Source organism: Luteimonas sp. 100069 (assembly GCF_003813845.1).
GTDB lineage: Bacteria > Pseudomonadota > Gammaproteobacteria > Xanthomonadales > Xanthomonadaceae > Luteimonas > Luteimonas chenhongjianii.
Window position 1 is genome coordinate 114,179 of sequence record NZ_RPFN01000004.1, and the last position, 395,372, is coordinate 509,550.

Sequence of the window (395,372 nt, forward strand, 5' to 3'; positions counted from 1 at the left end):
GTGCCGCACTTAGCGGCACTTTTCACGCCCGACCCGCGTTCCATCGGCGTGGCGAAGAGCGATCCGGGTGAACTGTCTACAATGGCCGCGTTCATCAATCCGGCGTTCGATGCGTGCAGCTCCCCGACTATCCCTTCCGCGGCCATAGGGTCGAAGTGCGCCCCGGCGTACACATGCATTACCTCGACGAGGGCCCGCGCGACGGCGAGATCGTGCTGATGCTGCATGGCAACCCGTCGTGGAGCTACTACTGGCGGCACCTTGTGCTGGGGCTGCGCGATCGCTACCGCTGCATCGTGCCCGACCACATCGGCATGGGCTGGTCGGACAAGCCCGATGACGCGCGCAATGCCTCGCCGCGCTACGACTACACGCTGGCCTCGCGTGTCGCGGACATCGGCGCCCTGCTCGCCCATCTGGGCATCGACGGGCCGGTGACCCTGGCGGTGCATGACTGGGGCGGCATGATCGGCTTCGGCTGGGCGCTCGAGCACATGCCCCAGGTGAAGCGCCTGGTGATCACCAACACCGCGGCGTTTCCGCTGCCGGCCGAGAAGCCGATGCCGTGGCAGATCGCGCTGGGGCGCGACTACACGGTGGGCGAGTGGATCATCCGCGGATTCAATGCGTTCTCCAGCGGCGCGTCCTGGCTCGGCGTCGAGACGCGCATGCCGGCCGACGTGCGCCGCGCCTATGTCGCGCCCTACGACAGCTGGGCCAACCGCATCTCCACCGTGCGCTTCATGCAGGACATTCCGCTCAGCGCGAAGGACCGCGCCTGGCCCCTGCTCGAAGCTGCCGGCAAGCGCCTACCGGCGTATGCCGACCGCCCGGCCTTCATCGGCTGGGGCCTGCAGGACTTCGTGTTCGACCGGCACTTCCTCGACGGCTTCCGCGCGGCGCTGCCGCAGGCCGAGGTCATGGCATTCGAGGACGCAGGGCATTACGTGCTCGAGGACAAGCACACGGTGCTGGTCCCGGCGATCCGCCGTTTCCTGGACGCCCACCCGCTCTGAGCGCGCGCAGGGCGCCCGCCCACGACCACGCGCCTGCTGCTCCCCCGATCAGGCCTGTGCCAGCGCCGTATTCGGCGCCGGCGCCAGGCTATCGGGCGCCGTCGTGATCGCGATGGCGAGGGGGCCGACGGTGTCGACGTGCGGCATGTGCACCAGCGCCCAGTCGGCCGCGGTCAGCGCCGGCAGGCCATGGGCTTGGCGCGCCCGGTCGCACTGCGGGCTCGCGGCGCCGTTTTCCCAGGAGGCGGCGACGTCGCGACAGGCGCTGGGGCGCAGCGGATGGATCGTGCAGCGCGAATCCACGCCGATCCGGGCATCCAGCGCCATGCAGCGCGGCTGCGCTTCCCAGGTTCCGCGCATGGCCACCTGGTGACCGCCGAAGGGCTCGGTCAACGCCAGCGGAACCACGCCGTCGCCCGCATCTGTTTCCATCCAGTGCATGGACACCCGGTAATGAGCGCAGCAGGCACCGCAGCTCAGGCAGGGATGGCGCATGGGCGGGATCCGGGAATGCTGCGGGAAGGAGCACGGATTTTTCGCAGCGACGGGCCCCGGCACAAGTGCCGCGGGCATCACGCCGCCGCCGGGTTCAGGCCTGGCCGGGCTGACGCAGGAGCGCGACATAGCGCGCCTGCATTTCCGTGCCGATGCTGCCATCGGGCAGCGCGACCCGTGCCGTGAGGCCGACGCGTGCACGCCCGCGCTCGCGCAGGGTGCGGGCGAAGACGTCCCAGTCGCTGTCGGCGTCCAGGCTCGCTTCCGCTTCGAGATCGGCCAACACGGGGGCGCGGTAGCGGATGCTGGAATCGGCGACATAGACCTCCGCGTCGAGACCGGCCTGCTCCACCCGCAACGTGACCAGCCCCCAGGCGGCGAGGGTCATCGTCGACACCAGGCTGCCGCCGAAGGCCGAGCCCTTGTCGTTGACGTGGGCCGCGAGCGGCGCATGCAGGCGCAGCCGTTCGCCGTCGTAACCCGCGACCGAAATGTCCATTGCCGCCACCGGCGGCATGGAGGCGTAGTGCGCCTCGAGGGCGCGCAGCGAATCTTCAAGCGTCATGCAGGATCCTGTGAAAAGGGCGGGCGCCGGCTTGCGCCGCAACGCAGCACCCACCAAGCTGGGCGCATGCATCGCGCGCCTGCTGTCCCGCAACTCGCGGGATGTTACGTCATCTCCCTGCGCCCGGCGGGCGCCCATGCGGCCTTGCGGCGGGAGGCTGCCCGCCACGGCGCGCGCACGTTCGCGCTTGCGCCCTGGCGGATCGCGCAGCGCGATGACGCGGCCACCCGCGCCGCACTCACCCATGCCCTTGCTGCCGACGTCGTCGTCTTCACCAGCCCGCCCGCGGTCGCAGCCGCCGCGGCGTTGCAGCCGCTCTCCGCGCGCGCCGGGCAGGCATGGCTTGCGGTCGGCGCGGGCACGGCGCGCGCGCTCGCGCGGGTCGGCGTCGCCGGCGTGCAGTCGCCTGCGCGCATGGACAGCGAAGGCCTGCTGTCGTTGCCGGCGCTCATCGCGGTGGGCGGACGCAGCGTTGGCCTGGTGACCGCCCCCGGCGGCCGCGGCGTGATTGCGCAGACACTCGGCAATGCCGGCGCTGATCTGCGCCGCGCCGACGTCTACGTGCGCGAGCCCACGCCGCCGACGCCTGCGCGCATCGCGCGCCTGGTCACCCTGCCCGATCCCTGGCTGCTGCCACTGAGCAGCGGCGAAGCCCTGGTCCGAACGCTGGCCGCCCTGCCCGAGCCCGCGCTCGCCCGGCTGCGTCGGGCCCAGGTGCTGGCTGCCAGCGAACGGCTCGAAGCCCTCGCACGCGCCTCTGGATTCGCTCGGGTTGAACGCGCCACCGATGCGCGGCCTGCATCGCTGCTGGCGGCGGCGCGTCCGGGGGAGGCTCGGATGAGCCACCACGACAGTCGCTGACCCGGGTTCCGGGCGGGGTCCAGCTGCCCGCGCGACGCCCTTCCATGAATGCGCCCAAGCGTCGCGACAGGCCCGTCACGGCGCGATCTGGCACCGTGTTCACTTCCACCTGCGCCACCCCTGGAGTCGCCATGTCCCTGCTTCGTGCCTTGCTGGTCTGGATCGTCATCGCCCTGGTCGGCGCGCTTGCCGCGCAGCTGCTGCTGTCGAGTGACCCGGGCTACGTGCTGGTCCGCCGCGGCGGCGTCGACTACACGACCACAGTGATCAACGCGATCGCCATGCTGCTCGGCGCACTGGTCGTGCTGTGGCTGCTGGTCTCGCTGCTGATGCTCCCCTTCCGCAGCTGGGGCCGCTATCGCGAGACGCGCGCGCAGAGTCGCCTCGGCGAGGGCCTCGATGCGCTGCACCAGGGCCATTACGCACGCGCAGAGAAGCTGCTGCTGCAGTCGGCCGACGAAAACCCGTATTACGAACCGGCGGCGCGGGTGGCCGCGACCCAGGCCGCGATCACCCGCGGGGATGCGATTGGTGCGCGTGCGCACCTGGACCGCCTCGGCGACCGGCATCCGGCCACGCGCGCGATCGCGCTGGCGGAGATCGCCCTGCTCGAAGAACGTCCGATCGACGCGCTTGCCGCGCTCGAAGCACCGGCTGCGCAGCCACTGCCGCCGCGCGGTCTCGCGCTGCGTGCCGATGCCTGGGCGATGACCGGCCACGCCGCGGAAGCCTACGGGCTGCTCGGCGCACTGCGTCGCCAGAACGCACTGAGCGATGCGCAACTCGAGCTGCGCGAGAACCGCTGGGCCGCGGCATCGTTGCGTGAGGCGCCGGAACCCAACGTCCTGGCCGAGCGCTGGGAAGCGCTGCCCAAAGCCACCCGCACCCAGGCGGCCGTGGTGCTGGCCTACGCTGATCGGGCGAGCGCACTCGGCTGGCACGACGCGGCGCTCAAGAGTCTCGAAACCGCGCTCGATGCGCGTTGGGACGAACGCGTCGCCGCGCGCTACGCGACTCTCGAGATCGGCGACCCGGCGCATCGCCAGGCGCGCCTGGAGCGGTGGCTCAATGCGCATCCCGCCAGCCCTGGCGTGATGCTCGGCCTCGCCCGCCTGCACCATATGCAGCGCGACTGGATCAACGCGCGCGGTTACCTGCAGCGCGCGATCGACCAGGGCGCAGGCAGCGAAGCCTGGATGTTGATGGGCGACGGCTACGCGGCCAGCGGCGACGATCGCAACGCGCGCCTGTGTTACGCCAACGCGCTGCGCGCCGCCCGCAACGAGCCGGTGGTTGCGCTTCCAGCGGCGACCGCCACGTTCGACGAGGCGCCGATCGAAGCCGAGATGCGCGACGCGCATGGCCTGCCGTACGTGGACGGCGATGCGCCCCCGCATGCGACGGAGCGGCTCTGAGCCGACGTGCGTGACGGGATCTGCCGGTTCGCCTGCGCATTCCCGCGCAGGCTCGGCGCACGATCCGCGCTGAGCATGGGCGGTGGCGCGGGCCGTCCACGCGGTCCGCTTGCGCATCGGGCGACAGGCTCCGCGTCCATCGGGTCCTGCCGACGCGCGAGCCCGCGGCCTCAGCCGCGAGGTCCGCGGCGCATCAGCGCATCAGACGATGGATGGCCACCGCCGCGTCGACGGCCTGATCGAGCGTGTATTCCGCCGCGCGGCCGCGGCCATTGGACGCCAGCGTCACCGTGACCGGCCCGACGATCACCTGGGGCCCGACTGGGCCGAGCGGTGCATTGCCGTCGAGCAGACCGTCGGGAATGGCAACGAATCCGCCCAGCGGCGATACCCGCGGATCCTCCACGTACATGCCGGCGCGCTGCATGTCGGTTGCGGTCAGCGGCACCTGGTCGACGATGATGAAGGTTCCCAGCGCGGCGCCGTCCTCGCTCCCGCGCCAGACGCAGCTGAGATCGTAATTCTCCGGCGATTGCTGACGCGTACCGGCCTCGTCGACCACGACAAGGCCCTCGACCAGATCGCCCAGTGCAGTTGCGATCGCGGCGCAGTCGGGCAAGGCTTCCGGTGGTGGAGGCGCGGCGATGATTTGGGGACCGCTCGCCGCGGGCGTGTCCTCGCCGCCGCAGCCCGCCAGCGCGAGTACCGCGGCGGCGAGCAGGCCGAGCCGGCCAGGGTTGCAGATGGGCATGCGGCAGGCTCCGCGTTTCAGCGTTCGAGAATCGCGACCACGCCCATGCCACCGGCGGTGCAGATGGAGATCAGCGCACGTCCACCGCCACGTTCCTTGAGCTGCTTGGCGGCGGTAGCGACCACGCGCGCGCCGGTCGCGGCGAAGGGATGCCCGGTCGCCAGCGACGAGCCCAGCGGGTTGATCCTGGCCGGGTCGATCCGGCCCAGCGGCGCCGAAAGGCCCAGCCGCGTGCGGCAGTATTCCTCGCTTTCCCATGCGCGCAGCGTGCACAGCACCTGCGCGGCGAAGGCTTCGTGGATCTCGTAGATGTCGAAGTCCTGCAGGGTCAGGCCGTTGCGCGCGAGCATCTCGGCAACCGCGACGGTCGGTGCCATCAGCAGGCCTTCGCCATGCACGAAGTCGACCGCCGACACGTGCGCGTCGCGGATGTGGCACAGCACTTCGTGACCGTGGGTCGCGGCCCATTCGTCGCTGGACAGCAGACACGCGGCAGCGCCGTCGGTCAACGGCGTGGAATTGGCGGCCGTCAGCGTGCCGCGGCCCGATGTCTTGTCGAACGCTGGCTTGAGCGTCGCCAGCTTGGCGATCGTCGTATCGGGCCGGAGGATGTTGTCGCGCGAGACGCCGCGGAAGTTCACCACCAGATCGTCGAAGAAGCCGCGCTCGTAGGCAGCGGCCAGCTTGTGGTGCGAGGCAACCGCGAGCTCGTCCTGCGAATCGCGGGCGATGTTCCACTGCTTGGCCATGTCCTCGCAGTGCTCGCCCATCGACTTGCCGGTGCGCGGCTCGGCGACGCCCGGGAAATCAGGCTTGAGTTCGCGCAGGCGGAAGCCCTTGAAGGCAGCCAGCTTGTCGCGCGTGGTCCTGGCCGCGTTGGCCGCCAGCAAGCGTCGACGCAGCGCGCGGCCATAGACGATCGGCACGTCGGACGTGGTGTCCGAGCCGCCGCCGATGCCGGACTCGATCTGGCCCGTCGCGATCTTGTTGCCGATGGTGATGATCGAATCGAGCGAGGTGCCGCAGGCACGCTGGAGGGTGATGCCCGGGGTCAGCGCCGACAGGCCCGAGGACAGGGCGGCTTCGCGGCCCAGGTTCCAGTCGCTGGAATGCTTGATCACCGCGCCCATCGCGACTTCGCCGAGCTGTTGACCGTGCAGCCCGAAACGCTCGACCAGGGCCCCCAGCGTACGGACCGACATCCCCAGATTTCCGACATCCGCGTAGGCGGTGTTCTGACGACAAAACGGGATACGGACGCCACCCAGCACGGCGACGGGACGACCTAGCAGCATCGGTATGACCTCGACAGGACCTGCGTGAGCCTGTCCCGGAATGGGACGGGCATAATGTGAACGAGTGTATCCACGATGATGTGCACGGCCAATGACCGCAGATCCCGACATTTCCCGACATGATGTTGCCCGCGCGGCCGCCAGTCCGCAGGTGCACGGCGTGTTCGCCCTGGAATTGAGCGACGACGCCATGCCGGCGCGCGCGGCGCTGGGCCAGGCGGCCGCCGGCGAGCTGGCGCGATTGCTCGGGCGCGACCTGGGCGTGCTGGTGCCCGCGGCGCGCGAGCTCGACCTCGTGCTCGCCGGCGCGCACTTCGACCCCGCCGAGCTGCTGCGCCCCGGCTGGCCGATCCATCGCCGCCTCGACGAACTGCGCCAGCGCGCGCCGCAGTCCGGGCAGGGCGCGCGGATCATCGCCTTCGGTGCCGACGCCGAAGGCGTGGTGCCACTGCCGTTCCAGGCGGACCCGCAACTCGCCGGCGGCCGCCTGCGGGTTCTGCCGTATCTGTTCGCCGGTGAGGCGGCGGTCGTCGAAGCGGTGTCGGCGCAGATGGAGGCCGACCTGCTCGATCTGGGCATGGCGCAGGCGGACACCGCGCTGCATGCGCAGGAGGCGTTCGGGGTGCGCATCGAACATGCGCGCTATCTGACGCTGCACGACCTGCTGGCGATGACCGCACTGCAGTACCGCAACCAGGGCCTCGATCCGCTGTGGGACGTGCTGGAAACCGCGTTGCTCGCGGCGGACTCCGAGGCCTGGCTCGACGCTCCGCCCGAGCCGCTGTTGCGCTATGTCGATGGCGAGGTGCGCATCGCGATGCTGTCGGCCGAAGACTGGCGACGCCGGTGCGCCGGCACGGAACAGGATCAGGCCCGGCTCGCGCATGGATTCGCGATGTACGAGGCGCGCCAGCGCCAGTTCGGCGCGGTCCTGCAGGCCCATGGCGTGCCGCTGGTATTCGCGCACGTGCCAAGCGGACAGGATCCGGTCGCCGCGCTCGGCTGACGCAGCGCGCAGCCTCCGCACACGCGTAGCGCGGCAGGAAGCGCGGAGCGTGCAGCTGCACGCTCCGCTGGCTTCGCCTATCGGGAAGTTGCGGCGAGCGCCCCGGCTTGCGACGCCGCGGCGAAGCGCCGTCCAACGCGCGCATCGGTCCGTGCCACGGCATCGGCGCTTCGGCGAGAAACGGTGAAACGCGCCCTCAAGCGGGTCACCACGAGGAAGATCGGAGCCGGCCGACGCACGCAGCAGGAACCAGTGCCTTGCGGCGGACCCGGCCGATGCCCGGGCAGTGCCCGATGCGGGCTGCAGTCCTGCGCGTGGAACGCGTCGGCGCGGCGCTTATCCGCAAACAAGAAGGGAGTGTCCCGCTGCCGGCGGACACTCCCACTGGCGCGAGGCTCAGTTGGCCTTGATCACGCCGCAGGCCAGGCGGTCGCCGGCATTGCCGGTCGGCTGGGTGGTGTAGTCGTCGGCGTCCTTGTGGACGATCACCGCCTTGCCGACGATGTCGGTCACGGCGCCATCGCCGAGTGTCACGCCTTCGAGCCAGCCCACGACCTGCGCGGTGCCGTCGGCACCTGCGCTGATGTTGTCGCTGTCGCCGGCATGGTGGTCGCCATGCCCGACGCGGCCATGGGCGCTGCCGGCGGGATTGAAGTGGCCACCGGCGCTGCTCGCGTCGGGTGCGCTGCAGTCGCCGTTCTCATGCACATGGAAGCCATGGGTGCCGCCGGGAGGGAGGCCGGTCACGGTCCCGGTGACGTCGACGCGGCCATTGCCGGGCGTGAAGCGCAGTTCGCCGGCGGTCTGGTTGCCCTGGGTCGGCTGCAGCGCGACGATCGCGACCGTCGTCGCGGCGCTGTCGCCCGGCGTGGTGCCGGTCGTATCCGCAGCGCGATCCGCCTGCGCCGCTGCATTGTCGCTGTCATCGGCGCTGCGATCGGCGCCGCCGCAGGCGGCCAGCGCAAGGGCCAGCGCGGCCGGGATCGGCAGCAGGAAACGGGACTTGTGCATCGGTGTTCTCCTCGATCTGGAAACTGGGTGCGGCAGTGGCCGCGTGGAAATATGGACGCGCGCCAGCATCCGCTTCCCCGGGTTGGAACCATGTGATCGGTTCAGCGCGGCTGCACCGTGCCACAGGCGACGCGCGCACTGATCGCGCCCGGCGTCGCGCCCAGCACCAGCAGGGAACGGCCGACGATGTCGTTCGCGGCGCCACCGCCGAGTACCGCGCCGGGCAGCAGCAGATCGAGCGTGGCGACGCCGTTCGCATTGGCGATCACGCGGCCGCGATCGCCGGAATCGGGCTGACGCGAGGGTGCGCCGGCCCGAGCATCGAATTCGGGACCTGCGCTGCTCGCGTCGACCGCGCTGCAGTCGCCGCGCGCATGCAGGCGCACGTTGTGGGTGCCGTTGCGGACCAGGCCACCGATCTCGCCACGCACGCGCACGCCGCCGGCGTCGGGCGACAGCACGAGCCGCCCGCTGACCAGCGAACCCGACGCCGACGCGAGATTGGCGATCGCGCCCTGGGCGGTGCCCGTAGCGGCGATGGTGGCGGGCGCCGCGGGCGCAGGCGGCTGCGCCGGCCGGGGGGCGCTGGCGCAGCCCGCCAGGACGCCGGCTGCTGTGGTGGCAAGGATCTGGAGTCGGGAGAGGCGATTCATGGCGGTCACCTTAGCCCGCGCCTTGGGCGCATCGATGAAAGGATCCTCAACCGCGCTGCCCGCGCGCGCCGAGCTTGCGGGTCAGGGTGTTGCGGCCGACCCCGAGCCGGCTCGCGGCTTCGGCGCGGCGGCCACCGGTGTGGACCAGCGCGGTTTCGAGCAGGGCGCGATCGAGCCGGTCGCGCGCCTGCGCATGGATGTCGTCGTCGCCAGCCCGCAGTCGGGCATCGGCCCAGGCGCGCAGCGGGCGCTCCCAGTCGTCGGCGGCCTGGCTGCCGGCGTCGGCGGCCGGGGCGCTGCCGGGCGCGGTCAACAGGCCGTCGAGATCCTGCGGCGTGACCAGATCGGCCGGCGCCAGCGCGGCCAGACGCCAGCACAGGTTCTGCAGCTCGCGCACGTTGCCCGGCCAGTCGTGCGTGCGCAGCCGCTGCAGCGCGGCGCGGCCGAGGCGCTTGGGCGGCGCGTCGAGCTTCACGGCGGCAGCCTGCAGGAAGCGCTCGGCAAGCTGGCCCACATCCTCGCGGCGCTCGCGCAGCGGCGGCAGGCGCAGGCGCACGACGTCGAGGCGATGCAGCAGGTCGGCGCGGAAACGGCCTTCGGCGACCAGGCGCTCGAGGTCCTGGTGGGTCGCGGCGATCACCCGCACGTCAACGCGGATCAGCTCGCGCCCGCCGACCCGGAAGAACTCGTCCTCCGCCAGGACGCGCAGCAGGCGCGTCTGCAAAGAGGCGGGCATGTCGCCGATCTCGTCGAGAAACAGGGTGCCGCCATCGGCCTGTTCGAAGCGCCCCACGTACCGTCGCGAGGCGCCGGTGAACGCCCCGGCTTCGTGGCCGAACAGCTCGCTTTCCAGCAGATCGGCGGGAATCGCCGCGGTATTGAGCGCGACGAACGGCCGGCGCGCCCGCGGCGATTCGCGGTGCAGCGCGCGCGCCACCAGTTCCTTGCCGGTGCCGGTCTCGCCGGTGACCAGCACCGACACCGGCGCCTGCGCAAGGCGCCCGATCGCGCGGAACAGCTGGCGCATCTGCGCGGTATCGCCGACCAGGGCGTCGGCATCGGCATCGGCATCGCCGCCCGGCGCGGGTTCGGGCTCCTGTGCGCTGTCGTGGTCGCCAAGCACGCGCGCGGCCAGGGCCACGGCCTCGTCGAGGTCGAAGGGCTTGGACAGGAACTCCTGGGCGCCGCCGCGGAATGCGCCGGCGGTGCTGGCAACGTCGGTATAGGCCGACATCACCACGACCGGCAGCTGCGGATACCCGTGCTTGAGCGCCTCGAGCAGCTGCAGCCCGGAATCGCCCGGCATGCGCACATCGGTGAACAGCAATGCGGGCGGCGGCCGCTGGGCCAGCGCCTCGTGCACGGCCTGCGCGCTGTCGAAGCCCGAAACGTCGTAGCCGGCCTCGCTCAGCGCAGTGGACAGGACGAAGCGCACGGAACGGTCGTCGTCGACCACCCAGATACGCGCTGCGGGCAGGCTCATGCGACAGGCGCCTCCGGCGCGGTGGTTTCGCTGTGTTCGGGATCGCCCGAAGCATCGTCGTCCGGGAACGGCACCTGCAGGGTGAACACCGTGTGCCCGGCGCGCGAGCGGTAGACCAGCGCGCCGCGATGCTCGCGTGCGACCTGCTGGGCAAGCGCGAGCCCCAGACCGCTGCCGTCGGCGCGCCCGGACACCAGCGGCAGGAAGATCTGTTCGACGATGTTCTCCGGCACGCCGCGGCCGTCGTCGACGACCTCCAGGCGCAGCACCATCGCGTGCACCTCGTCGCCAAGGCGCACGCCGAGCGCGGCGCGGGTGCGCAGGGTGATGTTGGCGGCGCCGGCCTGGATCGCGTTGCGCACGAGATTCCAGATGGCCTGGGTGAGCCGGTCGGGATCGCCGAGCAATTCCGGCAGGCTGGGGTCGTAATCGCGGACCATGCGCACCGCCCAGCCGGCGTCGGCCTCGGCCAGTCGCAGCACCTGTTCCAGCACCCCATGGATATTGAGCGCGCGATGCGGCGTGGGCGCACGCGGCGACAGCAGCTGGTCGACCAGCGTGCCCAGCCGCGCGACCTCGCTGTCGATCAGCGCCACCAGTTCGCCCGATTCGCCATCGCCGACGCGACGCGCCAGCAGCTGCGCCGCGCCCTTGAGCCCTGCCAGCGGGTTGCGCAGCTCGTGCGCCAGGCCACGCAGCGCCGCCGACAGCGCCAGCGGCATCGCCTGCGTGGGATCGGCGCCGGGGAACTCGTCGACCGGATGGGCTTCGAGCAGCAGGCCACCATCAGCCTCGCGCGACAGCCAGGCATCGGCAAAACGCGGCTCGCCGCCGAGAAAGGCCAGGGCCAGCCGGCGCACCCGGATCGCCCCGTCGCTGGGATCGCCGGGCGTGCGCAACGCCTGTCGCAGCACTTCGCCGTCGACCTCCAACGCTGCCAGCGGCTGGTCGAGCAGCCGCTTGCGGCCCACGCCGAGCCACCGCGCGAAGGCGAGGTTGCAGGCACGGATACGCCCGTCCGCCGCGGCCCAGACCAGCGGCGTGGTCAGTGCATCGAAGACATGCGGGGGCGGGGTTTCGTCGGCCATTGCACCAATGTAGTGCATGGAGTCCGGCATCGACAGGCACGCGGCGGGATTTTGCGGTTCGATCCCAGCGCAGCCGGGTGCTCAGGCGAAAGCCCGCGATCGCAGGATCAGCGTTCGTCCCCGCGCGCGCCGCGCCGGTCCGGAAAGTGCAACACCACGCCACGCGGGGGCTCGGGCCGTTCCCACAGCACCGGCACGTCATGGGGCGCGGGCGGTTCGAAGGTTTCGCGGCGTTCGAGTTCGGCGCGGGCGGCCTGCTCTTCCTCGATTTCCCAGCTGTAGCGCCGGCGCGGCGGGACGGGATCGGCATGGCGGAACCAGAACGCGGCCAGAATGCCGCCGATGGCGCCGCCCATATGCGACTGCCAGGACACGCCGGGCTCCTGCGGCAGGACCGTCAGCAGCATGCCGCCGTAGAACAGGAAGGCGATCATCCCGGCGGCGATCGCGGGGCGGTCGCGCCGTAGCAGGCCGAGCACGAACACCAGGAACATCAGGCCGTGGGTCACGCCGCTGGCACCGAGATGGTAGGAACCCGGCGCCCCCATCAGCCACGCGCCCAGTCCGGAACCGAGCCACATCAGCGGCAGGCCGCGCAGGGTCGCCCTGGGATAGACCACCAGCGCCAGCGAGCCGAGCACCAGCAGCGCGCTCGCGTTGGCGATCAGGTGCTCTGGAGAGCCGTGCAGCAACGGCGCGGTCAGCAGCCCGAGCAGGCCGCTCCATTCGCCGGGACGTACCGCCAGCGGACGCCAGTCGAGCATGCCCTGCACGCCGAACACGATGACCAGCAGCAGCACGAAGCCCACGCTGGCCTTGAGCGCGCGGGTCAGAAGCCGCCGGTCGCGTGCGCGCTGGGCATGGGAGTCGGGGATGTCGTCGGGGCTGTCGAGATGCATGCCACCAGCATGGCGACGGATCCCCCCGTTGCAAGCCGGGACGGGCTTCCGCACCGAGCCCTGCCGACCAGTCGCTGCGCGTGTTCCTCGCGCGGCCCGTCTCGCGCCCGCGCGCCACTGCGGGCGCCATCGTCGGCGAGCCCGTAGAATTCCCGGCATGCAGACTTCCTATCCCGTCGTCCGGCTGAAAAACGCCTGGCGCTCCAGCCATCCGTGGATCTTCCAGCGTCTCGTCGAAAAGCCCGCCCAGCGACCCAAGCCGGGCAGCATCGTCGACGTGATCGGCGTCGAAGGCGAGTGGATCGGCCGCGGTTTCTACAACGGCCATTCGCGCATCGCCGTGCGCATCCTCGAGACGCATCCGGACGTGCCGGTGGATGCGGGCTGGTTCTCGCGCAAGATCGCCGAGGCGGTGTCGCTGCGGCGCGAGGTGCTCAAGCTCGACGACGTCTCCGATGCCTGGCGCGTCGTGCACAGCGAAGGCGACGGCCTGTCGGGCCTGGTGGTGGACCGCTATGGCGACCTGCTGGTCGTGGAGTTCTTCAGCGCCGGCATGTTCCGCCACCGCGAATGGATCTACGAGGCGCTGACCGAACAGTTCCCCGGCTGCCGTTTCCACAGCTTCGCCGACGAGCACGTGCAGAAGCAGGAGAGCTTCGACTACCGCGGCAGCGTGCCTGCCGAGCCGGCGATCATCACCGAATACGGCGTGCGCTTCCGCGCCGATCCGGCCGGCGCGCACAAGACGGGTTTCTTCGCCGACCAGCGCGAGAACCGCGAATGGCTGAGCCGCCATGTCGAGGGCCGCCGCGTGCTCGATCTGTGCTGCAACACCGGCGGCTTCGGCGTGTACGCGGCGGTGCGCGGCGCCAGCGAAGTCGTCGGCATCGACATCGACGAGGACGTGATCGAGATCGCCAAGGGCAACGCGAAGCTCAACGATGTGCGCATCAAATTCGTGCAGGCGGACATCTTCCCGTGGCTGCGCGATGCATCGAACGCGGGCGATGCCTACGACGTCGTCGTCCTCGACCCGGCCAAGATGACCCGCGACCGCGAGCAGGTGATTCCGGCGCTGAAGAAATACCTCGACATGAACAAGCTCGCGCTCGGCGTGGTCAAGCCGGGCGGGCTGCTGGCCACGTTCTCGTGCACGGGCCTGGTCAGCGAGGAGCAGTTCCTGGACATGCTGCGGCGCGCGGCGTTCTACGCCAACCGCACGATCCAGATCCTCAAGGTATCGGGCGCCGGTCCCGACCATCCGTTCATGGCGCACGTGCAGGAATCGCGCTACCTCAAGGCGGTGTTCTGCCGCGTGGTCGACTGACCGCGTGAGGCGGCGGGCGCGGCCCGGCACGCGCCGGGCGCTGTGGGCGGTCGCCGCACTGACGGCGCTCGCCCTGGCCGCAAGCGTCGCGCTGGAATGGCGCAGCCCTGAACGCCCCGAGCCGGTGCCACCGCCGGCGGGACTTCCGGCGCGTATCGAGCTTGCCGCCGGCGATGGCCACCGCGGCATGCGCGATGGCATGCGATCGACGGCGCGTTTCGACGATCCCTTTGGCATCGCCGTCGCCGCGGACGGTACGGTCTTCGTGGCCGATGGCGGCGCCTCGAACCGCATTCGCCGCCTGCACCCCGATGGCCGTGTCGACACCCTCGCCGGCGCCCTCGAAGGCTTCGAGGACGGCATCGGCGCGGATGCACGCTTCCATACGCCGTCGGGCCTGGCGATCGACACGGCCGGCACGCTGTACGTCGCCGACACCGGCAATCACGCGATCCGGCGGGTCGCCCCGGACGGCACCGTGACGACGCTCGCTGGCGGGAGCGGGGCCGGCTTCGCCGATGGCCCGGCCGCGCAGGCGCGCTTCCATGCGCCGATCGGCGTGGCGGTGGACGCGGCGGGCCGCGTGTACGTCACCGACAGCTTCAACGACCGCATCCGGGTGATCGAGGCCGGCGCGGTACGCACGCTGGCCGGCGATGGTCGCCCTGGCTTCTTCGACGGTGCCGGCGGGCAGGCCCGCTTCGATACGCCGGGCGGCATCGCGGCAGGCAGGGACGGCGCGCTGTGGGTGGCCGACACCGGCAACCATGCGCTGCGACGGGTGGCGCCCGATGGCAGCACCACGACGCTGGCGCTGCTTGGCAGCGACGCGGACGCGGCGCCGACGGCACCGGTCTCGATCGCGATCGATGCGCAGGACCGCCTCTACCTCAGTGAGCTTGCGCGCGGCCGCGTGCTGCAGATCACGCCCGACGGCCGGGCGCACGTGCTGACCGGTCGCGACATGGCCCAGCGGCTTGCGCGCCCTGCGGGCCTCGCCTTCGACCGCCATGGCCGGCTGTGGGTCGCCGATGCGGCGGCGCGCCGCGTGCACCGCATCGTGCAGGTGCGGCCCGACGGCGCGAAACAGAACCTCGACAACGCCGCCGTGGGCCCGGCTCCGGATGCCGCCCTGCCCGACACCCGCGGCCGCTGGCCGCTGGCGCCGCAGGACGGCTGGCACGAAGTGGTCGGCACGCTCGGCGAGGTGCGCGGCAATTTCCGCGGGGAATCGCGCAGCCATCTGCACGCCGGCTTCGACGTGCGCGGCGATGTCGGCGCACCGGTGCTGACAATCGCCGATGCCAAGATCACCAACCCCTACGCGGCGGCCGCGTTCGGCGACCAGGCCGAACACATGGAAATCGATGACCTGACCTACATGCACATGCGCGTGGGTCGAACGCCGCGCGGTGAAGCGCTCGATCCGCGCTTCCAGCTGATCGAAGGCGAGGACGGCCGACCGCTTCGCGTGCGCATCGCACGCGGGACACACCTGCGCGCCGGCGACGCGATCGGCACCATCAACGCCCAGGCGCACGTGCATCTGGCCGTCGGACCATGGGGTTACCAGCGCAATGCGGTGGGCCTGGGCTTCCGCAACTTCGTCGACACCGTGGCGCCCCGCATCGACGATCTGGCCCTGCTCGAGGCCTTCGACCAGCCCTTGACCACCCGCGAGGACGGGCGCCTGCGCGTGCCGCGCGACGGTGGCGGCGTGCAGATCGTCGTTGAAGCCTGGGACCAGGTGGACGGCAACCTGCCGCGCCGGCGCCTCGGGCTGCACGCGCTGGGCTACCAGTTCCTGCAGGCCGACGGCACGCCGCTGCCCGGGTTCGAGGCGCCGCGCATGACCATCGATTTCGATCGCATGCCGCCGCACCGCGAGGCCGTCCGCATCGCCTATGCCGGCGACAGCGGCATCACCGTGCATGGCGCCTCGCGCACGCGGTTCCGCTACGCGATCAACAACCTGGTGCGCGACGGGCGCCTGGAACCGTCGCTGTGGGATCCGGCGACGCTGTCGGCTGGCGATTACGTGCTGCGCGCGGTGGTCCGCGATGCCGCCGGAAACGACGCAACGCGCGAGCTGGCTTTGCGCCTGTATTGAGCGTCGCTTGCGGCTTTGGCGGACGCAAACCGGTCATCGCGCTGCGTGCCGATGCCCTACACCGCCTCTTCGAGCCGGGCGAAGCGCGGCACCTCGACACCATCGACATCGACGGTCCCGACGAACATCGCATGCGGCCGCACCCACAGCGCGCCCTCCCCGTACAGCGGCCGGTAGACGACGACGGGCTCGAGCGTCTCGCTGTGGCGCGCCACGCCGATGACCTCGTAGTCCCGGCCCTTGTAGTGGCGGTAACGCCCAGGCGCCAGCGGCGGAAGTGCGGGTAGGTCGGACATGGCCTGCTCGTATCGGTTGGCGCGCAAGCCTAGGCCATGTCGCGATCACGCGCGCACGCCAGGCGCAGCCGATGAGACGGCGACCGCTAGAATCGACCCATGAATTCCACACTCGCATTGCTCGTCCTGATCCTGCTGGTCGCAGTCGCCGCCACGGCGCTGCTGGTCATCCTGTTGCTGCGCCGCCCCGACCAGGGCGGCGACGCGCTCGAACGCGCCCTGCGCGAGGAGCAACGCGAGGGCCGCGGCGAGCTGCGCCAGCAGCTCGATGCCTCGGCCGCATCGCAGATGCAGCGCATCGATGCGTTCGGCGCGCAGCTGCAGGCGGTGGCCGCGCGCACCGATCAGCGCCTGGACGAGTTCACCACGCGCACCGACGCGCGGCTCGATGCGTTCACGCGCACCACCGACGAGCGCCTGGGCGTGCTGCGCGCGGCGCTGACCGAGGATGCGCGCAAGAGCCGCACGGAAAGTTCGGAGCAGCAGCAGCGCTTCGCCGATGCGCTCGGCGCACGTCTCAACGAGCTCACCCAGCGCAACGAACAGCGCATTGGCGAGATGCGCGCGACGCTAGAACAGCAGCTGCAGCGCCTGCAGGCCGACAACGCCGCCAAGCTCGACCAGATGCGCGCGACCGTCGACGAGAAGCTGCAGACCACGCTCAACACGCGCCTGGACGCGTCGTTCAAGATCGTCTCCGAACGCCTGGAACAGGTGCAGCGCGGCCTGGGCGAAATGCAGCAGCTCGCGACCGGCGTGGGCGACCTCAAGCGCGTGCTGAGCAACGTCAAGGATCGCGGCGGCTGGGGCGAGGTGCAGCTGGAGAACATCCTCGAACAGACGCTGACGATGGAGCAGTACGGACGCTCGGTGCGGGTCAAGCCCGACAGCACCGAGGCAGTCGACTTCGCGATCCGCCTGCCCGGCCGCGGCAGTGCCGAGGCTGTGGTGTGGCTGCCGGTCGATGCGAAGTTCCCGCGCGAGGATTACGAGCGGTTGATCGATGCGCAGGAGAAGGGCGATGTCGACGCGGTGAAGACCTCGGGGGCTCAGCTCGAACGCGCGATCCGCGTGCAGGCGAAATCGATCTGCGAAAAATACGTCTGTCCGCCGCATACGACCGACTTCGCGGTGATGTTCCTGCCCACCGAAGGCCTGTACGCGGAAGTCATCCGGCGCGCGGGCCTGGCCGATCTGCTGCAGCGCGAGCATCGCGTTGTGCTGGCCGGCCCGACCACGTTCAACGCCCTGCTCAACAGCCTGCAGATGGGCTTTCGCACGCTGGCGATCGAGCAGCGTTCCAGCGAAGTCTGGCAGGTGCTGGGCGCGGTGAAGAGCGAGTTCGGCAAGTTCGCCGGCATTCTCGAGAAGGCCGAGAAGCAGATCAGCACCGTGGGCAAGAGCCTCGGCGAAGCCAGCCGCAAGACGCGCACGATCGAGCGCCGTCTGCGCGGCGTGGAAACGCTGCCGGGCCCGGATGCGCAGGCCTTGCTGGGCGAGGCGCTCGACGATGTGGCCGGTGAGGACGACGACGAGACCTCACCCGCCTGAACGGTCCACGCCACCGCTGCGCCGGCGGACCGGACGCGCCGGCCGGCCCAGCACGCCTCGTCAGGTCCGATGATCCGCGGGGCGTCGCTGTGCGAAACGGAACGTTCGCGGCGTCCCGTTACCATCACCGCTCCTCCCGTGGGAGCGACGCCATGACCGCACCACTGACCGACATTCCGCTCAGGACCATCAACGGCGAGACCACCACCCTCGCAGCCTACGCCGGCAAGGTGCTGCTGGTGGTCAACGTCGCGTCGAAGTGCGGGCTGACCCCGCAGTACGCGGGCCTGGAAGCGCTGTACCGCGAAAAACGCGAGGCGGGATTCGAGGTGCTCGGCTTCCCCGCCAACGACTTCGCCGGCCAGGAGCCGGGCACTGACGACGAGATCCGGCAGTTCTGCAGCCTCAATTACGACGTCAGCTTTCCCCTGTTCTCCAAGATCGCGGTGACCGGCGCGGCGGTCCACCCGCTGTTCGAGGCGCTGACGCACGCGCAGCCCGAAGCGACCGGCGAAGGCCCGATGCGCGAGAAGCTGCGCGCCTTCGGCACGCCGAATCCGGCGCCGGGCGTGCTGTGGAATTTCGAGAAGTTCCTGATCGACCGGAACGGCCGCGTGGTGGGCCGCTTCGCGCCCGATGTCACGGCGGACGATCCGCGCCTGCGCGCGGCGGTGGAGGCTGCACTCGCGGGCGACTGACGGGTCGCGCTGCAACTGCGTGCGGGGACTTTCGTCGCAGGACGCGCGGGCGGCAAGGCGCAGCCGGGCATGGGCGCTGCCAGCGGCGGCACGCGCACCGCCGTCCTGCCTGCACGCGGTGATCGGGCGCGGACCTCGCGATGTCCCCACCCCTGCTCGCGCGACCCCCGACAGCAGAAAGCCCCGCTTCCGCGGGGCTCTCCGATCCGATCAGCTTCCGTGGCGCCTCACGGTGTCGGCGACAGCGGTACCACCGGCATCACGTCGACCGGCACTGTCGGCATCACATCGTCCTCGTAGAGATAGTCCGGCAGGCCGGCCTCCTCGTCCGCACGGCCGCGGCGCGCAGATTCGATCTGGTAGGCGCGACGCTGCATCCAGGCATCTCGGATCAGTGTGTACTCGTCCACCGCGCCTTCGCGCATGCTGTCGACGGCGAACAGGCGGGTCCGCAGATCCACCAGTTGCAGGCCTTGCAGGCCGAATCGCACCTGGTCCTCGCCGACCTGGCGCAAGGGCGACAGCGGCGCATCCCCGATCAGGCCGAAACCATCGCGCAGCGTGCGCGGGCCGAACAGCGGCAGTTCCAGATAACGCGAATTGCGCCAGCCCCAGACGCCCATGGTCTGGCCGAAGTCGGCGCTCTGGTTGGGAATGTCCGCATCCGTCGCCGGATCGAAGATGCCACCGATTCCCAGCGTGCTGTTGAGCAGGAAGCGGCCGAGCGACTGGCCGGCGGCAACCGGCCTGCCCTGCAGCAGTGCGTTCAGGGCACTGACCGGCTGGCCGAGATTGCTGAAGAAGTTGGTGACGCCGAGCCGCACCGGCCGCGGCACGACCCGTGCATAGACTTTGGCCAGCGGCTTGGCGAAGCCCCGGTCGACGGCACTGTTGAACGCGAAGACGCGCCGGTTCAACGGTTCCCACGGGTCGTAGATGCGCGGCATCTGCGCCGCTTCGGGCAGGGTGGGATCGTAGACCGGGTCGTAGACCGACTCGCCGTACAGGGCCGCGTAATCGAGCTCGGCGTCGGTGGGCGTATCGGCTGCGGGCGCGGCCTCGCCGGCTGTGGCCGCGACCTCGTCCTCGACCTCGACGACGACTACCGAATCGGGCGCGGGCGCCACGTCGGGCACGCCGCTGTCGGCAACGCCGGGCGCGGTGTCCGATGCCAGGGCATCGGGCGCGGCGGTGGCAGTCGCAACCGGCGACGGCACCCGATCGCGCGGGGCGCCGGTACCTGCGCAGGCGGCGAGCATGGCCGACACGACCAGCGAAGCCAGAAGGCGGAACGGAACTGGGGGCGACATCGTCGGGTTTCCGTGGAGTGGGCCGGTCGGCGTGGTTACGCCGATACGAAGGCGAGCGTGGGCGTCAGGCGGTAGGCGCGGCACAGTTCCGCCAGGCCCGGCGGGGTGCCGTCGACCGCCAGCGCGCCGTCGCCGGCGAGCTCGGCCAGCAGGGCGAGACCGGCGCTGTCGAGCGCGGTCACCGCCCCCAGGTCCAGCCGCGCGGCGCCGCCCCGGCAGGCCTGGGCCTGCGACCACAGCGCCGGGACCGAAGCGGCGTCGATCGCGCCGGCGAACACCAGCGCATCGCCGTCGCGCCGGACCGAGCCCGCGGCCCCGGCCATTACTCGGCGCTCACCTGGATCTGGCCGGTACGCAATTCGCGTGCGACTTCGGGAATGGACTTGCGCTGCAGCTGCGAATCGAACTGCTCGCGGAACGTGCGCACGAACGACACGCCTTCCACCATCACGTCGAACACCTTCCAGGTGCCGCCGCTCTGGCGCATCAGGTAGTCGACCGGGATCGGCTCGCCACCGCTGCGCAGCAGCTCGCTCGACACGCGCACGCCCAGGCCGCGCGGCAGCGGGGCTTCGGACTTCACGCGCACGCGCAGCTGGGTATTGAAGTCCAGCAGCGACGAGCCGTACTTGCGCATCAGGTTCTCGGCCAGCGCGTCACCGAACACCTTGACGTCGGCCTCCGAAGCGCCGCGGCCATGGCGGCCCAGCACCTGTCGCGCCGCATAGTCGCGGTCGAACATGGTGTTGAATTCGCCGTTGATGAAGTTCTGCAGCGCGCTGCGGTCACGGGTGAACTCGGCGCGGCGCGATTCGAGCGTCTTGAGCACGCGTTCGGTATTGGCCAGCACCAGCTGGCTCGGCGAACCCGCCTGCGCGGTTGCCGCGGGCGCGGCAGGGCGGGCCTGCTGCGCGAATGCAGCGGCGGGCAGCACGAGGCTGGCCGCAAGCGCGAGCGACAGTGCGCGACGGATCAGGGGCATACGGTTCATGGGGTGACTCCTTCGTTGGAGGGCGCGTCCGGGGACGCGAAGCCGGCCTCGGGGGAGGCGGGCGTGGCGGCGTCGGCATCGGCATCGCCGCCGCCACCGCCGAACATGTACTTGCCGACCATCTGCATCAGGTCGACCGCCGGCGAGGTGAACGCGATCTCCTCGCCCGGCTGCAGGACTTCCAGATCCCCGCCGACCGCCAGGCCGATGTAGCTCTCGCCGAGCAGTCCGCCGGTAAGGATGGCCGCCGAGGTATCGGCCGGAATTTCATTGAAGCGGTCATCGATCTTCATCGTCACGATCGAGTCGAAACGCACCGGATCGAGATCGATGCCGGTCACGCGCCCGATCGTCACCCCACCCACCTTGACCGGGGCGTTGGGACGCAGCTGGCCCAGATTGCTGAAGCGGGCGGTCAACGGATAGGTACCGCCGCGGCTGAAGCCGAACTGGCCGTTGGTCGACGCGATCGCCAGCACCAGCAGCGAGGCGAGCGCCAACAACAGGAACGCGCCGACGGCGAACTCGAGACGGGGACCACGTGCGCTTGTCATGGGTGTCACCTTTGCAGCGGGCCGCCGGGGACGGCGGTGGAAGGACGGGATCGCGCTCAGGCCGCCATCAGCGGAACAGGAAGGCGGACATCACGAAATTGAACATCAGCACCAGCAGCGAGGCATTGACCACCGCGCGCGTCGTCGCGACCGAGGTGCCTTCGATCGTCGGCTCGGCATGGAAGCCGACGTAGGACGCAACGAGCGCCGCCGTGCCGCCGAACACCGCGGACTTGAGGAACGCGGTCAGGAAATCGGCGCGGAAATCGACCGCGTCCTGCATCGCCTGCCAGAACATGCCGCTGTCGATGCCGAGGATCTGCACCGCCTGGAACCAGCTCGCCGACAGCGCCAGGCTGCAGAAGAACGCGGTCAGCAGCGGCACGCAGATCACCGCAGCCCAGAAGCGCGGCGCGACGACCTTGGCCACCGGATCGATCGCCATCAGGCCCAGCGCGGTGATCTGGTCGGTGGCGCGCATCAGCCCGAGCTCGGCCGAGATCGAACTGCCGGCGCGACCAACAAACAGCAGCGCGGTCAGCACCGGGGCGAGCTCGCGGTACAGGCCAAGCCCGATCAGCACGCTGACCTGGTTGCTGGCGCCATAGGTCTCCAGCGCGCGGTAACCCAGCAGAGTGAGCGACAGGCCGACGAAGGCGCCGCCGACGGCGATGATCGGCAGGCTGCGGCCGCCGATCTTGTAGATCTCGCGAACCAGCTCGGCGAAGAAGTCGGCGGTCGGCTTCGATGCCCTGAACACCGACAGCGAGAACAGGCCGGCGCGGCCGAGCGCGCGGATCCCGGCGGTCATCGGGCAGCCTCCATGGGGGCGAGATCGCCGCGGTCGAATGCGATGGGCCCGTCCGGCTCGCCGCGGAGGAACTGGCGCACGAGTGCGTCGTCACTGGCCTCGAGTTCGGCCGGCGTGCCCTGGAAGACGATGCGGCCGTTGGCGATCACGATCGCGTGGTCGGCCACCGGCAGGGTCTCGTGCACGTGATGGGTGACGATGATGCTCGTCAGGCCCAGCGATGCGTTGAGGCGGCCGATCAGGCTCATGATCACGCCCGAGGCAATCGGGTCCAGACCCGTCAGCGGCTCGTCGTAGATCATCAGCGGCGGGTCCAGCGCCAGCGCGCGCGCCAACGCCACGCGGCGTGCCATGCCGCCCGACAGCTCGCGCGGATAGAGGTCGCCGGCGGCGCGCAGGCCCACGGCCTGCAGCTTCATCGCCACCAGGCGCGCAATCACCGGCTTGGGCAGCTTCGTGTGCATGCGCAGCGGCAGGGCGATATTCTCGCCTGCAGTGAGATCGGTCAGCAGGCCGTTGCCCTGCAGCAGCACGCCGATGCTCTTGCGCAGCTCCAGCAGCTCGCGCATGCGCGTGGGTACGCGCTGGCCGAAGACCTCGACCGTGCCCGCGGCCGGCACCAGTTCACCGGTGAGCGCCGAGAGCAGCGTCGACTTGCCGCTGCCCGACGGCCCCAGCACGGCGGTCACGCTGCCGCGCGGCACCGACAGATCGATGCCCGACAGCACGCTGCGCCCGCCCCGGTCGAGGCGGACATCGCGCAGCAGCACTGCAGGGGCGGTGACGTCGGGCATCGGACTCGCAGAATGGTCGGGAAGGCGCACGCGGTTTTCGGGCGCGCGAAACCCGCAAAGAATGGCGGGAACAAACTGAATCTTAACCCAGTCGCTGTACTGGCGAGTACAGAAATTATCCCACTACCGGGTTGGAGCATCCCGGAGCGGTATCCCAGGACTCGAAATTTGTACGTCCGCGTCGAGCTTTGGTGTCTTCCAGCGGCCCAACAAAATGGGGTCCGGGCAACCCCCTGGGGCGGGCTTGATATTGGGCGCGACCCGTCTGAAGTTCTTTCGGGAACGCTCTCTGCGCCCCCGGTTGCCGGCCCCACAGCGATCGGCCTATATGGTCTACAGCAGCAAGCAGGCACCGTAACCCTTCGAGTCGGCCAGACCGGAATTCGCAGCAGGACCTGCCGAGAGCGGAAAGCCACCGAATCTTCTGTGGCATTGGCCCGCGCGATCTGGCGCTTTCCCGATAGACGCTCAAGCTGATAACAGCGGATTGGCGTCGCCGCGCGCACCCATCCGCTCCGGCCAGAAGCGGCCAATGCCCGAGAACCCGGAACGTCCGCAAGGGCAGAAAGTGCCTTCAGCTATGGCGAAAGATCATCCTCGCTCCTGTGGCGACGCTACCTGCCCGATGCACGGCTTCGCGACGATTGCTCGCCTTTACCGGCACCTCGAACCCGACTTTGTCAGCCCAGCACGAGGTGGACAGCCGGGATTCGCTCGTTCCAAAGCGTTTCAAACTCGAGTTCTGTCTGCTCGAACGAAACCTGTACGTAATGCGTTCTCCTGGACACGCTGTCGCGGTCGGTTGCTGATTCCGGGTCTTGCCGTAATACATCACGCCATACGGATCCGGTCGCGTCGCCTGTGCGGACCTGATCGCAGGTTGGCATGCCGGTTCAGGGCACGGAGGACTGCGGCGGCGCGTCCGACACACCGGCACCCGCATCCCCTGCGGCCTCACTGGCCCGTTCGACCAGACGCGTCAGCAGATCGAGCTGGGTCTGCTGCTGGGTGAGCAGCAGCATGATCTGGTCGCTGCGCATCGCGTCCATCTTCTCGTGCAGCGCCATGATCTCGAGCTCGGCCTTCAGGTTGACCGCGTAGTCGTAACCCGCCATCTCCCGGTCCTTCGAGGCCTGCCGGTTCTGGCTCATCATGATCACCGGCGCCTGCAGCGCGGCGATGATCGACAGCATCAGATTGAGGAAGATGTAGGGAAACGGATCAATCGCATGGCTGCCCAGCGCGGCAGTGTTGAGCGCCACCCAGGCGACCAGCGCGCCGACGAACAGCGCGATGAAGGTCCACGAGCCGCCGAACGCGGCCACGCGGTCCGCGAGCGCTTGGCCGACCGTAACGTTGTCCAGCAGCTCGCCCGGATCCGTGGACGTGACCCCGCGGTCGATTGCCCGCTGCACGATTTCGCGGGTGGCCCGATCGAGTTCCGGGCGCCTGCCGCCAAGCCAGGCCCTGGCGCGGGCGAGATAGTCGAAGGATGGCTTGGGCTGCATGCGAGCGCTCCTGTCATGAGGGTCACCGAGCACAGGCGCCGCAGGTCGGCCGCGCCCGGCGCCGGCGTCGCCGGCGACAGCGGCAGTCTGGCCTTTCGGGGCGCGCGCGATGCGAAGGCGCGGCGGGTGGCCCCGGCACCTGTTCCCGAGCGGCAAGCGTCACGCCGAACGCGAGCTGCGCGCCGGGTGCCGCCCCGCGATCTGCAGCGCATGCCAGAACGCGTTTGTTGGTGGACACGATGCAGTACAGCGCACCACGACGATGGGCCTCAGGCGGCCACGGCCGCCGCGCTGCGCGCAAACGCGAAGCGGCCGGCGCGCCGACGGCGCCTCAAATCGCCACGGGGCGTAGCGCTGACGCGTGCCGCGTGCGCAGGGCTCGGCCGCGCATTCCGTGCGCCCGATTTGCGCCCGTGAGTCCGCATGGTTCGAGCGCCCGGCCGATGCCGACGTTCCGGACGTCGCGAACTCGCTGCGACTGCCTCGGAAAACCGTGGGAGCGCCATTGCGGACCTTAACCAAGGCACTCTCGCCGCCGGGAGCTACGGGTTTTCCAACAGTTCTCCAACATCTCCGCGCGCATCCTGCTGCCGGCCACCATCGTCCGCGTGGCCGGCGTGCGTGGTCCGTCTGGAGTCCCGCGATGTCCCGCTCCGTCCCGCGCGCAGTCTCCGCGCTCACGCCGTTCCTGCTGGTGTTCGTGGTCGGGCTGGCGCTGCTATCCGCATCGCGCCTGGGTCTGTCCCTGTGGCATGCCGATGCGGTGGGCGCAGCGGATGGCTGGACGCCCGTGCTACTGCAAGGCCTGCGCGTGGACGTGGCGACGATGTGCATGTTCCTGGGCGTGGCGGCGGGCCTTTACCTGCTGCTGCCCGCGGGCCTGCGCGTGCGTGGCCCGGTGCGCCTGCTGTTCGCCGCCTGGCTGACGCTGGCGCTGGTGCTGCCGCTCGCACTGGAGCTGGCCACGCCGGCCTTCATGCACGAGTACGGATTGCGGCCGAACCGGGTGTTCGTCGAATACCTGCTCTATCCGCAGGAAGTCGCCGCGACGCTGGGCAAGGGCCACCTGGGCAGCAGCCTGCTGACGCTGGCGCTGACCGTCATCGCCGCCGTGCTGGGCTACCGCCTGCTCCACCGCGCCATGGCACCCACCGCCGACGCAGGCGGCAGCTGGACGCTGCGCGCAGGCCTCGCGGTGCTGGTGCTCGCGCTGTCGGCGCTGGGCATCCGCTCGACGCTCGGGCACCGACCGATGAACCCGGCGCTGCTGGCATTCTCCGGCGACGCCACGGTCAACACACTGCCGCTGAACTCGTTCTACTCGGTTGCGTTCTCGGTCCGCGACCTGCTGCGCGAGGACCCCGGCGCGCGGCGCTACGACATCGCCACGCCCGACGCCGCGGTGGCGGCCTACATGCGCGAGCGCACCGGCTCGATACGCGCGGCATCGACGTCCGCGCCGATGCTGGTCGGCCGCGCGCCGGCCTACACGGGCCGGCCGCGCAACCTGGTCATCGTGCTCGAGGAGAGCCTGGGCGCGCAGTTCGTCGGCAGTCTCGGTGGGCTGCCACTGACCCCGAACTACGACCGCCTGTCCACGCAGGGCTGGGCGTTCGACCAGCTCTATGCGACCGGCACGCGTTCGGTGCGCGGCATCGAAGCGGTGATCAGCGGCTACACGCCAACGCCTTCGCAGGCGACCGTGAAACGACCGCGTGCGCAGGGGCACTTCTTCACCCTGGCCAGCGTGCTCGCCCGACACGGCTACGACACCACGTTCTACTACGGCGGCGAAAGTCACTTCGACAACATGCGCGGCTTCCTGCTGGCCAACGGCTTCAAGCGCGTCATCGATCGCAAGGACTACGTCGCGCCCGCATTCGTGGGCTCATGGGGCGTGTCAGACGAGGATCTGTTCGATCGTGCACATGCCGAATTCACCCGGCTTCAGGCCGAAGGCAAGCCCTTCCTCGGCTTCGTGTTCACCTCGAGCAACCATGACCCCTTCGAATTTCCAGACGGCCGCATCCAGCTGCACGATGCGCAGAAGGCCACGCGCAACAACGCCGCCAAGTACGCCGACTACGCGCTCGGTCGCTTCATGGACCGGGCGATGGCGTCGCCCTATCGCGACGACACGGTGTTCCTGATCGTTGCCGACCACGACTCGCGGGCGTTCGGCCGCACCCTGGTACCGGTCGACAACTTCCACATTCCCGGGCTCATCATCGCCCCCGGGCTCGCGCCGCAACGCGACGGGCGTGTGGTCTCGCAGATCGATCTCGGCCCGACACTGCTTTCGCTGGTCGGGATCGCCGATCCCACGCCGATGATCGGTGCCGACCTCACCCGCGCCCAGGGCCCGGGCCGCGCCTTGATGCAGTACGACCAGAACTTCGCCTACATGACCGACGACGCGATGGTGGTGCTGCAACCGTCGCAGCCGGCCCTGATCTTCTCGCGCAGCGCCGACGGCACCCTGCTGCCGCGTGACTCCGCGCCACCCGGCCTGGTGCGCGACGCCACGATGCATGCGCTGTGGGGCACGCTGGCCTACGAGCACGGCTGGCACACGTTGCCCGGGCCCTCACGCGGCGAGACGGCACCCGCGACTGCATTCAGTGCCGCCGACAAGCGTTGAACCGGGCCCGCCCGGGCAACGAGGGCGGCACCGTGGCAACGCCCGGTTTCCCGCCGTAGACGCCTGGACGTGGCACCGGGCGGGCCGCCGGGTCGCAGCCGCTGAGATGCGCTCGGGCACAATTGCCGGATGCAAGCACTGCCAGTCGGCGACTTCCGCCTCTATCACTCCAACGCACTGGACGTGCTCGCCGGCCTGATGGCCGCCGAACTGCGCAGCCCCGCGCCCGGGCAGTCGCTGCTAGCGCCGGACATCGTGCTGATCCCGCAGGTGGCGATGCGCCGTTGGCTGCAGGCGACCCTCGCCGCGGCGCACGGCGTGGCGGCCAACCTCGAATTCCTGACCCCCGGCGAATTCGTGCGCCGGGCGCTGGACGCCAATCCGATGCCGGGACAGCCCGGCGACGAGGAGCTCGACGCCGCGACACTGCGCTGGCACCTCTATGCCGCCCTGCGCGATCCCGGCTTCATGGCCCAGCCCGCGCTCGGTGCCTTGTCGGCGCACGTCGGCAGCGATGACCCCTTGCGCGCATGGGCGCTTGCCGGGGAGCTGGCCGGGGTGTTCGAGAAGTACCAGGCCTGGCGCCGCGACTGGCTGCTGCGTTGGGAGGGCGGCGCCGACGCCGACGATCCGCAGGCGCTGCTGTGGCGCCGCGTGTCGCGGCAGCGCATGCACCGCGCGCGGCGCATCCAGGGCTACCTGGACCGTTTCGAAGCTGCCGGCGCGCCCTTGCCGCTGGGCCTGCCGGCGCGGCTGTTCGCGTTCGCCACGCTCAACGTCTCGCCCGACGTGCTGCGCGTGCTGGCCACCCAGGCGCGCGTGGGCACGCTGCACTTCTACGTGCCCTCGCCCACGCGCGAGTACTGGGGCGATCTGCAGCGCGCGCGGCCCGGCGAGTCGGCCGACCTGCCGCCGGAGAACCCGTTGCTGCAGGCCTGGGGCGCGGCCGGGCGCGACTTCATGGCCGTGCTCGGCAGCTACGAAGTGGTGCATCCGGCCGGCGAGATCGCCGCGCATGTCGATCCCGACGCCCGCGACCCGCAGGGCGGCCTGCTGCAGCGGCTGCAATCCGACCTCTTCCACCGCCGCGCGTCGTCGGGCGCGCCGCTGCGCGCGGCCGTCGACCGCAGCGATGCCAGCCTGCAGGTGCACGCCTGCCACACCCGCCTGCGCGAACTGCAGGTGCTGCACGACCAGCTGCAGGCGATGTTCGATCCGGATTCGCCGCAGGGCCGCCGGTTCGATCCGCCGCTGCAGCCGCGCGAGGTCGCGGTGCTGGCGCCGGACATCGACCCTTACATTCCGTATCTCGACGCGGTGTTCGGCGGCCGCGGGGGCGACGACGGCGCTGGCGGGCAGGCACTGCCCTACGCGCTGGCAGACGCCAGCCCGCTGGCAGGCGAACCGCTGGCCGAGGTCTTCGTGCGGCTGCTGGCCCTGCCGGTCGCGCGCTTCGGGCTCAACGAAACCCTCGACCTGCTGGCGAGTCCGCCGCTGGCGGAAGCGGCCGGGCTCGATGCCGCGGCCTTCGACCGCCTGCACGCCTGGCTCGGCGCGGCCGGGGCGCGATGGGGTCTGGATGCCGCGCACCGCGCGCGCTTCGACGCGCCGGCCGACGACGCCTACACCTGGGCGTTCGCACTCGACCGCCTGCTGCTCGGCCACGCCAGTGGCAGCGAAGCGCCGATCCACGCCACCAGCGGGCAGCCGGTCGCCCCATTGCCGGACCTCGAAGGCAGTGCGCTCGACGCGCTCGACACGCTGGTGCGGCTGCTGCGCGTGCTCGCGCGCAGCGCACGCGATCTTGGCGAAGCGCTGACGCCCGACGCCTGGCGCACGCGCCTGCTGGAACTGCTCGACGCGCTGCTGCCGCGCACCCCGGGCGCGCCCGCCACGCAGCGCGCGCTCGACCGCCTGCGCACGCTGATCGACGCATTCGCCAGCGATGCGCGGCGTGCCGGATTCGACGCGCCGGTGCCGCCGGAAGCGGTGCGCGCGCATTTCGCCGGCGTGCTCGGCGAGGCCGATACGCGTGCGCCGCTGCTGACCGGCGGCATCAGCGTCGGCCGCATGGTGCCGATGCGCCTGCTGCCGTTTCGCGCGATCTGCCTGCTGGGCATGAACGATGGCGACTTCCCGCGCCGCGATCCGGCCGCCGGCCTCAACCGCCTGACCGCCGAGCTCGGCAGCGCGCACCGGCGCGTCGGCGACCGCTCGACCCGCGACGACGACCGCTTCCTGTTCCTCCAGCTGTTCGCCGCCGCGCAGGACGTGTTCTACGTGAGTTTCCAGGGCGCGGACCCGCGCGACGGCAGCGCGCGCGAGCCCTCGGTGCTGGTCACCGAACTGCTGGCCGCGGCCGACGCGCAGCACGCGCCCGATGCCGGCGCGGCCGAGGCGCTGGTCGTGCGGCATCCGCTGCAGGCCTTCGCCCCGGCCGCGTTCGGCGCGGGAGACGAGCCGCGCCGCTTCTCCTATCGCCGCGCCTGGTGGCCGGCCGCTTCGACGCCGACGCAGCGCCGGCATCCGCTGGCGCCCTGGTTCGATGGCGCGCCGCTGTCGCCGCTGGCAGCCGAAGACAGCCTGTCGCTGGACACGCTGCGGCGCTTTTTCCAGGCGCCGGCGGAGGCCTTCCTGCGCCAACGCCTGGGCCTGCGGCTGGCCGAGGTGGAGGCGCCCGATGGCGACATCGAGCCGCTGCTCGCGCCGGGCCGCGGGCTGGAGAAGCAACGCCTGCAGCGCGCGGTCTTCGAGGCCGGCCTGCGCGGTGACGACGATGCGACCACACAGGCGCTGCTGCGCGCGCGCGGCCTGCTGCCGTCGGGGCCGCTCGGACGCCGCACGCTCGAAGCGGTGCGCGGCGAGGTGGATCCCTATGTCACCGCGTTCCGTGACTGGCGCGGCGATGCGCAGGCGGCCGCGCCGCGACTGGAGATCGATCTCGACGTGCCCGGCCAGGGCGCGCTGCGCCTGCACGGCCGCCTCGGTGATGCATATCCCCACGGCATCGTCCGCCTGCGCTTCGATGCGCCCAACGGGGGCTCGACGATCCGCAACGGGCTGGACTGGCTGCTGGCGGAAGCGGCCGGCATCGACGTGCCGATGGTGCAGTTCCACGACGACAGCGAGCTCGGTGTCGGACCGCACCTGCGCCGGCGCATGGCGAAAGAGGAGGCACGCGGCGCGCTGTCGCAGCTGGTGGGCTTGCGCGCGCACGGCCTGCGCGCGCCGCTGGTGTTCGCCCCCGCCAGCGGCTGGGCGCTCTACAGCGCAGCGACACTGGAAAAGGGCCTCGAAGCCGCGGCCAGGACCTGGCGCGGCAGCGACCGCGGCTGGAGCGAGGGCGGCGGCGAGGCTCTGCGCCTCGCACTGCGTGGTCGCGATCCCTTCAGCGACGAGGCCACCCGGATCGCGTTCGTCGAGCAGACGATGACGGTCTACCTCGCCGTCGCCGCGGGGCAGCGCTACGACGGTACCGATCTCGACGCGCTGCGTGCGATCGCCGCCGGTCTCGACATGGAAGACGACGAATGACCGTGACCGCCGATCCCTACCTGAGCCTGCCGCTCGATGGCGTGCGCGCGATCGAGGCCTCGGCCGGTACCGGCAAGACCTTCACCCTGGCGACGCTGGTGGTGCGCCTGGTCGTCGAGCGCGGCCTGCGCATCGGACAGATCCTCGCGGTGACGTTCACCGAAGCTGCGACCCAGGAACTGCGCAGCCGCATCCGGGCGCGACTGGTGCTGGCGGCGGATCTCGTTGGCGCTGCCGCCGACGCCGACGCAACGCCGGAAGCCAGGCTGACGCGCGCGGTGATCGCCGCGCATCTCGAACAGGGCAGCGAATCGGCCGCGGCACTGCAACGACGCCTGCGCGCGGCGGCCGACGAGATCGACCTCGCGGCAATCTTCACCATCCACGGCTTCTGCGCGCGGGTGCTGCGCGACCATGCGCTGGAATCGGGCCAGGGCTTCGATGCGCCCGAGCTGATGGCCGACGACACCACGCTGCGCGAGGCGATCGCCGCCGACCTGTGGCGCGCGCATGGCGCCGAGGCCGACGCGGCCGACGATCTGCTCGGTCTGTGGCCGGGCGGGCACACCGCGTTGGCCGGCGACCTCTCACCACTGGTGCGCGAGCGCGTGCTGCGCCCGGCGCTGGCGGAGCTGCCCGATGATCCGGCGCCGCGCCTGCGCCGGGCGGGCACCGCCCTGCGCGAGGCGGTGATCGCCCAGGGCGACGACTTTCGCGCGGCGCTGCTGGCGGCGATCGAGGGCAAGGTGCTGCACGGCGGCAGCTACCGCGCCGAATGGATCGGCGCGCTGTTCGATGCGCTGCGCAACTGGTGCGATGCCTGCGACGATGCCGCGCCGTTCTCGCACGCCAAGCTCGCCAACCTCGCCCGCGACACGCTGCAGGCCCGCACCAGCAAGTCCGGCGCCGGGCGCACGCCGGACTCGTCGATCTGCGACGCGGTTCCGGCCTACATCGACGCGCTGGACGATGTCGCCCGGTTCCAGGATGCGCGCCGCGTGGAACTGCTGCACCGGCTGCGTGACGACGCCCGCAGCCGCGTCGCCCGGTTCAAGCAGCAGCAGCGCCTGCAGACCTATGACGATCTGATCGACCGCGTGGCCGACGCAGTCGAGGGCCCGCAGGCCGACGCGCTGGTCGCGAAGCTGCGCGCGCAGTACGCTGTGGCACTGGTCGACGAATTCCAGGACACCGACGCGCGCCAGTGGCGGATCTTCGACCGCACGTTCGGCGCCGCCAGCGACCGTCTGCACGGCCAGACGCCGGCGCTGTTCGTCATCGGCGATCCCAAGCAGGCCATCTACGGCTTCCGCGGCGGCGATGTCGAAACCTATCTGGACGCGCGCAGCACCGCGCAGGCCGCGCCACCGCTGGCATCGAACTTCCGTTCGCGGCCCGGCGTGCTGCGCGCGATCGCGGCGCTGTATGCGCAGGCGCAGCGCGCACACGAGGCGGCGCCGGACAAGGTCGTCCCGCCCTTCGTCGATCCGCGCATCGCATTCTTCGAAGTAGCGCCCGGCGGCGTGCGGCAGGACACGGACTTCCTGCGCGGTGGCCTGCCCGCCCCCGCGCTGACCCTGTGGCAGGCACCGCCGTCGGACGCGGTGGACGCCAAGGGCAAGCAGAAACCGCACAGCGCCACGCGCTCGCGCGAACTCGCCACGCAGGCCTGCGTTGCCGCGATCCATGCGGTGCTGTCCGATGCCCGCAATGGTCGCGCGACGATCGAAGGCCGCCCCGTGCAACCCGGCGACATCGCGGTGCTGGTGCGCAGCCACGCCGAGGCCACCCGCATCCGCGGCGCACTGGCCCAGGTCGGCATTCCCGCGGTCGCAGCCGGCAAGCAGAGCCTGTTCGCCACGCCCGAGGCGCGCGATGTGCATGCGTTGCTGCTCGCCCTGCTGCACGGCGCCGACGATGGCCGCCTGCGCATGGCGCTGTCGACGGTACTGGTCGGCGAGGACGCCGCGTGCATCGCCGCGCTCGACGAGGACGGCGCCGCGCTGCGCGCATGGCAGCTCACCGCGCTGGGCTGGCGTGACCGCCTGCAGCGTGGCGGCCCGCTGGCCCTGGTCACCGCGCTGTGCGCCGAGCATGCCGGCCGCCTGCTCGGCCTGCTCGACGGCGAGCGCCGCCTGACCAACTACCTGCAGCTGGCGGAGCTGCTGCAGGAAGCGCAGGCGCATGCGCTGGGCCTGCACGGCCTGGTCGACTGGCTGGCACGCGCGATCGCCGGGGCGAGCAGCGACGACGACAGCCAGCTGCTGCGCCTGGAGTCGGACGCGCGCCGCGTGCAGGTGGTCACCCTGCACAAGAGCAAGGGCCTTGAATATCCACTGGTGTTCCTGCCGTTCGCCGGCATCGGTGGCAAGCCGCGCGATGCCGGCCGCCATGTCAGCGTGCCCGGCGACGACGGCCGCGTGCTGCACTGGAGACTGCTGCAGAAGAGCTCCGGATGGGACGATGCGAAGACGCGCTGGGGCACCGCGCAGCGCGCCGAGGATGCGCGCCTGCTCTATGTCGGCCTGACCCGCGCGCGGCATGCGCTGTGGACCGCCGGCGGCGAGTTCTACGGCCACGACAAGGCCGCGATCGCGCGGATGATCGACACGCCCGAGGCGCTGCAGTCCGTGCTCGGCGATGCCCTGCATGTCGACCGCAGCCTGCCGCCCGACACCCTGCCGTGGCTCGCGCCCGAGACCGACGCAGACGTCCCGCCGGCGCGCAGCAGCGCGCGCAGCCTGGCCAGCGACTGGTGGGTGTACAGCTTCACCCAGCTGGCGGGTGCCGACGCCGGCCATGACCCGTCGAGCGCATCGACCCAGCCCGCGCCCGGCGGTCAGGACGAACCCGCAACCACGCGCGACCTCGCGCCCGATGCCGGTGCCTTCGATCCGCGTTTCGCCGGGGCACGCTTCGGCGTGGTGCTGCACGACGTGCTCGAACGCAGCGATTTCGCCGCGTGGTCGGACTGGACGCCGAGCGCCGCGGTCCCCGCGTCGGAGACCGCGATCATGGTCGAGCGCCTGCGCGCAGCCGGCTACACCGGTGAGGAGCTCGACGACGGTCTCGACGTCCTGACCCCGCTGCTCGGGCAGACGCTGACCGTGCGCCTGCCCGAGGGCGTGCGCCTGGCGGATGTGCCGGGCGAGCAGCGCAGGCCGGAGATCGAGTTCCAGTTCGCGCTCGCGCCCACCCGCGTGGACGGCTTGCTCGAAGTGCTGCACGCGCATGGGGTGTCCGCCGCGCGCAGCGGCTTCGGCCTGCGCCGCCGCCTCGAAGGCCTGATGACGGGCCTGATCGACCTGACCTACGTGCACGACGGCCGCTGGTACGTGCTGGACTACAAGACCAACCGTCTGCCGGGCTACGGCGCCGCCCAGCTCGAAGAGGCGATGGCGCACAGCGAGTACGACCTGCAGGCGCTGATCTACACCGTCGCCCTGCATCGCTGGCTGCGCTTCCGCCTGGGCGAGGCGTATGACTACGCCCGCGATTTCGGCGGCGCGCGTTACCTGTTCTGCCGCGGACTGGATGCGAGCCGCGAAGACGCACCGGGGCTGCGGGCATGGCGGTTCGCGCCGGAGCTGGTGCATGCGCTCGATGCCCTGTTCGCGGGCGCAGACGCGGAGCGTGCGGCGTGATCGGCGACTTCGGTCACTGCCCGCGCCTGGCGTCCGGAGCCCGCGCGCGGGGGCGGGTCGGCGCGGAGGCAGACTGCCTTGCGGATCCTTCCGCCTTGCGGGCCACGCGATGGAGGCGCCTCGTGTGGAGGCGAGGCGCCTGGATATGCAGCGCGCACGGCTGTCGCAGCATCGCGGCAATGTCGCGCGATGGCGGCTACCCGCGCCCCTCCCCCGGGTGGAGAGGGGCTCGACCCCTGGGCCTGCCCGACTCCGCACCCGCGCCTTTCCGCTTGGGCCGCTCCGGACTCTTCCTGGTTGCGGCAAGCCGCTCGGAGCACATTTCAACCGCGGCAAGCCGCGCCCGAGCCCCCGCCCGCTCTACATGCCGCTCCGAGCGCCACCGACCAGCAGGCCGCGCCGAGTTCTTTCCCAGCCGGGCGCGCCGCCCTGAGCCCCTCTCCAGGGCTTGGGATGAGGGCAGCCGACCGCGGAGCCCAACCCCATGACCCTTCTCCAGGACCTTCGCGACGCTGGCGTCCTGCGCCCGCTCGACAACGCGCTCGCGCAATCCCTGCGTCGCCTCGACCCCGGCACGTCCGATCTCGTGCTCGCCGCCGCGGCGCTGGCCTCGCTGGCCGTGGCCAACGGCCATGCCGGGTTTTCGCCGTCCCGGCCGCAGCGACTGGTCGAAGCCGACATCGACTGGCCCACGCCCGAGGCCTGGCGCGCGGCGCTCGAGGCATCACGCTGGGTCGCCCGACCCGATGCGCCCGACACCGAATCCGCGGCCGAAGCGCCGCTGGTATACGAGGACGCGGACGCGGGACGCGGCCTGCTCTACCTGCGCCGTTACCGCGAGTACGAGCGCCGCCTCGCCGATGGCCTGCGCCGCATCGGCGCCACGCTGCCGCAGGGCGGGACGCTCGACACCCTCGCACCGCTGTTCGACGCGCTGTTCCCCCACGCGCGCGCCGGCGCCGGTTCCCCCGACCTGCAGGCCCGCGCCGCCGCGGTCGCGCTGCGCCACAACCTGGTCCTGATCACCGGCGGGCCCGGAACGGGCAAGACCACCACCATCACGCGCCTGCTGGTGCTGCTGGTCGCCCAGGCCATGCAGGCCGGTCGGCCCGCGCCGCGCATCGCCCTGGCTGCGCCCACCGGCCGCGCCGCCGAGCGCATGGCCGAAAGCCTGCGCCGCGCCGTGCAGCAACTGGACGGTGCAAATCTCGATCCCGCCCTGCTGGGCGCGCTGCCCGCCGCCGGTACCACCCTGCATCGCCTGCTCGGCACCATTCCCGATTCGGCGACGTTCCGGCACCACGCAGACAACCCGCTGCCGTTCGATGTCGTCGTCGTCGACGAAGCCTCGATGATCGACCTGCCGCTGATGGCCAAGCTGGTCGAAGCCGTCGCCGACGGCGCGCGCCTGGTGCTGCTGGGCGATCCCGACCAGTTGCCATCGGTGGAAGCGGGCGACGTGCTCAGCGGCATCCTGCGTGCCGCCGGCGATGGCGCGCGCATCGCGATCGACGATGCGCAGGCGCTGCATCCATTGCTCGGCCCATCCGCATCGCCCGGCCATTCCGGACATGGCCGGGCGCCAGTGCCTGCCGCCCCCTCCGCTGCAGGCGCCTTCCCCGGCCGCCGCATCCACCTGCAACGCGGCTACCGCCAGAGCGCCGCGCTCGATCTCGCGCCGCTCGCCACTGCCGTGCGCGAGGGCGATGCCGACAACGCGCTGTCGCTGCTGCGCGGTGGTCTCGCGGGGGTGCGCTTCCACGAAGGCGAAGCCGACCCATTGCTGGCCCACCGCGAGACCCTGCTCGCGCACTGGAGCGCGCTCGCCGACACCAGCGATCCGGCCGACGCACTCGCCCGCGCGGGACGCCTGCGCATCCTCACCGCGGTGCGCGAAGGCCCCCAGGGCGCACGCGGGCTCAATGCGCGTATCGAGGCCATGCTTACCGGCAGTGGCACGGGCGTGGCCGCGCGTCGCAGCAGCGGCGCGTATTTCCACGGCCGCCTGCTGCTGGTCACCGAGAACAGCTATCGCCACCGTCTGTTCAACGGCGACATCGGCATCTGTCTGGCCGACGGCGCCGGCGCGGTGATGGCGTGGTTCCCCGGCGACGATGCGCACAGTCCGCGGCCGTTCCACCCGGCCGCGCTGCCCGCGCACGACAGTGCGTTCGCGATGACCGTGCACAAGGCCCAGGGCAGCGAGTTCGACACCGTGTGGCTGGTGCTGCCCGAGCGCTTCAACCGCGTGCTGTCGCGCGAACTCGTCTATACCGGCATGACCCGTGCGCGCAGCGCCCTGCATGTAGTGGGCAGCGCGCCCATCCTGCGCAGCGCGCTCGAACGCCATGCCAGCCGCTGGTCCGGCCTGGCCTGGCGCCTGGGCGCGGAAGCGCCGCAACGCCTGGATGCATCGGCGCCCCAGACCATCGCCGACGTCAGCGAAGCCCCGACCCAGGGCGCACTGTTCTAGCGAACCGTGGCGCCCTGCGCCGTGGCCGCTCTCACGCTCCGCCGCGTCCCGCTATCGTCGGGCCCAAGGAATGGAATTCGCAGGGGACGCATCTCCCGGTTAAGCCACCAGGCGCCGTGCGACACCCGTCACCACGCTCCGCACCTGGTCAACCAGCGCACTCTCCCGGTGGTGCGACATTTCCAACTGCCTCAACGCCCGCGTCATCCCAACGTACAGCAACCGCACCTGCTGCCGCTTGCGATCCGGATCATCGTCGTGCAGCGCCATTTCGCAGATGCCCGGGATAAACACGGTGTCGAACTCCAGGCCCTTGCTGGAGTGCATGCTCATCACCTTGACCGCCGGCGGGCCGTTGAACAGTTCGCGACGCTGCTTGTCCGACGCCAGCAGCACCGGTACACCACGTTTTTCCAGCTGCGATGCGATCAGCGCCGCCAGCCGGTTGGAATGGCAAAGCACGGCGAAGTCATTCGGATTCGCGCCATTGGTCGACGCCTCGCGGATGCGCCCCGCGATGATGTCGGCCTCGTTCCAGATGCTGCGCGCCTGCCACAGTTCGGGCATCGGCCCACGGCGCCCGGCGCTTTCGGGCGCGATCACCGGCACCTGATCCTCGTCGGCGTCCTCGCCAATCAGCACTTCTTCGGCAAAGGTCTTGGCCACCGCCAACACTTCCAGGGTGTTGCGATAGTTCAAGCGCAGGATGGTGGTGCGACCGCGGGCTTGGATGCCGACGCTGGCAAAGGTGAACTTCCTGCGCGCGGCATTTCCGTAAAGTGTCTGTGCGTCGTCGTAAAGCAGCAGTAGCGCGTTGGTTTCCGGGTCGACCATCTGCGCGACCAGCCGCAGCCAGTCGGGTTCGAAATCGTGACCTTCGTCGATCATTACGGCGCCATACTGTCCGCGCGGAATCGCGTTCGAATCCACGCCAGTGATGACGGATTCCACCAGCTGCCTGGCGTAGGCGTCGGCGCTGCTCTGGAATGCCGGCGGGCGCAGGCCGTAGGCCTTGAGTTGCTCGCGGCACCATTCGTGGAAGTTGCGTACGGCCACCCTGTCCTGCACACCGTGGCCCTGCATCAGGTGCTCGAGACGGCTTGCCAGTGTCTTGTTGTAGCAGAGCACCAGCACCGGCTTGTGCTGTTGGCGGGCAAGCTCCACGCAACGGTAGCCGAGGATCATTGTCTTGCCCGAACCTGCCACGCCGTGGATGACGCGGTGGCCGTCGCCCAGCGAACGCGCCAGCTGTTCCTGCTGCAGGTCCATGACGCGGATGATGTCGGGAATCTCCAGCGGCAACGCCGGCGCCGCAGCAGGCGCGGACAGCAGGTCACCCTGCACCTGGATGCGCAGCTGCGGAAACAGATGCCAGCGCACGCGCTCGATCTGCGGCAGGCTCAGCAGGCAAGGAAAGGGCAGCAGGAACATGTCCCACATGCGCTTCTGGAACTCTTCGGTGTCGGCGCCTTCGGTCATCTCGTCGCGGCAGATGACATTCCCTGGAGGCAGGAAGGTCTCGAGCTCCATCTGCTCGAACTGGGCGCGGCTGATGTTGGCCAGTACCACGCCGAAGCCCCACGGCAAGAGCAGTTTGCCCGCACGCCGGTCGCTGGGCGGCTGGCACAGCGCGGGGTCGTTCTGCAGCAGGCGCACGATCTCCATCGCGTAGTCGCGCGCCTGGCGGATCGGGTTCGCGGCGGTCACGCGGCCGCGTTCGGTGTGAAGCGTGACGCTGTCGCGGTCAATTTCGACGATTGTCTCCGGCTTCCAATCCTTGACCTCCAGCACCAGCAGGCCGCGGGAGGGATGCAGCACCACGAAGTCCGGGTGCCGGTAGCTGGGTCCAACCGGCACGTCGTACCAACAGACGTAATCCGCATCGAGCTTGTCCTCGAGGCGCGAAGAAAACCGGCGCTCCCCACCTGTCATGCGCGCCAGGCAAGTACTTCGGCTCGGAATGAGCGTGGCCAATGGGATCCCCTAATCCTTGGGTCACTGCCGCCAACGCTACAGCACGCGGCGCAGGTGCGTCGAACATGCGTCTGCTGAATGCGCCAGCCGAGGACGACACTTCTGCGGGCAGGTGAGCTGCATCGACGGTCGCGCAAACAACCTATGCACTCGCGAACGCAGCCCTTTGTCCATCGCCGGGCTGCTTCGCCTGCCGCAATCTCCGCACAGGCTCACCCGGTTGCGGTAGACCACTTATGGAAATCCAGGTCGTCTGGCTTCCTTGATCGCTGACGAAGTTATCCAGGGCGCCGCCTCTGCAGAAGGCGCTGTATGGGCTTCCAGAGACAGCCCCTTCCACCCGGCGACAGTCGGCCGTCGGAGTGCTCGAAACGGGTGGTGCGGGTGACGCGCAGCCCAAGGTGTCGGAGCCCCCGGCACGCTATTCTCGGATTTTCAAGGATGGACGGCGCGCACCAGCACCTGGGCGGTCGCGGTTGCGACCACAAGACGCGCGTTATTGATGGACGGCGATCGTGATGGGGTGCCACGCCAATCCAAGCTGTGCGTGTGAGTGCACGTGCTGGCCCGTGAACTCCACGAACGATTCGATACGAGGGGAACGGCAATGCGGACCTTATGGATATTGATGCTCGCCTGCGGCCTCTACGGCGCCTGGCAGTGGTGGCATGAACGTAGTGAAGCCTTCGACGCGTCCGCATTCGTCGCGGTCGAGATGCCCGGCGGGATGCAGCCGAACACGGTGCTGGTGCTGGCGCCGGCCAATTGCCCATCCGAGCAGGCGCAGCGCAGTGAAGCGCTGATCCGCGAACTCGACCGCGCCGGCATTCCCGTCGTGCGCGACAGCGGCTTCGCCTTCGACGTCGCCGACCCGACCACCGAACAGATGCAGGGCATCAAGCGTGCCCTCGCAGTGGCCAAACGCGGCGCACCTGTTGTATTCGTCAATGGACTGGCGATGTCGAATCCGACTGCCGAGCAGACGATTGCCGCATATCGCGGAAGCGTCGGGTCGCCCTGACGTCCGCAGGTGGGATTGAACCTGCCGGTAGGGTGTTCTGACGCGGCCCGTTGAACGCGCCTTGCTGTGCAACGCGAGCCTTCGAGGCTCGTACGCGATCGCTCGCAAGGCCCCGCATGTAAAAACCACGTCAGGAAATTGGCCAATGGTCGTGACCGTGAACACGGTTGCGATGTCGACCGATCGTGGATTCTTCGAACCAGCTGAATGCACGCTTTTTGGCGGGCAGGCATCGCTCTTCACCGGCCATCGACGTACGCAAATCCCAGCTGAAGGCACCTCATGGCGTCGACAGAAAGCTCGCTATATTCCGAGTCCCCTGACCACGGAGAAGCGAAATGTCGACCAAGCAGAATCGAATGATGGTGCGTGTCGGCGTGGCGATCGTCGCCACCATGGGCCTTGCGAGCTGTGCCCATTACAAGGAGGAGTTCGCGACGATCAATTCGCGTCTCGACTCTCTCGATAGCCGAGTGCAGGGCGCTGCCCAGAGTGCAGAAGCAGCCAACCAGTCCGCGCAGCGTGCCAACCAGCGTCTCGATCAGATCGAGGCCCGCGTCCAGCAGCTCAACGCAGCACCGGCCACCCGCACCCCCCGCGGTTAATCGCCCCTGCATCGTGAGCGACCCTACGGCTTGAACCGGGATCCGGCGGCCTTGACCGGCTGCCGATCTCATTGCACTCCAGTCTTCGTTCAAAAGGATCGTCCCATCCGTACCTGCACACACACTGCAAGCTGGGCCGCTCATGGAGTGCTGGTGCTGGCGCTCGCGTTCGCGAGCGTCGGCACGGTCTCCGCCCAGGACGCTTCAGCGCCCCCGGAGACTGCGTTCGACCAGCTTCCCCATGACCAGGATGTCTCCGGCACGGTGATTGAACTGGCCGGCTGGGTGGTCGCGTCCAACGACACTCAGGGCTATCCGTTTGCGGTGATCGACAAGGCCGCCGCACAGGTCTTCGTCTTCGGCGGTGACGGCCGTCTGCGCGGCGCGGCACCCGGGCTCTTCGGCTCGGCAGTCGGCGACCATACGGCCCCTGGCGTCGCCGGCCTGGCGCTTCGAGAAATTCCGGGTCGGGATCGCACCACGCCAGCGGGGCGCTTCGTGGGGGGATACGGCCCCTCGATCGACGCCGGACGCGTACTGTGGGTGGATTACGAATCCGCGGTCTCCATCCACCCCCTCGCCGGCTCACCGGGCGAGCACCGCGCCGAACGACTCGCCTCGCCTACGCCGGACGACAACCGCGTGACGCATGGGTGCATCAACGTCTCGCCGGAGTTCTACGAGCAGATCATCAAGCCGACATTCGAGCGCGGCGGCGTGTTCTACATCCTGCCGGACAAGGACTCGATCTCGGAAACCTTCCCCGAATTCGCGGAAGGTCGCGAGGCGGCGCAAAGCGACGACGACCGGCGAGGCGCCAGCAAGTAAGGGGCGTCTGGAGGCCAGATTCCGGGCTGCCGGGCAGCACCGCCGGCGACCTGTTTTTCTCATCCCGTCTGGCGCTCACCAGCGCCCTGCCCCCGGTCGGGCCGTAAGCGCCATCCTCCGTGCGGCTCATTTGCCTGCTGCTGGGGTTGCTGAAGCTGCAGGGCATCGGCAGCCTCGCCACGATGTTCCTCGACTCCGACCTGCTGGCGCGGCGATGGGTGCCGTATTCCTGCGTCTATCCATTCGCGTAAGGCCTCGCCGGCATTCTGATGATCGCCGGCGCGCTGACCTGGCTGTCGGTGCCGGTGGCGCTGTCCCTCGCCACAGTGGGTGCGCTCTCGGTGTTCAGGCCGTGTACGTGGACCGCCGGGAACTGAAGTGCGCGTGCGTGGGCGGCGCGAGCAACGTGCCGCCGGGCTTCGTCTCCCGTTGACCGGGACCTGATGATGATCGCGATGGCCGTCTGGATGGCCTGGGCGCCTTCGGCCTGTTGCCGGCCTGGGCGCACACGATGTGAGTGTGGCGGACGGGGCGTGCCGGGTGTTCGCTTCGTGCTGCCGGCGCGGCACCCGGCGAAGTCGCACCCGCGGGATGGTCCCGCCACGCTCGTCCCTGCGCGTAATGGGCGCTCGCGCAGCCTGACGTCCTTGCTGCGGATACTCGCGAGTCCGCGCATCGGTGACGATCACGGCGGGGGTTCCGTGCGAAAGACGCGGGGTGCGGACGGGCGTACGCCTGGCCCCGCTCTCGCGCTCGCTGGAAGCTGACGGGCGCCCTCCTCCAGCAACGCGGCTAGGCAGTCAGGCGCAAAGCCGCGAGCGCATCGCGCAGCATTGCAGCCGGCGGCCGATCGATCGCCAGCGTCACGACATCCGCTTCGCCCGCCGGCATCTCCAGCGTGTCGAACTGGCTGTCGAGCAGCGAGGCCGGCATGTAGTGCCCGCTGCGGGCCTGCATCCGCGTCGCGATCAGATCCTTGTCGCCATGCAGGAACAGGAACCGCAGCGACAGCCCGGTGTCGCGCAGGCGGTCGCGATGGCGGCGGCGCAGGCCGGAGAACGCCAGCACCACGCGCTCGCCGGCCGCCACCCGTCGCGACAGCTCGGCCGCGATGCGCGCCACCCAAGGGTCGCGCATGGCGTCGGTGAGCGGCAGGCCCGTGGCCATGCGCGTCCTGGCGGCGGCGTCGTGGATGTCGTCGGCGTCGAGGAGCGTCGCCTGCCAGGCCTCCGCCAGCAGGCCTGCCAGCGTGGTCTTGCCGCTGCCCGACACCCCCATCGCGATCAGCACCTGCGGCGTCGTCGTCATCCCGGCACTTCCACGTCGACGCGATGCCGCCCGCCGGCGACGATGCCGCGCAACAGCGGTGTATCGAGCCATTGCCCGTCGGCGCGCACGCGCATGGCCTGCAGTCCCGGCACGCGCCGCACCTGCAACTCGACGTCGGCGCCGCGGAAGCGTCGCACCGCCGAGGCCTGCGACCAGTGCGACGGCAGCTGCGGTGCGATCCGCAGCGCGTCGCCTTCGCCGCGCAGCCCGAACAGGCCTTCGATCAGGCAGCGATACAGCCACGCCGCGGTGCCGGTGTTGAACAGCTGGCTGGAACGACCCGCAGTGCGCGGATGGCCGCGCCAGTCGCCGCGATAGTAATTGGGCACGAACACCGGCAGCTGTCCACGCTGCAGCAGGTCGTCGGCATCGGGGCCGGGCAGCATCGCGCGCAGCACGCGCCATGCACGGTCGGCGTCGCCCACCGCATACAGCGCGTGCAGGTAGAACGCGGCCGCGTGGTTGTAGATCGAGCCGTTCTCGGCCGAGCCGGGGAACTTCTGTGTCAACCGGCCGACGTCCTCGCGCATTGCGGTGTATGGCGGATCCAGCATGGCCACGCCATGGGGCGAGACCAGCTGCGATTCCACTGCCGCCAGCAACTGCGCACGACGCGCCGGATCGGCCGCGCCCGAGAGCATCGCCCAGCTCTGCGGATTGAGGTAGATGCGGCCCTCGGTGTCGCCTCGCACGCCGAACGCCACGTCGTCATCGGTGATGCCGCGCGCATACCAGTCGCCATCCCACAGGTGTGCGTTGGCGGCGTCATTGCACGACTGCGCGCCTTGCACGAAGGCATCCGCCGCAGCGTCTCCGGCATGGCGCGCACGGATGCCCGCCCACAGCCGCAAGGCATGCGCGGTCGCCAGGGTCAGCCAGCCGGACACGCCGCGGCCCTTGTAGCCGACCATGTTCATCGGATCGCACCAATCGCCCTGGGCGATGTATCCCAGCCCGCGCGCATCGCGCGCCGACAGCAGCCAATGCATGGCCTTGTCCACGCGCGCGGCAACGCTGGCGACATGGCCCTGCGAATCAGTAACCGGCACATCGAGCAAGGCGTCGTCGCCGGTTTCGTCGAGGTAGGCCTGCAGGAATACCGGCAGCCAGACGCAATGATCGGTGTGTGGCACCTGGTTGATGTATTTCAGCTGCGCGCCATCGACCAGCAGGACGCCATCTGGCATCGCGCCGCTGGACGCCTGTTGCGACAGCGCGCGCAGGAACGCGGCGCGGGCGGTCGCCGGTTGCAGGTAGGCCATGCCCATGTGGTCCTGCAGCAGGTTGCGCGTCTGCGGGTCGGTGGTCAGGCGATTGACGTCGCCGTGGTAGTACACCTGCCGCGGCAGCCAGTGGTTGGCGAAAGCGTCCAGCCACGGATCGGGGGTGTGGATGTCGATGCAGCCGCGCGCGGCGGCCAGGTACTCCGCATACGCGGCCGCAGCCGCTTCGAAACCGCCGGGGACGAGATATTTCGAGCGCAAGGCCTGGACCTGCGTGTCGTCGCGCGCAGGGCCGAACACGAAGCGTTCTTCGTGCGCATCGCCATCGGCGAGCACCACGCGGTACTGCAGCACCGCGGTGGGCATTTCGTAGTCGGCATCGCGCCGGCCCAGCAGCACCGCGTCGGTGACCGCCGCCGGTGCATGCAGCCCGCCCTCGCCTTCGAACGCCGACTGGCGTGCGTCCCAGGCATCGGGCGCATTGGCATGCAGCAGCACCGTGCGATCCATGAAGTCGCGCTGGACGAACCAGTCCTCCACCTTCTGGTAGGGCGTGATGCTGCTGCAGACGATTCCCCCCAGATCCTCGCGCCAGGTCGCGGACTGGTTCATCCACGACATGTAGCCGACCGGGAAGTAGGGGTAGAGGCTGAGCCGTCGCGTGCGCTTTGATCGGTTGCGCACGCGCAGCGTCCACAGTTCGGCGACATCCTCGACCGGCAGCGCCAGCCGCCATTCGAAGACCAGGCCATCGCGCTCGATCCGCCAGGCGAGCGTATCCAGTTCCGCCTCGAACGCGAAGGCATCGGCCGATGCACGCACCGGCTCGTACGGCAGCGAGAACAGCATGTCGTCGTCCTCGTCCTTCACGTAACAGAAGCGGCCGGGATGATGCGCGTAGACCGGTTGCTCGGGCTGCATGAAACTGCGCGCCTCGAGCGTCGGTGCGTGCGCGTACTTCGCCGGCTCCGGCTGCATGAACTGCGCGCTGGCAAAGCCGCGGCAGGTGGCCTGCAGCATCATCCGCCGGTTCCAGAGGAAGGCCGACGCGTGGGGCATGGCGGTCGGACTGTCGATCGTGAACCGGCGACCGTCGTCGGTGAAGCCGTACTGCAGCGGACTCATGCGCGTTCCGCCCTGCGCGCATCCAGCGCGTCCTGCACCTCGGCCATCGTCGACGCATCGAGCGGGTAGGCACGCATCACCGCCGCCGCGAAGAACGCGACCACCCCCGGGATCACGGTCAAGAGCAGCGCGATGCCCAGCTGCGAGGCATCGGACTGCGCCTGGTTGGCGACGTAGCCCATCGCCGCCAGCATCCAGCCGATCAGTGCCGCCGCCAGCGCGCCGCCGAGCTTCTGCGAAAACGTGGCGGCCGAGAACGTCATCGCGGTGGCGCGGCGCCCGGTTTTCCACTCGGTGTAGTCGGCGCAATCGGCATACATCGAGAACGCCAGTGGCGATTTCGGCCCCAGCGCCAGGCCGACCAGCGTGTTGAGCAGGAACAACAGCCAGACCGCATCGCGCGGCACCAGGAACATCGCGCAGCTGAGCACGCCCGCCGCCGCCATCAGCCACACCATCAGCCGCTTCTTGTCGACGTAGCGCGTCATCACCGGCGTGAGCGCGGCGCCCGCCGCCAGCGCCAGCGAGTAGCCGCCGAGGAACCAGCCGGTCAGTTCGGGGCGCTCGAGGTAGTACTTGAGGTAGTACACCGTCGCGCCGCTGCGCATGACGATGGTGACCATGATCAGCAGCGCCAGCACGAACAGCACCATCCACGGCCGGTTGTCGAGCAGGTCGCGCAGGTCCTGGCGCACGTCGCTGCGCTGCCCCGGTGGCGGCGCGATGCGCTCGCGCGTGCTGAAGAACACTGTCGCGAACAGCAGCGACGCCACCACCCCGTACAGCCCCAGCGTGAGCTGCCAGCCCAGCGCCTCGTTGCCGCCGCCGAACCAGCGCACCAGGTCGAGCGTGAACGCATTGACGACCGTGGTGCCGGCGAACGCGGCGATGAAGCGGAAGCTGATCAGCGTCGTGCGCTGCTGGCTGTCGTTGGTCATCACCGCCGACAGCGCCGAGTACGGCATGCTGAGCACGGTGTAGGCCAGCATCATCAGGCTGAAGGTCAGGTAGGCCCACACCAGCCTGCCGGTGTCGTCGAAGTCGGGCACGGTCCAGGTCAGCACCCCGGTGACCGCCAGCGGCAATGCGCCCCACAGCAGCCAGGGCCGGAACCGGCCGAAACGCGTGCGGGTACGGTCGGCGATGGCGCCCATCAGCGGATCGGTGACGGCGTCGAACACCCGCGTGACGAGGAACATCGTGCCCACCGCGGCGGCGGCCAGGCCCATCACGTCGGTATAGAAGATCAGCAGGAACGCGGAGATGTTGGCCCAATAGAGATTGAAGCCGAAATCGCCGATGCCGTAGCCCACCTGTTCGCGCAGGCGCAATCGTGTGCGCGGGCTTGCGCCGCCGGGATGTTGGACCTGCATGCGGCCTCCGGGTGCCGTGGCCGGGCGGCTGCGTGGCGTCCGCGGAGTGGCGGGGCCTAGCGCTTACGACGCTGTCGACTATCCTGCAAACGGGGAGTTCCGACAACCGCGGGGAAGGAAATGGTGTTGAGAGAGGCCGCTGACGGTGCCAGGTCCATTTGCACGCCAAATCGCCGTGCGGCTGCGCACGAGCTCGCTCAGCTACTCGCTCACCTAACTGCAGGCCGAGGGCTTCGCGCGCACGCCGGGCGACGGCGGGATTCTGGCGAGTGCATTGCTATATCGGTCACCATCCTGGCCAATGGCAGCCTTGGTATAGCGAACAGTGGTGCGCAATCGGTTGGCCGCCTGCCGAGTGGAAGGGGGCGCGCCAGTCCGATGGATATACAGCTGACGACCTGAGCAGCGGGTCGCACGACGCCGGCCGACTCGACGCGCGCCTGCCCCCGGCATTTCGGTCCAATCAGGGGCTTGCGATACACTTCGGTCAGGAGATCAGGCTGACGATCGCCGCCTGCGTGCGCCTGCGTGCGTGCGTACGTCGTTCTCGCAGCGCATCACTCAGGAGCGACTCAATGAAAGCGACGGTGCCTGATGCGCTCGGTCAGCTGGTGGCGGCGGTGCACGAGTTGTTTCAGATCGAGTATCTGGCTCGCACCTCCCCCGGTGAACCGCACGTCGTTTCCGAACTGCACATCCTTATGCGTCCGCGTTTTACCAGGCACACGGTGTCCAACGAGTATGACCGCCGCGAGCAGGAAATTAAGAGGCTCGGCACCTCGAGGATCATTCCGGACATCATCGTGCACGTGCCGGAGAGCCCCGACGAGAACCTGCTCGTCGTCGAGGTCAAGCTAGCCGGCAACTACAACTACAAGAGCGATGTCCGCAAACTCAGCGGCATGACCGAGCAGAAAGGCCAATACGCCTACGCGACGGGCGCCCATCTGGTACTCAACGTGCCCAAGCTGCGCGTCGACCGGGGGCACGTCTACATCGACGGCGCCCTGCATCCGGACTTGACGGCATGGTTCCAGGGGCAGTTCGCATGAGGCCGGGGGCAGGCACGTTCGTCGATGGCTAACCCTCACCCCCCTCCCGCGGATCTGGAGCCGGTGCGCGAGCGCGCATTGCGCGCTTTGCGCGACGTGCGTCCCGCGCACGACCAAACGCAGGCGGTGCCGAACTTCTGGTCGAGCGCCAAGCGCACCGACGCCGGGCGGCGCCTGCCCGAGTACTACCTGGTCTACTTCCTGCTCGTGGAGCTGTTGGGCTTCCCGCACGAAGGTCCGGAGGAGAAGGTCGCCTGGACCATTCCGTTGGATTATTGCGGTGAGCTGTTCACGATTGAGCACCGCAAGATGGGTTTGGGACTGTTCCATCCTGAGCCCGATCGGGTCGCGGCGCAGGCTGCAGAGATCGTCAACCGCATCCACAAGGCAGCCAAGGAAGCGCAACCGTTCTTTGAATGGTTCGCCGACACGCGGGTGGCGCAGTCGGCCGTGAACGTAGCCAACCACAGTCAGCCCCTCTACGAGCGCTACCGCTATCTACGCGAAGCCGCGCAATCGCACTCCCACGCGGCTGAGCAACGCAAGGAAGAGCGCCGCGCGACGGCTGCCGGCAAGACCGACCTGTCGCAATTGACGGAGCTGTGGATGGCGGATTGGCACCCCGAGCCTGAATCGGGATGGCTGGCGCTCTCGGCGGTCGAGGCCTACTTCTCTTGGACCGAGCACGTGCTGATTCACCTGGCGATCTTGCAAGGCCGCGTCACGACCGGCACGCAGGTGGCCTCACTGGCGGCCGGCGACTGGACCGGGAAGTTCAAGGCGGCGATCGACGTGAACGAGCGGGGCGCCAATACGTTGCTCGACCGCGTTCTTGCCGTGCGCCAGGACTTGCGTAACCACGTGGCGCACGGGGCGTTCGGCAAGCAAGGCGAAGCCCTCTCCTTCCATTCGCCGGCGGGAGCGGTACCGGTGCTGTTGCCCCACCGGGTAGGGCCGCAGCACTTTCGCTTCGGTAACGGCCTAGCGTTCGATGCGCTCAGAGTCTTCCAGGTGCTGGACGACTTCGAGACGTTCATGTTCGCGGGCGTGCGTGAACCCGCGCGGGAATTCTTGCTTGAGAACTGCTACCCCACGGTGCTGACGATGGCCAAGGGAGCCTATGCCGATGCGATGCGTTCGCCCGAAGCGATGACGAACTTCCTTCGCTACTGGGGCGAAGAAGTGGAGCGCTCGGCGAACATGGACTGGTAAGCGATCCGGTAGATCTGAGCGGCAGTCCTCGGCCTCGCCACGCCTGGAAGCCTCCGCGCAGCGGCCGTACCTTCTCGAAGTCGCGCTTTCGCAACTGCACGGCGACGGTGGCAGCGGATACTTCGTTCGGGCAATCCCAATGGACGGTCACTTCGTCGTTGGCGAACTCGGCGGCTTCATCAAGTGTGACCACCGAGCGCGTGGGAGGTCACCTTGCGGCTGCGCGCGAGCTCGCCCCACTATCACGACCTTGGTGTGGTCAGTGGTGCGATGGGCCCGAAGGCGCCGTCCATCCCGATGACCGACGGTCCGGGCGAGGTGACCGCCGTGCGGAGGGCGTGAAGAAGGAGCCTCCGTCGTCGCTTAGACGTTGTGTACGCGGTGTAGCGGAACGTAGACGGTAGTGAGCACAGTTTGCAGCACAAGCTGAGGGGGACGCATTGAACGATCTGAACGACGTGGTGGCGGCTCTGAACGCGCGTCTGGCTCATACATCGCTCCAAGACTTCTACGAACGCAGGCGCGAGCTGAAAGGCAGTGGCCAGAGGCCGCACGGCCTTTTCCAGTATATCCGGCGCGCTGACCGTCCGCGGAATGGTTACGCCTACCACCGCGGGGGACGCAAGGAGCTGCAGTTCAACGTCGGCTTCGAAGACGAGCGATATTTTCGATATGGTGTGGCCTTCAGCCTACAAGGTGGCCCGGACCGAATTGATCCGGTGGCGACGCTCGCGCCGCGCATCGACGAGTTCAACGAGGCAGTGGAAGACTTTGCCGACCTCGCGGGGCTCGCGGTCTGGGCCTATCGGGGCGACGACCGAATCCATGACGGTCCGTTCGGTCGTGTGCCCGATGTGCTAGTACGTTTTGGCAACTTCATCTTCATCGGTTGCCGCGCAGAAGTTGGATCGACCGGCGTCACCGACGAGATCCTCAAGGATGCGGCGCGCGTGCTGGAGGAACTGTTCCCGCTGTACCTGCGCGTAGAGGGTGCCGCGCAGGTGGGCGTTATGCCGTCATCAGACTGGGTCGCGCGCCTCGCCTACAACAGCCGGGGTTGGTGGTGCCCGGCGGGGGCCGGAGAAGTCTACGAGGCGGTACCTAGCTACCGCGCCGAACACGGATTCGGACACGAGGACTGGCTGTTCCGGGGTGAGTGGCTGCTCGACGGGTGGCGGTATGGCTTCGTGCAGGGCGTCAACAAGAGTCGTGCGAGCCTCTTGCGGAGCAACCGCCCCTTCAACCTGCGCCTCTTCACGATGCGGGGGCCGGGAGATCGCCGAGCCGTCGCGGAGATCCGTGACGTGGAATGCCTCACAAATGAGCAGGCGGCGGACGCGGTGGAGGCCTTTGAACAGCTGGGCTGGATGGACACGATGCGTGCCGAAGTGAGAGCGGCCGGGGGTAGGCCGGAAGCACTGGGGCGGACCGAGTACGCGCCGTATATCCTCAACATGCGGTACCGTCTCGAGAATGTGAGATGGCTCGATGGCAGTACGCCGCTCGCGGCCGAAGATTCGGTTCACAAGGTCAAGCGATACAGCCTATGCCGCGCCAATGATTCCCTCTGCACGGCGCAGCCGCGATGGCGAGGTCGGGCAGGGAAAACGGATTTGCCCGACGCAGTGGATCGGTGCTATTGGCGCCCCGGCGGCTGGACGACGCGTACGCCAGAGCATCTAAAGATCCAGCGCGCGCTGAAGGATGAGGTTGAGCGCCGCTATCCAGGTTGCGTAGTGGTATTCGAGCAGGACCATATCGACCTGGTCGCGCGGACAAAAGACGAACTGCTTTTGTTCGAAGTGAAGTCAGATCTCGCGCCGCTGTCCGTCATTCGCCAAGCCTTGGGACAGATTCTAGAGTACGCGCTCCATCCGCGGCGCCAACACGAGCTGCCCGTTCGCTTGGTGATCGTCGGACGGCAACCTCTCCAGTCCGTCGACGAGGCTTACCTGTCGGTGTTAAAGGAACAGCTCCGCATGCCCCTCGAGTACTGGTCCATTACAGTCTGATGGGGTCGAGAACTGTGCCCCGACGCCCCTGGCGAGATCGTGTCGCCCGCGGAGGTTCGTGCTGGCGCGACTGGTCACTGGTCCCAGAAGGGCTTGCCGTAGCAACTCGCAGGGGCCGCCGCGCCGCTGCAACCGCGAGGTTTGAACCCGAGTTCCAACGCGCCCACCTCACTTGCGGCAGCATTGCCCTCCCCACGACGCGAGGCTCCCCATGACCATCCGCACCCTCTACATCGCCGCCGGCGGCGGCTTCGACAGTGTCACGCTGGAGACCACGCCCGCCGTCGATCCCGGCCCGGGCGAGATCACCGTGCGGCTACGCGCGAGTTCGCTCAACTACCACGACCTCGGCGTGGTCAGCGGGGCGATGGGCCCGACGGCGCGTCGCATCCCGATGTCCGACGGTGCGGGCGAGGTGACCGCCGTGGGCGAGGGTGTGCGGGAGTTCGCCGTGGGCGACCACGTGGTCAGCACGTTCTTCCCGGACTGGCTCGAGGGCGAGCCGCAGGCGGAAGGGTTCGCGCGCACGCCGGGCGACGGCATCGACGGCTATGCGCGCGAGCAGGTGACGGCGCCCGCGACCTGGTTCACCCGTGCGCCGCGCGGGTGGAGCCACGCCGAGGCCGCCACCCTGACCACGGCCGGGCTCACCGCGTGGCGTGCGCTGTTCGTGGATGGCGGCCTGCGCCCGGGCGAGACGGTGCTGGTGCAGGGCAGCGGCGGGGTCTCGGTGTTCGCGCTGCAGTTCGCGAAGCTGGCCGGCGCGCGGGTCATCGCCACCTCGTCCAGCGACGAGAAGTTGGAGCGCCTGCGCGCGCTGGGTGCCGACGCGGGCATCAACTACCGCAGCGAGCCGGAGTGGGGCATGCGCGTGCGCGCGCTCACTGACGGCCGCGGCGTCGACCACGTGGTCGAGGTCGGCGGGCCGGACACGCTGGCGCAATCCATGCTGGCCACGCGCGTGGGCGGGCACATCGCGCTGATCGGCGTGCTCACCGGCGTCGACAGCCGGCTGCCGCTGGGGCTTGCGCTGGGCCGCCAGCTGCGGCTGCAGGCGCTGATCGTCGGCAGCCGCCGCCAGCAGCAGGACATGATCCGCGCGCTGGAGGCGAGCGACCTGCGTCCGGTGATCGATCGCCACTTCCCGCTCGAGGACTTGGTGGCGGCGTTCCAGCACCAGGCGAGCGGGCAGCACTTCGGGAAGATCGTGCTGGATCTCTGAGCGCGTGGCCTCCTGGAGGAGGATGCACCCGGTCGTGGCCAGCGTGGAGATCGTGGCCCGCGATATGCCGCAGTGCCACTGCGGTATATCGCATCACGAGCCCGCACAAAGGACGGGCGACGAAACCATTCGCGAGTGCAAGGCGGGGCCGCTCGCGACGCTCAGTCCTGCTGCGGACCCGGATCCCCGGAACCGCGGCCGCCGGCCGGCCGGTCGTGCCGCTCGTCGGACACGATCTCGCCGTCCACCAGGTTGATCGTGCGGTCGCAGGTCTCCGACAGACGCGGGTCGTGGGTGACCACCAGCACCGCGCAGCCGTACTGCGCGTTGAAGCGGCGCAGCAGCTCGAAGACGTCGGCAGCCGTTTTGGTGTCGAGATTGCCGGTGGGCTCGTCGGCCAGCAGCAGCGCCGGCCGCGTGACCAGCGCGCGGGCGATGGCGACGCGCTGCTGCTGTCCGCCGGACAGCTGGTCGGGGCGACGGTGACTGAACTTCTCCAAGCCCACTTCGGCCAGCAGGCCCCTGGCGATGTCGGTGATCTCCCGGTCGGGACGCCCGTGGGCGACCATCCACGGCATCAGCACGTTCTCCAGCGCGGTGAACGCGTTGATCAGGTGGTGGAACTGGAAGACGAAGCCGATATGCCGGCCGCGCAGCGCGGTGCGGCCAGCGTCGTCCATCGCGCGGGTGGCTTCGCCGCGCAGGTAGAGCTCGCCACCGGTGGGTGAATCCAGCAGCCCGATCAGGTTGAGCAGGGTGCTCTTGCCCGAGCCCGAGGGGCCCACCAGCGCGGCGAAATCGGCGCTGTCCAGGCGCAGGTCGATGCCGTGCAGCACTTCGACTTCGTTGGGCTTGCCGATGTTGTAGGACTTGCGCAGGCCTTCGAGCCGCAGCACCTCGCGGGCGTCATCCACGGATCGCCTCCACCGGATCGAGGCGCGATGCGCGCCAGGCGGGCGTCAGCGCAGCGCCGATGCCGGCCAGCGTGGCCAGTGCCATCGCCGCCGGCACCAGCGCCCTGGGCACCGGGATGAAGAACAGCCCCGGGCCGAAGGTGTTGAACATCGCCACCAGGCCCCAGCCGGCCAGTGCGCCCAGCGCCGAGCCCACCAGCCCGAGCACTGCGCCCTGCACCAGGAACACCAGCAGCATCTGGCCCCGGCGCGTACCCATGGCACGCAGGATGCCGATCTCGCGCGTTCGCTGGGCCACGCTGACCGCGAGCACGCTGGCGATGCCCAGCGCAACCGAGATCGCCACGAAGAAACTGATCATTCGCGTGGAGATGCTCTGTGAACTCAAGGCGTTCATCAGCTGCGCATTGCTCTCCATCCAGCTTTCGGCCTTCAGCCCGGTCAGCCCGCGCACGCGCGCGGCGATGCGGTCGGCGCCGAAGAGGTCCTCGACGGTCATGTCGATGACGGTGACGCCGCCGGGCAGCGCCAGCAGCGACTGCGCCTGCTTGAGGTCGAGATAGACGTAGCGCGCATCGAGTTCGCGCACGCCGAGCTCGAAGATGCCGGCCACGTTGACGATCGCCTCGCGGCCGTCGCCGGCATCGAGTCGCAGCTTGCCGCCCAGGCGCAGGCCGAGATCCTCGGCGAGTTGGCGGCCGATCACCGCATTGCCCGAACCCACCTCGAGCCGGCCCTCGACCATGTTCTCGTCGAGCGGAATCACCCGCAGGTAGCGCTCGAGATCCACGCCGACCAGCGCCACCGATTGCACCGCCTCGCCGCGCCGCCCGAACGCCGGTCCCGACACCAGCGGCGACACCGCGGCCACGCCCGGCAGACGGTCGAGCACGTCGCGCACCTGCAGCCAGTTGTCGATGGGGCGCAGCGCCTGCGGGCGCGGATCCTCGAGCACCAGCTGCACCACGCCAGCGGGCGCGCCGGCGACGAGGTTGACCTCGCGCGGCGCCTCCACGCGCACATGCGCCTGGGTGCCGAGCGTGCGGTCGATGAGGTTGTCCTGCAGGCCGGCGATCAGCGCGGTCACGAAGACGATCACCGCCACGCCCACCGCAATGCCGACCAGGATCAGCAGTGTCTGTGCCCGCCCCTGGCGCAGGAAGCGCACCGCGATGGTGGACTCGATCCACATGGGCTTCAGTCGAGCGCGACCGGCAGCTCGCCGCGCGTGGTCTGGCCGGTCTGCGGCGCCGGCTGGCCCTCCACCCGCACGCGGCTGCCGTCTTCGGGCAGGGCGTCGTCGGCGATCGCGCCGGCGGCGAGCACGCGGTCTCCGGCCTGCAGGCCTTCGAGCACCTCGCTCATCGCCAGCCCGCGCAGGCCCAGGCGCACCGGCGTGCGGCGCACGCGGCCATCGCGCACCAGCAGCACGGTGGCGCGGTCGGAGCCGAGGTCGTCATCGAGCAGTGCGTCGTTGGGCACGGCCAGCGCGTCGTCGCGGCGACCGGTGAGGAGGGTGACGGTGACGGTCATGTCCTCGCGCACGAAGTCCACGGCCGGATCGATGCGCAGGCGCACATCGACGGTGCCGCGCGCCGGGTCGATACCGGGCGCGATGTGGAACACGGTGGCCGCGAACGGCCGCCCGGGGTATGCATCGGCGATGACGGTTGCGCGTTGCCCGACCTCGATCAGGCCGAGGTTCTTCTCGTCGAGCGGCAGCAGGATCTCGCCGGGAGCGTCGGCGGCGATGTCCATCAGCACGTCACCTGGATTGACGGTGTCGCCGGGCTCGACGTTGCGGGTGAGCACGGTGCCGGTCACGGTGGCGCGGATCTGCGCGCGCTCGAGCGCGGCTTCCGCGGCCTGCAACTGCTCGCGGGCCTGCGCCTCGCGGGGGCCGCCGGACAGCGCGTCGACCGCGAGCCGCGCCTGCTCGGCCGCCGCGCGTGCGGCAACCACGGCCTGCGCGGCCTGCTCCACGCTTTCGCGCGAGACCAGCTGCGCCTGGCCGAGTTCGCGGCGACGTGCGAGATCGCGCTCGGCCTGGGCGAGGTCGGCGCGTGCCTGGCGCAGACGCGCCTCGGCATCCGGCCGCTCCGACTCGCGCAGCGCGGCAAGCGCGGCCCGGGCTTCGTCGCGGCGGGCTTCGAGATCCGCCGCGCGCAGCACCACCAGCAGGTCGCCAGGGGCCACGCGATCGCCTTCCATCACCCGGCGTTCCAGCACCAGCCCGGAAATCTCCGCGCCCACCCGTACCCGCGACGGCGCCTCCGCGCGACCGGTGGCGACGACGTTCTGCACCAGCGGCCCGCTGACCACGTCATAGCCGGGCAGCGCGGGCCCGCGCAGTCTCGACACCAGAATCAGCACGACCAGCAGGGCCACGGCCACCACCCCGACCAGAATCCATTTGCGCCGCTTGGACAGACTGGGCATGGGCCGACCTGGGATCAAAGAGGGTCATCTTGGCGCGGCGACGATGAAGCCAGCAAGGCAGCGGTGGCCGGTGTGGATGTCTCGCGCGTGGGCCGGCGGATTCCGCGCGAGCGGTGGGACCGGGCAGTGCGGTGTTCCCGCGGCTTTGACCGATGCTGCGGCCATTGCGACGGCCGCACCGGTGACGGCGCGGGCATGGCACACCTGCGTGGCACCGCGTGCGCTGCATGCGCCTGACCAGCGGCGGATGCGCGGATGGATGGCGGCGCACGGAGCACCTGCGACCAGCACAGACGCAGTCGCGGGCCCCAGCCGTTGCTTCAGTGCGTCGGCGTCGCGGCCAGCCGCTCGCGGATCCACTCGTGGTCGCGCCGCACCGGGGCGGCCAGCATCGCGGGATCGCCGTCGTAGAGATAGCTGGCCACAGTGGCGCCGGTTTCGTCGGTCGCGCGGGGATCGGCGCCGGCCTCCATGAAGCGCCGGACCGACGGGATGTCGTTGACCAGCGCGGCCTGGTGCAGGGGCGTGGCGCCGCTGCGGTCGCGCACGTCGACCCGTGCACCGGCCGCGAGCAGGCGGTCGATGTTGTCGGGCTCACGCGCGCGCAGCGCGTCGAACAACGGCGTCTGGCCGTTGCGGGTATTGGGCAGGTCGACCGCGACGCCGTGCGCGAGCAACAGATCGATCCACTCCGGATCGCTGGACATCGCGGCTTCGTGTAGCGCGGTACGGCCCTTGGCGTCCCCACGTGTGGGGTCGGCGCCGAGTTCGAGCAGCATACGGACGGCATCCCGGTCGCCCTGGCGGATCAGCCAGTTCAGCGCGGGGGTGCCGTCTTCGTCGGTGGCGTTCGGATTGGCACCGGCCGCCAGGAGTTCGCGGGCAAGTGGCGTGTTGCCGCTGCGCAATGCGGCGACGAACTGCGCCTGTGCGGGGTTGTCGAACGCGCGCGCGTCGGTGCTCATGGATTCGTGTCCTTGCGTGCAGCCGGAGGCCGCGAGCATCGACGCGGCCAGCAGCAGGTGCGGAAGTGGGCGACGGGTCATGGCGCGCAGCATGCCGCAGCTGGCGTCAAGACGCGCGCAGGCGCGTGCCGCCCCGCTGGAAGGCGGACGGCGGCGCAGGGCGTCCGTCGTGTGCCCGGCATTCCCGGGATCAGTTGAACGGGTTCAGGGCGTCGAGCGCGCGGCCTGCACCGTTGGCGATGCCGCGGCCGAGATCGCGCGCGCCGTTGGCAACGCCCTGGGCGACGTCGGCGGTGAAGTCGTTGACGCCCTGGGCCACGTTGCCGGCCAGGTCGGCCACCGCTTCGACACCATCGCCGAGCTTGTCGGTCGCGATGTCGACCGCGCTGGCGATGCCGTCGGCCACGTTGCCGACCACGTCGCCGGTGCCCTCGACGAAGCCGGCAACCGCATTGGCCGGCGTCTGCAGCCCGGTGATCCGGCCGAGGTCGCGCACGAAGCCACCGGTCGCATTCGCGGTGTTCTGCGCGGTCTCCCCGACCAGGCTGACCGCGCCGTCGAGCACGTCGCCGACGGTACCGATGCTGGCGTCGGCCACATCGCCCAGCAGGCCGTAGCTCGCCGCGATGCCCTTGCCTTCTGCCACGCCGGCGGTGAACTCACCGAACCCGGTTCCCAGTTCGGAGGCCGTGCCCGCCAGGTCCCCGCCCAGATCGACCACCTCGCGGATGCCCGACGCGAGCGCGTTGAACTGCAGGTCACCGACGGCGGTCACGCCCGCCACCAGGGTGTCGGTACCGAACGCCGTGGTCGCGCCGACCACGTCTCCGAGCGCGTCGGTGCCAGCGTCGACCACGCTGCTGGCGCCGTTGAGCAGGCTGCCCACCACCCAGCTTCGCGGAGTCGCGCCAGGGCCGTTGCGCATCACATCACCGAGCGACTCCATGCCGGTGGCGAGGGTGTCGCCGGCAGTGTCGATGCCGCGGTTCACGCCCGCGCCGAGGGTGTCGCCGATGCTCGGGCCGAGCGCGGGGTCGGTGGGGCTGGCATGGTCGAAGGCTTCGACATAGACCGCATCCGGACCGCCGCCGCCGTGCAGGCCGCCGAAGCCGGTGCCGGCAGGCGGATCGATGCGCAGCGCGTGGCCGACCGCAGTGGGCGGCGAGCCGACGATCGGCAGCGCCGGGACGTCTTCCTGCGCGCCGGTGAGCGGATCGCCATTGACCGCGTAGCGACGCACCTGGCCGCTTTCGGCCACGCTTTCGCGCGCCGCATTGGGATTGAAGCCCAGGCTTCCGAGCGTGTTGTTGCTCAGGCCCGAGCTGTTGAAGGTGACGGCCGAGGCGCCCGTGGCCAGCGAGGCCGCCGAGGCGAGGCCGCCCCCGAGCGAGTGTCCGGTCAGGGCGACATTGCCATCGCCCAGAACATGCTCGGCGCGCTTGGCGAGCTCGATGGCGCTGCTGTACTGGGAGGCATCCATGCCCAGGCCCTGCTGCCCGTTGTTCACCCAGTCCATGAGCTGGCTGGGCTTGCTGCCGAGCTCCGAGCCGCGATAGGCGACCACGTACCCGCCGTCCTGGTGCTGGTAGATCTCGGCATGGAAGCCGGAGCGATCGTCGCTCATCAGGCCGGGATCGATCGGGATCCGGTTGCCGTGCTGGTCCGTCAGGCTCACGCCGTCGGCGTGCGGCTCGAGGGCGGTCCAGCCTGCGTCGGCGAGTGCCTGCGCGTATTGCGGGCTCTCGGGCGCGTAGGCGCCGTTTGCCATCATCGCGAACAGCTGGTCGCGACTGTCGGGCGCGGTGCCGCGGATGCTGTCGCTGAGATCGTGGACGCCGGCGCGGTAATCCGTCGTTACCGGCGGCGGTGGCGGCGCGGACTGCTGCGGAAGGGCGGACAGACGCGCGGTATCGGCGACGATCACCATGACGGGATCCAGGGGGCAGGAAGTCTGGGCCGACGTTAACCAACCCCCGCGCGGCGCAACACTCGGGGCGACCCTAGCCCGTGCGCCTTCCAGGCGACGGGGATGCGGGCCACCCTACCCGGCCGACATCGCAGGATGCGACATCGACGGGCCCGGCCTCCGCCCGGGCCGGCCGTGCGGTAGCCGGCCGTGACGCCCACCGGAGAGGCTCGCGTAGTGCGCGGTCTGCCGTGCGGGGCGCGCTGCCCTCAGCGGTAGGGCCCCGGTCCGCGCCAGACCACTTCGCCCTGCCGGTAGACGCGATGGAAACCGATCACCTCGCGCGCATCGCCGATACCGCGCATCTGCGGATCCTCCGGGTCGACCATCCGGCAGTCGCTGGACTCGCGGCGCAGCGCCGTCTCCAGCGGGCACACCATGAGCCGGCGCGTGCCCGGCAAGGGGATGAACAGTTCGCTGACGCCCTGGTCGCGCCATTCGCGCAGGCGGGTCTCGCTGGTGGTGTCGTAGATCACCTGATAGCCCCCGACCTCCAGGCTGGGCAGGTCGGAAGACGCATCGCGGCCACGGCCGCGGCCGACGCTGGGGCTGCGGGAGAGCCCCGAGTTCACCGGCGCCGTTTCTTCCGGAAGCATGCCGGGCGGCTGCCCCCACACATGCTGGCGGCGCTGCTGGGATGGAGGACTGGCCGCCGTCTGCGCAGCGCCCTGGCCGGCGTCGGCCGGAGACTGCACGGGCACGGGCGGCACGTCGCTTGGCTGCTGCGCAGGCTGCGGCGGGCGGACCTCGGTCAGGGCGTCGGCGGGATCGGGTGCTTCCGGCGGCACCGGGGCTTCGGCCTGCTCGACGCGCGTGGTCCGCACGCGCGAGGCCGCCGGGGCCGACTGCGCTGGAGGTGTCGCGGGCGCGGGGCGGGCAACGGGTGCGACCACCGGCTGGGAAGGCGTGATGCCGACGAAGTCGACGACCATGCGGCTGCCGGCGGACGCGCCCTGCGGCGTGGTCATCACGATCGGCTGCGAAGTCAGCAGCAGGTAGGCGAACCACAAGTGCAGCAATGCGCTCGCCAACGCGGCGATCCAGGGCTGCAGACGGTCGATCCGGGACGTGGCCTGGCCCCCCGCGTGACGCGACGCCTTGCTCATGCGGCCAGCGATTCGCCGGAGATGCGGACCTTCATCAGGGATCTACGGCTGCGACGTGGGAGCGGCATCGTAACGCGCGTCCGGGCAAGCCGGGCGCGACCGGGTGCGCCTGTCGCGAGGATCGGCCTTCGCCCGAGCTGTGATGTATCGGGAACACGCCAGCACGGCTGTTGCGCCGGCGTGTCCGCGGACCGGGCGGCCGGGCGCCGACGGCCCGGCGCCGGGCAGCGGCGCTGGCGTTCAGTCCTTCAGTGCGTCGGGCACCTTGCCGCCGTTCTCGGCAAGCTTGCGCATGACCGCCCGGTGCAGGGCGATGTTCTGCTCGGCGCTGCCGGCCGCACCGGCATTGACGCCCAGTTCCGTGGCCAGCTCCTTGCGGGCCTCGAGGCTGGAATCGAGGTCGAGCAACTTGAGCAGGTCGACGATGGAATGCCGCCAGTCGCTGGGGCCGCCCTTCTTGGCCGCCATGTCGGTCAGGACCGCTTCGACGTCCACCGGCTCGGCCGGGGCTGCCGCCGCAGGCGCCGGGGCCGGATTGCGCGACGGTGGCGACACCTTGGGGTCGTTCTTGCTGCCGGTGAAGATCACCGCGGCCGGCCTGGCGACCGCGCCCCCCGGCGTGGCGGTGGGCTTGGCGGCGGGTTTGCGACCGAAGATGCGGTCGGAGATCTTGGAAAACAGGCCCATGGGTAGTGCTCCGGAACAGGGGAGCGGCGAGTGTGGGTGGGCGTTCGCAAAGGTCGAATGAAAGGACCGTGGGCCGTGTCGTACCGGCCCACCGCAGCGGCTCCCGAATATCGGGCACGGCGCATCGCATCAGCCGCCGGCGCACACGGACCAATTGCGTCAGGTCCTTGGCGGGCGCACAGGCGTTCGGATAGCGTTGACGCAACGTTCCCGCGCGCTCCCGATGATGCGCGCTGCGCCATTTCCCGAGTGCAACGACCGATGCCGAACATCCTCACCCTCGACGGCAGTCGTATCCACGACATCACCTCGTTCTTCGACGAGGTCAACCGGGTCTTCATGGCCGATGAAGACTGGGCTCTGGCCCACAGCCTCGATGCCTTCGACGACCTGCTCCACGGCGTCTACGGCGCGCTCGATGGCGAGGCGCGGGCGACCCTGGTGTGGACGGAATTCGAGCGCAGTCGCGCCGCACTCGGCATCCCCGCCACACGCACCTGGCTGCAGGCCAAGCTCGCAATGCCCACGCGTTACGACAGCGCGCGAATCGAGCGCGAACTCGCGGCGCTCGACGCGGGCACCGGCCCCACCTTCTTCGACATCGTGCTGACCGTCATTGCCGCGCATCCCAACATCGCCCTGGTGCCGCGCTGAGCTTCGACCGCGAGGGCGGCCGCGACTTCGACGTGGCCGTGCAGCCGCAGGTCACGACCAACGACATGCTGCTGATGGTGCGCACCGCTCTGGCCGGTGGTGGCATCACCGTCGGCATCGAGGAGACGTTCGCGCCCTATCTGGCGCGCGGCGAGCTGGTCACGCTGCTCGACAGGTTCCTGCCGCCATTTCCAGGGTTCTTCCTGTACTTCCCCGACCGGCGCAACCAGCCGCCGAAACTGCGTGCGTTGATAGAACACGTGCGCCGCTTCCGCAAGGTCGGCTGAGGCAGGCCGACGTCCGATGCGCGTTGGCCAACCTGCCGGCCGGCAGGACCGCGCGCAACGCTGGCCGAGTGCGGGACCATGCGGCCGGCGCGCCGCCGGCGCACCCGGCTGCGGCGTCCTTGGGCCGCGCCTCAGCCGGCGGGGGCTCCGGCGCCGGCCGGCGCGACACGCCGCTCGAGCCATGCGACTGCGGCGGCGCAACCGTCCTCGTCCTGCATCCGCGCACCGAGCGCCGCGGCGTGCGCGCGCGTCTCCGCACGCTCGGCGAAGGCGATCGCGGCGGCGAGCCGGCGCGCCGATGGGCGCCGTCCCGACAGCACGCGGTCGGCGATGCCCAGCGCGCGCAGGCGCCGCGCCCAGAACGGCTGGTCGCCGGCGAACGGCAGGATCACCGACGGAATCCCGGCCCGGCACGCGGAATGGGTGGTGCCCGAGCCGCCATGATGGATCGCCAGCGCGCAGCGCGGCAGAAGCCAGTCGTGCGGCGCGCTGCCGATGACGTGGATGTTGGGCGGCAGGCCGGTGGTGTCGATCCCGCTCCAGCCGGGATTGAACAGGGTGCGCCGGTCCCCGACCGCCGCGACCACCGCCTCGCGCACGCGCGCCGCATCGAAGCCGCTCATGCTGCCGAAGCCGATGTAGACCGGTGGCGGGCCGGCGCCGAGCAGCGCCTGCAGCGCCGCCGGCGGCGTCCAGTCCTGCGAGGGGGGCACCCATTGGCCGCAGGCGACCGCATCGGCCGGCCAGTCGTCGACGTTGGGCAGCAGCGCCGGGGAAATGCCGTAGAGCACCGGGTGGGCCATCGGCAGCGTTCTGCGCGCCGGCAGCCCGATCGCCGCGCGGCCACGGTTGGTGGTCGCGCGGAAGGTGCGCCAGACCATGCCGTTGACGAAGTCGTGGGACAGGCGGTTCAGCGCACGCGGCACCCGCAGCGGCACCAGCGGCGATGCGAACGCGGCCGTCGGGCTGATCGGGATCATCATCGCGCCGATTGCCGGCACGCCCCGCGCCTCGGCGACCGACAGGCCGACGAAGGCGGTGAGGCCGGACACGATCACCGCATCGCAGCCCTCGGCGAGCGCCATGGCCTGTTGCATCCATTCGGGCGTGCGCGCCTCGACGATGCGGATCAGCGCGCGTTCGATCTGCCGCATCGCGCCCATGCGCGAGAGCGTGCCGCGGATGTCGCCGGCCAGGCCGGTCGCCGGCACGCCGAGCGTGGTGGCGGTATCGAGCGTGTCGGCATCGCCAAGCAGATGGACCGAGTGCCCCGCACGCATCAGCGCGCTGCCGAGCGCGGCGAGCGGGCGCGCATCGCCCTCGGTGCCATAGGTGATGATCAGCAGACGCATGACCGGACAGTCTGGCGCAGGGCGGGTGAGGTCAGCTGGTCTTGAGCAGCTGGACGCGGAACCGGCGGCCCTTGATCTTGCCTTCGCGAAGATGCGAGACCGCCTGCTGGGCCTTGCCGCGGGCGATGGCGACATAGCTGCGCGTGGCGAAGACGTCGATCTTGCCGATCGCGTCCTTGTGCAGTCCTGCCTCGCCGGTCAGCGCACCGACAATGTCGCCGGGCCTGAGCTTGTCGCTGCGACCGGCATCGATGCGCAGGGTCACCATCGGCGCGACCGGCACGTCGTTGGCCCGGCCGCTCAGCGGCAGCAGCTTTTCCCAGCGCGCGGGTGCGCCGAAGTGCGCCTCGATCAAGGCGGTACGCGGCATCTCGCGCGGCGTGACCAGATTCAGCGCCAGCCCCTTGCGCCCGGCGCGGCCGGTACGGCCGATGCGGTGCACGTAGGTGTCGGCGTCGTGCGGCAGTTCGAAATTCACCACCGCGGCGAGGTCCTCGACATCGAGTCCGCGCGCGGCGACATCGCTGGCCACGAGCACGTTGCCGCTGCGGTTGGAGAAGCGCACCAGCACCTCGTCGCGGTCGCGCTGCTCCATGTCGCCGTGCAGGGCGAGCGCATCGAAGCCGTAGTGGTTCAGCGAACCTGCGACCTCGTCCACGTCGGCGCGCGTGTTGCAGAACACCACGGCCGATTCGGGCCGGTGCCGCAGCAGCAATGCAGCCAGCAGCGGCGCGCGGCGCGCGGGTTCGACCTCGTGGAAGATCTGTTCGATGGTCGGCGCCGGCGCATCGCCGGCGACACCGATCTGCACGGGCTCGCGCAGCATCGCGGTGCCGAGGCTGCGGATCTCCTCCGGAAACGTCGCCGAGAACAGCAGGCCCTGCCGCGTCGGCGGCACCCGCTTGACGATGTCGCGGATCGATTCCTCGAAGCCCATGTCGAGCATGCGGTCCGCCTCGTCGAGCACCAGGGTGCGCACGTGGCGCAGGTGCAGGGCCTTCTTCTTGGCCAGCTCCTGGATGCGGCCCGGCGTGCCGACGACGACGTGGGGCGGGTGGGTCAGCGACGCCAGCTGCGGCGCGAGCGGAATCCCGCCGCACAGCATCGAGATCTTCAGATTGGGGATGCCGGTGGCCAGTTTGCGCAGCTGCTTGCCGACCTGGTCGGCCAGCTCACGGGTCGGGCACAGCACCAGCGCCTGGGTTTCGATCAGGCCCGTGTCGATGTTGCGCAGCAGGCCGATGCCGAAGGCGGCGGTCTTGCCGCTGCCGGTGGGCGCCTGGGCGACCACGTCGCGGCCCTCGAGAATCGGCGGCAGCGCCTCGGCCTGGATCGGCGTCATGGCGGTGTAACCGAGGGCATCGACGCCCTGCAACAGGGCGGGCGACAGGTCGAGCGTGGAGAACGGAAGAGGCGTGGTCATGCGCACATGATCGCAGGAGTGGGGGCGATGTACCGGCTGCGGTCGCGCGGGGCGCGGGAATCCGGCTTCGGGCGGCGCGGGAATCCGGGCTGCGGACACCGCTCGGGCTCCGCGCTTCCTGCCACGCGTCCGGTATCCGGCGGGCAAGATCCGGAGTCGACGGCACCTCGTGTTTCCCCGTCGCGCGCACGCGGACATGGGCCCGCGCCACCGAGGCCGGCGCCGATGGCCAGCGCGAGAACGTGCTCAGGCCGCGAACACCACCTGCGCCCCGTCCTCGACGATCGCATGCGGCAGGAAGCGGGCGCTGTCGCGGGTGATCGGCGAGTCGTCCTCGCGCACGCCGATGCCGCAGGCGGTGTCGCCGACGATCCAGCTGCCGACCATCGGGAAATTCCCGTCGAACGACGGCAGCGGATGCGCGGCCTGGCGGATGCACGGACCGGTGTAGGGGCCGTCACTGCGCAGGCGCTGGCCATCGGCCAGGTGCAGTTCGATGTTGGCGCCTTCGCGCGAATGCAGCGGCTTGCGCACCCAACCGGCAGGCAGGTCGCCGCCGTCGTCGAATTCGGCGGCCAGCAGGTTGGGATGGCCGCGGTGCCGCTCCCACAGCAGCGGCAGCAGGCCCTTGTTGCTGAGCAGCGCCTTCCACGGCGGCTCGATCAGGCGCAGGCCGGATTTGGGCAGCGCGCGGCCGAAGTCGTCGTGGAACAGGTCCTCGAGCGGATAGAGCTTGAACAGCGACCCGATCACCACGTCGTCGAGGTCGGTGAAGCGCCCATCCTCGGAGAGACCGATGTCCTCGAGCGCGATCGCCTCGCCGTGCAGGCCGCCCTGCGCCGCGCAGTCGCGCAGGTAGGCGATCGTGCCCTGGTCCTCTTCGGAGTCGCGCACGGCGGCGAACAGCAGCGGCGGCGGCAGGCTCGCGGCAAGCTCGGCGAACCGGTCCACCAGGGCCTCGTGGATCGAGTTGAACTGGTCGGCCTCACGCGGAAGGCGCCCCGAGGCGCGCTGGTCCTCGAGCCACTGCCACTGGAAGAACGCGGCCTCGAACAGCGAGGTCGGCGTGTCGTAGTTCAGCTCGTAGAGCTTGGCCGGACCGGTGCCGTCGTAGGCCAGGTCGAGCCGGCCGTAGAGATGCGGTTCGCGCCGGCGCCAGCTTTCAGCGATCCAGTCGCGGAATTCCGCCGGGATCGCCAGCCGCTGCATCAGCGCATCGCTGGCGACGATCTCGTCGACCAGCGCCATCGCCATGCGATGCAGCTCGGCGCTGGGGTCTTCGAGATCGTGTTCGATCTGCGCCATCGTGAACGCGTAGTACGCGCGCTCGTCCCAGTAGCGCGCGCCATCGATGGTATGGAACCGGAAACCGCACTCGGCGGCCTGCGCCTGCCAGTCGCCGCGCTCGACGATCCCGACGCGCCGCACCTCAGCCGCCGGTACTGCGGCCGGTGGCCGAGCGGCCGAAACCGCCGCGGTTGGCGGTGACCGCGCGATCGGGCGTCATCGATACCGGGGCCATGCCGGCACGGCCCGCGCCGGGCGCGCCACTGGGACGCAGCCAGCCCTGGCGGTTGTCGCGGAACGCCGGGGTCGCCTGTGCGGTGCGCTGGGCGGCAGCTGCGCCGGCCCGGTTGTTCATCATCTGCGACAGGAAGAAACCCGCCATCAGCGGGCCGACGAAGGAATGACCGGCCGAGGTCTTCTGTTCCACGCATTCCTCTGCCGGGAACTCGGCCTCGCATTCGGCGCGGCTGCTGTACTGCGGGGCGGTGTCGGCAGCCTGCAGCTTGGCCTGCTCGAACGCGATGCGGCAGGTGGCGGTATCGCCGATCGCCTGCGCGCAGCTTTCGACCGACGTGTAGAGGCCTTCCTGCACCTGCACCGGCGCATCGCGCTGGCAGGCGCTGAACAGCAGGGGCGCGGTGCCCATCAGGAGCAACGCGGTGGTCTTCGAACGCTTGAGGCGTCGCGTATCGCGTGCGTCGGTCATGTCCGTGCGCCGTCGTGTGTGCGGGTCGTCCATCATGCCCCCCGCGCGGCGTGCGGCAAAGCGGTCCCTCTACACTGGGGTTCAGCCCCGAGACCGGAATGCCGATGCGTCATGCCCTGCTGTTGCCCCTGCTGCTCGCCACGACGAGCGTGGCCGCCCAGACGGGCGGCGAGCGCGAGCAGGCCCTGCATGCACGTGCGATCGCCGCCGGCTACAAGGCGCTCACCCTGTGCAGCGCGCATTTCAATGCCGGCCGGACGCCGGCGCAGGTCGAGGCGCTCGAACTGGTCGGCATCTATCCCGAATACCAGGCCGCCGTGGATGCGCTCGACGCCGTGGTCGATCCGGCTGCGCGGACCGTCTCGGTGGCCTTCGATGTCGCCCTGCCGCCGCGGATTGCCGCCTGGCGCCCGAACCTGGGCTGCACGCAGCTGCCGATCGGCGCGGCAGCGGAGGCAATCGCCGCGCTGCCGCGTTTCGACGCCGCCGCGCCGCAGCTCGACGACGCGCCCTGGCCGCTGGGCGACCGCGATGCGACCGCCGCACCGCGTGGTGATCGCGCCGCGCTCGAGCAGGCCGTCGCCGACGCGTTCGACACCGGTCGCTACGGCGACGGTCACGCGACCACTGCCGTCATCGTGGTCCAGGACGGCCGCATCATTGCCGAGCGCTACCGCGAGAGCTTCGGCCCGCACGTCTCGCAGCGGACCTGGTCGGTGGCCAAGAGCCTGGCCGGGGCACTGGTCGGCGTGGCGCAGGCCGCCGGCGAGCTCGACCCCGCGGCGCCGGCTGCGGTGAGCGAATGGCAGGCGCCGGGCGATCCGCGACGCGCGATCACCGTCGACCAGCTGCTGCGCATGTCCAGCGGCCTGCACAGCGACACCGCCGGCAACCGCACCGATGCGCTGTATTTCGGCGGCGTCACCGTGGCCGAGGCCGCGACCGGCTGGCCGCTGGTGCATCCGCCCGGCAGCCGGTTCCGCTACGCCAACAATGACAGCGTGCTGGCCGTGCATGCGCTGCGCGCGATCAGCGGCGACGAGGCACGCGCCCTGTCGCGGCCGTTCACGGATCTGTTCTGGCCACTGGGCATGACCCGCACCCGGGCCGAGACCGACTGGCGCGGCGGCTTCGTGCTGTCGAGCCAGGTGTGGTCGACGGCGCGTGATCTCGCCCGGTTCGGCCTGCTGCTGCAGAACGATGGCCTGTTCGACGGCCGGCGCATGCTTCCCGAAGGCTGGGTCCGCGCCGCGACGACCCCGTCGGGCCCGCAGCCCGAGGGCGACTTCGGATACGGAGCCACCCTGTGGCTGATGCAGCGCTCGCCCGGCGTCCCGCCCGACACGTTCGCGGCCTTCGGCAACCGTGGCCAGTACGTGATCGTGACGCCGTCCCGCGGCGTGGTCCTCGTGCGCCGCGGGGAGGATCCGACCGGCAAACGCTTCGATCCGGCGCGTTTTGCCGGGGCGGTACTCGAAGCGTTGCCCGGTTCAGGCGTGCCCGCTCCCTGAATCCAGGCTGGTTGGGGCAGGGATGGATAGGCGGGTTTCACCCATGTCCAACGAGTGCGCCACTAGTTTCGCCCCTGGTCGCACCCTCTCCCGCTTTCCTGGCGCTGTCGTGCCGCCGGACGCCCATGCATAACGATCCCCACCACACCAGCTCGGTCCAGCAAGACCTCACCCCTGCCGATGCCGCGGTGGCCGGCGAGGAGGCCCTCGAAGCGCAGTTCAAACCCGGCCTTGCCCAGGCGCCCTACTACTCGGCCGGACGGCACTGGGATGACTACGCTCCCGCCTACCGTTATGGACGCGACTGCCGCCAACGCCATGCCGGCCGCCGCTTCGACGAGATCGAGGCCCAGCTCGAACATGGCTGGGACGCGGCACGCGGGCATTCGCGCCTGGGCTGGGTGGAGGCGCGTGGCGCGGTCGAAGATGCCTGGGCGCGCGCGACCGCTTCCAACGATCCGCCCTGTCCCAGTACCACCCGACAGTCGCGCCACGACCTCGACTGAGCCCGTCGCTTGCCACGCGGTAACATGGCGCCCTTTGCCGCCGCGACCGCCATGACCCGATCCCCCGATGACGACGCCCGCCACGGCGTGAGCCGAGACGAAGCCGAATCGGCAGTGCGCACCCTGCTGCGCTGGGCGGGGGAAGATCCCGCCCGCGAAGGCCTGCTGGACACGCCGCGACGCGTGGCCAAGGCCTATACCGAGTGGTTCAGCGGTTACGCGCTCGACGCCGACGCCTACCTCGCGCGCACCTTCGAAGAGGTTGCCGGCTACGACGAGATGATCGTGCTGCGCGACATCGAATACGAAAGCCACTGCGAGCACCACATGGCGCCGATCATCGGCAAGGTCCACGTGGGCTATCTGCCGGCCGGCAAGGTCGTGGGCATCAGCAAGCTCGCCCGCGTGGTCGAGGCCTATGCCAGGCGCTTCCAGGTGCAGGAAAAGATGACCGCGCAGATCGCCGGCTGCATCCAGCGTGCGCTGGCGCCGCTTGGCGTGGGCGTGGTGGTGGAAGGCGCGCACGAGTGCATGACCACCCGCGGCGTGCACAAGCGCGGGGTCAGCATGATCACCTCGACCATGCTCGGCAGTTTCCGCGAGGACGCGCGCACCCGCGCCGAATTCCTGCAGTTCATCCAGGTCGGCGGCGTCCGCCGCTGAGACCCGCTGCGCCGGGCGTCGGCCGCCCGGTGCCTGCGCGCATCAGGCGCCGGCGAAGGTGTCCCACCCCATCTTCGCGATCAGCACCACCACCAGCGCCACGAACAGCTTGCGGATCACCGGCGTGCCGCCGCGCAGGGCAAGCCGCGTGCCGATGACCGCGCCGAGGACATTGGCCGCGGCCATCGGCACCGCGAACGCCAGCAGCACGTGGCCGGCCGGCACGAAGAACGACAGCGCCGCGAGGTTCGTCGCCAGGTTCACGACCTTCGACGCCGCCGACGCGCGCAGGAAGTCGAGACCGAAAAAGCGGATGAACAGGAAGATCAGGAAACTGCCGGTGCCGGGGCCGAACAGGCCGTCGTAGAAGCCGATGGCCGCGCCCATTGCCAGCGCGATCGCCAGATCAGCGCGGCCCAGCGTGCGCGGCCGGTGCAGGGCACCGAAATCCTTGCGGATGAGCGTGTAGGCGAGCATCGCGATCAGCAGGCCGAGGATCAGCGGCCGCACCAGATCGCGCGGCAGCAGGGTGACCGCGGTGGCGCCCAGGAACGAGAACACGAACGCGGTGGCGGCCGCGAGCAGCACCGGTGTCCACGGAAAGCGCACCGTGCGCGCATACCGCCAGCAGGCAGTCGCGGTGCCGAACATCGCGCTGAACTTGTTGGTGCCCAGCAGCGCCGCCGGCGACTGCTGCGGCAGCGCCGTGAACAGCCCCGGCAGCTGCACCAGGCCGCCGCCGCCCACCGCGGCATCGACCACGCCGGCCATCAGCGCCACGCACAGCAGCCACAGCAGTTCCGGAAACAGCGCGTCCAGGGCCGGCAACCACGGAAAAGGGGCGCGCAGCATACCCGCCCCGCCCGTGCCGGTGGGCCGGCCCGCTGGCGTACAATGCGAGGCCGTTTGTCCCCGACGCGCACCCACGTGAAATCCCAGCTCCGCGCCCTGATCGAGCCGCTCGTCGAGCAGGCCATCGCCACCCTGCGCGATGCCGGCACGCTGCCCGCCGACCTCGCCATGCCCGACTTCACCGTCGAACGTCCGAAGGACCGCAGCCACGGCGATGCCTCGACGAACGCGGCGATGCTGCTGGCCAGACCCGCGAAGTCGAATCCGCGCGCGATCGCGCAGGCACTGGTCGGTGCGATGCCGGCCAGCGATGCGATCGAACGCATCGACATCGCCGGGCCGGGCTTTCTGAATTTCCGCTTCGCCGCCGCGGCCTGGCGCGACCAGCTGGTCGCCGTCCACGCCCAGGGCGACAGCTTCGGCCGCAACGACAGCGGCGGCTCGCGGACCGCCGGCGTGGAATACGTTTCGGCCAACCCCACCGGCCCGCTGCACGTCGGCCACGGCCGCGCCGCGGTGATCGGCGATTGCATCGCGCGCGTGCTCGACGCCAACGGCTGGCTGGTCAAGCGCGAGTTCTACTACAACGACGCCGGCGTGCAGATCGAGAACCTCGCCCGTTCGACCCAGGCGCGCGCCAAGGGCATCGGCCCGGGCGATACCGACTGGCCGGCCGATGCCTACAACGGCGAATACATCGCCGACGTGGCGCGCGCGTATCTCGACGGCGCCACGCTGCAGATCGACGGCCAGACGATCACCGGCGCCGGCGATGTCGACGATCTCGATGCGATCCGCCGCTTCGCCGTGGCCTGGCTGCGTCGCGAGCAGAACACCGACCTCGCCGCATTCGGCGTGTCCTTCGACGTGTACTTCCTCGAATCGTCGCTGTACGCCGACGGCAAGGTGGAGGAGACCGTGCGCGAGCTCATCGCCCACGGCCACACCTACGAGGAGGGCGGCGCGCTGTGGCTGCGCAGCACCGACTACGGTGACGACAAGGACCGCGTGATGCGCAAGTCCGACGGCACCTATACCTACTTCGTGCCCGACGTGGCCTACCACCTGTCCAAGTGGCAGCGCGGCTACGTGCGCGCGATCACCGAGCTGGGCGCCGACCACCACGGCTCGCTGGCGCGGGTGAGGGCCGGGCTGCAGGCGCTCGACGCCGGAATTCCGGAGGGTTACCCCGAATACGTGCTGCACCAGATGGTGACGGTGATGCGCGGCGGCGAGGAAGTGAAGCTGTCCAAGCGCGCCGGCAGTTACCTCACCCTGCGGGACCTGATCGAGGAAGCCGGGCGCGACGCGACGCGCTGGTTCCTCGTGGCACGCAAGCCCGATTCGCAGCTGGTGTTCGACATCGACCTGGCCCGCAGCCAGTCGCTCGACAACCCGGTCTACTACGTGCAGCTGTCGCATGCGCGCATCTGTGGCCTGCAGCGCAAGCTCGCCGAGGCGGGCCTGGCGTTCGACCTGCAGAACGGCCTGGCACAGCTGCCCGACATGACCGACACGGCGCTTCGCGACGTGCTGATCGACCTGTCGCGCTGGCCCGAGATCGTCGCTGCCGCGGGCGCGCAGCTTGAACCCCACCTGATCGCGACCTATCTGCTGGAACTGGCCCAGGCCTTCCAGACGTACTACAACGACCACCAGTTCCTGGTCGACGAAGCGGACGTACGCGACGCACGGCTGGCACTGGCCACCGCGGTACAGCAGGTACTGCGCAACGGCCTGACCTTGCTCGGCGTGCAGGCCCCGGAGGCGATGTAATGGCGGCAAGACGCGGAAAATCACAGGCCAGGCGCAGCACGGGCAACTCCGGCAGCCTGCCCGGCTGGGCGTGGATGATCATCGGCGTGGTGCTGGCACTGGGTGTGGTGCTGGCGGTGCCGCGCCTGCTCAAGCCCGATGCCCAGGACGGCTTCTTCCGGCCGAGCCCGAACCCGGACGCGCAGCCGGCGGCAAGCACCGGCGAGGACGAACCGGAACTGCCCACGCCCGCCGGTCAGCGCCCGCGTGCGACCGCACAGACCTCCGCCTCGCCCGACTACGATTTCTACACGATGCTGCCCGAGCAGGAAGTCCCGATGACGGACGCCGAGCTGGCCGCCAGCGCGCGCGCCGAGACCGAGCGCCAGCGCCGCGCCGAGGCGCAGCAGCAGGCCCTGCAGGCGCGGCATCCCGACGCCGCCGACCTGGCGGGTGGCGCGGCCACGTCGCCGCAGCCGCAGCCACTGCCGGAAGCCCCCGCGACCGCGCGTGCGCAGCCGCCGGCCCCGGCGACGCCGGCCACTGCGGCCGCCACCCCGGCGCCTGCCGGCGACAGCGATGCCCGCTACATCCTTCAGGCCGGCTCGTTCAGCGCGTCGGGCGATGCCGAGGCCCTCAAGGCCCGGATCGCCCTGCTCGGGCTGTCGGCGCGGGTGGAATCGGGCCAGGCGGCTGGCCGTACCGTCTATCGCGTGCGCATGGGGCCCTACGGCACCGCGACCGATCTTGCAGAAGCCAAGCAGAAGCTCGGCAACGGCGGTCTGCCGGCACTGGCGATCAAGGCTCAGTAAAAGCGCGTCTTCCGCCGAAGGCGGAAGACACCGAGGCCCCTCTCCCCCAGGGAGAGGGGGGGACCATTTGCGAAGCAAATGGTGGGGTGAGGGACGCCCTCGCGGCATCCAGATTCCGCAAAAGCGCTCCACCGGGCGCGAGGCTTGGCCTCACCCCAGCCCTCTCCCCCACCGAGAGAGGCGACCATTTGCGAAGCAAATGGTGGGGTGAGGGACGCCCTCGCGGCATCCGGATTCCGCAAAAGCGCTCCACCGGACCCGGCGCGAGGTTCGGCCTCACCCAGCCCCTTCTCCTGATGGGAGAGGAACTCAAGGCAAGCCGGAGGACGCCGCCGACTTCCCCCGCCGAGAGGCGACCATTTGCGAAGCAAATGGTGGGGTGAGGAACGCCCTCGCGGGATCCGGATTCCGCAAAAGCGCTCCGCCGGACCCGTTCGGTCTTCACCCACCCTCTCCCGCGGAGAGGGGCTCAAGCCTCCCCCCGGCAAGATTGGCTCGAGGCCCGCCCTCGCCCCGCAGGCCGCCCCGCCTCCCGATCTAGGCCGCTGTCGCCCGATTCCGTGCCGGCCGTCGCAGTCCGATCGCAGTCCGCGCGATCGGTCTGCGGACACTGGGTGCTCAAGGGAGACGAGCGCCATGACCATCGAAGCCGCATTGATCAAACCCGTCGTCGACGCGCTGCTGGCGCTGTTCCAGCAGGGCAGCGAACTCAAGCTCAAGCACAACGCCCAGGCCTCGGTGCGCGAGGCGATCCGCGAACTGCTGCAGGCCAATCCCGACGAGAACCGCGCCGCGGCGCGGATCGCGATCGCGCGCGCCGCCGGCATCCTGTCGGAGGATGTGGTGCTGGCCGAGGACATGCTGCAGAAGCACCGCGCAAGCCGGGCGCGCACGCGCGGAAAGTCCACCACCGGGCGCCGCCGGACGCGGTCGGAACCGGTCGATCCGGGCGCCGATACGGCCGCGCCCCCGGGCGATGCCACGCCGCGGACTCCAACCTCACACTGAGGCTGCAAGGCTGTCCTCCCGTTGTTCTGGAGTCATCCATGGCAGGCATGCTCGTATTGGCGGCGCTTGGCGCACTGTGGTGCGCGAGCGAACTCTGGATCGGACTGCGGCGACGCGCGACCGACCGCAGCCGTGATGGGGGGACCCTGGCGCGCCTGGTGCTGGTGATCGGCGGCGGCGTCGGGGCCGCGGTGTTCGTGGCGCTGTGGTCGCCCGGACGCCTGCCCGCTGCGTGGCAACCGTTCCTGCTGTGGGGCGGCAATACGCTGATGCTGCTGGGCATGCTGCTGCGCTGGTGGGCGATCCGCGTGCTCGCCGAGCATTTCACCGTGGACGTGGCGATCGCGCCGGATCACCGGCTGATCCGCAGCGGGCCCTACCGCGTCGTGCGCCACCCCGCCTACACCGGGCTGTGCACGACCCTGGCCGGGTTCGTGTGTGCGCTCGGCAGCTGGGCGGCGCCGCTGGTGGTCGCCGTCCCCCTGTGGCTCGCGCTGCGGCGGCGCATCGATGTCGAGGAAGCCGCATTGTCGGCGGCATTCCCGGTGGACTATCCGCGCTATGCGCGCGCCACGCGGCGGTTGCTGCCCGGCGTCTGGTAACTCCCGGCGCCGGCGCGGACGCGGGCGCTAAACTGTGCGGCCCTGTCGCGTGCGCGACGGCGCCGGGCTGTCGATCGACAGGTCCGGCGCGGCCGCCGCGTTCCCCCGTATCGCCATCGGCGAGGACTCCCAGATGACCATTCCCTCCGCGACCGCCCTGACCGACGCCGAACTCGATCGCCTCGACCAGTTGCTGGACCGTTGCAGCGACCCCCAGACGGGGCTCGGCAACCTGGAGATGCTCGACGGTTTCCTGTCGGCGCTGGCGGTCGGGCCGGTCGAGGTGGACCTGTCCACGGTGCTGCCTGCGGTCTGGGGCACCGGCCCGGTGGCGCGGCGTGACGAGCGCCAGACCCGGGAGGCCGAAGCCCTGATCGCACGACTCGCGGCAGAAGTGGGCCAGCGGATCCGCCACGATCCGGCCGAAACCCAGGACCGCGAAGCGCTGATGCCGCTGCTGGGCCTGCCGCCGGAACCGGAAGGCGACGCCGCGCCGGTCACCAATGGCCATGACGACGCGCTCGACGGCATCCCCGCCGACTTCCCGTTCGCCGCGGCCTGGGCGGCGGGCTTCCTGCGCGGCGCAGCGCAGCACGAAGACGAATGGTCGAGCTGGATGCAGGAGCACGATGCGATCGACAACGACCTGGGCGTGATCACCCGCCTGGCGATCGTCGATGTCTCGCAGCTCGAGGACGCGGAGATGACCGAGGTCGAGATGCTCACCCTCGACGAGCGTTTCGACCTGTCCTACGACATCCCCGACATGCTCTACGACATGTACCTGCAGCGCCTGCACGACCGGCGCCCGGCGCCGGCCAAGCGCGCGGACGTGCCCGGCCGCAACGATCCCTGCAGTTGCGGCAGCGGCAAGAAGTACAAGAAGTGCTGCGGCGCGGATCAGGCCGCCCAGTGAGCCGCGCCCGCCGGCGCGACATGCGCCGGCACGAGTTCCGAATCGATCGCGCCGTGCGTGCCGGCGCGCATGGCCCCACGGAGATTCCGCAATGACCCGCACCATCCTCGTCACCGGCGCGACGTCCGGTTTCGGCGCCGCCACGGTGGCGCGCTTCCTGGCCGGCGGCTGGCGCGTCGTCGCGACGGGGCGACGTGCCGAACGTCTGCAGGCGCTGGTGGAGACGCATGGCGGCGAGCGTCTGCACACCGCCGCGTTCGACATCCGCGACGAAGCCGCGATGCGCGTCGCGCTCGATGCGATCCCGACGGATTTCCGCGGTATCGACGCATTGGTCAACAATGCCGGCCTCGCGCTCGGCACCGCGCCGGCGCAGCGCGCCGACCTTGCGCAGTGGCGGCAGATGATCGACACCAACATCACCGCGCTGGTCACGCTGACTCATGCGCTGCTGCCGGTGCTGATCGAGCGCCGTGGCGCGATCCTCAACGTCAGCTCGGTCGCGGGCAGTTATCCCTACCCCGGCGGCAACACCTACGGCGGCACCAAGGCCTTCGTCACCCAGTTCTCGCTGGGCCTGCGCAGCGATCTGCACGGCACCGGCGTGCGCGTGACCTCGATCGAGCCGGGGCTGGCCGAAACAGAATTCACCCTGGTGCGCACCGGAGGCGATCAGGCGGCGTCGGACACGCTCTACGCCGGTGCGCAGCCGATCACGGCTGACGATATCGCCGACACCCTGTGGTGGCTGGCCAATCTGCCCGCGCATCTCAACATCAACCGCATCGAGGTGATGCCGGTCAGCCAGTCGTTCGCGGGCTTCCAGATCCACCGCGACGCCTGATTCCGTCTACAGCGCCCGCGGGGCCGCGGGCTATGCCTCGCCGCGCGAACCGCAGCGCGGAGGCCGCGCCTGCCACTGCGCAACCCGAGCGACTCCTCTGCACGCGTGGCGCCCGCCCCGAAGGCGGATACGGGCGCCGCAGAAACCGCTGGCCGCGCCGCTACTGCAGCGGCGCCCAGACGAAGCCGTCGTCACGGCGCACGATATGGCCCAGCCCCGGGAACGGGAAATGCGGCGAGGCGATGGTCAGGCCGCTGTCCGCCACCCGCGCGAGCAGGGCTTCGCGACTGGCCCCGGCAGTGGACGCGTCGCCATCGAACGCGATCGTCCATTGCGGACGCTGCACCGAGACGGCGAAATGATGCGCCGCGTCGCCGATGTAGAGCAGGCGCGCGTCGCCATAAGCGATCTCGAAGGCACTGTGGCCGGGTGTGTGGCCCGCGACTTCGACCGCGGTGACGCCCGGCAGAATCCCCGCGCCCGGCGCGAACGCGTCGACACGGGGCGCGATCGCGGCGACGAGCGCGGCGTTCGAGGCATCGCCCTGCAGCGCCTGCCATTCCGGCGCCGACAGGTGCACGGTCGCATTGGCGAACATCGGCCGGCCCGCCGCATCCACCAGGCCACCGACATGATCGCCATGGGCGTGGCTGATGAAGATGTCGCTGACCTGGTCGGGCTCGATGCCGGCCGCGCGCAGTGACGTGGGCAGGCGCCCTGCATCGGCGAACTTCGCCTCACCGGCGCCAGTGTCGAAGAGCAGCACGCGATCGCCGCTGCGCACCAGCAGCGCCTGCACGCCGAGGCGCACGGTGTCGGTCCCCTCGCCCGCCTTCGTCAGGACCGCGTCCAGCTCCGCCCTGGGCGCGCCGATGCCCAGCGTCTTTCCGTCATTTGCAAACGCGATGTCGCCGTCGCGCAGGACCGCGGCGTCGAGCGTGCCGATGCGGAAACGATGGACGTCGGCGCTTTCGATGGTGGGCGCGGTATCGACCGTCGCCATCGGCGGCGGCGGTGCGTCGACCGTGGTTGGCGGCGGCGCGGGATCGGCGCAGGCCGTGAGCGCGGCGGCGAGCGCGAGGCCGAGGACGGCGCGGTGGGCATTGAAGCGACGCATTGGAAACCTCTGTCGGCGTGGGCGCGGCATGGCGCGCGATCGGCGCAGCATAGACCGCGCGCCGGCCCGCAATGCCGTCGCCTGCGGCCCACTGCATGTCGCGAATGGCGGCCGCGACGATTCGCAGCCGGCGCACGCGGGGAAATCCGATGCCCCGCCGCGAGTCCGAGCGCTGCGCGCCTTGCTAACGTGTCGGCAACCCCAGGCAGGACGCCACGCAATGAAGGGATTCTCCGCCGCCACGCTGATGCCGCTGCTGTTGATGACACTGCCGTGCTGGAGCAATCCACGCGGCGCTGCGCAGGTCGAGAGCGTGTTCCGCGAGGCCGATGCCAATCGTGACGGCGTGATCACCGTGGCCGAAAGCGACGTGGCGACCGCCCGCGAATTCCGCAGGCACGATCTCGATGGCGACGGTCTCTGGAGTGTTGCCGAAGTCCGCAAGCAGCAGCTCGATGCGGGCGCCTCGTCGCTTCCGCCCGACCTCCAGGCGAAGGTGATTAGCGGCGTTCTCGCCTTCTACGATCTCGACGGCGATGGCCGCATCACCCTGGCCAACTTCCAGCAGGGGCAGCTCGGCCTGCTGCTGCAGGCCGACTTCGACCGGGACGGCCAAGTGACGCTGCAGGAGGCGCGACAGCTGTTCGGCGTCGCGCCGCGCTGAGCGCGGCCCGCATCACTCCAGCGGTGTGTCGTCCAGATAGGTGTAGCCGGTGAGCCCGGCCTCGAGCGCATCCTTGAGCCGCTGCGATTCGTCGCCCGGCAGCGATGCATCGTCGACCAGCTCGACATAGCGCGCGCGCAGGTCCGGCAGTGCATAGCCCACGTAGTCCAGCATCACGTCGGTGGTGTCGCCGCGGCGCTGCTGCGCGACCGCGAAGCCGTTGCCATCGATCTTCACTTCGATCGCATCGGTGTCGCCGAAGAGGTTGTGGATGTCGCCGAGGATCTCCTGGTAGGCGCCCACCATGAAGAACCCCAGCCGGTACTGCTCGCCCTTGCGCAGCGGATGCAGCGGCAGCGAGCTGTCGAGGTCCTCGTTCTCGACGTAGATGTCGATCTTGCCGTCGGAATCGCAGGTCAGATCCGCGATCACGCCGCGACGCTCGGGCATCTCGTCCAGACGTTCGATCGGCACGATCGGGAACACCTGTTCGATCGCCCAGACATCGGGCATCGATTCGAACACGCTGAAGTTGACGAAGTACTTGTCGACCAGGCGCTCGTTGAGTTCGTCGAGCAGCGGACGGTGGCTCTTCTCGTCGAAGGTCAGGCGCGCGCGCACCGCATGGGCGATCGCATAGAAGAGATCGTCGATGCGCGCGCGATGGGTGAGATCGAGCTGGCCTAGCGCGTACAGCGCCAGGCCCTCGGCATGCTGGTGCTGCGCTTCGTGGAACAGCTCCACCGCCGGGCGCGAACTCAGTTCGCCATGCAACTCGCGCAGGTTGGCGACCACTGCCGGCTCGTCATCGTGGACGTCAGGCACGCGGCCTTCGGGGGCGCGCTCGACTTCCGAGACATTGGCGACCAGTACCGCGTGGTGGGCGGTCATCGCGCGGCCGCATTCGGTGACGATGCGCGGCGGGGTAAGCCCGTGCTCGGCGCAGGCCTGGGCCAGCGGCTGCACGATCGAGCCGGCGTACTGGCGCACGCTGTAGTTGACCGAGTTGTAGCTGCGCGAGCGGGTGCCCTCGTAATCCACACCCAGACCACCACCGACGTCGACGTGGCTGATCACCGCGCCAAGCCTGCTCAGCTCGACGAAGTAGCGCGTCGCCTCGCGCATGCCGTTGGCGATGTCGCGGACATTGGAGATCTGCGAGCCCATGTGGAAATGCAGCAGCTGCAGGCAGTCGGCCATGCCGGCATCGCGCAGCTTCTTCCACAGGTCCAGCAGCTGGCGCGGGTTGAGGCCGAACTTGGCCTTGTCGCCGCCGCTGTTCTGCCACTTGCCGGCCCCCAGCGAGGCCAGCCGCATGCGCACGCCCAGGCCCGGCTTGACCCCGAGCGCGGCGGCCTCTTCCATCACCAGCGCCAGTTCGGAAGGCTTTTCGACGACGATGAACGTCTGCAGCCCGAGTTTGCGGCCGATCAGCGCCAGACGGATGTATTCGCGGTCCTTGTAGCCGTTGCAGACCACCAGCCCACCCGGCCGAGACAGCGCCAGCACCGCCATCAGTTCCGGCTTGCTGCCCGCTTCCAGGCCGAAGCCGTCACCGTGGTGGCTGGCCAGGGTGCCGGCAACGCCGCGGTGCTGGTTGACCTTGATCGGGTAGACCGCCGTGTAGCCGCCCGGGTATTCCCACTGCGCCTGGGCCTGCGCGAATGCCTCCTGCAACCGCGCGAGACGGTCGCCGAGGATATCGGGGAAGCGCACCAGCATCGGCAGCTGCGCGCCATTGGCGCGCGCCGCATCGACAGCCTCCGACAGTGCGATGGTCGGGCCGTGGGCGCCGCGCGGCGACACGACGATGCGACCCGCGTCGTCGACGTCGAAATACCCTTCGCTCCAGTGCGGGATCGAATAGGTCTTGCGGGCGAGGTCGGTGGACCAGGCGGTCATCGGCGGCATTCCGGGTGTACGTGGGCCGCATAGTCTAGGGGCTGGCGCCCCAAGCGACGGTGACTCGCGTCCAGCGGCACCGGCACCGGCAGCGGGCGCGAACGCTGGGGCGCATGGGCGACCGTGCGCACCCGCCGCGCGAGGCTTGGCTGGGCCCCATCCACGGTCTTTGTGGGGGGGCGCCGCGCATGCGGGCGCGGATTTCCGCCGCGAAGCGGGCCCGGCGACCCCGAGCGGTCACGGACCCTCGGCTACAATGCGCGCCCCCCACACCCATGGACCTGCGCGCATGACCGCCCCGACCTGGCTCTACGAGAATTTCGACAACTCCGGCTCGGCGATCGGGTTCCGCGTCAACGCCAAGCTCGACGAGGTGCAGTCGCCGTTCCAGAAGATCGAGATCTATGAATCGACCGACTGGGGCAACGTGATGCTGATCGACGGCGCGATGATGGTCACCACGCGCGACAACTTCCTCTACCACGAGATGATGTCCCACCCGGCGCTGTTCACCCACGCCGCGCCGAAGACCGTCGTCATCATCGGCGGCGGCGATTGCGGCACGCTGCGCGAAGTGCTGCGTCACCCGGGCGTCGAGAAGGCCGTGCAGTGCGACATCGACGAGCAGGTCACGCGCATGGCGGAGAAGCACTTTCCCGAGCTGTGCGAATCCAATAGCGACCCGCGCGCCGAGATCCTCTTCGATGACGGCATCGCCTACATGGCGAACTGCGCGCCCGGCAGCGTCGACATCGTGATCGTCGATTCGACCGATCCGGTCGGCCCGGCCGAAGGCCTGTTCAACAAGGCGTTCTTCGAAAGCTGCCACCGCGCGCTGAAGGACGACGGCATCCTCGTCCAGCAGTCGGAATCGCCGCTGGTGCTGCTGGAGCTGATCCAGGCCATGCGCGCCGAGATGGGCAAGGCCGGCTTTACGACGTTCCAGACCTTGCCGTTCCCGCAGCCGTGCTACCCGACCGGCTGGTGGAGCTGCACGCTGGCGCGCAAGGGCCAGGGTTTCGACTTCCGCGAGGCCGACGCACGCGCCAAGCCGTTCGAAACGCTCTACTACACCGCCGACATCCACAAGGGCGCGCAGTCGCTGCCGCCGTTCGTGGCGAAGGCGCTGGGCGAAGGCTGAACGCTCCGCAGAGGCAACCCTGTTACCGGGCGCGCACTATGCGCGCCCATCGCGGACGACCAGAAGGCGTCCGCTGATGCGGAGACTCGCGCCTCGCTCCCGTAGGTGAATGACCACGCGGACTCGGCGTAACCTCGGCCTCCCGGCGGATGTTGCCGGGACCGTAATGCACGCCCCTGACGGTCGGCGGCTTCGCGCAGAACCGGTCCGCGCCATAGGCGCATGCGCTGAGTCGTTGTCGTGACTGCGCATCTGCAAGGGCAGCCCGAAGCGTCCAGGCCCGTGGCCATCCCCTCCTCAGCTGACAGCCACACCCTGACGTGTCGCCAGGCGCTGATCGACCCGCCGCTGGGCTGGCCGCGACGGCCACTGCCTCGCGTGCCTGCGCGGGCGTTCAGCCGTGAGCCGTAGCTCAGATCGCGTCGGCATCCAGTTCGCCGGTACGGATCCGCACCGCGCGCTCGAGCTCGTAGACGAAGATCTTGCCGTCGCCGATCTTGCCCATGCCGGCCGACTTGAGGATCGCCTCGACCACGTTGTCGACGATGTCGTCGGTGACCACGATCTCGAGCTTCACCTTGGGCAGGAAGTCGACGACGTATTCGGCGCCCCGGTAGAGCTCGGTATGGCCCTTCTGGCGGCCGAAGCCCTTGACCTCGGTAACGGTGATGCCGTTGACGCCGACATCGGCGAGTGCTTCGCGCACGTCGTCGAGCTTGAACGGCTTGATGATCGCCATGACCATTTTCATCGCATGGCCCTCCCCGGAAATGGATTCGGGGAAAGGATACGCCACGCTCACGGGCGGCCCCACACGATCCATGCACCGGGCCGCTTGTCGCGTCCCGACCCGCATGCTGTAGTGCCGCCCCGCGAGGCGCAGGGATTCCCTACTGCGGCCCACGGCCGCAGCCGACGGCATGCGATCCCACCCCGCGCGAGTCTGAGCCTGCAATCGAGGAACTTGTGATGATCCACCTCAACACCATCGACGAACTGGCCCGCCGCCTCAGTGGCCTGGTGCCGCCCGGCCTGCGCGAAACCCGCGACGACATCCAGGAAAACTTCAAGGCGGTGCTGCAGTCGGGACTTGCCAAGCTCGATCTCGTGACCCGCGAGGAGTTCGAAGTGCAGCGCGCGGTGTTGCTGCGTACGCGCGAGAAGCTCGAGGCACTTGAAGCCCAGGTGCGCCAGATCGAAGCGCAGGCATCGCACTCCACCGGCGGCGATACCGCCAGTACCGGCAGCAACGCGCACTGAGGAGACTCCATGGGACTTGCGCTCGTGCACGGACGTGCGCGCGCAGGCATCCGCGCCCCCGAGGTCAAGGTCGAAGTCCATCTCGGCGGCGGTCTGCCCTCGATGTCGATCGTCGGATTGCCGGAAGCCGCGGTGCGGGAAGCCAAGGACCGGGTACGTGCCGCCATCCAGTGCGCGCAGTACGAATTTCCCGCACGCCGGATCACCGTCAACCTTGCGCCTGCCGACCTGCCCAAGGGCGGCGGACGCTTCGACCTGCCGATCGCACTGGGAATCCTGGCCGCCAGCGGGCAGATTCCGGCCGAGGCACTGCGCGACTGGGAATTCCTCGGTGAGCTGGGACTGACCGGCGAGCTGCGTGGCATCGACGGCGCACTGCCCGCTGCGCTCGCGGTCGCCGGCACCGGGCGCTCACTGCTGGTGCCGGTGGCCAATGGCGCGGAGGCGGCGCTGGCCTCGGACGTGCCGGTGCATACCGCGCGCACGTTGCTGGAGGTCTGCGCGATGCTCGGCGGGCGCAAGACCCTGCCCCGGGCCACGCCGCCACCGCAACGTGCATTGCCGTCGATCGATCTGCGCGATGTTCGTGGACAGACGCAGGCGCGCCGGGCGCTCGAGATCGCGGCGGCCGGCGGTCACCACCTGCTGTTCGTGGGGCCGCCCGGCTGCGGCAAGACTCTGCTGGCTTCGCGCCTGCCCGGCCTGCTGCCGCCGTCGAGCGAGGCAGAGGCGTTGGAAACCGCGGCGGTGCAGTCGATCAGCGGACGCGGTCTCGATCCCACCGTGTGGCGCGCGCGGCCATTCCGCAGCCCGCATCACACCGCCAGCGCGATCGCGCTGGTCGGTGGCGGTGGTGAGCCGCGGCCCGGCGAGGTGTCCCTCGCGCACAACGGCGTGCTGTTTCTCGACGAGTTGCCCGAATGGAGCCGCCAGGCGCTGGAAGTGCTGCGTGAACCGATGGAGTCGGGCGTCGTGACGATCTCCCGGGCCGCGCGCCAGAGCGAATTTCCGGCCCGCTTCCAGCTGGTGGCGGCGATGAATCCCTGCCCATGCGGCTGGGCCGGCGACATCTCCGGACGCTGCCGCTGCTCGGCCGATGCCATCGCGCGCTACCGGGCGCGGATCTCCGGTCCCCTGCTGGACCGCATCGACCTGCACGTGGAAGTGCCCCGGTTGCCCCCCGCTGCGCTGCGACCCGACGCCCCCGGCGGCGAGCCCAGCGCGCTCGTCGCCACACGCGTCGGCGTGGCGCACGCCCGCCAGCACGCGCGTGCAGGTGTGCTCAACGCCCGGCTCGACCAGAGCGGCACCGCCCGTGACTGTCGCCTTGGCTCCGCCGACCAGGCGTTGCTCGAGCGTGCGATCGAAGCCCTGCACCTCTCGGCGCGCGCAATGCACCGCATCCTGCGCGTCGCCCGCACGATCGCCGACCTCGACGGCAGCACGGACATCAGCCAGGTGCACCTCACCGAGGCGCTCGGATATCGCGGGATCAGCGGCAGCGCCGAGATGGGCGCTGCCTAATCCCGTTGCCAGCCACGCTCCGCACCTGACGACTTCTTCCAACGCCATCGGATTGCCGGCATGCCAGCGTGCCACGCAAATTCCCCGGGGAAACCATGCACCCACTCCCGCTCACGACCGGCGTGGCCTTTTGCGCTGTTACCGCTTCCGGGAGGCTGCGGTCTCGTCGCCGCAGTGGGTTCACTGCCGGGGTCGCCCCCTGTGCTTGACGCGTTGCAAATCTCGGCGCCATCGCGCTAGCGTCAGCCGGCGCCACTCACTCAGGGGACAACCAATGCGTCAACTCATGCTCGCGACCGGCATCGCCGTCGCGCTGACCGCCTGTGGCGGTCGCAATGAACCTGCCGATCCTGCCGCGCAGGCACCCGCCGCTGCCGCGCCGAAGACGCTGGCCGATGTCGAACTGATCCCCCGCGAAGCGCTGTTCGGCAATCCCGAGCGCGCCGCCGTGCAGCTGAGTCCGGACGGGCAGTACCTGAGCTGGATCGCGCCGGTCGACGGCACGATGAATGTCTGGGTCGCGCCGGCCGACAATCCGGCCGCGGCGAAGGCGGTCACCCGGGACACCGCGCGCGGTATCCGCAGCTATTTCTGGACCTACAAGCCGGGCACGCTGCTGTACCTGCGCGACACTGGCGGTGACGAGGATTTCCATCTGTTCGCGGTGGACGTGGAGAGCGCGCAGTCGCGCGATCTCACACCGTTCCCCAAGACCACCGCACAGGTCGTCGGCGTCAGCCATCGCCAGCCCGACACCTTGCTGGTGGGCATGAATGACCGCGACCCGCAGTGGCACGATCTCTACAGGGTCGATCTCGCCAGCGGCGAGCGCACCCTGGTCGAGCAGAACACCGACCAGATCGCCGGCTACATCGCCGATGCCGATTACGCGCTGCGCTTCGCGTCGCGCAGTCGGCCCGATGGCGGCATGGACGTCCTGCGTCGCAACGGCGATGCCTGGGAGGTCCAGGACGACATTCCGTTCGAGGACGTGCTGACCACCACGCCCACCGGGCTGACCGAAGACGGCCGGACGCTGTACATGTCCGACTCACGCGATCGCAACACCGCGGCGCTGTATGCCATCGACACGACCAGCGGCGAGAAGACGCTCGTGCATCAGGATCCGCGCGCCGATGTCGGCGGCGGCCTGACCGATCCGCGCACCGGTGTGCTGCAGGCGGTGTCGGTCAACTACCTGCGCGAGGAATGGACCCCGCTCGACGACAGCATCAAGGCCGATCTCGCCAGGCTCGAGGCGATCGGCCCGGGCGAGGTCTCGATCAACAGCCGGACTCTGGACGACAAGCATTGGCTGGTCGCGTACTCGGCCGCCGAATCACCGGTGGTCTACTACCGTTACGACCGCGGCGAGAACGGTGCCGAAGGCACCTTGACCAAGTTGTTCTCCGGCCGGCCGGCGCTGGACGGCAAGCCGCTGGTGCCGATGTGGCCGCTGGAGCTCAAATCGCGCGATGGCCTCACCCTCGTCAGCTATCTCACCCTGCCCAAGCACGCCGACGCCGACAACGACGGCAAGGCCGATGCACCGGTGCCGATGGTCTTGCTGGTGCACGGCGGCCCGTGGGCGCGCGACGGTTACGGCTACAGCTCGATGGACCAGTGGCTGGCGAACCGGGGGTATGCGGTGCTGAGCGTGAACTTCCGCGGCTCGACCGGCTTCGGCAAGGAATTCACCAACGCCGGCAACGGCGAGTGGGCGGCGAAGATGCACGACGATCTGATCGACGCCGTGCAGTGGGCGGTCGACAGTGGGGTCACCACGCCCGACAAGGTCGCGATCATGGGTGGCAGCTACGGCGGCTACGCCACGCTGGTCGGCCTGACGTTCACGCCGGAGACGTTCGCCTGCGGCGTCGACATCGTCGGCCCGGCCAACCTCAATACGTTGCTGTCGACGGTGCCGCCGTACTGGGCGAGCTTCTTCGAGCAACTGACCCGGCGCATGGGCGACCCGCGCACCGACGAAGGCAAGGCCTGGTTGACCGAGCGCTCGCCGCTGAGCCGCGCCGATGCGATCACCAAGCCGCTGCTGATCGGCCAGGGTGCGAACGATCCGCGCGTGAAGCAGGCCGAAAGCGACCAGATCGTCGAGGCGATGACCGCGAAGAACATCCCGGTCACCTATGTGCTGTTCCCCGACGAAGGCCACGGCTTCGCACGGCCCGAGAACAACAAGGCCTTCAACGCGGTGGCCGAAGGCTTCCTCGAGACCTGCCTGGGCGGGCGCTCGCAGCCGATCGGTGAGGAATTCACCGGTTCGAGCATCACCGTGCCGACGGGAGCCGACGGCGTGCCGGGGCTGGCCGAAGCACTGAAGTCGCACACGCAGGAAGTCCGCAAGTAACGACCGGCCAGCTTGGCCGCTGCGCAATAGAGAGGCCGGGCATTGCCCGGCCTCTCCGCTTCATCGGGACCCGGGACTCAGGCCGCCTTCGTCTCGTGGAACTGGTTCTCTTCCGTCGAGCCCGTCAGCGCGGTCACGCTCGACGCGCCGCCCTGGATGACCGTGGTCACGTCGTCGAAGTAGCCGGCGCCGACCTCCTGCTGGTGCGAGACGAAGGTGTAGCCCTTGTCGCGCGCGGCGAATTCGCGTTCCTGGACCTGTTCGACGTAATGCTTCATGCCTTGGCCGCGGGCGTAATCATGGGCGAACTGGAAGCTGTTGAACCAGTTGATGTGGATGCCGGCCAGGGTGATGAACTGGAACTTGTAGCCCAGCGCCGACAGGTCGTCCTGGAAGCGCGCGATCTGCGCGTCGTCGAGGTTCTTCTTCCAGTTGAAGCTCGGCGAGCAGTTGTAGCTGAGCAGCTTGCCGGGGTGCTGTGCATGCACGGCCTGCGCGAACTCGCGCGCGAAGCCGATGTCGGGCGTACCGGTCTCGCACCACACGAGATCCGTGTACGGCGCATAGGCCACGCCGCGACTGATCGCCTGCTCCAGGCCATTGCGCACCTTGTAGAAGCCTTCGGCCGTGCGCTCGCCAGTGACGAAGGGTGCGTCATTGGCGTCGAAATCCGAGGTCAGCAGGGTCGCGGCCTCGGCATCGGTGCGCGCGAGCACGATCGCCGGCACGCCGAGCACGTCGGCCGCGAGTCGCGCGGCGATGAGCTTCTGCACCGCCTCCTGCGTGGGCACCAGCACCTTGCCGCCCATGTGGCCACACTTCTTCACCGCCGCCAGCTGGTCCTCGAAATGCACACCGGCCGCGCCTGCGACGAGCATGTTCTTCATCAGTTCGTAGGCGTTGAGCACGCCGCCGAAGCCGGCTTCGCCGTCGGCGACGATGGGCAGGAAGAAATCGATCGCGTCGTCCTCGTCGAGCTTGCCGTCGGCGATGGCCTTCCACTGGATCTCGTCGGCGCGCTGGAAGGTGTTGTTGATCCGGCGGACCATCGTCGGCACCGAGTCGTAGGCATACAGCGACTGGTCCGGATACATGGTTTCGGAACTGTTGCCGTCGGCGGCCACCTGCCAGCCGGACAGATACACCGCTTCCAGCCCGGCCTTGGCCTGCTGCATCGCCTGGCCGGCGCTGATCGCGCCGAAGGCGTTGACGTAGCCCTTCTTCGCATCGCCGTTGACCAGCGCCCACAGCTTCTCCGCGCCGCGCCTGGCAAGCGTGTGCTCGGGCTGCACGCTGCCGCGCAGGCGCACGACATCGGCAGCCGAGTAGGGTCGCTGGATACCGCGCCAGCGCGGGTTGCGGCTCCAATCCTGCTGCAGGGCATCGATCTGTTGCTCACGGGTGTTCATGGCGGATCTCCTTCGCAAAACGGGAATGGACCGGGGCGATCGGGATGGCGCGCGCCCTCAGGGCAGGCGCGCGTAGGCCGGCACGGTGAGGAAGTCTTCGAGGGTCTCGCGCAGCGTCAGTGCCTCCAGCATCGCGATGGCCTCCGGCACGCGGCCCGCGCCCGGGATGTCCAGGCCCGCCAGCTTCGAGGGCAGGCCCAGCAGCACGCGGTCCAGCAGCGCGGCATCGATCGCGGTGCCGTCGTCGAGATGCAGCGGCGCGTGGCCGTCGTCGGCGTAGTGGATCCATTGCCACAACTGCGCGCGTGCGATCTCGGCGGTCGCCGCGTCCTCCATCATGTGGTGGATCGGTACGCAGCCATTGCCGTCGAGCCAGGCGGCGATGTAGCGCACACAGACCTCGACATTGCCGTCGAACCCTGCCCGGCTGATCGTGCCGATCGGCGGCGCGATCAGATCGTCCCGGTCGACCAGCACGTCATCACGCGTCATCGCGTGCTGGTGCGGGCCGCGCATGCGCTCGTCGAAGACCTGCCTGGCCAGTGGGATCAGCGCCGGGTGCGCGACCCAGGTGCCGTCATGGCCCGCGGTGACCTCGCGCAGCTTGTCGGCGCGCACGCGCGACATCGCGATCTCGTTGGCGGTCGCATCGTCGGCGATCGGGATCTGCGCGGCCATGCCGCCCATCGCGTGCGCGCCGCGGCGATGACAGGTCTGGATCAGCAGCTCGGAGTACGCCTTGAGGAACGGCTGCGCCATCGTGACCTGGGCGCGCTCGGGCAGTACGCGGTCGCGGTGCCGCCGGAAGGTCTTGATGTAGGAAAAGATGTAGTCCCAGCGGCCGCAGTTGAGGCCCGCGATGCGCTCCTTGAGCGCGTGCAGGATCTCGTCCATCTCGAACACCGCAGGCAGCGTTTCGATCAGCACGGTGACGCGGATCTGGCCGCCCGGCAGGCCGAGCCTGCGCTCGATATAGGCCAGTACGTCGTCCCACAGCCGGGCCTCGTCCGCCGATTCCAGCTTGGGGATGTAGAAGTACGGGCCGCGATCCTTCGCCGCCAGCGCATGGGCGTTGTGGAACGCGAACAGGCCCGCGTCGAACAGGGCGGCCGACATCGGCGCCTGTGACCCTGCGCCCGGGCCGCCGCCGATGCACACGTGCTTCTCGTCGAGATGCCAGCCGCGGGGCCGCACCAGCAGCACGGCGCGCTGGTCCTCGGGCCTGAGCGTGTAGCGCTTGCCGCCCGGCGCGTTGAATTCCAGGGTGCCGGCAACGGCATCGCGCAGTGCGCGCTGTCCGGTCAGCAGGTTGTGCCAGGTGGGGGCAGTCGAGTCCTCGAAGTCGGCCATGTAGCAGTTGGCGCCGGAGTTCAGCGCGTTGATGACCATCTTCGGGTCGACCGGCCCGGTGATCTCGACGCGGCGGTCGCGCAGGGCCGCCGGCAGCGGCGCCACCCGCCATTCGGTTTCGCGGATAGCCCGGCTGGCGACGCGGAAGTCCGGGAGCGCGCCGGCATCGTATGCGGCCTGGCGCTCGCCCCGGGCCGTGAGCAAGGCCCGTCGGCGCGGTTCGAAACGCTGGTGCAGTTCGGCCAGGAACGCCAGCGCCGGGGCATCGAGCAGGTCCGTCGCGGTGTCGGCGGGCAAGGTGATGCGGGGTACATCGTCGGACGGGGCTGGTTTGATGACGGCATTCACAGGCTGCGGTCCTTGTCGCGCTCGACGGAGCGGGGTGTCCGACGGTCAGCCCGGCGCAGCTATTTGACAATCCAGTTATGGCAATGCTTAGCATTAGCTGGACTTATAGGAATGCCGCGATGCCGTCCAAGTCACTGCCGCCGCTGAGATTTCCGTACAAGGGCGATCGGCTGAAACCGCTGCGCGCGTTCTGCCAGACCACGCGGCTCGGTTCAGTTTCGCGTGCCGCAGAAGCCCTCTATGTCAGCCAGCCGGCAATCTCGTTGCAGTTGCAGGCGCTCGAGCGCGAACTCGGCGTCAAGCTGCTCGAGCGCAGCGGCCGGCGCCTGGTCCCGACCCGCGAGGGGGAAGCGCTGTATGCGCTGGCCATGCCACTGGTGGAGGGGCTCGATGCCCTGCCGGCGGCCTTCAGGCGCGAGATCGGCGGGCTCGATGCGGGCGAGCTGAAGGTGGCGGCCAACAGTTCGACGATCCTCTACCTGCTGCCGCGTATCGTCGACCTCTTCCGCCGCCAGCACCCCGACGTGCGTCTGTCGCTGCAGGATGCGATCACCGCCGATGGCACCGACCTGCTGCGCAGCGACGCCGTCGACCTCGTTGTCGGTTCGATGGTCGATGTGCCGGGTGACCTCAGCTACGCGCCTGTCTACCGGTTCGACCCGATCCTGGTGACGCCCCTCGACCATGCCCTGGCGCGGTCGAAGCGGCTGACACTCGAGGAGATCGCCCGCTACGGCCTGATCCTGCCGCCGAAACGCCAGGTCACCTACCGTCTCGTCGATCAGGTATTCCAGCAGGCTCGGCTGCCCTACACGGTGGCGCTGGAGGTCGGCGGCTGGGAAGTGATCAAGCAGTACGTGGCGATGGGCATGGGCATCTCGGTCGTCAGTTCGATCTGCCTGGCCGCAGATGACGCCGAGCGGCTGGCGACGCGCCCGGTCGCGGAATGGTTCCCGCCACGCAGCTATGGCGTGGTCGTGCGCAAGGGCAAGGTGCTTTCACCGCAGGCGCGGGCGTTCATCGAACTCATCCGCCCCGACCTGTTCTCGCGACGCGACCGGGAAGATCCCGGCCACTCGGAGCGCTGACGGCCGCCGGCGCCGCCCCACCGCTCGACCACCTCCACGCGCGCGCCGGCGCGCGCGCCCGTGGCAGCAAATCAACGGATCAGGGTGAACTGCGCCGCCATACCCGTCTCCGAGCTCGGGGCGATCCAGACGTCGAACAGGCCCGGCTCGGCGGAGAACGCGCCACTGCGGGTGGTGAAGGCGAGCTGGTCGCGCCGCAGCGTGAACGAGACCGTGGCGTGCGCGCCGGGCTCGAGGGCGACCTTGCGGAAATCCTTGAGCTCGCGGATCGGCCGCACGCGGCTGGCGACACGGTCGTGGATGTAGAGCTGCACGACCTCCTCGCCGGCGCGGTCGCCGTCGTTGCGCAGCGTCACCGACGCCGTCAGCGTGCCGTCCCAGTCGAGCGTGTCGGACGACAGTTCGACGTCGCCATAGACGAAGCGCGTGTACGACAGGCCATGACCGAATGGATACAGCGGGCTGTGCGGCATCTCGCGCCAGCGGCTCTTGAACTCAGTCATCTCCGGCAGTTCCGGGCGGCCGGTGCGTTGCCGGTTGTAGTACAGCGGCTGCTGGCCGGAGTCGCGCGGAAAACTGACCGGCAGACGTGCGGACGGGTTGTAGTCGCCCAGCAGCACATCGGCAATCGCGGGACCGGTGGCGGTGCCCAGGAACCAGGTCGCGACAATCGCCTGCGCATCGCGCACCGCGCCCTGCAATGCCAGCGCGCGGCCATGGCGCAGCAGCACGACCATCGACGTGCCGGTCGCGGCGACAGCCTCGGCCAGCGCCTGCTGCGCGGGCGGCACGATGATCTGCGTGCGCGACTGTGCCTCGCCGCTGTAGCCCTGCGGCTCGCCGATCGCCAGCAGCACGACATCGGCCTCGCGCGCGGCTTCCACCGCCGCTTCGATGCCACCGTCGATCGCCTCTTCCATGGCGCTGCCATCGACGACCGTCAGTGCATCGCCGTCGTCGAGCGCCGCGCGCAGCCCGTCTTCGAGGTTGACGTACAGCGTCTTGTCGCCGAACAGCGTCCAGCAGCCCTCGAGGTTGTCGCGGTCCCGGGCATACGGGCCGATCAACGCGATCCGCTGGCCGGACTTCTTCAGCGGCAGCAGCTCGCCCTCGTTCTTCAGCAGCACGATCGACCGGCGCGCGGCGTCGCGGGCGAGGTCGAAATGCAGCGCCTGCGGGTCGAGCGCAGCCTCGGCCTGCGGATCCAGCGAGCGGTAGGGATCGTCGAACAGGCCGATCGCCTGCTTGACGGCAAGCACGCGCCGCACGCCGCGGTCGATCGCGGACATCGACACCTCGCCGCGGGCCACCAGCTCCGGCAGGTGCGTGGCATAGAGACCGCTCTGCATGCTCATGTCGACGCCCGCCGTGAACGAGAGCCTGGTCGCCTCGCGATCGTCGGCGGCGAAGCCATGCGCGACGAGCTCGAAGTCGGCGGTGTAGTCGGAGACCACGAAGCCCTTGAAGCCCCATTCGCCGCGCAGCAGGTCGGTCAGCAGGCCATCGTGCGCCGAGGCCGGCACCCCGTTGATGTCGTTGAAGGCGCTCATCACCGTCATCGCGCCGGCATCGAGCGCGGCCTTGAACGGGGGCAGGTGCACGTCGCGCAGCGTGCCTTCGGAGATCTCGACACTGTTGTAGTCGAGCCCCCCCATCACCGCGCCGTAGCCGACGAAATGCTTCGGCGTGGCGAGCAGGGAGTCGTGCGCGGTCAGATCGTCGCCCTGGAAACCGCGCACGCGCGCGGCAGCGAATGCGTTCGCCAGCACCACGTCCTCGCCGGCAGCCTCGGCCACGCGGCCCCAGCGTTGATCACGCGCGATGTCGAGGGTGGGTGCGAATGTCCAGTGCAGGCCGCATGCGGTCGCTTCGATCGCCGCCGCGCGGGCGGTGCGCTGCGCAAGCGCCGGCTCGAAGCTGGCGGCCTCGCCCAGTGGAATCGGAAACACCGTGCGCATGCCATGGATCACGTCGGCGCCCATCAGCAGCGGGATCCCGAGCCGGCTTTCCTCCACCGCGATACGTTGCGATGCGTATCCCTGACGCGCTCCGACGCCGTTGAACACGGCCCCGACGCGCCCGGCACGGATCTGGGCGCGCAGCTCGTCCGCATCGCGCTCGTTCATGTCGGGATTCACGTCAGCGGCGAAGGGCCTCAGCATGTCGGCGAAGATACCGAGCTGGCCGATCTTCTCCTCGAGCGTCATCTGCGCGAGCAGGGCCTCGAGGCGGTCGTCTAGGCGCATCCTTCCATCCGTGTAACCGGTTACAGCGGAGGATTATAGGCTGCGCGTCCGAAGGCCGCTCCAGGGACGGATCGGGCCCGGCGATCCGTCACCGATCAGTCGGTCCGCTGCGGCGGCTCCGGCTCGGGCGGCGGCGGGTCCCCGGCAGGCACGAAGGGCGAGACCGGATCGCTGGCCGGGAACGTCTCTTCCAGGGCCTCGTCCTGGTTGTCCTCGCGATGGCCCTTGGACGTGTCGTGCTCGGGGGCCGCTGGCGTCCGCGGCGTGCTGGTGGGGTTCTGGCTCATGCCGCCACGTTGATCCGGGGCATGACGAGACGGCGTGAAACCCGCTGGCGCTTGACGCCGGTTGCACGGGACCGGTGCAAGCCTCCGCCATCCCGCCCGGCGCCCCGCCGGGCACCGCAATGGAGGCCGTCATGGCGCGTCCCATCTGGTCCGGCTCGCTGTCCTTCGGCCTGCTCAACATCCCGGTCTCGCTGATGTCCGGGGAGCGCAGAACCGACCTGAGCTTCCGGATGCTGGATTCACGCGACAAGAAGCCGATCCGCTTCGAGCGGGTCAACGCCGACACCGGCGAGGAAGTGCCATGGAAGGAGATCGTCAAGGCCTTCGAGTATGACAAGGGCAGCTATGTCGTCATCGAGAAGGAAGACATCGCCTCGGCGGCGCCCGAATCGCACGAGTCGGTCGATGTCGAAGCCTTCGTCGACGCCGGCAGTATCGGCGTGCGCTTCTACGAGAAGCCGTATGTGCTGGTGCCAGGCAAGAAGGCCGAGAAGGGCTACGTGCTGTTGCGCGAGACGCTCAAGAAGACGGGCAAGGTCGGCGTGGCCCGCGTGGTCATCCGCACCCGTGAATACCTGTGCGCGGTGATGCCGGAGGGCGATGCCCTGATCCTGATGCTGTTGCGCTACCCGCAGGAACTCGTCGACCCCAACGACTACAAACTGCCCGAGGGCTCGGCGTCGAGCTATCGGATCGCCGACAAGGAATTCGACATGGCCGCCCAACTGATCGAGTCGATGTCGGCCGAATGGGCGCCCGATGCCTATCACGACGAGTTCCGCGAACGCCTGTCGGAGATCATCAAACAGCGTATCGAGGCCAAGGGCGCGACGGCGAAGGTGACCGAGGAATCGCCGCACCGGGAGGACGCGGCGACCAACGTTGTGGACTTCGTCGCTCTGCTGCAGAAGAGCCTCGGCGAGAACCGCCGCACGCCGGCCAAGGCCGAAGCCACGACGCCGGTCAAGAAGACCGCCAAGACCGCCGCCAAGAAGACCGCGAAGAAGGCCGCCAAGAAGACCGCGTCCCCGGCGGCGAAGAAGGCCGTACGCAAGGCCTCGTGACGTGTCGCTGACCGAATACCGGCGCAAGCGGCGCTTCGATACGACCCGCGAGCCCGAGCCGGGCAAGCCCGCGCCGCGTGGCCAGCGTGCGATCTTCGTCGTCCAGCTGCACCATGCCAGCCGCCGCCATTACGATTTCCGTCTGCAGATCGGCGATGCGCTCAAGAGCTGGGCGGTGCCCAAGGGGCCCAGCTACGATCCGGCCGTCAAGCGCATGGCGGTCGAGGTCGAAGACCACCCGCTCGATTACGCGGGCTTCGAAGGCGAGATCCCCAAAGGAGAATACGGCGGTGGCCATGTCGCCCGCTTCGACACCGGGGTGTGGGCTGCCGACGGCGACCCGGAGGAAGGGCTGGCCAAGGGCCATCTGCGTTTCGAACTCTTCGGTCGCAAGCTCAAGGGTCGATGGCATCTGGTGCGATCCCACAAGCCGGCGCGTCAGCCGCAATGGCTGCTGTTCAAGGACCGCGACGAGTTCGCCGGCGCGCTCGAGGCAGACGATCTTCTGGCCGATATCCCCCCGCCGCCAGCCGAGGATGCGAAACGCGCCGGCACCGGCAAGGCGCGCAAGCGCAAGGAGCGCGAGGTCGAGGCGCCAGCCAAGCGCAGCGATGACTGGGCGGCCGCCGCGGGCAGGCTCGACGGTGCCAGGCGCGGCGCGGCGCCGGACGGTCCCTTCGCCCCGCAGCTCGCCAAGCTCGGCGACGCCGCGCCGCAGGGCGAGGCCTGGCTGCACGAACTCAAGTGGGACGGTTACCGCCTGCTGGCCACCGTGGCCCGCGGCAAGGTGCGGCTGTGGTCGCGCAATGCGATCGAATGGACCGGCAAGGTCCCCGAGATCACCGCCGCGGTGGCGCGGCTGGGCCTGAAATCGGCCGCGTTCGATGGCGAGCTCATTGCCGGGCGCGGCAGCCGCGAAGACTTCAACCTGCTGCAGGGCACGCTCTCGGGCGAGCGCCAGGGCGCCTTGGCGCTGGTGCTGTTCGACCTGCTGCATGTCGACGGCGTCGACATCTCCGATGCGCCGCTGTTCGCGCGCAAGGCGCTGCTGCAGCGCATTCTCGGCGAGAAGCCGCCGGCGCACCTGGCCTACAGCGCGCACATCGAAGGCGCGGCCGAGACCGCGGTGGAACTGGCCTCGGAATCGGGCTTCGAAGGCATCATCTCCAAGCGCGGCGACCGCCCCTATCGCCCCGGCCGCGGCGACGACTGGCGCAAGACCAAGGAGCTGGCCAGCGACGAATACGCGGTCGTCGGTTATACACCGCCCAAGGGCAGCCGCAACGGTTTCGGTTCGCTGCTGCTGGCCCGGCCCGATCCCGAGCACGGCTGGCGCTATGCGGGCCGCGTGGGCTCGGGCTTCAGCGATGCGCTGCTGACCGAGCTGACCCCGAGGATCGGCCGCGCTGGACGCGACGTGCCCACGGTCTTCGTGCCACCCAACGACACCGACCTGCGTGCGGCGAAATGGTTTGCGCCGAGATTCGTCGTCGAGGTCTTCTCGCGCGGCACCGGCGGGCATGGGCTTCTGCGCCAGCCATCGCTCAAGGCGGTGCGCCCCGACAAGTCCGTGGACGATCTGCATGACAGCGACCGCAATGGAGACGACACGATGGCGAGTCCGACAGCGACCCCGACGCCGCGCAAGCGCGCCGCAGCCAAAACCGCGAAGCCCGCCACGGCCTCGGCGCCGAAACGCGCTGCGACCGCCAGGACCGGGCGGGCCGCAAGCACCAGGTCAGCCACCAATTCGGACGCGCCGCGCACGCCGCCCACCCTGTCGAGTCCCGAGAAGGTGCTGTTTCCCGGCGACACGCTGACCAAGCGCGATGTCGCCGACTACTACACCGCGGCGATGCCCTGGTTGCTGCCCGAGATCGCCGGCCGTCCCCTGTCGGTGATCCGCTGCCCGGGCGGCATCGCCAGTGCCTGCTTCTTCCAGAAGCACCACACCGCGGGCATGACCCTGGTCGAGACGGTGCGGCTCAAGGAGGAGTCGGGCAGCGGTGACTACCTCGTCGTCAACGATGCCGCCGCCGCGCTCGAGCTGGTGCAGTTCAATGCGCTGGAGTTCCACCCCTGGGGGGCGCATGCGGATGCGCCCGACATCGCCGACCGCATCGTGTTCGATCTCGATCCGGGTGAAGGCGTCAGCTGGCCCGACATCGTCGCCGCCGCGCGACATGTCCGTGAGCTGCTCAAGCAGCTGGGGCTGGAGTCGTTCGTGCGCACGACGGGAGGCAAGGGCCTGCATGTCGTCGCGCCACTGTCGCCCGGCGCCGACTGGAGCGTGGTCAAGCCGTTCGCGCATGCCTTCGCACAGGGCATGGTGGAACTGGACCCGCTGAAGTACGTGGCGACAGCCACAAAGAAATTCCGCAAGGACCGCATCTTCGTGGACTACCTGCGCAACGGCCGCGGTGCCACCAGCGTGGCCTCGTTCTCGCTGCGGGCACGCGCCGGCGCGCCGGTGTCGATGCCGCTGCGCTGGGAGGAGCTCGGGCGGGTGAAGTCTGGCGATGCCTTCACCCTGCGCAATGCCCCGGCGCGGCTCAAGCGGCTCAAGGCCCATCCCTGGGGCGACTACGCGACACTGCAGCAATCGCTTCCGGATCTATGAGGACGAGCGGCTTCGGGCGTCCGCGAACCTCGGCCACGCGGATGCTTCCCCACCGTCAGCTGTCGGGGGTAACCGATGCCTCCAACGGGAGCGCGCTGCCGTAAGCGGCGCCACCCGGAACGTCCTGACGGCGATTGGCGCTGGGCTACACTCCCGGTCCTCGACGACTTCAGCACGGCCCATGGACGGAACGCCTCGCACCTCGATCATCAACACGCCCGTTCTCGAGGCTGCCGATCGCCTCGGTGCGGATTTCGTGGCGGCCCAACCGTTTCCGCACGCGGTCATCGACGAGTTCTTCGCACCGGCTTTCGCCAGGCGCCTGCTGGCCGAGTTTCCGGGTTTCGAGCAGGGCAACTTCATCGGCGACGATGGCCAGCCGGGCGGCAAGTCCACATCCGACAAGGTGCGACAGCTGGGCCCGGCCTACCGCGAGCTGGACGATGCAATCCGGAGCCAGGAATTCCTGCAGCTGCTGTCGCGACTGACCGGAATCGAATCGCTGATCTACGACCCCTGGTATCTGGGCGGCGGCACGCACGAAAACCGTGACGGCATGAGCCTGGATCCCCATGTGGATTTCAACTTCCATCCGAGCGAACGCTGGCATCGCCGGCTCAATCTGATCATCTATCTCAACCCCGTCTGGGACGCGCAGTGGGGCGGCAATTTCGAACTGTTCCGCGACCCGCACGGCTCGCCGCGTCCGGATGTCTCCATCGCGCCGGCCTTCAACCGCTGCGCCATCTTCGAGACATCGGAACGCTCCTGGCACGGGTTCGACCGGATCCGGTTGCCGCCCGAACATGCGGGCCTGACGCGTCGGTCCATCGCGCTCTACTTCTATACGAAGGACCGGCCAGCGGACGAGATCGCGGAGCGGCATACGACGTACTACGTCAACCGGCAGCTGCCCGAGCGGTTCGTCGAAGGTGCAGTCCTCGACGCCGCGGACGTGGCCGAGATGCGCGAACTGGTCAGCCAGCGCGACGCGCACATCCGCATGCTCTACGCGGAGAACACCGCACTACGAAAGGCGCAGGACGCCGGGATCGGTGGCCAGCTCGTCTATCTGGCCAAACGCGCCTACGTCCGCTTCAGGCGCTGACGCGGGCGCCGCGGCACCGGTCGTCCTGCGGCAGGCCGCACTGGAGCGAACGTCCGGTTGGTTCCGTGCCTTGCCGGCGGACGTTTTCCTGCAAGTCGCGTAGCGGCGCCGCAAGCACGCGGCGGTTGCCCACCGTCATCGAAGGCGCGCGGCGCGGACAATCCGCCGATACGACCGCGCATCGACGCCCCCGCAGAACGCCAGTCCTTCGACACCGGCCGCATCTCAGCCGCGCATGCGCGGATCTTTCGACCCCGGTCGGGTCCGACGAGCCAGCGGGCAAGTGGGCAGGGCTGCGGCCTGAGGCGGCGCGTGCCGGCGCGGGTGCATGCTACCGTCGCCCTCCCGCATCGGAGCCACCGCATGACCCGTCCTCTGCTGAGCGTTGCCTGCGTACTGATGCTGGTGGCCTGTGATGGACGTAGCGAGGATTCGGCATTGCAGGCGCAGACCGCGCCGGGGGCACCGATGCCGCCTGCACCGGTGGTCGTCAATGACACACCGGCCGGGCAGCGGATCGAGGCGGACGTGCGCGCGCTTGCCGACGACCGCATGGCTGGACGGGAAACCGGCACCCCCGGGTTTGATCTCGCCGCCGAGCATGTCGCGCAGCGTTTCGCCGATATCGGGTTGCAACCCGCGGGCGACGAGGGCGGCTGGTTCCAGCGTGTCCCGCTGGTACGCGCCACTGCGGACCCGGATGCGGCCGCGCTGTCGGTGGCGCGCAACGGCCGCACGATCGCGCTGCGCGCGCGCGACCAGTTCCTGCCGCTGCCCAACTTCAATGCCGGTGCCACCGAACTCACCGCGCCTGCGGTGTTCGTTGGCCAGGCGATCCATGCGCCGGAACTCGGCCACGACGACTTCGCAGGCATGGATCTCGATGGCCGCATCGCGATCGTGTTCGGGGGTGCGCCGCGCAGCTTCGAGCCCGACCCCTTCGCGCATTACGCCAGCCTGCGCACCAAGACCGAGGCGATCGTCGCGCGTGGTGCGATAGGTCTGGTGCTGGTCAACACCGTCGACGACGAAGCCGGCTCGCCCTGGGCGCGCAGCGTCGCGCAGGCGAGCCGACCGGCGATGCGCCTGCGCGATGGCGACGACCGGCCGATCGATGCCCCTGCCCAGCTGCGCGCGGGCGCCCGCGTCGCCGCGACCGCGGCCGACCTGGTGTTCGCCGACGGCCCGCGTACCGCGGCAGAACTGTTCGATGCCGCGCGGGCCGGCCGCCTGGCGCCCTTCGCGCTGCCGGGCACGATGACCCTGCGCACGCGCAGCCATATCGACCACATCGAATCACGCAACGTGCTCGGCATGTTGCCCGGCAGCGATCCGGCACGGGCCGCGCAGTCGATCGTGCACACCGCGCATCTCGACCATCTCGGGCACGGCGCGCCGGTCGACGGCGATGCGATCTACAACGGCGCACTCGACAACGCGCTTGGCGTCGCGATCCTCATCGAGGCAGCGCGCGAGCTTGCGCAAGCTGACGCCGCGCCGGGGCGCAGTACGCTGTTCGCCGCGCTCACCGCCGAGGAGCACGGCCTGCTTGGCGCGCAGTGGCTGGTCGCGCATCCGCCGACGGCGGCAGGCAGCCTGGTCGCCAACATCAATATCGACATGCCGGTCCTGACCGCGCCGACGCGCGACATCATCGCCATCGGCAGCGAGCATTCCACATTGCAGGCGGCGGTGACGCAGGCCGCGGAAGCGGTCGGTGTCGATGTGTCGCCCGACCCCTTCCCCGAAGAGGTCGCGTTCGTCCGTAGCGATCAGTACGCGTTCATACGCGCCGGCATTCCGGCGCTGTACCTCGACGCCGGCGTGAGCCCGGCCAACGACAGCCAGAATCCGAAGATCGCGGCGACCTGGTTCCTGCGCAACTGCTACCACCAGCCCTGCGACCAGGTGGATCTGCCGATCCAGTACGCGGACGCGGCGCGCATGGCGCGCATGAGCGCGGCGCTCGCCCGCATCGTCGGCGATGCGGAAGCGGCGCCGCGCTGGAATGACGGCGACTTCTTCGGCACGCGTTTCGGCAGCGCCCGCTGACTCCCGCGCGTCCGCGCGTGCTTCAGCCGCCGACAGGCGCAGCGCGCGTATCCTCGGCCCGTCCCGCAACGGCCCGCCATCACATGCGTTTTCGCACCGCCCATCGCCACGCGCGCACCGCGCTGATCACCGCCGCCCTGCTCGTGCTCGCCGCATGTGGTCGTGACGACATACGCCCGACCCCGCCAGTCGCCGTGCAGCCGGCAACGCCGGCGCAGGTGACGCCGCGGTCGCAGCCGGTACGCATCGGCCTCGCGCTCGGTGGCGGCGCGGCCAAGGGCTTCGCCCACATCGGCGTGATCAAGATGCTCGAAGCGAACGGCATCAAGGCCGACGTCGTTGCCGGCACCAGCGCCGGCAGCGTCGTGGGGGCGCTGTATGCAAGCGGCATGGATCCGTTCCAGATGCAGGAGCGCGCGGTGGCGCTGGACGAATCGAGCATCCGCGACGTGCGCTTGTTCTCCGGCGGTCTGGTCCAGGGCGTGGCCCTGCAGAACTATGTCAACCAGGAGGTCGGCAACCGCACGCTCGACCGGATGCGCATCCCCTTTGCCGCCGTCGCCACGCGGCTGGAGACCGGCGACCGCATCGTGTTCGTGCGCGGCAATACCGGGCAGGCGGTCCGCGCGTCGAGCAGCGTGCCGGGCGTGTTCGAGCCGGTGAAGATCGGCGACCGGCATTACGTCGACGGTGGCGTGGTCAGCCCGGTGCCGGTCGATGCAGCCAGGCAGCTCGGCGCGGATCTCGTCATCGCGGTCGACATTTCCAGCAAGGCCAGCGGCACGATGCCCGGCAGCATGCTCGGCATCGTCAACCAGTCGATCGCGATCATGGGTCAGAACCTGGGCCGCCAGGAGCTGGCCCGCGCGGACGTGGTGATCCGTCCCCAGGTCGGCGACATCGGGCCGGCAAGTTTCGAACAGCGCAATGCGGCGATCCTCCAGGGCGAACGCGCGGCGCTTGCGGCGATGCCGCAGATCCGCGAGAAGATCGCCGGGTTCGAACGCGCACGTGCGGCCGCGTCTGCGCCCGCAAAGCCGGTGGAGCCTGCACCTGTCGACATCGATTGCGGCGACAGCTGGGTGCGTCGCCTCAATCCGTTCGCGAAGGAACGCGCCTGCTGACACCGAGCGCGGCGACGCCGCGCTGGCTGGACCCGCATCCCCAAGTGACTGCAGACGGGCCGGACGACGATCGCAGTCCACGGCCCAGGCCTCCGCCCTGCACAGCCTGTGTTCACCCCGAGCCCACACCGGGCGCGGCCACACTGTGCGCGGCACGGAGTTCGACCTCGCACGCGAGGCGTCACGCATCAGCCGGTTCCCGCGACGCGACTTCCCATCTCCGATGCTGATCCGTCCTCGACCGCGCATCTGACGCGGCCGACCATCCATCGATCGGCGCGGCGCTCGCCGCGTCCCCGCGAGGAGACTGTTCCATGCCCCCCAACACACTTGCCCGGCAACTCGAACTGAGCCTTGGCCACTACCTGCCGGCAGTGCTGGGCGCCGTCCTGGTGCTGATCCTCGGGCTGATCGTGGCGCTGTTCGTGCGCGGCCTGATCCGCACCGGGCTGACAAGGCTGCGGGTCAACGAACGCCTCAACAGCCAGACCGCCGCGCAGCTCGACATCGTCAAGGTGGCGGCGTCGATCGGGTTCTGGTTCGTGATCCTCCTCACCCTGGTCGGCGTCTTCAACGTGCTGCGCTTCGACGGGCTGTACGGACCGTTCTCGGCGCTGACCACCGAGGTCATGCTGTACCTGCCGCGGATCATCCTCGCCGGCGTGCTCGCGCTGGTGGCCTGGCTGCTGGCAACCGTCCTGCGCGCCGCGATCAACCGGCTGATGGCAGCGGGACGCTGGGACGAGCGGCTGTCGGCCTCGGCCGGCGTCAAGCCGATTTCGGCCGTGCTCGGCGATGTCGTCTACTGGCTGGTACTGCTGCTGTTCCTGCCCGCGATCGTCGGTGCGCTGCGCATCGAAGGCCTGATGGTTCCGCTCGCGGGGATGACCGAGCAGGTCACCGCGATGCTGCCGAACATCTTCGCCGCCGTCGTCATCGGCCTGGTTGGCTGGCTGGTGGCCAAGGTGCTGCGTGGCCTGGTCACCAACCTGCTGGCAGCGACCGGCATCGACCGCTTCGGCAATCGAGACGGCGTCACCGAAGGAATGAAGCTGTCGCAACTCGGTGGCACGCTCGCCTTCATCCTGGTGATCGTGCCGACGCTGATCGCCGCGCTTGATGCGCTGGCGATCCGCGCGATCTCCGAGCCGGCCAGCGAGATGCTCGGCATCTTCCTGAGCGCGATTCCGAACATCCTGGCCGCGGCGCTGATCCTGATCGTCGCCTGGTACCTGGGGCGGTTCGTCTCGGGGCTGCTGGCGCGTCTGCTCGAGAACCTTGGCTTCGACAGTGTGCCGGAACGCCTGGGCCTGGTTCATCTGTTCAGCCCGACGCCGCGCACGCCATCGCCCCTGGACACCGCGCTGCAGTCGGCGGATCCGGTCGCCGCCGCGGGCACGTCCGCGCCCGCGCCTGGCACGCTGGTCGATCCGACCAGCGGCGCGCCGTTGACGACTGCGTCCCGGGCCGGCGGACTGTCCGCGTTCGTGGGCCGCGTGGCGCTGTTCTTCATCATGCTCTTCGCCACCGTCGAGGCGGCGCACCGGCTGGGCTTCGTCGGCGTGCGCGACCTGCTGGCGACCTTCATCGTCTTTGGCGGCGACATCCTGCTGGGCGCCGTGATCCTGGTCGTCGGTTACTGGCTGGCCGACCTTGCCGCGCGTGCGATCCAGCGCGCGAATCCCGTCGGTGGCCCGGGCCTCTCGCGGATCGCCCGTATCGCGATTCTCGGCCTGGTGATCGCGATGGGCCTGCGCGCGATGGGCATTGCCGACGACATCGTCAATCTCGCCTTCGGCCTGGTGCTGGGCGCGGTCGCGGTGGCCACCGCGCTGGCCTTCGGCCTGGGCGGACGCGAAGCTGCGGGACGCGTGGCGGACCGCTGGGCCAAGGGCTATCTCGAGCGTCGCCGGGATGACGAGCGGCTGCCGTGAGATCGGCTGTTTGAAGTGAGAGAAGGCCCGCCTTGATGGCGGGCCTTTTTTCTGTGCCGGGTTCGGTGCCCGCGAAGGTCGCGGGCGGCTTGGACGGAGCGGGCGACAGGCGCGCCCTCACTGGAAGAGGGCCCAGCGCCCGCGCATCTCCAGCGGAGTCGCCGCACGCCTTCTTCCTCCGCGCGGGGAACCCCATTGAGGGCGCGTGAGCCGCGCGTCCCCGCTTACGGAGCTTGCTGGCTCGACGCCGCGGACCGACTGAATCGGAGAGCGGGCCGCGTGGCTGGAAAATCCTGCCGCCGTTGCCTTCAGCCGGGTGACCCTCACTTTCGCATCGGCCTTGGGGAGGGGCGTGCGCAGGAAGCGGGGCCGGTGTATCCGGGACGAATCAGCGATTCCTAGGGAGGCATCTCGTCGCGGGTGCGCATGAAGCGTGCGAAGCGCGGCAGGCCGGTCGAGGTGAGGCCGTTGTAGCGATAGGTCACCCAGCTGCCGGGCGGCGGCGGGTTGGCGCGCTGGGCGTCGGTGAAACCGGTGCCGATCCGGAAGCGACGCCCATCGTGATGCTCGACCACCAGCGCACCGAGCACGCCCGCGTACTTGCCCTTGCCGGGCGTGTGCGCGACCACGCGTGCTTCGGCGTCGTCATGCGGTTTGAGTTTGAGCAGGGCGGCGCTGCGCCCGACGCCGTAATGTGCGTCGGCGTGGTGCAGCATCAGTCCTTCGCCGCCGGCGGCGACGACCTGCGCGAGGCGTGCGTCGAGCGCGGCGCGTGTCGTCATCCGGGTCTGTTCGACCGCCCGCAGCTGCGGGCGTGCCGTCTGCGCGACCAGGGCGCGCATCGCCACCACGCGTTCCGAGAACGGGCCCGCCTGCGCCGGCAGGTCGAACACCATGAAGCGCACTGCCTCCCAGGCCGCGGGATCGGGCCGGGAGCTCCGTGCAATCCCGCTGACGACATCGAAGCGGCCGCGCGCGATCCACAACTCGCCATCCATCGGCGTATCCGGCCAACCCGCGACGAATGCCGGCGGCGTGGCGATGCGGTGGCCAGCGCGCGTCCACAGCGCCCGGCCATCCCAGCGCGCACGCACGCCGTCGAGCTTTTCGCTGACGTAGTACGCCGGCACGTCGATCTGCGTGGTGCCGAGGTCCCGGGCGAGCATCAGCGCGGGCGGCGATGGCGCAGCTGCCTGCAGTGGTATCGAGACCAGCCACAACAGGACCGTCAGTGCCACGTGGGCGCGGGAGCGATGGTGGCGTCGCATCTGCCGGCTTGCTCGGACGAGGACGGCCAGACTGCGATGCACAGTAGCGTCGCGCCTATGGCAGGACGTCGCGATGGACGGTCGGCGCGGCGCCTGGTCCTCTGTCGGAAGGCAGGACGGCCCGGGACGACCGGGTCAGGGCGGACCCGGCGCTTCGCTGCGTGGGGCGGGAGACGATGGGCTGCAGTTTGCGCGGGCACCGCCCTGTCGAAGCGCAGATCCGGGAAGGCAGTAACCATTTTGCGCTGCTGCCGGCCGCCGCCTATCGCGCCTCTTCCGGGGGCCGCTCCCGCGGCCGGCGCCCGTCCGTGCCCTTGCAAGCCGACGTGTCGCACCTGCGGCTCCAGCGGCGCACCTGCGAAGCGTCGGCGCACACCCCGGGGCTTCCGCACGGGCGCCCCGCTTCGTCGACGTGCGCTGATGGCGCCCCAGCAGCAGAGACGTCAGGCGGTCGGCCGCTGGCCCCGGAAAGCCGCTCTCAGAACGGCAATTCCAGATCCGGATCGATCGCCAGCAACTGCCCGCGGAAGGTCTGCTGGATTCGCAGCAACGCCTCGCGGCTGTCGGCGTCGAACCGCAGGACCAGCACCGGCGTGGTATTCGACGCACGGACCAGGCCCCAGCCGTCCGGCCAGTCGGCACGTACCCCATCGATCGTCGACAGGCGCGCGCCGTCGAAAGCGGACTCGGCCTGCACCCGCGCGATGAAGGCGTGGGGATCGCCATTGGGCGCCGGCACCTTGATCTCCGGCGTCGACACGCCGCTCGGCAAGGCCTTGAGCACGGCCGAAGGATCGTCGTCGAGCGCGAGGATCTCGAGCAGTCGCGCAGCGGCGTAGATACCGTCGTCGAAGCCGTACCAGCGCTCGGCGAAGAAGAAGTGCCCGCTCATCTCGCCGGCCAGTTCGGCGCCGGTCTCGCGCATCTTGGCCTTGATCAGCGAATGGCCGGTCTTCCACATCAGCGGGCTGCCGCCGTGGCGCAGCACGTGGCCGGGCAGGCGGCCGGTGCACTTCACGTCGAAGACGATCATCGCGCCCGGATTGCGCTCCAGCACGTCGGCAGCGAAAAGCATCAACAGACGGTCGGCGAAGATGGATTCGCCGTCCCTGGTCACCACGCCCAGACGGTCGCCATCGCCGTCGAAGGCGATGCCGAGGTCGGCATCGAACCGCTGCACGGTGCTGGCCAGATCGACCAGGTTCTGCGGCTCGCTCGGATCGGGATGATGGTGGGGAAAGGTGCCGTCGATCTCGCAGTACAGCGGCACCACTTCCGCGCCGATCGCCTCGAGCACGCGCGGCCCCAGTTCGCCGGCCACGCCATTGCCGGCATCGACGACGACCTTCAGCGGCCGGGCGATCTGGATGTCGTCGGCAATCCGGCGCACGTAGTCGTCGCCGATGTCGCGCTCCGATACGGCGCCCGGCTGCGGCGCCGTGTACAGACGGTCCTCGGCCACCCGCGCATGCAGGTCGGTGATTGCTTCGCCCGACAGCGTCTCGCCGCCGACGACGATCTTGAACCCGTTGTAGTCGGCCGGATTGTGGCTGCCGGTCACCGAGATGCAGCAGCCGGTGCGCAGGTGATAGGCACCGAAGTACACCACCGGTGTCGGCGCCATGCCGATGTCGATCACGTTGCGGCCCGCCTTGCGCAGCCCGGCGACGAGGCCTGCCACAAGCTCCGGCCCCGACAGGCGACCATCGCGCCCGACGACGATGTCGGTCAGGTCCTGTTCGCGCATCAGCGAACCCACCGCCTGGCCGACGAGTTCGGCCACGCCCGCATCGAGCGTCGTGCCGACGATTCCGCGAATGTCGTAGGCGCGGAAGATCGAAGGGTCGAGCACGACCGACGATGCGGCGGTCTTCTTTCTCGGCACCTCCTCGCGCACCGGCAGCGGCGTCGGCGCATCGCCCTCGGCCGCTTCGGGCGGCGCGCTGAGCAGCGATTCGGCCAGGGTGGGCGTGGTGTCGTCGGACCGGACGACCACTCCGCTGCCGCGCGGCAGGCGCAAGGCCAGCACCGCGAGCAGTGCCAGCAGGCCGGCAGCGGCGAGCAGCGGAATCGCGCCCAGGCCCAGCGGCGCGGCGCCGACACGTGGCACGGCCGCGGCGATACGCAGCGGCGTGCCGGGAACGGGTTGGGCCATGCGTGCAGCCACGTTCGCCAGACTTTCGTCGCCGCGCGCAAGGAGGGTGTGGTTGCCCTGGCGCAGCGCGAGATAGGTGGCCGGATCCAGCGGCGCGCCCTCGAGCCCGGCGGTCGCCCGCGCCAACGGCAGCTGAGCCAGCGCCACGCCGACGAGCCGGCCGTCCGTTTCGGCCGGTGCGGTCACCAGCAGTTGCGGCCTGCCGTCGATCGAGGCCACGGTCAGCGCCGGGCGGCCCGCGACCAAGGCCGCTTCGAGCGAGGACAGGCGACCGAAGCCGCCCTCGTCCAGCGCGGCGTACGCGCCCTTCAGATCGCCGGGGACGATTTCCGCCGCGATCAGTTGCGGCCAGCCGGCGGCGAGCGCGGCGCCCGCGGCTTCGAGATCGCCCGACCCCAGCGCGCCCTGCACCGCGGGCTCGGCCAGGCGTGCCTCCAGACGGGCGAGTTCGGCGCCGAGCGATTGCGTCGTCGCGGCCACGGCGGCGTCGCGTCCCTGCTCGGCGGCGGCGAGACGCTGTTCTCCACGCAGCTGCTGCCAGCCCACCCACGCCGCCCAGCCGGCCAGCAATGCCAACAACACCGCCAGCAACGGCGCGGCCTGGCGCAGCTGCGCCAGTACCACCGCCGTCTGTCGCGGTTCCTTATCGCTCATGTGACCTCCCCGTCAGCGCACGCCAGAATGCCCGAATCCCCCGGACCCCCGCGCGGTTTCGACGAAAGTATCCACCACATTCAGGGTGGCCCGCACGACCGGCAGTATCACCAGCTGCGCGATCCGGTCGCCCGGCTCGATGGTGAAAGCGTCCTTGCCCCGGTGCCAGACGCTGATCATCAGCGGCCCCTGGTAATCGGCGTCGATCAGGCCGGTGCCGTTTCCGAGCACGATGCCGTGCTTGTGGCCCAGGCCCGAGCGCGGCAACACCACGGCGCACAGCCCCGGGTCGCCGATGTGGATGGCGAGTCCCGACGGCACCAGCGCGGCGTCACCGGGCAGCAGGTCCAGGGGTTCGTCGAGCGCGGCGCGCAGGTCGAGGCCCGCGCTGCCGTCGGTCGCGTAGGCCGGCAGCGGCCATTGCTGGCCGAAGCGTGCGTCGAGCACGCGCACGTCGAGGACACAGTTCATCGGACTTCCTTCATGAGTCGGTCGGCGAGCATTGCGACCAGACGGTCGGCAATCTCGGCCTTGGAAGCCGGGCCCAGCTGGACCTGGCCTGCGAGGTCGTGCACCCGCAGCGTGTTGTCGTCGCTTTCAAAACCGCTGCCGGCCACCCCGACCCGGTTCGCGGCAATCAGATCGACGCGCTTGGCGAGCAGCTTGGCCCGCGCGTTGGCTTCGACGTCGTCGGTCTCGGCGGCGAATCCGACGACGAGGGTCGGGCGCGGCGTGGAAGCGGCGACATCGGCGAGGATGTCGCGGGTGCGGACCAGCTGCAGGCTCAGGCCGTCTTCGCCTGGCCGCTTCTTGATCTTCGAGGGCGCGACCTGCGCCGGGGTGAAGTCGGCGACCGCGGCGGCGCCGATGTAGACATCGGCCGGCAGCGCATCGAACACCGCAGCGTGCATCTGCGCGGCCGAGCGCACGTCGACGCGGCGCACGCCATCGGGCGTCGGCAATTGCACCGGACCGGCAATCAGCACCACCTCGGCGCCGGCGCGTGCAGCCGACGCGGCAATCGCGAATCCCATCTTGCCGCTGCTGCGGTTGCCGAGGAACCGCACCGGATCGAGATCCTCGTAGGTCGGACCGGCGGTGACCAGCACCCGGCGGCCGACGAGGGCGCCCCTCATAGGGGCAGCGCGGAGACGATGGCCTGCGGCTCGGCCAGCCGGCCCGGACCCGACTCGCCTTCGGCCAGCGGCCCGTCCTCGGGGCCGATCACCTGCACACCGCGCGAGCGCAGCGTTTCGATATTGGCCTGGGTGGCCGGATGCAGCCACATGCGGTGGTTCATCGCCGGGCACACGGTCAGCGGCGCCGTCGTCGCCAGGCACAGCGTGGTCACGAGGTTGTCGGCAAAGCCATGCGCAAGCTTGGCCAGGGTGTTGGCCGTCGCCGGCGCCACGACCACGCGGCTCGCCCAGCGCGCGAGTTCGATGTGGCCCATCGCGGCTTCGGCGCCCGGGTCCCACAGCGTGGTGCGCACGATGTGGTGGGACACCGCCTGGAATGTCGTCGCGGAGACGAACTGCTGCGCGCTCTCGGTCATGGCGACGCGCACCTCGGCGCCGGCGTCGCGCAGCCGACGGACCAGATCGACGGCCTTGTAGGCGGCGATGCCGCCACAGACACACAGCAGGATGCGCTGCCCGAGCAGCGGGGTCGAAGCGGCGCCCATCGTCGGCGAAGTCCTACCGGAAAACCGGCAGACAGCTTACCCGAAGCATCCGCCCCAGCCGGCTGCAGGCGCAGCGGGTGCGCGCTGGAATGGGGTCTTCGCCGGTCCGGGCGGCGCGTCGCTCTCCCCTTGCGCATGCCGCCCGCACCGGCGCTCCCGAATGGAACGCATATGCACATCCGCGAATGGCCGGCGACCGAACGACCGCGCGAGAAGCTGCTGGGCCAGGGCGCGACCGCACTGTCGGATGCCGAACTGCTGGCGATCTTCCTCGGCTCCGGCCTGCGCGGCCAGGACGCGGTGACGACCGCACGCCAGCTGCTGGCGGCGCACGGCCCCCTGCGCGCGCTGGTCGAGCGGGGCGCGAAGGGCCTGGCTGCCCTGCCCGGCCTGGGCCCTGCTCGCGCCTGCGCGCTGTCGGCCGCGCTGGAGCTCGGCAACCGGGTGCTCGCGGCGGAGCTGGCGCGCGGCGAAGCGATGACCGATCCGGCAGCGGCCGGCCGCTATTTCTCCCAGCGCCTGCGGGGCTATACACACGAAGTGTTCGCGGCCCTGTTCGTCGACACGCGGCACCGCGCGCTTGCCTTCGAGGAACTGTTCCGCGGCACGATCGACGGCGCCGAGGTCCACCCCCGCGAAGTGGTACGGCGCGCGCTGGCGCACAATGCCGCCGCGGTGATCGTCGGTCACAACCACCCCAGTGGCAGCCGCGAACCCAGCGCCGCCGATCGCGCGGTCACCGCGCAGCTCAAGCAGGCACTGGCCCTGGTCGATGTGCGGTTGCTCGACCATTTCGTCGTTGGCGATGGCGCCGCGGTGTCGCTCGCCACGCGCGGCTGGGTATAGCGGGCGCGCGGTTGGCGGTTGGCGTCTCCGCCCGCACACTGGCGCCATGTCGAAACCCGCCCCTGTCGTCGAACCCTGTCCCTGCGGCCGAGGCCGTGCCTATGCGGCCTGCTGCGGCCCTCTGCATGCCGGCGCGCCAGCGGCGGACGCAGAAGCGCTGATGCGCTCGCGCTACGTCGCCTATGTGCGCGGCGACGCTGACTACCTGCGCGCCAGCTGGCACGCGTCGACGCGTCCGGATGCAATCGACTTCGAGGCGCCGCAGCCCGTCTGGCTGGGGCTCGACGTCAAGGCCCACGATGTCGTCGACGCCGCGCACGCGGAAGTCGAGTTCGTCGCCCGCTACCGCGTTGGCGGTGGCAGCGTGGTGCGTATGCGCGAGCGCAGCCGCTTCGTACGCGAGGACGGCCGCTGGTTTTATGTCGACGGCGACCTCAGCTGAGCCTCCGGTGAAACCGCCGCGCTGCGGGGACGCAAGCGAGACGCGCGCTCGTGCACAGTGGTGGTCCCGCTCCGCGCTGGACTTTCGCATGTCGCTTCGTTTCCGCTCCGTGGCCTTGGCAGGCCTGTTGCTGTCCACCGGCAGCGCCGCCGCGCAGACTCCCGCGCCCCCGGTCGATACCGCCGCCTTCGCGCGCTGCATGGCAGGCATTCGCGCCGACGCCGCCAAGGCCGGCATCCCGGCGGCCGCATTCGACCGGCTCGCCGACGTGACGCCGGACATGTCGGTGCTGCCCCTGCTCGACTCGCAGCCCGAGTTCACCACACCGCTGTGGGACTACCTCGCCGGCCTCGTCGACGATGAGCGCGTCGCCGACGGCCGCGCGAAGCTGGCCGAGCACCGCCCACTGCTCGACCGCGTTGCCGCGCGGTACGGTGTGGACGCCGAGACCGTGGTCGCGGTGTGGGGCGTCGAGAGCGATTACGGGCGCATCTCCGGTAAGCGGCCGCTGCGCGTGTCGCTGGCGACCCTGGCCTGCAATGGCCGTCGCCAGCCGTTCTTCCGCGGCGAGTTCCTCGCGCTGCTCAAGCTGATGCACGACGGGGACCTGCGCGATCCTGACACCACCGGGTCGTGGGCCGGGGCATTCGGGCATACGCAGTTCATGCCGAGCACCTATGCGCGCATCGCGGTCGATTTCGACGGCGATGGCCGCCGCGATCTGGTCGACAGCATTCCCGACGCGCTGGCCTCGACGGCGAACTATCTCAAGCAGTCCGGTTGGCGCACCGGGCAGCCCTGGGGGCATGAAATCAGCCTGCCGACCGGCTTCGACACCGCGCAGGCCGGGCGCACGAACCGCAAGACCGTGGCCGACTGGACCGCACGCGGCGTCACCCGCCTGGACGGCGGAGCGCTGCCGAGCGGTGACACGCGCGCGGCGGTCATCGTTCCGACCGGGGCGAAAGGCCCGGCCTTCATGGTGTTCCGCAACTACGACGCGATCTATTCCTACAACGCGGCGGAGAGCTACGCGCTGGCGATCGCGACGCTCGCCGACCGCCTGCGCGGTGGCAGCGGTCCGACGACCGCGTGGCCGACCGACGACCCGGGCCTGTCGCGCGCGCAGCGCCGCGAACTGCAGACGCTGCTGCTGGCACGCGGCCATGCGATCGGCGAGGTCGACGGCATGATCGGCACCGAAAGTCGGCGCGCGATCCAGTCCGAGCAGCGTCGCATCGGTCTGACCCCCGACGACGGCCGCGCCGGTGCGCGCATCCTCGATGCCCTGAAGGCCGGCCGTTGACCGGCCGCTCCCGGCCTGCGGACCCGGGTCGGCGGCGAGCCACAGCGAGGCGCATCTGACGCGGGACGGGCTCCGCGCTGGGCGGGGGCGCAATGATCGAATGGCCCCCACAGCCTGGATCATGGCGTTCCGCCAGCGATGCCCGAGGTCGCGCCGATCACGCTGCGCGCAGGCGCGCGGCCCCAGGGACACAGGGAGCTGGTCAGTCAAACGGAGAGCAACGCCTGCGCGCGCCGTGGCCAGGGCCAGCGCGACCGCGGAGACTGATCGCCGGATCAGGTGCCGCGATCAGACCGGTTCTGGTCCTTTCCGGCGCAGCCGGTTCTGGCCATGCGCGCCGATCGGCTGTTCAATGCGCCGCTCGTCGCACATAGCGGCCGTTGAGGTCGGCCTGCATCGCGCAGAGCGCGAAGTCGGTGTCCACGATGGCCGCGGCGCCTTCGAGCGTGACGGTCACGGCTGATGGCTGGCGTTGCAGATCGGCTGTGGTCACCGACATCAGCGTGCTGTCGAACGGCACCACGTTCGCTTCGATGCGATCGCCTTCACGGGTGCCTCGTGCATGCAGTTCGCAGTCGGCCACCATCCCCGCGCCCTCGTTCGGCGCGCCGCCGCCCTGCAAGCGGATGGCCCATTCGCCATTGCCGGCGTCGCGCAGTTCCAGCGTACCGACACGTGGGCCTGACATCGCGTACTCGCCGGCGGGAGACGCGGCCGAAGCCGTCACGGGGGCTGCCGGGCCCGTTGCCGGCGTTCTCGACGACGGCAGGGTCTGCGCCCGCGCCTCGGCCGGCCTGTCGCCACAGGCTGCAAGCAGGAGTGTCAGGGCGATGGCAGTGCAGGACTTGAGCATCATGAACTCACGGAGGCGACGGACACCGCCCAGCTTCGTCCATCCCAACGCCCCCCGTGGAAGCACGCCGGTATCAGCCGAGCATCGCCTGTGCATCGGCGCGCTCCCGGGCCAAGCGGTTGGCCACGCTCTGCTGCGTCGACGCCGGCGCGCTCGGGAAGTGGACCAACGCGCCATCCACGCCGCGGCGGCCGCGCTCGTCGTAGATCGCGTCGATCAGCGCGCGGTCGTAGGCGACGCCATCGCCAGGTGACAGCCCCCGGGCCTCGACATCACGTACCGCGTTGATGACCACGTTGTTCGCCGGCCCGTGCTGGACCGCGGTCGACCAGACCGCATCCTGCACCGCCTGCGAGCGCGTCGAGATGTCGAGGCCGGTGTCGGTGGCCACGCGTTCGACCTGCACGTCGTGGTGCGTGCGCCGGATGAAACCGTGCTGCGCATCGCCGAAGGCCTGCGGATCGCGCGCCGCGATCTCGCGCCAGGTCGCGCTGAACGCCACGCTGCCCGGCGCCGAGGCCGCGAATTCCCGCGCCCACGCGCTGCCTTCGCTGGCAAGGAACTCCTGCGGCCGTCCGCGACTGGTTGCCAGCTGGTACGTGCCGTAGGAGACGCCGCCCGGATCGTCGATGCCGCTCGACACGGTGCCCGGGCCTCGCCCACCCGTTTCGTACTGCTCGGACAGGCCGCCTAGACGGTACGCGCCGGTGTCCGGCCGGGGTGCAGGGTCGGCCGGGCCCAGCGAAGGCTGCGCGGCGCCGGCGCCCGGCAAGGCGACGATCTGGCCGACCTGAAGGACGTCGGGGTTGCGGATCTCGGGATTGACCGCCAGCAACGCCGGGACTGTCGTGCCGTGGGCGGAGGCGATGCCCCACAGCGTGTCGCCGGGACGCACCGCGACGCCCCCGGCGCCGGCCGGTATCGCCAGGGTGTCGCCGGGATAGATCACGTCCGGATTGTGGACCTGCGGATTGGCCGCGAGCAGCGCCGCGACATCGGTTCCGTATCGCTGCGCGATCGCCGAGAGGGTCTCGCCGCGTTCGACGACGTGCTGGCGGGCGGTGTTGCCGTCATCGCTGCGCCAAGGACCGACGCCGGCTGTCAGTGAGGTGGACAGGATCGTGGTCATGGCGACACCGACATGGACAGGACCTCGATGGCAGCTTCGCTCGCATGCGTGCCGCCCGCACCCCCGGACCAACCCTAGGGCGCAGGATTGCGCCGACGGGCACCGCGAAGTGTGACCGGTACCGACTGGCCCGCGCGGCCCCGACTGTCTGCGCCGCTCCCACCAGAGCGCGGGCTCGGAACCGGGTACCGCCGTCGCGTGTTCGATTCACGCGGCGCCCGCGCAATGGAGGATGGCGATCCGGCGACGCGATCGAGACGCGATCGAAGTGCTCGCGGTCGTGTCACCGGCGTACCCGCCAACCGACGCCGATCCGCATTGCGGCGCCTGGCCTGCTCTGCGATCGTCCACGCGCCCTCGCAGCGGAGGCGACACATGCGCACTCCGGTCACCCTGCTCACGATCCTGCTGCTCGCAGGCTGCGGCTCCTGTGAATACCGCGACACCAATCCGCGTCGATGCGGACCCGCTGTGCGCCAGTCGGCCGGATCGGCCGGGCGAACCGGTTTCGCGCGGTTGCGAACGCGAGGCCAGTGGGCGCTGGACCCGTCGCGGCGATGGCCAGCCGGTGGACTTCAAACGGAAGGGTGACGAGCGCTGAGCCGGCGCCGAGGGGCGGCCGATGCCGCCAACAGCAGTTCGGAGCCGGTCGATTCTCGACGTGCGTCGGACGACGGCGCGATGTTTTCCGGGATCCTGGACCACAACGCCCGGCTCGAGGCCGGGCGCTGTGCGACGTCCAGGCGTACCGCGGATCAGCCGCAGCGGAAGCCCGTGATCCTGCCGTCCGCATCGAGATCGATGTTCAGCCGGTCGGGCCGGAAATCCATCGTCGCCATGTCGCTGGGCCCCAGGGCGCGGTAGGAACTGGCCCCGGACTCCTGCGTCGCGCGGGCGTACACCGCTTCGCTGCCCTGTTCGCCGATCAGGCTCTGCAAGGCTTCGGTGTCGCAGGGAGTCGCCTCAGGCTCGGCGCCGGGCGCCGCTGCCCCCGAGGTGTTGCCGAACTCGGTTTCGATCGCGCTGCCCGCGCCGGTGTCGGCATCCGCCGCGCCGGCTGCGGGCAGCTCTTCCTCGAACGTTTCTTCGGGCGCCGGCGCGCAGGCGGCCAGGGCCAGCATCGGCGCGAGCGCGGCAGCGAACAGGTAGGGCGGTGCACTGCGCAGACGACGCATCATCAGGAACTCCAGAGCGGGAAGCCGGCGACCACTGTAGCCAATCGAAGGAGCATCGCCCACCTGCGGCATCATGGCCGCACGCCCGATCATGGACTGCCGATGTCGACCCTGCCCCGCATGAGCGCGCTGGCTTGCGCCTTGTTGCTCGCCGCCTGCCCGCCTTCACGCGCCGAGGTACCCGCAGGCGCCCCGGGGCCAGCGACTGCGCCGTCAGCCGTGGTGCCCGGGGGCGGCATCCAGGCCCACCACCTCGCCCGACACCTGTCGGTCCTGGCCTCGGACGACTTCCAGGGCCGCGCGCCGACGACCGAAGGCGAGGACAGGACCGTCGCCTATCTCAGCGGGCAGTTCGCGCAGGCCGGTCTCGAACCGGGCGGTGACGCGGGCGGCTGGACCCAGGCGGTCACGCTCGAGCGCAGCACGATCGACGGCCCGGTGACTGCACGGCTGCATGCGGGCGGCGCCACCCGCACGCTGGCCAATGGTGACGACATCGCGGTGGAAACCCTGCGCCCCGGGACGGGCGTGGACCTGTCGGCCGCGCCGCTGGTATTCGCCGGTTACGGCATTACCGCTCCGGAACTCGACTGGGACGACTACGCAGGGCTCGATGTCGCCGGCAAGATCGTGGTGGTGCTGATCAACGGTCCGGACTTCGATGCCGCCGAGCCCGGCCCATTCGGCGGTCGCGCGCTGACCTTGTATGGCCGCTGGACCTACAAGTACGAGGAAGCCGCGAAGCGTGGCGCCGCCGGCGTGCTGATCGTGCACGAGACCGAGCCGGCCTCGTATCCCTGGGCGACGGTGCGCAACGGACGCGCCGGACCGCAGTACGACATCGTCCGTGCCAATGCCGAGGCCCATCACCTGCCCGTGCGTGGCTGGATGCAACGGCACGTCGCCGAACGACTGTTCCAGGACGCCGGCCTCGACTTCGATGCAGAGAAGCGCCGCGCGCAGCAGCACGGCTTCCGGGGCGGCGCGCTCGGCGAAGCCACTTTGGACATCGCGTTCGAGGTCAAGCGCGAGCGCGTGGCCAGCCACAACGTCGTCGGCGTGCTGCCAGGCGCATCGCGGCCGGATGAAACGGTGGTCGTGTCCGGACACTGGGACAGCTTCGGCATCGGCGAGCCCGACGCCGCCGGCGACGCGATCATCAACGGCGCGGTCGACAACGCCACCGCGATCGCCTCGATGCTTGAACTCGCCCGCGTCTTCGCAGCTGGTCCGCGCCCGGCGCGCACGCTGCAGTTCATCGCGCTGACGGCGGAGGAAAACGGCCTGCTCGGAGCAACGTATTACGTGGCCCATCCGCTGCGCCCGCTGGAGACGACGGCGGCAGTCCTCAACATGGAAATGTGGAGTCCCGATGGCGAGACGCGCGACATCTCGTCCTGGGGCAAGGGCCGGGTGTCACTCGAGCGTGATCTGGCCACCGCGGCCGCGATCGATAGGCGTGACTGGTCGCCGGATCCCAATCTCGAAGCCGGCCTGTTCTACCGCGCCGACCACTTCGCCTTTGCCCAGGCCGGCGTGCCGGCGATCACGATCGGCCCCGGCATGGACCAGCTCGATGGTGGCGTCGAAGGCGGCAAGGCCGCGCGCGCGGATTACTTCAGCCACCGTTACCACCAGCCCGGCGACGCCTTCGACGCCAGCTGGGACATGGCCGGCCCCACGGCGGACACGCGCACGGTATATCGCCTGGCCGAGATGCTCGCCAATGGCGAACACTGGCCGCGGTGGGACGCCGACAGCGAGTTCAATGCGCGACGAGTGACGAGCGATGCCGCGCGTGCGGCGCCGGCGCGTCGAAGCACGCCGGACTGACGGAATCCGCTTCGCACCGACCGCCCCGAGTGATTGAACTGGACAGGCGCGTCGCGGCGGCGCGCTTGCATCCCCCTGCTTTCGGGAGAGGTCAGGCGCGTCGAGTGACGGTGAGAGGCTGTGAGCGCCGGGCCCCGCATCCGCCCGTCGCGCCCTTCCCGGGCGGGGGAGGGCACAGGATCCTTCAGCCCGCGACCAGCCGCACCCGCGCGAAATTGCGCTTGCCGACCTGCAGCACGCCTTCGAAGCCGGGCCTGAACTCCAGACCCGCGTCCTCGATCACCGCGCCGTCGACCTTGACCGCGCGCTCCTTGAGCTTGCGATTGGCTTCCGAATTGCTCGGCGTAATGCCCGCGGCGGTCAGCAGCGCACCGATCCGCAGGCCATCGGCCGGCACGGTGACGTCCTGCAGCGGCAGCAGCGACACATCGCCTTCGCCGGAGATCGCGACCTGCCAGCCGCGGATCGCGGTCTCGGCCGCATCGGCGTCGTGGAAGCGTGTCGCGATCTCGCGCGCCAAGCGCAGCTTCACGTCGCGCGGGTTCAGGCTGCCCGCTTCCACCTGGGCCTTGAGCTCCCTGGCTTCGTCGATGCCGATGTCGAAGCTCAGCAACTCGATCCAGTCCCACATCAGTGCATCGCCGATCTTCATCGTCTTGTTGACCATGTCGATCGCCGGCTCGGTCACGCCGATGTAGTTGCCGAGCGACTTGCCCATCTTGTTGACGCCGTCGAGCCCGACCAGCAGCGGCATGGTCAGCACCACCTGCGGCGCCTGGCCGTGGCTTTCCTGCAGGCCGCGGCCCATCAGCAGGTTGAACTTCTGGTCGGTGCCGCCGCACTCGACGTCGGCCCTGAGCGCGACCGAGTCGTAACCCTGTACCAGCGGATACAGGAACTCGTGGATCGCGATCGGCTGGTGGCCGGCGTAGCGCTTGGCGAAATCGTCGCGCTCGAGCATGCGCGCCACGGTGTGCGAGGACGCCAGACGGATCATGTCGGCCGCGCCCATCGCGCCGAACCACTCGGAGTTGAAGCGGACTTCCGTCCTGGCCTCGTCCAGCACCTTGAATACCTGCGCCTTGTAGGTCTCGGCATTCGCCAGCACGTCCTCGCGCGAGAGCGGCTTGCGGGTGGCGCTCTTGCCCGAGGGGTCGCCGATCATCCCGGTGAAGTCGCCGATCAGGAAGATCACCGTGTGGCCGAGGTCCTGGAACTGCCGCAGCTTGTTGAGCAACACCGTATGGCCCAGGTGGAGATCCGGGGCGGTGGGGTCGAAACCGGCCTTGATCCGCAGCGGGCGTCCGGTGTCGAGACGGGCTTGCAGATCCTCGCGCTTGAGGATTTCTTCGGTCCCGCGGGCGATCAGGTCCAGCGGGGAGGTGGCAGAGGGCAGGGGCATCGATGGAATCTCGGTATGGCTAGGTGAATGCGAGCCGCTGGTTAAGGCTTCGTTACGCGGCCCGGAAAACAAAATTTCCTGTCCGCTCAAGCATTTGACGCGTGGACCTCACATCTCTATGTTACGCCCCTGACACGCCGTTCACGCCATCAGGACCCGCACGATGACGACTCTTGCCCCGCTACCAGGCGATGCGCACCATCAGCAGGTACTCCAGGACAACCTGCAGGCTGCGGCCCGGAACAAGGCGCAGGAGCAGCCCGTTCGCAGCAGGTTGTACCCCGGTCGCTGGACCCGCCGCGACTGGGCGCACGGCAGTCTGTTCGCGACTCTCGGCGTGCTGGTGGTCACCCTGGTGCCCGGCTTGTCGCAGGCGATGCGCGACGATGCACAGCAGCCACAGCACGATCTAGTCACGATGTCGCTGGCGTTGCCGCCGCTGACCGCAGCGCAGCGCAATGCGCAGACCCACGACAATTGGCAGCTGGTCACCGTCGAGCGCGGCCAGACCCTGGGCTCGATCTTCGCGAGTCTCGACCTGCCCGCCTCGACGATGCATCGCATCCTCGAACTGCCCGATGCCAAGGCCAAGCTGACCCGCATGCGCCCCGGCACCGAACTCGGCTTCGATCTCGCGACCGACGGCAGCCTCAACAAGCTGCGCTACGACCGCAGCGACACCGAGCGCGTCGAGCTCACCGTCTCCGGCGATGCGATCGCCGAGCAGGTCATCGAGCGGCCGGTGGAGATCCGCAACGTGGTGATCAGCGGCAAGGTCGGCCGCTCGCTGTTCCATTCGGCGCGCAAGATGGGCCTGTCGGGCGCGAACATCAACACGCTGACCGACGAAGTCTTCAAGTACGACATCGACTTCAATTCGGACGTCACCCAGAACGACCGCTTCAGCGTGGTCGTCGAGCAGGTCTGGCGCGAAGGCGAGCTGATCCGCACCGGTCCGGTGCAGGCGGCGGTGTTCACCGCGAAGGGCAAGCCCTTCAGCGCGTTCCGCTACGAGCAGGACGGCAAGGCCGAGTACTACAACGCCGATGGCCGGCCGCTGAAGAAGAGCTTCATCCGCATGCCGATCCAGTACGCCCGCCTGAGCTCGCGCTTCGGCAGCCGCCGTCATCCGGTGCTGGGCACGATGCGCATGCACAAGGGCGTGGACTACGCCGCGCCGACCGGCACCCCGATCATGGCCGCCGGCGATGCCCGCGTGCAGTTCCGCGGCGTCCAGGGCGGTTACGGCAACACCGTGGTGCTCGACCACGGCCGCGGCCACACCACGCTGTATGCGCACATGTCGCGCTTCGGCAACATCCGTCAGGGCCAGCGCGTGTCGCAGGGCACCGTGATCGGCTACGTCGGCACCACCGGCCTGTCGACCGGCCCGCACCTGCACTACGAATTCCGCGTCAACGGCGCACACCGCAATCCGCTGCAGCACACGATGCCCGAGCCCGATCCGCTCAGCGGCGCCGCGCTGGCGCAGTTCCGCCAGCAGACCGGCCCGGCGCTGGCTCGGATCCGCGAGGTCGAGAACATCATCTACGCCGAGCTGCCGGCCAGGCCCGATCCCGACCGCCAGGTCGCCGGCGCCCCCCGCAGCAGCAACGACCGCGGCTGATCACACAAACGCCCGGCGCCTGCCGGGCGTTTCGGTTCCACCCCTCCCGCGTCCGGCCTGCCTCGCCATGTCCGACCTGTTCCTCGGCCTGATCTCGGGCACCAGTGCCGACGGGATCGATGCGGCGATCGTCCGCTTCGACGACCGCGCAGACGGCACCCTCGCCGCGCAGCTGGTCTTCGGCGCCACCTACCCCTGGGATCCCGCGCTCGCCGAGCGCCTGGTGACGCTCGGACAGCAGACGGCCCTGTTGACCCTCGACGACGTCGGTGACCTCGACGTGCGCATCGCCGATGCGTTCGCCGATGCGGCAAACGAGGCGATCCGGGACGCCGCCCTCGGCCCGGCCGACATCGCCGCGATCGGCTCGCACGGCCAGACATTGCGCCACCGTCCGAACGGGCGCGACCACGACGGCGTCGCACCTTTCACGCTGCAGCTCGGCGATGGCGCCCGCATCGCCGAGCGCACCGGCGTGGCGACCGTGGCCGATTTCCGCCGCCGGGACGTCGCCGCCGGCGGCCATGGCGCGCCGCTGCTGCCCGCGCTGCACGCTGCGCTGCTGCGCACGCCCGGCGAGGATCGCGCGGTGCTCAACCTCGGCGGCATCGCCAACCTGACCCTGCTGCCCGGCGACGGCGGCGCGGTGCGCGGGTTCGATACGGGTCCGGCGAACGGGCTGATGGATGCGTGGTGCCTGCGGCATACCGGCGCCGCCTTCGACTGCGGCGGCGCGCTGGCCGCTGCCGGCCGGGTGGATGCGGCGCTGTTGGCGCGGCTGCGCGCCGAGCCCTGGTTCGCGCTGCCGGCGCCGAAATCGACCGGGCGCGACCAGTTCCACCTGGGCTGGGTGGAGAGCGCATTGCGCGGCGACGAGACCGTCGCCGACGTGCAGGCCACGCTGCTGGCGCTCAGTGCCACGACCATCGCCGACGCCCTGGGCGCGATGCAGCCGCGCACGGCGCGGCTGATCGGCTGCGGCGGCGGCGTGCACAACCCCGCGCTGATGCGGGCGCTGGGCGAGGCGATGCCCGGCATGGTGGTGGAGTCGAGCGCGCTCCACGGGATCGACCCCGACCACATGGAGGCGATGGGGTTTGCCTGGCTCGCCCGGCAGACCCTGCTCGGACGGCCCGGCAACCTGCCTTCGGTGACCGGTGCGGCCGGGCCGCGCGTGCTCGGGGTCATCCACCCCGCCTGACGCCGAGGGCCTGACCGGTCGCCCCGACCCACGTGCTACGCCGGCGTGCGAAGGCGCCGGAGTCGCGGCCGCCGCTTCGAAGTGCAGGTGGCAGCCGCGCATGTGCTGCGCCAGCAGGCCACGCCGCTCGGCTGTCAGGCGCAGGCGCCGCCGCCTGGGGAGCGCCCTTACGGCGGCCCCGCGCCCCTGTCGCACCGGAAGCGCGCAACGATCGCGCTCACGCGTCCGGCCGGCTCGCCGCCGCTCGGGGCGGCCCCATGATCCAGGGCCCGCACGATGCCGGCTCACCGGCGGCTCTGCGCATCGCATCGCCTGCGCAGCGCCCCGCCAGCCGACCCTCTGTCGCGATCAGGCGGCCGGCGACGCGACGGGCGCCTGCTGCGGCGTTTCCCTGATGCGCCGCCACAGCCAGGCGAGCAGCAGCAGCGTCGGCAGGACCGTCAGCGCGCTGAGCACGAAGAACGTCGAGTACGACGTCGCCTCCACCAGATAGCCCGAGACGCCGCCTGCGAACTTGCCCGGCAGGTTCGCCAGCGATACCAGCAGCGCGAACTGGGTGGCGGTGAAGTTGCGGTCGGTCAACGACGACATGAAGGCGATCAGCACGACGCCGGCGAAGCCCTGGAACAGGTTGTCGGCCGAGATCGCGGCGTAGAACGCCCAGATCTGGCCGGGGTTCTGCGCCATCAGCAGGAAGGCGAGATTCGACAGCGCCACGCCGAACGTCGCAACCAGCAGCATCCGCCGGAACCCGAACGCCGCGACCGCGATGCCACCGGCGAACGCACCGGCAATGCCCATCCACACGCCGAACAGCTTCGACACCGTGGCGATGTCGGCCTTGGTGTAGCCGGAGTCGAGATAGAACGGGCCCGACATCACCCCGATCACCTGGTCGGGAAACTTGAACAGGCCCACGAACAGCAGCAGCGCCAGCCCCAGCGCCACGCCGTTGTTGCTGAAGAAGCTCGCGAACGGTTGCCAGAACGCCCCGACGAAATCGATCCGCCGCACCACGGTCGATTCCGGCGCCACCGGCTCGCGGCACAGCAGCGTGGTCATGATCGGCAGCAGCATCAGCGAGGCCATCGCCAGATACGCCCAGATCCAGTCGCGGAACTCGGCCAGGTACAGCGCCCCGGCACCGGCGAGGATCAGGCCGAAGCGATAGCCCAGGGTATAGGTCGCCGCCAGCGCCGCCTGGGCATTGGCCGGTGCGACTTCGATGCGATAGGCGTCGACCACCGAGTCCTGGGTGGCACCGGCGAACGAGGCCAGCAGCACCCAGCCCACCAGGGGCGCGACGCCCACATCGGGCCGGGTGAATGCCAGCCCGACCAGACCGATCATCACCACGATCTGCGACGCCAGCAGCCACGACCGGCGCCGCCCGAGGAACGCGGTCAGCGGAAACGCATACCGGTCGATCAGCGGCGCCCACAGGAACTTCAGCAGATAGAAGAAGCTCGCCAGGCTGATCAGGCCGATGCTGCCCAGGTCGAGGCCGACATCGCGAAGCCGCGTCGACAGCGTCTGCGAGGCGATCAGCAGGAACGGCAGTCCGCTGCCGAAGCCGAGGAACAGCATCGTGACCGCCGACGGCGTGGCGAACGCGCGACGGATGCCGCGCCAGCCCTTGTAGGAGACCGGCGCGTCGGCGGCCGCCGCCGGCCCGCTCATGCGCGGTAGTCCACGACGAGCGGCGCGTGGTCGGAGAAGCGCGGCTCGGGGTGCACCGCGCACGCCAGCACCCGGTCGCGCAGCGAAGGCGTGATGAACTGGTAGTCGATCCGCCAGCCCACGTTGTTGGCGCGGGCGGCGCCGCGATTGCTCCACCAGGTGTATTCGGGCGCATCGGGGCGCAGCACGCGCAGCGCGTCGAGCCAACCGGTCGCCGGCGGCTCGACGAGGCCGTCGCCGCAGGCATCGGCGATCATGCCGTTGAGCCAGGCGCGCTCGGGCGGCGTGCAGCCGGAATTCTTCTGGTTGCTGGTCCAGTTCCGGATGTCGTGGCGCGCGCGCACGATGTTCCAGTCGCCGCACAGTACGTAGTCGCGACCGCTGGCCAACCACTCATCGAGGATGGGTTTGAGCCAGGCCATCACCTCGAACTTGAAGCCCTGGCGCAGCTCGCCCGACGAGCCCGACGGGATGTAGAACGACACCACGCTCAGGTTGCCGAATCGCGCTTCGATGTAGCGGCCTTCGTCGTCGAACGGCGCCCAGCCGAGCGCGGTGCGGATCTCGTCCGGCTCGCGCCTGGCATAGATCGCAACGCCGCTGTAACCCTTCTTCGTCGTCGCATCGCGGAACCACGCCTTGTAGCCCGCCGGCAGGAAGTCCGCATGCAGACCGGCCTCGCTGGCCAGCTGGTGTTCCTGCGCCTTGGTCTCCTGCATGCACAGCACGTCGGCATCCTGGGCGACGAACCAGTCGAAGAACCCCTTCCTGGTGGCGGAACGGATGCCGTTGGCGTTGAAGCTGACGATTCTCATGCAGGCGTGGCGCGACGTGGACCGGGCGCCAAGCCTACCGGATTGGCGCCCGGCACCGCCGCGGCCGCCGCCCTATGCTGGGGGGATGTCGCCTGCCCCGTCGCCACGCGTGATGCCCGCTTCGGCCGCCCAGGCCGAGGCCGCGCGGGCGCTGGTGCTCCTCCCCGGGCAGGCGGCCTACGCCGGCGATTTCGCCTTCAACGTCGACAACGCCCGCGCCAGTGCCGACAGCGACGCGATGGTGATCGTGCTGGGCGACGTGGTGATCGGGTTCTACCGGCTCGACTACGTGGCCACCGCCGCTGCGCACCAGGTCCTCGATCCGCGCACGGTGACCCTGCGCGCCTTCGCACTCGGCGCGCCCTGGCAGGGTCTTGGCCTCGCGCGCCCCGCCCTGGAGGCGTGCTGCGCCGATCTGGCCGCGCGGCATCCCGGCCGGCCACTGGCGCTGAACGTGCACGCGCGCAACCACGTCGCGCTGGCCCTGTACCTGGGCGCGGGCTTTGTCGACGGGGGCGAAAGCCTGCCCGGTGGCAGCGCCGGGGCGCAACGGTTGCTGTTGCGCGCATCCGGCATGGGACAATGCCGGCCATGACCGACCATCGCACCCGCTTCCTGCAGCTCGCACTGAAGGCCGACGCCCTGCGCTTCGGCGAATTCACCCTCAAATCGGGCCGCGTCAGCCCGTACTTCTTCAACGCCGGGCGCTTCGATTCGGGGGCGGCGATCGCGACGCTCGCCGGATGTTATGCGGACGCCGTGGACGCCGCCGGCGTGGACTTCGATCTGTTGTTCGGGCCCGCCTACAAGGGCATTCCGCTGGCGACCGCGCTGGCCTGCGAATACGCACGCCGCGGACGTGATCTGCCGGTCGCGTTCAACCGCAAGGAGGCCAAGACGCACGGCGAGGGCGGGACCCTGATCGGCGCGCCGCTGGCCGGCCGGCGGGTGCTGATCGTCGATGACGTGATCACCGCCGGGACCGCGATCCGCGAGGCACTGGCACTGATCGCCGACGGCGGCGGCGCGGTCGCGGGCATCGTGATCGCACTCGACCGCCAGGAACGCGTGGCCGAGGACGCAGCCGAATCGGCCGCGCAGCGCGTCGCGCGCGAGCAGGACGTGCCGGTCGTGGCGATCGCCGGCCTGTCCGATCTGCTTGCATTTGTGGGCCAGGACGCGACACTGGCGACAGAGCGCGATCGCCTGCTCGCCTATCGGGCCCGACATGGCAGCGATCCGACACGCTGATACCGCTTTACAGCCGTCAGGGGGACGGACGACATGAACCTTCCGATCCGCCTCGTGGCTGGTCTGTTGCTGGCCGGCGTCGCGAGCGCTGCGACCGCCCAGCGTGCGCCGGCCGCCGACCGCAAGGTGTACTGCTGGAACGAAGGCGGCCGGCGCGTCTGCGGCGATGTCCTGCCCGCCTCTGCAGTGGATGCCGAGCGCACCGAGATCAGCGCGCGCAGCGGCATGACCACCGCGCGGGTGAGCCGGGCGCCCACTGCCGAAGAACGCGGCGCCGCCGCGGCGGCCGCGCAGCAGGCCCGTCTCGATGCCGAAGTGCAGGCCGCCCTGCGCCGCTCCGAGCTGGCGATGGTCGAGTCGTATGCGACCGAGGCGGACCTGCGTCGCGCCTATGGGGAGCGCATCGTGCTGGTCGAGGAAGCCCTGAAGACCTCGCGCATGGGCGTCGACAACCTGCGCGGCAGCCTGCTGGCCTTGCTGCGCCAGGCCGGCGAGCGCGAACTGCAGGGTCAGGCGGTAGCCAGGCCGCTGGTCGACACCATCCGCAGCCACCGCGCGGACCTTGAGCGCCAGCAGGCGATCCTCGAGCAGCAGCGCAGCGAACAGGCCGCGCTCGACGGCGATCTGCAGGCCGCGCTGATCCGCTACCGCGAACTCAAGCAGGGCGCCACCGCCACCCGCGACTGACCCCCTCCCGGGCCAGGGTGGGCCGCATCCCGGGCGGGGGGTATTCTTGCCCGCTTGTCTTCGCTTCGCGTGCCTGCCGTGTCCGATCCGATTTCCGCACTTGTCCTCGGCATCATCGAGGGCATCACCGAATTCCTCCCGGTCTCGAGTACCGGTCACCTGCTGATCGCGCAGCACTGGCTCGGGGCACGCTCGGACTTCTTCAACATCGTCATCCAGGCCGGCGCGATCGTCGCGATCACGCTGGTGTACCGCCAGCGCATCTGGGATCTGAGCACCGGTCTGCGCGAGCGCGAGAACCGCGACTACGCGATGAAGATCGCCGTGGCCTTCCTGGTGACGGCGCTGGTCGGCCTGCCGGTGCGCCTGGCGGGCTGGGAGCTGCCCGAGACGGTGACACCGATCGCCTGGGCCCTGATCATCGGTGGCGTGTGGATGCTGGTGGCCGAGCACTTCGCCGAGAAGCGCGGCGACAACGCCCATGTCACCTGGACGGTCGCGATCGCCGTGGGCCTTGGCCAGGTGGTGGCCGGCGTGTTCCCGGGTACTTCGCGTTCGGCAATGACGATCTTCCTGGCGATGCTGCTGGGCCTGAGCCGGCGTTCGGCGGCGGCCGAGTTCGCGTTCCTGGTCGGCATTCCGACGATGTTCGCCGCCAGCGCCTATGCGTTCCTGGAACTCTGGCGCGACCAGGGCCTGGGCGAGGAAGCCTGGGGTGACGTCGCGATCGCCTTCCTGGCGGCCATGGTCACCGGCTTCCTTGTCGTGAAATGGCTGCTGGCCTACATCAAGCGCCACCGCTTCACCGGCTTTGCGATCTATCGCATCGTGCTGGGCGCCGGCCTGTTGCTGTTGATGCCGTCGGGGACCTGACGCGGGCAGCTGGGCAGATCCCCCGCGCCGAGCAACGTCGCAAGCCGTCCGCTTTCCCGGGGGTCCGCGGCCTCCGGCCGCGCAGTTCGTTGCACCGGGCCAGGCATGCCGCGCCGCCCGTTCGATCCGTCGGCGTCGTTCCCGGACGACGCAGGCGCGTCCCGGTGCAGCAGGAGAGGTCCGCCCCCGGGATCCGCGCTGCCACCCGGCGAAGGGTGGCCGGCGCGCGCTCAGGGCAGCCGGAAGAACGCCTCCGCGCTCGCGGTCGTGGCTGCGGCGGTGACCTCGACCGCCTCGCCGCGATCGCGCGCCAGTTCCTCGACGATGTGCGGCAGGAAGGCCGGTTCGTTGCGACGGTCCTTGGGCGACGGCTTGAGCGTACGCGGCAGCAGGTACGGCGCGTCGGTCTCCACCATCAGCCGCTGCGCCGGGATGTTGCCTACCAGTTCGCGCAGGTGCTGGCCACGACGTTCGTCGCAGAGCCAGCCGGTGATGCCGATGTACCAGTCGCGATCGAGGCATTCGAACAGCTCGCGACGGCCTGCGGTGAAGCAGTGCACGACCGCCGGGCCGATCTGCCCTTCGAACTCGCGCATGATCGCGACGAAATCGTCATGCGCGTCGCGCTGGTGCAGGAACAGCGGTTTGCCGGTGTCGGCCGCGATCTGCAGCTGGCGTTCGAACGCCTTGCGCTGCGCCGGACGCGGCGCGAAATCGCGGAAATAGTCCAGTCCGCATTCGCCCACCGCCACCACTTCCGGATGCGCCAGCAGCGCGCGCATTTCGGCGTCGCATTCCGCGGTGTATTCCACCGCGTGATGCGGGTGTACGCCGGCGGTCGCGTACAGGAACCCGGGATGCGCCTGCGCCAGCTCGAGCGCCTTGGGCGAATGCTCGCGACTGGCGCCGGTGACCACCATGCGGCGCACGCCCGCATCGCGCGCGCGTTGCAGCACGGCGTCGCGATCGTGGTCGAAACTGTCGTGGGTGAGATTTGCACCGATGTCGATCAGCTGCATGGCGACCGGGCCTGAAAGCGGGGGTGCATTGTATGCGCCGATGCTGCGGAGGCTGGAGCGCGGCGTTGTCGACGGCCCGGGCATCGTGCGCGCATCGACGCGCCCGCACGACGTCGCTAGCCTGTGCGCCGTGACGACGCCTGCCCCCTCCGCCTTCCCCATCGCGCCGCTGCTGCCGGAGATCGTCTCGAGCCTCGCCGCGCATCCGCGCCTGGTGCTCGAGGCCCCGCCCGGCGCCGGCAAGACCACGCAGGTTCCGCTGGCACTTCTGGATGCGCCATGGCTCGGCGGCCGCAGGATCGTGATGCTGGAACCGCGCCGGGTGGCCGCACGTTCGGCGGCGACGTTCATGGCCCGCCAGCTCGGCGACGAGGTCGGCGGCATCGTCGGCTACCGCATCCGCTTCGAGCAGCGGATCAGCGCCCGCACCCGGATCGAAGTGGTGACCGAGGGCATCCTCACCCGGATGCTGCAGGACGATCCGGAGCTGGCCGAGGTCGGTGCGCTGCTGTTCGACGAATTCCACGAACGCCATCTCGCCGGCGATCTCGGCCTCGCGCTCGCACGCGACGTGCAGGCCAGCCTGCGCGAGGACCTGCGCCTGGTGGTGATGTCGGCCACCCTCGACGGCGCGCGCATCGCGCAATGGCTGGATGCGCCGCGGCTGTCGAGCGCGGGCCGCAGCTTTCCCGTCGCGATCACCCATGCGCCGCCGCGCCGCGATGAGGCGCTCGAGCTGCAGGTCCGCCGGGTCCTGGTCGAGGCCTTGGCCACGCATCCGGGCGATGCGCTGGTATTCCTGCCGGGCCAGCGCGAGATCGCCCGCGCTCGCGCGCAGCTGGAGGCGGCGCTGCCGGAGGGTGTCGAGCTGCTCGCGTTGCATGGCGAATTGCCAGTCGACGCGCAGACGCACGTGCTGCAGCCGGCGAGCGATGGCCGTCGTCGCGTGGTGCTGGCGACCAACGTCGCCGAGAGCAGCGTGACCCTGCCGGGGGTGCGCATCGTCGTCGACAGCGGCCAGGCCCGCGAGCCGCGCTTCGATCCCAACAGCGGATTTTCGCGGCTGGAGGTCGTGGCGATCTCGCAGGCATCGGCCGACCAGCGCGCCGGCCGCGCGGGCCGCGTCGCCCCCGGCGTGGCCCTGCGGCTGTGGCCGGAATCGCAGCGCCTGGAGCCGCAACGGCGGCCGGAGATCGCGCAGGTCGATCTGGCTGCGCTCGCGCTCGAACTCGCCGCCTGGGGCGATCCGTCGCTCGTGTTTCCCGATCCCCCGCCCGCCGGCGCGATGGGCGCGGCGCACGACCTGCTGCAACGCCTCGACGCACTCGACGCGCGGGGCGCGATCACCCAGACCGGCCGCCGCATGCTCGCGCTCGGCACCCATCCCCGGCTCGCGGCGATGCTGCTGGCCGGCGCGGACGCGAATGGCAAGGCCTTGGCCTGCGACCTGTGCGCGTTGCTGGAAGCGCGCGACCCGCTGCGGCCGCTTCCCGGCTCGCCGCGCTCCGACGCGGTAGCCGCGCGCTGGCAGGCCCTGGCGGCATTCCGCGCCGGGCGCACGCCGCCCGACGCCCAGCGTGGCGCGCTCGCGGCGATCGACGCGGCTGCCGGTCAATGGCGACGACGCCTGCGGCTCGACGCGGCGCCACCGGCTTCCGCGCCCGCGCACGCCCTCGGCGACCTGCTCGCGCATGCGTTCCCCGATCGCATCGGCCATCGCCACGCGCGCGACGCCACCCGCTATGGGCTGAGCAACGGGCGCATGGCGCGGCTGTTCGACGACAGCACGCTGCGCGGCGAACCGTGGATCGTCGCCAGCGAACTGCGCTTCGAAGCCCGCGATGCGCTGCTGCTGCGCGGCGCGCCGGTCGACGAGGCGCAGTTGCGGCGGCTGTGGCCGACGCGCTTCGTCGAGGCCGACGAGACCCGCTGGGACCCCGAGCGGCGCGCACTGGTCGGCATGCGGGTATCGCGTTTCGACGGCATCGTGCTCGACGCGCGGGCGAACGGACGCGTCGATCCGGCGCAGGCCGCGCAGGCCCTGAGCGATGCTGTGGGCCTGCTCGGGCTCGACGTACTGCCCTGGCGCGACGGCCTGCGGCAGTGGCGCGCACGCGCACAGGCGGTACGTGCGTGGATGCCCGAACTCGGATTGCCGGACCTGTCGGACGCGGCGCTGCTGGCGACACGCGACAGCTGGCTGCGCCCGGCATTCGCCGGCATCAGCCGGCTCGACGCACTGACCCCGCAGGCATTCGCCGATGCACTGCAGGGCCTGCTGGACTGGGGCCAGCGCCAGCAGATCGAGCGGCTCGCGCCTGCCCGCATCGACGTGCCTTCGGGCATGGCGCGCGCGATCGACTACGCGATCGAGGCCGATGGAACACCGGCCCCGCCGGTGCTCGCGGTCAAGCTGCAGGAACTGTTCGGCCTGGCAGATACACCGGCCGTTGCCGGTGGCCGGGTCCCGCTGACGATCCACCTGCTGTCTCCTGCCGGACGTCCCCTGCAGGTCACCCGCGACCTGGCCGGCTTCTGGGAACGCACCTATCCCGAGGTCCGCAAGGAAATGAAGGGGCGCTATCCCAAACACCCGTGGCCGGAGGACCCCTGGAACGCGCCGGCAACCCATCGCGCGAAGCCGCGCGGGACCTAGACCACCGCGCGCGGCCTCGGCCTCCGGGCGGTGCGGCGGGGGGCCCTCCGGCAAGCCGGTCGGGAAGCGCGGGGCCGCGTGGACGCACCCCCCGGCTTCAGCCCCGCCGCGGCGCGTTCCCCGGCGCCTGCGGACCGTCCGCGACGCCAGCGCTCACACCGGGTCCACAGGCGGCGCATAGACTCCTTCGCCTCCCCTGCGGACCCACGAGGTCACTCCCATGAGCAAATTCGAAGTGTTGTCCGACAAGGCCTTGTCGCTGGTCGGCCAGGCAGGCGACAGCCTGCGTCACGCGATCCCCGAATCGGCCGAAAAGTGGCTCAAGACCGGTATCGCCATTGGCGCTGCGCGCTCGGGCACCCGGGCGGCCGGCGGATTCCTGCGTCGTAACCCGGCCATCCTGGCCGCCTCGGCGATCGGCATCGGCGTGGCCTGGGCCGTCGCCTACCAGTACCGCAAGCGCAAGCAGTCGAACACGGTCGAAGGCAGCTCGCGTCGCATCGAACCCAACCGCAGTTCGACGCGCAAGCGCGGCTCGCGCCAGGCATCCGAATCGGATTCCTGATTCTAGGCATCGTCTGCGCGCCGGCCATGCGGCCGGGCGCGGACTAACCGACGCGGGCCTCGGCCCGCGTTTTTTTTGCCACGCGGCCGGTTCAATCGGCCGATGGGACCTCTGCGACCGCCAGCTCCGGGGAGACTTCCGGCAGTTCGATGACGAAACGCGCACCGCCGCCATCACGGTCTTCGTACCAGAGCTGGCCGCCCAGATCGACGATGATCTGCTTGGCCAGGGACAGGCCCAGGCCGCTGGAGCGGCCATCGTCCTTGTCCGTGTAGGCCAGTCGCTGGAACGGACGGAACAGCGCGTGCTGCTGGTCACGCGCGATGCCCGGCCCCCGGTCCTCGACCAGCAACTGCCAGAAACCGACGCCGCCGCCACGCAGGGAGATGTCGACGTCGCTGTCGGGCGCGTACTTGATCGCGTTGCTGATCAGGTTCTCCGCCACCTGGCGCAGGACCAGGCCGTCGATGGCCACCATCGGCGACGCATCCGGCGCCCGCGCGTGCAGGGTCACGCCCCGGTCCTCGAACTGCAGGGCATAGCGGGCGAGGATCCAGTCCAGCACATCGCGCAGCTTGGTGGCCTGGCGGGCGGCGGCGATCTTGCGCGAAGTGTCCTGGGTCTCGAGATAGCGGCGGATGTAACCGAGCGCGTCTTCGGCGCTCTCGTGGATCATCTTGTGGTAGCGCGGAATGCGCTCGGGCTTGGTCTCGTTCTTGATCAGCATGTCGCTGGCGAACCAGATGCTCGACAGCGGATTCTTCAGGTCGTGCGCGACCAGGTTCACCAGCTCCTGGCGCTCGCGCGCGATGCGCTCGAGGCGGTCGCGGGTCTGCTTGAGGCCAACGTGCGCATTGACGCGCGCCAGCAGTTCCTCGGGCATGAACGGCTTGGTGACATAGTCGACCGCGCCCGCATCGAAGGCGCGCAGCAGCAGCTCGCGGTCCTGGGCCACGGTCAGGAACACGACCGGCAGGCGCAGCAGGTCCGGGTTCTGCTTGATCTCGGCCAGCAGCGCGAAGCCGTCCATGTTCGGCATCAACATGTCGAGCAGCAGCAGGTCGGGTTGGCGCTCCTGCAGCATCGCCAGCGCGTCGGCCCCGTCAGGGGCGGTCTGCACCTCGTAGCCGTGACGGCTCAGCAGCGAACTGACAACGCGCAGGTTCGCAGGCTGATCATCGACGACAAGAATGCGACCACTGGCGTTTGCAGAATTCGGCATAGGTTCCGGATGAGGCACAGGGACTGCGCAACAGGCGCGCGCTGGCCGCCCCGCACGGTAACAGAAACCCGTGCGCCGCCACAGCGGTCAGCGCCGACCTGAACGGCCCGCAGCGCCGACTCAGACAGTCGCCGCGCCGGCGATCCTCCACTGGCCTGGCGCCAGATCGCCCAGCGACCAGTCGCCGATCGCCACACGCACCAGCCGCAGCGTCGGCAGGCCCACGGCTGCGGTCATGCGGCGGACCTGGCGATTGCGACCCTCGTGGATCGTCAGCTCCAGCCACGCGTCGGGGACGGTCTTGCGGTAACGCACCGGGGGGTCGCGCGGCCACAGGCTCGGCGCGGGCTCAAGCAGCGCCACGCGCGCCGGGCGGGTCGGACCGTCGTTCAGCACGACGCCATCGCGCAGCGCCTGCAGCTGGTCCGGCGTGGGCGCACCTTCCACCTGCACGCGGTAGGTCTTGGCCAGCTTGTGGCGCGGATCGGTGATCCGGTGCGCAAGCGGGCCGTCGTCGGTCAGCAGCAGCAGACCTTCGCTGTCGTGGTCGAGGCGACCTGCGGCATAGACATCCGCCGGCAGCCCGTAGCCGGCCAAGGTTGGCCGCGGCGGCGAGCTGCGGTCGGTGAACTGGCAGAGCACGCCGTAGGGCTTGTTGAAGGCGACGAGCATGGGAGCGGCGGGCGCGGGAGGCAGGCGGAGCGGAATTGCGGAGGTGGCCGGCGACCGGCCACCCGCGCGTATCAGGGCTTCACGAAACGCAGGGTCATGCGGTCGCTTTCGCCGATCGCGATGTATTTCGCCGCATCGGCGGCATCGTGGCGATTGGTCGGCGGCAGCATCCACACGCCATTGGGATGGTCGCGCGTGTCCTTCGGATTCGCGTTGATCTCGCTGCTGCCGTCGACACGGAAGCCGGCCGCCTGGGCCAGCGCGATGACCTGGGACTGGGCGACATAGCCGCTACGGTCGCCCTCCGGCACCTCGCCGCGCGCCCGGTGTTCGACGACGCCGAGCACGCCGCCCGGACGCAGCACTTCGTGGAAGCTCTTGAACATCGCCTCGGCCTGGCCGGCGCTGCGCCAGTTGTGCACGTTGCGGAAGGTCAGCACGACATCGGCCGAGCCGGGCGGGCCCAGGCGCGGCGCCGTGGGGTCGTAAAGCACGGTGCGCGCGCCCTCGAACTGCGCGGGCGCGGCATCGAAGCGCGCCTGCAGGCCATCGTGCTGCGCCTTCTGGTAGTCGCGCCCGCGGCCTTCGGCAACGGCGGCCGGATCGACCAGTGCGGCGATGTAGCGCCCGTTTCCGCGCAGGTAGGGGGCGAGGATCTCGGTGTACCAGGCGCCGCTGCCGGGCGTGATCTCGATGACGGTGTGCTCCGGACGCACGCCGAAGAACGTGAGCGTCTCGCGTGGATGGCGGAACTGGTCGCGCGCGCGGTTGTCGGCGCTGCGCCATTCGCCGGCGAGCGCCGCGTCGAGGCGGGCGACGTTGTTGGCGTCGAGATCGCCAGCCGAGTCGGCGGGCGTGGTCGGCCCGCTGGCACAGCCGGCGAGCACGAGCAGGGCGAGGGCACAGAACGACAAGCTGCGTTGCATGGGCGGAACTCCGGACGCGGATGTGGCGCAAGGGTGCCACAGGCCGGGCGGATCTCCGGCACCAGCGTCGACGGCCGGGCACCGGAACGCTGATTTGCATGCGCGCTGGTACGAGCGCGTCCCGCGACTGCCTATGCTGGCGCCTCCATCACACCCTGGAAATCGCAATGGCGGAGCGTGAACTCGGTCGATCGGGCCTGAAGGTCTCGCCGCTGGCGTTCGGCGGCAATGTCTTCGGCTGGAGCGCCGATGCAGCCACAACCCACGCCCTGCTGGATGAGTGCGTCGCGCTCGGCCTCAATCTGATCGACACGGCCGATGCCTATTCGGCATGGGTGGACGGCAACGCCGGGGGCGAGTCGGAGACGCTGATCGGCCGCTGGCTGCAGGCCAGCGGCAAACGCAACCGCGTGGTCATCGCGACCAAGGTGGGCAAGTGGCCGCAGCGCAAGGGCCTGGCACCGGCCAACATCCAGGCCGCCTGCGAGGATTCGCTGCGGCGCCTGGGTACCGATGTCATCGACCTGTACCAGGCCCACGAGGATGACGCCACGGTGCCGCTCGAAGACACCCTGGGCGCGTTCTCGCGGTTGATCGAGCAGGGCAAGGTGCGCGCGATCGGGGCCTCGAACTACAGCGCCGCACGCCTGGCCGAAGCGCTCGACATCGCCGAACGCCACGGCCTGCCGCGTTACGAGACGCTGCAGCCCGAGTACAACCTGGTCGATCGCGCCGGCTACGAGGCCGCGCTCGAACCGCTGGTACGTGCGCGCGGCATCGGTGTGATCCCCTACTACGCGCTGGCCAGTGGCTTCCTCAGCGGCAAGTACCGCACCCGCGCCGATGCCGCCAAGAGCAGCGCGCGCGGTGCGCAGGTGGTCGCGCGCTACCTCAACCCGCGCGGCAAGCGCATCCTCGCCGCGCTCGACGACGTCGCCTGTCGCCAGGCGTGTACCGTCGCGCAGGTCGCATTGGCCTGGCTGATCGCCCGCCCCGGCGTGACCGCACCGATCGTCAGCGCGACCAGCGTCGCCCAGCTGCGTGAGCTCGCGGCCTCGCGCACGCTGCTGCTGTCGAAGGCCGACATCGCCTGCCTCGACAACGCCAGCGCCGGCGGCTGAGGTCACGCCGGCCTCGGCCCGATTGCGCCATGCTGGCCAGCCCCGTCGAGCGGAGTCGCGCATGACCACCGAACAGAACACCCGCATCGTACTGGCCGCGCGACCCAAGGGCGCGCCGGTCGCCAGCGACTTCCGCCTCGAGCACACGCCCGTGCCCACGCCGCGCACCGGGCAGGTGCTGCTGCGCAATCACTGGCTCTCGCTCGACCCCTACATGCGCGGCCGCATGAACGCCGGACGTTCGTACGTCGCGCCACTCGAGATCGGCGAGACCATGGACGGCGGCACGGTGTCGGAGGTGGTGGAGTCGCTGCATCCGGCGTGGTCGCCCGGCGACCTGGTGCTGGCCCATGCGGGCTGGCAGACCTACGCGGTGGTGGACGGCGAAACCCTGCGCCGCAAGCTCGATCCGGCCGGGCTGCCGGTCCAGACCGCGCTCGGCGTGCACGGCATGCCCGGGTTCACCGCCTATGTCGGCCTGCACGAGATCGGCAGGCCGCAGCACGGCGAAACCCTGGTCGTCGCCGCCGCAAGCGGCCCGGTGGGTGCGACCGTCGGCCAGATCGCGAAGCTGAAAGGCGCGCGCGTGGTCGGCATCGCCGGTGGCGCGGAGAAGGTCGCGCATCTTCGCGACGAGCTCGGTTTCGATGTCGCACTCGACCACCGCGCCGAGGATTTTCCCGAGCAGCTGGCCGCGGCATGCCCGGACGGCATCGACGTGTACTTCGAGAACGTCGGCGGCAAGGTCTTCGATGCGGTGATGCCGCTGCTCAATGATTTCGCGCGTATTCCGGTCTGCGGCCTCGTCGCCCACTACAACGCCACCGCTCCCGCGCCGGGCCCGGATCGCCTGCCGCAGCTGATGGCGATGATCCTCAGCCGCCACCTCACCGTGCGCGGCTTCATCCAGCACGACTTCATCGCGCTCTACCCGGAATTCGTGCGCGAGATGGGCCGGTGGCTGCGCGATGGCCGCATCCGCTACCGCGAGGACGTGGTGGTGGGTCTGGAGCGGGCGCCGGAGGCGTTCATCGGCATGCTCGAGGGGCGCAACTTCGGCAAGCTGCTGGTCAAGCTCGACAGCTAGCTTCGCGCCCGGCGGCGCTCGTCTGTTTGCCGCAGCAGTCTCGCGCTGCGCCCCCTTCGATTCCTCGATGCGGCGCGCATGTACGCAGGCCCGAAGGACGACGCGCGGCGACGCCCTTCGATCGGTCTGGTCCCGGATCGGAGTCCGCCCAGCAAGCGAAAGAGACCGGCAAAAGCAGCGCCCGGCGCGCGCATCGCCCGCGCCGGGCGGTCGATCGCGTCAGCGTCCCGCGAGCACGACCTCTTCCGCTTCGTCCGCCTCGATATCCGCGGCGTCGGCCTCTTCAACCGCTTCGACTGCCTGCCGCGTCGCTTTTTCCAGCTGCGCCAGCACCGCCTTGCCCGTGTATTTCGCTTCCATTGCCTGCTGCTGCACCTGGCACAGCGTCTGCATGTGCCCAGCGTCGAAATTGAGGCGGTCGATCAGGAAATCGACGAACGCACGCACCTTGGGGGACACCAGCCGGCCACCGGGGAACACCGCATTGATATCGACTTCCGGGCCCGTCCAGCCGGCCAGCACGCGTTGCGCCATGCCGGCTTCGACGAAGGCCTTGGCCATCACGTCGCCGGTCAGCATCAGGCCCTCGCCCTTGATCAGCGCCCAGTTGAGCGCGGCGGGATCGTTGGCGACGAGCTGCGGATTGACCGGAAACTCGCGCAGCGCGTGGCCGTCGGTCAGTGACCACACGAAGCGGTTGTTGGCGTTGTGGCTCTTGCGCATCACCAGCGTGCGGTGGTGCTGCAGGTCGTCGGGGTGCAGTGGTTCGCCATGCCGTTCGATGTAGGCCTGACTGGCGAAGACCTGGGTACGCAGGCTGCCGAGTTTGCGCGCGACGAGGTTGGAATCGGGCAGCGTGCCGATGCGCAGGGCCAGATCGGCTTCGCCTGCGATCAGGTCGAGCTTCTCGTTGCCCATGTGCATGTCGAGCTGGATCTCGGGGTACTGCGACTGGAAGTCGCCGAGCAGCGGCGCGATCCAGGTGATGCCGATCGAGTAGGGCACGGTGAAACGCAGCCAGCCGCGCGGCCCCGACTGCAACTGCGCCACCGCGCTTTCCGCATCTTCCAGGCCGCGCGCGATCCGCTGGCAGTGCTCGTGATAGACGCTGCCGGCCTCTGTCAGGCCCAGCCGGCGCGTGGTGCGGTTGAGCAGGCGTGCGCCGAGCCGCTGTTCGAGCTCCTGCACCTTGCGACTGACCGTGGTCTTGGGCAGGCCGAGCGCGTTCGCGGCGGCGATGAAGCTGCCCTGCTCGACCACCTTGACGAAGATCAGGGTCTCGTTGAGATCGTGGGCCATGTGGAACTCCTTGGCAGTGCCGTGGCGCGAACAGGGGGATTGGACCGCGAGGGGGATAATTATTCCCTCGAATAGGGACTAATCAAGTCCCGTTTCCGGGCGGATGATCTGCGGCACCTTCCAACGGACGCCGCCGATGACCGCTTTCCGCCACGCCGGATCCCCACGCCAACGCTCCGCGATGGCGGCGTCGCATCGGCGTGCTCAGCGCATGGAAATCCCGCCGAATCAATCGTCTAGTGCGCGCATCACTGTGCCCAGGCGGCTCCAGTCGGGGCGTGCCGGGTGGGGATGGTTGTGGTCCTGGCTGCCGGGCACGGCCTCCCGCCGGATGGTCCCAGCCCCCGTCGAGGAGTGCTTTTCGGGAGACAAAATCCCATGATCGGGACAATTCCAGGGCCGCTGGTGGTGGTCGGCGCTACCGGGACGGTCGGAATGCGCGTGGTGGAGCAGGCCATGGCCGCCGGGCGCCGCACGACCGCGGTCGCCAACGACGCCGAAGCGCTCGACCGACTGCGGGCCCGGCACGGCGCCACGCTGACGACGCTGTACGCAGACATCCGCAGCGACGCCGCTGCGGCCGATCTGGCGGCACGCCTCCGTACCCTTCCCGGGCCGGCACCCGGCGCGGTCATCGCGGCGATCCGCGGCGCCGCCGGCAGCCAGCGCGTGCTCGATGCACCCGCGGATTTCCTGCGTCGCCGCCTCGACGAGGACCTGCTGCCACATCTGGCGATCGCGCGTCATCTGCTGCCGCTGCTTGCGACGCGGCCACGCGCCGGATACGTGCTGGTCGGCGGACCGGGCGCGGACCATCCATGGTCCGGCTACGGCCACCACTCGATCGGTGCATCGGCGCTGCGGATGCTCGCGCGGGTATTGCACGAGGAAGCCCGCACCCTGCCGGTGCGCGTGCAGATGCTCGCGGTCGATTCGCCGATGCGCTGCGACGCCAACGCCGCCCATGCACGTGCGCAGTGGCCGGACGTCGAGGCGATTGCCGACCACGCCCTGCGTCTGGTCGATGGCGCCGCGAATGCCGACATCGCACTGGTGCGCTTCCCGCTCGGCGCTGCCGTGCGCCCCCCCGGTCTGTCGGACGACCTCGACGTCGGCCCGTGCGCGCCCATCCCCCGACACCAGGAAGACGCCAGCGCGCTGCTGCATCGCCTGGCCACCTCCGTCTCTGCCCAGGAATCACGCTCATGATCCGCCCCCACATGCTGCATTCCCGCCCGCGCCGGCGCGTCTGGCGCGCGCTCGCCGCGACAGGTCTCGCCGCCGCCGTCGCCTTCGCCGTTGCCGGCTGCGACACCCGTGCCCAGGACCAGACCGCGCCGGCTCCGCCCGACGTCGGTGTCGCCGCGGTGCTGTCGGAACAGGTGCAGGACTGGAACGAGGCGACGGGCCGCGTCGCCGCGGTCGAAAGCGTCGAGCTGCGGCCGCGCGTCAGTGGCTATGTGGAGCGTGTCGCCTACGCCGAAGGCGACGAGGTGGCGAAGGGCGACCTGCTGTTCGTCATCGACCCGCGGCCCTACCGGGCGGCGTTGCAGCGCGCGGAAGCCGAACTCGCACGCGCCCGCGCCGAGGCACAGCTGGCGAAGACGCGGCACACCCGCGCGAGATCGCTGATCGAGGCAAGCGCGATCTCGCGCGACGATTTCGAAGCGCGCAGCGCCGGTCTCGCGGAAGCGGAGGCTGCGGTGCGCGCGGCGCAGGCGATGGTCGAAACGGCGCGGCTGGATCTGGCCTTCACGCAGGTCCGCGCGCCGGTGGCCGGACGCGCGGGTCGCGCGATGCTGACCACCGGCAACCTCGCGCAGGCGGACGCGTCACTGCTGACCACCGTGGTCTCGCAGGATCCGGTGCACGTGTATTTCGAGACCGACGAGCGCACGTTTCTGCGCCACCAGGCGATGTCGCGCGCCGGCGAACGCCGCAATGCCGACAACGCCGTGCGCGTGGGTCTGGCGGACGAGGCCGGCCACCCCCACGCCGGCACCGTCGACTTCCTCGACAACCAGATCAATCCCGCCACCGGCACGGTGCGTGCCCGCGCCGTATTGCCGAACCCGGACCGCCGCTTCACCCCCGGCCTGTTCGCCCGCGTACAGCTGGAAGGCGCATCCGCGCGACCGGCGATCCTGATCGACGACAAGGCGGTGATCACCGACCAGGACCGCAAGTACGTCTACGTCGTCGGCGAGGACAACACCGCGCAGCGACGCGACATCGTGCCGGGACGCATGGTCGAGGGCCTGCGCGTGGTCGAGTCGGGCCTGGCCACCGGCGACCGGGTGATCGTCAACGGCGTGCAGAAGGTCTTCATGCCGGGAATGCCAGTCGCCCCGCAGGCGGTGGCGATGCGCGGCGGTGCACCGGCCGGGAGCGTCGCGAAGCGCTGACGCGCGCGCTTGCTTGCGCCCCTCTCCTTTGGGAGAGGGGTCGGGGTGAGGGCTGCCGGTCGCACCGGTAGCGCTCCCCTCATCCGGCCCTCCGGGCCACCCTTCTCCCCGAGGGAGCAGGGCTCGCTGTTTCGATTTTTCGCCAAGCGGCCACCGCGCCGCCCACAAGGATTCCCCGTGGACTTCTCCCGCTTCTTCATCGACCGGCCGATCTTCGCCGCGGTGCTGTCGATCCTGATCTTTGCCGGCGGCCTGATCGCCATTCCGCTGCTGCCGATCGGCGAATACCCCGAGGTGGTGCCGCCATCGGTGGTCGTGCGCACCGTGTATCCCGGCGCCAATCCCAAGGTGATCGCCGAAACCGTGGCGACACCGCTCGAGGAGGCCATCAACGGCGTCGAGGACATGATGTACATCAAGTCCGTCGCCGGCTCCGACGGCGTGCTTCAACTCACCGTGACCTTCCGTCCCGGCACCGATGCCGACGAGGCCGCGGTGCGCGTGCAGAACCGCGTTGCCCAGGCGCAGGCGCGACTGCCCGAGGACGTACGACGACAGGGCGTGACCACGCAGAAGCAGTCGCCGGTGTTCCTGATGGTGGTGCACCTGACCTCGGAAGACGGCCGCTACGACTCGCTGTACCTGCGCAACTACATGCGCCTGCACGTCAAGGACGAACTGGCCAAGATCGCCGGCGTCGGCGATGCCCAGCTCTTCGGCGGCGGCGACTACGCGATGCGGCTATGGCTCGATCCCGACAGGATCGCCGCGCGCGGCATGACCGCGAGCGACGTGGTGCGCGCCGTGCGCGAGCAGAACGTGCAGGTCTCCGCCGGCCAGCTGGGCGCCGAGCCCATGGCAAACGGCAGCGATTTCCTGTTGCCGATCAATGCCAAGGGACGCCTGGAAAGCGTCGAGGAGTTCGGCGACATCGTGCTCAAGGCCGGCAGCGGCGGCGAGCTGGTGCGCCTGGCCGATGTCGCACGCATCGAGCTCGCCGCTGGCGACTACACGCTGCGCGCGCGCCTCAATGGCAAGAACGCGGCGGCGATCGGCATCTTCCAGGCGCCGGGTGCGAATGCGCTCGAGATCCGCGACGGCGTGGTCGCGAAGATGGACGAGTTGCGTCCGCAGCTTCCCCCGGGAGTCGAGATCCAGTCGATCTACGACACCACGATCTTCGTGCGTGATTCGATCAAGTCGGTCGTGGTGACGCTGATCGAGGCGACGTTGCTGGTCGTGCTGGTGGTGATCCTGTTCCTGCAGACATGGCGCGCATCGATCATTCCACTGCTCGCCGTGCCGGTGTCGATCGTCGGCACGTTCGCGGTGTTGTACCTGCTCGGTTACTCGATCAACACGCTGACCCTGTTCGGCCTGGTGCTGGCGATCGGCATCGTGGTCGACGATGCGATCGTCGTGGTCGAGAACGTCGAGCGGCACATCGAACTCGGCGCGTCGCCACTGGAGGCCGCGCATCTGGCGATGAAGGAGGTATCCGGGCCGATCATCGCGATCGCGCTGGTGCTGTGCGCGGTGTTCGTGCCGATGGCGTTCCTGACCGGCGTGACCGGCCAGTTCTACAAGCAGTTCGCGGTGACCATCGCAATCTCGACGGTGATTTCGGCGATCAATTCGCTGACCCTGTCGCCGGCACTGGCCGCGAAGCTGCTGCGCGCGCACGACGCGCCGAAGGATCGCGCCACGCGGCTGATCGACCGTGTCTTCGGCTGGTTGTTCCGCCCGTTCAACCGGTTCTTCAACCGCAGTTCGGAGCGCTACGAGGGCGCGGTGTCGCGCGCGCTCGGTCGTCGCGGCGCGGTGTTCCTGGTGTATGCGGCGCTGCTGGTGGGCGCGGGCTTGATGTTCAAGGTGGTGCCGGCCGGCTTCATCCCGGTGCAGGACAAGCTGTACGTGATCGCTGGCGTGAAGATGCCGGAGGGCGCCTCGATCGAACGCACCGACGCGGTGCTGAAGAAGATGGCCGCGCTCGCCGATGAAGTGGACGGCGTCGCCAGCGAGATCGCGTTCCCGGGTCTCAACCCGCTGCAGTTCACCAATACGCCCAACAACGGCGTGATCTTCTTCACGCTCGATGCCTTCGACGCACGTTCGCGCAGCGCCGAGGAGGTCACCGCCGAGCTCAACCAGAAGTTCTCCACGATCCAGGAAGGCTTCACCTTCGCCTTCATGCCGCCCCCGATCCAGGGTCTCGGCAACGGGTCGGGCTGGTCGTTGTTCGTCGAGGACCGCACACGCCTGGGTTACGGCGAGCTGCAGGCCGCGGTGCAGGCCTTCCAGGGTGCGGCGGCGCAAACGCCGGGCCTGGGCTATCCGATCAGCAGCTACCAGGCCAACGTGCCGCAGCTCGATGCCGACGTGGACCGGGCCAAGGCCAAGGCGCAGGGCGTGCCGCTGACGGAACTGTTCGACACCCTGCAGACATATCTGGGTTCGGCCTACGTCAACGACTTCAACATGTTCGGCCGCACCTGGCAGGTCATCGCCCAGGCCGACGGCCAGTTCCGCGACGAGGTGACCGACATCGCCAACCTGCGCACGCGCAATGCAGCGGGCGAGATGGTGCCGGTGGGCTCGATGGTCGATGTCCGCCAGACCTATGGGCCGGATCCGGTGATCCGCTTCAACGGCTATCCCGCGGCCGACCTGCTGGGCGATGCCGACCCGCGCGTGCTCTCGTCCGGCGAAGCCATGGCCAAGGTCACCGAACTCGCGGGCCAGGTGCTGCCGGCCGGCATGGGCATCGGCTGGAGCGACCTGAGCTACCAGCAGAACACGCAGGGCGGCGCGGCACTGGTGGTGTTCCCGCTCGCGGTGCTGCTGGCGTTCCTGGTGCTGGCCGCGCTCTATGAGAGCTGGTCGCTGCCGCTGGCGGTGATCCTGATCGTGCCGATGACGCTGCTATCCGCGCTGTTCGGCGTGTGGCTGGCCGGCGGCGACAACAACGTCTTCGTGCAGGTGGGGCTGGTGGTACTGATGGGCCTGGCCTGCAAGAACGCGATCCTTATCGTCGAATTCGCCCGTGAGCTGGAGATGCAGGGCAAGGGCATCGTCGAGGCCGCGCTGGAAGCCAGCCGCCTGCGTCTGCGCCCGATCGTCATGACCTCGGTCGCCTTCATCGCCGGCACCGTCCCGCTGGTGCTCTCGAGTGGCGCGGGCGCGGAGGTGCGCTCGATCACCGGCGTCACCGTGTTCGCCGGCATGTTGGGCGTGACCGTCTTCGGCCTGTTCCTCACCCCGGTGTTCTACGTCGCGCTGCGCAAGCTCGCGAACGCACCGGTGGTGTCGCACAGGCCGGTCGCGCCGTCGCACGCCGCGCCGGGCACCGGGCTGCACGCATGACGCCGGCTGCGAAGTCCGGAAGCAGCGCGTCATGCCGCGTCGGGCGCACCCCACTCCGTGCCGCGCGACATGTTCCGCCGCACGCCACGCCGCTTTTCCCTTTATCCAATTGCTGAGGTCATTCCCATGAGCACTTCTCCCCGCATCGCCCTCGTCACCGGCGCCACCCGTGGCATCGGCCTGGAAACCGTGCGTCAGCTGGCCGAAGCCGGCGTGCACACGCTGCTCGCCGGCCGCGACCGTGGCCGTGCCGTCGCGGCAGCGCTCGAGCTGCAGGCCACAGGTTTGCCGGTCGAGGCCATCGAGCTCGACGTCACCGACGCGGCAAGCATCGCCGACGCTGCGCGCACGATCGAGGCGCGCCACGGCCGCCTGGACATTCTGGTCAACAACGCCGGGATCCTTGCCGACAATCCGCAGCTCGGAGCCGCGGGCCAGTCGATCGACACCTGGCGCACGACATTCGACACCAACGTGTTCGGCCTGGTCGCCACCACCCAGGCGATGCTGCCGTTGCTGCGCAAGTCCACGGCCGGCCGCATCGTCAACGTGTCCAGCCTGCTCGGGTCGATCAGCCAGCATCAGGACCCGGCGTCCTTCATCTACGACTTCAAGGGCACCCCGGCCTACAACGTGTCCAAGAGCGCGGTGAACGCCTGGACGGTGCATCTGGCGCACGTGCTCAAGGATGCCGGTATCAAGGTCAACACGATCCATCCGGGCTACGTGCGTACCGACATGAACAAAGCCGGCGACGAACAGAACGGCGAACTCGAAGTCGAAGATGGCGCACGTACCAGCGTGCGCCTCGCGCTGATCGACGAGGCCGGCCCGACCGGCGGCTACTTCTATCTCGACGAGGTGCTGCCGTGGTGATGCGCCCGCTGATCACTGCGCTGGCGGCGGCGTTGCTCGCCGCCTGCGCCGTCGGGCCCGAGCATGTGCGGCCGTCGATGGCGGTGCCGGAGACCTTCGAAGGCAGTGACGTGCCGGATGCGACCGCGGCGACCGCGAACGCCGCGGTTGGCACCGCCGCAACGGCCGTGGCCGACACTGCGTTCTGGCGAGCCTTCGGCGATCCGCAATTGAACGCGCTGGTCGAGGACACGCTGGTGGCGAACCACGACCTGCGCATCGCACTGGCACGCTTCGACCGCGCGAACGCCTTGCTGCGCGGTAGACGCTTCGACCGGTTGCCGACGATCGATGCCAGCGGGACCGCCGCCAGCAATCGCGCGAGCGCCGACCAGGTGCCCGGCGTGCCGCGCGATGCACGCGACACCGACAGCTTCGACATCGGCATCGGCGCGAGCTGGGAACTCGATCTGTTCGGCCGCGTGCGTCGCAGCGTCGAGGCCGGCCGCGCCGATGTCGCCGCGAGCGCGGAGGACCTGCGCGCGCTGCAGGTCGCGATCGTCGGCGAAGTCGCGACCGCCTACCTCGATCTGCGCGGCCTGCAGGAGCGGCTGCGCGTGGCCACCGAGAATGCCGGCAACCAGCAGCAGACGTTGGCGCTGGTGCAGGCGCGGCGCGAAGCCGGACAGGACAGCGGCTTCGACAGTGCGCGCGCCTCGGCGCAGGCGGCGTCGACGTCGGCCCGCATCCCGGTGCTGGAAGCGGAGATTGCCGTCGCCACTCATCGCATCGCCGTGCTGACCGGACGTACACCCGAAGCATTGCGCGCGCAGCTGACCGCCCCGCGCGCGCTTCCGGCCGTGCCGCGGTCGATCGATCCCGGTACGCCGGCCGATTTACTGCGCGTGCGCCCCGACGTGGCCGCGGCCGAGCATCGTCTGCATTCGGCCACGGCGCGCGTGGGCGTCGCCACCGCCGACCTGTTCCCGCGGCTGACCCTCGGCGGCCTGATCGGCAGTCAGGCCGGCGACATCGACGCCCTGTTCGGGCGCGATAGCGAGACGCGACTGGTCGCGCTGGGCATCGACTGGTCGTTCCTCGACATCGGCCGCGTGCGCGCCCGCATCGCCGCAGCCGACGCCGACGCCGAGATGGAACTCGCGCGTTACCAGCAGACCGTGCTGCGCGCGCTCGAGGACACCGGCAACGCGCTGGTGCGCTTCAACCGCGCCCACGACGCGGATGTCGAACTGGAACGCGCGGCGCGCGACAGCGCGCATGCCGCGCAACTGGCGCGCATGCGTTTCGATGCGGGCGCGACCGGACTGCTGGACGTGCTCGACGCCGAGCGCAGCCAGCTGCAGGCCGAGGATGCTTTCGCCGCGGGACGCACCCGTACCGCGACCGATGCGGTGGCGCTGTACCGCGCCCTGGCCGGAGGCTGGCCGCAGACTTTGCCGCCGCGTGAAACGGCGGGCGTCCGATAGCAGCATGTCCCTCCTCCCGCCTCCCTGCTCCGCGGGGAGGGCCGGTGGGCGAACGGCCGTTTCGCGCTGACAGCGGATCGGCATTGCCACACCGCACAGCGGCTAGAGCTCGGGTGCTGCCATCACATGGGACGGCGCGGCGTGCGCGGCCGCTCGCTCGGTGAACTCGCGAGACTGCCGCTCCAGCGCATCGAAGCCGCTCTGCAACCAGGTCTGTCCGGCATCGCTGCCGATCTGCTCGCGCGTGAGACCCGAAATCCTGATGCCGTCATCGCGCGCCGCGGCCGACAGCAGGCCATTGGCGAACGTCGGCATGTCCATGCCTTCGCTGCGAACCGGAACGCTGCCTTGCACGGGCCCGATCGTCACGTTCCGCCACTCGAGACGCGCCGCCATCGCCTCGTTGCGCGGCATCGCGTCTCGGCAGTCGATCTGGCAGAGCGTGGGCGGTGCGAGCAGGTCATGCATGCCGCGTTCACCGCGTCGGTCGAACACCGAAGTGAAGTAGAGGCGGGAATGCTCATTCGAGCGATGGACCACGTAGCGATCCGGATCGTCCGGCAAGGCGCGCTTCTCGAGTGGCGGCGGACGAATCATTCCGTTGATGTAGTCGATCGCCAGATTGCCTGATAGAACCGCCAGCCCGTCCCGCCGATAGCCGCCGCCGATATCGCTGTGCGCGCCAGCAACGCCCACATTGAGGAAACGGCCATCTGGCGTGATCCCGAAGTCGGTGATCCACGTGCCCTGGAACAGGTTGCGACGTTCGTGCAGCGCCGTGATCTGGAAGGCCGACACGACGGACTCCGCGAGACGTCGATCGTTCTGACGCGGCGCGCCGGTGCCGACCGGGTCGAATAGAACTGCGGCCTGGATGACATGACCAGGCTCGCGGAGCGGCAGATTGGGATAGGTTACTTCACCGATGATCAGGCCGTCGGCGTTGCGCTTGAACATCGCATTCGTTGGGTCCTGTATGCCTCGCTCTTCGATGAGTCTGGTGAAGCCGGCCGCCTGCTCTGCACCCCGACTGAAACCAGTTGAGAGGATTCGAATGTCGGCGTTTGGGTCCCCGTCTACCCACTTTTTCGCCTGCTTGACGAACTGCAGGTACATATCCTCCAAGCGCGCGCCGTAACTCCCGCCGTCAATCGCATCGATCATTCCGCTGATGCTGCCTTGGGTGCCGGGCCCCTCGACATATCCCCTTCCAAGTCGCGTGTAACCAAGCATTTGCTCTGCGTGCTCCGCATGACGTCTGATCTGCTCGTCAATCAGGGCTATGTTGGTCAGCGTGCCTGGATCGTTCTTGCTGTTCCCGGTGCCATCGAAGGACGCGACGAAGAGACGTTGATCAGTCCTGCGCTCGTCAAGCAGCACCGGCGCAGTGAAGTTCTCGAGCGATTGCTTTGCGGCGTCAAAGCTCGCCAGATGCTCTGCCGTCGCGGCATCGGCGCGCACGCCGTCCGGCTGACGATGTCCGCCCACGCTCCACCTCCATGTGGATACAGGTCAGTAAGTCTGGCTCCAAGCCAGTACCAGGTCGTCCCGAAAGTCGCTATGCGGTCGCTCCGGAAACCTCGGCGCCTTCAACGAAAGAAACGCGCGCATGTAGACGTTGATCGTTCGGTCGTTGATCTCCATCACGATGTCTGGATTGATCGACGGTGTACGGTCCGAGATCTCTTCCCGCGGCGCCTCGTAGAGCACCAACTCATCCTTGAAAATCTCGCCGATGTCGACCTGCGCCTCCAGCGGTGTCCCGTCCTTGGATGTCCATCTCACAACGGCGGGGGGCGGGAAGTTCCGGATCGAGATGTGGCCCGCGCTTGTACCGTGGAACGCATTCGGATGCACCTCCTCGCGTGCTGGTCGCGGCCCGCCCGAGTACGGACGGTTGGCATATATGACCGTGTATTCCTGCACCGCATACGTCGCGATGCCGAAGTTGTGGCGGAGGAACCGCAACGGCCACTCGGTCAGCGGCCCCGGCTGCGAAGCGCCACTCGGAGGTTGCGTCGTCTCGTGCGTCATCGCCATGCCCTGGCATCCTGTCGTCGTGAGTGCGGTGGCGACGAGCGCGGCCGCGAGCCTGCGTGGCCGCGTGGAGTGTCGACCTGTACGTACGGTCCGATCGGCCATCGTCGTGGTCCCTGCTTGGAACGGTTCCGCCCTGCGTCCCGGCACCTGCGCCGGTGGCAGCAGGTTCTGACGGACGCGGGACGGAGGCCGACAGGGTGCCGCATCCGCGGGGCGCGGGGAATCGGGCGTTTCCGGATGCCGCTGTGGGAATGGGCACGGGATGGGCGGTGCGCCGGGCATCCGCAGTTCTGGCGTTCGGCGCTCGTCGGAAGGCGCGAGCGCTCGTTCTTTCGGCAGCAAGCAGTTCCGGCGGTGCAATCGCGTGCGAGCAGATCGCACGGGTCATCCTTCCCCAACGTGGGCTTTGCCCCACCCAGCCCTCCCCCGTACGCGGGGGAGGGCTTGAGACGCATGGTCGCGTGCTGGACGCGAGCCCGGGCGGTCAGCCGCCCAGCAGCACCCGGTTCATGCGCTGCACGAATGCAGCCGGGTCCGGCAGCTGCGCGCCCGCGGAGATCTCGGCCTGTTCGAGCAGCAGGGTCGCGAGGTCCGCCGCCTTGGCGTCATCGGCTTCGCTTTCGATCCGTGCCAGCAACGCGTGCTGCGGGTTGATCTCCAGCGTCGGCTTGCTCTCGGGCACGTCCTGGCCGGCCTCGCGCAGCAGGCGGGCCAGGTGCGGGGCCATCTCGTAGTCGGCCAGCGCCAGGCACGAGGGCGAATCGGTCAGGCGCGCCGAAACGCGTACGTCGCCGACGCGCTCGCCAAGCAGCCGCTTGATGCGTTCGACCAGCGGCGCGGCAGCGGTCGCCGCTTCTTCCTGCTTGGCTTTGTCCGCCGCGTCGAGCGGCAGTTCACCCTTGGCCACGTTCTTCAGCGACTTGCCGGCGTACTCGTGCAGGCTGCCGAGCATCCATTCGTCGATGCGGTCGAACATCAGCAGCACTTCGATGTCCTTGGCGCGGAAGGCCTCGAGCTGCGGACTCCCGGCCGCGGCCTTGTAGCCATCGGCGGTGATGTACCAGATGGCATCCTGGCCGACAGGCATGCGGCCGACGTAGTCGTCCAGCGACACGGTCTGCGCGGCGCCATCGCCCTTGGTGGAGGCGAAGCGCAGCAGTTTGGCGATGCGCTCGCGGTTGCTCGGGTCTTCGACGATGCCTTCCTTGAGCGTGTTGCCGAAGGCCTTGTAGAACGTCGCGAACTTCTCGGGCTCGTCGCGCGCGAGCTTCTCGATCAGATCGAGCACGCGCTTCACGCAGGCGCCCTTGATGCGGTCGAGCTGGCGGTTGTGCTGCAGGATCTCGCGGCTGACGTTGAGCGGCAGATCGTCGGCGTCCACCACGCCGCGCACGAAACGCAGGTAGTTCGGCAGCAGCTCTTCGGCGGCGTCCATGATGAAGACGCGCTTGATGTAGAGCTTCAGGCCCTTGCGCTCGTCGCGCCCGCCCATCATCAGGTCGAACGGCGGCTGCGAGGGCAGATACAGCAATGTGGTGAAGCTCTGGCTGCCTTCGACGCGGTTGTGGGTCCAGGCCAGGGCGTCGTTGAAGTCGTGGCCAAGCGACTTGTAGAAGCTCTGGTAGTCCTCGTCGGAGATGTCCGACTTCGACTTGGTCCACAGCGCCGAGGCGTCGTTCACGGTCTCCCATTCAGGCGCAGCGTCGGTCTTGGCCTCAGCCCCGTCCTCGGCGGGCACGGCCGCGTCCTTGGGCATGCGGATCGGGAACGCGACGTGGTCGGAGTACTTGCGCACCAGCGAACGCAGCTTCCAGCCATCGAGGAATTCGTCCTCGTCGGCCTTGAGGTGCAGCACGACGGTGGTGCCACGCTCGGGCAGGGTCACGTCCTCCAGCGAATATTCGCCGCGGCCGTCGCTTTCCCACTTCACGCCGGCCTCGGGTGCGGCGCCGGCATGGCGGGTGAGCACGGTCACGCGGTCGGCGACCACAAAGGCGGAATAGAAACCGACGCCGAACTGTCCGATCAGGCGCGCATCGGCTTTCTGCTCGCCACTCATCGCCTCCAGGAAGCGGCGCGTGCCGGAGCTGGCGATGGTGCCGATGTTGGCGACCACGTCCTCGCGCGACATGCCGATGCCGGTGTCATGGATCGTCACCGTGCGCGCCGCCTTGTCCCAGCTCACATCGATGTGCAGCTCGCCCGCGCCGACCAGCAGCTCCGGGTTGGCGATCGCCTCGAAGCGCAGCTTGTCGCAGGCGTCGGAGGCGTTGGAGATCAGCTCGCGCAGGAAGATTTCCTTGTGCGAGTACAGCGAGTGCGTCACCAGGTGCAGCACCTGGGCGACTTCGGCTTCGAACTTGCGGGTCTCGACAGTAGCGGTCATGGACGTTCCGTGTGGCAGGTGACGATAGGCGGCGGATATTGGTCCGCGCCTGCACGAATCAAGGCACCTCGCGCGCGGCCCGCCGGTGGGGATCGCGCCGCCCGGGTTTCGCCCCGCGGGACCTGAATTGGCACGGGGATGAACTTTCGTTGAATTCGCCTTGGGCGCCCGGAGCTGAATTGCTTCACGTCACACGAGCACGACGTTAACGGGATTTTTACTGGCGTCGCCGGCCGTCCGAGATGGATTGGCGGATCCGACACACAGTTCTTCCACTTTGTTCGAGGTCTTCCCCATGCCGCTCGCCCTTCCTTCGCAGCCGCGTCGCCGGCTGCTCGCTGTCTCGATCGCCTGTGCCGTCGCTGCCCTCCTGCCGCTGCAGGCCGCCGCGCAACAGTCCGACACCACCACGCTGGATCGCATCACCGTCACCGGCTCCAACATTCCGCGGACCGATACCGAGACCGCGTCGCCGGTGCTGGTCATCAGCCGTGAGCAGATCGACCGCACGGGCAGGACCACGGTTGGCGAATACCTGCAGAGCCTGTCGGTGGATGGCGCCGGCTCCATCCCCAAGAGTTTCGGCAACGGCTTCGCCGGCGGTGGCTCGGCCATCTCGCTGCGCGGGCTCGGCGCCGGTTCCACGCTGGTGCTGCTCAACGGCCGGCGCATGGCCCCGTTCGGTCTTGCCGATGATGGCCAGAAGGTCTTCACCGACCTCAGCACGATTCCCCTGGACGCGGTGGCACGCATCGAGATCCTCAAGGACGGCGCCTCCTCGATCTACGGCTCCGACGCCATTGCCGGCGTGGTCAACGTGATCCTGCGCAACGACTTCGAGGGTGCGACCGCCACCGTCTCCTACGGCTGGTCCGAGGACGGCGGCGGCGATCAGCCCAAGGCGTCGCTGACCGCAGGTACCGGCAGCCTGGGCGATGACGGCTACAACGCATTCTTCAGCATCGAAGCGGCGAAGACCGATGGCATCCGCGTACGCGACCGCCGTGATCGCGACTGGATCGGTACCGGCGATACGCGGCCGTGGGGCTACGGCATCGGCACCAATCTGCCCGGCCGCATCAGCGGCGGCGGAACGGCCGCGGGTGGCGGGCCCACTGGCGCGGTCGAGAATCCGGCCACCGGCCTGTTCGAATCCCTCCCCGGCTGCGCCGGCCTGTCCGATGTGACGCCGCAGGATCCGGCCGGCGGCTGTCTGTGGGATGTCGGGCGGTTCCGAGATCTCTCGCCCGAAGAGAAATACGTGAACTTCTTCTCGCGCGCCGCGTTCGCCTTCGGTGACAACGGCGAGATCTACATGGAACTGAGCGCGTCCCAGAAGAAGACCACCTTCCAGAACACCCCGTCGGGTGTCTCCGGCGCGTGGGGCTATCCCGGCGGGCCGGTCAACGCCAGCGATCCCGGCCCGGGCGCGACCGTGCTTGGCCCCGATCATCCCGACAACCCGTTCCCGGGCACCGCGAACAGGCTGCGTTACACCGCGTTCGACGTCGGCCCGCGCGTCACCTACAACGACAGCCGGTTCGTGCGCGCACTGCTCGGCGTCAAGGGCACCTTCGGCGCCTGGGACTACGACGCCGGTTATCTGCACTCGGGTACCGACCTGACCAACGAACGCACCGGCTTCCTGCGCTACAGCCGGGTCAGGACCGCGCTCGAGGACCCCGACAGCCCGGTCGGCTACTGGCGCATCGGCGAGGACGCCGGGCTCAATACACAGGCGCTCTACGACTTCATCTCGCCGCGGATCAGCGCCGCCGGGCGCACCCGCCTCGACGTCATCGACGCCAAGGCCACCCGCCCGTTGATGGACCTGCGCGGCGGCGCGCTCGGACTTGCGCTCGGTGCCGAATACCGGCGCCAGTCGGTCTCGCTCACCCCGCAGACCTTCACCGATCAGGGCGACATCATCGGTCTGGGCTACTCCAGCTACAGCGGTGTCGAGAAGGTCACCAGCGCCTACGTCGAACTGCAGGCACCCGTGCTCGAGACCCTGGAGCTGACCGGCGCCCTGCGCGTGGACCACTACGACGGTGGCGATACCTCGACCACGCCCAAGTTCGGGGTGAAGTGGTCCCCCATCGACTGGCTGGCGCTGCGCGGCACCTACGCCGAAGGCTTCCGCGCACCCAACCCCGCCGAATCCGGCACCGGTGGCCTGGCCGCCTTCAGCACGGCCGTCGACCCGGTGCGCTGCGCCGCGCCCGGAAACGAGCCGCAGGATTGCGACGCCGGCCCGATCGCGCTGATCACGTCTCCGAATCCCGATCTGAAGCCCGAGAAATCCAAGAGCACGACGGTCGGCTTTGTGCTGTCACCGTGGGTCGGCGGATCGCTGGCATTGGACGCCTTCCGCATCCGTCGTAATGACGAGATCTTCGGCGGCAGCGCGGACGCGGCGATCGCCGCCGGTGGCGCCAACGTCATCCGCGGCAGCAACGATATTCCGGGTACCCCCGACAGCGGCACGATCCTCGCGGTGCTGGTCGGTTACGAGAATGCCTCGTCGACCACCGTCGAGGGTTTCGACGTGGACATGGAGCAGAGCGTGGACCTGGGCGATGCCGGCAACCTGCGGCTGGATCTGCAGTTCACCCACATCAGCACCTTCGAACGCAAGGATCCGGACGGCACGGTCTACCAGTTCGCCGGTACCCACGGCAATTGCGACGTGACCAACTGCATCGGCACACCGAAGAACCGCGCCAACTTCGGCGCGACGTGGGAGCGCGATGCGTTCTCGGTGAGCAGCGTCGTGAACTGGCGCGACAGCATGCGCAACGTCACCGAGGCCGGCGACACCCTCTGTGCCAACCGCTTCGCCAACGGCGACGACGCACCACGCGGTTGCGAGCTGGCCTCGTTCTATACGCTCGACCTGTCCGCGCGATGGAAGGCCACCGACCGCTGGGAAGTGTTCGGCACGGTCGCCAACCTCACCGATCGCGTCGCCCCGCTCGATCCACTGACCTATGGCGCGATCAACTACAACCCCCTGGATTTCAGCGGTGCCATCGGCCGCTACTTCACGGTGGGGGCGAAGTTCCGGTTCGAGTGAGCGCGGGGTAAGGGACACGACGCCCCGCCTGCGGGGCGTTCGTGTGTCTGGCCCTTGCGCGCGTCGTGCCTGCGGTCGGCGCAACCAGGTCAGCCGGACTCCGCCATCGGGTGAGACGCGAGCGCAGCGCGCGCCGCGTCGCAGCTCTCGTACAGGGCACTGCCATCCGTCACGACCACGCTCCACATGTCGGGACCGAGGACCTTGACGATGGCGTGGCCGGCCTGCCCGGGCGTGACGCCAAGCGGCATGGCGCCGAAGTTGAGGACTTCGAGATAGCGCTTCGCGCCGCGGTCGTCGCGGCGGCTGCCGGAGCCTTCGGCGATCGGCGATCGGCGTGCCGCGGGTGCGCCCCGCTCGGTGATGGTGGTCTTGAGACAGACCGTGGGTGCATCCGCCTCGGCTCCGCCGGTGGCGGCAAGCGTCGACGCGGCAAGCAGGATCAAGCTGTACAGGGGCAACCTCCTTGTCGTCGGGAACGCGCGGCCGGACCCGGCCGCGCGGGGGTATGGACGCGATGCCGCCGCGTCGCCGCGGCCTTGCTCAGGGCTGGTAGCAATCGCCGGCCGGGTCGACCTCGATCTGGATCAGTTGGCTGCCGCCGCCGCCCAGATGTTGCCGCCGGTGAAGATCAGACAGCCTTCGCCGCGGAACAGCGCCTGCAGGCGCGTGGCGTCATTGCCCAAGTAGAACGGGATCCAGCGCTTGCCCGATTCGTGCTGTGGGAACGGTCCGGCGCGCTGTCCATCAGCTCCTGCACGTCCTGCATGCTCATGCCGAGCTGCAGCTGCGCGAACTTGCTGCCTTCCGCCGGCGTGCCGACGATCTCACCGGTGAACGAGCCGTCCTGCGACAGCACTTCGCGCGTCTGTCCGTCATTCGCGGTCGCGCTTCCGGCCGCCCCCAATACCAGCGCCAGTGCGGCGCCGAGTCCCCGGGCCTGCATTGCAATCCCCCTGCGTGCGTCACCGGAAATGGCGACGTCGGCGGTCCTAGCAGGGCACTGCGGTGTCGCCCCCCCATGAAGCCGGGCCCGCCGCGGAACGGGCGGCAGCGTCAGCGGCAGCGTCAGCGTCAGCTGACGGTCGCCGCACGCAGGGCGCCGTGCCGAGGCGTGGGGGTGCCGGCGACCGTCCTTGCGTACGGCGAATTGCCGGGCTCGCCCGCGCCCGTACACGGGCTAGACTGCATGACCGGGGACCAATGGGTGTCGCAGCCCGACTGCGACGGGGGCCGATGCGTTGGGGCGTGGTGTGTGCGCTGTTGCTCACGATGGGACTGTGCGCGGAGGCCGTCGCGGCCGCCGCGCCGACGCTGCGTGTCTCGGTGCTGCCCGCCGGCCCCGGTGCCGGCGAAATCGCCGCGGTGCGCGAGGCCGACGGCTGGCAGGCGGTCGCTGACGATGCACTGCGGCGCCGCGCTGACGCCCGCTGGTGGCGTGTCGACATCGACGCGGGCACCGCGCCCGAGCCCGACGTCTGGATCGTCTCGATCCGCGAGGCCTACGACGCGCAGCTGGTGGCCTACGCCCCGCCCGACTACACGCCCCGCCCGCTGGCCACCTTCGACCCCGCGGTGCGGCAGATCGGCTCGCGCCATCGCTTGACCATCCCGGTCCCGGCAGATCGTCTGGACCAGCCGGTCTTCATCGAAGTGGCCTCCGCGCGCAGGCAGCCGATGGGCCTGCAGGCGCAGCCGCTGCAGACCTACCTTGCGGCCGATTACGCGCGCGTACGTTTCACCAGTGCCGTGCTGAGCGCGCAGCTGCTGCTGGCGGTCGTGGCGGCCATCTTCGCAGTCGCGTTGCGGCGCTGGATGCTGCTGATGTTCTGCGTGTGGGTGCTGTCGGTGGCGCTGTATCTGGTGGTGATGCGCGGGGAAATGGTGGTGCTGGCGCCATGGTTCCCCGCGGAACATGCGATGCGCGCGGCGGGGCTCGGCATCAGCCTGGGCCTGATCGCGGCATATGCGTTCCTGTTCGTGCTGCTGCAGATACCACGCCGCTATCCGCGCCTGGCGCGGCTCTACCGGATCGCCCTGGTCAGCTGCGCTGCGCTGCTGGTGATCGTGCCCTTCCTGCCCCTGGTCACGGTGGCGCCCTACGTGGTCAACACGTTGCTGCTCACTCTGGGCTCGCTGGCGCTGGGCGTGGGGCTGAATCGCGCGCTCGCGGGCGACCGCGAGGCGCTCGTCTTCCTGCTCGGCTGGGGACTGGTGTCGGTCGTCGCGATGACGCGCACGGTGTACTTCCTGCGCTACGTCGGCACACCGGAGTGGCTCGAGTACCTGCATCCGGCGGCCGACGCGGTCGGTGCGCTGATCCTGGTGCTGGCGACCGCGCGCGCAGCGCGATATGCCGAGCGCGAAATGGTCTCGGCGCGGCGCAGCGCGATGACCGATCCCTTGACCGGCCTGTACAACCGCGCGCAACTCGATACCGGCATCGCGCAGTTGATGGAGACAGCGGCGTCGCGCGGCGGCTCGCTTGCGCTGCTGTTCGTCGACCTCGACCATTTCAAGCAGGTCAACGACCGCTACGGCCACGACGTGGGCGATGCCTGCCTGCGGGCCATGGCCGCCATCCTGCGCCGCCAGGTCCGTGCCAGCGACCTGGTGGCGCGCTACGGCGGCGAGGAATTCGTACTGGTGCTCGAGGGCAGCGATACCGCGGCTGCACTGCGCGTGGCGCAGGCCCTGCGCGCGGCCGTGGAGGCCGAAGGGCGTGAGGTCGGCGGCCTCGCGGTGGGCCTGACGGTGTCGATCGGCGTGGCGATGCTGCATCCCGGCGACGACATCGCCAGTCTGTTCAAGCGCGCCGACGAGGCCCTCTACCGCGCCAAGCACGAAGGCCGCAACCGCATCGTGCTGTGCCCGCCGGCGCCGCCCCGCCACCAGCTGGAATTCGCCTGAGCGAGCTGCGAACGCGAGGCATTGCCGGCCGGGGCCGCCACAGCGACGCGTGCGAGGCCAGGCGCCAGCGCGCCGCAGCTAGACCAGGCTCTGCGCCGCCCCGTTGCCGTACCCGATTTCGCCAAGCGCGGCCACATCCACGCCCTCGATGCAGGCCAGGTTGAAGCCGTATTCGTCGGGCGCGCTGCGACGCTGGTGATGGGTATAGATGCCGCAGACACTGCAGAACCAGTGCTTCGCAATCCGCGTGTTCCACTGGTAGAGACTCAAGCTGTCCGCGCCGCGGGTCACGCGCAGGCGATCGAGGGGGACGCCGGCCATCACCGCGCCCTTGCGGCTGCACAGCGAACAGTTGCAGCGGCGGATGTCCTCGAAGCCGTCGATCAGATCGACTTCGAATTCGACAGCCCCGCAGTGGCAGGTGCCGATGACCGTTCGCATGGGGCCAACTCCTGGTATGCCTGCCCGGGAAAGCGGAATCCTGCCGGGGGCGGCCGCGCAGCGGGGCAGACGCTCGCGACATGTGCGCCGGCGAAGGCGGTTATTTCCGCAGGCCCGCCACCACTTCCGACACGTTGAGGCCCAGTTCGAGCTGGAGGCGCACGTATTCGCGCTCCTTGCGAGACAGGGCGCGGCCCATCTCGATGCGCACGTCTTCCGCCTGCATGATGCGGATGATCCGCGGCATCGCGGAGCCGATGGCGTCCTGGCCGTAGCCGGCCTCGCGCAGGGCTGCAATGAGAAGGGCTTCAAGTTCCATGACGCGTCCGGATCGGTGGGAGCGATGCATTGTGCGCCAGCCGAAGCGGTTGAACCCGCCGTGCCGCCCAGATACGCAGGACGGCATCGGCTGGACCCGTTCGCGGCGCTTCGTCGATCGAGTCCAGCGCCCGGGACGAGATCACGCTTGCGATCCAGCCAGTGACGCGGCGGTCATTACACGCGGACTTGATCGATGCCGCCCCGACGCGCCTTCGCTGGATCGCCATCGAACGCACCGGCACCAGGCGGTGCGTCGAGGGCGACGCCGACGATGTCCGCGGGCATGCCGTGCAAAATGCAGGTCCCTGTCAGGCGCAACCGGCTCGCCAGCGCATGCCGACCTCGGCCGTGCCGGCTGCGCACCCGGCCACGATGCCGATGTGCCCGGTGCCGGCGATGTCCGCAGCGCGCGGCGCGCGCGCTTCCCTCGACAGGCCAGGCGCGCCCTGGCCAGCCCGGTTACGAGGCCGCAGGAGGCGGTGATGCGGATGCGTCGGCGAGCACGCCGTCGGATCCCATCCGCCGCAAGATCAGCAGCCATGCGACCGATCCCAGTACCGTGATCGCTGCACCCCCTGCCAGGGCTGGCGCCCGTCCGTCGCCGTAGAGTTCGGCCCAACCCACACTCCCGCCGACAGGGCGGGCCAGGTAATCGAAGGCCAGGATTGTCACGCCTTGGCAGGCAAGCACGACCGCGGTAGCGGCAAGTGCCACGCCCGGCACGCTGAGACGGCCGAGCCGCGCGGCCAGGAGCAGAGCCGCTGGAATAACGAGCGCCAACTCCGCGGCCTGTCCTACCCAAGGGATCTTCATGCCCGTACTGACGAACACAGCCGCTACCCCAGCACTGAATAGGAACAGCACAAAAGCGAATAGGACATGCGCGATCAACGACTTCATTGCCATGGTCTTTGCTCCCCGAATTGAAAGGCCGCGACGCGGCCGAAGAATCGTCCTGTCCTACCTGTCCTGCTTCCGATGCCGGTACCGACCTCCCCATGGTCATGGCCCCCGGCACCGCCCCCTGGCGGAAAGTATCAGAAGCTGAAGGCCCTGCAGCACCCCGACCGCGACCCGGCCGTCCGGCCATAAAGCAGAGCCCGCGGCCCTGCAGGACCGGATGTGCACGGCGGCCGGGCCCCGCCCAGACCGCGGTTCCGGTCGATGGCGTGGGTGGATTCCGCCGTCCGCTCGCGACGAGCCGCAGCGACAGCGCGCGTCGGCATTGCCCCGGCGCGACCTGCACCCACGTGCGCGTCGTGATGTTCGGGCTGCCGGCCCGGTGGGCCCCACGTGTCCGCCGAACGGATTTCCGGTGGCGAGAGGGCTGCCTGGAAGTGGCCGGCCTGCTGCCTCGGCACGGAGTGGGATCCGCAGACCGTCACCAGTGCGGCTTACCCGGCCTGCGGCTCGGGTACGCCCGCCGGGGCGCGTAGCGCGCCGGGCACCAGGCGTTTCCAAGCGATCCACCCATAGACGATGGTCAGGCAGGCGAGCACCGCTGCGTGGGGCGCGACCTCGCCCAGCGTCGCGCCGGCGGAGTTGAGTTCGACGAAGCCCTGGATCGCGGAGGTGGCGGGCGACAGCTGGGCGACCGCCACCAGCCAGTCCGGCATCAGGAACGGCGGCCAGGCGCTGCCGCCAAGGAAGAACAAGGGCACCGAGGTGCCGACCAGCAGCTGCATCACCCGCATCGGCTGGTCGAAGCAGGTGCCCAGGGCCAGCCCCAGCGCCGAAGCGGAGGCGGCGAACAGCGGCACCAGGCACAGCATCCCCAGCGGGTTGCCCATGCGCGGGTAATCCTGGAACCAGAACACGAATCCGAAATAGAACAGGTTGCCCAGCACCCCGGCGGCGATCAGCCCACCCCACAGGCCGATGAAACCGCGGGTACCGAGGACGGCGGCGCGGGTGCGGCGGCGGATTGCGGTGACCAGCGCCGAGCCCAGCAGCAGGGTCTGCTGCAGGATGATGCAGGCCACCGCCGGCACCACGTAACTGCCGTAGCCGTCGGAGGTGTTGTAGAGCGGGCGCTGGACGATGCTCGGGACGCGCGGCTGCACGTGCAAGGCGCCGTCGAGCGCCGCCAGCCGCGCCTCGACGATGCCGGTAATGGTGGCCGTCATCGACTTGCCGATCGCCGACGCACGCACCAGGTGCGAGCCGTCCACGTCGATCGCGATGCCATGCGGCTGCCCCGACAGCAGCCGTGATTCGAAGCCCTGCGGGATCATCACCACGCCATCGACGTGGCCGTTGCGCAGCATGTGCTGGGCCTCGAGGTAGCCGGCGGTGACGGTGCGCGCGTCGATCGCGCGCGTGGCGTCCAGCGCCCGCACCATGGCCCGGCTCAGCGGCGAATGATCCTGGTCGACCACCGCGACCGGCAGTTTCACCGCGGTCTGCCCGGCATACGCCATCGGGTAGTAGAAGGCGTAGCCGACCACGCCCAGGATCAGCAGGCTGGCCACCGAGAGGCTGTGCACGATGCCGCGGAAGGTGTCGATGAAGGCGGCGCCGGCGCGGTCGGGCGTGACCGGGAACACCTCGTGTTCCGGCTTCGGCTGCCGGCGCGCGCGTCGGTGTGCGAGCGCCAGCGCCAGGGCCCCCGCGCCCAGGGTGACGCCGAGCAGCAGGCCGACATCGCCCAGCGACGCGCCTGCATCGGCGCCCATCACCATCTGCGCGTTCTGCACCCGCAGGTAGTGCGTATAAGGCAGCAGCGCGCTCCACACCTGGGTGACCACCGGTCCGTGGGTCAGCGGCAGGGTGCCGTTGGAGAACGCGATGGCCGCGCCGGCATAGACCGCTGTCGCGGAGTAGGCGATGTCCATGTCGCCGGTGGCGTTGACCAGCAGGGCCGAGAGCGCGACGGTCGCGGTCATCAGCACCACCAGCCCGGCCAGCAGCATCGGCAGGCTGCCGGCGATGCCCCAGCCGCGCCAGCCGCACAGCCACGCGAGCCACACCAGTCCCCAGGCGACGAAGGCCACCACGTAGGGCAGGGACTTGGCCAGCGACGCCTGCAGCAGTCGGCCGTCCCAGCGCCGCGCCCACTGCGTCAGCGAGCCGCCGCGCAGTTCGCGTCCGAACGCCATCACCGCCGCGCTGGCGATCAGCAGGTGCAGGATCCCGGGTACCACCAGGCCGCCGAGGAACAGTTCGAAGTTGGTCTGCGGATTGCCGACGGTGGTGTTCTGGATGGCCGGCAGTGTCAGCGGCACCGACGGCACGCCGACGTCGCGAGCCAGCGACTGCAGCCGGGGCTGCGCCGCGGCGGTCAGCGCGTCGGCCTGCGCCGATGCCGCGATCGCGCCCACCGTCTGGAACGCGGCGTTGTAGTAGACGATGGCCGCGTCCGGCTCTCGCAAGGCGTTGCCGGCCAGGCCGCGCGGCAGGTAGGCCACGCTGTAGACCCGGCCCGAACGCACCAGCGGCCAGGCCGCGTCGAGATCGAGCGGCATCGCCGCGATGCGCAGGGCCGGGCTGGCGTCCATGTTGCGGATCGCGGCGCGGCTGAGCGTCGAGTGATCCTCGTCGACCACCGCGACCGGGATCTCGCGGATGACCCCGGCCGAGAACATGGCGGCCACCACCGCCATCAGCACCGGGGGAATCACCAGCAGCAGCAGCCGGTCCCAGCGGTCGCGCGCGAGATGCGCCAGTTCGGCCTGCAGCGCCTCCCGGAACACCGCGCGACGGGCCGGGGCGCTCATCGCCGCGGGGGCCAGTCCAGCAGCACGCTCATGCCCGGGCGCAGGCCTTCGACCGGTTCGCGCGGACGCGCGCGCACTTCGAAGCTGCGCATGTCGTAGCCACGCGACTGGCGGGTGGCGCGCCAGGTGGCGAAGTCGCCCTGCGGGTCGATGAAGTCGACCTCGAACGCCACCCCCTCCAGATCCAGTGCCGGCACGTTGCCCAGGATCACCACGCCATTCGCCAGGCCGGCGTACTGCGACTCGCGCACCGGGAACGAAACGTAGGGATGGTCGATATCGATGATCGTGTACACCGGCACGCCCAGCAGCACCAGTTCGCCGGGCTGCACGAAGCGCTCGGCGATCTCGCCGTCGATGGGCGAGAGCAGATGCGTCTCCTTCTCCAGCGCAGTGGCCTCGAACACGCCGGCAAGGGCGGCTTCCACCTGCGATTCGGCGAGCGCCCGGGTCGGCTCGCGCACACCCGCGGCCAGCTTCAGGTACTGCTGGCGCGCCGCTTCCGCCTGCGCGGCGCTGGCCTCGCGCGCGGCATCGGCTTCGTCGCGGCGCTGCGCCGAGATCACCCCTTCGGCGAAGAGGTTGTCGGCGCGCCGCGCGGTGCGCGCGGCCAGCGCGGATGCCGCGCGGGCGGCCTTCCAGACCGCCTCGGCCGAACGCACGTCCTCGACGCGCGCACCTTCGTCGGCCAGCTCTCGCGCCGCCTCGGCGCCTTGCAGCGCGGCGTTGGCCTGCTGGTCGGCAGCCTGGATCTCCGGACTGGAGAGCTCGGCGAGCAGCTCGCCGCGGGCCACCCGTTGGCCTTCCTCGGCATACATGACCTCGACGCGGGCAATGGCCTTGGGGGCGACGTTGTAGGTGTCGGCATCCACCATGCCCTGGATCTGCGGGGGCGCGGGGCGCATCGCCAGGTACAGGCCGACGATGACGAAGAGCACGAGACCCAGCAGCACGAGCCAGAACACCAGGTGGCGGGCACGGGGGCGCGTGGGGATCATGGCGTGGTCACCGGCTCGGAGCTGCGCTGATACCGCGCGAAGGTGTCGTAGCGGTCGCTGGCCGCCAGCAGGCTGGCCAGCGACAGCACGTACTCGTAGGCGGCCGCGGCGCGCTGCAGGCGGGCGCTGCCGAGCAGGTTGCGCGCATCGACCAGCGCCGAGGCCGGCGCCTCGCCCTCGCGGAAACCGAGGTCCTGCACGCGCAGGTTCTCCTGTGCCGCGGCGAGACTGGAATCGAGGGTGATGAAGTCGCGCCGGGCCAGCTCGACCAGGTTGTAGGTGCGGGTGACCAGATCGGCGACGGCGTCGCGCGCAGCCATCCGGTCGTGATCGGCGGCGCTGGCGCGGGCGTTGGCGGCCGACAGCGTGCTGCGCCGGTCGAGCGTGGACAGCAGCTCGTAGCGCAGGGCCAGGCCCACCGCCCAGTCGGGCTCGATCGGCAGCGCGCTGTCGCGGTTGAGGTTGTAGGTGCCGAACGCGAACACCTGTGGCCGGTAGCGCGAACGCGCCAGTTCCACGCCGGCACCTGCGAGCCTGCGCCTGGCCTCGGCCTGCGCGACCAGCGGATGTCCGCCCTCGGCCTGGGTAATGAAGCCCTTGAGCGGTGGCAGCGGCGTGCGATCGACGAACAGCGGTGATTCGGGCGTTACCCCGGCCGCCTCGTCCAGGCTGCGCGCCAGCGCTCGCGACGCGGTGTCGTATTCCAGCTGCGCGCGGTCGTACTGACGTTGCGCGGTGTCGCGCGCCACCTGCACCTGCAGCCGCTGCGCGGTGCTGAGCACGCCTTCGCGTTCCATCAGCTGCGCGTTGTGCAGATGCAGCTCGAAGCCATCGCGGGTCTCGCCGGCGATCTGCACCGCCTGTTGCGCCAGCACCACGCCGAAGTACTGCTGGACCAGCTGCACGTCTTCCAGGTCCCGGGTCTGCTCACGCAGCGCATGGACCAGTCCGACGTTCGCAGCCGCGGCCTCACGGCTCGCGGCGATGGCGCCGCCGGTATAGATCGGCATCACCGCGCTCACCACCGGCCGCAACGTGGTCTGCGAGCCGCGGATACGGACGGTGTCGGGCAGGGCGGCGAAGAATTCCGGCAGCGTCTGTCGCAGCCGCGCGTTGATCAGCTGCAGGATCTCGCCCGGCACGCCCGGCAGGTCGCCGATGATGCCGGGCACAAGCTGGCTGGCCACGGACTCGACCTGGTCGAGCGCGCCCAGCAGGGAGAGATCGAAGGTCTTCTGGTAATGCAGCCACTGCGCATCGAACGCGACCGTCGGGCGATACAGCCGCGCGGCGGCATCGGCCTGGGCCTCGGCGGCCGCCAGGTCCGCGCTGCTCGCGCCCAGCGCCGGCGAGGTCGCCTGGCGGCGCGCCTGGGCGGCATCGAAGGTCATCGGGATCGGGGGACTTGCGCCCGCCGGCAGCACGGCTGCGGTCGCGGCCAGCAGCAGGGCCATTGCGTGGTGGCGGGGCCCGGGTCGGGGTCGCGGGCCTGCGCTTGTGGTGCGCCTTGCGTCTCGCATTGCGACCCCCGCATCCCTGCCCGCCGGGCCGGATCGGCTGCGAATATAGCACCGGCGATTGGAGGGCAACGCTCACGCGCGGGGCCGGCCAGGCGGCGTGCCCGCGAGGCGTCGACCGCGCCCATGGGCGGGGTCGCGGCTGCATGCAGGGGCCGGCGTCAGACCCGCGCGCGACACCTGCCGCGTGCCCGGGGGCGGGCACCTTCGCCGCGCCGATCCGACCAATTGCGCTTCGCCGAAGACGCCGCGGCGGCCCATTGTGGACGCCTCGTGTGTCAGTGACTTCTGTCGGCGCGCCGAGGCACGGGCGTGCACCGCAGCCCTGCCCGACGCCGGTCGAGGCGACCGCTGCGGCCGCCTCGATGCAGGTCTGCCCGCTGAAGGATCAGCAGGCAGCAGGCTCACTTCAGGCCGCGATGCTCCAGCAGCGGCTCCACGCTCGGCGCCTGGCCACGGAACTCGCGGTAGGCCTCGCCCAGATCCCGCGAATGGCCGATCGAGAGGATCTTGTCGCGGAAGATCTGGCCGTTCTCGCGGGTCAGGCCGCCGTTCTCGCGGAACCACTGGAAGGCATCGTGATCGAGGACTTCCGCGGCGAAGTAGGCGTAGTAACCGGCCGCGTAACCGCCACCCCAGATGTGGCTGAAATAGCTGGTGCGGTAGCGCGGCGGGACCGCCGGCAGGTCGACCTTGTACGCCGCCAGCGTCTGCTTCTCGAACGCGTCGACATCCTGTTTGGCCTCGCCCGCCGGCAGCATGTGCCAGCCAAGGTCGAGCAGCGCGGCCGACAGGTATTCGGTGGTGGCATAGCCCTGGTTGAAGGTGCGCGCGGTGGTGATCTTCTCGACCAGTTCCTGCGGCATGGCCTCGCCGGTCTGGTAGTGCCTGGCGTAGTTGGCGAAGACCTTGGGGTCGAGCGCCCAGTGCTCGTTGAACTGGGACGGGAACTCGACGAAGTCACGCGGCGTGTTGGTGCCGGCCACGGACGGGTACTTCGTGTTCGAGAAGAAGCCGTGCAGGGCGTGGCCGAACTCGTGGAACAGCGTGGTCACGTCGTCGAAGCTCAGCAACGCGGGCTGGCCGGCGGCGGGCTTGGTGAAGTTCTCGACGTTGTAGACGACCGGAATCGTGCCGGTCAGGCCGTTCTGCTCGACGAAGTTGCCCATCCACGCGCCGCCCTGCTTGCTGTCGCGCTTGAAGGGGTCGAGATAGAACAGGGCCAGCTGCCTGCCGTCGGCATCGAAGATGTCGAACACGCGCACGTCGGGGTGGTAGACGGGGATGTCCTTCCGCTCCCTGGCGGTGATGCCGTAGAGCTGGTTGGCGGCGAAGAACACGCCATCGTTGAGCACGCGGTCGAGCTCGAAGTAGGGCTTGATCTGCGACTCGTCGAGGTCGAACTCGGCGCGGCGCACCTGCTCGGCGTAGAAGTCCCAGTCGGCCGCGCCGGCGGTGAAGCCGCCGTTCTGCGCGTCCACCACGCCCTGGATCTTGGCCAGCTCGGCGCGCGCGCGCGCGGTGGCGGCGGGCACGGTGTCGGTCAGCAGCTTCAGCGCGGTTTCCGGCGTGCGCGCCATCTGGTCGGCGATGCTGTAGGCGGCGTAGTTCGGGAAGCCGAGCAGCTCGGCCTGGCGGGCGCGGATCTCGGCGAGGCGCTGGATGGTGGCGCGGGTGTCGTTGGCGTCGCCCTTCTCGGTGCGGCCCGTCGACGCAGCCAGCACGCGCTCGCGAAGCGCGCGGTTCTTCAGCGACCCGAGCACCGGCTGCTGCGTGGTGTTCTGCAGGCTCAGCAGCCACTGTCCGTCATGGCCGGCGGCCTTTGCGGCATCGGCGGCGGCAGCGATCGTGCCTTCGTCCAGGCCGTCGAGTTCGGCCACGTCGGCGACGAGCACGCCACCGGCATTGCTTGCGGCCAGCAGCTTGTTGCCGAACGCGGTGGACAGCGTGGACGCCTCCGAGCTCAGCGCGCGCATCTCGGCCTTGCCGGCCTCATCGAGCAGCGCACCGGCGCGGACGAAGTTGTCGTGGGTGTGCTCGACCACGGTGATCTGCTCGGGCGTGAGCCCGAGCGTCGCGCGCTGGTCGTAGATGGTCTTGACCCGCGCGAACAGCGCCGGGTCGAGATAGATGGCGGAGCTGTGCTCGGCCAACTTGGGCGCCAGCGCTTCCTCGGCAGCCTGCAGGGTCTCGTTGGTGTTGGCGCCGGTGAGCATGAAGAACACGTTGGCCGAACGGGTCAGCAGTTCGCCGCTGCGCTCCATGGCCTCGATGGTGTTCTCGAAGGTCGGGGGCTCCGGGTTGTCGGCGATCTCGCGGATCTCGGCCAGGTGCTGGCGCATCCCCTCCTCGATGGCCGGCTGGTAGTCGGCGTCCTTGAGCTTGTCGAAGGGCGGCGCCTGGAACGGCAGCGTGCTGGCGGTGAACAGCGGGTTCTGCGCCGGCGCGGCAGTGGTGGATTCGGTGGCGGGCATCGTGGACTCGGCGGAACGGTCGCCACAGGCGACCAGGGCAAACGCGATCGCGGAAGACAGCAGCAGGGGGCGCAACATGGGGCGGGCTCCGGAAAAGACAACGCGGTGACGGCGTCGACCACGTCACGCGGCCCGCCAGCCGCGCAGCGTGCGCCTGTGGGCGCGGGCAGGGAATGTGCCGTTCGTTGGTGGGTTCAGCGGGCAGAGCGGGCAGGTTCAGCGGGCGGCGGCGAACTCGGATTCGCTGCAGGCATCGGGCGCGATGTCGTGGATCCCACCTTCGGGCGACAGCATGATCGCTGGCTCGACGTGACGCGGAACCGCCGCCTCTGCGGCCAGATCCGCGGCCCGGGCCCCTTCGCTCGGCGTGGCGGCCGCGGCCAGTTCGGCGCGGCGCCTGGCCACATTGCGGGCCACCGGATGCTCAGGGGACAGGCCGGTGATTCCAGGATGGCGTTCCAGTACGGAGAACCAGGCCAGCGCCTTGGCCAGATCGGGCGTGACGGTCTGGGCGAGGAATGGGCGCGAATAAGCGCCGTCGAGGTCTGCATAAGCCATGGCCAACGCGTAGATGCTGGCGACGTCGCCGGCCTTGGCCGCGCGCGTGGCGACAGCTTCGGCTTCGCGGCGATAGGTCTGCAGCGCCGGCAGCGCATCCATCAGGTCATGAAAGCGGAACGCATTGCCGATCGCGTAGTGGCGCATTGACGGCACGTGCCCCGCGAGAGCGGCCTGGCGCCAGTAACGGGCACGTGCCTGAGGCGACAGCGGCGCAGTGGCGTCGCATTGGGCGACCAGCCGCGTCTGCTCCGCCAATTGCTCACTCTGATGCGCGCGCAGGGTTTGGAGCTGCGCGCGGCTTTCCTCGGTGTCGATCTCCAGCAGACGACGCTCCATCCACTCGGGCCCGCGATTGGTTTTGGCGATGGCGCCCCGCAGCTGCGAGCGGAGCACTTCGCAACGCTCGTGTTCGGCGGCCAGCCGACAGGCAGCACGCGCCTCGCCTTGCGCGGCGCGCCGGACAAGCGTGTCGTGGATCGCAGCCAGCGGAGCGCCGGGCTCGGGAAGTTCGGCATCGTTATCGACGGGTACGGCCGCGGGGGCGAACCCTGGGCCAGCTGATGTCACATCCTCGGTGACGGTCGCTGACGACGTTTCCGCCGCCGTGTCGCCATCACCGGGGATCCCGCCGCGGCCGGCGAGGAACCCCGCGCCGCCGGCCAGCAACACGGCGGCGGCGATCAACAGTGCGCGGATCCTCATGCGGCGATTCCCTGTGCCGTCGGTCGATCAGACCGTGCCGCGGTTCTTGCCCATCCACGGCGCGAACCAGGCACGCAGCGCCGCCATGTCGGCGTCGAGATCGTCGCTTGGCTGGATCAGCGGGCCGAAGCCGATGACCTTGTCGGGGTAATGGAAGTACATCGTCTGAATGGGCACATTGGCGGCCTTGGCGATCTTCCAGAAGCCGGTCTTCCAGCGTTCCACCCGCTTGCGCGTGCCTTCGGGGGCAAGGCCGTACCAGAACGGCTCGGGACCATTGATCGCCGCGGCGGCCTGTTCGATCACGCGCGAGGCGCGGCTGCGATCCACCGGAATCACGCCCAGCCCGCGCAAGGCCCAGCCCAGCACCGGAATGCGGAACAGCGAATCCTTGCCCAGCACGCGGATGTCCAGGCCCAGCGCGGCCTTGGCCGCGAAGCCCCAGACACCGTCCCAGTTGGACGAATGCGGAGCGCCGATCAGCACCAGGCGCGAGACATCGGGCAATTCACCCACCACGCGCCAGCCGCCCAGCCGCAGGATGTTGCGGCCGATCCAGCGCGCGAGCCGGCTGGGTTTCACACGCGGTGCATTGGGGGGTACGGGAATCAGTAACGGGTATTTCGTCTTGCTCATGCGTCCTCGGCGCAAGCGCCAGGCTTGTGGCGGATCAATCCCAGTCGCGCGTGGCGCGACCGCGCTTGATGGTACTGCGTTCGCGCTTCTCACCGAGCCGCCGCTCCTTCGATCCGCGCGTGGGCCTGGTCGCCACACGCGCCTTGGGCACCTCGTAACCGGCAGCGATGAAGGCTGCCAGACGCTCGCGGGCGTCCTCGCGGTTGCGGTCCTGGGTGCGGAACCGCTGGGCATTGAGCACCAGCACACCGGCCTCGGTAATGCGCCGGTCGCGCCGCGCCAGCAGTCGCGCACGCACGTGTTCAGGCAGCGAAGGCGAGCCGGCGATGTCGAAGCGCAGCTCGACCGCAGTGGAAACCTTGTTGACGTTCTGGCCGCCGGGTCCGCTCGCGCGCACGAATCGCTCGACGAGTTCGTCTTCGGGAATGGTGGGCGGCGTGGACATCGACGCCCATTGTAGAACGTGGCTGTGGCGCCGGTTTCGGCGGTGTTCGCGCTCCCCTGTGCCGGCGGGGGCCGGGCTCGCGCCCAAAGGGTCGGAGGCGGGCGCTCCCGGCCGGGCCGGGCCGGGAGCAGACCGGAGATTCCAGCGCCCCGGCGGGACCGCGGGGCGTTCATCGGCGCCGCGCGCTAGGCCGGCACCCCGGGAAAGAGCAGCAGGGCCTTGGCGAATTCGTCGCCAGGCGGCGTCTCGACCACGAGCCGCTGGCCCGTCCTGGGGTGGTCGAAACCCACGCGCTCGGCGTGGAGCAGCATGCGGTGGATGCCGAGCATGCGGAAGTTGCGGTTGTGGCGGCCGTCGCCGTGACTGGTGTCGCCGATCAGATGGTGCGAGAGGTGCTTGAGGTGCCGGCGGATCTGGCGGAAACGCCCGGTCATCGGCTCTGCGCGCAGGAGGGCGTAGCGCGAGGTCGCAAACCCCGATGACGGCAATGCCAGTTCGGTCGTCGCCAGGCGGGTGAAGCGGGTGATCGCCGGCTTTTTCACCGGTTTGCCGGGGCCGCCATCGAGTGGATGGTCGACCACGATGTCGTCCGGCCAGCCGCGGCAGATCGCGAGGTAGTGCTTGTCGACCGTGCGCGCCATCCACTGGGCGCCGAGCGCGGACGCGGTCTCGCGGTCGAAGGCCACCAGCAGGCCGCCGCTGGTCGCCCGGTCCAGCCGGTGGATCAGGAACAGCGGCCGGCCGAACTGCTCGCGCAGGCGGTCGGCGAGGAAGTCGTGCTCGTCCCGGGCCAGGGCGCTGTCGTGGACCATCAGGCCCGCCGGCTTGTCCACGACCGCCAGCCATTCGTCCGCGTAGCGCACCTCGATCATCGTTTCCGCCGCTTCCGTGCCGCCGGTCGGCCGCAATCGAGCCGCTATTTTCGTCGATCGCCTTCATCAGTGGGGAACCGCCTGCGTCGCGTTGTCGTGTCCGGGTGCGCGTCGCGTACCTGGGCATCGCCACTGCACGCCGCGCCGCCGACCCTCGACGCGCCCGTGCACGCAGTCGAGGACAAGCTGCGCGCACTCGTTCCCGACGCCGTGCGTGCGTGCGGGGATGGAACGACATCTGCAGCCCGAAGCACTGTCGGTATTCATCGGCGGGATTTCAGCGACCAGGCGCCCGGACGCCGGCACCTCTTCCTGCCGGAGAGGTCGACGTGCGAAGCGCTTCTGGCGGGGTCCGACCGGGCGTATGAAGGCCCGCAGCACACCGTCACCCGCCATGCGTCGTCTGCGGCAGTGGACATCAGGTTCGCAGCAGCGCGTCTCGCGCATCAGGATGCCAGCCGCAAGGCGCTGTCTTCGTTTCGTGCCTAGTTCGCCGGCGGCGGCAGTGTCTGCGAGGCCATGGCTTCGAGTTCGTCGCACATCTGCTTCTGCTGCGGCGGCGCGGCCTCGGTGAACTGGGTGGTGGTCTTGCTGTACGCCGACAGGAACTCGCTGTCGAAAGTGTGGGCATCTCCGCCCATGCCGATGAACTCGCGGCGCAGCCCGTTCTTGGCCTCGGTCAGCTGCGCATCCGAGACGCTCGGGTCGCACAGCTTCGCGGCCGCATGCATCGCACCGGCGATACCGGCGATCTGGCTCAGCATCGCGCTCGCAGCGTCGCCGGTGAGAGGGGCCTCCACCGGGCCGGGGTCCGCCTCCATCTGCGCCTGCGCAGCTTCGGTAGGTTGCGTCCGGGTGTCTTCGACCGGCCGGGTCTCGACGGCATCCGGCTGGGCCTGCGGCGCGGGGCTGCAGGCGGCAACAACGAGGACGGCGGGCGCCAGCAGACGGGCGATGGAGCGGGTGCTGGCGAGCGCCATGGCGACATCTCGATCGGGGGTGCGGCGACCCTAGCAGAGCCCCTGCGAAGCGCTGGCGATCAGGGTGTGTCGGGGGTGTCGCGGCGTGAGCGGTAGGCCTGCAGATGCACCCAGGCGGCATCGAGGTGCGGCAGCGCCAGTCCCGCCGCGTGCCCGCGCGCGCGCATGTCACCGACGATCTGCGCCGCCTCGACCTCCTGACCGGATTCCAGGTCACGCAGCATCGAGGCGGTGACCGTCGAGCCTGCCCGGGTCAGCAGGCTGCGTGCCTGGGCCGCCGCTTCGGCGGGAATGGCCTGGCCTTCGGCGCGGGCGACTGCCAGGCATTCTTCGTGCAGCGAAACGAGGAACGCCGTGCCGCCGTCGGTGGCGACGATGCGGCCGATGCTCGCGCGCATCAGGCAGGTCGCCGCAGCGAGCGCGGCAAGGAACGCGAACTTGTTCCAGGCCGCCTGCATGAAGGTGTCGCTGCGCACCGCGTCGAAGCCGGGTGCGCCCGCGCACACCGCTTCGATTGCACGTGTCCGGGCACTGCCGTTGCGCGATGCATCGCGTTCGCCGAAGGTGATCGACGGTGGCGAGGGCAGATGCACGACTTCGCCGTCGCCCCCCTTCATCGCGCTGATGAAACACAGCCCGCCCAGCACGGCATCGGCGCCGAAGCGGGCATCGAGCGCGGCGTAGTGCGGCAGACCGTTGAGGATCGGCAGGACGGCCGTCGACGGACCGACCGCCGGTGCGATCGCGTCGATCGAACTGTCCAGGTCGTAGGCCTTGCAGCTCAGCAGGACGAGATCGAAAGGATCGCGAGCGGCCAGCGCGGGCAGCGCGTCGGCGGTGACGTGGGCGACCGGGAACTGCGCATCGCCCAGTGCGCTGCGGATCCGCAGGCCATCACGCGCGAGCTGCGCGGCGCGGGGCGCGCGCACGAGGAACGTGACGTCGACCCCTGCCTGCGCGAGGCGACCGCCGAAATATCCGCCGGTGCCGCCGGCGCCAAGGACGAGGATGCGCATGCCACGTTCTTCCGTCTGATGGCGCGCGGAGCGACCGCGCGCAGGCCTCTTCAGCTGCGCAGCCCGATCCCGCGCTTGAGCAGCCACAGGGCCAGTGCGCCGAGCACGATCACGAAGCCGATCATCAGTGCGAACGACACGCCGAGCGAGACGTCGCTGACGCCGAGCAGGCCGTAGCGGAAGGCGTTGACCATGTAGAAGATCGGATTTGCGTGGGTCGCGGTCTCGGCCCAGCCGGGCAGCAGCGACACCGAATAGAACACGCCACCCAGGTAGGTCAGCGGGGTCAGGATGAAGATCGGCACGATCGCGACGTCGTCGAACTTCTTCGCATAGACCGCGTTGACGAAGCCGGCCAGCGCGAAGATCGTCGCACCCAGCAGCACGGTGGCGAACGTGACCAGCGGATGCGGGATGCGCACGGTGGTGAACAGCATCGCGATGCACAGCACGATCACGCCGACGGCGAGCCCGCGCGCCACCGCGCCGACCACGTAGCCGCCCAGGATCACCCAGCTCGGCATCGGACTGACCAGCAGTTCCTCGACGTGTCGGCCGAACTTGGCGCCGAAGAAGCTCGACGAGATGTTGCCGTAACTGTTCTGGATCACGCTCATCATCACCAGGCCCGGCACGATGAAGTCCATGTAGCGGATGCCGTCCATCTCGCCCACGCGCGCGCCGATCAGGCCGCCGAAGATCAGGAAATACAGCGTCATCGTGATCGCCGGCGGCACCAGGGTCTGGCCCCAGATGCGCAGGATGCGCACGATCTCGCGGCGCGCGATCGTATAGAGCGCGACCCAGTGGCGCTGCGCGGTGCCTTCGACGGCGGCGACGTCGGTGGTCTTCGTGATCATGCGGACTTCTCCTGCTGCGAGACGGCATTGGGGCCGGTCATGCGCACGAACAGTTCTTCCAGGCGGTTGGACTTGGTGCGCATCGAGCGCACTCGGATGCCGGCGCCATTGAGCGTGGCGAACACGCGGTTGAGATCCATCGCGCGCGGCATGTCGAGTTCCAGGGTGTGGTCGTCGGTCGCCAGCAGCGTCGCGCCTTCGATCGGCGGCAGGGTCGCGGGCAGGGCGCCATCGATGTCGAAGATGAAACCCTCGACGTCGAGCTTGGACAGCAGCACGCGCATCGGCCCCTGCTCGACGATGACGCCGTGGTCGATGATCGCCAGATTGCGGCACAGGCTCTCGGCTTCTTCGAGGTAATGCGTGGTCAGGATGATCGTGGTGCCGGCGGCATTGATCTCCTTCAATGTCTGCCACATGCCGCGGCGGATCTCGATGTCGACGCCCGCGGTGGGCTCGTCGAGGATCAGCAGGCGCGGGCGCGTCATCATCGCGCGGGCGATCATCAGCCGCCGCTTCATGCCGCCCGACAGCGTGCGCGACATCGTCCGCGCCTTGTCCCACAGCTGCGCGCGCTTGAGTTCCTCTTCGGCCCGCACCATGGCCTCGGCGCGCGGGATGCCGTAGAAGCCCGCGTAATTGACCAGGATGTCGAAGGGCTTTTCGAAGAAGTTGAAGTTGATCTCCTGCGGCACCAGGCCGATCAGGCGCATCGCCGCGTCACGGTGGGTGTGCAGATCGGTGCCGAACAGGCGCACGTCGCCCGAGGTCTTGTTGACCAGCGAGGAGATGATGCCGATCAGGGTCGACTTGCCCGCGCCATTGGGGCCGAGCAGGGCGAAGAAGTCGCCGGGGGCCACATCGAGTGAGACGCCCTTGAGCGCCTGGACGCCGCCGGCATAGGTCTTGCGCAGATCGCGCACCGACAGCGCCGGTGCGGCTTGGGAAATCGGTGACATGGTCCGTCGCTCGTGCCGCGGATGGCGCGGCGGGGTGCGTAGTATAAGGACGCCTCCCCGCCCTGATCCGCAACGACGTGTTGCGCGGCCGCGCGCGCGCTGCGTAGCCTCCGTCCGCGCGCGCTGGCGCATGCCACGCCGGCCGCCGGCCATGAAAAGTCTGTTGCAGGGCGGTCCGCACGGGTCGCGCGGACCCAGCCGGTACCATAGCCACATCGACACTCGACCGCGCGCGGCCCGCACCGGACGCCCGCCGAATCACGGACATCCTGCTGTGGCCATCTCGCAATTCCCGATCAAGCTCGTATCCAGGCGCATGATCGCGCCCACCGTTGCCCATCTCTCCTTCGTCCGTGACGACGGCCAGCCGCTGGATTTCATCCCCGGGCAGTTCATTCAGGTGCATTTCGCGTACGCCGACGGCACCCCGACCAAGCGCTCCTATTCGCTGGCGACCATCCATGACCACACGCTGGGGCCGGGCGAGGCCGTCGATATCGCGGTCAGCTACGTCCCCGGCGGCGCGGCAACCGCGTTGTTCGAGGGTCTGGATCTGGGCGGCTCCCTGCAGGCCAGTGGTCCGTTCGGCCGCTTCTGCCTGATGCCGCAGGACCGCAACCGCCGCTATCTGCTGGTGGGTACGGGCACCGGCGTCACGCCATACCGCGCCATGCTGCCGCTGCTGGCACAGGCGATCGCCGAGCGCGGTGTGGAAGTGGTGCTGCTGATGGGCGCACGTACGCCGGCGGAACTGCTCTATGGCGACGACTTCCGCGCATTCGCCGATGCGCATCCGAACTTCCGTTTCGTGCCCTGTTTCTCACGCGAGCTGCCGGACGCGCCGCATGCCGATGTGCGCCATGGGTATGTGCAGCAGTTCCTCGGCGAATTCGCTCCCGGCGATGGCGATATCGCCTACCTGTGCGGCAATCCGAACATGGTCGACGCGACATTCGAGGCGCTGAAGGCGTTCGGCCTGCCGGTGCCGCTGATCCGCCGGGAGAAATACGTCAGCAGCAAGTAGGGCTGTCGCCGACGCATCGCCGGCCCCGCGCGCGGCAGGCGCGGCACAGGTGGCGGGCACGACGTCAGCAGCAGTCACTGCCCGGCCACATGCCGGATGCGCGTGGCAGTTGCCTGATCGGACGGCGCCGCGGGCAGCTCCAACCGCCGCACCGCCAAGCCGGCAACAGGAAGGACAAACGGGATGGATACCGATACGTGCACTGCATACACGCCGGAGGTCGCCGCGCTGATGCCGCCTGCGGCGGGTGCGGCGGGTGCGGCGGGTGCGGCATTGGCGAAACGGCCGTGGTGGCGTCGCCTGTTGCCGGTGCTCGGCGGATTCGCCGGCGGTGGTGTGGTCGGCGCGGGCATTGCGGCCGTCGGCCTGCCGCTGCTCGAAACGATGCCGCCATCGGCTGGGTTGGCAGCGCTGGCGGGCTTCTTCCTCTCGCTGTGGCCGCACATCGTGGTGCACGAGGCCGGGCACGCGGTGGCCGGGCTGTCGCGGGGCATGCACGCGATCGCGTTCGGCGTGGGACCGCTGCGCTGGGAGCGCGGCGGCGACGGCCATTGGCGCTGGCGCAACGGCGGTGGGATCCGCGGGGTCGGCGGATTCGCCGCCTTGTTGCCGCGAGGCACGCGCGGCCTGTCGCGGGTCGACCAGATCGTATTTCTGCTCGGCGGGCCTCTGGCGAACCTGCTGAGCGCAGCGCTGCTGGCCGCGCTGGTGGCGTGGCTGCCGATGCCAGCCTGGCTGACCGGCGCGCTGGCCGGCATGGCGCTGGGCGCGGCGACGCTGGGACTGGGCAATCTCCTGCCACTGCGCCTGCAGGGCTGGCGCTCCGATGGGCGTGGCCTGCTGGACCTGCTGCGGCGGACACCTGACGCTGCGCTGCAGCTGCAGGTCAACCAGTTGATGGCGCTGAGCCTGGCGGGCATGCGCCCGCGCGACTGGCCGGAGAACGCGATGCCGACCGCGGACGCCAGCATCGCCAGCAGTGGCCTGCTGCAGACCGCGCAGATGCTGCGGCTGGCGCGGGCTGTCGATTGCGGCGATGCCGGGGCGGCCCGACCCGAGGCCCTGGCGCTGACCGCAGGGTTTGCCGCCGCAGCGCCGGTGTTCCAGAGCGCCATCGCGGTCGCACTCGCCAGCCACGCCGCATTGCTGGTCAGGAACCGCCGGTTGCTGTCGGCCTGGCGCCTGCGCTGCGAGGGTGGACTGATGGATCTGTCGCCGTATCGCGCATGGCTGGATGCGGAGATCGCCGGGCTGGATGGTGACGATGCTGCAATCGCCCTGCATATCGCCCGTGCGCGTGGACTGACCGGACGGATTCCCGACGCGGCAAGCCGGCTCGTGTTCGAGGAACGGTTGGCGGCCCTGGCGAAGTGCCGTGTCGGCAGCGCGGGCGTGCACGCAGAACCCGTACTTGGTTGAGGAGCTGCAGGCATTGACGACTGCGAGAGTGTGTCAAGTCTGCTTGACATGCCAGCCCGCGCCCCGGATGCTGTCTGTCAAGCTCACTTGACACATGGACACCCCATGCCGCGTTTCCGCCTTTTCTTCGGGCTTGCTCTGGGATTGATCGGCATCGCCATCGGCGTGCGGCTTGGCATGCCCCGGCTCCCGATCTGGGTGCCCTTGCTGGTGCTGCTCGCCGGCATGGGCCTCATCGCCGCGGCAGTGCTCGACGCGGAGCGGCGATGCGCCACCGCGTCGGGACCGGTGCAGCGCCGCTACACACGGGAGCTGCTGATCGGCATGGGCGCCTACGCGGGGTTGCTGATCGTTTCCCTGTTGCTGCTGCGGCAGGTGGAGGCGCCGACGCTGCGCGCGGTCGTCGCCCTGCTGCCGATCCTGCCCATTGCGCTCGTGCTGCGCGCGATGGTGCGCTTCATCCGCGAGGTCGACGAGTTGCAGCAACGCATCGAGCTCGAGGCGGTCTGCATCGCGGCCGCGCTGGTGTCCTTCGGTTACATGACCGCCGGCTTCCTGCAGGCGGCGCGTGTCATCGACGTGCCCGCGAGCGCGGCGATGTTGTGGGTGTTTCCGCTGCTGTGCGGCACCTACGGTATCGCCAAAGCCGTCGTCGCGCGGCGGTACGGATGAGGCCGCCGGCATGAAGAGCCGGGTGCGCGAACTGCGCGAGGCCTGCGGCTGGTCACAAGCACAACTCGGCGAACGTCTGGATGTATCGAGACAGACGATCAACGCGATCGAGACCGGAAAATACGACCCCAGCCTGCCGCTGGCGTTCCGGATCGCACGCGAGTTCGCCGAGCCCATCGAATCCATTTTCCTGTTCGAGGACGTTCCATGAGTGCAATGAGGCTTTCCCTGCTGGCGCTGGCCGCGGGCGCGACGCTCGCCGGCTGCAGCGGCGGTGCACCGGCGCCCGCCGAGGGCGACGGCGTGCGTCCGGCACGCATGTTCGGCCAGATCCCGTTTCACGCCTGCACGCTCGACGGCGGCAACGCCGCCACGCGCGTCGAAGCGCAGTGCGCGACCTTCGAGGTGCCGGAGAATCCCGATGCACCGGAAGGCCGCAAGATCGGTCTCAACATCGCGTGGCTGCCGGCGGATTCGAATGACGGCGGCACCGCCGATCCGGTGTTCTTCCTCGCCGGCGGCCCCGGCCAGGCGGCGACCGAACTGGCCGCGCAGATCAACAACGGCCTGCGCGAAGTGCGTCGCCAGCGCGACATCGTGCTGGTCGACCAGCGTGGCACCGGCAGCTCGAACCCGCTCGACTGCGTGGACGCCGATGGCGCGCCGATGGAACTCGATGCGCTGACCACGCCGACCGATGCCGACCTCGATGCCTATGTCGGCCGTTGCCTCGCCGGTCTGGCGGATCGCGCCGATCCGCGCTTCTACACGACGGCCAACGCGATCCGCGACCTCGACACCGTGCGCGCCGCGCTCGGCGCCGAGCAATTGAACCTGGTCGGCGGCTCCTACGGCACGCGTGTGGCGCAGCAGTACGCGATGGCGTATCCGCAGCACACGCGCAGCATCGTGCTCGACGGCGTGGCGCCGAACGATCTGGTCGTCGGCGGCGAGTTCGCGCACACCTTCGAAGATGCGCTCAGCCTGCAGTCCAAGCAGTGCGCGCAGGACGCCGCCTGCCGGGCGCGCTTTCCGACCGATCTGCAGGCGCAGCTGCGCGGCGTGCTGTCGACGCTGCAGACGACGCCGGCGCCGGTGACCTATCGGGATCCGACCACCGGCGCGCAGCGCGATGGCGTGGTCACGCCGGACACGGTGACCGGCCTCGCGTTCCTGTTCTCGTACGCGCCGCAGACCGCATCGCTGCTGCCGCTGATCCTCGATGAAGCCGCGCAGGGCCGCTACGGCCCGCTGATGTCGCTGTCGCAACTCATGTACAGCAACGTCGGCGGGCAGATGACCCGCGGTATGCAGTGGTCGGTGATCTGCGCCGAAGACGCCGGCCGGTATCGCGAGGACGGCCGCGTCGCGGACACGATCCTCGGCCCCGGCGTTGCCGGCATGTTCTTCGGCGCCTGCCGCACCTGGCCGACAGGCACGCCGCCGGCCAACCACACCGCGGCGCTGCAGTCGGATGTCCCCGCGCTGCTGATGTCGGGTGAACTCGACCCGGTGACGCCGCCCGCGTATGCCGAGCGCGTGCTGGCCGGTCTGCCCAACGGTCGCCATCTGGTGTTCAAGGGTCAGGGCCACGGCACGTTCGCGCTCGGCTGCGCGCCCAAGCTGCTCGCGCAGTTCATCGAATCGACCGACGCCAAGGCGCTCGACGTCACATGCCTGGATGCGATGCGTCCGGTGCCGCCGTTCACCAGCTTCAACGGGTGGTCGCCATGACCGCGCCGCGCCTGTCGATTTCCCTCTTTCTTCCGGAGCTCTGCCGATGATCACGGCCCAGCAACTGCACAAGGCGTTCAAGACGAAGACCGGCACGGTCAAGGCCGTCGACGGCGTCGATTTCGTCGCCGAGGACGGCCGCATCACCGGCCTGCTCGGTCCCAACGGCGCCGGCAAGACGACGACGCTGCGCATGCTCTACACGCTGATGAAGCCCGACAGCGGCCGCGTGCTGGTCGACGGCATCGACGCCGCGCAGGACCCGGCTGCGGTGCGCCGCGTGCTCGGCGTGCTGCCTGACGCGCGCGGCGTCTACAAGCGCCTGACCGCGCGCGAGAACATCCGCTACTTCGGCGAGCTCCACGGTCTGTCGAAAGCGGAAATCCACGAGCGCACGCGTGTGCTCAGCGAGCAGCTCGACATGGGCGAGATTCTCGACCGCCAGACCGAAGGCTTCAGCCAGGGCCAGCGCACCAAGACCGCGATCGCCCGCGCGCTGGTGCACGACCCGCGCAACGTGATTCTCGACGAGCCGACCAACGGCCTGGACGTGATGACCACGCGCGCGATGCGCGAGTTCCTGTTCAAGCTGCGCGACGACGGCCGCTGCGTGATCTTCTCCAGCCACATCATGCAGGAGGTCGCTGCGCTGTGTGACCGCATCGTCATCATCGCCAAGGGCCGCGTGGTCGCCGACGGCACCGCCGACGAACTGCGCGAACGTTTCGGCAAGCCGAATCTCGAAGACGCGTTCGTCAGTGCGATCGGTTCCGAGGAGGGCCTGCTGGCATGAGCAACCTGAAATGGATGTGGTGCGTGGTGCGCAAGGAGCTGCTCGACATCGCGCGCGACCGGCGCACGTTGTTCATGGCGCTGCTGCTCGGACCGCTGATGTATCCGCTGCTGATGCTGGGCATGAACTTCATGGCCGAGAAGCGCATGAAGACCGAACAGGACCGCGCGCTGGAAGTCCCGGTGATCGGCGCCGAACACGCGCCCAATCTCGTCGCGCATCTGGCGACGCTCGGCATCCAGGCCGTCGATGCACCGGCGGATCTCGACGCTGCGATCGCCGGCCAGGATATCGACGTGGCGATCGAGATTCCGGCGAGCTTCGCCGAGGACTGGCACGCCGGTCGCCCGGCGACGGTCGAGATCATCAGCGACAGCACCCGCCGCAACGCCGAGACGCCGACGCGTCGTGTGCGTACCGCGATTGCTGCCTACGGGCAGCAGGTCGGCGCCCTGCGCCTGCTCGCCCGCGGCATCGATCCGTCGGTGGTGCAGCCGGTCGCAGTCGGCACACGCGATACTGCGAGCGAGGAAGCCAAGCGCGGCATTCTGCTGGCGATCCTGCTGCCGTATCTGCTGATCCTGTCGAGCTTCATCGGCGGCTCCTACCTGATCCTCGACGCCACCGCCGGCGAACGCGAACGCCAGTCGCTGGAACCACTGCTGGCCACCCCGGCCTCGCGTGGCGCGATCGTCAGCGGCAAGATCGCCGCGGCCTGCATCATCGGCATGGCCTCGCTGCTGCTCACCCTGCTCGCCTTCAAGATCAGCGCGCAGATGGGCACGAGTGCGTCGCGGATGCTCGACGTCAGCTTCGTCGCGATCGGCAAGATGCTGCTGGTCCTGCTGCCGATGCTGTTCGTCGGCACGTCGCTGCTGACCTTCCTCGCCGCGACCGCCAAGAGCATGAAGGAAGCGCAGAGCCACATCGTCTGGCTGATGTTGCTGCCGATGGTTCCGAGCTTCGTGCTGATGATCAACCCGATCAAGACCGAGCTGTGGCAGTTCGCCGTGCCGTTCCTCGCGCAGAACCAGCTGCTGCTCAAGATCATCCGCGCCGAGCCGATCGCACCGGAAGTGTGGGGTGTGTATCTGGGCGCGAGCCTAGCGTTGGCTGCGGCACTGTGGCTGCTGGCGGTGTGGCGCTATGGGCAGGAGAAGCTGGCGGTCGCGGGTTGACCAGACCGGTCCGCCAAGAAAAAGAAAGCCCGGCTTCGGCCGGGCTTTTTTCTGTGCGCTGCGATGCGCGTGTTTGTTGAAGTCCCGCTGCGCCTATCGCCTGGCGCGTCTGGGTGAGAGCTCCCGGTGCACCAACGTCGCCCTGCGCGACGCAGGGCTCAGGTCGACACGGAACCGCGGATCAGTTGGTCGTCGGCGCGAAGCCGATCGTGCGGCGCGTCGTGACCGGCGCAGGCACCGGCTCGAAACGCCAGCGGCGGACCGCCGCGAGGGCTTCGCGATCGAAGATGCGCGGCGGATCGGCGCGGACCACGCGCGCATTGCTGACCGCGCCGTCGGCGCCGACGGTGAATTCGACCAGGACCTCCCCGCTGGTGCCCGAACGCAGCGCGTCGGCAGGGTAGCGCGGGGCCGGCGTGCTCAGCGGCCGCAGCTGCACCGCAGCCGCAGCAGGTGCGGGCGTCGCCGGCGCTGGGGCGGGCGTCGGCGATTCCGTACGCGCCGGTGCCGGGGTGGCGGCCTGACGGCCTGCGGCTTCCTCGCGCGCCGTCGCCTGGCGCGCCGCTTCCTCACGGGCCGCAGCCTCAGCTGCGGCCTGCTGCTGCGCCAGTTGCTGGGCGGCCGCTGCCTGCTGCTGCTGTTGCTGCTGGGCGCGTTCGCGTTCCAGCTGCTGGGTCCGCTGCGCCTCCTGTTCGGCGGTGAGCTTCTGCTGCTCGGCCCGCTGGGCTGTCTGCTGCTCGGCGCTGTCGATACTCGCGCGCAGGCGCTCGAGCGCCGGGTGGCCCGCATCGGCGCGTTCGATCAGGCCGAGCAGGCGCCGTGCCTCGGCGTAGTCGCCGCGGTCGCGGCTCTGTTCGGTGGCGATCACGCTCATCGGCAACAGGTCGATCAGCGCGCTCGAGGCCGCGGGATCCCCGGCCTGCTTCTCGCGCAGCGCGAGGTAATACTCCATCGCGTTCTCGCCGGCCGGCGCATACAGGCGGCTTTCCTGGTACGCGGCCGAAGCCGCGGTGCGCAGTTCCTCGGCCGAGAGCCCGGCAATCGCGTCGTCGGCGGCCTGCTGCCGCGCCGCGGCCTGCTGGCTTGTTCCCCCTCCCACATCCCCGGCTGTTTCAGCTGGCGCCTGCGGCGCCTCGTCGCGGCCACAGGCCGCAAGTGCACAGGCAAGAGCCAGCGCGGCGACCAGGCGCGCGCTGGGCGCGCGACTGGACGTCGGAATCTTCGAGACCATCATCTTTCCCCAAGGATGCATGTCCGCAAGAGTGCGTAGAACGCGGCAGCGGCGCCGATTTGTCAATCCTCTCGTGCCGGCGGCCTTCACGGGCTCTCGACACGATAACGAATTTTGTCCGAGTGATTCCGGAAGATCAATGCAGTTGGCAGCCGCGGGCCGCAACTATTTGCCGATGCAGAAGCTCGAGAAGATATGGCCGAGCAGATCGTCGGCCAGGACCTGGCCGGTGATCGCGCCGATTGCGTCCTGGGCGATGCGCAGGGCCTCGGCCGTCAGCTCGAGATGCTGCGCCGCCAGTGTGCCCCGTGCGTCCTCCACCGCCGCCGCTGCATCACGCAGGGCGTCGACATGCCGCTGGCGCGCGGTGAAAGCGCCCTCGCCGGCCAGCGGATCGCCGCCGAGCCGCGCCTGCAGCGCTGCGCGCAAGGCGTGGAGCCCGGCCCCCGTGTGCGCCGACACCTGCAGCACGTCGTCCGGCGCCGTGGCGGTGCCCGGGGCCAGGAGGTCGGCCTTGTTGTGGACGATGATCCGATCGCCGACATCGGCCACCGCGTCGGCGACCTGCATCCAGCCCGCGTCGGCGGCGCGGCCGTCGAGCACGACCAGGGCGAGGTCGGCGCGTGCGAGTTCCGCGCGCGCACGGCGCATCCCCTCACGCTCGATCGCATCACCTTCGGGTCGCAGGCCGGCGGTGTCGACAAGGGTCAGTTCGACACCGCCGATACGCAGCGTTTCATGCAATAGATCGCGGGTGGTGCCGGCGATGTCGGTGACGATCGCCCGGTCTATGCCGGCAAGCGCATTGAGCAGCGAACTCTTGCCGGCGTTGGGCGGGCCGATGATCACCGCATGCAGGCCATCGCGGAGCCGTCGGCCCTGTTCGGCCTCGACCAGCAGCTGCGCCAGTGACACGGAAAGCGCCTCCATGCGACGCGCCACCTCGTCACCGCCGAGCCCGTCGATCGGCTCGTCGGAGAAATCGATCATCGCCTCCACATGCACGCGCAGATGCAGCAGCTCGGCGGCCATGGCCTCGCAGCGCGCCGAGAACACGCCGTCGAGCGCGCGCCGGGCCGCGCGCGCAGCCCGCACATCGCCGGCTGCGATCAGGTCGGCCACCGCTTCGGCCTGGGCCAGATCCAGCCGGCCGTTGAGGAACGCGCGTTCGCTGAACTCGCCAGGCCGCGCGAGTCGCGCGCCGAGCGCGCGGCAACGCGCCAGCAATTGCTGCAGCACCACCGGGCTGCCATGCGCCTGCAGCTCCACCACGTCTTCGCCGGTGTAACTGGCGGGCCCGGGGAATGCGAGGACGAGACCGTCGTCGAGCACGCTGCCGTCGGCATCGCGGAATCGCGCGTAATGGGCATGGCGCGCGCGCAGGGCGCGGCGCGCGCTGATCGTCCGCGCAATCGCCAGCGCCGCGGGTCCCGACAGGCGCACGATGCCGACCCCGCCGGCGCCGGGCGCGGTGGCGATCGCGGCGATGGTTTCGTTCCACTGGTGCATGTCACTTCTCCTCAAACGCACGAGCCCGCCATGCGGCGGGCTCGTGGATCCACACGTCGACGCGGCCGTCAGGCCTTCGCCGGCGCCTCGCTGTAGCGCCTGATCATCCACCACTGCTGCAGCAGGCCAAGGCCGCCGTTGGTGACCCAGTACAGCACCAGGCCCGAGGGGAAGAAGATCATGATCGCGCCGAACACCAGCGGCATGAACTGCATGATCTTCTGCTGCATCGGATCCATGCCGACCATCGGCGTGAGCTTCTGCGTGGCCCACATGATCGCGATGTTGAGCACCGGCAGGATGAAGTAGGGATCGCGCGCGGTGAGGTCGTGGATCCACAGCATCCACGGCGCGTGGCGCAGTTCCACCGACTCGAGCAGCACCCAGTACAGCGCGAAGAACACCGGCATCTGCAGCAGTACCGGCAGGCAACCGCCGATGGGGTTGATCTTCTCTTTCTTGTAAAGCTCCATCATCGCCATCTGGAACTTCTGCTTGTCGTCGCCGTAGCGCTCCTTGAGCTGGGCGATGCGCGGCTGGAACTTGCGCATCTTCGCCATCGACTTGTACTGCGCGACCGACAGCGGATACAGCGCCAGCTTCACCAGCAGCACCAGTCCGATGATCGACCAGCCCCAGTTGCCGATCAGGCCATGCAGCTTGGCCAGGATCCAGAACAGGCCTTCGCCGAGCATCGCGAAGATCGAGAAGCGGCTGTAGTCGACGACGCGGTCAAGGCCACGCACGCCTTGGGCCTGGATCAGGCCGACCTGCTTGGGGCCGACCCACAGGCGGGCGGTGGTCGAGGCCTGCTGGCCGGCCGCGACCGCGAGCGGGGCGCCGATCTCGCGGATCAGGTAACGCGGCGCGCCGGTGCTGCGGTCGACCTGCATCGAGATCGTGCCGTCATCGTCCGGAGCCGGGATCCAGGCGCTGAAGAAGTGGTGCTGGACCATCGCGATCCAGACCTGGCTGTCCCTGGCATTGAGCGGGCCATCGTCCTCGAAATCGCCGAGCTGGCGGCGGCCGTAGCCGATGTTGCTGCCGAACCACGTCGCGCCGACCAGGCTGTAGGACTCCGGATTGGTCATTCCGCGCGTGACCACCGGCGCGGTACGGATCAGCTGGCGGTACGGGAAGCCCTGCCACACCGCGCTGCCACCATTGACGATCTCGTCGCGTACTTCGATCGCATAGTTGCCGCGGGTCAGCACGAAGCTGCGGCGGATGGTCACGCCGTCGGCGCCGGTCCACAGGAACGGCACGATCACCGACTGCTCACCCTCGGCCAGCGTGGCGCTGGCGGCGGCGTTCTCGGGGACGAACTGGCCTTCGTGGCTCGGCGCGGCATTGGTGCTGCTGACCCAGCCGGCCTGCGCGGCGTAGTAGTGCGAGGGGTCGGTGTCGAGCATGCGCACCGGGGACGCGGCCTCGTCGCGGGTCTGCGGATACTCGAGCAGATCGGCCTGGACGACGTTGCCGCCCTCGAGGACCACCCGCAGTACGTCGGTCTGCACGACGACCCGCTGCGCGCCGGCGGCGGCAGTGCCGGCGGCTGCGGCGACGCCCGGTGTCGGCGCGATCGGCGCCAGATCCGTGGGCGCGCTGGGCACCGCGGCGCTGCCGGCGGCCGCGCCGGGTACCGTCACCGACGCGCCCGGCTGGACCGCGCCGCTCTGCTGCGGCTGGGCGGCGGCAGTCTTTTCCTTGCCCCACTCCATCCATAGCAACACGGCGACCATCAGCCAGGCGAGGACGAGGAAAGTACGGATCTGGTTCATCAGGCGGGCATGCTCATGCGCCGGGCGATGCCGGCGTGGGTGGAATCTGGGTGGCAGGCATTGTGCCGGCCGCGGAAGACGGCGGCAACGCGCGGGCGCGCTTGAGCACGCTCAGGAACGCGGCGCGCAGCGCGGCATTGTCGAGCTGGGCTGCGGCGGGGCGGGCCACGACGACATAGCTGCCCGAGCGGAGCTGGGGCTGCAGCAGGCGGAATGCATCGCGCAGCGTACGCTTGATCCGGTTGCGCCCGACCGCGCGCTTGTCGACCTTGCGCGAGACCGCCAGGCCCAGACGCGCCGGGCCGGCTTCAGGCAGCAGGTGCACGGCCAGTGTCGGCGACGCGGTTCGCGTCGCGCTGGCGAAGATGCGATCGAAATCCGCACGCGCGCGCACACGCACGTGCCGCGGATAGCGGACACCGGCGGTCATGGAATCAGCGCTGCGGGACGGGCGGTGAGTACGCGGAGGCGACTCACCGGCCCGGAGAGCTTCAGGCCGAGAGGACCTTGCGGCCCTTCGCGCGGCGACGCGCGAGGATCTTGCGGCCGTCGGCCGTCGCCATGCGCGCACGGAAGCCGTGGTCGCGCTTGCGCTTGAGGTTGCTGGGCTGGTAGGTGCGCTTGGTAGCCATGGTCGAGCCCTTCGGGCAACGTGACGAATAAGGAACCGGAAATTCTAGCGGCCTGGCACCGCGCCGGTCAAGCCGGTGCCTGGCGCCCGCGCGACTCCGTTCCTCGGGGACGCGGTGGCGACATGGTAGTCTGCCTGCCCTTCTCCGGCGACCGGACCGCGCATTCGCGCGGCGGCGCCCGCTTTGTCGAATTCCGCCGCATGATGGATGCCTGGCCCCGCTGCCTCCAACGCCTCGAAGCCGAGTTTCCGGCCGAGGATGTCCACACCTGGCTCAAGCCCTTGCAGGCCCACGCCGATGACCGCTCGACCGTGCTGTACGCGCCCAATGCCTTCGTCCGCGACGAAGTGCAGGCACGCTACATGCCGCGCATCCGCGAGCTGCTCGAGCATTTCGCCGGCATCGAGGACGTGAGTCTCCAGGTCGGGTCGATGCCGCGCGCCGCGGCGCCCGCCCAGGCGACGCCGACCTCGATCTTCGACAGCCGCGCCGCAGCGGCGGCGCCGATCGAAGCCTTCGCCGGCAACATGGACAGCCATTACAGCTTCGACAACTTTGTCGAAGGCCGCAGCAACCAGATGGGTCGTGCCGCCGCATGGCAAGCCGCGCTCAAGCCCGGCGACCGTGCGCACAACCCGTTGCTGCTCTATGGCGGCACGGGGCTGGGCAAGACCCACCTGATGTTCGCCGCGGGCAACGAGATGCGCCGGCAGAATCCGCGCGCCCGGGTGCTCTACCTGCGCTCGGAGGAGTTCTACAGCGCGTTCTTCCGCTCGATCCAGGAAAAGACCTCGGACCAGTTCAAGCGCCAGTTCCGCCAGATCGACGCGCTGCTGATCGACGACATCCAGTTCTTCGCCGGCAAGGACCGCACCCAGGAAGAGTTCTTCCACACCTTCAATACGCTGTTCGACAGCAAGCAGCAGATCATCATGACCTGCGACCGCTATCCCCGCGAGGTGGAAGGGCTGGAGCCACGGCTCAAGTCGCGCCTGTCCTGGGGTCTGTCGGTGGCCATCGATCCGCCCGACTTCGAAACCCGCGCAGCGATCGTGCTGGCCAAGGCCGCCGAGCGCGGCACCGTCGTGCCCGACGACGTGGCGTTCCTGCTGGCCAAGAAAATGCACTCGAACGTGCGCGATCTCGAGGGCGCGCTCAATACGCTGGCGGCACGCGCGAACTTCATGGGACGCCCGATCACGGTCGAGTTCGCCCAGGAGACGTTGCGCGACCTGCTACGTGCCCAGCAGCAGGCGATCAGCATCTCCAACATCCAGAAGGTGGTGGCCGACTACTACGGCCTGCAGATCAAGGAGCTGCTCTCCAAGCGCCGTACGCGCTCGCTGGCGCGCCCCCGGCAGGTGGCCATGGCCCTGTCGAAGGAGCTGACCGAACACAGCCTGCCCGAGATCGGAGAGGCCTTTGCCGGCCGTGACCACACCACGGTGCTGCATGCCTGCCGCCAGATCCGCACGCTTATCGAAAGCGACGGCAAATTGCGCGAGGATTGGGACAAGCTGATCCGCAAACTCAGCGAGTAAGCTGTGCGTTCCGGGGTTTGTACAACTCCGGGACGCATTGGGGAGAGCCTGTGGACAGTTTGAGGGGCAAGAACTTGTCCACAGCTTCATCCACCTCTCCAGCCCCCGCTGTCCACCGCGTTTGAGAGTCGAAAAAATTCATTTGTTTCAACGGGTTGCGCTAGATATCCACTGATTTTGGCGTCACCCAGCACCACCATCTTTAGATTTATATCCTTTCTATAAAAGCACGGGACAAGGGGATAACACCGTCATGCGTTTCAGTCTCCAACGCGAAACTCTGCTCAAGCCGCTGGCCCAGGTCGTCAATGTCGTCGAGCGCCGCCAGACGCTGCCCGTGCTCGCCAACCTGCTGGTCCAGGTCCAGGACGGCCAGCTCTCGCTGACCGGCACTGACCTCGAAGTCGAAATGGTCTCGCGCCGCCCCGTCGACGACGCCCAGGACGGTGAGACCACGGTCCCGGCCCGCAAGCTGTTCGATATCGTTCGGGCGCTCCCCGATGGCAGCAAGGTTTTGATCTCGCAGTCCGGTGAGAAGATCACCGTGCAAGCCGGGCGCAGCCGCTTCTCGCTGTCGAGCCTGCCGGCCGGCGATTTCCCCTCGGTGGACGAGGTCGAGGCCACCGACCGCATCGCGGTTCCAGAGGCGGCCCTGAAGGAACTCATCGAGCGGACGGCGTTCGCGATGGCCCAGCAGGACGTGCGCTATTACCTCAACGGCCTGCTGTTCGACCTCAGCGATACGCGCCTGCGCTGCGTCGCGACCGACGGCCACCGCCTGGCACTGTGCGAAACCACGCTCGACACCGCGGTTCAGACCAAGCGCCAGATCATCCTGCCGCGCAAGGGTGTGACCGAGCTGCAGCGTCTGCTCGAGGGTGGCGACAAGACCCTCGAGCTGGAGCTGGGCCGCAACCACCTGCGGGTCAAGCGCGATGACGTGACATTCACCAGCAAGCTGATCGACGGCCGCTTTCCTGACTACGAGGCGGTCATCCCGATCGGCGCCGACCGCGAAGTCACGATCGACCGTGAACTGCTGCGCGCCGCGCTGCAGCGCGTGGCAATCCTGTCGAACGAGAAATACCGCGGCGTCCGCCTCGAGGTTTCGCCGGGGACCGTGCGGATCAACGCGCACAACCCCGAGCAGGAAGAAGCGCACGAGGAAGTCGAGGCTGAAACCAAGGTCGACGACCTCGCGGTGGGCTTCAACGTGAACTACCTGCTCGACGCATTGACCGCGTTGCGTGGTGAGCGCGTGATCCTGAAATTGCGTGATGCCAATTCGTCGGCGCTGGTGCGGGAGGCGACCGATGAACGCAGCCGCCATGTCGTGATGCCGCTGCGACTCTGACGAAACGAGGATGTTTCACGTGAAACCCGACGCCCGGCCCAGTCCGGGCGTCGTCGGTTCTGCTCCCACCGCTTCCAGGTTCGCCATGCGCCTCACCCGGCTCGATCTTCGCAATGTGCGCAATCTTCAGGCCGTGTCGCTCCGTCCGGCCGCTGGCCTCAACCTGCTGCTCGGTGACAATGGCGCCGGCAAGACCAGCGTTCTGGAGGGGCTGCATGTCATGGCCTACGGCCGGAGCTTTCGCGGCCGCGTGCGCGATGGCCTGATCCGGCGAGGCGCGGATGCGCTCGAGGTCTTCGTCGAATGGAGCGATGGCGAAGCGCTGGACGGCCAACTGCGCCGGGCGGGACTTCGACATACCGGCCAAGAGTGGAGCGGACGGCTGGACGGCACCGACGTGGGGCAGCTGGGCGAGCTGTGCGCGGCGCTCATGGTGGTGACGTTCGAGCCGGGCAGCCACGCGTTGATTTCGGGCAGCAGCGAGGTGCGTCGCCGCTTCCTCGATTGGGGGTTGTTCCACGTGGAACAGGATTTCCTGCCGCAGTGGCGCCGTTACGCGCGAGCGCTGCGCCAGCGCAATGCGTTGCTCAAGTCCGGGGTGTCGAATCCGCAGTTGGACGCCTGGGACCTTGAGCTCGTCGAGGCGGCGCAACCGCTCGACAGCCGCCGGGATGCCTACCTGAGGCGCCTGCACGGTGCTGTGCAGACGGTTGCCGCCGACATCGCGCCCGGGCTTGGGCTTCCGGAGCTCGTCTTCCACCCCGGATGGCGCCGCCAGGAGCTTTCCCTGGCCGATGCCCTGCTGGTCGCCCGGGATCGCGATCGGGCCGTCGGCTACACCAGTGTCGGACCGCATCGCGCTGACTGGCGGATCCGGTTCGAGGATCGCCCCGAGCAGGGCCTGCTTTCACGTGGGCAGGCCAAGCAGGCGGCGTTGTGCTGCCTGATGGCCCAGGCGCAGGACTGCGCCGCGCGTTCGCAGGGGCGATGGCCGATTATTGCTTTGGACGACCTCGCCTCGGAACTGGACCGGCACCACCAGCACCAGGTACTCGACTACCTGCACCGGATGCAGGCACAGGTCCTGATCTCGGGTACCGAGCGGCCCGCGCATTGGCCGGCTGAACTGCTGGTAGGCGCAGCCATGTTCCACGTGGAACATGGCGAGGTTCGGGCTGGCTGAATCCGCGTCTGGCCCGCATGGAGAATCATTCGCCCGGCGGATGTTGTTCCACGTGGAACAATGACCCCCGCTTCGCCCGCAATGCTACAATTCCGTCCTTGCGGCCCCCTCCAGCCGCGCCTCCGGCCTGCCGGACCGCGCATGGACGCCGCGCACCGGCCAGACTGCGAACCGAATGAGCGACGAGACGATCTCCGGCGGCGCGCCCGCCAATACCGACTACGATTCCAGCCGAATTACCGTGCTGCGCGGCCTCGAGGCTGTGCGCAAGCGTCCCGGCATGTACATCGGCGACGTCCATGACGGCACCGGTCTGCACCACATGGTGTTCGAGGTCGTCGACAACTCGATCGACGAAGCCCTGGCCGGCCACGCCGACGACATCGTGGTCACCATCCACGAAGACGGCTCGGTCTCGGTGTCGGACAACGGGCGCGGTATTCCGGTCGACATCCACAAGGAAGAGGGCATTTCCGCGGCCGAGGTCATCATGACCCAGCTGCACGCCGGCGGTAAGTTCGACGACAACAGCTACAAGGTTTCCGGCGGCCTGCACGGCGTGGGCGTCTCGGTGGTCAATGCGCTCAGCGAGAAACTGACCCTCGACATCTGGCGCGATGGCTTCCATCACCACCAGGAATACGCCTCCGGCGAGGCAGTGGCCCCGGTCGAGCGCCTGGAACCGTCCGACAAGCGCGGCACCCTGCTGCGGTTCTGGCCGGCGGTTGCGACCTTCAGCGATGTCACGTTCCACTACGACATCCTGGCGCGACGTCTGCGGGAGCTTTCGTTCCTCAACTCCGGTGTGCGGATCAAGCTCGTGGATCTGCGCGGCGAGGGCCGGCAGGATCTGTTCGAGTACCAGGGCGGCATCCGCTCGTTCGTCGAGCATCTGGCCCAGCTCAAGACCCCGCTGCATCCGAACGTGATCTCGGTGACCGGTGAGCAGAGCGGCATCACTGTGGACGTGGCCCTGCAATGGACCGACGCCTACCAGGAAACGATGTTCTGCTTCACCAACAACATTCCGCAGAAGGACGGCGGCACCCATCTGCAGGGTTTCCGCGCGGCGCTGACGCGCACGCTGACGAACTACATCGAGCGCAACGGCATCGCCAAGCAGGCCAAGGTGGCCCTGTCGGGCGACGACATGCGCGAGGGCATGATCGCGGTGCTGTCGGTGAAGGTGCCCGACCCGAGCTTCTCCTCCCAGACCAAGGAAAAGCTGGTCTCCTCCGAGGTGCGCCCGGTCGTTGAGAGTGCGTTCGGCCAGCGCCTGCAGGAATTCCTCGACGAGAACCCCGCCGAGGCCCGCGCCATCGCCGGCAAGATCGTCGATGCGGCGCGCGCCCGCGAGGCCGCCCGCAAGGCACGCGACCTGACCCGCCGCAAGGGCGCGCTCGACATCGCCGGCCTGCCGGGCAAGCTGGCCGACTGCCAGGAGAAGGATCCGGCGCTGTCGGAACTCTTCATCGTCGAGGGTGACTCGGCCGGCGGCTCGGCCAAGCAGGGCCGCAACCGCAAGAACCAGGCGGTGCTGCCGCTGCGCGGCAAGATCCTCAACGTCGAGCGCGCGCGCTTCGACCGCATGCTCGCCAGCGCCGAGGTCGGCACCCTGATCACGGCCCTGGGCACCGGCATCGGCAAGGACGAGTACAACCCGGACAAGCTGCGCTACCACAAGATCATCATCATGACCGACGCCGACGTCGACGGTTCGCACATCCGGACGCTGCTGCTGACGTTCTTCTACCGGCAGATGCCCGAGCTGATCGAACGCGGCCACGTCTACATCGGCCTGCCGCCGCTGTACAAGGTCAAGCAGGGCAAGAACGAGATCTATCTCAAGGACGATACGGCGCTCGACGTCTACCTCGCCGGCAATGCGGTCGAGGGCGCGTCACTGGTCCCGGCCGCCGCCGAGCCAGCGATCGAGGGCGTCGCCCTGGAGAACCTGCTGCTGGTGTTCGCCGCCGCGCGCGACACCATTGCCCGCAACGCGCATCGCTACGACCCGGCCGTGATCGAGATGCTGCTCGACGCCGCGCCGCTGGTCGGGCCGGGGATCGACAGCGCTGCCGCGCTCGAGGCCCTGGAGGCCGGGCTCAACCGCAAGGGGCTCGGCCGTCCGCGCTACCGCTTCGGCATCCAGCCGGCGACCGAAGCGCGAGGCGCGGTGCTCACGATCGAGCGGCGTCACATGGGCGTCGACATCACCCAGCTGGTGCCGCTGTCGGCGCTGGAGACCGGCGAACTGCGGGCAGTCGGCGAGGCCGCACGCCAGCTCCACGGGCTGATCCGCGAAGGCGCGCAGATCACCCGCGGCAACCGCACCCACCCGGTGAGGTCGTTTGCCGAAGTCCAGGCCTGGCTGCTCGACGAGGCCAAGCGCGGTCGCCAGATCCAGCGCTTCAAGGGTCTGGGCGAAATGAACCCCGAGCAGCTGTGGGATACGACGGTCAACCCCGATACGCGCCGCCTGCTGCAGGTCCGGATCGAGGACGCGGTAGCCGCGGACGAGATTTTCAGCACCCTGATGGGCGATGTCGTGGAGCCCCGCCGGGCGTTCATCGACGACAACGCGCTCAAGGTCGCGAATCTCGACGTCTGACCCACACCGCCCGTGTGCCCCCCTCCGAGTCGGATTGACGGCGCGTTAATCTGCGCCGCTCTACAACGAGGGTTCTTGAATAGGGAAGTCCCGTGATGAAAACGCCGATCGCAGCGCTTGCCGCCGCCCTGCTGCTTGCCGGCTGCGCGACGACCACGTCCCCCACCGGGCGTACCCAGTACGTCGGCGCCGTCAGCCAGGCGCAGCTCAACCAGATGGGCCTCGAGGCTTTCGCCGACACCAAGGCGAAGATGCGCGCCTCCCCTGACGCCAAGCAGCAGGCGTACGTGCGTTGCATCGTCACCGACATCGTGCGCGAGCTGCCACCCAACTGGCAGCAGCTCAACTGGGAATCGGTGGTCTTCGTCGACGACAACCCGAACGCCTTCGCTCTGCCGGGCGGCAAGGTGGGCGTGCACACCGGGATCCTCAATGTCGCGAAGGACCAGGACCAGCTGGCGGCGGTCATCGCGCACGAGATCGGGCACGTGTATGCAAACCATCACGATGAACGCGTCACCCGCCAGATCGGCGCCCAGGGCGCCTTGGGCGTAGTCGGTGCGCTGGCGGGCTCGCGTTACGGCGAAGGCGCGCAACAGGCGACCAGCCAGCTCGGTGGCGCCGCCGCGCAGGGACTGTTCCTGCTGCCGGGCACGCGCGTCCAGGAAACCGAGGCGGATGTCGTCGGCCAGGACCTGATGGCCAAGGCGGGCTTCGATCCGCGTGCGGCAGTCGGCCTGTGGCAGAACATGATCGCGGCCAGCGGCGGCAGTCGTCCGCCGCAGTGGCTGTCGACCCATCCCGATCCCCGGAGCCGCATCAGCGAACTGCAGACGCGCGCCGCGAGCCTGGTGCCGGTCTACGAACAGGCCCAGGCCGCAGGCAAGCGCCCGCGCTGCGGCTGACGCGGGCCGCCTCTTCGTGCAATACAGGCCCGCATTCTTCCGGCGATAATCGCCGTTCCAGCTTCCCGCCCCCGTGTCTGCGCGGGCACCTGCCAATCGAGGTAAACGATGTCGAAGTCCCGCATGTCCCAGCAGGCCCTGGCCGCCGCCCTGAGCACCGTGCTGCTCGCATTCGCGGCGCCGACCGCGTTCGCCCAGGAAGAAGGCGGCAACGCGCGTAGCGAAGGCGAGGATCGCAGCGAGCGCCGGCGGGTCGACCGGTCCTCGCGCAGCAGCGAGCGCAATGAGCGCCGTTCCACTCGCGCCGCGCCCGTCGTCGAAGCCCGCTTCCCCAACGCCACCCGTCAGGAACCGGGCGTGGCGGCGAGCCAGAGCCTGATCAAGCAGCTCAACGCGCTGTCTGAAGCCAGCAACCAGAACGATGCCGCCAAGGGGTTGCCGATCGCCGAGGAGATCCTCGCCAACGAACGTGCCAACGCCTACGACAAGTCGATGGCGGCCCTGCTCGGCGCCCAGTTGCTGCTCAACGAAGACAACGCGCGCGCCATCACCTACCTGCGGCAGGCGCTCGATACCGGCGGTCTCGACAACAACAACCATTTCCAGTCGATGCTGATGCTGGCCCAGTTGCAGGCCCAGGAGCAGCAGTACGAAGAAGCGCTCGCGTCGCTGGACCGTTATCTCGCCGAGTCCGGCTCGAACGATCCCAAGGACCAGGCCCTGAAGGGCAACATGCTCTATCGTCTCGAGCGCTATCCCGAGGCGATCGCAACGCTCAAGCCGCTGGTGGAATCGGGCGGCGATGTCGACCCGCAGTGGACGCAGCTCCTGATGGGCGCTTACGCCGAGTCGGGCAACACCGCCGAGGCGACGCGCCTGGCCGAGCAGGTCGCCCAGGCCACTCCGGACGACAAGCGCTCGCAGATCAACCTCGCGGTCTCGTACCTCCAGACCGACCAGAACGACAAGGCGATCGAGGTGTTCGAACGCCTGCGCGCCGCCGGGCAGCTGACCGAGGAAAGCGAGTACCGCAACCTCTACGCGCTGTACCTCAACAGCGACAACAAGGAGCGTGAGGCCATCGCGGTGATCAACGAGGGCCTGCAGAAGAACATCCTCAAGGAGGATTACCGCACCATGGCGGCGCTCGGTCAGGCACACTACTTCTCCGAGCAGATCGAGCCGGCGATTGCCGCCTGGCGCAAGGCAGCGCCACTCGCCGAGAATGGCGAGACGTATCTCAATCTCGCGCGCGTCCTGCATCAGGAAGGACGCACCTCGGAAGCCCAGGAAGCGGCGCGTCAGGCGATTGCGAAAGGCCTGAAATCCAACACGGACGCCGAGCGCATCATCTCGGGACGTTAAGAAAAAGTTGCCTGAATTTTGATGGTGCAGGCTACTCGGATTGGTATAAGCTTTAGGGTTCCTGCCGCCCGACAGGGCGGTAGATCGACATTTCCACCGGGGCGTACCTCCCCGGCCCCACCAGAGTTCTTCGCATGACGCTACGCTCGACGACGACCAACACGAACGACGAAGACGAGGGCCTCAACTGGGGTCGCATTGCCGGCTTCACGATGGTGGTCGCGTTCCATGCCGCCGCAATCATGCTGCTGCTGGCGCCGGTCAACCCGCCCAATGCCGCGCAGCAGGAAGAAGCCGCCACGCGTGTGGTGATCATCGAACCGCCGCCGCCGCCCCCCCCGCCGCCGCCGCCGCCGCCGGAACCGCCGAAGCCGACTCCGATCAAGGAGCTGACACCGCCGCGCCCGACGCCCGTGCCGCCGCCGCCGGAGGCCCCGCCGGTCGTGTTCGACGATCCGTCACCGATGGATACCCCGGCTCCGCCGCCGGCACCTCCGTCGCCGCCAGCCGCGGTCGCCGACATCGGCGCCAGCGTCGACATCTCGTCGAAGAACATGAATCCGCCGCGTTACCCGCCTGCGGCCGCTCGCGCGCAGATCGAGGGCACGGTGATCCTGGTCATCGACGTCGATGCCAGCGGCAACGTCACCAACGTGTCGGTCGAGAAGTCCAGCCGCAATCGCGACCTTGATCGCGCTGCGATCGAGGCTGCACGCAAGTGGTCGTTCGCGCCGGCCATGCAGAACGGCAAGCCGGCTGCCGGTCGCGTCCGTGTTCCGGTCGACTTCAAGCTCGGCTGATCCTCACGCGTCACCCGATACAACGGGGTCCGTCGGACCCCCGCTGTTCCGCGTCAATGTTCCACTCTTCAAACCACTACATCTAGAAGGTAAGCGTCATGCTGCAGGAAACCACCAACGCCGCTGTGTCCAACGCTGCAGGTCTGCAGCAGATGGGCTTCGCCGACATGATCGAGCACATGGACGCGGTCAACTGGACCGTGCTCATCGTGCTGATCGTGATGTCCGCGATGTCGATCTTCTGGATCATCTACAACGCCATCAAGGCTGCCCGTCTGCGCGGCAGTACTGACCGCGTGATCAATACGTTCTGGGAAACGCACAACGCCCAGGACGCGATCCGCTTCATGGAAGAGCAGCCCAAGAGCGAGCCCTTCTCGAAGGTCGCCCTCGACGCCGCCCAGGCAGCCGCCCATCACCAGCGTCACGAAGGTTCGCGTCTCGTCGAGTCGCTGAACCGTTCGGAGTTCGTCGACCGCGCCCTGCGCCAGGCCGTGACCCGCGAATCGCTGAAGCTTGAAGATGGTCTGACCGTGCTCGCCACCGTCGGTGCGACCGCGCCGTTCGTGGGTCTGCTCGGTACGGTGTGGGGCATCTACCGCGCCCTGATCCGCATCGGTGCCAGCGGCCAGGCCGACATCGGCGCGGTGGCGGGTCCGGTCGGCGAGGCGCTGATCATGACCGCGATCGGTCTGGGCGTCGCGATCCCGGCGGTGCTGGGCTACAACTTCTTCGTCCGCCTCAACCGCGGCACGAACAACAAGCTCGACACGTTCGCGCACGACCTGCACGACTTCTTCGCCACCGGTTCGCGCGTCGGCGACATGCCGGCCAAGGTCTAAGAAGCGCGCACGTCAGTAGCGACAACGGAGTTCAGATATGGCTTTCAGCTCAGGTGGTGGCAACGACAAGGTCAATGCCACGATCAACATCGTTCCGCTCGTCGACGTCATGCTGGTGCTGCTGATCATCTTCATGGTCACAGCACCGCTGATGGCACACAAAGTGCAGGTCGAGTTGCCGGAAGCCAACCTCGATGAGCGTCCGGAGAATGCGCCCGGCCCGCCGCCACTGACCGTGGCGGTGACCGAGAACGGCGACATCTTCCTCAATGACGAGCCGGTCACGCTCCAGTTGCTGGAGAGTGCTTTCTCGGTCGAGGCACAGAAGACGCCGCAGCCGCCGGTCAACATCCGTGGCGACGCGACGACGAAGTACCGGACGATCAACGACGTGGTCAACACTGCACAGGCCCAGGGCATGCGCAAGGTCGGCTTCATCGCGACGCTCGAAAACAGGTAAACCGGAGCAACACGCATGGCATTTTCATCCGGTGGCGAAGGCCCGATGGCCGACATCAACATCATTCCGCTCTGCGACGTGATGTTGGTGCTGCTGATCATCTTCATGGTGACGGCGCCGAAGGCTTCCTATCCAATCGACATCGATCTTCCACAACGCTCCACGACGCCGCCGGAAAATCCGGTGGAGCCACCGGAGCCGATCCGGCTGCGCATCGATGGCTCGGGCCAGGTCTTCTGGAACGACAGCCCGACGCCAGTCTCGGCACTGCGCAACATGATGGAGTCGGAGGTCCAGCGTGACCCGACCAATCAGCCGACGCTCGAGATCGACACCAATGCCGACGCCGATTACGGCGTGCTGGCGAAGGTGCTGGCTGAAGCGAAGAACGCGCAGATGCAGAAGATCGGATTCGTCAAGCAGTAAGCAGTCACCGCATCAACGTCGGACGAGCCTGCAGCGCGTCCGACGCTTACCGCGAAGTCTTGAGCGCCGCCTTCGGGCGGCGTTTTTTTTTTTGGTTGCGCCGGTCCCGTCGCTGGCTGCGCAACCCGCCTCCGCCCGGCGGGGCGGGCGTGCGACCACGGCCCGGACCCACGGCCTGTGCCGCAGCCGCAGTCGGGGCCGCCATCGCGGGTGGGTCCTCACAGACCATCGTGAAACCGACGCGCGCCCCAGTGTGGATCGGGACTCCGGGCAGCGCCGGCTAGTCGCGATCAACGATCGCGCGGTACCGCCGGACCGTCGTCTCCAGACCGTCGTAGAGGGCCTCACTGATCAGTGCGTGGCCGATCGAGACCTCGTCGATCCTGCCCACGGCGTCGAGGAAAGCAGCCAGGTTGGCCTGGCTGAGGTCGTGGCCGGCGTTGACCCCCAGCCCCGCCGCGCGCGCGCAACCTGCCGTCTCCACGAATGCCGGCAAGGCGCTTGCCGGGCGCCCGGCGTCGAACGCTTCCGCCCACGGGCCGGTATAGAGCTCGATCCGCTCTGCGCCACTGGCCCGCGCCGCGCCGATGTCGGCGCCGGCATCGGCGAACAGGCTCACCCGGCACCCGAGTGCGTGGAAGCGCGCCACCAGAGGCACCAGGGCCGCCTGTTCGCGGGCGAAGTCGAAGCCGTGGTCGGAGGTGAGCTGGGCATCGCCGTCCGGCACCAGGGTCACCTGCGCCGGGCGGGTCTGTTCGCACAACGCCAGCAGACCCGGATAGCCGTCGCGCGGAGGCGCGAAGGGGTTGCCCTCGATATTGAGTTCGACGCCGCGTGCGCTCGTCAGCCGGGCCAGCGCATACACATCGTCGGCGCGGATATGTCGCGCGTCCGGCCGCGGATGGACGGTGATCCCGTGAGCGCCGGCATCCAGACACACGGTGGCTGCGCGGAGCACGTCCGGCTCGCGACCGCCGCGGGAATTGCGCAGCACCGCGATCTTGTTGACGTTGACGCTGAGCCGGGTCACGGACCCGCCGGCGGAGATCGCGTGGACGGGTCCGAGGGCGTGGCGGCGCGACGGGCCTCAGCCTGCTCGCGCAGGCGACGCAGTTCCATCGGATCGACCATCATCGCCTCGCTCCGGCTCTGGCTTCCGACCCGCTGCGCGAGCAGGCCGAGCACACCGATGACCACGAACACCAGCGAAAGCAACAGGGCGATCGCCGCGAGCGGGACAGACGTGGTGGTGAAGGCAATGGCGACCGCACCGAGCGCGAGCAGCAGGAACAACCAGGGCATGTGACGGGCTCCACCTGACGTGTGCGGAGTCTAGCCCAGTCGCCGGTCCGCCGGCTTCGCCAGCCGGGCCGGCATCGACGAACGCGCAAGCGGCGCGACGAACGGCGCAGCGCAGCGTCGCCGGGCGCGCAGGCAAGCCGCAAGTACGGGACTGTGCACGTAGCGACTCCCAAGGACCCGCGGCTGCGGATCGTGGCACCGCGGGCAGCCTGCGGTCACCGGACGTGGTTCGGCTGCCGCCGCTGCGAGATGGCGTGCTCCGGCACCCGGTCAGCCGTGCGCCGCAGCGGGTTCGGGCAGCGCCGTGGTGGGTTGGCGTACGGATCCGCATCGCGGATTGGCCGCTACAGCAGAGGCGAGCACAGCCGCGCCAGCGCCTCGGGCAGGCGCGCGGTCAGCAGCGGACGCCGTCGGCCCCGCTGGACGCGTGGGGCGTGGGCGAACTCGCTTTCGATGTGCTGGGCGAGCGCCGCGGCTACGCCCGTGTCATCGAACAGCACCGAAACCTCGAAATTGAGCCGGAAGCTGCGATGGTCGAAGTTGGCGCTGCCGATCAGCGCCAGGTGGTCGTCGACCAACAGCGTCTTGCTGTGCAGCAGGCGCGAGCGGTATTCGTAGATCCGCACCCCCGCGAGCAGCAGCTCACCAAAATAGGACCGTGCCGCCAGCGTGACGATCCTCGAGTCGCTGACCTGCGGCACCAGCAGGCGCACGTCGAGTCCGGCCAGCGCGGCCGAGGTCAACGCCATCATCGCCGCCTCGCCGGGCACGAAGTAGGGCGTGGTCATCCACACCCGCGTCTTCGCGGAGTGGATCGCGCCGACATGCGCGCGGTGGATCGCTTCCCAGTTGGAGTCCGGCCCCGAAGTCAGGACCTGGGTGCGGATCGGGCCGGCATCGGCCGGTGGCGTCTGGCGTTTGACCTCGGCAAGGAAGTCGCGCTGCCCGGTGGCGTAGGCCCAGTCCTCGGCGAACACCAGCTGCAGCACCCGCACCGACTTGCCGACCAGACGCATGTGCAGGTCACGATAGGCATCGCTACGCAGCCGCTCGTCCTGCTGGTCGGCGATGTTCATGCCGCCGGTGTAGCCGATGCGGCCATCGATGATCACGATCTTGCGGTGCGTGCGCAGGTTGGTCCAGGGACGCTGCCAGAAGCGCCCGAACCGCATCGGATGGAACCAGGCGAGTTCCCCGCCGGCCTCGAGCAGCGGCGTGAAGAACCGGCGCGACGCGCTCGAGCCGACGAAGTCCAGCAGCACGCGCACGCGCACGCCGGCGCGCGCGCGCTCGACCAGGGCATCGCGCAAGGCTGCGCCGGTGTGGTCCGGTTCGTAGATGTAGTACTCCAGATGCACGTGGTGCTCGGCGCGGGCGATGTCGGCGAGCACTGCGGTGTACTTCGCCGCGCCGTCGACCAGCAGCGTCACCTCGGCCGACGAGGTCGCCGGCAGGCCCGTCGTTGCCTGTCCGAGGCGCACCAGTTCCGCGGCCTCGCCCTGCTCCGTCTCGATCTGCGGGCTCTGCATCATGGCGCGGTTGTGGCTGCGACGCAGCCGGTTGCGGCGGATCCGCTGCGGACCGAACACGTGATAGACGAGGAACCCCAGGTACGGCAGCAGCGCCAGACCCAGCAGCCAGCTCAGGGTCGCGGCGGGCTCACGCTTCTGCAGGACGATCCAGACACCCAGCACCACCAGATACAGCGCCCAGCACGCGACCAGCAGTCCGAGGAGATGGGGATTGGTCGCCACCATGGCCCACAGGCGGAGCAGGAAATCGGGCATCGAACAGCAATCCAGCAGGCAGCGCGATTCGCGCCGCGCACAGGGTAGCGATCCGGGGCGACGACGACATGCGGGGCGATGCCGGGGCCTGCGACACCCGGAGGCCCCGGCGCTGCGCAGTCTGCGCCCCAGCATGTGCTCACGGAGCCGGTCGGCGATGACACCAGGCAACGATGCCGGCCGCACTGGGGCGAAAGGATTGCGGGACCGATGACGACGAACCCGGCAATGGCGTTCGCGCCGGCCGCCTGTACCGGCTGCGCCCTTGGGTGAGGCCGGGCATCGCGGTCTGGCCTGCCCGGTGCCCTCCGCCGCTGGGGTGTCTGTCCTGGAGCTCCCCCACCGGTTGCGCCCGCCACGAACGGGACCGGGCGCTATGCCGCGCGTGGGGCCCAGCCGATCGGGGTGATCGATCCCCGGCGGCCACGACAGGAATTTCCGGACCGGGACAACGCCCGACGACGAAGCCAGCGCGTCTCACAGGCTGCGACAGGCTGCGGCCACACTGGCGACGATGAGCTCGAACGGTGTCCGCCCGCCCACCGCACTGGTCCGCAAGGGTCGTGGCAGCAGCTCGTGGGTCGCCGGCCGCTTCGAGAAGCAGACCGCCGTGGCCGAGGACGATGGCTGGGACGCGTTGCAGGTACTCGAGGACGAAGCCATCTCGCCCCAGACGGTGATCACCGAGGAGCGCGCGCGCAGCATCGTCAGCCGCAACAGCTCGCCCGACATCGGGTTCTCGCAGTCGGTGAATCCGTACCGCGGATGCGAACACGGCTGCGTCTACTGCTTTGCCAGACCTTCGCACGCATATCTGGACTTGTCGCCGGGCCTGGATTTCGAGACCCGTCTGTTCGCCAAGACCAATGCCGCCGAGCGCCTTCGCGCCGAGTTCGCCCGGCCCGGCTACCAGTGCTCGCCGATCGCGCTGGGCATCAACACCGATTCGTATCAGCCGATCGAACGGCGTTACGGCCTGACCCGGGCACTGATCGAGGTCATGGCCGAAGCCCGCCACCCCTTCAGCCTGGTCACCAAGGGCGCGGGCGTGGTGCGGGATCTCGATCTGCTGGCGCCGCTGGCCGCCGACGGACTGGTGAGCGTTTACTTCTCGGTGACCACGCTCGACAACCGGCTCTCGGCCCGGATGGAGCCCCGCGCGGCGGCCCCGCACGGCCGCCTGCGCGCAATGCGCACCCTGGCCGATGCCGGTGTGCCGGTCGGGGTGATCGTGGCGCCGGTGGTGCCGATGATCACCGACCCGGAACTCGAGGCGATCCTCGAAGCGGCGCACCAGGCCGGCGCGGCCAGCGCCACGTACGTGCTGCTGCGCCTGCCGCATGAGCTCAAGACGGTCTGGCGCGAGTGGCTGGACCTGCACTATCCCGAGCGCGCCGCGCACGTGATGAGCCTGATGCAGCAGATGCACGGCGGGCGCGACTACGACAGCCGCTTCGGCCATCGCAAACGTGGCGAGGGGCCGTTCGCCGACCTGCTGGCCGCCCGCTTCGCCCGGGCGCGGCGGGCGCTCGGTTTCGGTAACCTGCCTCCGTTGCGCACCGACCGGTTCAGACCGTTGCGGCCGGACTCCCCACAGGGCGAACTGTTCTAGCCACGGCACTACGGCCAAGACCCGCATTCACACGCTTCCACTTCGTGTGGACGCGGTAATTTCCTACACTGCGCGGCCTGCGTGAGAGTGCCTGCCCGATGTCCAACGCCGTCCCGCTACGGACCACGCCCGATGTCCCCGTGGACCTGATCGACCAGTTGCCGATCGGTGTCGCCGTGATCGGCGCCGATGGGCGTTGGCAGCGCGCCAATCCCGCGCTCGGCGCGTTGCTGGGCGTGGATGCCGGAATGCTGGCAGGCCGCGCGGCGCATCACGACCTGCTGCCGGGGCTGTCGGCGCGCATCGACGCGGCCCTGGCTCGATTGCCCGAGGACGCCGACCTCCACGACGTGCCCGTGACCCTGGCGGCCGGAGACAGCGGTCCGCAGCGGCACCTGCGCGCGACCCTGAGGCCGCTCGCCGGGACGGCCGGCGCCCTGCTGCAGCTCCATGACGGCAGCGCCCAGCAGGCCCTGGAAGCGCAGCAGGAAACCCTCGCCTTCGGCATCTCGCACGAACTGCGGGCGCCGGTCCGTGCGGTCGAACAGTTCGCGCGCAGGTTGCTGGCCCAGGAGGGAGATCCCGACCGGGGGCGCGAATACCTCAAACGCATCCAGCACGCGGCCGGGCAGGCCGGCGGGCTGATCGATGCCCTGCTCGAGACCATGCGGGCCTCGCGTCCGTCGCGCCCGCCGACCCCCGTCGACATCGGCATGCTCGGCGAATGGGTCGGCGTGGAGCTGCAGGAGGCCGATCCCGGCCGTCCGTCCGACATCCGCGTCACTCCCGACCTCTGGGCCTGGGGCGACGAACATGCGCTCAAGCAGATGCTCGGCAAGCTGCTGCACAACGCCTGGAAGTTCTCCGCCCATCGCGAGGTGATCCGGATCGAACTCGACGGCACGCGGGTCGGCGATCGCCTGCAACTGGAGGTCCGCGACCAGGGACGCGGTTTCGACATGCGCTATGCTGAACGTCTGTTCGTTCCGTTCAGGCGCCTGCATGGGGCCGACGACGGTGCGGGGCATGGCCTCGGTCTGGCCATCGCCCAGCAACTCGCACGCGCCCAGGGCGGTCACATCCGCGTGCACTCGACACCGGACGTCGGGACCACCTTCTTCATCGACTTACCGGCGGCGCCGGACGAGGATGCACCAGGCCCATGAGCGAGCACACGATCCTGCTGATCGAGGACAACCCCGACGACGCCGAACTGACCCGTATCGCGTTCTCGGAGGCTGGCATCGACAGCCAGCTGGTCGTGGTCGGCGACGGCGCCGAGGCGCTCGACTACCTGTTCGCCAGGGGGGCCCATGAGGCGCGGAACGCCGCCGATCTGCCCTCGATCGTGCTTCTCGATCTCAACCTGCCCAAGCTCGACGGCCGCGAGGTCCTGCAGGCGCTGCGCGCCAATCCGGCCACGCGCGGGCTGCCGGTGGTGGTGCTGACCACGAGCACCGAGCCCTTCGATGTGGAAGCCAGCTATGCGCTGGGCGTCAACAGCTATATCCGCAAGCCGGTGGATTTCAAGAAGTTCGTCGAGGTGGTCAAGCAGATCGGGCTGTATTGGCTGGTGCTGAATCATCCGCGTGGATAAGCGTCTCGCCTGATCGCTCGGCGTGTTCGCTGGATACGCCGCGTGCCATGGGTGCGCCGAATCCTGGTCGTACGCTCCGCGACTGCAGTCGCCTGCCCTTGGCCGTGCGCGTGAGGTCGACATGCATCGTTTGCCGTTGGCTTTGATGTTGCGATCGCGGTTGCTCTGATCCGGCTTGGCTTTTGACTTCGATCGAGCCGTAAAGCGCAGCCGAGCATCGCAGGGCTGCTCTACGGCCGCGTCAGGCTCCGGTGCTCGGCTCGCTTTACGGCTCGATTGGAGATCCAGGGCCGAAGGCAGAAGCAGGGCAGAGACCAGAAGCAGAGCAACAGCAACAGCAACAGCAACAGCGTCCCTCACCCGATGCGCTGCGCGCGCTGACCTTTCCCAAAGGGAGAGGCGCCCGATCAACCTGCCCCGTACAGCGTCTCCGCCCGCTGGAACAGCACCCAGCTGGTGGCGATGAACTTGTCGCCGCCCTGGGGCCGGTTGCCGCGATGGGTGTGGGTAAACGCGGTCGGGGCGATCAGCAGGTCGCCGGTACGCGGTGCCACCTTGCGCTGCTGGAACAGGAACTCGGTCTCGCCGGCATCGAAGCCGTCGTTGAGATAGATCGTCCACAGTAGGTGGCGATGCAGGGTCTCGCAGCTGGGGTCGCGGGGATACAGCTCGCAATGCCAGTACGGATAGCCACCTTCGCCGGCGGCGTACCACTGCAGATTGATCGCGCCGGGACGCAGGCAGGTCTGCAGCAGGCCGCCGAGCCGCGCTTCGTCCATCGTGGCGAAATCTTCGGCCTCCAGTCGCCGCAGTGCGCCCGAAGTGTCGGGCTGCTGCAGCATCAGCGGCGCGATCAGGGTCTGCGGGAACTTGCGCAGGTAGGCCATCAGGCCGTCATGGACGGCCACATTGAGCTGCTGGACCACGTCGGCCCAGTCGGCGCGGCCGCTGATCGCCAGATCGCGGCTGCGTTTGAGGTCGGGATAGATCCCGCCACCAATTTCCCCGGCATGCAGGTCGGCGCTGCCGCGCATCCGCGCGACGATCGCCGCGCAGGCGTCCGGCGACAAGGCGCCCGGCGTGACTTCGATGAAGTCGGCACCGCTCATGCGGCTGCGGTGTCGTGCTGCCGGTGATAACGCGTCGCGGTTTCCACTTCCTCCTTCGAACCGAGGAACACCGGCACACGCTGGTGCAGCGATGTGGGGGGGATGTCGAGGATCCTCTCGCGGCCGGTACTCGCCGCGCCGCCGGCCTGCTCGACCAGCATCGCCATCGGATTGGCCTCGTACATCAGCCGCAGCTTGCCGGGCTTGGCCGGGTCCTTGCGGTCCCAGGGATAGATGAAGATGCCGCCACGGGTCAGGATGCGGTGCACGTCGCCGACCATCGCCGCGACCCAGCGCATGTTGAAGTCCTGGCCACGCGGGCCGTCCTTGCCGGCCAGCAGGTCGGCCACGTAGGCCTGGGTCGGCGCTTCCCAGTGGCGCTGGTTGGACATGTTGATCGCGAATTCGCGGGTCTGCTCGGGGATGCGCATGTGCGGGCCGGTCAGTACGAACGACCCCTGCTCGCGGTCGAGGGTGAAGCCATGCGTGCCGTGACCGATGGTCAGCACCAGCATCGTGCTGGGGCCGTAGAGGCAGTAGCCGGCGGCCACCTGGGTGCTGCCGGCCTGCAGGAAATCGTGGTCTTCGGCTGCGCTCACGCCTTCCGGGCAGCGCAGCACCGAGAAGATCGTGCCGACGCTGGCATTGATGTCGATGTTGGAGCTGCCGTCGAGCGGGTCGAACACCAGCAGGTAGTTGCCGCGCGGGAAGGCATCGGGGATCTGCTGGGAGTGTTCCATCTCCTCCGATGCGCACGCCGCCAGATGCCCGCCCCAGGCGTTGGCCTCGAGCAGGATCTCGTTGCTGATCACGTCGAGCTTCTTCTGCGCCTCGCCCTGGATATTGATGCTGCCGTCCGCGCCGCCCGCCTCGCCGAGCACGTCGCCCAGGGCGCCCTTGCCGACCGCCACCGAGATGCGCTTGCAGGCACGTGCGACGACCTCCAGCAGCAGGCGCAGGTCCGGGGTCACGTGGCCGAGGCGCTGTTCCTCGATCAGATGGCGGGTCAGGGAAATGCTGGGCATGCGCGGACGGTCCATGGCGGCGAAGAGGGCTGCATTGTCGCCCCAAAGCCCGTAGCTGTCCCCCCGGTGAATCGCGCGCGATGGCTGCGCCCGGTATTCTGGCCGGGTCGGCCGCGCGCGCGCGCCGCCCGATGCTCCCCTCTATCGTGCAAGGCTGCCTTTCCGTGTCCTCTTTTTTCGCGAACGTCGAACTCGTTCCAGGTGATCCCATCCTCGGCCTGACCGAGGCCTACAACGCCGATGCGCGCGCCACCAAGGTCAATCTCGGCGTGGGCATCTACTACGACGAAGCCGGCCGCATTCCGGTGCTCGACGCGGTCCGCGAGGTCGAACAGCGCCTGGCCGCCGAGGCCAAGCCGCGCGGCTACCTGCCGATCGATGGCCTGCCCGACTACACCCGCGCCACCCGCGAGCTGCTGTTCGGCGCGGAGTCGCCGCTGCTGGCCGTCGGTCGCGTCGCGACGACCCAGACCATCGGTGGCAGCGGCGCGCTGCGCACCGGCGCCGAGCTGCTGCGCAAGACGCTGCCCCACGCGACCATCGCGATCAGTAATCCCAGCTGGGAGAACCACCGCGCGGTGTTCGGCGCCGTGGGGTTCGACGTCGTCGACTACACCTATTTCGATCCGGCTACGCACGGCGTCGACTTCGCCGGCATGCTCGCCGACCTGCGCAGCCTCGAGCCCGGCACCGTCGTGCTGCTGCATGCGTGCTGCCACAATCCCACCGGTGCCGACCTCACCGATGCGCAGTGGCGGCAGGTCATCGAGGTGCTGGCCGAGCGGGATCTGTTCCCCTTCATCGACATGGCCTACCAGGGCTTCGACCGCGGCATCGACGAGGACGCCGCAGCCGTGCGCCTGATGGCGGAATCGGGGATCAGCGAGTTCGTCGTCGCCAGTTCGTATTCGAAGTCCTTCTCGCTGTACGGCGAGCGCGTGGGTGCGCTGACCGTGGTCTCGGCGACGGCCGAACAGAGCCGCGCGGTGCAATCGCAGATCAAGCGTCTCGTGCGTGCCAACCATTCCAGCCCCTCCAACCATGGCGCGGCGCTGGTTGCCGGCGTGTTGGGCAGTGCCGAACTGCGCGCGCGCTGGGAAGCCGAACTGGGCCAGATGCGCGAGCGCATCCACGCGCTGCGTGCCGGGCTGGTCGAGCAGCTCGCCGAACACGGCGCGCCGGAGTTCGCCTTTATCCAGGATCAGGCCGGCATGTTCTCGTACTCGGGCCTGAGCCGCGCCCAGGTCGAGCGCCTGCGCGACGAGTTCGGCATCTACGCGGTCGGCACCGGCCGCATCTGCGTGGCCGCGCTGAGCCTGGGGAATCTGGGCTACGTGGCCAAGGCGGTCGCGGCGGTCAGCCGCGGCTGATTGCAGTGGCACCCTTCCCGCTGGCGGGAAGGGTGACCGCGGCTTCGCGGGACGTTCGGTCCCGGCCGCACCACGCGTCCACTCGATCCAACGGCCGGAAGCGCATGTCGATTGCGTGGAACGCATACGCGTGGGCAGGGTCCTGCTCGCGCCGTGTTCGAGGATTCGCTGCGCTTTCGTATCCGACGCAATCGCATCTCATGGCATGTCCGGGCACCCGCAAGACAGCCCGGTTGCTGCGTTGTTCCGTGTGGCCGCGCGCCAGCGCGCGTCCCGGCGATGCCAGCAGTACACCCGGCGCGACGAACTGCACCGTAATCCGCGCGCTGCGTCTGATCGTGATGGGGATCGCCCGCACGCTCGACGTCGCGCTGCATCGCGATGGCGATCGCCTGCGCGTGACCATCGTGGACGACGGCCGGATACGCGAGGGCTGGCGCGAAGGCAACGGCATCGCCGGCATGCGCGAGCGCCTCGCAGCGCTGCAGGGCGGTTTCAGCTCGCGCGCACGCCCCGGGGCGCGATGCGCATCGATGCGGAACTGCCCGCGTGAGCGCGGCGCCCGTACGCATCGCGCTCGCCGACGACCAGGCGCTGGTCCGCGCCGGCCTGCGCGCTCTGCTCGAACGACACGGCATCGTGATCGTATTCGAGACCGATTCGGGTACGACATTGCTCGAGCAGCTCGCGTCGCACCGGGTCGATGTGGTGCTCAGCGACATCCGCATGCCAGGCCTCGACGGAATCGAAGCATTGGCCGCACTGCGCGCCCGCGGCGACACGACACCGGTGCTGCTGCTGACCACGTTCGACGACAGCGACCTGCTGCTGCGTGCGACCGATGCCGGCGCGCAGGGCTTCCTGCTCAAGGACGCAGCGCCAGAAGACCTGCGGGATGCGATCGCACGCGTCGCGGCAGGCGAAACCCTGCTGCAGCCGTCAGCGCCGAGCCGGTCCGGGCCCGCTACCGCTTCCACGACGAGCACGCACCGCGCGAGACGTTCACCGAGCGCGAGGTGGCGATCCTGCGCCTGCTTGCCGGTGGTTACTCCAACAAGGAAGTCGCCCGCAGCCTGTTTCTCGCCGAGGGCACGGTAAAGAACTACGTGTCGGGGATTCTGGAGAAGCTCGGCACGCGCGATCGCACGCGAGCCGTGTTGAAGGCGATCACCCTGCAGGTGATCTGAACTCGCCGTGCTGCGGTGGACCCCTGGCTCGCCCACCCGGCGCGAGGAACGGATGCGGCCGCCAACAGGCGCAGGCCGGGCACCCGGTGTTCGCGGTGATTCTCCCGAGCGTTCGAGCCGAGATATCGATGGCCGCGGCCGATCGGACAGGCGCCCGCCGGAAGTCGCCGGGGCAATCGGGATCCGGTGCTGCGCTCGACCAGCAGACGCGTCCGGCAGCAACCATCGGATCGTTCCTGCGACATTCCGTCCCGGGTCATTCACGCCGGCCTTTGCGACAATACGCGGCGTGATGTGTCGCATCACAACCCGCTTTCCCCCGGAGATGTCATGCCGAACCGCGCCTTGCGCGGCGCGCTTGCGCTGCTGCTGCTGTTGCCCGCCACCGGCGCCCTCGCCCGTACCTGCGATCTGTCGATCGGCAGCGACGATGCGATGCGTTTCGACACGTCCGAGCTGCGCGTCGCCGCCGACTGCACCCAGGTGCGACTGACCCTGCGTCACACCGGCCGGCAGAAGGCGGCGGCGATGGGCCACAACTGGGTGCTGACCCGCACCGCCGACTATCGCCCGGTCGCGATTGCCGGTGGTCGCGGCAGCCTGGCCCACAGCTATCTGCCACCGGGCGACGGGCGCGTCATCGCGCACACCCGTGTCATCGGCGGCGGCGAATCGACGACGGTCACTTTCCCCACCGCCGGCCTGACCCGCGGCGGCGACTACACCTTCTTCTGTTCCTTCCCGGGCCACTGGAATGTGATGCGCGGCAAGCTGGTGTTCGGTTGATGGGTGTGGCCCCCACTGCGCTTGCGTCGGCGCTGTCGCTGATCCTGCTGTCGCCCGGGTTCGCCCGTGCCCAGGCGACGACCGCTGCCCCCGTCACGCTCGATCGCGTGCGCGTGGATGCGACGCGTCTTCGCGGCGTCAGCGATTTCGACACGCCGGCCTCGGTCGACGCGATCCGGCTCGACGACGCCGACAGCAGTCGCGCCGGCACCGTCGCGTCGGAACCGCTGGCAGGCGTCCCGGGCCTGCTCGCCCGCGACCGGCAGAACCATGCGCAGGACACGCAGCTTTCGATCCGCGGCTTTGGTGCGCGCTCCACTTTCGGCGTGCGCGGCGTACGCCTGTTCGCCGATGGCATTCCGGCGTCGATGCCCGACGGCCAGGGCCAGCTCTCGCATTTCAGCCTGGTCGGCGGCGATCGTATCGAGATCATGCGCGGACCGTTCTCGGCGTTGTACGGCAATTCCTCGGGCGGCGTCGTGCAGTTGTGGAGCGCCGATGGCGCGCCGGGTGATCCGTGGCGGCTCAAGGCCAGCCATGGGCGCGACGACACCACCAGCCTGTCGGCGCAACTGCTCGGCGGGTCGGAGACGCTCGGCTACAACCTCGCGCTGTCGCGCTTCGACACCGATGGCTGGCGCGACCACAGCGCTGCGCGCCGCGATTCGGCCAACGCGAAGCTGCGCCTGGATTTCGGTGACCGGCGCCGGCTGGACGTGGTTGCCAACCATGTGGACATCGACGCCCAGGATCCGCTTGGCCTGACCGCCGCGCAGGTCCGCGAGAACCCGCGCCAGGTCGCAGATGTCGCGCGCCAGTTCGATACGCGCAAGACCGTGCGCCAGACCCAGGTCGGCGCGGTTTACGAGCATGGGATCGGCGAGGCGCACACGCTGCGCGCGATGGCTTACGGCGGCGAGCGCGCTGTGGTGCAGTACCTGCCCATTCCCGCCTCGGCGCAGGCCAATCCACTGAACTCCGGTGGCGTGATCGATCTCGACAACCGCTACGGTGGGCTCGACCTGCGCTGGAGCTGGGAAGGTGCGCTGGCCGGGCGTCCGCTGGAGCTCACGGTCGGCGCGAACGGCGACCGCCAGCGCCAGCACCGCCAGGGCTTCGAGAACTTCATCGGCGAGACGCTCGGCGTGCGCGGCCGGCTGCGGCGCGACGAGCGCAATACGGTCGAGAACCTGGACCAGTTCGCGCAGGCCTACTGGGCATTCGCGCCGCGCTGGTCGCTGCTCGCCGGCGTGCGCCACAGCGAGGTCGAATTCACCTCACGCGATGCCTTTGTGACCGCGACCAATCCCGACGACAGCGGCCGCGTCACGTTCCGGCAGACGTCGCCGGTCGCAGGTGTCACGTTCGCGCCCGACGACGATCTGCGCGTGTACCTGTCGGCGGGTCGCGGTTTCGAGACGCCGACCTTCAACGAGCTCGGCTACCGCGCCGACGGCGGCGCCGGCTTCGCATTCGATCTGGCGCCGGCGGTCAGCGACAACCTCGAACTCGGCGCCAAGTGGCGTGCGGATTCGGGCGCGACCGTCAATGCCGCCCTGTTCCGCGCCGACACCGATGACGAACTCGCCGTCGCCCGCAACGTCGGCGGCCGCAGCAGCTTCCAGAACATCGGCCGCGCGCGCCGCCAGGGCGCGGAGCTCTCGCTGCGCCAGCCCCTGGGCGAGGCGTTCGACCTCAGCGTCGCGGCGACCTGGCTCGATGCGACCTTCCGCGATGCCTACCTGGTCTGTACCGGTGCGGGTTGCACCGTCCCGTCCACGCCGGTCGCTGCGGGTGCGCGCATTCCCGGCGTGCCTGCGCGGCATATGTACGCGCGACTCGACTGGGCAGGCGGGCCGTGGAGCGCTGCGATCGAGGGCGTGGGCGTGGGGGATGTCGTCGTCGACGATCTGGCGACCGGCCGCGCGGCGGGCTACGCGCTCGTACATCTCGAAGGCGCCCGTCGCTGGCGCTTCGATGCCGGCACGCTGCGCACCTTCGTGCGCGTCGACAACCTGCTCGACCACGCCCATGTGGGCTCGGTGATCGTCAACGAAGGCAATGGCCGCTTCTACGAACCGGGACCGGGGCGAGGCGTCATGGTGGGCGCGCAGTGGAGCTGGAATCGCTGAGGCGACCGGATCGCTGCCCGCTGTCCAGCTGCGGACAGCGACCGCCTGATGCGCTGGATCCCGCGACAGTGCGTCATGCCGGCGCGAGTTCGCGCGTCTCTGCCAAGGCGGAACGGCGGGGTCATCCCTGACGCCGCGGTCCCTTGAAAATCAGACGTCCCCGCCCGCCGTCCAGCCTTCACCGGTGCCGCGATGGAACACGCGGTCCTCGTCGCGCACCGTGCCGGCGCCGATCGTGTCCTGGGTCGCCAGGCGCGCGTAGATCGGAGTGAAGTCGGGACGCGTCGCGTCCATCAGCTGCTCGAAGCTGTCGATGACGAAGTAGGTCTTCTGGTAGGTGTCGATGCGGTAGCGCGTGCGCATGATGCGTTCGAGATCGAAGCCGATGCGGTTGGGTGCATCGGATTCCAGCGAATAGATCGACTCGCCCTTCGACGACACGATGCCGGCGCCGAAGATGTGCAGTCCGTCGTCCTGGCGGATCAGGCCGAACTCGACGGTGTACCAGTACAGCCGGGTGAGGTTCTGCAGCGCGTCCGGGCCGATCCCGTGCGCCTTCACCCCGCCCTTGCCGTAAGCCTCCATGTAATCGGCGAACACCGGATTCATCAGCAGCGGTACATGGCCGAACAGGTCGTGGAACAGGTCGGGTTCTTCGATGTAGTCGATCTGGTCCGGGCGGCGGATCCACCAGGTGACCGGGAAGCGGCGGTTGGCGAGATGGTCGAAGAAATCGAGTTCCGGCAGCAGGCCTTCGACGCCCATCAGCGTCCAGCCGGTCGCAGCCTGCAGGACCTCGTTGAGCTCGACGAACTTCGGAATCGCATCCGGCGTCATGCCCATGGCGTCCTGCGCCTGCAGGAACTCGTTGCAGGCGCGGCCGACCAGCAGCTCCCGCTGCCGGGCGTAGAGCGTGGCCCAGGTGGCGTGGTCGTCGGCGCTGTAGCCGTCCCAGGGCTGTTCGATGATGCCGGTGGCGTAGACCGGCACCTTGCCCTTGTCGGTCTGCAGGTTCTCGACACGGCGCGGCGTATTGGCGGGCTGGGCGGACATGGCGGCTCCGGCAGATGAACGACTCAAGACAATAGCGTCGATGTGGCGCAACAGGGTTGCGTCATTGCGCAGGATGCCGCTACGCGCGCAATATTCGTTTGCTTCCTAGCAATTCAGGACAATATGAATGTCGGGCACCCTTGATCGTACCGATCTGCTGCTGCTGGCCGAACTGCAGCGCAACGGACGCCTGGCCAATACCGATCTGGCCGATCGCGTCCATCTTTCCCCGTCCGCCTGTCTGCGCCGGGTGCAGCGGCTCGAGCGCGAGGGCGTCATCGCCGGCTATCGCGCCGAGGTCAGCGCCGAGCATCTGGGCCTCGGCCTGCAGGCGTTTGTCCGGGTGCAGCTCAAGCACCACGACAGCGCCGCCGTCGCCGGCTTCGCCGGCCTGGTCGACGGCTGGGAAGAGGTGGTGGCCTGCCACGCGCTGACCGGAGACATGGACTACCTGCTCCAGGTGGTGGTGCGCGATCTCGAACACTTTTCGCGTTTCCTGCTTGATCAGCTCCTCAACCAGCCGGCGGTGGCGGACGTGAATTCCAGTTTCGTGCTGCGCACGGTCAAGGCCAACCGCGGGCTTCCGCTGGGGCAATGACGCACCGATTCGGTGCAAAGAGGATTGCCGTGCACCATGCGGGCGCAGCAGACGCCGGTGTAAAACCGGAATCCAGGTTCAAGACTTTGATCCGAAAGGAAAAATAAAGTTGGCACGACCATTGCTTTGATATGGGCACACTTCAACAAGGCATTCCCCGATGTCGATGGACACTGTCGAAAAACTGATCAAGGACAACAAGGTCGAATTCATCGATCTTCGCTTCACTGACATGCGTGGCGTCCAGCACCACGTGACGTATCCCAAGTCGATCATCGAGCCCGGCCTGTTCGAGGACGGCAAGATGTTCGACGGCTCGTCGATCAGCGGCTGGAAGGGCATCCACAACTCCGACATGGTGCTGCTGCCCGACCCGTCGACCGCGTTCGTCGATCCCTTCACCGCCGATCCGACGCTGGTGCTGACCTGCGACATCCTCGATCCGACGACGATGCAGTCCTACGAGCGCGACCCGCGTGGCATCGCCAAGCAGGCCGAGGCGTTCCTGAAATCCAGCGGCATCGCCGACCAGGCGTTCTTCGGCCCCGAGCCCGAATTCTTCATCTTCGACTCGGTGCGCTACGCCAACGAGATGGGCCACACCTTCTTCCACATCGAGTCGGAAGAAGCGCACTGGAATTCGGCCAAGGAATACGAGGGCGGCAACAGCGGCTACCGTCCGGGCATCAAGGGCGGCTACTTCCCGGTTGCGCCGCTCGACTCGCTGCACGATATCCGCGCCGAAATGTGCAAGACGCTCGAGCAGGTCGGTATCGAAGTCGAGGTGCATCACCACGAGGTCGCGAACGCCGGCCAGTGCGAGATCGGCACCCGCTTCAACTCGCTGGTCAAGAAGGCCGACGAGCTGCAGACGATGAAGTACATCATCAAGAACGTCGCCTTCCGCAACGGCAAGACCGCGACCTTCATGCCCAAGCCGATCGTCGGCGACAACGGCAGCGGCATGCACGTACACCAGAGCCTGGCCAAGGGCGGCACCAACCTGTTCACCGGTGACGGCTACGGCGGCCTGAGCCAGACCGCGCTGTGGTACATCGGTGGCATCTTCAAGCACGCCCGCGCGATCAACGCATTCGCCAACGCGTCGACCAACTCCTACAAGCGCCTGGTGCCGGGCTTCGAAGCGCCGGTGATGCTGGCCTACTCGGCATCCAATCGTTCGGCCTCGTGCCGCATCCCGTATGTCGCCAATCCCAAGGCGCGCCGCATCGAGATGCGCTTCCCCGATCCGATGCAGTCCGGCTACCTGACCTTCGCCGCGCTGATGATGGCGGGTCTGGACGGCATCAAGAACCAGATCGATCCGGGCGGCCCGAGCGACAAGGATCTCTACGATCTGCCGCCCGAGGAAGAGAAGAACTTCCCGACCGTCTGCCATTCGCTGGACCAGGCGCTCGACGCGCTCGACAAGGACCGCGACTTCCTCAAGGCCGGCGGCGTGTTCTCCGACGACTTCATCGATGCCTACATCGCCCTGAAGATGAAGGAAGTCACCGCGTTCCGCGGCGCGACCCACCCGCTCGAATACCAGATGTACTACGCGATCTGATGCACCCACGGGGTCGGCCACTGGCCGGCCCCGTTGCGTTTCAGCGTCCGACGGCAGCGCCTCCCTCCCCCACGGTGGGCGGCACCGCCGACAGGCGCCACGCGTCCGGATTCAACCGATGGATGGGACAGCGGCCACACAGGCGCCATAGAGCGTCGGTCGCGGTGACGACCGCCAGGGGGCGGGCCGGCGCCGAACGTTCGGCCTGCGAAAAGACCAACAACAGACGCAGACGCAATGACCGGGGAGGGCTTTTTCATTCATTTGAGGAGCCTGTCATGTCGCCACGCAATCACGCACGCGCCGCCCTGCTGTGCGCAGGGCTGCTGTCCGCCGGTGCCGCCCAGGCGGAGCTCTCCGGCTCGATCACGCTGACCAGCGATTACCTGTTCCGTGGCATCACCCAGACCGACGGCGAACCCGCCCTGCAGGGTGGCGTCGAGTGGGCGCACGAAAGCGGCTTCTATGTCGGCACCTGGGGCAGCAGCATCAGCTGGCTGTCCGATTCCGATCCCGCCATCTCCAGCCAGCTCGAACTCGACGGCTATGCCGGCTTCCGCGGGGACTTCGGCGACAGCGGCGTCGGCTGGGACGTCGGCGCCGTGCATTACTGGTATCCGGGCAGTTATCCCGCCGGCTTCAACAAGGCCGACACCACCGAGCTCTACGCGGGGGTGAGCTGGAACATCCTCGGTGCGAAGTACTCGTACGCCGTCACCGATCTGTTCGGCATTCCCGACTCGGACGGCAGCAGCCACCTCGAGGTCGACATCGGCTGGGAGTTCGCACCCGGCTGGACGCTGGGCGGCGTCGTGGGCAAGCAGTGGGTGGCCGGCAGCGCAGGCACTGCGACGTATGCCTACTGGTCGGTGGGCGTCGGCAGAGCGTTCGACAACGGCTTCGATATCGCCCTCGACTTCAACGACAACGACCTGATCGGTCCCGACGACACCATCACCCTCGCCGTCACCAAGTCGTTCTGACGCGGTGCGCATCTGGAGAGCCACATGAAACTGATCATCGCGATCATCCGCCCGTTCAAGCTCGACGAAGTCCGCGAGGCGCTCGGGGATGCGGGCGTCAACGGCCTGACCGTCACCGAGGTCAAGGGCTTCGGCCGTCAGAAGGGCCACACCGAGCTCTATCGCGGCGCCGAATACGTCGTCGACTTCCTGCCCAAGCTGAAGATCGAATGCGCCGTCGCCGACGAGGTGTTCGAGGCCGCGATTGAGGCAATCACCGCAGCGGCGGCCACCGGCAAGGTCGGCGACGGCAAGGTGTTCGTCATCGCGCTGGACCAGGTCCTGCGCATCCGCACCGGCGAAATCGGCGCCGACGCGCTCTAACCCCCACGGAGGCTCCATGAAGACGATCGAAATCCGCGGGTGGAAAACCCGTATGCAGCTGCTGCTTCAGATGCTGGTGTGTGCGTGCGCGATGTTGGGTGTGGCAGGCGGCGCCTTTGCGCAGGACCTGCCCGCCGTCGAAGCCGCAGCGGTGGTGCTGGAGACGACCGGGGCGGTGACCTTCGACAGCGGCAATGTGGCCTGGATGCTCACCTCCACCCTGCTGGTGCTGCTGATGGTGGTGCCGGGCCTTGCCCTGTTCTACGGCGGCATGGTGCGCGCCAAGAACGTGCTCTCGGTCATCATGCAGGTGCTGGTGGTGTTCTCCGTGGTGATCATCCTCTGGGTGGCCTATGGCTACAGCGCGGCGTTCACCGAGGGCAACGCGTTCTTCGGCTCCTTCACCGAAAAGGCGTTCCTGCGCGGCATCACCGCGGAGACGGATGCCGGAGGCCTCCCGGAATTCCTGTTCATCGCTTTCCAGTCGACGTTCGCCGGCATCACCACCGCGCTGGTCGTCGGCTCGTTTGCCGAGCGCATCAAGTTCGCGGCGGTGCTGCTGTTCTCCATCCTGTGGGTGACGTTCGCCTATCTGCCGATGGTGCACATGGTCTGGAGCGGTGAGGCGGGCTTCCTCGCGCACAAGGGCGTGATCGATTTTGCCGGCGGCACCGTCGTGCACATCAATGCCGGCGTCGCCGGCCTGGTCGGCGCGTACTTCCTCGGCAAGCGCCTGGGCTACGGACGTGAGGCGATCAAACCGCACAGCGTGCCCTTCACCTTCATCGGGGCGTCGCTGCTGTGGGTGGGCTGGTTCGGCTTCAACGCAGGCTCGGCGCTTGCCGCCGATGCCAGCGCATCGCTGGCCATGCTCAACACCATGGTCGCGACAGCGGCCGGCGTGATCGCCTGGAGCATCGTCGAAGCCTTCACCAAGGGCCGTCCATCGGCGCTCGGCGCGGCCTCGGGCGCGATCGCGGGCCTCGTCGGCATCACGCCGGCAGCCGGCACCGTAGGCCCGATGGGCGCAGTCGTCATCGGTCTGGCCGCCGGTGCACTGTGCGTATGGGGCGTCACCGGACTCAAGCGCATGCTGCGGGTCGACGACAGCCTCGACGTGTTCGGCGTACACGGCATCGGCGGCATCGTCGGCGCGCTGCTGACCGGCGTCTTCAGTGCCCAGTCGCTGGGCGGCACCGAGGTCGATCTCGCGATAGGCGCGCAGGTCTGGGTGCAGCTGGTCAGCGTCGCGTTCACCGTGCTGTGGTGCGCGGTGGTGACTGCGGTCGTGATGCTGATCGTCAGGCTCGTCGTCGGCCTGCGCGTCACCGAAGACCAGGAGCGCGAAGGCCTGGATATCGTGTCGCACGGCGAATCGGCTTACGAGAAGTAAACCGCAACCGGTGTCCGTGATCCTGCGCGGACGCCGGCAACGAGGACGGGCGACGGCCGCGCAGGCCGCCGCCCGCTTCTCTGGCGCTTGTGTCGCCTGCCCTGGCACGTTGCAATGCGTGCATGCCCAAATATCTGCTTGCCGCGCTCGTCGCCCTGCTGCTCTGCGCGTGCGCCCACCAGGCGCCGCGCAATCCGCTCGCCACCTGGGTGCCGTCCGACAACTTCGATCCGCGCCGACCTGTACTGGTCGTGCTGCATTACACCGAGCAGGATTCGGCGCAGCGCAGTCTCGATACCTTGCGGACCGCCAACAGCGGTGGACGCGTCAGCTCGCACTATCTGATCGGCAAGCACGGCGAGCGCTACCAGCTGGTCTCCGACGTGGACCGGGCCTGGCATGCCGGTGCCGGCAGCTGGGGCGCGGTGGCGGACGTCAATTCCGCCTCGATCGGCATCGAGCTCGACAACAACGGTCGCGAACCGTTTTCCGAGCCGCTGCTCGAGAGCCTGCTGGTGCTGCTCGGCGATCTGAAGGCGCGCTGGCGGATTCCGGCCGGAAACTTCATCGCCCACTCCGACCTCGCCCCCGGCCGGAAGATCGATCCGGGCGTGCACTTTCCGTGGAAGCGCCTGGCGCAACACGGTTACGGGGTCTGGCCGCGCGACGATACGCCGCCAGCGCCACCGGGTTTCGATGCGGCCCAGGCACTGCGCACGGTGGGCTACCCGGTCGACGATCTCGACGCGACGTCGCGCGCGTTCCGCTTGCGCTTCCGGGCGCTGGCCGATGGGACCCTGGATGCGGAGGACCATCGGATTCTGTATGCACTGGCGCAGGGGTGGACGATTCCGGCGGATGGGGTGCAGCCGTAGCTTTGCAGTTGCTCCGCTGTTGCCCGCTCCCAACGCCGCCCACGTGATTGCAGACCCTCCGGGTAAGTGGGCTGGTAGAGCCGTGAGGGGAAACCCACGGCAACGGCAACGCAGAGCGAAGCCCACAACGAGACAGGCCCGCCGAAGCGGGCCTGTCGATCACGCACTGCAGTGGGGCTCAGGCCTTGAGCGAATCGATCGCCGCATTGAACGTCGCGCTCGGACGCATTGCCTCACCGACCTTCGCAAGATCGGGGTGGTAGTAACCGCCGATATCCACCGGCTTGCCCTGCGCGCCGTTGAGTTCGCCCAGGATCCTTGCCTCCTGCTCGGTCAGCGTCTTCGCCAGCGGTGCGAACGTCGCCTTGAGCTCGGCATCGTCGTCCTGGTCGGCCAGGGCCTGCGCCCAGTACTGGGCAAGGTAGAAGTGGCTGCCACGATTGTCGAGTTCGCCGACCTTGCGCGCCGGCGAGCGGTTCTCGTCGAGGATGCGGCCATTGGCGACATCAAGCGCGGCAGCGAGCACCCTGGCCTTCGGGCTGTCGTAGGCGTTGCCGAGATGCTCGAGCGACGCGGCCAGCGCGAGGAACTCACCGAGCGAATCCCAGCGCAGGTAGTTTTCCTCGACGAACTGCTGCACGTGCTTGGGCGCGCTGCCGCCCGCACCGGTCTCGAACAGCCCGCCGCCGGCCATCAGCGGCACGATGGAGAGCATCTTGGCGCTGGTGCCAAGTTCCATGATCGGGAACAGATCGGTCAGGTAGTCGCGCAGGACGTTGCCGGTCACCGAGATCGTGTCCTCGCCGCGGCGGATACGCTCGAGCGAGAACCGCGTCGCCTCCACCGGCGGCAGCACGCGCAGATCGAGCCCCGCGGTGTCGTGGTCCTTGAGATAGGTCTTGACCTTGGCGATGACCTGCGCGTCGTGCGCGCGGCTCTTGTCGAGCCAGAACACGGCCGGCGTTCCGGACAGGCGTGCGCGGTTCACGGCGAGCTTCACCCAGTCCTGGATCGCCGCGTCCTTGGTCTGGCACATGCGCCAGATGTCGCCGGCCTCGACCGCATGCTCGAACACGACATTGCCATCCTGATCGGTCACGCGCACGGTGCCGTCGGCGGGGATCTGGAAGGTCTTGTCGTGGCTGCCGTATTCCTCGGCCTTCTGCGCCATCAGGCCGACGTTGGGCACCGAACCCATCGTCGTGGGATCGAGCGCGCCGTGGGCCTTGCAGTCGTCGATGACCGCCTGGAACACATCGGCATAGCAGCGGTCGGGAATGACCGCCTTGGCATCCTGCAGCTTGCCCTGCGCATTCCACATGCCGCCCGAGTCGCGGATCATCGCCGGCATCGAGGCGTCGACGATGACGTCACTCGGGACATGGAGGTTGGTGATGCCCTTGTCCGAATTGACCATCGCCAGCGCCGGGCGCTGCGCGTACAGCGCGTCGATGTCGGCGCGGATCGCCTCCTGCTCATCCTGCGGCAAGGACTTGATGCGCGAGTACAGATCGCCGATGCCGTTGTTGGCATCGAAGCCGATACGGGCCAGCGCATCCGCATGCTTCTCCAGCACGTCGCGATAGAACGCCTGCACCACGACGCCGAACATGATCGGGTCCGACACCTTCATCATCGTCGCCTTGAGGTGCAGCGAGAACAGCACGCCCTGCGCCTTCGCGTCCTCGATCTGCGCCTCGATGAAGCTCGACAGCGCCTTGCGCGACATCACCGCGGCATCGACGATCTCGCCGGCCTGCACCGGCACCGCGTCCTTGAGCACCGTGGTCGCACCGTCCTTGCCGACCAGTTCGATCTTCAGCACACCGGCCTTGTCCAGCGTCGCCGAGCGTTCGCTGCCGTAGAAATCGCCCGCATCCATGTGCGCGACGTGCGACTTCGAGTCGCTCGACCACTTGCCCATGCGGTGCGGATGCTTGCGCGCGTATGCCTTGACCGACTTCGGTGCGCGGCGGTCCGAATTGCCTTCGCGCAGCACCGGGTTCACCGCGCTGCCCTTGGTACGGTCGTAGCGCGCCTTGATGTCGGCTTCTTCGTCGGTCCGGGGTGTGTCCGGGTAATCGGGCAGATTGAAGCCCTGGTCCTGCAGTTCCTTGATCGCGGCCTTGAGCTGCGGCACGGATGCGCTGATGTTGGGCAGCTTGATGATGTTGGCTTCGGGCGTCGTTGCCAGCTCACCGAGTTCGGCCAGATGGTCGCCGATCTTCTGCGCATCGCTCAGACGGTCCGGGAACTGCGCCAGGATGCGGCCGGCCAGCGAGATGTCGCGCGTCTCGACCGCGATGCCGGCCGGTTTGGTGAATGCCTCGACGATCGGCAGCAGCGACTGCGTCGCCAGATACGGTGCTTCGTCGGTGAGCGTGTAGATGATCTTCGGGCTATCGGACATCGGACGTGTCTCGCTTCTTCAGAAAACAGGGGGATGCGGTACCGGCACGCAGGCGGCCATCCAGTGGCCGCATGCGCCCATGCGCGCGCGATGGCGGCGCAGGCCGGTACACGCTGGGGTAGAGCCTTGCGATTGTCGCGCGTTTACCCGGGCCAAGAAAGGCGCCGGCCTGCGAGCGGGACATACGCGACAGCATGCTGCGACACCGTAATCGCACACGAAAAACGCGGCCGGGGCCGCGCTTTTTCATCAGGCATCGCAGGGGTTGGCGCTATTTCACCGAAAACTCGCGCGTCTCCACCACCTTGCCGTCGAGCGACACCTCGAGCTTGTAGTTGCCTGTCGGCCAGCCTGCGGGATGGTGGATGTCGAAGGCGATGACCTGCGGGCCCGCCGCGACGTCGGCTTCGGTGGTGCGCACCAGCTGGCCGTCGCCATAGGTCCAGCGCGCCGCCAGTTTCGCCGCGCTCTCGCCTGCGGTGCCGACGGAGGCGTAGATGGTGTCGGTGGTGGCGAACTCGGAGGCGGGGGTTGCGACCCGGTTCTGATCGTCGACGGCATTGCCCAGTTCCACGCTGGTCACCGTCGCCGGCGCGGGTGGCGCGGGCGGCGGCGGGGGTTCCGGTGCGGTCGCGACCGGTGCCTGCGCAGGGGCCGGCGCATCGCGGTTGCAGCCGGCAAGCAGCGTCACGCCAGCGAGTGCGACGGTCAGGCAGGTCAGGGCGACGGGTCGGGTCATGGCAACTCCTGGAGACGGGGTTCGGTCAGTCGGACGGCAGCTGCAGCACCTGGCCGGCCTGGATGCAATCAGGATCGTCGAGCAGGTCGCGGTTCGCCTCGAACAGCTCGCGCCAGCGGCCCTGGGCGCCGAGCTCGGCTTCGGCGATGCCGGAAAGCGTATCGCCCTTGCGCACGACATAGGTGCGCAGCGACGTGGCGTCGGCATTGCGGGAAAGCGTCATGGCGGGGCCTCGGTCGGATCGACCTGCGAGGCTCCCACTTCCCGCGTTAAGAAACCATCGCGCGGGATCGGCCGTGTTACTGGCGCTCGTCGCGACGCGCGGGCGGCGCGGCATGCGCCGGCGTCGCGCGCCAGGGGTTGATGTCCAGCCCGCCGCGACGCGTATAGCGCGCTTCGACCGACAGCGTTTCGGGATGGCAACGCGCCATCAGATCGACGAACACGCGCTCGACGCACTGTTCGTGGAACTCGGCATGGTCGCGGAACGACACCAGGTAGCGCAGCAGCGAGGCGCGGTCGATGCGCGGTCCGCGATAGGCGATGTGCAGGCTGGCCCAGTCCGGCTGGCCGGTGACCGGGCAGTTGGACTTGAGCAGCGAAGAGGCCAGGCGTTCCTCGACGACCGCATCGCCATCGGCATCGGCCGCGAGCAGCGCCGCATCCGGCGGACCATAGCTGGTGATCTCGATGTCGAGATCGTCGATCGATACCTCCCCGCTCGCGGCGGCGGCCATCGGCGGCAGGCCGTAGCTCACGTCGACTGTTGCGCCGGCGGCCTGCGAGAGGTCGGCCGCGATGCGCGTGCGCACCGCATCGGCATCATCGAAGCGCGTGTGGTTGAGCGAGTTGAGATAGAGCTTGAGCGACTTCGACTCCACCAGCGACGGCGAGTCGCCGGGCACGGTGATCGTTGCCGTCGCCACCACGGGCTTGCCGCGGCCGTCGAGCCAGCCCAGCTCGTAGGCGTGCCAGCGGTCGTGACCGGTGAAAGGCAAGGCCTCGGCGATGCCGAGCTCGGCGCGGCCGAGCGTGCGTGCGATCGGAAACAGCAGACCGGGGTCGTAGTGCCGGGGATAGGCGACCTCGCGGCCGAGCGGAATGGGCGGCGCGGCCGCGGTGTCGAATTCGGAGGACATGCGGCGATTTTAGCGCCGGGTGGCGAACGGGCGCGGAACGAAGGCCGATACGCTCGGCGCTCCGCGGTTCGCCACATCGGTCGACCGCGCCGCGCAGGCCCGCAGGGCCGCTGGACGACGCGCGCTGCGGCATCGACGTCGCAGCGCGGACCCTCAGCCCGCGCCCGCCTCCAGATAATCCAGGCTGACCTGCAGCAACGCCCGCAGGCCCAGGTCCAGGGCCGACTCGTCGAGGTCGAACTGCGGGGAATGGTTGCTCGGCGCCGTCGCCGGATCCTTGCCCGCTGCGGTCGCGCCGACGAAGAAGAACATCGCCGGCACTTCCTTCGCGTAGTACGCGAAATCCTCGGCGCCCATGTTGAGCGGCGTCTCCACCACGTTGCCTGCACCCGCGACGGCCTGCAGGCTCGGCAGCAGGCGCGCGGTCAGGGCCGGATCGTTGACGGTGACCGGGTTGCCGGTGGTGTCGGGCACCTGCGCATCGACCGTCGCGCCATGCGCGGCGGCGACGTGCTCGGCCACGTTCTTCAGGTCCGCGAAGATGTCGTTGCGCACACCTTCGTCGAAGGTGCGGATCGTGCCGACCAGCTCTACCGAGTCGGGAATGATGTTGTAGCGGATGCCGCCCTTGATCGCGCCGAAGGTGACGACCGCCGGCAGCGCGGAGATGTCGGTGCGCCGGCTGACGATGCTCTGCGCGCTGCCGATCAGGTCTGCGGCGGCGACGATCGGATCGATGCCGCCCCACGGCCGCGAGCCATGCGTCTGTCGCCCGGTCACCTTGATCGCGAAGCGGTCCGACGCCGCCATCAGCGGACCGCCACGAACGCCGAGCTGGCCCGCCTGCAGGGTCGAGAACACGTGCAGGCCGAAGATCGCCTCGGGCCTGAAGTCGCGGAACACGCCTTCGGCCAGCATCATCGACGCGCCACCGTCCTCGCCGTCGGGCGGCCCTTCCTCGGCCGGCTGGAACACGAACAGCACCTCGCCGGCCAGCTGCTCGCGCCTGCCGACCAGTGCCTCGGCCACGCCCATCAGGATGGCCACGTGCGCGTCGTGGCCGCAGGCGTGCATGACGCCGGTGGTCTCGCCGCGATAGGTCGCCGTCGCGGTGGAGGCGAACGGCAGTCCGGTCTGCTCGGTGACCGGCAACGCGTCCATGTCGGCGCGCAGCGCAATGCGCGGACCCGGGCGTCCGCCCTTGAGCACCGCGGTCACGCCGGTGTGGGCGACGCCGGTGGTCGGCTCCAGGCCGAGACTGCGCAGATGTTCGGCCACCCTGGCGGCGGTGCGGGTCTCGCGATTGCCCAGTTCGGGATGCTGGTGGAAGTCGCGGCGCCAGTCGACCACCCGGGCCTGCAATGCAGATGCGGCGCTGGCGACTTCGGGCCGTTGCGCCTCCTGCGCGCGTGACAGGGCGGGCAGGGTGGCGCAGGCACACAGCAACGCGACAGCAAGACGATGCATCGGCGGATCCTCGAACCGGAGATCAGCCGATGCTAGTGGATCCCGCGGCGTGCGGGTCGGCCGCTAACGTGCAGCCGAGCCCTTCACCACGCTGTCAGCGACCGCACTGCCAGGCGGCGAAGCGCTGGCTGCCGCCGGCCGGCTCGCCAAGCGGGCTGATCGTATCGGCGCCCAGGCCCGGCGCCTCGTTGCGCGCCAGCGTCTCGAGTTCCTCGCGCACGCGCAGCGCATTGCGGTCGACAAACGCGATGTTGTGCTTGACCGACACCTCGACCTCGCCGCGCTTGCTGCAGTCGGCGGGCGCCGCGCTGACCACGCGCACCGCACTCGCGCCGGGCGACATGTGCACCCAGGTGCACCCCGCCGCGGACAGGGACAACAGCATCACAACAGCCAGGGATTTGCGCATCGGTAACGCTCCGTAGATTTCGAGGGTGGTGCCGCGATGCCCGCCAGTGTGGCGGGCATCGCCTGAGTGGACGATCACCGCTTCGCGCTGGCGACCGGCTTGCCGTCGGCGTCGAGCACCTGCACATCGCCCAATCCCAGCGCGCGCACCGGTGCCTCGATCTGCGAAAGATCGCCGACCACCACCCAGGTCAACGCCCTGGGATCGATGCTGGCCGCCGCGCCGGCAAGGTCGGACACGGTCATCGACTCGATCTCGGCCTTGCGCTGGAACACGTAATCGTCGGGCCGGCCGAAGCGCACGTTGCCGCCGATGGTCGACATCACCGACCACGCCGTCTCGTAGGCACCCGGCAGGCTCAAGGTGTTGATCGCCCGGGCGCGGGCCAGCTCGGCCTCGCTGGGCGGGCGCGTGCCGCTGGCGAAATCCGCGAACTCGCGCTGCATCTCGGCCATGGCTTCGGCGGTCTTGTCGATCTGCACCGGCGCTGACGCCATCCACGGACGCTGGCCCAGCGTGCCGCTCGCCGAGCTGCGCGCGCCATAGGACCAGTGCTTGTCCTCGCGCAGGTTCATGTTGAGACGCGCGGTGAAATCCCCGCCGATCACGGTGTTGGCCATGTCGAAGCGGGTCGAGGCCGGATCGTTGGTCGGCGGGATCACCTGCGCGGCGAAGATGTTGGCCTGCACCGCGCCCGGCTGGTCGATGAGAAACACGCGCGAGGTGGCGGGACGCGCGACCTCGGCCACTTCGACCGGTGCCGGCGCCGGACCGGTGCCGCGCCAGGCACCGAAATGGGTTTCGAGCATCGGCACGATCTCCTCGAGCGTGGTGTCGCCGACCACGATCAGGGTCGCGCCTTCCGGACGCACCCAGTCGCGGTGGAAGGCGAGCAGGTCCTCGCGCCCGAGCTTCGCGATCGAGGCTTCGTCACCGCTGCCGGTGAACGGGATCGCATACGGGTGGCCTTGGCCATAGACCAGCGGCGGCAGCACACGCATCGCCACGCTGGCCGGGCGCGCCTTCTCCTGGGCGATGCCGGCGATCCACGTCGCCTTGATGCGGTCGATCTCCTTCTGCTCGAAGTTCGGACGCTGGAGCATGTCGGCAAACAGCGCCAGCGATCCGTCCAGGTTTTCCTTGAGCGCCGACACGTAGGCATTGCTGCCGTCGAGCGAGGCGCCCGCACCGATGCTCGCGCCCAGCGATTCCACGCGGTCGGCGAACTCGAGCGCGCCCAGGCCGCCGGCGCCCTCGTCGAGCAGGCTCATCGCGAAGCTCGCGGTGCCCGGCGTGCGGCCCTGGTCGGCGGTGTAGCCGCCCTTGAACTCGTAGCTCAGCTGCACGACCGGGATCTCCGGCCGCCGGGCGAGGATCACTTCGGTGCCGTTGGAGAGCATCGCGCGCTGCAGTTCCGGGAACTTCAGCTCGGGGAACTCGCGGGTCTCGGGCACGCCGGTACTGCGGTCGATGCGGCTGCGCGTGGTGGTGAACTTGCGATCCGGCGCGGGCGTCGTCAGCGGCGCCGGGGTCACGGCGGGCTCTTCGGCCAGCGGCGCGCGCGCGCCCGGGACCACGGTGATGGTGTGGCTGCCGACGTCGAGCCATTTCGCGCCGACCGCCTTGACGTCCTCGGCGGTGGTCGCCGCGACATTGGCCAGCGAAGCGCGGAAGCAGCCCGGGTCGCCCTCGTAGACGGTGCATTCGGCCAGCGCGTCGGCCTTGCCGCCGAAGCCACCGATGCGCTCGATGCCACGCACGAAACCGGCGCGGAACGAGGTCTTGGCACGCTCGAGTTCGTCGGCGGTCGGACCTTCGGCGATCAGTCGCTCGAGTTCCTCGTCGATCGCCGCTTCGACCATCGCCGGGTCCACGCCCTGCTTGACGGTCGCGATGATGCCGAAGCTCGAGCCCAGCTGCGACGGCCAGGCGCCGGCGCTGATGTTGTCGACCAGCTTGTCCTCGTGCAGCAGGCGCCGGTCGAGTCGCGAGGCCTTCGCGCCGCCGAGCACGCTCGCCAGCACCTGCAGACGGTCGATGTCGACGCTGCCCAGCTCGGCAACGTTCCACACCCGGTAGATACGCGCCTGCGGCACCTGGTCCTGCATCGTCTCGCGGGTGTCGGCGGGGCGCTTGGCCACGTCGACCTGCGGCTGGGCCATGGTCGGGCCGGCGGGAATGTCACCGAAATACTGCATGGCCTTGCGCCTGGCCGTGGCCAGGTCGATGTCGCCTGCCAGCACCAGCACCGCGTTGTTGGGGCCATACCAGGTGCGGAACCACTGTTTGACATCGTCCAGCGAGGCCGCGTTGAGATCGTTCATCGAGCCGATGACACCGCGGTGGTAGGGGTGGTCCTTCGGATACAGCGAGCGGCTCAGCCGGTCCCAGACCTGGCCGTAGGGCTGGTTCTCGCCCTGGCGCTTCTCGTTCTGGACCACGCCGCGCTGTTCGTCGAGCGCCGCCTGGTCGACCGCGCCGAGCAGGTGGCCCATGCGGTCCGATTCCATCCACAGCGCCATGTCGAGCGCGGTGGTCGGCACGTTCTGGAAGTAGTTGGTGCGGTCGGTATTGGTGGTGCCGTTCTGGTCGGTCACGCCGACCTGCTTGAACGGGTCGAAGAATTCGCCGTCGTGGTGTTCGCTGGCCTGGAACATCAGGTGTTCGAACAGGTGCGCAAAGCCGCTGCGGCCGGCCGGTTCGTCCTTGCTGCCCACGTGGTACCAGATGTTCACCGCGACGATCGGCGCCTTGCGGTCGGTGTGCACCACCACGCGCAGGCCGTTGGGCAGGGTGAACGTCTCGTAGGGAATGTCGACGCCGGCGGTTGCGGCAGGCGGCGCGGCCCAGGCCATCGGCGCGGCACCGATACCGGCCAGGGCGAGCCCGGTGGCCAGCGCGAGCAGGGCCGCGCGCGGACGGGACGGAGCGGTACGGAGACGGTCAGCGGACATGCCGGGCCTTGGAGTGGACGGAATTGGACCCGCATCGTAGCCAGCCGCGGGCCGTACGGCACGGGTCGCAGGTCATGGAGCGGGATCCGCCGACGGTTGCGTGCGTCCGGTTCCGGGGTCTCCACCCGGCCCAGGATGGCGGATGGGGCGCATTCGTCGACGAAGCCGGTTCTGCAGACGCGCTGTACGCGTCCGCCCGGCGCCCGGCAGACCATCGCCCGCCACCCGCCACTCATCAGCGCGCGACTAGCATCGCCCTGTTCCCGATCGAGAGCGCATGCCATGACCCACTGGACCCTCGTCACCGGTGCCAATCGAGGCCTCGGCCTGGAGCTGGTCCGGCAACTGCTTGCCGATGGCGCGCGCGTGGTCGCGACCTGCCGCCAGCCGGGCCGCGCGCAGGCGCTCAATGCCCTGGCCGCCGAGTATCCCGGTCATCTCAAGGTGCTGCCGCTGGATGTCGGCGACGCAGCCTCGCGCGAGGAACTGGCGCGCGAATGGCCGCTGGCGGCCGGCAGGGAGGCGCGGATCGGCCTGCTGGTCAACAACGCGGGCGTGCTGCATGGCGGCGAGCGGTTCGGTGCGCTGACCGAAGAGATCCTCGACGACAGCCTGCGGACCAACGTCGTCGGACCGTTGCTGCTGACCCAGGCGCTGGCGCCGCTGCTCGCCGACGGCGCGTGCGTGGCCAATCTGTCCTCGCAGCTCGGCTCGATCGCCGGCACCACCCGGTTCGGCACCCCGAGCTATGCGATCAGCAAGGCCGCGCTGAACATGGCCACGGTGCAGCTGGCGCATGCGCTGCGCGAGCGCGGCATTGTCGTCGTCGCCCTGCACCCGGGTTGGGTGCGCACCGACATGGGCGGTGCCCAGGCGACCGAGACCCCGGAGGAATCGGTCGCCGGCCTGCGCCGGGTGATCGCGGGCCTGGGCGCGGCCGACAGCGGCCGCTTCCTCGACTGGACCGGCGCGTCCCTGCCCTGGTGACCGACAATGGCCGGCCCGCAGCCCGGCCCGGCCCATGTTCGACGTCATCCTGCATACGCCCGAGATCCCTCCCAATACCGGCAACGTCATCCGGCTGTGCGCCAATACCGGCGCGCGCCTGCACCTGGTACGACCGCTGGGCTTCGACCTCGACGACCGCAACCTGCGCCGCGCCGGCCTCGATTACCACGAATACGCGACGCTGCAGGTGCACGACGATCTCGACGCCGCGCTGAGCGTGATCCGGCCGGCGCGGCTGTTCGCGCTGAGTACGCGCAACAGCCGGTGCTTCGATACGCCGGCGTTCGCGCCGGGTGATGCCTTCCTGTTCGGCTCGGAGACCCGGGGCCTGCCGGCGGAGGTCCTCGAACGCGTGCCCGACGGCCAGCGCCTGCGCCTGCCGATGCGACCCGGCAACCGCAGTCTGAATCTTTCGAATGCGGTGGCCGTGGTGGTGTTCGAGGCCTGGCGGCAGCAGGGATTCGCCGGCGCGGGGGTTTAAGCGCCATCGCCACGTGGTCCGGGCGGCACGATCCTCGCGAAGACGGAAAAATCCTACACTTGCCGGTTCAATATTCAGCGCGGGTTGCAGGGAGCAGCTGAGAATTGATCTCACCGGCCCGGGTGATCTGCTTCGCCCCCTCGAAGCATCCCCTCCCCCCTTCACCCGGGCCGGCATTTTTTCGCATTGTCACAGAATAGAGCCGCGCCCGAAGCAGGCGCCGGCCGGAGATATCCCCCGAATGAAGCGTTTGTCTCTTGCGGTCCTTGCGGCCGCGCTGCCGCTCGCCGGTCATGCCGCCGACGGCCTGTCCTACACCTATCTGGAAGGCGGTTATTCGGCCAGCAAGTCCGATATCGCGCCCCTCGACCGCGACGTCGATTCCGATGGCTGGTCGATCCGTGGCTCCGCCGCGTTCCACCCCAACTTCCATGCTTTTGGCGATTACACCCGCGAAAGCGTGGATCGTAGTCCGCTCGACCGCGATCAGTGGCGTCTGGGCGTGGGCTACAACCACGAAGTCTCGCCGCGCACCGACCTGCTGACACGCGTGGCCTACCAGAAGCTCGACTTCGGCCACGGCATCAACGGTGACGGCTATTCGGTCGAGGTCGGCGCGCGCAGCGTGCTGCTGCCGGCGCTCGAAGGCTACGCACTGGCCGGTTACGACCACCTCGACGACGGATTCGACAGCGACTTCTATGGCCGCCTCGGCGCGCAGTGGAAGTTCACCCCGAACTTCGGCGTGGCTGGCGACGTGAAGCTCATCAAGGGTGGCGACACCCAGTGGTTCATCGGCCCGCGCCTGCGCTGGTAAGCGCCACACCGCGCGCCCCACGGTTTCCGGTCCCCAGCGCTTTCCCGGCGCGTCTCTCTCCCGGAAACCGACCGAACCCGGCCAGCAATGGTCGGGTTTCTTTTTGGGTCGGAGAGGTCGAGGGATTCCAGTCGCAGCTCGCGGCGCCCCCTGTGTTGTCCTTCCCCTCGGGGGAAGGTGCCCGGAGGGAGATGCAGGTGCTTTGGGCGCCTTGGCGAGGCCTCCCCTCACCCCACCATCCGCTTTGCGGATGGTGCCTCCCTCTCCCGGAGGGAGGCGGGCTTTGGTCGGGCCTTCGGCCCGAGCTTCTTATTCGAACTCGGGCTTCTGCTCGCGGGCCATCAACCGGCCCAGAGCTTCGGCCGGGGTGATATCGCCGTGCAGCACCGCGCGGACATTGCTGGAGATCGGCAGTTCGATGCCGTGCCGCTCGGCCAGGCGCATGACCTCGTCGGCGGTCTGCACCGATTCGACCACCTGGCCGATCGCGCGCACCGCGTCCTCGAGCTTCTCGCCGCGGCCCAGCGCCAGGCCCAGCCGGCGGTTGCGCGACAGATCCCCGGAGCAGGTCAGGACCAGGTCGCCGAGACCGGCCAGGCCCATCAGGGTTTCGGCCCGGCCGCCGATCGCGCGGTTGAGCCGCAGCATCTCGTTGAGCCCGCGGGTGATCAGGCCGGTGCGGGCGTTGAGGCCCAGTTCCATGCCGTCGGCCGCGCCGGTGGCCACGGCCAGCACGTTCTTCATCGCGCCGCCGAGTTCGGCGCCGCGCATGTCGGTGCCGGTATAGGCGCGGAAGGTCGGGCCGTGCAGCACGTCGGCCACGGTCTGCGCGAACGCTTCGTCCTCGGACTGCACGGTGATCGCGGTCGGCAGGCCGGAAGCGACCTCCCTGGCGAACGAGGGGCCGGTGACGACGGCCAGGGGCACGTCGCCACCCAGCAGGTCGCCGGCCACTTCATGCAGGAAACGTCCCGAACCCGGCTCGAAACCCTTGGTCGCCCACGACACGCCGACGCCGGCCGTGCGCAGTGGCGCCAGCAGGGCCAGCGTTTCGGTGAACGCATGCGAGGGCACCACGACCAGGATCAGCCCGGCGCCTTCGATGGCGTGGGCCAGGTCGGTGGTCGCGCGCAGGGTGTCGGGCAACGGAATGCCCGGCAGATAACGCGGATTCTCGTGGCGCTGGTCGATCGCCTCGACCTGCGCCGCGTTGCGACCCCACAGCATCGTGGGGTGGCCATTGCGTGCGATCAGCGATGCGAGCGCGGTTCCCCAGGAACCGGCGCCCAGCACCGCGACCGCGGACTTCGGATCGCTCACGCTCAGGCGTTGCCGACCTGGTCGGTGGTCGGCTGCTCGCCGCCCTGCTGCGCGCGCTGGCGCAGGCCTTCGGCGTAGAGCGCGTCGAAGTTGATCGGCTGCAGCAGGAACGGCGGGAAGCCACCGGCCTGGATCAGGTCGCCGATCAGCTGGCGGGCGTAGGGATAGAGCACGTTCGGGCACTGGGTGCCGAGCAGCGCATCGAGGGTATTGCCGTCGAAACCGGCCAGGCCGAACACGCCGGCCTGCTTCACTTCGGCCACGTACACCGTGTTGGCGTTGTCCTCACCGGTGGTGCAGGTCAGGGTGATCCCCAGCACGACTTCGTAGGCGTTGTCGCCGACGCGCTGGACGCTCTGGTTGAGGTTCATGTTGAGCTGCGGCTGGGCCTGCTCGTTGAAGATCGCCGGCGACTTGGGCGATTCGAACGAGACGTCCTTGACGTAGATCTTTTCGACGCTGAACTGCGCGCCGGCCGGCTGCGCCGGGGCTGCGCCATTGGCGCCGTTGGTGGTCTGTTCTTCGGACATGTGGATCGACTCCAGCAGAAAATTGGGTGGAAGCGGGATCGCCGATTATGGCACCCGCCGATGGACGGAACCTGGGCTCAGCCGCGGCCCTTGACCAGCGGCAGATCGGCCTGCAGCCAGCCGCCGATGCCGCCGTCGAGGACGTAGACGTTCGCGAAGCCGGCCTTCTTGAGCCGCTTGGCGGCGTCGCTCGCGGTACTGCCGGTCTTGCAGACCAGCACCACGGGCAGGGCCTTCGCCGGTGCGAGCTGCTTGCTCTCCGGGTCGAACTGGCTCATCAGCACGTTCTTCGATCCGGGGATGTGGCCCTTGGCGTAGTCCGCCGAGGGCCGCAGGTCGACGACGAGCGCGTTCTCGCGGTTCATCAGCACGGTCAGTTCGGCCGGACGCAGCGCCTTGAAGCCGCGGAACAGCCGCGAGATCTCATTGACGATGATCGCCACCGTCAGGGCGGCGAAGACCAGCGACAACATCTGGTTGCGGCCGAGGAAGGCCAGAAGTTCTTCGAAATTCACGGATCAGTCGCGGTGCGTCGGAGGGCGGCGATTGTCGCACAACGCCGCGGCTGCCCGGCGCCAGGGGCCGCAGCCGCTATTCGCCCGCCCACAGATCGGGCAAACCATCTGTGATCCACCAGGTGCCGGCGCCCGGATCCCAGCGCCAGCGCTCGGTATAGCGCACGGTGCGCTCGGCCATCGTATGGCGGTTGACCACGCCGATCTGGATCTCGCGCAGTGCCTCGTCCGGCCCGGCCTGGCCACCGACCTCCCGATAACCGGTCACCTGGACCTGGGCGTAGCGTTCGAAGTCCAGCGCGTTCGCCGGATTCGCGGTGCGGTACTCCGGATCGACCAGTTGCCAGGCGCCGTGCAGATCGTTCCAGCGCACCGCCGACGACCATGCATGCTGCGCGCTCTCGAGGGCGCTGCGCTGCTTGCCGGCGCTGGCACAGCCCGGCAGCCACAAGGAGAGCATCAGGACGAGCAGCAGCGGAGCAGGGAAGCGGGGAACGCGCATGGCGGTGTCCGTGCGGGAAAGCGGCCATCCTAATCCGTCCCCGGCCGTGCGCGTGCGGCGGCCCGGTATCCTCTCGCCGATGCAAGCACCCATCTCCCCGGCCGCGGACGCGGTCAACATCGCCGCAGCCCTGCCGCGGCTCGCGCGCGAGCGACCCGACCGGATCGCGATGCGTTGTCCCGGCCCCGACGGCCGCTACGGCGAGGCGCATGCACTGACCTATGCCGCGCTGGACGCACGCAGCGATGCGATCGCTGCCGGACTCGCCCGGCGCGGCATCGTCCGCGGCACGCGCGCGGTGCTGATGGTCCGCCCCACACCCGAGTTCTTCCTGCTGATGTTCGCGCTGTTCAAGGCCGGCGCGGTGCCGGTGCTGGTGGACCCGGGCATCGACAGGCGCGCGCTCAAGCAGTGCCTGGATGAAGCCCAGGCGCAGGCGTTCATCGGCATTCCGCTGGCGCAGTTCGCGCGCACGCTGCTGGGCTGGGCGAAATCGGCGCGTATCCGCATCACCACCGGTCACCGCGCGTGGCTGGCCGATGCCACGCTGGCGCAGGTGGAACGCGCCGGGGCGGGCGCCGGGCCGCAGCTGGCCGCGACGAAGGCCGACGATGTCGCCGCGATCCTCTTCACCAGCGGCTCGACCGGCGTGCCAAAGGGCGTGGTCTATCGCCACCGGCATTTCGTTGCCCAGATCGACATGTTGCGCGGCGCATTCGGCATCGCCGCCGGCGGCATCGACCTGCCGACGTTTCCGCCGTTCGCGCTGTTCGATCCCGCGCTCGGGCTCACCTCGATCATCCCGGACATGGATCCCACCCGCCCGGCGAATGCCGATCCCGACAAGCTGCATGCGGCGATCGCACGCTTCGGCGTGGACCAGCTGTTCGGGTCGCCGGCGCTGATGGGCGTGCTTGCGAAGGACGGCAGGCCGCTGCCGACGCTGCGCCGGGTGACCTCGGCCGGCGCGCCGGTGCCGCCGGACACGGTCGCGAGGATTCTCGAGCTGCTGCCGGGCGATGCGCGCTTCTGGACGCCCTACGGCGCCACCGAGTGCCTGCCGGTGGCGGTGGTCGAGGGCCGCGAACTGCTGGAACTGCGCACGCGCACCGAACAGGGCGCCGGCACCTGCGTGGGCCGACCGGTGCCGCCGAACGAGGTGCGGATCATCCGCGTCGACGACGGCGCGATTCCGGTCTGGTCCGACGCACTGTGCGTGCCCGGCGCGCAGGTCGGGGAGATCACCGTCGCCGGGCCCAGCGCCACCGATACCTATTTCAACCGCGACGCGCAGACGCGGCTGGCGAAAATCACCGAGACGTTGCCTGACGGCAGCACGCGCATCGTCCACCGCATGGGCGACCTCGGCTATTTCGATGCGGAAGGCCGGCTGTGGTTCTGCGGCCGCAAGGGCCATCGCGTCGTGACCACCGAGGGGACCCTGTGCACCGAACAGGTCGAGCCGGTGTTCAACGTGCATCCCGAAGTACGCCGCACCGCGCTGGTCGGTGTCGGCCCCGCGGGCCGGCAGACGCCGGTGCTGTGTGTGGAACTGCGCGCCGGCATCGCCAAGCGCGAGCACGCGCGCATCGCCGACGAGCTGCGTCACATCGGCGAAGGCCATGTGCATACCGCGCGCATCGAGCGCGTGCTGTTCCATCCGGGGTTCCCGGTCGACATCCGCCACAACGCGAAGATCGGCCGTGAGGCGCTGGCCGTGTGGGCGGCAAAACGCACACAGGAGATCGCATGAAACTTCTCGTCACCGGCGGCGGCGGGTTCCTCGGGCAGGCGCTGTGTCGCGGCCTGGTCGAGCGCGGCTTTGATGTCACCAGCTTCAACCGCGGCCACTATCCGGAACTCGACGCGATCGGCGTGCGCCAGGTGCGCGGCGATCTCGCCGATGGCGCGGCCGTGGCCAATGCAGCGCAGGGCATGGACGCGATCTTCCACAACGCGGCCAAGGCCGGCGCCTGGGGGAGTTACGAGAGCTACCACCGGGCCAACGTGCTCGGCACGCAGAACGTGCTCGACGCCTGTCGTGCGCACGGCATCGGTCGGCTGGTCTATACCTCCACGCCCAGCGTGACCCATCGCGCGACGCATCCGGTCGAAGGCGGCACGGCCGAAACCGTGCCATACGGCGAACACTTCAAGGCGCCATACGCGACCACCAAGAAGATCGCCGAACAGGCGGTGCTCGCGGCCAACGATGCGACGCTCGCGACGGTCGCATTGCGTCCGCGGCTGATCTGGGGGCCTGGTGACCAGCAGTTGCTGCCGCGTCTGGTCGAGCGCGCCAAGGCCGGCCGTCTGCGCTTCGTCGGCAACGGCGACAACCGCATCGACACCACGTACATCGACAACGCTGCGCAGGCTCACTTCGACGCATTCGCGCATCTGGCGCCCGGCGCCGCCTGCGCCGGCCGCGCGTACTTCATCAGCAATGGCGAACCGACGACGGTGCGCGAGATCGTCAATGCGCTGCTGGCCGCGGCCGGCGCCCCGCAGGTCGACAGGACGGTGCCGTTCGGCGTGGCATATGCGATCGGCGCGATCTGCGAAGCGGTGTGGCCCGTGCTGCGCCTGTCCGGGGAACCGCCGATGACGCGTTTCCTGGCCGAGCAGCTCAGCACCACGCACTGGTACGACATGGCGCCGGCGACGCGCGATTTCGGCTATGTTCCCAGGGTTTCCCTTCACGACGGACTCATCCGCCTGAAAAATTCGCAAGTCAGGTACATGACCGTCACCTGATCGCGACTTCCGGCCGCATAGGGTGGCACCCGAACCGCCACGGGACCTAGGAGATCAACCCATGCTTCGTTATGCCATTATTTTTCTTGTCGTTGCCATCATCGCCGGTGTACTCGGCTTCAGCGGCGTCGCTGGCGCCGCGACCAATATCGCCTGGATCCTGTTTGTCGTGTTCCTGATCCTGGCTGTGGTCTCGATGCTGCGTGGTCGCGGCCCGTAACGGTCAGCGTCTCCAGATCGATCCAGCGCCCGCCTTCTGGCGGGCGTTTTCTTTTGCGCGCGCCGTACCGGCCGGCGCATCTGGGCTCGCCGGCCCGACGCTACAATGCGGCCATGGCCGGACTCCCTTCTCCTTTCGCGATGCTCAAGCCGATTGCCGGACGTGCGCTGGAAACCGCGCTCAACCGGGCGCTCGCACTCGATGCCGACACACGTGCGGCATTGATCGGCCTGCATGGCCAGCGCATCGCGTTGACGCTCGCCTCCCCGCCGCTTGCCCTTGAACTGCGGGTCGAAGGCGAGAGATTGTGCGTCGGCCCGGTCGACGCGGCGCTCGAGCCCGATCTCGCCGTGCGGACCACGCTCGCCGGCATGTTGTCGCAGCTGCCATTCCTGCGCCGGGACGATGCCCCGCCGATCGGCAAGGTGCGCGTTTCCGGTGACGCCGAACTCGCGCGTCGCCTGCAGAAGCTGGCGGGCAGTTTCGATCCCGACTGGCAGCAGCCCTTCGTCGCCGTGTTCGGGGACGTGATCGGCGTGCAGGTGGCCAATGCGTTCGCCGCGGCGCTGCGACAGGCAAAGGATCTGGGCGGAACGCTGACCGAAAGCGCGGTCGAATACGTCACCGAGGAATCGCGCGATGTCCTCGGCCGCGACGAGCTGGCGGCGTTCCACGACGATGTCGATGTCCTGCGCGACGATGTCGAACGACTGTCGGCGCGCGTGTCACGACTGCAGCACGGGCCTGCTGCATGAGAGGTGTGCTGCGCGCGTCGCGCATCGGCCGGGTGCTGTTGCGTTATCGCCTCGATGACCTGTTCGACGGCACCCCCGCCGAGCGCTGGCTCAAGCTCGCGCGTCCGTTCGTGCCGCGCGCCTCGGCCGATATCGCCGCGCAGTCGCGCGGCGCGCGTCTGCGTCTGGCGCTGCAGGAACTCGGGCCGATCTTCGTCAAGTTCGGACAGATCCTCTCGACCCGCCGCGACCTGGTGCCGCCCGACATCGTCGACGATCTCGCCCTGCTGCAGGATCGGGTGCTGCCGTTCGATGGCGCGCTGGCCCAGGCGATCATCGAGCGCGAGCTCGGCCTGCCGATCGCGCTGGCCTTCGAGAGCTTCGACACCACACCGCTGGCGTCGGCCTCGATCGCCCAGGTCCATGCGGCGACGCTGCCCGCCGACGAACGCCACCCGCGCCGCGACGTCGTGGTCAAGGTGCTGCGGCCGACCATCGAGAAGCAGATCGCCGCCGACGTGGCCCTGCTGAAGAACCTCGCCGCGCTGGTCGATCGCACCCATCCCAATGCCGACAAGATCCGTCCGCGCGAAGTCGTGGCCGAGATCGAGAACACGCTGGCCGCCGAACTCGACCTGCAGCGCGAAGGCGCGAATGCGTCCGTACTGCGGCGCTTCTGGACCGGCTCGCAGGATCTCTACGTGCCCGCCCCCGTGTGGGAGCGCACCACCCAGCGCGTGCTCACGCTCGAGCGGGTGCACGGCATTCCCAGCGACGACATCGTCGCGCTCGACGCCGCGGGCATCGACCGCAAGGCGCTCGCGGCCAAGGGCGTGCGCGTGTTCTACACGCAGGTCTTCCGCGACAACTTCTTCCATGCCGATGCGCACGCGGGCAACATCTGGGTCGATCCCGACCGCAAGACCAATCCGCGCTTCATCGCGCTGGATTTCGGGATCATGGGCCAGCTCTCGCGCGAGGATCAGTACTACCTCGCCGAGAACTTCATGGCGATCTTTCGCCAGGACTATCGGCGCATCGCCGAGCTGCACATCCAGGCCGGCTGGATGCCCTCGCACATCCGCATCGACGAACTCGAAGCGGCGGTGCGCTCGGTCTGCGAGCCGTACTTCACCCGGCCGCTGTCGGAGATCTCGCTCGGCGAGGTGCTGGGCAAACTGTTCCGCACCGCGCAGCGCTACCAGTTGACCCTGCAGCCGCAGCTGATCCTCCTGCAGAAGACCCTGCTGAGCATCGAAGGCATCGGTCGCCTGCTCGATCCCAAGCTCGACATCTGGGCGGTCGCGCGGCCGGTGCTCGAGCGCATCCTCGTCGAGCGCTACAGCCCGCAGCGCCTGGCGCGCGAATTCCGCGACCGCCTGCCGGAACTGATCACCCAGGCGCCCGACATGCCGCGCCTGCTGCACGGCTGGCTCAAGCAGCAGGTCGAAGGCCGCCACGAACTGCGCATGCGCTCCGACGATCTCGCCGCACTGACCGCGACCATGCAGGGCATGCAGAAGCGCGTGGTCGCGGCCATCCTCGGCGTCGGCCTGCTGATCGTCGCCGCGGTGCTCTACGCACTTGAAGCCGGCGGCCCGAGTTTCATCGGTCTGCCGGTCGCGACCTGGGTCGCGGGCGTGGGTGGCCTTTGGGCATTGCTGGCCGCCTGGCCGCGCCGGGTCCTGGTGCATCTGCGCGACTGAGTTCGCCGCGGTAGGCCTGGTGGTCGGGCCAGCGTGCCAGGCCGCCGTCCGGGATCGATGAGGACACGCGCCCGTGCAGTGCCGCGGGAGCGGGGCCCACGATCACATCGCTGTCGGACCTTGGCCTCCGGCCGACGCGGTCGCACGAGGGCGTCTCAAGGAGGCGCCTGCGCGCGACATTCCGCCGCGCGGCCACTCAACCAGTCGCGCTCGCGCGGATTGCGCGCCAGTGACGCCGCCCGCTCGAAGGCGGCGGCCGCGTCGAGATGCCGACCGAGCTTCGCCAGCAGATCGCCGCGCACCCCCGGCAGCAGGTGGTAGCTGGCGAGCGCAGGATCATCGGCGAGCGCGTCGACCAGGGGCAGCGCCGCCGCCGGGCCGGCGGCCATGCCGGTCGCGACCGCGCGGTTGAGGGCGACCACCGGTGAGCCGGTCAGGGCCAGCAGGCGTCCGTAGAGCGCAGCGATGCGCGTCCAGTCGGTGGCGTCCGCCGCGGGCGCGAGGGCATGGCAGGCGGCAATCGCGGCCTGCAGCTCGTAGGCGGCGGGCGCCGCCGGCCCGCGCACGGCCTGTGCGCGCGCCAATGCGGCGAGACCGGCGTCAATCAGCGCGTGGTCCCAGCGCGCGCGGTCCTGCTCGGCGAGCAGCACCGGGTGACCGTGGGCATCGGTGCGCGCGGCGAGGCGCGAGGCCTGCAGCGCCATCAGCGCCTCCAGTGCATGGACTTCCGGCTCGCGCGGCATCAGCCCGGCCAGCACCCGCACCAGCCGCAGGGCTTCGGCGCACAGGTCCGGACGTGCCCAGTGCGCGCCGCTGCTTGCAGCAAAGCCTTCGTTGAACACCAGGTAGAGCACGTGCAGCACGGCCGAGCGCCGCGCCGGCAGGTCCGCACGCCGCGGCACCTCGAACGGCGTGCCGGCCTTCGCGATCCCGCGCTTGGCGCGGACGATGCGCTGGGCGATCGTGGCCTCGGGGACGAGGAACGCGCGCGCGATCTCGTCGGTGGTCAGGCCGCCGATCAGGCGCAGGGTCAGCGCGACCTGCGATTCGATCGTCAGCGCCGGATGGCAGGCCACGAACATCAGCCGCAGCACGTCGTCACCGATCACATCGTCGCGCGCCGCCTCGGCGCGCGTTTCGGCATCGCGTTGCGCCTGCTCGATCTCGCGCGCGAGTTCGGCATGGCGGGCATCGAGCAGGCGGCTGCGGCGCAGGCGGTCGATGCCGCGGTGGCGGGCGGTGGTCATCAGCCAGGCGCCCGGGTTATCCGGCAGGCCGGTCTGCGGCCAGCGTCCCAGCGCCGCGAGCAGTGCGTCCTGGGCCAGTTCCTCGGCGAGATCGAGATCGTGGACCAGGCGCATCAGGCCGCCGATGATCCGGGGCCGCTCCTCGCGGCACAGGCGGTCGATCGTGCGATGCAGGGCGGCGGTGTCCATCGCCGGCGATGACAGCACCGCAGCCGCGGCCGGGCAAGCCGCACTGCGTCGTCGCGGTCGGCGCTCCATCGCGCACGGGGCGGCGCTCATCCGGCGTCGAATGCGGAGGCATCCATGTAAAACACCTCCCACAGCTGTCCGTCCGGGTCCTCGAAAGCGTGCTGGTACATGTGGCCGTGGTCGACCGGCGGGCCGGGTACGGTGGCGCCGGCCGCGCGGGCCTGCTCGACGATCGCATCGACGCTCGCGCGGTCCGGCTGCGACAGGGCGATGATCGCGCCGGTGCGATCACGCCCGCACAGCGGTCTGCTGGTGAAGGTCTGGAAGAACGGCTTGACCAGCAGCATGACGAAACTGTCCTCGCCGATGATCATGGCGGTCGCGTTCTCGTTGGTGAAGCGCGGTTCGAATGCGAAGCCCAGCGCGGTGAAGAAGCGCACGCTGCGGTTGAGGTCCTCGACCGGCAGATTGACGTAGATCTGGGGACGGAACATTGCGGGTCTCCTGTGCGGGGGCATGTGTGTCAGCAGGGCTTGCTACGCAGCACCATCCAGCCCGTACGGAAACGGTCGACCACCATGCCGAAGCGGTGGGCGAAGAAGGTCTCGGCCATCGGCGCGCGGATCTCGCCGCGTTCGGCCAGCGCGGCGAAGATCCGCTCGGCGTCGGCGTCGCTGTCCACGCCCAGGCTGACGAAGGCGTGTGGCGCACGTGGCAGCGGCGTGCCCGGCGGCACGTCGGATCCCATCAGGAATCCGCCATCGATGTCGATGCAGCCATGCATGATCCGGTCGGGCGCTACGGCAACGCCCCCGGCGCAGGTCGGATCGTCGCCGTAGGGCATCAGTACCGGTGCGGTGCAGCCGAGCAGGCCGGCATAGAACCGGAACGCGGCAGCGCAGTCGCCATCGAAATAGAGGTAGGGATCGACACGCATCGGGGGTCTCCTTGGCCGCCGGGATGGCGGTCTCGTGATCACGACGATCCGGCAGGCCGGTTCTCGACATCGACCGGCGCGCATCCGGCCGGGCGCAACGGAACCTTGTCGTCCGCACCGCTAAGCTGGTCCGCCCGTTCCGAGCGAGGAGACGCCATGCACCGCCCTCTGATCCTGCTGTTGCCGCTGGCGCTGGCCGCCTGCGGTGGGTCGCCATCGTCATCGCCGGACCCGGCCGCGACAGCGCCATCCAACGCAGCGGCAGCCATCCCGGATGCCGCGCCGGCCGACCATCGCCCCGCCCTGGAGGCCTACCACTGGCGTCTGGTGGAGGCCACGACCGGAACCGGGGCGGGCATCGACGCGCTCACCGGCGGCAGCGGGGACGCGCTGCAGCTGGATTTCTCCGACGGTGGCGTGCAGGTGTCCAATGTCTGCAACAACATGGCGGGCAATGTCGCCCTCGACGACGATCGCATCACCGTCGACCAGGTGATCTCCACGTTGATGGCCTGCGCCGACCCGGCACTGACGGCGCGCGAATCGGCGATCGCTGAACGACTGCCCGGTACCCATCGCATCGCGCTTACGGTCGGACCACCGCCGCGGCTGACGCTGTCGCTCGACAACGGCGATGTGTTGACGTTCGAAGGCACCCCGACCGCGGCAACGCGCTACGGCGGCGCGGGCGAAACGGTCTTCCTCGAGGTCGCGCCCGAGCGGATCGCCTGCGAGCACCCCGCGTCCGATGGACGCTGCCTGCAGGTGCGCGAGGTGCGCTACGACGACGAAGGCATCCGCACGCCGGGCGATGCGGACTGGACGCCGTTGCAGGAGATCGAGGGCTTCAACTTCGAGGATGGCGTACGCAGCGTGGTGCGCGTGAAGCGCTTCAACGTGCCCGCGCCGGCGGTCGACGCGCCGGCGCAGGCCTATGTGCTGGACACGGTGGTGGAGTCGGAGACCGCAGCGCAGTGACGGCCGCGGCGCCAGGGCGGTGCCGCGGAGCATGGCGTGTCACGCTCGGCCCCGGGGCCGCAGCCTCCGGCCCGCCCGGCTGACCCGGGCCCAGGCGGACTGCCTGCGGATGCGGGCATCAGGCCTCGCGGCCATCGGTGCAAGGCGAGCATCGCCGCGCCCGGCTCGGTCAACGACCCGGGCACCCGCTCAGGGCCTGTCCACCTCGCCGGCCGGTCGCGACTGCATGCGCGGGCCGGCGGCCAGCGGTCAGCGGTCAGCGCCGCGTCGCGGCCTCAGACCGCCGCAGCCTGCGGATGCAAGGTATAGCTGCCCCAGACCAGCGCTTCGGCCAGTACGTGGCCCTGCATGGCGCGCAGCACATCGCCCGCCGTGAAGCGCTCGGGGACATCGAGCCGGGCGACGTCGAGCGCGAACAGCCGGAAGAAATAACGGTGCGTGCGCAGGTCGTTGGGCGGCGGATACGGGCCGTCGTAGCCGAACCAGTCGCCGCCGAGCTCCGCGTCACCTGCGAACCAGCCGGTGTAGTCGTTGAGGCCCTGGCGGGCGCCGGCCGGCCCGGGCGGATTGCGCTTGCCGCCCTTGGTCACGCCGTCGCTGGCGCTGCCCTCGGCGATCTCGCGCAGCTCGGCCGGCAGGTCGACCACCGCCCAGTGCACAAAGCTGCCGCGCGGATGCTCGACCGGGATCTCGACCCCTGCCTTGCCGGCCAGCGAAGGATCCGTTGGCGCGTCGGGGTCTATGCACAGCAGGGCGAATGAACGCGTACCCGCGGGCACGTCGTCCCAGGCCAGGTGCGGGTTGCGGTTGCCGCCGAAGCCATCCCTGGTGCCGACCGCATAGGTCGCCGGAATCGGCCGGCCGGGTTCGAAACTGTCGCTGTGGATACGCATGGTGGCTCCTGTCGGGGCGGGTCAGTCCTGTCGGTAGCCCAGGCGGACCGCGACCGGGGTCAGGGTCGCGATCGGGCCGGCGAGTACGTCGCGATAGGCGAGCCAGCGGCCGGCCGGGATCCGGTCGGGGCCGAGCAGCGCGCGCGGCGGAGTCGGGAACGTCGGCACGCCGAGTGCCTCGGCAAAGCGCGAGGCCAGGCGCTCGAGATCCTCGCCCGGGGCGTCGGTACGCACGACGGTATGCGGAAACAGGTCCTGCTCGATGAGGTCGGCGAGCTGCGCCAGATGCGCGGCCAGCCAGGTCGCCGCGCTGTCGGCATCGGTGATCTTCATCGCCAGCGGCGTGCCGTAGGCGAGCCAGTCGAGCAGCATGTCGCGCGGGTCGCGCAGCGCCAGCAGCAGCCGTGCGTGGGGCATCCGCGTCCGCAGCGCCAGCAGCCAGGCGTTGTCCCAGAACGGCAGCCAGTCGATGACCGCGCCATCGCCGATGCCGCGCGCGGGCAGTTGCGCCACCCAGCTGTCGGCGACCTGTTCGCCGGTGAATTCACCAGCGGCCAGGCGCACGGGCACCGTGGTGTCCTGGAAGGCATCCTGGATCGGCGTGGTGAAGCGGTCGCTGCGGAATTCGGGCAGCGCGCGCTGCAGCGGATTGGCGATGCGGTCCGCCTGCGCGCCGGGTGGGCCGTAGAGGAACACCGTGGGCCGCACCGTGCCTTCGACGGTGCCGATCTCCGGCCAGCTGGCCGGCGCGGCCGAGGGCGCCGGCGGGGCGCCGACGTTGGCGGTCGCCTCGACATTGAGCGCCATCCAGGTGGCCATGGCGTCGGCAGGCCGCTCGGCCTTGTCCTGCGCCATCGCGATCCAGCGGCGCAGCATCACGCGCGCAGGCGCACTGGCGGCCGGGAGCAGGCCTTCGGCAAAGGCGACCGCGGCATCGGGATCACGTCCGAGCAGCCGGTTGAACAGGAATTCGTTGGCATTGCCGTGGCCCGGCTGCAATTCGGCGATCTTGCGCGCGGTGGCTTCGGCGGCCTCGAGTTCGCCGGTGCCGGCCTCGAGCGCCAGCTGCGCCTGCAGCGCCGGCACATGTTCCGGTCGCGCCGCGGTCCAGCGCGCGATCAGTTCGCGCGAGACGTCGCTGCCGAAGCTCTCCATCGCCAGGCGCGCCAGCCACAGGTGGTCCCACTGCGCATCGCGTGCCAGCGCGGCGTCGAGCGTGTCGCGGGTTTCCTCGGTGTTGTCCGTCGCTTCCCAGAGCAGCAGCAGCCCGTTGGTGGCGCGGCGTGATTCGGGGTGGGCCGCGAACGCGGCCTGCAGCAGCGGCCTGGCACGGTCGAAGCGCCGGGCCTGCAGCTCGAGCTCACCGGCGAAGGTCTGCATCGACGGGGAAACGTGGGCCGGGTCGGTCATCAGCGCGGCGATCTCGTCGGCGGCCTCGGCCGGGCGGCCCTGCTGGAACAGGATCTGCGCCAGCAGCCCGCGCAGCGGCGCGTGACCGGTCTTCTCCAGGATGCGCCGGAACGCCTGCTCGGCGAACGCGAGATGGCCCTTGGCGAGATAGGCGAACCCCAGTGCATTGAGCACCTGCACATCCTCGGGCGCGCGCTGCGACGCCGCCGTCAGCAGCGACAGGGCGCGATCGTGATCGCCGCGGCGCGAGGCCACGGTGCCTTCCAGCATCAGCGTCCACGGGTGCTCGGGGGCGACGCGCGCGGCCAATTTGCTCTGGCGTTCGGCCTCGGCGAGGTCGTTGCGGCCGATCGCCATCTGCGCCTGCACGACATAGGCGCCGTACTGGTTGGGATCGAGCGCGATGGTCTGCGCGAGCGCGGCCTGCGCGCCGCCCAGGTCGCGCGTGTCGAGCAGCATGCCCGCGCGCAGGAAATGGAGTTCCGCGTTGTCGGGCATCTGCGCAATGGCCGCATCGATCGTCGACAGCGCGGCGTCGCGCTCGCCGTTCGAGCGGAACGCCAGCGCGGCCGCGCTCAGGGTCTCGACGTCGGTGGGCGCGGTGGCGATGGCCTGGTGGGCCAGTGCGGCGGCTTCGGCATTCGCGCCGCGTTGCAGGGCCTGGTAGATCTGTTGCGACATTGCGGACATCCCGGCGCGAAGCCGACCAAAGGCAAGGCCGGGCATTGTAGCGGGGGCGCCGCCGCGGCCGCCGTCCGCGCATCGGAGACGCGGAAGACCTGCGCCCGCATGCGGCGATCCCGGTCGCGCTTGTCGGCGCGCGCCCGAGCACGACGCGCGGGCCGGCCAATCGGAACAGATGGATGGCGCCGGACGGGCGCGCGGCGCTCAGGCTTCCGGCGAACGGGGGCGGGCGCGGATCGCGGCCGCCAGTCGCGTGCGTTCCGAGGACGTCTGCGCGGCGCGGGCGTGGCCCGACAGCCGGCCGGCGACCCAGCGTTCGGCGAAGCTGTCGAGCGAGTGGTCGAGCAAGAACCCGCAATGACCGCCCCAGCGGCTGATCTCGACCCGCGCATGCGCCGGCAGCGTCAGGTCGTGGAAGGCGTCCAGCGGAATCACCGGATCGTCCGCCGCCATCAGGATGTCGGCCGGGACCTGCAGTGACGACAGCCGGTTGCCGGCGATGGAATAACCATCGAAATAGTTGTCGAGCGAGCCGAAATCCGTGTGCGTCCGCACCAGCCAGTCAGTCAGCTCGCGCATCCCCAGGCCGAGCGTCGCGTCGTCGAAGGCGAGCTGCTCCGGGAACAGCTCGCGCTTGCGGCGCAGCGATGCGCGCCAGGTGCGCTCGAAATGGCGCAGGTACAGGCGGTGACCCCGTTCCATGTGCAGCATCGTGCGCGAGGGATCGATGACCGGGCACACCGCGGCCACTCCGGCGAGCTGCAGTCCGGCTGCGGGCGCGCGCAATGCCAGGCGCAGCGCGAAGTTGCCGCCCAGCGAATAGCCGGCCGCGAGCATCGGCCTGGGCGCGAAGCGGGCGGCGATGTCGAGCGCCGCGTGCACCACTTCGTCGATGCGGTTGGAATGGAAGATCGCCGGATTGAGGTGGTGGGTGCCGCCGTGGTCGCGGAAGTTGAGCCGGAACACCTCGAACCCGAGCCCCAGCATCTGCGCAGCGGTCAGGCGCATGTAGCTCGACTCGGTACTGCCTTCCCAGCCGTGCAGGAGCAGGGCAAGGCCGCGCGGCTCGATCCCCGGCACCACGCTGTGATGGCCCTGGAGGCGCACACCGTCGCCGCCGTCGACGAGGTGCGCGGTGGTGACGGCGCCGGTCGCCGCCAGGGTCTGCGCGCTGCGGCGACGACGCAGGTCGCTGCTGGCCAGCAGGGTCTGCACGTGTGGACTGCGCAGCCACATCGGCGGTGCGTAATCACTGCCGCGCACGTAGATGTCGCCCGGCGCATCCTCGGCCGCATCCGCCATCCCGCGCGGACGCTGCCCGTTCACGCGCGCGTTTCCAGCGCGGCGACGATGCGCTCGCGCGAGACCTCGGCCAGGCCGCGGCGGCCGTCGGAACTGCCCGGCAGGATCGGCTCGAGAAACACCACCTGGGCCTCGCGCGGCTCCTCGCCGAGCAGGCGCAGGAAATTGGCCATGAACGACTCGTGCTCGCGGAAGGCTACGACCGCTTGCGCGGACGCATCGCGGCCGTAGCGCAGCGCCACCGGCTGCACGGGGACATTGGCCTCGACCGCGGCGAGGAAGATCCGGGCGTGGAACGGCCCGACAACGTCGCCGCCGCGGGTGCGTCCTTCGGGGAACACGGCGACCGGCCGGCCTTCGCGCAGCCGCGCGACCATCTCGTCGAGCACGCCGCCCATCGATTCACGGCTGCCGCGCTGGTGGAAGATCGTCTCGCCGCGCGCTGCCAGCCACCCCACCACCGGCCAGCCGGCGATCTCCCGCTTGGCCACGAAGCCGACCATGCGCTGACTGTGCAGCGCCACGATGTCGATCCAGCTGACGTGGTTGGCGACGAACAGCGTCGCGCCCGGCAGCGGGGTGCCTACACGGCGCACCGAGAATCCGAACACGCGCATCAGCCCGCCCTGCCACCAGCGGATCATCCGGTGATCGACGCGCTCGCCGCTGCGCAGGCGGCGCCGTCCGATCGGCGGCAGCATCGAGAGCAGCAGGATCGGCAGATCCACGCCGAGGTGCCATATCAGCAACGGGACACGCACGCAGTAACGCAGCACACGCGCCGGCATGCCGCTGGCGTCGGCTTCGGCGTGGTCGGGGGAAGACGTCATCGGTGCACGATACCCAAACCCGGGCCTGGACGGTCGACGCCCACTCAGGGTTTCGGCACGACGGCGAGCGTCAGCCGTGAAATGCAGACCAGCTTGCCGGCCACGTCTTCGATGCGGATCTCCCAGACCTGGGTACTGCGCCCGACATGCAGCGGGCGCGCCGTCCCGGTCACGCTGCCGGCACGGACGCCGCGCAGATGGTTGGCATTGATCTCGATACCGACGACGCCGTGTCCGTCGGGTGCAGCCAGGCCGCCGGCGGTGCTGCCGAGGGTTTCGGCCAGCAATGCCGATGCGCCACCGTGCAGCAGGCCATAGGGCTGATGGGTGCGGGCATCGACAGGCATCGTCGCGCGCAGGAAATCGGGGCCCAGTTCGGTAAAGACGATGCCCAGCGTCGCGATCGCGGTGCCGGCGGACATCGTATTGAGCTGGTCGAGCGTGGTGTCGCTACGGAACATGCGCCAGGACTCTGGAGAAACGCGAAAGCTTAGGCGGTTATGCGCGCTCGCGCAGCGAGGCGGTGCAATGGTGCATTGCGAACCCGGGCATCGCCGCGCAGATGCGGCGGAGAGCGCCGCGGCTCAGACGATCCGGAACCGTTCCGGCATTGCACTGTCGCGACCTTCCAGGCGAAAGGCGCTGTTGGCGATGCGGGCCTGGCTGTGGAAGCGGGCGGGCCGTGCGAGGCAGGTTGTCATTGGCGACGTGGGGGCGAAATGGAGCAGGGCATCGGGGCGGAACATGGCTGAACTCCTGAGGATCGGAGGAACGCTTCAGGCGCCGGCGTTGATCGGTGATCGGCGATCGTGATCAGGCGATGCGGAAACGTGCGGGGACGGATGCCGACGCGTAGCTGCGCGGGCTGCAGTAACCGCTGCTGCGGCCGTAGCCGGGGCCGGGCTGGCGCAGGGCAGTGGACGGGACGAGGTGGGCGGCGGCATTGATGATGGCGTGCATGCGGGACATGGCGGCTCTCCGATGGGTAGTGGGTCAGGCGACGCGGAAGCGGGCAGGCACGGTGCTTGCGGTATAGCTGCGCGGCGCGGCGTAGCCGCTGCTGCGGCCGTAGCCGGTGCCGAACGGGCGGGCACAGACGGCGGCGAACTGACGGGTCGAGAGGGTCTGGGTCTGCATGGCGATCTCCGTGGGTGGTGTGCTTCGGTGTGTTGGTAGACTACAACACCACTGTTGAAGAACACCACATGCCGTAAGTCACGCCCGTGCATTCAGCTGAAAATGTTCAGCCGGGATTAATATTCGCAATGGTTGCGGGCTGCTGGAGGCCCGCCAGCGGCGAACTACGACGCTGCGCCGGCTCGGCGCACCCGTTCGGTCCGCGGGGTCAGAGGATCGGGACGAGGCCTGCGCCGAAGGCGGTGAAGATCCGCGTCATCAGGCTGCGCCAGCCGAGGCTCACTTCCGGGAAGTCGCCGACCGGCGCATAACAGGCGCGGAAGCCCGGCGCGTCCGGCGGCAGCGGCTCCGGGCAGCCCGGCCCCGGCTGGAACTCGAAACTCGTGGCGTAGCGGGTGGGCCACAGGTCGAAGATCGGCAGCTGCTCCGACACCTTCGCCATCGAATAGTCCAGCCCCGAAAACACCGCCGGCGAATCACGACGCGCGATCGTCCAGGCATTGGCGGGCGACATGTCGCGGCGAATGCTCGCCGCCAGGCGCTCGGCAAAACGGGCGTCCTCGATGACGACGGCGTTCTCGGTGTTGTAGGTATCGCCGCGGGGGTCGAAGTTGTGGGTGCCGACCACGCCGATGCGCGTGTCGACCACCAGCGACTTGGCATGCAGTCCCATACGCAGGCCCGTGCGGTTGAGCGGGACCTGACGGTTCACGCCGATGCCGGCGTAGCGCAGCGCGGAGTACTCGCGGGTCAGCGGCGCCACGCTGGCCGGTCGCGCGGCGATCACCGCCTCGCGCGTGGCCGATGCGCCTTCGGTTCCGCTCTCGTCCAGATTGACGCTGCCGTCGGCGTTCCACGAGATGTCCACCGCGCCGGTGACTTCCAGGTCGATCGGCGCGTCTTCCGGAAACGGCTTGTACTCGTAGATATGGAAGCCGAAATCGCGCAGGTGCCGGCGCTTGTACTTGTAGGACAGCGCGTAGGTAATGAAGGAGTCGGTCGCGGCCAGGCTGTTGGTCGACACCAGCACCTGCGGCGGGTCGGGCCGGGCATGCAGCTCGGCGAACATCTGCTCGGCCGGCTTCGACAGCACCAGATAGGGCGTCTGCAACAGCACCTCGTCCTGCGCGGATTCGATCAGCTCGCGCAGGCGCGGCGTCGCGGCGATCGAGGCCTGCGCCGCCTCGCGGTCACGGCGGTGCTTGCCCGGCAGGTCGCCAATGAATTCGACGGGGCCCACCGCCAGCGCCAGGTCCGCCAGACGCTGGCGCACCAGGTCCGCGTCCTCGGCGTCGGCCGACATCGCCGCCACGCGCGCGGGGCGCTGGTAGTTCTGGAACGACACCGGCGGCACGCCGTCGCGCAGCAGATGGCGACCGACATCCGCAAGCTGCTCGACCGGCGTGCTCAATGGCGCATGCCAGAACGCGACGAAGCTCTGCTTCATCGTCTCGACCACCGGACCTGCGATCAGCACATCGCGGTCGCGGAAGTTGAAGCTGTCGCTCCAGTCGAAATAGTCGTCCTGGTAGTTGCGGCCGCCGGTGATGCCGACCACGCCGTCGACCAGCAGGGACTTGCTGTGCATGCGCTGGTTGAGCCGGCGCCAGCAACAGGCCGCGGCCAGCGCGTACTGCGGGTAGGTGATGCGCGCACGGCCGAGCACGGGGTTGTAGATCCGCATTTCGAAGTTGGTGTGGGCGCCGGCAAGCGCGGACAGTGTTTCCACCGTGCGCAGCGCCGAGAGCTGGTCCACCAGCAGACGCACCTGGACCCCGCGCCGCGCGGCGGCGAGCAGTTCCTCGAGCACAAGATGGCCGGAATCGTCCTCGTCGAAGATATAGGTCTGCAGGTCAATCGTGCGCTGCGCGCCACGGATCAGATCGAGGCGGGCGAGCAGCGCGTCCTGGCCGTATTCGAGCAGCAGCGCATAGTGCTGCGGCGCGGACGGCGTGCTGCGCGCCAGTGCGCGTTCGCCCAGTTCGCGCAGAGGCGAGGGCGTCGCGCACGCGTCCGCGCGCTCGCAGACCACTTCGGTCGAGCGTGCTTCCACCGCGATGTGCGCCGCGGCGTCGCGCCGGGCCGGCGAAAGCGTGGTGCAGGCGGCGGTGGCCAGCGTCAGGGCCAGCACGGCGGCGCGGGTCAGGACATGCATCAGCGCTGATCCAGGGCCCGGATCCGCAGGCTGAAACGCACCTGGTCGGCGAGCGCATAGTCCCACCGGTCCATCGCGTACTGGCTGCGGCGGACATCACCCGTCCCGGTCACGTCGCAATCGAAGGCCGGGCGCTCGCATTCCGAGGCGGCGATACGGAAGGCCTCGCGGCGCTGGACGCCACGGATGCTCAGCACGCCGGTCATCTCGCCACCCTCGCGCGCCAGCGCGGCGGGATACGGATCGGAGACGAAGAGGATCTGCGGAAACCGCTTGACGTCGAACACGCCCGGGCCACGGGTAATGCGGGTGTAGACGCGGCTGCCGACGATCTCCACGCTGTCGGCGGCGAGGGCCAGCCGCACCTGGTGGCGACCATCCGGCAACACCGCGATCTCTCCCTGCCAGTCGCCGAACCGGCCGACCAGTTGCTGGCCCCACCGGGTGCGCAGGCTGAAGCCGATCTCCGAGTGCTCGACGTCCATTGCCGTGGCGGTGCCAGGCTCCAGCGCCGCCCAGGCGGGGACGACAGCGCAGAGCAGGCCCGCGGCCACGAGCCGTCGCAGCAGGGGTACGAATACGAACTGCATCATTGTCAGACTGGCAAGGCGCGACGCGGCGCAGCTGCCGTTACGGCCACCAGAAAGCCGACAGCTCTGCCGCCGCAGGTTCCACCGCGGCGCCGGTCGGCAGGCTCAGGACCGCGATCCCCGCCGGCGGCATGCCGCGGTACTCGCCGGTCTGGCCCGTGTGCAGCAGGGCCGTGAGCCGTTCCAGGCCCGGATTGTGTCCCACCAGCATCAGCCGGGTGCTGTCCAGGTCCTCGTCGAGCAGGGCGGCCAGCGTGCCCGGTGTGGCCTCGTAGATCGCCGGCACCAGCCGCTGGTCGACATAGCCGATCGTGGCCAGCACCGCTTCGAGGGTCTCGCGCGTGCGCCGCGCCGGTGAGCACAGCACGCAGTCGGGCACCAGCTGCTTGTCGCGCAGCCAGCGTCCGGCCGCCTCGGCCTCGGCGAGACCCTCGGCGGACAGAGGCCGATCGATGTCGGCCTGTCCCGGCAGTGCGGGCTCGGCATGGGCATGGCGGAGCAGGATCAGTTCGCGCATGTGGTTTTGGCGGCCTCGGGTGATCGATTCATGACGGGCGGTGCGTTCGGTCGCGGTGAACACGCCGTGGGACAGGCTATTTCCGCAGCCATTTCAACAGCGGGGTCCAGTCGTCCTGGTGCTCGCGGACCTGCGCCGAATGGTAATCGAACAGACTTTTACCCAGCCCGACCAGCATCACGTACGCCTGGCTGTCGCGCAGCTGCGCGATCACCGGAGACGGCCACTGGTCGAGCAGCGCCAACGCCTGCTGCGTGGCATTGGTATGGGGCCGCAGGCGGTTGGCGACCAGGCCCACGCGGGTCTGGCCGCGGCGGATGCGCGGGTGTCTGGCCAGCGTGTTGAGGAAGCCGACGGTCGCCTCGATGTCCAGCGCGGACGGCAACACCGGCACCACCACCGCCTCGGCGAGCTCAAGGTAGGCGTCGAGGTCCTCGGCCATCGCGCCAGCCGGTGCATCGATCACCAGCCGCGTCGCGCCCTCGGGAATCGATGCCAGGACCTTCCTGTGGCGCGCGCTGCCGTCGAGCGGCAACACTGCGGCCTCCATACCGGCGCGTCGCTCGGCCCAGCGCGTCGACGACTGCTGCGGATCGGCGTCGATCAGGACGGTGGGCTCGCCAGCCAGCGCGGAATGCGCGGCGAGATGGGTTGCGATCGTGGTCTTGCCGACACCACCCTTGGAGCTGGCCACCAGTACCGTCTTCATCGAAGCCTCCGGATGGGTTCGCGTTCGAGCGTACACCGGCGACCCCACCACCGCGACCGCGCCGCCCGTTTAACATCCGGGTTCCCGACGACAGACGCGACGCGCCCATGAGCGAACTGCAGGACCTGGCCGCCCTGATCCGTGCCAACACGCCGCTGGTGGTCGTCGAAACGCCCGATGAGCCGCGCGTGGTCGAGCTGTTCCGGCAATCCCTGCAACAGGTCTGGCGCGCGCTGTACCGGTGGACGATCACCGAGGGTCTGCGCCGGCTCGATCTCGACGGCGAGTCGGAGACCGATACCGCCCCCGATGCCAGCAATACCCTGGCCGCGATCCGCGACGCCCAGCAGCGCGGCATCTATCTGCTGCTCGATTTCCATCCCTACCTGGGCTATGCCGGCACCCAGCGTCAGCTGCGCGACCTGATCCAGCGGCGCCACAGCCTGCCGCACGTGATCGTGCTGGTCGGCCACAAGGTGGAACTGCCGGCGGACCTGGAGGCGATGGCCGTGCGTTTCCGCCCGCGTCTGCCCGACGCCGACGCGCTGCTGAAACTGGTGCGCGAGGAAGCCACCCTCTACCAGCAGGAACACGGCGGCCGACGGGTGGAGGCCGACGCCGATGCGGTCCGCCAGATCGTGCGCAACCTCCAGGGGCTGTCGCTCGGGGATGCGCGCCGCATCACCCGCCAGCTGATCCACGTCGACGGCGCGCTCGGTCATGACGATCTGCCCGCGCTCGCCAAGCTAAAGTTCGAACTGCTCAACAAGAGCGGGCATCTGCACTACGAATACGACACCGCCGGCTTCGCCGACGTGGCCGGCGCGCGGCGGCTCAAGCGCTGGATCGAACAGCGCCGCCGGGTGTTCGTCGAGGGCGACGCCCCGCCGGGCCTGGATCCGCCAAAGGGCGTGCTGCTGCTCGGCGTGCAGGGCTGCGGCAAGTCGCTGCTGGCCAAAGCCATCGCCGGCGGTCTCCAGGTGCCGCTGGTACGGCTGGACTTCGGCACCCTCTACGACAAGTACCACGGCGAGACCGAGCGCAATCTGCGCGAGGCGATCGCCTCCACCGAACAGCTCGCGCCCTGCGTGCTGTGGATCGACGAGATCGAGAAGGGCCTCGCCTCCAGCGGCGACAGTGACGGCGGCGTATCGCGCCGCGTGCTCGGCTTCCTGCTGACCTGGATGGCCGAGCGCAAGTCGAAGGTGTTCCTGGTCGCCACCGCCAACCAGGTCCACGACCTGCCGCCGGAACTGCTGCGCAAGGGTCGCTTCGACGAGACCTTCTTCGTCGACCTCCCGACCGCCGAGGTGCGCGCCGAGGTGTTCTCGGTGCATCTCGCGCGGCGCGGCTTCGCACTTGCGGACTTCGACCTGCCCGGGCTGGCCGCCGAGGCAGAGGGCTTTTCCGGTGCCGAGATCGAGCAGGCCATCGTGGCCGCGCTCTATGCCGCGCATGCTGCCGGCGCGCCGCTGTCGCAGCCGATGGTCGTCGAATCACTGCGCGACACGCGACCACTTTCGGTGATGATGCGCGAGCAGGTCGACGCGCTGCGCAACTGGGCAAGCGAACGGACCGTGCCCGCGGACTAGGCGGGGCGCCACGTCTCGATGGATCGATCGGCAGGAGGCCGGATGACCGCACGACACTACGCATGCTGCATCCTCCCGTGCCTGGCCGTGGCGCTGATGGCGTGCAGCCATCGCACCGCAGGGGTGCAGCGCGCGATGGTGCTGCCACCGATGGCGCAGGTGCACAGCGTCGAATCCAATCAGCGGTTCCTGATGGCCTCGCCGATCCATGATCCCGACCCGACATTTCCGGCCGGCGCGCGTCTGGACGGCGAATTGCGGCTGTGCGTGGGCTTCGTCGTCGATGCCGAGGGCGCGGTGCGGGACGTCGCTGCGGATCGCGCGGAGCAGGCCTGCGCGGATCCTGCCGATCCTGCCGCGCGCCCGTTCGTCGATGCCGTCACCGCGACGCTGCGCAACTGGCGCTACTTCGGCGGGGCGGTCTGCACGTTCCCCGCCGGCGTGGACCCGGACCGCGACCCGCGCTGCGAGGGCGCAGGGGTCGCAGTCGACGCCGTGCCGATCCGCCTGCGTTACACATTCACCTTCTCGTCCGAACGCGGGGGGCGCGTGTCCCGGAACACTGCCGGCAGTGCGCCGGCAGGATCGGTGCGATGACCGCGCAGGGCCAAAGCACGGCCCTGCGCACGCGCGGACCGGATGCGCGGGGGACTACCTGGTCTCGGTGATCTCCAGCCGGTAGCTGCCCGCCTGTCCGAGATGGCCGACATAGATCTCGTACTCGCCGGGGCGGAACGTATCGACGACCGCGGCGTCCAGCGCACCGGCGCCATCGTCGTCGCACAGCACCTTGCCGGGGCCGACCACGACGAGGCTCGAATCGGTGGTGCTGCGGACCGAGAGGCGCAGCGCCACCGTCGAGGTGATCGTCAGCCGATGGTCGGGCGTGGAATCGATCATGCCGCTGCAGTGCGCGCCGTAGCGGCGGGCATCCACCGCGCCGCCGGTCTCGCCTGTCCCGGTCTGCGGATCGGGGGTGAAGCCGGCACCGAGGCGGAAGTTCGCGTACTGCGCGTTCCCCCCGGCCGAGGCCACGCCGCTGCCCTCGGTAAGCGTCAGCGTGTAGCGGCCGGATTGCTCGACATGGCCCACGTAGACGGCGTAGTCCCCGGGCGTGAGGCGGGCATCGAGCTGTGCGTCGAGCTGGCCGCCGCTGTCGTCGTCGCAGAACACGCCGGCCGGGCCGACCACGACCAGTGTGGAATCGGTGGTGCTCTGGACTGCCATGCGAAGGTCGAGCGGCGAGGTCACCCGGATCGTGTGGTCGGGCGTGGCATCGATGAAACCGCTGCACTGCGGCCCGAAGCGACTCGCCAGTGTCTGCCCGCCGGTCTCGCCGGTCCCGGTCTGCGGATCAGGCGTGAATCCCGCGCCGAGCGTGAAGCTGTTGTAGGCCTGCGCGGCGGCAGGGCCGCTGGCGCAGACGAGCGTTGCCGCGGCCAACAGGCCGCAGGCGGTGTGCAGATGCCGCATCGGAAGTCTCCGTCCCCGTACACCGGCGCGCTGCCGGTGGAGGCGGAAGTGTGCGGCAGGTCGCTTGTACTGACCAGCGCATGGTGCCGCGCGAAGTGCCGGCAAACCCTCAGCGCGTTGGCTGCCAGCCCGTCGGCGGCTCGGATGGAACGCCGGCTTCCTGCAACGCGCGTGCGACGAGATCGGCTTCGGTCCGGACCGACGGATCCGCGAGCAGGCGTGCGAACTGCGCGGCGCCCTCGCGGGGCAGGGTGGCGCTCGCCCGACCCCATTGGAGCATGCGCCAGTCGAAGATCCGGCGACGTGCCTGCACGTCGGCACGCTCGGCCTGCGTGCTGGCGAGGCGTTCGAGCAGGGCGAGGCCGAGCATCCTGCCGAGCTGGGTGTCCGAGGTGTTCGCCATGAGGCTGGCGACATGGCGGCAATCGCGCGCGCGCGCGGCGTTCGCGCCCGCCGCGTCCGCGTCGCAGCCCCGCATCAGCGGCTCCAGCGCCGGAAAGGCGAGCGCCGCCCACAGACCCATCGCGGTGATCGCCGCATGCTCGGCCGGCACGAACTCGTCCGCATCGGCGAGTGCCGCCCGCTCTCCAGGGGTCGGCGGCGTGCGCAGCAGCGCGGTCTGCATCCAGCGCACCTGTTCGAGCATGCCGAGGTCGAAGCGGGTGGCGACCCGCGCATCGGCAAGCAACGCATCGACGTTGCCGCCACGCACCAGCAGCGGCGCGAGATTCTGTGGGTCGGCGCCGAGCCAGCGCTGCGCGGCGCGCAGGCGCGTTGCTTCGTCCGCGCCGTAGGCGAGCAACGCGTTGGCAAGGGCATCGTTGCCGGCGCGTGCCGCTGCATCACGTCGCCAGGCGCTGGCCTCCCCATCGGGCGCTACAGGCTGCGAGGACCCGGCGGCCGCGCTTTCCGGATCCGCATCGGCGAGGCCGCGCAGCAAAGCAGCGAACGCGAGCTCGCGCGGCTGGCCCGTCTCCGCGAGCGCAGCGGCGCTGCGCGCCGACCAGCTGCGCCAGGCAGCCTGTGCAGCCGCGTCTTCCGGCTGCTCGGCAGGTGCCTCGTCGAAGTCCGCATAGGGCACTTGTGCCAGCGCGATTGGCGAGCAGAGTACGAGCGCACATGCGGCCGCGAGCAGGAAACGGATCATGCGATGTCTCGGGACCGGGATGCGGCCAGCATAGCGACCGCGCGCGTGGCCGCGTAGCAGGTCAGTGCGTCGGCGGCGTCCAGTCCGCGGGCGGCACCAGCGGGATGCCTGCATCGCTGAGCATGCGCGCCTGCAATTCGATCTCGGTGCGGATCGATGTGTCGTCGAGCAGGCGCATGAACTGGCGCTCGCCGTCGGGCGCGGTCGCGCGCTGCATCGCATGTGTCCGCCAGGCGATGGCGCGGGTGGCCTCCACGTCCGGTGCGTCGAGACGCGATGCGATCGCGCTCCCGATGCTGCGCATGATCAGCGTGTCCGATTCGAGCAGCTGCCCGGCAAGCGATCTGCAGGCGACCTGGAGCTCCGGCGTCGCCGACGTGCATCCTCCGGCGAGACGGGAATAACCGGGGGCGGCGTTGGCGCTGTACAGGCCGAGCGCCAGCATTGTCGCGTAGACGCGCTCGCCCATCGGCGCGCCGCTTCCCGTGGATGCGCGCGTTCGCGCGTCGGCTGGATGCGCGGCCAATGCGTCGCGCATCCACCGGAGCGTCTGGAAGTGGACACTGTCGTAATGCCGGCGTTCGGCGGCGGCCTGCAACAAGGCATCGATCGGGAGGTCGGTGCGCAGCAACCACGGCGCGCTGTTGTCGGGTTGTGCATCCGCCCAGCGCTGCGCTGCGTCCTGCGAGATGCCATCCATCTCGTCGGCGCCCGCGATGAGCAGCACATTCGCGATCACATCGTCACCCGCGCGCGCCGCGGCGCGCTCGCGCCAATCGCGTGCGATGCCATCGGATTGCACGCCGGTCACGGGGGTATCGATGACGTCACCGGGTTGCGGCGGGGCAGGATGCGCAGCCGCCTGATGCAGCAGTGCTGCCAGGGCCAGCTCGCGTGGACGGTCGGTCTGCGCGAGCGCACCCGCGGTGCGTCGCAGATAGGCCTGCTGGGCTGCCCGGCGGTCTGCCGCAGCGTGGGATTCCTCGACACCGGCCGACGGATGGAGCCAGCCGTCGGTCTCGCTGCCCTCCAGGTCGCCCGCATCCGTCCGTGTGCTGGCAATCGCCAGCACGACCAGTCCTGCCGCAATCCATCCGCGCATGTGCCGCTCCAACGTCCGTGTCGGGCGAGCATAGACCGGCCGGGAATGCGCGTCAGTAGCCGGCGGCCTGTCCGTCCTTGCGCGATTCGCTGGCGCCGGTCCAGCCGCCGTAGGGATTCTTCATGATCGCCTGGTAGCCGCCGTAGGGGCCGTGCGAGAAGCGCACCGAATGGCCCTTCTGCATCAGTGCGCGCACGGTCTCGTAGGGGAAGCCGGTTTCCAGGTCCACCTCGCCACCATCGGTCATCGCGGTGTTCTGTCCGGTGGGTTCGGTGGAGCCGTCGTGCTGGATCCGCGGCGCGTCACCGGCCTCCTGCAGGTTCATGCCGAAGTCGAGCATGTTGATCAGGATCTGGGCGTGGCCCTGCGGCTGCATCGCGCCGCCCATGACGCCGAAGGCCAGCCAAGGCTCGCCGTCCTTCGTCGCGAACGCGGGAATGATGGTGTGGAAGGGACGCTTGCCCGGCGCGAAGCTGTTGGGGTGGCCTGCCTGCAGCACGAACTGCTCGCCGCGATCCTGCAGGATGAAGCCCAGGCCAGGCGGCGCCATGCCGCTGCCCATGCCGCGGTAGTTGGACTGGATCAGCGACACCATCATGCCGTCGGCGTCGGCGGTGGTCAGGTAGATCGTGTCGCCCTCGTCCAGTTGCCTGGGCGTGCCCGGCTGCACTTCGCGCAACGCGGTATCCATCGAGATCAGCGCGCCGCGCTCGCGCGCGTAGTCCTTCGAAATCAGCTTCGCGACCGGAGCAGGGTGGAACTCTGGATCGGCATACCAGCGCGCGCGGTCGGCGAAGGCGAGTTTCTTGGCCTCGACGAACAGGTGCACGTGCTCGGGGCTGCCGAAGCCGTAGGACTTCAGGTCATAGGGCTCGAGCAGGTTGAGAATCTGCAGCGCCGCGATGCCCTGTCCGCTCGGCGGCAGCTCCCACAGTTCGACGCCGCGATAGCTCGTCGATACCGGCTCCACCCAGTTGCCCGTGTGCGAAGCGAGATCCTCGAAGGCGAGGAAGCCGTCGTTGGCGGCGAAGTAGTCGCCGATCACCCGCGCGATGTCGCCCTTGTAGAACGCATCGCGGCCACCGTCGGCGATCGCCTGCAGCGTGTTCGCGAGATTCGGGTTGCGCCAGGTCTCGCCGGTGCGCGGCGCGCGGCCTTGAATCGTGAACTGCTCGGTGAAACCCGGCCACTTGCCCAGCCGCGGCACGGAGCGGTCCCAGTAGTAGGCGATCACTTCGTGCACCGGATGGCCTTCGCGCGCATAGCGGATCGTCGGCGCGAGGTTGTCGGCCATCGTGCGCCTGCCGAAGCGCCCGTGCAGCGCGAACCAGCCGTCGACCGTGCCCGGCACGGTGACCGGCAGCGGACCGTGCGAGGGAATGTCGGTCAGGCCGCGGCGCTGGAACTCGGCCAGTGTCAGCGACCTGGGTGAGCGCCCCGAGCCGTCATAGCCATACAGGCGCTTCGTCTTCGGATCCCAGACGATCGCGAACAGATCGCCGCCGATGCCGTTGCCGGTCGGCTCCATCAGCCCGAGCGCGGCGTTCGCAGCGATCGCCGCATCCACAGCGCTACCGCCCGCCTTCATCGTGTCGAGCGCGATCTGCGTCGCCAGCGGATGCGAGGTGGCGGCCATCGCATGCGGCGCGTGGACTTCACTGCGGGTGGCGAAGGGGTGACCGGTGATGCGGTCGGCGGCCGAGGCAGTCGTCGACAACGACAGGGCGAGCAGCGCGGTGGCGAGCAGGGTCGGGAGCAGGCGGGGCATGGGGCGGCGCTTCCGGAGCAAAGGGCTGACACAGTAGCGCGCTGCCCGCCGCCCGGTCATGCAATCGCACACGAACGCCGCCGCGGGTGGCGCGCCAAGCATCGTCACGGCTCGCGCAGTTCGCCGATGATTCTCTTACGCCCGAATGCGGTTCAGGCCGATCCGTGGCCGGGGCGGCAGCGTGGTCGGCAGACGCGTCTTGTGGCCCAACATGATCCATGCTGATGGCGCCGATGGTGTCGCCGTCCGAAACACCGAGAAAGCCTCACGCACGTACCACACCGGAGAGCCTGCTGCGATGCGGGGTCGTCCACGCCGGTCCCTGGCACGTGAACGATGTTCCGGCAAGGAGCCGCCTGATGTACGTCCGTGATCTGCTCCTGATACCCGCCATGATGGCCTCGCTGGGGGCCTGTGCCATCCCGCCTTCCGATGGCGCGAAAACGCTCGCTGCAACCGCAACCGCAACCGCAAGCGCGCCTGCGATTCGCTCAAGGGGAACAGAGGACATGAATCTGATATGTGGCGCTGCCTCGTTCACCCTTCTTGCTAGCGACGGGAACGTCCGTGTCGAGTCGCCGCAGATGACGCCGGTGACATTGCCGGCGCCGCGCGGTATGCAGGGATACGTTCCGGTAGGTATGGGCTGCGCGAGGTCTGCAAGCGGCCAACAGTATCTGGTCGTCCAGTACGGCGAGATGCCGTCTGGATGCAAGGTGTGCGAATGGTTCTTCATTTATGACGAGCGCGGTATGCCAATGAATGAGGCCGTGCCGCCGACGCGGGGCTATGGCGAAACACTGGAAGCCAACAACGACGCGTATGAGCGGCTTCTTTCCGAACACGCGCTGCGCCACCCGTCAATCGAGTACCCCGCATTCGCTCCCCGATAAATAAAGTCCAGGCCGGGGCCGACCAGGAAGGTTGCCAATACCGGTTGTTTCGCTGCCCGAACTCCAACGAGGAATCGGCTCGCCAAGGAAGGAGTTGCCCGGATGCCCGACATGATCTACCACGGCCTGATCCAGCCGAAAGGCGCCGGATATCGGGTCTCCCAGCTCAAGGAATGGAGTCATTATCTGGAGCCGGTCAGCCAGGACCCGGCACGTTTGTCCGGTAATTCCCGGATGTGGGGCGACGCCTCGCCTGAAGTGCAATCGCGGGTGATCGATGCACTGGTCGACGCGTCTCGCGAGGCAGGGCTCGGCGTACGCGATACGGCGCACGTGCTCGCCATCGCTCGAATCGAGTCCGGCTTCAATCCAGATGCCGCTGCTGGCTCGTCGTCCGCTTCGGGGATCGGGCAGTTCATCGACAAGACCGGCCGGTCGTATGGCCTCAACGAAGCCAATCGCTTCGAGGTCGACGCGCAGGCTGCTGCGCTGGTCGCGCACTTCATCGACAACCGGACCCTGGCGCAGCGTCGTGGGCAGGACGAGGCCTATATCTACAAATACCACCACGATGGGCCGACGACGGACTACGGCGGACTCGCGTTGTCGCGCGACAAGGTGTTGCCGCTTCTCGATGATTACGCCCGGTTTGTGGAGAGACGCTTCGACATCAAGCGAGAAGACGCAGCGCGGCCACCGACGGAAAGTGCCATTTCGCGCAATAGCCAGGAAGCACCGGTGCGCGTCGATCCGCTACGTCCGGGTCAGCGCGGAAGCGGGATTGCGGACCTGCAGGCGGCCTTGGCCGAGCTCGGCTTCACGGACGCGCGCAACGCCCGGGTGCAGGCAGACGGAATGTTCGGACCGCGCACCGGTGAGGCCGTACGGGCGTTCCAACATGCGCAGGGACTGGCGGTTGACGGCATCGTGGGCCCTGACACGCGTGAAGCGCTGGCTCGGGCACAACAACGGCACGGTGCGGTGGCGCACGATGCGAGCTCTGCTACTGCCCGGCCAGTCGAGACCCTGCTGGCGGCGGCGCGAGGCGGAGATCCGGCGATCATGCAGGCAGCGCTCGACGATTTTGCGTCGACGCGTTTCGGGCAGTTGTTCCAGCAATCACAACGCGGGATCCCCAGCGAACCAGACCGCAGCGCGCTGCTCGATATGCAGGCGCAATCCGGGCCGGAGCGCTGAGATTCGCGCCGGGCTGAATGCGCCAGAGCGCGGTGCTCGGGTTCGCCCCAGCTGTCGATCCGCGCGCGCGCCGCCTACCGTCGATGTACCGGTGTGGCGGAGCGGATCATGAGCTTCAACGTGCAGTCGTCGAGTGTCTCGCATTCGAATCTCCAGGCGTTCTCGCCATCCGAGGCGTTGCGAGCGCTGCCGGCGGGCGGAGCCGCCCCCGCGCCGACCGGCAGCTACCGGCTTGAGCCGGGTTATCACCCGCAGCTCGGCGCCTTGTTTGCCGCGGGCGGAAACGCGGCGAACGCCACATCCTTCGATGCCCAGGTCCGCGGCCAGGACGCAAAATCCATCGACCTCGAGCTGATGCAGATTTCGGCGGCGGTCTACGATCCCGCCGTGCAGCAGGTGGGGAACTGGACCCGCGTCGGCGATGGCGACCTCATGGCTGCAGGTATCGATCCGGCGCTGCTGGACAACCCGGAGACGGGCTTCCGCGCCGGCATCTATACCGACGGTGACGGCAACCATGTCCTCGCGTTCGCCGGCTCGAACGAGCTCAAGGACTGGACCGGTGCCAACTTCCGCCAGGGCGTGGGTTGGGATTCCGAGCAGTATGACGAAGCCGTCCAGCTCGCGCAGCTGGCGTCGGCCGCCTACGGCGAGGATCTTGCGATCACGGGCCATTCGCTCGGCGGCGGACTCGCCGCAACTGCTGCGATGGCCGTCGATGGGGCGGCCGTGACCTTCAATGCGTCCGGTGTGCACGACCGCACGGTCGCCGCACTTGGGCTCGATCCCGAGGCCGCCAAGGCCGATGCCGCCGCAGGTCAGATCCGGCGCTACAACGTCGAGGGCGAGGCTCTGACCAAGGCCCAGCAGGACATCTGGGGGATCAACAACATTCCCGATGCGCCCGGGCACGAGATCGTGCTGGACGATCCGGCGCCGCTGACGGGGTTCGACCGCTTCAACCCGGTGTCGATCGTCTCGCACAGCATCGCCAAGCACATGCAGGACGCGGTGCTCGATGCCCTGGCGCAGCAGCAACCCTGGACGCATTGATCGGTGAGGTGCGCCGACGGAAGCCCGGCGCCGCTGTGTGAGAATGCCGGCATGCGCGCCGCGGTCCTGAGCCTGTTGCTGATGCTGTCCGGCGCCGCCTGCAGTGGAGACGCCATGGACGCTCGTGCCGCTTTTTCAGATGCCAGTGCCGCTGCATTGGCCCAGGCCGTGGGCGCCGACGATGCGGTGGCAGTGCGTGCGCAGATCCATGCCGGCGCCGATCCCAACGCGCGCGGCGACGAGGGGGTGAATCTGCTGCAGCTCGCCATGCTGGCGCAGGCCAAGGATGCGCTGCGCGCACTGCTCCAGGCAGGGGCAGATCCCAACGCGCCGGGACTGGGCGGCGCGACCGCGATGCACGGCGCGGCAATCGCCGACGATCCGGAATTCCTGGAGATCCTGCTCGCCAATCGCGGCGATCCCGACGCGCGCCACGGCATCACCGGCGCCACGCCACTGGCCGGCGCGACAGGGCCGCGCACCGATGCGCAGTTCCGCAGGTTGCTCGCTGCCGGCGCCGATCCCGGCGCTGCCGATCGAACCGGGAACACGCCCCTGCACAAGGCCGCGATGATCAACGCCGGCGATCACGTGCTGGCCCTGCTCGAAGCGGGCGCCGATCCTTTGGCGAAGAACAGCCAGGATGCGAGCTTCCAGCGCTATTTCTTCAAGACGCCGCCGAACCGCCTCAATGATGCCGCGAGAGGTCAGCGGCAAGCGGTGGTCGCCTGGCTGCGCACGCGCCAGGTCCCGCTCGAGGCCGACGCGGAGTGATATGAGGCGCGACTTGCGCCGCCGAGCCGCTCGGCGCGTAGTTGCCTCGCGTCTCGCGCCTCCCGTCTTTCGCTGACAGCAGCTCGGCCCGTCCAGGCGACGCCGGCTCGGCGGCGCAGCGACACACCTGCCCGGCGCCCTGACGACCCGGATCTCGCAGGCCACCCATGTCCGCGCGTATGCCCGGCACTCGCACGACCGGTGCCCGCGCGCTGCGACCACCGTCTTCCAGGCCCGCGGACTGTGCGCCGTTGTCATGAGCAGCCAGGCCCTCAAAGGATCGGGCGTGGCGCAGCTGGCGATGCCATCCGCCGTGGCGGTTCGTGGGATCCGCCGCGGCGCGGACATGGCGATGTGCACGGCGATGGCGGACGCTGGTTATGGAAGCGTCCGCCCGCGAAGCCTCAGGGCCAGGCCGGCGGCGCGGCCCGCCATGCGGCGAACACTTCAGCGAGCGTGCGGCGCTCGGCCTCGGTCCAGTCGGGCAACAACGCCGGATAACTTGCCGGATCGTTCCACTGGGTCGGCTCGGTCCGCACCGCGGCCGCGTACCACTGCACCGCCTCGTCGCGGCGACCGTTCGACCACAGGGCCATCGCCAGCGTCGGCGGCGCCCACGAGGGCCGCACCAGGCGCCCGTCGAGGGCCTGGCGCCACTGGTCGAGGGCCTCGGCATGATGCCCCAGGCGATACAGGTCCCACGCAAAGTGCCAGTGCAGGGCGCTGCGCAGCGGCGAGCGGTTCGAGGTCGCGTCGAAGGCCTGCGCATACATCGCGCGGCCGGTCTCTTCACGGCCGGAGCGCATGAGGGCCCGCGCCAGTTGCGCCCGCGCCTGTTCGGCGTTGCGTCCGTTGCGGTCGACGAGCTGCATCAGCTTCGCGTGGGTCTGGTCGTCGTCCCCTTCAATCGCCACGAGTGGCGTGACGGTTCGCGTGTCCGCATCAAAGTAGAACTCGGCCGGTGTCGGCAGCGTCTGAGCCCCTGCCGTGGTTGCCAGCAACAGTGCCAGCGCGCATGCGCCGTTCCGCAGATATCCCATCGCAATATTCCCCTGTACGTCTTAGAAGTGACGGCCCCGCCCGATTGTAGCCAGCGCGGCGTCGCAGGTCCCGGGACCACGTTCACGCGCGGCGCCGGGCGGCTGGGGCCCCGCTGGTACAATTCCGCGGTTTCCCCGGGGCCTCCCCATTCCCGCATGCCGCCCGGCACCGTCCGCCGCGGCCCGCCAGCGCCGTGCGCGCAAGCCAGAGTTTCCGTCATGACCAGCACCGCCGAACTGTCCTCGCCCGCCTCGGCCCATACGGGTCTGACCAACGGTGTGCTCGACACCGACTACAGCCTCGAGCACAAGTACACCCGCACGGAAGGGCGCATCTACCTGTCGGGCGTGCAGGCGCTGGTGCGGCTGCCGTTGATGCAGAGGCTGCGCGATGCGGCCGCGGGCCTCAACACCGGCGGCTTCATCTCGGGCTACCGGGGCTCGCCGCTGGGCGGCTTCGATCTCGAACTCTGGCGCGCGAAGAAGTATCTGGCCGAGGCCAACGTCAAGTTCCAGCCGGGCCTCAACGAGGACCTCGGCGCGACGATGGTCTGGGGCACGCAGCAGACCAACCTGTTTCCCGGCGCCAACGTCGATGGCGTCTATGCGATGTGGTACGGCAAGGGTCCGGGCGTGGACCGCTGCGGCGATGTGTTCAAGCACGGCAATGCGGCCGGCACCGGCCGGCACGGCGGCGTGCTGGCGCTGGCGGCCGACGACCACGCCTGTCGCAGCTCGACCCTACCGCATGGCAGCGAGGGCGAGTTCACCAGCGCGATGATGCCGATCCTCAATCCGGCCGGCGTCCAGGACATCCTCGACATGGGTCTGGTCGGCTGGGCGATGTCGCGCTACACCGGCCGCTGGGTCGGCTTCAAGACGATTGCCGAGACAGTCGAATCCTCGATGTCGGTCGACGTGAATCCGTTCGCGCTCGAGATCGTCACCCCGGACGATTTCGAAATGCCGTCGGGCGGCCTCAACATCCGCTGGCCGGATCCGCCGATGGACCAGGAGATGCGCCTGCACCGCTATGCGGTCAAGGCCGCGCAGGCCTTCGCGCGCGCGAACCGGATCGACCGCATCGTGCTCGACACGCCGGACGCACGTTTCGGCATCGTCACCACCGGCAAGAGCTATCTCGACGTGCTCACCGCGCTGGAATACCTCGGCCTGGACGAGGCGGCGTGCCGCGCGCTCGGCATCCGCGTCTACAAGGTCGGCATGACCTGGCCGCTCGAGCCGGTCGGCATCCGCAGCTTCGCGCGTGGCCTGCAGGACATCCTGGTCGTCGAGGAGAAGCACGGCTTCATCGAAGGCCAGATGAAGGAGCTGTTCTACAACTTCGAGGGCGAGCGTCCCAGCATCGTCGGCAAGTACGACGAGAGCGGCGCCTGGATCCTGCCGAGCACCGGTGAGCTCACGCCGGCGACGATCGCCGGCGTCATCGCGCGGCGCATCCTGCGCTATCTGCCCAGCGAGGGCAGCGAGCGGCAGAAGATGCACGACGTGCTGCAGTGGATGGAGGCCAAGGAGGGCGAGCTGGCGCTGCCGCGGGCGCAGTTCCCGCGCGTGCCGCACTACTGCTCCGGCTGCCCGCACAACACCTCGACCAAGGTGCCCGAAGGCTCGCGCGCGCTGGCCGGCATCGGCTGCCACTACATGGTCACGTGGATGGACCGCGACACCGACACCTTCACCCAGATGGGCGGTGAAGGCGTCACCTGGTGCGGGCAGGCGGGATTCACCGATACGCCGCACGTGTTCCAGAACCTCGGCGACGGCACCTACTTCCACAGCGGCTCGCTGGCGATCCGCCAGTCGGTCGCCGCCGGCGTCAACATCACCTACAAGATCCTCTACAACGACGCGGTCGCGATGACCGGTGGCCAGCCGGTGGACGGCACGCTGACCGTGCCGCAGATCGCCCACCAGGTGCGCAGCGAGGGCGTCGAGGTCATCGCGCTCGTCAGCGACGACATCGGCAAGTGGTCCAAGCCCGAGATCTTTCCGTCCGGCGTCGAGTTCCATGACCGCCGCGATCTCGACGCGGTGCAGAAGCGCCTGCGCGAGGTGAAGGGCACCAGCGTGCTGATCTTCGACCAGACCTGCGCCACCGAAAAGCGCCGCCGCCGGAAGCGCGGCAAGATCGCCGATCCGCAGAAACGCGTCGTGGTCAATTCGCTGGTCTGCGAAGGCTGCGGCGATTGCGGCAAGAAGTCGTTCTGCGTCTCGGTGCTGCCCAAGGAAACCGAATTCGGTCGCAAGCGCCAGATCGACCAGAGCAACTGCAACAAGGACTACTCCTGCGTCGAGGGCTTCTGTCCGAGTTTCGTGACCGTGCATGGCGGCAGCCCGCGCAAGGGCAAGAAGGTCTCGGCGGCCGAGAAGCTGGCCAACCTGCCGATGCCTACGTTTGCATCCGACCTGTCCACGCCCTGGAACATCCTGATCACCGGCGTCGGCGGCACCGGCGTCGTGACCATCGGCGCGCTGCTCGGCATGGCCGGGCACCTCGAAGGGCGCGGCTCCAGCGTGCTCGACCAGACCGGCCTGGCGCAGAAGGGCGGCGCAGTCACCACCCACATCCGCTTCGCGAAAACACCTGCCGACATCCACGCAGTGCGCATCGCCGCCGGTGAGGCGGATCTCGTGCTCGGCTGCGACATGGTCGTCGTCAACGACTACTGGACGCTGTCGAAGATCCGCGGCGACCGTACCCAGGTCGTGCTCAACACCTACGAGGCGATGCCCGGCACGTTCACCACGCGCCCGGACATGCAGTTCCCGGCCGCCGACATCGTCGCTGCGATCGGGCATGCCCTCGGCGGCAGGGCGCCGCTGCAGATCGACGCCACCCAGATCGCGACCGCACTGATGGGCGATGCGATCGCGGCCAACCTCTTCATCCTCGGCTTCGCCTGGCAGCGCGGCCTGGTGCCGATCTCGCTGGACGCGATCATGCGCGCGGTCGAACTCAACGGCGCCGCGGTCGAGATGAACAAGACCGCGTTCGCCTGGGGCCGCCTGGCCGTGGTCGACATCGACGCGGTTAACGCCGCCGCAGGTCTGGTGCGCAATGCCCCGACCGCGGCCGAACGCACCGTCCACGAGCTGCCGGTGCTGCCGCCTGGCGAATGGGAAACCAGCGAATGGGGCGCGACCTCCGCGCCGCGCGTGACCCGCAACGAGTCCGACCTGCGCCATGTGCCCGAGCACGGCGGCAACGACAACGTCGCCTTCCTGCCGCTCGACGATGCGCGCCTGTCGCGTTCGCTCGACGAACTGGTTGCGCGCCGCAGCGCGTTCCTCACCGATTACCAGGACGCCGCCTACGCGAAGCGCTACACCGATTTCGTGCAGCGCGTGCGTGATGCCGAGCATGCCCGCGCGCCCGGCTCGAGCGCACTGTCGGAAGCCGCCGCGCGTTACCTGTTCAAACTGATGGCCTACAAGGACGAGTACGAGGTCGCGCGGCTCTATACCAGCGGTGATTTCAAGCGAAAGCTCGAGCAGCAGTTCGAGGGCGACTACACCGTGCGCTTCCATCTCGCGCCGCCGCTGCTGGCGAAGAAGAACGACAAGGGCGAGCTGGTCAAGCGCGAATACGGCCCGTGGATGTTCAAGGCCTTCGGCGTGCTGGCGAAGCTGCGCTTCCTGCGTGGCGGCGCGTTCGACATCTTCGGCTATACGCAGGAGCGGAAGATGGAGCGGCGGCTGATCAGCGAGTACGAAGCGACCGTCGGCGGTCTGCTCGACGCACTCGACGGCGGCAACGTCGATCTGGCTGCGGAGATCGCCAGTGTGCCGGAACACATCCGCGGCTACGGACACGTCAAGGAGGCGCACCTGGCGTCTGCCAAGGCGCGCGAGGCCGAACTGCTGGCCGAGTGGAAGAATCCGCTGCGGATCGTGCAGGCCGCCTGAGGCACGCGCCTTACTAACCGTGCGACGCCCGCTGGTCGGGCGTCGTCACCCGCGACGACGCGGGAACTCGTCGCAGCTTCAGCGCATCGGTTGCCGCCGCCACACCAGGCAGCGGTTGTGCGACGGCATCGCGATGTCGTCGCGCAGGTGCAGGCCGATCTTCGCGGCGAGGGCGTCGACCGCTTCGAGGTCGCGGATCCCCGAGTCGGGGTCGCGGGCCTTGAGCCAGCCGTCGAAGTCGCGGTTGCTGTCGCTGGTGTAGGTACCGCCGACGTTGAACGGCCCGTAGACCACCAGCGTCGCATCGTCCGCGAGCGCGGCATCGAGACCGGCAAAACAGGCTTCGACCGCGGGCCAGGACATGATGTGCAGGGTGTTGGCGGTGAACGCTGCGTCGAATGCGGCGAGCCCGGCCGGCGGGCGCGGCCAGGGCCCGGTGGCGACGTCGAGCACAACGGGCGCGGGCGTGTTCGCAAGCCCCGCCGCGTCCAGCCATCGGGTGATGCCCGCCAGCTGCTCTGCGCGATCGCTGCACTGCCACTGCAGCCAGGGCATCGCTTCGGCGAAATACACGGCGTGCTGGCCGGTGCCGCTGCCGATCTCCAGCACCGCGTGCCGGTCGCGGAAGTACGTCTGCAAGACCTCGAGGATCGGTGCCCGGTTGCGTTCGCACGAAGGGGCGAACGGGCGGTCGTGCGGGGCGTCTGAAGGCGGCATGTGCGACACGATACGCCACGCCTGCCGGGGTCATCGCCCCGCGCCGCCCGTGTCTGCCCGCGGCCCGCGCCGCAGCCGGATCGGGCCGCTCAATGGCGCCGCAGGATCGAGGGCGGCCTCACCCCGGGTGATCACGATTTCTCCTGCCTGCGCGAGCGCGCGCGCGACCCGGCGCACCTCGGGCATCGCATCGCGCCAATTGGCGTCGGCAGGCAGGCGGCGGGCGACCTCCGACGGGCAGATCGATGCGGCGGGTCCGCGAGCGGCCAGCAGGGCGCGGATCGCCGCGGCGATGGTCGCATCGCCGACGGCCGGCATCTCAGCGCGGTCGCAGCAGACGCAGGCCGAAGCGGTCTTCCGCATCGTTCCAGCCGTCGATGACCTCCAGCCCCGCCTGCACGGTCAACGCCGCGAACGAGGCATCGGTGTACTTCTGGCTGATCTCGACCTCGATCGCCTCGCCTTGCGCGAAGTCGAAGCGCCGCTCGCCGATCCGCACCGACTGCGCGCGTGTGCTGACCAGCGCGGTCTCGATGCGCATGCGTTCGCGCGAATAGGCCGCGCGATGACCGAAGCCGTCGAGGTCGAAGTCGCTGCCGATCTCCCGGTTGAGCCGCGCCAGCAGGTTCAGGGTAAAGGCGGCGGTGACCCCGGCGCGGTCGTTGTAGGCCGCGTCCAGCACCGCGGCATCCTTGTCCAGATCGATACCGATCAGGGCGCGGCCGTTCTCGCCCATGGTCCCGCGCATCGAAGCCAGCAGGCGCACGGCATCGCCTTCAAAGAAGTTTCCCAGTGTCGAGCCCGGGAAGAACACCAGGGTGCGCTGCACGTGCCGCGAGGCGGGGGGCAGCGGGACGGGCCCGGTGAAGTCGGCGCAGACGGGCAGCATTTCGACCTCCGGGAACTGCTGGCCCAGTCGGGTCACGCTGTCCATCAGCGCGGTGCGCGAGATCTCGATCGGCGTGTAGGCGACCGGCGCCTCCAGGCCTTCGAGCAACAGTTCGGTCTTGCGCCCACTGCCACTGCCGAACTCCACCACATGCGCGCCGCTGCCGACGGCCGCGGCGACCGACGGCATGCGCGATTCCATCAGCGCCAGCTCCACCTGGGTGAGGTAGTACTCCGGCTGCCGCGTGATCGCCTCGAACAGGCGCGAGCCTTCAGCATCGTAGAAATACTTCGACGGCAACGACTTGGGCGTGCGTGACAGCCCGTTGATGGCATCGGCGGCGATGTCGTCGGGTTTCGGACGCAGATCGGTCAGGGCGGCCTGCGCGCGCGCGCGCGCGATGGCGGCATTCATGCGGAATCCTTGGCCAGGCGCAGGCCGGCGAACTGCCAGCGCGCGTCGGACGGGAAAAAGTTGCGGTAGCTGGCGCGCATGTGGTCGGCGGACGTCGCGCAGCTGCCGCCGCGCAGCACCCACTGGGCATCCATGAACTTGCCGTTGTATTCGCCGAGCGTGCCGGGCCATGGGCGATAGCCGGGGTAGGCGGTGTACGCACTCGATGTCCATTCCCACACGTCGCCGAACATCTGCTGCAGGCCGGTCGATGCGCATGGTGCAGCGTGGGGATGCAGATGATCGCTGTCGACGAAGTTGCCGGCGACCGGAAGCGCCTGCGCCGCCTGTTCCCACTCGAACTCGGTGGGCAGGCGCGCGCCGGCCCAGCGGGCGAACGCCTCGGCTTCGTAGTAGCTCAGGTGGCAGGCCGGCGCCTCCGGATCGAGCTCGCGCCAGCCGGCGAGCGTGAACTCCGCATCCAGCCCGGCGCTCCAGTACAGCGGCCGCGACCAGCCGCGAGCCCGTACCGTGTCCCAGCCCGCACTGAGCCAGACGGCGGCCGTGCGGTAACCCCCGTCGGCGATGAAGGCGCGGAAGTCCGCGTTGCTCACCGGGCGGCTGGCCAGCGCATGCGCCGGCACCAGCGCGCGATGACGGGGCGACTCGTTGTCGCTGGCGAATCCGCAAGCACCGGGCCACGGGGCGTGTCCGATCTGCGCGATGGACTCCGCCCGCGCGATCCAGCGCAGGCCGGCGGCCTCGCCGCGCGTCACCGGCAGATCGTCGCGATAGGCAGGATGCAGCGGATTGCTGAAGAACGCGTGCTTGATGTCGGTCAGCAGCAGCTCCTGGTGCTGCTGTTCGTGCTGCAGGCCGAGTTCGACGATATCGAGCAGGTGCGCATCCATCGTCCCCCGCCGGAGTTGCTCGCGCATCCGCGCTTCGACCGCATCGCGATATGCGGCGACCTGCGCCAGCGTAGGCCGTGACAGCAGCCCGCGCTTGGGACGTGCATGCATCGGCCCGACGCCCTGGTAGTAGCTGTTGAACAGGTAGTCCCAGGCTGGATCGAAGGCGTGATGTTCCGGCATTTCGGCCAGCACGAAGCGCTCGAAGAACCATGTGGTGTGCGCGAGGTGCCATTTGGTCGGACTGGCGTCCTCCATGCTCTGGACCATCGCGTCTTCGGCACTGATCGGCGCGGCGAGCGTGGCGGTACGGGCACGCACCGCTTCGAAGCGCCGCGCAAGATCGTGTTGCCGTGCATCGAGTGCCACACGTGCGTCGGCGGGAGCAGGTTCGCGCATGGCCATCGCACAAGCTTAAAAGCCTGGTGTGATGGCATTGTCGAGTGCAGCGGCAGGCTCCGCCGCGACAGGCAATGTCCAGATTTGCGATCGGATCGGCGTTCCTGAGCACCGGATAACGAAAAATGCACGTATCTCACGACACAGGGGCTACATGTCCACCGCCATGCTGGGGCCGAGATCAGACGAGGAGATTCCGATGCGGCATATTCTTTTTCCGATGGCAGCCGCGATCAGCCTCGCGCTTGCCGCCTGCAACGACAACCGGCCTGCCGACACACCGGCAACCACCCCGGCGGCGCCCACAACCGATTCCGCGCCCGCTCCGGCCCACCCCGCGAACGAGCCGGTGACGCCGCCTCCGACCACCGATCCGACAAGCCCGACGCCGGTCGATCCGAGCATGCCGCCGCCCACCAACCCGAGCATGCCGCCGCCGACCGATCCGACGATGGATCCGATGCCGCAGCCGCCGACCGATCCGACCACCGACCCAGCGGCAACGCCGACCACCGCCGGCAGTGCCGCAAGCGATACCTGAATCCACTGATCCGCAGAAAGACACGCGTGCCCATGTGACCGGTGACGTCCCGAACGCCAGCCCCTTGAGGGCGTTCGGTCGCTCTCTCTCTCTCTCTCTCCAGAGCCGGTCCATTTGCCGCCCGCCCCTCCCCCGGGGGGCGGGCGGCTTTTTGTGGGCCCTCCATTGCCGTTGGTCTTGGGCAGCTGGCGATCATGTTTGTGCTGTTCGTCTACAACCGGCGGCATCTGGTGCCGCGCAGGAATCAGCAGCCGGGCTGCCTGCGGGCGCTGCATCGCACCCGGCGGGCCCTCATCCGCGCCCGATCCATGGCGCCCCGCGATAGGTCGCGTACCGGGCCAGTGCTAGCAGCGCCAGATCCTCGTGCGTGTCGCCATGGGCGTGGATTTCGCAATACCTGCGGGCGTCGTAGCGCGCGCGGACGCGTCGGGCCTTCTCCGCGGCCACGCACTGCGCGCCTGCGTAGCGGCCGGTGAGCACGCCGCCGCGCGACTCCAGCGACGAGCACATCAGTTCGATCCCCTGGGCCGCGCACCACGGCCCGAGATAGACATCGAACCCGCCCGACACCACGACCACGGTATCGCCGGCCGCGCGATGCGCATCGATGGCGGCCTGCATGTCCGGCCGCACCAGCCCTGGCAGGACCTCATGCGCGAACCGGCATCCGGCCAGCTCGATGTCCGCGCGCGGCAGGCCACGGAATGCGTAGCGGATCAGCCAGGCGCGAAACAGGTGCACCGGCAGCAGCTTCAGCCGGTACGCCAGCAGCGGCACCGCGAACAGGAGCGCGCCCCAGGCGCGACGCCGGGCAGGCGTGGCGAGGCGCAGGAAGTCGGGCAGGGTCTCGCGTGTCGTAATGGTGCCGTCGAAATCGAACAGCGCCAGCACCGGGCGCGGGTCGGTAGCGCCGCTCAAGCGATCGACCGCGCCGCCTGGGCCAGCAGCGCGATGACGCAGGCCAGTGCGCCAAACCATGCCAGGCTGCGCAGCGGCGCGAGATCGGCCACATAGGCCACGCCGTGCACCACGCGCAGCGCCACGAACACCAGCGCCAGCGCCGCGATATGCGCGTGCGCCACGCCCGCCAGTTGCGCCAGCACCACGCCGGCCGCGAACGGCGCGAAGGCCTCGAGGGCGTTGGAGTGGGCGTTGTAGGCGCGTTTCACCCGGGGGGCCTGCTGCTGGGCGATCCAGCCACGGGGATCGCGGTTGTCGTAGCGCGGCGCCGATGCCTTGGCGAGCGCGACCCACAGGTAAGGCAGCAGTGCGGCAGTCAGCACGCACCAGTAGGCGGTGGACAGGGTCATCGGGTGGTCTCGTGTCGGATGGAGGCTGGTGCCTTATCGCACGAAGATGCGAGCGGCGTCCCCGGGGCAGGCGCGCCCGGCGCGCTGCCGATCCGCGCGCCGCTCCGGCCGGAGCGGGCCAATGCGCGGGACACGGCATCCGCGTTCTCCGGAGCGCAGTGGCGACAACGGGAACCCCCGGCAGCGGCGCGCCCACAGTCCGCTCGAACTCGCCACGCGGAAGAAGCGCGGGTCGGGCGGATGCTGGCGACGCGGCGGAACCGACGGCGCTTCGGCGAGGCCCGCATACGGAGAGCGCGTCGCTGACCCAAGAAAAAAGGCGGCGACATTGCTGTCGCCGCCTTCTTCGATGAGCGAATCCTACGGGCCGGTCAGGGAGCGCCCGCTTCGCTGCGCATCTGGTCGCGCGCGGCCTTGAACGGATTGCCCTCGTACCAGGTCGGCCACTGGTCACCATCGGCCAGGGTGCGGCCTACGCCGTAGAGCGCCTCGAGATCCTGCACCACGCCGTCGAGGTTCCACTCCGGGTTGTACTCGTCGCCGGGCTGGTGATAGCGCTTGGCGTAATCGTCGGTCGCGGCCTTGCCACCGGCGGTGCCGCCGTCGACGAGGTCGTTGCCGCCCTTGGCATACAGCGCCGGCACGCCGGCCTTGGCGAAGTTGAAGTGGTCGGAGCGGAAGTAGAAGCCACCGGCCGTGTTGCCTTCCGGCACCAGGGTGCGGTTCTGCTGGTCGGCAAAGGTCTTGAGGATGTCCTCGAGTTCCGAGTTGCCCTGGCCGGTCACGACGAAGTCCCGCGACGGCCCGGCAACGCTCATGGCGTCGAGGTTGATCACGGCCACGGTCTGGGCGAGATCGATCGTCGGCTGCGCCACGTAGTACTTGCTGCCGAGCAGGCCCGATTCCTCGAGCGTGACCGCAACGAACACCACCGAGCGCTTGGGCTTGGGATCGGTGGTCGCGAACTGCTCGGCGATCTCGATGATGCCGGCCACGCCGGTGGCGTTGTCGATCGCGCCGTTGTAGATCGTGTCGCCGTCCGCGCCTTCGCCCTCGTGCTTGCCCAGGTGGTCCCAGTGCGCCAGGTACAGGACCGCCTGCTCCGGCGCCTCGGTGCCCGGCAGGATGCCGATCACGTTGCGCGAGCTCTTCTCGGCGATCGTGCTCTTGAGGTCGAAACCGACCGTCGCCTTGAGCGGCACTGGCTTGAAGCCGCGGGTGTTGGCGGCCTTGATCTGCGCGTTGAGATCCAGCCCGGCATCGGCGAACAGCTGCTTCGCCACATCGCCGGTGATCCAGCCCTGCGCCGGCAGGCGCGGTTCGGGATCGTCCTCGGTGCGCAGGTCGAACTGCGGGCCCGACCAGGAGTTCTTCACCACATCCCACCCGTAGGAGGCGCCCGGGGTGTCGTGGATGATCAGTGCGGCCACCGCGCCCTTGCGCGCGGCTTCCTCGAACTTGTACGTCCAGCGACCGTAGTAGGTCATCTTCTCGCCGTCGAACAGCGTCGCGTCGTTGGCGTGGAAGCCCGGATCATTGACCAGCATGACGACCGTCTTGCCCTTGACGTCGAGGCCGTCGTAGTCGTTCCAGTTCTGCTCCGGCGCATCGACGCCGTAGCCCACGAACACCAGTTCGCTGTCGGCGACGTTGACGTCGGTGCGGCCGCTGCGCGTGGCGATCACCATGTCCTCGCCGAACTTCAGCTCCCGGGCGCCGGCGCTGGTGTTCAGGCGCAGCACGGTCGAGGGATCGGCGGAGGTCTCGACCATCGGCACCGTCTGGTACCAGCTGTTGTTGTCGCCGCCCGGCTGCAGGCCGATGCGCTCGAACTGGGCCTTGATGTACTCGACCGTCTTGTCTTCGCCGGCGGTACCGGGCGCGCGACCTTCGAACTCGTCGGAGGCGAGCATGCGCACCATCTCGCCGAAGTCCTCGCCGTTGATCGCGGGGGAGAACGTGTGTTCGGCCGGGGCGTCGGCAGCGGGCGTAGCTGCCGTCTGCGCGGCATCCCGGTCACCGCAACCGGCCAAGGCCAGCGCGGCCGGCAATGCCAGCAGAAGAAGGGGTCTGCGCATCCTGGAACCTCCGAAAATCATGGAGGCCGCACTATACGTGCGTTCAGCCAGAGGCGCCCCGCACTCTCGGGTGCGCCCCAGCTTGGCCGCAGTGCGGGTCGGGCGCAGCGTCCCGGTAGACACGCGCATCCGCGATCGAGGCTCCGCCATGCTGGACGCCATCGCATCCCGCAACCCCGAACTGCGCGCCTGGTCGGCAGCTTCGCTGTTGGGGGCCGGAGCGTTCCAGGCGCTGCCCTGCGCCAGTGACCGGACATCGGTGTCGGAAGGCGTCCGCCGCATGCTGGGGGCAATCGCGGGCGCGGCAGCAACAGGCTCCGCCGAACGCGAACTGGTGGCCTCGGAGGACAGCGTCACCGCCGGCGGCGTGCGCGACGCGTACGACCTGCAGCTGTACCGGGAGCCCGACGGCAGCTTCGCGCTCGAACTCGACATGAGGATCGAGTTCGACTTCACCGAAGGCCCGGATGGGCAACGATGGACCGCCGCGGAAAGGCAGCAGTTCATCGACGACTACACGGCGGCGGTCGAGGCCGCCTGGCACGGCCATACGTTCCCGACGACAACGGCGAGCAGATCACGCTGGACATCAACCTCGATGTGGGCGAGCGCCCAGGGGACTTCGTCGGCGGCGTACGCGACGTGCTCGACACCAGCGAGAACTGGAGCATCGAGGTCGTCAAGATCGACGCCGGCGGCTTCAGCCAGAGTTACGTCGTTCCCGGCCAGAACACCGGTCGCTTCGACAGCGAGGACGTCAATCCGGTGAGCAAGGGCGCCAGCGATCCGCAGGTCGGTGCAGCCCACGAGTTCGGGCACATGATCGGCCTGCCCGACGAATACAATGGCAAGGGTGGTCCCGAGGGGGCAGAACGACACCGACAGCATCATGCACACCGGCATGGACGTGCGTGACCGGCACATGGATCTCGTGGAAGCGTGGGTCAACCGGAACAACTGACGCGATCATGCCGGCCGATCTCCAGCTCAGCATCTTCCGAAGGGCACTCGCGGGCTGCCTGCTGACGGCAGGTCTGCTGTCGAGCGCATGTGGCAGCGGACGTAGCGGAGACGAGATGAAGCACGATGCAGCAGCCGACACCGCGTGGGCCCGGGTCACCACGGCGACGACGGCTGCGCAGCAGCGGCAGGAAATCGACGCGTTCCTCGCCATCCAGCAGCAGGGCGGAGCGCCGCCGGTGATGGTCGATGTGACGAAACGCGACGGGGGTGCACCCGCCCCGATCGACGATGCCCTGTGGCAGAACCCGCAGGACTACGAGGTCAGCCTGCGGTACGGCGATCGGCGCTACCGCTTCGTGCCGCTGTCGCGTTCCAGTCTGGAGCCGCTGTTCCGCGAGTAGCGGTCCGCATGCGGCGACCGCTATCGGGTGCGGCGAAGACTTCTGTCCTTCCGGTCACCCGCCGAGATGCGTCCTACTCCTGCGGCGCGCGCGCGCTGTCGTAAGGCACCGCGGTGGCGCCACTGATCGCGCCGGTCCTGGCGCTGGTGTGCACGTACAGCGTGACTTCGCGCTTGAACTCCAGCGGCCCGTCGACGATCGCGTCGGGCCCGATGATCACGCGCGGGCTGCGGCGGCTGATCGTCACCGGGAACCAGTTCGAGGAGGGCTTGTCCACCACGACCCGGCCACGCACGTGCGAGCCGGCGCCCACGGTGATGTCGCCGTTGACCGTTTTGATGTCGCCGGTGATCTCGGTGCCGACCACGCCGATGGCACCGTTGACCGTCGAGACGTTGCCGTCCACGCGGCCGCCGCGGTCGACGAATACGCCGCCGCTGACGCTCTCGATATTGCCGCCGATCTTCGCATCGGTGCCGACACGGACGCCGCCGTTGACGCTCTCCAGCGAGCGGGCCCGGGCGCGGGCGCCCAGCTCGATCGCACCGTTGACGGTCTCGACCTGGCCGAGCGTGACGTCGTCGCCGGCGCGGACTCCTCCATTGACCGTGTCCACGTCACGCGCCGTGGCGCCGTCGCCGATCCGGATGCCGCCGTTGACCGTACTGAGGTCGCGATAGGTCTGTCCCGCCTCGGCTTCCACCCCGCCGTTGACCTTGGAGATGTCCGACTGCGCGAACGCGGCACCGGTCGCCAGCGCGAGTGCGGCCGCGAGCAGCAGGGGGGCGCAGCGACCGCGGACTTGGAAACGGGACATGTGGATCTCCTGGGTGAAAGGGCAGGCGGTGGCCTGTCGACGGTAGCTTGCCCCTGCTTCGCTACAATCGCATCTGTCTTTGGTCACTGGGTCGAATGTCGTGCCTCATGCCGCTAGCGCTTCCCGTCCCCGCCCGGTCGTCCTGCTGATCCTCGATGGCTGGGGGCACCGCGACGATCCGCGCGACAACGCGCTGGCCCTCGCCGACATTCCCAACTGGCGGCGTCTGCTGGCCCAGCACCCGAGCACCCTGGTCCATACCGAAGGCCGTCATGTCGGCCTGCCCGATGGGCAGATGGGCAACTCCGAAGTCGGCCACATGAACATCGGCGCTGGCCGCATCGTCTACCAGGACCTGACCCGCATCGATGCGGCCATCGAGGACGGCAGCTTCTTCGACAACGCCGAGCTGCTGGCCGCCTGCGATGCGGTGCGCGCCAATGGCGGCACCCTGCATGTGATGGGCCTGCTGTCGCCCGGCGGCGTGCACAGCCACGAGGCGCACCTGCTGGCGATGCTCGATCTGGCCGCGCGGCGTGGCGTTGCGCGCGTTGCCGTCCACGCCTTCACCGACGGGCGCGACATGCCGCCGCGGTCGGCCGAACCGAGCCTGCGCGCGCTGCAGGCGCGCTGCGCCACGCTCGGCAACGCCCACGTCGCCAGCGTGTCCGGGCGCTACTACGCCATGGACCGCGACCAGCGCTGGGAGCGCGTGCGCAAGGCCTGGGATGCGATCGTCGAGGCCGAGTCCCCGTATCACGCGCCCGATGCGGTTGCCGCGCTGCAGGCCGCGTATGCGCGTGACGAGAACGACGAATTCGTGATGCCCACCGTCATCGATGGTGCAACGCCGATGGCTGACGGTGACGCCGTGGTCTTCATGAACTTCCGCGCCGACCGCGCGCGGCAGCTCACCGCGGCATTCGTCGATCCCGCGTTCACCGGCTTCCAGGCCCGTCGCCCGCAGCTCGCGCGGTTCGTCTGCCTGACCGAATACGACGCGCGCCTGCCGGCGCCGCTCGCATTCCAGCCCGACAACCTGACCAACACGCTCGGCGAAGTGCTCGGCGCGAACGGGCTGACCCAGCTGCGCATCGCCGAGACCGAGAAGTACGCGCACGTGACGTTCTTCTTCAGCGGCGGCCGCGAGACTCCGTATCCGGGCGAGGAGCGCATCCTGGTGCCGAGTCCGAAGGTCGCCACCTACGACCTGCAGCCGGAAATGAGCGCGCCGGAAGTCTGCGAGCGGCTCGTGCAGGCGGTGCGCGACGAACGCTTCGACGTGGTGATCTGCAACTTCGCCAATCCGGACATGGTCGGCCACAGCGGGATACTGGAAGCGGCGATCAAGGCCGTCGAGACCGTCGACCGCGCGGTGGGCGAGATCGTCGAGGTCGTGCGCGAGCGCGGCGGCGAGCTGCTGATCACCGCCGACCACGGCAATGTCGAGATGATGCGCGACCCGGAAACCGGCGAGCCGCATACCTCGCATACGGTGGGTCCGGTGGATCTGATCTATGTGGGCAGCCGCGACGTGCCGTTGCGCCGCGGTGGCGCCCTGCGCGATCTCGCGCCGACGATCCTCGATCTGCTGGGCGTCGCACCGCCGGCCGAGATGACCGGCCGCAGCCTGCTGCAGGCCGCTGGCTGACATGCCCCGCGGCCGCGCGCTGCTGCTGGTCGCGCTGCTGGTCGCGGCGCTGCCCGTGTTCGAGGCATCGGCGCAGAGCAGTCGCGAGACCGAGCGCCGGCTCGAGCGCGTGCGCAAGGAACTGCGCGATGTCGCTGCCGAGCGACGCCGGCTTGAAGGCCAGCGCGGCAAGGCCGCGCGGGACCTGCGCGCGGCCGACGAACAGGTCGATGTGTCCACGCGCGCGCTGCGCGAGACGCGGGTCAGGCTCGCCGAGGAACAGATCGCGCTGGAAAAGCTCCAGGCGCGCCGGGTGGAACTCGAATCCACCGTGGAGACCCGCCGCCAGGAACTCGCCTCGCTGCTGCGCGCGGCCTACACGGTCGGCGACGAAGCCGCGCTCAAGCTGATGCTCGCCCAGGACCGCGTGGCCGACGCCGGCCGTCTGCTGACCTACCACCGCTACCTGCAGCAGCAGCGCAGCACGCGCATCGGCGAACTGCGCGCCGAAATGCAGGAGCTCGACGGCATCGAAGCCGCGATCCAGGAGCGTCGCGCGGCACTGGAGGCGACGCAGGCCGAGCAACGCGCGCAGCTGGAGAAGGTCGAGCGCGATCGCATCGCACGCGCCGAGGCGGTCAAGGGCATCGAATCGCGCTTCAACGACCGCAGCGCGCGCGAGAAGGCGCTGGGTCGCGATGCGCGCTCACTCGAGCGTGTCCTCGCCCAGCTGCGCGAAGCCGCACGCCGCGCGGAGGCCGAACGTCGCGCCGCCGCAGCCGCCGCGCGCGAACGTGAAGCGCGCGAAACCCGCGAGGCCGCAGCCGCGGGCCGTCCCCGCCCGCCGCCGCGTCCGCCCACCCAGGTCGCGCGCAATGCCGCGCCCCAGGTCGGCGGGCTGGGCTGGCCGATCAGCGGCAGCCTGCTCACCCCTTACGGCGGCAAGCTGCCCGACGGCCGCAGCAGCACCGGCATCCTGATCGGTGCCCCGGCGGGCACGCCGGTCAAGGCTGTCGCCGACGGCACCGTGGTCTTCGCCGAGTGGATGACCGGCTACGGCATGCTGCTGATCGTCGACCACGGCAACGGCTACATGAGCCTCTACGCGCACAACGACGGCCTGCTCAAGAGCGTCGGCAACACGGTGCGCCGCGGCGACACCCTGGCCAGCGTCGGCAATTCCGGCGGGCAGGGCCGCAGCGGGCTGTACTTCGAACTCCGCCAGAACGGGACGCCGGTCAATCCGGCGACCTGGTTGCAGCGGCGCTGACGCTCCGCTGAGGCCAGGCATGCGCGCCGCTCGCGCGCTGGATCGGCGATTCGCTTGCGAGCCGGTCAGCCGCGGGCTGGATGACGGCGCGGCTCGCGGCTGCGGGCAGGCTTCCTGAAGTCCCAGCATCCTGACGCGGCCGCCAGAGCCGTGTCAGTAACGCGGTGGTGACAGCGGACGCCCTCACCCCAACCCCTCTCCCGGAGGGAGAGGGGCTCAAGCCTCCGGAAGGGGGTCAAGCTTCCGGAGGGAGAGGGCTCAAGCCTCCGGAAGGGGGCTCAAGCCTCCGGAGGGAGAGGGGCTCAAGCCTCCCGGAGGGAGAGGGCTCAAGCCTCGCCGATCCCACCGGCCGTCTCCGCCGCGCAAGTCTCCGCGCCCGGCCCCGCGCCCGGCAGAGCAACTCCCCGCCCACGTACCCGTACGCCGTGAAAACCCCTCTCCCTCCGGGAGAGGGGTTGGGGTGAGGGCAACCGCCCCCAGCGCGCCTGGCCCCCCGCGCGCCATCCAGTCGCTCTCCCCCCTGCGAGCGGGGGAGGGGCAGCTCACCGCAACGCTCGCCCGGTCGCGACCAAGTGCCAGCACGGGCGCCCAGCCGACTATTCCCATACAACACGCGCCACACCCCCACAGACGCATCCACCGCCTTCCGAGCGACACGCCCGCATCGCGCGCCCACGCTTCCACCCGGGTCTCAGGGAACCGGTCGATGCGCGCCAATCCTGCGAAACTGCGCTTTGCCCGCACCCTGCGTCGCGAATCCACCGACGCCGAGCGCCTGCTCTGGTTCCACCTGCGTGACCGGCGCCTGGGGGTGAAGTTCCGCCGCCAGCACCCGATCGGCCCCTATATCGTAGACTTCCTCAGCATCGAGGCCGCACTCGTCATCGAGCTCGACGGTTCCCAGCACCAGCCCCACCGAGACGCCCATCGCACCCGGTTCCTGGAGCGCCGCGGGCACCGCGTGCTGCGGTTCTGGAACCACGATCTGCTGGTGCGCACGGAGACCGTGCTCGAACAGATCCTGGCCACGATCGCCCTCACCCCAACCCCTCTCCCAGAGGGAGAGGGGCTCAAGCCCTGCCGCTGCGCTGACGGCCTCCCTTCGGGCCCGCATACGCTCTGCTCCCGGCCTCACACCTGCGCGAGGTCGATCAAACCTTCCGGCTGGCGCACCAGCGCCCACAGCCCTCGGAAGGTGGGTGACAGCCCCGACTCGCGTTGACGGCACCGCATCGCAGCCCGCCCCACGCGCATCGTCCAAGCCACTCTCCTCGGGGAGAGGGGTTGGGGGGTGAGGGCAGCCGACTGCTGTCCACGCGACCCACGCGCCATCCAAGCCCCTCTCCCCCCGGATGAGTCGGGGTGCGGGCAGCCGACCGCAGCCCCCCTCACCGCGCGCCATCCAAGCCCCTCTCCCTCCGGGAGAGGGGCGGGGTGAGGGCAGCCGACCGCAGCCCCCTCACCGCGCGCCATGCAAGCCCCTCTCCCCCCCGGGAGAGGGGTTGGGGTGAGGGCAGCCGTCTGCAGCCCGCCCCGCCCACGCGCCATCCAGACCCCTCTCCCCCGGAAGAGTTGGGGTGCGGGCCGCCGACCGCAGCCCCCCGCCCACGCGCCATGCAAGCCCCTCTCCCTCCGGGAGAGGGGTTGGGGTGAGGGCAGCCGACCCGCAGCTCCCCACCACGCGCCTTCGATCGCGCGGCCCACAGCGGTGTCAGCGCGAAGACGATCCACACGTGCCAACCCGGCATCACCCCTTCGCAACCACCGACCCGAATCCGCAGCGCCCGCGGCGCGCGCCACTTACCGCAGAACTGAACATCCCGAGCACCGTTCAACCCATTCACACAGGCTGCCCGCATAATCGATTGGCACGCATCCACGCGTGTTTCCCGCCTTTCCCGGAGTCCATGCATGCGCGCGAATTCATTGGCGCTGGCCCTGTTTGCACTGCTGGCGCCGGCCGCGTTCGCGCAGACCGCGCAGGACCAGACGCAGCCGGCGCCGTCCCCGCAGGCCGACGGACCACCACAGGTCCAGAGCCCAGGCGATGCCCCGATGGCGGGCTCCGACGAAGAGGCCGACGTTGCTGCGAGCGATGATCCCGCCGCCATCGACCACGCCTCCAGTCGCGTGCCGCTGCAGGAGATCCGCCGCTACGTCGGCGTGTTCAACGCCGTGCGCGAGGCCTATGTCGAGCCGGTCGAAGACCGCAAGCTGATGACGTCGGCGATCCGCGGCCTGCTGCTCGATCTCGATCCGCACAGCGTCTACATGGAGAAGGACACCGCGACGGCCTTCGACGAAGGCACCGAGGGCGCCTACGACGGCATCGGCGTCGAGGTGATGTATCTGGGCGACGGCAGCATGCGCGTCATCGCGCCGATCGACGGCACGCCGGCGGCCAAGGCCGGCATCCGCGCGGGCGACGTGATCATCAGTGTCGACGGTCGTACGCTCACCCCTTCCGACAGAGAAGGCCCCGGCCCACTGCGCGGCGCGCCGGGCACCTCGGTAATGATCGGCGTGCTCCGCGATGGCGAAACCGCGCCGCTGGAGATCCGCGTCGACCGCGAGACCATCCGGGTGGTCAGCGTGCGCGGCCGCATGCTCGAGCCCGGGTATGCCTACGTCCGGCTCAGCCAGTTCCAGGTGGATACCGCCGCGGACTTCAGCCGCATCGTCAGCGAACTCAAGCAGCAGGCCGGCGGCAAACTGCGCGGGCTGGTCATCGACCTGCGCAGCAATCCGGGCGGCCTGCTGACCTCCGCGGTGCAGATCGCCGACGACCTGCTCGACGAGGGCAAGATCGTCAGCACCCGCGGCCGCATCCCGATCAGCGATGCCGAGTTCAGTGCGTCCCCCGGCGACCTGCTCGACGGCGCACCGGTGATCGTGCTGGTGGACGTGGGCTCGGCCAGCGCCGCAGAAGTGCTCGCCGGCGCCCTGCGCGACAACAACCGTGCCCGGGTCATTGGCAGCCGTACCTTCGGCAAGGGCTCGGTGCAGACCGTGCTGCCGCTCGACAACGGCGATTCGGTCAAGCTCACCACTGCGCGCTATTACACCCCGAGCGGCCGCTCGATCCAGGCCCGCGGCATCGATCCCGATGTCACCCTGCGTCCGGATGGCGCGGCCAGCGCCGACCCGGATGCACCGCGCGCCGCCACCATGTACACCGAAGCCAACCTGCCGGGCCATCTGCAGGGCGACGAGGAAGACGGTTCCACCGGCGGCGAGGCCCTGCCCGGCGAGGGCCCGATCAGCGCCGCGCTGGCGGAGTTGAAAAAGCCCTGGGTACCGGCCGCGCAGGGACGCGTGCAGGACGCGCCGCCTGCAACCACGCCGACCCCTGCGGCCACTGCCCGGCCCGGGGCTTCGCCGGTCCAATCGAACGACACGCCGCCTGCGTCCGCGTCCACCGGGCCCGAAGACGCGTCTTCCGCAGCAACGCCTGGCGAATCCGGCGCCACCGCGCCTGCGAGCAGCCTCGACGAGCCTGGGCAGGCCTCGCCTCCCTCCATACCGGCCGATGATCCCCAGGCCCCGGCGGCACCCGCGCCGGTAGCCCCTGCGCCCGAGGCGGCGCCCACGTCATCGGCCACGCCCTCGCGCTAACGCGCCGCCGCATCGGCCTGCAGCCAGGGACACACGGGCGCCCGACGCCAAGCCTGTATCGCGCCCTCGCATCCCCGGCAGCGAGCTGGGGTCAGCCAGTAACAAACAGGTCGGAGACAAGGCGGCGACAAGACACGCCGCGCCCCGCCTGCTGCGCCGCTTCAAGCCCCTCTCCCACCGGGAGAGGGGTTGGGGTGAGGGCACGTTCCGCGCGCCAGACCCACCAGCCGATCCGGCAAACGCCACCTCACCGAAGCGCTCCGCACTCCGCTCAACCAGCCGGCGCCCCCTCGCGGACATGAGACGCGCCGAGTAGGGAAACGAGTTGCCGCCGAGGCGCGAGTAAGGAAGGGAGCTGCGGCCCAGGCAGGCGACAAGACGCGCCGCGCCCCGCCCGATCGCCGCTTCAAGCCCCTCTCCCTCCGGGAGAGGGGTTGGGGTGAGGGCACGTTCCGCGCGCCAGATCCCAGCCGATGCGGTAAACGCCACCTCATCAAAGCGCTTCGCACTCCGGTCAACCAGCCGGTTCCCCCTCACGGACATGAGCCGCGCCGAGTAGGGAAACGAGTTGCCGCCGAGGCACGAGTAAGGAAGCAAGCTGTGGCCCAGGCAGGCGACAAGACACGCCGCGCGGGCCCGAAGCGCCGCTTCAAGCCCCTCTCCCCCCGGGAGAGGGGTTGGGGTGAGGGCGCGTTCCGCGCGCCAGACCCACCAGCCGATCCGGCAAACGCCACCTCGCCGAAGGGCTCCGCACTCCGCTCAACCAGCCGGTGCCCCCTCACGGACATGAGCCGCGCCCAGTAGGGAACGAGTTGTCGCCGAGGCACGAGCAAGAAAGCGAGCTGTGGCCCAGGCAGGCGACAAGACACGCCGCGCGGGCCCAGAGCGTCGCTTCAAGCCCCTCTCCCCCGGGAGAGGGGTTGGGGTGAGGGCGCGTTCCAAGCGGGCCAGCCGAAGCCCACGATGCACTGCGCGTCGCTGGGCTCAAGGCGTGACCGCGACCTGCCACCGCCTTCACCGGCGTCCCGGTAACGCCGGGGACCGCGATCTGCCGCCTTCGTCTCCCCACCGCCATCGCGCCCATCACGCATCTCTCCCCGCCGGCCGTTTCCGCTACAATCTGCGGCCGCCCCGCCACGATCGTGGTGCGGCGCTTGCACCGTGCGCCTGTAGCTCAGCCGGATAGAGTAGTGGCTTCCGAAGCCATTGGTCGGGGGTTCGAATCCCTCCAGGCGCGCCATCTTCTGCGATGTTCCATGCGGCCGCTGCGCTTCGCATTCGAGGACACCATGCCGCAGACCAGCTGCTGTTCCGCCACTCCGCAGTCCCGCGCTCCTGTGCATTCGCGCACGTGTGCATGCAACGCCTGATGCTCATCGCGCTTGGCGGCGCGTTCGGTTCGGTCTGCCGTTACGGCCTTTCGCTCTGGACGCTGCAGCTGGCTGGCGCTAATGCGTCCACGTCCTTGCGCTTCCCGCTCGGCACACTGACCGTGAACCTGTTGGGCTGCTTCGTCGCGGGCCTGCTGGCCGGTGGCATCGTCCGCCACGAGTGGTTCACCCCCGACGTACGCGTGATGCTCCTCGTCGGCGTCATGGGCGGTTTCACCACGTTCTCCGCGTTCGGACTGGACACCCTGGCGCTGCTGCGACGGGGCGACATCGCAATGGCCGGCCTCTACATCGCCGCCAGCGTGCTGTGCGGGCTGGCTCTGGCCGCACTGGGCTGGTGGATCACGAGCCGCGGCGCCGCGTAGCCCGACGTCCGGACGCTACACCCCAGAACTTGCGCCACGCCCAGGCTTTTCTCCCCGGAAGCGGATCGGGAGGGGTAGCTCTTACGCACTCCTCCCGGGGCGATGTCCAGGGCCTCGCTTGGGCCGGTTTCGTAGGAGCGGAGCGTTGTTTCCTGCATCCCATGCACCCGCGGGCCCGAGCCGGGCCGGTCGGCGGCTGGCGCTGCTACTGATGCCCACACATCCGCGCGGCAGCGCTTGCCGCCGCATCGAGGGCGCGCGCGGCGGCCGCACATCGACACGCGATGCGGCGCATCGGGGGCGGATGCATGGTCGAGGTCGCGGGGCAATCCGACCAGCCGGCACGCTCCAGCAGTCAGGACTCAGAACGTCGGCGCGCAATGCCAGCGCCACGCCGTCTGGATAATCTCGGGCAGCGAGGTATAGCGCGGGGTCCAGCCCAACTCGCGGCGAGCGAGGTCGTTCGAGGCCACCAGCACAGCGGGATCGCCCGCGCGTCGCGGCGCGATATCCCAGGGGATTTCGTGGCCACTCACCGCCTCCGCCGCAGTGATCACCTCGCGCACCGAGAATCCCTGGCCGTTGCCGAGGTTGAATGCGTGCGCGCCTGCATGTGTCTCCATGTATGCCAGCGCCTGCCAATGGGCCTGGGCCAGATCGTCGACGTGGATGTAATCGCGCACGCAGGTGCCATCGGGCGTGGGCCAGTCATCGCCGAATACCTTCAGCCGCTCGCCATTGCCCAGGGCTGCACGCAACACGTTCGGAATCAGATGCGTCTCGGGCGTATGCGCCTCGCCAATGTCGCCATCCGGGCTGGCACCCGCCGCGTTGAAGTAGCGCAGGCACACCGAACGCAGACCGTAGGCCGCGCCCGCGTCGGCCAGCACCCGTTCCACCATCAGCTTGCTGGCGCCGTAGGGATTGATCGGCGTCTTGGGATGCGTCTCGTTGATGCGTGCAGACACCGGCTCACCGAATATCGCAGCGGTCGAGGAGAACACGATCTTCCCCACGCCATGCCGCTGCATGGCCCGCAGCAGGTTGAGCGTGCCGACGACGTTGTTGTCGTAATAGTCGTAGGGCTTCTGCACCGACTCGCCCACCAGCGAACGTGCGCAGAAATGCATCACCGCATCGAACGGGCCCAGCGCGAACGCCGTGTCCAGCGATGCGGGATCGAGCAGATCCGCCTCGATCAACCTGCCAAATCGCACTGCCTCGCGATGGCCGGTGGACAGGTTGTCCAGCACCACGGCCTCGGCGCCATGTGCGCCGAGCCACTTCGCCATATGGCTGCCGATGTAGCCGGCGCCGCCGCAAACCAGAATGCGCATCGTGAGTCCCCGAAAAAAGTTGTCCCGGCAGGCGCGCCGATGCGCCACGTTCGCCACGATGTCCGGCAAGGCGGGCGGACGGGCGAACAGCCATAGTGTGTCGCCCGCGGTGAAGTCGTGAAACCCGCAGTGAACCCAGGGCTCAGGAGATCGGAGTGTTTCCGGTCCGACAGCGCCATTCGGTCGCCGCCCAGCGGATCACGGCTGTGCCGACTGGCGTCGTGGGTCTCCGGGGGCATGCGCCCGGTCGCCATGAGGTCGAAGTGGGGCTTGCCCAGGGGGCGGTCGAACCCGGCGAAGTACGGCCACTGGGCGACCACTTCGCGACCTTCGATCCGGCGCGGTTTGATCGCGCCCGGATTGAGGAAGAGAGGAGGGCCGACACGGGCCGCGGGCCGTTCCCGGAGGTGCTGACCACCGCGCCGCTCCAGCCCCGCTGATATCCTCCCCGCAGCCATGCACGACTACGAACGTTTCGCCCAACCCGCCGTACCGCCCCGGCGTGAGCGCCTGCGGCAGTACTGGAAGCTGATGCGCGGGGATCGGCCGATCGGCTGGCTGCTGTTGCTGTGGCCGACCTGGTGGGCGTTGTGGATCGCCGCCGAGGGCGTGCCGCCGCTGTGGACCCTGGCGGTGTTCAGCGCCGGCGTCTGGCTGACACGCTCGGCCGGCTGCGTGATCAACGACTACGCCGACCGTTGGCTCGACCCGCACGTCGAACGGACCAAGGACCGCCCCCTGGCCAGCGGCGCGGTCCGCGGGCGCGAGGCGCTGCTGCTGTTCGCGGTGTTGATGCTGGTGGCCTTCGCACTGGTGCTGACGATGAACCCGCTGACGATCGCCATGAGCGTCGTCGGTGTCTTCCTCGCGGCAAGCTATCCCTATCTCAAGCGCCACACCTATCTGCCGCAGGTGTATCTGGGCATCTCGTTCGGCTGGGCAATACCGATGGCGTTCGCGGCGGTGCAGGGCACGGTGCCGCCGATCGGCTGGGTACTGTTCGTCGCCAATATCTTCTGGACCACCGCCTACGACACCTGGTACGCGATGGTCGACCGCGAGGACGACATCCGCGCGGGGTCGAAGTCGACTGCGATCCTCTTCGGCGACCTCGATCTCGTCGCCCAGGGCGTGCTGTATGCACTGGCGTTCGTCGCGCTGGCGCTGGTTGGCCGCGAGGCCGGGCTGGGCGCCTACTACTGGCTGGGTCTGGGCCTGGCGTTGGCGCTCGTGGTCTGGGAGTTCGTCATCGCGCGTCACCGCGAGCGGGAGGCCTGCTTCCGCGCCTTCCTGCACAACCACTGGGTCGGCATGGCGATCTTCGCCGGCATCGCCGCGGATTACGCGTTGCCGCCGACAGGTTTCGCGCCGGGCTGATCAGCCTCGGCGGACGGGGCGGTGGGCATCGTGGCGAAGCCCGGACCCGCTTGCCGACCCGCATCCACGCTTCAGCGCACCCGTGCGCATACCCAGGCATCGACACGCGCGACGCCCGCGCGCCGCAGGGCATGCGCGGCGGCATGCAGGGTGGCGCCGGTGGTCATGACGTCGTCGACGAGGGCGACGTGGGCCGGTGCGCCGCCCGATGCGGCGGCAGCGAACGCATGGCGCAGATTGCGTCGCCGCGCCTTTGCGTCCAGCCGTGACTGCGGCGCGGTCGCCCGCACCCGGCGCAGCAGGTCGGCGCGCAAGGGCAGGCCGTGGCGGCGCGCCAGCACGCGCGCAAGTTCGAGTGCCTGGTCGTAGCCGCGCTCGCGCAGGCGGGCGACGTGCAACGGGACCGGCACGAGGACATCCGGGCGTTCGGCGTGCTGCGTCGCGTGGCTCAGGCAATCGCCGAGCAGCGCCCCGGCGGCGAGATCGCGATGGAACTTGAAGCGCGGCAACAGGCGGTCGACCGGAAAGCGGTAATCGAACGCGGCGACCACGGCGCCCAGCGGGGGCGGCCGGCGCAGGCAGCGTCCGCACAACGGATCGCCGGACGGCACCGGCTGGGCGCACCGGCTGCAGGCGTGCGGCATCCACGGCAACGCGGCAGTGCAAGGGGCGCACAGGTCGCGACCGTCGATGCCCGCCTCTCGGCACACCAGGCATCGCGTGGCCAGCAGGCTGCGCAGCAGGCGTCGCCAGCGGCCGTCAACCTGCGTCGGGGGCTCCAGGTTGACAGCATCGGGCATGCTTTCCAGACTGCCGGGCCAGTCACGCCTTCACCGTCGGTAGATCGCCATGTCCGTTGTCAGTCACGCCCGCGAAGCCGCCGGCCAGTCCGCGCCCGTCCGTCACGACTGGGCGCGCGCCGAGATCGAGGCGCTGTTTGCGCTGCCACTCAACGAGCTGCTGTTCCGCGCCGCGAGCGTGCATCGCCAGCATTTCGATCCGGCCGAAGTACAGGTCAGCACGCTGCTGTCGATCAAGACCGGCGGCTGCCCCGAGGACTGCAGCTACTGCCCGCAGGCGCAGCGCTACCAGACCGGGGTGCAGGCGACCAAGCTGATGGAGACCGACGCGGTGCTGGAGAAGGCCCGCCAGGCCAAGGCCGCCGGCGCCACGCGCTTCTGCATGGGCGCGGCCTGGCGTTCGCCCAAGGACCGCGACGTGCCGAAGGTGGCGGCGATGATCCGCGAGGTCAAAGCGCTCGGTCTGGAGACCTGCGCCACGCTGGGCATGCTGACCGGCGAGCAGGCGCACGCGCTCAAGGAAGCCGGCCTCGACTACTACAACCACAACCTCGACACCGATCCCGAGTTCTACGATTCGATCATCCACACCCGCGAGATCCAGGACCGCCTCACCACGCTCGAACACGTGCGCGACGCCGGGCTCAAGACCTGTTGCGGCGGCATCGTCGGCATGGGCGAGACCGGCCGCCAGCGCGCCGGCCTGCTGCGCACGCTGGCGAACCTGCCGGTGCATCCGGATTCGGTGCCGATCAATCGTCTGGTGCAGGTCGAAGGCACGCCGCTGCACGGCACGCAGGAGATCGATCCGTTCGACTTCGTCCGCACGATCGCGGTGGCGCGCATCCTGATGCCGCGCTCGATGGTGCGGCTGTCGGCCGGCCGACAGGACATGAGCGACGAGCTGCAGGCGATGTGTTTCTTGGCCGGCGCCAACTCGATCTTCTACGGCGAACAGCTGCTGACCACCGGCAATCCGGACACCGAACGTGACATGGCCCTTTTCGCGCGCCTGGGCCTGCGCCCGATGCAGGTGCGTGTGGATGCCGAACACGGGCACGGCGCGGCCCATGCGGGCGGCGGCTCCGGCCACGACATCATCGAGCTGCCGCAGCATCCCCGGAGCTGCGCCGCGTGATCCCGGCGCTGGGCTGGGCCTATCTCCTGCTGCTGGCACTGGTGGGCCTGAGCGGATTCGTGCTCGCCCTGCGGCATCGGCAATCGCTGCCCTGGGCGATCGCCAGGCTCGCCGCTGTCGGCGTGCTCGTCTGGGCGGTGCTGCTGTTCTGCCGTGACGCCGGCGCGGGGTTGGGCTTTGCGGCGGCGCTGCTTGCCGCGGCCGCGCTGCTCGCGCACAAGAGCGCAGTCGATGCGCGCGATGCTGCGCAGATGGCGCTGCCGCGCCCGGCGCGCGTCGGCGTGGCGATCAATGGCCTGCTGATGTTGCCGGCCATCGCGATGGGCGCGCTCGTGATCGGGACCGGCCGTGGCGCTTGACCGGCCCGATCTGCGCGCGCGCGCACGCGCTGAACGCGAGGCACGCACGCAGCTGCAGGCACGCCGCGTGCGGCGCACGGTGTTGCGCCGCGACGGCATGCGCAGCGAAGTCGCCGGCAGTGACGGCAGCACGCGCTGGCTGCTGAACTTCTGCGGCAACGACTACCTCGGCCTCGCGTCGCATTTCCAGGTCTCCGGGGCCCTGCAGGACGCTGCGGCGCTGCACGGGGTCGGCAGCGGTGGCTCGCACCTGGTCAGCGGCCACCACGCATTGCACGACGCGCTCGAGCGCGAGATCGCCGACTGGCTGCAGCTGCCCGCGGCCCTGTTGTTCGGCAGTGGGTTCGCGGCCAACCTCGCCGTGGTGCAGGGCCTGCTCGGCGAAGGCGACGCCTGCGTGCAGGACCGCCTCAACCACGCGAGCCTGATCGATGCCGCGCGGCTCGCCGGCTGCCGGCTGCGCCGCTATCCACACGCCGATGCGCAGGGCGCGCTGCGCCAGTTGCGCACGCTGCCCGAAGGCGCGGCCATGCTCGCCACCGACGGCGTCTTCAGCATGGACGGCGACATCGCTCCGTTGCGCGAGCTGGCCATCGTCGCGCGCGTGCAGCAGGCGTTGCTGTACGTCGACGATGCGCACGGCATCGGCGTCGTCGGCCCCGATGGCCGCGGCAGCGTCGCCGAGGCTCGACTCGACGTGGAGGCGGTGCCCTTGCGGCTGGTCACGCTGGGCAAGGCGCTGGGCGGCTGCGGCGCGGTGCTCGCCGGCGATGTGGACCTGATCGGCCACCTGGCCGAAACCGCGCGGCCCTACGTCTACACCACCGCGTTGCCGCCGGCGGTGGCAGGCGCGGCGCTGACCGCGGTGCGCATCGCGCGCCACGAGCACTGGCGGCGCGAGCGCCTGACGGCGCTGGTGCAGCGGTTCCGTGCACGGGCGCTGCGACTTGGGCTGGACCTGATGCCGTCGGAGACGCCGATCCAGCCGCTCCGCTGCGGCGACAACGCCACTGCGCTGGCGATGTCGGCAGCGCTCGATGCCGCCGGGTTCTGGGTGGCGGCGATCCGCCCGCCGACGGTGCCCGATGGCCAGGCGCGCCTGCGCGTGACCCTCAGCGCCGCGCATGGCGATGCAGACGTCGACGCGCTGGTCGATGCGCTCGCCACTGCGCGGGATGCATGCGCCGATGCGGCCCGCCGCACACGGCCATGACCGTCGCACAACCCGAGGCGCGTCGCGCGCTGCTCGCGGTCGGCCTCGCGCTCGCTTCGGCGTTGTTCTTCAGCCTGACCTACGTGCTCAACCGCGCCAGCGCGAGCGGTGGCGGGCACTGGGCGTGGATCGCGTCCCTGCGCTACTTCATCACCCTGCCGCTCCTGCTGCCGCTGATGCCGATGCAGGGCGGGACCGCGCCGGTGCTGCGCGCGATCGCCGCGCATCCCTGGGCATGGCTGCGCTGCAGCGCGATCGGCTTCGTGCTGTTCTGCTGCATGCTTACGTTCGCCGCGTCCAGCGGCCCGGCGTGGCTGGTGGCCGGCAGTTTCCAGTTCACCGTGATCGCCGGGATGCTGTGCGCGCCATTGCTCTACCGTGATGCGCGCCGGCGCATACCGCGCGCGGCGCTCGGCATCGCGGCGATGATCCTGGCAGGCGTGCTGCTGATGCAGCTGGGCTACGGCGGCAGCGGTCTCGATCGGGCCGGGTGGATCGCGCTGGCCTGCGTGCTGACCGCTGCAGTTGCATATCCGCTCGGCAACCGCCTGCTGCTGCTGCATCTCGAGCGCACCGGCGAAGACCTCAATGCCACGCAGCGCGTGTTCGGCATGACGCTGGCCAGCCAGCCGCTGTGGATACCCGTCGCGGCCTTCGCCTGGTACGAGGCCGGCCTGCCGTCGATGTCGCAGCTGGGTCTGGCGGCCGGGGTGGCGCTGGGCGCGGGCGTGATCGCGACGATCCTGTTCTTCCAGGCGACCGGCATGGTCCGCAACAATCCGCTCGCGCTGGGCGCGGTCGAAGGGATGCAGGCTGCCGAGCTGCTGTTCGCGGCCGGACTCGGCGCGCTGTTCCTGCAGGAAGCCTGGCCGCGCGGGCAGGCCTTGCTCGGCGCGGTCGTGGTGGCGCTGGGAATCGTCGCGTTCGCGATCGTCGTCGCCCGTCCCGCGGCTGGCAGCACGCGGCGCACCCGGGCGCTGCGGGGAGACAGGGGCGCATGAGCACATTGGACATGCCGCACGGAGTGCACATCGAAGTGGCAGGCCGGGGCGCGCCGCTGGTACTGCTGCATGGCTGGGCGATGCACGGCGGGGTGTTCGCGCCGTTGCGCCAACGCCTGCAGGCGCAGCGCACGCTGTATCTGGTCGACCTGCCGGGCCACGGCCTGAGCCGCGACGCCGCCTTGCCGCTCGCGCTGGGCCCCGTCGTCGACGCGTTGGCCGATGCGCTGCCGGCAGCGCCCTGGGTGGGCTGGTCGCTCGGCGGCCTGTTCGCCCTGCAGGCGGCGGCGCGGCATCCGCACCGGGTCCCCGCGCTCGGCATGCTGTGCGCGGTGCCGCGCTTCGTGCGCGGCGAGGACTGGCCGCACGGCATGTCGGCGGAGATCTTCCGCGACTTCGCCCGGGGCTTGCGCAGCGATTACCGCGCCACGCTCGATCGCTTTCTTGCGCTGGAGGCGTTCGGCTCCGATGATGCCCGCGGCGAACTGCGCGCCTTGCGCGCCGAGGTGTTCGCACGCGGTGAACCGGCCGCGCATGTCCTCGCCGATGGCCTGGGCCTGCTCGAGCGCAGCGATCTGCGCGCGCTGCTGCCGTCGCTGACCGTGCCGAGCCTGTGGTTGTCTGGCCGACGCGACCGCCTCGTCGATCCGCGGGCGATGCAGGCCGCCGCAGCCCTGGCACCGGGTGCGCTCGCCGAGACCATCGAACACGCCGGCCACGCCCCGTTCCTCACCCACGCCGACGCGGTTGCCGCGCGGCTGCTCCAGTTCACGGCAGACCGATGATGTCCGTTTTCGATTCCAGGCAGGTGCGCCGTGCGTTCTCGCGCGCCTCGGCCAGTTACACCGCCGCCGCCGCGCTGCAGCGCGGCGTCGAGGCCCAGCTGCTCGAATCGCTGGAATACCTCGACGACCGCGTGCCCGCGGTCGTGCTCGACGTCGGCAGCGGACCGGCGCATGCAGCGCTGGCGATGCACCAGCGCTGGCCGAAATCGCGCGTGATCGCGATGGACCTCTCGCTGTCGATGCTGCAGCAGGCGCCCGTGAGGACGGGCTGGCGTGACCGGCTGGGCCTGCACAGACCCGTCGATCGCGTGTGCGCGGATCTGCGCGCCCTGCCGGTGGCCGACAACAGCGTCGACGTGCTGTTCTCCAATCTGTGCCTGCAATGGGTCGAGGACCTGCCCGCGGCATTCGCCGGCTTCCGCCGGGTGCTCAAGCCCGACGGCCTGCTGCTGGTGTCGACCTTCGGCCCGCAGACGCTGATCGAACTGCGCGAGTCGTTCGGCGTCGCCGACGCCGAGCCGCACGTCAGCCCGTTCGCGTCGATCGCCGAGTTCGGCGACGCGCTGATGCGCGCGGGCTTCCGCAATCCGGTGCTCGACCGCGACGTGGCCGTGCACTGGCATCCGGACATGCAATCGCTGATGCGCGAGCAGCGTGCGACCGGCGCGACCAATGCGCTTGCCAGCCGTCGCCGCGCGCTGACCGGGCGTGCGCGCTTCGAAGCCGCAGCCGCGCATTACGAGCAGTTCCGCACCGAGGCGGGCCTGCCGGCAAGCTGGGAGTGGATCACCGCGATGGCATGGTCGCCGGCCCATGGCGCGCCGATCCGCGAGGCCGACGGCGAGCTGGCACGGTTCCCGGCCAGTGCGATTCCGGTACGGCGTCGCGACGGCTGAGCCGGCGACGCCGCAGCCTGCGTCAGCCCTTGCCCGGGCGCGGCCCCTGGCGGGAGGGGCTGCCGTCGGCGTCGTGGCCGCCGTCGCCGTCTTGCCCGCCGAGCGGCTCGCTGCCCTGGCCCGGATTGCGGCGGCCTTCGCTGTGGTCGGATTCACCTTGCGCGGTCTGATCCGCGAACGCGCCTTCGTTGCCGGTCTTGTTGGTGTGCATGTCATGCCTCACGTGTGGGGCGTCCGCGCAGTGCGGCCGCGCTGTGCGAGCATGGCGCGCGCCGTGTCGATGCCGTGCAGGCACCCTGCCGGTTCTGCACGCCACGCAGCTTCGTCGCGGTACCGTCGATGCGCGCCGATGATCGCGGCCGCCGCGACGACCGCTGTCTTGGCCCCCGGCCAACGGATGGCCGACAATGGCCATGGCCCGCTTCCGGGGCGCGGCGGGAGACAAGGATGGACGGCTCCGATCACCCCGATGTCGCGGCCATCAGCCGGATCGCGTTCGTCCCCAAGCTGCTGGAAGTGGTCACCCGACTCACCGGCCTGCGGTTCGCGGCAGTGGCGCGGGTGACGGATACGCAATGGATCACCTGCGCGGTGCGCGACGAGATCGATTTCGGACTGGTGCCCGGCAGCGAGCTGCCGCTCGAGACGACGATCTGCAACGAGATCCGCGACCACCGCCGCCCGGTCGTGTTCGAACATGCCAGTGCGCATCCCGTCTACGCGAGCCATCACACGCCGCTGCGGTACGGGCTTGAGAGCTACATCTCGGTGCCGCTCTACGCCGTCAATGGCGAGTTCTTCGGCACCCTGTGTGCGATCGATCCAGCGCCTTCCAGCGTGGAGGCCCGGGGGATGGTCGAGATGCTCGAACTGTTTGCGCAACTGATCGGCTCGGAACTGGAACTAGTGGACCGGCTGCAGCTCAGCCAGTCGGCGTTGCGCAGTGCACTCGATGTTGCGGGCGCGCGCGAACAGTTCATCAGCGAGGTCAGTGACGGCCTGCGCGATCCGCTGCAGGCCGTGGTCATGGACGCGCACGCGTTGCGCGCTTCGCGTGGCCTCGGCGAGGAGGCGATGGCGCTCGCGCGCTCCATCGAACACAGCGCGTGGCGCATGGCGGACGTGATCGACGAGTTGGCCAGTTTCAACCACGACCAGATCAGCGCGGACGCCGAGCTGACCGCCGTCGGGGCGGCGGCACTGACATCGGAGATCACGCGCATGCTGAACCGGCTGGCCGCGCAGCATCCGGGACGTCCGATCGCAACCCAGTGCCGCATCGACGGCACGGTCGACTGTGCGCCCGGACCGCTTGCCCAACTGCTCGCCAACCTCGTGGTCAATGTGCTGCGCCACAGCGACGCGGAAAGTACGGTCAGCGTCGACATCGGAACCGCCGGCGACCGCCTGCGGATGGATGTGCGCGCGACGGGACTGTCGCTGCCCGTCCACGTGCTCGATTCGGTCAGCGGTTCACTGGTCCGACCTGCAGGCGTCGGGCGGCAGGACGCCTGGAACTTCTTCACTGCCGGGGAAATCGCCCGTGCGCACGGCGGCCAGCTGACCGCCGAGCTCGACAGCCCCGGCGGCCGCCTGTCCTTCACCATGCCGGTGCGGCAGCGGGCCTGACCTGAAGGCCGGTCTGCGCGTCGGCGATGCGCGCAGAAGCGGTGGACCGCGCACTGTGACCCCGCGCCCTCCAGACCGGGCGATACACCGCAGCCCACCTGCCGACCATGCGCATGCGCGTGTTGGCGAGGTGCACGACCGCAGGCGGCGCGCCGGCAGAGTTCAGCCGCGCACACCTAGACTCGCGCTCACCGTGCCGGTCAGGAGTGCCCCAGCGATGCGCCGATATCTCGCCCTTTCCCTGTGCTGCGCCGCCCTCGTCGCGCCCGGCATGGTCAGCGCGCAACAGCAGTACGAGATCGACCTGTCGCGGCTCGATCCCGCGGCGGTGCTCGCGACCGGCAGTGACGTGCTGCGACGCGCGTCGGCGCCCTCGATCGATGCCCTGTTCCAGGCTGTGCTGCAGTCTTCCCGGCAACCGGCCGAGGCGTCCGCCCTGTGCGCCCTGTTCGAACCGGACGCGCGCCGCGATCTCGCCGCCTTCCAGCGCACCGTCGACACGCTTGGTCCTGCCAGCCGCGAACGCTTCGCCAACGCCTTCACCGATGTCGCGCTGAGTGGCCTGCAGGGACAGCCGCAGGCATTCGATCCCGCCGCCGCGCAGCAGGTCCTGCGCGCGGCCGCAGTGACGGCCACCTTGCTCCACGACGGCTTCATGATCGGGATGACCGCGACCGGCACCGATCCCGACAGCCGGCAGGCGCGGTGCCGGTCCTTCCGGCACATGGTCGATGTGCTCAAGGACCAACCGCAGCCGCAGCGGGTGATGGCGACGCGTTGGCTGCTCAGCGAAGGTCTGACCCTGGTCGCCGACGGTCAGGCCGCGCGCTGAAAGGGCGCATCGCTTGGCGCATCGGGCAGGGCCATCGCCGCCGTTGATACGCCCTCTGCGTCGGGTTCGCGCATGCCGATCGCGCGCCCACCACCGGGGCGTCCCGGCGGCCTGGGCGCGCTCAGCGCACCTGCGCGATCCAGTCTTCCAGGTTGTAGTAGTTGGTGACGCGGGTGATCCGGCCGTCCGCGATCCCGAAGAACGCGCCGCCGGGCAGCCTGTAGGTCTGGCCTCTTGCGGGCGGCAGCCCGGCATCGTCGGCGAGGTACTGCCCGTGCACCACGTATTCGGCCGCAGCGCGGCGGCCGTCGGCCGAGGCCAGGACCACCACCTCGTCCAGCCGCTCGCGATAGCAGGCGTCCATGCGCTGCATGAAGGCGGCGAACGCGGCGCGACCGGTCTGGCGCGGTCCCTGGTTGAGGTCGTGCGCCACGTCGTCGCCCAGCAGCGCGAGCATGGCCTCGCGATCGCCGGCATTGAATGCGGCGTAATACGCCTCGACCAGCACCCGGGCCGCGGTCTGCGGATGGGCGGTCATGACCCGATTCCTTCCCTGACCACTTCGAACAGGTCGCGATGGAAGAAGTACACCTCGCGCAGCAGGAACTCGCGCTGGGTCCGGAAGGTGCGGAAACGTGTCGATGGCGTGGGCGAGCCGATGGCGTCGATGCCAAGCCGCCGGCTGGCCCGCAAGGCGCGCGCCATGTGCAGCGGATCGCTGACCACGATCACCCGCTGCAGGCCGTGGTCCTGCAACAGGCGCCGGGTCTCGACGAGATTCTCCACCGTCGTGCGCGACCGCGATTCGATCAGGATCGCCGATGCCGGGATGTCCTGTCGCAGCGCGTAGCGGCGGGCGACCTGGGATTCGGAGAACCGCGCCCGCGCGCCGCCATAGCCGCCGGTGAAGATCAGCACCTTGGCATGGCCCGCGCGATAGAGGTCCAGCCCATGGTCGATGCGGGCCTCGAACACCGGCGACGGCTGGGCGTCGTAGGCAGCGGCGCCGAGGACCACGATGGCGTCGGCCGGCGCGGCATCGTCGCGATTGCCCACATGGACGATCCACGCGGCCACGCCCAGCAGCCACGCCGCCAGCAACAGCGTCAGCCAGAAGCACCAGCGCAGCAGCCGGCCGAGCGGACTGCGTGTCCTGCGTGTCATCGCGCCCCCGGGCCGCTCACGACTGCCATGGCAGTCGCTCCGGATCGACGTTGCCGCCGCTGAGCACGATGCCCACCCGCAGGCCCGAGAACCGCGAACGGTTGGCCAGCACCGCCGCCAGCGCGATCGCCGAGGAGGGTTCGACGAGCTGCTTGGTGTGTACAGCGATCCGGCGCATCGCCGCGATCGTGTCCACATCGTCCACCGCGATCACCTCGACCGGCGCCCCGCCGCTGCGATGCCGGTGGAGGATCCCGAAGTTCGGCAGGCCGAGCAGGCCGCGCAATCCGTCGCAGACGGTATCGGGGGCCAGATCGTCGACGCGGCAGCCGGCCCGGAGCGAGCGCAGCGTGTCGTCGGCGCCGCGCGGTTCGGCCAGCACCAGCCGCGTGCCGGGCGCGGCGTGCGCGATCGCCAGCGCGGTGCCCGCGGCGAGGCCGCCGCCGCCCACCGGGACCACCAGGACATCGAGCGGACCCTCGGTCTGCAGCAGTTCCAGTGCGGCCGTGCCTTGGCCGGCGATCACGTTGCGGTCGATATAGGGATGGACCAGGGTCGCGCCGGTCTGCACGCGCAGCCGTTCGCAGAGCGCCTCGCGCGCGGCCAGCGTGGGCGCGCATCGATGCAGCACTGCGCCATAGGAGGCGATTGCGGCCAGTTTTGTCGCTACCGCGCCCTCGGGCACCACCACGTGGCACCCGATGCCGCGGGACGCGGCCGCCAGCGCCAGGGCGGCGCCGTGGTTGCCCGATGAATGCGTGACTACGCCGCGCCGGGCGGCCTGGGCATCGAGCGATCCCACCGCATTGCAGGCGCCGCGGAACTTGAATGCGCCCGCGCGCTGGAGATGTTCGGCCTTGAAGTGCAGCGAACAGCCCGCCGCAGCGTCGAGCGTGCGTGCGTGCAGTACCGGGGTCACGTGGGCATGGCCGGCAATGCGGGCGGCCGCGGCAAGCACGTCATCCGCGGTCGGCGGTGGTATCGGGTCCATCATCGGGCAAGCGTAACGGAGCAACCGCCGGGAATCACCGGCGCCGGGCGCGCCCGCTGCGCGGCAGCTCCGCTTAAGGGCGGATTCAATGCGGCCGGCGGATTCTGGCCGCCTGATCCACCGAGGTGACCGCCATGATCCGCAAGGCCTTTCTGCTCGTCGCGTGCATGACGCTCGCCGGTTGTACGACCTATGGTTACCGCGGCGGCAGCGGCGACTACTACTACGGGGCGCCCTACGGCACCCTCGGCTACGGACGTGGCTACGGCGTGTACCGTGGCGCCGGCTATGGCGTCCCTGGTAGCTACGACGCGTGGAACCGCTATCCCTACGGCTACTACGGCGGTGGCTACTACCGCCCGCCGCCGATCATCGTGCAGCCCGTCTACCCCGGACGCCCCGGATACCGCCCGCCGCACAATGGCCGTCCACCCTACGAGCACGCGCGGCCCGAGCGCCCGGACCGCCCGGGCACCGGTCACGGCCGTCCCGGCGGTCCGGGCAGCGAGCGGCCCGACCGGCCCGGGCGTCCGGGCGAGGGCAGTGGGCGTCCCGACCGGCCCGGCTGGAACAGCGGACGTCCCGGTCGCCCGGGGGACGGCAACGGCCGCCCGGACCGGCCCGGCTGGTGGGGGGACGGGCGTCCCGGTGGTGGAAACAACGAGGGTCGCCCGCCATCGCGTGGCGACGGCCTTGGCCCCGGTCGCCCGGACGGACGGGGTGACCGTCCTTCCCGTGGCGACGGCGAACATCGCGCCGGCCCCCGCCGAGGGTTCCGTCCGCCACGGCCGGCCCAGCAGATCGGGTCCGGCCAGGCCGCGGCCCCGCCGGTGCTTCAGCGTCCCGCACAGGCGGCGCCGCAGAACCGCGCGCCCGTGGTGCTGCAGGCGCCTCGCCAGGGTCCGCGCGGCGAAAGAAGGACGAGCGTCACACACCGGGAAGTCGAGCCGCTTTGACGCTTGCGCGTCTGCGGGTCACGGGACAAGCTGCGCATGCGTGACCGGCAGCGTCGGTTTCCGACGAAAAGGTCACACTGACTGTCGACGCCCGGCGGGGGATACCGGATCCCCCCTGTTCCGTCTCCGCCGGGCGTCGACTCTTGATCCAGGGCTTCCCCGCGCCGATGCCCGCGGAAAAAAAATGGGGCCGGATGTCCCCCGACATCCGGCCCCGTGCTTCCCCGCTGCGTACCTGGCCGGCCCTGTTCCAATTCCGGCCGCGTCCCCCTTGATCGACGCTGGCCGCAGCGGGTGCCCCGACATCCACGCAGAAACTGTGCCAACTGTGGCGGTTGGCACCGGTCGGCCCCGATCTCGCGGATAATCCGCGCATGCGCAACGACTTCCCCAGCTACGACGTCATCGTCGTCGGCGGCGGCCATGCGGGCACCGAGGCCGCGCTCGCGTCTGCGCGAGCCGGCGCCCGCACCCTGCTGCTGACCCACAACGTCGAGACGATCGGCGTGATGAGCTGCAACCCTGCGATCGGTGGCATCGGCAAGGGCCACCTGGTGCGCGAGATCGACGCCCTCGGCGGAGTGATGGCGCGCGCGGCGGATGCCGCCGGGATCCAGTGGCGCCGTCTGAACGCATCGAAGGGTCCGGCGGTGCGCGCGACGCGCTGCCAGGCCGACCGCAACCTCTATCGCGCCTTCGTGCGCCGTGCGGTCGAAGCCCAGCCGGGCCTGACCATCTTCCAGTCCGCCGTCGACGATCTGGTCATCGACGGCGACGTGGTCCGCGGCGCGATCACCCAGACCGGGCTGCGCTTCGACGCCCGGGCCGTGGTGCTGACCGCGGGCACCTTCCTGGCCGGGCGCATCCACGTCGGCGAAACCCAGTACGCCGGCGGCCGCGCCGGAGATCCACCGGCGACGACGCTGGCCGCGCGCCTGCGCGAGCGGCCCTTCGTGGTCGACCGGCTCAAGACCGGCACGCCGCCGCGCATCGATGGCCGCACGCTCGATTACGCCGCGATGGTCGAACAGCCCGGCGACGATCCGCGCCCGGTGTTCTCGTTCATGGGCAGCCGCGACGACCATCCGCGCCAGGTGCCGTGCTGGATCACCCAGACCACCGAGCGCACCCACGACATCATCCGCGGCGCCCTGCATCGCTCGCCGATGTACTCGGGCCAGATCGAAGGCATCGGGCCGCGTTACTGCCCCTCGATCGAGGACAAGGTGGTGCGCTTCGCCGAGAAGTCCAGCCACCAGATCTTCGTCGAGCCCGAGGGGCTGGACGTCGCCGAGATCTATCCCAACGGCATCTCGACGTCGCTGCCGTTCGACGTGCAGCTCGAGCTCGTGCGCAGCATCGTCGGCTTCGAGCAGGCGCACATCACCCGCGCCGGCTACGCGATCGAATACGACTTCTTCGATCCGCGCGGCCTCAAGGCCACGCTCGAGACACGCGCGGTGGCGGGCCTGTACTTCGCGGGGCAGATCAACGGCACCACCGGCTACGAGGAAGCCGCCGCGCAGGGGCTGCTCGCCGGCGTCAACGCCGCGCGCCAGGTGCGGGGTCTCGATGCCTGGAGTCCACGCCGCGACCAGGCCTATATCGGCGTGCTGGTCGACGACCTGATCACCCACGGCACGAAAGAGCCCTATCGCATGTTCACCAGCCGCGCCGAATACCGGCTGCAGCTGCGCGAGGACAACGCGGACCTGCGACTGACCGACGTCGGCCGCAGCCTCGGGCTCGTCGACGATGCGCGCATGCAGCGCTTCGAGCGGCGGCGCGAGGCCATCGAACGCGAGACCGCGCGACTGCGCGGGATCTGGGCCTCGCCACAGAACGCGATCGGCCGCGATGCGGTCGCCACGCTCGGTATCGAGCTGCGCCGCGAAAGCAATGGCATCGACCTGCTGCGTCGCCCCGAGCTCGGCTATGCGGACCTGATGCGGGTGCAGGCGCTGGGCCCCGGCGTGGCCGAGGCGGATGTCGCCGAACAGGTCGAGATCGAGGCGAAGTACGCCGGCTATCTCGAGCGTCAGCGCGTCGAGATCGAACGTCAGCAGCGCCAGGAAACGACGGCCATTCCCGACGGCTTCGACTACGCGCAGGTGCGCGGCCTGTCGGCCGAGATCACCCAGAAGCTTGCCCAGGTGCGGCCCTTGACCGTCGGCCAGGCGCAGCGGATTCCGGGCATGACCCCGGCTGCGATCTCGCTGCTGCTCGTGCATCTGGAGCGTGCCCGGCGTACGCGCGCAGCCTGAGGCGGGTTTGTGCGGCTGTGCCGCGTCCGTGCCGATTGCGCGGGCAGGCCTCGATCGTCTGCGGGCGACTCATCCGGTGTTCCGCCGCGCTGTGTTTGCTGGAGCCCTGTACAGCGAGGAGTAGAGGATGCCTGGATCGCGTGGGTGGGTTGCAGCAGCGCTGGCCGCAGTGGGCGGCCTCGGGTACTGGGCGATGGTGTCCGCCGCATCCGGTGGCGTCGAACCCTGGGATGCGCCCGTGTTCTGGACGATGGCCTTTCCCGGCGCCCTGGCGCTGTCCGCGGCGTTGGGCGCCATCGCGCCCTCGCGCGCCTGGCTCTGGGGCGCGATCGTGATGCTTGCCCAGGTGCCCGTCGTGGTCTCGGTTGCAGGGGCATCAGCGCTGATGATCGCCGGGCTGCTGTATGCCTCCGTGCTGGCAGTGCCGGCCGCGCTCGTGGCCTGGGGCAGCGGCGCACTGTCTCAGCGGCTGGCGCGGCATGCCCGTTGATCCGGCCGCGTCCGGCACTCGCCCGACAGCGGGCGAAAGCATTCCTCCACCAAGCTGACCGCGCCGTTTTGACGTGCGCGCCGTGCCCGGGCGGATAGACAGGACCCGACAGTCACCAGTCGGGAGAACGCGATGACCTCGCAACCAATGCGCGGCTTCAATGCGGACGACGCACGCTCGCTGGCCGGACCCGCACAACGCCATGTGGCGGAGTTCGTCGTAGCCGACATCCTGCGGCAGGCCGAAGCCGCGGCGCGCGAGTCCAGGCACTGCCTCGAATCGGATATCGACGCTGCCCAGCTGAGCGAGGAAGAGTGCGTGCGCATCGCCCGTAGCATCGAGGCCCGCGGGTTCGACGTGGCGCTCGCGCGCGAGGGTGACCGGGCGGTATTCGCCCTGCGCTGGTAGGCAACCGCCTGCAGGTATGGCCTGCGTCTGCAGCGTTTTTCCGGGCCATGGCGGACGCGGAGGCGCTGACTTCACGCTGGCGAGGCCGGTCCGCTGCTTATTCTCGACTGATCGGCAAGTCTGCCAGGCAATCCAAGCACAGGAAGGAGATCTCATGACCGAGGTGATGAAGAACTACATCCACTGGCTGCGGGATGCGCATGCGATGGAACAGCAGGCCGAGCAGATGCTCAAGGCTCAGGCCGCGCGCATCAAGCATTATCCGGAGCTGGAAGCGCGTATCACCCAGCACATCGGAGAAACCCAGGGCCAGCGCGAGCTGCTGGAGACGTGTTTCGAGCGGCTTGGCGAGAAGCCGTCGGTGGTCAAGGACGTCATGGGCCGGCTTGCGGCCTTTGGACAGGCGGTGGGCGGATCGGTGGCGTCCGATGAGGTGGTCAAGGGCGCAATGGCCGGCTACGTGTTCGAAACGCTGGAGATCGCCACCTACACCACGCTCATCGCCGCCGCAGAGGCCGCGGGGGATGCGGAAACCGCGCGGGTCTGTCGCGGCATCCTCAAGCAGGAGGAAGAGATGGCGCAGTGGCTGCTCGAGCATCTGCCTTCGGTCACCACGCAGTTCCTCGCCCGTGACGCCGACCCGGACGCCGTCGCCAAGCGCTGATCGGCACCTGCTCGACGCGAACGCCCCTGCCTGCGCAGGGGCGTTCTGCATTTGGGTCCTGCCCGACGCGGTGAATCATGCGATCCCGTTTGCCGGGGCGGGGGGGATGCGTCCGCTGGCCGTCGCCGCATGGCGCGCAGGCAGTCCGAACAGCGGACGTATCCAACGCACGCGGCGGATCACCAGCTCGTGGAGCACCGCGCATCCGGCGATGGTGCAGGCCAGGACCAGCAGCGGCTCCCGGACCGGTCCGAGGCCAAGCGGGATCAGCCAGTACGCGGCCAGCACGATCAGGCTCTGGTGCAGGATGTACCACGGATACACCGCCTCGCTGGCATAGCGCAGGCCGGGCCAGGGTCGGTTCAAGCTTCGCGCGCCCCAGGCCAGCAGGGCGAGCAGGGCGGTCCAGCCATACAGCGCGTGCGCCGATACCGACACGAGCTTCCAGGCCGCCAGCGGCACCAGCCATTCCACACTCTCCATCGTCGCAGCGCCGGTCTCGAGCAGGCGCCCGACCGCCCGCAGGGCCATGTAAACCGACGCGCTGGCCACGGCCAGCCCACTCAGGGCCCAGCGACGGGCGACGAGAGCGCTCCATATGGCGCGGCGCGGGGCGATCAGCACACCGAAGACGAACACTGGGAAGTACCTGGCGTGGCTGAACCAGTCGCCGAGCAATGCGTGCGTGGTGGGAAACCTCGGCGCAAGCATGAGCAGGGCCACCAGCAACCACAGCGGCGGCGCCGTCCACAGCAGCCACCGGCCGCGTGTGGTCAGCCAGTCGGCAAGCGCCGGGCCGCCAGCGATGCGCAGCCATGGCAGCGAGGCGAGGACTGCGACGCTGTACACCCACAGATACGGCAGGTACCACAGATGGTTCCAAGTGAAGCCGTACTCGGCGCCGGTGAAGCTGCCGGGCGGCCACGGACGGAACTGCAGGTAGCGCAGCAGGAAACTGCCGAAGCCGCCGTCGAAGGTGCCGAGCATGCGCGCCTCGCACCAGGCCTGGACCGGCACGATCGTCGCGATCCCGAACGCCAGCGGCAACAGCAGCCGCCAGCTGCGCTCCACCAGCAGGCGCGCCGGCGTACGACGCGCCAGCACAAGGCCCAGCGCGATACCAGAGAGCAGGAACAGCAGCGACATCCGCCAGCGATTGACCAGCACCATCGGCCACTCGACCCAGCCGAGCAGGTCAGGGCTCTTGATGTGGAAGCCCCAGTCGACCACGTAGACCATGCCCACGTGATAGAGGACCAGCAGCGCGAGGGCGATCACGCGCAGGGCGTCGATGTCGTGGCGTCGTTCCATCCGTGCAGCCATGCAGTCAAGGTGCCTGCCACCGTGCACGCGGGCAGGCCGCCCCGCTGGCGGCGGGGGCCGATGGCGCCCGCGCAGGGACGAACCGCCGGATCGCAGGGACGGGTGGGAACGACCGCGCCACAGCCCGCACCTAGAATGCGCCGATGTCAGCCCAGTCCGCCCCGCCGCCGCATGGCGCCGAACGCTTCCTCGCCATCCGCCGCCCCTTCGAAGTGGGATACTGGCTGCTCAGCTGCGCCCTCTCGGCAATCGGCAACACCGCGACGGCGCGTATTGACGTGGACCGCGCCGGTCTCGATTTCGCCGCCTGGGAGATCGCCAGCTGGGAGACCAGCAGCGCGATCGCGGTGCTGCTGCTCGTCCCGCCGCTGATTGCATTCACCGCGCGCTGGCCGGTCCATCTCGACAACATCGCGCGCCGACTCCCGCTGTACCTGGCTGCAAGCCTCGTCTGGTCGCTGGCGCACGTGGGCCTGATGGTCGGCATGCGCAAGCTGGTCTATGCCTGGCATGGCGAGATCTATGTATTCGGTGACGCCTTCGGCTACGAGTACATGAAGGACGCGCGCACGTTCCTTGGACTGGTGCTGCTGCATGTCTATCGGGCGCTGGTACGCCGGCTGCAGGGCGAGGCGAGCCTGCTGTCGGCGCCGGACGACGACAGCCCGCCGGTGGAGCCGGTCGAGCGGCCCAGCCGATTCGTCGTGCGCAAGCTGGGGCGGGAGTTCCTGGTGGCCGCCGACGACATCGAGCGGGTGCAGGCCGCGGGCAACTACGCCGACCTGCACGTACGCGGCAAGGTCTACCCGTTGCGCATCACGCTGACCGAACTCGAGTCCCGTCTCGACCCTGCGCGATTCCTGCGCGTCCACCGCAGCCATCTGGTCAACCTGCACCGGATCGCATCGATCGAACCGCTCGACAGTGGCGATGCGCGCCTGCACCTGCACGACGGTGCGGTGGTGCCGTGCTCCCGTCGGTATCGTGAGGGCCTGCTCGCCGCGATGGTGGGATAGGGATCCTTCGGCGCGGCCGTACAGCGCCGGGGGCGGGGCGCCGGCCGGTGCGCGCGATCTGCGGCGATCTCAGTCCCGCGGCGATCCGCCCGGTTCCGCGCCCGGCATCAATGCGAGCAATCGCGGGTCGAGGTTGAACACGGTGCGCGAGACGATGCTCAGCGCGCCCGCGTCCGGATGCCCCGCGTCCCAGAACACTTCCCGATCGGCCGGGGACAGCGCACTCGGCACCAGGCGGCCGGGTCGCGTTGCCGGCGCATCGTCATCAAGCGGGCTCTGCGCTTCCATCGATGCGCGCGGCTGACCGCTGGCGGGCTTGACCGCGAACGTGTCCAGTCGCGCCAGCTCGACGCGCCCACTGACCAGGCAGACCCGGGGCGCGGAACCACCCCCATCGGCGAGATGCTGGAGCAGGGCGAGCGCGGGCGACGTTCCGAACAGCAGTTCCCCCGTTTCGGCCAGATCGGCGATCGTGCCCAGGGTGGCTTCCTCTGCGCCCCGGGCCGAGGTGTCGATGCGATACAGATCGATCCACGCCGTGTCGGAGAGCTGACGGCCCTCACCCGGGCGCGGCTGCCCCGAAGGCGTCGAGTGGGCGGGGGGATCGCTGGCCGGGAAGGTGTCTTCCAGGTCGTGGTCGATCGGGTTGTCGGCTGAGGGCGGCAAGGGCATGACGTGCTCCGGTCGAGGCGAGGGGATTCGAGGCTGGCAAGCCTCCCGTATCAGCGGCGTGCAGGCGTGCAGGTCGTGCCGCCCGCACCGCCCGGGCAGCCCTCGCCACCGGCCCGGTCGAAGGCGACCGCCCCAAGGCGACCCGGGCGAGGCGGCAGCCATGGGCGCGTCGCCAGCGGGTTTGTCTGTGCCCTGGCCATGCGGTGACGCTGGCCGTAGCGATCAGGGCTGCTCGGGGCCATGACCCGACGCAATGTCGACGACGCCGGGGATCGGCGTTGCGTCGGGGAAGTGCGCGCGCAGGGCGTCGACGCCCGATTGCGGACGTGCGCCCTCGCGCAGCGACTGCCGGTCTTCACGGATCCGGGCGGTGTCGATCCCGAGGCGCGCGTCGCGCGCGGCCACGAGCGCCGGATCGACTTCGCCATCGCGGCTGAACGACCAGGCCAGCAGCGCCGGCCCCAGCGGCATCGCATCGCCCGGCTGGGTGCCGTGGCGCGTATGCCAGGTATGCCAGGTCTTGCCGTAGCTGTTGATCTTCGAACGCATCAGCTCGCGCTCCGCCGCCTCGGGCAGGCCCGGCGCGACGAGCTGGCCGGAGAGGATCTCGCCATTGTGCGGATGCCAGAACGCGCGCTCGTCCGCCGGCAGGGTCTCGAAGATCCGCTCGGAAATGATGTATTCGATACCGGTCAGGTTGGCGTCGCCGGCGTTGCCGTCGAACAGGGTGCACTGCGCGAAATCCTCGTTGACCTGGCGGCAGTAGTGATGCGCCTCCATCTGCTGGTCCGGCGCGTCCTTCATCGGATGGAAGCCGACCACGTAGATGTCCATCTTTCCGGCCGGGCCCTCGGCCTGCAGCAATTTGGCGCCCGCTTCGAGCACACCGGTGCGCGACGACTCTTCCGCGCCCGGCGGCTGCAGCGGCGGATCGGCCGTGCCGCCCTTGCACGCGCCCAGACCGAGGGCCGCGCCCAGAACAAGCCATCTGCAGGAATGATGCATGTCGCGCTCCATGGTTCGGTGACCGCAGGCAGCGTGTCGCTTGCCCGATCAATCCGCCGCGAAAAAGTCGCGGCCGCAAACGGCACAGGCCAGACGGGGCAGTGCGGCTGGCCATCAAACCAGTGTGTACGCCGCCACAGGGATTGCTACGCGGCGTAGCCCGGGCAAGCGTGCGATGAAGCGCGTCAGTGCACGCCCGGCGTCGCGGTAGGCGCGATCCCGGTCCAGCCACGAAGTTCGTTGTCCTGTGGATTGAGTGGCCACGCCCGAATCGATCGCTTTGTGCGAGCGGTCCACCGTGCCGGGCGGCCAACCGGCCTTGATCCTTGGGATGCTTTCCGGCCTGCATCACGAGGCCGCATCTCGCTGTCGGACGGCGCCGGGCGCTGAAGTAACGCCACGCCGCGAGCGAATCTGCGGTCGCCTTGACGCCCTGCAACGCAGACTCCCGCTGCTGCCGGCACGCCCCGGTGCGTGACGGCGGCTTCCCTCGACTCCGGAACAGATGCGTATGCCACCTGAAGTCATCGGCTGGGCCGCTTCGGCCATCCTCCTCGCCACGCTCATCCGGCAGATCGCGACCCAGCTCCGTGACCGTAGCGCCCGTGGCGTTTCGCGCTGGCTGTTCGTCGGCCAGATCGCGGCCTCGGTCGGCTTCCTGACCTACAGCGCGATGGTCGGCGACTGGGTATTCATCGTCACCAACGCGTGCATCCTCGTCACCGCGATCGTCGGCCAGATCGTCACGTGGCGGCGCCGCAGGTCGACGTAGCGCCGCGCCGAACGATTCACGGAACCGCGACGCAGGCGGTCACACCGTGGCGGCACTCTGCGAGGAGATCGGACATGAGCGACGACAAGCGCAATACCGGTTCGCCCGACCGCGACCGCATCAACCTGAGCGAAGACTACGAGCTCGACTACTGGACCCAGGCCCTGGGGGTAACCCGCGCCGAGCTGCGGGAAGCGGTAGAGGCCGCGGGGCCGATGGCCGAGGCGGTCCGCAATCACCTGGCCCAGAAGGGCTGAGCAATGTGGCGCCCGTCCGTCTAACGGGCCGGCGCCGTCAGCGCACGCGCGGCACTGATGACCGGGATCTCGCTGTAGCGAAGTACCGAGAGCGTGTCCGTACGCCGCGCTGCACCGCTCGAGGCGACGCAGTCGGAGATCACCGCGACCTCCAACTCGCGGATCCGCGCATCCAGCGCGGTCGCCAGCACGCACGATTCCGTGGCGACTCCACTGACCAGCACCCGGTTGATCTTTTCCGCACCGAGTACCGACTCGAGCGCGGTCTGGTGGAACGCGGAGTGTCGCGGCTTGAGGACGTGCAGGTCATCGCTCTCGGGCATCACGGCCTCGAGCACCTCGCCCCCCGGCGACTGCCTGGCGAGCTGGACGAGCGCGTCGAAATCACTCGTCCAGTCGGCGAAATTGTCGTTGGCATAGATGCACAGGCCGCCGGCGCGCTTGATCCTGCGTTTGAGACCGGCGAGCCGGGGCGCTATCGCGAGCGCTGCACGACGCAGCGCTGGCCCCCGGGGAAAGTCGAAGGGGCTGACCATGTCGATGATCAGCAGCGCGGTGCGCACGGTCATCCGGGTCTCGGGTGCCGTGCAAGAAGCCGGGCCACGCAGGCAGTGCAAGCGTGGCCCGTTGCCGTCAACGCAGGACCGCTCCGGCGCCCGGCCCCGCACCGAGCTCGGCGCCGGTTACGGGATTGGCGTCCGGCGCCGACGCCGTACGCGCCGCAAACGCCTCGACCGCGGCCGCTTCGGTCTTCTTGAGCCCGACCGAGGCGCTGCCGTCGCCACCATCCACGGCGGCCTGCAGCTCGCGCTCGGAGACGCTGGTCCACAGCTCGCCGGAATTCCACGACGCGGCGACATCGCCGCCGTGCGACATGTCGTAGTAGACGTCGGTGAAGTCCGGATGGCCGGGCAGCTTGCCGGGCGGGAAGTTCGGCGTGATCGAGTAGAGCGCCTTTTCGAACGCCTTCTGATGGGCGATCTCACGGGTCATCAAGAAGGTCAGCGCATCCTTGATGCCCGGGTCGTCGGTCACGTTGATCAGCCGCTCGTAGACCATCTTCGCGCGTGCTTCCGCAGCGATGTTGGAGCGCAGATCGGCGGTCGGCTCGCCGATCGTGTCGACGTAGGCCGCGGTCCACGGCACGCCGCTCGAGTTCACCAGTGCGGGCCCATTGCCATAGAGGATCGCCTGGGTCTGGCTGGTGCTGTTGCCGGTGAGATTGCGCATCTCGGCCATCTCGTCCATGCCTTCGGCCAGTTCGCCTTTGGCGCCCTTGTTGAGCATGGTGATGATCGAACCGATGATCTCCAGATGGCTCAGCTCCTCGGTCGCGATGTCGAAGAACAGATCCTTGCGGCCCGGATCATCCTCGGCCAGCGCCTGGGTGAAATAGCGCATCGCCGCGGCGAGCTCGCCCTGCGGGCCGCCGAACTGCTCGAGCATGAGGGTTGCCAGCTGCGGATTGCTCTCCTGCACACGGACCGTGTACTGGAGCTTTTTGTTGTGCATGAACATGCGTCACCTGCCTGATCTTGGGTGGGGTCGCCATACGGCTATCCGCGCGTCGCGCAAGCGAGCTGTTGGCGGATGCACCCACAACAACAGGCACGACATCAAGCGGACGCGAATCGGGCGGGCCCATTTCAGGTGGCGGCCGTCGCGGCCTGGGGCGGGCGTACTCCCGACAGGCGCGCGAAGGCGTGTTCATACGGGACCGCGCGCGGATGCGTCGGGCCCTGAGGCGTCCCGGCGGTCGCCGTTCCGGACCCGGTGGCCGCGACCTCACGGCCGGCCCCACCGCCGGCATGCGCCGACGGCGGCGGGGCGGCGCGCTCAGCGTCCGCGTGCGCGCGCGAATGCGTCCGCGAGGGCGTTGTTGGCCGGGGCGGCGACCGTCGCCGGCCGGCCCGCGCCCGGACGCGCGCCGCGCGGCCCACGGCCGTCGCTGCGGGCTTCGCCGCGCGACTCGCGCGCAGGCTTGTCGCCCGGCACGTCGTCGAGACGGCAGGTCAGGGCGATGCGCTTGCGTGGCACGTCGACCTCCAGCACCTTCACCTTGACGATGTCGCCTGCCTTGACCACGTCGCGCGGATCCTTGACGAAGCTGGTCGACAGCGCGGAAATGTGCACCAGGCCGTCCTGATGCACGCCGATGTCGACGAAGGCGCCGAATGCAGCGACGTTGCTGACCACGCCTTCGAGGATCATGCCGACCTGCAGGTCCTTGATGTCCTCGACGCCATCGGCGAATTGCGCGGCCTTGAACTCGGGGCGCGGGTCGCGTCCGGGCTTCTCCAGCTCCTTGAGGATGTCGCGCACCGTCGGCACCCCGAAGCGCTCGTCGGTGAACTGTTCGGGCTTGAGGCTGCGCACGAAGGCGCCGTCGCCGATGATCTGTTTCACGTCGCGGCCACTCATGCCGACGATGCGCTCGACCACCGGGTAGGCCTCCGGGTGCACCGACGAGGCGTCGAGTGGCTCGTCGCCGTCGGCGATGCGCAGAAAGCCCGCGCACTGCTCGAAGGTCTTCTCGCCGAGGCGCGGCACTTTCAGCAGGTCGCGGCGACGCATGAACGGGCCGTTCGCGTCGCGGTGCACGACGATGTTCTCGGCAACGCTCGGTGTCAGGCCCGCCACGCGCGCCAGCAGGGCGCTGGAGGCCGTGTTGACGAACACGCCGACCGCGTTGACGCAGTCCTCGACGCGCGCGTCCAGCGCGCGCGCCAGACGGTACTGGTCCACGTCGTGCTGGTACTGGCCCACACCGATCGCCTTGGGCTCGATCTTGACCAGCTCGGCCAGGGGGTCCTGCAGCCGGCGCGCGATCGACACCGCGCCGCGCAGCGACACGTCCAGGCCGGGAAATTCCTTGGCCGCCGCTTCCGATGCCGAGTACACCGACGCGCCCGCCTCGCTGACCACGATCTTCTGCATCTTCTGTTCGGGCAGCAGTTTGAGCAGGTCCGCGGCGAGCCGGTCGGTCTCGCGCGAGGCTGTGCCGTTGCCGATCGCGATCAGCTGCACGCCGTGCTTCACGCACAGGGCCTTGAGCGTGTGCAGTGACTGGTCCCACTGGCGGCGCGGCTCGTGGGGATAGATCGTCTCGGTGGCCAGCAGTTTGCCGGTCGCATCGACGATCGCGAGCTTGCAACCGGTGCGGATGCCCGGATCCAGCCCGAGCACGACCTTGGGGCCGGCCGGCGCGGCAAGCATCAGGTCCTTGAGGTTGTCGCCGAATACGTTGATCGCTTCGGCTTCGGCCTTTTCGCGCGCCTTGCCGAACAGGTCGATCATCAGGTGCAGGTGGATCTTCGCGCGCCAGGCAAGGCGGCAGGCGTTGAGCAGCCAGGCATCGGCGGGACGCCCCTGCGCGGCGATGCCGGCATGACGCGCGATGCGGCCCTCGGCATAGGCATTGCCCTGTTCGGGATCGTTGCCCGGCTCCAGCTCGAGATTGAGGTATTCCTCACGGCGCCCGCGGAACAGCGCGAGCAGGCGGTGCGAGGGGATCTTCGCCAGCGGCTCGGCATGGTCGAAGTAGTCGCGGAACTTCTCGCCGGCAGCCTCCTTGCCTTCGACCACCCGGGCGCGGATCACGCCGTTGGCGTCGAGCCAGTCGCGCAGCTCCCCCAGCAGGCTCGCGTCCTCGCCCCAGCGCTCCATCAGGATCGCGCGAGCGCCTTCGAGCGCGGACTTCGCATCGGCGACGCCCTTGTCGGCATCGATGTAGCCGGCAGCAACGACCTCCGGTGCCTGGTTGGGATCGGCGAGCAGGCCGTCGGCCAGCGGCTCGAGGCCGGCCTCGCGCGCGATCTGCGCGCGCGTGCGGCGCTTCTGCTTGTAGGGCAGGTACAGGTCTTCCAGGCGCGCCTTGCTGTCGGCGGCCTCGATGTCGGTGCGCAGCTCCGGGGTCAGCTTGCCCTGCTCGTCGATGCTCGCCAGGATCGCCGCGCGGCGGTCCTCGAGTTCGCGCAGATAGGCCAGCCGCACCTCGAGATTGCGCAGCTGGGTGTCGTCGAGCCCGCCGGTGACCTCCTTGCGGTAGCGCGCGATGAACGGCACGGTCGCGCCTTCGTCGAGCAGCGCGATCGCGGCGACCGCCTGCGCAGGCTGGGCACCGATCTCGGCGGCGATCGTGCCGGCGATACGCGTTGCGAGGGAGCGGGCGAGAGCGGCATCGGACTGTTGCATTGGATCCACGATTGAGCGCGGCAGCAGCGCCGCGCGGCGATTGTGGCAATCCCTCCGGGCCGGCGGTACCCGTTGACAAGCAGGTCGCTGCGCGCTGCGTCCGCGTCAGTCGCGCAGGCGGCGGCGCCAGGGCAGTGGAATCGCCAACAGCATCAGTCCCACCCATGCCAGCCGGCTGGAGAGGCTTTCGCGTGGGGCGCGTCGGCCTGCGCGGCCTCGGCCTCGTCATCGTCTGCCGGCAACCGAAACTCTCCGGCCTCCAGCCGGCGGAGAGTTCGCGGGCCTGCGCGAGCTGCTCGTCGCGCACATGCGGCTTCACCCCACCGATCGCCAACCGCCATTCCCAGTGGGCGAGCGCCATATGCGCGTCCCCCAGGTGCACATCGATGCCCTCGGCGCGCAAGAGGTCGCAGGCGATCTGCGCTTCCAGCGGATCGGTGTAACGCACGACGATGACGCTTGCGGGCGGGTGCGGAGACACGCGGTCGTGGCACAGAAGGTACGCTTGTGGCCTGAATCCGACACGCCCGCGAGCCTTGCCATGTCCGCCTTTCCGTGTGTTCCGCGCCGTGCCACGCCCGCACTGCGCGCGCTTCCTGTGGTGCTGGCCGCGTCGCTGCTGGCCGCCTGCGGCGGGGATGCCCCGGAGCCGCCACGGTCGTCGGACGCAGCCGCGACCGTCGCGGTCGACGCGCCAAGCCGTATCGTCGAATGGGCACTGCCGGCCACCGGTGCCGGCTCGGCTTCGCCCGATCTCGCCTTGGGCGCAGACGGCGTGCTGGCGCTCAGCTGGGTGAACTCGCGTGAAGGGCGCCGCCACGTGTTCCAGTTCTCGCGCTTCGACCCGATCGGGCAGGTGTGGCGCAACGCGCCGACGACGATCGCGATCGGCAACCGGATGTTCGTCAACTGGGCCGATACGCCACATATCCTGCCGACGCCCGACGGTGCGTTGTGGGCGCAGTGGCTGCAGAAGAGCGGCGATGCGCCCTATGCCTACGACGTCGCCCTGGTCCGCTCCGCCGACGGCGGCGCCAACTGGGGCGCGCCGGTGGTTCCGCATGACGACGGCACCCGGACCGAACACGGCTTCGTGTCGATGTGGCCACAGGACGGCGGCATCGGCATCGCCTGGCTGGATGGTCGCAACACCGTCGGCACGAGCCACGGTGGCCACGAGGGCGGACATGGGAGCGAGACCGACAGCCGCCCGATGACCCTGCGCGCGGCCCAGTTCGACGCCAATCTACGCCGGGTGCGCGAGCACGAGATCGATGCCAGCGTCTGCGACTGCTGCCAGACTGCCGCCGCAGTGACCGCGCGCGGGCCACTGCTGGTCTACCGCGGCCGCAGTGATGGCGAGGTGCGCGACATCATGGCCACGCGCTTCGAGGGCGACGGCTGGACCGAGCCGACACGCGTTCATGCTGACGACTGGGTGATGCCTGCCTGTCCGGTCAATGGTCCCGACGTCGCCGCGGTACAGAACGACGTCGTCGTCGCCTGGTACAGCGCGCAATCGGGCGAGCCGCAGGTGCAGATCGCACGCAGCGACGATGCGGGCGACAGCTTCACCCCGCCGGTCGTGCTCGACAGCGGCGCCGAGGTGCAGGGGCGGGTGGCCGTCGCACTCGACGACCGGCAGGCGTGGGCGCTGTGGCTGCGCGAGAACGCGGCGGGCGTGCAGTCCCTGTGGCTGTCGCGCCGCAGTCCGGATCTTGCGACCGAATACGAACGCATCGAGGTCGCCAGCCCCCAGGGGCGCGGCCGTGGCACCGGATTTCCGCAGATGCAGGTCCGCGATGGACAGGCCTACATCGTATGGACCGAGGTCAGCGAAGGTGCGCCGTCGCTGCGGGGCGTGCAGGTCGCCCGTTGAGTTGATCTGATGCGGTAGTAGCGACTGGGCGCTCAGCCCGTGGCCGGGCCCGCCCGCGATAGCACTGCGAGCGCGCCACATCCTGACGGGACGCGGCCGGGACCAGGCCGGACGCTCCGGTTCGTGGAGGTGTCTTGCTCCGCGAAATGAATCGCCCGGCCTGGCACCGACGCCGGACTCGGCCGGCGCCGGTGCTCACCCGGCTGCCAAGGACGCGTCATCACGCGTGCATCCTTGCAGGCAAGCGCGCGCTCGCACCGAGCGCCACACGCGAACTTCTCGCAGGCACTGTCCGCACTCAGGTCGCAATGCCAGACCCTGCGGCGCCGGCCCCCACTGCAGCAGACGACAGCGAGTGACAGCGCCCGGCGCTGCCATCCGCCAGACGGCCGGATGTACCGATCAGGCTTGCGCAGCGCGCTGATTGCCGCCCGATTCGGCCAGGATCGTCAGCTTCTCGTCGGTCGCCTTTTCTTCGTCCAGCGTCGCCTTCAGCAGCTTCACCGCGTCGTCGTAGCCGAGCTGCTTGGCCAGGGCGCACAAGGTGCCGTAGGCCGCGATCTCGTAGTGCTCGACCTTCTGCGCGCCGCCCACCAGCGCCGCGTCGCGCACGGGGCCCTTCTCGATCGAGTCGATCACTTCCTTGCCTTCTTCGACCAGTCCTTCCATGGCCGCGCACTTGATGCGCTTGAGGCGGATGCCGAGCAACTCGACCACCTGGTCGAGGCGTTCGATCTGGCCGACGGTCTCTTCCAGATGGGTTTCGAAGGCCGCTGTAAGTTGCGGGTTTTCCGCAGCACGCGCGAGACGCGGAAGGGCCTTGGACATCTGCCGCTCCGCCGAGTGGACGTCCGACAACTCGTGAACGAAAAGCTCTTCCAGGGTCTTGATCGCCATCGCAGTACCTCGAGGTGAATGGGCCGTCAGTTGGCGCTGTCGGCGGTGGAGGAAACGTGACCAGGCGACCGACCCTGCGCCCTGACGCGCGCAGTGTTTTCTGCGTCGCGCACTTGCTGCCCGCTGCTGCCCGGAGGTTCACGGGTTCTGGATCTGGCCCCTGAACAATGGGGCCATCGAAGGAGAGCGCGATGACACACACCATCCAGTACGACATGGGCCTGCGCCTCTGGGTACTCAGCGACCCGACCGGACAGATCATCCATACCTACTTCAGTCGCACATCCGCGCTGCAGGATCGCGCGGTTCGCCGCATCATCGAGGGCGGCGGGCTGCTGCGGGTCCGTAATGCCGACGGTACCTTCGTGGCCAGCGAGGCGATGACGTCTGCGCGTGCGGTTCCGCTTTCGGCGCCGACCGTATCCGAAGCGCTGCCACTGGTATACGCCTGAATACGCAAGTTCCGTTCCGTGAAAGAAGTGCAAGGCGTGCGGCAGTTGCACATCAGGGAAAGGCGCGGCCGCCATGTGCGCGGAAAAGCACAGTGGATTCACGAGCTCTGATCCACAGTCGACAAGATGAAAAATCTGCGTGCCGGCGAATGCCGCCGTGTCTGACCTCCTGATCATCGACGACGACGCGGGTTTCGCGGAATCGATCGCGGGGCTCGCACGGACCGAAGGCTTCTCCCCCCGGCTGGCCGCCACCGTGGCACAGGCGCGCGAAGCTCTGCGCGTGGGCTCGGATGTATTGCTGCTCGATATCCAGCTGCCGGACGGCTCCGGTCTGGATCTGCTGGCGGAAATCGACCCCGCCCTGCATCCGCGGGTCGCGGTGATCACCGGTCACCCCAGTGTCGAGACCGCTGCGCGTGCGGTATCCGGGCCGGTCAACGACTACTTCGTCAAACCTTTCGATCCGATGTCGTTCGTCGCAGTGCTGCGTGAATCGCGGCGGGTCTCGCGCACCGTGGAGGTGCCCGGCGCCGAACCTATCCCGGGCGTCGTCGCGGCGAGCGCGGCGATGCGCGAACCCACGCGACTGGCACGTGCCCTGGCGGCCACGGAAGTAGCCTTGCTGCTGACCGGCGAGACCGGAGCAGGAAAGGACATGTTTGCCCGCGCGATCCACGCCATGAGCGGGCGGAGTGGTGCATTTGTCCGGTTGGATTGCGGATCCATGCCACCCGAGCACCTGATCGAGCGGTTGCTCGGTTCGAGGCGCGGCGAGGGCCAGGGTGCAGGTGACGTCTTTGCGGAAGCATCCGATGGCACCCTGTTCCTGGACGAGGTTTCCGCCTTGCCGGCAGGTTTGCAGGGCGCGCTGTTACGCCGGATCGAGAGCGCTGACGAGCTCGAGCACATGGACGTCCGCATCATTGCCGCGACCCGGCTCGATCCGCGCGTCGCGCTCGCGGAAGGCCGACTGCGCGAGGACCTGTATTTCCGCATCGCGGAAGTCCACATCCCGATCCCGCCGCTTCGCCAGCGCGACGAAGACGTGCTGCTGCTCGCGCGCCGCTTCGTGGACGCGTTCAACCGCCGCTATGACCTCGAGAAGCGATTGTCTCCGCAGAGTGCCCGCACCCTGCGCCGCCACCCTTGGCCGGGCAATGTCCGTGAGCTGCGCAATGTCGTGCACCGCGCGTATCTGCTGGCCCCTGGCGAGGAGCTCGTCATGCATCTGGAGGCTGCGCGGATGCCGCCGCCGCTCGAGGTCGGTGACACGCTGGCGTTCACGCTCGGCACCCCCTGGGCGGAAATCGAGCGTCGGATGCTGATCAAGGCGCTGGAGCACTGCGGCAACGACAAGACTGCGGCGGCACGTCTGCTCGGCGTCAGCGTGCGCACTGTCCACAACCATCTTGCGCGGATGAAACAACGTGAGCACAGCTGACGCCATGGATACGCAGGAACGCGAATGGATGCATGACCTGCGCAATGCGGCAAACGCCGTCGGGATTTCCGTAACGCTGGGCCGGCGCCTCGTCGCCGACGGCGACCATGTGCGGGCGCTTGAAGCGCTGGATCGCGCGGAAGTCGCCCTGGTCCGCATCCGCGACCTGCTGCGGGGCTCCGCACACAGACCTGCCGAGCCCCCTCGCGAGTAGTAGTTCCGGCAGTTCCTGCAGCGAACGACAACGCTGCAGTTGCACAACCGCCGAGCCTCGCGTTGGCTGCACGGCGCATGTCCCAGCATCTCCTCGCTGCCGCGGTCGGACCGGGCGGCATAGACGAGGAGCCCACGTCCATGACGCTACTTTCCGCGCCCCTTCTGAATCGCCACATCCTGCTGGTCGAGGACGACTATCTGATTGCCGATGCGCTTGCAGAAGCGCTTCGGGCCATTGGTGCGCAGGTGCTGGGGCCGGTCGGCAATGTCGAGGACGCGCTGCGTTCCGTGTCGCGACTGGACGGCCTTGAAGCCGTACTCCTCGATGTGAACCTTGGAGGCCAATGCACCTTCGCGGTGGCCGATGCCGTGCAGGCGCGCAGAATCCCGCTGGTCTTCGTAACCGCCTACGCGCGCGACCTGTTGCCGCCCCGCTTCTCCCGGGTGCCGCACTGCCTCAAGCCCATCGATTTCGATGAGCTGGCGGGAGTTCTCGCGGTACAGATCACGGGGTGAACCGGGGGTGCTCCAGCGGGGAGGTCCGGCGCGGCGAGTCAAGGCGGGAGACCGCACCGCATGCCGTGCCCGACGAACCGCCGCTCTGCGGACAGACAGCGCTACGCAGTCGCAGAGGTGATCACGATCTGTGCCTGACGGTCGGGAAGAATCTGCGTGCCGTGAAAACTCTACGGAAGGCTTCACGGCAGCCCAACGTGAAAACACCGACAACAGGTGTCCCCGAAACGCTTCCCCCGCAGGAGCCTCCGACGACGTGCCACAGGCCGCCGGTCGGTGGCACCGAGGGCGTGGGGAACGATCGGATGAGGACAGGGGAATGCCTGCAGGTCGCTTCCTGTCCTGCGCAGAAAGTGTTCCAGGAGTCGCGTCAGCGCGTCCTGGCCAAGGGAACCAGGAGGAATTCAATGCCAAGCAAAACCCGCGGGGTCGTGCTTCTCGTCGAAGACGACAAGACCATGGCGGTACTCGTCGGCGAGTGGCTCGAACGGCATCACTACGAGATCGACTTTGCCGAGGATGGACTCGACGCGATCAACCTGGCCCGCGAGAACGCCTACGACGTCATCGTGCTCGATGTGGCCATGCCGCGCCTCAATGGGGTGGAGGCCTGTCGACGTCTTCGAGAGGATGGCGCGAATACGGAAACACCGATTCTGATGGTGACCGCGCGCGACACCCTGCAGGACAAGATCGACGGGCTCGACGCGGGGGCCGACGATTACATGACCAAACCGTTCTTTCCGGCCGAGCTGGAAGCGCGGATCACCGCCTTGATCCGGCGTCGCCGCGCCGAAGTGGCGCCGGCGATCCTCGAGGTCGGGGACCTGACGCTGGACCCGCGCTCGCAGACCGTCACGCGCGCCGGCGAAGTGATCGACCTGACGCCGACCGGCTTCCGCATCCTGCAGATCCTGATGCGCGAATCGCCACGCGTGGTCACGCGCTCACAGGTCGAGCACGAGCTCTGGGGCCTGGAGACGCCCGACTCCGACGCGCTGCGCAGCCATCTCTATGTGTTGCGCAAGGCCATTGACCGCGGCCGCGACACGCGCGTGCTGCATACGCTGCCGAACGTCGGTTATCGGGTACTGCCGATCGAAGCCTGCGATATCGATGCCGCACGGCGACGGCGGCTGCGTGCGCGCAACCGTGGTGCCGAGACACGCACAGGCACGCACAGCACGCGCGCGCACGTCGACCAGACCGCATCGCAGGCTTGAGGCCGGCGCTGCTGGGCCCCTGACGGCTGAGCGACCGGGGACGCGCCCCCGCCCCACAATGGGGGCGGCACGCGCCACCGGTAGCGTCGACGCAGCAGGCGCAGGCTCCCTGCAGGCGCCGTGCAAACAGCCGGCGCCCGGCGGTGTCGACCTGACGACCTCGCGCATCGACGGCTGCGCGCCTCGGTCGCACGGTCCATGCACACGGGCGTGTCGGCCAGACGACGGCATGCCCACGAGCGCGGGCGATAATCGTCGCCATGACAGCCCGCCGCGACCCGCCTGCGTCCCCTTCGCAGGATCCGAGCCATTGCGTCCGCGTCCGCGGCGCGCGCGAACACAATCTCAAGGATGTCGACGTCGACATTCCGCGCGATGCGCTGGTGGTCTTCACCGGCGTGTCCGGTTCGGGCAAGTCGTCGCTGGCCTTCGGCACGCTGTTCGCCGAGGCGCAGCGGCGCTATCTGGATTCGATCTCGCCCTACGCCCGGCGGCTGATCGATCAGGCCGGCGTGCCGCAGGTGGATTCCATCGAAGGCCTGCCACCGGCGGTCGCATTGCAGCAGGCGCGCGGGACGCCGACGGCGCGTTCGTCGGTGGGCAGCCTGACCACGATCTCCAACTCGCTGCGCATGCTGTACTCGCGCGCCGGCGACTATCCGCCGGGGCAGTCGATCATCTACGCCGACGGCTTTTCACCCAACACGCCCGCCGGTGCGTGTCCCACCTGCCATGGCCTGGGCCGCATCTACGACGCGACCGAAGCCTCGATGGTGCCCGATCGCTCGCTGACCATCCGCGAGCGCGCGGTGGCGGCGTGGCCCGGTGCCTGGCACGGACAGAACCAGCGCGACATCCTGACCTCGCGCGGCATCGACGTCGACGTGCCGTGGTCGAAGCTGCCGAAGAAGACCCGCGACTGGATCCTCTTCACCGACGAACAGCCGGTGGAGCCGGTGTACCCGGGCTTCGATCTCGAGGAGGTCCGGCGTGCGCGCAAAGCAAAGGTCGAGCCGGCGTACATGGGCACGTTCACCAGTGCCCGCCGCCACGTGCTGCACACCTTCGCCAATACCCAGAGCGCGCAGCAGAAGAAACGCGCCGCGCAGTTCCTGGTCAGCGCGGCGTGTCCGGAATGCGATGGCAAACGGCTGCGGCGCGAGGCGCTGTCGGTGACTTTTGCCGGTCTCGATATCGCGGCGTTCTCCCAGCAACCTCTCGATGCGCTCGCCGCGTTACTGGCGCCCGCCGCCGCCGGCAGCACGCATGCAAAGGCGCATCCCGAACAGGCGCTGGCCGCGCAGCGCATCGCCCAGGATCTGCTCGCCCGGCTCAAGGTGCTGCAGGATCTGGGACTGGGCTATCTGACCCTCGCGCGCGCGACGCCGACGCTGTCGCCGGGCGAGCTGCAGCGCCTGCGCCTGGGCACCCAGATCCGCTCGCAGCTCTTCGGCGTGGTCTACGTGATGGACGAACCCTCCGCGGGCCTGCATCCGGCCGATACGCAGGCGCTGCTGCGCGCGCTCGACCAGCTGCGCGGCGCCGGCAACTCGCTGTTCGTCGTCGAGCACGAGATCGACGTGATCCGCCATGCGGACTGGATCGTCGATGTCGGCCCCGCCGCGGGCGAATTCGGTGGCCAGGTGCTCTACAGCGGGCCGCTCGACGGCCTTGCGAAGATCGAGGCCTCACAGACCCGGCGCTACCTCGTCGACGGCGACGCGGCGATGACAGGACAGGCGCGCTCGCCCGAAGGCTGGCTGCAGCTGCGCGGCGTGCATCGCCACAACGTCCAGGGACTCGATGTCGACATTCCGCTCGGTGTGTTCACCACGGTCACCGGCGTCAGCGGTTCGGGCAAGTCGTCGCTGGTCGGACAGGCTCTGGTCGAGCTGCTCGGAGCGCATCTGGGCCAGGGCCGCGAGGACGAGGACGTACCGCTCGATCCACTGGAGCGCGGGGTCGAGGTGCCGCTCGAAGGCCACATCGCCGGTGGCGCGGACGCGGTGCGGCGGCTGGTGCGCGTGGACCAGAAACCGATCGGACGCACGCCGCGTTCGAACCTCGCCACCTATACCGGCATGTTCGACCACGTGCGCAAGCTGTTCGCGGCGACCCCGTTGGCCAGGCGGAGACGCTTCGATGCCGGGCATTTCTCGTTCAACGTCCCCAAGGGCCGCTGCGGCACCTGCGAGGGCGAGGGCGCGGTCACCGTCGAGTTGCTGTTCATGCCAAGCGTCTATGCGCCATGCCCGACCTGCCATGGCAGCCGCTATGACGCCAAGACGCTGCAGGTCACGCTGCGCGGCAAACACATCGCCGACATCCTCGCGATGACCGTTGCCGAAGCCGCTGCATTCTTCGCCGACGAGGCGGCGGTGGTCCGGCCCTTGCAGGCCTTGCTGGACGTCGGTCTGGGCTACCTGCGCCTGGGCCAGCCGGCCACCGAACTGTCGGGCGGCGAGGCGCAGCGCATCAAGCTCGCCAGCGAACTGCAACGCGCGCAGCGGCGCGGCACGGTCTACGTGCTCGACGAACCGACGACCGGTCTGCATCCGAGCGATGTGGACACCCTGATGCGCCAGCTCCAGGGGCTGGTCGATGCCGGCAGCACGGTGGTCGTGGTCGAACACGACATGCGCGTCGCCGCCGCGAGCGACTGGCTGATCGACATGGGCCCGGGCGCCGGGCATGAGGGCGGACATGTCGTTGCTGCAGGGACGCCGGCCGCGGTGGCGAAGTCGCCCCGGAGCCGGACCGCGCCCTTCCTCGCGCAGGCGTTGAGCGTGCGCTAGCGTGCGCAGGCATTCCCGGCCGACGGCCTGGACGCCTATCGAATCACGACCCCGGCCCCGGCCGACGAACAGGGAGCAGATGTTGAAACGGATCGGAAAGTGGATGTGCCGGGTTTCGGGCCTGGTGCTGCTCGTGGGCGCTGCGAACGCTGCGGTGTCCTCGCCCGCAGCTCGAGCGGCCTCACCGGTGACCACGTCGGCCGCAGCAGCCGCGCAGCCGGCTGCGCCCGCCGCGACCGTGCTCGCGATCCACGGCGGGGCAGGCGTCGCACCAGGCGATCTCGACGAGGCCGGACTGGCCGATGCACGCGCCTCGCTGGAGGCCGCGCTGCGCGCCGGCCACGCGAGGCTGCAGGCGGGTGCACCGGCGATGGACGCGGTCAAGGCGGCGATCACCGTGCTGGAAGACGCGCCGAGCTTCAACGCCGGGCGCGGCGCGGTGTTCACGCATGACGGCCGCAACGAACTCGACGCCGCGGTCATGGATGGCGCCAGCGGCCAGGCGGGCGCCATCGCCGGCGTGACGCGCGTGCGCAATCCGATCCTGCTGGCCGACGCGGTGATGACCGACTCCCCACACGTGATGATGATCGGCGAAGGCGCGGAGGCATTCGCGCAGGCGCAGGGGATCACGCTGGTCGATCCGGCCTATTTCCGTACCGAACGCCGTTGGCAGCAGCTGCAGCGCGCCCTCCAGGCCGAGCGCATGTCGCAGCCGCAGGCCTCGGTGCTGACCGGTGACGCACGTCCCTACTTCGGTACCGTCGGCGCCGTCGCGCTCGACCGCGCCGGTCATCTTGCCGCAGGCACGTCGACCGGCGGCATGACCAACAAGCGCTACGGCCGTGTCGGCGATGCGCCGATCATCGGCGCCGGGACCTGGGCCGATGCGCAGTGCGCGGTGTCGGGCACGGGTTGGGGCGAGTACTACATCCGCGCTGCCGCCGCGCACGAGATCTGCGCGCGCGTGCGCCTGCGTGGCGACGACATCCGCGAGGCGTCGGATGCGGTGATCGACCGGGAGATTCCGGCCGCCGGCGGCGACGGTGGCGCGATCGCACTCGATGCCCGCGGCCGCGTCGCGTTTCCGTTCAATACCCCGGGCATGTACCGCGGCTGGATCGGCGCGGACGGCGTGCCGCATGTCGCGGTGTTCCGCGACGAGGTGCTGGCGCTGCCGGCCGGGCGTTGAGGCGCAGCCGGCGGGAAGCGGGCGAGCCGTTTTCCCTGATGGAGGGCATGCCAGGCGCTCGATGCGCGGCGCGCCTGCAGGCTGCCCGGCCCCGTCGGGTCTTCGCCGGAGAGCTGCCACAGCCGAGCTGCTCTGCGCGCCGATCGTTGTCGAAGGGGCTGCGCCGGATGGAGCAGAACAGCCACCCAGGCGGCACTCCCGTTTGCGATCAACGCTGCGTTGCGGCACTTCCTGGCCCGGGATGGCTCCATCGGCGCGCGCGAGCATCAGCCAGCCCCGCAAGAAGCGGCTGGCCCGGTTGGATCAGCGCTCGTGGCGCCAGTTGACCGAGCCGCGGCTCTCCAGCGTGCTCGACTCGATCTCGACGTCGAAGCCCGCTCGCAGCAGGTATTTGAGCGTCAGCACCTGGCCGGTGCCCAGCAGCGATACGCCGAAGCCGACGTAGAGCCTCGGCGAGATCTGTTTGCCGAAGCCCAGCACACTGCCGCCGAGCGCGCGCGACTGGGTGATGCCGGCATTGTCGAGGCCAAGACGACTGCCGAGCTGACTGGCGAGGAGGTCGCCCCCGGCGTTGAGCGCGGCCGCTGCCGCGTCGAGCTGCTGGCCTTCGGCGCTGGTCAGGCTCGCCGCCGAGCGGCCCAGCACCAGGTACGACAGCGCCTGCGAATCATCGGTGGACGGGTCGGTCCACACCCTGACCTGCGGGGAGGACGCCCGCCCGGTGACGTCGATGCCGGCAGTGATGTCCTCGGCCTCGATGCGGCGCTCCGCGCGTACATCCAGCAGCGGGTCGGAGACGGGACTGTTGTTGAAGATGAGGTTGCCGCGCGTGACCCGCAGGTCCTGGCCATAGGCCCGGTAGCGGCCATCGACCTCGAGCTTTCCGTTTCCGGTGATCTCGCGGCCCGGCACTGCACGCACGCGCAGCTCGCCGCGCATCCGGCCGTCGAAGCCGAATCCGCGCAGGCCGACGTTGTCGCCGACACCGAGGACGAGGTCGAGTTCCAGGGACGAGGCGGTGGTGACGTCCTCGGGATCCGCGGGATCGAGTACCACCACGTCCGACGATGTCGACACGCCTTCGCTGAGCTCCTCGAGATCGAGCAGGGCGGTGTCGACGAAGACCTTGCCGCTGAGGTTGAGCGGCTGCCCGGCGGCGTAGCGCAGGGTGATGTCGGGCGAGGCGACGATGTGCATGTCGCTGGTGTCGGCCACCAGCACGTCGGTGCCGCGCAGGGTCAGCACCACGGGCGTGTCATCGCCGCGCCAGCCGATGCCGCCACCGATGTCGAGCGTGCCGCCGCCCGAACGCACGCTGCCGTCGATCCGCGCGGTCCCGTCGGGCAGCGCGTCGAGATCGACGTTGCCGTCTTCGAGCGCGATCGCCAGCGAGGGGATCTCGGTGGAGAAGTCGCGCAGGCGCGCATGGCCGCCGATCGTCGGCTGCGAGCGGGTACCGCCCAGGGCGATGTCGGCAGTCAGCCGCCCGGTCGGCTCGACGATGTCGGGCGAGAACAGTTCGACGAAGGTCAGGTCCTCGATGCTGGCGACCAGCGAACCGGACAGCGGCGAATAGGCATCCCAGCCGTTGCTGATCTGGGCCTGGATGCGCCCGGTTCCGTTGAGCACGGTCGACAGGGTGGCGGTGAGGCGGCTGGCGTCGAATTGTGCATCGAGCACGAAGTCCTCGTAGCTCAGCACCGCGTTGCGCGCGCGCTCGGAAGTCCGCACGCCGCCGCTGGCCGAGCGCACACTGGCGCTGCCGGCGAAACCGTTGCCGACCGGGCGCGCGCTGCCCTCGAGGTCGAGCTCGCCGCGCAGCACGAATGGCCGCCCGCCGTCCTGCTCCGGCAGGTAAGGCGTGAGCAGCGACAGCGGCAGGCCGGTACCGCTGACCGACACGCCCCTGCGCGGCCAGTCCGCACTGGCGCACAGCGAACCCCCCCCGCTGGAGGCGAAGCAGCTCTCGCTCAGCGTGTAGCGCGTGCCGATCTGCTGGAACCGCGCGGGCGACTGCAGCGCCCAGTTCGCGCCGGTGCTCGGGGCCAGTTGCAATGTGGCCAACGTGCCCTGCCAGTTGCCGTTGCGGCGCTGGGCGCTGGCGTCGAGCTGCAGGCTGCCGGCCTCGCCACGCGCGCTGGCATCGAGCTGCAACCGCTCCACCGCGCCGCGTGCGGACAGCCGCACCTCGTCGAGGGCGAGGCCCGCATTGACGCCGGTGGCGATCACATCGAGCGCGCCGTCGCCGCCGCGCCACGGCAGGTTGCCGCGGATGCGGGCGCTGGCTGCGGCGTAGTCGCCATAACGCAGGGCGGTGCCGGTCAGGTCGGCGGCGATGTCCGGCGCGGCGCGCGGGCCGGTCACGCGCACGGTGCCGCGCAGCACGCCACCGGTGTCGGGCAGCAGATCGGCCAGTTGCAGCGGGGCCAGCGTCGCGTCGATGTCGAGCCGGTCGGTCATGGTCGCCGTCGCATCGAGGCGGCTGTTGCCGAGCGTCAGCGCCACCTCGCCTTCGAAATCGCTGCGTCCCGCCTCGCCTGCGGCAGTGGCCGGGCCGTGCATCGCGAATGTCGCATGCCCATCGAGCCGGCGGCCGCGCAGGGTGCCGCCCAGGTCGCGCGCATCCACCGCGACCTCGAGGCCGCCGTCGTCGCGCGTGGCACCCGTCGTGGCGAGGCTGCCGCGGATCGCGCCCTTCCAGTCGCGGGCGAAATAGCCGGGATCGAATCCTGCCAGTGTCGCGTCGAGATTCCATTGCAACGCCGGCGCCCAGGCGATGTCGCCGGCCGCGTCCAGCGTGCCGGTCGGCATCGTGACGCGCGCGGTCTGCAGCCGCAGGTGCTTCTCATCGCCGCGGCCATCGAAATCCACCTTCGCGGCCAGACCGTCACGCTCCACCGTGCCTTTGCCGATCGCGGCCCAGGACGCGGTTGTGCCGGCAAGGCCCAGGTCCACATCGGCGGTGATCGGCGGTGCGGACTCGGCGGCGTCCGGATCGGCGCCGAACTGCAGGCCCCGTGCATTGGCCGCGAACCGGAAACGGACATCGCCCGGTTCGGCGACGTCGGCATGGCCGCGTACCGTGAGCCGGCCATCGAACACATCGACGATCACGGGATCGAGCTCGAGCCGCTGGTTTTCCAGCCGGACCTTCGAGGGCTGCAGCACGATCCGCAGTGGATCCGCGTCGGCCTCACCGATCCGCGCCTCGCCCTGAAGCTCCGCCACACCGCCCTCGCCGTCGGCGCGGAGATCGAAGGCGATCGGCGTGCCGGGCTGGCCACTGCCGGTCAGAAGGCCCGGGTCGAGTCGCGTGCTGTCGGCGCGCAGGGCCCAGCCCGGGGCCTCGCGGCCGCGCAGGGTCAGCACCGCCTTCAGGGGTTCCGGGGCGTGGCCGACAATGGCGATATCCAGCAGAGAAAGATCACCGCGGGCCACCAGGCCGATGCGCGGACGCGTCCGCGCCGGGGGCGCGGGCATCAGTGCGCTGGCGGTGAGGTCCATGCGGTAGTCGTCACCCGGCGCATAGACGCCGTGGGCGGTGAACCAGCCGCGGTCGCTGTCGACGACGATATCGACAAGCTGCAGTTCGCCTTGCTGCGCATCGACGCCGCCGCGGACGCTGCGGATGTCGATCAGTCCCTCGCCGGTCCGTTCGACGCGGAACCCGTCGATGCGGATGGCGTCGGCCTGCAATGACAGTGGCAGATCGATGCGTGGCAGCGACTCGGGCCAACGCGGCAGTTCGAACGGGGTATCGACCGACGCCGGCAACGACAGCACGGCGTTGTCGATGTCGAGCACGTCCAGCCGCAGCCGACGGCCGACCAGTGGCATCACCGCCGGATCGATGGTGACGCGGGCGGCTTCGAACACCAGCACGCGCGGCTCGTCGCACTGGCCGTAGGGCACGGGCTGTTCTTCGACGTCCGGGCAGGTGCGGTGCACGAAGCGCACGTCGTACATCGTCAGCGGACCCGAGGCCGGGCCTTCGGCCGCGCGCCAGGTGAGTTCGGTGCCCGTGGGCAGGCGTGCGGCGATCTGGTGCAGGAGAAAATCGCGACCCCCGAACGTCGTCAGCAACCACCACGCCGCGACGATCAGCAGCACCACGAGCGTGGCGATGCCGATCGCGCTGCGGATCGCGAGCTTGCGTACGCGAGCCCGGCGGCGCGCGCGCAGCTCGGCAATGCGCGCCTCACGCGCCTCGGGCGTCAGGTCACTGGGCAACCGGTGTCGGCGGAACGCCATCTCAGAACTCCGCGCCGATCGACAGGCCGATGGTGAACGGCGAATCGGGGTTGTCGAGGCCGCGGGCGATGTCGAATTTCACCGGGCCCACCGGCGAGCGATAGCGCGCACCGATGCCAACGCCGGTATGCCAGTCCGGGGAGCGCCCGTCGAAGGCGTCGCCGCTGTCAACGAAGACCGCAGCGCCGATGGTCCGGGTGAAATAGTGCTCGAACTCGACGCTCGCCGTGACCACGCTACTGGCGCCGATCGCGAATGCGCGGTCCCCGTTGCGCGTGTAGATCCGCGGTCCCACCTCGCGCCAGTCGTAGCCGCGGATGCTGCGGTCGCCACCGGCGTAGAAGCGCAGGCTTGGCGGAATGGAGACCACCGTGTCGGTGAAGGTGTGGCCCAGTTCGCCGCGCAGGATCAGCCGGTTGGATTCGCCCATGCCGTGGAACCAGCTGACGCGGGTGTGGATCTGCGCGAATGTCGCGTCCGATGCGGCGCCATCGACGCCGCCGCGCAGCATCAGCGAACCACCGATGCCACGGGTCGGGAACAGGCGATCGTCGACGTCGATGTACTCGGCGCGCAGCGAGGGAAAGGCGAACGTGGCGTAGCGGTAGAGCGCGCCGTCGAAGTCCTCGTCCCCGTCGCCATTCACCGGATTGTCCGGATCCTCCTCGGGCGCGTAGGCCCAGCGCTCGCGCAGCACGTGCAGCGACGCGACCAGGTTCAGGAATTCGTTGTACTGGCCATTGCGGCTGGCGACGAACTCGACGCGGCGCGAATCGATGTAATCGGTCTGCTCGTCGGCGGCCTGCAGGCTGGCGGTGTACCAGCCGTCGCGCCAGGCGAACGCCGGCACGCGGTACTGCAGGGTGAGCGTCTTGCGATTCTGCGCATAGTCGATCTGCGCCAGCGCCTTGTGGCCGCGCATGTTGACGTAACGTCGCTCGACCCCGAGCCGGATGCCGGCGCCACTGTCGGTGCCGTAGCTGACGCCGGCGGTGTAGATGCTGCGCTTGGCCGGGGTCAAGGTGACCTTGATCGGCACTTCGCGGCGCTCGTTGGCCTGATCGACCTCCGGTTCGATGTCGATGTTGGAGAAGTAGTCCAGGCGCCCGAGCGACGAGCGCAACCGGTCGATGCGTCCCTGGTGGTAATAGCTGCCTTCCTCCCAGTACACCAGGCGCTCGAGCAGAGAATCGTTGACGACCTGCTCTGGTGTCTGCTCGAACGTGGTCGGGCCCATGTTGTAGCGGTCGCCACTGTTCCAGACGAGATCGATGTCGGCAGCGAAATCGGCGCGCGTGATCTCGACCCGGCGCGAGACGAACTCCGCATCGAAATAGCCACGCTCGGTCAGACGGCGGCTCAGCCGGTTCCGGCTGGCTTCGTATTCGGGGTGGTTGAAAACCGCGCCCACGCTGGGCACGAAGCGGGCGATGTCGCGCTCCAGGTAACGGTCCTGGCTACCCTGACCGAGGATCGCGATGTCGCTGTTGCGCACGCGCACCGGCTGGCCCGGATCCACCACCACGCGCACCGCGAGGGCGTCGCCTTCGCGATCGCGCTGGATGTCGATCGTCGGCGAGTAATAGCCGAACGGCTCAAGCGCCCTGCGGGTCTGCTTTTCGGCCTCGCGCAGCAGATACGCCATGCGGCGGCCCGAAACGTCCCTGCCGATCGCTTCGTACAGGCCGAGGGAGGCGCGGACGTTCTCGGTCATCTCCTCGTCGAGACCGACGATGTCGACGCGTTCCACGCGCGCGGCATTTGCCGCGACCGACGACAGCAGGAGGACGACGGCGGCAATACACGATTGGACGCGAGACATCGCGCGAGGATACCGGAGCGGCGTCAAGGCTCGATTAATGCGGCCGCCACCATGTACTGGCGGAACGCATCCCTGCGGGCGCGCGATCGGGCATTTCCGTTTCATGACAAACCCCCGCATGCGCCAACGGCGGCCCGGTGAGCGGGCGCCCGGGCCGTGCCGCTGTTGTCACCACTGCACGCGCGCGGATTGCCCGCGCGCCATGGCGCTCAGCTCGACAGGTGCTCGATCGCCGCCACGCTGCCGAGCCGCGCCGACAGCTGGGTCAGCAGCGCCAGCCGGTTACCGCGCAGGGCCGCATCGTCGGCGTTGACCATCACCCCGTCGAAGAACGCATCCACCTGCGGGCGCAGCCGCGCCAGGTGCGTCAGCACGGTCACGTAGTCGCCCTGTGCCAGCGCGTGCGCGGTTTCGGCGTGGACCGCCTCGATGGCCTCGGCGAGCGCGGATTCGGCGGGCTCACGCAGCAGGGCCGGAGCGACGGTGCGCGGCACGTCGATGTCGGCCTTGCGCAGGATGTTGCGGATGCGCTTGTCGGCCGCCGCCAGTGCCTCGGCTTCGGGCAGCGCCGCGAAGGTGCCGATCGCATCGAGGCGACGGTCGAGGTCGTACAGCGAGCCGGGCCGCATGGCGGCGACGGCGTTGAACTGCTGCACGGTCACGCCCTTGTCGGCGTAGTAGCCCTTGAGGCGATCGAGGATGAAGTCGTAGAGCTCGCCGGCATCGGCAAAGGCCGTCACGCCGTCCTTGCCGGCGGGCAGCGCGCCTACGCCTTCGACCGAGGCGCGGATCAGGGTGTGCAGGTCGAGGTCGAACCCGCTCTCGATCAACGTGCGTGCCAGCCCCAGGGCATTGCGCCGCAGCGCGAACGCATCCTTGTTGCCGGTCGGCTTGAGCCCGGCGGCGAATCCACCGGCAAGGGTATCGAGGCGCTCGGCGATCGCCAGCACCTTGCCCAGCGGGGACAGCGCGATGTCGTCGCCGGCAAAGCGCGGCTGCCAGGCTTCGTCGAGCGCGTTCGCCAGCGCGGCGCGATCGGCGTCCGGCAGGTCCGCCAGCGCCGGGTCCTGCAGCGCGTAGTAGCGTCCGGCGATGCCCTGAAGTTCCGGGAACTCGTTGACCATGCGCGACTGCAGATCCGCCTTCGACAGCAGCGCGGCCCGCTTCGCCAGCGCGGCATCGACGCCGACCTGCGGCGCGATCACCTCGGCCAGCGCGGCGACACGCGCAGTTTTGTCGGCGACGCTGCCGAGCCTGGCCTGATAGGTCACGGTCTTCAGGCCTTCGTTCATCGCCGACAGGCCCTGCTTGAGGTCCTCGTCGAAGAAGAACTTCGCATCGGCGAAGCGCGGACGGATCACCCGCTCGTAGCCCTTGGCCACCTCGATCGGATCCTTCGATTCGATGTTGGCGATGCCGATGAAGTGCTCGGTCAGCCGGCCGTCCTGCAGCACCGGGAAGAACTTCTGGTTCGCTTCCATCGTCGCGATCAGCGCTTCCTGCGGCACGGCAAGGAACTCGTGCTCGAACGTGCATGCCACCGCACTCGGCCATTCGACCAGGCAGTTCACCTGCTCGAGGTTGTCCGGCTCGATGCGTGCATCGCCACCGAGCGCGCGGGCCACGCCTTCGACCTCGCGGACGATCCCGGCGCGGCGCACGTCGGCGTCCACGAGCACCTTCGCGCTGCGCATCGCGTCGACGTAGTCGCCTGGCGCGGCGATCTCGACTGCGGTGTTGTGCATGAAGCGGTGGCCACGGCTGGCGCGGCCGCTGCGCACGCCGAACAGTTCCGCCTCGACGATCGCGTGGCCGTGCAGCATCACCAGCCAGTGCACCGGCCGCGCGAATGCGTAGCTGTGCGCGCCCCAGCGCATCGGCTTGGGGATCGGCATCGCGGCGATCGCCTCGCGCAGTACGTCGGGCAGCAGCGTCGCGGTGGCCGCGCCCGGCGTCACCGCGCGATGCACGAAACGCTCGCCCTTGGCGTCGGTGGTCTTCTCCAGCGAGGTCCAGTCGATGCCGGCTTTCGCTGCGAAACCCTGCAGCGCCCGGGTCGGATTGCCGTCGGCGTCGAGTGCGATGTTGAGATAGGGCCCGAGCACTTCCGAGCGTTGCTCGGGCTGCTCGCTGGCGACGCCCGGCAGCAGCACCGCCATGCGGCGCGGCGTGTACAGCGGCTTTGCGCCTTCGCGCATCACGGCGACGCCGCGCCTGTCGAGCGCCGCGATCACGCCGTCGAAGAAGGCCTGGGCCAGCCCGGGCAGCGCCTTGACCGGCAGTTCTTCGGTGCCGAGTTCGATCAGCAGTGGCTTCATGTCAGTCATCGCGACAACCTGGTTCTGTACTGGGGCCCGCGCCTGAGGCGTGGGCTAAAGGGATGTGGACGCAGCGGATCGGCCGTCCTCCGTCCGCGCGCCGATGCGGCGTGGAATCAGCGGGCGCGGCTCATGCCGCATCCCCCCGCTTGAGCCCCGGGAATCCCAGCGCTTCGCGCTGCGCGAAATACGCCTTCGCCACCGCCTGCGCCAGCGTGCGCACGCGCAGGATGTAGCGCTGCCGCTCGGTCACGCTGATCGCGCGCCGCGCATCGAGCATGTTGAAACTGTGGCTGGCCTTCATGACCTGTTCGTAGGCGGGCAGCGGCAGGTTGAGCCCGACCAGCTTCATCGCTTCGGCTTCGCAGGCGTCGAAGCGGTGGAACAGTTCCTCGACGTTCGCATGCTCGAAGTTGTAGGTGCTCTGTTCGACCTCGTTCTGGTGATAGACGTCGCCGTAGGTCACCGGCGCGCCGTCCGGGCCGTGCGTCCAGACCAGGTCGTAGACGTTGTCGCAATTCTGCAGATACATGCACAGCCGCTCGAGACCGTAGGTGATCTCGCCGAGCACCGGCTTGCACTCCAGGCCGCCGGCCTGCTGGAAATAGGTGAACTGGGTGACTTCCATGCCGTTGAGCCAGACCTCCCAGCCCAGGCCCCAGGCGCCGAGTGTCGGCGACTCCCAGTTGTCCTCCACCAGGCGCAGGTCGTGCACCTGCGGATCGATGCCCAGCGCCTTGAGCGAGTCGAAATACAGTTCGACGATGTTGTCCGGGCTCGGCTTCATCGCCACCTGGAACTGGTAGTAGCGCTGCAGGCGGTTGGGGTTGTCGCCGTAGCGGCCATCGGTCGGGCGGCGGCTCGGCTGCACGTAGGCGGCATTCCACGGCTCGGGGCCGAGGGCGCGCAGGAACGTGGCCGGATGGAAGGTGCCTGCACCGACTTCCAGGTCCAGCGGCTGGATCAGCACGCAGCCCTGCTTGGCCCAGTAGGCGTTGAGCGTGAGGATCAGCTCCTGGAACGTCGGTCCGGTCATCGGAAAGTCGCATCGCGGTGGCGCGCTAGTATAGCGGGCCGCATCCCGGCGCCCGCCCCGCCAAGCGTCCCCGGAGGACCCGGCTTGAACGAACCGCGCACCCCGCAGTCCTCATCCGGCCAGCGTCCGCCCGCGGTGTTCAGCCGGCGCCTGCCGCCGGGCCGCCTGGCTCTCGAGCCGGTGGTCTCCGCGCTTCTCGCCGATGGCATGCTCGCGCCCGTTGATGCGGAACGCGCACGCGTGGGTGGCCGCAACACACGCGCCCTCGACGCGGTGCACCCGCTGGTGGTGCTGGCGAACCTCAAGCTGCCCTCGGCGCGCCGCCCCGGCCAGGAGCTCGGTCTGGAAGCGTTGACCGAATGGCTGGCGCAGGCCACCGGTCACGTCTATCTGCGCATCGATCCGACCAGGATCGCCGTCGGCGACGTGACCGACCTGTTCTCGCACGCCTATGCCAGGCGTCACCGCATCCTGCCGGTCGACGTCACGCCCGACCGTGCCCGCATCGCGACGAGCGAGCCGCTCGCGCTGGACTGGCTGCCCGATATCCAGCGCCTGCTGCGGCGCGAGATCGACCTGGTGGTGGCCAACCCGCTGGACCTGCATCGCTACACGATGGAGTTCTTCGGCGTCACTCGGTCGATCCGCGGTGCCAAGGACGGTCGCGAGACCAGCAGCAGTGCGCCGACGTTCGAGCAGCTGGTCGAGCTCGGCCGTTCGGGCGACGTCAATGCCGACGACCACCACATCGTCCACATCGTCGACTGGCTGCTGCAATACGCCTACGAGCAGCGCGCATCCGACATCCATCTCGAACCGCGGCGCGACGTCGGCCGCGTGCGCTTCCGCATCGACGGCGTGCTGCACAAGGTGTTCGAGATGCCGCCGCCGGTGATGACCGCGGCGGTGAGTCGCATCAAGGTGCTGGGGCGCATGGATCTGGCCGAGCGCCGGCGCCCGCAGGACGGCCGCATCAAGACCCGCTCGCCCGGCGGCCGCGAGGTCGAGATGCGCCTGTCGACGATGCCCACCGCCTTCGGCGAGAAGGTGGTGATGCGCATCTTCGATCCGGATACCGCGTTCAAGCCGATCGAGAAGCTCGGCTTCGATGCAGGCGAGGCCGCAGCCTGGGAAGATCTGGTGCAGCGACCACACGGCATCGTGCTGGTCACCGGGCCCACGGGCTCGGGCAAGACCACGACGCTGTACTCGACGCTGAAGAAGCTCGCCTCCGACGACGTCAACGTCTGCACCGTCGAGGACCCGATCGAAATGGTCTCGACCGAGCTCAACCAGATGCAGGTGCACAACGCGATCGACCTGACCTTCGCCCAGGGCGTGCGCACGCTGCTGCGACAGGATCCCGACATCATCATGATCGGCGAGATCCGCGATCTCGACACCGCGCAGATGGCGGTGCAGGCCTCGCTGACCGGGCATCTGGTGCTCTCGACGCTGCACACCAACGACGCGCCCTCGGCGATCACCCGGTTGCTCGACCTGGGACTGCCGCATTACCTCATCGCATCCACGCTCAACGGCGTCCTCGCCCAGCGCCTGGTGCGCACGCTGTGCACCCACTGCAAGCAGCCCGCGGCGGTCGATCCGGAAGGCTGGCGCGCGCTGCTCGGCCCGGACAGTACCGTGCCGCCGCCGGCGACCGCATGTGGGCCGGTCGGCTGCCTGGAATGCCGCAACACCGGGTATTTCGGTCGCGTGGGCATCTACGAGCTGATGCCGGTGACGCCGTCGCTGCGCGCGAAGATCGTGCCGGACATGGCCTTGTCGGGCTTCAGCCGGACCGCGGTCGGTGAAGGCCTGCGAACCTTGCGCATGGCCGGGGCGGAGAAGATCGCGCAGGGTGTGACCACGGTGGAAGAGGTGATGGCGGTGCTGCCGCCTCGCGAATAGCTGCTCGCGTTTCTGCTGGTTGCTGGCGCGTGCCGTTGCCGCAGCCGGTGACGTGAGCGCAGGCGTTCGGTCACATCGGAGCCGCGGCGCGCGGGCAGGAGACGGCCGGCGCGACGGGACCGCATGCCGCTCCGCGCCCATGCATCGGCCGGTTTCGCGGGCCCGGCCCCGCAGCGCCTCGGCGCTGCGCTGTTGAATCCGTCCTGCAGTGCGTGGAAGGGAACCGGGTCGGCTTGGCCTGCCGGAAGCCGTGGGCGTCGTGGATCGGCCCGGATGCAGCGCGACAGGAGCGTGCAACCGTCCCGATCCGCTACGCTGCGCCGTCTTCCCACCTCCGGCTGCCCGTGATGTCGTCCAAGCGACCGTTCCTGATCATCGAAACCGGCCAGCCGCTGCCGTCGATGCGCCGCTACGGCGGGTTTCCGCACTGGATCCGCGTTGCCGCGGGCCTGCCGGAGCGCGAGGCGGTGGTGGTCGACGTCGAAAGCGGCGCTGAGCTGCCGGACGCCGGCGGCTTTGCCGGCGTCATCGTCACCGGCTCCGGGGCGATGGTCACCGATCGCGCGGAGTGGAGTGAACGCAGCGCCGCCTGGTTGCGCGACGCGGCGCACGCCGGCGCGCCGCTGTTTGGCATCTGCTATGGCCACCAGCTCCTCGCGCACGCGCTCGGCGGCGAGGTCGGCCCGAATCCGCGCGGCCGCGAGATGGGCACCTTCGAGATCGAAACCACGGCTGCGGCGGCCGACGATCCCCTGTTCGCCGGGGCCGGCCCGCGGTTTCTCGCCCAGACCTCGCATCTGCAGGGTGTGCTGCGCCTGCCGGAAGGGGCGACCCTGCTCGCGCGATCGTCGCTCGAACCGAACCACGCTTTCCGCTGGGGCGAGCGCGTCTGGGGGGTGCAGTTCCATCCCGAGTTCAGCGCGACCCACATGCGCGGCTATATCCGGGGGCGGAGCGGACCGCTCTACCAGGAAGGTCTCGATCCGGTGGCGCTGGTCGCCGGCGTGCGCGCGGCGCCCGAGGCGCGTGCGGTATTGCAGCGGTTCGTGCGGGTGGCGCGCACGTTCGCGCCTGATTGACGCAACTGCGTTGCGCCTGCGCGGGCGGGCAGCAACAGTCGGTGGGTTGCGCTGCTGCTGCATGGGTATCGCCGCACCCGAATGATCTGTCGCGCTGGCGTCGGAACGGACGCCAGCATGGCGGCTGGTTGCGCCTGAACGCCGCTGCATCCCACCGGCGGCCGCATCGCTTGCGATACGATGGCGCATTCGTGGCGCGGCCACATGACAGATCTGGAACACGGCGGAAATGACGACTCGGACGGTAGGGGCCGGCCACGGCTGGAAGTGGATCGTGCAGGGCGTCAACGTCGGCCGCGCCAACCCCCGGGCGGTATATGGCGCGGCCGCGGTCGTCGCTCTTCTTGCGCTCGTGCCGAACGTGCTCCAGGCCGTGCTGCAGATCGCCTTCCGGCTCGAGCCGGAGACCCAGATCATGGTGATCGGCGCGACCTCGCTGGTGTCGATCATCCTCTATCCGCTGCTGATCGGCGGCGTGCTCCGGGTCATCGATGCGGTCGAGCACGGCCGACCGGCCGCGCCGGGCGATGTGTTCTCGACCTTCACCGGCGGGCAGGCCGGTCGTTTCATCGGGTTTGGCGTGCTGATGGGCGCGCTGTACATCGTGACGTTCTATGCGCTGGTCAGCGCCTTCGGCGAAGGCGTCCTGGACTGGTACATGGACGTGCTGTCGATCAGCCAGGAGATGAGCACGGAGTCTGCGCCGGCCTCGCCGCCGGAAATGCCGATGCCGCCGGCCGGCATCGGCCCGTTGATGGCATTGGGAATCTTCTTCGGGGTCTATTACGCGACCGTCTACGCGGTCGGCCTGGGTCAGGTCGCCCTTGGCGGCCGGCCGGTCATGCAGGCATTCACGGATGGTCTCGGCGGCGCACTGCGCAACGTGCTGCCGGTGATCGTTGCTGCGGCGATCGCCATGGCCGGTGGTTTCGCACTGATGCTGGCGTTCGCGATGGTGGTCACCATCATCACCGTCGTGGCGAGCCTGGTGCATCCGGCGCTGGCCGCGCTGCTGGTGCTGCCGCTTTATCTGGTGCTGCTGCTGGTGCTCTACATCGTGATGTTCGGCGCCATGTACGCGATCTGGCGGGATGTCTGCGGACCGCAGGATGCCGTGGACCGCACGGCTCCCGGCAACGACGGCGGCGCCGGCCACGACGGCAGCCGGATCGAACTGTGAGGATCCCGGCTCAGTAGCCGGGTATCGCACCGAACGCGAGCGAGACACGCTGGTCGAGGTAGCGCATCAGCAAGGCAAGTAGCAGGCAGCATGCGGCCGGCTGCAGGGCCAGCCACAGCCTCGCCGGCATGGGGATCGGCGCTGCACCGTCGCGGACCACGCGCGTCCCTGCGATCCGGTCATGCAGGGCCTGGTGGCGCGGTGCATGCGCCGCCATCAGGTGGCCGATGTTGAAGCTCAGCCAGGACAGCACCCCGGCCGCCTGGCGCAGGCAGGCACGGACGAGGCCCGGCGGTTGCGCGTCGTCATCGATCACCCACAGACCGACCGCGCGTTTTCCCGGCGTGGCCCGCCAGCGCGAGCCTTCGAACAGCCCGAACCACAGCAGCGAGACCAGGGCGAATACCGCCATGACCGGCAGGGTCAGGGCCGACACGGCAAGCGCCAGCGCGGTGACCGCATGGTGCAGCGCCGGATCGGCAAGCAGCGCCTGCAGCAGGGCCGCTGGTGAAGCACCCGAGTCGATCGTGCGCACCATGGCCGCGACCATCGCCTCGGCAAGCATGTCGATAGCCTCCGCGCTCGCGTCGAGCGCGACGGCGAGCTGGCGATGCAGCAGTGCGACGGCCACCAGAAGGATCACCGCCGCATCCAGCGACCATGCGGTATAGCGATGCAGCAGCGGCGCAGGCGCTGGCTGCCGGGGACTCATGGCTGGTCGCTGACCACGCCCGGCTTGGGTGTCAGGAGTCGGGCGGCGATGATCCCGGCCTCGTAGAGCAGGCACATCGGGATGGCGAGCATCAACTGGGAGACGACATCGGGCGGGGTGATGATGGCCGCCAGCACGAACACGCCGACCACTGCATACCCCCGCGCTTCGCGCAGCTGGTCGGTCGTCACCCAGCCCAGCAGCACGAGAATCACCAGCGCCACCGGCAGCTCGAAGCTCATGCCGAAGGCGAGGAAGATCACCAGCACGAAATTCAGGTAGGCGTTGATGTCGGTCATCATCGCCACGCCGTCCGGCGTCACCATCGTCAGGAAGGTGAACACCGACGGCAGCACGAAGAAGAATGCGAACGCGCAGCCGATGTAGAACAGCGCGACCGCTGAAGCCAGCAGCGGCAGCGCCAGACGCTTCTCGCGCTTGTACAGACCCGGGGCGACGAAGGCCCAGGCCTGATAGAGCAGCCACGGCATCGTCACCACCAGCGCAGTGAAGAACGCCAGCTTGAGCGGTGCGAAGAACGGCGAGGCCACTTCGATGGCGATCAGATGTGCGCCGGCCGGGAGCTTGTCGAGCAGCGGCTGGGCCAGCAGGCCGTAGAGCTTGTTGGCGAAGGGCAGCAGGCACAGCAGCACCGCTCCGGTGCCCGCCAGGCCGCGCATCAGGCGCATGCGCAGCTCGACCAGATGGTCGATCAGGCTGCCTTCGCCGGCGTCGTCTTCAGCGTGCAGCGCCACGGGCATCCTCCGCGTTGTCGGCAGGTGCGATGGGGGGGCGGGTCGGGTCGCCGGCGATCGCCTCGGGCGGGAGCGTCGGCCCGGTCACGGCCTCGGACTCGCGTGCATCGGGCGCCGTGTCGCCCGGCATGCGCCGCGCATCGGAGAGGAGATCCTCGGTGCCCTTGCGCAGCTCCGTCAGGCCGCTGCGGGCCTGGTCGCCGGCGTCACGCAGCTGGGTGCCCGCGTCCGCGATCGAACGCCGCGCGTCCTGCACGCTGCGCTTGAGTTCCTCGGCGGCGAGCTCACGTTCCAGCTCCGACTTCACCGAATACCACTGCGCGCGCCCCCGGCGTATCCACAATCCGGCGAAGCGGGCGGCCTTGGGCAGTCGTTCCGGTCCGAGCACGATCAGCGCGACCAATGCCACGATCAGCAACTCGCCGGTTCCGATTCCGAACACGACCCCTGTCTGCGTCAGCGGGGAACGTTGTCGTCGCGGCGCGCGCGCTCCGCCTGGTCGGCGGCGTCCTTGGTGCGGTCGTCGAGACGCTCGGGGGTGTCGTCGTCGTGCATGCCTTTCTTGAAGCCCTTCACCGCTTCGCCGAGATCACGCCCGGCGCCGCGCAGCCGCTTGGTGCCGAACACGAGCAGGACGACGACAAGGACGATGAGCCAATGCCAGATGCTGAAACTGCCCATGGCGGAATTCCGGAGAGCTGCGGGTGGTCTGGCAGGATAACGCACCGCGCCGGCGCCCTGCGCAGCGCGGGTCGCGGCGTTCAGTACTCGGGCAACGGCTCGACCGTGGCCGGCTGGTCGGCGACGTTCTGGAAGCCCTGCGTCGCAGGCGGGTTCTGCGCCTGCATCGGCGCGGTGGTCGTCGCGGGGACGTCGCGGACCACGGGCGCGGGCGCCACGCTGCGGTTGACCGGCACGCCGGTGCCGCCGCGTGCGACCCGCGCGGTCGCGCTGGCTTCTTCGAGCCGGTCACGGAAATCCACCACCGCATTCGACGGTGCCCGGCCCGGGCGGTTCTCCAGGATCGCGCGCGGCGTGGTGGTGCTGCCGTAGACGGCGATATTGGCATCGTCGTCGATCTGCAGCACCGCGCCATCGAGGGCGACGCCGGCGAACAGGCCGCGCGCGCGCGACCACGACCAGATCTCCGCCTTGAGCTGGCCATCGGTCAGCGCCGCGGCATTGCGGCCCACCGGGCCGGCGGCCACGCCGGCATCCGCGCCGAGGGTGAACTTGCCGTTGACGATGGATTCGAGGCTGCGCTGGTTGCGGAACACCAGCACGACGTCCGAGGACTGCACGCCCGCCTGGAAGCCGATGCTGCCGCCGGTGATCTTGACGAAGGCCGGGCTCGACCAGGTGCCGTCCGCTGTCTTGACCGACATCAGGCCATGGCCGCGGCGGCCGCCGATGATCAGGCCGGCCTTGATGGTGTCGGGAATGACGACGATCGCATGGGCTTCGTCCAGCAGCTTGTCGGGAATGCCGGATTCGGGAATTGCCTGGATCTCGTTGAGCACGCGCACCGCGTTCTGTGCGCGCGCGTCCTCGGTCGGCCCGGCAAGCGCGGGACCGGCGATGAAGGCACCGGCGAGGGCAGCGACCAGCACGGTGTGACGGAGGGAACGGGTCATGGGAACTCCGGTAAAGGGCGCGAATCGCACGGCGCAGGGCGCGCAGGCTGAACGGATTCAGGCTAGTGACGGAGCAATGAATCGCGCATGAGTTGTTCCCCCGGCGACCGGCGCTGCATTGCGCGGGTGCGCCTGCCATCCTATGCCCATGTCCGAATCCCAGAATCCGCAGGCGGCGCGCGACGCGGTCGTGCTCGTCAACCTCGGCACGCCCGACGCGCCAACCGCAAAGGCGGTGCGCCGCTACCTGGCCGAATTCCTGCATGACCACCGCGTGGTCGCACTGACCCGCTGGCTGTGGTGCCCGATCCTGCACTTCATCATCCTGCCCTTCCGCTCTCCGCGCGTGGCCAAGCTCTATGCGGGCGTGTGGATGGCCGACGGCTCGCCGCTCGCGGTGCATACCGCGCGCCTGGCGGACGCGGTGCGCAGGCAGATGCCCGAGGCGCAGGTGGTGCATGCGATGCGCTACGGCAAGCCGTCGCTGCGGCAGACGCTCGAGTCGCTCGATGCCGACGGCGTCGGACGGGTGATGGTGCTGCCGCTCTACCCGCAGTATTCGACCACGACGACTGCATCGGTCGGCGACGTCGTCGATCGGGTGTTCGGCAGTTCGGGCCGCGCGCGGATGCGCGCCGACTACCATCTCGATCCCGCCTGGATCGAGGCGGTCGCGGCGTCGATCCGCGCGCACTGGGCGCAGCATGGACGCGGCGAGCGCCTGCTGTTTTCGTTCCACGGTATTCCCCAGCGCCTCTCGCACGCGGGCGATCCCTACGCCGCGCAATGCCGCGCGAGCTGCGATGCGATCGTGCGCGCGCTGGAGCTGCCCGAGGACGCGGCGATGCTGACCTTCCAGTCGCGCTTCGGCCGCGAACCCTGGCTGCAGCCCTATACCGACAAGACCCTCGAAGCGCTGGGCGCTGCGGGCGTGCGCGACGTCGACGTCGTCTGCCCGGGGTTCGCGGTGGACTGCCTGGAGACGCTGGAGGAGATCGCACTGCAGAACGCCGAGATCTTCCGCGCGCACGGAGGCCGGCACCTGCGTTACATCCCCTGCCTCAACGAGAACCCCGCGCATGCGGCGGCGCTGGCGGCACTGGCGCGACGCGATCTGGCCGACTGGGCATGACGGCGGCCGGACCGGGCCAGCCATTCGAGGTCGAGATCGGCATCGGTACCGTGCGCGGCCTGCGCTTCGGCCGTGCCGGTGGCCGCCGGGTGCTCGCGCTGCATGGCTGGCTCGACAACGCCGCGAGCTTCGTGCCGCTGGCAGCGCATCTCGACGGGCTCGATCTCGTGGCCCCCGACCTGCCCGGCCACGGCCTCAGTGCGCATATGCCGGTCGGCACCGACTACACCTTCGTCGGCGCGGTCCACCAGGTGCTCGACATCGCCGATGCGCTGGGCTGGGAGCGTTTTGCGCTGCTCGGCCATTCAATGGGGGCGGGGATCGCCAGTCTCGTCGCCGCGGCCATACCCGAACGTATCGAGCGGCTGGTGGCGATCGAAGCACTCGGTGCGCTGCCGGAACCCGAGTCCGGCACCGTGCCGCGCCTGCGCGAAGCGGTGGCGGCGTCGCGCGGGCAGGGCACGCGTGCGCTGCGGGTGTTTCCCGATGTCGAGGCTCCGGTGCGCGCGCGCATGCGGGTCAACGGGCTCAGCGAGCCGGTCGCGCGCCTGCTGGTCGAGCGCGGCGTGCGCGCGGTTGACGGCGGGCTGGTCTGGTGCAGCGACCCGCGACTGACCATTCCTACCGCCGTGCGGATGACGCCCGGCCAGGTCGATGCCTTGATCGCCGGCATCGAGTGCCCCGCGCGGGTGATCTACGCCGATCCGCCACAGCCCTACCTGCCCGAACCCGACCGCACGCGTCGCGCGGGACTGTTGCCCGACGGCGAACTGACGGTGATTTCCGGCGGCCATCACCTGCACATGGAGCAGCCCGCCGAGGTGGCCTCGGTGATCGGCGACTTCCTGCTGCGCTGAGCGATCCCGGTGTGGCGCACGGGAGTCGGCAATCTCTCTCTCTGCGGCGGCGCTGGCCGGGCGCGCCGTGGTCAGGCGCCTCACCTGCGATCGATGGTGTGAGTGCGATCGCTGGTGGTCCGCGGCCCCGGCGCCTCCACGCAGACGCGGGTCAGGAGAGCAGGGCGTGCAGCTCGGCCTTGAGCCGTCGCCCGTGTTCGCGGAAGTAGTCGCGTTCGTCGCGCCAGCCCGGGCAGCGCGCCTCGACCTCGCGCCAGAAGTCGCGCGAATGGTTGGCGTGAATCAGGTGGCAGAGTTCGTGGACCAGCACGTACTCGAAGGCCGATGGCGCTGCGAGCACCAGCGACAGGTCCAGGGTGAGCGTGCCATCGGGCGCCAGCGAACCCCACTGCGACGACATGATCTTGAGCCGGATGCGCGAAGGCGCGCGCGGTAGCCCGGACAGATAGGCCGGCAGCCAGCGGCCGATGTCGGCGCGCGCCCGGGCTTCGTAGAACTCGCGCAACGCGCGCTGCAGCGCGGCGGCGCCGGCGTGTTCGGGCGACACGAAGGTCAGCGCCCCGTCATCATCCATGCGCACATGGCTGAACCGTCCGCCCTCCCAGCGCAGCGGGCGCTGGTCGCCGTGCAATGGCAGATGCGCAGTGATCCCGCGCTGCAGCGGCAGCGTTGCGCCATGCGCGTCGATCTGCGCGGCCAGCCACCCACGGTGCTGCCGGAGGAACACGTCGCCGGACACGAGGCTCGCCCGCAGCGGCAGGGTCAGGCGCGTGCCACGCTCACTGATGCTGAGGCGAATGCGGCGCGCGCGCGGATCACGCACGCGCAGCACCTCGATCTCACGGCCGTCCTCGAGGGTCAGTCGCAGCGAGTCGCGCAGGATCGAAGCGGGCTTCGCGGAACGCGACAGCAGGCGTGACGGGGACGGCATGTGCGGATTGTATGCGCTGCCTGCGACGCCACCGTTGGCGGCACCGCGCGCGGCGCGCGGGTTCAAGATGAGTGTGGTCGCAAGCGCGAACGTGGTCGATCGCCGGCCGTCGGCCGCCGACCATCGAGCCGCCGTCGGTCCCGCGCAGGACGTCGTGCTCCAGCATGCGCGGGACCTGGCGGGGGCTACTCCGCCTTCGACAGCTTCAGCGCGCCCTCGAGCATCGTGAACAGGCGCTTGAACTCGCCACGCATCAACGCGAAGCGGGCGTCGAGCTCGGCGCGCATGTCGTCGTTGTCGGTGTGCTCGAGGGTGTCGAGCGCGCCGTCGAGCAGCTTGAACTTGCGCACGATCAGATCCTCGCCGAGCACGAACGACACGTGGTCGTCGAGGTTGAGCGCGAGCTTTGTGACCTGCTTGCCGGCGTCGAGATGACGGGTGATCTCCTCGCACTGCAGGTCCTGGCGCTGGCAGCGCACGATCGCGCCCTGGTCGGACGGGTCCTTGAGCTCGCATTCCTCGCCGAGCGTCAGGCCGTCGGGCAGCGGCTCGCCGGCGATCCAGCCGGTCATCACGCCGCGCGGCGAGACTTCGGCATTGAGCGGCAGCGCGGGGAAGCTGCCCAGCGCGGTCCGGATCTCCGACACCACGTTCTCGGCGCTCTTGCGGCTGGAGGTGTTCACCACCACCACGCCGTGCTGGGTGTCGATCAGCGCATCGCTGCGGAGCGGCTTGACGAAGGCGCGCGGCATCAGCTCCTGCAGCAGGTCGTCCTTCATCTGCTTGCGCATCTTGCCGCCGGGCTTGCGGCCCTGCTTGTCCTCGAATTCCTCGATGCGCCGGGCCAGCAGCTCATTGACCACCGGGCCGGGCAGGATCTTCTCCTCGCCGCCGACGGTCAGCCAGATCGCGTCCTCGATGCGGTGGGTCATCGCTTCGGCATCGCGGCTGATCGGCGAAATGAAGCCGCGCGAGGACATCTCCAGCGGACCGACCGGCTTGAGCGGGAATTCGGCCAGGCGTGCGTCGAGTTCGGACAGGTCGAGGTTGGTGGGAAAGCGGAACAGGGTCAGGTTGCGAAAGAACATCGGTGTGCGGCATCCAGTGGAGGGGCGCGGCGCAGCGGTCGCTGCGGCCGTGGAACAAGCGGAAGAGGGTGGGCATGCCGGGGGCACGCGCACCGTGGCGTTTCAGGACATCGCTGTCCCGGTGTCGTCGGTCGACCAGGCCTGCGCCTGCGGCCGCGGTGCGTCGGGCAGTGCGGCGTCAAGGGCGAGGAAATCGAACAGCTTCGGGTCGCTGAGCTGCGATGGCCGGATGTCGCCGAGCGCGCGCGCGATCGTCTCGATGCGCCCCGGCGACTCGCGCTCCCACGCGTCCATCATCCGCTGCACCTGCTTGCGCTGCAGGTTTTCCTGCGAGCCGCAGAGGTTGCAGGGAATGATCGGGAAGGCCATGGCGTCGGCGTAGGCGGCGATGTCGGCCTCGGCCGCATAGGCCAGCGGACGGATCACCACGTGCTTGCCATCGTCGCTGCGCAGCTTGGGCGGCATGCCGCTGAGCTTGGCGTGGAAGAACATGTTAAGGAAGAACGTGGCGACCAGATCGTCGCGGTGGTGACCGAGCGCGATCTTGGTGAAGCCGTGCTGCTCGGCGTAGCTGTACAGCGCGCCGCGACGCAACCGCGAGCACAGCGAGCACATTGTCTTGCCCTCGGGAATGACCCGGCTGACCACCGAATAGGTGTCCTGCTCGATGATGTGGAAGTCCACGCCCAGCGACGACAGGTAGGCGGGGAGGATGTGCTCGGGAAAGTCCGGCTGCTTCTGGTCGAGGTTGACCGCGGTGATCGAGAACGACACCGGCGCCTTTTTCTGCAGCTGCAGCAGGATGTCGAGCAGGGTGTAGCTGTCCTTGCCGCCCGACAGGCACACCATGACCCGGTCGCCGTCCTCGATCATGCCGAAATCGGCAATCGCGCGGCCCACCTGGTGGCGCAGGCGCTTGCCCAGGCGCTGGGCGGCGGGCGGGGCCGGGCGCGGATCGCGCGCCCGAGATGTCGGGTCATGCAGGGGCAGGGGCAGGACGGTGCTCATGCCGAGCAGTTTACCGGGCGCTCCCCGTACCCGCGCCCCGCCACCTGTCGCGCGTGCCGGGGGTGCGCCAGCAGGGCCCCGCGTGCTGAACGGAGCGCCCTGGCCCACGTACCTGGCAGCACCCGGCCGGGGATTGCCGAGGGGGCAGGGCGCCTGGGGCAGGCGTCATGCAGTCAGCTCCCCGGGCGTGTAGCGCATTCGCACGGCGTTACCGGCGTGGACCCGCCCGGCGAGCCCTCTTCGCCCGATGGCGGCGCTGGCAGGAAACCGGCGCGCCGGTGCTTGCGCAAAGCCGCTCAGCGTGGCGCCACGTAGCCCCCCCGTACGCCGCCCGGTGACAGGACCAGTTGCCACAGGTGGTTGCGGCGCGCGCGGAACGAGGCCATCGAGCCGGCCAGGTAGTAACGCCACATGCGCCGGAACCGCTCGTCGTAGCGCGCGGGCAGGGAATCCCACGCCGCCTCGATGTTGGCCCTCCAGGCTTGCAGCGTGCGGTCGTAGTCGGCCCCGAAGTTGTGCCAGTCCTCGATCACGAACAGTCCCTCGAGCGCGGCGGTCACCTGCGCCGCCGACGGCAGCATCGAGTTGGGAAAGATGTAACGCGCGATCCATGGATCGGTGCGGTTGACCGAGCGGCTCCCGCCGATGCTGTGGAGCAGGAACAGGCCCTCAGGGTCGAGGCAGCGCTGCGCGACCTCGAAGTAGGTCCGGTAGTTGCGGACGCCGACGTGCTCGAACATGCCGATGGACAGGATGCGGTCGTAGCGGTCATCGAGGGCGCGGTAGTCCTGCACGCGGATCTCCACCGGCAGGTCGGCGCACAGCCGTTCCGCCAGAGCGGCCTGCTCGCGCGATATCGTGATGCCGACGCCGACGACCCCGTAGCGTTCGGCCGCGAACTTCAGCGCTTCGCCCCAACCGCAACCGATGTCGAGCACCCGCATGCCCGGCTGCAGCCCGAGTTTGCGGCAGACGAGGTCGAGCTTGGCGTCCTGGGCGGCATCCAGGCTCTCGAGCGGCATGCCGCCGCGGTCGCGCCAGTAGCCGCAGCTGTAGACCATGCGTGCGCCCAGCATCGCCCGGTAGAGATCGTTGCCCAGGTCGTAGTGGCGCTCGCCGACTTCGAAACTGCGCGCGCGCGTCTGCAGGTTCGACAGTCGTGCGCGCAGCGCGTCGAAGATATCGGCGACGCCATGCGCGCGCTGGTCGATGCGCGCGTCGAGCAGGTGGTAGAGGAAGTCATCGAGCGAGCCGGTATCCCACCAGCCGTCCATGTAGGACTCGCCCAGTGCAAGCGAGCCCCCCGCCAGCAGCCGCGTCGCCAGCCGCGGCGAATGGACCTGCAGGTCCCATGGACGATCGCCGTCGATACGCACGTCCGCCGGTCGCAGCAGCGACTGCAGGCGTGCACGGAATGGGTGATGTCGCACTGCCGCCATAGCCGCTGTGCCTCGCTGGTCCACGATCCGTCGGGAAAAAGCGCATTCCTGCGCCGCCACATCCACCGCACCCCGGCGCCACATCGCGCCACCAGGCCCGGTGATCTTGCGCCTGCCCACCGGGTGCGTCCAGCGCCTGCTGCGGATGCGATAAGCTGCCGGCATGTCGCCCCAAATGCCCGACATGCCGAGTCCCGCGACGTTGCTGATGCGCCTGCGCGCCGAGCACCGGCAGCTCGACGAGGCGATCATCGACCTGCACGCCGGTCCTGCCCCGGAGGCGATGGCATTGCAGCGCATGAAGAAGCGCAAGCTGCAGCTCAAGGACTGCATTGCCCGGCTGGAGTCGGATCTGATTCCCGACGAGCCGGCCTGAAGCCCGTGCCGATGCGTACCGGGGCGAGGTCCGTCCGGTCGCGATATCGGCAGTTGCGCGACGACGTTGGCCTATTCGATATGCGCCGCTCCGTTGCCGAGGCGCTCCGGGGTAGAGCCATCTGGTGCGCGGCCGCCCGGACTGCCGGTCACGCTGCCGGGCTCGGGACCGGTGGAAAGCATTCCGGATCAACGCTCGTTCTGTCCCGGATGGCCAGCGGTGCAATCACCGAATTCCATTTCCATCAGCCGCTTGGAGTAGGCGCTGGCTGATTTTTGCTGCGCTGCAGGATGAGTGCGCAGCAGCCCCGTTGCTAGCGTCCCGCCACGTTCTGGGAGCCTGCCGCCGTATCGGCGGTCGAACTGGCACATGTCCGACCCAGGACTCCGTGGGCACGTCAGCTCGCGGATCGTCCTACCCGGTAGCGGCCGCCGCGGGCCCTGCGGGCTTGGCCGCCTCGGGGCTCACCTTCTCGATCGAGTGCCGCAATTCACGGCCCAGGATCACCTTGGCGTCCTTGGCCCAGTGGGTCAGGCGCTCGTCGAACACCAGCTTGCTGTTGCCGTCGAGCCGGACCAGACCGAGCTCGCGCAGCTTCTGGATGAAGCCGCGGAACAGGGACTTGTCGAAGAACTCCGGCGCGGCCGGCGCATAGAGCAGCGACAGGCGCTGTGCGGCGAGCTGGCACAGGCTCTCGAGTTCGCCGGCGCCGAGCGTGCCGGGGCCGTTCTTGGCGAGCACGGAAATGGCGATGTAGTAGCGCTCGAACGCCTGCTGCAGCGGGTGGCTCAGCGCGCGCAGGCGGAAGACTTCGTCGGTCTGGCCGGCATTGCGGGCGTAGACGCCGTCATCGTCGTCGCTGACGCGCTCGAGCAATCCTTCGCGCTCGAAGGTTTCCAGCGTCAGCGCAATGCGCTCGGCGAAGGTGTATTCGTCCCAGGGCAGGTACAGCTCCGCCTGCAGGAAGGGGTACATCGTCCGCCCCAGCCGCAGCAGCGTGTGCCGGCTCATGCGGCGGTTATGCAGGAAGCAGCAGGCGATCCACGCCGAGGCGGTGTAGAGATGCAGCACGTTGTTGCGGAAGTAGGTCAGCAGCACCGAGGTCTCGTCGTCGACGCGGAACACGTCGCCGAGCGGATGTGCGACGCGCTCGAGTACGCCGATCTCCTCGCCGTGAGCGACGATTTCCTTCGGGGTGTGCGGCGTGACCGTGACCCGGTCCGAATACGGCACATCGACCAGCAGCTGCTTCGACAGCGCGATCTGCGCGAGCAGGTCGGCCTCGCCCATCGCGTGCTTGGGGGTCGACAGCAGCGCGAGCGCGAGCAGGTTGATCGGATTGACGTCGGCGGCGCGGTTGATGTTGACGTGGATGCGTTCGGCCAGCACGTCGACCGTGTGGGCGAGCCATGCGGGCTTTTCGTCCTCGGGTATCGGCCGGCCGTCCCATGCGGGCGCGAGCTCGGCCAGCACCGCATTGAGCTGGATGGGCTCGCCGAAGTTCACCACCACCTGGCCGTAATTGCTGCGCAGGACCTTGGGGATGCTCCACAGCAGCTGCCAGATCGATTCCTTCTTCTTGGCCTTGCCCGACAGCTCGTCGAGATAGCTGCTGCCTTCCATCAGCTTCTCGTAGCCGATATACACCGGCTGGAACAGGACCGGCTTGCGCGGTTCGCGCAGATAGGCGCGCAGCGTCATCACCAGCGCCCCGCCCTTGGGTGGCAGCAGACGGCCGGTGCGTGAGCGCCCGCCCTCGATGAAGTACTCGATCGAGTAGCCGCCACCCACCAGCTGCGCCATGTATTCGGAGAACACCGCCGAATACAGCGCATTGCCGCGGAAGCTGCGGCGGGCGAAGAACGCGCCGCCCTTGCGCAGCAGGGTGCCGATTACGGGCAGGTTGAGGTTGACGCCGGCAAAGATGTGCGGCGGCACGATGCCGCGGCCGTACAGCAGGTACGACAGCAGCAGGTAGTCCATGTGGCTGCGGTGGCTGGGCACGTAGATGATCTCGTGCCCGGGCGCGGCCTCCTTGAAGCGGTCCAGGTGGTGGACCAGCACGCCGCGGAAGATGCGGTTCCAGACCGTGGTCAGCAGGAAGCTCGCCGAACGCACCAGCGGATGGGAATAGTCCGCTGCGATCTCGTAGGCGTAGGCGTGCGCCTTCTTCCATGCATCCTCGGGCTTGCTGTTGTCGCGCCGCGCCTGGTCGGCGATCGCGTCCTTGACCGATGGCGAGGAGAGCACCTTGTCGACCAGCAGGCGGCGGGTGGAGAGATCCGGCCCGATGATCGCCTCGCGCACCCGGTTGAAATGGGTGCGCAGCACGCGCGAGAGCTTGCGCACGGTGCGCTCGGCATCAAGGCCCTCGGCCAGCAGCGGGCGCACGTCGACCGGGTCGGCGAAACGCACCAGCGTGTCGCGGCCGTTGAGCAGGATGGCCAGCAGGCGTCGGAAGCGTCCGACGATGGTCCAGTTCTCGGAGAACAGCACCGCGAACCAGCCGTTGTTCTTGTCCGGCGAGCGGCCGACGAAGATCGAGACCGGCACCACCTGGACATCCATCGCCGGGTCGCGGCGGTGCGCTTCGAGCAGGCGCGCCAATGATTCGGAGTGGGTGGATTTCGACTGCGGCTGGCCGGTGGCCATCGCCAGCGCGCCGCCGGCGTTGCGCCGCGACAGGGCCACATAGGCGCGCTTGCGGCCCAGGGGATCGCCCGGGAGGGGCTGCAGCGGCGACGGCAGTCCGGATTCGCGGCAGGCACGCTCCAGGATCAGCGCATTCGACAGGCCGTAGTCCTCGAGCACATAACAGATGGGCCTGTGATCGACGAGGGCATCAGGCGCTTGCGGCTCCACCTTCAGCGAGATCCACGGCTGCATGATCCGCTCGAGCAGCCCGGCCCACCACAGGCGCCGGGCCGCGCGGCGTGGCGGGGCCAGCGGCACCGGCGGCGCGGGTGGAGTGACGCCCACGGTGCGCGACCCGTCCGCCGCGTCCACGTCGGCGCTGGCCGGGTCCGCGGCCTCGACCGTGTCCGGGCCGCCGGAGCCGGCTGCCCGGGATCCGGGCACGGCATCGGCGTCCGCCGGTCGTGGTTCGGGGCGCCGGTCGGCGTCGCCGCCCGGGAACTGGAGATGGGGTTGGTCAGGCATCGTCGGCATTATGCCCGTGTGGCGGGGCGGGGCCCTGGCGCGGCGCCCCGGCTCAGGGGATGGACGAGGCCGCGGCCAGCGGGCCTGCGGCCTCGCGCGCATGGCGCAGGAAGTCGCTGATGAACCAGCGGCCGCCGTGGCGTTCGACGTTGATCACCGCGTCCACCGGCCGGCCGGCAAGCAGATAGCGCATGCGCACCCGGGCGACGTCCCCGCTCTGGCTTTCGAGGGTGGCCTCCACACTGTCGAAGGTCTGGTCGAGGTCGAGGCCGTACGCAGCGAGACTCTGCTTGCCGGCCCGCATCAGCGGTCCGAGCCGGGCCAGACCGTCCTGCATGCCGGCCGCGCCAAGCGTCGCATCGCTGTCGATTGCGCCTTCGCGGGCCGCCGCCACCAGCGCTACGACCGTCTCCCGCGCGAGGTCTCCATCCGCCAGCGGTGCCGAGCCGGCCCAGTCGCTCGCGGCGGCGACCAGCTGGGTGTAGTGGGCCCGCTCGTCTTCGCTGAAGTCGCCGCTCTGCTCGAGGTACTGGATCGCGAATGCACCCAGCGCGATCGCGGCCGAGTGCAACTCGCGCGAGGCGCCGGCGAACTGCCGATTGAAGCTCTGCATCAGCGCGTGCTCGGCCTGCGGCGCGCTGAGCGCCTGCAGAAATGCCGGCAGCTGCGCCGACAGCGGCAATTCGCTGATCGGCCAGCGCGTCCGGCCTTCGCGCCATGCCTGGTCCAGACGCGGCACGAGGTCGGGCGTCACCGCATCGTGCGCGAACCCGGCCAGATCGTTGCTGCGCAGATGCCCGGTGAGCAGGGTGACTGCTTCCACGGGCGTCGCGCCGCCGTGGGTGACCGCCTCCTCGCTCTCGGACTCCCGCGCGCAGCCCGCCAGCCACAGCGCCAGGGGCAGCAGCAGGGCAGCGGTGCGGGTATGCCGTCGCCGATGGCGCGGCGCGGGGGCGGTCAGGGACATGGGAGGGTCCTGCGGAAGGCCGGGACACGCATCTTGCTGGCCGGCTGATTGCCGGACAAGCGTGCGCCTCACAGGTCGCGAAGCACCCACCCGTGCGGGGCGTCGGCGGCACGCGCATCGAGCGCGGCCTGGGCGATCTCGTCCGGGCTGCGACCCGCCTTCCAGGCCGAGGCGATGGCTGCGAGTCGCTCGCGGGTTGCCCGGGTGTAGGCGCCCTCCAGCTCGTTCTGCGCGTCCACGGCCAGCTTCTGGGGATACAGCGTGCGCGCGTCCTCGGACTGGTTGAGCAGCGCGATCATCCGCGACAGGCTCGTCCGGAAGGTCTCGGCCGACAGCGCCGTGCGCTGGGTGCGCTGCAGGTGCCACACCGTCAGGTATTCCACCGGGCCGAGCAGGCGGCGCGGGGTTCCACCGAAGAACTGGCCCGAGAGCGCGCTCGCCGACAGCGGTGCGCCACTATCGGGCAGCTGGGTGGCGCCCCAGGAACTCAGCGCGCCGCCTGGCAGGTCCATGCGACGCAGCGCAGTGCCGATGGTGTCGGCGAGCAGGCGCTGGGCGCGCACGTCGTCGCTCTCGGCGACCACGCCGAGCAGGCGCAGGAACACCGGATAGCGGTCCTCCCCCAGCCGCCGCACCAGGCGCTTGAGTACCGCCAGGCGGTATTCGGGATCGGCGTGCGCTGCGAGCGTCGACACCATGCGGTCGGCTGCGTCGCGGAGAGACTGCGCGGAAGGAACGGCGTTCATCGGCGGGAGACCGGGATCCGGTACGGCGGGAGCCGGACTCTACCCCAGCCGCTCAACCGGTCACTCAGGCGAGTGCGTCGAGGATGGCGTCGGTGCCCTGATCGACGGCCTGGGCCAGGTCGATCGCGGACAGGCGGGCCTCGAAGGCGACGTCGCCTGAAAGCAGGCGATCGCCGGCGGCAACGCCGTCCCACGCCGCCAGATTGAGGATGTCTTCGCCGGGATCAGCCTGTGGACCACGCAGCGGATCGGCATGTCCCTCGGCCGCCGGGAGGCCTCCGCCCTGCGGCGTGCGCAGGTCGTCGAGCCCGACATGTCCACCCAGCCGGTCGAAGCTGGCGGCATTGAAGCTCGCGTCGGAGGGGATGCTGCTCATGGGCTGGGATGGGCCTGGGTTGTCGATGGCCGCTTGTGCGGCGATGGCGGGACTGTAGCGTCGGTGCCATGCAAGGGCTATCTCGGGCTGCCCCTAGGTCGGCCCCCGGGTCGCCGCAACCGCGGCGCGGCGGCTGAACGCCGGTTGGCCGGCGGGCACGGACCGGCGGTGTCGGTCAGCTCAACAGGCCTCGCCACGCCTGCATGCTAGCCTCGTTGTCCCGACGCGGCGAGGCCGCGTGTGCGATGCATCGGAGCGCGGATGGCCGAGGAAAACGAAGGCGCCGACAAAACCGAGAAGCCGACCAGCAAGAAGCTCAAGGACGCGCGCAAGGACGGCAATGTCGCCAAGAGCCGGGAGCTGACGAGCACCGTCCTCATCATGGGCTGGCTGGCGGGCGGCTGGATGCTGATGGGCTACATGTTCCGGCGCGTCAGCGGCCTGTTCGAATCGGCACTGCTGGTGATGAACCAGCCCTTCGATCTTGCCTTGCAGACGATCGTGCCGCTCGCGGCGCAGACATTCCTGGCGATGACCCTGCCGCTGCTGCTGCTGGCGGTGCTGCTGGCGCTGCTGGTGGAATTCCTGCAGGTGGGGCCGGTGGCGACGATGAAGAAGGTCACGCCGGACCTGTCGAAGATGAATCCGGTCAGCGGCCTCAAGAAGATGTTCTCGATGGACAACCTCGTCGAGCTGGTCAAGAGCGTGCTCAAGAGCGCGGCGCTGATCACCATCGGCGGCTTCGTGCTGTGGGGCATGTTGCCCAGCCTGCTGCATCTGCCCTTCGCGCAACCGGCGGCGATCGGCAGCGCGATCTGGCATGCGCTCAAGTGGATCGGCATCTGGACGATCTTCGTCTTCTTCTTCGTCTCCGCACTCGATGCCTCCTACCAGAAGTTCTCCTACATCAAGAAGCTGCGCATGAGCCGGCGCGACATCAAGCAGGAGGTCAAGGAGAACGAAGGCGACCCCTACGTGAAGCAGCGGCGCAAGCAGTTGCACCAGGAGTGGTCGCAGCAGAACATGCTCAACGCCGTCCGCGGATCGAATGTCGTCGTGACCAATCCCACCCACATTGCCGTCGCGTTGCAGTACGAGCAGGGCAACGACGACCTGCCGCTGGTCGTGGCCAAGGGCGAGGGCCACGTGGCCGAGGAGATCAAGCGCGTTGCCCAGGAAGCCGGCGTTCCGATCCTCGAGAACGTCCCGCTCGCGCGTGGGCTCAATGCGCGCGTGGAGATCGACGACTACATCAGCGACGACTTCTTCGAGGCCGTCGCGCAGGTGCTGTTCTGGGCCGAGGGCGTGCGCATCGGCGAGCATCGGCCCGAACCACCGCCGTTCGATCCGCCGCCGGCGATGCGAGAGGAGATCGGACTGGCCGATCCCGACACCCCGGCGCCTCCGCTGGCGGAGGATCCAGGGGTGATCGAACGGTTGGAAGATCCGCGGGATCCGATGCGGTAGGAGTTGTGCCGCGCGTGCGTCCTCGATGAGAGGTTTTGCATGACGTGATGTGCCTCAGCAGTTTGCTCGGCTGAGTGGCGCCTGGGCTTTCGCTTCCGGTTTTTGCTCCGGCTCCGGTTCCGGCTTTGGCTTGGCTTTGAGCATTTGATTTCACCCGAGCCGTAAAGCGAGCCGAGCATCGCAGGGCGGCGGGGCCGTAGAGCAGCCCATGTCTGAGCGCAGCGATTTTGGGCTGCGTGCCCCGTCGACCGAGAAGCGCAGTGGCCCGCCGCGGCTGTATCGCGGCGGATCGCGTCCGGCGAAGACGGTTTTGCTTACTTTTGGCAAGACAAAAGTGAGCCGCGCGACAGCCCGGGAGCCCTGTTTTATTTTGCTCTAGCGAAGACCTGATCTGCAGATCGGGCGCTGAAAACGGAAAGCTAAATCAAGTGCAAAGCTTTCACCCGCTGCGCGTGCGAGTTCCTTTTGGATGGACCCAAAAGGAACCAAAAGGTCCCTTCGCCGGACGCGAGCCGATGCGATGAAGCCGCATCGGTGCCCTCCGCGCCTCGCCTGCCGCGGCACGGCGCCCAAACTCGCTGCGCTCAGACATGGGCGCCTCTACGGCCGCGTCATGCTGCGGTGCTCGGCTCGCTTTACGGCTCGATTGAGATCAAAAGCCGAAGCTCAAAGCCACGGCCACGGCCACGGCCACAGCCACAGCCACAGCCACAGCCACGGCCACAGCCACATCCACAGCCAAAAGCCGCTGCCAAGCCCAAGCCCAAGCCGGAGCCGAAGGTTGAAACGACGAGCGCTGGGTCGTCAAAAAGACAGCAACTTCAGACCGGACCGCTGCACCCCGCGCGGCTACGCCGCGTTGAACGCGTGCTTGAGCGCCTCGATCAGTCCGCTGTTGTCGACCAGCCGCGTCATCACGATCTCCACGAACACGCCGATCATCAACAGGAGGATCGCCGTCGCGAGCCAGGCCTTGATCGGCATCGTCAGCGCGAACACGTTGAGCTGCGGCGCGTAGCGGTTGACCAGGCCGAAGGACAGGTCGATGACCAGCAGGATCACCATCGCCGGCGCCGCGATCAGCAGCATCGCGGTCATCAGATAGCCGAACTGGCCGACGAACAGGGCCATCCCGCTCATCCGCAGATCCGGAAAAAAGCTCATGACCGGCCAGACCGTGTAGCTGGTCATCAACAGGTCGAGGAAGACCAGGAACGCGCCGCTGGCCATGAACAGCCAGGTGGAGAACTGCGACAGGAACTCGCCGTGCAGCGAGGTCTGGTGACCCTGGATGGGATCGAAGATCTGCGCCATCGACATGCCCACCTGGGTGTCGATGATCACGCCGGCCGAGCTGATGGCCCAGAACACGATGCCGTAGCAGAAGCCGATCGAGATGCCGATGAAGGTTTCCTTGAGCACGATCGCCGACCAGTGCGCAGTCCCGGCGGCTTCGATCGGCGGCGCGCCGGCAAGCGCGATCGGAATGGCGACGATCGCCAGGCTGACCATGAAACTGTTGCGCACCATCGCCGGCACCGTCTCGGTGGTCAGCAGCGGCAGCATCAGGAACGCACCGGCGATGCGCGGCAAGGTCAGCGCGAGCGCCAGCATGGGGTTGCTGCCGAAGTCCATCAGCGCCGCACGAGGCCAGGGAAATCGATGAAGATGCGGTCGGCGAACACGTACAGCGTGCCGCCCATCAGCGAGGCGGTCACGAACAGCGTGATCACCACCGCGAGCAGCTTGAGCGCGTAGGGAAACGTCTGCTCCTGCAGCTGGGTGGCCGCCTGCAGGAAGGCAACGACGAGGCCGACAAGGGCGGCCGCTGCGACCGGCGGCCCGGAGAGCAACAGCACCAGCCACAACGCTTCCTTGGTGAACTCCAGGACATCGCTCATCCGGCGACTCCATAGGTCAGCACCAGGCCGTGGACCAGCTTCGCCCAGCCATCGATCAGCACGAACAGCAGCAGCTTGAAGGGCAGCGACACGGTGGTGGGCGAGAGCATCATCATGCCGAGCGCGAGCAGGATGTTGGCCACCACCAGATCGATGATCAGGAATGGCAGGAAGATCAGGAAGCCGATCTGGAAGGCGGCGGTGAGTTCGCTGACGGTGAAGGCCGGCACGATGACGATGAAGTCGTCGGGGGTCAGGCCGGCCCGGCGCTCCGGCGGCAACATGCGTTGCACGCTACGCAGGAAGAACGCGCGTTCGGCATCGCTGGAGTGCTGGATCAGGAACGTGCGCAACGGCTCCTTGCCCGCGTCGATCATCAGCAGCATGCGATTGGTGTCGAAGCTTCCGCTCAATGCCGCCGGCGCTGCCTGCGTGCTGCCGGGGCGGGTGACCTCTTCGGCCAAGCCCTGCGGCTGCGCATCGTCCTGCGGTGCACGCGGATCATTGCTCGACCCGCCACGCACAGCGGAGAACATCGGGTCGACCGCTTCGCCGCCGTTGCGTGCCTGCGCTTCGGCGGCCAGCGCGTCGGCCGCTGCCGGGCTCGCCGCCGCCGGCGCTTCGGCAGGGTCCGCGGCGGGGGGTGCAGGCCGCACCTCGATGGGCCGCCCTTCGCGGACGGCCTGCGCCTGTGCGCGGGCATCGATCTGGCGCTGCACCGAGGCCGGCGGTGGCCGGCCCTCGAGACGGGCCTGCACGGCTTCGTTGACGTCGAGGATCACCGGGTACATCACGTAGATCGACAGCACGATCGCCAGGCCGTTGATGACCACGTTCGGCGGCACCTGCTGCAGGCCGAGTGCGTTGCGCAGCAGGCTGAGCACCACGACGATCTTGGTGAACGAAGTCACCATCACGGCCACGAACGGCGCCAGCGCAAGGCTGACCACCGTCACCAGGACGAGGGCAGGCGAGAACGTGCTGAAATCCATGCCTCAGCTCCAGGACAGCAGGCGGACGCCCAGCGTGTCGCCGACCGCGACCAGTTCGCCCTGGCCCGTCACCTGGCCATTGACGCGGATCGTGACGTTGGCGCCTTCGAGATGCGCAGGCAGCGCGAACACGTAACCGGGCTGCAGGGCTGCGATGTCGGAGAGCCGGAGTTCGAGCTTGCCGACTTCGAACTCGATCTCGACCGGCAGGCGCCCCGTCGGGTCTTCTGCAGCGGGCGCTTCGTCCGGCGTCGGGGTGTCGGTCGCGTCGGTTTCGCTCATGCGGGGCATCTCCTGGAAACGGGGGTGGGGGGCGGCGGGGCCGTCGATGCGCCATCCGTCCGGCCCGGCACGCACCGGCCAGCGCAGGCCGGCGGCGTGGGCATGCAAGGGCGGCAGGCGAACGTGACCGACCACCACGACATCGCCCGGGCGCAGGCTGCGGACATCGGCGACGGTGAGCGGCGGTGCAGGAATCGCCACGGTCGCGATCACCGGCAGCTGGCGCCATGCGCCCGGATCGACCGGCGCGCGCGGCCCGGCGTCGGCTCGGGAGAGCAGGTCCTGCAGCCAGGTCGCCGGTGCGCGCAGGCTGCCGTGCACCGCGGCGGCGCCATCGGGCGAGGCGATGTCCAGGTCCATCCAGACCACGTCCGCGGCCGGGGGCGGCGGCGCGTCGGGCAGCGGCAACAACGAGGTGCCGAGCGCATCGCTGATCTGCACCAGCGTCGCCTCGTGGGCGAGGCTCCAGGCCAGCACGCGCGCGCGGCCGTCGCGATCCTGCCAGTGCAGGGCGTCGCCGTCGGCGGCGGGAGGCGAGGCCAGACGCAGGCCCAGGCGGGTGCCGTCGGCATCGAGTTCGAAGACGCCGGCGTCCGTTCCATCCGGCCGCGGTGCGCGTCCGGCGCGAAGGCGCAGGGTGCCGGCCGGGGTGACCCATTGCCGCGGGCGCCCATGCAGCTGGCGCAGGGTGTCGGCCTGGACCGGCGAGAGCCGCGGCAGGCGCTCGCGCAGCGGCGTAGGACCGGCCCGCCCCGTCATCGCGTCAGCCATGGCCCAACGCCACCTTCATCAGTTCGGGGAGCGATCGCACGCCCAGTTTGCTCATCATGTTGGCCCGATGCAGTTCGACGGTCTTGATGCTGATGCCGAGGATGTCGGCAATGATCTTGTTGGGTTTGCTGGCCACCACGAGATCGAGCACCTGCCGCTCGCGCGGGCTCAGCTTCGCCAGCACGGCGCCCTGCGGCGACCCGGCCTGCACGCGTTCCCGGCTCAGGGCGGTGCGGATCGCGCCGATCAGGGCGTCGTCGCTGAAGGGCTTTTCGAGGAAGTTCGACGCGCCCTTGCGCATTGCCTCGACCGCCAGCGGCACGTCGCCATGTGCGGTCACGAACACCAGCGGGAGGGTCGAGCCGCGCCGCAGCAGTTCGTCCTGCAGCTGCAGACCACTCATTTCCGGCATGCGGATGTCCGACACCAGGCATTCGCCATCCCCGTGCCGGGTGTTGTCGAAGAGGGTCAGGAACGCGGCGCCGGATGCGAATGCCCGCACCTCGAAGCCGGCGGTCTCCAGCAGCCAGGCGGTGGAATCGCGGAAGCCGTCGTTGTCGTCGACGAGATAGATGCACGTGGTCGCGGGCATGCTCACATCCTCCTGTCGGGCGTCGGCAGCGTGAAGCCGAACACACTACCGCCGCCGTCCCGGGCTTCGAAGAACAGGCGGCCCTCGTGGTACTCGATGATCGACCGGCAGATCGCCAGCCCGATCCCGAGTCCATCCGATTTGGTCGTGTAGAACGGCGAGAACAGTTGTTCGCTTTCCGCCTGGCTCAGGCCTGGCCCGCGGTCGCAGACGCGTACCTCGACGTCGCCGTCGAGGTTCACGCGGGCCTCGATGCGCAGGCCACGCTGCGCGGCAGGCACTTCGCGCATGGCTTCGATCGCGTTCTTGACGAGGTTCAGCAGGACCTGTTCGACCATGACGCGATCCGCGTAGACCGCCGGCAGCCCACCCGCGAGCGCCAGTTCCACCCGCAGCTGCATCCGTTCGGCCTCCAGCCGCAGCAGTTCGAGCACCGTGTCCACGATCAGCGGCAGGTCCTGCGCATCGCGCCTGGGCTCCCGCGCCCGGACGAATTCGCGGACCCGCGCGATCACCGCGCTGGCATGTTCGGCCTGGGTGCGTGCGGCCACCAGGGCACGTTCCACCTGCACCGGGCCGCCGGCCTGCGAGACCAGGCGCAGGCTGCCGTTGAGGTAGTTCACGATCGCCGCCAGCGGCTGGTTGAGTTCGTGGGCAAGCGTTGCCGCCATCTCCCCGACCGACATCATCCGCGATGTGAAAAGCAGTTTCTCCTGCTGCGATTTGTGCGAGTCGAGCGCTTCGATGCGCTCGCTGATGTCGACCGCGGTGAGCAGTGACAGCGCACGGTCCCCGCAATCGAGCTCACGCCAGTGCAATGCGTACCAGCGGCCGCTGCCGGGTGCGCGGATTTCCTGACCACGCGCGTCGCCACTTAGCTCGCCATACAGCGTGGCCAGCAGGGCGTCGCGCTGGGCATGGCCGGGCAGCGTGCCGAGGTCGGCCTCGAACCGGCTGTTACCCGCGACCAGCGCGCCGGTCGCCCGGTCGAAGGCCGCGCAGGCGAACGGTACCGCCTCGAGGACCTCGTTCAACGCCCGCGCAGCCTCTGCGGCGGGCCTGGCGGGGGCGCGCGCGGCGCCGGGACGACGAGGACCGGGGGGTGGCGTCATGCGCTGCGTGACATCGGTTCGCTGCTAACGTGGCGGCGCACCGCCCGGGTGCCCTTGCTCCGAGTCCCCATGGTCCACGCACGCTCGTCCCGCTTCTGCTTCCCTCTGGCCGCTGCCGCCGTCCTGGCCCCTGGACTCGCGCTGGCCGGCGTCGCTCCCGCCGCGGCCGCGCCAACACCCGGTGATTCATTCATTGGCGAATTGCTTGCCATCCTGATTCCGCTGGTACTGATCATCGCGGGCCTGCTGTTCCTGCTGCGTCTTCTGCGTCGGCGTTACGGCTTGTCGGGCAGTGATGCCCCGTTGTCGGTGGTGCAGATCCTGCCCGTTGGACCCCGCGAACGCCTCGTACTGGTGAAATCCCGGGGCGGCCGTGTCTTCGCGATCGGCGTGGGAGCCCATTCAGTGAATTTCGTCACCGATATGGCCCCTGAAGATCTGCAAACCCCTGTTTCATCCGCTGCTGCTGCGTCCCCTGAACTGCCGGTCAATATCGACGGACATCGTTAAATCGCTGTGAGCCTGGCGCTGCAGTCCGGAGACTTGCGCCGGCTGTCTTCACCCCGGCAGCACAGTTTGATCGGATCGTGGTTGCAACATTGGTTTGACCTGTTCATAACATAGCCCGGCTATCGTACAGGGGCACAATGTGACGCACGAGGTCAGGGGCAAGATGCGCCGAATGGACACCAGCAGGTGTGGGACCCCCGGTTCCCGCGCGTTTCCCGGTTCGGGAAGCGACGCAGGGACGCCATGGCGCCAGCCCGACCTGACGGTGCCCGGATGAGAGCGTTATTCGCCACGCTGACCGGGGCTCCCGCCGGCGCCGCCCCCCGCGCCAAGCTCGGTTACAGCGATGTGGTCCTCGCCTTCGCGGCGGTGACGATCATCAGCGTGATGATCCTGCCGCTGCCGCTCGTGATCCTCGACACGCTGGTCGCGGTCAACATCTCGATCGGCTTCGGCCTGCTCCTGCTGGGCATCTACATTCCGACGCCGGTGGCGTTCTCCAGCTTCCCCAGCGTGCTGCTGTTGACCACGCTGTTCCGGCTAGCCATCTCGATCGCGATCACCCGCTCGATCCTGCTGCACGCCGAGGGCGGCCACATCGTCGAGACCTTCGGCAACCTGGTCGCCGGCGGCAACCTGGTGGTCGGCATGGTGGTGTTCCTCATCATCACCGTCGTGCAGTTCATCGTCATCGCCAAGGGCGCCGAGCGCGTCGCCGAAGTCGCCGCCCGCTTCACCCTGGATGCGATGCCGGGCAAGCAGCTGTCGATCGACTCCGATCTGCGCGCAGGCCTGATCGACAAGGATGAAGCGCGCCGCAAGCGCCGCCTGCTTGAGACCGAAAGCCAGCTGCACGGCTCGCTCGACGGCGCAATGAAGTTCGTCAAGGGCGACGCCATCGCCGGCATCGTCATCATCCTGATCAACCTGCTCGGCGGTCTGGCGATCGGCGTGCTCCAGCGCGGCATGCCGCTGGCCGAGGCGACCCACGTCTACAGCATCCTGACCATCGGCGATGGCCTGGTGTCGCAGATCCCGGCGATCCTTGCCACGATCGCCGCCGGCCTCATCGTCACGCGCACCACGGGCGAGATCGACGACCGCCATCTGGGCGACGCGATCACGCGGCAGGTCTCGGGCCAGCCGCGGGTGATCCTGATCACCGGCATCCTCGCGCTGCTGATGACGCTGATTCCCGGCTTTCCCTGGGCGGTCTTCCTTGTGCTCGGCGTTGGACTGCTGACATTCAGCGCCTATCACTACCGCCACCAGTTCGAACTGCTGCGCCGCGCGTTCCGTGTCACCGATGAAGAGGTCGTGGCGGATGCACAGCAGTCGGTGGAACGCGACGACCTGGCGCCGCCGCCGCCGCTGCAACTGCAGGTATCGCCACTGCTGGCGCAGACGCTCGGCGGCCACAACCTCGAAGCGCGGGTCGTCGATGTGGCGCAGCGTCTGCGCGAGGAATACGGCGTGCCGGTGCCGGTGCCATCGCTGCGCATCGTGCCGACGCTCGGCGAAGACGAATACCGTCTCACCGCGTTCGGCGCGCGCATCGCAACGGGCCGTCTGCGCAGCGATGCCGTGCTGGAACCGCAGCCCGACACCGCAGCGAACGCCTCGAAGCTGGCGGGGTTCTATCCCGCGGTGGTCGCCGGCGAATGGGTACAGACGCCGAGCGAGAGCACTCAGGCGCCGCTTGACGTTCTGGGCAACCACGCAGCGGCGGCGATCCGTCGGCGCATGGGCGGTTTCCTGGGGATCCAGGAAACGTCGAACCTGTTTGCGAAGATGCAGCGCGACTATCCCGACCTGGTCAAGGAGATGTTGCGCGTCGTCGCCCCGCAGCGCGTCGCGGACGTGCTGCGCCGCCTCTCCGAAGAAGGCGTGCCGGTGCGCAATCTGCGCGATGCGTTCGAAGCGATCACCGACGTGGGTGGGCGCGAGAAGGATGTGGTCCTGTTGACCGAGTACGTGCGCGTCGCGCTCAAGCGTGAAATCGCGGATCGCTATTCAGACGATGAGCGCACCCTGCATGTACTGTTGATCCATCCGGAACTCGAGGACAAGTTGCGGCAATCGGTCCGCGTGGCGGGCGGTGCCAGCCAACTTGCAATCTCCCCTGAGCTGGCCGGACGCCTGGGCAACGAGGTGCGCGCGCACCTGGCCCGTCAGTCGCCCGGGGTCAAGCCGGTGCTGTTGTGTTCGCTGGACGTGCGAAGGCACCTGCGCAAGCTCATGGAGGTCGACTTCTTCGACCTGCCGGTGCTTTCTTACCAGGAACTCGCGCCGGACCTGCGCATCGTGCAGGCGGGGCAGATCAATGCGTAGTCGAGCCGCTTCAAACAGGCGCCAGCGCTTCGCGAATGCCGTCGAGTCGGCAGGTACCGCGCAGGTGAGGAGAGGACTGTCATGACCGAGCACAACGAAACCACGGCCCACAACGTGCTGCGCATCGTCGACGGACTGCATGCCGGTGCGAGCCGCGTGCTGGCGTCCGAGGAGATGATTCTTGTCGGCAGCGGCGATGATTGCGACATCGTGCTGGCCGACGATGGCGTGGCCGCCCACCACGCGCTGGTGAGCCTGGTCGGTGGACGCTTCCTGGTGCGGGCGCTCGATGCGCCGGTGAAGATCGGCGCGCAGGCGATTGACCCGGGCGATCCCGTGGAGCTGTCCGCGGTCCAGCCGATCCACATCGGCGAGGCGGTGATCGCGTTCGGCCGCGAGGATGACCCGGCGTGGGATGCGTTCGTCACCGTCTTCGCCCCCGACGACGAGGCCCAGCCGCCGCGTAGCGCGTTCGTGCGCAAGCTGCCCTGGATCGCCGGGGCCGCAGCGCTTTCGCTGGCTTCGCTGGCGATTTTCGCCGCCGTACTGCCGGCACCCGACAACAGCGCGGAGCAGCGCGACCGGTTGACCGCGCTTCTGGATGAGCATCGTGTGGCCAATGTGCAGATCAGTGACGCCGCGAACGGTCGCGCCACGGTGACCGGCGCCGTCGACGACAGCGCAACACTGGAGCGGCTGCGCAATCAGGTGCGCGCCGAGAACATCGACGCCACGCTGCAGATCCGGACCGGCGAGAACATCGCCAGCGATGTCGCCGAGATGTTTCGCGGCCATTCGATCCCGGTTCAGGCGCGCTACGTCGGCAATGGCGATGTGGAAGTGGTCGGCGAGTTCAAGGATGGCGCCGAAATCGAACGGATCGCCTGGTCGCGTGCGGTGGCCGACATCCCGGGCGTCCAGCGCATCGTGCCGCGAACCCCGGGCGGTGCGATTCCGGCCGACGAACTCGAGCAGGCGAATGAGCCGCCCGAGGTCCACATCGTCTCCATCGTGCGCGGCGCCAACCCGCATCTGCTGGCGTCGGACGGGACGCGGTTCGTGCCGGGGGAAAAGATTCCCGGGAAGGGCGAGCTCATTTCGATCGGCGAGTTCGCTCACGTGCTGAGCGCCGACGGTCAGTTGACCAAGGTCATCCCGGGCCCGCCGCCTGTAGCCGAGGCGCCTGCGGCGGCGGACGGCGACGCGGGAGATGACGGCGTGGACCCGCGGTTCGCGGCGGTCGTCTCGAACGTCAATGCCGGTGACCGGGTTGCGCGAACGCCGGCTGCCGAAGGTGCGGCGACGACGCGTCACTAGATTCCATGCGGCCGATCGGTGCCGCGCATCCTGCAACATTCCAAGTCAGGTAGTCGAAAGGAGTACTTCGCATGACCACCATCAACAACGACACGATCGGCAACTTCATCGGCCGCGCTTCCATGCACAACGACACCGGCGTGCGTGGCAACAGCAGGGCCGGCGGCAGCTCTTCGAGCTGGTACGAGGCGATGTCGCGCGCCTGGGGCCAGACCCTCGACCAGCAGGCGACCAAGATCACCGATCTGTCCAATGTCATCGGACAGGGCGGCGATCAACCGTCGAACGTCGTCCAGCTCACTGCCGAAAGCCTGCGCATGCAGTTCCTGTCCAACAATGCCTCGACCTCGCAGAACAGCGTCGGCCAGGCGCTCGAGACCCTGGGTCGCAAGCAGTAAGCGGCGTCCGCAGTCCACACGAGCAAGGAGAACATCATGGTCGACGCAATCCAGGCCGCAGGGCTTGAAGCCGCGGCACAGGGGGCAACAGGAGCCGGCGCCAACTCGCCGGTGGCGGCCGCCTACGAAGTCGGGCAGTTCGCGCAGGCGATGGATCGCGCGGGCAGCGCCCCGGCGGCGGCGAACGCATCGCAGGGCGTTGCCGGCGTCGGTGCTTCCGAGCCGTCCGAAGGCGTACGCATGCTGATGTCCGCGATGGACAACCTCAATGGTGGCGCGCAGAGCATCAACGATCTCGCCAAGACGATGAGCCAGAACACCGGTGAACTGACTCCGGGGCAGGTCATCGAGATGACGATGAAGTCGCATCACTTCCTGTTCCAGTGCGAGATGACCTCGAACGTGGCCAACCGCACGTCCGACGGCATCCAGCAGCTGTTCCGCCAGCAGTCCTGATGAGCGAGGTGACAGGCATGCCCGCATCGATTCGACACGTTTCCAAACGATGGCCTGCCTGGATGGGCGTGTTGCTCGCCTGCATGCTGCTCGCCGGCTGCGGCGGAACCGCGCTCTACAGCTCGGTCGACGAGCGCCAGGCCAACGAGATGATGGGGGCCCTCATCGGGTCCGGTATCCAGGCGCAGAAGAAGCCCGCCGCGAGCAAGGTCGGCTGGGACGTGTTCGTGGCCGACAGCGACATGCCGCAGGCGATGGACGTGCTTCGGGCCCGGGGCCTGCCGCGGGAGAACTTCCAGAACCTCGGCGACATTTTCAAGAAGGAGGGTTTCGCGTCCTCGGCCACCGACGAGCGCGGCCGCTACCTGCATGCCCTGCAGCAGGAGATCACCCAGACCCTGTCGATGCTGCCGGGCGTTGCCCAGGCCCGCGTGCACCTGGCCTTGCCGGAGCGCGATCCGCTGGGCGGCGCCACCGGCAAGACCTCGGCGGCGGTCTGGATCTTCGAGCAGCCCGGCGCCAACGTCCGCGACCGCGAGGCCGACATCAAGATCGTCGTCAAGGACGGCGTCGAAGGCCTGACCGACATCAACCAGGTTTCGGTGAAGTTCGTCTCCATGCCGGCGCCCGCCGAGACCGCGCAGTCCGGCGGCACCGCGATGGCGCTGTCTGGGGCCAGCCCGGTGGCGATCGTCATCGCGGCGCTCGTCGTGGCGTTGCTTGGCGTTGCATTCGCGTTCGCAGGGCGGCTGAAGGCGCGCAAGCCCGTGTCGGCGGACAAGGCCGCCCCGGCGCGCTGGCAGGGCTGACCATGTCACTGGAGGCGCTGCTCGCCGGGGTTGATCCGCGCTGGCACGACGCCACGGGGGATGCGCTCGATGCCGGCCTGCTCGAGCGTGCACGCGGGAGCCGGTTGGGCCGGCGCCTCCTGGTCGGTGCTCTGCAGGCGGGGCCCGCAGCGCATCTGCTGGCGCCCTCGCCCGACGGTTTTGCAGGGTTGATCGAGCGCTGGAGTCCGGTGCGTCTGGCCGCGCTCCATCGCGATCTCGGTGTGCTCGCCTATGCGCCGGCCATCCGCGCCGAGGTCAGCCGGGATGCGGTGAAGCGGCTCAAGACACAGCTGGCGGGCAGCTACCTGCTTGCGCTCGACCGCAGCATCTGGGACGCACGGGTCGATCCGGCGCTCCAGGCCAGCTTGTGCGCCGCGCTGACAGATGCGCTCGCAAGCGCGTCGCCTCCACATGGGTTGTTCGACCTGCTCGAACTCCAAGGGCGCGCCGAACTGCAGGCCTGGGCCGCGCAGCGCGAACCCGCGCTGGCCGACTGGGCCCGCCTCATCCATCCCCCCACGGAGCTGCCGACTGCGCACCTCCCCGAAAAGCCGCTGCTGGTCGTGCATGCGCACCACTACAGTCGCGCGATCGCTGCCTGAAGTCTGGAGACCGTATGTCGAGTTCCGAAGCCACCGCTCCAATCTCCAGCGTCGCGCGGCCAGTCCGCGCGGTGTCGGTATTCGAGCGTCGGCAGTACGATCGCGGCCTGTCCGCGCCGATCGTCCGCGCCGCAGAATGGCAATCGCTGGAGGACCTCGACACATTGCTCGCCCGTGTGAACACGCTGTATCAGGAGGCTGAAGCCGAGGTACAGAAAGCCCGGGAGCAGGGCTATGCGGAAGGCTTTGCCGAAGGTCTCGAGCGCGTCAAGCAGCAGATGACCGAACAGCTCGCCTCGCTCAACGAGCGACGCGCGCGCGTGCTCGGCGAAGCGGTCGGACGCATCGGTGATCTGGCATGCGCGATCGTGGCCCGCATCGCCCCCGGTTTCGACGCGTCCCAGGTCGTGCCCGCGCTGGTGATGCGTGCAGTCGAATCGGCGCAGGCCGAACAGTTCCTGATGATCCGCGTCCATCCCGATGCCCGCGCCGGCGTGGCCCAGGGCCTCGGTGCAGTGCGCCAGGCCCACCCGGGCGTGGGCGTCATCGAACTGGTCGACGATGAAAGCCTCGACCCGCTCAGCTGTGTGGTCGTGTCCGAGGCGGGAGAGGTCCGTGCGGGCGTGAGTCAGCAGATCGAAGCGATCCGCGCGGCACTGGCGCAGGCAAGCGCTGCGGCGGGCGCATGAGTCCCGATCCGCGACTGTCGCTGCTCGACGATCCAGGCGCCACGGTGGCCGCCGGTGATCCCTTGCTGCAGGCGCTGGGCAAGGTGCAGACGATCGAACGGGTCGGTCGCGTCAGCGAGGCCTACGGCACGCTGATCAAGGCGACCGGTCTGCGCGCGGCGATCGGCGAGCTCTGCTATCTGCGCAATCCGGGCGACAGCAGCTTCGAGCTCGCCGCCGAAGTGGTCGGGGTCGCCCGGCAACACACGCTGCTGACGCCGCTCGGCCCGCTCGACGGCATCGCAGCCACGACCGAGGTCTACGCGACCGGCAAGCAGGCCTCGGTGCCGGTGGGCGAAGGCCTGCTCGGACGGGTGCTCGACGCGCATGGCGCGCCGATCGACGGCAAGGGCAGCCTCGGTACGACAGTCGATGGGCCGATCTATGCAGCGTCGCCGAACCCGCTGTCGCGCAACCTGATCGAGCGTCCCTTCGCGACCGGCGTGCGCGCCATCGACGCGGTGATGACCGCCGGCGAAGGCCAGCGCATCGGTATCTTCGCGGTCGCCGGTGGCGGCAAGAGCACCCTGCTGGGCATGCTTGCCCGCGGAGGCGATGCGGACGTCAACGTGATCGTGCTGGTCGGCGAGCGCGGCCGCGAGGTCAACGAATTCATCACCGACAATCTTGGCCCGGAGGGGCTCGCCCGTTCCGTGGTCGTCGTCGCGACATCCGATCGGCCGGCGCTGGAGCGCAGTCGCGCTGCGTGGGTGGGCACAGCGATCGCCGAGCATTTTCGCGACCAGGGCCGGCGCGTGCTGCTGCTGGTGGACTCGGTCACCCGGTTTGCCCGCGCGCTGCGCGACGTTGGCCTCGCGATCGGTGAGCCGCCCGCGCGGCGCGGCTTCCCGCCGTCGGTCTTCAGCGAGATGCCGAAGCTCTTCGAGCGCGCCGGCAACAACGACAAGGGGTCGATCACCGCGTTCTACACCGTGCTGGCCGAGGACGAGGACGGTGGCGATCCGATCGTCGAGGAAGTGCGCTCCATCCTCGACGGCCACATCGTGCTGTCGCGCAAGCTCGCAGCGGCCTATCACTATCCCGCCATCGACGTGCTCACAAGCCTGAGCCGTACCATGCCCCGCGTGGTCGACAAGGCGCATCTGAAGGCGGCCGGCCAGCTGCGCAAGTATCTGGCCAAGCACCAGGACATCGAACTGCTGGTGCAGCTGGGCGAGTACAAGCGCGGCACCGATCCGGACGCGGACATCGCGATCGAGAAGATCGGCCCGATCCGCCAGTTGCTGCAGCAGTCGGAACACGATCTGGTGCCCTTCGACGCGTCATCCGGCGCACTGCGGAATCTCTTCGGATGAAGCGCTATCCGCTGCAGACCCTGTTGCAGTTGCGCGCGCATCGCACCGCCGCCGCGCGCCAGCTTGTGGTCGAGAGGCAGCGTGCGCTGCAGGAATGCATCGATGCCTGCACCCGGGTCCAGAGCGAGCTGACGGGTCTGGAACAGGACCGGCGTGGCCACCGCGCACAGCTGATGGACCCGCCGCCGTCCGGCGTGCCATGGCCGGCCGCGCTTGCACAACGCGAGGCGCACATCGATCTGCTCGGCGAGCGCATCTTCGGTGCCCAGCAGCGGCTGTCCAAGGCGCAGGACGCCGTCCGTCAGGCGCAGGCGTCCCTGCAGGAAGCACGCGATGCGTTCTTCCGCGCGAAGGGGCGCGAGGATGCGCTCGAGAAACGTCGCGATGTATGGAAACACGAGCAGCGCGGTCTGCAGGCGCGTCAGGAAGAAGCCGTCAACGAAGATCTGATGCAGGCGCGCTACATGGCGCGGCAGCAGTAGTCACGATACGAGGAGACCACGATGAGCGTGCAGCGCAACGATTCCGCTTCCCGGCCGCCGGACCAGGCGGCGCGCAACCGTCAGGTCGACCGCGAAGCCAAGACGGACACGAAAGAAACGCCGCCGCGCGAGCGCGTCGACCAGTTCCGCTCGATGATGCAGCAGGCACGCGGTGACATGCCGGCAGCTCTGCGCGGCGATCCTTCATCGACGGATGGCGCTCTGGCGGGCGAGGGCGAACTGTCGGAGGGCGTGCTCGCCGACGAAGTCGGGCAGCATGAGGCGGTACGCACCCGGCAGTCGGTCAGCGAAGCCGTCGATGCCCGCACGTTCCGCCAGCAGCATGAGCACGCATTCGGAATGCAGTCGCAGGGCATGGAATCGGCTGCGATGCTCCAGGCGCAGATGGCACTGCGCGATGGCGCATCCGCCGCAGCGCCCGCGGCGGCGTCCGCCAATGCGGGCCAGCTTTTCGACATGATGGAGAAGCACGTGCGCCAGATGGCGGTGCATGACGCCCGCGATCCCGGCGGCGACGGACAGGTGCTGCTGCGCATGGCCGACGCCACGCTACCGGGCACGGATCTACTGCTGAGCAAGAGCGCGGACGGCTGGGTCCTCCGCGCAGACAGTCGTTCGCGTGACAGCTTCGACGCGATCCGCGAGGCCGGCCCGCAGCTCGCCAAGCGCTTTGCCGAACACAATCTCGGCACGCTGACGATCGATCCGCACTATCACGGCTGACCGCGAACGCCTCATCCCTCGGGCCGCGACTGGCGCATCGCCAGCCGGCGTGGGCGCAGGCCGCGCCAATCCCGGCGCGTGATGCGGAACCGCCGCGCCGGATTGCCGAACTGTTCGCCGGCCGCGGTCTCCTCGAACCCCAGCCGCGCCAGCAGCGGCGGTACCGACCGGTTGCCGGGCGCGCACTGTGCGATCAGCGCGGGAAGGCCCAAGGTGTCGAAAGCGTGCCCACACAGGGCGGCTCCACCTTCGATCGCATAGCCGCGGCCCCATGCGGACGGCAGCAGGCGCACACCGATCGCGACGTCTTGCGCGTCCCCGCTCGGTGTCAGCGAGAACATGCCGATGAAACGTCCTGCGCGATCGCAGGTGTGCCACAGACCGAGTCCTGGCCGCTCGCGATAAAGCTTGTTGGCCCAGACCACCAGACCCATCGCATCGTCGAGCGTGGCGACCGGATCGTCGAGCAGCATGCGCGTGACGCGTTCTTCGCGTCCCAGCTGCAGCAGGTCGATGACATGCCGGAACGCGAACCCCTGCAGGCGCAGCCGCCGGGAGCGCAGGAACTCCAGTGCAGGGTAGTCCCGTCCGGAGTCAGGCAGGTCGGCGCGCGTGAAGACCGGTGGCGACGCATCCACGGCTACGGACCCGGCGGCTGGACTGGTCGAGGGCATGGGCAAGGTTATACGCCGGGCGACGGCTAGGGCGCACCCTAGATGGGGCACGACCTAGCTGTCACGCAGCCATGCGCGAAAGAGACTACAGCTGCAGTCGCGCACATCCGCAGGCCGGGGCAGCGCGCAGGATTCCACCGCTTTCTTACGTTTCCTCAAAGGAGTTCCATCATGTCCAGCGACGTCTTTTCCGGTATCGGATCCCTGCTCGGCACCGCGCTCGGCGGTCCCCTCGGCAGCATCGTCGGCAACATGCTCGGCGATCTGGTGGGCCAGCTGTTCGACTCCGCCCTCAGTGGCCTGTTCGACGGTCTGGGTCTGCCGCAGTCCGCCCAGGACGCGGTCAGTGAAGGCTTCAAGGGCGGCTTCAACTTCAACTTCAATATCGGCGGCAACTAGGCCATGCAGCACGACCAGCAGGCGCAGCGCCAGTCGTGGATCGAGGCCCTTGCCCAGCTCCGGCAGCAGGGCGCGATCGATGCGGATGACGAGAACACGCTGATTCGCCACATGGACGAACGCCTCGAGGCCGTGCAGGCCGAACTCAAGGCCCTGGTGCCCGAGTACGAGCGGCGCGTCGAGACCGACGGCCGGGGCGCCGCGGATGCCTGGCTGGGCGAGCGATCCCGGGAGATGGGTGAGCGAGAGGGTAGCGATGCAAGGCGGATGGTGGATTCGCTGACCTCGGTCCAGGCATCTGTCACCTGAGCGTCCCCGCTTGCCATCGGACTGCCATACCGAAGAAGCCTGCAGGTCACCCTGCAGGCTTTTCATTCTGGGTATCCAAGGCCTAGGGCCCGACCTAGATGCATCGACGGTGGCGGGACCGCATCATCGACACGGGCTCGCCAGCAGCCACCCACTACGAAGGCTTCATCGTCCAGACTGCAGCCTGACGTAAACCGCACCCGCGGTGCGACGCCAGGCAGAAGTGCTCCGTCGCATCGCCTCAAGAATGGAGTTCAGCGCATGTCATCCGCATCCAGTCCGACCACCGATTTCAAGGCACTGCGCGCCTCACTGCTCGAGCGTTTCGAAGCGGAACTACGCGAGCAGCGCGATATCGACGCCGCGAGTCGTGAAAGCATGTTGGCCCAGATGGAGCAGTCGCTCGACAACATGTCGTCACTGCAGGATCCCTCCGACGCGGCGCAGATCCGCGCGAGTCTGGCGCAAACGCTGGGCGTGCTGCATGCCAGCGGCCTGGTCGATCAGGCGGGCAGCGACGAGGTCGAGCAAGCATTCGCGGAAAGCTGCCGGGTCTTCGACAATCCAGGCGTCAAGCGTGCACTTGAGTTCGCACGTATCTCGCGAGAGGAGGGTGAGGAGGCGGCGCGCACGTGGCTGGCCGCACAGGGCGGCGGAAACGAACGTACGGCCGCATGACTGAATAGCGAAGGCAGTGGTTTTCTAGGGTACGCCCTAGTTGCCGGTGCCTCACACGACGAGCACGATTGGCACATCAGCGATATGCGGCTCGAACATCCTGATGCAGCAGAGGCAATGCGCGGCGGACTCGGCCGGTTAGACGGATTCACGTGTTTTCCAAAACTTTGAAACCCAGGAGATCGTCCAATGAGCGTCAACTTCGAAGTGAATCTGCAGATCGCCCAGACCGGCCTCGACAGCATCAGCAGTGAGGGCAAGGGCGGAAAGGGTGAAAGCTGGCTGGTGGCCATCGCCAAGGCGATGGGCAGCATCCTCGGCGAGAAGGCCCAGAAGCTCAACGATCTCAGCGAGAAACTGAACGGACTGACCGGCAAGGACGATGCGCAGAAATTCAGCGCAACGCAGACGGAGTTTCAGGCTGAGTCCCAGATGTTCAACATGCTGTCGAACACCATTTCGACCGCGATCAAGTCGATCGGTGAAGGTCTGGCAGCGAACGCCCGCAAGCAGTAATCGTTCGCGAGCGCGGTACTGGAGGGGCAGGTGCTTGCACCTGCCCTTCTTCATTTCCGCTGCCCAACCGGGTGCTGCGACATCGGGATGACGGGTGTCGCGCGAGCATCGGTCGGTGACCATCCGGAGATACGTGATGACGAATGCGAAATCTGGAATACAGGCGCTCAGGTGCCCCGTGCGGTGGCGGCGCAATGGCCGCGTGGCATTGGCGCTGTTGTGTGCCTCGGCGCCGTGGTCGCTGGCGATGGCCCAGTACGATCCGGGCGCCACGCTTGATCTCGGCATGGGATACGGGCAGAACGCGCTGTCACAATCCGCGATGCGGAGCGCCCCCAAGGATCTGCCTGAGCCTCACCCCGGCAAGGATGACGACTACGCCAATAGTGGCAAGTCGCGGGATGAGCACTTGGCGGCGCTACGCCGCGAGTATGCGCGACGCGTCGCGGCCGATGGCGTCGCCAGTGCGAACGCGTGGGCCACAGAAATGGGGCGACGCGACGCGCGCGCCGAGCGCGATTGAAGGGGGCGTCGATGCGTTCCAGTGTCCTCACGCTGATCGCACTGTTAGTAGGATCCCCCACTGGCTGTTCCGGTAGTCCTGGCGGGGGTGCGGCGACGGCTGCCGAGGCCGACGCCCCTGTTACTGATGCAGCGCAACTCGACGCAGATTTCATGAAGGCCTATCGCGAGGGATTCTCCGGCCGTGCGTCGACATCCGCGGCGGGCCGGGAGACTGCCAGCGCGCGGGAGACGGATGCCTCGGGCGTGGACCGGGACTTCGTGGCCGGCTACTCCCAGCTCACCAGTCTGCCGGTGCAGGATGTCTCGGCGTTCGTCGAATCGGGTGATGCGGATGCATTGCTGCAGGCGCGCTACCAGGCGAGCGGGCTGACGCGAGGCCAGCTGATTCCGGCCAATGTGATGTTGTTTGTGGCGTCCTGGGAGGCCTACAACGGCACGCGCGCATCGCCTGAGCAGGTGCGCGGGCTGCAGCAGCAGATGCAGTCACTGTGGAGCAAGGCCGCGGATTTCGAACGGTCTGCTGAAGGTTTGCGACAGCGCCGACTCTACGAGCTGCTGGCGGCGGTGTTAATGCGCGAGAACGCGCGTGTTCGACAGCGCCAGGACGCGGATGGAATCGCTGTCTTTCGGGAAACGGTGCGAGAGGATTTCCTGCGCCTGTCCCACAACGATCTCGCGCGCTTCGACCTGACCGGCGAAGGATTCGTCGAACGTTGAACGTGTCTCGCAGCAGGCTCCATTCGAGACGTGGGGCGTGAAACCCAATATGCGTTTTCAGATCACAGGATTTCCCATGACCGAGAGGCCTCTTGCGAAAGCCCGTTACAGCTGGATGGCCTGGGCGTTCGTACTGCTGTGCGCGGTGGCGACGTCGGCCACCGCCGCCGACGGCGATGCCAGTGTCCGACGCGCTCTGCAGCAGGCCACCAGCCGGTCCGCACCGACCCAGGTCGATGCACGGGCGGTGGAGGCGCTGTCGTTCCGACGCGATGCGGCAGTCAGTGAGCGCGTGCAGCAGGAGACGATCCGCGCCTTCGGCCGCAACCCGCAGCAGGTCGCGGATCTGGAGAAGGTCATCGGCTCGGGCGAGATGCTGCGTGAATTCGACAGGATCCTGCGTCGCTATGGATACGACCCCACCAACCTTGGCGATGTCCTGGCTGCGCACCTGCTGATCTCGTGGGAGGTCGTCAACGATCGCGATTCGCGCAGTTTGCCTGCCGGTCAACGAGCGGTACGGCGTCAGCTCCTCGGTCCGCTCGCTGCCGTGCCGGAAATCGCCGCGATGACCGATGCCGACAAACAGGCGCAGGCCGAGCGGACGGCGTATCTGACGATGGTGTCGGCGCTGACCTACCAGTCGCTGAAGCGCAGCGGTGATCGTCAGGCGCTCGATGCCCTGTCGGCGAACGTGCGGCAGGGCCTGCTGGGCAACGGTGTGGACCTGCAGCGTCTTGCTCTTGGCGACGGCGGGCTCGTCGCGCGCTGAGTCAGCGGCGGATCGGGTCGGGACGGGGGCGTTGCGCGCGGGTGAGCTGCCTGCCGAGCCACCAGGCTCCGACAGCGGCGAACAGGCCGGACAACGCGAATTCCCCGGTCCAGCGGCGCATGACCGGGGCCGACGGCAACTCGCCCAAGCTCAGCAGGAAACTCACGAGCACCAGGCCGAGGCACCCATAGGCCACGATCGCGAGGACCCAGAACAGCCACTGGAATGCCTTGGCCACTTCCCTTGGCGTATCCGCATCGAAGGGGCGCACCAGGTGCAGGCGACCCTGGGCTGCGGCCAGCATCCACTGCCCCAGAACGTGCGCGCCGGCTTTCATGCGCTCGCGCCGCCGCAGTCCGGGGCCCTCGGCGGTGAAGGTTCCGGCGCCGGTGAGTTCCACGCGCGCCGCGCCGCCTGCATCGAGCGCGGCGGCTCCCGCGACGGGATTCCCCGGCGCCTGGGCCTGGGGATTGCCGGCGAGCTGTTGCACGACCGGTGCCTGGGCCACGGTCGCCGCCAGCGGAACGGCTGCAAGCAGGGAGGCGCCCTGGGCGAGCGCGGCCGGGTTGGCCTGGACCGGGGCCTGCGCCGGCGGCGCAGTCGCCGGGCGGTCAGTGGCGGCAGCCATCGGGGCATCCGCACGCGCAGGCTGTGCCTGGGCCGGCACAGGCGCCGTGGTTGCCGCTTGCGATGGCGGCGCGCCTGTATTCGTCTGGGCTGACGGAGCAGCCTGTGGGCCCGTGGCAGGCGCCTGTACGGATGCGGGCGTGGTCGGCGATGGCTGGGGCGGCGCCGCGAGCGGCGCCTGCATCGGCTGGGACGTGGCCTGCGCCAGGGGCGCCGGGGACTGGCTCGACGGCGTGGAAACGGGCGCAGCGGCGCCCTGCGCAGGCGCAGGCGAGGCTGCGGGCAGCGCGTTGGCCAGCGAACGGACTACATTCGCCGCGGTGGCCGTAGCCTGGGCTGGCACGCTGCCGGGGCCTGATGGAGCGCCTGGCGTGTTGGCAGTTCCTGGCGCTGTGCCCGGACCGGCTCCGCGTCCAGAAAGCGCGCCGGTCTGGTTGTCGGACGGCGAAGCCGGACCGGTTTGGGGCGCTGGCGCCCCCAGCAGATGACGCAGGGTGCCTGCGACCCCGCCGAGGAGATTCCCGGCTGCCCCCGTCAGGCCGGGGCCGGAGAGTCCCGGATTTCCGGGATGGCCAGCGGTCGGCGCGGACGACGCCGCGGCTGCGGGCGCATAGGCGGGCGGGCCCGGCGGGGGCGCGATCGTCACGCCGCCGGGCAGCTGAAGGCTCGGAAGGCCGGGGCTCGATGCCGCAGACGTGGGCGCGGGGGCGCCCGGCGTATTCGCGGCGGCGGCGGGAGTTCCGCCGGCACGGGTGCCGGGAAAGATGTCCGGCAGCATGCGGCCCGGTGCCCCCTGCATGAAGCTCCCGAAGTGCTGGCTCAACGCGTTGCCCAGGCTGGATGGCCCGCCACGGCCGAGCCCGAGGCCCGGAAGCGGAGGTAGCCGGGGCAGGCCGGAGAGGCCCGGGAGCTGGGGAGGGGACACGGTTGCCTCCGGGGGCAGGACGGCCGGCGGAACACGCTTGCCGCTCTTGCGGCCTACCCGAAGGTAGGGGCCGTGCTCGACCTGCACACTCTGGGGTCAACCCTAGATTGCGCCGTTCTGCGACCCCGGTCGCATCGTGGCAGGCAACCGGCCGGTGGCGCAGGTGCGTCGTCTGGACGCCTGGCCGGGAGCAACCGGCCAGGCGTCAGCCGGCCGGCCTCGACGAACTCAGCGCGCCAGGTCCAAGGCCGCGCGCTTGGCTTCCCGCCGTGCACCCGCCGGCTGGTTCCAGGCGTTGTTGAACTGTGCCGGTTCCCATCCGCCGTAGCTGGGATTGGCCAGCATCCACCAGCGTTCGCCGAACCAGTCACCGTATTCGTCCAGCAGCGCGGTCCGGGCTTCCGGGGTGTTTGCGAGGATGTCGACGAAATCGCCCAGCTGGTCGCCGAACTGCATCAGCACCCGGTAGTCGCGTCCGGCCAGACGGCGGCGGCAAGTCTTCTCGGTCCCGTGCTGCTCGCAGCCTTCGACGACGGTGCCCAGGCCCAGGAACACACTCTCGTCCTTCACCGGCAGGCCTTCGGCACGCAGGTTCGCGAGCGTGGCCTGCTGCAGATGCTGGGCGCGGTTGGACAGATACAGGATGGTCACGCCCTTGGCCTCTGCGGCCCTGGCGAAGTCGAGCACGCCCGGCACCGGCTTGGCCTTCTTCTCGGCGACCCATTGCGCCCAGGTGATGTCGTTGTATTCCAGGCCGTTCTGGATCAGACGCGCCTGATAGGGCGAGTTGTCGAGCACGGTCTCGTCGATGTCCATGATCACGGCCGGCGGCAGCGCGGTGGCCGTACCGATCAGCTCGCGCTCTTCGGGCACAAGTGCGTCCCAGTTCTTCTCGGCAAGCGCGGCGTCGAGATGATCGGCGGCGGCGCGGAAGATCGACAGGCTGTTGGCGCGGTATTCCTCCGAGCGCTGGATCCACAGCACCGCATTGAGGTTGTCGCTGGGCGCCGTCGCTGCGGGGGACTGGGCCGCTGCCGGTGCAGCCGACGGCGGCGCGCCCTTGGTGTCGGCGGGCGCGCTCGGCGTGCAGGCGGAGAGCAGCAAGGCGCTCGCGAGCAGGGCGGGTTTGGGCAGTCGCATGGCGGGTCCAACTTCGTGTGAATGCGTCAGTTTACCGGGCGTGCTCGCGCCGAACATGACAGCCGGGCGCAGCGCCGGCATCCTGAGGCCCCTTCGAAAGACCGATGATGTGATGGAAACGCAGGTACACGCACCGCCCCAGGACCGCTGGCCCCGGCTGTCGGCGATCGAGGCCAGGGTGCTCGGCTGCCTGGTGGAGAAGCAGGCGACCACGCCGGATGTCTATCCACTTACGGTCAATGCCGCCCAGAGCGCGGCCAACCAGAAGACCGCGCGCGAGCCGGTGATGTCGGTCTCGTTCGGCGATGTCCAGCATGCCCTGCGGCAGCTGGAAGGCCACCGGTTCGCCCGGCAGTCGTTCTCCTCGCGCGCCGAGCGGCATGAGCATGTGCTCGGCACCGCGCTCGACATCCCGCAGCCGCAGGTGGTGCTGCTGGCATTGCTGATGCTGCGCGGCGTGCAGACCGTGGGCGAACTGGTGTCGCGCGGCGAGCGACTGCACGCCTTCGCCGATGCCGAGGATGCGCGGCATCACCTCGAGCGACTGGTCGGCAAGGGTCTGGCAGTCCGGATCCCGCGCTCGGCCGGTCGCCGCGAAGACCGGTATGCACACCTGCTGTGCGGGCCGGTGGATGTCGAAGCGGCCGCCGCGGCAGGCGTCCAGTCGGGGGGATCCGCGACCGAACCCGCGCTGGCCGCCCGCGTGGAGGCATTGGAGGCGGAAGTCACCGCCCTGCGCGAAGCGCTGGACGCGTTGGCTGCACGCCTGCCGGCCTGATCCTGCAAGGGCCGCCAAGGCCCGATGGTTGCCGGTTTCCTTGCCTGCTGCCGGCTGCCCGGCTGGCCCTCTCAGCTTTCCAGCAGCGCCTTGATCGCCGCGAATCCGTGGTCCGCACGTTCGCGCTTGCGCGCCGCGTCGGCCACCGGATCGGCGCCGTCGCGCTGGATCTCCGCCGCCGGCAGCTCCTCGAAGAAGCGGCTCGGGGTCAGTCGCAGCTTCTGGCCCCAGCGCTGGGTTTCGCGCGGATAGCTCAGCCACAGCTGTTCCTTGGCCCGGGTGATGCCCACGTAGAGCAGGCGTCGTTCCTCGTCGATGCGGCCCTCGTCGATACTCGACTCGTGCGGCAGGGTGTTGTCGTCCATGCCGATGATGAAGACGTAGCGGAATTCCAGGCCCTTGGCCGCGTGCATGCTCATCAGCCGCACCTGGTTGCCCGCATCGCCCTTGTCGGCATGCGTGAGCAGGGCGAGTTGCGAGGCGAGTTCGCCGGGTCCGGCTCCCCGGGCGCCTTCGAACCAGTCGGCCAGTTCGTCCAGGTTGCCGCGGCGGATCCGGAACAGGTCCTCGGATTTGCACTGCGCCTGCAGCATCGCGATCAGGCCCGAGCGCTCGTTGAGCTGGCGCACCAAGTCGCCCGGCGGCAGCCGGCGCGCATCCTCGCGCAGTCCGCGCAGGATGTCGGCGAACTCGCTGAGCGCATTTGCCGCCCGCGGCGGCAGCTGCTTGAGCAGGCCCATCGATTCGATCGCGCGTGACATCGGCATGTCGGCGGTGCGCGCCAGCTCGGCAAGCCGGGCGAGCGAGGTCTGGCCGACGCCGCGGGCCGGCGACTGCACCGCGCGCAGGAAGGCCGAGTCGTCGTCCGGGTTCGACAGCATCCGCAGCCAGGACATGGCGTCCTTGACCTCTCCGCGATCCAGGAACGCGGTGCCGCCACTGAGGTGGTAGGGCACGCGCAGCAGCTGCAGCGCTTTCTCCAGCGGGCGCGAGAGATGGTTGCTGCGGAACAGGATGCAGAACTCGCTCCATTCCACCTTGCGCGCCGACTGCAGGAAATGGATCTCGCCGGCGACCTTCTCCGCCTCGTGGGCGCTGTCGCGGCACTCCCAGATGCGGATGCGCTCGCCATCGGCCTGCGCGCTCCACAGGGTCTTGGGGTGCTCGTGCGGGTTGTTGGCGATCAGCGCATTCGCCGCGCGCAGCACGCGGTTGCTGCAACGGTAGTTCTGCTCGAGCTTGACGATGCGCAGGTCCGGATAGTCGTCTGCCAGCGCCGAGAGGTTCTCCGGATTCGCGCCGCGCCAGGCATAGATGCTCTGGTCGTCGTCGCCCACGCAGGTGAAGTTGCCCTTGGGGCCGGCAATCGCCTTGAGCAGGCGGTACTGCGCATCGTTGGTGTCCTGGCACTCGTCCACCAGCAGATAGCCGATGCGTTCGCGCCACGCATCGCGCGCGTCCTCGTCGGATTCGAGCAGCTGTACCGGCAGGCGGATCAGGTCGTCGAAATCCACCGCGTTGAACGCAGTCAAACGCTCCTGGTAGCGCGCATACAGCGCCGCCGCCTCGAACTCGCGCGCGCTGACCGACACCGCATGGGCCTGCTCGGGCGACAGGCCGGCGTTCTTGGCTTTCGACACCAGGCCCTGCATCAGCTGGACCACGTCGGGCTTGACGCCCGGCAGCAGGTCCTTGATCTGCGAGGCGCTGTCGTCGGCATCGAAGATCGAGAAGCCCCGACGCAGCCCGAGCTTGGCGTGGTCGATCTGCAGCATCTTCAGGCCGAGCGCGTGGAAGGTGCAGATCGTCAGCCCTTCGGCGGCATCGCCACGGATCCGCTTGGCGATGCGCTCGCGCATCTCCTTGGCCGACTTGTTGGTGAACGTGATCGCCGCGATCCGCTTGGCCGGATACCGCCCGGACTGGATCAGGTGCGCGATCTTCTCGACGATCACGCGCGTCTTGCCGCTGCCGGCGCCGGCGAGCACCAGCAACGGACCTTCGACATGGCCGAGGGCCGCAGCTTGTTGGGGGTTGAGACCGTGCATCCGAATCAGGCGAAACAACGACGCGCAGTTTAGCGTGGACACTTGAGAAACCCGCAGCAGCGGTCAGAATGCGGGTTCGAGCCAGGGAGAGGCCAAGAAATGAGACGAATCCTGTCAGGGCTGCTGTTGAGCGTCTTGCTCACGTCGGTCGCGTCGGCGCAGTCCGGCAAATCTGAACATCGCGAACAAATGCTCACGGGTTCAGCCGGCTTCCTGGCCGCGCACCCCGACCTTCTCTATCGAGGCCGGGGCTGGCAGGCCTTCAAACGGGGAGACCACAAGGAAGCCATGCGCTGGTTTGTCCGTGCCGCGCGTTACGCCGACAAACCGTCGCAGGTCATGATCGCGGAGCTGTTGTGGAACGGCCAAGGGCGGCCGGCGGACCGCGCGCTCGCATACGTCTGGATGGATATCGCGGCCGAGCGCGGCTATGAAGGCTTCGTATCGCTCCGTGAGCTGTACTGGCACCAGCTCGAGCCGGCAGAGCGGCAGTCGGCACTCGAACGCGGGCAAAGCGTGTACGCCGAATACGGCGATCCTGCTGCGAAACCCCGTATTGCGCAGGTGCTCAGACGCGAACGCGCGCGCATGACCGGAAGCCGCACCGGCTCCAGGTCCGGCGCACTGTGGATAAGCCTGGTCGGGCCTGACGGGGATGAACATCTCATCCACGGCACCGAGTACTACGCGGAAAAGTTCTGGGATCCCGAGGCCTACCAGGCCTGGCACGATGCGACCTGGCAGACGCCGCGCGCCGGCAGCGTCGAGATAGGCGATCTCGAGCAGATGAAGGACGCGCCGCCGCAGGAGTGAAAGCAGGTGGGGATTAGAATGGCCCCATGGCCAAGCTGTACTTCTACTACTCGGCGATGAACGCCGGAAAGACCACCACGCTGCTGCAGAGCGCGCACAACTACCGCGAGCGTGGAATGCGGGTGGCGATCCTGACCCCGCGCCTGGATCATCGCGCAGGCGTCGGGCGTGTCGCCTCGCGGATCGGCCTGTCCGCCGACGCCACGGCCTTCGCCCGGAGCGACGATCTGCTCGCCTGCGTGCGCAGCCAGGTGGACGGTGAAGGCAGCCTGCATTGCGTGCTCGTCGACGAGGCCCAGTTCCTCACCCGCGCGCAGGTGTGGCAGCTGTCGGAGGTCGTCGATTCACTGCGGATCCCGGTGCTGTGCTATGGCCTGCGCACCGATTTCCGCGGCGAACTGTTCGAAGGCAGCCAGCACCTGCTGGCTCTGGCCGATGAGCTCAGCGAGATCAAGACCATCTGCCATACCGGCAAGAAGGCCACGATGACCGTGCGCGTCGATGACCACGGCTACGCGCTGCAGGACGGGCCGCAGGTGGAGATCGGCGGCAACGAGCGCTATGTGTCCGTCACCCGCGCGGAGTTCAAGCGCATCGTGCGGGGGGAAGGGCGCATCGAGCCGTTGCAGCCGTCGTTGCCGCTGGACTGAGGCACTGCCAGAGCGGCGGCGACGCCTCGGGCGCGGCAATCGATAGCTACGGGATCGCGATGTCCGGTCTTTGGCGCGTAGCCGCAGCGCTGTCCCGACGCCTCTGGGTAGGCCGCGATGCCTTGGACGGCAGGCCGGCCCTGAACGCATCATGTTCGACAGCCGCGGCGCCCGGCACCGGCCTGCCCGCTCGCGCCGTGGCCGCGCCGGGATGACGTGTCCGGAGCCGGTCAGTGCTGGCAGCGCGGACACCAGACCGTCGCGCGCTGGCCCACCAGCGCACTGCGCAGCGTCGTGCCGCAGTTCGGGCAGGGCTGGCCACCGCGGCCATACGCGGTGAGCTCCTGTTCGAAATATCCGGGAGCGCCGTCGGGGCTGATGAAATCGCGCAGGGTCGTGCCGCCGCGGCCGATCGCATGGGCGAGGATGCGCTTCACCTCCGCGGCGAGCCGGGTGTAACGCTCGCGCGAGATGCGCCCGGCTTCGCGCAGCGGGGAGATGCCGGCGGCGAACAGCGCTTCGGCCGCGTAGATGTTGCCCACGCCGACCACGATGCGCTGGTCCATCAGGAAGGTCTTGACCGGCGCGCGGCGGCCGCGGCTGGCGAGGAAGAGATGGTCACCGTCGAAGCTGTCGTCGAGCGGTTCGGGCCCCAGATCGCGCAGCAGCGCGTGGGTCTCGCCGAGCGGCTGCCACAGCAGGCAGCCGAAGCGGCGCGGGTCGTTGAACCGCAGCACCTGGCCGGAGTCCAGGCTCAGGTCGACATGATCGTGCGCGCGCACCGGGACGTCGGGTCCGAGCACGCGCAGGCTGCCGGACATGCCCAGGTGCAGCAGGGCGCTGCCGGCGTCGGTGTCGAGCAGCAGATACTTGGCGCGGCGCCGGATCGCTTCGATGCGCCGGCCGGGCAACATCGCACCGACTTCGTCCGGAATCGGCCAGCGCAGGTCCGGGCGACGCAGCACGACCCCGGTGATCCGCCGACCCAGCACGTGCGGCGCCAGGCCGGCGCGGGTGGTTTCGACTTCGGGCAGTTCGGGCATCGGGCCGGCAGCTTGCAGGGAGCTCCGCTGTATCGGGCACGTCGGCGCGGATTCAATGCCTCGACGCTGAACCCCGCGGCCGGTTCAGCCCGGCCAGGCGGGAAGCTTGCCCGGCACCGCCGGCGCATCGACCACGACGTATTTCGGCAGGCCGTCGCGACCGTAGGGCGGCGGCGCCTCGCCGCGGATCAGCGGTTCGAGGTAGCGGCGCGCCGCGGCCGTGATGCCGTAGCCATCGCGGCGGATGAAGCCCGCCGGCATGGTCTTCTCATGGTTGGCCACCTTGTCGAGCGCCACCGCCTCGACCGTCCAGCGGTACGGCGCATCGGATGTGCGACGGATCGCCGGCATCGTCGCATTCCGCCCGGCAAGCGCGAACTGCACGGCGGCGCGTCCGACGGCCATCGCCTGCTCGAGGTCGGTCTTCGATGCGACATGCCGCGCCGAACGCTGCAGATAGTCGGGCAGGGTCCAGTGCACCTTGTAGCCGAGGGTGTCCTTGACCCGGCCGGCGAGTCGGGAGGCCACCCCACCGAGCTGGGTGTGGCCGAAGGCATCCTGGCCACCGCCGGCATCGGCGACGAAGCGCCCGTCGGCATCGCGGATGCCTTCACTGGCGACCACGACGCACCAGCCCACGCGCTCGACCACGCGTTGGACCCTCGCGAGAAACGCGGCCTCATCGAACGCCCGCTCGGGAAACAGGATGATCTGCGGCGCGTCGTCGGGACCCTGCCCGGCCAGGCCCGCGGCCGCGGCCAGCCAGCCCGCGTGCCGGCCCATGGCTTCGTAGACGAACACCTTGGTGGAGGTGTCGGCCATCGCCGCGACATCCAGCGCCGCTTCGCGTACCGACACCGCGGTGTACTTCGCCGCCGATCCGAACCCCGGGCAGCAATCGGTGACCGCCAGGTCGTTGTCGATGGTCTTGGGTACGCCGATGCAGGTCAGCGGGTAGTGGAATTCGGCCGCGAGCCGGGAGACCTTGAGGGCAGTGTCGGCCGAATCGTTGCCGCCGTTGTAGAGGAACCAGCGCACGTCGTGCGCGCGCAGCACCTCGATCAGCCGTTCGTACTTCGCGCGGTCGGCCTCGATCGAACCGAGCTTGTAGCGGCACGAGCCGAAGGCGCCGCCGGGCGTATGTGCGAGCGCGCGCACCTGCGCCAGCGGAATCCTCGAGGCATCCACCAGATCCTCGCGCAGCGCGCCGAGAATGCCGTTGCGCGCGGCGAGCACCTTGACCCGGCTGCTGCGCGCTTCCTGGAGGACCGCCGAGGCGGTGGCATTGATGACCGCGGTGACGCCGCCCGACTGGGCGTAGAGCAGGGTGCCGGAAGCCATGACGCGTGTCCTTCAGTGGGCCGTGGGCGGATACGGTAAGCTGGCGCGGCTGTCGCCGCAGCGCCACCGAGTGTACGTCGGCGTCCTGGCGCGGTTTCCCACACTTGCAGGAGCGTTCGATGCGTTTGGTTCTTCTTGGTGCACCCGGCTCGGGCAAAGGCACGCAGGCGGCACGGTTGAAGGACCATCTGCAGGTGCCGCACATCTCCACCGGCGATCTGCTGCGCGCCGAAGTGGCCGCAGGCACGCCGCTCGGACTCGAAGCCAAGGCGATCATGGCCCGCGGCGACCTGGTGTCCGACGCGATCCTGCTGGGCATGCTGGAAGACCGCTTCTCGCGCGAGGACACCAGGGCCGGCTTCATCCTCGACGGCTATCCGCGCAACCTCGCCCAGGCGGCCGCGCTCGATGCGCTGCTGGAGAAACTCGGCGCGCCGTTCGACGCGGCCGTTCAGCTGGAAGTGGACAACGAACAGATCATCGAACGCCTCGCCGGCCGTGCGCAGGCCGAAGGCCGCGCCGACGACAGCCCGGAATCGGTGCGTCACCGGCTCAACATCTACGACCAGCAGACCGCGCCGGTGATCGCCTTCTATCGCGACCACGGCCAGCTGACGGTCGTCGATGGCGTCGGCTCGCTCGACGAGGTGTTCGCGCGCATCGTCAAGGCGATCGGTCGCGAGCAGCCATCGGCCTGATCCCCGGTTGCAGCGGCGCGGGGCCGGCACCGACCACAGACGGGTCGACCCGTACCCCTCGCCACTTCCCTGTCCCAGTTGAGAGGGACGCGGGCGCGATCCACGCCCGGGTCTACGAACGTCCTTCTGATCGTCCAGGAAACGGCTCTTGAAACTTCATATTCTGGGCATCGCGGGCACCTTCATGGGCGGCGTTGCCGCGCTCGCACGCGAACTCGGCCATGCGGTCGAAGGCAGTGACCAGGCGGTGTACCCGCCCATGTCCACGCAGCTCGAGCGGCTGGGTATCACGCTGCATCAGGGCTACGAGGCCGCGCACATCGGCGATGCGGACCAGGTCGTCATCGGCAACGCACTCTCGCGCGGCAACCCCGCGGTCGAGGCCGTGCTCGACAGCGGGCGTGCCTACACCTCCGGCGCGGAATGGCTGCGCGACCATGTGCTGCCCGGACGCGACGTGCTCGCGGTCGCCGGGACGCATGGCAAGACCACGACCAGCACCATCCTCGCCTTCCTGCTGGAAGCCGCGCAGCGCGCGCCCGGTTTCCTGATCGGCGGGCTCGCCGAGGACTTCGGCGTATCGGCACGCATCGGCGGCGGGCGCGAGTTCGTGGTGGAGGCCGACGAGTACGACACCGCGTTCTTCGACAAGCGCAGCAAGTTCGTGCACTACCGGCCGCTGGTCGCGATCCTCAACAACCTCGAATACGACCACGCCGACATCTTTCCCGACGTCGCCGCGATCCAGCGCCAGTTCCATCACCTGGTCCGCACCGTGCCGGGCCGCGGCCGCCTGATCGTCAACGGCCACGAGCCGCGCCTCGACGAAGTGCTCGCGATGGGCTGCTGGACGCCGGTCGAGCGCTTCGGTTTCGACCCGGCCTTCGCCTGGTGCGCGGTCAAGCGCGCCGACGACGGCAGCGCCTTCACGGTGCTGCGCGACGGGGTCGAGCTCGGCACCGTCGAATGGCCGTTGCTGGGTGATCACAACGTGCTCAACGCACTGGCGGCGCTGGCCGCCTGCGCCGCGGTCGGCGTCGAGGTGGCGACGGTGCTGCCCGCGCTGGGCGGCTTCCGCAGCGTCAAGCGCCGGCTCGAAGTGCTCGGCAGCGCCGGCGGCATCACGGTCTACGACGATTTCGCCCACCACCCGACAGCGATCGCAACGACGCTGGCGGGGCTGCGGGCCAGGGTCGGCGGGGCGCGCATCGTCGTGGCGATGGAGCCACGCAGCAATTCGATGCGGCTGGGCGCGCATGCGCAGGCGCTGGCGCCGTCGCTGGACCTTGCGGACGACGTGCTGTTCCTGCACCGGCCCGAGCTCGCATGGGACGCCGGCGCGGTGGTCGCCGCAGTCCGCGGCGAGGCGCTGGCGGTGCCCGACGTCGATACGCTGCTGGCCGAACTCGGCGCGCGGGTCCGCCCCGGCGACCACGTGGTGTTCATGTCGAACGGTGGATTCGACGGGGCGCCGCAGCGGTTTGCCGCCAGTCTGCGCGACTGAGCGCACACGCCCGCCCGCCTAGACTGCGCGCATGGCTGATGACACCTCGTTGCCGCTGTTCCCGCTGCGTACCGTGCTCGTGCCCGGCGCCGCGCTGGCCCTGCGCGTGTTCGAGCCGCGCTACCTCGATCTGGTCCGCGAATGCGGGCGCCGCGGCACCGGTTTCGGCATCTGCCTGATCCTCGAGGGCGACGAAGTGGGCACGCCCGCGACCCCCGCCGGCATCGGCACCGAGGCGCTGATCGAGGATTTCGACATGGGCGCCGATGGCCTGCTCACGCTGCGCGTGCGTGGCGGGCGCCGCTTCCACGTGCGGCGCACGCGCGTGCGCGACAGCGGGCTGGTGGTGGCCGATGTCGACTGGTGCGCGCCCGATCCCACGATCGACCTGCAACCCGAGCACGCGGTGCTGGGCCTGGTGCTGCGCAAGATCCTCGAGCACATCGACGGCGCCGGCCAGGCCTTTCCGGAGCCGCATTTCGACGACGCGGCCTGGGTCGGCTGGCGCCTGGCCGAGCTGTTGCCGCTGGAGCAGCCGAAACGTCAGCTGCTGCTGCAGCAGGACGATCCCGACGTGCGGCTGGAAACCCTATTGCGCCTGGTCGACGACGACTGAGCCGCCGTCGGTGCGCAGCCGCAGCGTCGGGATGCCCGACTGCGGATGCACTTCCTCGCGACTCGGGAAGTCGTCGAGCACCTCGCGCAGGCCGCGGTGCACGCTCTGGGTGTCGGGCTGCGGCTGCCACAGACCGAACGCGCCGAAGGGGCGGGTATAGCGCATCGCCTGGCTGCTACCGACCCACAGCTCGGCGCCATCGTCGAGCTGCGCCGGGGCGCGCCACAGTCGCAATACCTCGGTCTGGCCGTCATCGGTCGTGCGTCGCATCAGCAGGGTTTCGGCCACGGTGTCCAGCGTAGCCGGCAGCACCGGCTGCTGGGCCGGGGTGATGTCGTCGTCGAGCAGGGAGAGCACGCGCATCCAGCCGGCCTGCGGCTGGACCTCCCAGCCGTGGGCTTCGAGGCGCGCCTGCAGGGGCGCCAGAGGTCCGGCGATCTGCACATCGAGCGGCCAACGATGGGCCGGGTCGCGTTCGCGCAGTTGGCCCGGCAGGGCGCGCCAGTCGCGTTCCCACCATGCGTCCGCGTCCAGCGTCAACATCGGCGGCTGCGACGCGAACTTCGCCAGCAGCGGATCGACTGCGCGCGGCGCATGCCAGAGCGCCGCGAGGGCGAAGGTGAGATAGAAGATCAGCGCCACCGGGCGCATCCAGAAGCTGCGCTCGACGTGGCGACGGTAGGCGATGCCCAGGATAAGCAGCCAGACGACGCCCAGCAGCATGCCGCCGACGATGTCGCTGAGCCAGTGCGCGCCCAGATACAGGCGCGCAAAGCCGAGTACCGCGACCACGACGCCGGAGACGAGATAGGGCCAGACCCGCGTCCGGCCGGGCAGCTCGCGCGCGATCAGCACGGCGAAGAAGCCGAACACGATCGTGCATATCGTGATCTCCACCGCGGGAAACCCGAAGCCGCCATGCGCGGTCGGTGGGCGCGGCATGTCGATCACCGCGCCGAGCAGCGCGGTCAGCGCCATGCCGAAGGCGAGCGCTGCCAGCCAGTGCGCGGCCCCGAGCCAGCGCCGCCGCCAGATCAGCCAGGCCAGGGTCAGCGCGACGGCCGGGCCGAGCACGTGGACGTCACCGATCGAGGCGAGTGCGGCCATCATCCGGTCGGCCAACGGATTGCGCAGTTCGTACATGAACTGGAAGACCGTCTGGTCGATCACCAGTGGCTCGCCACGCATGATCACTGTGGCCAGGAGTGCAAAGCAGGCCCAGCCGATGGCCAGCAGGCAGGCCGCCAGGATCAGCAGCGAGGCCGATTCCGGCCGCCGCGGGTCCACCAGAGAAACCGCATAGCGGCCCAGGCGCGGATGCGCGCGACTCCACAGCAGCAGCCGGGTCAGCAGGCTGTTGGCGTGGGCATCGAACCAGCGATAGCTGTAGATCACGATCGCCCAGGCCAGCGCGAGCACCGCGACCAGCGCGCCCAGCACCAGCGCCAGTCGGTCTGCGACCGCAGCGACGGCGTCGTAGGAGGCGCCGAAGATCCAGCCCGGCGCCAGAAACAGCGCCGACCACGACAGGCAGGCCGCCGCACTGATTGGCAGATACTGGCGCAGCGGCATGTGGGCAATGCCTGCGATCGCCGGCACGAACGGTCGGATCGGGCCGACATAGCGCGCGACCAGGATGCTCTTGATCGCATTGCGGCGGAACACCGTTTCGCTGCGGTCCAGCAGCTGCGGATACTTGCGGAACGGCCAGATGCCCCGCAGACCATGGCCCCAGCGACGGCCCACCCAGTAGCTCACGCCGTCGCCGGCCATCGCGCCGATCGCCGCGCAGGCCACCGCGTAGGGACCGGAAATTTCGCCCAGGCCGATCAGCACGCCGATCGCAAACAGCAGCGGCAAGGCCGGCACCACGGCGCCCAGGATGATCACCGCGTCGCAGAACGCGATCAGGAAGATCACGATGCCGGCGGCGACCGGATGGTCGCCGACCCAGGCGACCAGACTGTTGAAGAGCTCGCTCAGCATCGCGGCATTATGGCAGCGCCGATGGTGCGGCCGGGTCGTCCTGCAGGACCGGGCAGGGGCTGGCGTTAACGCCGCGCGCGCTCCGTACAATGCGGCATGCCCGATACCCACGACCGTTCCGACGAGGCCATCGAGGTCAGCGCGCTGAAAGCCGACAGCTTCGGCCGCATTGCGCTGATGCGTGGCAGCGATGGCACCCGCTTCGTGCGGCGTGACCTGCGTCACGTGCCGCTGTGGTTGCGGCTGCCGGCATGGTGGCTGGCGCGGCGCGAAGCGCGCGGGCTCGCCGCAGTGGCGGGCATGCGCGACGTGCCGCAGCTGTTGGCCTGGGACGGGCGCCGGCTCGATCGCAGCTATATGCCGGGCGCGGCGATGTACCAGCGCCCGCCGCACGGCGACCTGATCTATTTCCGGCGTGCGCGACGGCTGCTGCAGGGCCTGCACCGGCGCGGGCTCGCCCACAACGATCTGGCCAAGGAAGCCAACTGGCTGGTGCTCGACGACGGCCGCCCGGCGATCATCGACTTCCAGCTCGCGGTACGTGGCCACCCGCGCTCGCGCTGGATGCGCCTGCTGGCGCGCGAGGATCTGCGGCATCTGCTCAAGCACAAGCGCATGTACTGCCGCGCCGCGCTGACCCCGGTGGAGAAGCGCGTGCTCAAGCGCACGTCCTGGCTGCGCGACCTGTGGTTCCGGACCGGCAAGCCGGTCTACCGGGTGGTGACGCGCAGGATCCTCAAGTGGGAAGACAACGAGGGGCAGGGGCCCAAACCTTGAACGGCGCGCCCTGAGCCGCTGCGCTCAGTGCAGGTCGATCACGCGGCGCCCGGTGAACCGGCGCGCGTCGTCGAAGTCGTAGCCCACCCGCAGCGTGGCCACGTCCGCGCAGGCGTGGCAGCTGCGCATCGGCGTGGCGAACACCAGGCGCACCCCGCCGCCGTCCAGCGGCTGCGTCCCCTCCAGATGCGCAGGCGCGAACAGCATCGCGTCGGGATGGGCCGCGCGGAAGTCGGCGATGTCCTGGCGGTCGCTGTCTGCGGCGGCGAACGGATCCGCATCGACATCGCAGACCCGGCGCGAAGCGTCGATCAGCCAGGTGCCCTGGTTGGTGTTCGCGCGGAACGGGAACTCGGTCGTCGCCACGTCGACGCCATCGATCGTCTGCCAGCGGGCGATGTAGCCGGCCTCCCCGTCTTCCGCCATCCGGGCGCTGGCCGCCAGCGCCTCCGGACTCGCGCCGGTGGCTTCCATGGTCGCGCGCAGACAGTCGACGACCGGCCCGAGGTCCCCGCGGCACGCTTCGGCCGTGCCGCTCCAGACCGCGTCGGCGTCGAGCGGGGGCGTCGTGGTGAAGGTGCCGCTGGCCTCCGGCACCACTGCCGGCGCCTGGCAGGCGGTCAAAGCGCACAGCAGCAACGCGCAGGCAAGACGGGCCATCGATGTTCTCCGGCAGGCGGGGCAGCCCCAGTATTCCGCTCCCCCCACTGAACCATCGCTGGCATTCACCACGCCGCGCATACTGCCCACCCGACCGCAGATCCAGGAGCGCCCGCATGTCGACACTCGCCGGCAAGACCCTCTTCATCACCGGCGCCTCGCGCGGCATCGGGCTGGCGATTGCCGAGCGCGCCGCGCGCGACGGCGCGAATGTCGCGATCGCCGCCAAGTCCGAGGTCGCCAATCCAAAACTGCCCGGCACCATCCATAGCGCCGCGCGCAGCGTCGAGGCCGCAGGCGGCCGCGCCTTGGCCTTGCGGTGCGACATCCGCGAGGAAGACCAGGTGCGCGCCGCAGTGGCTGCGACCGTCGACGCCTTCGGCGGCATCGACATCCTGGTCAACAATGCCAGCGCGATCTGGCTGCGCGGCACGCTCGACACGCCGATGAAGCGCTTCGATCTCATGCAGCAGGTCAACGCGCGCGGCAGCTTCCTGTGTGCGCAGGCCTGCCTGCCGTATCTGTTGCAGGCGCCCAATCCGCACATCCTCACCCTGTGCCCGCCGCCGTCGCTCGACCCCAAGTGGTGGGCGCCGCACACCGGCTACACGCTGGCCAAGATGGGCATGAGCTTCGTGACGCTGGGCCTGGCGGCCGAGTTCGGCCCGCAGGGCGTCGCCGTCAACGCGCTGTGGCCGCGCACGCTGATCGGCACCGACGCCCTGAACATGATTCCCGGCGTGGAGCGCGGCAATGGCCGCAGCCCGTCGATCATGGGCGACGCCGCGCACGCCATCCTCGTGCGAGAGGCCGCCGGCTTCCACGGCCGCTTCCTGATCGATGACGAGGTGCTGCGCGAGGCCGGTATCACCGACCTTGATGCGTATGCGATCGATCCCACGCAGCCGCTGCTGCCGGATCTGTTCCTGGACTGAGTACGCGGCGGCCACTGCGGCGGCGCGCCTGCGTCCAGCCGGCGGAGCGCCGGGCCTCACGCGGGGCTTTCCAGGGCCGCGTCTTCGGGCGGCCGCGGCACGGCCGAAGGCGAGAGGCGGGGGCGTTCACCCTCGGTTGGCGGCGGAACCTGAGCGCGCCTGCCCCTTGCCACCACCGAACCGGCGGCGGAAGCCGGCCGGCCGGGGCCGTACAATTGTCGGCCCGCGTCCCGACGACCTACGCATGTCCACTGCAGCCGACCTCATCGCCCTCGCCCAGCGCCATGTGCTGCCCGTCTACCGGCCGCGCGAGCTGGTGCTCGAGCGCGGCAACGGCGCGCGCGTCTGGGACAGCGAGGGCCGCGAGTACGTCGACCTGTCGGCCGGCATCGCCGTCTGCGGGCTTGGCCACAATGATCCCGATCTCGTCGCCGCACTGGTCGAACAGGCCGGCAAGCTGTGGCACACCAGCAACGTCTTTTACAGCGAACCGCCGCTGCGGCTGGCCGCCGAACTGGTCGAAGCCAGCGGCTTCGCCACGCGTACCTTCCTGTGCAATTCCGGCGCCGAGGCCAACGAGGCCGCGATCAAGCTCGTGCGCAAATGGGCCACCGCGCAGGGCCGCAACCCCGATCGCCGGGTGATCGTGACGGCGCGCGGCAGCTTCCATGGGCGCACGCTGGCCGCGGTCACCGCGACCGCGCAGCCCAAATACCAGGCCGGCTACGAGCCGCTGCCCGGTGGTTTCCGCTACGTCGATTTCAACGACGTCGCCCAGCTCGAAGCCGCGATGGCCGGCGGTGACGTCGCCGCGGTCATGCTCGAACCCGTGCAGGGCGAGGGTGGTGTCATGCCGGCCGCCGACGGGTATCTGGCCGCGGTGCGCGCGCTGTGCGATCGCCACGAGGCCCTGCTGGTGCTCGACGAGATCCAGTGCGGCATGGGCCGCACCGGCACGTTGTTCGCGCATACCCAGGACGGCGTCGTGCCCGACATCGTCACGCTGGCCAAGGCGCTCGGCGGCGGCTTCCCGATCGGTGCACTGCTGGCGGGTCCGAAGGTCGCCGAGGCGATGCAGTTCGGTGATCACGGCACCACCTTCGGCGGCAATCCGCTGGCTGCCGCGGTCGCGCGCGTGGCCCTGCGCAAGCTGGCATCGCCCGAGATCGCCACCAACGTGGCGCGCCAGTCACGCGCGCTGCGCGACGGCCTCGCCGCGCTCGACGCCGAGTTCGGCCTGTTCTCCGAGGTTCGCGGTCGCGGCCTGATGCTCGGCGCCGTGCTGCGTCCCGAGCATGCCGGCCAGGCGGGCGCGATCCTCGACCACGCCGCGCGCCACGGCCTGCTGATGCTGCAGGCCGGCCCGGACGTGCTGCGGTTCGTGCCGGCGTTGAACATCACCGATGCCGACATCGCCGAGGGCCTGGCGCGGCTGCGCGCGGCGCTCGCCGATGCCGTCGTCGCCGCCGGCTGATCCGGTCCAGAACGCCTGCGCGTTCTGCGCGATCCTTGCGGGCGCGCTGCCTGCAAGCCTCGTCCACGAGGACGACCAGGTGATCGCCTTCATGGATCTGCGCCAGGCGGTGCCCGGGCACGTGCTCGTTGTGCCGCGCCGGCACGTCGAAAACCCTGTTCGACCTGGACGAAGACACCGCCGCGCAGCTGATGCGGATCGCCGTCCGCATCGCCCGTGCGGCCGACGCGGTTTTCGCCCCCGATGGCCTCAATCTGTGGCAGTCCAACCGCGACGCCGGCGGGCAGGAGATCCCGCATGTGCATCTGCATGTGCAGCCGCGGATGTCCGGCGACGGACTGATGCGGATCTATCCCGGCGTCCGCCCGCCTGCGCCGGCTGCGCGGGACGTGCTCGATGCGTGGGCGGGACGACTTCGAGACGCCTTGCAGGTGTTCCGGTCCGGGCGCGCAAGCAGCGATTGATCCGGGCATCGTCTCGGCCGGCCCGATCCGGCCTCAACCCTACGCATCGCCGGAAGGCCCCAGCGCAAGGTGGACGACGGTCGCGAGTCCTTCGCTCTCGAAGCGCAGCGCGATTCGGTGTCGCGCGCACAGACGGCGGACGATGGCCAGGCCGAGGCCGACCCCAGCACTGGCCTCGCTTTTGACGAAGGGTTGGAAGGCCGTTTCCCCCGGCCACGCGCCGGGATTGGCGATGCGCAATCCGCCAGCGTCGACGTCGATGACGACATCGCCGGAGCCGCCATGGGCGAAAGCGTTGCCGACGAGGTTCGAGAGCACGATGTGCAACACCGGTGCCGGCAATCGGGCCTGCGTTGCGTGCGGTACCTCGACACGGATCGAAACATCACGTCCTTCGAGCAATGGCGCCTGGTCGACGATCACGCGCTCGAGCACCGGCAGCACCGCGATGTCTGGTGCGGACGTGTCGACGTCTTCGCGCGCCAGAGCGAGCAGGGCAGCGACCGTGCGTTCGAGCTGCTGGGCCGACTGGCGGACGTGTTCGAGTTGCCGCTGCGCTTCGCCGCGGAGATCGGTCCGCGCGCCAAGTCGTTCACAGGCGCTGCGGATCACCGTCAGCGGCGTGCGCAGTTCGTGGCTGGCGTCGCGGGTGAACTCGCGCTCGCGCTCCACGAAGGCATCGACACGCTCGATCAGGCGTTCCAGTCCACGTGCGAGCGTTCCCACCTCGTCGTCGGGAAATCCCTCTGCGAATCGGGCCGGCAGAAGTGTGGGTTCGGCGTCGTCGACCAGGGCGGCGAGGCGCGAGAGAGGTGCTGTCATGCGCCGTGCGAGCCAAGCACCGAACAGCAGTGCCAGCACGGTCACCGCCAACGCCGACCAGCCCAGCCATTGCAGGATGCCGCCGCGCATCGACCGCACCACCAGGTGCTGGCTGACTTCCGCGAGCAGCCATGTCGGCGCTGCGCTGCCCGCAGGTTCGAGCGCCTGCAGGTGGTAGTGACGACCGGCCTCGCCGGGAAACTCGCGACGCCACGGCGCCTCGGCCAGGCGTAAGCCCAGCGCGTCAGGCAATGTGGCCGGATCGGGATGCACGCTGACGAACCGCAGTTGCGGCGTGACCCATGCGCCGGTCTCGGCGTGGTGCGCCAGCTGGACCGCAGCCTCGTCCGCTAGCAGACCCTGGAAAATCGAGTCTTCCACCAGATAGACGAACAGCACCACATAGAAGCCGTAAAGCAGGACGACCAACAGGGCGAAGGCAGAGAAGGCCAGCATCAACCGGTCGCGCAGACGACCGCGTCGGGGCTTGGCGCTCATATGTCGGCCTCCAGCCGGAAGCCGACGCCGTGCACGGTCTTGAGCATCGGCGTGTCGAGGGGTCCGTCGAGCGCCCGACGCAGCAGATACAGGTGAGTGCGCAGAGGACCGGATTCCGGCGGCGACGCGCCCCAGACGAGCTCGATCAGTTCACTGCGGGTCAAGGTGCGCGGCGAGGCCTCCGCCAGCGCCAACAGCAGGTGCCGCGCGGTCTGCTGCAGCGCCAGCGTGCGGCCCGCGCGATGGGCCACTCCGCTCCGCCGGTCGATGCTCAGGCTGCCGACATGCAGCACGTGCGCAGTGCCGGCGCGGTGGCGTTGTGACAGCGCCAGGCAGCGTGCCAGCAGCTCGGCTGCGGCAAACGGTTTGACCAGATAGTCGTCGGCGCCACTGCGGAAGCCGAGCAGTTTGTCTTCAAGCGCATCGCGGGCGGTCAGCATCAGCACCGGTACATGACGGTCGGCCTGCGCTCGCAGGCGCTCGCACACACGCAAGCCGTCCAGACCGGGCAGGCCGAGATCCAGCACCAGCACATCCGGTGGATCGGACAGTGCGAACTGCAGGCCGCTGAGCCCATCGGCAGCGAAGTCGGCGTGGATGCCGTGCTCGCTGAACATCGCGTCGAGGTTGGCGCGTAGCGCCGGATTGTCCTCGATCACCAGAATGCGTGGGGCGGGCATGGCCATGGTCAGCCGTCGATGCGTTGCAGAAGGGCCTCAGCCTGTTCCATTCCCGGAGTCGCTTCCAGTACCTGGAGTACCAGGGCCCGCGCCTCAGCGCGCTCGCTCAGGCGCAGGTGCGCATCGGCGGCAGCCAGCTTGAGCCGGGGCTCGTCCATGTGCGGCAGCGCAAGCTGCATCGTTTGCAGTGCCGCACGCAGCGCTACTGCATCGTCACCGGCAGCTTGGGCCAGGTAGTAGCCGAGGATGCCGATCAGATCCGCGTGATAGTGGGTGGGCGATTGAGCCAGTGCCGCGTGCGCGCTGCCCACATCGCCATCGCGGAGCTGTTCCACCAGCGCCATGGTCGCCTCGTCGCGCCAGAGAGTGCGGGCCACGGGCGCCCGGCCCAGACCGCGCACGATCGCCTCAGCCACGGCGGTGGTCGAGTAGGGGTTCTGGCCGGTGATCAGACGACCATCGACGACGAGCTTCGGCATCATCAGCGGTGCTTCGTCCCAGATCGCGCCACGGGCCGCTGCCGCATCCTCGAGCTGCCAGGGAAAATCGCTGGCCCACTTCTTCCCGAAGATGGCTTCCTCCTCGTTGCTGAAGCCGGTCATGCGACGCCCGGCGACCAACAACGCGCCGTCGGCCAGACGCACGTCGACCAACGCCGCCGGCCCGTGGCAGACCGCGGCGATCAACGCACCGGCTTCCCAGGCCCGGGCAATCAGTTGCTGCAGGGCGGTATCGCGCGGCAGATCGAACATCGCGCCCTTGCCGCCCACCACGTAGATCGCGGCGTAGTCATTGGCATCCAGCGCGTCGGTACGCCGGGTGTCGGCCAGTTGACGCATTGCGTCCGTATCGGCCAGCAGCGCTGCGTTGAAGGGTTCGTTGGCGTCATAGCGATCGGCTTCGACCGCGCCGCCCTGCGGACTGGCGACTTCGACCGCGAGGCCGTTGGCCTTGAAGATCAGCCAGGCCTGGGACAGTTCATCGAACTCGTAACCGGGCCGGGTTTTGCCTGCATCTCGGCCCTCCCCGCTGAGAACGATCAAGACGGTTTCTGCGGCGCTGACCAGCGTAGACGACAGACACAGCGTGGCGACGAGTAGACAGGACGCGAGCGGATGTCGCATGGGAACTCCGGGAGGGGATGACCGGAGACAGGATCCCGCCGCGGGATCAAGCAGATTTCAAACCGGTGGGGCGGGGCCGCGGGGCAGCAACCCGTAACGCCGGAACACCATCCGCATCGACCGTGCATCGACCACCGTGTCGGCGTGCAGGCCCGCGGCGCGCGCGCCCTGCACGTTCACGAACAGGTCGTCGACGAACAGGGTGTCCTGCGCGCGCACGTCGAAGTGTGCGAGCGCTTGCTCGAAGATCGCGCGGTCCGGTTTGCGCACGCGCAGGACGCCGCTGCACAGCACGCGGCCCTCGAGCATGGGGAACAGCGGGGCCACGATGCGTGGAATCGCGTCCAGCATGAGTGCGCCATTGTTGGTCAGCACGCCAACCTGCACAGTTGACGCGATCGACGCGACGAGTTCCATCGCAACGGGATCGGCCTGGGCGCCGGCCACGCGCGCAGCGATCCATGCGTCCGCGTCGATCGTGTTTCCGATGCCTGCGCTCAGGCGCTCCAGATAGTCCGCGGTGTCGAGCGTGCCGCTGTCGTAGGCGCGCTCCAGTCCAGAGTCGAAGAGTATTTCCGACACGCGCGCGGGCGTGCAGCCGGCGACTCGGGCCAGATGGGCCAGGCGCGCGGGCCGCGAGTAGTGCGCCAGCACGCCATCGAAGTCCAGCAGCGCCAGACGCAGCGGCGGCGTGTTCACCGCGCGGGTTCCCTGGTGTGGATGCCGGTCGGCGCCGCGAAGATGCCGCAGCCGATCACAATCGAAGCGATCAACGGCGCACCCCTTGGAATGTCACCAAAAGCAGCCATTGCGCCATTGCGACAGCCCGCCGGGGATGCTGGCAGTGGACTTCACCCGGGAGGGCGCGCGGGTAGCAACTCGCATCCCAATGCGCTGGCTTGCGGGTCGCCATCCTCCTGCCCCTGGCGCTGGGCGCTTCATGCGGTGCGCACCTCGGCGAACGCCTCGCGCGCGGCGGCGATCGTCGCCTCGATCACCGAGGCATCGTGCGCCGACGACATGAAGCCCGCTTCGAAGGCCGACGGCGCCAGGAACACGCCGCGCGCCAGCATCGCGTGGAAGAAGCGGTTGAACGCAGCGGTGTCGCAGGCGACGGCCTGTGCATAGGTGTCGACGTACGGCTGGTCAGTGAAGAACAGGCCGAACATGCCGCCGACGCGCGTGGTGGTGAACGGTACGCCGGCATCGCGAGCCGCGGCTTCCAGACCGTCGCACAGCAGGTTCGAGTTCGCTTCGAGCGCATCGTGGAAGCCGGGCTCCGACACCAGATCCAGCATCGCCAGGCCCGCGGCCATCGCGACCGGATTTCCGCTCAGCGTGCCCGCCTGGTAGATCGGCCCGGCCGGCGCGATCTGCTCCATCAGGTCGCGGCGTCCGCCGTAGGCACCCACCGGCATGCCGCCGCCGATGATCTTGCCGAAGGTGCTGATATCCGGGGTCACACCGTAACGCGCCTGCGCGCCACCGAGCGCAACCCGGAAGCCCGTCATCACCTCATCGAAGATCAGCAACGCGCCGTGCTGAGTGCACAGCTCGCGCAGATGCTGGAGGTAGCCGTCCCGCGGCGGCAGGCAGTTGGCATTGCCGACCACGGGTTCAATGATCAGCCCGGCGATGTCCGCGCCGGCCTGGGCGAACAGTGCGCTGGCCGCGTCGAAGTCGTTATAGGGAAGGGTCAGGGTCAGGTCGGCCAGCGCCTTCGGCACGCCGGGCGAGGTCGGCACGCCGAGCGTCAGTGCACCGCTGCCGGCCTTGACCAGGAACGAGTCGCCATGGCCGTGATAGCAGCCCTCGAACTTGACGATGCAGGTGCGTCCCGTCGCGCCGCGCGCGAGGCGGATCGCCGACAGCGTGGCTTCGGTGCCGGAATTGACCATGCGCACCATCTCCATCGACGGCACCAGCGCGGTCAGGCGTTCCGCCATCGTGATCTCCGCTTCGGTCGGCGCGCCGAACGACAGGCCGTCACCGATCGCACGCTTGACCGCCTGGCGGACCGCCGCATGGTTGTGGCCGACGATCATCGGTCCCCATGAGCCGACGTAGTCGATGTAACGGTTGCCGTCGACGTCGAACAGATGGGGGCCGTCGGCGCGCTGGACGAAGAACGGCTCGCCTCCCACGGACTTGAACGCACGGACCGGCGAATTGACGCCGCCGGGCAGGAGGCTGCGGGCGCGTTCGAACAGGGCATGCGAGCGGGACGTGTCCATGGAGGCTCCGGTAGGGGGATTAGAGGTTGAACGCCGCGCGATAGGCGGCTGCGGCCGCAGCAGGATGACGCGCGGCGAAGACGCCACTGATGACCGCGACGAGATCCGCGCCGGCGGCGACGAGCTGACGCGCATTCTCCGGGGTGATGCCGCCGATCGCCACCCGCGGCACGCCCAGCGCGGCCGCATCGCGCAGCACCGATTTGTGCGCGACCCGGGCGTCGGGCTTGGTGGGCGACGGGAAGAACGCGCCGAACGCGACGTAATTTGCACCGGCATCGACCGCGCGCTGCGCGAGCGCAGCCGAGTCGTAGCAGGATGCCCCGAGGATCGCCACGGGTCCGAGCGCGCGCCGCGCTTCATGCAAGACGCCGTCGTCTTCCCCCAGGTGTGCGCCATCGGCGCCGAGTTCGGCGGCGAGCGCCCAGTCGTCGTTGACGATCAGAGGCACCCCGGTGGCCTGGCACAGCGGCAGCAAGGCCTGGATCTGCTCGCGGCGCAACGTGCTGTCGGCGCGCTTGTTGCGGTACTGCATCCAGGTCGCATGCGGCAGCACCGGCGCGACCTGCGCCAGCAGTTGGGCGGTTTCGGACACATCCGGCGTGATCAGATAGAGACCGCGCGGTGCGCTGGACGGACTGATGTTCATCGGCGTGAATTCCGGTGGAGTGGGCGCGATGGGACAATGCAGCGCATCAACGCTGCCGCATGTGACCATTATCCGATGAACGATTCGACGACGCAGGACGCCTACCAGACATGGATGTGCGTGGTCTGCGGTTTCATCTACGACGAGGCCGTCGGAATTCCGGATGAGGGCATCCCGGCAGGCACCCGCTGGGCCGACGTCCCCGAGTCCTGGACGTGCCCGGACTGCGGCGTCACCAAAGAAGACTTCGAGATGATGGTGCTCTGAGCGGGGCAGGGCGAGTGGGGCCCGCTCTGGTTTGCGGTGTCCCGCCCGGTGGACCATCCGTTGCCCGGTGGCACCCCGCCCAGCGCCGCTATCCGTTGCGGGTGTGGAAGAAGTGGCGGGGACCATCTGCCACTGGCGGCGCCGGTCTCAAGCTTTGGCACATTTCCCGTCACGCCTGCGCGGGGATCGCAGGTGCAACGCGGGTGCCAGACGAATCACGCCGGTCTGCAAACGCCCAGCTCGGGGGTGAGTGGAGCTGAAGCGTATGCGCGGCGGACCGCAGTGCGTCCGCCGGCTGCTCGCGATGTCCGGCGCGCCCGACGTCCCTACTCATATGTAACGGGACGAACTCGTCGAGCGCGTCCCCGATCAGGGGGTCCGGATCGACGGCGAAAGGATCAGTGTTTCGCCATCCACCAGGCCGATCCGGCTGGCCTCGCCGGCATTGAGCTCGAGCACGTACCGCGCTGGGGCCTTGCTGGGATAGGGCGGGCAGCGATCGCCGCCCGAGCAGGGCGGCACGTCGCGCTGCTGCGACACCAGTTTGCGGGCGTCGTCGAAGTAGAGGATGTCGAGCGGGATGCGTGTGTTCTTCATCCAGTAGGCCTGGGGCGCCTCGGTGTCGTGTATGAAAAGCATCCCGTGGCCCTCGTCGAGCCGGTCGCGGAACATCAGGCCGCGCGCGCGGGCTTCGTCGGTCGCGGCGATCTCGACGCTATAGCGATTGCCGGCGAGCTCCACCCAGTCCCCGCCGCTGGCGCAGGCAGGCAACAGGAGCGAAGCAAGCAGGGTAAGAAGCAGCAGCCGGAGTGCGCGCATATAGGGAGGCCTTGGCGGTTGGACGGCACCCACCTTCGGCAACGGTCGGGCGACCGTCAAGAAAAATTGCCCTGGGGGTTCCCAAATCCATTCTGGCTATGCATAATTCGCGCCCCGCTCAGCGGGCTGCTCTTCGGGGCGGCGAACCGGGCGGGGCGGGACGGGAAACACGCTTTCACACGGTGTTGACAGACTCGAAAGTCGCGGTAATATGTG

The 395,372-nt window shown here is 69.3% G+C and carries 350 protein-coding genes, 1 tRNA gene and 6 pseudogenes; 181 read left to right on the forward strand and 176 right to left on the reverse strand.

Translation table 11 applies throughout. The features are described from left to right. Positions 1 to 173: 173 nt before the first annotated feature. Positions 174 to 1,016 (forward strand): alpha/beta fold hydrolase, encoded by an 843-nt coding sequence (locus tag EGK76_RS09610; protein WP_123832686.1) that lies wholly within the window; start codon positions 174 to 176, stop codon positions 1,014 to 1,016. A gap of 48 nt (positions 1,017 to 1,064) precedes the next feature. Here the strand turns inward: EGK76_RS09610 and EGK76_RS09615 are convergent, their stop codons facing one another. Beyond that, complete coding sequence (locus EGK76_RS09615) at positions 1,065 to 1,511, reverse strand: YkgJ family cysteine cluster protein (protein ID WP_123832687.1); 447 nt, start codon at positions 1,509 to 1,511, stop codon at positions 1,065 to 1,067. A 94-nt stretch (positions 1,512 to 1,605) separates the two neighbouring features. After that, positions 1,606 to 2,076, reverse strand: a complete 471-nt coding sequence (locus tag EGK76_RS09620) for a YiiD C-terminal domain-containing protein (RefSeq protein ID WP_123832465.1) — start codon at positions 2,074 to 2,076, stop codon at positions 1,606 to 1,608. A gap of 66 nt (positions 2,077 to 2,142) precedes the next feature. On the opposite strand from EGK76_RS09620, the gene EGK76_RS09625 reads away from it, so the two are divergent. Together EGK76_RS09625 and EGK76_RS09630 are read left to right on the forward strand one after the other, a co-directional pair. After that, a complete protein-coding gene (locus tag EGK76_RS09625) occupies positions 2,143 to 2,937 on the forward strand; it encodes a uroporphyrinogen-III synthase (RefSeq protein ID WP_123832466.1) in 795 nt (264 codons plus the stop codon). A 131-nt stretch (positions 2,938 to 3,068) separates the two neighbouring features. Continuing rightward, positions 3,069 to 4,352 (forward strand): heme biosynthesis HemY N-terminal domain-containing protein, encoded by a 1,284-nt coding sequence (locus EGK76_RS09630; RefSeq protein WP_123832467.1) that lies wholly within the window; start codon positions 3,069 to 3,071, stop codon positions 4,350 to 4,352. 193 nt (positions 4,353 to 4,545) lie between these two features. Here EGK76_RS09630 and EGK76_RS09635 read toward each other — a convergent pair whose 3' ends face one another. Then, positions 4,546 to 5,103 carry a hypothetical protein gene (locus EGK76_RS09635; protein ID WP_123832468.1) on the reverse strand — a complete coding sequence of 186 codons (558 nt, stop codon included), beginning with the start codon at positions 5,101 to 5,103 and terminating at the stop codon, positions 4,546 to 4,548. A gap of 17 nt (positions 5,104 to 5,120) precedes the next feature. Continuing rightward, positions 5,121 to 6,398 carry an acetyl-CoA C-acetyltransferase gene (locus EGK76_RS09640; RefSeq protein ID WP_123832469.1) on the reverse strand — a complete coding sequence of 426 codons (1,278 nt, stop codon included), beginning with the start codon at positions 6,396 to 6,398 and terminating at the stop codon, positions 5,121 to 5,123. Between the two features lie 190 nt (positions 6,399 to 6,588). On the opposite strand from EGK76_RS09640, the gene EGK76_RS09645 reads away from it, so the two are divergent. Further along, entirely contained in the window at positions 6,589 to 7,404 is an 816-nt protein-coding gene (locus EGK76_RS09645; RefSeq protein WP_233580271.1) for a hypothetical protein, read from the forward strand. Positions 7,405 to 7,800: 396 nt separating this feature from the next. Here EGK76_RS09645 and EGK76_RS09650 read toward each other — a convergent pair whose 3' ends face one another. The 5 genes from EGK76_RS09650 to EGK76_RS09670 all read right to left on the reverse strand — a co-directional run bounded on the left by EGK76_RS09650 (position 7,801) and on the right by EGK76_RS09670 (position 12,538). Continuing rightward, positions 7,801 to 8,415: a superoxide dismutase family protein gene (locus EGK76_RS09650; protein WP_096296918.1), complete on the reverse strand. Its 615-nt coding sequence runs from the start codon at positions 8,413 to 8,415 to the stop codon at positions 7,801 to 7,803. 101 nt (positions 8,416 to 8,516) lie between these two features. Then, positions 8,517 to 9,068 carry a superoxide dismutase family protein gene (locus EGK76_RS09655; protein WP_096296917.1) on the reverse strand — a complete coding sequence of 184 codons (552 nt, stop codon included), beginning with the start codon at positions 9,066 to 9,068 and terminating at the stop codon, positions 8,517 to 8,519. A 46-nt stretch (positions 9,069 to 9,114) separates the two neighbouring features. Then, entirely contained in the window at positions 9,115 to 10,551 is a 1,437-nt protein-coding gene (gene ntrC / locus EGK76_RS09660; protein ID WP_096296916.1) for a nitrogen regulation protein NR(I), read from the reverse strand. Next, positions 10,548 to 11,639, reverse strand: a complete 1,092-nt coding sequence (locus EGK76_RS09665) for an ATP-binding protein (protein ID WP_123832470.1) — start codon at positions 11,637 to 11,639, stop codon at positions 10,548 to 10,550. The genes ntrC and EGK76_RS09665 overlap by 4 nt, the downstream gene beginning before the upstream one ends. A 107-nt stretch (positions 11,640 to 11,746) precedes the next feature. After that, positions 11,747 to 12,538: a rhomboid family intramembrane serine protease gene (locus EGK76_RS09670; RefSeq protein ID WP_096296914.1), complete on the reverse strand. Its 792-nt coding sequence runs from the start codon at positions 12,536 to 12,538 to the stop codon at positions 11,747 to 11,749. 157 nt (positions 12,539 to 12,695) lie between these two features. Here EGK76_RS09670 and EGK76_RS09675 point away from each other — a divergent pair, with 157 nt between their 5' ends. Beyond that, positions 12,696 to 13,865, forward strand: a complete 1,170-nt coding sequence (locus EGK76_RS09675; RefSeq protein WP_096296913.1) for a class I SAM-dependent rRNA methyltransferase — start codon at positions 12,696 to 12,698, stop codon at positions 13,863 to 13,865. A gap of 4 nt (positions 13,866 to 13,869) precedes the next feature. Further along, the gene (locus EGK76_RS09680) at positions 13,870 to 15,975 is read left to right on the forward strand and encodes a gluconolaconase (RefSeq protein ID WP_233580248.1); all 2,106 of its coding nucleotides are present in this window, start codon (positions 13,870 to 13,872) and stop codon (positions 15,973 to 15,975) included. A gap of 56 nt (positions 15,976 to 16,031) precedes the next feature. Here the strand turns inward: EGK76_RS09680 and EGK76_RS09685 are convergent, their stop codons facing one another. After that, positions 16,032 to 16,271, reverse strand: a complete 240-nt coding sequence (locus EGK76_RS09685; protein ID WP_123832471.1) for a DUF1653 domain-containing protein — start codon at positions 16,269 to 16,271, stop codon at positions 16,032 to 16,034. A gap of 99 nt (positions 16,272 to 16,370) precedes the next feature. Here EGK76_RS09685 and rmuC point away from each other — a divergent pair, with 99 nt between their 5' ends. Both rmuC and EGK76_RS09695 read left to right on the forward strand, forming a co-directional pair. Then, entirely contained in the window at positions 16,371 to 17,822 is a 1,452-nt protein-coding gene (rmuC, locus tag EGK76_RS09690; protein WP_096296911.1) for a DNA recombination protein RmuC, read from the forward strand. 152 nt (positions 17,823 to 17,974) lie between these two features. Beyond that, complete coding sequence (locus tag EGK76_RS09695) at positions 17,975 to 18,520, forward strand: glutathione peroxidase (RefSeq protein ID WP_123832472.1); 546 nt, start codon at positions 17,975 to 17,977, stop codon at positions 18,518 to 18,520. A gap of 227 nt (positions 18,521 to 18,747) precedes the next feature. On the opposite strand, the gene EGK76_RS09700 is transcribed toward EGK76_RS09695, so the two are convergent. The 7 genes and pseudogenes from EGK76_RS09700 to EGK76_RS09730 all read right to left on the reverse strand — a co-directional run bounded on the left by EGK76_RS09700 (position 18,748) and on the right by EGK76_RS09730 (position 24,488). Then, positions 18,748 to 19,830 carry a VacJ family lipoprotein gene (locus EGK76_RS09700; protein ID WP_179948214.1) on the reverse strand — a complete coding sequence of 361 codons (1,083 nt, stop codon included), beginning with the start codon at positions 19,828 to 19,830 and terminating at the stop codon, positions 18,748 to 18,750. Between the two features lie 35 nt (positions 19,831 to 19,865). Then, positions 19,866 to 20,153 (reverse strand): STAS domain-containing protein, encoded by a 288-nt coding sequence (locus EGK76_RS09705; protein ID WP_123832473.1) that lies wholly within the window; start codon positions 20,151 to 20,153, stop codon positions 19,866 to 19,868. Continuing rightward, positions 20,153 to 20,821: an ABC transporter substrate-binding protein gene (locus tag EGK76_RS09710; protein WP_233580249.1), complete on the reverse strand. Its 669-nt coding sequence runs from the start codon at positions 20,819 to 20,821 to the stop codon at positions 20,153 to 20,155. Before EGK76_RS09710 ends, EGK76_RS09705 begins: the two co-directional genes overlap by 1 nt. Next, positions 20,817 to 21,375, reverse strand: a pseudogene (mlaD, locus tag EGK76_RS09715) (outer membrane lipid asymmetry maintenance protein MlaD); the annotation flags it as partial. The pseudogene mlaD and the gene EGK76_RS09710, both read right to left, overlap by 5 nt. A gap of 67 nt (positions 21,376 to 21,442) precedes the next feature. Next, positions 21,443 to 22,186 (reverse strand): MlaE family lipid ABC transporter permease subunit, encoded by a 744-nt coding sequence (locus EGK76_RS09720; protein WP_123832474.1) that lies wholly within the window; start codon positions 22,184 to 22,186, stop codon positions 21,443 to 21,445. Continuing rightward, the gene (locus EGK76_RS09725) at positions 22,183 to 22,980 is read right to left on the reverse strand and encodes an ATP-binding cassette domain-containing protein (RefSeq protein ID WP_096296904.1); all 798 of its coding nucleotides are present in this window, start codon (positions 22,978 to 22,980) and stop codon (positions 22,183 to 22,185) included. Before EGK76_RS09725 ends, EGK76_RS09720 begins: the two co-directional genes overlap by 4 nt. 893 nt (positions 22,981 to 23,873) lie before the next feature. Continuing rightward, a complete protein-coding gene (locus EGK76_RS09730) occupies positions 23,874 to 24,488 on the reverse strand; it encodes a DUF1003 domain-containing protein (RefSeq protein ID WP_123832475.1) in 615 nt (204 codons plus the stop codon). Between the two features lie 643 nt (positions 24,489 to 25,131). On the opposite strand from EGK76_RS09730, the gene EGK76_RS09735 reads away from it, so the two are divergent. From EGK76_RS09735 to recD, 4 genes are all read left to right on the forward strand, one after another. Further along, positions 25,132 to 27,129 (forward strand): LTA synthase family protein, encoded by a 1,998-nt coding sequence (locus tag EGK76_RS09735; RefSeq protein ID WP_123832476.1) that lies wholly within the window; start codon positions 25,132 to 25,134, stop codon positions 27,127 to 27,129. A 129-nt stretch (positions 27,130 to 27,258) separates the two neighbouring features. After that, a complete protein-coding gene (gene recC, locus EGK76_RS09740) occupies positions 27,259 to 30,663 on the forward strand; it encodes an exodeoxyribonuclease V subunit gamma (protein WP_123832477.1) in 3,405 nt (1,134 codons plus the stop codon). Continuing rightward, positions 30,660 to 34,307: an exodeoxyribonuclease V subunit beta gene (locus EGK76_RS09745; RefSeq protein WP_123832478.1), complete on the forward strand. Its 3,648-nt coding sequence runs from the start codon at positions 30,660 to 30,662 to the stop codon at positions 34,305 to 34,307. The genes recC and EGK76_RS09745 overlap by 4 nt, the downstream gene beginning before the upstream one ends. 484 nt (positions 34,308 to 34,791) lie before the next feature. After that, positions 34,792 to 36,780 carry an exodeoxyribonuclease V subunit alpha gene (gene recD / locus EGK76_RS09750; RefSeq protein ID WP_123832479.1) on the forward strand — a complete coding sequence of 663 codons (1,989 nt, stop codon included), beginning with the start codon at positions 34,792 to 34,794 and terminating at the stop codon, positions 36,778 to 36,780. A 99-nt stretch (positions 36,781 to 36,879) separates the two neighbouring features. Here the strand turns inward: recD and EGK76_RS09755 are convergent, their stop codons facing one another. Further along, positions 36,880 to 38,712 (reverse strand): 3'-5' exonuclease, encoded by a 1,833-nt coding sequence (locus EGK76_RS09755; protein WP_123832480.1) that lies wholly within the window; start codon positions 38,710 to 38,712, stop codon positions 36,880 to 36,882. 649 nt (positions 38,713 to 39,361) lie between these two features. Here EGK76_RS09755 and EGK76_RS09760 point away from each other — a divergent pair. The 4 genes from EGK76_RS09760 to EGK76_RS15720 all read left to right on the forward strand — a co-directional run bounded on the left by EGK76_RS09760 (position 39,362) and on the right by EGK76_RS15720 (position 41,459). Beyond that, on the forward strand, positions 39,362 to 39,775 hold the full coding sequence (locus EGK76_RS09760; RefSeq protein WP_123832481.1) for a hypothetical protein: 414 nt from the start codon (positions 39,362 to 39,364) through the stop codon (positions 39,773 to 39,775). Positions 39,776 to 40,113: 338 nt separating this feature from the next. Further along, positions 40,114 to 40,380: a hypothetical protein gene (locus EGK76_RS09765; protein ID WP_096296897.1), complete on the forward strand. Its 267-nt coding sequence runs from the start codon at positions 40,114 to 40,116 to the stop codon at positions 40,378 to 40,380. Positions 40,381 to 40,536: 156 nt separating this feature from the next. After that, a complete protein-coding gene (locus tag EGK76_RS09770) occupies positions 40,537 to 41,208 on the forward strand; it encodes a hypothetical protein (RefSeq protein ID WP_096300219.1) in 672 nt (223 codons plus the stop codon). Positions 41,209 to 41,327: 119 nt separating this feature from the next. Next, on the forward strand, positions 41,328 to 41,459 hold the full coding sequence (locus EGK76_RS15720; protein WP_255409781.1) for a hypothetical protein: 132 nt from the start codon (positions 41,328 to 41,330) through the stop codon (positions 41,457 to 41,459). 541 nt (positions 41,460 to 42,000) lie between these two features. Here the strand turns inward: EGK76_RS15720 and EGK76_RS09780 are convergent. The 3 genes from EGK76_RS09780 to EGK76_RS09790 are packed head-to-tail and all read right to left on the reverse strand — an operon-like array spanning position 42,001 to position 46,258. Beyond that, positions 42,001 to 42,516, reverse strand: coding sequence for a gluconokinase, GntK/IdnK-type (locus EGK76_RS09780; RefSeq protein WP_199730896.1), 516 nt, complete (start codon positions 42,514 to 42,516; stop codon positions 42,001 to 42,003). Then, positions 42,513 to 44,885, reverse strand: a complete 2,373-nt coding sequence (locus tag EGK76_RS09785) for an NdvB protein (protein WP_123832482.1) — start codon at positions 44,883 to 44,885, stop codon at positions 42,513 to 42,515. The genes EGK76_RS09780 and EGK76_RS09785 overlap by 4 nt, the downstream gene beginning before the upstream one ends. Then, positions 44,882 to 46,258, reverse strand: a complete 1,377-nt coding sequence (locus tag EGK76_RS09790; protein ID WP_123832483.1) for an MFS transporter — start codon at positions 46,256 to 46,258, stop codon at positions 44,882 to 44,884. Before EGK76_RS09790 ends, EGK76_RS09785 begins: the two co-directional genes overlap by 4 nt. A gap of 575 nt (positions 46,259 to 46,833) precedes the next feature. Between EGK76_RS09790 and EGK76_RS09795 the strand changes: the two genes are divergently transcribed. The 4 genes from EGK76_RS09795 (at position 46,834) to EGK76_RS09810 (ending at position 51,756) form a co-directional block, all read left to right on the forward strand. Continuing rightward, positions 46,834 to 47,310: a hypothetical protein gene (locus tag EGK76_RS09795; protein WP_123832484.1), complete on the forward strand. Its 477-nt coding sequence runs from the start codon at positions 46,834 to 46,836 to the stop codon at positions 47,308 to 47,310. A gap of 63 nt (positions 47,311 to 47,373) precedes the next feature. Continuing rightward, positions 47,374 to 48,522: a hypothetical protein gene (locus tag EGK76_RS09800; RefSeq protein ID WP_123832485.1), complete on the forward strand. Its 1,149-nt coding sequence runs from the start codon at positions 47,374 to 47,376 to the stop codon at positions 48,520 to 48,522. Between the two features lie 440 nt (positions 48,523 to 48,962). Next, positions 48,963 to 50,534 carry a hypothetical protein gene (locus EGK76_RS09805; protein ID WP_123832486.1) on the forward strand — a complete coding sequence of 524 codons (1,572 nt, stop codon included), beginning with the start codon at positions 48,963 to 48,965 and terminating at the stop codon, positions 50,532 to 50,534. A 211-nt stretch (positions 50,535 to 50,745) separates the two neighbouring features. After that, positions 50,746 to 51,756, forward strand: a complete 1,011-nt coding sequence (locus tag EGK76_RS09810) for an NAD(P)-dependent alcohol dehydrogenase (RefSeq protein ID WP_123832487.1) — start codon at positions 50,746 to 50,748, stop codon at positions 51,754 to 51,756. A gap of 161 nt (positions 51,757 to 51,917) precedes the next feature. Here EGK76_RS09810 and EGK76_RS09815 read toward each other — a convergent pair whose 3' ends face one another. The 7 genes from EGK76_RS09815 to EGK76_RS09845 all read right to left on the reverse strand — a co-directional run bounded on the left by EGK76_RS09815 (position 51,918) and on the right by EGK76_RS09845 (position 59,833). Beyond that, positions 51,918 to 52,670, reverse strand: a complete 753-nt coding sequence (locus EGK76_RS09815) for an ABC transporter ATP-binding protein (RefSeq protein WP_123832488.1) — start codon at positions 52,668 to 52,670, stop codon at positions 51,918 to 51,920. After that, a complete protein-coding gene (locus EGK76_RS09820) occupies positions 52,663 to 53,862 on the reverse strand; it encodes an ABC transporter permease (RefSeq protein WP_123832489.1) in 1,200 nt (399 codons plus the stop codon). The genes EGK76_RS09815 and EGK76_RS09820 overlap by 8 nt, the downstream gene beginning before the upstream one ends. A 5-nt stretch (positions 53,863 to 53,867) precedes the next feature. After that, positions 53,868 to 55,109, reverse strand: coding sequence for an efflux RND transporter periplasmic adaptor subunit (locus EGK76_RS09825; protein ID WP_123832490.1), 1,242 nt, complete (start codon positions 55,107 to 55,109; stop codon positions 53,868 to 53,870). A gap of 320 nt (positions 55,110 to 55,429) precedes the next feature. Further along, positions 55,430 to 56,074: an ankyrin repeat domain-containing protein gene (locus EGK76_RS09830; protein WP_158613479.1), complete on the reverse strand. Its 645-nt coding sequence runs from the start codon at positions 56,072 to 56,074 to the stop codon at positions 55,430 to 55,432. A gap of 190 nt (positions 56,075 to 56,264) precedes the next feature. Next, positions 56,265 to 58,001 (reverse strand): DUF2974 domain-containing protein, encoded by a 1,737-nt coding sequence (locus EGK76_RS09835; RefSeq protein ID WP_123832492.1) that lies wholly within the window; start codon positions 57,999 to 58,001, stop codon positions 56,265 to 56,267. 248 nt (positions 58,002 to 58,249) lie between these two features. Continuing rightward, on the reverse strand, positions 58,250 to 59,146 hold the full coding sequence (locus EGK76_RS09840; RefSeq protein WP_096296883.1) for a plasmid stabilization protein ParE: 897 nt from the start codon (positions 59,144 to 59,146) through the stop codon (positions 58,250 to 58,252). Positions 59,147 to 59,386: 240 nt separating this feature from the next. Continuing rightward, positions 59,387 to 59,833, reverse strand: a complete 447-nt coding sequence (locus EGK76_RS09845) for a DUF3597 domain-containing protein (RefSeq protein ID WP_123832493.1) — start codon at positions 59,831 to 59,833, stop codon at positions 59,387 to 59,389. Positions 59,834 to 60,094: 261 nt separating this feature from the next. On the opposite strand from EGK76_RS09845, the gene EGK76_RS09850 reads away from it, so the two are divergent. Next, positions 60,095 to 60,487 (forward strand): barstar family protein, encoded by a 393-nt coding sequence (locus EGK76_RS09850; RefSeq protein ID WP_096296881.1) that lies wholly within the window; start codon positions 60,095 to 60,097, stop codon positions 60,485 to 60,487. A 32-nt stretch (positions 60,488 to 60,519) separates the two neighbouring features. Further along, positions 60,520 to 60,774, forward strand: coding sequence for a LysR substrate-binding domain-containing protein (locus EGK76_RS09855; protein ID WP_233580250.1), 255 nt, complete (start codon positions 60,520 to 60,522; stop codon positions 60,772 to 60,774). 131 nt (positions 60,775 to 60,905) lie between these two features. On the opposite strand, the gene EGK76_RS09860 is transcribed toward EGK76_RS09855, so the two are convergent. From EGK76_RS09860 to EGK76_RS09875, 4 genes are all read right to left on the reverse strand, one after another. After that, complete coding sequence (locus EGK76_RS09860) at positions 60,906 to 62,126, reverse strand: glycosyltransferase (RefSeq protein WP_123832494.1); 1,221 nt, start codon at positions 62,124 to 62,126, stop codon at positions 60,906 to 60,908. Between the two features lie 31 nt (positions 62,127 to 62,157). Beyond that, a complete protein-coding gene (gene dbpA, locus EGK76_RS09865) occupies positions 62,158 to 63,549 on the reverse strand; it encodes an ATP-dependent RNA helicase DbpA (protein ID WP_096296879.1) in 1,392 nt (463 codons plus the stop codon). 246 nt (positions 63,550 to 63,795) lie between these two features. Further along, positions 63,796 to 64,977, reverse strand: a complete 1,182-nt coding sequence (locus EGK76_RS09870; RefSeq protein ID WP_123832495.1) for a glutathionylspermidine synthase family protein — start codon at positions 64,975 to 64,977, stop codon at positions 63,796 to 63,798. 1 nt (position 64,978) lies between these two features. Continuing rightward, on the reverse strand, positions 64,979 to 65,542 hold the full coding sequence (locus EGK76_RS09875; RefSeq protein ID WP_123832496.1) for a DUF1190 domain-containing protein: 564 nt from the start codon (positions 65,540 to 65,542) through the stop codon (positions 64,979 to 64,981). A gap of 104 nt (positions 65,543 to 65,646) precedes the next feature. Here EGK76_RS09875 and EGK76_RS09880 point away from each other — a divergent pair, with 104 nt between their 5' ends. The 3 genes from EGK76_RS09880 (at position 65,647) to folE (ending at position 68,222) form a co-directional block, all read left to right on the forward strand. Further along, positions 65,647 to 67,053 (forward strand): serine hydrolase domain-containing protein, encoded by a 1,407-nt coding sequence (locus tag EGK76_RS09880; protein WP_199730897.1) that lies wholly within the window; start codon positions 65,647 to 65,649, stop codon positions 67,051 to 67,053. Between the two features lie 125 nt (positions 67,054 to 67,178). Then, positions 67,179 to 67,559: a hypothetical protein gene (locus EGK76_RS09885; RefSeq protein WP_096296875.1), complete on the forward strand. Its 381-nt coding sequence runs from the start codon at positions 67,179 to 67,181 to the stop codon at positions 67,557 to 67,559. Between the two features lie 51 nt (positions 67,560 to 67,610). Beyond that, positions 67,611 to 68,222 carry a GTP cyclohydrolase I FolE gene (folE, locus tag EGK76_RS09890; RefSeq protein WP_096300213.1) on the forward strand — a complete coding sequence of 204 codons (612 nt, stop codon included), beginning with the start codon at positions 67,611 to 67,613 and terminating at the stop codon, positions 68,220 to 68,222. A gap of 42 nt (positions 68,223 to 68,264) precedes the next feature. On the opposite strand, the gene EGK76_RS09895 is transcribed toward folE, so the two are convergent. Further along, positions 68,265 to 69,074 carry a TSUP family transporter gene (locus EGK76_RS09895; protein ID WP_123832498.1) on the reverse strand — a complete coding sequence of 270 codons (810 nt, stop codon included), beginning with the start codon at positions 69,072 to 69,074 and terminating at the stop codon, positions 68,265 to 68,267. A 42-nt stretch (positions 69,075 to 69,116) separates the two neighbouring features. On the opposite strand from EGK76_RS09895, the gene argS reads away from it, so the two are divergent. The 6 genes from argS (at position 69,117) to EGK76_RS09925 (ending at position 75,011) form a co-directional block, all read left to right on the forward strand. After that, positions 69,117 to 70,850 carry an arginine--tRNA ligase gene (gene argS / locus EGK76_RS09900; protein WP_123832499.1) on the forward strand — a complete coding sequence of 578 codons (1,734 nt, stop codon included), beginning with the start codon at positions 69,117 to 69,119 and terminating at the stop codon, positions 70,848 to 70,850. Next, positions 70,850 to 71,641: an SPOR domain-containing protein gene (locus EGK76_RS09905; protein WP_123832500.1), complete on the forward strand. Its 792-nt coding sequence runs from the start codon at positions 70,850 to 70,852 to the stop codon at positions 71,639 to 71,641. The genes argS and EGK76_RS09905 overlap by 1 nt, the downstream gene beginning before the upstream one ends. Positions 71,642 to 72,277: 636 nt before the next feature. Continuing rightward, a complete protein-coding gene (locus EGK76_RS09910; protein WP_123832501.1) occupies positions 72,278 to 72,649 on the forward strand; it encodes a hypothetical protein in 372 nt (123 codons plus the stop codon). 38 nt (positions 72,650 to 72,687) lie between these two features. Further along, positions 72,688 to 73,251 (forward strand): isoprenylcysteine carboxylmethyltransferase family protein, encoded by a 564-nt coding sequence (locus EGK76_RS09915; protein WP_096296870.1) that lies wholly within the window; start codon positions 72,688 to 72,690, stop codon positions 73,249 to 73,251. Between the two features lie 133 nt (positions 73,252 to 73,384). After that, positions 73,385 to 74,167 carry a UPF0149 family protein gene (locus EGK76_RS09920; protein ID WP_123832502.1) on the forward strand — a complete coding sequence of 261 codons (783 nt, stop codon included), beginning with the start codon at positions 73,385 to 73,387 and terminating at the stop codon, positions 74,165 to 74,167. Positions 74,168 to 74,258: 91 nt separating this feature from the next. Then, positions 74,259 to 75,011, forward strand: coding sequence for an SDR family NAD(P)-dependent oxidoreductase (locus tag EGK76_RS09925; protein ID WP_096296868.1), 753 nt, complete (start codon positions 74,259 to 74,261; stop codon positions 75,009 to 75,011). Positions 75,012 to 75,171: 160 nt separating this feature from the next. Here EGK76_RS09925 and EGK76_RS09930 read toward each other — a convergent pair whose 3' ends face one another. After that, the gene (locus EGK76_RS09930) at positions 75,172 to 76,128 is read right to left on the reverse strand and encodes an MBL fold metallo-hydrolase (protein WP_199730898.1); all 957 of its coding nucleotides are present in this window, start codon (positions 76,126 to 76,128) and stop codon (positions 75,172 to 75,174) included. Positions 76,129 to 76,348: 220 nt separating this feature from the next. Between EGK76_RS09930 and EGK76_RS15400 the strand changes: the two genes are divergently transcribed. Continuing rightward, positions 76,349 to 76,792, forward strand: coding sequence for an EF-hand domain-containing protein (locus EGK76_RS15400; RefSeq protein ID WP_158613480.1), 444 nt, complete (start codon positions 76,349 to 76,351; stop codon positions 76,790 to 76,792). 12 nt (positions 76,793 to 76,804) lie between these two features. Here the strand turns inward: EGK76_RS15400 and speA are convergent, their stop codons facing one another. Further along, a complete protein-coding gene (gene speA / locus EGK76_RS09940; protein WP_096296867.1) occupies positions 76,805 to 78,694 on the reverse strand; it encodes an arginine decarboxylase in 1,890 nt (629 codons plus the stop codon). Between the two features lie 289 nt (positions 78,695 to 78,983). Between speA and speE the strand changes: the two genes are divergently transcribed. Next, complete coding sequence (gene speE / locus EGK76_RS09945) at positions 78,984 to 79,835, forward strand: polyamine aminopropyltransferase (RefSeq protein ID WP_096296866.1); 852 nt, start codon at positions 78,984 to 78,986, stop codon at positions 79,833 to 79,835. Positions 79,836 to 80,247: 412 nt separating this feature from the next. On the opposite strand, the gene EGK76_RS09950 is transcribed toward speE, so the two are convergent. Further along, positions 80,248 to 80,586 carry a P-II family nitrogen regulator gene (locus EGK76_RS09950; protein ID WP_096008039.1) on the reverse strand — a complete coding sequence of 113 codons (339 nt, stop codon included), beginning with the start codon at positions 80,584 to 80,586 and terminating at the stop codon, positions 80,248 to 80,250. Between the two features lie 218 nt (positions 80,587 to 80,804). Between EGK76_RS09950 and EGK76_RS09955 the strand changes: the two genes are divergently transcribed. The 3 genes from EGK76_RS09955 to EGK76_RS09965 all read left to right on the forward strand — a co-directional run bounded on the left by EGK76_RS09955 (position 80,805) and on the right by EGK76_RS09965 (position 84,987). Continuing rightward, a complete protein-coding gene (locus EGK76_RS09955; RefSeq protein ID WP_123832503.1) occupies positions 80,805 to 81,095 on the forward strand; it encodes an accessory factor UbiK family protein in 291 nt (96 codons plus the stop codon). A gap of 9 nt (positions 81,096 to 81,104) precedes the next feature. Further along, entirely contained in the window at positions 81,105 to 82,619 is a 1,515-nt protein-coding gene (locus tag EGK76_RS09960) for a YifB family Mg chelatase-like AAA ATPase (RefSeq protein ID WP_123832504.1), read from the forward strand. Between the two features lie 274 nt (positions 82,620 to 82,893). Beyond that, positions 82,894 to 84,987 (forward strand): S9 family peptidase, encoded by a 2,094-nt coding sequence (locus EGK76_RS09965; RefSeq protein ID WP_123832505.1) that lies wholly within the window; start codon positions 82,894 to 82,896, stop codon positions 84,985 to 84,987. Positions 84,988 to 85,064: 77 nt separating this feature from the next. Here the strand turns inward: EGK76_RS09965 and aceA are convergent, their stop codons facing one another. Both aceA and aceB read right to left on the reverse strand, forming a co-directional pair. Next, on the reverse strand, positions 85,065 to 86,396 hold the full coding sequence (gene aceA / locus EGK76_RS09970; protein WP_123832506.1) for an isocitrate lyase: 1,332 nt from the start codon (positions 86,394 to 86,396) through the stop codon (positions 85,065 to 85,067). Positions 86,397 to 86,453: 57 nt separating this feature from the next. Further along, complete coding sequence (gene aceB / locus EGK76_RS09975) at positions 86,454 to 88,049, reverse strand: malate synthase A (RefSeq protein ID WP_233580272.1); 1,596 nt, start codon at positions 88,047 to 88,049, stop codon at positions 86,454 to 86,456. Positions 88,050 to 88,213: 164 nt separating this feature from the next. Here aceB and EGK76_RS09980 point away from each other — a divergent pair, with 164 nt between their 5' ends. Next, positions 88,214 to 89,182, forward strand: coding sequence for a LysR family transcriptional regulator (locus EGK76_RS09980; protein WP_123832508.1), 969 nt, complete (start codon positions 88,214 to 88,216; stop codon positions 89,180 to 89,182). A gap of 71 nt (positions 89,183 to 89,253) precedes the next feature. Here the strand turns inward: EGK76_RS09980 and EGK76_RS09985 are convergent, their stop codons facing one another. Then, a complete protein-coding gene (locus tag EGK76_RS09985) occupies positions 89,254 to 91,428 on the reverse strand; it encodes a glycoside hydrolase family 3 N-terminal domain-containing protein (protein ID WP_123832509.1) in 2,175 nt (724 codons plus the stop codon). Positions 91,429 to 91,523: 95 nt separating this feature from the next. Further along, on the reverse strand, positions 91,524 to 91,715 hold the full coding sequence (locus tag EGK76_RS09990) for a hypothetical protein (protein ID WP_123832510.1): 192 nt from the start codon (positions 91,713 to 91,715) through the stop codon (positions 91,524 to 91,526). Between the two features lie 131 nt (positions 91,716 to 91,846). Here EGK76_RS09990 and EGK76_RS09995 point away from each other — a divergent pair, with 131 nt between their 5' ends. The 6 genes from EGK76_RS09995 (at position 91,847) to EGK76_RS10020 (ending at position 101,617) form a co-directional block, all read left to right on the forward strand. Then, positions 91,847 to 92,779, forward strand: a complete 933-nt coding sequence (locus tag EGK76_RS09995) for a Ku protein (RefSeq protein WP_123832511.1) — start codon at positions 91,847 to 91,849, stop codon at positions 92,777 to 92,779. A 1-nt stretch (position 92,780) separates the two neighbouring features. After that, positions 92,781 to 95,399, forward strand: coding sequence for a DNA ligase D (gene ligD / locus EGK76_RS10000; RefSeq protein ID WP_123832512.1), 2,619 nt, complete (start codon positions 92,781 to 92,783; stop codon positions 95,397 to 95,399). A gap of 181 nt (positions 95,400 to 95,580) precedes the next feature. Continuing rightward, positions 95,581 to 96,507 (forward strand): 2OG-Fe(II) oxygenase, encoded by a 927-nt coding sequence (locus tag EGK76_RS10005; RefSeq protein WP_123832513.1) that lies wholly within the window; start codon positions 95,581 to 95,583, stop codon positions 96,505 to 96,507. 363 nt (positions 96,508 to 96,870) lie between these two features. Beyond that, positions 96,871 to 98,559 (forward strand): M28 family peptidase, encoded by a 1,689-nt coding sequence (locus tag EGK76_RS10010; RefSeq protein WP_123832514.1) that lies wholly within the window; start codon positions 96,871 to 96,873, stop codon positions 98,557 to 98,559. Between the two features lie 83 nt (positions 98,560 to 98,642). Next, on the forward strand, positions 98,643 to 99,683 hold the full coding sequence (locus EGK76_RS10015; RefSeq protein WP_123832515.1) for a patatin-like phospholipase family protein: 1,041 nt from the start codon (positions 98,643 to 98,645) through the stop codon (positions 99,681 to 99,683). 314 nt (positions 99,684 to 99,997) lie between these two features. Then, positions 99,998 to 101,617 (forward strand): mechanosensitive ion channel, encoded by a 1,620-nt coding sequence (locus tag EGK76_RS10020; protein ID WP_096296853.1) that lies wholly within the window; start codon positions 99,998 to 100,000, stop codon positions 101,615 to 101,617. A gap of 398 nt (positions 101,618 to 102,015) precedes the next feature. Here EGK76_RS10020 and EGK76_RS10025 read toward each other — a convergent pair whose 3' ends face one another. From EGK76_RS10025 to coaBC, 4 genes and pseudogenes are all read right to left on the reverse strand, one after another. Further along, positions 102,016 to 102,855 carry a DNA ligase gene (locus EGK76_RS10025; protein ID WP_233580251.1) on the reverse strand — a complete coding sequence of 280 codons (840 nt, stop codon included), beginning with the start codon at positions 102,853 to 102,855 and terminating at the stop codon, positions 102,016 to 102,018. Positions 102,856 to 103,363: 508 nt separating this feature from the next. Next, positions 103,364 to 105,694 carry a phosphomannomutase/phosphoglucomutase gene (locus EGK76_RS10030; RefSeq protein ID WP_123832517.1) on the reverse strand — a complete coding sequence of 777 codons (2,331 nt, stop codon included), beginning with the start codon at positions 105,692 to 105,694 and terminating at the stop codon, positions 103,364 to 103,366. 12 nt (positions 105,695 to 105,706) lie between these two features. After that, positions 105,707 to 106,165, reverse strand: a complete 459-nt coding sequence (gene dut / locus EGK76_RS10035; RefSeq protein WP_123832518.1) for a dUTP diphosphatase — start codon at positions 106,163 to 106,165, stop codon at positions 105,707 to 105,709. Further along, a pseudogene (gene coaBC / locus EGK76_RS10040) lies at positions 106,162 to 107,378 on the reverse strand (bifunctional phosphopantothenoylcysteine decarboxylase/phosphopantothenate--cysteine ligase CoaBC). The gene dut and the pseudogene coaBC overlap by 4 nt, the downstream one beginning before the upstream one ends. A 171-nt stretch (positions 107,379 to 107,549) precedes the next feature. Between coaBC and radC the strand changes: the two are divergent. The 3 genes from radC to EGK76_RS10055 all read left to right on the forward strand — a co-directional run bounded on the left by radC (position 107,550) and on the right by EGK76_RS10055 (position 109,972). Beyond that, positions 107,550 to 108,224: a DNA repair protein RadC gene (gene radC, locus EGK76_RS10045; protein WP_096296849.1), complete on the forward strand. Its 675-nt coding sequence runs from the start codon at positions 107,550 to 107,552 to the stop codon at positions 108,222 to 108,224. Between the two features lie 46 nt (positions 108,225 to 108,270). After that, on the forward strand, positions 108,271 to 108,666 hold the full coding sequence (locus tag EGK76_RS10050; RefSeq protein ID WP_123832519.1) for a YchJ family metal-binding protein: 396 nt from the start codon (positions 108,271 to 108,273) through the stop codon (positions 108,664 to 108,666). Positions 108,667 to 108,754: 88 nt separating this feature from the next. Next, the gene (locus EGK76_RS10055; RefSeq protein WP_123832520.1) at positions 108,755 to 109,972 is read left to right on the forward strand and encodes a lytic murein transglycosylase; all 1,218 of its coding nucleotides are present in this window, start codon (positions 108,755 to 108,757) and stop codon (positions 109,970 to 109,972) included. Positions 109,973 to 110,321: 349 nt separating this feature from the next. On the opposite strand, the gene EGK76_RS10060 is transcribed toward EGK76_RS10055, so the two are convergent. From EGK76_RS10060 to EGK76_RS10070, 3 genes are all read right to left on the reverse strand, one after another. Continuing rightward, positions 110,322 to 110,660 carry a hypothetical protein gene (locus EGK76_RS10060; RefSeq protein WP_123832521.1) on the reverse strand — a complete coding sequence of 113 codons (339 nt, stop codon included), beginning with the start codon at positions 110,658 to 110,660 and terminating at the stop codon, positions 110,322 to 110,324. A gap of 238 nt (positions 110,661 to 110,898) precedes the next feature. After that, positions 110,899 to 111,954, reverse strand: a complete 1,056-nt coding sequence (locus EGK76_RS10065) for a LysM domain-containing protein (RefSeq protein WP_123832522.1) — start codon at positions 111,952 to 111,954, stop codon at positions 110,899 to 110,901. A 755-nt stretch (positions 111,955 to 112,709) separates the two neighbouring features. Further along, positions 112,710 to 113,132, reverse strand: a complete 423-nt coding sequence (locus EGK76_RS10070) for an I78 family peptidase inhibitor (RefSeq protein ID WP_233580252.1) — start codon at positions 113,130 to 113,132, stop codon at positions 112,710 to 112,712. Positions 113,133 to 113,231: 99 nt separating this feature from the next. On the opposite strand from EGK76_RS10070, the gene EGK76_RS10075 reads away from it, so the two are divergent. Beyond that, complete coding sequence (locus tag EGK76_RS10075; protein ID WP_233580253.1) at positions 113,232 to 114,962, forward strand: M28 family metallopeptidase; 1,731 nt, start codon at positions 113,232 to 113,234, stop codon at positions 114,960 to 114,962. A 184-nt stretch (positions 114,963 to 115,146) separates the two neighbouring features. On the opposite strand, the gene tyrS is transcribed toward EGK76_RS10075, so the two are convergent. After that, positions 115,147 to 116,364, reverse strand: a complete 1,218-nt coding sequence (tyrS, locus tag EGK76_RS10080; protein ID WP_123832524.1) for a tyrosine--tRNA ligase — start codon at positions 116,362 to 116,364, stop codon at positions 115,147 to 115,149. A gap of 163 nt (positions 116,365 to 116,527) precedes the next feature. Here tyrS and EGK76_RS10085 point away from each other — a divergent pair, with 163 nt between their 5' ends. Further along, positions 116,528 to 117,991, forward strand: coding sequence for a peptidoglycan DD-metalloendopeptidase family protein (locus tag EGK76_RS10085; RefSeq protein ID WP_123832525.1), 1,464 nt, complete (start codon positions 116,528 to 116,530; stop codon positions 117,989 to 117,991). A 67-nt stretch (positions 117,992 to 118,058) separates the two neighbouring features. Further along, the gene (locus EGK76_RS10090; RefSeq protein ID WP_123832526.1) at positions 118,059 to 119,192 is read left to right on the forward strand and encodes an anhydro-N-acetylmuramic acid kinase; all 1,134 of its coding nucleotides are present in this window, start codon (positions 118,059 to 118,061) and stop codon (positions 119,190 to 119,192) included. A gap of 348 nt (positions 119,193 to 119,540) precedes the next feature. On the opposite strand, the gene EGK76_RS10095 is transcribed toward EGK76_RS10090, so the two are convergent. Continuing rightward, a complete protein-coding gene (locus tag EGK76_RS10095; protein WP_096296840.1) occupies positions 119,541 to 120,872 on the reverse strand; it encodes an MFS transporter in 1,332 nt (443 codons plus the stop codon). Then, on the reverse strand, positions 120,869 to 121,687 hold the full coding sequence (locus EGK76_RS10100) for an exodeoxyribonuclease III (protein WP_096296839.1): 819 nt from the start codon (positions 121,685 to 121,687) through the stop codon (positions 120,869 to 120,871). The genes EGK76_RS10095 and EGK76_RS10100 overlap by 4 nt, the downstream gene beginning before the upstream one ends. An 85-nt stretch (positions 121,688 to 121,772) precedes the next feature. Here EGK76_RS10100 and EGK76_RS10105 point away from each other — a divergent pair, with 85 nt between their 5' ends. The 4 genes from EGK76_RS10105 (at position 121,773) to EGK76_RS10120 (ending at position 124,498) form a co-directional block, all read left to right on the forward strand. Further along, complete coding sequence (locus EGK76_RS10105; protein WP_123832527.1) at positions 121,773 to 122,282, forward strand: GNAT family N-acetyltransferase; 510 nt, start codon at positions 121,773 to 121,775, stop codon at positions 122,280 to 122,282. After that, on the forward strand, positions 122,279 to 122,938 hold the full coding sequence (pyrE, locus tag EGK76_RS10110; protein WP_123832528.1) for an orotate phosphoribosyltransferase: 660 nt from the start codon (positions 122,279 to 122,281) through the stop codon (positions 122,936 to 122,938). The genes EGK76_RS10105 and pyrE overlap by 4 nt, the downstream gene beginning before the upstream one ends. A gap of 33 nt (positions 122,939 to 122,971) precedes the next feature. Further along, positions 122,972 to 123,625 carry a hypothetical protein gene (locus tag EGK76_RS10115; protein WP_096296836.1) on the forward strand — a complete coding sequence of 218 codons (654 nt, stop codon included), beginning with the start codon at positions 122,972 to 122,974 and terminating at the stop codon, positions 123,623 to 123,625. Between the two features lie 78 nt (positions 123,626 to 123,703). Then, positions 123,704 to 124,498, forward strand: coding sequence for an undecaprenyl-diphosphate phosphatase (locus EGK76_RS10120; RefSeq protein ID WP_096300204.1), 795 nt, complete (start codon positions 123,704 to 123,706; stop codon positions 124,496 to 124,498). Between the two features lie 230 nt (positions 124,499 to 124,728). Here the strand turns inward: EGK76_RS10120 and EGK76_RS10125 are convergent, their stop codons facing one another. Then, positions 124,729 to 125,517: a TatD family hydrolase gene (locus EGK76_RS10125; RefSeq protein WP_123832529.1), complete on the reverse strand. Its 789-nt coding sequence runs from the start codon at positions 125,515 to 125,517 to the stop codon at positions 124,729 to 124,731. 130 nt (positions 125,518 to 125,647) lie between these two features. Here EGK76_RS10125 and hrpB point away from each other — a divergent pair, with 130 nt between their 5' ends. Then, complete coding sequence (gene hrpB / locus EGK76_RS10130; RefSeq protein ID WP_233580254.1) at positions 125,648 to 128,173, forward strand: ATP-dependent helicase HrpB; 2,526 nt, start codon at positions 125,648 to 125,650, stop codon at positions 128,171 to 128,173. A gap of 220 nt (positions 128,174 to 128,393) precedes the next feature. Further along, complete coding sequence (locus EGK76_RS10135; protein ID WP_123832531.1) at positions 128,394 to 128,738, forward strand: hypothetical protein; 345 nt, start codon at positions 128,394 to 128,396, stop codon at positions 128,736 to 128,738. A gap of 91 nt (positions 128,739 to 128,829) precedes the next feature. On the opposite strand, the gene EGK76_RS10140 is transcribed toward EGK76_RS10135, so the two are convergent. From EGK76_RS10140 to EGK76_RS10150, 3 genes are all read right to left on the reverse strand, one after another. After that, positions 128,830 to 129,960, reverse strand: a complete 1,131-nt coding sequence (locus EGK76_RS10140) for a HAMP domain-containing sensor histidine kinase (RefSeq protein ID WP_123832532.1) — start codon at positions 129,958 to 129,960, stop codon at positions 128,830 to 128,832. A gap of 120 nt (positions 129,961 to 130,080) precedes the next feature. Beyond that, positions 130,081 to 130,632 carry a pseudouridine synthase gene (locus EGK76_RS10145; RefSeq protein WP_123832533.1) on the reverse strand — a complete coding sequence of 184 codons (552 nt, stop codon included), beginning with the start codon at positions 130,630 to 130,632 and terminating at the stop codon, positions 130,081 to 130,083. Between the two features lie 71 nt (positions 130,633 to 130,703). Further along, positions 130,704 to 131,558 carry a class I SAM-dependent methyltransferase gene (locus EGK76_RS10150; protein ID WP_096296831.1) on the reverse strand — a complete coding sequence of 285 codons (855 nt, stop codon included), beginning with the start codon at positions 131,556 to 131,558 and terminating at the stop codon, positions 130,704 to 130,706. A gap of 167 nt (positions 131,559 to 131,725) precedes the next feature. On the opposite strand from EGK76_RS10150, the gene EGK76_RS10155 reads away from it, so the two are divergent. Together EGK76_RS10155 and EGK76_RS10160 are read left to right on the forward strand one after the other, a co-directional pair. After that, positions 131,726 to 132,679 carry an aldo/keto reductase gene (locus tag EGK76_RS10155; RefSeq protein ID WP_096296830.1) on the forward strand — a complete coding sequence of 318 codons (954 nt, stop codon included), beginning with the start codon at positions 131,726 to 131,728 and terminating at the stop codon, positions 132,677 to 132,679. Positions 132,680 to 132,740: 61 nt separating this feature from the next. Further along, a complete protein-coding gene (locus EGK76_RS10160; RefSeq protein ID WP_123832534.1) occupies positions 132,741 to 133,766 on the forward strand; it encodes an NADP-dependent oxidoreductase in 1,026 nt (341 codons plus the stop codon). 219 nt (positions 133,767 to 133,985) lie between these two features. Here EGK76_RS10160 and EGK76_RS10165 read toward each other — a convergent pair whose 3' ends face one another. Continuing rightward, entirely contained in the window at positions 133,986 to 135,065 is a 1,080-nt protein-coding gene (locus EGK76_RS10165) for a LysR family transcriptional regulator (RefSeq protein ID WP_096296828.1), read from the reverse strand. A 378-nt stretch (positions 135,066 to 135,443) separates the two neighbouring features. Here EGK76_RS10165 and EGK76_RS10170 point away from each other — a divergent pair, with 378 nt between their 5' ends. From EGK76_RS10170 to EGK76_RS10190, 5 genes are all read left to right on the forward strand, one after another. Beyond that, complete coding sequence (locus tag EGK76_RS10170) at positions 135,444 to 136,274, forward strand: SDR family NAD(P)-dependent oxidoreductase (RefSeq protein WP_158613482.1); 831 nt, start codon at positions 135,444 to 135,446, stop codon at positions 136,272 to 136,274. After that, on the forward strand, positions 136,271 to 137,470 hold the full coding sequence (locus EGK76_RS10175) for an efflux RND transporter periplasmic adaptor subunit (RefSeq protein WP_233580255.1): 1,200 nt from the start codon (positions 136,271 to 136,273) through the stop codon (positions 137,468 to 137,470). The genes EGK76_RS10170 and EGK76_RS10175 overlap by 4 nt, the downstream gene beginning before the upstream one ends. A 177-nt stretch (positions 137,471 to 137,647) precedes the next feature. Next, positions 137,648 to 140,833 (forward strand): multidrug efflux RND transporter permease subunit, encoded by a 3,186-nt coding sequence (locus EGK76_RS10180; protein WP_123832536.1) that lies wholly within the window; start codon positions 137,648 to 137,650, stop codon positions 140,831 to 140,833. A 126-nt stretch (positions 140,834 to 140,959) separates the two neighbouring features. Beyond that, entirely contained in the window at positions 140,960 to 141,709 is a 750-nt protein-coding gene (locus EGK76_RS10185; RefSeq protein WP_123832537.1) for an SDR family oxidoreductase, read from the forward strand. After that, positions 141,709 to 143,175, forward strand: a complete 1,467-nt coding sequence (locus EGK76_RS10190; protein ID WP_123832694.1) for an efflux transporter outer membrane subunit — start codon at positions 141,709 to 141,711, stop codon at positions 143,173 to 143,175. The genes EGK76_RS10185 and EGK76_RS10190 overlap by 1 nt, the downstream gene beginning before the upstream one ends. A gap of 102 nt (positions 143,176 to 143,277) precedes the next feature. On the opposite strand, the gene EGK76_RS10195 is transcribed toward EGK76_RS10190, so the two are convergent. From EGK76_RS10195 to htpG, 3 genes are all read right to left on the reverse strand, one after another. Next, on the reverse strand, positions 143,278 to 144,663 hold the full coding sequence (locus EGK76_RS10195; protein ID WP_123832538.1) for a DUF2235 domain-containing protein: 1,386 nt from the start codon (positions 144,661 to 144,663) through the stop codon (positions 143,278 to 143,280). A 24-nt stretch (positions 144,664 to 144,687) separates the two neighbouring features. Continuing rightward, the gene (locus EGK76_RS10200; RefSeq protein WP_096296820.1) at positions 144,688 to 145,215 is read right to left on the reverse strand and encodes a hypothetical protein; all 528 of its coding nucleotides are present in this window, start codon (positions 145,213 to 145,215) and stop codon (positions 144,688 to 144,690) included. Between the two features lie 484 nt (positions 145,216 to 145,699). Beyond that, entirely contained in the window at positions 145,700 to 147,601 is a 1,902-nt protein-coding gene (gene htpG / locus EGK76_RS10205; protein ID WP_123832539.1) for a molecular chaperone HtpG, read from the reverse strand. A gap of 295 nt (positions 147,602 to 147,896) precedes the next feature. Between htpG and EGK76_RS10210 the strand changes: the two genes are divergently transcribed. After that, positions 147,897 to 150,677 carry a TonB-dependent receptor gene (locus tag EGK76_RS10210; RefSeq protein WP_123832540.1) on the forward strand — a complete coding sequence of 927 codons (2,781 nt, stop codon included), beginning with the start codon at positions 147,897 to 147,899 and terminating at the stop codon, positions 150,675 to 150,677. 89 nt (positions 150,678 to 150,766) lie between these two features. Here the strand turns inward: EGK76_RS10210 and EGK76_RS10215 are convergent, their stop codons facing one another. Beyond that, positions 150,767 to 151,123, reverse strand: coding sequence for a hypothetical protein (locus EGK76_RS10215; RefSeq protein ID WP_123832541.1), 357 nt, complete (start codon positions 151,121 to 151,123; stop codon positions 150,767 to 150,769). 185 nt (positions 151,124 to 151,308) lie between these two features. After that, positions 151,309 to 151,623, reverse strand: coding sequence for a hypothetical protein (locus tag EGK76_RS15405; RefSeq protein WP_158613483.1), 315 nt, complete (start codon positions 151,621 to 151,623; stop codon positions 151,309 to 151,311). A gap of 290 nt (positions 151,624 to 151,913) precedes the next feature. On the opposite strand from EGK76_RS15405, the gene EGK76_RS10220 reads away from it, so the two are divergent. After that, a complete protein-coding gene (locus tag EGK76_RS10220) occupies positions 151,914 to 153,587 on the forward strand; it encodes a diguanylate cyclase (RefSeq protein WP_123832542.1) in 1,674 nt (557 codons plus the stop codon). A gap of 78 nt (positions 153,588 to 153,665) precedes the next feature. Here EGK76_RS10220 and EGK76_RS10225 read toward each other — a convergent pair whose 3' ends face one another. From EGK76_RS10225 to EGK76_RS10295, 15 genes are all read right to left on the reverse strand, one after another. Next, on the reverse strand, positions 153,666 to 154,028 hold the full coding sequence (locus EGK76_RS10225) for a GFA family protein (RefSeq protein ID WP_096296816.1): 363 nt from the start codon (positions 154,026 to 154,028) through the stop codon (positions 153,666 to 153,668). Between the two features lie 100 nt (positions 154,029 to 154,128). Continuing rightward, the gene (locus tag EGK76_RS10230; protein WP_096296815.1) at positions 154,129 to 154,347 is read right to left on the reverse strand and encodes a polyprenyl synthetase; all 219 of its coding nucleotides are present in this window, start codon (positions 154,345 to 154,347) and stop codon (positions 154,129 to 154,131) included. A gap of 461 nt (positions 154,348 to 154,808) precedes the next feature. After that, positions 154,809 to 155,249, reverse strand: a complete 441-nt coding sequence (locus EGK76_RS10235; protein ID WP_158613484.1) for a hypothetical protein — start codon at positions 155,247 to 155,249, stop codon at positions 154,809 to 154,811. Between the two features lie 494 nt (positions 155,250 to 155,743). Continuing rightward, positions 155,744 to 158,065 (reverse strand): ABC transporter permease, encoded by a 2,322-nt coding sequence (locus EGK76_RS10240; RefSeq protein WP_123832544.1) that lies wholly within the window; start codon positions 158,063 to 158,065, stop codon positions 155,744 to 155,746. Continuing rightward, a complete protein-coding gene (locus EGK76_RS10245) occupies positions 158,062 to 159,063 on the reverse strand; it encodes an efflux RND transporter periplasmic adaptor subunit (protein WP_123832545.1) in 1,002 nt (333 codons plus the stop codon). The genes EGK76_RS10240 and EGK76_RS10245 overlap by 4 nt, the downstream gene beginning before the upstream one ends. After that, positions 159,060 to 160,517, reverse strand: coding sequence for a TolC family protein (locus EGK76_RS10250; RefSeq protein ID WP_123832546.1), 1,458 nt, complete (start codon positions 160,515 to 160,517; stop codon positions 159,060 to 159,062). Before EGK76_RS10250 ends, EGK76_RS10245 begins: the two co-directional genes overlap by 4 nt. 467 nt (positions 160,518 to 160,984) lie before the next feature. Then, positions 160,985 to 163,132 (reverse strand): peptidyl-dipeptidase Dcp, encoded by a 2,148-nt coding sequence (dcp, locus tag EGK76_RS10255; RefSeq protein ID WP_123832547.1) that lies wholly within the window; start codon positions 163,130 to 163,132, stop codon positions 160,985 to 160,987. A gap of 138 nt (positions 163,133 to 163,270) precedes the next feature. After that, positions 163,271 to 164,317, reverse strand: a complete 1,047-nt coding sequence (locus EGK76_RS10260; protein WP_096296808.1) for a sel1 repeat family protein — start codon at positions 164,315 to 164,317, stop codon at positions 163,271 to 163,273. Positions 164,318 to 164,344: 27 nt separating this feature from the next. Beyond that, positions 164,345 to 164,953, reverse strand: coding sequence for a lysophospholipid acyltransferase family protein (locus tag EGK76_RS10265; RefSeq protein WP_123832548.1), 609 nt, complete (start codon positions 164,951 to 164,953; stop codon positions 164,345 to 164,347). A gap of 34 nt (positions 164,954 to 164,987) precedes the next feature. Beyond that, on the reverse strand, positions 164,988 to 165,398 hold the full coding sequence (gene arfB, locus EGK76_RS10270) for an alternative ribosome rescue aminoacyl-tRNA hydrolase ArfB (RefSeq protein ID WP_123832549.1): 411 nt from the start codon (positions 165,396 to 165,398) through the stop codon (positions 164,988 to 164,990). Between the two features lie 185 nt (positions 165,399 to 165,583). Beyond that, positions 165,584 to 166,270: a pseudouridine synthase gene (locus EGK76_RS10275; RefSeq protein ID WP_096300198.1), complete on the reverse strand. Its 687-nt coding sequence runs from the start codon at positions 166,268 to 166,270 to the stop codon at positions 165,584 to 165,586. 485 nt (positions 166,271 to 166,755) lie between these two features. Beyond that, complete coding sequence (locus EGK76_RS10280; RefSeq protein WP_096296805.1) at positions 166,756 to 167,250, reverse strand: hypothetical protein; 495 nt, start codon at positions 167,248 to 167,250, stop codon at positions 166,756 to 166,758. Positions 167,251 to 167,309: 59 nt separating this feature from the next. Further along, positions 167,310 to 168,266: a 2-dehydropantoate 2-reductase gene (gene panE, locus EGK76_RS10285; protein ID WP_123832550.1), complete on the reverse strand. Its 957-nt coding sequence runs from the start codon at positions 168,264 to 168,266 to the stop codon at positions 167,310 to 167,312. A gap of 50 nt (positions 168,267 to 168,316) precedes the next feature. After that, positions 168,317 to 169,126 carry an ABC transporter permease gene (locus EGK76_RS10290; protein WP_096296803.1) on the reverse strand — a complete coding sequence of 270 codons (810 nt, stop codon included), beginning with the start codon at positions 169,124 to 169,126 and terminating at the stop codon, positions 168,317 to 168,319. Next, the gene (locus EGK76_RS10295; RefSeq protein WP_123832551.1) at positions 169,123 to 170,085 is read right to left on the reverse strand and encodes an ABC transporter ATP-binding protein; all 963 of its coding nucleotides are present in this window, start codon (positions 170,083 to 170,085) and stop codon (positions 169,123 to 169,125) included. Before EGK76_RS10295 ends, EGK76_RS10290 begins: the two co-directional genes overlap by 4 nt. Positions 170,086 to 170,359: 274 nt before the next feature. Here EGK76_RS10295 and EGK76_RS10300 point away from each other — a divergent pair, with 274 nt between their 5' ends. The 7 genes from EGK76_RS10300 to EGK76_RS10330 all read left to right on the forward strand — a co-directional run bounded on the left by EGK76_RS10300 (position 170,360) and on the right by EGK76_RS10330 (position 176,905). Beyond that, positions 170,360 to 171,109 (forward strand): ferredoxin--NADP reductase, encoded by a 750-nt coding sequence (locus EGK76_RS10300; RefSeq protein WP_255409782.1) that lies wholly within the window; start codon positions 170,360 to 170,362, stop codon positions 171,107 to 171,109. 183 nt (positions 171,110 to 171,292) lie between these two features. Then, on the forward strand, positions 171,293 to 172,528 hold the full coding sequence (locus EGK76_RS10305) for a hypothetical protein (RefSeq protein ID WP_123832552.1): 1,236 nt from the start codon (positions 171,293 to 171,295) through the stop codon (positions 172,526 to 172,528). A 48-nt stretch (positions 172,529 to 172,576) separates the two neighbouring features. Then, positions 172,577 to 173,200 carry a hypothetical protein gene (locus EGK76_RS10310; protein WP_233580256.1) on the forward strand — a complete coding sequence of 208 codons (624 nt, stop codon included), beginning with the start codon at positions 172,577 to 172,579 and terminating at the stop codon, positions 173,198 to 173,200. Positions 173,201 to 173,210: 10 nt separating this feature from the next. Next, positions 173,211 to 173,411 carry a helix-turn-helix transcriptional regulator gene (locus tag EGK76_RS10315; protein WP_096296798.1) on the forward strand — a complete coding sequence of 67 codons (201 nt, stop codon included), beginning with the start codon at positions 173,211 to 173,213 and terminating at the stop codon, positions 173,409 to 173,411. Next, on the forward strand, positions 173,408 to 174,934 hold the full coding sequence (locus EGK76_RS10320; RefSeq protein ID WP_096296797.1) for an alpha/beta hydrolase: 1,527 nt from the start codon (positions 173,408 to 173,410) through the stop codon (positions 174,932 to 174,934). The genes EGK76_RS10315 and EGK76_RS10320 overlap by 4 nt, the downstream gene beginning before the upstream one ends. Positions 174,935 to 174,980: 46 nt before the next feature. After that, on the forward strand, positions 174,981 to 175,727 hold the full coding sequence (locus EGK76_RS10325; RefSeq protein WP_123832553.1) for an ATP-binding cassette domain-containing protein: 747 nt from the start codon (positions 174,981 to 174,983) through the stop codon (positions 175,725 to 175,727). Next, entirely contained in the window at positions 175,724 to 176,905 is a 1,182-nt protein-coding gene (locus EGK76_RS10330; protein WP_123832554.1) for an ABC transporter permease, read from the forward strand. The genes EGK76_RS10325 and EGK76_RS10330 overlap by 4 nt, the downstream gene beginning before the upstream one ends. A 181-nt stretch (positions 176,906 to 177,086) precedes the next feature. On the opposite strand, the gene EGK76_RS10335 is transcribed toward EGK76_RS10330, so the two are convergent. The 5 genes from EGK76_RS10335 to rpmH form a co-directional block, all read right to left on the reverse strand. After that, positions 177,087 to 178,136, reverse strand: coding sequence for an energy transducer TonB (locus EGK76_RS10335; RefSeq protein WP_123832695.1), 1,050 nt, complete (start codon positions 178,134 to 178,136; stop codon positions 177,087 to 177,089). Positions 178,137 to 178,301: 165 nt separating this feature from the next. After that, entirely contained in the window at positions 178,302 to 179,645 is a 1,344-nt protein-coding gene (gene mnmE, locus EGK76_RS10340) for a tRNA uridine-5-carboxymethylaminomethyl(34) synthesis GTPase MnmE (RefSeq protein ID WP_123832555.1), read from the reverse strand. A gap of 68 nt (positions 179,646 to 179,713) precedes the next feature. After that, entirely contained in the window at positions 179,714 to 181,426 is a 1,713-nt protein-coding gene (yidC, locus tag EGK76_RS10345; protein WP_096296793.1) for a membrane protein insertase YidC, read from the reverse strand. Positions 181,427 to 181,439: 13 nt separating this feature from the next. Then, positions 181,440 to 181,856, reverse strand: coding sequence for a ribonuclease P protein component (gene rnpA / locus EGK76_RS10350; RefSeq protein WP_096296792.1), 417 nt, complete (start codon positions 181,854 to 181,856; stop codon positions 181,440 to 181,442). 61 nt (positions 181,857 to 181,917) lie between these two features. Continuing rightward, a complete protein-coding gene (gene rpmH / locus EGK76_RS10355) occupies positions 181,918 to 182,058 on the reverse strand; it encodes a 50S ribosomal protein L34 (protein WP_047138036.1) in 141 nt (46 codons plus the stop codon). A 203-nt stretch (positions 182,059 to 182,261) separates the two neighbouring features. Between rpmH and dnaA the strand changes: the two genes are divergently transcribed. From dnaA to EGK76_RS10405, 10 genes are all read left to right on the forward strand, one after another. Continuing rightward, positions 182,262 to 183,599, forward strand: coding sequence for a chromosomal replication initiator protein DnaA (gene dnaA / locus EGK76_RS10360; protein WP_096300194.1), 1,338 nt, complete (start codon positions 182,262 to 182,264; stop codon positions 183,597 to 183,599). 253 nt (positions 183,600 to 183,852) lie between these two features. Beyond that, entirely contained in the window at positions 183,853 to 184,953 is a 1,101-nt protein-coding gene (dnaN, locus tag EGK76_RS10365) for a DNA polymerase III subunit beta (protein ID WP_096296791.1), read from the forward strand. An 85-nt stretch (positions 184,954 to 185,038) separates the two neighbouring features. Further along, positions 185,039 to 186,136, forward strand: coding sequence for a DNA replication/repair protein RecF (recF, locus tag EGK76_RS10370; RefSeq protein ID WP_123832696.1), 1,098 nt, complete (start codon positions 185,039 to 185,041; stop codon positions 186,134 to 186,136). Between the two features lie 175 nt (positions 186,137 to 186,311). Further along, on the forward strand, positions 186,312 to 188,747 hold the full coding sequence (gyrB, locus tag EGK76_RS10375; RefSeq protein WP_123832556.1) for a DNA topoisomerase (ATP-hydrolyzing) subunit B: 2,436 nt from the start codon (positions 186,312 to 186,314) through the stop codon (positions 188,745 to 188,747). A 95-nt stretch (positions 188,748 to 188,842) separates the two neighbouring features. Next, entirely contained in the window at positions 188,843 to 189,652 is an 810-nt protein-coding gene (locus tag EGK76_RS10380; RefSeq protein ID WP_123832557.1) for a M48 family metallopeptidase, read from the forward strand. 108 nt (positions 189,653 to 189,760) lie between these two features. Next, positions 189,761 to 191,017, forward strand: a complete 1,257-nt coding sequence (locus tag EGK76_RS10385; RefSeq protein WP_233580257.1) for a tetratricopeptide repeat protein — start codon at positions 189,761 to 189,763, stop codon at positions 191,015 to 191,017. A 134-nt stretch (positions 191,018 to 191,151) separates the two neighbouring features. Then, a complete protein-coding gene (locus EGK76_RS10390; RefSeq protein WP_096296787.1) occupies positions 191,152 to 191,817 on the forward strand; it encodes an energy transducer TonB in 666 nt (221 codons plus the stop codon). A gap of 152 nt (positions 191,818 to 191,969) precedes the next feature. Beyond that, positions 191,970 to 192,659 (forward strand): MotA/TolQ/ExbB proton channel family protein, encoded by a 690-nt coding sequence (locus EGK76_RS10395; RefSeq protein ID WP_233580274.1) that lies wholly within the window; start codon positions 191,970 to 191,972, stop codon positions 192,657 to 192,659. A 37-nt stretch (positions 192,660 to 192,696) separates the two neighbouring features. Beyond that, positions 192,697 to 193,119 carry a biopolymer transporter ExbD gene (locus tag EGK76_RS10400; RefSeq protein WP_096296785.1) on the forward strand — a complete coding sequence of 141 codons (423 nt, stop codon included), beginning with the start codon at positions 192,697 to 192,699 and terminating at the stop codon, positions 193,117 to 193,119. Between the two features lie 15 nt (positions 193,120 to 193,134). Next, positions 193,135 to 193,545 carry a biopolymer transporter ExbD gene (locus tag EGK76_RS10405; protein ID WP_096296784.1) on the forward strand — a complete coding sequence of 137 codons (411 nt, stop codon included), beginning with the start codon at positions 193,135 to 193,137 and terminating at the stop codon, positions 193,543 to 193,545. A gap of 280 nt (positions 193,546 to 193,825) precedes the next feature. Here EGK76_RS10405 and EGK76_RS10410 read toward each other — a convergent pair whose 3' ends face one another. The 3 genes from EGK76_RS10410 to cls form a co-directional block, all read right to left on the reverse strand. Further along, a complete protein-coding gene (locus EGK76_RS10410; RefSeq protein WP_096296783.1) occupies positions 193,826 to 194,575 on the reverse strand; it encodes a pyridoxine 5'-phosphate synthase in 750 nt (249 codons plus the stop codon). Next, positions 194,572 to 194,847 (reverse strand): hypothetical protein, encoded by a 276-nt coding sequence (locus EGK76_RS10415; protein ID WP_096296782.1) that lies wholly within the window; start codon positions 194,845 to 194,847, stop codon positions 194,572 to 194,574. Before EGK76_RS10415 ends, EGK76_RS10410 begins: the two co-directional genes overlap by 4 nt. Positions 194,848 to 195,191: 344 nt before the next feature. Next, a complete protein-coding gene (gene cls, locus EGK76_RS10420; protein ID WP_233580275.1) occupies positions 195,192 to 196,604 on the reverse strand; it encodes a cardiolipin synthase in 1,413 nt (470 codons plus the stop codon). Positions 196,605 to 197,148: 544 nt separating this feature from the next. Here cls and EGK76_RS10425 point away from each other — a divergent pair. The 3 genes from EGK76_RS10425 to EGK76_RS10435 all read left to right on the forward strand — a co-directional run bounded on the left by EGK76_RS10425 (position 197,149) and on the right by EGK76_RS10435 (position 199,843). After that, on the forward strand, positions 197,149 to 198,246 hold the full coding sequence (locus tag EGK76_RS10425; protein WP_123832559.1) for a PA0069 family radical SAM protein: 1,098 nt from the start codon (positions 197,149 to 197,151) through the stop codon (positions 198,244 to 198,246). Between the two features lie 98 nt (positions 198,247 to 198,344). Then, a complete protein-coding gene (locus tag EGK76_RS10430; protein ID WP_123832560.1) occupies positions 198,345 to 199,412 on the forward strand; it encodes a PAS domain-containing sensor histidine kinase in 1,068 nt (355 codons plus the stop codon). Beyond that, on the forward strand, positions 199,409 to 199,843 hold the full coding sequence (locus EGK76_RS10435) for a response regulator (RefSeq protein WP_096296778.1): 435 nt from the start codon (positions 199,409 to 199,411) through the stop codon (positions 199,841 to 199,843). Before EGK76_RS10430 ends, EGK76_RS10435 begins: the two co-directional genes overlap by 4 nt. 407 nt (positions 199,844 to 200,250) lie before the next feature. On the opposite strand, the gene EGK76_RS10440 is transcribed toward EGK76_RS10435, so the two are convergent. Beyond that, positions 200,251 to 200,952, reverse strand: a complete 702-nt coding sequence (locus EGK76_RS10440) for a 2OG-Fe(II) oxygenase (RefSeq protein WP_123832561.1) — start codon at positions 200,950 to 200,952, stop codon at positions 200,251 to 200,253. Continuing rightward, complete coding sequence (locus EGK76_RS10445) at positions 200,949 to 201,977, reverse strand: class 1 fructose-bisphosphatase (RefSeq protein WP_096300190.1); 1,029 nt, start codon at positions 201,975 to 201,977, stop codon at positions 200,949 to 200,951. Before EGK76_RS10445 ends, EGK76_RS10440 begins: the two co-directional genes overlap by 4 nt. A gap of 164 nt (positions 201,978 to 202,141) precedes the next feature. Here EGK76_RS10445 and EGK76_RS10450 point away from each other — a divergent pair, with 164 nt between their 5' ends. The 4 genes and pseudogenes from EGK76_RS10450 (at position 202,142) to EGK76_RS10465 (ending at position 207,452) form a co-directional block, all read left to right on the forward strand. After that, on the forward strand, positions 202,142 to 203,347 hold the full coding sequence (locus EGK76_RS10450) for an amino acid aminotransferase (RefSeq protein WP_233580258.1): 1,206 nt from the start codon (positions 202,142 to 202,144) through the stop codon (positions 203,345 to 203,347). A gap of 549 nt (positions 203,348 to 203,896) precedes the next feature. After that, a pseudogene (locus tag EGK76_RS10455) lies at positions 203,897 to 204,534 on the forward strand (response regulator transcription factor). A 330-nt stretch (positions 204,535 to 204,864) separates the two neighbouring features. Next, on the forward strand, positions 204,865 to 205,320 hold the full coding sequence (gene azu / locus EGK76_RS10460) for an azurin (protein WP_123832563.1): 456 nt from the start codon (positions 204,865 to 204,867) through the stop codon (positions 205,318 to 205,320). After that, positions 205,320 to 207,452 (forward strand): TonB-dependent receptor, encoded by a 2,133-nt coding sequence (locus tag EGK76_RS10465; RefSeq protein WP_123832564.1) that lies wholly within the window; start codon positions 205,320 to 205,322, stop codon positions 207,450 to 207,452. The genes azu and EGK76_RS10465 overlap by 1 nt, the downstream gene beginning before the upstream one ends. Positions 207,453 to 207,602: 150 nt before the next feature. Here the strand turns inward: EGK76_RS10465 and phhA are convergent, their stop codons facing one another. Next, entirely contained in the window at positions 207,603 to 208,505 is a 903-nt protein-coding gene (phhA, locus tag EGK76_RS10470; protein WP_096296772.1) for a phenylalanine 4-monooxygenase, read from the reverse strand. A gap of 127 nt (positions 208,506 to 208,632) precedes the next feature. On the opposite strand from phhA, the gene EGK76_RS10475 reads away from it, so the two are divergent. The 6 genes from EGK76_RS10475 to EGK76_RS10500 all read left to right on the forward strand — a co-directional run bounded on the left by EGK76_RS10475 (position 208,633) and on the right by EGK76_RS10500 (position 214,287). Next, positions 208,633 to 209,103, forward strand: coding sequence for an Lrp/AsnC family transcriptional regulator (locus tag EGK76_RS10475; RefSeq protein WP_096296771.1), 471 nt, complete (start codon positions 208,633 to 208,635; stop codon positions 209,101 to 209,103). 160 nt (positions 209,104 to 209,263) lie between these two features. Beyond that, on the forward strand, positions 209,264 to 210,673 hold the full coding sequence (gene glnA / locus EGK76_RS10480) for a type I glutamate--ammonia ligase (protein WP_096296770.1): 1,410 nt from the start codon (positions 209,264 to 209,266) through the stop codon (positions 210,671 to 210,673). Positions 210,674 to 210,951: 278 nt separating this feature from the next. Beyond that, on the forward strand, positions 210,952 to 211,656 hold the full coding sequence (locus EGK76_RS10485; RefSeq protein WP_157745219.1) for a TorF family putative porin: 705 nt from the start codon (positions 210,952 to 210,954) through the stop codon (positions 211,654 to 211,656). Positions 211,657 to 211,680: 24 nt separating this feature from the next. Then, entirely contained in the window at positions 211,681 to 212,019 is a 339-nt protein-coding gene (locus tag EGK76_RS10490) for a P-II family nitrogen regulator (protein ID WP_123832566.1), read from the forward strand. A gap of 16 nt (positions 212,020 to 212,035) precedes the next feature. Next, entirely contained in the window at positions 212,036 to 213,412 is a 1,377-nt protein-coding gene (locus EGK76_RS10495; RefSeq protein WP_096296767.1) for an ammonium transporter, read from the forward strand. Between the two features lie 122 nt (positions 213,413 to 213,534). Beyond that, positions 213,535 to 214,287, forward strand: a complete 753-nt coding sequence (locus tag EGK76_RS10500; RefSeq protein WP_096296766.1) for an N-acetylmuramoyl-L-alanine amidase — start codon at positions 213,535 to 213,537, stop codon at positions 214,285 to 214,287. Positions 214,288 to 214,465: 178 nt separating this feature from the next. Here the strand turns inward: EGK76_RS10500 and EGK76_RS10505 are convergent, their stop codons facing one another. The 7 genes from EGK76_RS10505 to EGK76_RS10535 form a co-directional block, all read right to left on the reverse strand. Beyond that, a complete protein-coding gene (locus EGK76_RS10505; RefSeq protein ID WP_123832567.1) occupies positions 214,466 to 216,697 on the reverse strand; it encodes an NADP-dependent isocitrate dehydrogenase in 2,232 nt (743 codons plus the stop codon). Between the two features lie 271 nt (positions 216,698 to 216,968). Beyond that, positions 216,969 to 217,436: a hypothetical protein gene (locus tag EGK76_RS10510; RefSeq protein ID WP_096296764.1), complete on the reverse strand. Its 468-nt coding sequence runs from the start codon at positions 217,434 to 217,436 to the stop codon at positions 216,969 to 216,971. A 25-nt stretch (positions 217,437 to 217,461) separates the two neighbouring features. After that, positions 217,462 to 217,659: a LysM peptidoglycan-binding domain-containing protein gene (locus tag EGK76_RS10515; RefSeq protein ID WP_123832568.1), complete on the reverse strand. Its 198-nt coding sequence runs from the start codon at positions 217,657 to 217,659 to the stop codon at positions 217,462 to 217,464. Between the two features lie 76 nt (positions 217,660 to 217,735). Beyond that, on the reverse strand, positions 217,736 to 218,575 hold the full coding sequence (gene queF, locus EGK76_RS10520; RefSeq protein ID WP_096296762.1) for an NADPH-dependent 7-cyano-7-deazaguanine reductase QueF: 840 nt from the start codon (positions 218,573 to 218,575) through the stop codon (positions 217,736 to 217,738). Between the two features lie 153 nt (positions 218,576 to 218,728). Next, positions 218,729 to 220,042 carry a M20 family metallopeptidase gene (locus EGK76_RS10525; protein WP_123832569.1) on the reverse strand — a complete coding sequence of 438 codons (1,314 nt, stop codon included), beginning with the start codon at positions 220,040 to 220,042 and terminating at the stop codon, positions 218,729 to 218,731. Between the two features lie 94 nt (positions 220,043 to 220,136). Further along, a complete protein-coding gene (locus EGK76_RS10530) occupies positions 220,137 to 220,451 on the reverse strand; it encodes a DUF4156 domain-containing protein (RefSeq protein ID WP_096296760.1) in 315 nt (104 codons plus the stop codon). Between the two features lie 74 nt (positions 220,452 to 220,525). After that, entirely contained in the window at positions 220,526 to 223,405 is a 2,880-nt protein-coding gene (locus EGK76_RS10535; RefSeq protein WP_123832570.1) for a pitrilysin family protein, read from the reverse strand. A 282-nt stretch (positions 223,406 to 223,687) separates the two neighbouring features. Here EGK76_RS10535 and EGK76_RS10540 point away from each other — a divergent pair, with 282 nt between their 5' ends. From EGK76_RS10540 to EGK76_RS10550, 3 genes are all read left to right on the forward strand, one after another. Next, positions 223,688 to 224,392, forward strand: a complete 705-nt coding sequence (locus tag EGK76_RS10540; protein WP_123832571.1) for an SDR family oxidoreductase — start codon at positions 223,688 to 223,690, stop codon at positions 224,390 to 224,392. A 34-nt stretch (positions 224,393 to 224,426) separates the two neighbouring features. After that, positions 224,427 to 224,894, forward strand: a complete 468-nt coding sequence (locus EGK76_RS10545) for a tRNA (cytidine(34)-2'-O)-methyltransferase (RefSeq protein ID WP_123832572.1) — start codon at positions 224,427 to 224,429, stop codon at positions 224,892 to 224,894. Between the two features lie 241 nt (positions 224,895 to 225,135). Next, positions 225,136 to 225,711 carry a diffusible signal factor-reguated Ax21 faimly protein gene (locus EGK76_RS10550; protein ID WP_123832573.1) on the forward strand — a complete coding sequence of 192 codons (576 nt, stop codon included), beginning with the start codon at positions 225,136 to 225,138 and terminating at the stop codon, positions 225,709 to 225,711. A 309-nt stretch (positions 225,712 to 226,020) separates the two neighbouring features. On the opposite strand, the gene EGK76_RS10555 is transcribed toward EGK76_RS10550, so the two are convergent. From EGK76_RS10555 to EGK76_RS10570, 4 genes are all read right to left on the reverse strand, one after another. After that, the gene (locus EGK76_RS10555) at positions 226,021 to 227,031 is read right to left on the reverse strand and encodes an NAD(P)H-dependent glycerol-3-phosphate dehydrogenase (protein ID WP_123832574.1); all 1,011 of its coding nucleotides are present in this window, start codon (positions 227,029 to 227,031) and stop codon (positions 226,021 to 226,023) included. Positions 227,032 to 227,033: 2 nt separating this feature from the next. Next, positions 227,034 to 227,561 (reverse strand): protein-export chaperone SecB, encoded by a 528-nt coding sequence (gene secB / locus EGK76_RS10560; RefSeq protein WP_096296754.1) that lies wholly within the window; start codon positions 227,559 to 227,561, stop codon positions 227,034 to 227,036. Between the two features lie 77 nt (positions 227,562 to 227,638). After that, positions 227,639 to 228,076 carry a rhodanese-like domain-containing protein gene (locus tag EGK76_RS10565; protein WP_096296753.1) on the reverse strand — a complete coding sequence of 146 codons (438 nt, stop codon included), beginning with the start codon at positions 228,074 to 228,076 and terminating at the stop codon, positions 227,639 to 227,641. A gap of 76 nt (positions 228,077 to 228,152) precedes the next feature. Next, the gene (locus tag EGK76_RS10570) at positions 228,153 to 228,578 is read right to left on the reverse strand and encodes a hypothetical protein (protein ID WP_233580259.1); all 426 of its coding nucleotides are present in this window, start codon (positions 228,576 to 228,578) and stop codon (positions 228,153 to 228,155) included. A gap of 79 nt (positions 228,579 to 228,657) precedes the next feature. Here EGK76_RS10570 and oleC point away from each other — a divergent pair, with 79 nt between their 5' ends. From oleC to ubiB, 5 genes are all read left to right on the forward strand, one after another. Then, positions 228,658 to 230,331 (forward strand): olefin beta-lactone synthetase, encoded by a 1,674-nt coding sequence (gene oleC / locus EGK76_RS10575; protein ID WP_123832575.1) that lies wholly within the window; start codon positions 228,658 to 228,660, stop codon positions 230,329 to 230,331. After that, positions 230,328 to 231,335 carry a 2-alkyl-3-oxoalkanoate reductase gene (gene oleD, locus EGK76_RS10580; protein WP_123832576.1) on the forward strand — a complete coding sequence of 336 codons (1,008 nt, stop codon included), beginning with the start codon at positions 230,328 to 230,330 and terminating at the stop codon, positions 231,333 to 231,335. The genes oleC and oleD overlap by 4 nt, the downstream gene beginning before the upstream one ends. 61 nt (positions 231,336 to 231,396) lie before the next feature. Beyond that, a complete protein-coding gene (locus EGK76_RS10585; protein ID WP_096296750.1) occupies positions 231,397 to 231,555 on the forward strand; it encodes a DUF1328 domain-containing protein in 159 nt (52 codons plus the stop codon). Between the two features lie 113 nt (positions 231,556 to 231,668). Beyond that, the gene (locus tag EGK76_RS10590) at positions 231,669 to 232,310 is read left to right on the forward strand and encodes an SCP2 sterol-binding domain-containing protein (RefSeq protein WP_096300185.1); all 642 of its coding nucleotides are present in this window, start codon (positions 231,669 to 231,671) and stop codon (positions 232,308 to 232,310) included. Continuing rightward, positions 232,307 to 233,995: a ubiquinone biosynthesis regulatory protein kinase UbiB gene (ubiB, locus tag EGK76_RS10595; RefSeq protein ID WP_123832577.1), complete on the forward strand. Its 1,689-nt coding sequence runs from the start codon at positions 232,307 to 232,309 to the stop codon at positions 233,993 to 233,995. The genes EGK76_RS10590 and ubiB overlap by 4 nt, the downstream gene beginning before the upstream one ends. Before the next feature lie 155 nt (positions 233,996 to 234,150). Here the strand turns inward: ubiB and EGK76_RS10600 are convergent, their stop codons facing one another. The 3 genes from EGK76_RS10600 to EGK76_RS10610 all read right to left on the reverse strand — a co-directional run bounded on the left by EGK76_RS10600 (position 234,151) and on the right by EGK76_RS10610 (position 236,368). Beyond that, entirely contained in the window at positions 234,151 to 235,431 is a 1,281-nt protein-coding gene (locus EGK76_RS10600; RefSeq protein ID WP_123832578.1) for a sigma-70 family RNA polymerase sigma factor, read from the reverse strand. Between the two features lie 86 nt (positions 235,432 to 235,517). After that, on the reverse strand, positions 235,518 to 235,925 hold the full coding sequence (locus EGK76_RS10605; RefSeq protein WP_123832579.1) for a VOC family protein: 408 nt from the start codon (positions 235,923 to 235,925) through the stop codon (positions 235,518 to 235,520). Between the two features lie 29 nt (positions 235,926 to 235,954). Beyond that, entirely contained in the window at positions 235,955 to 236,368 is a 414-nt protein-coding gene (locus tag EGK76_RS10610; RefSeq protein WP_123832580.1) for a VOC family protein, read from the reverse strand. Positions 236,369 to 236,524: 156 nt separating this feature from the next. Between EGK76_RS10610 and EGK76_RS10615 the strand changes: the two genes are divergently transcribed. After that, a complete protein-coding gene (locus EGK76_RS10615) occupies positions 236,525 to 237,346 on the forward strand; it encodes an META and DUF4377 domain-containing protein (RefSeq protein ID WP_123832581.1) in 822 nt (273 codons plus the stop codon). Between the two features lie 275 nt (positions 237,347 to 237,621). On the opposite strand, the gene EGK76_RS10620 is transcribed toward EGK76_RS10615, so the two are convergent. The 12 genes from EGK76_RS10620 to EGK76_RS10660 all read right to left on the reverse strand — a co-directional run bounded on the left by EGK76_RS10620 (position 237,622) and on the right by EGK76_RS10660 (position 247,573). After that, positions 237,622 to 238,239: a YbhB/YbcL family Raf kinase inhibitor-like protein gene (locus EGK76_RS10620; protein ID WP_123832582.1), complete on the reverse strand. Its 618-nt coding sequence runs from the start codon at positions 238,237 to 238,239 to the stop codon at positions 237,622 to 237,624. A 21-nt stretch (positions 238,240 to 238,260) separates the two neighbouring features. Beyond that, positions 238,261 to 240,330: a tetratricopeptide repeat protein gene (locus EGK76_RS10625; RefSeq protein ID WP_158613485.1), complete on the reverse strand. Its 2,070-nt coding sequence runs from the start codon at positions 240,328 to 240,330 to the stop codon at positions 238,261 to 238,263. 207 nt (positions 240,331 to 240,537) lie between these two features. Continuing rightward, positions 240,538 to 241,596: an alpha/beta fold hydrolase gene (locus tag EGK76_RS10630; protein WP_096300183.1), complete on the reverse strand. Its 1,059-nt coding sequence runs from the start codon at positions 241,594 to 241,596 to the stop codon at positions 240,538 to 240,540. A gap of 59 nt (positions 241,597 to 241,655) precedes the next feature. After that, the gene (locus tag EGK76_RS10635) at positions 241,656 to 242,465 is read right to left on the reverse strand and encodes a lysophospholipid acyltransferase family protein (RefSeq protein WP_096296742.1); all 810 of its coding nucleotides are present in this window, start codon (positions 242,463 to 242,465) and stop codon (positions 241,656 to 241,658) included. Positions 242,466 to 242,509: 44 nt separating this feature from the next. Next, positions 242,510 to 242,926, reverse strand: a complete 417-nt coding sequence (locus EGK76_RS10640) for a hotdog fold thioesterase (protein WP_096296741.1) — start codon at positions 242,924 to 242,926, stop codon at positions 242,510 to 242,512. A 123-nt stretch (positions 242,927 to 243,049) separates the two neighbouring features. Next, positions 243,050 to 243,211, reverse strand: coding sequence for a hypothetical protein (locus EGK76_RS15410; protein ID WP_158613486.1), 162 nt, complete (start codon positions 243,209 to 243,211; stop codon positions 243,050 to 243,052). A gap of 67 nt (positions 243,212 to 243,278) precedes the next feature. Further along, positions 243,279 to 243,434 carry a hypothetical protein gene (locus tag EGK76_RS15415; RefSeq protein ID WP_157745213.1) on the reverse strand — a complete coding sequence of 52 codons (156 nt, stop codon included), beginning with the start codon at positions 243,432 to 243,434 and terminating at the stop codon, positions 243,279 to 243,281. A gap of 24 nt (positions 243,435 to 243,458) precedes the next feature. Beyond that, positions 243,459 to 243,602, reverse strand: a complete 144-nt coding sequence (locus tag EGK76_RS15420; RefSeq protein ID WP_157745211.1) for a hypothetical protein — start codon at positions 243,600 to 243,602, stop codon at positions 243,459 to 243,461. A gap of 208 nt (positions 243,603 to 243,810) precedes the next feature. Then, complete coding sequence (locus EGK76_RS10645) at positions 243,811 to 245,757, reverse strand: phospholipase D family protein (protein WP_096296740.1); 1,947 nt, start codon at positions 245,755 to 245,757, stop codon at positions 243,811 to 243,813. After that, complete coding sequence (locus EGK76_RS10650; RefSeq protein WP_158613487.1) at positions 245,757 to 246,347, reverse strand: YceI family protein; 591 nt, start codon at positions 246,345 to 246,347, stop codon at positions 245,757 to 245,759. The genes EGK76_RS10645 and EGK76_RS10650 overlap by 1 nt, the downstream gene beginning before the upstream one ends. Before the next feature lie 40 nt (positions 246,348 to 246,387). Further along, positions 246,388 to 246,864 carry a histidine phosphatase family protein gene (locus tag EGK76_RS10655; RefSeq protein ID WP_123832585.1) on the reverse strand — a complete coding sequence of 159 codons (477 nt, stop codon included), beginning with the start codon at positions 246,862 to 246,864 and terminating at the stop codon, positions 246,388 to 246,390. 76 nt (positions 246,865 to 246,940) lie between these two features. Continuing rightward, positions 246,941 to 247,573: a ParA family protein gene (locus tag EGK76_RS10660; RefSeq protein ID WP_096296738.1), complete on the reverse strand. Its 633-nt coding sequence runs from the start codon at positions 247,571 to 247,573 to the stop codon at positions 246,941 to 246,943. Between the two features lie 107 nt (positions 247,574 to 247,680). Here EGK76_RS10660 and EGK76_RS10665 point away from each other — a divergent pair, with 107 nt between their 5' ends. After that, entirely contained in the window at positions 247,681 to 249,165 is a 1,485-nt protein-coding gene (locus tag EGK76_RS10665; RefSeq protein WP_123832586.1) for an AAA family ATPase, read from the forward strand. Positions 249,166 to 249,207: 42 nt separating this feature from the next. After that, entirely contained in the window at positions 249,208 to 249,762 is a 555-nt protein-coding gene (locus tag EGK76_RS10670; protein WP_123832587.1) for a hypothetical protein, read from the forward strand. 54 nt (positions 249,763 to 249,816) lie between these two features. Here the strand turns inward: EGK76_RS10670 and EGK76_RS10675 are convergent, their stop codons facing one another. The 4 genes from EGK76_RS10675 to ggt form a co-directional block, all read right to left on the reverse strand. Beyond that, a complete protein-coding gene (locus EGK76_RS10675; RefSeq protein ID WP_096296735.1) occupies positions 249,817 to 250,638 on the reverse strand; it encodes a hypothetical protein in 822 nt (273 codons plus the stop codon). A gap of 109 nt (positions 250,639 to 250,747) precedes the next feature. Next, on the reverse strand, positions 250,748 to 251,785 hold the full coding sequence (locus tag EGK76_RS10680) for a hypothetical protein (RefSeq protein ID WP_123832588.1): 1,038 nt from the start codon (positions 251,783 to 251,785) through the stop codon (positions 250,748 to 250,750). A gap of 61 nt (positions 251,786 to 251,846) precedes the next feature. Further along, on the reverse strand, positions 251,847 to 252,887 hold the full coding sequence (locus EGK76_RS10685; protein ID WP_123832589.1) for a hypothetical protein: 1,041 nt from the start codon (positions 252,885 to 252,887) through the stop codon (positions 251,847 to 251,849). A 52-nt stretch (positions 252,888 to 252,939) separates the two neighbouring features. Further along, a complete protein-coding gene (gene ggt / locus EGK76_RS10690) occupies positions 252,940 to 254,655 on the reverse strand; it encodes a gamma-glutamyltransferase (protein WP_123832590.1) in 1,716 nt (571 codons plus the stop codon). 359 nt (positions 254,656 to 255,014) lie between these two features. Between ggt and EGK76_RS10695 the strand changes: the two genes are divergently transcribed. From EGK76_RS10695 to EGK76_RS10710, 4 genes are all read left to right on the forward strand, one after another. Beyond that, complete coding sequence (locus EGK76_RS10695) at positions 255,015 to 255,548, forward strand: hypothetical protein (RefSeq protein ID WP_123832591.1); 534 nt, start codon at positions 255,015 to 255,017, stop codon at positions 255,546 to 255,548. 102 nt (positions 255,549 to 255,650) lie between these two features. Then, complete coding sequence (locus tag EGK76_RS15425; protein ID WP_158613488.1) at positions 255,651 to 256,745, forward strand: peptidoglycan-binding protein; 1,095 nt, start codon at positions 255,651 to 255,653, stop codon at positions 256,743 to 256,745. 108 nt (positions 256,746 to 256,853) lie between these two features. Continuing rightward, positions 256,854 to 257,798 (forward strand): DUF2974 domain-containing protein, encoded by a 945-nt coding sequence (locus tag EGK76_RS10705; RefSeq protein WP_123832592.1) that lies wholly within the window; start codon positions 256,854 to 256,856, stop codon positions 257,796 to 257,798. 51 nt (positions 257,799 to 257,849) lie between these two features. Then, positions 257,850 to 258,572, forward strand: a complete 723-nt coding sequence (locus EGK76_RS10710) for an ankyrin repeat domain-containing protein (protein ID WP_123832593.1) — start codon at positions 257,850 to 257,852, stop codon at positions 258,570 to 258,572. A 404-nt stretch (positions 258,573 to 258,976) separates the two neighbouring features. Here EGK76_RS10710 and EGK76_RS10715 read toward each other — a convergent pair whose 3' ends face one another. Beyond that, on the reverse strand, positions 258,977 to 259,612 hold the full coding sequence (locus EGK76_RS10715; protein ID WP_096296726.1) for a tetratricopeptide repeat protein: 636 nt from the start codon (positions 259,610 to 259,612) through the stop codon (positions 258,977 to 258,979). A 219-nt stretch (positions 259,613 to 259,831) separates the two neighbouring features. Here EGK76_RS10715 and EGK76_RS10720 point away from each other — a divergent pair, with 219 nt between their 5' ends. Beyond that, positions 259,832 to 263,539, forward strand: coding sequence for an indolepyruvate ferredoxin oxidoreductase family protein (locus EGK76_RS10720; RefSeq protein WP_123832594.1), 3,708 nt, complete (start codon positions 259,832 to 259,834; stop codon positions 263,537 to 263,539). A gap of 78 nt (positions 263,540 to 263,617) precedes the next feature. On the opposite strand, the gene EGK76_RS10725 is transcribed toward EGK76_RS10720, so the two are convergent. Genes EGK76_RS10725 through egtB form a run of 4 tightly spaced genes read right to left on the reverse strand, consistent with a single transcriptional unit; the run spans position 263,618 to position 266,848 of the window. Further along, positions 263,618 to 264,256 (reverse strand): DUF938 domain-containing protein, encoded by a 639-nt coding sequence (locus EGK76_RS10725; protein WP_123832595.1) that lies wholly within the window; start codon positions 264,254 to 264,256, stop codon positions 263,618 to 263,620. 30 nt (positions 264,257 to 264,286) lie between these two features. Then, positions 264,287 to 264,574: a DUF3253 domain-containing protein gene (locus EGK76_RS10730; RefSeq protein ID WP_123832596.1), complete on the reverse strand. Its 288-nt coding sequence runs from the start codon at positions 264,572 to 264,574 to the stop codon at positions 264,287 to 264,289. A gap of 1 nt (position 264,575) precedes the next feature. Beyond that, positions 264,576 to 265,559, reverse strand: a complete 984-nt coding sequence (gene egtD / locus EGK76_RS10735) for an L-histidine N(alpha)-methyltransferase (protein WP_123832597.1) — start codon at positions 265,557 to 265,559, stop codon at positions 264,576 to 264,578. Continuing rightward, complete coding sequence (gene egtB, locus EGK76_RS10740) at positions 265,556 to 266,848, reverse strand: ergothioneine biosynthesis protein EgtB (protein WP_233580276.1); 1,293 nt, start codon at positions 266,846 to 266,848, stop codon at positions 265,556 to 265,558. Before egtB ends, egtD begins: the two co-directional genes overlap by 4 nt. 31 nt (positions 266,849 to 266,879) lie before the next feature. Between egtB and EGK76_RS10745 the strand changes: the two genes are divergently transcribed. Continuing rightward, on the forward strand, positions 266,880 to 267,389 hold the full coding sequence (locus tag EGK76_RS10745; protein WP_123832599.1) for a hypothetical protein: 510 nt from the start codon (positions 266,880 to 266,882) through the stop codon (positions 267,387 to 267,389). A 291-nt stretch (positions 267,390 to 267,680) separates the two neighbouring features. On the opposite strand, the gene EGK76_RS10750 is transcribed toward EGK76_RS10745, so the two are convergent. The 3 genes from EGK76_RS10750 to EGK76_RS10760 form a co-directional block, all read right to left on the reverse strand. Next, the gene (locus EGK76_RS10750) at positions 267,681 to 268,307 is read right to left on the reverse strand and encodes an HAD-IB family hydrolase (protein ID WP_233580260.1); all 627 of its coding nucleotides are present in this window, start codon (positions 268,305 to 268,307) and stop codon (positions 267,681 to 267,683) included. Beyond that, entirely contained in the window at positions 268,304 to 268,699 is a 396-nt protein-coding gene (locus EGK76_RS10755; RefSeq protein ID WP_199730900.1) for an MAPEG family protein, read from the reverse strand. The genes EGK76_RS10750 and EGK76_RS10755 overlap by 4 nt, the downstream gene beginning before the upstream one ends. A gap of 371 nt (positions 268,700 to 269,070) precedes the next feature. Continuing rightward, complete coding sequence (locus EGK76_RS10760) at positions 269,071 to 270,777, reverse strand: M28 family metallopeptidase (protein ID WP_123832601.1); 1,707 nt, start codon at positions 270,775 to 270,777, stop codon at positions 269,071 to 269,073. A 477-nt stretch (positions 270,778 to 271,254) separates the two neighbouring features. Here EGK76_RS10760 and EGK76_RS10765 point away from each other — a divergent pair, with 477 nt between their 5' ends. Beyond that, positions 271,255 to 271,692 (forward strand): hypothetical protein, encoded by a 438-nt coding sequence (locus tag EGK76_RS10765; RefSeq protein WP_123832602.1) that lies wholly within the window; start codon positions 271,255 to 271,257, stop codon positions 271,690 to 271,692. Between the two features lie 161 nt (positions 271,693 to 271,853). Further along, positions 271,854 to 272,141 carry a hypothetical protein gene (locus tag EGK76_RS10770; protein ID WP_123832603.1) on the forward strand — a complete coding sequence of 96 codons (288 nt, stop codon included), beginning with the start codon at positions 271,854 to 271,856 and terminating at the stop codon, positions 272,139 to 272,141. Positions 272,142 to 272,214: 73 nt separating this feature from the next. Here EGK76_RS10770 and EGK76_RS10775 read toward each other — a convergent pair whose 3' ends face one another. Further along, a complete protein-coding gene (locus EGK76_RS10775) occupies positions 272,215 to 272,958 on the reverse strand; it encodes a hypothetical protein (protein ID WP_123832604.1) in 744 nt (247 codons plus the stop codon). A 100-nt stretch (positions 272,959 to 273,058) separates the two neighbouring features. Here EGK76_RS10775 and gpmI point away from each other — a divergent pair, with 100 nt between their 5' ends. From gpmI to crcB, 6 genes and pseudogenes are all read left to right on the forward strand, one after another. Continuing rightward, the gene (gpmI, locus tag EGK76_RS10780; RefSeq protein ID WP_123832605.1) at positions 273,059 to 274,609 is read left to right on the forward strand and encodes a 2,3-bisphosphoglycerate-independent phosphoglycerate mutase; all 1,551 of its coding nucleotides are present in this window, start codon (positions 273,059 to 273,061) and stop codon (positions 274,607 to 274,609) included. A gap of 1 nt (position 274,610) precedes the next feature. Continuing rightward, positions 274,611 to 275,858, forward strand: a complete 1,248-nt coding sequence (locus EGK76_RS10785; protein ID WP_123832606.1) for a peptidoglycan DD-metalloendopeptidase family protein — start codon at positions 274,611 to 274,613, stop codon at positions 275,856 to 275,858. Positions 275,859 to 276,564: 706 nt separating this feature from the next. Continuing rightward, a pseudogene (locus EGK76_RS15670) lies at positions 276,565 to 276,879 on the forward strand (DUF559 domain-containing protein); the annotation flags it as partial. Positions 276,880 to 277,913: 1,034 nt separating this feature from the next. Then, entirely contained in the window at positions 277,914 to 279,473 is a 1,560-nt protein-coding gene (locus tag EGK76_RS10795; protein WP_233580277.1) for a S41 family peptidase, read from the forward strand. A 1,163-nt stretch (positions 279,474 to 280,636) separates the two neighbouring features. After that, positions 280,637 to 280,713, forward strand: a tRNA-Arg gene (locus EGK76_RS10800). 129 nt (positions 280,714 to 280,842) lie between these two features. Next, complete coding sequence (crcB, locus tag EGK76_RS10805) at positions 280,843 to 281,229, forward strand: fluoride efflux transporter CrcB (protein WP_233580261.1); 387 nt, start codon at positions 280,843 to 280,845, stop codon at positions 281,227 to 281,229. Between the two features lie 362 nt (positions 281,230 to 281,591). On the opposite strand, the gene galE is transcribed toward crcB, so the two are convergent. After that, positions 281,592 to 282,566: a UDP-glucose 4-epimerase GalE gene (gene galE, locus EGK76_RS10810; RefSeq protein WP_123832610.1), complete on the reverse strand. Its 975-nt coding sequence runs from the start codon at positions 282,564 to 282,566 to the stop codon at positions 281,592 to 281,594. 456 nt (positions 282,567 to 283,022) lie between these two features. On the opposite strand from galE, the gene ubiA reads away from it, so the two are divergent. Beyond that, on the forward strand, positions 283,023 to 283,943 hold the full coding sequence (gene ubiA / locus EGK76_RS10815; RefSeq protein WP_123832611.1) for a 4-hydroxybenzoate octaprenyltransferase: 921 nt from the start codon (positions 283,023 to 283,025) through the stop codon (positions 283,941 to 283,943). Between the two features lie 71 nt (positions 283,944 to 284,014). Here ubiA and EGK76_RS10820 read toward each other — a convergent pair whose 3' ends face one another. After that, positions 284,015 to 284,743, reverse strand: a complete 729-nt coding sequence (locus tag EGK76_RS10820; protein WP_123832612.1) for a ComF family protein — start codon at positions 284,741 to 284,743, stop codon at positions 284,015 to 284,017. Positions 284,744 to 284,792: 49 nt separating this feature from the next. Here EGK76_RS10820 and bioB point away from each other — a divergent pair, with 49 nt between their 5' ends. From bioB to bioC, 6 genes are read left to right on the forward strand one after another with little or no spacing between them, the layout of a single operon-like run. After that, a complete protein-coding gene (gene bioB, locus EGK76_RS10825) occupies positions 284,793 to 285,881 on the forward strand; it encodes a biotin synthase BioB (RefSeq protein WP_123832613.1) in 1,089 nt (362 codons plus the stop codon). Then, entirely contained in the window at positions 285,878 to 286,240 is a 363-nt protein-coding gene (locus tag EGK76_RS10830; protein ID WP_123832614.1) for a hypothetical protein, read from the forward strand. Before bioB ends, EGK76_RS10830 begins: the two co-directional genes overlap by 4 nt. Before the next feature lie 10 nt (positions 286,241 to 286,250). Continuing rightward, positions 286,251 to 287,453, forward strand: a complete 1,203-nt coding sequence (bioF, locus tag EGK76_RS10835; protein ID WP_233580278.1) for an 8-amino-7-oxononanoate synthase — start codon at positions 286,251 to 286,253, stop codon at positions 287,451 to 287,453. Next, positions 287,450 to 288,454 (forward strand): multidrug resistance efflux transporter family protein, encoded by a 1,005-nt coding sequence (locus EGK76_RS10840; protein ID WP_123832616.1) that lies wholly within the window; start codon positions 287,450 to 287,452, stop codon positions 288,452 to 288,454. Before bioF ends, EGK76_RS10840 begins: the two co-directional genes overlap by 4 nt. 23 nt (positions 288,455 to 288,477) lie before the next feature. Further along, positions 288,478 to 289,239, forward strand: coding sequence for a pimeloyl-ACP methyl ester esterase BioH (gene bioH / locus EGK76_RS10845; RefSeq protein ID WP_123832699.1), 762 nt, complete (start codon positions 288,478 to 288,480; stop codon positions 289,237 to 289,239). Further along, entirely contained in the window at positions 289,236 to 290,135 is a 900-nt protein-coding gene (bioC, locus tag EGK76_RS10850; RefSeq protein WP_123832617.1) for a malonyl-ACP O-methyltransferase BioC, read from the forward strand. Before bioH ends, bioC begins: the two co-directional genes overlap by 4 nt. Before the next feature lie 22 nt (positions 290,136 to 290,157). Here the strand turns inward: bioC and EGK76_RS10855 are convergent, their stop codons facing one another. Further along, positions 290,158 to 290,346, reverse strand: coding sequence for a hypothetical protein (locus EGK76_RS10855; protein WP_096296702.1), 189 nt, complete (start codon positions 290,344 to 290,346; stop codon positions 290,158 to 290,160). Positions 290,347 to 290,582: 236 nt separating this feature from the next. Between EGK76_RS10855 and EGK76_RS10860 the strand changes: the two genes are divergently transcribed. Beyond that, on the forward strand, positions 290,583 to 291,764 hold the full coding sequence (locus tag EGK76_RS10860) for a GAF domain-containing sensor histidine kinase (protein WP_158613490.1): 1,182 nt from the start codon (positions 290,583 to 290,585) through the stop codon (positions 291,762 to 291,764). Between the two features lie 217 nt (positions 291,765 to 291,981). Then, on the forward strand, positions 291,982 to 292,596 hold the full coding sequence (locus EGK76_RS10865) for a hypothetical protein (RefSeq protein ID WP_123832619.1): 615 nt from the start codon (positions 291,982 to 291,984) through the stop codon (positions 292,594 to 292,596). A gap of 121 nt (positions 292,597 to 292,717) precedes the next feature. Here the strand turns inward: EGK76_RS10865 and EGK76_RS10870 are convergent, their stop codons facing one another. From EGK76_RS10870 to EGK76_RS10880, 3 genes are read right to left on the reverse strand one after another with little or no spacing between them, the layout of a single operon-like run. Next, a complete protein-coding gene (locus EGK76_RS10870) occupies positions 292,718 to 293,134 on the reverse strand; it encodes a ketosteroid isomerase-related protein (RefSeq protein WP_123832620.1) in 417 nt (138 codons plus the stop codon). Then, entirely contained in the window at positions 293,131 to 293,760 is a 630-nt protein-coding gene (locus EGK76_RS10875; protein ID WP_123832621.1) for a YdcF family protein, read from the reverse strand. Before EGK76_RS10875 ends, EGK76_RS10870 begins: the two co-directional genes overlap by 4 nt. A gap of 16 nt (positions 293,761 to 293,776) precedes the next feature. Further along, entirely contained in the window at positions 293,777 to 294,754 is a 978-nt protein-coding gene (locus EGK76_RS10880; RefSeq protein WP_123832622.1) for a pyridoxal-phosphate dependent enzyme, read from the reverse strand. Between the two features lie 131 nt (positions 294,755 to 294,885). On the opposite strand from EGK76_RS10880, the gene EGK76_RS15545 reads away from it, so the two are divergent. From EGK76_RS15545 to EGK76_RS10905, 5 genes are all read left to right on the forward strand, one after another. Beyond that, complete coding sequence (locus EGK76_RS15545) at positions 294,886 to 295,707, forward strand: hypothetical protein (RefSeq protein WP_199730901.1); 822 nt, start codon at positions 294,886 to 294,888, stop codon at positions 295,705 to 295,707. 374 nt (positions 295,708 to 296,081) lie between these two features. Then, positions 296,082 to 297,971, forward strand: coding sequence for a tRNA uridine-5-carboxymethylaminomethyl(34) synthesis enzyme MnmG (gene mnmG / locus EGK76_RS10890; protein WP_123832623.1), 1,890 nt, complete (start codon positions 296,082 to 296,084; stop codon positions 297,969 to 297,971). A 127-nt stretch (positions 297,972 to 298,098) separates the two neighbouring features. After that, positions 298,099 to 298,461: a hypothetical protein gene (locus EGK76_RS10895; RefSeq protein WP_123832624.1), complete on the forward strand. Its 363-nt coding sequence runs from the start codon at positions 298,099 to 298,101 to the stop codon at positions 298,459 to 298,461. A gap of 132 nt (positions 298,462 to 298,593) precedes the next feature. Continuing rightward, positions 298,594 to 298,869: a hypothetical protein gene (locus EGK76_RS10900; RefSeq protein WP_123832625.1), complete on the forward strand. Its 276-nt coding sequence runs from the start codon at positions 298,594 to 298,596 to the stop codon at positions 298,867 to 298,869. Between the two features lie 154 nt (positions 298,870 to 299,023). After that, on the forward strand, positions 299,024 to 299,533 hold the full coding sequence (locus EGK76_RS10905; RefSeq protein ID WP_123832626.1) for a ferritin-like domain-containing protein: 510 nt from the start codon (positions 299,024 to 299,026) through the stop codon (positions 299,531 to 299,533). Positions 299,534 to 299,608: 75 nt separating this feature from the next. Here EGK76_RS10905 and EGK76_RS10910 read toward each other — a convergent pair whose 3' ends face one another. Beyond that, positions 299,609 to 300,844 carry an acyltransferase family protein gene (locus EGK76_RS10910; protein WP_096296691.1) on the reverse strand — a complete coding sequence of 412 codons (1,236 nt, stop codon included), beginning with the start codon at positions 300,842 to 300,844 and terminating at the stop codon, positions 299,609 to 299,611. A gap of 155 nt (positions 300,845 to 300,999) precedes the next feature. Here EGK76_RS10910 and EGK76_RS10915 point away from each other — a divergent pair, with 155 nt between their 5' ends. Further along, positions 301,000 to 301,872, forward strand: coding sequence for a LytTR family DNA-binding domain-containing protein (locus EGK76_RS10915; RefSeq protein ID WP_123832627.1), 873 nt, complete (start codon positions 301,000 to 301,002; stop codon positions 301,870 to 301,872). Positions 301,873 to 301,941: 69 nt separating this feature from the next. Here EGK76_RS10915 and EGK76_RS10920 read toward each other — a convergent pair whose 3' ends face one another. Both EGK76_RS10920 and EGK76_RS10925 read right to left on the reverse strand, forming a co-directional pair. Beyond that, the gene (locus EGK76_RS10920; protein WP_123832628.1) at positions 301,942 to 302,544 is read right to left on the reverse strand and encodes a hypothetical protein; all 603 of its coding nucleotides are present in this window, start codon (positions 302,542 to 302,544) and stop codon (positions 301,942 to 301,944) included. Between the two features lie 222 nt (positions 302,545 to 302,766). Further along, positions 302,767 to 303,549 (reverse strand): OBAP family protein, encoded by a 783-nt coding sequence (locus EGK76_RS10925; protein WP_096300173.1) that lies wholly within the window; start codon positions 303,547 to 303,549, stop codon positions 302,767 to 302,769. Positions 303,550 to 304,060: 511 nt separating this feature from the next. Here EGK76_RS10925 and EGK76_RS10930 point away from each other — a divergent pair. Together EGK76_RS10930 and EGK76_RS10935 are read left to right on the forward strand one after the other, a co-directional pair. Beyond that, the gene (locus EGK76_RS10930; RefSeq protein ID WP_096296688.1) at positions 304,061 to 304,321 is read left to right on the forward strand and encodes a hypothetical protein; all 261 of its coding nucleotides are present in this window, start codon (positions 304,061 to 304,063) and stop codon (positions 304,319 to 304,321) included. Positions 304,322 to 304,395: 74 nt separating this feature from the next. Further along, positions 304,396 to 304,578: a DUF3606 domain-containing protein gene (locus EGK76_RS10935; RefSeq protein ID WP_096296687.1), complete on the forward strand. Its 183-nt coding sequence runs from the start codon at positions 304,396 to 304,398 to the stop codon at positions 304,576 to 304,578. A gap of 20 nt (positions 304,579 to 304,598) precedes the next feature. Here the strand turns inward: EGK76_RS10935 and EGK76_RS10940 are convergent, their stop codons facing one another. The 3 genes from EGK76_RS10940 to EGK76_RS10950 all read right to left on the reverse strand — a co-directional run bounded on the left by EGK76_RS10940 (position 304,599) and on the right by EGK76_RS10950 (position 308,772). Beyond that, positions 304,599 to 305,147 (reverse strand): isochorismatase family cysteine hydrolase, encoded by a 549-nt coding sequence (locus tag EGK76_RS10940; protein WP_123832629.1) that lies wholly within the window; start codon positions 305,145 to 305,147, stop codon positions 304,599 to 304,601. 64 nt (positions 305,148 to 305,211) lie between these two features. After that, positions 305,212 to 306,096, reverse strand: coding sequence for a manganese catalase family protein (locus EGK76_RS10945; protein WP_096296685.1), 885 nt, complete (start codon positions 306,094 to 306,096; stop codon positions 305,212 to 305,214). Positions 306,097 to 306,414: 318 nt separating this feature from the next. Next, the gene (locus EGK76_RS10950) at positions 306,415 to 308,772 is read right to left on the reverse strand and encodes a Tex family protein (protein WP_096296684.1); all 2,358 of its coding nucleotides are present in this window, start codon (positions 308,770 to 308,772) and stop codon (positions 306,415 to 306,417) included. Positions 308,773 to 309,313: 541 nt separating this feature from the next. Between EGK76_RS10950 and EGK76_RS10955 the strand changes: the two genes are divergently transcribed. After that, complete coding sequence (locus tag EGK76_RS10955) at positions 309,314 to 310,651, forward strand: sialidase family protein (RefSeq protein ID WP_123832630.1); 1,338 nt, start codon at positions 309,314 to 309,316, stop codon at positions 310,649 to 310,651. 402 nt (positions 310,652 to 311,053) lie between these two features. Here the strand turns inward: EGK76_RS10955 and EGK76_RS10960 are convergent, their stop codons facing one another. Next, a complete protein-coding gene (locus EGK76_RS10960; RefSeq protein ID WP_096296681.1) occupies positions 311,054 to 311,548 on the reverse strand; it encodes a ferritin-like domain-containing protein in 495 nt (164 codons plus the stop codon). Between the two features lie 191 nt (positions 311,549 to 311,739). Here EGK76_RS10960 and EGK76_RS10965 point away from each other — a divergent pair, with 191 nt between their 5' ends. From EGK76_RS10965 to EGK76_RS10995, 7 genes and pseudogenes are all read left to right on the forward strand, one after another. Then, positions 311,740 to 312,000: a hypothetical protein gene (locus EGK76_RS10965; RefSeq protein WP_123832631.1), complete on the forward strand. Its 261-nt coding sequence runs from the start codon at positions 311,740 to 311,742 to the stop codon at positions 311,998 to 312,000. Between the two features lie 157 nt (positions 312,001 to 312,157). After that, positions 312,158 to 313,444 carry a sigma-54 dependent transcriptional regulator gene (locus EGK76_RS10970; protein ID WP_123832632.1) on the forward strand — a complete coding sequence of 429 codons (1,287 nt, stop codon included), beginning with the start codon at positions 312,158 to 312,160 and terminating at the stop codon, positions 313,442 to 313,444. A gap of 4 nt (positions 313,445 to 313,448) precedes the next feature. Beyond that, entirely contained in the window at positions 313,449 to 313,658 is a 210-nt protein-coding gene (locus EGK76_RS10975; protein ID WP_096296678.1) for a hypothetical protein, read from the forward strand. A 77-nt stretch (positions 313,659 to 313,735) separates the two neighbouring features. Next, positions 313,736 to 314,176: a response regulator gene (locus EGK76_RS10980; RefSeq protein ID WP_123832633.1), complete on the forward strand. Its 441-nt coding sequence runs from the start codon at positions 313,736 to 313,738 to the stop codon at positions 314,174 to 314,176. A gap of 407 nt (positions 314,177 to 314,583) precedes the next feature. Beyond that, positions 314,584 to 315,267 (forward strand): annotated as a pseudogene (locus tag EGK76_RS10985) (response regulator transcription factor); the annotation flags it as partial. 392 nt (positions 315,268 to 315,659) lie between these two features. Beyond that, positions 315,660 to 318,194 (forward strand): excinuclease ABC subunit UvrA, encoded by a 2,535-nt coding sequence (locus tag EGK76_RS10990; protein WP_123832634.1) that lies wholly within the window; start codon positions 315,660 to 315,662, stop codon positions 318,192 to 318,194. Between the two features lie 154 nt (positions 318,195 to 318,348). Next, on the forward strand, positions 318,349 to 319,386 hold the full coding sequence (locus EGK76_RS10995; RefSeq protein ID WP_233580279.1) for an isoaspartyl peptidase/L-asparaginase: 1,038 nt from the start codon (positions 318,349 to 318,351) through the stop codon (positions 319,384 to 319,386). A 303-nt stretch (positions 319,387 to 319,689) separates the two neighbouring features. Here the strand turns inward: EGK76_RS10995 and EGK76_RS11000 are convergent, their stop codons facing one another. From EGK76_RS11000 to glyQ, 4 genes are all read right to left on the reverse strand, one after another. Further along, on the reverse strand, positions 319,690 to 323,637 hold the full coding sequence (locus tag EGK76_RS11000; protein WP_096296674.1) for a translocation/assembly module TamB domain-containing protein: 3,948 nt from the start codon (positions 323,635 to 323,637) through the stop codon (positions 319,690 to 319,692). A 1-nt stretch (position 323,638) separates the two neighbouring features. After that, positions 323,639 to 325,459, reverse strand: a complete 1,821-nt coding sequence (locus EGK76_RS11005; RefSeq protein WP_123832635.1) for an autotransporter assembly complex family protein — start codon at positions 325,457 to 325,459, stop codon at positions 323,639 to 323,641. Between the two features lie 209 nt (positions 325,460 to 325,668). Beyond that, on the reverse strand, positions 325,669 to 327,786 hold the full coding sequence (glyS, locus tag EGK76_RS11010) for a glycine--tRNA ligase subunit beta (RefSeq protein WP_123832636.1): 2,118 nt from the start codon (positions 327,784 to 327,786) through the stop codon (positions 325,669 to 325,671). A gap of 121 nt (positions 327,787 to 327,907) precedes the next feature. Continuing rightward, a complete protein-coding gene (glyQ, locus tag EGK76_RS11015) occupies positions 327,908 to 328,813 on the reverse strand; it encodes a glycine--tRNA ligase subunit alpha (RefSeq protein ID WP_096296671.1) in 906 nt (301 codons plus the stop codon). 207 nt (positions 328,814 to 329,020) lie between these two features. Between glyQ and EGK76_RS11020 the strand changes: the two genes are divergently transcribed. From EGK76_RS11020 to EGK76_RS11030, 3 genes are all read left to right on the forward strand, one after another. Beyond that, entirely contained in the window at positions 329,021 to 330,724 is a 1,704-nt protein-coding gene (locus EGK76_RS11020; RefSeq protein ID WP_096300169.1) for a GspE/PulE family protein, read from the forward strand. A 347-nt stretch (positions 330,725 to 331,071) separates the two neighbouring features. Next, positions 331,072 to 331,803, forward strand: coding sequence for a glutamine amidotransferase (locus EGK76_RS11025; RefSeq protein ID WP_123832637.1), 732 nt, complete (start codon positions 331,072 to 331,074; stop codon positions 331,801 to 331,803). A gap of 229 nt (positions 331,804 to 332,032) precedes the next feature. Beyond that, positions 332,033 to 332,983, forward strand: a complete 951-nt coding sequence (locus EGK76_RS11030) for a hypothetical protein (protein WP_123832638.1) — start codon at positions 332,033 to 332,035, stop codon at positions 332,981 to 332,983. Positions 332,984 to 332,993: 10 nt separating this feature from the next. Here the strand turns inward: EGK76_RS11030 and EGK76_RS11035 are convergent, their stop codons facing one another. The 5 genes from EGK76_RS11035 to EGK76_RS11055 all read right to left on the reverse strand — a co-directional run bounded on the left by EGK76_RS11035 (position 332,994) and on the right by EGK76_RS11055 (position 336,084). Then, the gene (locus tag EGK76_RS11035) at positions 332,994 to 333,695 is read right to left on the reverse strand and encodes an RDD family protein (RefSeq protein ID WP_096296669.1); all 702 of its coding nucleotides are present in this window, start codon (positions 333,693 to 333,695) and stop codon (positions 332,994 to 332,996) included. Further along, positions 333,692 to 334,444 (reverse strand): twin-arginine translocase subunit TatC, encoded by a 753-nt coding sequence (gene tatC, locus EGK76_RS11040; protein ID WP_096300165.1) that lies wholly within the window; start codon positions 334,442 to 334,444, stop codon positions 333,692 to 333,694. Before tatC ends, EGK76_RS11035 begins: the two co-directional genes overlap by 4 nt. Beyond that, positions 334,434 to 334,892, reverse strand: a complete 459-nt coding sequence (tatB, locus tag EGK76_RS11045) for a Sec-independent protein translocase protein TatB (protein WP_123832639.1) — start codon at positions 334,890 to 334,892, stop codon at positions 334,434 to 334,436. The genes tatC and tatB overlap by 11 nt, the downstream gene beginning before the upstream one ends. A 14-nt stretch (positions 334,893 to 334,906) precedes the next feature. Continuing rightward, the gene (tatA, locus tag EGK76_RS11050; protein WP_096296667.1) at positions 334,907 to 335,131 is read right to left on the reverse strand and encodes a Sec-independent protein translocase subunit TatA; all 225 of its coding nucleotides are present in this window, start codon (positions 335,129 to 335,131) and stop codon (positions 334,907 to 334,909) included. Between the two features lie 80 nt (positions 335,132 to 335,211). Further along, the gene (locus EGK76_RS11055; RefSeq protein WP_123832640.1) at positions 335,212 to 336,084 is read right to left on the reverse strand and encodes a lipid-binding SYLF domain-containing protein; all 873 of its coding nucleotides are present in this window, start codon (positions 336,082 to 336,084) and stop codon (positions 335,212 to 335,214) included. A 148-nt stretch (positions 336,085 to 336,232) separates the two neighbouring features. Between EGK76_RS11055 and hemH the strand changes: the two genes are divergently transcribed. Further along, the gene (gene hemH / locus EGK76_RS11060; protein WP_123832641.1) at positions 336,233 to 337,216 is read left to right on the forward strand and encodes a ferrochelatase; all 984 of its coding nucleotides are present in this window, start codon (positions 336,233 to 336,235) and stop codon (positions 337,214 to 337,216) included. Next, on the forward strand, positions 337,213 to 338,073 hold the full coding sequence (locus EGK76_RS11065) for an alpha/beta hydrolase (protein WP_123832642.1): 861 nt from the start codon (positions 337,213 to 337,215) through the stop codon (positions 338,071 to 338,073). The genes hemH and EGK76_RS11065 overlap by 4 nt, the downstream gene beginning before the upstream one ends. A gap of 151 nt (positions 338,074 to 338,224) precedes the next feature. Here the strand turns inward: EGK76_RS11065 and EGK76_RS11070 are convergent, their stop codons facing one another. The 4 genes from EGK76_RS11070 to cfa all read right to left on the reverse strand — a co-directional run bounded on the left by EGK76_RS11070 (position 338,225) and on the right by cfa (position 342,530). Then, the gene (locus EGK76_RS11070; protein ID WP_123832643.1) at positions 338,225 to 339,004 is read right to left on the reverse strand and encodes a SprT family zinc-dependent metalloprotease; all 780 of its coding nucleotides are present in this window, start codon (positions 339,002 to 339,004) and stop codon (positions 338,225 to 338,227) included. A 185-nt stretch (positions 339,005 to 339,189) separates the two neighbouring features. Further along, positions 339,190 to 340,092, reverse strand: a complete 903-nt coding sequence (locus EGK76_RS11075; RefSeq protein WP_123832644.1) for a recombination-associated protein RdgC — start codon at positions 340,090 to 340,092, stop codon at positions 339,190 to 339,192. Between the two features lie 102 nt (positions 340,093 to 340,194). Continuing rightward, positions 340,195 to 341,100: a tRNA 2-thiocytidine(32) synthetase TtcA gene (ttcA, locus tag EGK76_RS11080; RefSeq protein WP_096296661.1), complete on the reverse strand. Its 906-nt coding sequence runs from the start codon at positions 341,098 to 341,100 to the stop codon at positions 340,195 to 340,197. 296 nt (positions 341,101 to 341,396) lie between these two features. Beyond that, the gene (gene cfa, locus EGK76_RS11085) at positions 341,397 to 342,530 is read right to left on the reverse strand and encodes a cyclopropane fatty acyl phospholipid synthase (protein ID WP_233580262.1); all 1,134 of its coding nucleotides are present in this window, start codon (positions 342,528 to 342,530) and stop codon (positions 341,397 to 341,399) included. Between the two features lie 172 nt (positions 342,531 to 342,702). Here cfa and EGK76_RS11090 point away from each other — a divergent pair, with 172 nt between their 5' ends. Beyond that, entirely contained in the window at positions 342,703 to 342,915 is a 213-nt protein-coding gene (locus EGK76_RS11090) for a YdcH family protein (RefSeq protein WP_233580263.1), read from the forward strand. 414 nt (positions 342,916 to 343,329) lie between these two features. Here the strand turns inward: EGK76_RS11090 and plsB are convergent, their stop codons facing one another. The 4 genes from plsB to EGK76_RS11110 all read right to left on the reverse strand — a co-directional run bounded on the left by plsB (position 343,330) and on the right by EGK76_RS11110 (position 348,163). Further along, positions 343,330 to 346,074, reverse strand: coding sequence for a glycerol-3-phosphate 1-O-acyltransferase PlsB (gene plsB / locus EGK76_RS11095; protein ID WP_233580264.1), 2,745 nt, complete (start codon positions 346,072 to 346,074; stop codon positions 343,330 to 343,332). Positions 346,075 to 346,126: 52 nt separating this feature from the next. Further along, complete coding sequence (locus tag EGK76_RS11100; RefSeq protein WP_123832646.1) at positions 346,127 to 347,041, reverse strand: hypothetical protein; 915 nt, start codon at positions 347,039 to 347,041, stop codon at positions 346,127 to 346,129. Between the two features lie 68 nt (positions 347,042 to 347,109). Continuing rightward, a complete protein-coding gene (locus tag EGK76_RS11105; RefSeq protein ID WP_123832647.1) occupies positions 347,110 to 347,787 on the reverse strand; it encodes a hypothetical protein in 678 nt (225 codons plus the stop codon). A 64-nt stretch (positions 347,788 to 347,851) separates the two neighbouring features. Then, entirely contained in the window at positions 347,852 to 348,163 is a 312-nt protein-coding gene (locus EGK76_RS11110) for a hypothetical protein (protein WP_123832648.1), read from the reverse strand. Between the two features lie 261 nt (positions 348,164 to 348,424). Between EGK76_RS11110 and sctU the strand changes: the two genes are divergently transcribed. Further along, the gene (sctU, locus tag EGK76_RS11115; protein ID WP_123832649.1) at positions 348,425 to 349,630 is read left to right on the forward strand and encodes a type III secretion system export apparatus subunit SctU; all 1,206 of its coding nucleotides are present in this window, start codon (positions 348,425 to 348,427) and stop codon (positions 349,628 to 349,630) included. An 849-nt stretch (positions 349,631 to 350,479) separates the two neighbouring features. Here sctU and sctT read toward each other — a convergent pair. The 6 genes from sctT to EGK76_RS11150 are packed head-to-tail and all read right to left on the reverse strand — an operon-like array spanning position 350,480 to position 355,202. After that, entirely contained in the window at positions 350,480 to 351,265 is a 786-nt protein-coding gene (gene sctT / locus EGK76_RS11120; protein WP_123832650.1) for a type III secretion system export apparatus subunit SctT, read from the reverse strand. Next, positions 351,265 to 351,531, reverse strand: a complete 267-nt coding sequence (sctS, locus tag EGK76_RS11125) for a type III secretion system export apparatus subunit SctS (protein WP_096296651.1) — start codon at positions 351,529 to 351,531, stop codon at positions 351,265 to 351,267. Before sctS ends, sctT begins: the two co-directional genes overlap by 1 nt. Continuing rightward, positions 351,528 to 352,523, reverse strand: a complete 996-nt coding sequence (locus EGK76_RS15750; RefSeq protein WP_281253064.1) for an EscR/YscR/HrcR family type III secretion system export apparatus protein — start codon at positions 352,521 to 352,523, stop codon at positions 351,528 to 351,530. The genes sctS and EGK76_RS15750 overlap by 4 nt, the downstream gene beginning before the upstream one ends. 3 nt (positions 352,524 to 352,526) lie before the next feature. Continuing rightward, entirely contained in the window at positions 352,527 to 353,576 is a 1,050-nt protein-coding gene (sctQ, locus tag EGK76_RS11140) for a type III secretion system cytoplasmic ring protein SctQ (protein ID WP_123832651.1), read from the reverse strand. Next, positions 353,569 to 354,168, reverse strand: a complete 600-nt coding sequence (locus EGK76_RS15755) for a response regulator (protein ID WP_148087429.1) — start codon at positions 354,166 to 354,168, stop codon at positions 353,569 to 353,571. The genes sctQ and EGK76_RS15755 overlap by 8 nt, the downstream gene beginning before the upstream one ends. A 2-nt stretch (positions 354,169 to 354,170) precedes the next feature. Next, positions 354,171 to 355,202 carry an ATP-binding protein gene (locus EGK76_RS11150; RefSeq protein WP_158613491.1) on the reverse strand — a complete coding sequence of 344 codons (1,032 nt, stop codon included), beginning with the start codon at positions 355,200 to 355,202 and terminating at the stop codon, positions 354,171 to 354,173. A 147-nt stretch (positions 355,203 to 355,349) separates the two neighbouring features. Between EGK76_RS11150 and EGK76_RS15430 the strand changes: the two genes are divergently transcribed. From EGK76_RS15430 to EGK76_RS11205, 11 genes are all read left to right on the forward strand, one after another. Beyond that, a complete protein-coding gene (locus tag EGK76_RS15430) occupies positions 355,350 to 355,790 on the forward strand; it encodes a flagellar biosynthetic protein FliO (protein ID WP_158613492.1) in 441 nt (146 codons plus the stop codon). A gap of 273 nt (positions 355,791 to 356,063) precedes the next feature. Further along, positions 356,064 to 358,121 carry a type III secretion system export apparatus subunit SctV gene (sctV, locus tag EGK76_RS11160; RefSeq protein ID WP_158613493.1) on the forward strand — a complete coding sequence of 686 codons (2,058 nt, stop codon included), beginning with the start codon at positions 356,064 to 356,066 and terminating at the stop codon, positions 358,119 to 358,121. 81 nt (positions 358,122 to 358,202) lie between these two features. Then, positions 358,203 to 359,438 (forward strand): FHA domain-containing protein, encoded by a 1,236-nt coding sequence (locus EGK76_RS11165; protein ID WP_123832656.1) that lies wholly within the window; start codon positions 358,203 to 358,205, stop codon positions 359,436 to 359,438. A 71-nt stretch (positions 359,439 to 359,509) separates the two neighbouring features. Then, positions 359,510 to 359,836: a hypothetical protein gene (locus tag EGK76_RS11170; protein WP_199730902.1), complete on the forward strand. Its 327-nt coding sequence runs from the start codon at positions 359,510 to 359,512 to the stop codon at positions 359,834 to 359,836. Positions 359,837 to 359,872: 36 nt separating this feature from the next. After that, on the forward strand, positions 359,873 to 360,292 hold the full coding sequence (locus EGK76_RS11175; RefSeq protein WP_096296645.1) for a hypothetical protein: 420 nt from the start codon (positions 359,873 to 359,875) through the stop codon (positions 360,290 to 360,292). Between the two features lie 62 nt (positions 360,293 to 360,354). Next, the gene (locus EGK76_RS11180; RefSeq protein ID WP_158613494.1) at positions 360,355 to 361,101 is read left to right on the forward strand and encodes an EscJ/YscJ/HrcJ family type III secretion inner membrane ring protein; all 747 of its coding nucleotides are present in this window, start codon (positions 360,355 to 360,357) and stop codon (positions 361,099 to 361,101) included. 2 nt (positions 361,102 to 361,103) lie between these two features. Further along, complete coding sequence (locus EGK76_RS11185) at positions 361,104 to 361,724, forward strand: hypothetical protein (RefSeq protein ID WP_123832657.1); 621 nt, start codon at positions 361,104 to 361,106, stop codon at positions 361,722 to 361,724. 14 nt (positions 361,725 to 361,738) lie between these two features. Then, complete coding sequence (locus tag EGK76_RS11190; protein WP_123832658.1) at positions 361,739 to 362,413, forward strand: FliH/SctL family protein; 675 nt, start codon at positions 361,739 to 361,741, stop codon at positions 362,411 to 362,413. Then, positions 362,410 to 363,768 carry a FliI/YscN family ATPase gene (locus EGK76_RS11195; RefSeq protein WP_096296641.1) on the forward strand — a complete coding sequence of 453 codons (1,359 nt, stop codon included), beginning with the start codon at positions 362,410 to 362,412 and terminating at the stop codon, positions 363,766 to 363,768. The genes EGK76_RS11190 and EGK76_RS11195 overlap by 4 nt, the downstream gene beginning before the upstream one ends. Continuing rightward, positions 363,765 to 364,250: a hypothetical protein gene (locus EGK76_RS11200; protein WP_096296640.1), complete on the forward strand. Its 486-nt coding sequence runs from the start codon at positions 363,765 to 363,767 to the stop codon at positions 364,248 to 364,250. The genes EGK76_RS11195 and EGK76_RS11200 overlap by 4 nt, the downstream gene beginning before the upstream one ends. A 21-nt stretch (positions 364,251 to 364,271) precedes the next feature. Further along, complete coding sequence (locus tag EGK76_RS11205; RefSeq protein WP_123832659.1) at positions 364,272 to 364,994, forward strand: hypothetical protein; 723 nt, start codon at positions 364,272 to 364,274, stop codon at positions 364,992 to 364,994. Between the two features lie 11 nt (positions 364,995 to 365,005). Here the strand turns inward: EGK76_RS11205 and EGK76_RS11210 are convergent, their stop codons facing one another. Then, complete coding sequence (locus EGK76_RS11210; RefSeq protein WP_123832660.1) at positions 365,006 to 365,668, reverse strand: GNAT family N-acetyltransferase; 663 nt, start codon at positions 365,666 to 365,668, stop codon at positions 365,006 to 365,008. A gap of 171 nt (positions 365,669 to 365,839) precedes the next feature. Between EGK76_RS11210 and EGK76_RS11215 the strand changes: the two genes are divergently transcribed. The 7 genes from EGK76_RS11215 (at position 365,840) to EGK76_RS11245 (ending at position 369,584) form a co-directional block, all read left to right on the forward strand. Then, positions 365,840 to 366,067 (forward strand): hypothetical protein, encoded by a 228-nt coding sequence (locus EGK76_RS11215; protein WP_123832661.1) that lies wholly within the window; start codon positions 365,840 to 365,842, stop codon positions 366,065 to 366,067. Positions 366,068 to 366,070: 3 nt separating this feature from the next. Next, entirely contained in the window at positions 366,071 to 366,376 is a 306-nt protein-coding gene (locus EGK76_RS11220; RefSeq protein ID WP_123832662.1) for a hypothetical protein, read from the forward strand. A gap of 261 nt (positions 366,377 to 366,637) precedes the next feature. Next, positions 366,638 to 367,054, forward strand: a complete 417-nt coding sequence (locus EGK76_RS11225; protein WP_096296635.1) for a hypothetical protein — start codon at positions 366,638 to 366,640, stop codon at positions 367,052 to 367,054. Between the two features lie 189 nt (positions 367,055 to 367,243). Then, the gene (locus EGK76_RS11230; RefSeq protein ID WP_123832663.1) at positions 367,244 to 367,570 is read left to right on the forward strand and encodes a hypothetical protein; all 327 of its coding nucleotides are present in this window, start codon (positions 367,244 to 367,246) and stop codon (positions 367,568 to 367,570) included. Between the two features lie 136 nt (positions 367,571 to 367,706). Beyond that, complete coding sequence (locus tag EGK76_RS11235) at positions 367,707 to 368,093, forward strand: hypothetical protein (RefSeq protein ID WP_157745186.1); 387 nt, start codon at positions 367,707 to 367,709, stop codon at positions 368,091 to 368,093. Then, positions 368,090 to 368,812, forward strand: coding sequence for a hypothetical protein (locus EGK76_RS11240; RefSeq protein WP_148087430.1), 723 nt, complete (start codon positions 368,090 to 368,092; stop codon positions 368,810 to 368,812). The genes EGK76_RS11235 and EGK76_RS11240 overlap by 4 nt, the downstream gene beginning before the upstream one ends. A 76-nt stretch (positions 368,813 to 368,888) precedes the next feature. Then, positions 368,889 to 369,584: a DUF6683 family protein gene (locus EGK76_RS11245; RefSeq protein WP_123832666.1), complete on the forward strand. Its 696-nt coding sequence runs from the start codon at positions 368,889 to 368,891 to the stop codon at positions 369,582 to 369,584. A 1-nt stretch (position 369,585) separates the two neighbouring features. Here EGK76_RS11245 and EGK76_RS11250 read toward each other — a convergent pair whose 3' ends face one another. Next, positions 369,586 to 370,212 carry a hypothetical protein gene (locus EGK76_RS11250; protein WP_123832667.1) on the reverse strand — a complete coding sequence of 209 codons (627 nt, stop codon included), beginning with the start codon at positions 370,210 to 370,212 and terminating at the stop codon, positions 369,586 to 369,588. Between the two features lie 1,152 nt (positions 370,213 to 371,364). Beyond that, positions 371,365 to 372,276 (reverse strand): HAD family acid phosphatase, encoded by a 912-nt coding sequence (locus tag EGK76_RS11255; protein WP_123832668.1) that lies wholly within the window; start codon positions 372,274 to 372,276, stop codon positions 371,365 to 371,367. Between the two features lie 112 nt (positions 372,277 to 372,388). On the opposite strand from EGK76_RS11255, the gene EGK76_RS11260 reads away from it, so the two are divergent. Beyond that, the gene (locus EGK76_RS11260; RefSeq protein ID WP_123832669.1) at positions 372,389 to 373,054 is read left to right on the forward strand and encodes a DUF480 domain-containing protein; all 666 of its coding nucleotides are present in this window, start codon (positions 372,389 to 372,391) and stop codon (positions 373,052 to 373,054) included. Between the two features lie 71 nt (positions 373,055 to 373,125). Here EGK76_RS11260 and EGK76_RS11265 read toward each other — a convergent pair whose 3' ends face one another. After that, positions 373,126 to 375,102, reverse strand: a complete 1,977-nt coding sequence (locus tag EGK76_RS11265; RefSeq protein WP_096296627.1) for a UvrD-helicase domain-containing protein — start codon at positions 375,100 to 375,102, stop codon at positions 373,126 to 373,128. Positions 375,103 to 375,201: 99 nt separating this feature from the next. Between EGK76_RS11265 and EGK76_RS11270 the strand changes: the two genes are divergently transcribed. Continuing rightward, a complete protein-coding gene (locus tag EGK76_RS11270; RefSeq protein WP_123832670.1) occupies positions 375,202 to 375,915 on the forward strand; it encodes a sel1 repeat family protein in 714 nt (237 codons plus the stop codon). Between the two features lie 26 nt (positions 375,916 to 375,941). Beyond that, positions 375,942 to 376,565, forward strand: a complete 624-nt coding sequence (locus EGK76_RS11275; protein ID WP_096296625.1) for a thymidine kinase — start codon at positions 375,942 to 375,944, stop codon at positions 376,563 to 376,565. 230 nt (positions 376,566 to 376,795) lie between these two features. Here EGK76_RS11275 and mutM read toward each other — a convergent pair whose 3' ends face one another. Together mutM and EGK76_RS11285 are read right to left on the reverse strand one after the other, a co-directional pair. Beyond that, positions 376,796 to 377,608 (reverse strand): bifunctional DNA-formamidopyrimidine glycosylase/DNA-(apurinic or apyrimidinic site) lyase, encoded by an 813-nt coding sequence (gene mutM, locus EGK76_RS11280; protein ID WP_123832671.1) that lies wholly within the window; start codon positions 377,606 to 377,608, stop codon positions 376,796 to 376,798. Positions 377,609 to 377,692: 84 nt separating this feature from the next. Continuing rightward, complete coding sequence (locus EGK76_RS11285; protein WP_123832672.1) at positions 377,693 to 378,949, reverse strand: 6-phosphofructokinase; 1,257 nt, start codon at positions 378,947 to 378,949, stop codon at positions 377,693 to 377,695. A gap of 119 nt (positions 378,950 to 379,068) precedes the next feature. Here EGK76_RS11285 and EGK76_RS11290 point away from each other — a divergent pair, with 119 nt between their 5' ends. The 3 genes from EGK76_RS11290 to EGK76_RS11300 all read left to right on the forward strand — a co-directional run bounded on the left by EGK76_RS11290 (position 379,069) and on the right by EGK76_RS11300 (position 381,767). Beyond that, entirely contained in the window at positions 379,069 to 379,647 is a 579-nt protein-coding gene (locus tag EGK76_RS11290) for an adenylate kinase (RefSeq protein ID WP_096296622.1), read from the forward strand. A gap of 148 nt (positions 379,648 to 379,795) precedes the next feature. After that, positions 379,796 to 381,151 (forward strand): UDP-N-acetylmuramate:L-alanyl-gamma-D-glutamyl-meso-diaminopimelate ligase, encoded by a 1,356-nt coding sequence (mpl, locus tag EGK76_RS11295; protein ID WP_255409785.1) that lies wholly within the window; start codon positions 379,796 to 379,798, stop codon positions 381,149 to 381,151. 31 nt (positions 381,152 to 381,182) lie between these two features. Continuing rightward, the gene (locus EGK76_RS11300; protein WP_096296620.1) at positions 381,183 to 381,767 is read left to right on the forward strand and encodes an LON peptidase substrate-binding domain-containing protein; all 585 of its coding nucleotides are present in this window, start codon (positions 381,183 to 381,185) and stop codon (positions 381,765 to 381,767) included. On the opposite strand, the gene EGK76_RS11305 is transcribed toward EGK76_RS11300, so the two are convergent. Further along, entirely contained in the window at positions 381,741 to 383,753 is a 2,013-nt protein-coding gene (locus EGK76_RS11305; protein ID WP_123832673.1) for a bifunctional DedA family/phosphatase PAP2 family protein, read from the reverse strand. The genes EGK76_RS11300 and EGK76_RS11305 overlap by 27 nt on opposite strands. Positions 383,754 to 383,849: 96 nt before the next feature. On the opposite strand from EGK76_RS11305, the gene EGK76_RS11310 reads away from it, so the two are divergent. Next, positions 383,850 to 384,530 carry a serine/threonine protein kinase gene (locus tag EGK76_RS11310; RefSeq protein ID WP_096296618.1) on the forward strand — a complete coding sequence of 227 codons (681 nt, stop codon included), beginning with the start codon at positions 383,850 to 383,852 and terminating at the stop codon, positions 384,528 to 384,530. A gap of 24 nt (positions 384,531 to 384,554) precedes the next feature. On the opposite strand, the gene EGK76_RS11315 is transcribed toward EGK76_RS11310, so the two are convergent. Next, positions 384,555 to 385,190, reverse strand: a complete 636-nt coding sequence (locus tag EGK76_RS11315; protein ID WP_123832674.1) for a hypothetical protein — start codon at positions 385,188 to 385,190, stop codon at positions 384,555 to 384,557. A 116-nt stretch (positions 385,191 to 385,306) separates the two neighbouring features. Here EGK76_RS11315 and EGK76_RS11320 point away from each other — a divergent pair, with 116 nt between their 5' ends. The 4 genes and pseudogenes from EGK76_RS11320 (at position 385,307) to EGK76_RS15730 (ending at position 388,063) form a co-directional block, all read left to right on the forward strand. Next, the gene (locus tag EGK76_RS11320; protein ID WP_096296616.1) at positions 385,307 to 386,125 is read left to right on the forward strand and encodes an NAD(P)-dependent oxidoreductase; all 819 of its coding nucleotides are present in this window, start codon (positions 385,307 to 385,309) and stop codon (positions 386,123 to 386,125) included. Between the two features lie 244 nt (positions 386,126 to 386,369). Then, the gene (locus EGK76_RS11325; RefSeq protein ID WP_123832675.1) at positions 386,370 to 387,599 is read left to right on the forward strand and encodes an acetylornithine transaminase; all 1,230 of its coding nucleotides are present in this window, start codon (positions 386,370 to 386,372) and stop codon (positions 387,597 to 387,599) included. Beyond that, positions 387,577 to 387,693, forward strand: a pseudogene (locus EGK76_RS15725) (hypothetical protein); the annotation flags it as partial. The gene EGK76_RS11325 and the pseudogene EGK76_RS15725, both read left to right, overlap by 23 nt. A gap of 34 nt (positions 387,694 to 387,727) precedes the next feature. Beyond that, positions 387,728 to 388,063, forward strand: a complete 336-nt coding sequence (locus tag EGK76_RS15730; protein ID WP_343205622.1) for an HIT domain-containing protein — start codon at positions 387,728 to 387,730, stop codon at positions 388,061 to 388,063. A gap of 39 nt (positions 388,064 to 388,102) precedes the next feature. On the opposite strand, the gene EGK76_RS11335 is transcribed toward EGK76_RS15730, so the two are convergent. The 6 genes from EGK76_RS11335 to thiE form a co-directional block, all read right to left on the reverse strand. After that, positions 388,103 to 389,383 carry a HAMP domain-containing sensor histidine kinase gene (locus EGK76_RS11335; protein WP_123832676.1) on the reverse strand — a complete coding sequence of 427 codons (1,281 nt, stop codon included), beginning with the start codon at positions 389,381 to 389,383 and terminating at the stop codon, positions 388,103 to 388,105. Then, positions 389,380 to 390,069 carry a response regulator transcription factor gene (locus EGK76_RS11340; RefSeq protein ID WP_233580265.1) on the reverse strand — a complete coding sequence of 230 codons (690 nt, stop codon included), beginning with the start codon at positions 390,067 to 390,069 and terminating at the stop codon, positions 389,380 to 389,382. Before EGK76_RS11340 ends, EGK76_RS11335 begins: the two co-directional genes overlap by 4 nt. A 2-nt stretch (positions 390,070 to 390,071) precedes the next feature. Then, positions 390,072 to 391,187 carry a type 1 glutamine amidotransferase domain-containing protein gene (locus EGK76_RS11345; protein WP_123832677.1) on the reverse strand — a complete coding sequence of 372 codons (1,116 nt, stop codon included), beginning with the start codon at positions 391,185 to 391,187 and terminating at the stop codon, positions 390,072 to 390,074. Between the two features lie 57 nt (positions 391,188 to 391,244). Beyond that, positions 391,245 to 391,886 carry an HAD-IA family hydrolase gene (locus EGK76_RS11350; RefSeq protein ID WP_233580266.1) on the reverse strand — a complete coding sequence of 214 codons (642 nt, stop codon included), beginning with the start codon at positions 391,884 to 391,886 and terminating at the stop codon, positions 391,245 to 391,247. Positions 391,887 to 392,125: 239 nt separating this feature from the next. Beyond that, the gene (gene hemL, locus EGK76_RS11355; protein ID WP_123832678.1) at positions 392,126 to 393,421 is read right to left on the reverse strand and encodes a glutamate-1-semialdehyde 2,1-aminomutase; all 1,296 of its coding nucleotides are present in this window, start codon (positions 393,419 to 393,421) and stop codon (positions 392,126 to 392,128) included. A 19-nt stretch (positions 393,422 to 393,440) separates the two neighbouring features. Next, positions 393,441 to 394,070, reverse strand: coding sequence for a thiamine phosphate synthase (gene thiE / locus EGK76_RS11360; protein WP_123832679.1), 630 nt, complete (start codon positions 394,068 to 394,070; stop codon positions 393,441 to 393,443). A gap of 36 nt (positions 394,071 to 394,106) precedes the next feature. Here thiE and EGK76_RS11365 point away from each other — a divergent pair, with 36 nt between their 5' ends. Beyond that, positions 394,107 to 394,337, forward strand: a complete 231-nt coding sequence (locus EGK76_RS11365) for a rubredoxin (protein ID WP_233580267.1) — start codon at positions 394,107 to 394,109, stop codon at positions 394,335 to 394,337. Positions 394,338 to 394,706: 369 nt separating this feature from the next. On the opposite strand, the gene EGK76_RS11370 is transcribed toward EGK76_RS11365, so the two are convergent. Further along, on the reverse strand, positions 394,707 to 395,156 hold the full coding sequence (locus tag EGK76_RS11370) for a DUF192 domain-containing protein (protein WP_123832680.1): 450 nt from the start codon (positions 395,154 to 395,156) through the stop codon (positions 394,707 to 394,709). Positions 395,157 to 395,372 lie beyond the last annotated feature (216 nt).

Coding starts and splice junctions, on each gene's coding strand:
- EGK76_RS09610 (WP_123832686.1), top strand. CDS start 174: ATGCATTACCTCGACGAGGGCCCGCGCGACGGCGAGATCGTGCTGATG.
- EGK76_RS09615 (WP_123832687.1), bottom strand. CDS start 1,511: ATGCGCCATCCCTGCCTGAGCTGCGGTGCCTGCTGCGCTCATTACCGG.
- EGK76_RS09620 (WP_123832465.1), bottom strand. CDS start 2,076: ATGACGCTTGAAGATTCGCTGCGCGCCCTCGAGGCGCACTACGCCTCC.
- EGK76_RS09625 (WP_123832466.1), top strand. CDS start 2,143: ATGCATCGCGCGCCTGCTGTCCCGCAACTCGCGGGATGTTACGTCATC.
- EGK76_RS09630 (WP_123832467.1), top strand. CDS start 3,069: ATGTCCCTGCTTCGTGCCTTGCTGGTCTGGATCGTCATCGCCCTGGTC.
- EGK76_RS09635 (WP_123832468.1), bottom strand. CDS start 5,103: ATGCCCATCTGCAACCCTGGCCGGCTCGGCCTGCTCGCCGCCGCGGTA.
- EGK76_RS09640 (WP_123832469.1), bottom strand. CDS start 6,398: ATGCTGCTAGGTCGTCCCGTCGCCGTGCTGGGTGGCGTCCGTATCCCG.
- EGK76_RS09645 (WP_233580271.1), top strand. CDS start 6,589: ATGCCGGCGCGCGCGGCGCTGGGCCAGGCGGCCGCCGGCGAGCTGGCG.
- EGK76_RS09650 (WP_096296918.1), bottom strand. CDS start 8,415: ATGCACAAGTCCCGTTTCCTGCTGCCGATCCCGGCCGCGCTGGCCCTT.
- EGK76_RS09655 (WP_096296917.1), bottom strand. CDS start 9,068: ATGAATCGCCTCTCCCGACTCCAGATCCTTGCCACCACAGCAGCCGGC.
- ntrC (WP_096296916.1), bottom strand. CDS start 10,551: ATGAGCCTGCCCGCAGCGCGTATCTGGGTGGTCGACGACGACCGTTCC.
- EGK76_RS09665 (WP_123832470.1), bottom strand. CDS start 11,639: ATGGCCGACGAAACCCCGCCCCCGCATGTCTTCGATGCACTGACCACG.
- EGK76_RS09670 (WP_096296914.1), bottom strand. CDS start 12,538: ATGCATCTCGACAGCCCCGACGACATCCCCGACTCCCATGCCCAGCGC.
- EGK76_RS09675 (WP_096296913.1), top strand. CDS start 12,696: ATGCAGACTTCCTATCCCGTCGTCCGGCTGAAAAACGCCTGGCGCTCC.
- EGK76_RS09685 (WP_123832471.1), bottom strand. CDS start 16,271: ATGTCCGACCTACCCGCACTTCCGCCGCTGGCGCCTGGGCGTTACCGC.
- rmuC (WP_096296911.1), top strand. CDS start 16,371: ATGAATTCCACACTCGCATTGCTCGTCCTGATCCTGCTGGTCGCAGTC.
- EGK76_RS09695 (WP_123832472.1), top strand. CDS start 17,975: ATGACCGCACCACTGACCGACATTCCGCTCAGGACCATCAACGGCGAG.
- EGK76_RS09700 (WP_179948214.1), bottom strand. CDS start 19,830: ATGTCGCCCCCAGTTCCGTTCCGCCTTCTGGCTTCGCTGGTCGTGTCG.
- EGK76_RS09705 (WP_123832473.1), bottom strand. CDS start 20,153: ATGGCCGGGGCCGCGGGCTCGGTCCGGCGCGACGGCGATGCGCTGGTG.
- EGK76_RS09710 (WP_233580249.1), bottom strand. CDS start 20,821: ATGAACCGTATGCCCCTGATCCGTCGCGCACTGTCGCTCGCGCTTGCG.
- EGK76_RS09720 (WP_123832474.1), bottom strand. CDS start 22,186: ATGACCGCCGGGATCCGCGCGCTCGGCCGCGCCGGCCTGTTCTCGCTG.
- EGK76_RS09725 (WP_096296904.1), bottom strand. CDS start 22,980: ATGCCCGACGTCACCGCCCCTGCAGTGCTGCTGCGCGATGTCCGCCTC.
- EGK76_RS09730 (WP_123832475.1), bottom strand. CDS start 24,488: ATGCAGCCCAAGCCATCCTTCGACTATCTCGCCCGCGCCAGGGCCTGG.
- EGK76_RS09735 (WP_123832476.1), top strand. CDS start 25,132: ATGTCCCGCTCCGTCCCGCGCGCAGTCTCCGCGCTCACGCCGTTCCTG.
- recC (WP_123832477.1), top strand. CDS start 27,259: ATGCAAGCACTGCCAGTCGGCGACTTCCGCCTCTATCACTCCAACGCA.
- EGK76_RS09745 (WP_123832478.1), top strand. CDS start 30,660: ATGACCGTGACCGCCGATCCCTACCTGAGCCTGCCGCTCGATGGCGTG.
- recD (WP_123832479.1), top strand. CDS start 34,792: ATGACCCTTCTCCAGGACCTTCGCGACGCTGGCGTCCTGCGCCCGCTC.
- EGK76_RS09755 (WP_123832480.1), bottom strand. CDS start 38,712: ATGACAGGTGGGGAGCGCCGGTTTTCTTCGCGCCTCGAGGACAAGCTC.
- EGK76_RS09760 (WP_123832481.1), top strand. CDS start 39,362: ATGCGGACCTTATGGATATTGATGCTCGCCTGCGGCCTCTACGGCGCC.
- EGK76_RS09765 (WP_096296897.1), top strand. CDS start 40,114: ATGTCGACCAAGCAGAATCGAATGATGGTGCGTGTCGGCGTGGCGATC.
- EGK76_RS09780 (WP_199730896.1), bottom strand. CDS start 42,516: ATGACGACGACGCCGCAGGTGCTGATCGCGATGGGGGTGTCGGGCAGC.
- EGK76_RS09785 (WP_123832482.1), bottom strand. CDS start 44,885: ATGAGTCCGCTGCAGTACGGCTTCACCGACGACGGTCGCCGGTTCACG.
- EGK76_RS09790 (WP_123832483.1), bottom strand. CDS start 46,258: ATGCAGGTCCAACATCCCGGCGGCGCAAGCCCGCGCACACGATTGCGC.
- EGK76_RS09795 (WP_123832484.1), top strand. CDS start 46,834: ATGAAAGCGACGGTGCCTGATGCGCTCGGTCAGCTGGTGGCGGCGGTG.
- EGK76_RS09810 (WP_123832487.1), top strand. CDS start 50,746: ATGACCATCCGCACCCTCTACATCGCCGCCGGCGGCGGCTTCGACAGT.
- EGK76_RS09820 (WP_123832489.1), bottom strand. CDS start 53,862: ATGTGGATCGAGTCCACCATCGCGGTGCGCTTCCTGCGCCAGGGGCGG.
- EGK76_RS09825 (WP_123832490.1), bottom strand. CDS start 55,109: ATGCCCAGTCTGTCCAAGCGGCGCAAATGGATTCTGGTCGGGGTGGTG.
- EGK76_RS09830 (WP_158613479.1), bottom strand. CDS start 56,074: ATGAGCACCGACGCGCGCGCGTTCGACAACCCCGCACAGGCGCAGTTC.
- EGK76_RS09835 (WP_123832492.1), bottom strand. CDS start 58,001: ATGGTGATCGTCGCCGATACCGCGCGTCTGTCCGCCCTTCCGCAGCAG.
- EGK76_RS09840 (WP_096296883.1), bottom strand. CDS start 59,146: ATGAGCAAGGCGTCGCGTCACGCGGGGGGCCAGGCCACGTCCCGGATC.
- EGK76_RS09845 (WP_123832493.1), bottom strand. CDS start 59,833: ATGGGCCTGTTTTCCAAGATCTCCGACCGCATCTTCGGTCGCAAACCC.
- EGK76_RS09850 (WP_096296881.1), top strand. CDS start 60,095: ATGCCGAACATCCTCACCCTCGACGGCAGTCGTATCCACGACATCACC.
- EGK76_RS09860 (WP_123832494.1), bottom strand. CDS start 62,126: ATGCGTCTGCTGATCATCACCTATGGCACCGAGGGCGATGCGCGCCCG.
- dbpA (WP_096296879.1), bottom strand. CDS start 63,549: ATGACCACGCCTCTTCCGTTCTCCACGCTCGACCTGTCGCCCGCCCTG.
- EGK76_RS09875 (WP_123832496.1), bottom strand. CDS start 65,542: ATGACCGACGCACGCGATACGCGACGCCTCAAGCGTTCGAAGACCACC.
- EGK76_RS09880 (WP_199730897.1), top strand. CDS start 65,647: ATGCGTCATGCCCTGCTGTTGCCCCTGCTGCTCGCCACGACGAGCGTG.
- EGK76_RS09885 (WP_096296875.1), top strand. CDS start 67,179: ATGCATAACGATCCCCACCACACCAGCTCGGTCCAGCAAGACCTCACC.
- folE (WP_096300213.1), top strand. CDS start 67,611: ATGACCCGATCCCCCGATGACGACGCCCGCCACGGCGTGAGCCGAGAC.
- EGK76_RS09895 (WP_123832498.1), bottom strand. CDS start 69,074: ATGCTGCGCGCCCCTTTTCCGTGGTTGCCGGCCCTGGACGCGCTGTTT.
- argS (WP_123832499.1), top strand. CDS start 69,117: ATGCGAGGCCGTTTGTCCCCGACGCGCACCCACGTGAAATCCCAGCTC.
- EGK76_RS09905 (WP_123832500.1), top strand. CDS start 70,850: ATGGCGGCAAGACGCGGAAAATCACAGGCCAGGCGCAGCACGGGCAAC.
- EGK76_RS09910 (WP_123832501.1), top strand. CDS start 72,278: ATGACCATCGAAGCCGCATTGATCAAACCCGTCGTCGACGCGCTGCTG.
- EGK76_RS09915 (WP_096296870.1), top strand. CDS start 72,688: ATGGCAGGCATGCTCGTATTGGCGGCGCTTGGCGCACTGTGGTGCGCG.
- EGK76_RS09920 (WP_123832502.1), top strand. CDS start 73,385: ATGACCATTCCCTCCGCGACCGCCCTGACCGACGCCGAACTCGATCGC.
- EGK76_RS09925 (WP_096296868.1), top strand. CDS start 74,259: ATGACCCGCACCATCCTCGTCACCGGCGCGACGTCCGGTTTCGGCGCC.
- EGK76_RS09930 (WP_199730898.1), bottom strand. CDS start 76,128: ATGCGTCGCTTCAATGCCCACCGCGCCGTCCTCGGCCTCGCGCTCGCC.
- EGK76_RS15400 (WP_158613480.1), top strand. CDS start 76,349: ATGAAGGGATTCTCCGCCGCCACGCTGATGCCGCTGCTGTTGATGACA.
- speA (WP_096296867.1), bottom strand. CDS start 78,694: ATGACCGCCTGGTCCACCGACCTCGCCCGCAAGACCTATTCGATCCCG.
- speE (WP_096296866.1), top strand. CDS start 78,984: ATGACCGCCCCGACCTGGCTCTACGAGAATTTCGACAACTCCGGCTCG.
- EGK76_RS09950 (WP_096008039.1), bottom strand. CDS start 80,586: ATGAAAATGGTCATGGCGATCATCAAGCCGTTCAAGCTCGACGACGTG.
- EGK76_RS09955 (WP_123832503.1), top strand. CDS start 80,805: ATGATCCACCTCAACACCATCGACGAACTGGCCCGCCGCCTCAGTGGC.
- EGK76_RS09960 (WP_123832504.1), top strand. CDS start 81,105: ATGGGACTTGCGCTCGTGCACGGACGTGCGCGCGCAGGCATCCGCGCC.
- EGK76_RS09965 (WP_123832505.1), top strand. CDS start 82,894: ATGCGTCAACTCATGCTCGCGACCGGCATCGCCGTCGCGCTGACCGCC.
- aceA (WP_123832506.1), bottom strand. CDS start 86,396: ATGAACACCCGTGAGCAACAGATCGATGCCCTGCAGCAGGATTGGAGC.
- EGK76_RS09980 (WP_123832508.1), top strand. CDS start 88,214: ATGCCGTCCAAGTCACTGCCGCCGCTGAGATTTCCGTACAAGGGCGAT.
- EGK76_RS09985 (WP_123832509.1), bottom strand. CDS start 91,428: ATGCGCCTAGACGACCGCCTCGAGGCCCTGCTCGCGCAGATGACGCTC.
- EGK76_RS09990 (WP_123832510.1), bottom strand. CDS start 91,715: ATGAGCCAGAACCCCACCAGCACGCCGCGGACGCCAGCGGCCCCCGAG.
- EGK76_RS09995 (WP_123832511.1), top strand. CDS start 91,847: ATGGCGCGTCCCATCTGGTCCGGCTCGCTGTCCTTCGGCCTGCTCAAC.
- EGK76_RS10005 (WP_123832513.1), top strand. CDS start 95,581: ATGGACGGAACGCCTCGCACCTCGATCATCAACACGCCCGTTCTCGAG.
- EGK76_RS10010 (WP_123832514.1), top strand. CDS start 96,871: ATGACCCGTCCTCTGCTGAGCGTTGCCTGCGTACTGATGCTGGTGGCC.
- EGK76_RS10015 (WP_123832515.1), top strand. CDS start 98,643: ATGCGTTTTCGCACCGCCCATCGCCACGCGCGCACCGCGCTGATCACC.
- EGK76_RS10020 (WP_096296853.1), top strand. CDS start 99,998: ATGCCCCCCAACACACTTGCCCGGCAACTCGAACTGAGCCTTGGCCAC.
- EGK76_RS10030 (WP_123832517.1), bottom strand. CDS start 105,694: ATGAGCGATAAGGAACCGCGACAGACGGCGGTGGTACTGGCGCAGCTG.
- dut (WP_123832518.1), bottom strand. CDS start 106,165: ATGAACTGTGTCCTCGACGTGCGCGTGCTCGACGCACGCTTCGGCCAG.
- radC (WP_096296849.1), top strand. CDS start 107,550: ATGCACATCCGCGAATGGCCGGCGACCGAACGACCGCGCGAGAAGCTG.
- EGK76_RS10050 (WP_123832519.1), top strand. CDS start 108,271: ATGTCGAAACCCGCCCCTGTCGTCGAACCCTGTCCCTGCGGCCGAGGC.
- EGK76_RS10055 (WP_123832520.1), top strand. CDS start 108,755: ATGTCGCTTCGTTTCCGCTCCGTGGCCTTGGCAGGCCTGTTGCTGTCC.
- EGK76_RS10060 (WP_123832521.1), bottom strand. CDS start 110,660: ATGTCAGGCCCACGTGTCGGTACGCTGGAACTGCGCGACGCCGGCAAT.
- EGK76_RS10065 (WP_123832522.1), bottom strand. CDS start 111,954: ATGACCACGATCCTGTCCACCTCACTGACAGCCGGCGTCGGTCCTTGG.
- EGK76_RS10070 (WP_233580252.1), bottom strand. CDS start 113,132: ATGATGCGTCGTCTGCGCAGTGCACCGCCCTACCTGTTCGCTGCCGCG.
- EGK76_RS10075 (WP_233580253.1), top strand. CDS start 113,232: ATGTCGACCCTGCCCCGCATGAGCGCGCTGGCTTGCGCCTTGTTGCTC.
- tyrS (WP_123832524.1), bottom strand. CDS start 116,364: ATGCCCCTGCCCTCTGCCACCTCCCCGCTGGACCTGATCGCCCGCGGG.
- EGK76_RS10085 (WP_123832525.1), top strand. CDS start 116,528: ATGACGACTCTTGCCCCGCTACCAGGCGATGCGCACCATCAGCAGGTA.
- EGK76_RS10090 (WP_123832526.1), top strand. CDS start 118,059: ATGTCCGACCTGTTCCTCGGCCTGATCTCGGGCACCAGTGCCGACGGG.
- EGK76_RS10095 (WP_096296840.1), bottom strand. CDS start 120,872: ATGAGCGGGCCGGCGGCGGCCGCCGACGCGCCGGTCTCCTACAAGGGC.
- EGK76_RS10100 (WP_096296839.1), bottom strand. CDS start 121,687: ATGAGAATCGTCAGCTTCAACGCCAACGGCATCCGTTCCGCCACCAGG.
- EGK76_RS10105 (WP_123832527.1), top strand. CDS start 121,773: ATGTCGCCTGCCCCGTCGCCACGCGTGATGCCCGCTTCGGCCGCCCAG.
- pyrE (WP_123832528.1), top strand. CDS start 122,279: ATGACCGACCATCGCACCCGCTTCCTGCAGCTCGCACTGAAGGCCGAC.
- EGK76_RS10115 (WP_096296836.1), top strand. CDS start 122,972: ATGAACCTTCCGATCCGCCTCGTGGCTGGTCTGTTGCTGGCCGGCGTC.
- EGK76_RS10125 (WP_123832529.1), bottom strand. CDS start 125,517: ATGCAGCTGATCGACATCGGTGCAAATCTCACCCACGACAGTTTCGAC.
- EGK76_RS10135 (WP_123832531.1), top strand. CDS start 128,394: ATGAGCAAATTCGAAGTGTTGTCCGACAAGGCCTTGTCGCTGGTCGGC.
- EGK76_RS10140 (WP_123832532.1), bottom strand. CDS start 129,960: ATGCCGAATTCTGCAAACGCCAGTGGTCGCATTCTTGTCGTCGATGAT.
- EGK76_RS10145 (WP_123832533.1), bottom strand. CDS start 130,632: ATGCTCGTCGCCTTCAACAAGCCCTACGGCGTGCTCTGCCAGTTCACC.
- EGK76_RS10150 (WP_096296831.1), bottom strand. CDS start 131,558: ATGCAACGCAGCTTGTCGTTCTGTGCCCTCGCCCTGCTCGTGCTCGCC.
- EGK76_RS10155 (WP_096296830.1), top strand. CDS start 131,726: ATGGCGGAGCGTGAACTCGGTCGATCGGGCCTGAAGGTCTCGCCGCTG.
- EGK76_RS10160 (WP_123832534.1), top strand. CDS start 132,741: ATGACCACCGAACAGAACACCCGCATCGTACTGGCCGCGCGACCCAAG.
- EGK76_RS10165 (WP_096296828.1), bottom strand. CDS start 135,065: ATGGCCCACGATCTCAACGAGACCCTGATCTTCGTCAAGGTGGTCGAG.
- EGK76_RS10170 (WP_158613482.1), top strand. CDS start 135,444: ATGATCGGGACAATTCCAGGGCCGCTGGTGGTGGTCGGCGCTACCGGG.
- EGK76_RS10175 (WP_233580255.1), top strand. CDS start 136,271: ATGATCCGCCCCCACATGCTGCATTCCCGCCCGCGCCGGCGCGTCTGG.
- EGK76_RS10185 (WP_123832537.1), top strand. CDS start 140,960: ATGAGCACTTCTCCCCGCATCGCCCTCGTCACCGGCGCCACCCGTGGC.
- EGK76_RS10190 (WP_123832694.1), top strand. CDS start 141,709: ATGCGCCCGCTGATCACTGCGCTGGCGGCGGCGTTGCTCGCCGCCTGC.
- EGK76_RS10200 (WP_096296820.1), bottom strand. CDS start 145,215: ATGGCGATGACGCACGAGACGACGCAACCTCCGAGTGGCGCTTCGCAG.
- htpG (WP_123832539.1), bottom strand. CDS start 147,601: ATGACCGCTACTGTCGAGACCCGCAAGTTCGAAGCCGAAGTCGCCCAG.
- EGK76_RS10210 (WP_123832540.1), top strand. CDS start 147,897: ATGCCGCTCGCCCTTCCTTCGCAGCCGCGTCGCCGGCTGCTCGCTGTC.
- EGK76_RS15405 (WP_158613483.1), bottom strand. CDS start 151,623: ATGCAGGCCCGGGGACTCGGCGCCGCACTGGCGCTGGTATTGGGGGCG.
- EGK76_RS10220 (WP_123832542.1), top strand. CDS start 151,914: ATGCGTTGGGGCGTGGTGTGTGCGCTGTTGCTCACGATGGGACTGTGC.
- EGK76_RS10225 (WP_096296816.1), bottom strand. CDS start 154,028: ATGCGAACGGTCATCGGCACCTGCCACTGCGGGGCTGTCGAATTCGAA.
- EGK76_RS10230 (WP_096296815.1), bottom strand. CDS start 154,347: ATGGAACTTGAAGCCCTTCTCATTGCAGCCCTGCGCGAGGCCGGCTAC.
- EGK76_RS10235 (WP_158613484.1), bottom strand. CDS start 155,249: ATGAAGTCGTTGATCGCGCATGTCCTATTCGCTTTTGTGCTGTTCCTA.
- EGK76_RS10240 (WP_123832544.1), bottom strand. CDS start 158,065: ATGAGCGCCCCGGCCCGTCGCGCGGTGTTCCGGGAGGCGCTGCAGGCC.
- EGK76_RS10245 (WP_123832545.1), bottom strand. CDS start 159,063: ATGATCCCCACGCGCCCCCGTGCCCGCCACCTGGTGTTCTGGCTCGTG.
- EGK76_RS10250 (WP_123832546.1), bottom strand. CDS start 160,517: ATGGCCCTGCTGCTGGCCGCGACCGCAGCCGTGCTGCCGGCGGGCGCA.
- dcp (WP_123832547.1), bottom strand. CDS start 163,132: ATGTTGCGCCCCCTGCTGCTGTCTTCCGCGATCGCGTTTGCCCTGGTC.
- EGK76_RS10260 (WP_096296808.1), bottom strand. CDS start 164,317: ATGAGGATCCGCGCACTGTTGATCGCCGCCGCCGTGTTGCTGGCCGGC.
- EGK76_RS10265 (WP_123832548.1), bottom strand. CDS start 164,953: ATGAGCAAGACGAAATACCCGTTACTGATTCCCGTACCCCCCAATGCA.
- arfB (WP_123832549.1), bottom strand. CDS start 165,398: ATGTCCACGCCGCCCACCATTCCCGAAGACGAACTCGTCGAGCGATTC.
- EGK76_RS10275 (WP_096300198.1), bottom strand. CDS start 166,270: ATGATCGAGGTGCGCTACGCGGACGAATGGCTGGCGGTCGTGGACAAG.
- EGK76_RS10280 (WP_096296805.1), bottom strand. CDS start 167,250: ATGGCGCTCGCCAGCACCCGCTCCATCGCCCGTCTGCTGGCGCCCGCC.
- panE (WP_123832550.1), bottom strand. CDS start 168,266: ATGCGCATCCTCGTCCTTGGCGCCGGCGGCACCGGCGGATATTTCGGC.
- EGK76_RS10290 (WP_096296803.1), bottom strand. CDS start 169,126: ATGATCACGAAGACCACCGACGTCGCCGCCGTCGAAGGCACCGCGCAG.
- EGK76_RS10295 (WP_123832551.1), bottom strand. CDS start 170,085: ATGTCACCGATTTCCCAAGCCGCACCGGCGCTGTCGGTGCGCGATCTG.
- EGK76_RS10305 (WP_123832552.1), top strand. CDS start 171,293: ATGGATACCGATACGTGCACTGCATACACGCCGGAGGTCGCCGCGCTG.
- EGK76_RS10310 (WP_233580256.1), top strand. CDS start 172,577: ATGCCAGCCCGCGCCCCGGATGCTGTCTGTCAAGCTCACTTGACACAT.
- EGK76_RS10315 (WP_096296798.1), top strand. CDS start 173,211: ATGAAGAGCCGGGTGCGCGAACTGCGCGAGGCCTGCGGCTGGTCACAA.
- EGK76_RS10320 (WP_096296797.1), top strand. CDS start 173,408: ATGAGTGCAATGAGGCTTTCCCTGCTGGCGCTGGCCGCGGGCGCGACG.
- EGK76_RS10325 (WP_123832553.1), top strand. CDS start 174,981: ATGATCACGGCCCAGCAACTGCACAAGGCGTTCAAGACGAAGACCGGC.
- EGK76_RS10330 (WP_123832554.1), top strand. CDS start 175,724: ATGAGCAACCTGAAATGGATGTGGTGCGTGGTGCGCAAGGAGCTGCTC.
- EGK76_RS10335 (WP_123832695.1), bottom strand. CDS start 178,136: ATGGTCTCGAAGATTCCGACGTCCAGTCGCGCGCCCAGCGCGCGCCTG.
- mnmE (WP_123832555.1), bottom strand. CDS start 179,645: ATGCACCAGTGGAACGAAACCATCGCCGCGATCGCCACCGCGCCCGGC.
- yidC (WP_096296793.1), bottom strand. CDS start 181,426: ATGAACCAGATCCGTACTTTCCTCGTCCTCGCCTGGCTGATGGTCGCC.
- rnpA (WP_096296792.1), bottom strand. CDS start 181,856: ATGACCGCCGGTGTCCGCTATCCGCGGCACGTGCGTGTGCGCGCGCGT.
- rpmH (WP_047138036.1), bottom strand. CDS start 182,058: ATGGCTACCAAGCGCACCTACCAGCCCAGCAACCTCAAGCGCAAGCGC.
- dnaA (WP_096300194.1), top strand. CDS start 182,262: ATGGATGCCTGGCCCCGCTGCCTCCAACGCCTCGAAGCCGAGTTTCCG.
- dnaN (WP_096296791.1), top strand. CDS start 183,853: ATGCGTTTCAGTCTCCAACGCGAAACTCTGCTCAAGCCGCTGGCCCAG.
- recF (WP_123832696.1), top strand. CDS start 185,039: ATGCGCCTCACCCGGCTCGATCTTCGCAATGTGCGCAATCTTCAGGCC.
- gyrB (WP_123832556.1), top strand. CDS start 186,312: ATGAGCGACGAGACGATCTCCGGCGGCGCGCCCGCCAATACCGACTAC.
- EGK76_RS10380 (WP_123832557.1), top strand. CDS start 188,843: ATGAAAACGCCGATCGCAGCGCTTGCCGCCGCCCTGCTGCTTGCCGGC.
- EGK76_RS10385 (WP_233580257.1), top strand. CDS start 189,761: ATGTCGAAGTCCCGCATGTCCCAGCAGGCCCTGGCCGCCGCCCTGAGC.
- EGK76_RS10390 (WP_096296787.1), top strand. CDS start 191,152: ATGACGCTACGCTCGACGACGACCAACACGAACGACGAAGACGAGGGC.
- EGK76_RS10395 (WP_233580274.1), top strand. CDS start 191,970: ATGGGCTTCGCCGACATGATCGAGCACATGGACGCGGTCAACTGGACC.
- EGK76_RS10400 (WP_096296785.1), top strand. CDS start 192,697: ATGGCTTTCAGCTCAGGTGGTGGCAACGACAAGGTCAATGCCACGATC.
- EGK76_RS10405 (WP_096296784.1), top strand. CDS start 193,135: ATGGCATTTTCATCCGGTGGCGAAGGCCCGATGGCCGACATCAACATC.
- EGK76_RS10415 (WP_096296782.1), bottom strand. CDS start 194,847: ATGCCCTGGTTGTTCCTGCTGCTCGCGCTCGGTGCGGTCGCCATTGCC.
- cls (WP_233580275.1), bottom strand. CDS start 196,604: ATGGTGGCGACCAATCCCCATCTCCTCGGACTGCTGGTCGCGTGCTGG.
- EGK76_RS10425 (WP_123832559.1), top strand. CDS start 197,149: ATGAGCTCGAACGGTGTCCGCCCGCCCACCGCACTGGTCCGCAAGGGT.
- EGK76_RS10430 (WP_123832560.1), top strand. CDS start 198,345: ATGTCCAACGCCGTCCCGCTACGGACCACGCCCGATGTCCCCGTGGAC.
- EGK76_RS10435 (WP_096296778.1), top strand. CDS start 199,409: ATGAGCGAGCACACGATCCTGCTGATCGAGGACAACCCCGACGACGCC.
- EGK76_RS10440 (WP_123832561.1), bottom strand. CDS start 200,952: ATGAGCGGTGCCGACTTCATCGAAGTCACGCCGGGCGCCTTGTCGCCG.
- EGK76_RS10445 (WP_096300190.1), bottom strand. CDS start 201,977: ATGCCCAGCATTTCCCTGACCCGCCATCTGATCGAGGAACAGCGCCTC.
- azu (WP_123832563.1), top strand. CDS start 204,865: ATGCCGAACCGCGCCTTGCGCGGCGCGCTTGCGCTGCTGCTGCTGTTG.
- EGK76_RS10465 (WP_123832564.1), top strand. CDS start 205,320: ATGGGTGTGGCCCCCACTGCGCTTGCGTCGGCGCTGTCGCTGATCCTG.
- phhA (WP_096296772.1), bottom strand. CDS start 208,505: ATGTCCGCCCAGCCCGCCAATACGCCGCGCCGTGTCGAGAACCTGCAG.
- EGK76_RS10475 (WP_096296771.1), top strand. CDS start 208,633: ATGTCGGGCACCCTTGATCGTACCGATCTGCTGCTGCTGGCCGAACTG.
- glnA (WP_096296770.1), top strand. CDS start 209,264: ATGTCGATGGACACTGTCGAAAAACTGATCAAGGACAACAAGGTCGAA.
- EGK76_RS10485 (WP_157745219.1), top strand. CDS start 210,952: ATGTCGCCACGCAATCACGCACGCGCCGCCCTGCTGTGCGCAGGGCTG.
- EGK76_RS10490 (WP_123832566.1), top strand. CDS start 211,681: ATGAAACTGATCATCGCGATCATCCGCCCGTTCAAGCTCGACGAAGTC.
- EGK76_RS10495 (WP_096296767.1), top strand. CDS start 212,036: ATGAAGACGATCGAAATCCGCGGGTGGAAAACCCGTATGCAGCTGCTG.
- EGK76_RS10500 (WP_096296766.1), top strand. CDS start 213,535: ATGCCCAAATATCTGCTTGCCGCGCTCGTCGCCCTGCTGCTCTGCGCG.
- EGK76_RS10505 (WP_123832567.1), bottom strand. CDS start 216,697: ATGTCCGATAGCCCGAAGATCATCTACACGCTCACCGACGAAGCACCG.
- EGK76_RS10510 (WP_096296764.1), bottom strand. CDS start 217,436: ATGACCCGACCCGTCGCCCTGACCTGCCTGACCGTCGCACTCGCTGGC.
- EGK76_RS10515 (WP_123832568.1), bottom strand. CDS start 217,659: ATGACGCTTTCCCGCAATGCCGACGCCACGTCGCTGCGCACCTATGTC.
- queF (WP_096296762.1), bottom strand. CDS start 218,575: ATGTCCTCCGAATTCGACACCGCGGCCGCGCCGCCCATTCCGCTCGGC.
- EGK76_RS10525 (WP_123832569.1), bottom strand. CDS start 220,042: ATGCATCGTCTTGCTGTCGCGTTGCTGTGTGCCTGCGCCACCCTGCCC.
- EGK76_RS10530 (WP_096296760.1), bottom strand. CDS start 220,451: ATGCGCAAATCCCTGGCTGTTGTGATGCTGTTGTCCCTGTCCGCGGCG.
- EGK76_RS10535 (WP_123832570.1), bottom strand. CDS start 223,405: ATGTCCGCTGACCGTCTCCGTACCGCTCCGTCCCGTCCGCGCGCGGCC.
- EGK76_RS10540 (WP_123832571.1), top strand. CDS start 223,688: ATGACCCACTGGACCCTCGTCACCGGTGCCAATCGAGGCCTCGGCCTG.
- EGK76_RS10545 (WP_123832572.1), top strand. CDS start 224,427: ATGTTCGACGTCATCCTGCATACGCCCGAGATCCCTCCCAATACCGGC.
- EGK76_RS10550 (WP_123832573.1), top strand. CDS start 225,136: ATGAAGCGTTTGTCTCTTGCGGTCCTTGCGGCCGCGCTGCCGCTCGCC.
- secB (WP_096296754.1), bottom strand. CDS start 227,561: ATGTCCGAAGAACAGACCACCAACGGCGCCAATGGCGCAGCCCCGGCG.
- EGK76_RS10570 (WP_233580259.1), bottom strand. CDS start 228,578: ATGCGCGTTCCCCGCTTCCCTGCTCCGCTGCTGCTCGTCCTGATGCTC.
- oleC (WP_123832575.1), top strand. CDS start 228,658: ATGCAAGCACCCATCTCCCCGGCCGCGGACGCGGTCAACATCGCCGCA.
- oleD (WP_123832576.1), top strand. CDS start 230,328: ATGAAACTTCTCGTCACCGGCGGCGGCGGGTTCCTCGGGCAGGCGCTG.
- EGK76_RS10585 (WP_096296750.1), top strand. CDS start 231,397: ATGCTTCGTTATGCCATTATTTTTCTTGTCGTTGCCATCATCGCCGGT.
- EGK76_RS10590 (WP_096300185.1), top strand. CDS start 231,669: ATGGCCGGACTCCCTTCTCCTTTCGCGATGCTCAAGCCGATTGCCGGA.
- ubiB (WP_123832577.1), top strand. CDS start 232,307: ATGAGAGGTGTGCTGCGCGCGTCGCGCATCGGCCGGGTGCTGTTGCGT.
- EGK76_RS10600 (WP_123832578.1), bottom strand. CDS start 235,431: ATGGACACCGCCGCCCTGCATCGCACGATCGACCGCCTGTGCCGCGAG.
- EGK76_RS10605 (WP_123832579.1), bottom strand. CDS start 235,925: ATGTTCCGTCCCCAGATCTACGTCAATCTGCCGGTCGAGGACCTCAAC.
- EGK76_RS10610 (WP_123832580.1), bottom strand. CDS start 236,368: ATGCGTGTCGATCCCTACCTCTATTTCGATGGCGACTGCGCTGCCGCG.
- EGK76_RS10615 (WP_123832581.1), top strand. CDS start 236,525: ATGCACCGCCCTCTGATCCTGCTGTTGCCGCTGGCGCTGGCCGCCTGC.
- EGK76_RS10620 (WP_123832582.1), bottom strand. CDS start 238,239: ATGCGTATCCACAGCGACAGTTTCGAACCCGGCCGGCCGATTCCGGCG.
- EGK76_RS10625 (WP_158613485.1), bottom strand. CDS start 240,330: ATGTCGCAACAGATCTACCAGGCCCTGCAACGCGGCGCGAATGCCGAA.
- EGK76_RS10635 (WP_096296742.1), bottom strand. CDS start 242,465: ATGACGTCTTCCCCCGACCACGCCGAAGCCGACGCCAGCGGCATGCCG.
- EGK76_RS10640 (WP_096296741.1), bottom strand. CDS start 242,926: ATGTTCCGTAGCGACACCACGCTCGACCAGCTCAATACGATGTCCGCC.
- EGK76_RS15410 (WP_158613486.1), bottom strand. CDS start 243,211: ATGTTCCGCCCCGATGCCCTGCTCCATTTCGCCCCCACGTCGCCAATG.
- EGK76_RS15415 (WP_157745213.1), bottom strand. CDS start 243,434: ATGTCCCGCATGCACGCCATCATCAATGCCGCCGCCCACCTCGTCCCG.
- EGK76_RS15420 (WP_157745211.1), bottom strand. CDS start 243,602: ATGCAGACCCAGACCCTCTCGACCCGTCAGTTCGCCGCCGTCTGTGCC.
- EGK76_RS10645 (WP_096296740.1), bottom strand. CDS start 245,757: ATGCATGTCCTGACCCGCGCCGCCGTGCTGGCCCTGACGCTGGCCACC.
- EGK76_RS10650 (WP_158613487.1), bottom strand. CDS start 246,347: ATGCAGTTCGTATTCGTACCCCTGCTGCGACGGCTCGTGGCCGCGGGC.
- EGK76_RS10655 (WP_123832585.1), bottom strand. CDS start 246,864: ATGCGCGAACTGATCCTGCTCCGCCATGCCCATGCCGAGCCCGCACTG.
- EGK76_RS10660 (WP_096296738.1), bottom strand. CDS start 247,573: ATGAAGACGGTACTGGTGGCCAGCTCCAAGGGTGGTGTCGGCAAGACC.
- EGK76_RS10665 (WP_123832586.1), top strand. CDS start 247,681: ATGAGCGAACTGCAGGACCTGGCCGCCCTGATCCGTGCCAACACGCCG.
- EGK76_RS10670 (WP_123832587.1), top strand. CDS start 249,208: ATGACCGCACGACACTACGCATGCTGCATCCTCCCGTGCCTGGCCGTG.
- EGK76_RS10675 (WP_096296735.1), bottom strand. CDS start 250,638: ATGCGGCATCTGCACACCGCCTGCGGCCTGTTGGCCGCGGCAACGCTC.
- EGK76_RS10680 (WP_123832588.1), bottom strand. CDS start 251,785: ATGATCCGTTTCCTGCTCGCGGCCGCATGTGCGCTCGTACTCTGCTCG.
- EGK76_RS10685 (WP_123832589.1), bottom strand. CDS start 252,887: ATGCGCGGATGGATTGCGGCAGGACTGGTCGTGCTGGCGATTGCCAGC.
- ggt (WP_123832590.1), bottom strand. CDS start 254,655: ATGCCCCGCCTGCTCCCGACCCTGCTCGCCACCGCGCTGCTCGCCCTG.
- EGK76_RS10695 (WP_123832591.1), top strand. CDS start 255,015: ATGTACGTCCGTGATCTGCTCCTGATACCCGCCATGATGGCCTCGCTG.
- EGK76_RS15425 (WP_158613488.1), top strand. CDS start 255,651: ATGCCCGACATGATCTACCACGGCCTGATCCAGCCGAAAGGCGCCGGA.
- EGK76_RS10705 (WP_123832592.1), top strand. CDS start 256,854: ATGAGCTTCAACGTGCAGTCGTCGAGTGTCTCGCATTCGAATCTCCAG.
- EGK76_RS10710 (WP_123832593.1), top strand. CDS start 257,850: ATGCGCGCCGCGGTCCTGAGCCTGTTGCTGATGCTGTCCGGCGCCGCC.
- EGK76_RS10715 (WP_096296726.1), bottom strand. CDS start 259,612: ATGGGATATCTGCGGAACGGCGCATGCGCGCTGGCACTGTTGCTGGCA.
- EGK76_RS10720 (WP_123832594.1), top strand. CDS start 259,832: ATGACCAGCACCGCCGAACTGTCCTCGCCCGCCTCGGCCCATACGGGT.
- EGK76_RS10725 (WP_123832595.1), bottom strand. CDS start 264,256: ATGCCGCCTTCAGACGCCCCGCACGACCGCCCGTTCGCCCCTTCGTGC.
- EGK76_RS10730 (WP_123832596.1), bottom strand. CDS start 264,574: ATGCCGGCCGTCGGCGATGCGACCATCGCCGCGGCGATCCGCGCCCTG.
- egtD (WP_123832597.1), bottom strand. CDS start 265,559: ATGAATGCCGCCATCGCGCGCGCGCGCGCGCAGGCCGCCCTGACCGAT.
- egtB (WP_233580276.1), bottom strand. CDS start 266,848: ATGCGCGAACCTGCTCCCGCCGACGCACGTGTGGCACTCGATGCACGG.
- EGK76_RS10745 (WP_123832599.1), top strand. CDS start 266,880: ATGGCATTGTCGAGTGCAGCGGCAGGCTCCGCCGCGACAGGCAATGTC.
- EGK76_RS10755 (WP_199730900.1), bottom strand. CDS start 268,699: ATGACCCTGTCCACCGCCTACTGGTGCGTGCTGACTGCCGCACTGCTG.
- EGK76_RS10760 (WP_123832601.1), bottom strand. CDS start 270,777: ATGCGCAGACCCCTTCTTCTGCTGGCATTGCCGGCCGCGCTGGCCTTG.
- EGK76_RS10765 (WP_123832602.1), top strand. CDS start 271,255: ATGGACCGCCGCGGAAAGGCAGCAGTTCATCGACGACTACACGGCGGC.
- EGK76_RS10770 (WP_123832603.1), top strand. CDS start 271,854: ATGAAGCACGATGCAGCAGCCGACACCGCGTGGGCCCGGGTCACCACG.
- EGK76_RS10775 (WP_123832604.1), bottom strand. CDS start 272,958: ATGTCCCGTTTCCAAGTCCGCGGTCGCTGCGCCCCCCTGCTGCTCGCG.
- EGK76_RS10785 (WP_123832606.1), top strand. CDS start 274,611: ATGCCCCGCGGCCGCGCGCTGCTGCTGGTCGCGCTGCTGGTCGCGGCG.
- EGK76_RS10795 (WP_233580277.1), top strand. CDS start 277,914: ATGGCGGGCTCCGACGAAGAGGCCGACGTTGCTGCGAGCGATGATCCC.
- crcB (WP_233580261.1), top strand. CDS start 280,843: ATGCTCATCGCGCTTGGCGGCGCGTTCGGTTCGGTCTGCCGTTACGGC.
- galE (WP_123832610.1), bottom strand. CDS start 282,566: ATGCGCATTCTGGTTTGCGGCGGCGCCGGCTACATCGGCAGCCATATG.
- ubiA (WP_123832611.1), top strand. CDS start 283,023: ATGCACGACTACGAACGTTTCGCCCAACCCGCCGTACCGCCCCGGCGT.
- EGK76_RS10820 (WP_123832612.1), bottom strand. CDS start 284,743: ATGCCCGATGCTGTCAACCTGGAGCCCCCGACGCAGGTTGACGGCCGC.
- bioB (WP_123832613.1), top strand. CDS start 284,793: ATGTCCGTTGTCAGTCACGCCCGCGAAGCCGCCGGCCAGTCCGCGCCC.
- EGK76_RS10840 (WP_123832616.1), top strand. CDS start 287,450: ATGACCGTCGCACAACCCGAGGCGCGTCGCGCGCTGCTCGCGGTCGGC.
- bioC (WP_123832617.1), top strand. CDS start 289,236: ATGATGTCCGTTTTCGATTCCAGGCAGGTGCGCCGTGCGTTCTCGCGC.
- EGK76_RS10855 (WP_096296702.1), bottom strand. CDS start 290,346: ATGCACACCAACAAGACCGGCAACGAAGGCGCGTTCGCGGATCAGACC.
- EGK76_RS10860 (WP_158613490.1), top strand. CDS start 290,583: ATGGACGGCTCCGATCACCCCGATGTCGCGGCCATCAGCCGGATCGCG.
- EGK76_RS10865 (WP_123832619.1), top strand. CDS start 291,982: ATGCGCCGATATCTCGCCCTTTCCCTGTGCTGCGCCGCCCTCGTCGCG.
- EGK76_RS10870 (WP_123832620.1), bottom strand. CDS start 293,134: ATGACCGCCCATCCGCAGACCGCGGCCCGGGTGCTGGTCGAGGCGTAT.
- EGK76_RS10875 (WP_123832621.1), bottom strand. CDS start 293,760: ATGACACGCAGGACACGCAGTCCGCTCGGCCGGCTGCTGCGCTGGTGC.
- EGK76_RS10880 (WP_123832622.1), bottom strand. CDS start 294,754: ATGATGGACCCGATACCACCGCCGACCGCGGATGACGTGCTTGCCGCG.
- EGK76_RS15545 (WP_199730901.1), top strand. CDS start 294,886: ATGATCCGCAAGGCCTTTCTGCTCGTCGCGTGCATGACGCTCGCCGGT.
- mnmG (WP_123832623.1), top strand. CDS start 296,082: ATGCGCAACGACTTCCCCAGCTACGACGTCATCGTCGTCGGCGGCGGC.
- EGK76_RS10895 (WP_123832624.1), top strand. CDS start 298,099: ATGCCTGGATCGCGTGGGTGGGTTGCAGCAGCGCTGGCCGCAGTGGGC.
- EGK76_RS10900 (WP_123832625.1), top strand. CDS start 298,594: ATGACCTCGCAACCAATGCGCGGCTTCAATGCGGACGACGCACGCTCG.
- EGK76_RS10905 (WP_123832626.1), top strand. CDS start 299,024: ATGACCGAGGTGATGAAGAACTACATCCACTGGCTGCGGGATGCGCAT.
- EGK76_RS10910 (WP_096296691.1), bottom strand. CDS start 300,844: ATGGAACGACGCCACGACATCGACGCCCTGCGCGTGATCGCCCTCGCG.
- EGK76_RS10915 (WP_123832627.1), top strand. CDS start 301,000: ATGTCAGCCCAGTCCGCCCCGCCGCCGCATGGCGCCGAACGCTTCCTC.
- EGK76_RS10920 (WP_123832628.1), bottom strand. CDS start 302,544: ATGCCCTTGCCGCCCTCAGCCGACAACCCGATCGACCACGACCTGGAA.
- EGK76_RS10925 (WP_096300173.1), bottom strand. CDS start 303,549: ATGCATCATTCCTGCAGATGGCTTGTTCTGGGCGCGGCCCTCGGTCTG.
- EGK76_RS10930 (WP_096296688.1), top strand. CDS start 304,061: ATGCCACCTGAAGTCATCGGCTGGGCCGCTTCGGCCATCCTCCTCGCC.
- EGK76_RS10935 (WP_096296687.1), top strand. CDS start 304,396: ATGAGCGACGACAAGCGCAATACCGGTTCGCCCGACCGCGACCGCATC.
- EGK76_RS10940 (WP_123832629.1), bottom strand. CDS start 305,147: ATGACCGTGCGCACCGCGCTGCTGATCATCGACATGGTCAGCCCCTTC.
- EGK76_RS10945 (WP_096296685.1), bottom strand. CDS start 306,096: ATGTTCATGCACAACAAAAAGCTCCAGTACACGGTCCGTGTGCAGGAG.
- EGK76_RS10950 (WP_096296684.1), bottom strand. CDS start 308,772: ATGCAACAGTCCGATGCCGCTCTCGCCCGCTCCCTCGCAACGCGTATC.
- EGK76_RS10955 (WP_123832630.1), top strand. CDS start 309,314: ATGTCCGCCTTTCCGTGTGTTCCGCGCCGTGCCACGCCCGCACTGCGC.
- EGK76_RS10960 (WP_096296681.1), bottom strand. CDS start 311,548: ATGGCGATCAAGACCCTGGAAGAGCTTTTCGTTCACGAGTTGTCGGAC.
- EGK76_RS10965 (WP_123832631.1), top strand. CDS start 311,740: ATGACACACACCATCCAGTACGACATGGGCCTGCGCCTCTGGGTACTC.
- EGK76_RS10975 (WP_096296678.1), top strand. CDS start 313,449: ATGGATACGCAGGAACGCGAATGGATGCATGACCTGCGCAATGCGGCA.
- EGK76_RS10980 (WP_123832633.1), top strand. CDS start 313,736: ATGTCCCAGCATCTCCTCGCTGCCGCGGTCGGACCGGGCGGCATAGAC.
- EGK76_RS10990 (WP_123832634.1), top strand. CDS start 315,660: ATGACAGCCCGCCGCGACCCGCCTGCGTCCCCTTCGCAGGATCCGAGC.
- EGK76_RS11000 (WP_096296674.1), bottom strand. CDS start 323,637: ATGGCGTTCCGCCGACACCGGTTGCCCAGTGACCTGACGCCCGAGGCG.
- EGK76_RS11005 (WP_123832635.1), bottom strand. CDS start 325,459: ATGTCTCGCGTCCAATCGTGTATTGCCGCCGTCGTCCTCCTGCTGTCG.
- glyS (WP_123832636.1), bottom strand. CDS start 327,786: ATGACTGACATGAAGCCACTGCTGATCGAACTCGGCACCGAAGAACTG.
- glyQ (WP_096296671.1), bottom strand. CDS start 328,813: ATGACCGGACCGACGTTCCAGGAGCTGATCCTCACGCTCAACGCCTAC.
- EGK76_RS11020 (WP_096300169.1), top strand. CDS start 329,021: ATGCTCGCGCCCGTTGATGCGGAACGCGCACGCGTGGGTGGCCGCAAC.
- EGK76_RS11025 (WP_123832637.1), top strand. CDS start 331,072: ATGTCGTCCAAGCGACCGTTCCTGATCATCGAAACCGGCCAGCCGCTG.
- EGK76_RS11030 (WP_123832638.1), top strand. CDS start 332,033: ATGACGACTCGGACGGTAGGGGCCGGCCACGGCTGGAAGTGGATCGTG.
- EGK76_RS11035 (WP_096296669.1), bottom strand. CDS start 333,695: ATGAGTCCCCGGCAGCCAGCGCCTGCGCCGCTGCTGCATCGCTATACC.
- tatA (WP_096296667.1), bottom strand. CDS start 335,131: ATGGGCAGTTTCAGCATCTGGCATTGGCTCATCGTCCTTGTCGTCGTC.
- EGK76_RS11055 (WP_123832640.1), bottom strand. CDS start 336,084: ATGACCCGTTCCCTCCGTCACACCGTGCTGGTCGCTGCCCTCGCCGGT.
- hemH (WP_123832641.1), top strand. CDS start 336,233: ATGTCCGAATCCCAGAATCCGCAGGCGGCGCGCGACGCGGTCGTGCTC.
- EGK76_RS11065 (WP_123832642.1), top strand. CDS start 337,213: ATGACGGCGGCCGGACCGGGCCAGCCATTCGAGGTCGAGATCGGCATC.
- EGK76_RS11070 (WP_123832643.1), bottom strand. CDS start 339,004: ATGCCGTCCCCGTCACGCCTGCTGTCGCGTTCCGCGAAGCCCGCTTCG.
- EGK76_RS11075 (WP_123832644.1), bottom strand. CDS start 340,092: ATGTTCTTTCGCAACCTGACCCTGTTCCGCTTTCCCACCAACCTCGAC.
- ttcA (WP_096296661.1), bottom strand. CDS start 341,100: ATGAGCACCGTCCTGCCCCTGCCCCTGCATGACCCGACATCTCGGGCG.
- EGK76_RS11090 (WP_233580263.1), top strand. CDS start 342,703: ATGTCGCCCCAAATGCCCGACATGCCGAGTCCCGCGACGTTGCTGATG.
- plsB (WP_233580264.1), bottom strand. CDS start 346,074: ATGCCTGACCAACCCCATCTCCAGTTCCCGGGCGGCGACGCCGACCGG.
- EGK76_RS11100 (WP_123832646.1), bottom strand. CDS start 347,041: ATGTCCCTGACCGCCCCCGCGCCGCGCCATCGGCGACGGCATACCCGC.
- EGK76_RS11105 (WP_123832647.1), bottom strand. CDS start 347,787: ATGAACGCCGTTCCTTCCGCGCAGTCTCTCCGCGACGCAGCCGACCGC.
- EGK76_RS11110 (WP_123832648.1), bottom strand. CDS start 348,163: ATGAGCAGCATCCCCTCCGACGCGAGCTTCAATGCCGCCAGCTTCGAC.
- sctU (WP_123832649.1), top strand. CDS start 348,425: ATGGCCGAGGAAAACGAAGGCGCCGACAAAACCGAGAAGCCGACCAGC.
- sctT (WP_123832650.1), bottom strand. CDS start 351,265: ATGGACTTCGGCAGCAACCCCATGCTGGCGCTCGCGCTGACCTTGCCG.
- sctS (WP_096296651.1), bottom strand. CDS start 351,531: ATGAGCGATGTCCTGGAGTTCACCAAGGAAGCGTTGTGGCTGGTGCTG.
- EGK76_RS15750 (WP_281253064.1), bottom strand. CDS start 352,523: ATGGATTTCAGCACGTTCTCGCCTGCCCTCGTCCTGGTGACGGTGGTC.
- sctQ (WP_123832651.1), bottom strand. CDS start 353,576: ATGGCTGACGCGATGACGGGGCGGGCCGGTCCTACGCCGCTGCGCGAG.
- EGK76_RS15755 (WP_148087429.1), bottom strand. CDS start 354,168: ATGCCCGCGACCACGTGCATCTATCTCGTCGACGACAACGACGGCTTC.
- EGK76_RS15430 (WP_158613492.1), top strand. CDS start 355,350: ATGGTCCACGCACGCTCGTCCCGCTTCTGCTTCCCTCTGGCCGCTGCC.
- sctV (WP_158613493.1), top strand. CDS start 356,064: ATGAGAGCGTTATTCGCCACGCTGACCGGGGCTCCCGCCGGCGCCGCC.
- EGK76_RS11165 (WP_123832656.1), top strand. CDS start 358,203: ATGACCGAGCACAACGAAACCACGGCCCACAACGTGCTGCGCATCGTC.
- EGK76_RS11170 (WP_199730902.1), top strand. CDS start 359,510: ATGACCACCATCAACAACGACACGATCGGCAACTTCATCGGCCGCGCT.
- EGK76_RS11175 (WP_096296645.1), top strand. CDS start 359,873: ATGGTCGACGCAATCCAGGCCGCAGGGCTTGAAGCCGCGGCACAGGGG.
- EGK76_RS11180 (WP_158613494.1), top strand. CDS start 360,355: ATGGGCGTGTTGCTCGCCTGCATGCTGCTCGCCGGCTGCGGCGGAACC.
- EGK76_RS11185 (WP_123832657.1), top strand. CDS start 361,104: ATGTCACTGGAGGCGCTGCTCGCCGGGGTTGATCCGCGCTGGCACGAC.
- EGK76_RS11190 (WP_123832658.1), top strand. CDS start 361,739: ATGTCGAGTTCCGAAGCCACCGCTCCAATCTCCAGCGTCGCGCGGCCA.
- EGK76_RS11195 (WP_096296641.1), top strand. CDS start 362,410: ATGAGTCCCGATCCGCGACTGTCGCTGCTCGACGATCCAGGCGCCACG.
- EGK76_RS11200 (WP_096296640.1), top strand. CDS start 363,765: ATGAAGCGCTATCCGCTGCAGACCCTGTTGCAGTTGCGCGCGCATCGC.
- EGK76_RS11205 (WP_123832659.1), top strand. CDS start 364,272: ATGAGCGTGCAGCGCAACGATTCCGCTTCCCGGCCGCCGGACCAGGCG.
- EGK76_RS11210 (WP_123832660.1), bottom strand. CDS start 365,668: ATGCCCTCGACCAGTCCAGCCGCCGGGTCCGTAGCCGTGGATGCGTCG.
- EGK76_RS11215 (WP_123832661.1), top strand. CDS start 365,840: ATGTCCAGCGACGTCTTTTCCGGTATCGGATCCCTGCTCGGCACCGCG.
- EGK76_RS11220 (WP_123832662.1), top strand. CDS start 366,071: ATGCAGCACGACCAGCAGGCGCAGCGCCAGTCGTGGATCGAGGCCCTT.
- EGK76_RS11225 (WP_096296635.1), top strand. CDS start 366,638: ATGTCATCCGCATCCAGTCCGACCACCGATTTCAAGGCACTGCGCGCC.
- EGK76_RS11230 (WP_123832663.1), top strand. CDS start 367,244: ATGAGCGTCAACTTCGAAGTGAATCTGCAGATCGCCCAGACCGGCCTC.
- EGK76_RS11235 (WP_157745186.1), top strand. CDS start 367,707: ATGACGAATGCGAAATCTGGAATACAGGCGCTCAGGTGCCCCGTGCGG.
- EGK76_RS11245 (WP_123832666.1), top strand. CDS start 368,889: ATGACCGAGAGGCCTCTTGCGAAAGCCCGTTACAGCTGGATGGCCTGG.
- EGK76_RS11250 (WP_123832667.1), bottom strand. CDS start 370,212: ATGGCTGCCGCCACTGACCGCCCGGCGACTGCGCCGCCGGCGCAGGCC.
- EGK76_RS11255 (WP_123832668.1), bottom strand. CDS start 372,276: ATGCGACTGCCCAAACCCGCCCTGCTCGCGAGCGCCTTGCTGCTCTCC.
- EGK76_RS11260 (WP_123832669.1), top strand. CDS start 372,389: ATGGAAACGCAGGTACACGCACCGCCCCAGGACCGCTGGCCCCGGCTG.
- EGK76_RS11265 (WP_096296627.1), bottom strand. CDS start 375,102: ATGCACGGTCTCAACCCCCAACAAGCTGCGGCCCTCGGCCATGTCGAA.
- EGK76_RS11270 (WP_123832670.1), top strand. CDS start 375,202: ATGAGACGAATCCTGTCAGGGCTGCTGTTGAGCGTCTTGCTCACGTCG.
- EGK76_RS11275 (WP_096296625.1), top strand. CDS start 375,942: ATGGCCAAGCTGTACTTCTACTACTCGGCGATGAACGCCGGAAAGACC.
- mutM (WP_123832671.1), bottom strand. CDS start 377,608: ATGCCCGAACTGCCCGAAGTCGAAACCACCCGCGCCGGCCTGGCGCCG.
- EGK76_RS11285 (WP_123832672.1), bottom strand. CDS start 378,949: ATGGCTTCCGGCACCCTGCTCTACGCCCAGTCGGGCGGCGTCACCGCG.
- EGK76_RS11290 (WP_096296622.1), top strand. CDS start 379,069: ATGCGTTTGGTTCTTCTTGGTGCACCCGGCTCGGGCAAAGGCACGCAG.
- EGK76_RS11300 (WP_096296620.1), top strand. CDS start 381,183: ATGGCTGATGACACCTCGTTGCCGCTGTTCCCGCTGCGTACCGTGCTC.
- EGK76_RS11305 (WP_123832673.1), bottom strand. CDS start 383,753: ATGCTGAGCGAGCTCTTCAACAGTCTGGTCGCCTGGGTCGGCGACCAT.
- EGK76_RS11310 (WP_096296618.1), top strand. CDS start 383,850: ATGCCCGATACCCACGACCGTTCCGACGAGGCCATCGAGGTCAGCGCG.
- EGK76_RS11315 (WP_123832674.1), bottom strand. CDS start 385,190: ATGGCCCGTCTTGCCTGCGCGTTGCTGCTGTGCGCTTTGACCGCCTGC.
- EGK76_RS11320 (WP_096296616.1), top strand. CDS start 385,307: ATGTCGACACTCGCCGGCAAGACCCTCTTCATCACCGGCGCCTCGCGC.
- EGK76_RS11325 (WP_123832675.1), top strand. CDS start 386,370: ATGTCCACTGCAGCCGACCTCATCGCCCTCGCCCAGCGCCATGTGCTG.
- EGK76_RS11335 (WP_123832676.1), bottom strand. CDS start 389,383: ATGAGCGCCAAGCCCCGACGCGGTCGTCTGCGCGACCGGTTGATGCTG.
- EGK76_RS11340 (WP_233580265.1), bottom strand. CDS start 390,069: ATGGCCATGCCCGCCCCACGCATTCTGGTGATCGAGGACAATCCGGCG.
- EGK76_RS11345 (WP_123832677.1), bottom strand. CDS start 391,187: ATGCGACATCCGCTCGCGTCCTGTCTACTCGTCGCCACGCTGTGTCTG.
- hemL (WP_123832678.1), bottom strand. CDS start 393,421: ATGGACACGTCCCGCTCGCATGCCCTGTTCGAACGCGCCCGCAGCCTC.
- thiE (WP_123832679.1), bottom strand. CDS start 394,070: ATGAACATCAGTCCGTCCAGCGCACCGCGCGGTCTCTATCTGATCACG.
- EGK76_RS11365 (WP_233580267.1), top strand. CDS start 394,107: ATGCAGCGCATCAACGCTGCCGCATGTGACCATTATCCGATGAACGAT.
- EGK76_RS11370 (WP_123832680.1), bottom strand. CDS start 395,156: ATGCGCGCACTCCGGCTGCTGCTTCTTACCCTGCTTGCTTCGCTCCTG.